General features: G+C 49.0%; 361 protein-coding genes, 3 tRNA genes, 1 other RNA gene, 2 pseudogenes and 1 riboswitch. Of the genes and pseudogenes, 252 read left to right on the top strand and 115 right to left on the bottom strand.

Translation table 11 applies throughout. From position 1 onward, the window contains the following. Positions 1-236: 236 nt before the first annotated feature. The 3 genes from IE074_RS01825 to ompR are packed head-to-tail and all read right to left on the bottom strand — an operon-like array spanning position 237 to position 2,995. Positions 237-785 (bottom strand): peroxiredoxin, encoded by a 549-nt coding sequence (locus IE074_RS01825; protein WP_189383722.1) that lies wholly within the window; start codon positions 783-785, stop codon positions 237-239. Positions 786-832: 47 nt separating this feature from the next. Further along, a complete protein-coding gene (locus tag IE074_RS01820) occupies positions 833-2,245 on the bottom strand; it encodes an ATP-binding protein (RefSeq protein WP_189383721.1) in 1,413 nt (470 codons plus the stop codon). Between the two features lie 15 nt (positions 2,246-2,260). After that, positions 2,261-2,995, bottom strand: a complete 735-nt coding sequence (gene ompR, locus IE074_RS01815; protein ID WP_189383720.1) for an osmolarity response regulator transcription factor OmpR — start codon at positions 2,993-2,995, stop codon at positions 2,261-2,263. A 365-nt stretch (positions 2,996-3,360) separates the two neighbouring features. Here ompR and tsaB point away from each other — a divergent pair, with 365 nt between their 5' ends. Both tsaB and IE074_RS01805 read left to right on the top strand, forming a co-directional pair. Continuing rightward, positions 3,361-4,647: a tRNA (adenosine(37)-N6)-threonylcarbamoyltransferase complex dimerization subunit type 1 TsaB gene (tsaB, locus tag IE074_RS01810; RefSeq protein ID WP_189383719.1), complete on the top strand. Its 1,287-nt coding sequence runs from the start codon at positions 3,361-3,363 to the stop codon at positions 4,645-4,647. Positions 4,648-4,653: 6 nt separating this feature from the next. After that, the gene (locus tag IE074_RS01805; protein WP_189383718.1) at positions 4,654-5,568 is read left to right on the top strand and encodes a uracil-DNA glycosylase; all 915 of its coding nucleotides are present in this window, start codon (positions 4,654-4,656) and stop codon (positions 5,566-5,568) included. Between the two features lie 93 nt (positions 5,569-5,661). Here IE074_RS01805 and lplT read toward each other — a convergent pair whose 3' ends face one another. Continuing rightward, positions 5,662-6,975 carry a lysophospholipid transporter LplT gene (gene lplT / locus IE074_RS01800; protein ID WP_189383717.1) on the bottom strand — a complete coding sequence of 438 codons (1,314 nt, stop codon included), beginning with the start codon at positions 6,973-6,975 and terminating at the stop codon, positions 5,662-5,664. A 244-nt stretch (positions 6,976-7,219) separates the two neighbouring features. On the opposite strand from lplT, the gene smc reads away from it, so the two are divergent. From smc to ligA, 3 genes are read left to right on the top strand one after another with little or no spacing between them, the layout of a single operon-like run. Further along, positions 7,220-10,753, top strand: a complete 3,534-nt coding sequence (gene smc / locus IE074_RS01795) for a chromosome segregation protein SMC (RefSeq protein WP_189383716.1) — start codon at positions 7,220-7,222, stop codon at positions 10,751-10,753. An 18-nt stretch (positions 10,754-10,771) separates the two neighbouring features. Continuing rightward, a complete protein-coding gene (locus IE074_RS01790) occupies positions 10,772-11,836 on the top strand; it encodes a cell division protein ZipA C-terminal FtsZ-binding domain-containing protein (RefSeq protein ID WP_229793846.1) in 1,065 nt (354 codons plus the stop codon). Between the two features lie 16 nt (positions 11,837-11,852). After that, complete coding sequence (ligA, locus tag IE074_RS01785) at positions 11,853-13,895, top strand: NAD-dependent DNA ligase LigA (protein ID WP_189383715.1); 2,043 nt, start codon at positions 11,853-11,855, stop codon at positions 13,893-13,895. A gap of 57 nt (positions 13,896-13,952) precedes the next feature. Here ligA and IE074_RS01780 read toward each other — a convergent pair whose 3' ends face one another. Genes IE074_RS01780 through msrB form a run of 4 tightly spaced genes read right to left on the bottom strand, consistent with a single transcriptional unit; the run spans position 13,953 to position 15,964 of the window. Then, a complete protein-coding gene (locus IE074_RS01780; RefSeq protein ID WP_189383714.1) occupies positions 13,953-14,744 on the bottom strand; it encodes a foldase protein PrsA in 792 nt (263 codons plus the stop codon). Between the two features lie 16 nt (positions 14,745-14,760). Beyond that, positions 14,761-15,021, bottom strand: a complete 261-nt coding sequence (locus tag IE074_RS01775; RefSeq protein ID WP_229793845.1) for a BolA family protein — start codon at positions 15,019-15,021, stop codon at positions 14,761-14,763. An 8-nt stretch (positions 15,022-15,029) separates the two neighbouring features. Beyond that, complete coding sequence (locus IE074_RS01770) at positions 15,030-15,575, bottom strand: septation protein A (protein WP_189383713.1); 546 nt, start codon at positions 15,573-15,575, stop codon at positions 15,030-15,032. Continuing rightward, positions 15,572-15,964: a peptide-methionine (R)-S-oxide reductase MsrB gene (gene msrB / locus IE074_RS01765; RefSeq protein WP_189383712.1), complete on the bottom strand. Its 393-nt coding sequence runs from the start codon at positions 15,962-15,964 to the stop codon at positions 15,572-15,574. Before msrB ends, IE074_RS01770 begins: the two co-directional genes overlap by 4 nt. 264 nt (positions 15,965-16,228) lie before the next feature. On the opposite strand from msrB, the gene IE074_RS01760 reads away from it, so the two are divergent. From IE074_RS01760 to IE074_RS01745, 4 genes are all read left to right on the top strand, one after another. Then, the gene (locus IE074_RS01760; protein WP_189383711.1) at positions 16,229-17,404 is read left to right on the top strand and encodes an ABC transporter substrate-binding protein; all 1,176 of its coding nucleotides are present in this window, start codon (positions 16,229-16,231) and stop codon (positions 17,402-17,404) included. Positions 17,405-17,522: 118 nt separating this feature from the next. Further along, the gene (locus IE074_RS01755) at positions 17,523-18,563 is read left to right on the top strand and encodes a branched-chain amino acid ABC transporter permease (RefSeq protein WP_189383710.1); all 1,041 of its coding nucleotides are present in this window, start codon (positions 17,523-17,525) and stop codon (positions 18,561-18,563) included. A 4-nt stretch (positions 18,564-18,567) separates the two neighbouring features. Next, a complete protein-coding gene (locus IE074_RS01750; protein ID WP_189383709.1) occupies positions 18,568-20,391 on the top strand; it encodes a branched-chain amino acid ABC transporter ATP-binding protein/permease in 1,824 nt (607 codons plus the stop codon). Continuing rightward, positions 20,388-21,131, top strand: coding sequence for an ABC transporter ATP-binding protein (locus tag IE074_RS01745; RefSeq protein ID WP_189383708.1), 744 nt, complete (start codon positions 20,388-20,390; stop codon positions 21,129-21,131). Before IE074_RS01750 ends, IE074_RS01745 begins: the two co-directional genes overlap by 4 nt. Positions 21,132-21,243: 112 nt before the next feature. On the opposite strand, the gene nth is transcribed toward IE074_RS01745, so the two are convergent. The 5 genes from nth to fdxA form a co-directional block, all read right to left on the bottom strand. Beyond that, complete coding sequence (gene nth / locus IE074_RS01740; protein ID WP_189383707.1) at positions 21,244-21,882, bottom strand: endonuclease III; 639 nt, start codon at positions 21,880-21,882, stop codon at positions 21,244-21,246. 2 nt (positions 21,883-21,884) lie between these two features. Next, positions 21,885-22,577, bottom strand: a complete 693-nt coding sequence (rsxB, locus tag IE074_RS01735; protein ID WP_189383706.1) for an electron transport complex subunit RsxB — start codon at positions 22,575-22,577, stop codon at positions 21,885-21,887. A 55-nt stretch (positions 22,578-22,632) separates the two neighbouring features. After that, complete coding sequence (locus IE074_RS01730) at positions 22,633-23,865, bottom strand: polyhydroxyalkanoate depolymerase (protein WP_189383705.1); 1,233 nt, start codon at positions 23,863-23,865, stop codon at positions 22,633-22,635. A 181-nt stretch (positions 23,866-24,046) separates the two neighbouring features. After that, complete coding sequence (locus IE074_RS01725) at positions 24,047-24,817, bottom strand: ferredoxin--NADP reductase (RefSeq protein WP_189383704.1); 771 nt, start codon at positions 24,815-24,817, stop codon at positions 24,047-24,049. Positions 24,818-24,839: 22 nt separating this feature from the next. Beyond that, positions 24,840-25,163 (bottom strand): ferredoxin FdxA, encoded by a 324-nt coding sequence (gene fdxA, locus IE074_RS01720; protein WP_189383703.1) that lies wholly within the window; start codon positions 25,161-25,163, stop codon positions 24,840-24,842. A 112-nt stretch (positions 25,164-25,275) separates the two neighbouring features. Here fdxA and pncB point away from each other — a divergent pair, with 112 nt between their 5' ends. Both pncB and IE074_RS01710 read left to right on the top strand, forming a co-directional pair. Next, the gene (gene pncB / locus IE074_RS01715) at positions 25,276-26,451 is read left to right on the top strand and encodes a nicotinate phosphoribosyltransferase (RefSeq protein WP_189383702.1); all 1,176 of its coding nucleotides are present in this window, start codon (positions 25,276-25,278) and stop codon (positions 26,449-26,451) included. A gap of 31 nt (positions 26,452-26,482) precedes the next feature. Then, positions 26,483-26,833, top strand: coding sequence for a RidA family protein (locus IE074_RS01710; RefSeq protein ID WP_189383701.1), 351 nt, complete (start codon positions 26,483-26,485; stop codon positions 26,831-26,833). Positions 26,834-26,914: 81 nt separating this feature from the next. On the opposite strand, the gene IE074_RS01705 is transcribed toward IE074_RS01710, so the two are convergent. Further along, the gene (locus IE074_RS01705) at positions 26,915-27,418 is read right to left on the bottom strand and encodes a flavodoxin family protein (protein WP_189383700.1); all 504 of its coding nucleotides are present in this window, start codon (positions 27,416-27,418) and stop codon (positions 26,915-26,917) included. Positions 27,419-27,476: 58 nt separating this feature from the next. Here IE074_RS01705 and IE074_RS01700 point away from each other — a divergent pair, with 58 nt between their 5' ends. The 8 genes from IE074_RS01700 to IE074_RS01665 all read left to right on the top strand — a co-directional run bounded on the left by IE074_RS01700 (position 27,477) and on the right by IE074_RS01665 (position 36,515). After that, positions 27,477-29,795, top strand: a complete 2,319-nt coding sequence (locus IE074_RS01700) for a RelA/SpoT family protein (RefSeq protein ID WP_189383699.1) — start codon at positions 27,477-27,479, stop codon at positions 29,793-29,795. 53 nt (positions 29,796-29,848) lie between these two features. After that, positions 29,849-31,048, top strand: coding sequence for a tryptophan synthase subunit beta (trpB, locus tag IE074_RS01695; protein WP_189383698.1), 1,200 nt, complete (start codon positions 29,849-29,851; stop codon positions 31,046-31,048). Between the two features lie 12 nt (positions 31,049-31,060). After that, on the top strand, positions 31,061-31,900 hold the full coding sequence (gene trpA, locus IE074_RS01690) for a tryptophan synthase subunit alpha (RefSeq protein ID WP_189383697.1): 840 nt from the start codon (positions 31,061-31,063) through the stop codon (positions 31,898-31,900). Continuing rightward, complete coding sequence (accD, locus tag IE074_RS01685; RefSeq protein ID WP_189383696.1) at positions 31,900-32,775, top strand: acetyl-CoA carboxylase, carboxyltransferase subunit beta; 876 nt, start codon at positions 31,900-31,902, stop codon at positions 32,773-32,775. The genes trpA and accD overlap by 1 nt, the downstream gene beginning before the upstream one ends. Before the next feature lie 162 nt (positions 32,776-32,937). Continuing rightward, on the top strand, positions 32,938-33,381 hold the full coding sequence (locus IE074_RS01680) for a MarR family winged helix-turn-helix transcriptional regulator (protein WP_189383695.1): 444 nt from the start codon (positions 32,938-32,940) through the stop codon (positions 33,379-33,381). A 124-nt stretch (positions 33,382-33,505) separates the two neighbouring features. Continuing rightward, on the top strand, positions 33,506-35,200 hold the full coding sequence (locus tag IE074_RS01675; protein WP_189383694.1) for an FAD-dependent monooxygenase: 1,695 nt from the start codon (positions 33,506-33,508) through the stop codon (positions 35,198-35,200). A 13-nt stretch (positions 35,201-35,213) separates the two neighbouring features. Continuing rightward, the gene (locus IE074_RS01670; protein ID WP_189383693.1) at positions 35,214-35,396 is read left to right on the top strand and encodes a hypothetical protein; all 183 of its coding nucleotides are present in this window, start codon (positions 35,214-35,216) and stop codon (positions 35,394-35,396) included. 153 nt (positions 35,397-35,549) lie between these two features. Continuing rightward, complete coding sequence (locus tag IE074_RS01665) at positions 35,550-36,515, top strand: Bug family tripartite tricarboxylate transporter substrate binding protein (protein WP_189383692.1); 966 nt, start codon at positions 35,550-35,552, stop codon at positions 36,513-36,515. Positions 36,516-36,672: 157 nt separating this feature from the next. On the opposite strand, the gene IE074_RS01660 is transcribed toward IE074_RS01665, so the two are convergent. Then, the gene (locus tag IE074_RS01660) at positions 36,673-39,831 is read right to left on the bottom strand and encodes an Rne/Rng family ribonuclease (RefSeq protein WP_189383691.1); all 3,159 of its coding nucleotides are present in this window, start codon (positions 39,829-39,831) and stop codon (positions 36,673-36,675) included. A gap of 540 nt (positions 39,832-40,371) precedes the next feature. On the opposite strand from IE074_RS01660, the gene IE074_RS01655 reads away from it, so the two are divergent. Genes IE074_RS01655 through IE074_RS01640 form a run of 4 tightly spaced genes read left to right on the top strand, consistent with a single transcriptional unit; the run spans position 40,372 to position 43,575 of the window. Next, positions 40,372-41,328, top strand: a complete 957-nt coding sequence (locus IE074_RS01655; RefSeq protein ID WP_189383690.1) for an RluA family pseudouridine synthase — start codon at positions 40,372-40,374, stop codon at positions 41,326-41,328. Between the two features lie 23 nt (positions 41,329-41,351). Continuing rightward, the gene (locus IE074_RS01650) at positions 41,352-42,029 is read left to right on the top strand and encodes an HAD-IIIA family hydrolase (protein WP_189383689.1); all 678 of its coding nucleotides are present in this window, start codon (positions 41,352-41,354) and stop codon (positions 42,027-42,029) included. An 18-nt stretch (positions 42,030-42,047) separates the two neighbouring features. Next, complete coding sequence (gene msrQ, locus IE074_RS01645; RefSeq protein ID WP_189383688.1) at positions 42,048-42,716, top strand: protein-methionine-sulfoxide reductase heme-binding subunit MsrQ; 669 nt, start codon at positions 42,048-42,050, stop codon at positions 42,714-42,716. Positions 42,717-42,747: 31 nt separating this feature from the next. Beyond that, positions 42,748-43,575, top strand: coding sequence for an N-acetylmuramoyl-L-alanine amidase (locus tag IE074_RS01640; protein WP_229793844.1), 828 nt, complete (start codon positions 42,748-42,750; stop codon positions 43,573-43,575). 12 nt (positions 43,576-43,587) lie between these two features. On the opposite strand, the gene IE074_RS01635 is transcribed toward IE074_RS01640, so the two are convergent. Together IE074_RS01635 and IE074_RS01630 are read right to left on the bottom strand one after the other, a co-directional pair. Beyond that, on the bottom strand, positions 43,588-44,298 hold the full coding sequence (locus IE074_RS01635; protein WP_189383687.1) for an SAM-dependent methyltransferase: 711 nt from the start codon (positions 44,296-44,298) through the stop codon (positions 43,588-43,590). Continuing rightward, positions 44,291-44,905 carry a Maf-like protein gene (locus tag IE074_RS01630; RefSeq protein WP_189383686.1) on the bottom strand — a complete coding sequence of 205 codons (615 nt, stop codon included), beginning with the start codon at positions 44,903-44,905 and terminating at the stop codon, positions 44,291-44,293. The genes IE074_RS01635 and IE074_RS01630 overlap by 8 nt, the downstream gene beginning before the upstream one ends. A gap of 106 nt (positions 44,906-45,011) precedes the next feature. Here IE074_RS01630 and IE074_RS14760 point away from each other — a divergent pair, with 106 nt between their 5' ends. From IE074_RS14760 to IE074_RS01535, 19 genes are all read left to right on the top strand, one after another. Continuing rightward, positions 45,012-45,620 carry a YceD family protein gene (locus tag IE074_RS14760; protein WP_229793843.1) on the top strand — a complete coding sequence of 203 codons (609 nt, stop codon included), beginning with the start codon at positions 45,012-45,014 and terminating at the stop codon, positions 45,618-45,620. Between the two features lie 64 nt (positions 45,621-45,684). Next, the gene (rpmF, locus tag IE074_RS01620) at positions 45,685-45,867 is read left to right on the top strand and encodes a 50S ribosomal protein L32 (protein WP_189383685.1); all 183 of its coding nucleotides are present in this window, start codon (positions 45,685-45,687) and stop codon (positions 45,865-45,867) included. 58 nt (positions 45,868-45,925) lie between these two features. Beyond that, complete coding sequence (gene plsX, locus IE074_RS01615; protein ID WP_189383684.1) at positions 45,926-46,975, top strand: phosphate acyltransferase PlsX; 1,050 nt, start codon at positions 45,926-45,928, stop codon at positions 46,973-46,975. A 57-nt stretch (positions 46,976-47,032) separates the two neighbouring features. Beyond that, the gene (locus IE074_RS01610) at positions 47,033-48,007 is read left to right on the top strand and encodes a beta-ketoacyl-ACP synthase III (RefSeq protein ID WP_189383683.1); all 975 of its coding nucleotides are present in this window, start codon (positions 47,033-47,035) and stop codon (positions 48,005-48,007) included. Positions 48,008-48,031: 24 nt separating this feature from the next. Then, a complete protein-coding gene (gene fabD, locus IE074_RS01605; RefSeq protein WP_189383682.1) occupies positions 48,032-48,964 on the top strand; it encodes an ACP S-malonyltransferase in 933 nt (310 codons plus the stop codon). A gap of 9 nt (positions 48,965-48,973) precedes the next feature. Continuing rightward, positions 48,974-49,720, top strand: coding sequence for a 3-oxoacyl-ACP reductase FabG (gene fabG / locus IE074_RS01600; RefSeq protein ID WP_189383681.1), 747 nt, complete (start codon positions 48,974-48,976; stop codon positions 49,718-49,720). A 256-nt stretch (positions 49,721-49,976) separates the two neighbouring features. Beyond that, the gene (gene acpP / locus IE074_RS01595) at positions 49,977-50,213 is read left to right on the top strand and encodes an acyl carrier protein (protein ID WP_189383680.1); all 237 of its coding nucleotides are present in this window, start codon (positions 49,977-49,979) and stop codon (positions 50,211-50,213) included. A gap of 199 nt (positions 50,214-50,412) precedes the next feature. Further along, a complete protein-coding gene (gene fabF, locus IE074_RS01590; RefSeq protein WP_189383679.1) occupies positions 50,413-51,642 on the top strand; it encodes a beta-ketoacyl-ACP synthase II in 1,230 nt (409 codons plus the stop codon). An 85-nt stretch (positions 51,643-51,727) separates the two neighbouring features. Next, a complete protein-coding gene (locus tag IE074_RS01585; protein WP_189383678.1) occupies positions 51,728-52,081 on the top strand; it encodes a hypothetical protein in 354 nt (117 codons plus the stop codon). Continuing rightward, positions 52,078-52,677, top strand: coding sequence for an RNA polymerase sigma factor RpoE (gene rpoE, locus IE074_RS01580; RefSeq protein ID WP_189383677.1), 600 nt, complete (start codon positions 52,078-52,080; stop codon positions 52,675-52,677). The genes IE074_RS01585 and rpoE overlap by 4 nt, the downstream gene beginning before the upstream one ends. A gap of 11 nt (positions 52,678-52,688) precedes the next feature. Then, on the top strand, positions 52,689-53,201 hold the full coding sequence (locus IE074_RS01575; protein WP_189383676.1) for a sigma-E factor negative regulatory protein: 513 nt from the start codon (positions 52,689-52,691) through the stop codon (positions 53,199-53,201). Beyond that, positions 53,201-54,235 carry a MucB/RseB C-terminal domain-containing protein gene (locus IE074_RS01570; RefSeq protein WP_189383675.1) on the top strand — a complete coding sequence of 345 codons (1,035 nt, stop codon included), beginning with the start codon at positions 53,201-53,203 and terminating at the stop codon, positions 54,233-54,235. The genes IE074_RS01575 and IE074_RS01570 overlap by 1 nt, the downstream gene beginning before the upstream one ends. A gap of 13 nt (positions 54,236-54,248) precedes the next feature. Beyond that, entirely contained in the window at positions 54,249-55,763 is a 1,515-nt protein-coding gene (locus IE074_RS01565) for a DegQ family serine endoprotease (RefSeq protein ID WP_189383674.1), read from the top strand. A gap of 82 nt (positions 55,764-55,845) precedes the next feature. Then, positions 55,846-57,639 (top strand): translation elongation factor 4, encoded by a 1,794-nt coding sequence (lepA, locus tag IE074_RS01560; RefSeq protein WP_189383673.1) that lies wholly within the window; start codon positions 55,846-55,848, stop codon positions 57,637-57,639. A gap of 27 nt (positions 57,640-57,666) precedes the next feature. Beyond that, entirely contained in the window at positions 57,667-58,473 is an 807-nt protein-coding gene (lepB, locus tag IE074_RS01555; RefSeq protein WP_189383672.1) for a signal peptidase I, read from the top strand. Next, complete coding sequence (gene rnc / locus IE074_RS01550) at positions 58,473-59,228, top strand: ribonuclease III (protein WP_189383671.1); 756 nt, start codon at positions 58,473-58,475, stop codon at positions 59,226-59,228. The genes lepB and rnc overlap by 1 nt, the downstream gene beginning before the upstream one ends. Beyond that, entirely contained in the window at positions 59,225-60,118 is an 894-nt protein-coding gene (era, locus tag IE074_RS01545; RefSeq protein ID WP_189383670.1) for a GTPase Era, read from the top strand. Before rnc ends, era begins: the two co-directional genes overlap by 4 nt. Continuing rightward, positions 60,111-60,701 (top strand): DNA repair protein RecO, encoded by a 591-nt coding sequence (gene recO, locus IE074_RS01540; RefSeq protein ID WP_189383669.1) that lies wholly within the window; start codon positions 60,111-60,113, stop codon positions 60,699-60,701. The genes era and recO overlap by 8 nt, the downstream gene beginning before the upstream one ends. A 71-nt stretch (positions 60,702-60,772) precedes the next feature. Continuing rightward, positions 60,773-62,485: a mucoidy inhibitor MuiA family protein gene (locus IE074_RS01535; protein ID WP_189383668.1), complete on the top strand. Its 1,713-nt coding sequence runs from the start codon at positions 60,773-60,775 to the stop codon at positions 62,483-62,485. Positions 62,486-62,580: 95 nt separating this feature from the next. Here IE074_RS01535 and IE074_RS01530 read toward each other — a convergent pair whose 3' ends face one another. From IE074_RS01530 to IE074_RS01520, 3 genes are all read right to left on the bottom strand, one after another. Continuing rightward, positions 62,581-63,273 (bottom strand): Bax inhibitor-1/YccA family protein, encoded by a 693-nt coding sequence (locus IE074_RS01530; RefSeq protein ID WP_189383667.1) that lies wholly within the window; start codon positions 63,271-63,273, stop codon positions 62,581-62,583. A gap of 135 nt (positions 63,274-63,408) precedes the next feature. Beyond that, positions 63,409-63,846 carry a DNA polymerase III subunit chi gene (locus IE074_RS01525; protein WP_189383666.1) on the bottom strand — a complete coding sequence of 146 codons (438 nt, stop codon included), beginning with the start codon at positions 63,844-63,846 and terminating at the stop codon, positions 63,409-63,411. Positions 63,847-63,851: 5 nt separating this feature from the next. Continuing rightward, a complete protein-coding gene (locus tag IE074_RS01520; protein WP_189383665.1) occupies positions 63,852-65,351 on the bottom strand; it encodes a leucyl aminopeptidase in 1,500 nt (499 codons plus the stop codon). Positions 65,352-65,405: 54 nt separating this feature from the next. On the opposite strand from IE074_RS01520, the gene lptF reads away from it, so the two are divergent. Together lptF and IE074_RS01510 are read left to right on the top strand one after the other, a co-directional pair. Continuing rightward, positions 65,406-66,512 carry an LPS export ABC transporter permease LptF gene (lptF, locus tag IE074_RS01515; RefSeq protein ID WP_189383664.1) on the top strand — a complete coding sequence of 369 codons (1,107 nt, stop codon included), beginning with the start codon at positions 65,406-65,408 and terminating at the stop codon, positions 66,510-66,512. A gap of 72 nt (positions 66,513-66,584) precedes the next feature. Next, on the top strand, positions 66,585-67,532 hold the full coding sequence (locus IE074_RS01510; protein WP_189383663.1) for a CysB family HTH-type transcriptional regulator: 948 nt from the start codon (positions 66,585-66,587) through the stop codon (positions 67,530-67,532). 12 nt (positions 67,533-67,544) lie between these two features. On the opposite strand, the gene IE074_RS01505 is transcribed toward IE074_RS01510, so the two are convergent. The 4 genes from IE074_RS01505 to IE074_RS01490 all read right to left on the bottom strand — a co-directional run bounded on the left by IE074_RS01505 (position 67,545) and on the right by IE074_RS01490 (position 74,808). Then, complete coding sequence (locus IE074_RS01505; RefSeq protein WP_189383662.1) at positions 67,545-69,200, bottom strand: AMP-binding protein; 1,656 nt, start codon at positions 69,198-69,200, stop codon at positions 67,545-67,547. A 75-nt stretch (positions 69,201-69,275) separates the two neighbouring features. Then, entirely contained in the window at positions 69,276-71,207 is a 1,932-nt protein-coding gene (locus tag IE074_RS01500) for a 3-hydroxyacyl-CoA dehydrogenase NAD-binding domain-containing protein (protein ID WP_189383661.1), read from the bottom strand. Next, complete coding sequence (locus tag IE074_RS01495) at positions 71,204-72,496, bottom strand: acetyl-CoA C-acetyltransferase (RefSeq protein ID WP_189383660.1); 1,293 nt, start codon at positions 72,494-72,496, stop codon at positions 71,204-71,206. The genes IE074_RS01500 and IE074_RS01495 overlap by 4 nt, the downstream gene beginning before the upstream one ends. Further along, the gene (locus IE074_RS01490) at positions 72,493-74,808 is read right to left on the bottom strand and encodes an acyl-CoA dehydrogenase (protein ID WP_189383659.1); all 2,316 of its coding nucleotides are present in this window, start codon (positions 74,806-74,808) and stop codon (positions 72,493-72,495) included. Before IE074_RS01490 ends, IE074_RS01495 begins: the two co-directional genes overlap by 4 nt. Positions 74,809-75,024: 216 nt before the next feature. Between IE074_RS01490 and IE074_RS01485 the strand changes: the two genes are divergently transcribed. Further along, positions 75,025-75,378, top strand: coding sequence for a DUF2325 domain-containing protein (locus tag IE074_RS01485; protein ID WP_189383658.1), 354 nt, complete (start codon positions 75,025-75,027; stop codon positions 75,376-75,378). Positions 75,379-75,474: 96 nt separating this feature from the next. On the opposite strand, the gene IE074_RS01480 is transcribed toward IE074_RS01485, so the two are convergent. Further along, positions 75,475-76,179, bottom strand: a complete 705-nt coding sequence (locus tag IE074_RS01480) for a C40 family peptidase (protein WP_189383657.1) — start codon at positions 76,177-76,179, stop codon at positions 75,475-75,477. 437 nt (positions 76,180-76,616) lie between these two features. After that, positions 76,617-78,263 carry an electron transfer flavoprotein-ubiquinone oxidoreductase gene (locus IE074_RS01475; protein ID WP_189383656.1) on the bottom strand — a complete coding sequence of 549 codons (1,647 nt, stop codon included), beginning with the start codon at positions 78,261-78,263 and terminating at the stop codon, positions 76,617-76,619. Between the two features lie 167 nt (positions 78,264-78,430). Between IE074_RS01475 and IE074_RS01470 the strand changes: the two genes are divergently transcribed. The 3 genes from IE074_RS01470 to IE074_RS01460 all read left to right on the top strand — a co-directional run bounded on the left by IE074_RS01470 (position 78,431) and on the right by IE074_RS01460 (position 80,339). Continuing rightward, positions 78,431-78,883, top strand: a complete 453-nt coding sequence (locus IE074_RS01470; protein ID WP_189383655.1) for an acyl-CoA thioesterase — start codon at positions 78,431-78,433, stop codon at positions 78,881-78,883. A gap of 92 nt (positions 78,884-78,975) precedes the next feature. Further along, positions 78,976-79,674, top strand: a complete 699-nt coding sequence (locus IE074_RS01465) for a CoA transferase subunit A (protein ID WP_189383654.1) — start codon at positions 78,976-78,978, stop codon at positions 79,672-79,674. A gap of 11 nt (positions 79,675-79,685) precedes the next feature. After that, complete coding sequence (locus IE074_RS01460; RefSeq protein WP_169294126.1) at positions 79,686-80,339, top strand: CoA transferase subunit B; 654 nt, start codon at positions 79,686-79,688, stop codon at positions 80,337-80,339. 135 nt (positions 80,340-80,474) lie between these two features. On the opposite strand, the gene IE074_RS01455 is transcribed toward IE074_RS01460, so the two are convergent. Continuing rightward, positions 80,475-80,852 (bottom strand): DUF423 domain-containing protein, encoded by a 378-nt coding sequence (locus IE074_RS01455; RefSeq protein ID WP_189383653.1) that lies wholly within the window; start codon positions 80,850-80,852, stop codon positions 80,475-80,477. A gap of 277 nt (positions 80,853-81,129) precedes the next feature. On the opposite strand from IE074_RS01455, the gene IE074_RS01450 reads away from it, so the two are divergent. From IE074_RS01450 to IE074_RS01425, 6 genes are all read left to right on the top strand, one after another. Next, complete coding sequence (locus IE074_RS01450) at positions 81,130-82,284, top strand: zinc ribbon domain-containing protein (RefSeq protein WP_229793842.1); 1,155 nt, start codon at positions 81,130-81,132, stop codon at positions 82,282-82,284. 15 nt (positions 82,285-82,299) lie between these two features. Then, positions 82,300-82,662: a zinc ribbon domain-containing protein gene (locus IE074_RS01445; protein ID WP_169294128.1), complete on the top strand. Its 363-nt coding sequence runs from the start codon at positions 82,300-82,302 to the stop codon at positions 82,660-82,662. Between the two features lie 42 nt (positions 82,663-82,704). Continuing rightward, on the top strand, positions 82,705-83,325 hold the full coding sequence (locus IE074_RS01440) for a hypothetical protein (RefSeq protein ID WP_189383651.1): 621 nt from the start codon (positions 82,705-82,707) through the stop codon (positions 83,323-83,325). 44 nt (positions 83,326-83,369) lie between these two features. Beyond that, positions 83,370-83,912, top strand: a complete 543-nt coding sequence (locus IE074_RS01435; protein ID WP_189383650.1) for a zinc ribbon domain-containing protein — start codon at positions 83,370-83,372, stop codon at positions 83,910-83,912. Further along, positions 83,909-87,400, top strand: coding sequence for a hypothetical protein (locus IE074_RS01430; RefSeq protein ID WP_189383649.1), 3,492 nt, complete (start codon positions 83,909-83,911; stop codon positions 87,398-87,400). Before IE074_RS01435 ends, IE074_RS01430 begins: the two co-directional genes overlap by 4 nt. Before the next feature lie 184 nt (positions 87,401-87,584). Next, a complete protein-coding gene (locus IE074_RS01425; protein WP_189383648.1) occupies positions 87,585-89,375 on the top strand; it encodes an aminopeptidase P family protein in 1,791 nt (596 codons plus the stop codon). On the opposite strand, the gene IE074_RS01420 is transcribed toward IE074_RS01425, so the two are convergent. Further along, on the bottom strand, positions 89,372-90,433 hold the full coding sequence (locus IE074_RS01420; RefSeq protein ID WP_189383647.1) for a YeiH family protein: 1,062 nt from the start codon (positions 90,431-90,433) through the stop codon (positions 89,372-89,374). The two genes, IE074_RS01425 and IE074_RS01420, sit on opposite strands and share 4 nt — an antisense overlap. Positions 90,434-90,531: 98 nt before the next feature. Between IE074_RS01420 and IE074_RS01415 the strand changes: the two genes are divergently transcribed. After that, entirely contained in the window at positions 90,532-91,413 is an 882-nt protein-coding gene (locus tag IE074_RS01415; RefSeq protein ID WP_189383646.1) for a LysR substrate-binding domain-containing protein, read from the top strand. Positions 91,414-91,474: 61 nt separating this feature from the next. Here the strand turns inward: IE074_RS01415 and IE074_RS01410 are convergent, their stop codons facing one another. From IE074_RS01410 to radC, 9 genes are all read right to left on the bottom strand, one after another. Beyond that, positions 91,475-91,690 (bottom strand): DUF2061 domain-containing protein, encoded by a 216-nt coding sequence (locus IE074_RS01410; RefSeq protein WP_189383645.1) that lies wholly within the window; start codon positions 91,688-91,690, stop codon positions 91,475-91,477. Between the two features lie 213 nt (positions 91,691-91,903). Continuing rightward, positions 91,904-92,071, bottom strand: coding sequence for a 50S ribosomal protein L33 (gene rpmG, locus IE074_RS01405; RefSeq protein WP_003810296.1), 168 nt, complete (start codon positions 92,069-92,071; stop codon positions 91,904-91,906). Positions 92,072-92,118: 47 nt separating this feature from the next. Beyond that, positions 92,119-92,355 carry a 50S ribosomal protein L28 gene (gene rpmB / locus IE074_RS01400; protein ID WP_169294136.1) on the bottom strand — a complete coding sequence of 79 codons (237 nt, stop codon included), beginning with the start codon at positions 92,353-92,355 and terminating at the stop codon, positions 92,119-92,121. A 351-nt stretch (positions 92,356-92,706) separates the two neighbouring features. Beyond that, positions 92,707-93,897 (bottom strand): multidrug effflux MFS transporter, encoded by a 1,191-nt coding sequence (locus tag IE074_RS01395; RefSeq protein WP_229793841.1) that lies wholly within the window; start codon positions 93,895-93,897, stop codon positions 92,707-92,709. Then, a complete protein-coding gene (locus IE074_RS01390; RefSeq protein ID WP_189383644.1) occupies positions 93,875-95,281 on the bottom strand; it encodes an MATE family efflux transporter in 1,407 nt (468 codons plus the stop codon). The genes IE074_RS01395 and IE074_RS01390 overlap by 23 nt, the downstream gene beginning before the upstream one ends. 5 nt (positions 95,282-95,286) lie before the next feature. Further along, positions 95,287-97,029, bottom strand: coding sequence for an ArnT family glycosyltransferase (locus IE074_RS01385; RefSeq protein WP_189383643.1), 1,743 nt, complete (start codon positions 97,027-97,029; stop codon positions 95,287-95,289). A gap of 133 nt (positions 97,030-97,162) precedes the next feature. Beyond that, positions 97,163-97,429 (bottom strand): type B 50S ribosomal protein L31, encoded by a 267-nt coding sequence (locus IE074_RS01380; RefSeq protein WP_169294139.1) that lies wholly within the window; start codon positions 97,427-97,429, stop codon positions 97,163-97,165. A 179-nt stretch (positions 97,430-97,608) separates the two neighbouring features. Continuing rightward, positions 97,609-97,929, bottom strand: coding sequence for a hypothetical protein (locus IE074_RS01375; RefSeq protein ID WP_189383642.1), 321 nt, complete (start codon positions 97,927-97,929; stop codon positions 97,609-97,611). Positions 97,930-98,072: 143 nt separating this feature from the next. Then, entirely contained in the window at positions 98,073-98,750 is a 678-nt protein-coding gene (gene radC, locus IE074_RS01370; RefSeq protein WP_189383641.1) for a RadC family protein, read from the bottom strand. 45 nt (positions 98,751-98,795) lie between these two features. Here radC and IE074_RS01365 point away from each other — a divergent pair, with 45 nt between their 5' ends. Genes IE074_RS01365 through maiA form a run of 3 tightly spaced genes read left to right on the top strand, consistent with a single transcriptional unit; the run spans position 98,796 to position 100,877 of the window. Further along, a complete protein-coding gene (locus IE074_RS01365) occupies positions 98,796-99,272 on the top strand; it encodes an FKBP-type peptidyl-prolyl cis-trans isomerase (RefSeq protein ID WP_189383640.1) in 477 nt (158 codons plus the stop codon). Beyond that, entirely contained in the window at positions 99,272-100,213 is a 942-nt protein-coding gene (ispH, locus tag IE074_RS01360) for a 4-hydroxy-3-methylbut-2-enyl diphosphate reductase (RefSeq protein ID WP_189383639.1), read from the top strand. The genes IE074_RS01365 and ispH overlap by 1 nt, the downstream gene beginning before the upstream one ends. Before the next feature lie 16 nt (positions 100,214-100,229). Beyond that, positions 100,230-100,877 (top strand): maleylacetoacetate isomerase, encoded by a 648-nt coding sequence (gene maiA / locus IE074_RS01355; RefSeq protein ID WP_189383638.1) that lies wholly within the window; start codon positions 100,230-100,232, stop codon positions 100,875-100,877. Here the strand turns inward: maiA and IE074_RS01350 are convergent. Genes IE074_RS01350 through IE074_RS01320 form a run of 7 tightly spaced genes read right to left on the bottom strand, consistent with a single transcriptional unit; the run spans position 100,859 to position 105,923 of the window. Further along, positions 100,859-101,470 carry a Maf family protein gene (locus IE074_RS01350; protein WP_189383637.1) on the bottom strand — a complete coding sequence of 204 codons (612 nt, stop codon included), beginning with the start codon at positions 101,468-101,470 and terminating at the stop codon, positions 100,859-100,861. The two genes, maiA and IE074_RS01350, sit on opposite strands and share 19 nt — an antisense overlap. A gap of 14 nt (positions 101,471-101,484) precedes the next feature. Next, positions 101,485-101,955: a 23S rRNA (pseudouridine(1915)-N(3))-methyltransferase RlmH gene (rlmH, locus tag IE074_RS01345; protein ID WP_189383636.1), complete on the bottom strand. Its 471-nt coding sequence runs from the start codon at positions 101,953-101,955 to the stop codon at positions 101,485-101,487. A 9-nt stretch (positions 101,956-101,964) separates the two neighbouring features. Then, entirely contained in the window at positions 101,965-102,369 is a 405-nt protein-coding gene (rsfS, locus tag IE074_RS01340; RefSeq protein WP_189383635.1) for a ribosome silencing factor, read from the bottom strand. A gap of 29 nt (positions 102,370-102,398) precedes the next feature. Beyond that, positions 102,399-102,986, bottom strand: coding sequence for a nicotinate (nicotinamide) nucleotide adenylyltransferase (nadD, locus tag IE074_RS01335; RefSeq protein ID WP_189383634.1), 588 nt, complete (start codon positions 102,984-102,986; stop codon positions 102,399-102,401). Next, positions 102,986-103,894, bottom strand: a complete 909-nt coding sequence (gene hemF, locus IE074_RS01330) for an oxygen-dependent coproporphyrinogen oxidase (protein WP_189383633.1) — start codon at positions 103,892-103,894, stop codon at positions 102,986-102,988. Before hemF ends, nadD begins: the two co-directional genes overlap by 1 nt. Before the next feature lies 1 nt (position 103,895). Beyond that, complete coding sequence (gene purD, locus IE074_RS01325; RefSeq protein WP_189383632.1) at positions 103,896-105,173, bottom strand: phosphoribosylamine--glycine ligase; 1,278 nt, start codon at positions 105,171-105,173, stop codon at positions 103,896-103,898. 15 nt (positions 105,174-105,188) lie between these two features. Then, on the bottom strand, positions 105,189-105,923 hold the full coding sequence (locus tag IE074_RS01320; RefSeq protein ID WP_189383631.1) for a YebC/PmpR family DNA-binding transcriptional regulator: 735 nt from the start codon (positions 105,921-105,923) through the stop codon (positions 105,189-105,191). A gap of 114 nt (positions 105,924-106,037) precedes the next feature. Between IE074_RS01320 and IE074_RS01315 the strand changes: the two genes are divergently transcribed. Next, positions 106,038-107,528, top strand: coding sequence for a helicase HerA-like domain-containing protein (locus IE074_RS01315; protein ID WP_189383630.1), 1,491 nt, complete (start codon positions 106,038-106,040; stop codon positions 107,526-107,528). A 58-nt stretch (positions 107,529-107,586) separates the two neighbouring features. Here the strand turns inward: IE074_RS01315 and IE074_RS01310 are convergent, their stop codons facing one another. Further along, a complete protein-coding gene (locus IE074_RS01310; RefSeq protein WP_189383629.1) occupies positions 107,587-108,114 on the bottom strand; it encodes a MarR family winged helix-turn-helix transcriptional regulator in 528 nt (175 codons plus the stop codon). A gap of 143 nt (positions 108,115-108,257) precedes the next feature. Between IE074_RS01310 and IE074_RS01305 the strand changes: the two genes are divergently transcribed. Together IE074_RS01305 and IE074_RS01300 are read left to right on the top strand one after the other, a co-directional pair. Next, a complete protein-coding gene (locus IE074_RS01305) occupies positions 108,258-109,244 on the top strand; it encodes a quinone oxidoreductase family protein (protein WP_189383628.1) in 987 nt (328 codons plus the stop codon). A gap of 55 nt (positions 109,245-109,299) precedes the next feature. Next, positions 109,300-110,364: an aldo/keto reductase gene (locus tag IE074_RS01300; protein WP_189383627.1), complete on the top strand. Its 1,065-nt coding sequence runs from the start codon at positions 109,300-109,302 to the stop codon at positions 110,362-110,364. Here the strand turns inward: IE074_RS01300 and IE074_RS01295 are convergent. Both IE074_RS01295 and pepN read right to left on the bottom strand, forming a co-directional pair. Beyond that, complete coding sequence (locus tag IE074_RS01295) at positions 110,346-111,356, bottom strand: class 1 fructose-bisphosphatase (protein ID WP_189383626.1); 1,011 nt, start codon at positions 111,354-111,356, stop codon at positions 110,346-110,348. The two genes, IE074_RS01300 and IE074_RS01295, sit on opposite strands and share 19 nt — an antisense overlap. 20 nt (positions 111,357-111,376) lie before the next feature. After that, positions 111,377-114,070, bottom strand: a complete 2,694-nt coding sequence (gene pepN / locus IE074_RS01290) for an aminopeptidase N (RefSeq protein WP_189383625.1) — start codon at positions 114,068-114,070, stop codon at positions 111,377-111,379. Between the two features lie 138 nt (positions 114,071-114,208). Here pepN and IE074_RS01285 point away from each other — a divergent pair, with 138 nt between their 5' ends. The 9 genes from IE074_RS01285 to IE074_RS01245 all read left to right on the top strand — a co-directional run bounded on the left by IE074_RS01285 (position 114,209) and on the right by IE074_RS01245 (position 124,861). Further along, complete coding sequence (locus IE074_RS01285) at positions 114,209-114,865, top strand: DUF4136 domain-containing protein (protein WP_189383624.1); 657 nt, start codon at positions 114,209-114,211, stop codon at positions 114,863-114,865. Next, a complete protein-coding gene (tldD, locus tag IE074_RS01280; RefSeq protein WP_189383623.1) occupies positions 114,852-116,306 on the top strand; it encodes a metalloprotease TldD in 1,455 nt (484 codons plus the stop codon). Before IE074_RS01285 ends, tldD begins: the two co-directional genes overlap by 14 nt. Positions 116,307-116,593: 287 nt before the next feature. After that, positions 116,594-117,667, top strand: coding sequence for a 3-deoxy-7-phosphoheptulonate synthase AroG (gene aroG, locus IE074_RS01275; RefSeq protein WP_189383622.1), 1,074 nt, complete (start codon positions 116,594-116,596; stop codon positions 117,665-117,667). A gap of 174 nt (positions 117,668-117,841) precedes the next feature. Continuing rightward, on the top strand, positions 117,842-119,329 hold the full coding sequence (locus IE074_RS01270) for an FAD-linked oxidase C-terminal domain-containing protein (RefSeq protein WP_189383621.1): 1,488 nt from the start codon (positions 117,842-117,844) through the stop codon (positions 119,327-119,329). A gap of 4 nt (positions 119,330-119,333) precedes the next feature. Continuing rightward, complete coding sequence (gene glcE / locus IE074_RS01265; RefSeq protein ID WP_189383620.1) at positions 119,334-120,434, top strand: glycolate oxidase subunit GlcE; 1,101 nt, start codon at positions 119,334-119,336, stop codon at positions 120,432-120,434. A gap of 9 nt (positions 120,435-120,443) precedes the next feature. Then, complete coding sequence (glcF, locus tag IE074_RS01260; protein WP_189383619.1) at positions 120,444-121,673, top strand: glycolate oxidase subunit GlcF; 1,230 nt, start codon at positions 120,444-120,446, stop codon at positions 121,671-121,673. A gap of 36 nt (positions 121,674-121,709) precedes the next feature. Then, on the top strand, positions 121,710-122,822 hold the full coding sequence (gene mnmA / locus IE074_RS01255) for a tRNA 2-thiouridine(34) synthase MnmA (RefSeq protein ID WP_189383618.1): 1,113 nt from the start codon (positions 121,710-121,712) through the stop codon (positions 122,820-122,822). Positions 122,823-122,849: 27 nt separating this feature from the next. Continuing rightward, complete coding sequence (gene purB, locus IE074_RS01250; RefSeq protein WP_189383617.1) at positions 122,850-124,229, top strand: adenylosuccinate lyase; 1,380 nt, start codon at positions 122,850-122,852, stop codon at positions 124,227-124,229. Between the two features lie 185 nt (positions 124,230-124,414). Then, a complete protein-coding gene (locus tag IE074_RS01245) occupies positions 124,415-124,861 on the top strand; it encodes a c-type cytochrome (RefSeq protein WP_189383616.1) in 447 nt (148 codons plus the stop codon). 163 nt (positions 124,862-125,024) lie between these two features. On the opposite strand, the gene IE074_RS01240 is transcribed toward IE074_RS01245, so the two are convergent. Further along, complete coding sequence (locus IE074_RS01240) at positions 125,025-125,753, bottom strand: cytochrome b/b6 domain-containing protein (RefSeq protein ID WP_189383615.1); 729 nt, start codon at positions 125,751-125,753, stop codon at positions 125,025-125,027. A 159-nt stretch (positions 125,754-125,912) separates the two neighbouring features. Here IE074_RS01240 and IE074_RS01235 point away from each other — a divergent pair, with 159 nt between their 5' ends. From IE074_RS01235 to IE074_RS01220, 4 genes are all read left to right on the top strand, one after another. Continuing rightward, a complete protein-coding gene (locus IE074_RS01235; RefSeq protein ID WP_229793840.1) occupies positions 125,913-126,497 on the top strand; it encodes a carboxypeptidase regulatory-like domain-containing protein in 585 nt (194 codons plus the stop codon). A gap of 108 nt (positions 126,498-126,605) precedes the next feature. Then, on the top strand, positions 126,606-127,175 hold the full coding sequence (locus IE074_RS01230) for a hypothetical protein (RefSeq protein WP_189383614.1): 570 nt from the start codon (positions 126,606-126,608) through the stop codon (positions 127,173-127,175). 127 nt (positions 127,176-127,302) lie between these two features. Continuing rightward, positions 127,303-127,779 (top strand): hypothetical protein, encoded by a 477-nt coding sequence (locus IE074_RS01225; RefSeq protein ID WP_189383613.1) that lies wholly within the window; start codon positions 127,303-127,305, stop codon positions 127,777-127,779. Between the two features lie 139 nt (positions 127,780-127,918). After that, positions 127,919-129,565, top strand: coding sequence for an FMN-binding glutamate synthase family protein (locus tag IE074_RS01220; RefSeq protein ID WP_189383612.1), 1,647 nt, complete (start codon positions 127,919-127,921; stop codon positions 129,563-129,565). Positions 129,566-129,632: 67 nt separating this feature from the next. Here the strand turns inward: IE074_RS01220 and IE074_RS01215 are convergent, their stop codons facing one another. Beyond that, entirely contained in the window at positions 129,633-130,136 is a 504-nt protein-coding gene (locus tag IE074_RS01215) for a hypothetical protein (RefSeq protein ID WP_189383611.1), read from the bottom strand. A gap of 146 nt (positions 130,137-130,282) precedes the next feature. After that, on the bottom strand, positions 130,283-131,587 hold the full coding sequence (locus tag IE074_RS01210) for an MFS transporter (RefSeq protein WP_189383610.1): 1,305 nt from the start codon (positions 131,585-131,587) through the stop codon (positions 130,283-130,285). A 154-nt stretch (positions 131,588-131,741) separates the two neighbouring features. Between IE074_RS01210 and IE074_RS01205 the strand changes: the two genes are divergently transcribed. Beyond that, positions 131,742-132,236: a ribonuclease domain-containing protein gene (locus tag IE074_RS01205; protein WP_229793839.1), complete on the top strand. Its 495-nt coding sequence runs from the start codon at positions 131,742-131,744 to the stop codon at positions 132,234-132,236. After that, entirely contained in the window at positions 132,227-132,556 is a 330-nt protein-coding gene (locus IE074_RS01200; RefSeq protein WP_189383609.1) for a barstar family protein, read from the top strand. Before IE074_RS01205 ends, IE074_RS01200 begins: the two co-directional genes overlap by 10 nt. Before the next feature lie 25 nt (positions 132,557-132,581). On the opposite strand, the gene IE074_RS01195 is transcribed toward IE074_RS01200, so the two are convergent. Beyond that, a complete protein-coding gene (locus IE074_RS01195) occupies positions 132,582-134,018 on the bottom strand; it encodes a 3'-5' exonuclease family protein (protein ID WP_189383608.1) in 1,437 nt (478 codons plus the stop codon). A 500-nt stretch (positions 134,019-134,518) separates the two neighbouring features. Between IE074_RS01195 and IE074_RS01190 the strand changes: the two genes are divergently transcribed. The 12 genes from IE074_RS01190 to IE074_RS01135 all read left to right on the top strand — a co-directional run bounded on the left by IE074_RS01190 (position 134,519) and on the right by IE074_RS01135 (position 143,745). Next, complete coding sequence (locus IE074_RS01190) at positions 134,519-135,871, top strand: tyrosine-type recombinase/integrase (RefSeq protein WP_189383607.1); 1,353 nt, start codon at positions 134,519-134,521, stop codon at positions 135,869-135,871. Between the two features lie 250 nt (positions 135,872-136,121). Beyond that, positions 136,122-136,487: a hypothetical protein gene (locus tag IE074_RS01185; RefSeq protein WP_189383606.1), complete on the top strand. Its 366-nt coding sequence runs from the start codon at positions 136,122-136,124 to the stop codon at positions 136,485-136,487. Between the two features lie 4 nt (positions 136,488-136,491). Next, positions 136,492-136,704: a hypothetical protein gene (locus IE074_RS01180; protein ID WP_189383605.1), complete on the top strand. Its 213-nt coding sequence runs from the start codon at positions 136,492-136,494 to the stop codon at positions 136,702-136,704. 107 nt (positions 136,705-136,811) lie between these two features. Then, a complete protein-coding gene (locus IE074_RS01175) occupies positions 136,812-137,864 on the top strand; it encodes a hypothetical protein (protein ID WP_189383604.1) in 1,053 nt (350 codons plus the stop codon). Between the two features lie 101 nt (positions 137,865-137,965). Continuing rightward, positions 137,966-138,181: a helix-turn-helix domain-containing protein gene (locus tag IE074_RS01170; RefSeq protein ID WP_189383603.1), complete on the top strand. Its 216-nt coding sequence runs from the start codon at positions 137,966-137,968 to the stop codon at positions 138,179-138,181. After that, complete coding sequence (locus IE074_RS01165; protein ID WP_189383602.1) at positions 138,181-138,387, top strand: hypothetical protein; 207 nt, start codon at positions 138,181-138,183, stop codon at positions 138,385-138,387. Before IE074_RS01170 ends, IE074_RS01165 begins: the two co-directional genes overlap by 1 nt. Continuing rightward, positions 138,384-138,677, top strand: a complete 294-nt coding sequence (locus IE074_RS01160; RefSeq protein WP_189383601.1) for a helix-turn-helix domain-containing protein — start codon at positions 138,384-138,386, stop codon at positions 138,675-138,677. Before IE074_RS01165 ends, IE074_RS01160 begins: the two co-directional genes overlap by 4 nt. 49 nt (positions 138,678-138,726) lie before the next feature. Continuing rightward, a complete protein-coding gene (locus IE074_RS01155) occupies positions 138,727-139,677 on the top strand; it encodes a DUF7146 domain-containing protein (RefSeq protein ID WP_189383600.1) in 951 nt (316 codons plus the stop codon). After that, the gene (locus IE074_RS01150) at positions 139,674-141,209 is read left to right on the top strand and encodes a YfjI family protein (RefSeq protein WP_189383599.1); all 1,536 of its coding nucleotides are present in this window, start codon (positions 139,674-139,676) and stop codon (positions 141,207-141,209) included. The genes IE074_RS01155 and IE074_RS01150 overlap by 4 nt, the downstream gene beginning before the upstream one ends. Continuing rightward, entirely contained in the window at positions 141,200-141,592 is a 393-nt protein-coding gene (locus tag IE074_RS01145; protein WP_189383598.1) for a hypothetical protein, read from the top strand. The genes IE074_RS01150 and IE074_RS01145 overlap by 10 nt, the downstream gene beginning before the upstream one ends. After that, entirely contained in the window at positions 141,585-141,923 is a 339-nt protein-coding gene (locus IE074_RS01140; protein WP_189383597.1) for a single-stranded DNA-binding protein, read from the top strand. The genes IE074_RS01145 and IE074_RS01140 overlap by 8 nt, the downstream gene beginning before the upstream one ends. 1,582 nt (positions 141,924-143,505) lie before the next feature. Beyond that, complete coding sequence (locus tag IE074_RS01135) at positions 143,506-143,745, top strand: hypothetical protein (protein ID WP_189383596.1); 240 nt, start codon at positions 143,506-143,508, stop codon at positions 143,743-143,745. Positions 143,746-143,914: 169 nt separating this feature from the next. Here the strand turns inward: IE074_RS01135 and IE074_RS01130 are convergent. After that, a tRNA-Met gene (locus tag IE074_RS01130) sits at positions 143,915-143,991 on the bottom strand. A 170-nt stretch (positions 143,992-144,161) separates the two neighbouring features. On the opposite strand from IE074_RS01130, the gene argE reads away from it, so the two are divergent. Continuing rightward, complete coding sequence (gene argE / locus IE074_RS01125) at positions 144,162-145,340, top strand: acetylornithine deacetylase (RefSeq protein WP_189383595.1); 1,179 nt, start codon at positions 144,162-144,164, stop codon at positions 145,338-145,340. Positions 145,341-145,398: 58 nt separating this feature from the next. On the opposite strand, the gene IE074_RS01120 is transcribed toward argE, so the two are convergent. Then, the gene (locus tag IE074_RS01120; RefSeq protein WP_189383594.1) at positions 145,399-146,637 is read right to left on the bottom strand and encodes a lytic murein transglycosylase; all 1,239 of its coding nucleotides are present in this window, start codon (positions 146,635-146,637) and stop codon (positions 145,399-145,401) included. A gap of 392 nt (positions 146,638-147,029) precedes the next feature. Between IE074_RS01120 and IE074_RS01115 the strand changes: the two genes are divergently transcribed. From IE074_RS01115 to rfbD, 4 genes are all read left to right on the top strand, one after another. Next, on the top strand, positions 147,030-149,246 hold the full coding sequence (locus tag IE074_RS01115) for a carboxy terminal-processing peptidase (protein ID WP_189383593.1): 2,217 nt from the start codon (positions 147,030-147,032) through the stop codon (positions 149,244-149,246). A gap of 98 nt (positions 149,247-149,344) precedes the next feature. Beyond that, entirely contained in the window at positions 149,345-150,439 is a 1,095-nt protein-coding gene (locus tag IE074_RS01110) for an efflux RND transporter periplasmic adaptor subunit (protein ID WP_189383592.1), read from the top strand. Between the two features lie 5 nt (positions 150,440-150,444). Beyond that, positions 150,445-153,513 (top strand): efflux RND transporter permease subunit, encoded by a 3,069-nt coding sequence (locus IE074_RS01105; protein ID WP_189383591.1) that lies wholly within the window; start codon positions 150,445-150,447, stop codon positions 153,511-153,513. 10 nt (positions 153,514-153,523) lie between these two features. After that, positions 153,524-154,432, top strand: a complete 909-nt coding sequence (gene rfbD / locus IE074_RS01100) for a dTDP-4-dehydrorhamnose reductase (protein WP_189383590.1) — start codon at positions 153,524-153,526, stop codon at positions 154,430-154,432. Here rfbD and IE074_RS01095 read toward each other — a convergent pair. Next, entirely contained in the window at positions 154,429-155,163 is a 735-nt protein-coding gene (locus IE074_RS01095; protein WP_189383589.1) for a hypothetical protein, read from the bottom strand. The genes rfbD and IE074_RS01095 overlap by 4 nt on opposite strands. Before the next feature lie 155 nt (positions 155,164-155,318). Between IE074_RS01095 and IE074_RS01090 the strand changes: the two genes are divergently transcribed. Then, a complete protein-coding gene (locus IE074_RS01090) occupies positions 155,319-155,876 on the top strand; it encodes a DUF1415 domain-containing protein (RefSeq protein WP_189383588.1) in 558 nt (185 codons plus the stop codon). Between the two features lie 28 nt (positions 155,877-155,904). Further along, positions 155,905-156,239: a transfer-messenger RNA gene (gene ssrA / locus IE074_RS01085) on the top strand. A gap of 107 nt (positions 156,240-156,346) precedes the next feature. Here ssrA and IE074_RS01080 read toward each other — a convergent pair. The 4 genes from IE074_RS01080 to ompA all read right to left on the bottom strand — a co-directional run bounded on the left by IE074_RS01080 (position 156,347) and on the right by ompA (position 159,049). Further along, a complete protein-coding gene (locus IE074_RS01080; protein WP_189383587.1) occupies positions 156,347-156,910 on the bottom strand; it encodes an OmpA family protein in 564 nt (187 codons plus the stop codon). A 29-nt stretch (positions 156,911-156,939) separates the two neighbouring features. Further along, on the bottom strand, positions 156,940-157,614 hold the full coding sequence (locus tag IE074_RS01075; RefSeq protein WP_189383586.1) for an HAD-IA family hydrolase: 675 nt from the start codon (positions 157,612-157,614) through the stop codon (positions 156,940-156,942). Then, a complete protein-coding gene (gene ubiG / locus IE074_RS01070; RefSeq protein WP_189383585.1) occupies positions 157,602-158,333 on the bottom strand; it encodes a bifunctional 2-polyprenyl-6-hydroxyphenol methylase/3-demethylubiquinol 3-O-methyltransferase UbiG in 732 nt (243 codons plus the stop codon). The genes IE074_RS01075 and ubiG overlap by 13 nt, the downstream gene beginning before the upstream one ends. Before the next feature lie 152 nt (positions 158,334-158,485). After that, positions 158,486-159,049, bottom strand: coding sequence for an outer membrane protein OmpA (gene ompA / locus IE074_RS01065; RefSeq protein WP_189383584.1), 564 nt, complete (start codon positions 159,047-159,049; stop codon positions 158,486-158,488). Positions 159,050-159,551: 502 nt separating this feature from the next. Between ompA and gyrA the strand changes: the two genes are divergently transcribed. The 22 genes from gyrA to IE074_RS00955 all read left to right on the top strand — a co-directional run bounded on the left by gyrA (position 159,552) and on the right by IE074_RS00955 (position 181,426). Beyond that, positions 159,552-162,242, top strand: coding sequence for a DNA gyrase subunit A (gene gyrA, locus IE074_RS01060; protein WP_229793850.1), 2,691 nt, complete (start codon positions 159,552-159,554; stop codon positions 162,240-162,242). A gap of 12 nt (positions 162,243-162,254) precedes the next feature. Further along, a complete protein-coding gene (serC, locus tag IE074_RS01055; protein ID WP_189383583.1) occupies positions 162,255-163,388 on the top strand; it encodes a 3-phosphoserine/phosphohydroxythreonine transaminase in 1,134 nt (377 codons plus the stop codon). Beyond that, positions 163,381-164,469, top strand: a complete 1,089-nt coding sequence (gene pheA / locus IE074_RS01050) for a prephenate dehydratase (RefSeq protein ID WP_189383582.1) — start codon at positions 163,381-163,383, stop codon at positions 164,467-164,469. The genes serC and pheA overlap by 8 nt, the downstream gene beginning before the upstream one ends. Before the next feature lie 9 nt (positions 164,470-164,478). After that, positions 164,479-165,381 carry a prephenate dehydrogenase gene (locus IE074_RS01045; protein WP_189383581.1) on the top strand — a complete coding sequence of 301 codons (903 nt, stop codon included), beginning with the start codon at positions 164,479-164,481 and terminating at the stop codon, positions 165,379-165,381. Further along, a complete protein-coding gene (gene aroA, locus IE074_RS01040; protein ID WP_189383580.1) occupies positions 165,381-166,697 on the top strand; it encodes a 3-phosphoshikimate 1-carboxyvinyltransferase in 1,317 nt (438 codons plus the stop codon). The genes IE074_RS01045 and aroA overlap by 1 nt, the downstream gene beginning before the upstream one ends. 6 nt (positions 166,698-166,703) lie before the next feature. Continuing rightward, on the top strand, positions 166,704-167,375 hold the full coding sequence (gene cmk / locus IE074_RS01035; RefSeq protein ID WP_189383579.1) for a (d)CMP kinase: 672 nt from the start codon (positions 166,704-166,706) through the stop codon (positions 167,373-167,375). 184 nt (positions 167,376-167,559) lie between these two features. After that, positions 167,560-169,272: a 30S ribosomal protein S1 gene (gene rpsA / locus IE074_RS01030; protein WP_189383578.1), complete on the top strand. Its 1,713-nt coding sequence runs from the start codon at positions 167,560-167,562 to the stop codon at positions 169,270-169,272. Between the two features lie 3 nt (positions 169,273-169,275). After that, entirely contained in the window at positions 169,276-169,638 is a 363-nt protein-coding gene (locus tag IE074_RS01025) for an integration host factor subunit beta (protein ID WP_189383577.1), read from the top strand. A 148-nt stretch (positions 169,639-169,786) separates the two neighbouring features. After that, complete coding sequence (locus IE074_RS01020) at positions 169,787-170,128, top strand: LapA family protein (RefSeq protein WP_189383576.1); 342 nt, start codon at positions 169,787-169,789, stop codon at positions 170,126-170,128. A gap of 14 nt (positions 170,129-170,142) precedes the next feature. Then, entirely contained in the window at positions 170,143-171,369 is a 1,227-nt protein-coding gene (lapB, locus tag IE074_RS01015) for a lipopolysaccharide assembly protein LapB (protein ID WP_189383738.1), read from the top strand. After that, positions 171,369-172,298 (top strand): D-glycero-beta-D-manno-heptose-7-phosphate kinase, encoded by a 930-nt coding sequence (gene rfaE1 / locus IE074_RS01010; RefSeq protein WP_189383737.1) that lies wholly within the window; start codon positions 171,369-171,371, stop codon positions 172,296-172,298. The genes lapB and rfaE1 overlap by 1 nt, the downstream gene beginning before the upstream one ends. Continuing rightward, entirely contained in the window at positions 172,295-173,287 is a 993-nt protein-coding gene (gene rfaD, locus IE074_RS01005; RefSeq protein WP_189383575.1) for an ADP-glyceromanno-heptose 6-epimerase, read from the top strand. The genes rfaE1 and rfaD overlap by 4 nt, the downstream gene beginning before the upstream one ends. 140 nt (positions 173,288-173,427) lie before the next feature. Next, the gene (locus tag IE074_RS01000) at positions 173,428-173,850 is read left to right on the top strand and encodes a ComEA family DNA-binding protein (protein ID WP_189383574.1); all 423 of its coding nucleotides are present in this window, start codon (positions 173,428-173,430) and stop codon (positions 173,848-173,850) included. Positions 173,851-173,889: 39 nt separating this feature from the next. Next, positions 173,890-174,798: a cysteine synthase CysM gene (gene cysM / locus IE074_RS00995; RefSeq protein ID WP_189383573.1), complete on the top strand. Its 909-nt coding sequence runs from the start codon at positions 173,890-173,892 to the stop codon at positions 174,796-174,798. 183 nt (positions 174,799-174,981) lie between these two features. Next, the gene (locus IE074_RS00990; RefSeq protein WP_189383572.1) at positions 174,982-175,974 is read left to right on the top strand and encodes a P-type ATPase actuator domain-containing protein; all 993 of its coding nucleotides are present in this window, start codon (positions 174,982-174,984) and stop codon (positions 175,972-175,974) included. A 5-nt stretch (positions 175,975-175,979) separates the two neighbouring features. Next, positions 175,980-176,132 carry a cbb3-type cytochrome oxidase assembly protein CcoS gene (gene ccoS / locus IE074_RS00985; protein WP_189383571.1) on the top strand — a complete coding sequence of 51 codons (153 nt, stop codon included), beginning with the start codon at positions 175,980-175,982 and terminating at the stop codon, positions 176,130-176,132. Between the two features lie 210 nt (positions 176,133-176,342). Next, positions 176,343-177,824 (top strand): cytochrome-c oxidase, cbb3-type subunit I, encoded by a 1,482-nt coding sequence (gene ccoN, locus IE074_RS00980; protein WP_189383570.1) that lies wholly within the window; start codon positions 176,343-176,345, stop codon positions 177,822-177,824. Positions 177,825-177,838: 14 nt separating this feature from the next. Beyond that, positions 177,839-178,522 carry a cytochrome-c oxidase, cbb3-type subunit II gene (ccoO, locus tag IE074_RS00975; RefSeq protein ID WP_189383569.1) on the top strand — a complete coding sequence of 228 codons (684 nt, stop codon included), beginning with the start codon at positions 177,839-177,841 and terminating at the stop codon, positions 178,520-178,522. Between the two features lie 5 nt (positions 178,523-178,527). Then, positions 178,528-178,704, top strand: coding sequence for a cbb3-type cytochrome oxidase subunit 3 (locus tag IE074_RS00970; protein ID WP_189383568.1), 177 nt, complete (start codon positions 178,528-178,530; stop codon positions 178,702-178,704). Further along, a complete protein-coding gene (ccoP, locus tag IE074_RS00965) occupies positions 178,701-179,615 on the top strand; it encodes a cytochrome-c oxidase, cbb3-type subunit III (protein ID WP_189383567.1) in 915 nt (304 codons plus the stop codon). Before IE074_RS00970 ends, ccoP begins: the two co-directional genes overlap by 4 nt. 22 nt (positions 179,616-179,637) lie before the next feature. Then, positions 179,638-181,155, top strand: coding sequence for a cytochrome c oxidase accessory protein CcoG (gene ccoG / locus IE074_RS00960; protein WP_189383566.1), 1,518 nt, complete (start codon positions 179,638-179,640; stop codon positions 181,153-181,155). A gap of 19 nt (positions 181,156-181,174) precedes the next feature. Further along, positions 181,175-181,426: a FixH family protein gene (locus tag IE074_RS00955; RefSeq protein ID WP_189383565.1), complete on the top strand. Its 252-nt coding sequence runs from the start codon at positions 181,175-181,177 to the stop codon at positions 181,424-181,426. 318 nt (positions 181,427-181,744) lie between these two features. Here the strand turns inward: IE074_RS00955 and IE074_RS00950 are convergent, their stop codons facing one another. From IE074_RS00950 to IE074_RS00940, 3 genes are all read right to left on the bottom strand, one after another. Beyond that, positions 181,745-182,485, bottom strand: coding sequence for a helix-turn-helix domain-containing protein (locus IE074_RS00950; protein WP_189383564.1), 741 nt, complete (start codon positions 182,483-182,485; stop codon positions 181,745-181,747). Positions 182,486-182,719: 234 nt separating this feature from the next. Continuing rightward, entirely contained in the window at positions 182,720-183,622 is a 903-nt protein-coding gene (locus tag IE074_RS00945) for a LysR family transcriptional regulator (RefSeq protein ID WP_189383563.1), read from the bottom strand. A gap of 87 nt (positions 183,623-183,709) precedes the next feature. Then, on the bottom strand, positions 183,710-184,330 hold the full coding sequence (locus IE074_RS00940; protein WP_189383562.1) for a PIN domain-containing protein: 621 nt from the start codon (positions 184,328-184,330) through the stop codon (positions 183,710-183,712). A 292-nt stretch (positions 184,331-184,622) separates the two neighbouring features. Here IE074_RS00940 and clpB point away from each other — a divergent pair, with 292 nt between their 5' ends. The 5 genes from clpB (at position 184,623) to IE074_RS00915 (ending at position 190,401) form a co-directional block, all read left to right on the top strand. Continuing rightward, the gene (gene clpB, locus IE074_RS00935; RefSeq protein WP_189383561.1) at positions 184,623-187,202 is read left to right on the top strand and encodes an ATP-dependent chaperone ClpB; all 2,580 of its coding nucleotides are present in this window, start codon (positions 184,623-184,625) and stop codon (positions 187,200-187,202) included. Between the two features lie 305 nt (positions 187,203-187,507). Further along, positions 187,508-187,717 carry a cold-shock protein gene (locus IE074_RS00930; RefSeq protein ID WP_189383560.1) on the top strand — a complete coding sequence of 70 codons (210 nt, stop codon included), beginning with the start codon at positions 187,508-187,510 and terminating at the stop codon, positions 187,715-187,717. A gap of 518 nt (positions 187,718-188,235) precedes the next feature. Beyond that, complete coding sequence (locus IE074_RS00925) at positions 188,236-188,958, top strand: energy transducer TonB (RefSeq protein ID WP_189383559.1); 723 nt, start codon at positions 188,236-188,238, stop codon at positions 188,956-188,958. A gap of 11 nt (positions 188,959-188,969) precedes the next feature. Beyond that, positions 188,970-189,905, top strand: coding sequence for a MotA/TolQ/ExbB proton channel family protein (locus IE074_RS00920; protein WP_189383558.1), 936 nt, complete (start codon positions 188,970-188,972; stop codon positions 189,903-189,905). A 16-nt stretch (positions 189,906-189,921) separates the two neighbouring features. Further along, positions 189,922-190,401, top strand: a complete 480-nt coding sequence (locus IE074_RS00915) for an ExbD/TolR family protein (RefSeq protein ID WP_189383557.1) — start codon at positions 189,922-189,924, stop codon at positions 190,399-190,401. 86 nt (positions 190,402-190,487) lie between these two features. Here the strand turns inward: IE074_RS00915 and IE074_RS00910 are convergent, their stop codons facing one another. Together IE074_RS00910 and glnE are read right to left on the bottom strand one after the other, a co-directional pair. After that, positions 190,488-191,156 carry an epoxyqueuosine reductase QueH gene (locus tag IE074_RS00910; RefSeq protein ID WP_189383556.1) on the bottom strand — a complete coding sequence of 223 codons (669 nt, stop codon included), beginning with the start codon at positions 191,154-191,156 and terminating at the stop codon, positions 190,488-190,490. A 68-nt stretch (positions 191,157-191,224) separates the two neighbouring features. Continuing rightward, the gene (gene glnE / locus IE074_RS00905; protein WP_189383555.1) at positions 191,225-194,035 is read right to left on the bottom strand and encodes a bifunctional [glutamate--ammonia ligase]-adenylyl-L-tyrosine phosphorylase/[glutamate--ammonia-ligase] adenylyltransferase; all 2,811 of its coding nucleotides are present in this window, start codon (positions 194,033-194,035) and stop codon (positions 191,225-191,227) included. Between the two features lie 111 nt (positions 194,036-194,146). On the opposite strand from glnE, the gene IE074_RS00900 reads away from it, so the two are divergent. Both IE074_RS00900 and IE074_RS00895 read left to right on the top strand, forming a co-directional pair. Next, positions 194,147-197,836 (top strand): YhdP family phospholipid transporter, encoded by a 3,690-nt coding sequence (locus IE074_RS00900; RefSeq protein WP_189383554.1) that lies wholly within the window; start codon positions 194,147-194,149, stop codon positions 197,834-197,836. A gap of 24 nt (positions 197,837-197,860) precedes the next feature. Further along, entirely contained in the window at positions 197,861-198,100 is a 240-nt protein-coding gene (locus IE074_RS00895) for a hypothetical protein (protein WP_189383553.1), read from the top strand. A 152-nt stretch (positions 198,101-198,252) separates the two neighbouring features. Here IE074_RS00895 and IE074_RS00890 read toward each other — a convergent pair whose 3' ends face one another. Further along, positions 198,253-198,684, bottom strand: coding sequence for a hypothetical protein (locus IE074_RS00890; RefSeq protein WP_189383552.1), 432 nt, complete (start codon positions 198,682-198,684; stop codon positions 198,253-198,255). Positions 198,685-198,789: 105 nt separating this feature from the next. Here IE074_RS00890 and IE074_RS14945 point away from each other — a divergent pair, with 105 nt between their 5' ends. From IE074_RS14945 to lon, 5 genes are all read left to right on the top strand, one after another. Next, the gene (locus tag IE074_RS14945) at positions 198,790-198,915 is read left to right on the top strand and encodes a hypothetical protein (RefSeq protein ID WP_268247299.1); all 126 of its coding nucleotides are present in this window, start codon (positions 198,790-198,792) and stop codon (positions 198,913-198,915) included. Between the two features lie 105 nt (positions 198,916-199,020). Beyond that, positions 199,021-200,331, top strand: coding sequence for a trigger factor (gene tig, locus IE074_RS00885; RefSeq protein ID WP_189383551.1), 1,311 nt, complete (start codon positions 199,021-199,023; stop codon positions 200,329-200,331). 2 nt (positions 200,332-200,333) lie between these two features. Continuing rightward, entirely contained in the window at positions 200,334-200,990 is a 657-nt protein-coding gene (gene clpP / locus IE074_RS00880) for an ATP-dependent Clp endopeptidase proteolytic subunit ClpP (protein WP_189383736.1), read from the top strand. Between the two features lie 83 nt (positions 200,991-201,073). After that, positions 201,074-202,390, top strand: a complete 1,317-nt coding sequence (gene clpX, locus IE074_RS00875) for an ATP-dependent Clp protease ATP-binding subunit ClpX (RefSeq protein WP_189383550.1) — start codon at positions 201,074-201,076, stop codon at positions 202,388-202,390. 104 nt (positions 202,391-202,494) lie between these two features. Beyond that, complete coding sequence (gene lon / locus IE074_RS00870) at positions 202,495-204,954, top strand: endopeptidase La (RefSeq protein ID WP_189383549.1); 2,460 nt, start codon at positions 202,495-202,497, stop codon at positions 204,952-204,954. A gap of 89 nt (positions 204,955-205,043) precedes the next feature. Here lon and IE074_RS00865 read toward each other — a convergent pair whose 3' ends face one another. The 3 genes from IE074_RS00865 to IE074_RS00855 all read right to left on the bottom strand — a co-directional run bounded on the left by IE074_RS00865 (position 205,044) and on the right by IE074_RS00855 (position 206,636). Next, positions 205,044-205,826, bottom strand: coding sequence for a hypothetical protein (locus IE074_RS00865; protein WP_189383548.1), 783 nt, complete (start codon positions 205,824-205,826; stop codon positions 205,044-205,046). A 53-nt stretch (positions 205,827-205,879) separates the two neighbouring features. Beyond that, on the bottom strand, positions 205,880-206,326 hold the full coding sequence (locus IE074_RS00860) for an OmpA family protein (RefSeq protein WP_189383547.1): 447 nt from the start codon (positions 206,324-206,326) through the stop codon (positions 205,880-205,882). 139 nt (positions 206,327-206,465) lie between these two features. Next, positions 206,466-206,636 carry a hypothetical protein gene (locus tag IE074_RS00855; RefSeq protein WP_189383546.1) on the bottom strand — a complete coding sequence of 57 codons (171 nt, stop codon included), beginning with the start codon at positions 206,634-206,636 and terminating at the stop codon, positions 206,466-206,468. 232 nt (positions 206,637-206,868) lie between these two features. On the opposite strand from IE074_RS00855, the gene thrS reads away from it, so the two are divergent. The 6 genes from thrS (at position 206,869) to ptsP (ending at position 212,904) form a co-directional block, all read left to right on the top strand. Further along, the gene (gene thrS, locus IE074_RS00850; RefSeq protein WP_189383545.1) at positions 206,869-208,803 is read left to right on the top strand and encodes a threonine--tRNA ligase; all 1,935 of its coding nucleotides are present in this window, start codon (positions 206,869-206,871) and stop codon (positions 208,801-208,803) included. Between the two features lie 28 nt (positions 208,804-208,831). Beyond that, positions 208,832-209,371 (top strand): translation initiation factor IF-3, encoded by a 540-nt coding sequence (gene infC / locus IE074_RS00845; RefSeq protein ID WP_189383735.1) that lies wholly within the window; start codon positions 208,832-208,834, stop codon positions 209,369-209,371. 72 nt (positions 209,372-209,443) lie between these two features. Further along, on the top strand, positions 209,444-210,406 hold the full coding sequence (gene gshB / locus IE074_RS00840) for a glutathione synthase (RefSeq protein WP_189383544.1): 963 nt from the start codon (positions 209,444-209,446) through the stop codon (positions 210,404-210,406). Positions 210,407-210,415: 9 nt separating this feature from the next. Continuing rightward, positions 210,416-210,829 carry a PTS sugar transporter subunit IIA gene (locus IE074_RS00835; protein ID WP_189383543.1) on the top strand — a complete coding sequence of 138 codons (414 nt, stop codon included), beginning with the start codon at positions 210,416-210,418 and terminating at the stop codon, positions 210,827-210,829. A 29-nt stretch (positions 210,830-210,858) separates the two neighbouring features. Continuing rightward, on the top strand, positions 210,859-211,128 hold the full coding sequence (locus tag IE074_RS00830; RefSeq protein ID WP_189383542.1) for an HPr family phosphocarrier protein: 270 nt from the start codon (positions 210,859-210,861) through the stop codon (positions 211,126-211,128). A 21-nt stretch (positions 211,129-211,149) separates the two neighbouring features. Further along, positions 211,150-212,904 carry a phosphoenolpyruvate--protein phosphotransferase gene (gene ptsP / locus IE074_RS00825; RefSeq protein ID WP_229793838.1) on the top strand — a complete coding sequence of 585 codons (1,755 nt, stop codon included), beginning with the start codon at positions 211,150-211,152 and terminating at the stop codon, positions 212,902-212,904. A gap of 135 nt (positions 212,905-213,039) precedes the next feature. Here ptsP and IE074_RS00820 read toward each other — a convergent pair whose 3' ends face one another. The 3 genes from IE074_RS00820 to IE074_RS00810 form a co-directional block, all read right to left on the bottom strand. Next, entirely contained in the window at positions 213,040-214,206 is a 1,167-nt protein-coding gene (locus IE074_RS00820) for an NAD(P)H-dependent flavin oxidoreductase (protein ID WP_189383541.1), read from the bottom strand. 228 nt (positions 214,207-214,434) lie between these two features. Next, positions 214,435-215,661, bottom strand: a complete 1,227-nt coding sequence (locus IE074_RS00815; RefSeq protein WP_189383540.1) for an ammonium transporter — start codon at positions 215,659-215,661, stop codon at positions 214,435-214,437. Between the two features lie 71 nt (positions 215,662-215,732). Next, the gene (locus tag IE074_RS00810) at positions 215,733-216,071 is read right to left on the bottom strand and encodes a P-II family nitrogen regulator (RefSeq protein ID WP_189383539.1); all 339 of its coding nucleotides are present in this window, start codon (positions 216,069-216,071) and stop codon (positions 215,733-215,735) included. A gap of 294 nt (positions 216,072-216,365) precedes the next feature. Here IE074_RS00810 and IE074_RS00805 point away from each other — a divergent pair, with 294 nt between their 5' ends. From IE074_RS00805 to IE074_RS00765, 9 genes are all read left to right on the top strand, one after another. After that, on the top strand, positions 216,366-217,172 hold the full coding sequence (locus tag IE074_RS00805; RefSeq protein ID WP_189383538.1) for a hypothetical protein: 807 nt from the start codon (positions 216,366-216,368) through the stop codon (positions 217,170-217,172). 172 nt (positions 217,173-217,344) lie between these two features. Further along, positions 217,345-217,584, top strand: a complete 240-nt coding sequence (locus IE074_RS00800; protein ID WP_189383537.1) for an accessory factor UbiK family protein — start codon at positions 217,345-217,347, stop codon at positions 217,582-217,584. Between the two features lie 89 nt (positions 217,585-217,673). After that, a complete protein-coding gene (locus IE074_RS00795) occupies positions 217,674-219,191 on the top strand; it encodes a YifB family Mg chelatase-like AAA ATPase (RefSeq protein WP_189383536.1) in 1,518 nt (505 codons plus the stop codon). A gap of 353 nt (positions 219,192-219,544) precedes the next feature. Continuing rightward, positions 219,545-219,742, top strand: a complete 198-nt coding sequence (gene rpmI, locus IE074_RS00790; RefSeq protein ID WP_189383535.1) for a 50S ribosomal protein L35 — start codon at positions 219,545-219,547, stop codon at positions 219,740-219,742. Between the two features lie 12 nt (positions 219,743-219,754). Then, positions 219,755-220,114 carry a 50S ribosomal protein L20 gene (rplT, locus tag IE074_RS00785; protein WP_189383534.1) on the top strand — a complete coding sequence of 120 codons (360 nt, stop codon included), beginning with the start codon at positions 219,755-219,757 and terminating at the stop codon, positions 220,112-220,114. 86 nt (positions 220,115-220,200) lie between these two features. Then, the gene (gene pheS / locus IE074_RS00780; RefSeq protein ID WP_189383533.1) at positions 220,201-221,223 is read left to right on the top strand and encodes a phenylalanine--tRNA ligase subunit alpha; all 1,023 of its coding nucleotides are present in this window, start codon (positions 220,201-220,203) and stop codon (positions 221,221-221,223) included. A 53-nt stretch (positions 221,224-221,276) separates the two neighbouring features. Beyond that, positions 221,277-223,682, top strand: coding sequence for a phenylalanine--tRNA ligase subunit beta (gene pheT, locus IE074_RS00775; protein ID WP_189383532.1), 2,406 nt, complete (start codon positions 221,277-221,279; stop codon positions 223,680-223,682). A gap of 12 nt (positions 223,683-223,694) precedes the next feature. Beyond that, positions 223,695-224,033 carry an integration host factor subunit alpha gene (locus tag IE074_RS00770; RefSeq protein WP_189383531.1) on the top strand — a complete coding sequence of 113 codons (339 nt, stop codon included), beginning with the start codon at positions 223,695-223,697 and terminating at the stop codon, positions 224,031-224,033. Between the two features lie 41 nt (positions 224,034-224,074). Then, positions 224,075-224,470: a MerR family transcriptional regulator gene (locus IE074_RS00765; RefSeq protein WP_189383530.1), complete on the top strand. Its 396-nt coding sequence runs from the start codon at positions 224,075-224,077 to the stop codon at positions 224,468-224,470. A gap of 110 nt (positions 224,471-224,580) precedes the next feature. Here the strand turns inward: IE074_RS00765 and IE074_RS00760 are convergent, their stop codons facing one another. Next, on the bottom strand, positions 224,581-225,741 hold the full coding sequence (locus tag IE074_RS00760; RefSeq protein WP_189383529.1) for an alpha-hydroxy acid oxidase: 1,161 nt from the start codon (positions 225,739-225,741) through the stop codon (positions 224,581-224,583). A gap of 183 nt (positions 225,742-225,924) precedes the next feature. Further along, positions 225,925-226,383 (bottom strand): hypothetical protein, encoded by a 459-nt coding sequence (locus IE074_RS00755; protein WP_189383528.1) that lies wholly within the window; start codon positions 226,381-226,383, stop codon positions 225,925-225,927. A gap of 368 nt (positions 226,384-226,751) precedes the next feature. Here IE074_RS00755 and IE074_RS00750 point away from each other — a divergent pair, with 368 nt between their 5' ends. Beyond that, positions 226,752-227,183 (top strand): DUF5602 domain-containing protein, encoded by a 432-nt coding sequence (locus IE074_RS00750; protein ID WP_229793837.1) that lies wholly within the window; start codon positions 226,752-226,754, stop codon positions 227,181-227,183. Continuing rightward, positions 227,180-227,701 carry a plastocyanin/azurin family copper-binding protein gene (locus tag IE074_RS00745; RefSeq protein WP_189383527.1) on the top strand — a complete coding sequence of 174 codons (522 nt, stop codon included), beginning with the start codon at positions 227,180-227,182 and terminating at the stop codon, positions 227,699-227,701. Before IE074_RS00750 ends, IE074_RS00745 begins: the two co-directional genes overlap by 4 nt. A gap of 15 nt (positions 227,702-227,716) precedes the next feature. Here IE074_RS00745 and IE074_RS00740 read toward each other — a convergent pair whose 3' ends face one another. The 3 genes from IE074_RS00740 to IE074_RS00730 all read right to left on the bottom strand — a co-directional run bounded on the left by IE074_RS00740 (position 227,717) and on the right by IE074_RS00730 (position 229,555). Further along, the gene (locus IE074_RS00740; protein ID WP_189383526.1) at positions 227,717-228,403 is read right to left on the bottom strand and encodes an RNA polymerase sigma factor; all 687 of its coding nucleotides are present in this window, start codon (positions 228,401-228,403) and stop codon (positions 227,717-227,719) included. A 100-nt stretch (positions 228,404-228,503) separates the two neighbouring features. Beyond that, complete coding sequence (locus IE074_RS00735) at positions 228,504-229,277, bottom strand: YggS family pyridoxal phosphate-dependent enzyme (RefSeq protein WP_189383525.1); 774 nt, start codon at positions 229,275-229,277, stop codon at positions 228,504-228,506. 14 nt (positions 229,278-229,291) lie between these two features. Beyond that, positions 229,292-229,555, bottom strand: coding sequence for a DUF2249 domain-containing protein (locus IE074_RS00730; protein WP_189383524.1), 264 nt, complete (start codon positions 229,553-229,555; stop codon positions 229,292-229,294). Positions 229,556-230,161: 606 nt separating this feature from the next. Here IE074_RS00730 and IE074_RS00725 point away from each other — a divergent pair. After that, positions 230,162-230,238 (top strand) — tRNA-Pro (locus IE074_RS00725). A gap of 520 nt (positions 230,239-230,758) precedes the next feature. Here the strand turns inward: IE074_RS00725 and IE074_RS00720 are convergent. After that, positions 230,759-231,424: a hypothetical protein gene (locus IE074_RS00720; RefSeq protein ID WP_189383523.1), complete on the bottom strand. Its 666-nt coding sequence runs from the start codon at positions 231,422-231,424 to the stop codon at positions 230,759-230,761. 134 nt (positions 231,425-231,558) lie between these two features. On the opposite strand from IE074_RS00720, the gene IE074_RS00715 reads away from it, so the two are divergent. Beyond that, positions 231,559-232,071 (top strand): DUF2165 family protein, encoded by a 513-nt coding sequence (locus IE074_RS00715; RefSeq protein WP_189383732.1) that lies wholly within the window; start codon positions 231,559-231,561, stop codon positions 232,069-232,071. A gap of 254 nt (positions 232,072-232,325) precedes the next feature. Here the strand turns inward: IE074_RS00715 and IE074_RS00710 are convergent, their stop codons facing one another. After that, complete coding sequence (locus IE074_RS00710) at positions 232,326-233,258, bottom strand: LysR family transcriptional regulator (RefSeq protein ID WP_189383522.1); 933 nt, start codon at positions 233,256-233,258, stop codon at positions 232,326-232,328. 73 nt (positions 233,259-233,331) lie between these two features. On the opposite strand from IE074_RS00710, the gene IE074_RS00705 reads away from it, so the two are divergent. The 5 genes from IE074_RS00705 (at position 233,332) to IE074_RS00685 (ending at position 241,900) form a co-directional block, all read left to right on the top strand. Continuing rightward, the gene (locus tag IE074_RS00705; protein ID WP_189383521.1) at positions 233,332-234,480 is read left to right on the top strand and encodes a Bug family tripartite tricarboxylate transporter substrate binding protein; all 1,149 of its coding nucleotides are present in this window, start codon (positions 233,332-233,334) and stop codon (positions 234,478-234,480) included. A gap of 72 nt (positions 234,481-234,552) precedes the next feature. After that, positions 234,553-234,963: a PaaI family thioesterase gene (locus tag IE074_RS00700; protein WP_189383731.1), complete on the top strand. Its 411-nt coding sequence runs from the start codon at positions 234,553-234,555 to the stop codon at positions 234,961-234,963. 80 nt (positions 234,964-235,043) lie between these two features. Further along, positions 235,044-238,361, top strand: a complete 3,318-nt coding sequence (locus tag IE074_RS00695) for an acetyl-CoA carboxylase family protein (protein WP_189383520.1) — start codon at positions 235,044-235,046, stop codon at positions 238,359-238,361. A 29-nt stretch (positions 238,362-238,390) separates the two neighbouring features. Beyond that, on the top strand, positions 238,391-240,844 hold the full coding sequence (locus IE074_RS00690) for a CaiB/BaiF CoA-transferase family protein (RefSeq protein WP_189383519.1): 2,454 nt from the start codon (positions 238,391-238,393) through the stop codon (positions 240,842-240,844). Between the two features lie 48 nt (positions 240,845-240,892). Beyond that, positions 240,893-241,900 (top strand): Bug family tripartite tricarboxylate transporter substrate binding protein, encoded by a 1,008-nt coding sequence (locus tag IE074_RS00685; RefSeq protein WP_189383518.1) that lies wholly within the window; start codon positions 240,893-240,895, stop codon positions 241,898-241,900. A gap of 369 nt (positions 241,901-242,269) precedes the next feature. Here IE074_RS00685 and IE074_RS00680 read toward each other — a convergent pair whose 3' ends face one another. The 3 genes from IE074_RS00680 to IE074_RS00670 form a co-directional block, all read right to left on the bottom strand. Continuing rightward, positions 242,270-242,863 (bottom strand): metal-dependent hydrolase, encoded by a 594-nt coding sequence (locus IE074_RS00680; protein WP_189383517.1) that lies wholly within the window; start codon positions 242,861-242,863, stop codon positions 242,270-242,272. Positions 242,864-243,089: 226 nt separating this feature from the next. Further along, on the bottom strand, positions 243,090-244,364 hold the full coding sequence (locus tag IE074_RS00675; RefSeq protein WP_189383516.1) for a Y-family DNA polymerase: 1,275 nt from the start codon (positions 244,362-244,364) through the stop codon (positions 243,090-243,092). After that, positions 244,361-244,789, bottom strand: coding sequence for a LexA family protein (locus IE074_RS00670; protein WP_189383515.1), 429 nt, complete (start codon positions 244,787-244,789; stop codon positions 244,361-244,363). Before IE074_RS00670 ends, IE074_RS00675 begins: the two co-directional genes overlap by 4 nt. A gap of 75 nt (positions 244,790-244,864) precedes the next feature. On the opposite strand from IE074_RS00670, the gene IE074_RS00665 reads away from it, so the two are divergent. Both IE074_RS00665 and trhA read left to right on the top strand, forming a co-directional pair. Next, positions 244,865-245,503, top strand: a complete 639-nt coding sequence (locus IE074_RS00665) for an SOS response-associated peptidase (RefSeq protein WP_189383514.1) — start codon at positions 244,865-244,867, stop codon at positions 245,501-245,503. A 64-nt stretch (positions 245,504-245,567) separates the two neighbouring features. Then, positions 245,568-246,185: a PAQR family membrane homeostasis protein TrhA gene (gene trhA, locus IE074_RS00660; protein ID WP_189383513.1), complete on the top strand. Its 618-nt coding sequence runs from the start codon at positions 245,568-245,570 to the stop codon at positions 246,183-246,185. Between the two features lie 129 nt (positions 246,186-246,314). On the opposite strand, the gene IE074_RS00655 is transcribed toward trhA, so the two are convergent. From IE074_RS00655 to IE074_RS00645, 3 genes are all read right to left on the bottom strand, one after another. After that, positions 246,315-246,956, bottom strand: a complete 642-nt coding sequence (locus IE074_RS00655; RefSeq protein WP_189383512.1) for a transposase — start codon at positions 246,954-246,956, stop codon at positions 246,315-246,317. Beyond that, positions 246,938-247,633 (bottom strand): transposase, encoded by a 696-nt coding sequence (locus tag IE074_RS00650; protein WP_189383511.1) that lies wholly within the window; start codon positions 247,631-247,633, stop codon positions 246,938-246,940. The genes IE074_RS00655 and IE074_RS00650 overlap by 19 nt, the downstream gene beginning before the upstream one ends. Positions 247,634-247,849: 216 nt before the next feature. Beyond that, on the bottom strand, positions 247,850-248,278 hold the full coding sequence (locus tag IE074_RS00645; protein ID WP_189383510.1) for a hypothetical protein: 429 nt from the start codon (positions 248,276-248,278) through the stop codon (positions 247,850-247,852). 573 nt (positions 248,279-248,851) lie between these two features. Here IE074_RS00645 and IE074_RS00640 point away from each other — a divergent pair. The 3 genes from IE074_RS00640 to IE074_RS00630 all read left to right on the top strand — a co-directional run bounded on the left by IE074_RS00640 (position 248,852) and on the right by IE074_RS00630 (position 251,112). Then, the gene (locus tag IE074_RS00640) at positions 248,852-249,256 is read left to right on the top strand and encodes a RidA family protein (RefSeq protein ID WP_189383509.1); all 405 of its coding nucleotides are present in this window, start codon (positions 248,852-248,854) and stop codon (positions 249,254-249,256) included. 67 nt (positions 249,257-249,323) lie between these two features. Beyond that, a complete protein-coding gene (locus IE074_RS00635; RefSeq protein ID WP_189383508.1) occupies positions 249,324-250,280 on the top strand; it encodes a Bug family tripartite tricarboxylate transporter substrate binding protein in 957 nt (318 codons plus the stop codon). A 172-nt stretch (positions 250,281-250,452) separates the two neighbouring features. Continuing rightward, positions 250,453-251,112 carry a GntR family transcriptional regulator gene (locus IE074_RS00630; RefSeq protein ID WP_189383507.1) on the top strand — a complete coding sequence of 220 codons (660 nt, stop codon included), beginning with the start codon at positions 250,453-250,455 and terminating at the stop codon, positions 251,110-251,112. Here IE074_RS00630 and IE074_RS00625 read toward each other — a convergent pair. Beyond that, positions 251,087-252,067, bottom strand: coding sequence for a LysR substrate-binding domain-containing protein (locus tag IE074_RS00625; RefSeq protein WP_189383506.1), 981 nt, complete (start codon positions 252,065-252,067; stop codon positions 251,087-251,089). The genes IE074_RS00630 and IE074_RS00625 overlap by 26 nt on opposite strands. Positions 252,068-252,311: 244 nt before the next feature. On the opposite strand from IE074_RS00625, the gene torT reads away from it, so the two are divergent. From torT to styA, 18 genes are all read left to right on the top strand, one after another. Further along, on the top strand, positions 252,312-253,343 hold the full coding sequence (gene torT / locus IE074_RS00620; RefSeq protein WP_189383505.1) for a TMAO reductase system periplasmic protein TorT: 1,032 nt from the start codon (positions 252,312-252,314) through the stop codon (positions 253,341-253,343). 7 nt (positions 253,344-253,350) lie between these two features. Then, the gene (locus IE074_RS00615; protein WP_189383504.1) at positions 253,351-254,904 is read left to right on the top strand and encodes a sugar ABC transporter ATP-binding protein; all 1,554 of its coding nucleotides are present in this window, start codon (positions 253,351-253,353) and stop codon (positions 254,902-254,904) included. A gap of 27 nt (positions 254,905-254,931) precedes the next feature. Beyond that, complete coding sequence (locus IE074_RS00610) at positions 254,932-255,933, top strand: ABC transporter permease (RefSeq protein WP_229793836.1); 1,002 nt, start codon at positions 254,932-254,934, stop codon at positions 255,931-255,933. Between the two features lie 39 nt (positions 255,934-255,972). After that, positions 255,973-257,538 (top strand): 4-hydroxyphenylacetate 3-hydroxylase N-terminal domain-containing protein, encoded by a 1,566-nt coding sequence (locus IE074_RS00605; protein WP_189383502.1) that lies wholly within the window; start codon positions 255,973-255,975, stop codon positions 257,536-257,538. Between the two features lie 33 nt (positions 257,539-257,571). Then, on the top strand, positions 257,572-258,507 hold the full coding sequence (locus tag IE074_RS00600; protein WP_229793835.1) for a VOC family protein: 936 nt from the start codon (positions 257,572-257,574) through the stop codon (positions 258,505-258,507). Between the two features lie 48 nt (positions 258,508-258,555). Then, positions 258,556-259,131 (top strand): flavin reductase family protein, encoded by a 576-nt coding sequence (locus tag IE074_RS00595; protein WP_189383501.1) that lies wholly within the window; start codon positions 258,556-258,558, stop codon positions 259,129-259,131. A gap of 44 nt (positions 259,132-259,175) precedes the next feature. After that, complete coding sequence (locus IE074_RS00590) at positions 259,176-261,551, top strand: xanthine dehydrogenase family protein molybdopterin-binding subunit (protein WP_189383500.1); 2,376 nt, start codon at positions 259,176-259,178, stop codon at positions 261,549-261,551. Between the two features lie 49 nt (positions 261,552-261,600). After that, complete coding sequence (locus IE074_RS00585) at positions 261,601-261,918, top strand: YciI family protein (RefSeq protein ID WP_189383499.1); 318 nt, start codon at positions 261,601-261,603, stop codon at positions 261,916-261,918. 20 nt (positions 261,919-261,938) lie between these two features. Continuing rightward, positions 261,939-262,607, top strand: coding sequence for an SRPBCC family protein (locus IE074_RS00580; RefSeq protein WP_189383498.1), 669 nt, complete (start codon positions 261,939-261,941; stop codon positions 262,605-262,607). Positions 262,608-262,647: 40 nt separating this feature from the next. Then, positions 262,648-263,142 carry a (2Fe-2S)-binding protein gene (locus IE074_RS00575; protein ID WP_169294255.1) on the top strand — a complete coding sequence of 165 codons (495 nt, stop codon included), beginning with the start codon at positions 262,648-262,650 and terminating at the stop codon, positions 263,140-263,142. Positions 263,143-263,144: 2 nt separating this feature from the next. Then, positions 263,145-263,948, top strand: coding sequence for an FAD binding domain-containing protein (locus IE074_RS00570; protein ID WP_189383497.1), 804 nt, complete (start codon positions 263,145-263,147; stop codon positions 263,946-263,948). A gap of 71 nt (positions 263,949-264,019) precedes the next feature. Beyond that, a complete protein-coding gene (locus IE074_RS00565; RefSeq protein ID WP_189383496.1) occupies positions 264,020-264,880 on the top strand; it encodes a fumarylacetoacetate hydrolase family protein in 861 nt (286 codons plus the stop codon). Positions 264,881-264,916: 36 nt separating this feature from the next. Beyond that, the gene (locus tag IE074_RS00560) at positions 264,917-265,702 is read left to right on the top strand and encodes a ribonuclease activity regulator RraA (protein WP_229793834.1); all 786 of its coding nucleotides are present in this window, start codon (positions 264,917-264,919) and stop codon (positions 265,700-265,702) included. After that, positions 265,695-266,120, top strand: a complete 426-nt coding sequence (locus IE074_RS00555; protein ID WP_189383495.1) for a cupin domain-containing protein — start codon at positions 265,695-265,697, stop codon at positions 266,118-266,120. Before IE074_RS00560 ends, IE074_RS00555 begins: the two co-directional genes overlap by 8 nt. Before the next feature lie 142 nt (positions 266,121-266,262). After that, positions 266,263-267,375, top strand: a complete 1,113-nt coding sequence (locus IE074_RS00550) for a porin (RefSeq protein ID WP_189383494.1) — start codon at positions 266,263-266,265, stop codon at positions 267,373-267,375. 78 nt (positions 267,376-267,453) lie between these two features. Continuing rightward, complete coding sequence (locus IE074_RS00545; RefSeq protein ID WP_189383493.1) at positions 267,454-268,461, top strand: XdhC family protein; 1,008 nt, start codon at positions 267,454-267,456, stop codon at positions 268,459-268,461. Positions 268,462-268,475: 14 nt separating this feature from the next. Then, entirely contained in the window at positions 268,476-269,075 is a 600-nt protein-coding gene (locus IE074_RS00540; protein WP_189383492.1) for a nucleotidyltransferase family protein, read from the top strand. A 209-nt stretch (positions 269,076-269,284) separates the two neighbouring features. After that, positions 269,285-270,511 carry a styrene monooxygenase subunit StyA gene (gene styA / locus IE074_RS00535; RefSeq protein WP_189383491.1) on the top strand — a complete coding sequence of 409 codons (1,227 nt, stop codon included), beginning with the start codon at positions 269,285-269,287 and terminating at the stop codon, positions 270,509-270,511. A 133-nt stretch (positions 270,512-270,644) separates the two neighbouring features. Here styA and IE074_RS00530 read toward each other — a convergent pair whose 3' ends face one another. Then, complete coding sequence (locus IE074_RS00530; RefSeq protein WP_189383490.1) at positions 270,645-271,745, bottom strand: formylglycine-generating enzyme family protein; 1,101 nt, start codon at positions 271,743-271,745, stop codon at positions 270,645-270,647. A 25-nt stretch (positions 271,746-271,770) separates the two neighbouring features. After that, positions 271,771-273,492 (bottom strand): arylsulfatase, encoded by a 1,722-nt coding sequence (locus IE074_RS00525; protein ID WP_189383489.1) that lies wholly within the window; start codon positions 273,490-273,492, stop codon positions 271,771-271,773. A 1,040-nt stretch (positions 273,493-274,532) separates the two neighbouring features. Here IE074_RS00525 and IE074_RS00520 point away from each other — a divergent pair. Continuing rightward, positions 274,533-276,155 carry an alpha/beta hydrolase gene (locus IE074_RS00520; RefSeq protein ID WP_189383488.1) on the top strand — a complete coding sequence of 541 codons (1,623 nt, stop codon included), beginning with the start codon at positions 274,533-274,535 and terminating at the stop codon, positions 276,153-276,155. A 25-nt stretch (positions 276,156-276,180) separates the two neighbouring features. Here the strand turns inward: IE074_RS00520 and IE074_RS00515 are convergent, their stop codons facing one another. The 4 genes from IE074_RS00515 to IE074_RS00500 form a co-directional block, all read right to left on the bottom strand. Next, entirely contained in the window at positions 276,181-277,122 is a 942-nt protein-coding gene (locus IE074_RS00515) for a metallophosphoesterase (RefSeq protein ID WP_189383487.1), read from the bottom strand. Between the two features lie 272 nt (positions 277,123-277,394). Further along, on the bottom strand, positions 277,395-279,080 hold the full coding sequence (locus IE074_RS00510) for a long-chain-fatty-acid--CoA ligase (protein ID WP_229793833.1): 1,686 nt from the start codon (positions 279,078-279,080) through the stop codon (positions 277,395-277,397). A gap of 79 nt (positions 279,081-279,159) precedes the next feature. Continuing rightward, positions 279,160-280,128, bottom strand: a complete 969-nt coding sequence (locus IE074_RS00505; RefSeq protein WP_189383485.1) for a Bug family tripartite tricarboxylate transporter substrate binding protein — start codon at positions 280,126-280,128, stop codon at positions 279,160-279,162. A 396-nt stretch (positions 280,129-280,524) separates the two neighbouring features. Beyond that, complete coding sequence (locus IE074_RS00500) at positions 280,525-281,715, bottom strand: MFS transporter (protein ID WP_189383484.1); 1,191 nt, start codon at positions 281,713-281,715, stop codon at positions 280,525-280,527. A gap of 230 nt (positions 281,716-281,945) precedes the next feature. Here IE074_RS00500 and IE074_RS00495 point away from each other — a divergent pair, with 230 nt between their 5' ends. Continuing rightward, on the top strand, positions 281,946-282,731 hold the full coding sequence (locus IE074_RS00495) for an IclR family transcriptional regulator (protein WP_189383483.1): 786 nt from the start codon (positions 281,946-281,948) through the stop codon (positions 282,729-282,731). A 26-nt stretch (positions 282,732-282,757) separates the two neighbouring features. Here IE074_RS00495 and IE074_RS00490 read toward each other — a convergent pair whose 3' ends face one another. From IE074_RS00490 to IE074_RS00480, 3 genes are all read right to left on the bottom strand, one after another. Next, the gene (locus IE074_RS00490; protein ID WP_189383482.1) at positions 282,758-283,939 is read right to left on the bottom strand and encodes a M20 aminoacylase family protein; all 1,182 of its coding nucleotides are present in this window, start codon (positions 283,937-283,939) and stop codon (positions 282,758-282,760) included. 32 nt (positions 283,940-283,971) lie between these two features. Further along, positions 283,972-284,976, bottom strand: coding sequence for a Bug family tripartite tricarboxylate transporter substrate binding protein (locus IE074_RS00485; RefSeq protein ID WP_189383481.1), 1,005 nt, complete (start codon positions 284,974-284,976; stop codon positions 283,972-283,974). Between the two features lie 286 nt (positions 284,977-285,262). Continuing rightward, on the bottom strand, positions 285,263-286,537 hold the full coding sequence (locus IE074_RS00480; RefSeq protein WP_189383480.1) for an alpha-hydroxy acid oxidase: 1,275 nt from the start codon (positions 286,535-286,537) through the stop codon (positions 285,263-285,265). A gap of 108 nt (positions 286,538-286,645) precedes the next feature. Here IE074_RS00480 and IE074_RS00475 point away from each other — a divergent pair, with 108 nt between their 5' ends. After that, positions 286,646-287,545 (top strand): LysR family transcriptional regulator, encoded by a 900-nt coding sequence (locus tag IE074_RS00475; RefSeq protein WP_189383479.1) that lies wholly within the window; start codon positions 286,646-286,648, stop codon positions 287,543-287,545. A 70-nt stretch (positions 287,546-287,615) separates the two neighbouring features. Here the strand turns inward: IE074_RS00475 and IE074_RS00470 are convergent, their stop codons facing one another. The 5 genes from IE074_RS00470 to IE074_RS00450 all read right to left on the bottom strand — a co-directional run bounded on the left by IE074_RS00470 (position 287,616) and on the right by IE074_RS00450 (position 292,029). Then, positions 287,616-288,407 carry a DUF4394 domain-containing protein gene (locus tag IE074_RS00470; protein WP_229793832.1) on the bottom strand — a complete coding sequence of 264 codons (792 nt, stop codon included), beginning with the start codon at positions 288,405-288,407 and terminating at the stop codon, positions 287,616-287,618. 162 nt (positions 288,408-288,569) lie between these two features. Beyond that, positions 288,570-289,283: an anti-sigma factor gene (locus IE074_RS00465; RefSeq protein ID WP_189383478.1), complete on the bottom strand. Its 714-nt coding sequence runs from the start codon at positions 289,281-289,283 to the stop codon at positions 288,570-288,572. Continuing rightward, complete coding sequence (locus IE074_RS00460) at positions 289,280-289,828, bottom strand: sigma-70 family RNA polymerase sigma factor (RefSeq protein WP_189383477.1); 549 nt, start codon at positions 289,826-289,828, stop codon at positions 289,280-289,282. The genes IE074_RS00465 and IE074_RS00460 overlap by 4 nt, the downstream gene beginning before the upstream one ends. A 587-nt stretch (positions 289,829-290,415) precedes the next feature. Beyond that, positions 290,416-291,702, bottom strand: a complete 1,287-nt coding sequence (locus tag IE074_RS00455) for an arsenic transporter (RefSeq protein ID WP_189383476.1) — start codon at positions 291,700-291,702, stop codon at positions 290,416-290,418. Positions 291,703-291,735: 33 nt separating this feature from the next. Beyond that, on the bottom strand, positions 291,736-292,029 hold the full coding sequence (locus IE074_RS00450; protein ID WP_189383475.1) for an ArsR/SmtB family transcription factor: 294 nt from the start codon (positions 292,027-292,029) through the stop codon (positions 291,736-291,738). 185 nt (positions 292,030-292,214) lie between these two features. On the opposite strand from IE074_RS00450, the gene arsC reads away from it, so the two are divergent. Further along, positions 292,215-292,637 carry an arsenate reductase (glutaredoxin) gene (arsC, locus tag IE074_RS00445; RefSeq protein WP_189383474.1) on the top strand — a complete coding sequence of 141 codons (423 nt, stop codon included), beginning with the start codon at positions 292,215-292,217 and terminating at the stop codon, positions 292,635-292,637. 71 nt (positions 292,638-292,708) lie between these two features. After that, on the top strand, positions 292,709-293,971 hold the full coding sequence (locus IE074_RS00440; RefSeq protein WP_189383473.1) for an MFS transporter: 1,263 nt from the start codon (positions 292,709-292,711) through the stop codon (positions 293,969-293,971). Between the two features lie 7 nt (positions 293,972-293,978). On the opposite strand, the gene gltS is transcribed toward IE074_RS00440, so the two are convergent. The 3 genes from gltS to IE074_RS00425 form a co-directional block, all read right to left on the bottom strand. After that, positions 293,979-295,193: a sodium/glutamate symporter gene (gene gltS, locus IE074_RS00435; RefSeq protein WP_189383472.1), complete on the bottom strand. Its 1,215-nt coding sequence runs from the start codon at positions 295,191-295,193 to the stop codon at positions 293,979-293,981. A gap of 107 nt (positions 295,194-295,300) precedes the next feature. Further along, positions 295,301-295,462 (bottom strand): hypothetical protein, encoded by a 162-nt coding sequence (locus IE074_RS00430; protein WP_189383471.1) that lies wholly within the window; start codon positions 295,460-295,462, stop codon positions 295,301-295,303. A gap of 37 nt (positions 295,463-295,499) precedes the next feature. After that, on the bottom strand, positions 295,500-296,747 hold the full coding sequence (locus IE074_RS00425; protein ID WP_189383470.1) for an MFS transporter: 1,248 nt from the start codon (positions 296,745-296,747) through the stop codon (positions 295,500-295,502). 263 nt (positions 296,748-297,010) lie between these two features. Here IE074_RS00425 and IE074_RS00420 point away from each other — a divergent pair, with 263 nt between their 5' ends. The 7 genes and pseudogenes from IE074_RS00420 to wrbA all read left to right on the top strand — a co-directional run bounded on the left by IE074_RS00420 (position 297,011) and on the right by wrbA (position 302,277). Beyond that, complete coding sequence (locus tag IE074_RS00420; RefSeq protein WP_189383469.1) at positions 297,011-297,373, top strand: ArsR/SmtB family transcription factor; 363 nt, start codon at positions 297,011-297,013, stop codon at positions 297,371-297,373. Between the two features lie 89 nt (positions 297,374-297,462). After that, on the top strand, positions 297,463-297,672 hold the full coding sequence (locus tag IE074_RS00415) for an arsenic metallochaperone ArsD family protein (protein ID WP_229793830.1): 210 nt from the start codon (positions 297,463-297,465) through the stop codon (positions 297,670-297,672). Between the two features lie 22 nt (positions 297,673-297,694). Continuing rightward, on the top strand, positions 297,695-299,467 hold the full coding sequence (arsA, locus tag IE074_RS00410; RefSeq protein ID WP_189383468.1) for an arsenical pump-driving ATPase: 1,773 nt from the start codon (positions 297,695-297,697) through the stop codon (positions 299,465-299,467). A gap of 23 nt (positions 299,468-299,490) precedes the next feature. Continuing rightward, positions 299,491-299,839 (top strand): annotated as a pseudogene (locus IE074_RS00405) (arsenate reductase/protein-tyrosine-phosphatase family protein). Between the two features lie 303 nt (positions 299,840-300,142). Continuing rightward, complete coding sequence (locus tag IE074_RS00400) at positions 300,143-301,018, top strand: pirin family protein (protein WP_169294829.1); 876 nt, start codon at positions 300,143-300,145, stop codon at positions 301,016-301,018. Positions 301,019-301,054: 36 nt separating this feature from the next. Next, entirely contained in the window at positions 301,055-301,555 is a 501-nt protein-coding gene (locus IE074_RS00395; RefSeq protein ID WP_169294828.1) for a SixA phosphatase family protein, read from the top strand. Positions 301,556-301,662: 107 nt separating this feature from the next. Then, positions 301,663-302,277 carry an NAD(P)H:quinone oxidoreductase gene (gene wrbA, locus IE074_RS00390; protein WP_189383467.1) on the top strand — a complete coding sequence of 205 codons (615 nt, stop codon included), beginning with the start codon at positions 301,663-301,665 and terminating at the stop codon, positions 302,275-302,277. A 271-nt stretch (positions 302,278-302,548) separates the two neighbouring features. Here the strand turns inward: wrbA and IE074_RS00385 are convergent, their stop codons facing one another. Further along, positions 302,549-303,322 (bottom strand): short-chain dehydrogenase/reductase, encoded by a 774-nt coding sequence (locus tag IE074_RS00385; RefSeq protein ID WP_189383466.1) that lies wholly within the window; start codon positions 303,320-303,322, stop codon positions 302,549-302,551. Between the two features lie 179 nt (positions 303,323-303,501). On the opposite strand from IE074_RS00385, the gene cysK reads away from it, so the two are divergent. The 12 genes from cysK to IE074_RS00325 all read left to right on the top strand — a co-directional run bounded on the left by cysK (position 303,502) and on the right by IE074_RS00325 (position 315,774). Further along, positions 303,502-304,509, top strand: coding sequence for a cysteine synthase A (gene cysK / locus IE074_RS00380; protein ID WP_189383465.1), 1,008 nt, complete (start codon positions 303,502-303,504; stop codon positions 304,507-304,509). A gap of 42 nt (positions 304,510-304,551) precedes the next feature. Then, positions 304,552-304,729: riboswitch (yybP-ykoY riboswitch) on the top strand. Position 304,730: 1 nt separating this feature from the next. Continuing rightward, positions 304,731-305,336, top strand: a complete 606-nt coding sequence (locus IE074_RS00375; RefSeq protein ID WP_189383727.1) for a TMEM165/GDT1 family protein — start codon at positions 304,731-304,733, stop codon at positions 305,334-305,336. Positions 305,337-305,420: 84 nt separating this feature from the next. Then, positions 305,421-306,557: an MlaE family ABC transporter permease gene (locus tag IE074_RS00370; protein WP_189383464.1), complete on the top strand. Its 1,137-nt coding sequence runs from the start codon at positions 305,421-305,423 to the stop codon at positions 306,555-306,557. Next, positions 306,551-307,354: an ABC transporter ATP-binding protein gene (locus tag IE074_RS00365; RefSeq protein ID WP_189383463.1), complete on the top strand. Its 804-nt coding sequence runs from the start codon at positions 306,551-306,553 to the stop codon at positions 307,352-307,354. The genes IE074_RS00370 and IE074_RS00365 overlap by 7 nt, the downstream gene beginning before the upstream one ends. A gap of 5 nt (positions 307,355-307,359) precedes the next feature. Beyond that, positions 307,360-308,298 (top strand): MlaD family protein, encoded by a 939-nt coding sequence (locus IE074_RS00360; RefSeq protein WP_189383462.1) that lies wholly within the window; start codon positions 307,360-307,362, stop codon positions 308,296-308,298. 23 nt (positions 308,299-308,321) lie between these two features. After that, entirely contained in the window at positions 308,322-308,906 is a 585-nt protein-coding gene (locus IE074_RS00355; protein ID WP_189383461.1) for an ABC-type transport auxiliary lipoprotein family protein, read from the top strand. After that, complete coding sequence (dtd, locus tag IE074_RS00350) at positions 308,903-309,355, top strand: D-aminoacyl-tRNA deacylase (protein ID WP_189383460.1); 453 nt, start codon at positions 308,903-308,905, stop codon at positions 309,353-309,355. Before IE074_RS00355 ends, dtd begins: the two co-directional genes overlap by 4 nt. Beyond that, the gene (locus IE074_RS00345; protein ID WP_229793829.1) at positions 309,345-310,031 is read left to right on the top strand and encodes an ABC transporter ATP-binding protein; all 687 of its coding nucleotides are present in this window, start codon (positions 309,345-309,347) and stop codon (positions 310,029-310,031) included. Before dtd ends, IE074_RS00345 begins: the two co-directional genes overlap by 11 nt. Beyond that, a complete protein-coding gene (locus IE074_RS00340) occupies positions 310,031-310,825 on the top strand; it encodes an ABC transporter permease (protein ID WP_189383459.1) in 795 nt (264 codons plus the stop codon). Before IE074_RS00345 ends, IE074_RS00340 begins: the two co-directional genes overlap by 1 nt. A gap of 21 nt (positions 310,826-310,846) precedes the next feature. Then, a complete protein-coding gene (locus IE074_RS00335) occupies positions 310,847-313,639 on the top strand; it encodes a cation-translocating P-type ATPase (RefSeq protein ID WP_189383458.1) in 2,793 nt (930 codons plus the stop codon). After that, complete coding sequence (locus IE074_RS00330; protein ID WP_189383457.1) at positions 313,640-314,626, top strand: calcium/sodium antiporter; 987 nt, start codon at positions 313,640-313,642, stop codon at positions 314,624-314,626. 14 nt (positions 314,627-314,640) lie between these two features. Beyond that, positions 314,641-315,774 (top strand): 50S ribosomal protein L11 methyltransferase, encoded by a 1,134-nt coding sequence (locus IE074_RS00325; RefSeq protein ID WP_189383456.1) that lies wholly within the window; start codon positions 314,641-314,643, stop codon positions 315,772-315,774. A 15-nt stretch (positions 315,775-315,789) separates the two neighbouring features. Here IE074_RS00325 and IE074_RS00320 read toward each other — a convergent pair whose 3' ends face one another. Next, on the bottom strand, positions 315,790-316,044 hold the full coding sequence (locus IE074_RS00320; RefSeq protein ID WP_189383455.1) for a hypothetical protein: 255 nt from the start codon (positions 316,042-316,044) through the stop codon (positions 315,790-315,792). A gap of 288 nt (positions 316,045-316,332) precedes the next feature. On the opposite strand from IE074_RS00320, the gene IE074_RS00315 reads away from it, so the two are divergent. Further along, positions 316,333-316,707 carry a hypothetical protein gene (locus tag IE074_RS00315; RefSeq protein WP_189383454.1) on the top strand — a complete coding sequence of 125 codons (375 nt, stop codon included), beginning with the start codon at positions 316,333-316,335 and terminating at the stop codon, positions 316,705-316,707. Positions 316,708-316,893: 186 nt separating this feature from the next. Next, complete coding sequence (locus tag IE074_RS00310; protein ID WP_189383453.1) at positions 316,894-319,041, top strand: UvrD-helicase domain-containing protein; 2,148 nt, start codon at positions 316,894-316,896, stop codon at positions 319,039-319,041. Here IE074_RS00310 and IE074_RS00305 read toward each other — a convergent pair. Together IE074_RS00305 and IE074_RS14940 are read right to left on the bottom strand one after the other, a co-directional pair. Further along, complete coding sequence (locus IE074_RS00305; RefSeq protein WP_189383452.1) at positions 319,015-319,353, bottom strand: hypothetical protein; 339 nt, start codon at positions 319,351-319,353, stop codon at positions 319,015-319,017. The genes IE074_RS00310 and IE074_RS00305 overlap by 27 nt on opposite strands. 15 nt (positions 319,354-319,368) lie before the next feature. After that, positions 319,369-319,500 (bottom strand): hypothetical protein, encoded by a 132-nt coding sequence (locus IE074_RS14940; RefSeq protein ID WP_268247298.1) that lies wholly within the window; start codon positions 319,498-319,500, stop codon positions 319,369-319,371. A gap of 85 nt (positions 319,501-319,585) precedes the next feature. On the opposite strand from IE074_RS14940, the gene dinB reads away from it, so the two are divergent. Then, positions 319,586-320,650 carry a DNA polymerase IV gene (gene dinB / locus IE074_RS00300; protein WP_229793828.1) on the top strand — a complete coding sequence of 355 codons (1,065 nt, stop codon included), beginning with the start codon at positions 319,586-319,588 and terminating at the stop codon, positions 320,648-320,650. A gap of 120 nt (positions 320,651-320,770) precedes the next feature. Here the strand turns inward: dinB and IE074_RS00295 are convergent, their stop codons facing one another. Next, positions 320,771-321,229: a GatB/YqeY domain-containing protein gene (locus IE074_RS00295; protein WP_189383450.1), complete on the bottom strand. Its 459-nt coding sequence runs from the start codon at positions 321,227-321,229 to the stop codon at positions 320,771-320,773. A gap of 63 nt (positions 321,230-321,292) precedes the next feature. Between IE074_RS00295 and IE074_RS00290 the strand changes: the two genes are divergently transcribed. After that, positions 321,293-322,018, top strand: coding sequence for an alpha/beta hydrolase family protein (locus tag IE074_RS00290; RefSeq protein WP_189383449.1), 726 nt, complete (start codon positions 321,293-321,295; stop codon positions 322,016-322,018). Between the two features lie 59 nt (positions 322,019-322,077). Here IE074_RS00290 and pbpG read toward each other — a convergent pair whose 3' ends face one another. Continuing rightward, entirely contained in the window at positions 322,078-322,911 is an 834-nt protein-coding gene (pbpG, locus tag IE074_RS00285; protein ID WP_229793827.1) for a D-alanyl-D-alanine endopeptidase, read from the bottom strand. 395 nt (positions 322,912-323,306) lie between these two features. On the opposite strand from pbpG, the gene purL reads away from it, so the two are divergent. Next, entirely contained in the window at positions 323,307-327,350 is a 4,044-nt protein-coding gene (gene purL / locus IE074_RS00280; RefSeq protein WP_189383448.1) for a phosphoribosylformylglycinamidine synthase, read from the top strand. Between the two features lie 162 nt (positions 327,351-327,512). Then, positions 327,513-328,973 carry an IMP dehydrogenase gene (gene guaB / locus IE074_RS00275; RefSeq protein WP_189383447.1) on the top strand — a complete coding sequence of 487 codons (1,461 nt, stop codon included), beginning with the start codon at positions 327,513-327,515 and terminating at the stop codon, positions 328,971-328,973. Between the two features lie 159 nt (positions 328,974-329,132). On the opposite strand, the gene IE074_RS00270 is transcribed toward guaB, so the two are convergent. Continuing rightward, on the bottom strand, positions 329,133-329,858 hold the full coding sequence (locus IE074_RS00270) for an alpha/beta fold hydrolase (protein WP_189383446.1): 726 nt from the start codon (positions 329,856-329,858) through the stop codon (positions 329,133-329,135). Between the two features lie 175 nt (positions 329,859-330,033). Here IE074_RS00270 and guaA point away from each other — a divergent pair, with 175 nt between their 5' ends. Beyond that, positions 330,034-331,626: a glutamine-hydrolyzing GMP synthase gene (guaA, locus tag IE074_RS00265; RefSeq protein ID WP_189383445.1), complete on the top strand. Its 1,593-nt coding sequence runs from the start codon at positions 330,034-330,036 to the stop codon at positions 331,624-331,626. 78 nt (positions 331,627-331,704) lie between these two features. Beyond that, positions 331,705-332,415 carry a phosphoribosylaminoimidazolesuccinocarboxamide synthase gene (locus tag IE074_RS00260; protein ID WP_189383444.1) on the top strand — a complete coding sequence of 237 codons (711 nt, stop codon included), beginning with the start codon at positions 331,705-331,707 and terminating at the stop codon, positions 332,413-332,415. A 20-nt stretch (positions 332,416-332,435) separates the two neighbouring features. Here the strand turns inward: IE074_RS00260 and IE074_RS00255 are convergent, their stop codons facing one another. Continuing rightward, entirely contained in the window at positions 332,436-333,329 is an 894-nt protein-coding gene (locus IE074_RS00255) for a LysR family transcriptional regulator (RefSeq protein WP_189383443.1), read from the bottom strand. Positions 333,330-333,431: 102 nt separating this feature from the next. On the opposite strand from IE074_RS00255, the gene IE074_RS00250 reads away from it, so the two are divergent. Together IE074_RS00250 and IE074_RS00245 are read left to right on the top strand one after the other, a co-directional pair. Next, positions 333,432-334,409: a DUF1852 domain-containing protein gene (locus tag IE074_RS00250; RefSeq protein WP_189383442.1), complete on the top strand. Its 978-nt coding sequence runs from the start codon at positions 333,432-333,434 to the stop codon at positions 334,407-334,409. A 32-nt stretch (positions 334,410-334,441) separates the two neighbouring features. Beyond that, positions 334,442-335,470 (top strand): methionine synthase, encoded by a 1,029-nt coding sequence (locus IE074_RS00245; RefSeq protein WP_229793826.1) that lies wholly within the window; start codon positions 334,442-334,444, stop codon positions 335,468-335,470. Positions 335,471-335,552: 82 nt separating this feature from the next. Here the strand turns inward: IE074_RS00245 and IE074_RS00240 are convergent, their stop codons facing one another. Further along, complete coding sequence (locus IE074_RS00240) at positions 335,553-335,906, bottom strand: DUF3147 family protein (protein ID WP_189383440.1); 354 nt, start codon at positions 335,904-335,906, stop codon at positions 335,553-335,555. A 183-nt stretch (positions 335,907-336,089) separates the two neighbouring features. Between IE074_RS00240 and tadA the strand changes: the two genes are divergently transcribed. From tadA to IE074_RS00220, 4 genes are all read left to right on the top strand, one after another. Further along, the gene (gene tadA, locus IE074_RS00235; RefSeq protein WP_268247297.1) at positions 336,090-336,566 is read left to right on the top strand and encodes a tRNA adenosine(34) deaminase TadA; all 477 of its coding nucleotides are present in this window, start codon (positions 336,090-336,092) and stop codon (positions 336,564-336,566) included. Further along, positions 336,563-337,711: an LD-carboxypeptidase gene (locus IE074_RS00230; protein WP_189383438.1), complete on the top strand. Its 1,149-nt coding sequence runs from the start codon at positions 336,563-336,565 to the stop codon at positions 337,709-337,711. Before tadA ends, IE074_RS00230 begins: the two co-directional genes overlap by 4 nt. A gap of 143 nt (positions 337,712-337,854) precedes the next feature. Then, complete coding sequence (locus IE074_RS00225) at positions 337,855-339,456, top strand: ABC-F family ATPase (RefSeq protein WP_189383437.1); 1,602 nt, start codon at positions 337,855-337,857, stop codon at positions 339,454-339,456. Continuing rightward, positions 339,456-340,055: an IMPACT family protein gene (locus IE074_RS00220; RefSeq protein ID WP_189383436.1), complete on the top strand. Its 600-nt coding sequence runs from the start codon at positions 339,456-339,458 to the stop codon at positions 340,053-340,055. Before IE074_RS00225 ends, IE074_RS00220 begins: the two co-directional genes overlap by 1 nt. A 71-nt stretch (positions 340,056-340,126) precedes the next feature. Here the strand turns inward: IE074_RS00220 and trxA are convergent, their stop codons facing one another. Further along, entirely contained in the window at positions 340,127-340,513 is a 387-nt protein-coding gene (trxA, locus tag IE074_RS00215) for a thioredoxin (protein ID WP_189383435.1), read from the bottom strand. 200 nt (positions 340,514-340,713) lie between these two features. Continuing rightward, positions 340,714-342,003, bottom strand: coding sequence for an NCS2 family permease (locus IE074_RS00210; protein WP_189383434.1), 1,290 nt, complete (start codon positions 342,001-342,003; stop codon positions 340,714-340,716). Positions 342,004-342,222: 219 nt separating this feature from the next. On the opposite strand from IE074_RS00210, the pseudogene tsaD reads away from it, so the two are divergent. Then, positions 342,223-343,220 (top strand): annotated as a pseudogene (gene tsaD / locus IE074_RS00205) (tRNA (adenosine(37)-N6)-threonylcarbamoyltransferase complex transferase subunit TsaD). Here the strand turns inward: tsaD and plsY are convergent. Then, the gene (gene plsY, locus IE074_RS00200) at positions 343,217-343,858 is read right to left on the bottom strand and encodes a glycerol-3-phosphate 1-O-acyltransferase PlsY (protein ID WP_189383433.1); all 642 of its coding nucleotides are present in this window, start codon (positions 343,856-343,858) and stop codon (positions 343,217-343,219) included. The pseudogene tsaD and the gene plsY sit on opposite strands and share 4 nt — an antisense overlap. A 237-nt stretch (positions 343,859-344,095) precedes the next feature. Between plsY and surE the strand changes: the two genes are divergently transcribed. From surE to rlmD, 6 genes are all read left to right on the top strand, one after another. Further along, positions 344,096-344,857 (top strand): 5'/3'-nucleotidase SurE, encoded by a 762-nt coding sequence (gene surE, locus IE074_RS00195; RefSeq protein ID WP_189383432.1) that lies wholly within the window; start codon positions 344,096-344,098, stop codon positions 344,855-344,857. Positions 344,858-345,063: 206 nt separating this feature from the next. Next, positions 345,064-345,714, top strand: a complete 651-nt coding sequence (locus IE074_RS00190; protein ID WP_229793847.1) for a protein-L-isoaspartate(D-aspartate) O-methyltransferase — start codon at positions 345,064-345,066, stop codon at positions 345,712-345,714. Positions 345,715-345,810: 96 nt separating this feature from the next. Further along, positions 345,811-346,479: a peptidoglycan DD-metalloendopeptidase family protein gene (locus tag IE074_RS00185; protein ID WP_229793825.1), complete on the top strand. Its 669-nt coding sequence runs from the start codon at positions 345,811-345,813 to the stop codon at positions 346,477-346,479. A 9-nt stretch (positions 346,480-346,488) separates the two neighbouring features. Continuing rightward, on the top strand, positions 346,489-347,265 hold the full coding sequence (locus IE074_RS00180; protein WP_189383429.1) for a 3'-5' exonuclease: 777 nt from the start codon (positions 346,489-346,491) through the stop codon (positions 347,263-347,265). A 152-nt stretch (positions 347,266-347,417) separates the two neighbouring features. Beyond that, positions 347,418-348,071: a Spy/CpxP family protein refolding chaperone gene (locus IE074_RS00175; protein WP_189383428.1), complete on the top strand. Its 654-nt coding sequence runs from the start codon at positions 347,418-347,420 to the stop codon at positions 348,069-348,071. Positions 348,072-348,215: 144 nt separating this feature from the next. Further along, positions 348,216-349,526, top strand: a complete 1,311-nt coding sequence (gene rlmD / locus IE074_RS00170) for a 23S rRNA (uracil(1939)-C(5))-methyltransferase RlmD (RefSeq protein ID WP_189383427.1) — start codon at positions 348,216-348,218, stop codon at positions 349,524-349,526. A 39-nt stretch (positions 349,527-349,565) separates the two neighbouring features. Here the strand turns inward: rlmD and cfa are convergent, their stop codons facing one another. Next, entirely contained in the window at positions 349,566-350,726 is a 1,161-nt protein-coding gene (cfa, locus tag IE074_RS00165; RefSeq protein WP_189383426.1) for a cyclopropane fatty acyl phospholipid synthase, read from the bottom strand. A 353-nt stretch (positions 350,727-351,079) separates the two neighbouring features. Here cfa and IE074_RS00160 point away from each other — a divergent pair, with 353 nt between their 5' ends. The 9 genes from IE074_RS00160 (at position 351,080) to ppa (ending at position 360,468) form a co-directional block, all read left to right on the top strand. Further along, on the top strand, positions 351,080-351,649 hold the full coding sequence (locus IE074_RS00160) for a DUF2889 domain-containing protein (RefSeq protein WP_189383425.1): 570 nt from the start codon (positions 351,080-351,082) through the stop codon (positions 351,647-351,649). Between the two features lie 60 nt (positions 351,650-351,709). Continuing rightward, positions 351,710-352,870: an ADP-forming succinate--CoA ligase subunit beta gene (gene sucC / locus IE074_RS00155; RefSeq protein WP_189383424.1), complete on the top strand. Its 1,161-nt coding sequence runs from the start codon at positions 351,710-351,712 to the stop codon at positions 352,868-352,870. Between the two features lie 15 nt (positions 352,871-352,885). After that, positions 352,886-353,767: a succinate--CoA ligase subunit alpha gene (gene sucD, locus IE074_RS00150; protein ID WP_189383423.1), complete on the top strand. Its 882-nt coding sequence runs from the start codon at positions 352,886-352,888 to the stop codon at positions 353,765-353,767. 338 nt (positions 353,768-354,105) lie between these two features. Further along, positions 354,106-354,828, top strand: coding sequence for a TerC family protein (locus IE074_RS00145; protein WP_189383422.1), 723 nt, complete (start codon positions 354,106-354,108; stop codon positions 354,826-354,828). A gap of 139 nt (positions 354,829-354,967) precedes the next feature. Beyond that, complete coding sequence (gene hemC / locus IE074_RS00140) at positions 354,968-355,903, top strand: hydroxymethylbilane synthase (protein ID WP_189383421.1); 936 nt, start codon at positions 354,968-354,970, stop codon at positions 355,901-355,903. Positions 355,904-355,930: 27 nt separating this feature from the next. Further along, entirely contained in the window at positions 355,931-356,734 is an 804-nt protein-coding gene (locus IE074_RS00135) for a uroporphyrinogen-III synthase (RefSeq protein WP_189383420.1), read from the top strand. A gap of 104 nt (positions 356,735-356,838) precedes the next feature. After that, on the top strand, positions 356,839-358,446 hold the full coding sequence (locus IE074_RS00130) for a uroporphyrinogen-III C-methyltransferase (RefSeq protein ID WP_189383419.1): 1,608 nt from the start codon (positions 356,839-356,841) through the stop codon (positions 358,444-358,446). Positions 358,447-358,449: 3 nt separating this feature from the next. After that, a complete protein-coding gene (locus IE074_RS00125) occupies positions 358,450-359,898 on the top strand; it encodes a heme biosynthesis HemY N-terminal domain-containing protein (protein ID WP_189383418.1) in 1,449 nt (482 codons plus the stop codon). Between the two features lie 33 nt (positions 359,899-359,931). Next, entirely contained in the window at positions 359,932-360,468 is a 537-nt protein-coding gene (gene ppa, locus IE074_RS00120) for an inorganic diphosphatase (protein WP_189383417.1), read from the top strand. Between the two features lie 130 nt (positions 360,469-360,598). Here ppa and IE074_RS00115 read toward each other — a convergent pair whose 3' ends face one another. Next, the gene (locus IE074_RS00115; protein ID WP_189383416.1) at positions 360,599-363,451 is read right to left on the bottom strand and encodes a valine--tRNA ligase; all 2,853 of its coding nucleotides are present in this window, start codon (positions 363,449-363,451) and stop codon (positions 360,599-360,601) included. Positions 363,452-363,596: 145 nt separating this feature from the next. On the opposite strand from IE074_RS00115, the gene ndk reads away from it, so the two are divergent. The 22 genes from ndk to IE074_RS00005 all read left to right on the top strand — a co-directional run bounded on the left by ndk (position 363,597) and on the right by IE074_RS00005 (position 386,805). Further along, a complete protein-coding gene (gene ndk, locus IE074_RS00110; RefSeq protein ID WP_189383415.1) occupies positions 363,597-364,004 on the top strand; it encodes a nucleoside-diphosphate kinase in 408 nt (135 codons plus the stop codon). Positions 364,005-364,052: 48 nt separating this feature from the next. Beyond that, positions 364,053-365,198, top strand: coding sequence for a dual-specificity RNA methyltransferase RlmN (gene rlmN, locus IE074_RS00105; protein WP_189383414.1), 1,146 nt, complete (start codon positions 364,053-364,055; stop codon positions 365,196-365,198). Next, positions 365,198-365,692 (top strand): helix-turn-helix domain-containing protein, encoded by a 495-nt coding sequence (locus IE074_RS00100; protein WP_189383413.1) that lies wholly within the window; start codon positions 365,198-365,200, stop codon positions 365,690-365,692. Before rlmN ends, IE074_RS00100 begins: the two co-directional genes overlap by 1 nt. Positions 365,693-365,694: 2 nt before the next feature. Then, a complete protein-coding gene (ispG, locus tag IE074_RS00095; protein ID WP_189383412.1) occupies positions 365,695-366,957 on the top strand; it encodes a flavodoxin-dependent (E)-4-hydroxy-3-methylbut-2-enyl-diphosphate synthase in 1,263 nt (420 codons plus the stop codon). Positions 366,958-367,004: 47 nt separating this feature from the next. Beyond that, complete coding sequence (gene hisS / locus IE074_RS00090; protein WP_189383411.1) at positions 367,005-368,306, top strand: histidine--tRNA ligase; 1,302 nt, start codon at positions 367,005-367,007, stop codon at positions 368,304-368,306. An 8-nt stretch (positions 368,307-368,314) separates the two neighbouring features. Continuing rightward, entirely contained in the window at positions 368,315-368,956 is a 642-nt protein-coding gene (locus tag IE074_RS00085; protein WP_189383410.1) for a YfgM family protein, read from the top strand. Positions 368,957-368,959: 3 nt separating this feature from the next. Further along, positions 368,960-370,117 carry an outer membrane protein assembly factor BamB gene (bamB, locus tag IE074_RS00080; protein ID WP_189383409.1) on the top strand — a complete coding sequence of 386 codons (1,158 nt, stop codon included), beginning with the start codon at positions 368,960-368,962 and terminating at the stop codon, positions 370,115-370,117. 5 nt (positions 370,118-370,122) lie between these two features. Continuing rightward, positions 370,123-371,538, top strand: a complete 1,416-nt coding sequence (der, locus tag IE074_RS00075) for a ribosome biogenesis GTPase Der (protein WP_189383724.1) — start codon at positions 370,123-370,125, stop codon at positions 371,536-371,538. Between the two features lie 3 nt (positions 371,539-371,541). Further along, a complete protein-coding gene (gene hisC / locus IE074_RS00070; protein ID WP_189383408.1) occupies positions 371,542-372,636 on the top strand; it encodes a histidinol-phosphate transaminase in 1,095 nt (364 codons plus the stop codon). A 116-nt stretch (positions 372,637-372,752) separates the two neighbouring features. After that, entirely contained in the window at positions 372,753-372,989 is a 237-nt protein-coding gene (hfq, locus tag IE074_RS00065) for an RNA chaperone Hfq (protein WP_169294762.1), read from the top strand. A gap of 72 nt (positions 372,990-373,061) precedes the next feature. Then, the gene (hflX, locus tag IE074_RS00060) at positions 373,062-374,159 is read left to right on the top strand and encodes a GTPase HflX (protein ID WP_189383407.1); all 1,098 of its coding nucleotides are present in this window, start codon (positions 373,062-373,064) and stop codon (positions 374,157-374,159) included. Further along, complete coding sequence (gene hflK / locus IE074_RS00055; RefSeq protein WP_189383406.1) at positions 374,134-375,456, top strand: FtsH protease activity modulator HflK; 1,323 nt, start codon at positions 374,134-374,136, stop codon at positions 375,454-375,456. The genes hflX and hflK overlap by 26 nt, the downstream gene beginning before the upstream one ends. Positions 375,457-375,468: 12 nt before the next feature. Further along, positions 375,469-376,359: a protease modulator HflC gene (gene hflC, locus IE074_RS00050; protein WP_189383405.1), complete on the top strand. Its 891-nt coding sequence runs from the start codon at positions 375,469-375,471 to the stop codon at positions 376,357-376,359. A gap of 131 nt (positions 376,360-376,490) precedes the next feature. Further along, a complete protein-coding gene (locus tag IE074_RS00045; RefSeq protein ID WP_189383404.1) occupies positions 376,491-377,657 on the top strand; it encodes an ATP phosphoribosyltransferase regulatory subunit in 1,167 nt (388 codons plus the stop codon). A gap of 70 nt (positions 377,658-377,727) precedes the next feature. Beyond that, a complete protein-coding gene (locus IE074_RS00040) occupies positions 377,728-379,023 on the top strand; it encodes an adenylosuccinate synthase (RefSeq protein WP_189383403.1) in 1,296 nt (431 codons plus the stop codon). Positions 379,024-379,040: 17 nt separating this feature from the next. Further along, positions 379,041-379,586: a phosphoribosyltransferase gene (locus tag IE074_RS00035; protein WP_189383402.1), complete on the top strand. Its 546-nt coding sequence runs from the start codon at positions 379,041-379,043 to the stop codon at positions 379,584-379,586. 243 nt (positions 379,587-379,829) lie between these two features. Then, positions 379,830-380,042, top strand: a complete 213-nt coding sequence (gene rpsU, locus IE074_RS00030) for a 30S ribosomal protein S21 (RefSeq protein WP_169294755.1) — start codon at positions 379,830-379,832, stop codon at positions 380,040-380,042. After that, a complete protein-coding gene (gene dnaG / locus IE074_RS00025; protein WP_189383401.1) occupies positions 380,039-381,970 on the top strand; it encodes a DNA primase in 1,932 nt (643 codons plus the stop codon). Before rpsU ends, dnaG begins: the two co-directional genes overlap by 4 nt. 119 nt (positions 381,971-382,089) lie before the next feature. Then, positions 382,090-384,456: an RNA polymerase sigma factor RpoD gene (gene rpoD / locus IE074_RS00020; protein WP_189383400.1), complete on the top strand. Its 2,367-nt coding sequence runs from the start codon at positions 382,090-382,092 to the stop codon at positions 384,454-384,456. 102 nt (positions 384,457-384,558) lie between these two features. Further along, positions 384,559-384,635: transfer RNA gene (locus IE074_RS00015), tRNA-Ile, on the top strand. Between the two features lie 211 nt (positions 384,636-384,846). Beyond that, entirely contained in the window at positions 384,847-386,415 is a 1,569-nt protein-coding gene (gene msrAB / locus IE074_RS00010; RefSeq protein WP_229793823.1) for a bifunctional peptide-methionine (S)-S-oxide reductase MsrA/peptide-methionine (R)-S-oxide reductase MsrB, read from the top strand. 18 nt (positions 386,416-386,433) lie between these two features. Beyond that, a complete protein-coding gene (locus IE074_RS00005) occupies positions 386,434-386,805 on the top strand; it encodes a rhodanese-like domain-containing protein (RefSeq protein ID WP_189383399.1) in 372 nt (123 codons plus the stop codon). Positions 386,806-387,610: the final 805 nt, after the last annotated feature.

The following is a 387,610-nucleotide window of genomic DNA, read 5'->3' as shown; positions in this document are numbered from 1 at the left end:
ACAGATACTCCTTTACTAATTTGACTTTGAATTGCACATCATATTTTTCCATTGAAAAACCCCTAAAAGTTGAATGGGTGTCCAACTTTTGGGGGTCAGTTCAGAGCGTGGGAACGAGTAACGAGTAAAGCAGGAGCGAGTAAACGAGTAGCAAATTCAGGCGATTCAAGTAGCAAATTCAGGTGATTGCCGCCTGAGCGCCGTAAAAATCGCCGTCCTTCAGGGCGGCGGCGATGTCAAAGTGTGCTTCCGCCGGTTTCACGGCCGCAGGGGCAGAGTTCGTCGGTTTGCAGGCCGTCCAGGATGCGCAGGACCTCTTCGGGGTTGCGCCCGACGTTCAGGTTGTTCACTGAAACATGCTGGATGATATTGTCGGGGTCTACAATAAACGTGGCCCGCAGGGCGACACCGGCCGATTTGTCACGGATACCGAGTTGGTCTATTAATGAGCCGGTCGAGTCGGCAAATGAATAATGTCCCAGCTTGTCCAGCTCGGCATTCTCGCGGCGCCAGGCCAATTTGCAAAATTCGTTATCAACCGAGCCGCCCATGAGAACCGCGTCACGGTTGGCAAATTCTTGTACCAGACTGTTGAAGCCGACAATTTCCGTAGGACAGACGAAGGTGAAGTCTTTAGGGTAAAAATAGATGATTTTCCATTTGCCCGGGAAAGAACTTTCGGTAATGTCTTCGAATGCAGAAACACCGTTTTCTTCGTGTTTGTTGAAGCCAGGCTTGACGCCGATCACTTTAAACGCTTCCAGTTTGTCACCAATGGTTTTCATGATTTTTCCTTATTCCTCAAGGTTTCCAGATCCGGGTCAGTATAACGCTAACGCTTTAAGATGTCTGCCTGATTGTTTGCCTGCCTGGCTTTGGGTATTTCAATATGGCCGGTAAGGCCTGTAGGCTTGTTGGGCAAGAGCTGTAGCGAGCCGCCTACGTGCTTGAGCAACCGCTCGACAATCGAAAGGCCAAGGCCTGCGCCGCTTACGCCGGTACGGGCAACTTCCCCACGGGAAAAGGGACGGAGCAGGCGCTCTATGTCTTTGCTTTGTATGCCAGGCCCCAGGTCGCTAATGTCAATATGAATCAGGGAACCTGTTTCCCGGGCAGTCACGGTGATATGCACCACACCATCCGCGGATTTGCCATAACGGCGGGCGTTTTCAATCAGGTTGCTGACGATGCGTTTGAGATTCAATTCGCCGATTTTGGCGTAGAGTCCTGGTGCTACATCAAATTTCAGTGTGCCGGCCAGGGATTCGGTATAGTTTTTTTCGCGTTGGCAAAGCATGGTCAATACTTCGGAAACATCAATGGCGGTATCGGGAATGACGCCGGCAGAGCGGGCATATTCCATAAGCTGGCCAATACTATGGTCAATCTGGGCCAGGTCTCCGTCAATGGCAGCGCGGGTTTCATCACTGACATTGCTCAGCTCAATTTCAAGTCGCATGCGTGCCAGGGGGGTGCGCAGGTCATGGGAAATGCCAGCCAGCATCAGTTCCTTGTCGGCTTCGGTCTGGCGCAAATCACGTGCCATGCGATTGAATGCAAGGTTAAGATCACGAATTTCAAGCGGGCCTTCGTTGGTAGGCAGGGGGGCCGGGTTTTCACCGCGGGCGACTTGCTGCACGGCTTTGGACAGGCGCGAAAGGGGGATGTTGACAAACCGGACGCTTATGGCAGCGCCGGTTACCGCCAATATAAGGGCAATAATGCCCCAGCCCAGCCATTCATTGATCAGGGATATTTCGGAAGAGTCGTTTTTTAACAAAAGCCAGTACAGGTCATCATTTGCCGTAAAGCTGATCCAGATCCCTGTCTCGCCGTTCATGTTGGCGGCTACCAAAGTGTTGGGGTCTTTGGTTTCCAGCCTGATATGTTGAATGAAGGTGTTCCAGAAAAAGGTGTTGGGCAAGGCAAGGGTGGTGTCATCCAGCTGGCGGGGAAAAAACTGGATATCACTGTCAGTGGCCAGGTCAATCACCAAGGCGTTACGTTCTGAGGAGGGAACGTAAAGCAGGGATTTTTGAGTGATTTTAAGGGCGGTAATGACCCGCTGGGCCAATTGAATGGCACGGGGTTCTTCCTGCATGCTGAAAAAGACGGCAAGCCAGGTACCCAGGCTGACAATCAGCAAGGCGGCCAGCAGCAAAAAAGACCGGCTGAATAAACTCAGCCGGGCCTTGAATAACGTTTTTTGGAATAAACCTTTTAAGTGCTTTTTATCTTCCAGCATTTAGCATAAGAGGTATCAGTTTCCGCCATCGGGCACGAAAACATAACCCAGCCCCCATACGGTTTGAATGAAAACCGGTTTGGCAGGATTGGGTTCGATTAACTTGCGAAGACGGGAAATTTGAACGTCCAGGCTTCGGTCGAAGGCTTCGTATTCGCGTCCGCGTGCCAGTTCCATGAGTTTGTCACGGGACAGGGGCATTTTGGGATGACGCGCGAAGACTTTGAGTACTGAAAATTCGCCTGTGGTGATGGGAATGACCTCGTTGTTTTTGCTAAGGGTGCGGGTTGACAGGTTCAGGGTGTATGGTCCAAAAATAATGGATTCATTTTCCTGGCTGGGCGCCCCAGGGTGTTCATCGGAGCCGCGACGGCGCAAAATGGCATTGACCCTTGCCAGCAGTTCGCGGGGGTTGAAGGGTTTGGACAGGTAGTCATCGGCGCCCATTTCAAGACCAAGGATGCGGTCGATTTCTTCCGCTTTGGCCGTTAGCATGATAATGGGGGTGTTGTCACCGGCGCCACGCAGGCGACGGCATATTGACAGGCCATCTTCGCCTGGCAGCATGAGATCGAGGACCAGCAGGTCGAAGTGTTCGCGTTGCCAGAGCTTGGACATTTCTTTGCCATCTTCGGCTACAAAAACATTGAACCCTTGTTCAGACAGGTAGCGACGCAGTAGATCACGCAGGCGTTGATCGTCGTCTACAACCAGTATTTTTCGAGGTGAAGTTTGATTTTGAGTATTCATACCGGAAATGTAACAGCCTTCAAAAAGGTTAACTAGGGGGTTTCACAACATGTTACACAAAAAAAGTCCGGGTAATTGTGATTCTTGTGTAACGGATATTTGTGCCTGTAATAAACAAGATCCGTTTGTTTGCAAAGGATTGAACCAAATTTTGCAGATACTGATCTTTAAACCATTAAAATGTTATTTTATGAGTGGCAATGCACTATTATCAGTAGAATAAAGCAAATTTAAAAGGGGTTTTCTCAAAACATTTGCGTTAAACCAAGTTTGGTGTATTTTTGTCTTGTTATGTGCTTTCTGGCATTTTGTAACAAATAAGGTTAGTTGCATATCGGTATATACGATAGTTTCTTGAATTTTTTATGACGAATATTAATTTGATTGGAATCGAAACCTCGGGCTCCGGCTCCAGTGTGGCCTTGTTGTGTGCCAATGAGCAAGGCAATGCCAGGATAACGGTTCGGCACAACACGCTGGGTCAGCAACACGCAGAGCGCCTGTTGCCCATGCTTGATGAGTTGCTGGAAGAGGCGGGTCTGCAAAAAAACGATATCCATGGCATTGCTTTCGGGCAGGGTCCGGGCGGGTTTACCGGCTTGCGTATTGCCTGTGGTGCCGCACAGGGGCTGGGTTTTGGCCTGGGGGTGCCAGTGTATCCTGTCACATCGTTGCGGGCCACTGCCGAGCTGGCGCGTGCGCAGGCCAGTGGCCTTTACATCGTCAGCGTGCTTGACGCCCGCATGAATGAGGTTTTCATGGGGGTTTACCGTCAAGACGCCAATAACCCCCATCAGCTGGAAACCGTCCAGGGGCCGTGTTTGATTGCGGCCGATCAGGTTTTATTCTGGCTGGAAAGCCAGCGGCCTGAATGGGAGCGTAATGCGGGCAGGCAGATCCGCTTTTTACTGGCTGGTAATGCACTGGCTGCCTATCCCGATATATTGCTGGGGCATGAAGGTATTGCTTATGGGCCGTCTGAATGGGCGGGAGCCGATACCATTGTGCAGCTGGCCCTGCCTGCCTGGCATAACAAGTCGTTTATTCAGGCCGATCACGCCAGTCCGCTGTATGTCCGGGACAAGGTGGCATTTACCACTCAAGAGCGTGAGCAGGGGGCGGGCGGTAATCCCAAGGCCAGCCTGCCGTCTGTTAACAGTAGCCAGGCTTTGCCCGAAAACTCAGGCCGGCCGCCAGAGGATGACTATCTTGTTCAGGCCATGAATGAAGGGCATATTGATGCAGTGGTGGCCATTGAGCAGGCAGTGCAGGAAAAACCCTGGACCAAGGGGAATTTCCTGGATGCGCTTAAAGCCAATTATCCGGGCTGGGTTATCACAGACAGGCAAAACACCATTCTGGGCTTTGCCATGCAAATGCTGGCCCCCGATGTTTCCCATCTGCTGTTAATTGGCGTCACTCCCGGTTTTCAGGGTCAAGGGCTGGGTGCACGTTTGCTGGCTTTTACCGAGAACAGACTTAAAGAGGCTGGGCTGGATTTGCAGGTGCTTGAGGTGCGGCCTTCAAACCGCCAGGCGCGGGCTTTTTACGAGCGGCACCATTATGTGCAAATTGGGATGCGTAAGGGTTATTATTCGGGTAATAATGGTGAAAGTGAAGATGCACTGGTCATGCAAAAGCATGTGGCATAATGGCTCATGGTATCCAATAATTTAATTCCTCCGGTTCCGGTTCGGCCCAATCTAAATGGCTTGCAGGCGTTGTGGTTGCAAGAGTCAGGCATAGACCGCCTGTGGGGCGAGCCCCTGTTGGCGCTTGGGAGTGGCCGTCAGGTAGAGGCTGTTTCGGCTGTCAAGCCCGGTGTGGCAGGGCCTGGCCATTTGGCCGGTACAAAAGAGTCTGGCCGGCAAGCCGAAGAACAGGCCTTCGCCACTTCCCGTTCGGTTGTTTCACAGCGGCCTTCCCGTCAGCTTGAAAGGCCGATACCCGCGCAAATATCACAAGAAGAAACCCCGCCAGCCGTGGTGCTGCGGCCTGATCTTGGTCAACTTGATTGGCCTGGCCTGCGTGATAGTGTGGCCAACTGCACCAGCTGCGCACTAAGTGAGCATCGCAGGCAGACGGTTTTTGGCGAAGGAGCGCTGCCTGCCGACTGGATGTTTGTTGAGGAAGCCCCGGGTGAGCAGGATGACTGGCATGGACAGCCCTTTATGGGCAAGGCGGGAGCCCTGTTTGACAATATGCTTAAGGCCCTTGGTTTGCAGCGTGAAACCGTGTTTATAACCCCATTGGTCAAATGCCGGCCGGTTGCCAATATTGCGCCTTCAAAAGAAGAAGTGGCCAGTTGCCTGGGTTTTTTACAGGCACAGATTGAACGGGTCCAGCCTAAGTGTATTGTGGTTTTCGGGCGTGCCGCCAACCGGCTTTTGGGCAGCAATGAAACCCTTGAGGCCTTGCGTGCCAAAGATTGTTTTATTAACGATGCAAACGGGAAACAGGTGCCCGTTGTGGTGACGTATCACCCTAACCATTTAATGGTTGCGCAAGCCGATAAGGCCCGGGTTTGGCAAGACCTGCAAACAGCGTTGCGGATTGTGCGTTCCAGTTCATAGATGGCCTGCCTCTTGTTTAAAGCCAGCCGGCACGGTGAGCACAAATGCGCACAAACCGTTTTCCCTGGCCCGGTTTCACGGCAGGGCCCAATACTATGTATTTTGCTGCGCCCGCCCGTGGCCGATATCGCCAATTTCATTGAAGGTCTCGGGGTAACGTTTTTTATTGACCAGGCACCAGACAATGATAAATGACATTAATACGGCCACAATAGAGCCAAAAATAATGATGATGGTATTGATGTGCATGTCAAAGGCTACCATGGCGCCATAGGCGGCTACCATGAACAGGATGTTAAGCTGCTCATTGAAGTTTTGCACTGCAATGGAATGCCCCGCTGAAAGCAGGACATGCCCGCGGTGTTGCAGCAGCGCATTCATGGGTACCACGAAAAATCCGGCCAGACCACCAATTAAAATGAGCACCAGATAAACACTCCAGTCACTTTTGGTGATGGTCATGAGCATGACGGCCAGGCCCATGATAATGCCAACAGGCAACACGACAAGCGCTTTACGTAAGGGAACCTGGCCGGCCAGTACCGAACCCAGTACGGTGCCAATGGCGGCGACCCCCATTAAATTGGCTGATTGGGCAATGCTAAGGTTCAAGTGGTCTTGCCCCCATTGCAAAACCACCAGTTGAAGGGTTGCACCGGCCCCCCAGAACAGGGTGGTGACTGCCAGGGAAATTTGCCCGACTTTGTCTTGCCACAGTATTTTGACGTAGCTGAAGAAAACCTTGCATAGCCTGACCGGGCTGGTTTCCTGTTTGGGATAAACAAAGTGTGTGTTGGGGATTAACAGATTGCACAGGGCGGCCAGAATATAAATGGTGGCAATAACCACGATGGCCGCTTCAGCCGGTGTTTTGGCAATCGTGCTGATAAACGGGTTGGCCAGCAACCAGCCTGACATGGCCGGTTCAGTCAGTTTGCCGCCCAGTACCACACCAAGAATAATGGAAAGCACGGTAAGGCCTTCTATCCAGCTGTTGCCCTTGACCAGGTCGTTGGGAGGGAGCAGTTCGGTCACAATGCCGTATTTGGCCGGTGAATAGGCGGCGGCACCAATACCCACCAGGGCATATGAAAAACAAACGATATAAGCGTGAAGAGAGTGATTGTTACCTGCGACAAATTCGAAGCCGAACATGAGCAGACAACCCGAAATTTTAATGGCATTGGTCACAAACATGACCCTGCCCTTGGGGTAGGAGTCTGAAATGGCACCCACGAAAGCGGCCAGTATGACGTAGGAAAACGCAAAAAACCATTTCATGGCTGGAGTCATCCAGTCTGGCCCGTTTAATTCGGCAATAAGTGCAATTGCGGCAATAAATAAAGCGTTGTCGGCAAGCGAAGATAGTGCTTGCGCGATCATGACGAGATAAAAACCTTTTTTCAACCGAATTCCAATTTTTTGTTTTTTACTGTGAAGTGACCGCTAGCACTAAGAAATAAAGTCTTGCCATCCGTTTTTTTCAGTTACCGTGAATGTAAAAACGGGCCGGTAAAATTTAGTGGGACGGTGACTTTTATTGACCATATTTTGTGTGCAGCTAGGTTATTATATAAGGTTTAAGGCTTCATGCAACTTGTCATTCATAAATTGCATGAAACCAATTTAATATCGTTTTCTGTCTTTTAACGTGCGTTTAACCCAACTAAAATTATCCGGCTTCAAATCATTTGTCGATCCAACCACCATTCCTGTTCCCAGCCAGCTGGTGGGCGTGGTGGGCCCCAATGGTTGTGGAAAATCCAATATCATCGATGCCGTGCGTTGGGTGCTGGGCGAAACCAAGGCTTCCGAGCTGCGTGGCGAGTCCATGCAAGATGTCATTTTCAATGGCTCAGCCAATCGAAAGGCGGCAGGGCGGGCCTCTGTTGAGCTGGTTTTTGATAACACCGAGGGCCGTGCGATAGGGCAATGGAGCCTTTACGCCGAAATCTCTGTCCGGCGCGTCCTTACCAAAGACGGAACCAGCAGTTATTTCATTAATAACCAGCAGGTACGGCGCCGCGATATTCATGATCTGTTCCTGGGTACCGGTCTGGGTTCCCGGGGCTATGCCATCATTGGCCAGGGCATGATCAATCGCCTTATCGAGGCCAAGCCCGAAGAGCTGCGTGTGTACCTTGAAGAAGCCGCCGGGGTGTCCCGCTATAAAGAGCGTCGTCGTGAAACAGAAAATCGCCTGGCCGATACCCGTGAAAACCTGACGCGTGTTGAAGACATCCTGCGCGAGCTTGATGCCCAGCTGGGCAAACTCGAATCACAGGCCGAGGTGGCCACGCAATATCGCAGCCTGCAACAAGAGGGCGAGAAAAAACAGCATGTGCTGTGGATGATTCGCGAAGAGAATGCCAGGCAGGAAAGGCAGCGCAAGGCCGAGGAAAGCGAAAAGGCACAAACCGATCTTGAAGCGGCACTGGCACAGCTGCGGTCTACTGAAACGGCAGTGGAAGCGCGTCGTCAGGCACATTATCAGGCCAGTGATGCGGTTCATGCGGCACAAACCGCCATGTATGAAGCCAATACGCAGGTCAGCCGCCTTGAAACCGAAATCAGGCATGTGGCCGATTCGCGTAATCGCCTGCACAGCCGCAAGTCACAGTTAACAACGCAAATACAGGAATGGAAAGAACAATACCGGCATTGTGAAGAACAAATAGCCCTGCTCGAAGAAGAAAGCGCGGTGTCGGCTGAACTGGCCGAAGAATCACGCGCCCGGGTGGAAGATATGCAGTCGCACCTGCCCGAGCTGGAAAACCGGCTCAGACAGGCCGCTGCCGAGCGCGAGAGCCTGCGCAGTACTTTGGCCGGCATTGAGCAAAACCTGGCGCTGGTGGGGCAGCAGCAAAGGGAAACCAACCGTCAGCTGCAAGCGCTTGAGCAGCGCCGGGAAAGGCTGCTTAAAGAAAAAAGTGAAATTGCCCTGCCCGATACCGGTCGCAGTGAACAACTGGCTGGCGACAGTGCCGCTGCCGCCTTGCAACTGGAAGAGGCACAGGCACAGTTGATCAACCTTGAAGAACGCCTGCCCGGGCTTGAGCAAGCCCGTCGCCAGGCGCATGAAAACGCCCAGGCCGAAAATGCCAATCTGGCCCGTCTGGAAGCCCGGTTGGCCGCATTGGTAAAGCTGCAGGAAGACGTGCAAAAACAGGGGGCATTGGCACCCTGGCTGCAAAAACATGAATTATCCGCTCTTGGCCGTCTGTGGCAAAAGCTTCAGGTAGAACCGGGCTGGGAAAGCGCGTTTGAGTCGGTATTGCGTGAACGAATGGCCGCTATCGAGGTACATAATCTCGCGCTTACCCGCGCTTTTGCCCAGGATGCGCCACCGTCCCGTCTGGCGTTTTATCAGAAACCGGCTGCCCCCTTGGCGGTTCAGCCTGGCGCGCAGGGGATGAAACCGTTGTTGTCGCTGGTTCGTTGCAATGATACCGATCTTAAGACCTTGCTGGCGCAGTGGTTGCGTGGCATTTTTGTGGCCGACGACCTGTCCGAGGCCCTGAGCAGCCGCGAGCAGTTGCCCCAGGGTGGCCAGTTTGTGCTTAAAAGCGGTCATGTGGTGGATGCCAGCGGGGTTTGTTTTTATGCGGCCGATTCCGAACAGGCGGGCATGCTGGCACGCCAGAATGAAATAGAAAACCTGCAACGGGAAATCAAGGCAGACCAGTTAATTGCCGATCAGGCCATCAGTGCGGTTGCCCGCAGTGAAAGTGCCTGGAACCAGGTGTCGCAGGCAATGGTGCCGGCTCGCCAGCGATTGGCCGAATTAACGCGTCGCAGTCATGACCTGCAACTGGAGTACACCCGTCTGCAACAGCAAATCCAGCAGTCTGACGAACGTGCCCGCCGCCTGAATGAGGATCTGGCCGACCTGGACATGCAGCGCGAGGAACTGCATGCCGTCATGGAAACCAGTGAGGCCCGTTTTGAAACGCTGGACATGGAGTTGGGTGAAATACAAGGCCGTCATGCCGATGCGCAAATACACGGAGAAGACCTGGCTCAAGAGGCCGAGCAGGCCAGACAGGCCCTGCGGGATCTTGAGCGCTCGGCCCAGGAAGCCGAGTTCAGCAAGCGTTCGCTGGCAGCCCGCATTACCGAGCTTGAAAAGAACAAGGATTTGGCCCGTCATCAAAGCGGACAAGCCCAATCAGAACTGGATAACCTTGAGCAGGAGCTCTTTGATTTTGATGAAGAGGCCATCCGCAGCGGCCTGCAGGACGCGCTGGAAACAAGGGCAGAAAAAGAAGAGGCCCTGACGCAGGCCCGGATTGAACTGGAAAATATCGCTGCCACCCTGCGTAATGCCGATGACGGCCGACTGGCCCTTGAACAGTCCATTGAACCTTTACGGGCCCGTATCATGCAGTTGCAGCTGGACGAACAGGCAGCCCGGCTGGCAGTCGAGCAGTTTGCCGACCAGTTGGATCAGCACCAGGTTGACCGTGATCAGTTGCGGGCCATGCTTGCCGATCTGCCGCCCGATTGGCAAAAAACCGGCTGGCTTCAGTCAGAGGTACAAAAGGTTTCACGGCAAATAGACAGCCTGGGTTCGGTTAATCTGGCCGCGCTTGAGGAACTGGCCGAGGCTCGCAAGCGTAAAGGCTTCCTTGATGCCCAGCATGATGATTTAATATTGGCCATCGAGACGCTTGAAGATGCGATTCGCAAAATTGACCGCGAAACCAGGGATTTGTTGCAGGAAACTTTTAATCAGGTCAATGGTCACTTTGGAGAGCTGTTTCCAAAACTGTTCGGGGGTGGTGAAGCCCGCCTGATCATGACCGGTGAAGAGATCCTGGATGCCGGCGTGCAGGTGATGGCACAGCCACCGGGCAAGCGCAACAGTACGATTCATTTGCTGTCAGGCGGAGAAAAGGCCTTAACCGCAACCGCGCTGGTATTTGCCCTGTTCAAACTGAATCCGGCGCCGTTTTGCCTGCTTGATGAGGTTGATGCACCGCTGGATGATGCCAATACCGAACGATATGCAAATCTGGTCAAAAGCATGAGTGACCAGACACAGTTTTTATTTATTTCTCATAATAAAATAGCCATGCAGATGGCCCGGCAATTAATTGGTGTTACGATGCAGGAGCAGGGTGTTTCAAGAATCGTTGCCGTAGATATTGATTCGGCTGTCCAACTGGCCAATGAAGCATCATAATCATAGGGTTAAAAAGATATGAGTAATTTGCAGCTAAGTCTGATCGCACTTGGTGTTGTACTGATTTTATTGGTGTTGCTGTTCAATTGGTGGCAAGAGCAGCGTGTCCAGAACAAAATGCGAAACAGGTTCCCCGAGCCGGAGCAAGACCCTTTGTTAAGTGCGGAACCCATCCATACACATACTGGCTCCTTGCGTGAAGAGCCGGCATTTGGCCTGCCAGATGAAGATCCCGCCTTCGAGACCGATGTTGCGGTTGCCTCCATCAAACAGGCCCATGACGAGGAAACGGTTGATGAAGTCTGCGAAGGGGTGATTGACTTGCATTTTGCTTCCGCGGTTCCCGGAGCCAGGTTGCTGGCGCAAATCCAGTCTTATCGTCAGGCAGGCAGCAAGTCCATTCGTTATTTTGCTGAAACTGCCGATGGTTACCATCGTGCCCGCCTGAATCCCAATGAGTCTTATACCTCATTGCAAATGGCCGTGGTGCTGGCCAATCGCCAGGGGCCCCTGAATGAAATTGAATGGTCCCAGGCCTTGGTCATGGCCGATAAACTGGCCCATGTTTTTGATGCAAGTACCGAAAGCCCCAATGCCGATGCCCTGCTCAAACGTGCGCAGTCCCTGGATGAGCTGTGCGCCAATCTGGATACGCAGGTTGGCCTTACCCTGAAACTCCAGGGTACCCAGCCCGTGGCGGCTATTGTGGATATTATCCGTCGCATGAGTTTTGTGGAATATGGCAACGATTTTGCCTGGTGTAACGAAGATGGGGTACCCCGTTTTCTGTTGTTGCTGGGTAACGAACCCGGCCAAGGCGTGCGTTCTGCCGGTGTTGATCATATCGGTTTGCTGCTGGATGTTCCGCGCAGTCCTGCCGACGAGCATTCATTTGGTCGCATGCTGGGGGTCGCAAAAGAACTGGCCGTTGCCTTAAAGGCCCAGCTGGTCGATGATTCCGGACGCCCTGTCATGGATGGTGCCGAAGTCGCTATCGATCGCAAGCTTGTGGAGCTTTATGATGAACTTGACAAACAGGGTATTCCGGCTGGTTCGAGCCGTGCCTTGCTGGTGTTTTCCTGATCGCTGAAGTATAAAAATGGTAATAAAGCATGACCCTGAGGCGCAGGCATTGCAGGCGCTTCGCAATGAAATCAGAAAACACGACCAGGCTTACTATGTACAGGATGCGCCGCTTATTTCCGATGCGCAATACGATGCGCTCATGCATGAACTCCAAAAACTTGAGGCAGCCCATCCTGAATGGATTACCCCCGACTCTCCTACCCAAAGGGTAGGGGGTGCCCCGCTGTCTTCTTTTGCCAGTATCCGGCATGCCGTACCCATGTTGTCCCTGGGCAATGCTTTTGAGGAAGCGGACATCACTGCTTTTGACAAACGGGTGACTGACGGTTTGCGTGATGCCGGTTTGCTGGGGCTGGCTGATATGGTTGAATACAATTGTGAACTTAAGCTTGATGGCCTGGCTATTGGTATTCGCTATGAAAATGGGGTGCTGGCCCATGCGGCTACCCGTGGAGACGGGCAAACCGGAGAGGACGTGACCAGTAATATACGTACCATTGCTTCGGTGCCTTTGCGTTTGCAGGGAGAAAACCTGCCGTCCGTATTTGAAATCCGCGGTGAGGTGCTGATGAATCGCCAGGATTTCATAAAGCTTAACCAGCAGCAGGATGCCCGTGGAGAAAAGGTGTTTGTGAATCCGCGTAATGCTGCCGCGGGCAGTTTGCGCCAGCTGGATCCGCGCATTACCGCCAAGCGACCATTACGGTTTTTTGCCTATGGCTGGGGGGAAATCTCCGGTTTTACCAGCCCGTTGCCACTTACCCATGCCGACATGCTGGCCTGGTTTTCCCAGTTGGGCTTCCCGCTGGCGCAAGAGCGCAGGGTAGTCAAGGGCGTGCACGGTATGCTGGAATTTTACCGCCATGTCAGTCGTGTACGTGCCAGCCTTCCTTATGAAATTGATGGCGTGGTCTACAAAGTCAATCATCTGGCGGCCCAGCAGGCACTGGGGTTTGTTTCCAGGGCGCCAAGGTTTGCCGTTGCGCACAAATTCCCTGCCAAAGAAGTCAGCACCAAATTGCTGGGTATAGAAGTGCAGGTCGGACGTACAGGAGCCATTACGCCGGTTGCGCGTTTGCAGCCGGTGTTTGTGGGCGGAGTTACGGTGACCAACGCCACGTTGCATAATGAAGATGAAATCAGGCGCAAAGATGTGCGGATTGGTGATACGGTTATTGTGCGACGGGCCGGAGACGTGATTCCCGAAGTGGTTCGTCCATTGCCCGAATTGCGTCCGGCCGATGCACGTGAGTTTGTGATGGTTACGGCTTGTCCGGTGTGTGGATCAGCTATTGAGCGCTTGCCTGATGAAGCGGTTTCACGCTGCAGCGGCGGGCTGTTTTGTGCGGCCCAGCGCAAACAAAGCATTTTGCATGCGGCCAGTCGCAAGGCGCTGGATATTGAAGGCCTGGGTGAAAAAATCGTCGACCAATTGGTGGATCAGGGCTGGGTGCATTCTTTGGCCGATTTGTATCGCCTGTCTGTTGAAAAGATCATGGGTCTTGAGCGTATGGGTCGAAAATCGGCCGAGAACCTGGTGAATGCGATAGAAAAAAGCAAGCAGGTTGAGCTGTCCCGTCTGATTTATGCCCTGGGCATCCGTCACGTAGGCGAAACGACGGCACGTGATCTGGCTAGTTATTTTGGCAGCATGACTGCGCTGATGCAGGCTTCTGAAGAAGAATTGCTGAAAGTGACCGAAGTCGGGCCTGTGGTATCGGGTTCCATTCGCCGCTTCTTTGCCGAGCAGCATAACCAGGATGTGATTGCCGATTTGCTGCAAGTGGGTGTGCAGCCCAAACAGCTTGAAAAAAGCCAGAATGATACGCTGGCTGGTAATACCTTTGTGCTGACGGGTACTTTGCCTACCTGGTCACGCGAAGAGGCAGGCAAGCTTATTATGGAAGCTGGTGGCAAGGTAAGCGGCTCAGTATCCAAAAAAACCAGTTATGTGGTGGCTGGAGACGATGCCGGCAGCAAGCTTGAAAAGGCCCGTCAATTGGGCGTAAACGTGATAGATGAAGATCAGTTAAGACGCATGCTGGGCCTGTCCTGATTGCTTGATCCTGGTTCCCACGCTCCTGCGTGGGAACCCCTATGTCTGCAATCGGGCTTATTTTTTCTCGGTGATTTCAACTTTGGCTTCGTCACGCAGTGCTTTCATGTGCTTTTGCAGGGCTTGCTGGCTTAGCATTTGCTGAAGTTGTGGTTTTACTTCCTCCAGTTTGGGTGCCTGGGCGGCGCGTTCGTCTTCAACCTGAATGATGTGCCAGCCAAATTGTGATTTCACGGGTTTGGCAATCAGTTGGCCTTTTTTGGCTGCTTTGACGGCATTGGCAAATTCCGGTACATAGTTTTCGGCAGGTGCCCAGCCCAGATCGCCACCTGCTTTACCGCTACCTGAATCAATGGACTCTTTTTTGGCTACATCGGCAAACTTGGCTTTCTTGTCTTTAATGCTTTTTAGCAGTTTGTTGGCGGCTGTTTCGTCTTTAACCAGAATATGTTTTACTTTATATTCTTTTTTATTGGCATTTGCCTTAACGATTTCATCGTAAGCTTTTTGGATTTCAGCATCGGAAATCTGGTTTTTCTGGCTCCAGTCCTGCAGTAAAGAGGCAATCAGGATTTCCTGTTTTGCATTGCTCAGGGCAAGCGAAACGTCATCTTTCTTGTCAATGCCTGCTTTTTCGGCTTCCTGAACCAGCACGGCGCGATTAATGAGCTCTTCGGTTAACTGTTTGCGGAACTCGGGGGTATCCTGGGCACCACGGGCAACCAGGGCCTTGACGGTGTTGTTAAGTTCGGCTTCGGTAATGGCGTTGCCATTCACGGTTGCAATGTTCTGGGCAAAAGCAGGCAGGGCTACCGCACAAGTTGCGGCAAGTAACATAAAGCGTTTCATAAGTTTCCTTTTGTTGTCAAATAGTAGTTTGAGTTTGAATGGCAAGTGCGTGGATTGGGAATGGAATCAGGTCATTAAGGGCATCATAGACCAGTCTTTGCCGGGCAACCCGACTTAAATCATTGAACAGGGCAGACTGAATGATGACCGTGTAATGGCCGGCGCCGTTTTGGCTGCCGGCATGTCCGGCATGCAAATGAGAGTCGTCAATGATTTGTAGTTTGAGCGGGGAAAGAGCAGAAAGCCTTTCTTCAATTAATTTAATACGATCTGACATGGTCGGGCTCAGTTCTCGGGAATGTCAATGTGGCGGCTGATCCAGAGGGACTGGCCGATAGCGAAAATAACAAGCAGAATGGTCATGCCGAACACCTTGAACGTTGCCCATTGGTCCAGGGTAAAATACCCCGAAAAGGCAACAAACAGGTTGATGGCACCGGCAATAATAAAAAAACCCGACCAGCTGTAATTAAGTTTGTCCCAGACATGATTGTCCATGTTCATTTGGGCACCAAGCAGTTTTTGAATGAGATTTTTTTTGAAAAACAGTTTGCCGCCGAGCAGGATGGTTGCAAACATCCAGTAAAGAACGGTGGGCTTCCATTTGACGAAGGCTTCATTCTGGAAATAAATGGTGGCACCACCGAACACGACAATAATAATCACGTTCATCCAGTTAGTGGCTTCAATAGGCTTTTTGCGTAGCTTGAGCCAGGCAATTTGCGCCACACTTGCCACAATGGCAGCCCAAGTGGCAACGTAGATGTCGGCTACTTTGAAAGCGACAAAAAACAGGACAAGTGGAAAAAAATCAAACAGGAATTTTTTCATTCGGTGGGTTCAAAACGTAAAGAAAGGGAGTTGATGCAATAACGCAGGCCTGTGGGGGGCGGTCCATCGGGAAAAACATGTCCTAGATGGGAATCGCAGATGTTGCACAGGATTTCGGTACGAACCATGCCATGGCTGGTGTCACGCTCTTCTCTGACATGATCGGGGTTGATTGGTTCAAAATAACTGGGCCAGCCACATCCCGCATCAAATTTGGTGTCTGAGGCAAAAAGGGGAGTGCCGCAACCCACGCAGCGGTAGATGCCTGCCGAGAAGGTGTTCCAGTAGCGCCCGGTAAAAGCGCGTTCGGTGCCTTTTTGCCGCGCCACATAATATTCTTCAGGAGTAAGCTCCTGTTGCCATTGCGCGTCGGATTTGATGATTTTCACTGTTCACCTGTTTGGGGAATGAAACATGCCATTTTAAATGAAATGAGTATTATGTGTTTTATTTCCCGGATAAGTTTATTTTTTTGTTACACATTGTTTGAATGCGGGAAAAAGTGCGCCAGGAGCCCATTACAAGGCACTATGTTAGCGTAAAATGAGGTTCTGCGGTATTTTCAAGGCTGACAAATGGTAAGATTCACGTTTGCCTTTTGTTACCTGCGGTTTTACTGCCCCATTTATTGTGTCCCTGGAGACAAATTAAACATGAAGCTTGCCAAATTAACCTCTTTAAGTATGATGCTTGCCACTGCATTCGTGGGTACTGCGATGGCGCAAAACGTCGTCAATGTTGGTGTGTCCATTTCCGCTACCGGTCCGGCAGCCTCGTTGGGCATTCCTGAAAAAAACACAGTCGACGTGGTTCCTGCCGACGTGAATGGCGTCAAGGTAAATTACGTTGTATATGATGATGCAACTGACACCACGCAAGCCGTTAAAAACATGCGCAAGCTGATCAGTGAAAACAAAATCGATGTCATGATTGGCAGCACGGTGACCCCTGGCTCCCTGGCCATGGTAGATGTCGCCGCCGAGAATAAAGTGCCGGTCATCAGCCTGGCAGGTAATGCTGTCGTGGTTGAGCCCCAGGAAGGCGCCAAGAAATGGGCGTTCAAAACCCCCCAAAACGATTTCCTGATGGCACAGGCCCTGGCTGATGCCATGAAAAAAGCGAATGTCAAAACCCTGGGCGTGATTGGTTTTGCCGATGCCTACGGCCAAAGCTGGCTGAATGAAGTGAAAAGTGTCCTGAAAGACACCGATATCAGGATTGTGGCCGAAGAAAGCTATAACCGTCCTGATACCAGCGTTACCGGCCAGGTGCTTAAACTGTTGGCCACCAAACCCGATGCGGTTCTGGTGGCTACCGCCGGTACACCGGGTGCTTTGCCTCAACGCGAACTTAAACAGCGTGGCTATAAAGGTCAAATCTATCATACCCATGGTTCTGCCAATAGCGACTTCCTGCGTGTATGTGCCAAGGCCTGCGAGGGCCTGGTATTGCCAGTGGGTCCATTGCTGGTGGCCGACCAGCTTGCCGATGATAATCCGGTCAAGGCCGAAGGCCTGTCTTACATAGAAAGCTATGAAAACAAATTCGGCAAAGGCTCTGTGAGTGTATTTGGCGGCCATATGTGGGATGCCGCTGCACTAATCAATGCAGCCATTCCCAAGGCGATTGCCAGCGGTGCACAACCTGGTACCGAAGCCTTCCGCGTGGCCATGCGCGATGCGCTTGAAAATACCAGTGACGTAAAAGGTGTGCATGGTATTTTCAACATGAGCCCAAACAATCATACAGGTCTTGATGAACGCTCGCGCGTACTGGTCAAGGTTGTTGATGGCAAGTGGGTTTATGCGCCCGAGCTGGGTACCGAATAAGCCAGCCCGATCAGCGCCATAAATGCTCTGGTGGCCCGTCCTGTCAGCAGGCGGGCCATTGTGGCAAATGCGCTGCCACTATTATTGTTCTACATATCAAAAAGAGAAAAAGCAGAAGATGGATTGGTCTATAGCCAAAATACTTATGCAGGACGGCTTGGTTACCGGGGTGATATACGCCCTGATGGCTGTTTCGCTGGTCCTTGTATTTGTTGTTACCCGCATTATTTTTATTGCACAGGGAGAGTTTGTCACTTTTGGTGCACTTACTTTTGCAATTATGGCCGATGGCGGCAAGCCTGGCACTATTTGGCTGCTGCCCATGTTCGGCGCGGTTTTGTTCCTGAAAGAGCTGTATTTTGTCTACCAGGGTAAAGACAGGAAAACGCTGCTTAAATCCCTGGGACTTTTTATTATCTACCCCTTGCTTTTGTTGTGGGCGGTGCCGGTTGTTCTGGCCACCGATCCTTCATTGTGGGTAAAAGCCTTCCTCACGCTGCTGCTGGTTGTGCCACTGGGCCCCATGCTTTACCGTATTGCCTACGAGCCGGTTGCCGAGCATTCGGTGCTTACCCTGTTAATTGTCTCCATTGCCGTGCATTATGCGCTGGTGGGATTGGGCTTGGTGTTTTTTGGTGCCGAAGGCTGGCTGGTTTCCGAACCTTTCTTTGACGGCTCGGTTGAAATAGCCTCGTTAAGCTGGTCATACCAAAGCCTGTTTGTCATTGGCATGACCGTGGCCATTATTGGTGCTCTGTGGCTGTTTTTTGGCAAAACCCTGTATGGCCGCGCCTTGCGCGCAACAGCGGTTAACCGTCGGGGTGCCCGACTGGTAGGTATTGGTACTTCCATGTCGGGGCACCTTACTTTCTTTTTAACCGCGTTGGTCGGGGTGTTGTCTGGCATCATGATCGTGTCATTCATTACCATTACCTATGAAACGGGTTTCATGATTGGCCTTAAAGGATTTGTAGGCGCCATTATTGGTGGTCTGGTCAGTTATCCGCTGGCGGCTTTTGGCGCCATTGCCATTGGCATTATCGAGGCCTTCACCACATTCTGGGCCAGTGATTACAAAGAGGTTATTGTCTTTGGTATTGTTATTCCTGTTCTGCTGTTACGCGCCATTTTAGTCAAGCACGAAGAGGATGAAGAATAATAAAATGAAACGTTTATTTCTTGCACTGTTTATCATTTTTCTGGTGGTTCTGCCTGTCTTTCCAGGCACCCCCGAGTTCTGGATCAACCAGATGAACTCGATCGGTATTGCCAGCCTGGTTGTGCTGGGGCTGGTGGTGCTGACCGGTGTGGGTGGCCTGACTTCTTTTGGTCAGGCTGCATTTGTCGGTATTGGTGCCTATGCAACCGCCTATCTGTCAACCACGGCCGGTTACTCTCCGTGGGTGGGTTTGCTGGTGGCCCTGGCTTTAACGTTTATCGTCTCCTATATTCTGGGGCAAATCACCTTAAGCCTGTCAGGGCATTATTTGCCGCTTAGCACGATTGCGGTTTGTCTGGTTTTTTATTACCTGTACGGCAACCTGGGTTTCCTGGGGCGTCACGATGGTATTCCCGGTATTCCACCCATCGAGATTTTTGGTTTTTCCCTGCTGAAGGCCAAACATATTTATTTTCTTATTTGGGCGTGCGTGCTGCTGGCCGTCTGGTTCAGCAAAAACCTGTTGGATTCCCGTCCCGGGCGGGCTATCCGTTCGCTCAAAAGCGGGGCGGGCATGGCCGAATCCTTTGGGGTGCATACCAAATATTATAAGGTGGTTGCTTTTGTCTACGCCGGTGTCTTGGCCGGGCTGGCAGGCTGGTTGTATGCCCACGAGCAGCGGGCTGTCAGCCCCAGTACGTTTGGTATTAACTACGGTATTGAATATCTGTTCATGGCTGTTATTGGCGGCTCAGCCAATATCTGGGGAGCTGTTTTTGGTTCCACGCTTATCCTTACCATGAAAGACCATATCCAGGATATTGTGCCACAATTGTTAAATACCTCGGCCAACTTCGAAATGGTGGTGTTTGGTATTTTAATGGTGTTTATTTTGCACCATGCCCGCGAAGGCCTGTGGCCCATACTGGTTAATTTTGTGGCCAAGTTCACCGGCAGCCAGCTGGTGCAGCCCAAACCGGTACCCGACGCTTCTTCAGCCCTGCCGCAGCGGAACAGGCCACAACATGGTGAGCTCATTCTTGAAGTGGACAATATCCGCAAGGAGTTTGGTGGCCTGGTGGCTGTCAATGATATCAGTTTCAATATCCATGCCGGTCAAATCATGGGCCTTATCGGGCCCAATGGCGCAGGTAAAAGTACCACTTTCAACCTGATTACAGGGGTGCACTCGCTAACCCGCGGTTCCGTACGTTTCATGGGGCAGGAAATCGGTTCGCTGTCATCCCGTAAAATCGCCGCGCTTGGCGTGGGTCGCACCTTTCAGCATGTGCAGCTGCTGCCAACCATGAGTGTGCTTGAAAACGTGGCGCTGGGGGCGCATTTGCGCGTCAATACGGGTATTGTGCAAAGTCTGCTGCATCTGGAGCGTGAGACCGAGGCCCAAATGCTGCAAGAAGCCAAAAAGCAGCTTGAGCGGGTCGGGCTGGGTGATTATCTGCACGAGCAGGCTGGCAATCTGTCTTTGGGCCAGCAACGTATTGTGGAAATTGCCCGTGCGTTGGCACTTGATCCAACCTTGCTGCTGCTTGATGAGCCTGCAGCAGGTTTGCGCTACAAGGAAAAGCAGGAGCTGGCCAGTGTACTGTCCGGTTTGCGCGATGAGGGAATGAGTATTTTGCTGGTGGAACACGATATGGATTTTGTCATGCGCCTGACCAATCATTTGGTGGTTATGGATTTTGGTACCCGTATTGCAGAAGGTACACCCGGGCAGATTCAGGTGAATCCCGTGGTGCTTGAGGCCTATTTGGGCGGTGTCGATGATGACCTGGGTATTTCCATTGACGCAAAGGGTGCAAACGCATGAGTATCTTACTGGAAACCAAAAACCTGTGTGCACAGTATGGCAAGGTGCTGGCTGTGCAAAATATCAATCTTAAAGTAAAAAGTGGCCAGGTGGTAACGGTTATCGGGGCCAACGGGGCGGGTAAGTCCACCTTGCTCAATGCCATCATGGGCTCACTGCCGGTTCCTGGCTCGGCCAATGGTGAGGTGGTTTACCAGGAACACGATATCAGTCGCCTGATTGTTGAAGACCGGGTGGCTAATGGCCTGTGCCTGGTGCCAGAAAAACGCGAGTTGTTTTCCAGCATGCCGGTCGAGGATAACCTGCTGCTAGGCGGTTTTCGCCGTTATCGTGCCCGGGAAAAAAACTGGAGGGACACGCTGGATGAAGTTTATGAACTGTTTCCGCGACTGAAAGAGCGACGCATGCAAAATGCCGGTACCTTGTCGGGCGGAGAGCGTCAAATGCTGGCGGTTGGGCGTGCCTTAATGGGCAAACCCAAAGTGCTGATGCTTGATGAGCCCAGCCTGGGGCTGGCGCCATTGGTGGTGCGCGAGGTTTTTCATACTATCATGAGGCTTCGGGAAAACGGGGTGTCAATTTTGCTGGTAGAGCAAAATGCCCGTGCTGCCCTGCAAGTGGCCGATTACGGTTACGTGCTTGAAATGGGAGAGGTCCGTCTTGAGGGTAATGCTTCCGAGCTGCTCCACGATCCCCGGGTTATTGAGAGTTATCTGGGTTTTGGCAAGCAGGACAATTAAGTAACAGCCCGGTGAGCCGCCAGCGGTTCACCAGCTTGGATTGCCAATCCGGGAAGATGTTTTTCGCAGGACTTGATGATTGTCCCGGCTGCTTCAGGATGTCCCGGTTTTATCAGGATGCCTTGGTTTTATCTTTGTAATCACAGATGTCCGCAATGCCGCATTGCGGACATTTTGGTTTTCGGGCCACGCACACATAGCGGCCATGCAATATCAGCCAGTGATGCGCGTCAAGCAAATATTCTTTAGGGACCAGCCTGAGCAGTTTTTTTTCTACTTCAAGCACATTCTTGCCCGGTGCAATGCCGGTGCGATTGGAAACCCGGAAAATATGCGTGTCTACCGCCATGGCAGGTTGGCCAAAAGCGGTATTAAGCACTACATTGGCGGTTTTTCGGCCTACGCCAGGCAAGGACTCCAGCGCTTCACGGTTGCCGGGGACCTGGCCGTTGTATTGGTTTTGCAAGATCTCACAGGTGGCCAGGGCATTTTTAGCCTTGGTTTTGTACAGGCCAATGGTGCGAATGGCTTCGGTAAATTTTTCCAGTCCCATGTCCAGGATATCCTGGGGTGTTTTACAGGTGTCGAAAAACTTGCGGGTTGCAATATTAACCGCTTTATCGGTGGCCTGTGCCGATAACAGTACCGCAATCAGCAACTGAAAATTGTTTTCGTATTCCAGTTCTGTGGTGGGTTTGGGGTTGGCGGCTTTAAAGCGGGCAAAAATCTCTTTTCTTTTTTCGGCGTTCATGGTTATGGGGTGGCAGGGCCTTTTTTTATGCCTTGCTGGCGTCGTTCACGAGCCCGTTGCAGTGCCAGGGCAATGGCCTCTTTCTTAAGCTGCTCAGCGGTTTTTTCATTGCCTGACGGTTGGGGTGGCGTGGGCAGGCTGGCCAATTCTTCGGAATGCGTAGCGGTTTGAATGGATTTCTGGTTAAGACGGGCCTCTTCCTGCAGGCTTAGTTTTAGCAGGCGTGCAGCACGTTGCTCATGGCGATCCCGCGCGGCATTGGCGTCTGCAGTCGTCCAGGTGCGGTTGGCATCAACCATGCTGATGCAGTCAACCGGACAGGGCGCAACGCATAAGTCGCAACCCGTGCATAATTGCGGGTCTACCGTATGCATGAATTTATTGGCACCAATAATGGCGTCTACCGGACAGGCCCGGATGCACAGGGTGCAGCCAATGCAGTGGGCTTCATCAATCACCGCCACCTGCAGGGGGATCTCAGGGCCGCATTCCGGGTCCAGGGGTAAGACCGGTACTTGCAGCAAAGTAGCCAGCTGCTGTATGCCCTGGCTGCCCCCGGGAGGGCAGCGGTTGATGCTGGCTTCTTGCTGAACCAGTGCCTGTGCATAGGGTTTACAGCCATCATAGCCGCATTTTGTGCATTGGGTTTGCGGCAGGATGGCATCAATTTTCTGAAGTAGGGATTTGCTTGTCATAGTAAAAATAAAAAAGGCCTGTTGTTTGAACAGGCCTTCCCATTTTAACCGGAAATCAGTCCCGGTCGACGTTATTGATGAATTCTTTCACTTCAGGAAAAATTCGCATACGCCACTTGGTGCCGGAAAAAATACCATAGTGTCCACAGCCAGTTGCCTGCAGATGGTATTTGTTGGCATTAGGTATGTTGCCACACAGTTCATGGGCCACACGGGTTTGCCCATGGCCGGTAATGTCATCCAGTTCACCTTCAACGGTCATGAGTTTGACATTGCGGATATGATCGGGATCTACCCGTACGCCACGAACATCCCAAAGCCCGCGTGGAAGCAGGTGTTCCTGGAAGACGACCCGAATGGTGTCAAGGTAATATTCGGCCGGCATGTCCAGCACCGCATTGTACTCATCGTAGAATTTGCGGTGGCCACTGGCTTCCATCTCATTGCCTTTCATAAGGTTGCGATAGTAGTCGTAGTGCGACTGCATGTGTTTGTCGGGATTCATGGAAACAAAACCGGCATGTTGCAAAAAGCCCGGATAAACCTTGCGGCCCACACCCGGGTAACGGGAGGGCACGATGTGAATCAGCTGGTTTTCAAACCATGAATAGGGTTTGGTACTGGCCAGTCCGTTAACTTCGGTGGGCGAGTAACGGGTATCCAGCGGGCCACCCATCATGATCATGCTTTTGGGCATAACCGTTTCATTATTGCCCGCCATCAAAGAAATTGCGGCCAGAACGGGTACGGTAGGCTGGCAAACCGACATAACGTGCAGGTCTGGGCCCAGCGTGCGGATGAATTCCTGGATATATTCAATGTAGTCATCCAGATGGAAGGTGCCTTCAGCCAGGGAAACCATGCGCGCATCGATCCAGTCGGTCACGTAGACATCATAAGCGCTTAGCATGGTGCGTACCGTATCACGCAGCAAAGTGGCATGGTGCCCGGACAGCGGGGCAGCAATCAGCACTTTTGGACAGGGTTTTGCGTTGGGTTCAGGTTCGCGAACAAAATGAACCAAATTGCAAAAAGGTTTGCTTTGGGCAATTTCAGCATGAACCCTCACTTCGCGGTCTTCCACGATGACTGAATTGATGCCCCATTCGGGTTTTTCATAATCCTTGCCCAATCGATGAATGAGTTCAAGCCCTGCCGATATCTGTTTTGAGTTGGGGATATAGGCGTATGGACTGTAAGGATTGGAAAAAAGTTGAGAGCCTATGTTCGTGAAAGCCGAAATAGGAGCCAGTATGGAGCGGGTCAATTCATGAAATTGGTACAACATAATCTCATTTCCTTGTTGTTGTTTTGCCCAGAAAAACCTGGTGCATGATAAAAGTCTAGCACCAGTGATCTGGATATAACATCAGGAAATGTTAATTTTCACCTAAAACAGACAGAAGTTAGGGAAATTACTATTTTGTTACTATTCATAAATACGTTATAGGGCAATAAATAAGGAATTATTACCAGTAATTTTCAACGGCAAGATTGCCCGGGATGCCGCGCCTGCCGGCTGCGAAGCCTTTTTCACCCAGTATTTTTCGTGCTTCAGAGAGCATCTCGGGGTTGCCACACAGCATGATTCTTGATGTTTCCGGATCCAGTTTCAAGCCGCTTAACTGCTCAAGCTTGCCATTGCTGATAAGGCTGGTCAGGCGTTCCTGCGGATGGTTTTTGTAAGCCTCCCGGGTGGGAAGGGGCAAGTAAACAAAACGATCGCCAAACTGTTGTTGCCATTTGGCCATTTCATCCTGATAAGTCAGCTCTTCGCAGGTACGAACACCATGGGCCAGGATGATTTTGTCAAACCGTTCCCAGGTGGCGGGGGTGTTGAGCATGGAGATATAGGCCGATAAGCCGGTGCCTGTAGCAAGTAGCCACAAATTGCCTCCCTGGGGGAAACGGTCTATGGTCAGGAAACCAAAGGCGGTTTTGTCGATATAAACCGGGTCGCCGGTTTTAAGGCCGGCCAGGCGGGGACTGAATTCGCCCTCAGGTACTACAATAGAGTAAAAAGACAGAAAATCATCCTCTGGGGTACTGACCATGGAATAGGCACGCCAAATAGTGGGCTCGGCAGCGTGGTCATTGCTGGCGGGCAGGCCAAGCCGGGCAAACTGGCCCGGTTCAAACTGGAAGGCACTATCGCGGGTGGTGGTGATCGAGAACAGCTTGCCGGGCACCCATTCGGTCATGCCGGTTACTGTTTCACGGGTATATTTCTGGTCAGTCATATTTTCCTGTTTTTTCGGTCAGCTATTTTTCCAGGTACTGGAGTTTGTCTGGTACGTTATTCCACTCATCAGCATCGTCAAGCGGTTTTTTAGAGCGGCTGATGGTTGGGAACTCGGGGCTGAGTTCTGCATTGATTTTGATGAAATGGATCTGGTCCTGTGGCACGTCCTCTTCAGCAAAAATGGCATTGGCCGGACACTCGGGAATACAGACGGCACAGTCAATGCATTCATCGGGATCAATCACCAGGAAGTTGGGGCCTTCCTTGAAACAATCGACAGGGCATACATCAACACAGTCTGTATATTTGCATTTAATACAGTTTTCGGTAACAACGTGAGTCATTTAAAACTCCAATAAACGACATTAAAAATGTGATTTTACCCAATCTTGAAATACTTGGCGCTCAAAACCCTGATAGCTGTGATATGGTTATAAAAAATTCACCGTGACCGACATGATTATTACCTCGCTTTTAGATACCGATTTATATAAATTCAGCATGATGCAGGTCGTGTTGCATCAGTTTCCAGGTGCCCAGGTGGAGTACCGCTTCAAGTGCCGTTCCAAGGGTGTCAACCTGCGTCCTTACATTAATGAAATACGCGAGGAAATTCATCATCTGTGCCAGTTGCGCTTCACTGAAGATGAACTGGACTATTTGCGCAACATGCGTTTCATCAAAAGTGATTTTGTTGATTTCCTGGGCCTGTTTCATTTGCCCGAAAAATGCATCGAAGTAGGTGAGGGCCCCGAGGAAGGGGAAATTACCATCGAGGCCAAAGGCCCCTGGCTGCATACGATTTTATTTGAAATCCCGGTGCTGGCCATTGTGAATGAAGTGTATTTCCGCAATGTGCATAAAAATCTTGATTGGACGGAAGGCAGGCGTCGCCTGAATGAGAAAATTGAACTGGTCAATGCCAGTACCGACCTGAAAAGTTTCAAAATTTCCGAATACGGTACCCGCCGGCGATTTTCCAAGGCCTGGCATCATGAAGTGGTTAAAACCCTTAAAGAAAAAATGGGCAACCATTTCGTGGGTACCAGTAATGTCTTAATGGCCAAAGAATATAATACAACTCCCTTGGGTACCATGGGGCACGAATATTTGCAGGCCTGCCAGGCATTGGGGCCGCGCTTGCGCGATTCCCAGGTGTTTGCCCTTGAAATGTGGGCTAAAGAATACCGTGGTGACCTGGGTATTGCCCTGTCTGATGTTTACGGCCTGAATGCTTTCCTGCGTGATTTTGACATGTATTTTTGCAAATTGTTTGATGGCGCGCGTCACGATTCCGGCGATCCGTTCGAATGGGGAGAACGCCTGTTGGCCCATTATCAGGCCAATCGGGTAGATCCCATCAGCAAAACCCTGGTTTTTTCCAATAACCTCAATTTTCCAACAGCCATGGAGATTGCGCGTCGTTTTAGTGGGCGCTGCAAGGTGTCTTTTGGGATTGGCACTAATTTAACCAACGACATGGGTGTGCCAGCCTTGCAGGTGGTCATGAAAATGGTTCGTTGCAATGGCCAGCCGGTTGCCAAGGTTTCAGACGAACCCGAGAAAACCATGTGTGATGACCCTGCTTATTTGTCTTATTTGCGGCATGTCTTTGATTTGCCCGCTGCCTGATTTTTTCTCAACCTTTTACAGGAAACCTTGAATGAGCGATATTAAACGTACCAATGTGGGTGCCCGCTTGTCCGATATGGCTGTTTATAATGGCGTTGCCTACCTGGCTGGGCAGGTTCCCACCGATGCTTCACTGGATATGGAAGGCCAAACCGCCCAGGTACTGGCTACCATCGACGAGTTGCTGGCGCAGGCCGGTACCAGCAAAGAAAGAATTTTAATGGCACAAATTTATGTGGCCAATATGGCCGAATTCCCTGCCATGAATAAAGCATGGGATCAATGGGTCTCCAAAGAAAACGCACCACCCCGTGCAACGGTGGAAGCCCGTTTGGCCAATCCCGGTTTCAAGGTTGAAATCGTTGTGACAGCAGCGCTTTAAGTTTTACTCGTTCCCGTGCTCCCGCGTGGGAATGCGTATCCGGTTTACTCGTTCCCATGCTCCCGCGTGGGAATGCGTATTTCATAGCCAGGCATAAAGCGTGCCTCCCACTTCGGCAGCCTGGGCCAGCTGTTCGGCTGACAGGCTTTTCGGCGCAAGGATTTCTTCTTTGGTCTGGCTGGCGGTATTCAATATAATGGCTGGCACTTTTTCGTTAAGGCGCCAGCCGGTGCAAATGCGCTGCAGCTGTCGCAGTGCTCCTTGCCCGTCAGAGCCGGCGGTAATAATCGCACTGTATGGCCGTCCCTCTACGTTGCCCAGTAGATCATAATAAAAACGGTCAAAAAACTCTTTCATGGCACCACTTAGGCTGGCCAGGTTTTCAGGGGCGCAAAACAGGTAGGCATCTGCCTGTAAAAGCAGGTCAAGCGTTACCTCGTTGGCGTTCAGCATGATGATTTCATCTTGCTGGCCCAGTTCCTGGCGAATCTTGCGGGCGCTGTCACAGGCCGCCTGGGCAGCCAGTTTGGCGGCATTAGTGCGTGAATGCCAAATGACTAACAACGTTTTTGTATTTGCGTCCATAGTTTCGGCCTGTACAATAAGGGGTGTTGCATTTGATTTCTTATATTATTCCTTAACCATGATTCACATGATACCCGATAGCGAAAATAAAAACGTCCTTGATGAAGCGTGGCTTGAGTCGGTGTGTGAAGACCTTCGACCCGAAGAGTGGCGCTTGCTGGAAAAAGCAACCAGCTGGGCTTTGCAAACCATGGGCGGGCAGATTCTTGCAACCGGAGAGCCAGCACTTAAACATGCTGCCGGGGTGGTCAGGATTTTATCCCTGCTCCAGGTTGATGCGACCACTATGGTGTCGGGCCTTATTGCCGCCATGCCCACAAAGCAAGAGGCAGCTTCTGAAAAAAACTACAAGAACGAAATTATCAATCAGTTTGGGCTGGAGGTCTTTAATCTGGTCCAGGGGTCACGGGAATTGGTCAAAATAGGCTTGGTGGCCCGCAATGCAGGTACTGCCAGCCAGGAAGGCGGCAATAGCGGCAACCAGCAGGAAATGCTGCGCAAAATGTTGCTGGCCATGGCTACCGATTTGCGAATTGTGCTGGTGCGTCTGGCTTCCCGGTTGCAAACATTGCGCTGGTTTGCTGAAACCAAGAAACCCTGCCCTGAAGATATTTCCATTGAAACCCGCGATGTGTATGCGCCACTGGCCAATCGCCTGGGGATCTGGCAAATCAAATGGGAAATGGAAGACCTTTCTTTCCGCTTTCTTGAGCCCGAGGTGTACAAGGATATCGCCAAAAAACTGGAAAGTCGCCGTGTAGAGCGTGAAAGCCTTGTTGCCGCAACCGTCAATGAGATTCGGGATTCGTTGCAGGAAATGGGCATCAAGGCCGATGTGGCCGGTCGAGCCAAGCATATTTACAGTATTTACAACAAGATGCGCAACAAACAGCTTGATTTTGACCAATTGTATGACTTGCAGGCTTTGCGTATTATTGTGGATACCGAACGGGATTGTTACACCGCCTTGTCACTGGTGCATGCCAAGTGGACACCGGTTATGGACGAATACGATGATTACATTGCCAATCCCAAACCTAACGGTTACCGCTCCCTTCATACGGTAGTTATGGGTGATGACGGTCGCGCTTTTGAAGTGCAGATCCGCACCACGCAAATGCATCAGTTTGCCGAATATGGCATGGCGGCCCACTGGCGCTATAAAGAAGCCGGGGTAAAAGGCGGGCAGGTAGCGGCTTCCAGCCTGTATGACCGCCAGGTTTCCTGGATGCGGCAGTTGCTTTCGTGGCGCAAAGAGGTAGGCATTACCGAAAAAGAAGAAAAAAAAGCGTCTGAAGAAAATGGGGTAAACCAGCCTGGGCTGGAGCGTAAAAAAGCCGAATTGAAAAAAACCGGCGAACAGCTGGAACAAATGAAAGAGGGTGAAAGGCATGAGCGTATCTATGTGCTCACACCGCAGGCCCGTGTCATTGAGCTGGCGGAAGACAGTACGCCGGTTGACTTTGCCTACCATCTGCATACAGACCTGGGACACCGTTGTCGGGGAGCCAAGGTAGACGGCCATATGGTTGCGCTTAACACCAAACTGAAAACCGGCCAGACGGTTGAAATTATTGCTGCCAAGTCGGGCGGGCCTTCCCGTGACTGGCTGAATTCGCAACTGGGTTATTTGGCCAGCCCCAGGGCCAGGGCCAAGGTGCGATTATGGTTTAATGCGATTGAATTGCAAAAACGTATTACCAGCGGACAAGAGCAGGTTGAGAAGGAATTGCAACGCTTGGGTAAAACAGCGGTTAATCAGGAACAGCTGGCCGAAAAACTGGGCTTTGCCCGTGCCGATGATTTGTATGTGGCAGTCGCCAAAGACGAGTTCAGCTTGCGGTCCATTGCTTCTGCTTTTGCCGAGCCGAGCGCTGAAACCGGTGCCGAAGACAAAATCCTGGTGGCTCGCCAAACCGATACCCGCCAGGCAGGTAAGGGCGGTGTGCTGGTGGTGGGGGTTGATTCATTAATGACCCAGCTGGCACGTTGTTGCCGCCCGGCACCACCCGATGATATTGTCGGTTTTGTCACCCGTGGCCGGGGGGTATCCATTCATCGTCAGGATTGCACCTCGTTTTCCGTGTTAAGGCATAAAAACCCCGAACGGGTCATTGATGTTGCCTGGGGTAATACCGAAGACACGGTCTATCCGGTCAATATTGCCGTGCATGCGCAGGATCGCACAGGTCTGCTGCGGGATGTCTCTGAAACTTTTTCCAGGCTTAAGCTTAAGGTGGTTGGCGTCAATACGCAAAGCAAGCGTTCGCTGGCACATATGCACTTTACCATCGAGATCCAGAATGGGGAGCAATTGTCCCGGGCTTTGCAAGCCTTATTGGAAATCCCCGGGGTAATGTCTGCGTCCCGCTGTTAAATTGAGTAAAATGACTGTTAAATAAAATAATTGAATGCGCTGCAGGAGGCGTTTTGAAACCCTATAATTACCCAGATGAAAAAGGTCATTTTGGCCGATTTGGCGGTATTTTTGTTGCCGAAACATTAATGCATGCCATCAAGGAACTGAACGAAGCTTACGAAAAATACCGGAATGACCCCGACTTTGTTGCTGAATACAATGATGAACTGGCTCATTTTGTGGGGCGTCCCAGCCCGGTTTACCATGCCAAACGCTGGTCAGAACTGCTGGGTGGTGCCCATATCTGGTTCAAGCGCGAAGACCTGAATCACACGGGTGCCCATAAAATCAACAATTGCATTGGTCAAATCCTTTTGGCCCGTAAAATGGGCAAAACCCGTATTATTGCCGAAACCGGCGCTGGCCAGCACGGTGTGGCCACGGCTACCGTGGCAGCCCGTTACGGCCTGGAATGCGTGGTTTACATGGGGGTCGAAGACGTCCGCCGTCAGGCCCTTAACGTTTATCGCATGAAACTGCTGGGCGCTACCGTGGTGCCGGTAGAGTCCGGCTCCAAAACGCTTAAAGATGCGCTTAACGAAGCCATGCGTGATTGGGTCACCAATATTGATAACACTTTCTACATTATTGGCACGGTGGCCGGTCCGCACCCTTATCCGGCCATGGTGCGTGATTTCCAGAAAATCATCGGTGAAGAATGCCTTGAGCAAATGCCCCAACGTGCAGGCCGCCAGCCTGACTATGTGGTTGCCTGCGTGGGTGGCGGCTCCAATGCCATGGGCATTTTCTATCCGTATATTCCTCACGAAGAAGTCAAGCTGATTGGTGTTGAGGCCGCCGGCGAGGGTCTGGATACCCCGCGTAACGCAGCTTCCATCAATTCGGGCCAGGTAGGTGTGTTGCATGGCAACCGTACCTTTGTGATGCAAAACGAAGATGGGCAGGTACAGGAAACCCATTCCATTTCCGCGGGCCTTGATTATCCCGGCGTAGGTCCCGAACATGCCTGGTTGCATGAAATTGGCCGTGTTTCCTATGAAAGCATCAATGATGCCGAAGCACTGCAGGCCTTTCATGACTGCTGCCGTTTTGAGGGAATTATTCCCGCGCTTGAATCCTCCCATGCCCTGGCTTATGCCGCCAAGCTGGCACCCACCTTGCCTGCCGACAAGATCATTCTGGTCAATCTCTCAGGCCGTGGTGACAAGGATATGCATACTGTGGCTGAATTTAGCGGAATCGAGCTGTAAAGGAAAACAACAATGGCTTTAAAAAGAATTGACAATGCATTTGCAAAGGCAGGGCAGCGCGCAGCCCTGATTCCCTACATCACCACCGGAGATCCCAGTCCACAAGCCACGCTGGCATTAATGCACAGCCTTGCAGAGGCGGGCGCTGACATTATTGAACTGGGTGTGCCTTTTTCCGATCCCATGGCCGACGGTCCGGTGATTCAGCGTGCCGCTGAACGGGCCATTGCCAAAGGGGTGGGTCTGCCCCGGGTTCTTGACATTGTCAGTGAGTTCCGTAAGGTCAATAACGAAACGCCTGTTGTGTTAATGGGTTATGCCAACCCCATCGAAGCCATGGGGCGCGCTGTTTTTGCGGAAAAAGCCGGTGCCGCCGGTGTGGATGGCGTATTGGTGGTAGACTATCCGCCCGAGGAATTTGATGAATTTACCGCGATTCTGAAAGAAAAGGGTATTTCCCCCATATTTCTATTGGCGCCCACTTCTACTGAAGCCCGCATCCAGTCGGTGGCTCGTGTGGCCGAAGGTTATGTCTATTACGTGTCTTTGCGTGGCGTCACCGGTTCGGGTGCGCTTAATGTAGAAGATGTGCAGCAACGTGTGCTGGACATCAAAAAACACGTAAAAATTCCGGTGGGTGTCGGTTTTGGCATTCGTGATGCCGAAAGCGCTGCAAAAATTGCCAAAGTGGCCGATGCGGTTGTCATTGGCAGTAAAATCATCGAAACCATGGAACAGGCAATTGCCGGCAAACCTGAGGACCAGGTGACCGAAGTGGCCGTTGCTTCAGCAAGCACATGGCTCAAAGGCATACGTGAAGCGCTGGACAAGGTTCAAAACAAGGATAAATAATGAGTTGGCTCGATAAAATTCTCCCCCCCCGTATCAACAAGAAGGCCGATTCGGGTTCACGGCGTGTTCCCGAGGGCGTATGGGTTAAATGTCCCTCTTGCGAGACCGCCCTGTATAAGGAAGATCTGGTACGGGCCCTGAATGTTTGCCCCAAGTGCGAACATCATATGCGATTAAGTTCACGCGCACGCATCGATTCCCTGCTTGATGCAGAAGGACGGGTTGAAATTGGCGATCACATTCGTTCAACCGACCCCCTCAAATTCAAGGACAGTCGCAGATACCCCGAGCGTCTGGCCGAAGCCGTGAAACAAACCAATGAAACCGATGCATTGGTGGTAGTGAGCGGGGCAATCATGTCTTTGCCGGTTACGCTTGCCTGCTTTGAATTCAACTTCATGGGTGGCTCAATGGGCTCGGTGGTGGGCGAGCGCTTTGTGCGCGGCGTGCAGGCCGCCATTGAAAACCGTACCCCTTTCATTTGTGTCTCGGCATCGGGTGGCGCGCGCATGCAGGAAAGCCTGTTTTCGCTCATGCAAATGGCTAAAACCAATGCCATGCTTACCCGGCTTTCCGCCGAAGGTTTGCCGTTTATCAGCGTGCTTACCGATCCAACCATGGGTGGGGTATCGGCCAGCTTTGCCTTTATGGGGGATGTGGTCATTGCCGAGCCCAAGGCGCTTATTGGTTTTGCCGGTCCGCGGGTGATTGAACAAACCGTTCGCGAGCAATTGCCCGAAGGCTTCCAGCGTGCTGAATTCCTGCTTGAAAAAGGTGCTGTCGATATGGTGGTTAACCGTCATGATTTACGTGAAGAACTGGCTCGCCTGATGGCTTTGTTAACCCGTCAGTCCAACGAGGCCTTATCGGCATAAACCATGTTTGCGGGGTTTTTTTAGCCCCTTGCCATTAAATTTCGGCATTCAACAACAACCCCGGCTATATGATCATGGCCGGGGTTGTTTGTTTAAAAAAGATGACATGTCCGTAATGACTGATAGAATGATGAAATTTTATTCCTATGCGTCAAATATAAAATGTCCTCCAATTCATTTAATCTTGAAGATTCCCTTACGTATAAACTGCATTCCCTGGCAAAGTTAATTGACAAGCACGCCGACTATGCGGACATTCGGCATGCCCGTATTTCTTTTGCCGAGGGCAGGGTGCTTGCCGTGATTGGTTTTAATAACAGGCTGTCGGTGTTGCAAGTGGCTAAAAAGGCCAACCTTGACAAAAGCCAGGGTAGCCGGGCAGTGGTTTCCCTGGTTGGCAAGGGGCTGATAGAAAAACGCCAGCAAAAGCAGGATGCCCGGGCATTTGATTTGTCCCTGACAGAAAAAGGCAGGCTGGTTTATGAGGAAGTGGTGGCCCTGATTACGCATCGCAATGAAATCGCGATGAGAACTTTGTCGGCAGAAGAACAACAAAATCTAATCAATTTAATGAATAAAATCCAGCATAATCTGGAAAATAATTAACGCAGATCAAAAAAAACTTGAAAATGGTTGTGTTTGCAACTAAAATTGCTTGCAAATGCAACCACTTTTGCGTGTTGCTTATTTCATAAACATAAATTGAATAATATCCATTTCTGGAGACATTATGCATACGCCTGTTACTGTTCCGCGTCAATCCCTGTATCACTCATACACTGTTTACCCGCATACCTTTCCGTCTGATCCTGCCCGGTCCAATGGCGTTGTCACCATTGTAGGCGGTGGCCCTATTGGCCTGGTGGCCTCACTTATCCTGGCCAGGCACGGCATTAAAAACATCGTGCTCCTGTCAGAGCAGCAAGTGTCAGAAGGCAGCCGGGGCCTGGTTTATACCCGTCGCTCCATGGAAATCCTGAAGGTTGCTGGCGTGGCCGATCGCATTATGGAAAAAGCCCTGTCCTGGACCAGCGGCAATTCTTTTTATAGCGGCAAGCGGGTTTTCCGCATGGAAAATCCGGTTGATCCCCAGGATAGTTATCCGCCCCTCAATAACCTGCAGCAAAACCACCTGGAAACCTATCTGGTTGAAGAGGCAGCCAGGCAACCCCTGATTGAATTGCGCTGGGGCAATCATCTGACTTCATTCTCGCAAGATGAGCATGAAGTGACTTTGGTGGTGGATACGCCTGAAGGCGAATACACTTACAAAACCCCTTGGCTGATTGCCGCAGACGGTGCCCGTTCTGCAGTGCGCCAAAGCATGGGCCTAACCATGGAAGGCAATAGTTATGAAGGCCGCTTTGTGATTGTGGACATTCGCATCGACTTGCCTTTGCCTACCGAGCGTCTGGCTTATTTTTCACCCGACTGGAACCCTGGCAACACCATTTTGCTGCATAAAGAGCCTGACAATATCTGGCGTTTTGACTATCAATTGCCGGCCCATGTCTCCAATGAAGAGGCGCTGGATCTGCAAAATATTAATCAAGCGGTTAATGCACAGCTTAAAATGATGGGGTACGAAGACAAGCAATGGGAGCTTGACTGGTATTCGGTATATTCAGCCCGTGCGCTTACCTTGCCTGAATACGTACACAACCGTATCCTGTTTGCGGGTGATTCCGCCCATATGCTGCCCATCTTTGGCGTGCGTGGTGCCAATACCGGTTTTCAGGATGTGATGGATTTATGCTGGAAACTGGCCGCGACCATTAAAGGCTGGGGTTCTTCTTATCTGCTTAATTCGTATACCCATGACCGCGTTGGTGCCGCCATGGAAATTATTGATGAAGCGGGTAAAAGCACACGTTTCATGGCACCGCCCACCGATGGTTTCCGTTTGCTGCGCGATGCCACGCTGTCCCTGTCCCTGAAGCACGAATTCGTTCGTCCGCTGTTTCACTGGAGAACTTCCCGTGCCCATGTGTACCGTTCTTCTCCTGTTAACAGTATTGGCGATGATAACCAGGACATGATACCGGAATTGGAAAATGGCGCACCTATTCCCAATCTGAAGCTGTCTGGCAAACAGTATCTCTACGACGAGCTGGGTCTGGATTTTAATATTGTTTATTTTGGCAACGAAGAAAGCCTGCCCGATTCATTGCAAAAAGAAGTCAATGAGCTAAGAAGTCAGGGTGTACCATTCAAGGTCATTGTCCTGTCTTCTGAAAACACGGCTACCGCTGGTGCCGATAAAACTTTCAGGGTAGATGCACAATTGCTGCAAAGCCGTTACGGGGCAAGCCAGGGACAGGTTTATCTGGTTCGCCCCGATCATCATATTTGCGGACGCTGGAAAAAATATGTACCGGGTTCCCTGGAAAACGCGTTCCAGAAATTCATTAAAAAATCTGCCTGAGGAGGGGTGAAAAATGAGTATTGATATTCAAAGCCTTGAAAAAGTATACGATAGCCTGTCATTTGCCATTGACAGTTTACCCGAGGAAAAGCGTAGCCTGTTTCTGACCAAACTGGTTTTGTTGCTGGGTAACGAGATTGCAGATGCAGACAAAATCTGCCATCTTATTAATGATGCGGCTACATTTGAAAACTAGGCCTTATTAGTTTTTTGACGGTACTGGGGTAAGGCATGAAAGTGTCTTGCCCATTCGTATTTGTCGTGTTTCGTTTTTTTATTTTAATGTAATTGCGTACCCGAAATACTGAGGCGGGTAGCGTATAAATAGTAACTGGAAGGAGATAAAACCATGATCAAATCAATTAACAAGCTGTTGCTGCTTACGGCCGTAGGTGTTTCAGGGGTGGCGCAGGCCGCATGGCCCGAGCAGCCCATTCGTTGGGTAGTGCCCTATCCGGCCGGTGGTGGCACCGATGTGATTGCCCGTACGGTTGCCATCAATCTTGAAAAACATCTGGGCAAGCCGCTGGTCATTGAAAACCGACCCGGTGGTGGCACCAGTATTGGCGCAACCGCAGTGGCTAATGCCGACCCTACCGGTTATGTTTTGGGCACGGCCGATTCCGGTACTTTGGCGTTTAACCCGTCTTTGTACAAGCAGTTAACTTACGATCCCGCCAAATTCACCTACCTTGGCGGTTTGGCCCGTTTCCCGCTGGTGCTGGCTGTTCCGGCAAATTCACCCTATCAGAAACTGGAAGACCTGCTTGAAGCCGCCCGCAAGGAACCGGGCAAGCTGTCAGCCAGTTCAGCGGGTGCCGGTTCTCCGCACCATCTGGCGCTGGAGCGCTTCAAGCAGCTAACCAATACCGATATTTTGCATGTTCCGTATCGGGGCGCTGCACCGGCATTGCAAGATCTGATTGGCGGACGGGTAGACTTGATGTTTGCCGACCTGGGTTCCGGCTTGCCCAATATCAAGGCGGGTAAGGTTCGTGTGCTGGCCGTGGCGGTACCCGAACGTTTGGCCAATGTGCTGCCCGACGTGCCTACCATGAATGAAGTTGGTGTGGACGGTTTTGTGGCCTATGCATGGCAAGGTCTGGTTGGTCCGGGTGGGTTGCCCCAGGAAGTGGTTGAGAAAGTTTCAGCTGATTTGCTGGCCACCCTGAAAGATCCTGAGGTGAGCGAGAAAATCAATGCCATGGGTATTGAAACCATGCCAATGACAGCCGGGCAATTCAAGGCCTACTCTGACAAAGAGCGTGAGGAATGGGCGAAAGTGATCCAGGCAGGTAATATCACGCTGGATTAATGTTATTCAAGGTGCTGTCCGCCCTTTCAGGGTGGGCAAGTCTTGAAGCCTTGAAGGCATGCAGGACGGGCAGTATGAAAGATTGCAGGCAGTAAAAAAGCCCCAGGAATTGAATTTTTCCAGGGGCTTTTTCTTGGGCATCGACGTTAGGGGAAACTTATTTTTTGGTTTCCACTATTTCCAATGGTACTTCTTCTGTTTTTGCTGCAGCTTTGCGGGTACGTCCCAGTTTGGGTTTGGGTTGTTCCACTTGTTGTACCAGACTGGCCTTGGTTTCAATCCATTGCATGCCGGTGCTGGAGGCAATTTCTTCAAGTGAAGTCTGCGTACCGGTTGCAGGGGCTGATTCCGTGGTTTGTGCTGCTGTGATGTCAGCGATTTGTGCAACAGCTTCGCTTTCTGCAGATACTGCCACTGGACTTGCCACTTCTTTAGCGGCTGTTTCTGCCACAGAAGCGGGTGCGCTTTCAATAGCGGAGCCGCTTTCAGTCACACTTGCATGCACCGTTTCTGTAATGACCGGCTGTTCTGCTGGCATACTGGCTAACGAGTCAGGCTCGGCAGTGTCAGGTCGGCTGGTCTCTACAGGCAAAGCAGGCTGGTTGCCTGTGGCTGTTGAGTCTGTTGTTACCGTAGCGGGTTCAGCGTTGATGAGTGCGGGTTCAGCCCTAACTGTTGCAACAGGCTCTGCTTCGGCAGGTGCAGTCACAATGGTTTCAGCCTGTTTGGCAGGGGCTTGCTCAGCAGGAGCAGCGACAGATGTTTCCTGAGCTGATGGGGTGGCCGTTGTAATGGCTTCCTGTGTCTCTGCAGTTACGTTGTCTTGCGCTGGTTCCGCCTTGGCAGTCGGTGCCGCCTCAGGGGGGTGTTGGGCAAGGTTTTCCGCTTTGGCCAAGAGAACTTCATTAGGTACAAAAGCAGCCGATGCCGATGTGTTTTCTGTGGTTCCCTGTTCATCGGCAGGACGGCGGGTACGACGGCTGCGGCGGCGTGGGCGACGACGTTTGTTTGGATCAAGCGCCTCACCGGTTTCCTCATCAAATGTGGCGGTGTTTTCTGCCAGGTCTTCATTGGCAGTGTCTTCGGCGACTTCGCTGGCCGGCAGGGCGGCCATGGTGGCTACCACAGAAGTTGCCGCGGCTTTGGTGGTGGTGTTTTCAGTTTCCTGGACAGCCTCTGGCTCGGCTTTCACCCTGGCAGGACGCTGTTTGGCAGGCGCTTCATCGCTGGTGCTTTCAGGATTTGCGTTGTCCTGGTTCAGGTTCTGCTCTTTGTTGTCGCTGGTGTTTTCACGACGGTTACGTGGGCGACTGCGGCGGTTGCGTGAGCGTGAACCGGTCTCATCGGCAGACTGGCTGGTATCGGTGTCGGTAACGGTTTCTGCTGGAGTGGCCTTGGCTTCACGCTCCTTGTTGCGGCTGTCCTGGGCGCGGGGCTTGGCCGTACGTGGATTGCGACGCTTGTCCTCTTCGGTTTCAGCAGCTTCAGGACGTTTTTCCGTGTTGCGGCGGTTGCGACCGGTGTTGCGCTCGGTGCGCTGGCCGGTTTTTCCACGGTTAGCCTGACGCGGCTTGTCTTCTTTTTGCTGTTCGGCTTCTGGTGCTGCGGCTTTTTCGCCCGCAAACCAGCTTAACAGGCGTTTGAACAAACCAGGCTGTGGAGCAGGTGTCAAGGATTCTGTTTTGGGTGCAGGAATCACCGGTGCTGGCTGGTCACGTGAAATGCTCTTGACCAGGGCTTCGGGACGTTCGTTATGAACCGCCTTTTCAGTGCTGGACTCCCAGGTCACGATGGTGCTGGGCTGTTCAATCAGCTCAATGCTGGTTTTGGGTTCATCAAGGCGATTGTCATCATATCGAATGCGTTCGATATGATGATGAGGAGTTTCCAGGTGCTTGTTGGGAATGAGTACCACATTGATTTTAAGGCGGGACTCCATTTTGACGATGTCGGACCGCTTTTCATTCATCAGGTAAGTGGCCACTTCTACAGGCAGTTGTACATGCAGGGCCGCCGTGTTGTCTTTCATGGCCTCTTCCTGCAGCAGGCGCAGGATATTCAGGGCACTGGACTCAACATCACGGATTACGCCGGTACCGTTACAGCGTGGGCAGGTAATGTGCGATCCTTCGTTAAGGGAGGGGCGCAGGCGCTGGCGCGACAGTTCCATAAGGCCAAAACGCGATATTTTGCCCATTTGGACGCGTGCCCGGTCAAAATGCAGGGCATCACGCAGTTTTTGTTCAATGGCGCGCTGGTTCTTGCTGTCTTCCATATCGATGAAGTCGATGACAATCAAGCCACCCAAGTCACGCAGACGCAGCTGGCGGGCTGCTTCTTCGGCTGCTTCAAGGTTGGTGCGCAAGGCGGTTTCCTCGATGTCGGTGCCGCGGGTAGAGCGTGCCGAGTTGACGTCGATGGCCACCAGGGCTTCGGTGTGGTCAATCACAATCGCGCCGCCAGACGGGAGCTGAACCGTACGTGAATAGGCCGTTTCAATCTGGTGTTCGATCTGGAAGCGGGAAAACAGGGGGATATCGTCACGGTAACGTTTGACGCGATTGACGTTGTCGGGCATGACGTCTTTCATGAACGCGACAGCCTGTTCGGTAATCGTATCGGTGTCGATGAGGATTTCGCTGATGTCGGGCGAAAAATAGTCCCGGATGGCGCGAATGACCAGGCTGGATTCCTGGTAAATAAGCACCGGAGCAGGATATTCCTTGGCCGCCGAGTCAATCGCGTTCCAGAGTTGAAGCAGGTATTTCAGGTCCCATTCCAGCTCGGGAACCGAACGGCCAATACCCGCCGTGCGGGCGATCATGCTCATGCCGGCAGGCAAGTCAAGCTGATCCATGGCTTCTCGCAGCTCCTGGCGCTCTTCACCTTCGATGCGGCGTGAAACACCACCGCCCCGAGGGTTATTGGGCATTAATACCAGATAACGGCCAGCCAGGGAAATAAAGGTGGTAAGGGCGGCGCCTTTGTTGCCACGTTCTTCTTTTTCAACCTGGATGATCAGTTCCTGGCCTTCACTTAAGGCATCCTGGATGCGGGCACCCCGGACATCGATGCCTTCCTTGAAGTAGCTGCGGGCCACTTCCTTGAATGGCAGGAAACCGTGACGGTCATGGCCGTAGTTGACAAAGCAGGCTTCAAGTCCGGGTTCGATCCGGGTGATGACGGCTTTGTAAATGCTGCCTTTGCGTTGCTCCCGGCCTGCTGTTTCGATGTCGATGTCGATGAGTTTTTGCCCATCTACAATCGCGACGCGTAGTTCTTCTTGGTGCGTCGCATTAAATAACATGCGTTTCATTTAAGGTATTCTCCGTTTAACTAATGCAACGGACATCGTATGCATTAACCACAGAGTTACTTGGGTGCGAATGAAAGGGTAAAATGAACGCGCGCAGGTACTCCGCGCATGTATACGCTTGATTGACGGGTGTGGTTCCTTGATTGAAAGCAGGAGAGGACCCGGTCTGCAGATAATTGATATTTATTGATAAACTCAATTTTTTAATAACTTCTGTGTATATTCCAGACGGCGCATAGACGATGCCAGTCTGGAATAAAAATTAGGCGTTTTTTATTCATTCATTCGTACAGCAAACAGGCTAAGAGGCTTTTTTGTGGGCAGATGATTTTCCTGCCGCATTAATAACAAAACAGTAAGCGTTGCCTGCTTGGTGACCAGTAACTCTGAAGCGGGTGAGAAATACAGGTACGGCTGTTTGATAGTAGCAGTACAATGTGATTTTAACGATTTGGCGGAAACAGCTTTTTTAGCTTCTCTACGCCCGATCTTCCCACACCGATCTTCATATGGTGAGGGAATTATAGAGCTCTTTTGTGTATGTGGAAACAAACTTCTGATAATAATTCATCTTTTTCTGTAAGAGTGGTCACGATTGATGTCGATTCTGCCGATCAGCGGATCGATAATTTTCTGATCCGGGTGTGCAAAGGAGTGCCGAAAAGCCATCTTTACAAAGCCATTCGCAGTGGACAGGTGCGGGTCAACAAAGGCCGGATCCAGGCCGAGTATCGCCTGCAGGTGGGAGACCAGGTGCGTATTCCACCCTTGCGCACGGCCGAGCCCGATGCGCCCCGCAAAGTGCCGGGCGCCGAGTTTCCTGTGGTTTATGAAGATGATGCCCTGCTGGTTATAGATAAACCGGCCGGTGTTGCCGTGCACGGAGGGAGCGGGGTCTCATTCGGGGTTATTGAACAACTGCGTGCCGCCCGGCCTGAGGCCCGGTTTTTGGAGCTGGCGCACCGCCTGGACAAGGAAACGTCGGGTTTGCTCATGATTGCCAAAAAACGCCCGGCGCTGGTTGCCTTGCATGAAATTATGCGAGAATCGCGTGGACGCAAGCAATATCTTGCCCTGGTGTGCGGAGATTGGGTCAATGACCGGCAGCATGTCAAACTGTCACTCACCAAATATCTTACTCCGGGCGGAGAACGCCGGGTGCGGGTCGACAAGGAAGGTCGCTTTGCCCATACCATTGTCACTGGCGTGCAACGGTTCGGGAAATATACGCTGGTGGGTGCCGAGCTGCGCACCGGCCGGACTCATCAAATCAGGGTGCATTTGGCGGCCAGTGGTTTTCCGATTGTCGGGGATGAGAAGTACGGCAAGGATGAAGTCCGGGAATATTTTGCACGTCATGGTTTCAGTCGCATGTTTTTGCATGCACACCGTCTTCAGGTGCCACACCCCATTAGTGGTGAAACCATGGAGTTTGAGGCTCCGTTGCCAGTGGCTTGCCAGCATGTCCTTAGGCAATTGGAAGAGCAGCGGATTTAATTTTTATAGGTTGGTAACGTAATATGCGGTATTCATTGGTTGTATTTGACTGGGATGGAACGGTTATTGATTCTACCCAGTCTATCGTGCAGGCCATACAGTCGGCCTGTCGGGATCTGGGTCTGGAAGTGCCATCTGCGGCGCAGGCAAGATGGGTTATTGGCCTGTCGCTGGAAAGTGCCCTTTATAAGGTGGTGCCAACCTTAACGGCCGAACAGTTGCCTGAATTTATCCGGCGCTACAAGTTTCATTATTTCACCCGTGATCCCGATTTGTGTCTTTTTGATGGGATCTCTACGCTGTTCGAAGAGCTTCGTGATAATGGGGTCACGATGGCCGTGGCGACTGGAAAAAGCAGGGTGGGGCTGGACAGGGTGCTTGAGCAGAAAAAACTGGGGCATTATTTTGCCGCCACCCGCACGGCTGATGAAACATTCAGTAAGCCCCATCCGCAAATGCTGAATGAGCTTATGGAAACCCTGGCGATACCGGCTGAAGAGACCGTCATGATTGGCGATACCTCCCATGATATCCTGATGGCGCATAATGCCGGCGTTGAAAGTATTGCAGTGACTTATGGTGCGCATAGCCTGCGTGAGCTTAATGAAAGCAAGCCTACCCGTATTGTTGATGATGTTGCCGGTCTTGCAGGCCTGTTGCAAATGCATTGCAAAACCAATGGAAGCCAGGCGCTTTCCTGAGCCTGGCAAGGAAACGAAATGAAAACCTGGAAAGCCGAAAGTATTGACCGCGTTCAGCCCGTTGTTTTTTTACTGGGTTTGTTGCCGGTAATGCGCTGGTTTTATCTGGACAGTATAGGTGGCATGACGGCTGAGCCAGCCTTGTTTTTTGCCCGCTCCAGCGGGCAATGGGCCTTGGGCATGTTGTGTCTTGCGTTGGCTGTCACACCCGTTCGTCAAATTCTGGGGCAACCGGCCCTGCTGCGCTGGCGCAGAACGCTGGGTTTGTACGCATTCTTTTATGCTTTTTTGCACATGATCGCCTGGCTATGGCTAGATCGCAAACTCAGCTTTTCGTTCATGCTCCAGGACCTGTCCGATCGCCCATATATCCTGCTGGGCATATTGTCTTTTTCCATCATGTGCGTGCTGGCGGCCACCTCTCGTCAGAAGTCCATTCGCAAACTGGGGCGTAATTGGCAGCGTTTGCATCGTGCCGTGTATGGGGTTGGCATACTGGTTATTATTCATTTCTGGAAAATGCACGAAGAAGGGCAAAGCCTGGTGGCACCCGTTGTGTTTACGCTGCTGATGGCTTTTCTGCTGCTTTGGCGTGTGGTAAATGCGGTAATGGTACGCCGCAAGGTACAGGCCATTGTCGATTCAGTGGGAAATGCGCAAGGCTCTGGTCGGCCTTCCGGGTCATAAAGGCATGCTTGCATGAGGAAAGGGCGTAGCCATGTTGCGAACAGATTCAATGTATTTGGCGGTCAGGTGGTTTCGGGGTTTGTCAGGTGTATTTGGCCTGTTAATGCTGCTGGCTTGTTCGCGGTCTGATTACCCGGTAGATGAATCTTTTGTCGCGTTGGCACAGGACAGTCGGGTTCGTTTTATCGTTTTGCATTACACCTCTGAAAACAATGCCGATTCATTGCGGATTCTTACGCAAAACAGGGTCAGTGCCCATTATCTGCTAACAGCCGGAAGGTATCCCGTGTTGTATCGTCTGGTGGATGAAAATCGCCGGGCCTGGCATGCCGGTATCAGCCAGTGGTATGGCTATAAAAATCTTAATGCCATGTCTATTGGTATTGAGGTGGTTAATCTTGGGCCATTGGACGAGCAAAAAACGCAGTGGGATGCCTATTCGCCCGAACAGATAGCGTTGCTGGCAGCGTTATTGCGTGATCTGGCGCAGCGCCATCAGGTCAGGGCAAAGCATATTGTGGGACATAGTGATATTGCTCCGCAGCGTAAAATTGATCCTGGTCCTGTGTTTCCCTGGGAAGCGTTGGCCAGGCAGGGTATAGGGCGCTGGTATGATGAAAACCGTGTCCGCCAATACGAGGCCCGCCTGGCGGTGGAAGGTGTGCCGGATTTACTGTGGTTTCAGGAAAAACTGCGGCATATTGGTTACGAGGTGGAATTTGGGCCCGGGGCCCAAGCGTCAACCCGGCGGGTGCTGCAGGCGTTTCAGATGCACTACCGCCCGCAACGCCATGACGGCCAGCCCGACATCCAAACGGCCGCGATTTTAATGGACTTGGCCACGCAGGAAGACAGCTAGCCGGTTAAGCCATCAACTGGCCAAAAACAGGAAGAGGGTGGGTTTTTTATCCAGTTCGGGGGCCGGGCCGGCTTTCCATTGGGCAATGGTTTTGGTCTTGATCCATTCTTCCCGGGTGGTGACAGAGCGTGCAATGCACAGTCGGGTATCGGGTCGCAGGGCGTTAAGCAAAGACTCAAATATGGCAGCATTGCGATAGGGGGTTTCTATAAACAGCTGGGTTTGTTGCAGTTTGGCTGATTGGGCTTCCCAGGCTTTCAGTTGTTTGCCGCGTTCGGCGGGGTTGACGGGGGCGTAACCATGAAAAGCAAAACGTTGCCCGTCAAGGCCACTGGCCATTAAGCCCAGCAAGATAGAGGAAGGTCCTACCCATGGAATGACGCGGATGTCCATTTTATGGGCCGCCATGACAACTTTGGCGCCCGGGTCGGCAACAGCGGGGCAGCCGGCCTCGGACACCAGGCCGATTTCGCTGTTTGGGCCGGCATCATTCAGCCATTGGTTGATTTCGCCCGCGCTTGTTTTTGCACCAAGCGTATGAATGGTGATTTCCTGCAGGGGGCTTTGAGTGCCAATCAGTTTCAGGAAAGCGCGGGCGGTTTTGGCGTTTTCAGCAATATAACAGGTAAGGCGCGAAGCCAGTGCCTGGGCATCAGCGGGCAACCACGAAGAAGTGGGGGCCTCGCCCAGGCCAACGGGTATCAGGTGCAGGGTTTTAGTCATGATGCGGGTTTTCCTGGGCAGACAGGGTGGGGTTAATGCCAAATGAGCGGAGCATCCGGGCCAGGGTAATTAAAGGCAGGCCGATAATAGACGTCGGGTCGTCGCTTTCCATTTTTTCCATCAGGGTAATGCCCAATCCTTCGGCTTTTGCACTGCCGGCGGTGTCAAAGGGTTTTTCAATTTCAAGGTAGTGTACAATTTCAGCATCGCTGAGTTGCCTGAAATAACATCGCGTAATGATGTCTGCCGATTCGGTTCTGCTGCCATCGGTAACGGCCAGTGCACTATGAAATTCCACGCATTGGCCAGATAGTGCCTGCAGTTGTTTTTTTGCTGCGTCAAAGTTGCCGGGTTTGCCAATGGGCGAGCCATCAAGTGTGGCGACCTGGTCTGAACCAATAATGATGCTGTCTGGGTGGTTGGCCGCAATGGCCATCGCTTTTTCGACTGAAAGCCGCAAGGCTAGCCGGGCGGGTGTTTCGCCCGGATGCGGGGTTTCGTCAATGTCAGGGGAGATCGCTTCAAACGGGAGGCGGAGTCTCTCCAGCATTTCTTTTCGGTAGCGGGAAGATGACGCAAGAATAAGACGGGAAACACGGTTTGTCATTGTTTTAATTGACCAAATGATAAATAACGGGTTATTATCCTATGTTTTCCGATATTTGTGCAAACCTTGAATCAAGAAGTGCAGGGAATAAGGAACGGGCAAGGACATGAGTAACGAAAAAGGGAGTAACGAAAAAGGCCAGGCTGAAAAAAGCCAAGCTGAAAGCCTGGCGGCGAAAAGCCAGGCGGGTTCAGGCAAGGGTCTTTTTATTGATTCCCTTGATTTTGTGCGCCGGGCCGGTGAGGTAAACGGCAAGACACCTTTAGGTGCCTTTTTAAGGCTTACGCAAGATTTGCCCGAGCAATTAACAGATGAAAGCGGTATGGTTGTCTGGTCACTGAAAGGTGAAAAAGATGCGCGTGGCAAACGGTTGTTGCGTTTGCATGTGCAGGCCAGTCCGCAGCTTGTCTGCCAGCGTTGTCTTGGTTTATTCAGGTTTGATGTAAATAATGAGTCGGTGCTGGAGTTGGTTACTTCCGAGGCCGATCTTCACAGTGATTTGACTGAATCGGGCGAAATAGAGGAATCTCTCGACGAGAAAATCCTTTCTTCCCGGCACATGAGTGTGCTCGATTTGGTTGAGGACGATTTAATTTTAAGTCTGCCCTACGTGCCACGGCACGAGAGTTGTCCTTCACAGGCGGCGCTGCCCGACGATGAGCTCGAAAAGCCTTCTTCGCCATTCGCGGTGCTGGAACAGCTCAAAAAGCGGTAATTTTTACAGTTTATAGTTTTTAGTTTGTATTACCTTATTTAATACAACATTTTTTGGAGTCATCATGGCTGTTCAACAAAACAAAAAGTCACCTTCAAGACGCAATATGCGCCGTTCACACGATTCTTTGACATCACCGGCTACAGCAATCGAGTCAACAACTGGCGAATTGCACCTGCGTCACCACATCAGTCCTAACGGCATCTATCGTGGCCGTAAAGTTCTGAAAACAAAAAACGACGAATAATCGGTCAAGTTGAGAATATGGCCGCGCTGTTGTCAAGCGTGGCCTGTTTATTACTATCGTGGTACGTATTGCTATAGATTGCATGGGCGGTGATGTCGGCCTGCCCGTGACTGTTCCTGCTGCTGTGCAGATTGCACGGCAGTATCCTGACACGCATTTTCTGTTAACTGGCGTTCCTGAACAAATTGAACAGGCTCTCAGGCAAGCAAATCCAGGCGACCTCAGCCGTTTTGAAATTGTTCCTGCTTCTGAAGTGGTGGCAATGGATGATCCGGTTGAGGTCGCTTTGCGTCGTAAAAAAGACTCTTCCATGCGGGTTGGTGTTAACCTGGTCAAAGAGAAAAGGGCGGATGCGCTTGTTTCGGCAGGTAATACCGGTGCTTTAATGGCTATTTCACGGTATGTGTTAAAAACCATGGAAGGCATTGACAGGCCTGCCATTGCCACTGCCATACCCAACCAGAAAGGTGGGGCTACCACCATGCTGGATCTGGGTGCCAATGTCGATTGTTCTGCCCAGCACTTGCTGGAGTTCGCCATCATGGGTGTGGCGCTGTGCGAAGCGATCGACAATATCCAGAAACCAACAGTTGGTTTGCTTAATATTGGTGAAGAAGCCATCAAAGGCAATGAGGTTGTCAAAGAGGCATCGGCCCTGCTGCACTGCAGCGGCCTGAATTTTTATGGCAACGTTGAAGGCGATGATATTTTCAAGGGAACCACCAATATTGTGGTGTGTGACGGCTTTGTGGGTAATGTGGTCCTGAAGTCGCTTGAAGGCTTGGCTAAAATGATCGGTACCATGTTAAAACAGGAATTTACCCGAAACTATCTTACAATGGCGGCAGGTATGGTTGCCCGGCCGGTGCTGAACCGTTTCCGTGATCGTGTTGATAATCGCAACTATAATGGTGCTGCCCTGTTGGGTTTACGCGGAATTGTCTTCAAAAGTCACGGTTCGGCAGATATTTTTGCTTATACCAGGGCCATTGAACGGGCCCGTGGTGCGGTTGTCAGGGGGTTGCTTGAGAAAACCGCAACGGCAGTCACCCAGATGACGCAAAGAATAGACCGGGATAATGCTGAAAGTACCATCGAACAGAAATAAAAAATATAAAACGCTGTGCCTGCCCCTTCAATCCAGGCATGGCCCAAGGAGTTGGTCATGAGTTTTGCAAAAATTATAGGTTCAGGCAGTTATTTGCCGGAAAACTGTGTTACTAACGACCAGTTGGCCGCCAGGTTGGCAGAAAAAGGCATAGAAACATCCGATGAATGGATTATGACCCGGACTGGTATCAGCCAGCGTCATCTGGCCAGTGACAATGAAAAAACCAGTGATCTGGCTGTCATTGCCGCCCGGCGTGCCATTGAAGATGCCGGTATCGATGCTGCTGACATTGATCTGATTATCGTTGCCACCTCCACGCCCGATTTCATCTTTCCAAGCACGGCTTGTATCGTGCAATCCCGCCTGGGTATCAAGGGCGGTGCAGCTTTTGACGTGCAGGCCGTGTGTAGCGGTTTTGTTTATGCACTGGCAACGGCAGACAGCTTCATCAAGGCGAACAATGCCAAATGCGCACTGGTGATAGGTGCAGAAACCTTTTCCCGTATTTTAGACTGGAATGACCGCGGTACCTGCGTACTGTTTGGTGATGGTGCCGGTGCCATGCTGCTTCAGGCTTCTGAAGAGCCTGGCATTCTTGCCACCCAGCTTAATGCCGACGGTTCTCTTAATACGATATTGAATACCCCCGGGCGTATCGAAAACGGTTTGGTAACCGGTGATCCATTCCTGCGTATGGATGGACAGGCTGTGTTCAAGCAGGCTGTAACCGTGCTTGAAAAATCGGCGCATCAGGTTTGTGAGAAAGCGGGTGTATCCCTGGATGCCATAGATTGGATGGTTCCCCATCAGGCCAATATCCGCATTATCAATTATCTTGGACGCAAGCTGGGCCTGCCTGCTGAAAAAATCGTGGCAACCGTTGCTGAGCATGCCAATACCTCGGCAGCCAGTGTGCCCCTGGCTTTTGATGCCGCTCGCAAAGACGGTCGCATCAAGTCGGGTGACTGCGTGCTGATGCAAGGCGTTGGCGGTGGTTTTACCTGGGGTTCCGCCCTGGTGCGCATGTAAACTAATTTCAAGAGACAAACCAACATGAAAATTGCTTTTGTATTTCCGGGCCAGGGTTCACAAACCGTAGGCATGCTTAATAGCTGGGCAGAAAACCAGATCGTCACGCAAATTATCGAACGTGCCTCGGCGGCGCTTGGTCAGGATCTGGCTGCGTTAATTGCCGAAGGTCCGGCTGAGCAGCTTAATTTAACCACCAATACCCAGCCTGTCATGCTGGCTGCCAGCTATGCCATTTATCAGGCATACGTGCAGGCGGCAGGTCCACAGCCGGCGTTAATGGCTGGTCACAGTCTGGGTGAATATTCCGCATTGGCGGCGGCCGGTTCATTCTCGCTTGAAGATGCCGTGCGTTTGGTAAGGATAAGGGCTGATGCCATGCAGGCTGCCGTTCCGGTGGGAACAGGCGGCATGGCAGCCATTCTTGGTCTTGATGATGATACCGTGCGCCAGGTCTGTGCCCAGGCGGCACAGTCTGAAGTGGTCGAGGCCGTTAATTTCAATGCGCCTGCCCAGGTTGTCATTGCCGGTCATAAGGGTGCGGTAGAACGTGCCTGCGACCTGGCCAAACAGGCTGGTGCCAAACGTGCCCTGCCGCTGCCTGTTTCCGCTCCTTTTCATTCCAGTCTGCTCAAGCCAGCCGCCAGTGTTTTGGAAAAAGCGCTGTCAGGCATTACAATTGCGATGCCTTCCGTTGATGTGATCAATAACGTTGATGTAGCGGTGGCTGCAACACCGGAAGCCATTCGTGACGCACTCGTGCGCCAGGCGTGGCATCCCGTGCGTTGGGTGGAAACCATCCGTTCCATGAAACAGCAGGGCGTGACCCATGTGGTTGAATGTGGTCCGGGCAAGGTGTTAAGTGGCCTGGTTAAACGAATCGAGCCTGAAATGACAGGGATCTCCATTTACGATCCCGCGTCCTTGCAGGCTGCCCTGGAAACCTTGAAGGGATAAGGAATAACAATGTCTGAAGTTAAAGAGTTAAGTGGTCAGGTTGCCCTGGTTACTGGTGCAACACGTGGGTTGGGCAAGGCCATTGCGCTTGAGCTGGCCAAGCGTGGTGCCACCGTTATTGGTACAGCCACCTCAGAGTCCGGTGCGCAAGGTATAAGCGCCGATTTGTCCGGCTTTGGTGGCAGGGGCGTGGTGCTTGATGTCACCGATGCCGCTTCCTGCGATGCCTTGCTTGCAGAACTGGCCAAAGAGGGGGCGCCCCATATCCTGGTCAATAATGCAGGTATTACGCGCGATGGTCTGGCCATGCGCATGAAAGATGAAGACTGGTCTGCGGTCATGGATACCAATCTGGGCTCGGTTTTCCGCATGTCACGTGGCGTTCTCAAGGTCATGATGAAAGCACGTTCGGGCCGTATCATTAATGTAACGTCGGTGGTTGGTTCAAGTGGCAACCCCGGACAGGCCAATTATGCCGCCGCCAAAGCAGGTGTTGCCGGCATGAGCAGGGCACTGGCCCGTGAGCTTGGCAGTCGCAACATTACCGTCAATTGTGTGGCGCCCGGGTTTATCGATACCGATATGACGCGTGCCCTGGGTGAGTCGCAAACCACGGCATTGCTAAGCCAGATTCCCCTGGGCCGTCTTGGCCAGCCTGAAGACGTTGCCAATGCAGTGGCGTTTCTGGCCAGCCCTGCCGCTGCTTACATTACCGGTACAACCCTGCATGTAAATGGCGGGATGTACATGCAGTAGTGCTGTATTTCCGGCACGTTAAGGGGCATTGAAAATAATTTATTTGCCCTGTTTGTCTTTTTTTAAAGACAAAAGATTAATTTTGAATAAAATGCACAGTTGGCAGTACACGCATTTTAACTTTTTGGATGGTATTTTGGTTTTATAAGTTTTTTAATGCTTATTTGCTAAAATAATTTTTTTTGTCAAAACAGCCTTTTGCATTTTATAAGCAGTTGGCTATAATTCGCGGGATTCATTCCCTTTGGAGAGTTAAATGGATAGCATCGAACAACGCGTCAAGAAGATTGTCGCAGAACAGCTTGGCGTTAATGAAGCTGAAATCAAAAACGAGTCTTCTTTTCTTGACGACCTAGGTGCCGATTCACTGGATATGGTTGAGCTGGTAATGGCTCTGGAAGACGAGTTCGAAACAGAGATTCCAGACGAAGAAGCAGAAAAAATCACAACAGTTCTGCAAGCTGTTGAGTACATTAACAAGAATAAAGCTTAATGTAGCCGTACCAGCCATTGATCCTTTACGGGTCAATGGCCGGTTGATGCAAAAGCGCTTGGGAAAGCGTTGTGTCGGTAGTCTGGGGGTTTTCAGGCTATATTGCATTATGCTTTTCCCAAGCGTTTTTTTTGTTTATGGCATTATGCCAAGGCAATCATTCGATTCATTTAAATATAAATTAAGGTAGGAGTCTTCTGTGAAAAGACGTGTCGTAATTACTGGCTTGGGTATTGTTTCCCCGGTAGGAAATTCAATTGATACAGCCTGGGATAATATTATCAACGGACGTTCCGGAATCAGTCGTATTACCCGATTTGACGCTTCGGGCTTCAATTCACAGATTGCCGGTGAGGTTAAGGATTTTGACCTGACCCAATACATGTCTGCCAAAGAAGGCAAACAAATGGATACCTTCATCCATTACGGCATTGCGGCCAGTATCGATGCCTGGCGCGACTCCGGGCTTGAAGTCACTGAAGAAAATGCCGAACGAATCGGCGTGATTGTCAGTTCGGGTATTGGTGGCCTTCACCGTATTGAAGAAACGCAAACCGAGTACCTGGCCAAAGGTCCACGCCGTATTTCCCCATTCTTTGTACCGGCTTCACTCATTAACCTTATTTCAGGCCACCTTACCATTATGCTGGGCCTGAAAGGTCCCAGCTACGCCGTGGTTTCTGCCTGCACTACCGGTCTGCATTCCATTGGTGATGCCGCCCGCCTGATCGAATACGGTGATGCCGATGTAATGATTGCCGGTGGCGCTGAAGCAACCGTTTCGCCGCTGGGGATTGGCGGTTTTGCCGCCATGCGCGCGCTTTCAACCCGTAACGATGACCCTGAAACCGCCTCACGTCCCTGGGACACCGATCGTGACGGTTTTGTGTTGGGTGAAGGTGCTGGCGTGCTGGTGCTTGAAGAATACGAACATGCCAAAAAACGCGGTGCCCGCATTTATGGCGAGTTTACCGGCTATGGCATGAGCTCTGATGCACACCATATTACCGCTCCCGATAGCGATGGCCCACGTCGTGGCATTCTGAATGCCCTGAACAATGCAAAAATCAATCCTGATCAGGTTGATTATGTGAATGCACACGGTACATCAACACCGCTGGGCGATCAAAACGAGACCAATGCGCTTAAACTGGCTTTGGGTGACCATGCTTATAAAACTGTCGTAAACTCCACAAAATCCATGACCGGACACTTGCTGGGGGCGGCAGGCGGTATCGAAGCCGTTTTTACCACATTGGCTGTTTATCACCAGATTTCTCCTCCAACCATCAATATTTTCAATCAGGATCCCGGTTGTGACCTTGATTACTGCGCCAACCAGGCTCGTGAAATGAAAATAGAATATGCACTGTCCAATTCGTTTGGTTTTGGTGGTACAAACGGTTCAATGGTTGTGAAACGGGCTTGATTTGTCATCTTCACACTTGAATCTTCATTGGTCGTTTTTGCTTGAAATCCGGCCAGGCAGGTTTGAATGTTATTGCAAGGCATGCATGTTGTTTGTGGCAACAGCATGTCTTGCCGGGTTTTCTTTGGGTCTTGTGCTTGCTGCCATTTTTCTGGCTCATGCCCAATCCTCACAGCCCGCTCCATCTTTTCTCAGGATCCATGCAACCCAGCCATGGGAGCTTTCCGCTAATGGCTCGCAACAGCGTCTGGTCCTGCGACAATTCTGGCAGGGACCTTTCTGGCTTACCCTGCAGCTTGAAAATCCATTTAATCAGCAAATGTCAGGAAAACTGATCACCATTTGGCCATTTACCGTTGGTAAAACGGGTTGGCGTAAACTTAGGGTCCTTTGCCACGCCATGCGCTGGCACCGGTCCCTTCAACAGGAGGCGCCATGAGTGATCGTGACGTCGATGCAGAGCTTGTTGCCCGTGTGCAGAAAGGCGATAAACGGGCATTTGATTTGCTGGTGCTTAAATACCAGCGAAAAATCATGCGTTTGCTTTCACGTATGCTCAATAACCAGGCCGAAGTCGAAGATATTGCCCAGGAAACGTTTATCAAGGCCTATCGCGCCTTGCCCCAGTTTCGCGGAGAAAGCGCTTTTTACACCTGGCTATACCGGATTGCCATTAATACTGCCCGTAACTGGCTTTCATCCAACCAGCGAAAAATGCTGGTGTCTGATACCTTTGAAACGAAAGAGGGCGAAACTTTTTCGCAATCAGACAATCTTATAGACATTGATACACCTGAGTCGCGTATGGTTTCCAGTGAAATTGCCCAGACCGTCAATAAGGCTATTGAGGATCTGCCCGAAGACTTGAGGACGGCCATCGTACTGCGCGAAATGGAAGGTTTGAGCTATGAGGAAATTGCACAAACCATGGAGTGCCCCATTGGAACCGTAAGATCCAGGATTTTCAGAGCCAGGGAAGCGATTGCTGCCCGACTCAAGCCTGTTTTAGGCCAGGATAACGATCGTCGCTGGTAAGGAGCTGATACATGAACACAACACATTCAACATTAAATGAATCGCAGTCACTTGATTGGGATGAGTCCATATCGGCGCTTATTGACGGTGAAGATATCAGTTTTGACCTGGACAACCTGGATAATTCCTATGGCAGGCAAGTGTGGGACACCTATCACCTGATTGGTGATGTCATGCGCAGCGATGAGCTGGCCATCAAACCCTCCGACCTGTTCTATGCACGCGTAAGCAAGGCCATTGATGCCGAACCGTTACCCGTGGCCCCGGCGCGCCGTCTTGGCCTTCGCCAGGGTTTGTCAGGGCTGGCAGTGGCGGCAGCCGTGGCATCGGTGGTGTGGGTGGTTCAGCCATTTATGGCTGAAGATAAGGTGGCGCCACCCGTATCCGCACCCGTGGTGGCCTCACAAACCGCGCCCAGTACCGAACTGAACCGGGATTACAACGATTATATTCATGCCCATCGCCAAATGGTGGGTGCGCGTCCCGTACATCTGGTTTCCTATGAGTTCGGAGCTAATCGCTAATGTTGCATTATTCATCCAGCAAGGTTGCAGGGAAAGCAAAAACAAAATGGCTGTCACTGGTTCTTCTCGGGGCGGTTTTTGCGACACCTGTCATGGCCCAAACGGCAACTCCCCTGGTGGGCAAGGATCTGGTCGCATTTCTTGAGCAAGTGCAGAAAGCATCGGTCACCAATGACTACAGTGGTGTTTTCACTTATCAGCAAGGCGAGCAGATCATGTCATCACGTGTCACGCATATTGTTGATGGCGAAGGTGTCAAAGAACGGCTGGAATTGCTGGATGGCGATCCCCAGGAGTATTTGCGGACCAATGACGTTGTGCAATGTCTTATGCCGGAACAAAAGAAAATTGTTTTGACTCCGGCCCGTAAAGACCGCTTCCCGGCATTTTTGCAAACCGAAGCCACACATTTAAACCAGTACTACACCGCCACGCTTAGCGGCAAAAAAGAGAGGGTTGCCGGTTACGAGTGCCAGCAGCTGGAATTGGCTCCGCGCACCCCGGATCGTTATGGTTATCGTTTGTGTGTTGATGTCAAATCAAAATTGCTATTAAGGTCTCAAACTGTCGGACTTGATAACAAAGTGGTTGAGCAGATCACTTTTACCGGTTTGGTCATGGGTAAGGATGTTGATACCGCCTTGCTGGAATCGGGCTACAAACTCAATGATTGGGTCGTCGAAAAAGAGGAACTTGTTTCAGTTGATTTCGCGCGCGAAGGCTGGAAGCTGCGTGCCCCTCAGGGATACGTGCCGATATTAAGTATTATTCGACCGAAAGGAACTAATCAGCGAGTTAAGCACCTAATTCTTTCAGACGGCCTTTCTTCAATTTCCGTTTTTGTGCAAAAAGTGACAGAGGCGGAAAAAACGTTGCAGGCTCATGGTGCAGTACAAGTAGGTTCCCTGAATGTTTTTCGTCAACGCGTGGATGATTACTGGGTAACCGTGATTGGTGCAGTGCCCATGGATACACTTGAAGAAATGGCGGTTTCGGCTAAATTTATTCCACCCGTATCATCCACATTGAATTAGGAAAGGGATTCTCATGAAAAAAATATTACATAATAAATTGAAACGCAGTGTACTGTATACCGTGATTGGACTGGGTGCTGCTTATGCTGGGCTTTCTTATGTTGGCGGTGATGTTGCCAACGCCCAGGATGTACAAAATACAATCGTATCCACAAGTATTGCCGGGTTGCCCGATTTCACCGCTATTGTTGACCAGACAGAAAATGCGGTCGTCAATATCCGAACCATGGAAACCGTCTCAACACGTGCCCGGGGTGGCTACGATCCATATGGTGGCGATCCCTCTGAATTGTTCCGTTTTTTCTTCGGTCCCGATTTCATGCCACCACGCGCCACGCCGCAACCTCGCCAGCGTGGTAATGACCAGCCTGAAAGAACCGTGCCGCGTGGCGTAGGTTCCGGTTTTATAATTTCCGATGATGGTTACATTATTACCAACAACCACGTTATTTCGGGTGCTTCAAAAATCCTGGTTACCCTGAACAATGGCAAGGAATATAACGCCAAGGTCATCGGGTCGGATCAACGTACCGATATTGCCTTGCTCAAAATCGACAGCGATGGAAAATTGCCAACCCTTAAAATTGGCGATTCAGATACCCTGAAAAAAGGTCAGTGGGTATTGGCGATCGGTTCTCCATTCGGACTGGATTCCACGGTGACCTCGGGTATTGTCAGTGCCATCAATCGGGATACGGGTGAGTACCTGCCTTTTATCCAGACTGACGTGGCGGTCAATCCCGGTAACTCGGGTGGTCCCTTGATAAACCTGAACGGAGAGGTGGTGGGCGTGAATTCGCAAATCATTTCCCAAAGTGGTGGATTTATGGGTATTTCCCTGTCTATTCCGATTGATGAAGCCATGCAGGTGGTTGATCAGCTTAAGGAAAACGGTAAGGTCACCCGCGGTCGTATCGGGGTGCAAATTGGTGAGGTGGCCGATGAAGTTGCCAAGGCTTTGGGGCTTGAAAACGCTTCAGGTGCACTGGTCAGCAACGTAGAGCAGGGCGGTCCGGCTGACAAGGCGGGTATCCAGGCCGGTGACGTGATCATTGGATTTAACGGTTCAGAAGTCAAGAAATGGTCAGACCTTCCCCGTATTGTGGGCCAGACAAAGCCGGATACCGAATCGAATATCGAAGTATGGCGTCGTGGCAAGAAACAAAACCTGAAAATCACTGTAGGTGAAGTCCCTTCCAGTCCGGCCGATGAGCTTGCCTCCAGCCAGGCCGAAGCAGACAAGCCTGTCAAGGCGGATCGTTTGGGGCTGGTCGTGGGTAATTTATCCCAGGAAACCATGACCAGGCTGCGTATCAAGGGCGGGGTCCAGATTACCGAAGTGGATGGTCCTGGACAGTCTGCCGGCCTGCGCACTGACGATATTATTCTTGCCGTCAATGATCAGGACATCAAGGATGTCAAGCAGTTTGAAGAGACGGTTGACAAGCTGCCTAAAGACAAAGCGGCCGCTTTATTGATTCGACGTGAAAATTTAACCCAGTGGGTACCTGTAACGCCGTCAAAATAAGGCTACAATACGACATACGCTAAAAGGGCGCATCGCGCCCTTTTTTTATGAGTCCCATACAAAAACTTGAATTCAGCCTTATATGCAACATATACGCAATTTTTCGATTATTGCCCACATTGATCATGGAAAATCCACCCTGGCCGATCGCCTGATTCAGCGCTGCGGAGGCCTGGCAGACCGGGAAATGTCCAAGCAGGTACTTGACTCAATGGATATCGAACGAGAACGGGGTATTACCATTAAGGCGCAAACCGCTTCCCTGCAGTATAAGGCCAACGACGGCAAAATCTATAACCTTAACCTTATTGATACCCCCGGACACGTTGACTTTTCCTATGAGGTCAGCCGCTCACTTTCCGCCTGTGAGGGCGCTTTGCTGGTGGTGGATGCCAGTCAGGGAGTAGAAGCGCAAACCGTGGCCAACTGCTATACCGCCATCGAACTGGGTGTAGAGGTTTTACCGGTCCTGAATAAAATGGATCTTCCTTCCGCCGAACCTGAAGCGGCCCGTGAGGAAATTGAAGACGTGATTGGCATTGATGCCAGCGATGCGGTTAAAGCCAGTGCCAAAACCGGCATGGGTATTGATGAAATTCTTGAGCAGATCGTGACCAAAGTGCCACCACCGGTAGGTGATCCTGAAAAACCCTTGCAGGCACTCATTATCGACTCCTGGTTTGACAACTACGTTGGCGTGGTCATGCTGGTGCGCATCGTTAATGGCGTGCTTAAGGTCAAGGATAAAATCACGTTCATGGCAACCGGTGCTTCACACTTGTGTGAGCAATTGGGCGTTTTCACACCCAAATCGGTGGCCCGTACGCAATTGTCTGCCGGTGAAGTGGGTTTTATTATTACCGGTATCAAAGAACTTGAACACGCCAAGGTGGGTGACACCATTACCCTGGCAAACAAGCCGGCCGAGTTGCCTTTGCCCGGGTTCAAGGAAGTCAAGCCACAGGTTTTTTCCGGATTGTATCCGGTGGAAAGCAGCGAATATGACCAGTTGCGCGATTCACTGGAAAAGCTCAAGCTGAACGATGCCGCCTTAATGTTTGAGCCAGAAGTGTCACAGGCCCTGGGATTCGGTTTCCGTTGCGGTTTTCTTGGGCTGTTGCACATGGAAATCGTGCAGGAGCGTCTTGAACGTGAATTTGACATGGACATCATTACCACCGCACCTTCGGTGGTTTATGAGGTTGAAAAAAATGATGGCGAAGTCATCATGATTGAAAGCCCTTCGCGTATGCCCGACATTGGCCAGATTCGGGATATTCGTGAACCCGTGGTTACCGTGACCCTGTTCATGCCGCAAGAGTATGTCGGTGCCGTTATTACCCTGTGTACCGCAAAGCGGGGTATTCAAAGAAACATGAGCTATCATGGACGACAGGTTCACCTGGTTTATGAAATTCCGCTGGCGGAAATCGTGCTTGATTTCTTCGATCGCCTGAAGTCAGTGTCGCGCGGCTATGCCTCCATGGATTACGAGTTTCTTGAATACCGTTCTGCCGATGTTGTCAGGGTTGACCTGCTCATTAACGGAGACAAGGTTGATGCCCTGTCCATGATTGTTCACCGCGCCAATGCCCGCTATCGTGGTCGTGAAGTGGTTTCCAAAATGCGTGGCCTGATTCCCCGTCAAATGTATGATGTGGCCATTCAGGCGGCCATCGGTGCCGAAGTGATTGCCCGTGAAAACGTGAAGGCCTTGCGCAAGAACGTGTTGGCAAAGTGTTATGGCGGTGATATCAGCCGTAAGAAAAAACTGCTTGAAAAACAAAAAGCAGGTAAAAAACGCATGAAGCAGGTTGGTAGCGTGGAGATCCCGCAGGAAGCCTTCCTGGCCATCCTTCAGGTTGACGATAAATAAACAACTGGAATAACACGAGATTACAGAATGGATTTTGCTTTAATTTTATTTGTATTGCTGCTGCTGACGGCAGTTATTAAGCTGCTTGACAAGGTGGTGCTTAAACCGCGACGTACTGAAAAGTATGGGCAAGAGCAGGAGGATTACAGGCCTTGGTGGGTAGAGTACTCCATCAGTTTTTTTCCGGTGATTCTGTTTGTTTTTGTTTTGCGCTCCTTCGTGGTAGAGCCTTTTCGAATTCCTTCGGGTTCCATGTTGCCGACCCTGCAGGACGGAGACATGATTCTGGTGAACAAATTCAATTACGGCATTCGTTTGCCCATCGTTGACCAGAAAATCATTCCGCTTGGCAACCCCCGGAAAGGCGATGTGGTGGTGTTTCGCTATCCTGTCAATACCGATATTGATTACATCAAGCGAATTGTTGGCGTGCCCGGTGATACGGTGGCTTATGTTGGAAAACGGCTGTTCATCAACGGTGAAGCGGTAGAAACCACGGCGCTGGGTCCTTATGTCAACCCTTCGCAGCAGGCGGGAAATCCGCTTAAGCTGCAGGAGCAAGTAGATGGAAAATCGTACGAAATCCTGAATATGCCGGGTGACGGCGCCTATCTTTCAGGTCGCCAATTTCCATTTGCACAAAATTGTGAATATGCCGCCACCGATTTCAAGTGCACCGTACCGGAAGGCCATTATTTTGTCATGGGAGATAACCGCGACAATAGTGAAGACAGTCGTTATTGGGGCTTTGTGCCCGATAACTATCTGGTTGGCAAGGCGTTTTTTGTCTGGATGAATTTTGGAGACCTGGGTCGGATCGGCTCAATCAAATAATGAATTTAACGCAATTGGAAACCCGACTGGGTTATAAGTTTAAAGACCAGCGTTTATTGATACAGGCATTAACGCATCGCAGCCATAGTGCCATGCATAATGAGCGTTTTGAGTTTTTGGGTGACTCCATCCTGAATTTTGCGGTTGCCGCCATTTTGTTCCATCAGTTGCCCAATGTTGATGAAGGTGACCTGTCCCGCATTCGTGCCAGTCTGGTCAAACAGGGCACGCTGGCTGATATCGCCGCCAGGCTTGATTTATCCAGTTTTCTCAGGTTGGGTGAGGGAGAGTTGAAAAGCGGTGGATTCCGCCGTCCATCCATTCTGGCTGATGCCGTCGAGGCTGTTTTTGGTGCCATATACCTGGATTCTGGCAGTGATCGGGCTCATCAGGTTATTGAAGCCCTGTACCGCCCCATTTTGGAAACGGTCGATTTCAATACCTTGGGCAAAGATGCCAAAACGCTGTTGCAGGAAGTGTTGCAAGGGCGCAAGTTTGCCTTGCCTGCTTATAATGTGATTGCCACTTCGGGGGCCGCCCATGACCAGCAATTCGAGGTAGAGTGCCTGATTGCCGAACTGGACGTCAGGGCACAGGCCAGCGGCAGCAGCCGCCGCGCAGCCGAACAGGCTGCCGCCGCACTGGTGCTGGCCCAACTTGAACAAATACTGCCCAAAAAAAAGGGTGCCGCCAAACAAGTACGCAAAGTGGCGCAGCTTAGCTTGCCCGTTGCCGTGGAACAGGATAGAAAATGACCCAGGAAACACCTTTCAAAACCGGATTCATTGCGGTGGTGGGGCGCCCCAACGTGGGCAAATCCACGCTTACCAATGCGCTTATCGGTAGCAAGATTTCCATTGTTTCGCGCAAGGCGCAAACCACCCGCCACCGTATCCATGGCGTGCTGACCCGCGATCGGGAACAGTTTGTGTTTGTGGATACGCCCGGTTTCCAGACCCGGCATGGCGGGGCCATGAATCGTATGATGAACCGGGTTGTCACCCAGGCGCTGGCCGATGTGGACGTGGTGCTGCATGTGGTTGAGGCGGGCAAATGGTCGGTGGGCGATGACAATATCGTGCCGCTGCTGCCATCGTCCAAAAAGTGCATCTTGGTCATCAGCAAGGTTGACACCCTGAAAAACAAAAATGAAATGTTTGATTTTGTTGGCAAGATCATGAGCAAGTTCAGCTACGATGCCGTGGTTCCCCTAAGTGCCGTCAAAAAAATCCAGCTTGATACCCTGCTTGATGAAATTTCCCGACGCTTGCCTGAAGGTGAGCCCATGTTCGAGGAGGATGCCCTGACTGACCGCTCTATCCGTTTTATTGCGGCAGAACTGATTCGGGAAAAAATCTTTCGCCTGGTGGGTGATGAATTGCCTTACGCCTGCACGGTCGTGATTGAAAAATGGGAAGAAGATGAAAGTGGGGCCCATATTTCTGCCTGTGTGGTGGTGGAGCGTGAAAGCCATAAACCCATTTTGCTGGGCGCCAAAGGTATGCACATGAAGCGCATTGCCAGTGAAGCCCGTCAGGATATCCGGGAGTTATTGGATAAGCCGGTGTTTCTGGAAGTGTATATCAAGGTGCGCAAAGGCTGGTCCGATAAGGAAAGCGCACTTCGCGACCTGGGATATGAGTAAACGGCAGCACCGGATACAGGATGCGCAGGCATTTTTAATGCATGCCACCAACTGGAGCGAAACCTCGATCATTGCCCAGGTTTTTGCCCGTGATTATGGTATTGTCACCGTTGTCGCCAAAGGTGCAAAGCGGCCTTATTCGGTTTTGCGCCCCATTTTGTCAGCGTTCCAGCCCCTGTTGCTGTCCTGGTCAGGCCAGGGCGAAATAAAAACCCTTACCCGGGCCGAAATAGCAGGTTTGCTGCCGCTTGGGGGGCGCTCTCTTATGTCGGGCTGGTACATGAATGAATTATTATTAAAATTGTTGCCCAAGGAAGATCCCCATCAGGTGTTGTTTGATGCCTATGCCGATGCGCTGGCCCAGCTGGCCGATGGCTCACCGGCCACCGGTGCTTTGCGTCGGTTTGAATGGACGCTGCTGAATGAAACCGGTTACGCCATAGAGGGTGAAACCCCAGACTTTGATGATCGCAGCACAGAGCCGGCCCTGCGCCAGGCCTTACGTGAAAGGATCAATGAGCATCTGGAAAACCGTTACTTGTCAACGCGCAAGGTACTGCTTTCCTTGCGGCATTTTTCATGATGTGATTGAATATGAACTGTTCTGTCCAATCCCGGCCAGAAAGAGTTTGCCTTATGTTAAGGAGTCAGTTCATGCTAAGGAAGTTATCCGAGCCGCCACTTGGTGCATTTGTTTTCAAATCGGGCAATGCAATTGCCATGGCCCTGATGACGGCCGGTTTATTATTGCCTGGGTGGGCGCAGGCTGAAGTCATTCCGGTTTCCTCCAGTATTGGGCAAGTTACCGTGTTTTCAGACCGGGCTTTGGTTAAACGGGACGGGCAGCAGCAGGTGCCGGCCGGTGAACACGAACTGGTGTTCAAAGATCTGCCATATTGGCTCGATCATCGTTCGTTACAGTTCAATGCCAAAGGCAAGCAATCCGTCCGTATTCTTGACATCAGTTCCCGGGATGATTTTCAGGCAACCAGCCAGCAAGAGCGCATTGCCGAACTGGACAGGCAAATCAAAGACATTGAGAACCAGCTTGCCCAACTGGCAGACCAGGGCAAGCTTCTGCTGAACAAAAACAATTATCTGGAAGCTTACCAGAAGGGCAGTGTGCAACAAGGTAAAGATGCGCCACGGCTAAGCACAACAGAACTGCTTGAAATCATGAATTTCAGCAAGGCCATTTTGGCTGAAAACTACACCGCCCAGCGTGAACTGGATCATAAAATGGCTCAGTTGCAGTCAGAACTGGCTGCCTTGCAGGAAAAGCGTGGTCAAATTCCCCAGGAAGAGACGGTCAGAAGTAAAACCGTAGTGGTTCAGCTGGATGCGCCTGTGGCTGATAAACTGGACCTTAGCCTGTCTTATGTGGTACCTGGTGCAAGCTGGTGGCCTAATTATGACGCCAGTTTTGATTCGTCCAGTAAGATGCTCAAACTGTCTTATTATGCGCAAATTTCCCAGCAAACCGGCGAAGACTGGAATAATGTCAAACTGGTGCTGTCAACCGCTCAACCCATGATTGGTGCGGTTTTACCTGAACTGGATCCCTGGCTGGTGGATATTCGGGTACCTCGTCCAGATATGCCTGCTCCGGCAGCCCAGGCCAGACGCAAGGCCCTGCAGGCGATGTCAGAACAGCGACGTGCCTCTAAACCCTTTGAACCGTTAACAGGCGCTACGATGGAGCGCGTGCAGGCTGATGCCTCATTCAATACCTCCACGGCAGAAAGGGGGTTGACCAATACGGTTTTCAATATCGAAAAAACAGCAACCGTTCCCACAGGACCTGAAGATAAAAAAGTGGCCATTTCGGTCAGTGAATTTAAGGCAGGTCAAACCTATCAGCTGGTACCTGCCTTGCAGGAAGCCGTTTTTTTAACGGTTAAGGCCACCAACAGCAATGACTATCCCCTCTTGCAGGGAGACCTGAATGCATTTTTGGATGGGCAGTTAATTGCCAGCAGCAATATCAAGACGGTATTTCCGGGGGAGCCCATTGAGCTGGCCATGGGGACCGACGAGTCTATTTCCGTCAAGCGTGAACCCCTTAAGCGTTTTACTGAAAGCACGGGCTTAACCGGCAGCGGCAAACGAATCAGCTATGAATATCAAACGGTCATCCAGAATAACCGTGACCAGGCCGTCGAGCTGGTTTTGCATGACCGTTTCCCCCTTTCCCGCAATGAGAAAATCGAGATCAGGCGAATTAGCCCTTCCGACAAGGAAATAACCCTTAAGGAAGATGGCCGTTATGAGCAGTCTGTGAAGCTTGCTCCCAAGGAAAAGAAAACCGTGGTGCAGAAATTTTCGGTTGCGTATCCTAACGAAGTGGATGTGACGGGTTTGCCTTGAGCGATTGCATTTTGTGAGCGCTCATTTTCTATAAAAAAACGGCGTCAGGTAAACTGAACGCCGTTTTTTGTACCCTTTAAGGGAAAATGTTCCGATTAGTCGGAGTTGCCGCCGGTAATGCCCAGAATGGACAGCAGACTGGTAAATACGTTGTAGATGTCCAGGTAAATGGCCATGGTAGCGGAAATATAGTTGGTTTCGCCACCATTGACGATACGCTGTATATCAACCAGCATGAAGGCCGAGAAAATGATCATGGCCAGGACCGAAATGGTGAGCACCAGGGCAGGGATTTGCAGAAAAATATTGGCAATCGCTGCCAGTATAAGCACAACGGCGCCAATAAACAGGGTTTTTTGCATGCCGGTGAAATCACGTTTGCTGGTAGTGGCAACAGTGGCCATGGCTGCGAAAATGGCCGCGGTGCCGCCAAAAGCCATCATGATGAGCTGGGCGCCATTGTTCATGCTAAGCACAAAACCCAGCATGCGTGACAGCATAATGCCCATGAAGAAAGTAAAGGCCATTAGCCATACAATGCCGGCACTGCTGTTTTTATTGCGTTCAACGGCAAACATTAAGCCAAATGCACCTGCCAGGAACACAATGGTTGAAATGCCGGGAGAAAGCAGGGTGTTCAGGTTCAGCTGCAATGCCAGCGCGGCACCCAGGATGGTTGGAATAAGGGAAGCGGCCAGCAACCAGTAGGTATTTCTTAGTACCCGGTTCTTGACTGAGGGCGTGGACGCATAGTCGCCACGCGAAAGGGGCTGATTAAAATCACTCATGGAGTCTCCAGTAATACGGATGGTTGAATCAACATTGTTCTTTAGGAAAGACAGCATTCAAAGCTGACAGTTCCCTGAATTCTAACTGAATTTAACGTTGATGTTGAGGGTATTTTGCAGTTATTGGCAATATCTTCAGGGTGTGACAGAGTGTGCCTTGACTTTATTGGCAGGATTGGCTGAATATTGCTTCCAGCGCTCCCGGGCCAGTTGCTTGTCCTGCTCGTGTCCGGAAACGATTTCCAGAACGCGCGCAAACTGTTCATAACCGGGTGGACAGGCCAGATCCAGATTGAGCAGCCAGGGCGGATCCTGGCCGGGCACCAGGACATTGGCCGGATTTTCTGCCGTGGTACGGATCAGGACCGTGCCGGCATTAGGGTCTTTGGCATCAAGGTGGGGCACAAAAGCGGTTTGCTCTATGCCCCACAGGCCTTTGCTAAAAGCCTGCATGCGTTTTGCATCGGTGCAGTAAACCAGTACTTGGTGGCCTGCCTGGAAATGCTTGTAGGCAACTTCACAGGCTTTGCGGATACGGTTTCCTGCACCAAAGGCAAAATCGATGGTTGACATTAAGATTAGTCCTGCTGCGCCAACAGGAATTCGGTTAACAAGGGAACCGGACGGCCACTGGCACCTTTTTCCTTGCCTTTGTTCCAGGCCGTGCCGGCAATGTCCAGGTGTGCCCAGCGGTAGGCTTTGGTAAAGCGGGACAGGAAGCAGGCGGCGGTGACCGAACCGGCTGGCATGCCACCAATGTTTGCCATGTCGGCAAAATTGCTTTTGAGCTGTTCCTGATAGGCATCATCAAGGGGCAGGCGCCATGCGGGGTCTTGCGCCTGTTTGCTGGCGCTTAGCAATTGTTCGGCAAGGGTGTCATCGCTGGCAAACAGGCCACTATTGACATGACCCAGGGCTACCACGCAGGCACCGGTCAGGGTGGCAATATCAATGACTGCCGATGGCTTGAAGCGTTCGGCATAGGTCAGGGCGTCACACAGGATCAGGCGGCCTTCGGCATCGGTATTCAGGACTTCAATGGTTTGCCCCGACATGCTGGTAATCACATCACCCGGTTTGGTGGCTTTGCCATTGGGCATGTTTTCAGTAGCGGGAATAATGCCGATCACATCACGGGTAAGTCCGATTTCGGCGATGGCCCTTAAAACGCCAAAAACGCTGGCGGCACCGCACATGTCGAATTTCATTTCGTCCATGCCCATGCCGGGCTTAAGTGAAATGCCGCCGGTATCAAAGGTAACGCCTTTGCCCACCAGCACAATCGGGCCTTCTTCTTTTTTGGTGTTGTTGTCGGCGGTGTATTTCAGCACGATAAAGCGTGGAGGCTGTTCGGAGCCGGCCGCGACAGAAAGGAAGGAACCCATTTTAAGCGCTTCGATCTGTTTTTTTTCAAGGACCTCGGCTTTAATGGACTTGAATTCCTTGGCCAGCATTTTAGCCTGTTCACCCAGGTAAGCGGGCGTGCAGATATTGGCAGGCAGGTTGCCCAGCTGACGGGTGACAATCATGCCGTTGGCAATGGCGGCTCCTTGTGCCGCACCGGCTTTGGCCAGTTTGTCATCCTTACGGTCGGTAATGAAGGTGATTTTTTTAAGCGGATGTGGGGTGGGGCGGTTTTCCATGCTGAACGTACCTTCATACTGGTACAGTGCATTGCCAATGGCACGGGCAGCCAGACGTGCGCGCATCTGAATGTCCAGATCCTTGCAGGGCTCTTCAAGCAGGGCGCTGGTGGCATCGGTCAATGAGGCTTCGCTGCAATAAGCGGCCATGCTGGCATGTGCCTTGAGCAGGGCATTCGCGTTATAATCTTCCTTTTTACCCAAGCCAACCAAAACAACACGTTCAGCCTTGACGCCTTCAAGATTGCGCAAAACCAATATACTGCCAAGCGTGGCCTTGAATTCTTTTTTAAGCACGGTTTTTATGCTTTCATTACTGGCGCGGTTGATGATATCAGCCGCCTCGCTTAACAGGCTATCGGTGTAGACGCCAATAAACAGGGCGGTAGCCTTGAGTTGTTGCAATGATCGGGTTGATTGTGTGTTAAATTCCATTTTATATTTACCTAAGGCGTCAATAAAGACGTTTATTATCTCGCAAGATGAATCATGTCGCTATTTAAACGATCGGTTGTCGCTGAAATAACCAGCCATGTCGGTGTCGTGTTTTCCACGCTCATTGTCGTATGGCTAAGTGTATTACTAGTCAGGCTGTTGGGGCAAGCCGCCGAAGGCAGCATTGGTGCAGATATTGTATTTGGTATTGCCGCCCTGTCCAGTATTACGGCACTGCCAACCATACTATCCGTTTCCCTGTTTATTGCCGTCTTGTCAACCATTTCGCGCAATTATCGGGAATCTGAAATGGTGGTGTGGTTTGCCAGCGGTGTTTCCCTGCTTGACTGGATTCGGCCGGTCTTGCGGGTGGCCATTCCGGTTTGCGTGCTGATTGCCATGCTGACCTTGCAGGCCTCGCCCTGGGCATACCGGCAAATAGAAGAATACCGCCAGCGCTTCGAACAGCGCTCTGATATTGCCAAAATCGCGTTTGGCCAGTTCATTGAATCGGAACAGGGAAAACGGGTTTTCTTCATAGAAGCGCCCACCCATCCTGACGATGAGATGGGTAAAGTGTTTGCCAGGGTTTATGACGATCATTGGTATAGCACTATTACTTCCGATAATGCGAAATTGCGCGAAGAAGAAAATGGTGACCGTTTTCTGGTGCTGGGCCCTGGTAACCGTTACGACATGAAACCAGGCAGTGCCGAGTTTCGAATGATCAAGTTTGATAATTACACCATGCGTCTTGAAAGCAAGGGTGGAGCGAATGCCGAAGAAAATATCCGCAATGCCGCCCTGAATGTGATGAAGGCCAGACCGACGGGCAGCCTGTTCCAGGATCAAACCAGTAAAAGCGATTCACAAATCATGTGGCGTATTTCATTGCCACTGGCCGCGCTTAACCTGGCCTTGCTGGCCATTCCGCTAGGGGCGGTGAATCCGCGGCTTGGGCGTTCCGGAGATTTGGTGTTGGCGGGGCTGATTGGTTTGCTATACATGAATACCATGAATCTGGTCAGGGGATGGATCAGCAGTGACAAAATAGACATGATGCTTGGTATGGTCTTGTTGCATGGCGCAGTCTTGCTGCTGTGTGTGTATTTATTCCGAAAACGGCTAACCCTTAAAAAGCCTAAGGAAAAGAAAGTATAAATATATAGCTAAAAGTTATAATTAATAAGATTTATATAACTTATAATCTATCTAAATTAAGGATAGATCGCTATGAATTTACAGCAATTTCGTTTTATCAGGGAAACGATCAGAAGAAATTTCAATCTGACGGAAGCCTCCCGGGTGTTGTTTACCTCCCAGCCCGGGGTTTCCAAGGCCATCATCGAATTCGAAGATGAATTGGGGATCAAGGTTTTTGAGCGGCATGGCAAGCGTATCAAGGGCTTGACCAAGCCGGGCGCTGCCGTTGCCAGCATTATTGACCGTATCATGCGTGAAGTGGACAACCTGAAAAAAGTCAGTGATGAATTTGCCAGGCGCGATGAAGGAAGCCTGGTGATTGGCTGTACCCATACACAGGCCCGTTATTTCCTGCCCAAGGTTATTCCCGAGTTCAGGAAGCGTTTTCCCAAGGTACGCGTGTCACTGGCCGAGGGCAGTCCTTCCCAACTGGCCAATATGGTGTTGCAGGAACAGGCAGACCTTGCCCTGGCCACTGAAACGTTGGCCAATGTCGAGGGCCTGACCACCTTGCCTTGTTACTCATGGGAACACACGCTGGTGGTGCCGCCCGATCATCCGCTGACCAGCCTGACTTCAACCCAGGCTAAAAATATTACCCTTGAGCAGGTGGCGCAGTATCCAATTATTACCTATGATCGTGCTTTTACGGGCCGCAACTCGATAGACAATGCTTTTGCAAGCAAGGGGATTGTGCCTGACATTGTGCTGGAAGCGCTTGATGCCGATGTGATCAAAACCTATGTCGATGTTGAAATGGGCGTGGGTATTATTGCGGGTGTTGCTTTTGATCCCAGAAGGGATCCTGGCCTGGTAGGGATTCCTGTCGGCCATTTGTTTGGTGAGCACGTGACCCGCATCGGTCTGAAAAAAGGGATGTTTTTACGGGATTATGTGTATGCGTTCCTGAATATGTGCGCACCAAACCTGACCCGTGAAAACATTGATAACGAAGTGATTTTTGAGGATGTGGAGTAAAGACCGGTTTGTTTACGCTTTTAGGGCCCGTCGCAGGATTTTACCTACATTGGTTTTGGGCAGCTCATCCCTGAACTCCACCAGTTTGGGCACTTTATAGGCCGTCAGGCTTTGGCGGCAGAAATCAATCAATTGTTTTTCTGTCAGCGATGGGCTTTTGCGCACCACGAACACCTTCACAATTTCTCCGGCTGCACCGTTGTCGACACCTACGGCCACCACTTCCCGTACCTCGGGGTGGCTGGCCACGACCTCTTCAATTTCGTTAGGATACACATTAAAGCCCGAGACAATAATGATGTCTTTTTTCCGGTCAACCAGATAGACAAATCCCTCTGCATCAACATAGCCCATGTCTCCGGTATGCAGGAAACCATCCTGGTCAAAAATCTTTTGGGTTTCTTCCGGATTGTTCCAGTAACCTTTCATGACTTGCGGGCCTTTGACACAGATTTCGCCTATTTCTCCGGTGACCATTTCACGACCGTTATCATCACGAATGGACAGTTCGGTAGAGGGAAGGGGTAATCCGATTGAACCATTGAATTCAGACAGGTCCAGCGGGTTAATAGTCACCGCTGGCGAGGTTTCGGTTAAGCCATAAGCCTGGGAAAGCGGCTTACCCGTGACTATTTTCCAGCGCTCGGCAACCGGACGCTGCACGGCCATGCCACCACCCAGCGTAAAGTGCAAATGGCCGAAATCAAGATTGATAAAGTTCTCGTCATTAAGCAAGGCACTAAACAGGGTATTGACGCCGGTGATGGCGGTAAAAGGATATTTTCCAATTTCCCTGACCAGGGCCGGAACGTCGCGCGGGTTCAGGATCAGCAGGTTGCGGGCCCCCAGCATCAGGAAGGTCAGGCAGTTGGCGGTGAGGGCAAAGATATGGTAAAGCGGCAGGGCGGTAATAATAAAATCTTTGCCCTCGGCCGTGTATGGTTTTACCCAGGCATAGGCCTGACAGACGTTGGCCACCATATTGCCATGGCTTAGCATGGCCCCTTTGGCAACCCCGGTTGTGCCACCGGTATATTGTAAAAAGGCAATGTCGTTATGGCCAAGTGTCGGGGGCGTAAAGGGCAGTTTGCCTGATCCGTTTAAAATGGACGTTAACTGGACGGGATGGGGTAGAGACCATTTTGGCACCCTGTGCTTTACGTGCCGCACCATAAAATTCATGACATGCCCTTTCAGTCCCAGCATGTCGCCAATAGCGGTCACGATAATGGTTTTCAGTGAGTTCAGCTTTGGCAGCGCTGCCTGCAGGGTGGCGGCAAAGTTTTCAACAATAACAATGACTTCAGCCTCTGAGTCGTTAAGCTGATGTTCAAGTTCGTGGGCCGTGTACAGGGGGTTGCAATTAACCACGGTGCAACCGGCCCGCAAGGCGCCAAACAGGCAAACCGGGTACTGGAACAGGTTGGGCATCATCAGGGCAATGCGGGTGCCCGGTTTGATGCCCCGGCTTTGCAGCCAGGCGGCAAAGTTTCTGGACAGGCTGGCCAGTTGCGCATAGCGAAGGCTTTTGCCCATGGAAATATAGGCGGTTAAAGGGGCAAACTTCTGACAGCTCTGGTTGAAGATATCCACCAATGATGAGTAGCAGGTTGCATCAATTTCAGCCGGGACGCCCGGTGGATAGTTGGTAATCCATGTTTTTTTCATCCTTTTTTCCCCTTCTGTCCTGTTGTTATAACGGGTATGTGCAGATAAGTATAGCCGAGGTCGATGGCGGTTTTTTCAGGGGATTTTCCCGAAGCTGGTTTTGCGGTAATGAAGCGGACCCCCTCTGAATGGAGCAAATCCGGTGCCAAAAATAATGCCTGCATCGGTCAGGTCATCATCTCCGGTAATACCTTTTTCGGTTTGTCGTCTGGCCTGTTCAATGAATGGCGTAATCAGGCGCTGGGCTAATCCATCCGGAACGGGTTTGTTTGAACGGATGCCATGCTTTCTGTTTTTCCAGTTATAAAACCCTTCACCTGTCTTGATGCCCAGCTTGTTTTGCGCCACCAGGCGAGTCATGCAGTTGGGGACGGGTTTGCCGGTTGATAATTGAGTGCCAGCCGCCAGGGCAATATCCAGTCCTACCGTATCAGCCAGCTCAATGGGGCCCATTGGCATGCCAAATGCCAACATGGCCGTATCAATGACTTCGGGGTCAATCCCTTCATCAACACAGTGCATGGCTTCCAGCATATAGGGGGCCAGCACTGCATTAACCAGGAATCCTGGGGTGTCTTGTACCGGCAGTGGCAGCTTGCCAATTTGCCCCGCAAAGGCGCAGGCACGGTTAATGGTTTGCGGGCTGATGCCTTCGGCATGCACAATTTCAACCAGTGGCATTTTTGCGACAGGATTAAAGAAATGAATGCCCAGAAAACGTTCCGGCCGTTTCAGGCCGCTACGCAGCGCCTGAATAGAAAGGCTTGAGGTATTGCTGGCAAGGAAGGCATCCGGTTTCATCAAGGCTTCAAGCTTTTGATAAAGGTCCTGTTTGGCTTGCTCTTCTTCATAAATGGCTTCAATCACCAGGTCAGCGGTGGCGATACCGTGTCCGTCAGGATCAGGAATCAGCCTGTCGCGGGCGGCCTGGGCAGTCAGCCGGTCTTTGCGGGCAAAGAGCGGGGCAGCGGCCTTGAAAGCGTTCGCAATGCGGCTGTAATCGGTGTCTTGCAGGGTGGTTTTGATGCCTTGCAAGGCGCACCAGGCCGCAATGCCACCACCCATGACGCCGGCCCCAATCACATGCACCTGCAACACCGGTGGCAGGCCGCCTTGCTTGCCGAATGCTTTGAGCCTTTCCTGCAAGTGAAAAACCCGGATCAGGTTGGCGGTTACGGGAGAGTTCAACAGCCGGTTGACAATATCCGGCGCGGCCAGGCCATTACCGTTGTGCTGTTCCCATAAATCAATAATTGCCCGGGGGGCGGGGTAATGGGCATCAGGATCTTTGCGGGCCACGTTTTTTCGGGCCTGGCGGGCAACCAGCCTTTTAAGGGGCTGCCTGTTAAGCCATTTGGCCAGCCCTTTGGCCTGGCTGCGCGGGCGTCCCGACAACACCCAATCGGCCGCGTTTTGGCGGGCCACGCGAGGGGCAACCACCCAATCAACCAGCCCCACTGATTGGGCCTTGATGGTATCCAGGGTTCTGCCGGTCAGGATCATGTCCAATCCGGCCTGAGGGCCAATTAAGGCAGGCAGCCGCATCAGGCCACCCCAGGCAGGGTAGATGCCCAGCATGACTTCAGGCAGGCTAAGGGCGGGTGTGGGCGTGTCAATCAACATCCGGTATTTACAGGCAAGGGCCAGTTCCAGACCCCCGCCCAGGCAGGCACCATGAATGAGTGCAAGCGTGGGAAAGGGCAGTTTTTCAATGCGGTTGAACAGGTTCCAGCCCCGTTCAATGAGCTGTTTTCCATCATCGGGGCTGCTGAAATCGGAAAATTCCTTAATATCGGCACCAGCAATAAAGCCGTTGCTTTTACCCGATAAAAAGACCAGGCCCTTGATGGTATGCTGTCCCAGATGGTCAAGGGCTGTTTTCAGTTCCTCCATGACCTGGGCAGACAGCGCATTCATGCTGCGTTCGGGGCAGTTGATGCTGAGCCAGGCAATTTGCCTGGCATCAATCTGCAACGACCAGTTCTTTACATTCAGTTCTGTGCTCATGGCTCATCCTTCATGGTTTCTATCAGCATGGCGCCACCCTGGCCTCCGCCAATGCAAATCGTGGCAACCCCCTTATGCAGATTACGTACCCGAAGAGCATGCAGCAGGTGCAAGACGATGCGGGCACCCGATGCACCAACCGGATGGCCAATCGCAATCGCACCACCATCCACATTCAGTTTCTCTTGATCCAATGTGCCCCAGGCCGGGGTGTTGAAATGTTCCTGGCAATACTCTTCGCTTGCAAAGGCGCGGATGCAGCCCAGTACCTGGGCGGCAAAAGCCTCATTGATTTCCCATAAATCAGGATCTTGCAAGCGTAAGCCATTACGTTGCAGTAGCGGTATGCAGGCATGCACGGGCCCCAGTCCCATCTGGGCGGGATCAAGGGCGGCCCATTGGCAGTCGGTGATTTTTCCTATTGGCTGCAGGCCCCATTTTTGTACCGCCTCTTCGGAGGCCAGGATCAGGACTGCGGCGCCATCACTGACCTGTGAGCTGTTGCCAGCCGTGATATTGCCACTGGGACGGTCAAATACCGCCTTTAATTTTGCCAGTTTGTCGGGGGTGGAGTCACGGCGAACCCCGTCATCGTCAGTATATAGATTGCCCTGGGCATCAATGATGGGGGTGATTTCATCAAATTGCTTGCGGTTTTGTGCTTCGATGGTGCGTTGATGACTGCGGGCGCTATAGGCGTCCATTTCCTGGCGGGTAATGCCAAATTTCCAGGCCAGGTTCTCGGCCGTTTGGCCCATGGAGATGCCAATGACCGGGTCTTTCAAGCCTTTTAGCAGGCCAATGACCGGTGCCAGGTAAGCGGGCCTGAAGTTGCGCAGGGCCTTTATTTTTTGTCCCGTGCTTTGTGCGGCATTCCATTGGCTGAGCCAATGGACCATTTTGTCGGAAAACAGAATGGGCGCATGGGACAGGGCATCGGTGCCGCAGGCCAAGACCAGGTGTGAACGACCATTTTGTATGTTGGTCAGGGCGCTGTCCAGCGCCTGCATGCCCGAGGCACAATTGCGCATGACCGTCCAGGCGGGAACATGATAGCCGGTGCCAATACGCAAGCCAACGACCCGGCCGATATTGGTTTCGTCGGCAGAAGGAGATGCGCAGCCCACAATGACCTCATCCAGCTCAGAGGCATTGAAGGATTGGCGCAACAAGAGGCTGCGGCTGGTTTGTACGGCCAGTTCGCTAGCCGAAAAAGGACCCGGTGCATTACGCGCTTTCAGAAACGGGGTTCTGGCACCATCAATAATATAGACGGGTTTGAAAGTCATGGTCGGTCTCCTTGACAGGTGTTCCGGATATTCATGAAGGCGGCCGGGTTTCGCAAGTCTTTGGGGAAATCATCCACATGGATCACGGTATCTCTGAGCCGGTTACGGATTGCCAGCAGCTCATATTCTTCGGCACTGATGCGGTTCATGTCGAAAGCAAGCCGGGCGATATCCCTGACGTTGGCATCAGGATGATTTTTGAATAGGCCATTTTTTTCATCTTGACGGATTTTGGCTTCAACCGGTTCAGCCTTGATGGCATAAACCAGTGCCTGTTCGATGGCGCTCACTGGGTCTTCAGGATGGGTGGGCAGGTAACAGTTGGCGGTCAGGCGGTCACGGGTACTGCCCGGTTGCATCAGCTGTTCGCAAATGGGGCTATCAAGCGCGTCAGCCGGTGCGGAAAATGAAGCACCCCAGGGAAAACTGACCAAACGCATCAACAAGCCAATGGCCCGGTTAGGAAAATTGCGGCAGGTTTGCAGCAGGGCTGTTTGCGCATCAAACAGGCATTGCTGGAGGGCTTTGTGCACAAAAGACAGCTCATCTTGCTGGCGGCCGTTGTTTTCGTATTGCTTAAGCACGCAGGAGGCAATATAAAGCCGGGCCAGAACATCGCCCAGCCGGGCGGATATTTTTTCACGGCGTTTCAGGCTGCCCCCCATGGCAAGCATGGTGATATCGGCCATGAAAGCGAGTATGCCGGACAGTCGGGTGAGCTGACGGTAATATATCATGGTTTCGGGGGCGGCCTGGTGACGCAGGGTAAATATCCTGGCCCCCAACAGACCGCTGGCCAGAGTGCGCAGGCCATTGCGGGTACTGAACCCGATATGTTGCCAGAAAAGCCGGTCAAAGCTGTCAAGGGACGTGACGGGGTCTGCTTCCTGTGCGGCTTGCATTTCCTTTAATATATAGGGGTGACAGCGGATGGCACCCTGGCCGAAAATGATCAGGCTGCGGGTCAGGATATTGGCACCTTCCACGGTAATGCCAATGGGGATCTGCTGGTAAGCACGTCCCAAAAAATTGGAAGGACCCAGGCAGATTCCCTTGCCGCCAATAATGTCCATGGCGTCATTAACAATGCTGCGGGCATGTTCGGTGACATGGTATTTGGCCATTGATGACACCACCGAGGGTTTTTCGCCCAGATCAACGGCGCCCGCTGTCATGATGCGTACGGCATTGCTGGCATACATATTGGTGCCCATGCGGGCAAGCACCTCCTCAACCCCTTCGAAGCGGCCAACCGGCAGGTTGAATTGTGTGCGGATACGGGCGTAGGCGCCCACCGTACGAACAGCCAGTTGCGACATTCCCACGTTGGACGATGGCAGGGAAATGGCGCGGCCGGCAGCCAGGCATTCCATCAGCATGCGCCAACCTTGCCCGGCCATTGCTGGGCCGCCAATAATAAAGCTCAATGGCATGAAAACTTCTTTGCCCCGGGTAGGGCCATTCATGAACATGGCGTTAAGCGGGAAATGCCGTCGGCCAATTTCCACACCGTGATGGTCACGCGGCACCAGGGCGCAGGTAATACCAATTTCTTTTTGCTCGCCTAGCAAGCCATCGGGGTCGTACAGCCTGAAAGCCAGACCCAGCAGGGTGCACACGGGTGCCAGGGTGATGTAGCGTTTGTCCCAGCTCACGCGCATGCCCAGCACCTCTTCACCTTCCCAAAGGCCTTTGCAGACCACCCCGCTATCGGGAATGGCGGCGGCATCAGAGCCGGCCCAGGGGCTGGTAAGTGCAAAGGCAGGAATTTCCTGTCCGCTGGCAAGCCGTGGCAGGTAGTGGTTTTTTTGTTCTGGAGTGCCATAATGAATCAGGAGTTCAGCAGGACCCAGGGAGTTGGGCACCATGACAGAAACCGCCAGTGCCGAGTTTCGGGTGGAAAGTCGGGTAATGACTTCAGAGTGGGCAAAGGCCGAAAAACCAAGACCACCATACTGTACTGGAATAATCATACCCAGAAATTTTTTTTCTTTAATATATTGCCAGGCAGCTTCGGGCAAATCCAGGTCCTGGGTGGTCACTTCCCAGTCATTTACCAGTGCGCAGACTTGTTGAACTTCATTGTCCAGAAAAGCCTGTTCTTGTGCACTCAGTGAAGGAGCCGGATATCCCATCAGCTTTTGCCAGTCGGGACGCCCGCTGAACAGTTCGGCCTCCCACCAGACCGTGCCGGCCTCGATTGCCTCTTTCTCTGTGGAAGACATTGGAGGCAGTGCTTTTTTGAAAGCCTTCAGTATGTAGGCACTGATGGTGTTTTTGCGCCAGTTACGCAATCGCTGAAAGAGGGGCATGGAGACCTCCTGGCAGAAAAATATATTTATCGAGCCAGCAATCAGGGCACAATGACCTTGTCATTGTCCTGTATATGAGAATGGACTTCTCATGGGTATGGTACCACTGCGGCCAGGCTTCTGCACTTATTGGCAGAATCCTGATATATGCAAAAATATCTTGTTATTGATAATGATTATCATTTATAATTTGACTCATCTAAAGGAGAGTCTGAAATGAGTATGAGTATGAATGCGGTAATCGTAGGGGCAGATCGTTTGGGAAATATCCCCGGTTTGCTTAAAGATCATAATATTGAAATCAGGCAACATATTAGTGGCAGGGAACCTGCACATCAGAAAAAAACCTATCAGCTGCCCAGTGGCACACAGGTGGTTATTTTGTTGACCGATTTTCTGGGCCATAATGTAATGAAGTCTTTTCGTTCAGCGGCCCAGCGTGCGGGGGTACCCGTGGTGGCCTGCCGGCGTTCGCTAGGCAGCATGCAGCAGGCATTGACACTATGCGGGTACAGGTGTTGCGAGCGTTGCCCGCAGAAACAGGTCGAGGCACATTGTGCCCCAAGTTGAGAATCCGCCCATTAACAATGTCTTCCCAGACCAGAATTAAAAAACCTCATCAGCATTACGCGGATGAGGTTTTTTGGTTTTTCTGATGGTTGGGGCTTAGTATGCTGCCAGGGTTCGGCCCTCAAGACGGCGGGCACCGTTATAGCGTTTTGTCCAGTAAGCATTGCTCATGTCTTCAACACGGACAACCGTTCCGGTGCGTGGGGAGTGAACGAATTTGTTGGCACCCAAATAGATGCCTACGTGGGAATAGGTAAATCCGCGGGTGTTAAAGAAAACCAGGTCTCCGGGTTTAAGGGAGTCTTTGGATACCTTTAGGCCAATGCCCGCCATTGATTCAGAGTTGCGTGGCAGGTTAACACCCATGTATTTGCTGGCGGTATAGTAAATAAAGCCGCTGCAGTCAAAACCGGTGCTTGGGGTTGTGCCACCAAAACGATAGCGTACGCCCAGATAGTTCAGGGCCGCCTGTGCCAGTTCACTGGATCCGGATTTATTGATGCTGATGGAAGCATCCCTGTTTAAACGATCCATTTTGGCCTGTACAATCAGGTCACCAATAGGGTCGGACAGTTTGGGAGACCAGTTGATATTGGTATCTGGCAGGGGGTATTGCTCGCCGACTTCAACCGCTTGATCAAGGGAAATGGATTGTTGGGTGCTAACGAGTTGCCGGATCGGATCTTCGGAAACATTTTTTGCTGAAGCTGCATTGCTAAGGGTTATGCAAGAGATTGCAAGTAGAAAATGGCCGCAATAAGCCATTATCCCCCGTTGATGCGTGGGTAATTGTGGATGCATAGTCGTAACATATAATTAAAAGTGTAAGGTATTCGTACTTGCTTTATCCAAAAAGCTTAGTGAATTCTATAGAAAAATCAATAACATCGCAAGTAATTTGCCCTTTGTATTGCTTCCATTAAGGCGTGATTTCCTGTGTTTTTCATAGGTAAAATTATTGAACACAAGAAAAGACGTTTTATTGTGAGTGATTGACTGGTTTTTGCAGGGAGATAGGAGTATTTGTTATTAAATTCTTTTATTTGTCATGTTTTTGTGGTTAATTTGATTGAAATTAAACAAATAAGTATGAATTTGTATCTGTGGTAAAAAACATGAAAAAAAAACGCCACTGCTTGAATGGCGTCTTTGGTATTTTAATGATATGAAAATCCCGGTTTTACTGCTGCCTTGCCCAGCCCTATCTGGGCCAGGCTGGGCAAATGGTTAGCCAGCAATTACATGCCACTGTAAACAGGACCTTCACCACCCTGTGGGGCCACCCAAACAATATTCTGGGTTGGGTCTTTAATATCACAGGTTTTGCAATGAACGCAGTTTTGTGCGTTGATTTGCAGTTTATCTTCGCCGTTATCGTCTTTGATAAATTCGTAAACACCGGCAGGGCAATAGCGCTGTTCGGGGCCTGCATAAACCTTCAGGTTGGTGTCAACCGGAATATCGGGGTTTTTCAGGGTCAGGTGAATCGGTTCATTTTCATCATGGTTGGTATTTGAAATGAACACCGAACTCAGGCGATCAAACGTGATTTTGCCATCTGGTTTGGGGTATTCGATTTTTGCGCATTCCGCGGCCGGTTTCAGGCATTCATGATCAGCCTTGGTGCGGTGAATGGTCCATGGCATTTTGCCCTGGAAAAGCAGTTGTTCGACACCGGTCATGATGGTGCCCACGGTACGGCCTTTTTTGAACCATTGCTTGAAGTTGCGCGCCTTGTTCAGCTCTTTGTACAGCCAGGACTGTTCGAAGGCAATGGGGTAATCGCTTAAGATGTCGTGGCTGCGTTCGGCAACCAATGCATCATACAGGGCCTGAGCGGCCAGTGCGCCGGTTTTGATGGCGGCATGGCTGCCCTTGATGCGTGACGCATTCAGGAAGCCGGCTTCGCAACCCACCATGGCGCCACCCGGGAATACCAGTTTGGGCAGGGAAAGCAGGCCGCCAGCGGTAAGGGCTCGTGCACCATAAGCAATCCGTTTGCCATTCTCAAAATAAGGCTTGATGCTGGGGTGTGTCTTGTAGCGCTGGAATTCCTCAAAAGGAGACAGCCATGGGTTGGCGTAATCAAGGCCCACTACCATACCCACCACTACAATATTGTTATCAAGGTGATACAGGAAGGTGCCACCATACGTGTCCGAATCAAGTGGCCAGCCGGAAGTATGAATAACCAGGCCCGGTTTGGATTTGGCCGGATCGATTTCCCACATTTCTTTTATGCCAATGCCGTAGCTTTGAGGATCGCGACCCTGGTCCAGCTTGAACTTTTCAATTAACTGACGACCCAGCTGGCCACGCGACCCTTCGGCAAAAATCGTGTATTTGGCCAGCAATTCCATGCCAGGCTGGTAATGGTCGGAATGGCTGCCGTCACGATTCACACCCATATCGCCCGTGGCTACGCCACGCACGGCACCGTTGTCATCGTACAGGATTTCGGTGGCGGCAAAACCGGGGAAAATATCCACCCCCAGGCTTTCTGCCTGCTCGCCCAGCCAACGGGTGACATCACCCAGACGGACAATGTAGTTGCCTTCATTCTTGAAGCAGGGGGGCAGCATCCAGTGGGGTGTTTTGCGGGCACCGGTTTCGCTAAGGAAAAGAAATTCATCTTCCTTGACGGCCGTTTCCAGCGGCGCACCTTTTTCTTTCCAGTCGGGAATCAGTTCGTCAAGGGCCAGGGGATCCATGACAGCGCCTGAAAGAATATGGGCACCAATTTCACCGCCTTTTTCCAGTACACAGACGGAAATATCTTTATTGTTTTCGTTGCTTAATTGCTTGAGCTTGATGGCGGTTGAAAGACCGGCAGGTCCTCCGCCCACAACCACAACATCATATTCCATTGACTCGCGTTCAGACATGAGCGCCAACTCCTTTTATAGATTGTAAATTGCCAGATTCCATGATTGTATTGTAATGAATCGGTTTATGCAGTGAAAAACAACAAAATTCACGCGATAAAAAAAATGTCAATCTAAATCTGATAGAGTTAGCAGCTTATTGCGTATCAAAAAACAAAAGGACATAAATGGATAATTTCTGCTTGCCTGCAGATCTGGCGGGAAGTTTTAGTAATGGGATTCACTCTTTTTCATTTGCCATGCGCTGGGGTGATATGGATATGCTGGGGCACCTGAACAATACTGTTTACTTCCGGGCCATGGAGGAAGCGCGTATTGAATTCATCAACGCCATACGACCTTATTTTGAAGCGGGGACCGGCGTGGTGGTGGGTCATCTTTCCTGTGATTTCCTGCGTCCCATGAATTATCCAGGCAATGCTTTGGTCATGCATGAGTTAACCCGTATTGGGCGTTCAAGCATGGAACATAAAATTACCATCGAAAAAGAAGGTGAGCCGGGTGTTGTTTATGCATCAGCCCGTTCGGTTCTGGTTTTGTCCAATCTGGCTACCGGCCGTTCCTGCTCATGGAGCGAGCAAATGCGTGAGGTCATCCAGCAACTGTTCAGTCAGGATTAGCGGTTTTTAGTGTATTCCCCAATTCAGGGGAATGGGGGAGCTGTGGTATTAGTAGCGATTGACCGCTTTATATTAAATACGAAGGAAAATAGATGGATAAGGTGTATCAAAGCGCCAGCCTGGCCTTAAAGGACATTGTCGCTGATGGACAAATGATAGGAGTGGGGGGGTTTGGTTTATGTGGCATTCCAGAGGCGCTCATCGCCGCGCTCAGGGATTCGGGCGTTCAAAATCTTACTTGTGTCAGTAATAATGCCGGTGTAGATGGTTTTGGCCTGGGGCAGTTGCTGGCCACACGGCAAATCAGAAAAATGATTGCTTCTTACGTGGGTGAAAACAAAGAGTTTGAGCGGCAATATCTGTCTGGTGAACTGGAACTTGAATTTACACCCCAAGGTACCCTGGCCGAAAAACTGCGTGCTGGCGGTGCCGGCATTCCGGCTTTTTTTACCCGTACCGGGGTGGGTACCCTGGTTGCCGAAGGCAAGGAAATTCGCGAGTTTGACGGACATCAATATGTCATGGAGCGTTCGCTTACTCCTGATGTGTCATTGGTGAAAGCCTATATCGCCGATCGCAGTGGCAATCTGATATTCAATAAAACGGCGCGCAATTTCAACCCCAATGTGGCGATGGCAGGAAAAATCACTGTGGTGGAAGTGGAGAAAATTGTTGAAACGGGCGAACTGGATCCCGATCAGATACATCTGCCCGGCATTTACGTCCACCGTATTGTGCTGAATGAAAGCCCTGAAAAACGCATTGAACAACGTACTGTCCGTCAGGCATAAGGAGAATAAGAATGGCTTGGAGTCGTGAAGAGATGGCAGCCCGTGCTGCCAAAGAATTGCAAGATGGTTTTTATGTCAACCTGGGCATTGGTTTGCCCACCCTGGTGGCCAATTATGTGCCAGACAACATGGAAGTCTGGCTGCAGTCTGAAAATGGTTTGCTGGGCATTGGTCCTTTCCCTACTGAAGATGAGATTGATCCTGATCTGATCAATGCAGGCAAACAAACCGTGACCACGTTGCCGGGTTCTTCCATTTTTTCATCGGCAGATTCTTTTGCCATGATTCGTGGTGGAAAAATCAATCTGGCCATTCTGGGCGCCATGCAGGTGTCTGAAAAGGGAGATTTGGCCAACTGGATGATCCCGGGCAAAATGGTCAAGGGCATGGGCGGAGCCATGGATCTGGTAGCCGGAGTTGGCCGGGTACTGGTTTTAATGGAACATGTTGCACGCAAGAAAGATGGCACCGAAGACCTTAAGATCTTGCCTGAGTGTACCTTGCCCCTGACCGGTTTAGGGGTGGTGAACATGATCATCACTGATCTGGGTGTGCTGGAAGTCACTCAAAATGGTTTGAAACTGCTTGAACTGGCGCCCGGCGTCACTGTTGAGGAACTGCAGTCAAAAACCGGTGTGAAAGTGGATGTTTCCGCTTTTGCCTAGGATAGCTTGCTGTGCTGCTTTAGTTGATATTTGCTGAAAGCAAAGCGATTATCCATCTTGTTTTTGTGAAGGTGGGCAACCGCTGCAATAACCCCGTCTCTTGCCATTGGCAGTGTACGGGGTTTTTTATGCTTTTCATGCCTGTTTTTTCAGGGCAGCCAGCGCCAGCAGCAACCAGCCCAGCAAAAAGCTGACCCCGCCAATAGGTGTGATGGCACCGAGCGCGGGCGTGTCTGTCAAGACCAGTAAATAAAGGCTGCCACTAAAAATGATAATGCCTGCCACCAGAAAACGGGCCGCCCATTTTTGCAAGACCGGCGCAAGCCAGGCGCTGGCGGCCACCAGCATAAACAATCCCAGGCTATGCGTCATTTGATACAGCACACCCGTATGCCATACTGTCAGTCTTTCGGGAGTTACCATCGCTTTCAGGGCATGGGCACCAAAAGCGCCAAAGGCAACCGAAACCAGGCAACTGAGCGCGGCGAAAACAAGATAGAAACGGGTATTCATGACTACTTCCTTAAAAATGACAATAAAAAGCAGAAAATACGATAAGGGTATCTGTTAAAAAATGCCATGGATTGAATTTTCTGCTGACGTTCATGATAGCTTAGTGTATCTTGTTGTAAATATATTAAGTTTTTTTAGCCAATGATGGGGGCTATGTTTTTTCCAGGTGTACCACTTCAGAGGAGCTTGCTGCGTGACAAAGATAAAAAACAATAACATCCCCTGGCCAATCCGCCTTTTGATATACGCCTGTTTGTTATTTGCCATGTATATCAGCTTGAGTACACTTGCATTGGGACTTTGGGGGCAGATTACGATGGGTACGGTAGACAGCTACGAAAGTCGCCTTGATAACCGGAGCGCAGGGCAAAACCGTTCCCGCACCATTTCCAAAGGCTATTATTTTACCGCGAATGCAAAGCAGTACCCAGGTTATGTCATTTATGTCAGCGATGAAGCGTGGCCAAGACTGGCAAAGGGGGAAACCCGCACTGAGTTAATCCGTTATTTGTCTTTTTTTCCCTATATCAATAAACCCAATGCGCTAAGCGATTTTGATGAGATGGGGGCGCTGGCCATCATGTACCATCTCCTTGCTCCGCTGGCTTACCTGTTTTTGCTACTGCTGGTGAGTGGCACGGTAAAACGGCAGAAAAAAACAAACAGGCGGTGGGTAAAGCAAGCAAGTCATCACCCTGTGAACGTAAGGAGTAATGCTCACATGTTTTGTACAAACTGTGGAGAAGCCCTGGTTAAAGATGCTGTGTTCTGCACACATTGTGGCACCCGGATTGTGAGTGCCGGTGCTGATCGTAACAGTCAGGCACAATCAGCACCCGAGCCGGACTTCCCGGGTTTTCCCGTCAGGGCGGGTTTTTCCGGTTATTGCAATCACCCTGAAATATTGGAGGCGGCCCGGAAAAACCGTAAAACCGGCATTGGCTGTCTGTGGGTACTCACACTGGTGCCGCTCATCGGCTTTCCGGTTGCAGGCCTTCTGGTTGAGGATCTGCCTTTTACAGAGGCGGTCGTCATTGGTGTGGGTATTGCGCTGGTCATGTTTATCGTGAATTTGTTCGCGCTTCGCCGCGCCAGCAGGCCAATGTGGGAAGGGGTTGTAGAGGATAAAACCCGTAAAGAACGCAGTGAACGCCGAAGCAGTGAGGACAGCAGTGACACTACCTATATCGAGTATATGACTGTCATCAGGACCCAGGACGGAAAGAAAAAAGAAATTGTTGAAAAGGGCAGCAGAAATTATATGTATGACTATCTGGCCGTGGGTGATCGTGTGCGTTACCATCCGGCCTTTGGTACCTATGAGAAATATGACAAATCGAAAGATCGCATTATTTATTGCAATGTTTGCTCAATGATGAATCCCATCAAGAATGATCGTTGCAAACGGTGTGACAATTTACTATTCAAATAAATAAGGAACATTTCCATGAAACCCTTCAATTCCCTGCGGGAAGCCGCCGAATATGCCGTTACCCTGTCTGATGGCTGGCATTTTGCCAATACGAGTGAGACCTATGAGAAAGAAAGTCTGCTGCCACTTGCCCAAACCAGCGATGAAGAAGACCCGATCGATGAGGATAACTTTTATCTGGTGTCCTCAGGCGGCTCAATCGGTCTTTGCGAAGATGCGGAAGATATAGACTGGTTGTTTATTGCGAATGCTGAAAAAGACACTGTTCTGCCCGATGTTTATTCAGCCTCAACAGACAATTGCTTTTGTTCCCAATGCGGTCATCGTCTTGCGCCTGGCGCCAACTTTTGTGATGAATGTGGTGCAAAGCTGAACTGATCAGGCCTGCTAAATCAAGCAATCAAGCAAAAAGGAAAACTCATGTATAGTCAAAAAAGTGAAGAAAACCGGCCCAATAATGTCGGTCAGAAAAAAGCCGGTACAGTTGCAAAAGCAATCATGGCCGGTACAGTCATTATGGTGACGGGTGTCATTTTGTTTGCCCAGCCTGCACAGGCACAGGCAACGCAAAACCGTCCGGTTAACGGAATCAGTCTTTCCACCACTGAACGGCCCTCAATTGAGGATTTTCGGTGGTATTTAAATGATGTTGAAAAGAACGGTGTACCCAAAGGGGCTATTAAAGAAACCGATTTCAACAACCTTGCCGCAAACTGGAAATGCCTGTTTATTTATGACCCCGAGGGTAAAGACACGGGCCGGCTGTACGATTTCCTAACACTCACCTTGTCTGGGGCAGAGGGTAATGGTGCCGTGATCCTTGATTGGTCTCATATGTTTGCAGGCGATCAGGACATTGATGAAACCAGTATGGAAGACACGGTGCTGAACATGAACTGGAAAAATGGGACTTTATACGGGTATGGCCCGATGAATCTTAGTATCAAGCAGTTCTATTCTTACAAAGGGGCGCAATATGCGGTGGGTACCCTGACGTTGCCTGATGGTACTGACGGCTTGGTGGCCATGACGCGTCCCTGAGCAGGGTCTGACAAGGTGTTTTTTAACGGGAATGGAATGGGGTAATGGCAAAATTCTGTATGAAATGTGGAGCCGCGTTGCACGAAGGTGCGAAATTTTGCATGAAATGTGGCCATGCCCTGCCGGGAATTGAACAGGCTGCACCACTAAAAATACAGTGTGACCGCTGTGGTGCGTCGTTGAAGACGGGGATGAAATTCTGCCCGAAATGCGGTGCCGGGGTTGGGCGGGCATTAACGGTTGACATCCCTGTCAGTGAGCCTGTTATTTCTGTTCAGGTGAGTGATCTGCCACCTAATGTTGAAGCAGCACAAAAAGAGCACATCACGGAAGAGGGGGTAGAAAAAACCAAACAGAGAACCACGGAAAAAGCCAAAGCCAAAGCCAAAGAAAAAGCTAAAGAAACAGCAGCCACGGCAGTTAAAAAAGAAGCGGTCCATCCGGTGAAAAAGGCTTTGTCAGCGCTACTTGACCAGACGGTTAGCGCGTCCGACAACGCAGGTGAAATGCGTATTGCCATGACAGAGGGGCAAAAGTCTTTACTCACCCATGTGATTCGTGAGCTGGCTAAAAGGATAGTGAAATGACGGGCATGAAAACACATTCATTTTTAAGAATATTGTTGGCTCTACTGTTTACCGTTGCGATTTTCTGTCCTGCTCAGGCACAAATACTGGAGAATAGTCGTGATCTTGAATCGGTGAAACTTCGTTTTGTGAATATTACCTCCGCCCTGGCGAAGCGTGATCATGACGGCACCCATAAAAAATTAAATGATGTGACCCTGAAGGTGGGTGAACCGGTCAAAATTACGTTTGATCGCTTTGTGACGGACATTAAGCCTTGGCATGCAGTCAGCGGGTGGCTCAAACTGGAACTTGGGCGTGATTATCATGGTAAGCCGGCAATTTTTTATGAGCTGGATCTGGACATATCGTACAAAGAAAATGATGGCAGTGTGAAAACTTTTAACGACAAGTCGGCTTATAGCGAAATGCGGAAGGTGTTGGAGAACACCTATTGGGGAGGTAGCGACATGAATACGTTCAGTTTCTGGCTTGAAGTGACTGATGCTGTCCATGCCGAGGTGACCACCGATGCCGATGAAAGTGCTGGCGAAACCGGTATCCTGATTCCTGCCGCCATTGCGGGCATCCTTATCGGGGGTGGTGCCGCCGCTGCCTGGGGCAGAAACAGGCGTAAAACGAAACCACAAAAGGAAGAAAAGGAAGCGCTCGAGGACAACCCCAATCGCTATGAAATGCGAATTCGCAAGGATTTTGGGAATACACTGGCTGTGGGTAAAAAAGTGCCGATTTATGCCCGTATTGTTGAAATCACCCCCGAGGGCCAGGAAAATACCCGTCATGACTTGACGGCAAAAATCAATATCAGCTCACCTTATTATTTGCAAATCAGTGGGCAAAGCATGGCGGGCGACTATAAGACAGCACAGGTGGAAGCACCTGCCAGTGGTGAATCAATTCCCGACCAGGCACGGGTTTCTTTCTGTTTCATGAGCGAGGGCGGCAGTTTTACCAACCATGTGGTTTTTCAGATTGAGGAAGAAAAAATTGTATTCGCCCAGGACAACCTTACTTTGCCGGCCTGCCATGATAAAACGGAACGCCTGCCTTTTGCCGTGTTGGGGATGGGTAAAGACGCGGTGGTGACCGCCTGTATTATTCGTGATGACGGGTATGGTGTGACGGTAGAGGCTGCAGACGAGCCGGGTCTATACTATGCCGTGATTACCGAGAAAAAGAAGACGGGTGGCAATGCCGGTGATTATGATTCTTATACCCTGGAAGTCAAGGCGGTCAGTGGTGGGCAAAGCCTGACCGGGACTTTGCCGATATACCGTTTTCATATGGGGTTGAGGCTTGATGTCAGTTCGATTGCCTGTTATGTAGAGCCTTATGACTCGCATAAACATCGCAGCAATAAATTCCTGTTTACGGTGGCAGACAAGCAGTATGTGCCTGCCGAGTCCAAGGCGATGATCACGCTGTTTGATTGGGATCCGCAAGCCCATAGCCTTTTGCAGATTGCACCTGACAGTCTGGACTTCCAGCTTCAGGCCGTGCACGAGGCTGATCAGCCGATGCTGGAAAAGCTCGCCATTCAATGTCAAATGATGGACGAGGTGACAGGAGGAGGTCGTGCCTTGATTTTTCGCTGTTGCAAAGGTGCGTTGGATGCACCCAGCCGGTTCAGGGTCAAGGTGCGTCTTGCCACTACATATGGTGATGAAAAGTACATTGTTGAAAAAGAAGTGCTGCTGTGTTCCCAGCCTTTGCGCCAGTCCAGGGATATGGCAGACGGTATGGCGATGCTGAAAGCGGATGCGTACATCACCGAACGTCTGCTACATATTCGTACCCTGATTTGGGAGATGAACTACCTGAATAAGCTGTTTCCATTGGTTAAGTTCATCGATGTCATGCTGGACGGTTATGACGAAGCTTATGGCTATGACGCCCGGCAAGTGGAAATCGTCAAGCAGACCTGGGGTGGTTTTTTGCAAGGAACTGTTGCTGGGGCCAATGCACAGGCCCAGACCGTGACCTTTGCCGATGAAGTGAAGCTTTATATAGAAAGCTATTTGCAAACGGCAGAATCCCTTGAAGAATCATTGGGCTTTATGGGGCGCATGGCACTGGGTGTGACTACATTGGGTTGCTCTGATGTGGTCTTTACTTCCCTGGAAGTGGCGCGCGATATGAAAGCGTATGTGGATAGCGGTGGTGATAGCGCCTGGGGAGCCTTTTATGTGGGCGTTAAAGTTGTCACTCTTGAGTATCTTTCCGACAAGGCAATGAATGCCGGTTTGGACAAACTTAAAAAAGTGGCCGGCAGTCCTGAAGCGAAGCGAGCCATGCGTGAAGCGAAAGAAAATGTCGCTGATAGTATGGCACGCTTCACAACCGCAATCAGTGGCAAGAATACCCGTACCGCGATTGAGGACTCTGTCAAGGCCGGCAAGCAGGCGGCCAGCCAGGCAAGCCTGCTGTTGGAAACCGGACGCAGAAGATTAAGCAAGACAGCCGGCCAAATCGAGCTGGATGAGGCGCTACGTGAAGGCAAGCTGTTTGCCAAACAGCAAGTGGAGAATTTACAGGCTGCGGCCTGGCAATTCGAGCTGAACCCCAGCGAAGCCAATCGAAAACTGCTTAATGACATGACCATCAGCGTTCAGCAAAACAAGTTGGCCATGTATGCGTTGCAGAATTATAAAGATGAAAGTCTGGATTCCGTGCGTAAATCATTTAATGAAACATTGGGTGTGTTTTACAACCGTGCCGACACCCTTGCCAAAGAAAAGCTCGCTTCCATAACGGGGATTCCGACAGCTAAAATTCAAATTCTGAATGCCAGTTCCTCTTCACAGTCGCTTATGCAGCGCGGCAGGAAAACCACAATCGATCGTGATTGGACCGCCTATTATGTTAACTCCAAAGGCGAACATGTCTTTTTTGATCAGGGCATGACCGAACAGATCTATAACGACAGTTTCTTTGAGGCTTCAAAAGGGTTCAAGAATAAGGATGCGGGTTTTTCGGGTCGTTATGGCCAAAAAACCGATCAAACCGTTATTGAAGACGTGCTGGGTCATGCCGAAAGCTATGGCACTGACCTGAAGAAAATGCTGGATAAAACCTATCATGGCATGGCGCTGGACAATCCTGATAAAGTCGCGACAACGGTTGCCAATAAAGGTAAGGAGTGGTTTGAGCGGGGCCATGCACTGCTGGAAAAAGCCGTGAATATTGCTGACCCATCCAACCGGCAGCGGATGTTGGCAGATGCTGTGGGCCAGAAAATGGAGGGCTATCGCCAGCTGACCAAACAGTTTGATAACGGCATCAACCCAAGGGATGTGGCTAGAAGAGGCGGTGCACAGGCCAGCAAAATTCCTGAAAGGTTGCGTGTCTCGGTGGAAATGTGTCGCCGTCAGTTGGATATTGACAGTCAGGTTTCATTGACCGATCTGGAAAGTAGTCTCGAAGCCTTGGGCTTTACGCCAGCGACCTTTGCGGATGCGCTGGGAAATGTGGTACGCCAGATTGGATAGAATGGTCCGTTTATGTACCTAAACAGGCGGGTTCATGGCGTTTTTGTGCTGCTTTGTGGGTGTATCTGGCCTGTAAGCAGCCCTGTTTGTTTATCATGAGCAGGATGGACGAAAAACGTATTTTATTTATTGTGCCGGCTCACCCTTAACGGGTGGGCGGCTTGCTGATTTGTTGGTTGAAAAAATGAATCTATTCAAACAAAGAATTGCGCTATTGCGCGAACAGATGACAAAACGCGGTATTGATGCTTATATTATTCCATCCGCCGATCCGCATTTATCCGAATATCTGCCTGAACACTGGCAGGCCCGCACCTGGCTGAGTGGTTTTGACGGCTCGGCGGGAACCCTGCTGGTAAGCGCTCAATTTGCCGGTTTATGGACCGACAGTCGCTACTGGGAGCAGGCCCTGGCCCAGCTTGAAGGCAGTGAGATTGTCCTGATGCGACAGGGGCAGGATGGCGTACCGGATTTGAATGACTGGCTGTGCAGCGAATTGCAGGCCGGCATGACGGTTGGGGCCGATGGCTTTACCCTAAGCATGCGTGCCGCCCATGATTTGCAGGCGGCCCTTGAGGGGGTATCGCTGCGATTTTCCTGGAATGAAAAATTGCTGGACAATATTTGGCCTGACAGACCCGCCTTGCCGGTAGAGGCAGTGTATGAACATGAAGTGCCTTTTGTATCGCAAAGCAGGGCAGACAAACTGGCGCTGGTGCGCAAGCAGATGGCCAGCCTGGGGACGCAGTGGCATCTGCTTTCATCGCTGGATGATATTGCCTGGATCTTGAATTTACGTGGCGCTGACGTTTCATATAATCCGGTGTTTCTGTCGTATTTGCTAATCGGCCCCGAGCAGTGCGAGCTGTTTGTGGATGAGGCCAAGCTCAATCCGACCCTGACTGAAAAGCTGGTGGCTGAACAGATTCTGATCAGGCCTTACAATGAAATCACCCAGGGGCTGGCCGGGCTTGAAGACAAGGTGAAACTCTTGATTGATCCGGCGCGCACCACCATTGGCATCTGCCAGGCGGCAGCCAGCCTGGAGCTGGTAGAGGCGCTGAACCCGTCTCAGTTGTTCAAGTCACGTAAAACGCCGGCAGATATCCAGAATGTGCGTAAGGCCATGGAGGCCGATGGTGCCGCGCTGTGTGAGTTTTTTGCCTGGTTTGAACAGGCCATGGCCAATGGTGAGGTCGTGACTGAAGTGACGATTGATGAGCAGATCAATGCCGCCCGTGCGCGGCAGCCGCATTTTGTCTGCCCCAGTTTTGCCACGATTGCCGGTTTCAATGCCAATGGTGCCATGCCTCATTATCGGGCCACTCCCGAATCGCATGCGGTCATTGAGGGCAATGGCCTGTTGTTGATTGATTCTGGCGGGCAATACCTGAATGGCACCACGGATATTACCCGGGTGGTACCGGTTGGACAGGTCTCTGACAGCCAAAAGGCGGATTTCACCCTGGTACTCAAGGGCATGATTGCCCTGTCGCGGGCGGTTTTTCCGGTGGGGTTTCCGGCGCCGCTGTTAGACCCGGTTGCCCGCATGCCTTTGTGGCAGCAAGGCCTGGATTTTGGCCATGGTACCGGGCATGGTGTGGGTTACTTCCTGAATGTGCATGAAGGACCGCAGGGTATTTCCCATCGTGGCTACCTTAACCCGAATACTGGCATGCGGGAAGGCATGATTACCTCGAATGAGCCCGGTCTGTACCGTCCCGGGCAGTGGGGTATCCGGATTGAAAATCTGGTATGCAATGTAGCTGCGCAGGAAAGTGAATTTGGCCGTTTTCTTAAGTTTGAAACCTTGACCCTGTGCCCGATTGATACCCGTTGCATTGCGCGCCACTTGCTGGATGAGGCCGAGATAAACTGGCTGAACCAGTATCATGAGCAGGTAAGAAACAGGCTGCAGCCTTTGGTGAAAGGTGCAGCCTTGCAATGGTTGCAGGAAAGGACCCGGCCTGTTTAAAGCTGGTTCATGCCATATTGAACCAGCAACGCGCTAACCGCCACCGCGACCCATACGCCCAGTCCCAGCAGGATGGCGCGTGTGCCGGTGCTGACGATTTTGCGCAGGTTGGTGGAAAGTCCAATCGCACTCAGGGCCATAATGATCATGAATTTGGCGGCGCCAGACAGCCAGGGCAGTAGTGCCTCTGGCAGCAGTCCGGTACTGCGTATGCCAGATGCCACCAAAAACCAAAGGATAAACCAGGGGAATATTTTGGCCAGTGCCACGTCGGGCATGTCATTTTTTTTCTGGCGCCAGGCCTCAAGAAAAACCAGGAACAGGCAAATGGGAATAATCAGCGTGGCTCTGGTTAGCTTGACGATCGTGGCATAATCGCCAGCCTGCTGGCTGTATGCGTAGCCCGCTGCAACCACAGAAGAGGTGTCATTAATGGCGGCCCCTGCCCACAAACCAAAGCCGTAATCGCTTAATTGCAACATATGCCCCAGGGCCGGGAAAAGCAAAACAGCGATGATATTGAAAAGAAAAATGGTTGAGATGGCATATGCGGTCTCATGGTCTTCCGGCTTGATGATGGGGGTGACGGCAGCAATGGCCGAGCCACCGCAAATGGCGGTGCCAACCCCGATAAGGGTGCGTAACTTGCCATGGATGCCCAGTATTTTTCCCAGTAACAAGGCACTGATGAAAGCCACCGAAACCGTTACGAAGGTAACAGCCAGGGATTCACCGCCCGTGCTGACAATTTGCCCAAAGCTCAGGCCAAATCCCAGTAAAATCACAGACCATTGCAGGATTTTCTTGCTGGAAAATACAATGCCGGGTTGCATGACGGTTCTGACGCCCAGGGCATTGCTGTAAATAATCCCCAAGATAATGCCAAAAACCGGTCCACCAATAACCGGGAACTGTTTGCCGGCAAACCAGGCAATCATGGTAATGCCTAAAGTAAGCAAGAGTCCGGGAATCAGGCTGTTTTTTTTCCTGAACAGGCCCTGATGGGAGATTGAAGTGGCGGGAGAGTTAACAGTGCGAACAGGGTTATAGGCTAACATAATCAATACTTATATGTTTATGAATTATGGGTATATTAAACTTTTGTTAAATATAAATAAAGATAATATAATTTATAAATAGAATAAGGATTTATTATATGATTTCATTCAGTCCCAAACAGCTGGAAGTTTTTGTGGCCATTACCCTGCAGGGGAGTGTCAAGGCTGCCGCCAGCGTGTTGCACTTAACCCAGCCGGCAGCCAGCATGGCCTTGGCTGAGCTTGAAAAACAACTTGGTTCCTCCCTGTTTGATCGTGACAAGGGGCGGCTTTTCCTGAATGAAAAGGGTAAAGATTTACTGCCCCTGGCCCAGGAAATCCTGGAGCGTATGCGTGAGCTGGAGCAGCGGGCCAGTGATGCCCAAGATACCCTGCGGGGAAATTTCCGGGTGGGCGCCAGTAATACTGTCGGTAATTATCTGGTGGGTGATTTGCTGGGCAATTTTGTCAATCAGCATGAAGCGGTCACGGTACATCTGCAGGTTGCCAATAGCGATGAAATCGTCAAGGGAATTCTGGAGCACTCGCTTGATGTCGCCTGTATAGAGGGTGAGGTGATCAATACAGACATAGAGGCGATTGCCTGGCGTAATGATCAGTTGCAAATATGCGCCAGACCGGATCATCCCCTGGCCTTGAAAAAACACTTGCAGGAAAGCGATTTTGAGAGTCAACGCTGGATTTTGCGTGAGCAGGGTTCCGCGACCCGTCTGTTGTGTGAGCGGGAACTGAGTCGTTTGCCGAAAGGGCACATTGTGATGGAGCTTGGGCAGGTTGAGGCTATTAAACAAGCTGTTATTGCCGGGTTGGGTATTGCATTTTTGCCCAGAGTCGCGGTAACTTATGCAATAGAATCCGGCCGCCTGGCGCGGCTTGACACGCCTTTTTTAAACCTTGACAGGAAATTGTCCATTATTTATCACAAGCAGCGTTACCGTGGCCGACTCATGGATAATTTTTTGTCCATGGTGGCTATCTAGCACAAGGCTTTAAACTGATCAATTCCCTTGTGCTTCCAGGTTGCACTTGAATGACAGGCTGTTAGCTGGCCAATGCGGTGTTTGTGTTGCTTTTGGCCAGGCGCATGCGTATTCTTTTCCAGGCCCGATCATGCAAAGGCAGCAACAGCACATTGCAAACGGGTTCCACAAGGGCCGCCAGCCCACCCACAGAGACAGAACCTGTAAAAACAAAGGTAACGGTGAAAGCGACACTCATGTGCAGCAATGTCTGGCTTATTTTTTCGATGATGATCATTTTATTCCCCAAGCTGAACTCATGGATTAAATGATAATCATTATTATTGAATAAGTGAAATGGGAAATCTAGATTGCCGATATAGATAAAATTAATCATATTTAAATTTTTTTTGTTAAATACTATTTTTAATAATGATTAATTAGTGTGCCGTTAAGGTTGCAGATACAAAAACAGCCCTTTAAAAGGGCTGTTTTTGCAAGAGAACAAAGCTTATTTCAGTTTTGTTTCTTTGTAATCAACGTGCTTGCGAGCTACGGGATCAAATTTTTTGATCAGCATTTTTTCTGGCATGTTACGTTTGTTTTTGGTCGTTGTATAGAAGTGACCTGTGCCAGCTGTAGATTCAAGTTTGATTTTCTCGCGAATACCTTTTGCCATTTTAAGCTCCTGGGAATAAATTCAGAAAATATTTAAGCACCCAAGGCTTAAACAGATTGACCGTTGGCACGCATTTCAGCCAAAACAGCGTCGATGCCTTTTTTGTCAATGGTGCGCAGTGCGTTTGTGGATACGCGCAGGCGAACCCAACGGTTTTCGCTTTCAACCCAGAAACGGCGAGACTGCAGGTTAGGCAGGAAACGACGTTTGGTTTTGTTGTTAGCGTGAGAAACATTATTACCGGTAATGGGGCGCTTGCCGGTTACTTGGCAGACTTTAGCCATGATTAACACCTCGTTAAGTTATAGGCCAGATTTTTGGCTCGGGCCAGCCTTCTGAAAAATATTTTTGGCAAATGTTGCTGACCAATATAATTAAATAAACTGGTCTTGGTTTTGCCATCGTGGTTTTACCTTTTGGTTTTACCTTTTGGTTTTACCATTAAAGCCTATATTAGTGCATTCATATATGCAGTCCAATAAGCTAAGCCAATAATTCTAATATGAAAATCATGTTTTTAGCAAGTTATTATGTATTTCCCTGATAAATAAAGGGAAATATGTGGTTTTTAGTCCGGGTTTAGCTATGCCGGAGCCGGGTTGGGGTAGATGGATAGGCAAATTTCCCCATGATTTTCAGGCCCGGCCAATATATCTTCCGCAAATAAATGAAATACCTATACACACAAACAGGCAGGTAAACAAAGGCAAAGCGGTACCGGTTTGCCAATTGCTGACCAGGCTGCTGGTTAATGTGCCAAACATGAATTGCATGCAACCCATCAGGGCAGAGGCTACTCCCAGTCTGGTCCCCTGTTCTTTCAGTGCGAGTGCCGTTGAATTGGGGTTGATGACGCCCAGACAGGCACTAAGGCAAAACATGCAAATCATAAACAAAGTCAGGTTAATAAGATTGCCAAGGGTGAGCAGCAGGCCGGTCACGCTGCTGACAAGGCCCAGCAGCAGGGCTGTTTTAAGAACCTTGATTGAAGCGTGTTTACGCAGCATGTGAACGCTAATTTGAGATCCGAGGATTAAGCCAGCGGCATTCAAACCAAACAGGAAACCGAAATTTTCCGGTGCAATGCCAAACTGGGTAATGAAAATGGTGGGGGAGGAGGCAATAAAGGCAAACAATCCAGCCATGCCCAAGCCACCGGAAAGGGCAAAAGCCATGAAGTTGCGATGACACAGCAAACCAAAATAGTTGCCACCAATGGTTTTTGCGCTAAGCTTGACGACTTTTTCGGGTTTCAGGGACTCTTGCAGTTTGACAACGCAAAGTGCAATTAACAGAACGGCTATAAGCAGCATGATGGCGAACAGGCCGCGCCATCCGACGATGGGGCCCAGGAAACTGCCTGCTACCGGTGCCAGTACAGGTGCCAGGCCCATGATCAGCATTAACAGGGACAGGGCATGTGCCGCATCCTGGGTATTGTAGTGATCCCTGATGACGGCCCTGGGGATGACAATGCAAGAAGCGGCGCCAAAAGCCTGGAGGGTGCGTGCGACCAGGAGCATTTCAAAAGAAGTGGACAGTGCGCAGCTTATGGTGGCCAGCAAATACAGGCCAAGCCCGAAAAGCAACGGTTTTTTTCGGCCATAGCGATCGGTGATGGGGCCGATGAATAATTGCGCCATGGACAGGCCCAGCAGATAGGATGAAACCGTGAGCTCAATCTGGTGTGGGGAGACTTGCAGGTCCTGGGCAATGGCCGGGAATGTGGGCAGATACATGTCGATGGTGATGGGCCCCAGTGCCGTAATCAGGGCCATCAGGATTAGCCAGAACGGGATCTTATTACCAAGACTTTCTTTTTGCATAAATAACTCTCCAATACCAGACATGTAAAAAAATCGCGCAGATCAGCAGGCTTAGGCTACACATGATCCATAAACTGGAAACCCCAACGGGTGCGCCAGGCGTGAGCAGATGATTCAGGGGCCACAACAAGCCGATACCGTTGCCAAAACCAAAATACCAGCCGCCAGCCAGGCCAAGTCCCAGTAATAAAACGGTTTGCAAAATGAAGGGGATGGTGGCAATTTTATAGGCGCGAAGAATGTAAGAGATCATGCATTGCATGGTATCGGAAAAATGCAGCAGCGGCACAATGGTTAGCAAGGCACCAGCTACCACGGCAACCTGGGCGTCTGAGGTATAGGCCTGAATAATAAGCGGTTTACCCAGTAAAACAATGGTAATACTAAGGCCCGCGCCAATCAGGCTAAGAAACAGTCCGCTCGTGGCGATCTGATGTGCAAACCGGAAGTTTCGACTGCCAACTGCGCGGGCGGCAAGGGAAGAGGTGGCGATGCCCAGTGAGAGCGGCATCATGTATAGAATGGCAGTCATGTTCGATAAGACCTGGTGTCCGCCGGATACAAAGGTGCCTTCCCGTGCCGCCAGCAGGGCCATAAAGGTAAAGGCGCTCACTTCCACCAGATAAGAACCCCCCATTGGAATGCCCAGTTTCAGGATTTCGGCCAGGTATTTGTGCTGGGGACGGCCCAGCGTCAGATTGAATTGACGGTAAAAGGGGTTATGGAAAAGAATCCACAGGCCGGCGAAGAACATTAGCCACGACACGATGGCGGTTGACGTGCTGGCGCCTGCGCTGCCCAGGGCTGGCAAACCGAACTGGCCAAAAATAAGTAACCAGTTCAGCAGGGCTTTTAATGCAATGCTGAAAAGATTGATTTGCATGACCAGTTTGGGTTTCTGGACTGCGGTGCATAAGGCGTAAACCGCCCGGAACATCAGTGATGCAGGCAAGGCAATAAAAATAATACGCAGGTAAATGGCCACTTCATGGCGAACATGGGCGGGAACATCTCCGGACATCGATAACCAGATTTCAGGGAACAGCAGTACCAGCCCACCCAGTAAGGAAAGCGTGAAAGACAGCCATAAGCCCTGGCCCCAGAAGCGGCCAATTTCTTCTTTTTTATTTGCACCCAGCAATTGGGCGCAGATGGGGATCAGGGCATGCACCACACCCATCAGTCCAATATTGACGGTCAGGAAAATGGAAGTGGCCAGTGCCATGGCCTGCAAAGAGTCGGGACTGAAGTGTCCCAGCATCATGCTGTCCATCACGGCAAAGGCGATGCCTGCCCACTGGCTGATCAGGATCGGCCAGGCTTGCTTCAGGATATGGCTAAGGCATCCAGAAAAAGAAAAGCCGGTTTTGCTGTCAACTGACATGAAAACTATTTGCCCAGTTGCAAAAGCAGGAAGATTTCATCGCGCTCTGATTTGCGTGAGCCTTGCCAAAGGATGCGGGCGTTGTCAGTATAGGGCAGGGTTTGTTCTTCCTGGTGTTTTCGCGAGGTTTGCAGCAATACCAGCTTGCAGGTTGTGTCGTAGGTAAAGGTAATGTTGTCAAAAACCCGCAAGGCGGCGCGTTGCCCCATGCCAAGGCCCTGTTCGCGTATGCATGTTCCGGGTTTCGCATGGGTATCAAGGGCTTGTGAAAGTTCCTGGGAAACCTGTTTGTAGCTACGATTATAGTTAATGGCGGGTAGCCATAGCAGGGCCAGCAGGAGCCAGGTGCAAGTCAGGCCGGCTGCCGATAATATCAGGCCTCGCCACAGGGCCTGTGGATTAACGCGAAGTCTCCAGGATGCCATTGAATACCATAGTATGCACACCGTGATGGCGGCAATAACCGCCAGCGGTGAGATTTGTGGATCATAGCCGGTTAACAGGCGGGTAATGTTGTGATTGATTTGTTGAGGCCAGCCAAAATGCAGGGCAATCCATCCAAGCCAGACCGCGACCATGGACAGGGACAATATCATGATAGAGAACCAGTCCTGGGTATTGATAATGTCACGGCGCAGGGTGGGAATGGACATGGCCGCCAAAACCGCAAAGGGAACGGTCAGCATTGCATATTCGGGCTCGAAGGCGTTTTCTACCAGGGCGATAGTGAGAAAACTGCCCAAGGCCATGGTGCCTGGTATGAAAATATGGGGAGCCCTGAACCATTTGCGCCAATTCCAAAGGGCGATCAGGGCAAATGGCCAGGTTGGCCAGGTAAACCAGAGCAGGTCTCTGAGTGATTTGAAGAAAAACCGGGGGCTGCTGAAGCCAAACGATGAGTAATTCCAGTAGAGCCAGCTGGAGGTCCAGTAAGGGCTGCTGGCCTGTGCGGGAATGAACCAGGCCAAAAAGCACCCCGCGCCCAGCAGGAAGGTAATCAGGAAGGCCATTTTGTCGCGGGTTGTCAAAACCGTGGAAACCAGCGAGCAGGCAATCATGAAGAAAATGGGAGTGGCACCAATAAAACCGTGGGTAAGCAGGGAGCCTCCCAGGGCAAGTCCAAGAATAATACTGCCCTGTACAGGATGATCCAGCATTCTGGCCAGACCATAAAAGGCAAGCGAAAACAAGGCCAGCAGCAGGGGAAACGAGGATGTTTCGTGAATGGGAATAATGATGCCAATGGTTGCGATAATGAACAGGAACGCAACGTCGGCAAGCATGCGGCCATAATCGCGCGGGTGTGGTTCACCGCCAAATGGCAGGGGTAGTGGCTGGCATTCGGGGCGACGGGCCAGCAAGTATGTGCCATGCCAGACTCCCCACAACAGCAGGAAGAAATAAAGGATGTTTGGCATGCGGGCAGCAGCGATCTGCGCACTTAAAGGGTCTGTGAACAAACCAAACAAAGGGCTGAGGATGGCAATTGAAATGGCGCCTATCCAGGTGGTTAGCGGGCCTTCCTGGGCAAAAGCAAAATTGCCAATTTGGGGTAATAACCACGCCGATTCGCGATAGGCATCCAGCATGGTGGCCAGGCCGGTCAAGTCATCGGTTTTCCAGGGGTCACGAAAAAAAAGCCCGGCAAAAATATACAATACCCCGACGATGAGCAAGGCAACGCGTGGAAGTTTGCGCGTGGCCGGTTCGGTCAGGCGGGCAGGGGTGGTTTGTTGGAGTAAAGACACGGAATGCAGAATATTAGTAGTGTTGGATTTAGCAATCGGATTGAGGCCTATTAAACCATAAAAAAAGCAGCCTTTATGAAGGGCTGCTTTTTTTGAAGAAAATCTGCTTGGGCAAATAAATTTGCCGTGATTATCAAGAAGATTTTTTCAATGTACCTGCTGTGCGGGCAAAACGGGCACGGAATTTTTCAACGCGGCCGGTTTCAACAATACGTGTTTGTGCGCCTGTGTAGAATGGGTGAGATTCTGATGTTACGTCACATTTGAACAATGGGTATGTTTTGCCATCAAGCTCAATGGTTTCACGAGTGTTAACAGTTGAACGGGTGATGAATTTAGAACCGGTTTGCAAGTCGACAAAAACGACTTCGCGGTAGTCTGGGTGAATACCTTCTTTCATGGGGTTTCCTTGGTTAAACGGGTCGCCAGCTCTCAGTCTTTCCTGAAAGCAACGTATCCAAAAAATCAGGAGCAAATTTTACCACAGTTTTCTTGATTGCCCGCTTTTTTGCCCAATGCAGGCAAGTTGCTGCCCGGTCATGGGGCGTCATCAAGTAGTGAATTTGCAACAGTCTGGCGTCAGGAAGAATGGATGGACAGGCCGGGCAAGTCTACCACGACACGCATCGAGTCAAGCGCCAGGGCGAAATGGCGGGCCAGCTCTTCCGCCTGTTCTTCGTTGTCACTTAACCAGTCATGGCCCAGGGTATCGGTAATGGCCAGAATACGATCCAGCAAAAGTACCTTGCCACTGGGTCTTAAGGGTTCGCAACCCAGTTCTTCCCATTTGTTGGCAATCCATTCACGGGATTTTTCCATGTTCTCGGGGCCGTGTTCAATACTGGTATTGATTTCCAGAGATTCTTTTGGGCTAAAAATAAAGGTCACATCACAGCGCATATTGATCTCTCACGATTCATGTCAGTTAAAAATAAATGATTAACCATAGCCACTATATATGAGTTTAGCCGTCATGTGAATGACAATTAGTCCATAAATGATTGTGATGAATGGGTCATGAGCGGTTTTTTGGCGGGATAGACTCAAAGATGACCCTTTTCTGCCAGGGAAACGGCTTTTTCTGCTGCCACGATCAGGTGGTCCAGCAGTTTGATATCCACCAGTTGAAGCGCTTTTTGAATATGTTTGGTCAGGGAAATGTCGGCCATGCTGGGCTCGGGAATGCCCGAAGGGTGGTTGTGGGCAATAATGACAGCCGCTGCATGGTGTTTCAGGGATGATTTGACCAGTTCCCTTGGATATACAGAGGCTTGCGAAAGTGTGCCTTGTGATATTTGTTCGCTGCAAATAAGGCGGTAACGGGTGTCCAGGTAAATGGCCATGCAATGTTCCACATTCAGGTGGGCCAGTTTGCTGCTGCAGTAAGCCTTGACCTTATGGGGGTGATCCAGGGCGTTGCGCGATTGCAGTTCTTCTTCCAGGGAGCGTTTGGCCAGTTCGTGAATGGCCAATAATTGGCAGGTTTTGGCATTGCCAAGGCCTTTTACCTTTTGCAACAGGGCAATGTCAGCGGCCAGCAGGTTGCGCAGTCCGCCAAATTCGTTTAACAGCCTGGCACCAAAATTAACCGCATCGCAGCCACTGGTGCCGGTTCGCAGCACAATGGCAAGCAGTTCGGGGGTGGTTAACACTTCCGGGCCATGACTGATCAGGCGCTCTCTTGGGCGTTCCTGGTCGGAAATAAAGCGATAAGTTGACATAACAGTTAAAATGGTTATTTTCAGACACCATTAAGGTGACAGATTTTGATCGGGAAGTCAGAGAAAGTGAATCATATTGTCCATGCCAATTCTTATTTAACCCTGCATTACCGTATTACCCTGGCTTCTGGTCCGGGGGCGGGTTCCGTATTTATGGATACCTTTACCGGTAACCCTGCCACGCTTCTGATGGGGTCCAATCAGTGGTTGCCCGCCATGGAAGAGCCCTTGCTGGGCAAACAAGAGGGTGATGAATTCAGCTTTACCCTTACGGCCGCACAGGCTTATGGAGAAAGAAACCCCGAGCTTTTGCAGCGCGTGACCAAAAACATGCTGGCTGAACATGCCGGAGAGAACGCCACGTTTGAAAGTGGAGACATGGTTGAGTTCACGGCACCCAATGGCGGGCGCTACTCCGGTATTTTCAAGGAGTGGGGGGATACCTGGGCGTTGTTCGATTTCAACCATCCCCTGGCAGGCCTTGACCTGAAAGTGGATGTGTCCTTGTTGGGAGTCATGTAATGACAGCGGGAATGGAAATTCTTCTGGCTGACCCCAGGGGGTTTTGTGCCGGCGTTGATCGGGCCATTGATATTGTGGTCCGTGCCCTTGAGTTGCATGGGACTCCCATCTATGTCAGGCATGAAATCGTGCATAACCGTTTTGTGGTGGAAAGCCTGCGCAAGCAGGGTGCCATTTTCATTGACGAACTGGATGAAGCGCCTGCTGGCGCAATTGTCGTGTTTTCGGCACATGGCGTCTCCAAGGCAGTACGTCAGGAAGCGCAAGACCGCGGTTTGAAAGTTTTTGATGCGACCTGTCCGTTGGTGACCAAGGTTCATGTTGAAGTCAGCAAAATGCATGCCGAGGGCCGGGAAATCATCATGATCGGGCATAAGGGCCATCCTGAAGTCGAAGGCACTTTGGGGCAGGCCAAGGGACAGATGTATTTGGTGGAAACTCCCGAGGACGTAGAAAACCTGGTGGTGGTAAATCCCGATAACCTGGCTTTTGTTACCCAGACTACCCTGTCTGTTGATGATGCGGCCGTGGTTTCCAATGCCTTGCGCAAGCGGTTTCCCAATATTGTGGCGCCCAAGAAAGCGGATATTTGCTATGCGACGCAAAATCGTCAGGATGCCGTTAAAATGATTGCGCCCGAATGCGATGTTTTTTTTGTGGTGGGCAGTGTAAACAGTTCCAATTCAAATCGTTTGCGCGAGGTGGCCGAGCGTTTGTCTTGCCCGGCCTATCTGATAGACGGTGCCGAGGCTATCCAGCCCGAGTGGCTGGAGAACGCGCGGCATATCGGCATTACGGCAGGAGCATCCGCACCCGAAGTGCTGGTGCAGGAAGTGATTGCCCGTTTGCGGGAGCTGGGTGCGGTATCAGTCCGGAAAATACAGGGTGCCGAGGAGAACGTGTCGTTTCCTTTGCCTAAAGAGTTGTCACGTAAAAAATAATCAGGAGATATTCAGGATGAAGTTATATGGCTATTATCGCAGTTCGGCTGCTTATCGCGTCAGAATTGCGCTTAACCTGAAAGGGCTGGAATATGAGTCCGTGCCGGTTCATCTGTTAAAAGACGGCGGCCAGCAATTAAGCCATACCTACCGGGAGTTGAATCCCACCGCACTGGTGCCTACTTTCACTGACGACAATGTCAGTATTGGCCAGTCACTGGCAATTATCGAGTATCTGGAAGAGGCCTATCCGGGTACTTTCCCGCTGTTGCCCGATACCTATGCGGCACGTGCCAGGGTGCGTTCACTGGCGCAGTTTATTGCCTGCGACATTCATCCTTTAAACAATTTGCGGGTGTTGAAGTATTTGACCCGCAATCTGGGGGTCAGTGATGAAGCCAAAAATGAATGGTATTTGCATTGGGTGCGTGAGGGGTTTGATTCGCTTGAAAAAATCCTGGCTTCATCCAGTCAGACAGGTAAGTTCTGCCATGGCGATACCCCCACCCTGGCTGATATCTGCCTGGTGCCGCAAGTGGCCAATGCCCGCCGGTTTAATCTTGACTTAACGCCTTATCCCAGTATTGTGCGCATTGATGCAGCCTGCAATAAGGAAGAGGCTTTCATTAAAGCAGCACCGGCCAATCAGGCTGACGCCGAATAAGCAAGCCGCAGGAGGCGGCCGGTTTCAAACAGTGGCAATCCCATCACGCCACTGTAACTGCCCGAGATACGTTCAATAAATAGGGAAGCCAGGCCCTGTATCCCATAGGCCCCGGCTTTGCCGTTTCCTTCACCACTGGCGCAGTAGGCATTTATTTCCTGTTCCTCAAGGAGCTTCATGCTTACTTGGGTTATAGAGACATCGGTAAAGTACTGTCCCTGCCAGGCTACTACAATAGCGGTATGCACCTCATGGGTTTTGCCTGACAGCAGGCCGAGGATCCTGGCGGTGTCTGCATCATCAACGGGTTTTCCCAATACCTGGCCATCAAGAATGACGCAGGTGTCAGCGGTTAAGACGGGCTTGGGGGCAAGCTTCTGCCCTTCAATAAAGTGGCTGGCACGAACGGCCTTGTCCATCGCCGTGCGCTGTACATAAACATGGGCCGCCTCACCCGGGTGTTGCGGTTCGTCTTCACCCGGGGGTGTTGGGACGTGCAGGACTTCATGGGGCAGGTTAATCTGGTTCAACAGTTCGTGGCGGCGCGGGCTGGCAGAGGCCAGGTAAATCGAAGGAGGAATTCCGGGAAGCATATCGGGTAAGAAGTTCAGGCCCTGTGATAGGGGTGGTTAACCAGGATGGCCCAGGCCCGGTAAAGTTGCTCGGCCAGGACAATACGAACCATTGGGTGGGGAAGGGTTAAGGAAGAAAGCCGGATCATGCCGGAACAGCTTTTTTTCAGGTCGCTGTCCAGGCCATCGGGGCCACCAATCAGAAAGACGACATCCTGCCCGCCACTGCGCCATTGCTCAAGGCGGGAAGACAGATTCATGGTGGTCAGGTCTTTGCCGTGCTCATCAAGGGCTATCCGCAAAGCGGAAGCTGGAATGGCTGACTCTATACGCCTGGCTTCCGCCTGCATCATTTGCTGTGGTGTTTTCCCGGTGGTGCGGGGTTCAGGTTTGATTTCTTTCAATTCGATGGCGCAGTCGGCCGGCATGCGCTTGGCATAATCTTCCCAGGCGGTTTCCACCCAGGCCGGCATTCTTGTGCCAACAGCAATCACAATCAGTTTCATGCCTGGGCTTTAGATATTGGGGTCGTAGGCCTGGTCGGGAGAAATGACAGGGGGTACCTGGGTGGATTGGGGTAACAACTTGACGTGTACCGGTTTGTCACCCCAAACGGCTTCAAGGTTGTAGTACTGGCGGATGGCCGGTTGCATGCAATGAATGACGATATCGCCAATATCCAGTAACACCCATTCACCGGTATCCATCCCTTCAAGGGCGATAATTTGTATTCCATGTTTGCGCACGGCATCAGAGACGCTGTGTGCCAAAGAACGGGTTTGGCGGTTTGAGGTGCCGCTGGCAATAATGACGCGATCAAACAGGCTGGTCAGATGGGTGGTGTTGTATACCTTGATGTCCTGGGCTTTGACATCTTCCAGGGCATCAATAACAAGGCGTTGAAGTTTTTGTAATTCCATAATCGTTCTGTAGTAATAATCTTAATGATTCAAGTGTAAAGTTTGTGTTGCCTGATGTATTCAAGGACTGGTTGTGGTATCAGTTGGCTGACATCCTGCCGGTTTGCAAGACGCTGGCGAATATCGGTAGAGGAAATATCCATGGCTTCAAATGATAGTGTAATCAGTTTTTTGCCTTTTTGTTGCAATTTTTCAGCCAGTGGTGGGGGGACTTCGCAAGGGTGGGTGTTTCTTTGGGCCACCACCAGAGTCACGTGATTGATAATCTCTTCCCATTGGTGCCAGCTGCAGAAGTTGGCCAGTTGATCGCTGCCCAGTAGCCAGTAATAGCAGGCGTTAGCCGGTAATGCCCTTAGAGTGTCTATGGTATAGGTGGCGCCTTCACGGGCAATTTCAATATCATTGACAACCATGCCGGGATAATTGGCAATGGCCAGCCTTAGCATCTCAAGGCGTTGTTGGCCGCTAACCGGCAATGCCTGTTTTTGCCAGGGATTGCCGGCAGGAATAAGCTGCACCTCGTCAAGCGACAGCGTGCTCAGGGCGGTTTGTGCCAAAGCCAGGTGTGCGTAATGCACTGGATTGAAGCTGCCGCCAAGAAGCCCTATTTTTTTCATCAGAGCCAGTCTCGGGGCGTCAGGAAAGTGTAAAGCCGGGCTTCAGCCGAACCCGGTTCTGGTGTCCAGTCGTAGCGCCAGCTGGCAGTGGGTGGCATGGAAAGCAGAATGGATTCGGTGCGCCCACCCGATTGCAGGCCAAACAGGGTACCCCTGTCCCAAACCAGATTGAATTCGACATAGCGACCGCGGCGGTAAGCCTGGAAATCCCGTTCTTTTTCACCAAAAGGCAAATGCCTGCGCTTTTGCACAATGGGCAGGTAAGCTTGCGTGAATGCATTGCCGGTGGCCTGGACCAATGCAAAAGACTGTTCAAAGCCCAGGTCGTTCAGGTCGTCAAAAAAAACGCCACCCACACCGCGGGTTTCATTGCGGTGCTTCAGGAAAAAGTAACGGTCGCACCATTCCTTATATTCCTGGTAGCGTGTTTTGCCAAATGGTGCAAGCGCATCATGACAGGTTCGGTGGAAATGACGGGCATCGTCTTCAAAGGCGTAGTAGGGGGTCAGGTCCATGCCGCCGCCAAACCAGAAGACGTCCTTTTCGTCTGGTTGGCTGGCCTTGGCCACGAACATCCGGACATTCATGTGGGTGGTGGGGATATAGGGGTTGCGCGGGTGTAAAACCAGTGAAACCCCCATGGCTTCCCAAGAGCGGCCAGCCAGTTCGGGTCGGTGTGCGCTTGCCGAAGGCGGGAGCTTTTCTCCCATGACGTGGCTGAACAGCACGGCACCGCGTTCAAAAACATGGCCGCCCTCTATGTAGCGGGACAGGCCGCCACCGCCTTCAGGGCGTTCCCAGGCATCCTGGGAAAAGGCAAAGCCGTCTTCTTTTTCAAGTGCTTCAACAATGGATGCCTGCAATGAACGAAAATACTGACTGACCTGGTCTAGGGGAATGTGCTGCATATTACTTTAAAGCCCTCCAGGCAATATCGCTACGATATTGCTGGCCGTCAAACTTGATTTGTTTAACAGTTGCATAGGCGGTTTCGCGCGCCTGTTGCACAGTGTCTCCCAGCGCCGTTACACACAGTACCCGGCCACCTGAGGTGAGGAGCTGGTTATCTTGCAGTGTGGAACCGGCATGGAAAGTCACGCATTCTTTTTGTGCCGCAGGAATGCCGGTGATGACATCGCCGGTGCGGGGTGTGCCGGGATAGTTGTACGAGGCCATCACAACGCCCAGCGCAGTACGTGGATCCCAGCTGATGCTGGCCTGGTCAAGCTTGCCTTGTGCCGCTTTCAACAGGGTGTCGGCATAATCGCCTTGCAGGCGCATCATGATGGGCTGTGTTTCAGGGTCACCCATGCGGCAGTTGAACTCAAGCACCTTGATGCTGCGTTCTTCGTCGTTGCCATCGTCAATCATGAGACCGGCATACAGGAAACCTGTGAAGGTGATGCCGTCTTTTTCCATTCCCTGAATGGTTGGGTAAATGACTTCCTGCATAATGCGCTCATGCAGACGGTCGGAAACGATAGGCGCGGGTGAGTAGGCGCCCATGCCACCGGTATTGGGGCCCTGGTCGTTGTCAAGCTGGCGCTTGTGATCCTGGCTGGTTGCCATGGGCAATACGTTTTTGCCGTCGCACATGACAATGAAACTGGCTTCTTCGCCAGCCAGGAAGCCTTCAATGACGACCCGGGCACCGGCTGCACCCAGGCTGCCATCGCCCAGCATGGCATCAACGGCATCGTGTGCTTCTTGCAGGGTTTGGGCAACGACCACCCCTTTGCCAGCCGCCAGGCCGTCGGCCTTGACAACAATGGGCGCACCCTGTTCGTTGATGTAGGCGTGTGCTTCCTCGGGCAAGGTAAAAGTGGCGTAAGCCGAAGTGGGAATGTTGTGGCGTACCATGAAAGCTTTGGCAAAATCCTTGGAGCTTTCCAGCTGTGCGGCAGCCTTGGTGGGGCCAAATACGGCCAGGCCCTGTTCGCGGAACAGGTCAACCACACCCGCAGCCAAAGGCGCTTCGGGACCCACGACAGTCAGGTCGATGCCTTCTTTTTTTGCAAAGGCGGCCAGTTCATCAAGGTTGGTAATGGCCACATTCTTGAGTAACGGATCAAGCGCGGTGCCCCCGTTGCCAGGTGCCACAAAAACATCGCTTACCTGTGCGGACTGGGCAATACGCCATGCAATGGCGTGTTCACGGCCGCCATTACCAATAACGAGTACTTTCATTGTAAAATTTTCGCTTTATTCTTCTGTTTCATCAAAAACAGCGGTTGTATAAACTTCTTGTACGTCATCAAGACTTTCAAGCTGGTCAAGGATTTTTTGCATTTTGCTGGCATCGTCACCGGTCAGCAGGGTTTCATTCAGGGGTTTCATGACGATGGCTTCCATTTCGGGCTTCAGTCCGGCTTCAGCGAAAGCGTCCCGTACAGCGGCATATTGCTCGGGTGCGCAAACCACTTCAACCATGCCATCTTCATCGGTCAGGATGTCATCGGCACCGGCTTCAAGGGCGACTTCCATGATTTTTTCTTCGCTGGTGCCCGGTGCAAAAATGAATTGCCCACAATGCTGGAACATGAAAGCAACCGAGCCATCCTGACCCAGGTTGCCACCGTGTTTGGTTAAGGCATGGCGAACGTCGGAGACGGTACGTACACGATTGTCGGTCATGCAGTCGATAATGATCGCAGCACCATTGATGCCATATCCTTCGTAGCGGATGGATTCGTAGTTGTCGCCATCTGCACCACCTGCGCCACGGGTAATGGCGCGCTGGATGTTGTCTTTGGGCATATTGGCAGCGGTCGCTTTATCCCAAGCCAGTCGCAAGGCAGGGTTGGCACTGGGATCTGGGCCGCCAGCACGTGCTGCAACGGTAATTTCACGAATGATTTTTGTCCATATCTTTCCGCGTTTGGCATCCTGGCGACCTTTCCGGTGCTGGATATTTGCCCATTTACTATGTCCGGCCATATCAATAACAGTTAAAGTAAGTTAATCGAATCTGAGATTTTACCCCGAGTGTGACAAACTTTTATAGAATACGGTTAGATTTTCTAATGTTTTGCACTTAACAAAGGGTTAATTATGGCAGATCCCATCCTGATAGCGAAAAATGCAAAGAATGACGTCTTTCTTTTGCCCAAGCTGGCCAACCGTCACGGTTGCATCACCGGCGCAACCGGAACCGGTAAAACCATTACGCTTCAGGTATTGGCGCAAGCCTTTTCCCGCATCGGCACACCGGTATTTCTGGCCGATGTAAAGGGCGATTTGACAGGTATTTCGCAAACAGGTGTTGAAAGCCCCAAATTGCTTGAGCGTCTGGAAAAATTTGGGCTGCCGGTACCGCAGTGGGGAGGCTGCCCCACTGTTTTATGGGATGTGTTTGGCGAGCAGGGACATCCGGTTCGTGCCACGGTATCTGATATGGGGCCTTTGTTGCTGTCCCGTATGTTAAACCTGAATGACACGCAAACCGGCATCCTGAATCTGGTCTTCAAGGTGGCTGATGATGAAGATCATCTCTTGCTGGATCTGAAAGACCTTCGGGCCATGCTGCAAAACGTCAATGACAGGGCCGCCGAACTCAGGCCGGTGTATGGTAATGTGTCCGCCGCTTCGGTGGGGGCTATCCAGCGTGCATTGCTGCAGTTGGAAACCCAGGGGGCTGACCGCTTCTTCGGTGAGCCCATGCTGGATATCCACGACCTGATCCGCTGTAATGCGCAGGGCCAGGGCATGGTGAATATTCTGGCGGCAGACAAGCTGATGCAGTCACCTAAATTATATGCCGTGTTTTTGCTGTGGTTGTTGGCTGAAATTTATGAATCTTTGCCCGAAGTGGGTGACCCGGATCAGCCCAGGTTTGTGTTTTTCTTTGATGAGGCCCATTTGCTGTTTGACGATGCGCCCAAAGTCCTGCTGGAAAAAATTGAACAAATCGTTCGTTTAGTGCGCTCAAAAGGGGTGGGGGTTTATTTTGTCACGCAAAATCCGGCCGACATCCCTGACTCGGTGTTGGGCCAGTTGGGTAACCGGGTTCAGCATGCCCTGCGAGCCTTTACGCCACGTGACCAGAAGGCGGTAAAAACGGCGGCCGATACCATGAGACCTAATCCTGAGTTGGATATTGCGCGTGAAATTACTGAATTGGGTGTGGGTGAGGCCTTGGTTTCCTGTCTGGATGCCAAAGGCAGTCCCGGGATTACGCAGCGTGTCTGGGTTTTACCACCGGCCAGCCGAATGGGGCCAGCCACTGATGCAGAGCGTTATTCTATTCGCAACCTGTCGGGTTTTGCCGGAAAATACGACACCCTGATTGACAGGGAATCGGCGTTTGAAGTGCTTGCGCGTCGTGCCGAGCAGAAAAACGCTGAAGCAGCGACCCGCGTCCAGGCTGGAGATGAGGGCCTTTGGGGGGCGGTCAAGGAAATGATGATTGGTTCCACCGGACCGCGTGGCGGGCGCAAGGATGGCTTGGTTCAGCAAGTGGCCAAGGGGATGGTCAGGGATACGGCCAGAAAGATGCTGCGCGGTGTGTTGGGTTCGTTAATCGGCAAAAGCGGAAAACGGTAGTTTTTTATGGCTGAACGATGAGTGCTTGCCTCGTGGCTTTGGCCTGTCACACTGATATTCAGCCATTCATGCCGTTTTCCTGGATGGATTTTAAAATATTCGGATTGGCATTCAATAACATACGGGTTAACAGGCTTTTCAGCAACTCCACCTCTTGCTCGGTAAAGCCTTGCAGGTGATGGTTTAAAGCCTGGGCAACCGAAGGGAGCAGTTTTTCATTGACCTGTTTGCCTTTTTCGGTAAGTGTCAGTTTGATGACCCGGCGATCCTGCTCGCTACGCTGGCGGGTCAGGAACCCTTTGGCTTCCAGTCTGTCAAGCGTGCGTGTCATGGCGCCGGTATCCACTTCGGCAATACGGGCCACACAGGCGGGGGTATCCGCCTTGCTAAGCCCGATAATGGCAATAGGGTGCCATTGCGTGGCAGTCAGACCCAAAGGTGCCATGTTTTTTTCAATCATGTCATGAATGGAAAAATGGACCAGACGAATCAGATATCCAATGTTTTCCTGACCACGGGGAACGTCTTCAGGTTTGATTGTGAAGGCTTTTTCTGGTTGGGATAGGGATATTTTTTTGCTGTTCATTGTATTTATGGTTATATTTGCTTAGGCAGATACTGTCAAAGTATACTGTTTTTTTTATCGATTATTGTTGATATATATTGAATAATTGTTTTTATTAACTATCATTCTAGTAAATTCTTTATTAATCATAAGTGGAGTTAAACGTGGGTATCACATCAAAAGCCATTCAAATTGAGACACATGGTGGTCCTGAGGTCATGAAACTGATGACCCTTGATGTTCCGGAACCGGCCGATAACGAAGTGCAAATCCGCCAAAAAGCGGTTGGACTGAATTTCATTGATATTTATTTCCGCACCGGTCTTTATGCCAGCCCGCTGCCGCATGGCCTGGGGTTTGAGGCTTCTGGTGTGGTGGAGGCAGTGGGTAAAAATGTTGCCCACCTGAAAGCGGGAGACCGTGTGGCATACGGCCAGAGCCCACTGGGTGCCTACGCCGAGGTGCGCAACGTGCCCGGCCATCAGGTGGTGAAAATACCTGATGGCATTTCTTTTGAAGAGGCCGCTGCCGTCATGCTAAAGGGTCTTACAGTTCAGTATCTGTTCAGGCAGACCTATCGCCTGCAAGAGGGTGAAACCATTTTGCTGCATGCGGCCGCCGGTGGTGTTGGGCTGATTGCCTGTCAGTGGGCCAAGGCCTTGGGTGTCAAATTGATTGGTACGGTGTCCAGCCCCGAAAAGGCCGATATTGCCAGGGCCCATGGTGCCTGGGCAACTATTAATTACACGAATGAAAATGTGGTGGAGCGTGTGCTGGAGTTAACCAACGGCAAGAAAGTGCCTGTAGTTTACGACGGGGTGGGTAAAGATACCTGGGAAATTTCCCTTGACTGTCTGCAGCCTCGTGGCCTGATGGTGAGCTACGGCAATGCGTCGGGTCCGGTTACCGGAGTTAACCTGGGAGTGCTGGCTACCAAAGGTTCTTTGTATGTGACCCGTCCAAGCCTGGGTGCTCATGTGAACACTTTAGAGAAAATGCAGGCAGCAGCCGATGAGTTGTTCCAAATGATCACCAGCAAGAAAATCAAGGTGCAAATTGACCAGCGTTATCCGCTGGAAGAGGTGGCTGAAGCCCATATTGCGCTGGCTTCACGCAAAACCACGGGTGCCACGGTACTGACCCTTGACTGATTGTTCATATTATTCATTTTTTAAAGTTTGATATTTAAAGGAAGAGGCAAGGCAAATGCAGAAGGTTCAGCTGGGAATAAGCGATTTAATGGTGACAGATGTTTGTCTTGGAACCATGACATTTGGTGAGCAGGTGGATGAGAAAACTGCATTTGAGATCCTTGACCGGGCGGTAGGGCAGGGCATTAATTTCCTCGATACCGCCGAAATGTATTCGGTGCCTACCCGCAAAGAAACGTATGGGGCTACGGAAACAATCCTGGGCAATTGGTTTGGACGCAGTCCGGTGCCCCGTTCGGAAATCGTGCTGGCAACCAAGGTGGCCGGCCCTTCAAGGGGTACACCCTGGATTCGGGAAGGTACGGGCTTGACCGGCCAGGATATTATCGCTTCTTGTGAAGGGAGCCTTAAACGCCTGAAAACCGATTACATTGACCTTTACCAGATACACTGGCCCGAGCGACATGTACCGGCTTTTGGCCGGCGTTATTTTGATCCCGATAAAAAGCACGAACCGGTTACAACGATAGAAGAACAATTGCAGGCCCTGGATAAACTGGTAAAGGCAGGGAAGGTACGCTATATCGGCCTGTCCAATGAAACACCTTATGGCGTTTCCGAGTTTATCCGTCTGGCTGGCCAGATGGGCTTGCCCCGTGTGGCCACCATCCAGAACCCGTATTGCCTGTTGAACCGTGCCTATGAAAACGGGCTTGATGAAATGTGTTACCGGCACAAGGTGTCATTGCTGGCGTATTCACCATTGGGTTATGGCCTGCTTAGCGGCAAGTATGACCAGACCGGCACGACCGGGCCAGGTGCGCCGGCTGAAGCACGTATTACCCGTTATGAGTCTGTGCAAAAGCAGCGCTGGGGAAGACAGGCCTGCCTGGAGGCGGCCAGGGCTTATAATGCTTTTGCCCGTGAACTGGGCTTAAGTCCGGTTCAGCTGGCCCTGGGATTTTGTAACAGTAAATGGCAGGTGGACAGCACTATTATTGGTGTCAGAACGCTGGCGCAGCTTGATGAGGACATCAGCGCCATGCAAACCCGCCTTGACGCTGATGTGTTGGCGCAACTGGATGAGATGCGCCAGAAGTATTACGATCCTGCGCAGTAAGCACGCACGCGTTCCACTTCATTTTTAGAACCCAGAACCACGCCAACCCGCTGATGCAGTTCGGTTGGCTGGATATCCATAATACGATTGACGGAATCGGTGGCCATACCGCCGGCCTGTTCAACAATAAAGCTCATGGGATTGGCTTCGTACATCAGGCGCAGTTTGCCTGGTTTGTTGGGCTCACGCGAATCCCATGGGTACATGAAAATGCCGCCACGGCTTAAGATGCGGTGCACATCGGCCACCATCGAAGCCACCCAGCGCATGTTGTAGTCTTTGCCCAGCGGCCCGGTTTTGCCAGCCAGACAGTCATCAATATACTGGCGAACCGGTGGTGCCCAGTGCCGCATGTTTGACATGTTAATGGCAAACTCCTTGGTGTCTGCCGGAATCTGGATGTTTTCATTGGTGAGCATCCAGGTGCCGGTTTCACGGTCAAGGGTAAAGCCAACCACTCCATTGCCCAAAGTAATCACCAGCATGGTTTGTGGCCCGTATACGGCGTAGCCGGCCGCTACCTGCTGGGTGCCTGGCTGAAGGAAATCCTCTTCGTTGATTTCACGACCAGAGGATTCGGCAGGTGCTTTCAGGATAGAGAAAATAGTACCAATAGAGACGTTCACATCAATGTTGGAGGAGCCGTCAAGGGGATCAAACAGCAGCAGGTATTCGCCTTTGGGGTAGCGATTGGGGATTTTATGGATGGTTTCCATTTCTTCAGAAGCCATGGCCGCCAGCTGGCCGCCCCATTCGTTGGCTTCAAGCAGGATTTCATTGGACATGACGTCCAGTTTTTTCTGGACTTCGCCCTGGACGTTTTCAGATTCCAGGCTACCCAATACACCGCCCAGGCTACCTTTGCCAACGGCGTGCCCAATGCTTTTGCAGGCGCGTGCAACCACTTCGATAAGCAGGCGTACTTCTGCCTGCAATGCGTTATTCTGGCGTTGTTGTTCTACCAAATATTGCGTCAGGGTCTTAAATTTCATTCTTGCAGATTCCTCAGGTTTCAGATATTCAATGCTTTGGATACGATTTCAAATACGTTTTTGGACAGGCCGGGATGCGCTTCAACGCGTTTAAGGGCTTGCTGCATACCGGCTTTCAGGGCAGGCGCATAACGGGACCAGTTGTCCATGACACGGGCTAAACGGGCAGCAATTTCAGGGTTGATGCCGTCCAGGGCAATCACCTGGTCGGCCCAGAATGCATAGCCCGAACCGTCGCTCTTGTGCAGTCCTTCTGTGTTGTTGATGCAAAACTGGAAGATCAGGGAGCGTGCACGGTTTGGATTGCGCAGGTTAAAGGCCGGGTGTGCCATCAGGCCCAGGATGGTTTGTGCGTTGGTATGGCGGGCATTGGCCTGCAGGGCAAACCATTTGTCGACAACCAGCGGGTCATGTTGCCATTGTTCATAAAATTGGGCCAGGGCTTCATCACGCTCATCGCCTTCATAATGGCTGACCAGTGCGGAAAGCGCACCAAGACGGTCGGTCATGTTGCTGGCATTCTGGTATTGCGCAAAGGCGGCCTGGATGGCTGACGGGTTCTGGATAGACAATAAATAGGCGAGTGCCAGATTTTTCAGACTGCGACGGCCCGCGCTGATGGCATCGGGGCTGTAACGTCCGGGGGTTTCATTCTGGCCAAGGGTTTGCTGCCATAAATCCAGCAGGCCATTGGCCAGTTTTTCACGAACAAAATCGCGAGCCCGGGCAATAGCCACGGGTTCAATCGGTGTCATGCGCTCGGCAAGGACTTTTTCCGAAGGCAGGGTCAGTAACCAGGCGCGATAACCGGCATCAAGGCTTGGGTCAGTCAGGTTGGTTTGCCAGACTTGCAGCAGGGCAGGGTCCAGTTCCGGCTGTCCGCCCTGCGCCAGGAGGGCGGCAATGCGCAGCAACTCATTTGAGCTTAGTGCCTGTACGGCTTCCCAGCGTGCAAAAGGATTGCTGTCATGGGCGCACAAAATCGCCAGTTCCTGTTGGTTCCAGGGATAATCCACAATGACCGGTGCCGAAAAATCGCGCAGTAATGAGGGAATCGGCCGTTCGGAGATCTGGTCGAAGTGCCAGGTCTGGCTTTCTTCTATCAGTTCAAGCAAAACAGTGGTTTGCGGGCGGCCTTCAAATTGCAGCATGAGCGGCTGGCCAGACTGGCTGATGAAACCCATGGAAAAGGGAATATGGAAGGGCTTCTTGACAAAGCCGTTTTGCAGTTTTTCAACGCCAACCGGTGCGCAGCTTTGTGACAGGGTAATTGAGCAACGCTGTTGCGCTTCATTGTAAGCAAGCTGTACCGTTACCCGAGGCGTACCGGCCTGTGAATACCAGTTCCTGAACAGGGACAGGTCTTTGCCCGGATTGCGTTGGGTGTAAACCGATTCCATGACATTGATGAAGTCATCACAGGTGACGGCCTGGCCATCATGACGACTGAAGTATTCATCCATGCCGGCACGAAAACCCTCTTCACCCAGCAAGGTGTGCTGCATGCGAATGACTTCAGCGCCTTTTTCGTAAATGGTTGCCGTGTAGAAATTGGCAATTTCCTGGTAACTTTCAGGGCGGATGGGGTGGGCCATAGGGCCTGCGTCTTCGGGGAATTGGGCGGTTCTTAAACGGGTCACGTCGTCAATACGCTTGATGGCACGGGCACTGGCTGCCGCAGAGGCATCCAGATTCCTGGCCATCATGTCTGCGGAAAACTCCTGGTCGCGGAAAACCGTGAGCCCTTCTTTCAGGCTAAGCTGGAACCAGTCGCGGCAAGTAATACGGTTACCGGTCCAGTTATGAAAATATTCGTGGCCAATGACCGACTCAATGCCTTCATAGTTGGCATCGGTGGCGGTATTGGGGTCGGCCAGGACATAGGCGGCATTGAAAATATTAAGCCCTTTGTTTTCCATGGCGCCCATATTGAAATCGCGCACAGCCACAATCATGAAGCGGTCAAGGTCCAGTTCAAGGCCAAAGCGCGCTTCGTCCCACTTCATCGCATTTTCCAGGGATTCAAGCGCCCATTCGGTTTGGTGTCCCGAGCCTTTGTCGCTATAAACCTGCAACAGAACTTCGCGGCCGCTTTGGGTGGTGGCGTGTTTTTCACGAATATCAAAGTCGCCGGCAACCAGGGCAAACAAATAGCTGGGTTTGCGAAACGGGTCTTCCCAGGTGGCCTGGTGGCGTCCGTCGGGAAGGTCTGTGCTGGCACACAGGTTGCCATTGGAGAGCAGGTAGGGGTAACGGGCTTTGTCGGCACAAATGGTGACGGTGTAGGTGCTCATGACATCGGGGCGGTCCGGGAAAAAGGTGATGCGCCGGAAGCCTTCCGCTTCACACTGGGTGAAAAAGCTGTTACCCGAGACATACAAACCCATCAGGGTGCTGTTTTCCTGCGGGTTGCACTCGGACACAATGCTGAGTTCGAATTGTCCTTGCAGGGAAGGAACAACCAGGGTTTGTTCGTTCAGTGAATACTGGTGTTCGCCAAGTGCTTTACCGTTAATGGAAACGGCAACCAGCCTGATGTCTTCTCCGTTCAGGACCAGATCGGCAGGCCAGTTTTCTTTGCTGCTGACCGAAAGCGTGCTGGTAATGCGGGTGGAGGTTTCGTGAAGATCGAAATGCAATGCAACATTTTCAATGTTGAAAGGGTATTCACGATAGTCGAGACGGTGTATGGTGGTGGGTGTATTTGACGACATGGCAATAAAAATTATCCTGATTAATGCGACTAATTATAGATGTTTTAAATGCTTTAAAATAATAATCATCGCTTGTGTGTCACAATGCATCATATGCCCAGTCAATGGGAATTAACCGTAACCCCAAAGCCCTGTATCATGAATACTGTCTTTTCAAAGCCAAGCTTGCGCATTTTCCCAATGGCCGCTTTCGTGCTGTTGCTGACAGCCTGTTCAACAACTCAACAATTCACGACCCAAACAACTTCTTTCCAGCAATGGCCGGCCAATGCCCAAGGGCAGCTTTACCGTTTTAATACCTATGCCGGGCAGAATCTTGAAAAAGCCAGTTATGAAAGTTTGTTGCGCAATCATATGTGGAAGACAGGACTGATTGAGGCTGCAGGCAGCCAAAAGGCCCGTTTCGAGGTTTCTTTTGATTATGGCGTGCAAAGCCGCCAGCAAATGGTGCGGGAAAACGATCCGTTTTATGATCCTTTTTTCTATCCCACTTTTAATTTTGGCTGGGGGTGGGGGTATCACCACCCTTTTTATAGTGGTGTCGGTTTTGCCATGGCGCCACAGTACCGTTATGTGCAGGCCAGTTATAATCGATACCAGCTGCACGTTTCCATCCGTGACTTGAATAACAGTGGTGCTGAAGTTTATCAGGCTACTGTATTGGCCGACTCCAATAAAGCCAGCCTGACACAGGTAATGCCTTTTCTGACCGCGTCTGTTTTTGATGGATTCCCCGGAAAAAACGGGCAGGTGCGTAAAATAAATTTTGACATTGAGAAAAATGAACGTAATTGATTCTGATATGCTAAGCCTGTCAACCGCCAAATCACTTTTGCTTGATCCCTGGGGTCTGCACGAAGGGCATCTGGCCAGTGCCTTGGGTGAAATTTTCACTCATAAGGTTGATTATGCCGATCTGTATTTCCAATACACGCGCAGCGAGAGCTGGAGCCTTGAGGAAAGCATTGTCAAAACCGGCAGTTTTTCCATTTCACAAGGTGTGGGGGTACGTGCCGTTTCAGGAGAAAAAACCGCTTTTGCGTATTCCGACGTGCTTTCCCCCGAGGCCTTGCTGTCTTCAGCCAAAACGGTCAAGACCATTGCCCGGCAGGGAGCAGGAAAAACCAAGGTGCTGGCTGGCGAAAACCGTCCTCATGATCTGTACAAAGGGGTTGATCCGCTTGCCAGCCTGTCGGCAACCGACAAGGTCAGCCTGCTGGAACGGGTTGAAAAAATGGCCCGTGCCAAAGACCCCCATGTTATCCAGGTCATGGCCGGGCTGGGCGCCGAGTACGATGTCGTGCTGATTGCGGGCAGTGACGGGCGTCTGGTTGCCGATGTGCGTCCTTTGGTGCGCCTGTCCCTGACTGTTCTGGCAGAACGCAACGGCCGCCGTGAAATGGGTCACGCCGGTGGCGGTGGTCGTTTGGGGCTGAATTATTTTTCAGATGATTTGCTGCAGTCTTATGTGGATAAGGCCGTTCATGAGGCGCTGACCAATCTTGAGGCCCGTCCGGCGCCTGCCGGCGAGATGACGGTTGTGTTGGGTTCGGGCTGGCCGGGCATTTTGCTGCATGAAGCGGTAGGGCATGGCCTTGAAGGGGACTTCAATCGCAAGGGCTCCAGCGTATTCTCTGGCCGTATTGGTGAGCGGGTTGCTTCCAAAGGGGTAACTGTGATTGATGATGGCACCATCCAGGATCGTCGGGGCTCTCTTAACGTAGATGATGAAGGCAATCCTACCCAGCGTAATGTACTGATTGAAGATGGGATCTTGCGCGGTTATATGCAAGATTCCCTGAATGCCCGTTTAATGAAAACCCCGGTTACCGGTAATGGCCGCCGCGAGTCATTTGCCCATCTGCCCATGCCGCGCATGACCAATACCTTCATGCTGGCTGGCCAGGAAGATCCGCAGGAAATTATTTCATCGGTTAAAAACGGCCTGTATGCGGTTAATTTTGGTGGCGGCCAAGTGGACATTACCAGTGGGAAATTTGTTTTCTCCACGTCTGAAGCTTATTTGATTAAAAACGGCAAAATCAGTCATCCGGTTAAAGGGGCTACTTTAATTGGCAACGGCCCCGATGCCATGAACAAGGTATCCATGATTGGCAATGATCTGTCGCTTGATTCGGGTGTGGGCACGTGTGGCAAGGAAGGTCAAAGCGTGCCTGTTGGTGTTGGTATGCCCACGATCCGCATGGATGGCTTGACCGTTGGCGGAACCGCTTAAGGTTATGCCTGAGTGTGGTGCATTAAGAACATCTTTTCATTATTTTTATTGCATTGCAGTAAATCAGGCAATATTTAAAAAAAGCTGTGCTAGGATATTAATACCATGAAGCATTTATCTGTGTCTTTTTACTTCTTTTATTTTAGTTTTTCAAAGCCTTGGGCGGAGAGAAGGACACAGCTTACGCAGTAGAAATAGCCAAATTCCTAAAAAGCCGCCAGAGAACCTGGCGGCTTTTTGTATATATATCGCCATAAACGCAAGCATTCAAAAACCTGGAGTTAACCGTGTCTTACAATACAGATGATTTACGCATTCGAGAAATTAAAGAATTAAGTCCTCCATCCCACCTGATGCGCGAGTTTCCGTGTACCACCAAAATTTCAAATGTGGTCCATGAAGCACGTGATGCCGTACACAAAATCATTCATGGCGATGATGACAGGATGGTTGTGGTTATTGGCCCATGTTCAATTCATGACCCCAAGGCGGCACTGGAATATGTAAAACGCCTGAAAGCGGAACGGGAGCGTTTTAAAGGTGAGCTTGAAATTATCATGCGTGTCTATTTTGAGAAGCCACGAACAACCGTAGGCTGGAAAGGTCTCATCAATGACCCGGGGCTTGATGGCAGCTTCAATATCAACAAGGGCTTGCGTCTTGCCCGTCAATTGTTGCTGGCCGTCAATGATGAAGGCGTGCCGGCCGGTTGCGAGTTTCTGGATATGATCACCCCCCAGTACATCGCCGACCTGGTTTCCTGGGGGGCCATCGGCGCCCGTACCACCGAAAGTCAGGTGCACCGCGAGTTGGCTTCCGGCCTGTCCTGTCCTGTTGGTTTCAAGAACGGAACCGATGGCAATATCAAGATCGCCATTGATGCCATCAAGGCGGCATCCCAGCCCCATCACTTCCTGTCGGTCACCAAAGGGGGGCACTCCGCCATCGTGTCCACCCTTGGCAATGAAGACTGTCACCTTATTTTACGGGGTGGCAAGGCACCCAACTATGATGCCCAGAGCATTAACGATTCATCAGAGCAACTGACCAAGGCAGGCCTGTCGGCCAAAATCATGGTTGATGCCAGCCATGCCAACAGTAGCAAAAAGCCTGAAAACCAGCCGATGGTCATGGATGATATTGCCCGTCAGATGGAAGCCGGTGACCAGCGTATTTTTGGTGTCATGATTGAAAGTCACCTGGTTGGCGGACGTCAGGACCTGGTTGAAGGGCAGGAGCTGGTATATGGGCAGAGCATTACCGATGGCTGTATTGACTGGGAGACCTCAGTACAGGTGCTGGAGCGATTGGCCCAGGCGGTCAAGGTGCGCCGTGCTCTTGCCGCAGAAAATGATAACTAAAACTTGCAATGTGAAATAAATACGGGCCAAATCCTTTTTGGCCCGTATTTGTATGGGATCCAGCTTCCTGGTCTCTCGTTATTAGGGTTATTTCGGTATGTCATCCCCTTATGCTGATAGGTATACTTGAAGGCAGCAGCAGGCAAGCAATGGTCTGGAATAAAGGAAAGGGACATGATGGCACAAGGGGAACCGGTAACAGGATTGAATGATTTTTCAGATTTGATTGCCGAACTGGAGAGCGCACTGCCATCTCACTGTATTTTAAGCCGGCCGGAAGAGAAAAAACCTTTCGAATGTGATGGCCTGACCTTGTTCAAGGAAATGCCGGCCATTGTTGTTTTGCCCGAAAATGAAGAACAAATTATCCATGTCCTGAAAACCTGCAAAAAACATGCCGTGCCAGTGGTTCCCCGAGGAGCGGGAACGGGTTTGTCGGGTGGGGCAACACCGCATTCACAAGGTGTTTTGCTGGGGGTGTCAAAACTGAATAAGATTCGCCATATAGACCCTGTTGCCGCCATTGCAGTGGTAGAGCCAGGCGTACGGAATCTGGCTATTTCAGAAGCCGTTGCCCAATATGGGCTTTATTATGCCCCCGACCCTTCCAGCCAGATTGCCTGTTCAATTGGTGGCAATATTGCCGAAAATGCAGGGGGTGTGCATTGCCTTAAATACGGGCTTACCGTGCACAATGTCATGCGGGTTCGCATGATTACCATAGATGGTGATATTGTTGAGCTTGGTTCAGCAGCCCCGGATTCTCCGGGTCTGAACCTGTTATCGGTCTTTATCGGTTCAGAAGGCATGTTGGGTATTGTGACTGAAGCAACAGTAAAACTTATTCCCAAGCCAGAGGCCGCAACGGTCATCATGGCCAGCTTTGATTCAATCAAGGCTGCCGGTGATGCCGTGAGGGACATTATTGCGGCAGGCATCATACCGGCCGGCCTGGAAATGATGGATCAACGGGCCACGCAAATGGTTGAGCCCTTTGTGAAGGCTGGTTATGACCTGGATGCCCAAGCCATTCTATTGTGCGAATCAGATGGGGCACCCCAGGAGGTGGAAGATGAAATCCAGCGCATGAAGGCCGTTTTTGAAAAGGCGGGGGCAGTGCGTCTGCAGGTATCAGCCAACGAGCAAGAGCGCCTGTTATTTTGGGCCGGCCGCAAAAATGCCTTTCCGGCTGCCGGACGTGTGTCTCCCGATTATTACTGCATGGATGGCACGATTCCCCGTAAGCAGATTGCCAACGTGTTAACGCAAATGGCCGAGATGGAACGCAAGTACGGCTTGCGTTGCGCCAATGTGTTTCATGCTGGAGATGGCAACCTGCATCCACTTATCCTGTTTGATGCGAATGATCCTGATGAGATCCGCCGTGCCGAGGACTTTGGTGCTGAAATTCTTGAATTGTGCATCAAAGTGGGCGGTACGGTTACCGGCGAACATGGTGTCGGGCTGGAAAAAATCAATCAGATGTGTTCCCAGTTTACCCGTGATGAGCTGGATGCTTTCATGGCCATAAAACGTGCCTTTGATCCGGAGGAATTACTGAATCCGACCAAACAGATCCCAACTCTGAACCGTTGTGCCGAATATGGAAAAATGCATGTTCATGCCGGTCAAATCAAATTTCCTGAATTAGAGCGATTTTAAGATTATGTCATTTGTTTTGAATGAACTCAGTGAGCAGGTGGTTGCCGCGGCTGCCTCGCACAAGCGTGTGCTGGTAAAAGGCAGCGGCAGCAAGGGTTTCTATGGCAATCCAGAGACCACTACATCGGAAAACATGGTTTTGCTGGATGTGACGGCCTATAAGGGGGTGATCGAGTATGAGCCTTCAGAATTGGTCATGACGGCAGCATGCGGCACGCCTTTGCATGAAATTGAAAAGCTGCTGGATGAGCAGAACCAGATGCTGCCCTGGGAACCTCCGCATTTTGGACCACAGGCAACGATTGGTGGTGCCATTGCCACAGGGTTGGCCGGTCCCCGGCGGATGGCTGCCGGTGCAACCGCCGATTTTGTGCTGGGAGTCCGGATGATGAATGCCGAAGGTCGGATATTGCGTTTTGGCGGGCAGGTCATGAAGAATGTGGCGGGATATGATGTCTCAAGATTGTTGGTGGGTTCTTTAGGCATATTCGGGCCATTAATGGAAATATCCTTCAAGGTCTTGCCCAAGCCATTGTGTGAGAGAACACTCAGGCACGCTTGTACGATTAACCAGGCCATGGATGTTTTCCGTCAGATACATGCTCGTTCCTTGGGTGTCAGTGCCAGTGCATGGGTGCCCGAGGATGGTAAAAACGGACATATGTATTTGCGGCTGTCCGGCTCTGGTGTGGCCGTTTCCCAGGCCATTGTCCAATTGCCCGGTGATGAGTTGGTGGATGCGGATGCCCGTGCTTTCTGGCTTTCGTTGCGTGAACAAACAGATCCGTTTTTCAATGACGCAACTATTTGGCGGGTTTGTGTTCCACCGCTGGCAGGCAAAATGAATGAATCCATTCCGCTGGTGGAATGGGGAGGAGGCCAGCGGTGGGTTAGACGGGTTCAGGATACCCGGCATATCAGGCATAATGCCCAACAATTGGGGGGGCACGCAACCCTGTTTCGATATCCCGGACCTGATGCCATTCCTGCTGATGGTGTTTTTCATCCGTTCAGGACCAATATAGAGGGCATTAGCCGCCGCCTGAAAAATGCGCTTGATCCCCGCGGTATCTTCAACCCCGACCGTTTAATTATAAAACTGTGAGTCAAAAGCATGCAAACCAATTTAGCCCAATGGGCCAAGGACAGTCTGGATGGTCAAGTCATTGATGAGATCTTGAGAAAGTGCGTGCATTGCGGGTTTTGCCAGGCCACCTGTCCAAGTTATCAGATTCTGGGAGATGAGCTGGATAGCCCAAGGGGACGTATTTACCTGATCAAGGAAATGGTGGAAGGGCAGGTGCCAACAGCCATTTCACAAACTCATCTTGATCGATGCCTGACTTGCCACAATTGTGAAACCACCTGTCCGTCGGGGGTTGAGTATGGAAAGTTGCTGGATATTGGCCGTGAACTTGTTGATGAAAAAGTCAGGCGTGGTTTTGCGGATCGCCTGAAACGCAAAATGCTGGCCAAAGGATTGAATTCAGCGCTCTTCGGTTTATCAGTACGTGTCGGGCGGCGTTTCCGGTCTGTCCTGCCCGAAAGGCTGGCTGGCAAATTGCCAGTGGCCCGTGCGGCAGGTCGGCGGCCTGCCACCATGCATGCACGCAAGGTTTTGCTTCCAATGGGGTGTGTCCAGCCTGATTTGATGCCCTCAATTGATGCTGCCAGCATTCGGGTATTGGATGCGGTGGGTATTTCCGCCTATGAATTGCCGGCCAGGGCATGTTGCGGCGCTGTTAATTTTCATTTGGGTGAAGCCGGTTCTTCCCTGCAGCAAATGCGACACAATCTCGATACGTGGGTCCCATTGCTGAAGGACGGCAAAATAGAGGCGATTGTCATGAATGCATCGGGTTGTGGCGCTTTTGTGAAAGAATACCCATTTCATTTGAGGCATGATCCTGTCTATCTGGAAAAGGCAAATTATCTTGTAGACCATGTCAAGGATCTTGCCGAGATATTGGCGCCTCATGCGGTCGAACTTGGGAATAAGCTTCTCAATAAATTGCCCGGTCCAGTTGCTTTTCATCCTCCATGTACCTTGCAGCACTGGCAGGGTTTGCGACCGCTAACCGAAAAACTGCTGGCTGAAATGGGTTTCAAACTGACGGCCTTCGGAGAGTCCAATCTGTGTTGCGGTGCCGCTGGTACCTATTCACTGTTGCAACCTGAGATTGCCTTGCCATTGCGTGACCGCAAGCTGGCCGCAATAGGCAGCGCCAGGCCGGTGAATATGATCATTACCTCTAATATGGGCTGCATGTCCCATTTGCAAAGCGGTACTTCTAAACCGGTCAGACACTGGATTGAAGTAGTTGATGATGGCTTAAGTACTTAAGCCCTAAAATGATGATTCATCGCGTAAAATAGCGGGATGAATCAGAAATCATCAAAACCACGCGTTGTTATTGGCATGTCCGGAGGGGTCGACTCCTCGGTCAGTGCCTGGCTGCTCAAGCAGCAGGGCTATGATGTTGTTGGTCTTTTCATGAAAAACTGGGAAGACGATGACGACTCCGAATATTGCTCATCCCGCCAGGACTGGCTTGACGCGGCCAGTGTCGCTGATCTGGTTGGGGTAGACATAGAAGCGGTCAACTTTTCTGCTGAATATAAAGACCGGGTTTTCTCGGAGTTCCTGCGGGAATATTCGGCCGGCCGTACCCCCAACCCCGATGTGCTGTGCAATGCCGAAATCAAATTCAAGGCGTTTTTAGACCATGCCATGCAACTGGGGGCTGAATATATTGCCACCGGGCATTATGCGCGGGTTCGTTCAGTTCAGCATAACGGCCAAACGCAATTCCAGCTTCTCAAGGGCCTGGATCCTGCCAAAGACCAAAGTTACTTCCTGCACCGCCTGAATCAGGCACAGTTGTCCAAGGCCATCTTTCCCTTGGGTGAAATTGAAAAGCAGGAAGTGCGGCGTATTGCCCATGAACTGAAATTGCCCAATGCAGCCAAAAAAGATTCCACCGGTATCTGCTTTATCGGAGAACGGCCTTTCCGTGAATTCCTGAACCGTTATTTGCCAACCCAGCCAGGCCCTATTCTTACCGATGATGGCCAGGAAATAGGCAAGCACTATGGTCTTGCCTTCTATACGCTAGGGCAACGCAAGGGCCTGGGTATTGGCGGCGTCAAGGGTCGCCAGCAGGCTGATGGCACGGCCGATGCCTGGTATGTGGCCCGCAAGGATCTGGCCAATAATATTCTTTATGTCGTTGCCGGACACGATCATCCCTGGCTGCTGTCATCCGAACTGCATGCCGAAGATCTTAGCTGGGTAGCCGGCCATGCTCCTGAACCGGGTGTGTATGGTGCAAAAACCCGTTACCGCCAGGCAGACGCGCCCTGTCACCTGGTTGGCAGCAGCCAGGCACGCCTGAGGTTATCGTTTGAACAGCCACAATGGGCAGTCACCCCCGGGCAATCCGCCGTTCTTTATGAGGGTGATGTCTGTCTTGGTGGCGGCATAATTTATTAATTTCTTTATTTTTATCTTTTCTTACCTATGAAAATTGCAGATCAACTCAGTACGCTTAATGCCTTGTCTCCGTTAGACGGCCGTTATGCCTCACGTGGCAATGCCTTGCGTGAATATCTGTCCGAAGCCGGCTTCATGGCTCACCGCGTCGAAGTCGAGGTCTCCTGGTTAATTGCCCTGTCAGATGCCGGCTTGCCAGAACTGGCTCCTTTTTCGGTGCAGGCCAGACAAAAACTGAGCAATCTGGTTGAAAACTTTACCGAAGCCGATGCCGAGCGCATTAAAGAAATTGAACGGACAACCAACCATGACGTCAAGGCGGTTGAGTATTTCCTGAAAGAAAAAGTGGCGGATGACGAAGAGCTGGCCAAGGCAGGTGAATTCATTCATTTTGCCTGCACCTCTGAAGATATCAACAATACTTCACATGCCCTGATGCTTGGCCGAGTACGTGACAATGTTGTATTGCCACGCCTTAACGAAGTGCTGGCCGAGCTGGTTCGCTATGCCAATCTGTTTGCCGACCAACCCTTGCTGTCCAGGACACACGGCCAGCCAGCCAGCCCAACCACCATGGGCAAAGAGTTTGCCAATGTTGCCGCCCGCCTGAAGAATGCCATCGCTGCGGTAGCCGCTGTAGAGCCGCTGGCAAAACTCAACGGCGCAACTGGCAATTACAATGCTCACTTGTCAGCTTATCCTGACATCAATTGGCCAGCGCTTAGCAAAGGCGTCCTGAACAAACTGGGCCTGACCCAAAATGAGCACACCATACAGATTGAACCGCATGACTGGATGTCAGCCCTGTTTGATGCCATTGGTCGCGCCAACACGATTATCCTTGACCTGGATCGTGATATTTGGGGTTATATTGCTTTGGGCTATTTCAAGCAGCGTCTTAAAGAGGGTGAAGTGGGTTCTTCAACCATGCCACATAAAGTAAACCCTATCGATTTTGAGAACTCTGAAGGCAACATTGGCCTGGCCAACGCACTTTTGCGCCATCTGTCAGAAAAACTGCCTGTTTCACGCTGGCAACGGGATCTTACCGATTCTACCGTCTTGCGTAATCTGGGTGTTGCACTGGGTTACTGCATGGTGGCATGGGACTCATGCCTGAAAGGCCTGGGCAAACTGGAAATCAATGCTTCAGCCATTGATGCCGATATTGATGCCTGCTGGGAAGTATTGGCCGAGCCTGTTCAAACGGTAATGCGCCGCTATGGCTTGCCCCAACCCTATGAGCAGTTGAAGGCGCTTACCCGTGGTCGCGGTATTACCCAGGATGCATTGCGCGAGTTTATTGCCCAGCTTGATTTGCCTGCGGAACCCAAACAGCGCCTGCTGGATATGACACCCCGCTCATATATTGGCCTGGCCGCTGAGCTGGCCCGTAAAGTTGGCTAAGCCCAAACAGCTTTAAGAATACGGATTCAAATGTAAACCGGTCTTTATTCACTGACTTAATAAAAACAATGCAAGATATACATCGCGCATTGTTTTTATTTTGGCTTTTGAGGATTTTGTAATTGGTTTGAAATACATTTCGGGATACCATTTGTAATAAATATTTCATAACCAGGAGTAAATGAATGAAAAAGCAAATTACGGTTTTGGCCTTAGCCTGTACCACCTTTTTTTCTGCTGCGGCCAATGCACAGTTTGCCAAACCTGAAGATGGCATAGAGTATCGTCAAGCAGCCAAAGTGCTGCTGGCTTCCCATTTTGGCAGAATGGTACCCGTTATTAAAGGTGAAGCCCCTTACGATGCAGAAGCCATTAAAGAAAATGTGGCTATCCTGAATACCTTGGCTGGTTTGCCTTGGGTGGCTTTTGGTCCCGGGTTTGAAGGGGGTGATGCCAAGCCTGAAGTATGGTCAGATGCCAAGGGTTTTGAGGAAAAGCGTGAGAACTTCAAGGTTGCCATTCAAAACCTGTCTGCCGCTGCCAATAGCTCAGACCTGAACAAGCTGAAAGCGGCTTTTGGTAAAGCTGGCCAAAGCTGTAAATCCTGTCACGATTCTTATCGTAAAGACTAGGCCCGCCCATCTTTATGCAAGCCGCTTAAAGGCCGTTTGCGATAAACCCGGTCAAAAGACTTGACGCTTTCATTCTCTTTTGACTTAAGCACAAAAAACCGGACTTTAGTCCGGTTTTTTGTGCTTTAAGCCTTATGAGATTGCTTGACAGCGAACAGCAGCATTAATAGAAAGAACCGCTGCTGCTGGCTCCAAGCGTGCTTATCCAATAAACAAAGCCAGACGTGATCGCCAGGGTAAGCAAACCCATGATGCGGGTCTGCAGGTTGTCTGTGGCACTTTGGATGTTTTTAGGTTGTTGCAACAGGATTTGGGTTTTACCTGAAACCATGGTTGCCACCAGATTCTGTTTTTTGAAAATCCGGTAATAAATGATGGCCAGTATATGCAGGGCAAACAAAATAATCATGACAGGTTCATTGCTGCGATGCAGGGAACTCATGGTTTTGCTGAAAGCCGAATTCAAATGGGCCAGAGGACCTTCGGTAAAAATATCATCGGTGGTGAAAAGGCCACTGAAGGCCTGAAAACCGAAAACCGCCAGCATGGCAATCACTGACAAAGCACCTAGCGGATTATGGCCCAGGGATGTATAAGCCCCTTTCAGATAGCGGGCAATGGTGGCAGGTCCTTTGATAAATTGGCAGAACCGGGCATAATATGAGCCCGTGAAACCCCAGATAATACGGAATAAAATCAAACTGAGTACACAATAACCGAACTTTAAATGCCAATCAATCCAGATAATGCCACTGTTGGCCACCCAGCCTTCGGTAGTGCCTGCCGCTTTAATGGTAAAAAACGCGGCAAGTACACAGAAAGCCAAAGCCCAATGAAAAAAACGGGTGGGTAAATCCCATACATGAACGGTTTGATGATTGCTTTGATGCATATTATTAAATATTTAAGTTTCCAAAAACAAATTGCAGTGTTAGGATGATGTCAATAACGACTTGATCAATTACTTGATTGATTTTCTTTACCTGCTTTAATATCCTGCATATTACATAAAGAAAATGCTGATTTCATGACAATGGTAACAGTATAACCCATGAATTTTTCCATACATTTTGCTGGCAAGCATTTAGTCCGGTATATTGTGCCAATGATGGTACTTGTGTTGGCAGGTTGTTCATCAACTCCTTCCAAAAAAGATCGCTCACTGGAGCATGCGCCCAGAAAACAGGTTGAGCGGGTGGCCTATAACGGTAGTCCGGCAGTAGCTGCCACACAGGCAAAAACCATGTTGGTAGGACAAGTTTACATCCGCGACAGAGTCAATGGCGGAGATCGAACCGGTGCCTATCTTGATGTTGTCCTTAATCCGGTATCATCGGTAAGCAACCAGTGGTACCAGGAAGTGTGTCGCGCAGGGAAGGTGTTGAACGGTCAGGCAGACCAGCGTTATGTCCGTGACGCTTTTTATGCAAAAACCAATGATTTTGGACAGTTCGCTTTTACGAGTGTGCCTGTGGGGGAGTATTTCCTGACCTCGCGCCTGTATTGGATAGACACCAAGCCCATGAGCGGACCGGTTGAATACGGTGGCCTGTTATCCAAAAAAGTCAGCCTGGTTGCGGGCACCAATGCTTTTGATCTTAATGATGCAGACAGGTGTCGCGGATATTTTCATTAATCCATGGTTTACGATAATTTAATGTTTTTTAACAAAAAAAATCAATCGAACAGAATATAATTGAAAGATAATTCTTTTTTTCTGAGTATTGTTTTTGAAAGGTCTTTTATGAAATTAGTTAAGGTTTTAGGGCTGACGGTTTTGTCCGTTGCGTTGACCGGTTGCGGTCTATTCGGTTCAAAAGAGGCTTCCAGCGCCAATACTGCACAGGCATCTGCTGCTAAGCCGGTCGTTGCGAATAATGCCAGAATGGTCCAGAAAAAAGGTAATGGCGATATTGAAATTTATGTTGGTTCAATTACAAAATCCACACCTAAAAAAGGCAAAAACGGCAAGACTTTGGCGCTGGAAGACGTGGTTATCAAGTCTGGTGATCAAACTTACTACACATCAGGCGTTTTGTTAAACCGGGCCGATGTGAAAACGGTTTTTGTGGCTAAAGCCAAAGACAAACCGGCCCTGGGCCTGCGCCTTACGCCCACTGGCGCAACCAAGCTGAAATCAGCTATTAATGATAAGTCAAACTTGCACAAAACCGTTTTGGCCAGTATGGATAAATCGGTATTTTCAATCATGACAACCTCTGAGGCTCAACTGGAAGACGGTGTCTTGCTGATTCCCATGCTGACGTTGGTCAATGCCAGAGATACGGCTGACATGATCAGGACAAAAAAGTAAACAAATGCCATCAAATTTTAGGGTTGTTGACATTTGCAAGCAATAACCCGCCTTGTTTTTTTAGAATGCATGTGTTGTAATTTGCGTATGGCAGATGAATAATTGCTTTAACTAATAAGGAATTTACATGAAAATCTCACGCAAACTTGGTTTGGTTATTTTGCCGCTTGCTGTGGCGTTAGCAGGATGTGAAACGGTTAAAAAGACCGAAACGACAGAAACTGCGGCACCAGCTCAGGCTGCCAGCGTAGATGTTTACACCGCTTCAGATAAAGTGATTAAAGGCTTCCGTCCTTTCAAGCTTAGCGAGCAGCAAACCATTTATGTCAGTCCAACACCGGTTATTACCCGTGAAAACCTCACAACCATTAACCATGTTCGTGATAACCAAGGTCGCACCTTCATCAAACTGGGCTTGAATCCCGCTGGTGTCGATGCGCTGTCAAAAGTCAATAAACAGTATGGATACGCAACCACTATTGGTGGTCAGCTGGCTTCCATTACCGGTGTAAAACAAGGCTCAGACTTCCTTTTCATGGTGCGTGACGACGCAACTGCAGATTCAATCATGAAAGCGGTTGTTCCCCAGCAGGCTGCAAAATAAATGCCCAGTTAAGCTAGTCTTGATTTCTGGCTAAAATCAGTAAAACCTTGTGTCATCGTACACAAGGTTTTTTTTATAGGGTACGTGTTTGAATTGGGCAGGTTTTGGATCCAATCCCACGATATGGAGTAGGTGCTAAATGATCAATTTGTTGTTCTCCCGGTATGCCGCCTTGCTGGTTGTTTTTCTGGCCTCTGGGTTGGGTTTGTATATGTTTGCCAATCATGGCACCAGCTGGCTTGTTTTATTTGTTCCTGCCTTGTTGTTAAGTGTTGTGGGGGTTTATGATTTGCTGCAAACCCGTCACTCAATCAGGCGCAATTACCCGGTCATCGGAAACTTGCGTTTTTTGCTGGAATCCATCCGGCCTGAAATCAGGCAATATTTTCTGGAAAATGACAATGATAATTTGCCATTTTCCCGTGCCCAGCGTTCTATTGTGTACCAGCGTGCCAAGCAGCAAATAGATAAAAGGCCGTTTGGAACCATCGAAAACGTGTATGCCGATGGCTATGAGTGGGTCAATCACTCCATGCAGCCTTCACACATTGATGATGCCAATTTCAGGGTCAGGGTAGGTGGTCCGCAATGCACGCAGCCTTATGATATGTCGGTATTCAATATTTCAGCCATGAGTTTTGGGGCTTTGTCTGCCAATGCCATCCGGTCTCTTAACAGCGGTGCCGCCAAAGGGGGCTTCGCCCATGATACCGGTGAAGGCGGCATTAGTGCCTACCACCTGGAGCATGGTGGAGACCTGGTGTGGAATATTGGTTCGGGGTATTTTGGCTGTCGTGATGCCAATGGCCATTTTTCCGAGACGGAATTTGAAAAGCGGGCCAATCTGCCGAATGTAAAAATGATTGAGCTCAAATTATCCCAGGGCGCCAAGCCCGGCCAGGGCGGGATCTTGCCAGGCCCCAAGGTAACCCAGGAAATTGCCGATGCCCGTGGGGTCCCTGTTGGCGAGGATTGCAATTCACCTGCTGCTCATAGCGCTTTCAGCACCCCTATCGAATTAATGCATTTTATCCAGCGATTGCGTAGTCTGGCCAATGGTAAGCCGGTTGGATTCAAATTGTGTATTGGTCATCCCTGGGAGTGGTTTGCCATTGCCAAAGCCATGCAGCAAACCGGCATAACACCCGATTTTATTGTGGTTGATGGTGCTGAAGGTGGAACGGGTGCCGCGCCTGTTGAGTTTGCCGATCATATGGGGGTACCCATGAAAGAAGGTTTGCGCCTGGTGCATAATACGTTGCTTGGTATTGGTTTGCGCAATCAGATTAGGCTTGGTGCGGCCGGTAAAATAATTTCGGGCTTTGATGTTTTAAGAACATTGGCTTTGGGGGCTGATTGGTGCAATAGCGCCCGGGGTTTTATGTTTGCCATTGGTTGTATTCAGGCCCAGGCCTGTCATACGGGGCGTTGTCCAACTGGCGTTGCCACACAGGATCCTATCAGGCAAAAAGCATTGGTGGTTGAAGATAAATCTGATCGGGTCAAAAATTTTCACCACAATACTTTGCTGGCTTTGGCTGAATTGCTAGAGGCAGCAGGCATTACGCACCCGCAGCAATTACGCGCTTACCACGTGGTAAGACGAATTTCCAGCAGCGAGGTCAAATTGTTATCGGCCATTTACCCGGAACTGGAAGAGGGTGATTTGCTAAAAGAACAGTATCGCCAGAAAATTTTTGAGCTTGCCTGGCCACTGGCCCAGGCAGAGTCATTTGCTCCGCGTTATTCAGTTGCATCAGTGGTAGGTCAGGCCTATCGCGACTGAAACGGATCTTGAAGGTAAAAAATACCCGGGAGAATTACCCCGGGTATTTTTTTGAGTGACAAGCGTATTACTGTGCCGTATTGCTTTGCTGTTCTTTCTCAATGCTTTGGCATTGTTGCAGAAAATTGTTTAAAAATTGTGTTTTAGGCACAATTTTGTCAGAAGGTGAGTTCCATAAGGTATTTGCAAACTCAATAAATGAACCAACCTGCTCATCGGGAATACTATTGTCGTTACTGATGAATTCATTGGCTTCTTCTTGTGATTTACCGCCATTTTTCAGGTCATAGAGTTTGCCAATGACTGCAACGCTGGCCTGGCAGGTAAAACTGCCGCTTGAAGCAAGTGGTGGGGCAGGTTCATCGGAAGATGTGCTTTGGTATAAATCTTCCTGTTTTTGTAAGGGGGGGGGTTCTGGCTGGGTGGTTTGTGCGGGAATAATAACCCCTGAGACAGGCGGTACGGATTCGTCTTCGTCATTGAACAAAGAAGTTTCCAGTAATTTCCAGGCAAAAAATGTAATGCCCAGCACCAGAGCCAGTAATAATAAAAATTTACCAAATGCTTTCATGAGCATCCTTATTAGCTAAAATTATGTTTGTGTATTGCTATATGACAATTATCCCCACGCGCAATGAGGATAAGCGACTATAACTCAAATTATAATTAGAATCTTCTCATTTCAAGTGAAATTTTGACTAAAAATTTCGTTAGGTTTCAAGTGCTTTTTTTCCTGAAGCCGGGCTCTGTCAAAAAGATGGCGTAAGAAAATAGAATATTTACAATTCCGGCAAGCATAAAAATGACCGGAGCAGAAAAATCCAGACTTAGTAAAAGGCCGGTAAGAAGAGCGCTGGCAATCAGGAAAATGGCATTAAGGATATTGTTTGCCGCAATAATGCGTGCGGTATGCGTTTTTAACGTTGTTTTCTGGATGAAAGTATATAAAGGCACGCTATAAACCCCTGCACAGGCACTTAACATGAACAGATCAAACATGGTGCGCCAGTTTTCCGGTCGGGCAATGAACTGGCCAACCGAGAGCAGTCTTTGCATGTCGGGAACCGTAATTGAAAAATAAAGATCAACCGTAAACAGGCTCATTCCCGCGGCCCCTAGGGGTACCAGTGATAAAGCAGGGCGATTCAGGCACAGTTTTTCACATGACAGGGAACCTGTTGCCACACCTATCGAAAATAGCACCAGTAATAGTGCTGCCACATGTTCATTGCCTTGCAGGATGTCTTTGGCAAAGAGGGGGAAAAGAGCAAGAAAAACCGCACCGAAAAACCACATCCAGCTAATCAGCAGCATGCTTTTGAAAATCATGGGCGCCTGGCGGGCAATGGACAGGTTCTTAAGGGTTTCGGTAAAAGGGTTCCAGTTTATTTTATTGCTGACAGGGTTTTTTTCCAGTGGAGGAATGAATTGTGCGCTAATCCTGCCGGCCACCGCCATTAGCAGACAGGCAAATGCGGCCCAAAGGTGGCCATTACCCGGGATGGCCACCAGGATTCCTCCGGCAATGTTACCCAGCAAAATAGAAACAAAAGTGCCCATGCTGACCAGGGCATTGCCACCCATTAAAGATTTATCATTAAGTACCTGGGGCAGATAGGCGAATTTGGCGGGCCCAAAAACGGTGGAATGCAGGCCCATCAGGAAAATGCATACCAGCAGGATGATGACCGATTGCGTGTAAAGGCCAAAGGCAGCCAAGAGCATAATGCCAATCTCCGCATTCTTGACGTTGCGCATAATGCGGATTTTGTCATACTGGTCTGACAGTTGCCCACTGGTGGCAGAAAACAGCAGAAAAGGAAAAATAAACAGGCCGCCAATAATGACGCCTGCCATGCTGGATGGGAACCATTGGGTTTGCCATTGATAGGTCAGTAAAATCGTAATGGCAAATTTGTAAAGGTTATCGTTAGCCGCTCCACAGAATTGGGTCCAGAAAAAAGGAGCGAAACAGCGTTTTTTCAAGAGGGTAAATTGGTGGGGAGCAGGTTGTTGTTTCATTGAGTTCTCTGTAAATATTTTTTTTTGTTAAGTTATTGAAAAAAATAAATTATTTTTATTGATATGGTGGTTTTTACACTTAAATTGTAAAATATTCTGAATTAAGGGTGTAGTTTGCATGCAGGGTATTATCCTGCAAATACAGGATAAGGTCATGAAGCGTTTATTGTTGGGTTTTCTGCTGTCAATTTCAATGCCTGTCATGGCAATGGGCAAGGCACCAACCGAGGTTGAAAAATCAGCTGGCCAGTTGGGTGTTGTCGCCTGTGAGGGAGTGGTTCAGGCGCTGAACAGAAACCAATTGTCAGGTCAAATCAACGAAACACAATTGATCGAAGTATTGCAGACATTGAATGCCAGCCAAAAATTGCCTGCTTATTTCATTATGAAGCAGCACGCACGTGAGCATGGATGGCGTCCTGGGCGTTATTTCTCGGACATTCCCTCATTAAAGGGCAAGTCCTTGGGGGGTGACCATTTTGGTAATTATGAACGCAGATTGCCCAAAGGCAGCTGGAAAGAGGCTGATCTGGATTACCGGGGTAAAAAACGCAATGCCAAGCGATTGGTGTTCAGTGCAGATGGCCAGCAGCGCTACGTTACAGTAGATCATTACGAGACATTTCACAGGGTGCCATTATGTCAGTAAAATCTTCTTTTATCCCGGCTCGTCGCTTGAAAAAAAAAGCGGCGTGTTCCGTGCGGGTTTGTGAATTAAGCCGCATTGGCAATATTGATGAGGTTTATGATTCGCTGCAGCTTGATTTAAAGTTGCCGCAGTATTTCGGTCGTAACCTGGATGCCCTGTATGACAGTCTTAGCACCGATGTCAAAGGCCCTTTCAAGATTGTCTGGTTGGACCATGAAAGCAGTGCCGATGCATTGGGTGAGATTTATTATGAAGGCCTGATCGATATTTTCAGGGCAGTGGCTGATGAACGGGACGATGTGGAGCTTGTGCTGGGTTGAATTTTTCCCTGATGCATGGTGGTCATCAATTAAGGCATAATTCATGGTTATCAAGCGGTATTAATTTATGGTGGTGCTTTAGCAATATCCGGTAAGTATCCCGGGAGAAATCTCCTTTGCCGCTTTGAAGTATGGTGTGTAGCTCATCCTGATTATGGGCGGTTCCCAAGTAGCACCATTGATGAATAACATGCGTAACTGTGCCTTCTCGCAGTAATGAAATGCCTTTATATGGCCATGGCCTGATGTGTTGTTTTGCCATGGCAGTTACCAGTCTCTTCGAGTGTTCGCTATGGGTTTCCACGCCAACGCAGGCGCCATTACATTTTTTTAATTGTCTTGCAAAACAAGGCGTACCAGGTTTGCCTTTTTCTAATCCGAGGGTTTGAGAGCATAGTTTTTCTTCTTTAATTATTTTTCGCAAAGCAGTGCGTGCATCGTTGGCAGTTTCGTAAAGGCCGTACAAGTGTGGGTTTACGCCCAGTTCAACATCCTGTCCGCTGACCAGGGAAGGTATCCATAATCCAGGTTGCGACTCATTTAATAACCATGAAAAAACAGACTTGTTACGCCGTAACTGTCGGTTCATGGTTGGCATGCGTTCTTTGATTAAACGGGACTCTGTTAAAAGTGCATCCACTTCACCCGCGCAGACAATATGTTCGATGCGTTTTATTTGCATGGAAATCGACATTTCTTTGGGCAAAGCGTAATCACTTGAAAAATGGGAAAGAATACGCTGACGCAAACGATTACTTTTACCAATATAAATCGGTAAGTTGTTTTCTCCATAAAAAAGATAGACACCGAATGTATTGGGAATGGATTCAATGATCTCGGCATCAATGTGTGCAGGTAACGAAGGACTGAACATTGTGTTTTTAACGGCTTTTGCAAGGTGTTCAGGGGTAGAGGTCCGCTCAATGATTTGCCAGAATTGCATGATTGCATGGGCATCGTCATAAGCCCTGTGCCTGGCACTAATTTGCAGTTGATGCCGCTGAATCAACTGGTCCAGTCCATGGCGTTGATATTGAGGGTAGAGTTTACGGGAGAGTTTGACGGTACAAAGCAAAGGTGCCTTGAAGACAATATTCAAGCGTTTAAAAGCGTTTTTGATAAAACTGTAATCAAATCGCACATTATGAGCAACAAAAATATGGCCGTCCAGTTTTTGTCTGATCGTCTCTGCCACTTCAGCAAAGACCGGTGCATTTTTTAGCATGTCATTGCTGATGCCTGTTAATTGTTGGATATAGGCAGGGACAGAGGATTCGGGATTGATCAAGCTAGTGAAAGTGCTAACGGTGGTACCGTCGTAACAGATAATGGCTATTTCAGTTATTTTACCGTCACTGACACTTCCTCCATTGGTTTCAATGTCAACAAAGGCCAATGGTTTACCGGTGATAAGTGGTGTTGGCATAGGCGTTGCAGAAGGATTGTTTGATACGGCCTTCACGATATTTAGTTATTTTCAAATACTGTATTTTTATACAGTTTTTAGCATATTTATTTAGAATTCGCAAGGAGTAACAATATTTTATTCTGGCGTAAAGGGCTTTTGAATGTTTTCCGGATAGCGAAACAGGGTATTCAGGTTCGGCCAGTGGACACGCCGGCCATTTGGAAGCGGCAAAAACACTTGATCCAATTTCTGTGTTGACACTTGGTTGATACATTCAGCCAAAAAACAAAAAGCCAATCTAATAAAAGATTGGCTTATGTGTTTGACTTCCTAAGAAGATTTTGGTGGCTCTTCCCCGATTCGAACGGGGGACCTGCGGATTATGATTCTGCAAAAACGGCTATTTATCAGTGTTGATTAAAATGCATAAAACAGCCTGAAAGCCAATAAATAAGCCATTCTAAAAGGTTTAAGCCTTTTTTCTGTGTTGATTAAAATTGATTGATATTGTACATTTAGGGGTACACAGGGGGTACACGAGGGGTACACAGGAAATGGCAACAATCAAACTTAGCAAAACAAATGTAGACAGGCTGACATGCCCACCAAACCAGAAACAGGTATTTTTACGTGAAGCTGGCGGTTTTGGTGTACGTGCGACTGCAAACAGCAAGGCTTACATATTTCAAGGCAAGCTGGACGGTAAGGTTATCCGTATGACCATTGGCGATGTGGAAACATGGTTTTTGGATGAAGCCAGAAAAGAAGCCAGACGTTTAAAAACAATTATTGATAGTGGCCGTGACCCCCGCGTTATACGTGATGAAGCAATGGCCGCTGATGCCGCCAAACGGGAAAAGGCAAAACAGGAAGAAACCCCCGCACTGGAAGCATGGGCCGCCTACATTCAGGCACGCGCCCCCAAGTGGAGCGAACGCCATAAAGCTGACCATGAAACCATGAGCAGGCAAGGGGGCGAGATTATCACCCGTGGCCGCAGGCAGGGGATGCCAGATAAAAAAGAGCCAGGCATATTACGCCCCCTGCTGGAATTACCATTAAAGCAGATTACCCGCGACCAAGTGGCCGCATGGCTGGAAGTGGAAGCCGCCAAACGGGCAACCCGCGCAAGGCTGGCTGTATCCTTGCTGGCAACCTTCATTAATTGGTGTAGTGACAGGCCGGAATACAGGGAACAGGTGAATGCTGATGCCTGTATCCGCATGAAGAAAGATTTACCCAAACCAGCCGCCAAGGATGATGTTTTGCAACGTGAACAGCTGGCGCTATGGTTTGAGCATGTGCGCAGGATAAGAAACCCTGTACAGGCCGCCTATCTGCAAACGGTCTTGCTAATTGGCGCTCGAAGGGAAGAAGTGGCAACCATGCGCTGGGAGGATGTAGACTTTAAATGGCTAAGCATTACCATTCATGACAAGGTGGAAGGTGAGCGGACCATACCATTAACCCCCTACGTGAAAAGCCTGTTACTGAACCTGAAGCGCCTTAATGATTTGCCCACCGTGGTTAATATCAATGGCGAAAAGCAGGAGCCTTCCCCCTGGGTATTTTCAAGCCCTACCGCTAAGAACGGATATATCACTGAACCGCGTATTGCCCATAACCGAGCCATACAGGCCGCAGGCTTGCCGCACCTAACCATACATGGCCTGCGTCGTTCGTTTGGCACACTGGCTGAATGGGTAGAGTGCCCCGCAGGTATTGCCGCACAGATACAGGGCCATAAGCCAAGCGCAACGGCTGAAAAACACTATATCCGCAGGCCGCTGGATTTATTGAGAATGTGGCATACAAAGATTGAGGGCTGGATACTTGAACAGGCTGGCATTGAGCAACCCCGCGAAGAAGCACCCAGACTGAAGGCAGTTAATGGGGGTATGAAATAATGATTTTTGAGAGGTTGCTACAGCTACAGTTGCTACAGTTGCTACAGATGGGCAGTAAATTAATGATTTTTGGGCACTTGCTACAGCTACAGTTGCTACAGTTGCTACAGATGGGCAGTAAATTAATGATTTTTGGGCACTTGCTACAGCTACAGTTGCTACTGTTGCTACAGTTAATTAATAAACGGGCTGGCTGGTATTGGCCTACCAACCAACCCTAACCACAACCCTACTAATAAGGAGTAGAGCCATGGCTGAAAATATTGTAAAGAAAATTTCCCTGACGGATGAAGAAAAAAAAGCGTTTGAGTTTTTGGGGGATGATGTATTGGGATGCTTTCCTCAAACGGCCGTAATCATTGGTGATGCAAAACAAATAGTATTCGGCATTATGCGCAAGCTGGAAAAATACGGCATTAATGATATTCCATACCGCGAAAAATGCAGAATCGAATCTGAATTGCGTGTATTGAATGGCTACCTAGAAACCAATTCGCATTGGGTGGAGCAGGTAAGTACGGAATACGAAAACAAGCATCTTGATCCGCTCATGGGTTTGTACGAAACGATGACAACACCAGCCAAGAAAAGCCCTAACTCTACTTGCGAGGAATAGAACCATGACCAATGCAGAAGCCACTTTATGCTTATATAAAGTCACTAATGAATATGCCTTAAAAGTGAAGGGGAAGATGTTTTTTACCCTGGGTGATACAGAGCAAGAAGCCTTAGCGCAAGTTGTAAGGTTAGAAAACTGCCAGCCCTGTGACATTGCCGTAACTGGCACCAGAGAAGTGGAGGTATGGCGTCGTAAGGTGGCGCAAGAGGCTTAGCCCGCAACCAGCCAAGCCCAGCACCTACCCCGACGGGGGGAAAAGCGGGATAGTCCACCCGCCTGGTGCTGGCACTTATTGAATGGACTTGTTAGGGACTAACAAGAATGAGCAAATTATTTAAGCTAAAGAAGTGGTTAACAATACCAGAAACCAAAAAATACTTAACGCAATTGTTTGGCGAAAAAGTGACCGAGGCTGATATATTCAAGCTGGCATTGGACGGGCACCTTGTGTTATCGGTTTATTTTGTTAATGGCGCCATGGCGCGACAAGGCATATTAAATGATTGCCTGCCATCTGAATGTATTGATGATATTGATCATTACACAGAAAAATATCCTTTTCTCAAGCATTTGTCTTTGCCACATTTTAATAATATGTGCAAATTATTTCGCCCTAATGATTTGGACCAAACGGATGCTTTAAGTTTATATCTGCAAAATACGATTACGGAGGCTAGCTTAGGACTTGGGAAAGGAGTAGTTACAATATATGGCGTTTTTGATTTGCCATTGTTTGGCGCAGAACGGCTTGATGTTGAGCATAGATACCAGATGTTGACAGGCGGGCCAGATGTGACAACGCAGTGTCTTGATGGGGCCTTTGTGTTTAAAGGCGATGTTATATATCAACTGCAAGAAAGTTTTGAAAATAATGAGTATTTCCCGGGCTCTAAGGCGGATGGGGAGAATCTGGAAAACCAGATAATATCTGAAAAAATTAATAATGCGGATGCTGAAAAATTGAGAGAGCAATTTAAAGCTATTAGAGCCGCTTTCTTGCGTGCAAGAGATGCTAGAGCCGCTTTCTTGCGTGCAAGAGATGCGTGGCCTAGCATATCTCATTACCCTGCTGGTGGTTTGCCGGATGATGCCGCGTTTGTTGTGAGGACTGAATCTTTACGCAAACTGCAAGATAGGCTAACAAAGGACGATTTGCCCGATAAGTCTGAAAAGCCACTCACAACCCGCCCACGCAATACGCTGTTAACCATCATTAATGCGTTATGCGAGTATTCAAACATTGACATAAAAAGCCGTGGGGCAGCCGCACAGATAGCAAAATTGACCCAAGAACTGGGGGCAGATATTTCAGAAGAAACCATTCTTAAATACTTGAAAGAAATCCCTGATGCCGTTGAAACCCGCATGAAGTAAGGGCCTAAATCCTAATTAGGTTTTTGCATTTCCTAGTTAGACCATCTATAGCCTGAAAAAAAGCACCATAAGCCATGTTCAACAATCATGAAGATTAAAACATGGCTAACAGCACCGTTAAACAATTCCCCACGCTGGAAACCGTCACCAGCCCCGCAGTAGAAACCAACCAAGCCGCCCACTACCTGAACCGTAAGCCTCAAACCTTGCGAGTATGGGCGTGCCGAGAAAACGGCCCCATTCGTCCTATCCGCATCAATGGCCGCCTTGCATGGCGCGTTACTGATATTAAATCTTTGGTAATGGGGGTGGCGTAATGGATACCCAAGAACTTCAAATATTACACGAGCACCCAGACGGCCATGCGGTTTTTTATAATAAAGAAGCCCAAGCCTTATTTATTCAGAACGGGGACACAGAACGATATCTATCAATTCCAATTGCCGCCTATGGCCTGCTTGAGATAGCCGAGAGTGCCGCCCGTATTGCCAGGGAAATTATTTATCAGGAGGGCGAGCAATGAAAAACGCCCCCATCGAAAAAATCAACGAGAGCGGCAAAGTTCAGAATCATTGTAACCCAAAATCAACAACTACCGAATCGCAACGCCATCGAATCTTAGAGGCATTACGTACAGGTCCGAAAACGTCATACGAACTGCGACGCATGGGATGCTATCAAGCGCCTGCCCGTATTATCGAACTACGACGCATGGGTTATGAAATCATAACCGAACGAATTACGCTAACTGACCGAGACGGTTTTCAGCACTATGGATGCGCCTTGTATTCACTGGAAGGGGGCGAAGCATGAGCGTCCTTGTAATTCTGTTTTTCGTCTGGGATTGGATAAGGGGCCGCGCATGAGCAACTACATTGAATTACTTAGGGCATTAAGTGCCGCTGGTCTGCTGGTGGACAGCCTGGAATCTGGCCGTTTAATCCGCTGTAAAACCACCGAGGATAAGGGCCTGCAAAAGTCTGGTTGGTATCACTTGTTTGACGATGCCGACCTGATGACTTGCGTATATGGCGACTGGAGAACCGGCCTACAAAACACATGGATTGGTGGCAGTAAACCAACCCCTGAACAGCGAATCATTGCCAAGCGATTAATCGAGCGGGCAAAACAGGAGCGCCAACAGGAACAGGCCAAGCAATGGGCCAAGAACCGCATTAAGCTGTTGTCCTTGTGGGATGAGGCCGCCCCCATTACCGATACTGACCCCGCAGGCCAATACTTAATGAATCGTGGGCTTAGCGTGCCCGCAACGGGCGTATTGCGCTTTCACGCTGGATTGGATTACTGGCATGAAGGTAAATGTTTGGGCCGCTTTCCTGCAATGCTGGCCGCAGTAACATCACCCGCAGGCGAGTTAATCACCATACACCGCACTTTCATAACCAGCCAAGGCCAGAAGGCACCCGTGCCGACCGTTAAAAAGCTGTGTTCACCCGCAGGCCCCATGGCAGGCGGCAGTATCAAGATTGGCAACGCAGTAACCCGCCCTGATGGCCGTTTAGGTATTTGTGCGGGTGAAGGTATTGAAACCAGTCTGGCCGCTTCGGTCCTGTGTGGCGTTCCCTGCTGGCCTTGCGTATCTGCAAACGGTTTGGCTGGTTTTGTACCGCCCCCAGAGGTCCATAATATTTATGTTTTTGCTGATAATGACGCAAACCAGACCGGACAAAGAGCGGCCGCACAACTGGCCGAGCGCCTGACTAAACAAGGTAGGGCTGTACGCATATACACCCCGCCAATTGCCGGTAATGATTGGCTTGATGAACTTAATTCAATGGGGGCGACAGTATGAGCGCGGCAATTATAAAACTTGAAAACACACCCGCTACCGAGTGGCCGGAACCCTTGCCGCTGGCAGGCAACACTTATGAACCTGAAGCGTACCCGCTGGATGCCTTGCCGCAGAGCATAAAGGCCGCAGTGCTGGACGTGGAACAGGCAACGCAAGCACCGTTACCCATGATTGCCACAAGCGCCCTGACTGCGTTAAGTCTTGCAGGGCAGGCGCATGTGAATGTAGCGCGCAATAAACACCTGACAGGCCCCGTAAGCCTGTTTGGTTTGGCATTGGCCGAATCTGGCGAGCGTAAAAGCACCGTGGACGGCTATTTTACCCGTGCTGTTCGAGAATATGAGGCCGAGCAAGCCGAAGCCCTGAAGCCAGATATTGATAATTACCAGGCTGATTTAATGGCATGGGAAGCCAAAAAGGCAGGACTACGGGAAGCAATAAAACAGGCGAGCAAAACCGGCAAACCAACTGAAGGATACGAGGCCAGCTTGCGAAGGCTAGAAGGTGACAAACCAGAGGCCCCCAAAGTGCCGGAGCTTATTCATGGCGACTGTACCCCTGAAGCATTAACCTTTGCACTGGCGACCAAATGGCCCAGCGGGGGCGTTATATCAAGCGAAGCAGGCACCGTGTTTGGTTCGCATGGCATGGGCAGTGATAGTGTCATGCGTAATCTGGCCGCGCTTAATGTTTTGTGGGATGGTGGCACGCATAAGGTGGGCCGCAGGACAACAGAGAGCTATACCACCCGCAACGCACGGCTGACCGTAAGCCTGCAAGTGCAATTGCCCGTATTGGTTGGGTACATGCAAAAGGCTGGCGAGCTGGCCCGTGGTTCTGGTTTTCTTGCCCGTTTTCTGGTGGCATGGCCTGAAAGCACCCAAGGTACGCGCCAATACCAAGAACCTGATGCAAATATGGCAGGGCTGGCAGGCTTTAATGCCCGTTTAACGCAATTGCTGAACACGCCTGTACAGTTTGATGAAGCAGACCAAGGGCTGGCCCCCGTAATGCTTGAGTTTTCGCCTGAAGCAAAGGAAATATGGGTTTCGGTTTATAACGCCATTGAAAGCGAGCTGGCCCCATTAAAAAGCCTGGCCGATGTAAAGGACGTGGCAAGCAAGACCGGTGATAATGCCGCCCGTATTGCCGCCTTGTTTCACCTGTTCGAGGCAGGAACGACAGGTACGATAAGCGGGGAAATCATGAAGTCCGCTTGCACTATCGCCATGTGGCACTTAAGCGAAAGCAGGCGATTGCTGAATGAACTGCAACAGGCCCCTGAAATCAGTCTTGCCGCTCGACTGGATGCCTGGCTGATTGAGCGATGCAATGAGATGGGAACCAACCAGATAAGCACACGGGATGTATTGCAATATTTTCCTTCTTCACGCTTGCGCAAGATTGGTGATTTACTGCCGGTCCTGAATGAGCTGACCGATACAGACAGGGCCAGCCTGACAAGTGAAGGCCGGAAAAAGCTGATTGTCGTTAACCCGAAATTACTTAAAGGGGGCGAATCATGGGCTTGATGGCATTGCTTGAAAAAGTAATAAATAAGGAGGTTGCGACTGTGACAGTTGCGACGCCTACAACCGTTAAGCAGGAAACACCCCCAAGTGTAGCAACTGTAGCAACAATAGCAGTAGCAAGTACCCCAAAGTTAAATATTGAACCGCATACAAGCACTTATACCAAGCGCCTGCAATCTTTTCAAAGTAAGGGTATTTCAAGCCGCGAAGCCCACGCACTGGCCGCCAAGCTGGACAAGCGGGATGCTGACTTTATAGACGACCGTATAAGCTGTGCTGAATGCGCCCATTACCACGCTGGCAGGTGTGGAAAGGGCGTTACCCTGATTGGCGAAACCAGTATATTTTCATTGGTACGATGCAAGGAGTTTAAAAATGATTGATGGATTGGTAGCAGGCAAAGTATTTGGACAGCCAAAACAAGGCCAGGGTAAGAATGGGATGTATGCCACAGCCAAGGTAAGGGTGGCGACCGATCAGGACACCATCTTTATTAATGTGATCTGCTTTAATGAAAAGACCTGTACACAGCTACTGGCTTTAAATGATGGTGACAGCGTGGCGTTATCCGGTTCCCTGACCCCCAAAGTATGGGAGGCCAAAGACGGAGCAAGGCCGGTTCTGGATATGGTGGCCCATGGCGTATTGACTGCCTACCATGTGACCCGCAAGCGAAAGGCCGTACAGGGTGAGCCAGACCCAGAACGCAGGTAAATACTAACAGGAGGAAGCCGCATTCAGTGCGGTTTTTTTTATGCCTATCCATTTGTACCGGCATGCCGCTGTTTTGGTGGCGTGCTGGTGAATCAAAACCCCATCAAATGTTTGGGCTGGATAACGGCAAGATTACGGCAAGGCCACAGCAAGGGAACGGGGCTTCAGTATGGCTTGCTTGTTGAGGTTGCTACCTTACAAAACCTGACATGGAAACCTGATAAAACATGAGTTGCCCGACCGTCCATAAATTTATGGAGCGCGGTTTTACTTACTATTACTTACCCATTTTGGAAGGCAAAGGAAGCAGGCTGGCATGAATAATAAATATGTGATTTTCACTTATTTGTAGATGGGTTTCTTTAGTCCCTAAAAGGGGATTTAATACTGGCAATATTGCCGCCTTGATCTATTCGGCATTTAAACTGTTATATGACGGCCCCCAACATGAATACCATGGGGACCACTTCAGACTTAGGCAATGGCAGGGGGCCATCAAAAGTCTGGATGGCATCAAGCCTGGACACCCGCCCCACACTCACGCGCAGAAAACTTTCCCCTATTGACAACCTATTGACATCAAAAAATCGCCAGCAACTGAACTGCCAGACCGGCCCCATACCCTTTTTTTATTGCTGACTGCAAAAATCAAGGTTTCATATCCACCCCCCGTAAAACCACATGGAACACATGGAACAAATGGAACAAGTCCTATCCATGCGGGTTACAGCCGTTCCATGTAGGCAAATGGAACATGGAACACATGGAACAAGGCAGGTTTGCATTGGCTTACTACCGGAGCAGGTGGCATTAAGATCGGAGCTGCTTCACTCACGACTATCACGCACATCTTTCACGCACTTTTGAGACCAGTACGCGCGCGCGAGGGCTGGAGAGAGGCGGGGGGGGGATAGGATTGAACTTTTTAGCCTTTACGGCCTAGACCGGCCCCCTAACTTGATTTGCAAGACCGCGAAATTGGAAAAAATTTTAGAGGCAATACGGGAGAGGCTGGAAGGAGCTTTACCCCATTGGCGTAAACCTTTCGCGACTTGATCGTAAAAGCAACTGGCCACTTACGTTTGAAACGCGGATGGACAACACGCGCGCGGCTTGAATCAAATAGCCGGAAAACCGGTTATTTAGAATGAGGAGACCAGCCTACACGCAGTGGTTTTACATACCTGTGATTCTAGGTATCTACCGAGAACACCGAATCGGGGGCTTCGGGGTTTCGTGATTTGAAAGCGCAAAAACCCTAAATGCCTGCCGGTTGACCCTGGACCCTCAAACTGGGGTTGCAGGCCACTACCCCGACAAAACAAAACAATCCCATGCAAGCCTCTTTCAGGGCAGGAATCGCCTGTTATGTTTTGTTATGGTGCAAAAGCCTTCAGTCTGGCCGCAAGTGTAGCAACTGTAGCAACAATAGCAGTAGCAAGTACCCAAAAGTTAAAAATGAAGTGTCGCAAAAGTCGCAAGTGTCACTGTCGCAAGTACCTAGAAAAAACATAATAAGAACTTTAGTTTAGTGATTATCACGTTATATAATAGTGACAGTCACAAAATTAGGAGATACGGAATGAGCGAATCAGCAAAGCCAGGGCGTAAACCAATTGGCCCCCAAGCTATGACACCAGCACAGCGCAAACGAGAACAAAGACTTGCCGCATTAACCAGAATTGCAGAGCGTGATAATCACGACTGGAAAGAATCAGATTGCCTTATGGTGTTGCAGATGGCTAAGTTTAGAAACCGCTGGGAAGCAGAAGCCGCATGGGAACAGTTAGGCCGGTTACGCTTATTTGGTGACAATCACTAAATAACAGTATATTCAGAGCGTACCGATCAAACAACAATACTTCATTGGAAACGGGGTACACCTGACGAGCGATAGGCGGATATTGAAATCCGAGGGGTACACAGGGGGTACACGGAACAGAAAACAAAAACGCCAACCCGTAAAGATTGGCGTAAGTGTTTGATTTTATTGGTGGCTCTTCCCCGATTCGAACGGGGGACCTGCGGATTATGATTCCGTCGCTCTAACCGACTGAGCTAAAGAGCCAATTACTTAAATAAGATTAAGTAAGAACGTAATTATGCATGTTATTTTTTTTAAAAGCAACATTTTTTTATGCCTCTGGAAAAAAACCAACATTTATGTCTTTTTGATGTCATTTATACAACAGCGCAGCTGATACACTTGAAATTTGTTTCTTTTTTACCTGAACAAGCATGTCTACATTTCCGCAAACCAGCCTTGACTGGACCAAAAAATTGATTGGATTTGATACTACCAGTCGTTATTCAAATCTTGAATTGATTGAATACATTAAGGCATATCTTGCTCATTGTGGGGTGGAAAGCTTTCTGGTGTTCAATGCGGACGGCAAAAAGGCCAACCTGTTTGCCACCATTCCTTCTGCTACCCAAGAGCGCCTTGAGGGAGGGCTGGTCTTATCGGGGCACACCGACGTGGTTCCCGTAGACGGGCAGGGTTGGGACAGTGAACCTTTTGTGGCGCAAGAACGCGAAGGGCGTTTATACGGACGTGGTGCCTGCGACATGAAGGGATTTATTGGGACAGTCCTGGCCCTGGTGCCTGAATTTACCCGTGTCCGTCTTAAGGCACCACTGCATCTGGCTTTTTCCTTTGATGAAGAAATAGGTTGTCTGGGCGCGCCCCTCATGCTGCAGGAACTGGCGCAAAAGGGAATTAAACCGGCAGGCTGTATTGTGGGTGAACCTACCAGTATGCGGCCGGTCGTGGCGCATAAGGGCATTAGCGCTTACAAATGTATCGTGCACGGTTGTGCCGCACACTCCTCATTAACCCCATTGGGTACAAATGCGATTGAATATGCTGCGCGTATTATTTGCATGTTCCGTGATTTGACTGATGAAATAAAACAAAAAGGGCCGTTTGATACGTATTTTGATGTGCCTTTCACAACCGGACAAACCAGTACCATACAGGGAGGCAATGCCATCAATACGGTGCCCGCGCATTGTGAATTCCTTTTTGAATACCGTACGTTGCCAGCACAGTCACCTACTGAAATCCTTGAGCGTATAGAGGCTTATATTCATGAAGTGCTGGTGCCGCAAATGAAAAAAGAAAATCCCGATGCCGGTATTGAACTGATTAAGCTGGCCAGTGCCCCAGGTATGGAAACGGCAGAAAAAGAAGCCATCATGCAACTGGTACGTGGCCTGACCAAAGAAACGGAAATCGCCAAAGTGGCTTATGCAACGGAAGGCGGCCTGTTTCAGCAGGCAGGCATTCCTACGGTCATTTGCGGACCGGGTAGTATAGAACAGGCGCACAAGGCCAACGAATACATCAGTCTGGAGCAACTGACCAAATGCGAAATGTTTTTAAGAAGTGTTTGTGCCAGTCAGCAAGTGGAGTGAGTCATTAAAAACGCAGCCGCAAGAGAAGGGCTGCGTTTTTTATCCTGCAGGTTGCCGTTTAGTTGGTTTGCTGCAGTGACCGCAGGATTTTTTGTCCGGCACGGCCATCGGCTTTCAGGCCCAGTCGGGTTTGTTCGGCTTTGATCGCTTCACGGGTTTTACTGCCAATCAAGCCGTCCGCTTCACCAATATCGTAACCTTTTTGCAGCAGTATTTTTTGTAAAGTAACCCGCTCGGTACGTGACAGGCCCAGATCATCAGTAGGCCAGTCTTTTTTGAAGGGGCCTTCACCTTTCAGGCGATCAGACAGGTGGGCAATGGCCAGGGCATAGCTTTCTGCCGCGTTATAGCTGTAAATCACGTCAAAATTTTTGAACACCAGGAAAGCGGGGCCATTGGCCCCCGCAGGTGTAAGCAGGCCGGCTTGCATGGAAGCGGGGACCAGGTTGGTTAGAGGTTGGCCATTGATGGCGGTAAGGCCTTTGTTGATCCAGGTTTGCACGGGCCGCTTCTTTTTACGGCCCTCACCGGCAATCGAAAGATTATCGGGCAGCTTTACTTCAAAGCCCCAGGGCTGGCCGCTGCGCCAGCCATTTTTGGCCAGGTAGTTGGCGGTAGAAGCCAGTGCATCCTCGGTGTTGTCCATCAGGTCTCGTTGTCCGTCATCATCAAAATCAACGGCAAGCCGCTCAAAGGTGGTGGGCATGAACTGGGTATGTCCGAAAGCCCCTGCCCATGAACCAACCAGGCGCTCTGGCGTAATGTCGCCCGATTGCAGGATCCTGAGTGCAGCGAAGAATTCTTTCTGGAAAAAAGCCTGCCGGCGTCCATAGCAGCTTAAGGTTCCCAAAGCCTGCGTCAGCGGGTATTTGCCGAAAGTTTGACCAAAGTTGCTTTCCACTCCCCAAACGGCAACAACTGTTGCAGGGTCAACGCCATATATTTCCTGAATGCGGGCCAGGGTATTCTTGTGAAGGCTCAGGTTTTGCAGACCCTCCTGGATGCGCTGTTCATCAACAAGCGCAGCCAGGTAATCCCAGATGGGTTGTTTGAATTCCGGCTGATAATCGAGCTTTTCCAGAATGCTCATGTCAGGCACAATATGGTCAGTGAACTGTCTGAAAGAGGAGCTGGAAATACCGGCTTTTTGTGCTTCAGGCTGCAGTCTGTCCAGGCAGGCGGCAAAGTCGGTGTTTTGTGCCTGCACAGGAAGACTGATGCAAAAAAACAGGGGGATTAAGGAAAGTAAACCACCAAAGCGTGAAATTGCCGGTTTTTCCTGAAAATAGCGGGCCATGAATATCTCTCTTGTTTGTCCTGAGTTCAATGAATTGTAGCAGTATGAAGCATTTGCATTTGTCCTGTGCTTTTTTTTCCTGTAACTTTTGATGAATATCCTGCTAATATCAGTCTTGTGTTTTTCCCTTCAATTTCAGGTGGGCTGCGGTAAAACGGGTAAAATTGCAGTTCAGAAAAAGTAGTACAAGACAAATAAAATAAACTTTTTCAGGAATTCAGTGTCATTTATCTTGTGATAAATCACGAAGGCCAAATATACAAGGTTGTAGCGCATGAAAGGGTAAGCGTTTTTTATGTCCAGGCATGAATTTGCTTATAAAACCGACTGTTAATATATATAAACCAAGCAGTAAGGTATTGCCTGGTTTTACTGAAAAGAGATTGTGTCGCATGAAGTTTAAAGTGTTAGTAGCTGCGTTGGCATTCATTGCCGCCTCCGGGTGTGTATATGCCGACTCCGAAACCATCAGCAAGGTTGATCAATTGGGCCAGGCCCAGGTCACCCAGCCTGTGTTGGCCCGGCAATCGGCAGAATCGGCAACCGGAAAAACCGAATCGGCTACTTCAGGTAGTCTGAAAAAACCCCAGAAACAAGCGCTTTCCCCGGATATCGAGCATGCCAAGGCGGCCATTATTGTTTCAAATATCCTGACCCGTTTCGAATATGATAAAAAACCGTTGGACACTGCAATGTCCCATGCGATTTTTGATGAGTATCTCAAAATGCTCGATCCTTCAAAAATGTTTTTCCTGCAGTCGGATATCGAGAAGTTTTCTGCCGTGAAAGATCAAATGAATGATATGCTCCTAAGTGGTCGCCTGGAAATCCCGTTTGATATTTTTGAAATTTACCGGGATCGCGTCGAGCAGCGTTTTGACCATGTTCTGTCCACCCTGAAAGATGATTTCGATTTTTCAGTTGACGAGTCTTTCGAGCTTGATCGAAAGAAAAGCAAATGGGTTGAAACCAATGAGGAAATCAACGATTTGTGGCGCAAGCGGGTCAAAAACGATTATTTAAGATTGAAGCTGGCAGGCAGTACTGATCAAAAAATCAAGGAAACCTTAAGCAAGCGCTATGTCAATAATCGCAACCAGATTTTGCGCATGAGCAGCGAAGATGTGAGCGAAATGTTCATTAACGCATATGCCAGCAGCACAGACCCTCACACCAATTATTACAGCCCCACTTCAGCCAAGAATTTTGATGTGCAAATAAGCCTGTCTGTCGAGGGTATTGGTGCCGTATTGCAAAAACGTGATGAATATGGACAAATCCGTGAGGTGGTGCCCGGTGGGCCTGCTGCCAAATCCGGGCAGATTCAGCCGGGTGACCGGATTGTGGCCGTAGGTCAGGGGGCAAAGGGTCCCATGGAAGACGTGGTTGACTGGCGTCTTGATGATATTGTCAATAAAATTCGTGGCAAACGCGGCAGTACGGTCAGGATTGAAATCATCCCTGCCGAGGGAGGTATTGACGGGAAGCAGAAAGTGGTCACCCTGGTGCGTCAAAAAGTAACGCTTGAAGACCAGGCAGCCAAATACAAAATACTTGAAGTTGACAATGACGGGCAAACCAGGAAAGTGGCTGTTATTACCATTCCCAGCTTTTATGAAGACTTTGATGCCCGAGCCCGCGGTGAAGAAAACTTTAAAAGTGTGACACGGGATGTTCGTGCCATTCTGGAAGAACTGAACAAGGCCAAGGTTGATGGCATCGTTCTGGATATGCGCAATAATGGCGGCGGTTCCCTGACTGAAGCGGCAAACCTGAGTGGCTTGTTTATTGGTGGCCCAAGTCCGATTGTGCAAGTCCGCACCGCCGAAGGTTCGGTATCCAATGTACGTAGCATGAAAACAGACATGGTGTGGGATAAACCTTTGGCCGTGCTGGTCAACCGTATTTCCGCTTCGGCATCCGAGATTTTTGCAGGGGCCATGCAGGATTACGGCCGTGGCGTGGTGCTGGGTGATCCCACCTGGGGTAAAGGGTCGGTGCAAACCATTCGTGGCCTGAACGAATTTTTGCGTCGCCCTCAGGATGAAGAGCTGGGCTCCCTGAAATGGACCATCCAGAAGTTTTTCCGTGTCAACGGAAGCTCTACGCAGGTCAAGGGTATTGTGCCCGATATCATATTCCCAACGGTGTTTGATGCCAAGGAAATGGGTGAGTCAAGTTACGAAAATGCCATGCCCTGGACCGAAATTGACCCTGCTTCGTACAAGCCTGTTGGTGATTTGAAGCCAACCATTGTCAATTTGGCCCGTTTGCATAAAGATCGTGTAAATGAATCAGGAAGCTGGAAGTTAATGCAGGATGAACTGGACTACGCACGCAAGCTGTCAGAGCAGAAAGTCATTTCGCTGAATTATCAAACCCGTCTTGAAGAGCGTGAAAACATGGAAACCCAACGCAAGGATTTCGAGGCCAGGCGCAAGGAGCTGGGCGAATCCGATGTGGGCGGGTTCCGGCTTGATGATGGCTTGCAGGCCGGAGAGGGTAACCTTAAAGAAGAGCTGGCCAATGAGAAAAAGCGTAAGGATAATATTGATATCGCTGCAAAAGAAGCCGCCAATATTGTGGCGGATATGGTTAACATGAAGTAAACCAGAAGCAAGAAGTAAATCTTAAGCAATAAGGTTTACTTCTTGCAGGATGATGATAATTGAGACATGGCATTTCAATACGATCTGTAGTCTTTTTTTTGCTCCTGCTATTGGGGCTTGGGGCATGGGCTGAAAAGGCTCCTGCTGAAACGTCCCGTCCCGCATTAACGGTTTCCGTGCAGCAGGTTAATTTTGTTGACATGGAAAGAACCCTGTCTGCCACGGGTAATATCCGGCCATGGCAGGATGCCAGTGTAAGCGTGCAAACCAGCGGGTTGCGCCTGAAAGAGGTTTTTGCCGATGTGGGTGATATCGTCCAGGCCGGGCAACTTCTGGCTAAGTTTGATGACACCATCATCAGGGCGGAAATTGAACAAACCAGGGCCGCTATCATCCAGGCTCAGGCCAGTCTTGAACAGGCAACCCAAAATGCCAAGCGTATCCGCCGTATTATGGGTAGCGGTGCAGTCAGTCAACAGGAAGCAGATCAGGTACTGGCTACTGAAAAAATCAATCAGGCACAACTGTCCTCGGCCCAGGCCGCATTGGTGGGGCAAGAACAGCGTTTGGCCTATACCCGGTTACTGGCCCCCTATGACGGGGTTGTTTCGGCGAAATCCGCAGTATTGGGGGCCGTCTATAATCCTGGTCAAGAGCTTTTTCATCTTATTGTCCAGAATAAACTGCAGTGGGAAGCATCGGTTTCCAGCCGCCATTTGAGCGCGCTAGAGCCGGGAACGAAGGTGCTTATGCATGTCAGGGAGGATCTTTTTGCTGAGGGCACTGTAAGGCAGCAGTCGCCCGCCCTGAATGAACAAACCCGGCAGGCCATCGTGTATGTGGATATTGTTCCTGGTGCACAAGTCAAGGCAGGCATGTTTGTCCAGGGTGATTTTAAGCTGGGCACCCGTAAAGTCATTGCCGTGCCGCGTCAGGCCCTGGTGTTGCGGGATGGTTTTTATTATGTGTTTGTCCTTGAAAACAACAATAGGGTTGCGTTGCGGAAAATAGAAATCGGGCAGTCCTTGCCCAATGGGGTGGAAGTGCTTGCCGGGTTGGTTTCAGGTGAAATCATTGTGGTCAAGGGGGCGCGTTTCCTTGAAGATGGCGATATGGTTCGTGTTGCTCTGGCAGCATCGGAGACAGCAGCTGGAGCGGGATCTGTCATGTCCTTTGCAAGGGCCGGGCGGTAAATGCCATGAATGTGTCAGCCTGGTCAATCAGGAATCCTTTGCCGGCCTGCATGATTTTTGTGTTGTTGACCCTGATGGGCTTGTTTTCATTCCATCAGATGAAAATCCAGAATTTCCCGGATATTGATTTGCCCACGGTTGTAGTAACCGCAGTGCTTGAGGGTGCAACGCCTTCGCAACTTGAAAACGATGTTGCCCGCAAGATGGAAGATAAGCTGGCAACCGTGCAGGGCATCAAGCACATTTTCAGTACATTGCAAGATGGCGTGGCAACCATCACGGCACAGTTTAATCTTGAAAAACCGACCCAGGAAGCGGTCGATGATGTGCGCAGTGCCATTTCTGGCATCAGGAACGATTTGCCCGCCGATATCCGCGAACCTGTGGTTACAAAACTGGAGATGGCTGCCCAACCCATTCTGGCCTTTACGGTTCATTCCAGCCGGATGGACCAGACCGATCTTTCCTGGTTTGTGGATAATGAAGTTTCCAAGGCGTTGCTGGCGGTGCCAGGTGTGGGGGCGGTTAACCGGGTTGGCGGAGTCAAGCGCCAGGTCAACATAGAGCTTGATCCGGTTTTGATGCAAGGTTTAAATGCCACCGCAGCCGAAATCTCCAGAAAGCTCAGGGATATTCAAAAAGAGCTGTCAGGCGGAAAAACCGAATTGGGTAAGCAGAATCAGCCCATTCGAACCCTGGGGGCGGTAAGAACAGCAGCTGAACTGGGTAATATTCAAATTCCCTTAAACAATGGCCAGGTCATTACCTTGTCTGATGTGGCCACCATTACCGATACTTATGCTGATCCGGAAACGGCCGCTTTCATGGATGGCAAGCCGGTGATTGCCTTTGAGGTGTCACGCAGCAGGGGTGCGGGTGAAATTGAAGTGGGTAAGGGGGTTCTTGACACGTTGACAACGCTACAGGGCAGACATGCCGATATTGAATTTGCCAAGGCTTTTGACATGGTTTCACCCGTGCAAGGTGAATACAACGGCTCCATGCATATGCTGTATGAAGGGGCTTTGCTGGCTGTGCTGGCGGTGTGGATCTTCCTTAGAAATGTTCGGGCAACCTTGATTTCAGCGGTTGCCTTGCCCATGTCAATCATTCCTGCTTTTATCGGCATGTACTTCCTGGGGTTTACCGTTAATGTGGTAACACTGTTGGCCCTTTCACTGGTGGTAGGTATTCTGGTTGATGATGCGATTGTTGAAGTGGAAAATATCGTGCGCCACCTCAGAATGGGCAAAACACCTTACCAGGCTGCGATGGAAGCGGCTGATGAAATTGGGCTGGCCGTGGTGGCGACCACTTTTTCGCTGATTGCCGTTTTCTTGCCAACGGCTTTCATGAGTGGCATCGCAGGCAAGTTTTTCAAGCAATTTGGCTGGACGGCTTCTTTGGCCGTTTTTGCTTCCCTGGTCGTTGCACGCATGCTGACACCCATGATGTGTGCCTATATCCTGAAACCGGCCGTCCGGCAGGAAAAAGATGCTGCCTGGATGCGGGTATATCTGTCGCTGGTTAAAAAATGCCTGAATCATCGCTGGATAACCGTGATGTTGTCGGGTTTGTTTTTTATTGGCTCAATAATGATTGTGCCTTTGTTGCCCACCGGTTTCATGCCGGCTGATGATACTTCCCAGACTCAGGTGTATCTTGAGTTGCCACCAGGCTCCCAAATAGAAGAAACCACCGAGGCGGCCAATCATGCGCTTTCCCTGTTGGCTGGCAATCCGTACATTGAAGGCATTTATACCAGCATAGGCGGGGGTGCAGCCGGGGGTGACATGTTTGCCATAGGGACCACGCAGGATGTCCGTAAAGCGACTTTAACCATCTTGTTGAAAGAGAGGGGTAATAGGCCCGTTAAACAGGTGTTGGAAAATGAATTCCGGGAGCTGTTGCTGCAAATACCCGGTGTCAGGATAAAGGTCGGTCTGGGCGGTTCAGGAGAAAAATATGTTCTGGTCTTGTCCGGAGACAATGCTGATGTACTGCAGGAGGCGGCCCTGAATGTAGGGCGTGATTTACGAACGATTGGGGGGTTGGGAAATATTTCATCCACCGCCAGTCTGGTGCGCCCCGAAATTGAAATTCATCCCAAATATGCTTTGGCTGCCGAATATGGGGTGAGCAGTGTGGCGATTGCCGATACCCTGAGGGTGGCGACCAGTGGGGATTATGAGGTGGCTTTGTCCAAGTTGAATGTTGATCAGCGTCAGGTGCCTGTTGTGGTAACCCTGAAAAAATGGGTACTTGAAGATATTGAATTTCTTAATGAGCTGAAAGTGCCAGGCTCACAGGGTCCTGTGCCATTGAGTACCATTGCGGATATTCGTCTGGGGGCCGGCCCTGTCGTGGTCAATCGTTATGATCGGGCCAGAAATATTAATTTTGAAATTGAGCTTTCCGGTCAGGCACTGGGTGATGTAATTAAAAAAGTCATGCAGTTGCCTTCCATCCGGCAATTGCCGGCAGGTATTTCAATTGTCAGTATTGGTGATGCGGAAATAATGGGTGAGCTGTTCGAGAGCTTTTCTCTGGCGATCGCAGTGGGGATTATTTGCATCTATATTGTGCTGGTGCTACTGTTTAAGCAGTTTTTGCATCCTTTCACCATATTGGCCGCCTTGCCCTTATCGTTAGGTGGTGCTTTTCTTGGTTTGTTATTGGCAGACAAGAGTTTTTCCATGCCGTCCTTGATTGGTCTTATCATGCTGATGGGTATTGCCACCAAAAACTCAATTTTACTGGTTGAGTATGCGATTTTGGCGGAACGCGAGAAGCATATTTCACGTTATGAGGCATTGCTGGATGCCTGTCATAAAAGGGCGCGTCCCATTTTAATGACAACCCTGGCTATGGGCGCTGGCATGTTGCCCCTGGCTTTTGGGCTTAGCGAGGCCGATCCGGGTTTTCGTTCACCGATGGCGATTGCCGTGATTGGTGGTCTGATTACGTCGACTTTTTTAAGTTTGTTGGTTATTCCGGTTGTCTTTACCATTATCGATGATGTCAGTCTTTTCTTGCGGCGTCACTTCGGTGGCGTATTCAACAAACAGGAATAATACAGGTACCATGAAAATTTTATTGTTAGGGAAAAATGGCCAGCTTGGCTGGGAGTTGCAACGGGCATTGCAGGTTTTGGGAGAGGTATTTGCCTTGTCCCGTCATAATGAGAATGGTCTGTGCGGTGATTTGTCAGACCTCCATGGGTTGACAAAAACCATTGAATATTTAAAGCCTGATGTCGTGGTTAATGCGGCCGCCTATACGGCCGTTGACAAAGCCGAGTCAGATCGTGAACAGGCGCTTTTGATCAATGCCCGGGCCCCTGCGGTCATTGCCCAGGCCTTAAAAACGTATCAGGGTTTGCTGGTGCATTATTCCAGTGATTATGTTTTTGATGGCACCGGAGAGCAAGCACGGGCAGAATTGGCGCCTTGCAATCCTGTTAACTATTATGGTTATACCAAACTGGAAGGCGAGCGTGAAATTATCCGTTCAGGGGGCAGGTATTTGGTTTTTCGTACCAGCTGGATTTATGGTACGCACGGCGGCAATTTTGCAAAAACAATGATTAAACTGGCCAGGGAAAAAGAAAAACTGGCTATTGTGAGTGATCAGATTGGCGTGCCGACCGGGGCGGATTTGATTGCGGATGTCACGGTGCATGCCATTCGGTCTTATTTTAATGAGGATCAGGGCCCGAACCGTAATGTATTGAATGGTATATACCATCTGGTGCCTGATGGTGAAACCTCATGGCTGGCCTATGCCAACCTGGTATTCGGGCAAGTACGTGCCAAGGGGATACCATTGGCACTCAGGGAAGTGGCTGCGGTTTCCAGTGCCCAATATCCCATGCCGGCCAGGCGCCCCCTGAATTCAAGATTGAGCAATGCCAAAATAAAGGAAGTGTTCAACTTGCATATGCCCCGCTGGGAGCCCGGCGTTTGCCGTCTGGTTGATGAATTGTTGGCTTAATGGGCGTTGGGGTTACTGACCAGATCCAGGTCATAGAAAATATGGCTGGCATCAATAAATTTATACAGGCAGTGCCCAAGATCTACGTAGCCGTCCTCATTGAAGCGTTGCTGCATGAATGCCAGCATGTTTTTCAGGCTTTCCAGAAGCGAGGTGATCTGGCCGGGTTCAAAACTCCATAAACGGGTATTGAACTGCAGAAATATATTCCCGGTTTGTTCTGAGGGGTAGGATGATGGATAGGAGTTGGGCAAAATGAATTTGTTTTTGGTTTCAGGCTTGTTGGCAGCAAGTGCATCAACCGCCGGGTCAAAAATTTTGCCTGGCCTGATGAAAAACAGGCGTTTGACTTTGTTGAAAATCTGATGTTGTTGTGCAACTTCCAGAAACCAGATCAAGCTGGTTAGTTCAGTAAGATTGAACGATTTTGTTCGTTCAGGATACTGTCCGATAATCTTTTGGATGATTTCGTTGTTGTTGTACTCCATCAGAATGTCGATCTGTTTTAATAAACCGGTTTTCTGTGTGTCATTCAAGGCAGTGGCGCCATGTTCAATGACCGATATCAATGAGCCCTTGGCTGATTCGTTAATACTGCAGACAGTGGCCAGAAGCTGCTCATAGGCACTTTCGGCGGCATTCTTGGTAGGGGCGGTTGGTTCCATTGTGTTGGCAATGGATGTGTTGGCACGGTCATTGATCGCACTGGGAATAATAAAAGCAAAGGTCATGATGTTGCTAACTGGCCAGAAATTATTGTAAAACGTTCCATTCTACACGCTTGTGTGGCATGATGAGCCGGTTTTATTGTTTCAGGATACGCAAGCTCCTGTGGCAAGAGTAGCGATACAATAGGACTTTATCAATTAAGCGGGTTAAACATATTATGTTAACAATTCAGCCTTCAGAAGAAACGGTTATTCTGGAAAAAACAAAGAAATGGGTAGAGAAAGCAGTGATTGGCCTGAACCTGTGTCCTTTTGCCAAAAGTGTTTATGTAAAGAATCAGGTGCGTTTTGTTGTGACGGGTGCTGAAACGGTTAAAGAGCTGCACCAGGTATTGGCCGAAGAGTGTGAGAATCTGATCGAGACCGATCCCGAAGTGCTGGATACCTGTTTGTTGGTGGTTCCACATGTGTTTGAGGATTTTTATGATTTTAATGATTTTCTGGATATTGCCGAGCTGACCCTTGAAGAACTTGAATTGGTGGGTGAGTTGCAGATAGCGAGTTTTCATCCCGACTATCAGTTTGCCGATACCGAAGCAGATGACATCAGTAACTACACCAACCGTTCACCGTACCCCATCTTGCACTTGATCAGGGAGTCCAGCCTGGACAAGGCTACACAGCAATATCCTGATGCCAGCGCCATTTTTGACAGTAATATAGAAAAAGTCACGCAATTGGGGCCTGATGGCTGGAAAAAACTGTTGGAAGGCTAAAAAACTTTGTAATGCATTGAAATGAAAGTGCTTCTTTGGGTGTGGATTTCTTTTGTTTTTGTGTTATTATTCTACTCAAGCTGTATATCTGGTTAACTGAAGGTTTTCTGGACGCGGGTTCGAGTCCCGCCGTCTCCACCAATAGGATATTTACAACATTATAGTATCTTATTGATGGGGACGCCAAGGTTTCGACAGGGAAAGATAGGAAGACTGGCAGCCGGTAGGCGATGACCGTAAATCAAGCAAAACTCTTAAATGCAAATGACGAAAGTTACGCATTAGCCGCCTAATTTAGGCCGCTAGGAGCCTGATCCACTTGGCAACAGAACGGATTAAAAGGGAGCTTCGGCTCCCTTTTTATTTTCCGGATACGGTTTTTTCTTGTTTTTATTGGCACCCTTTTAAGGGAGATTTTTTCAGCTAAACGGATAAAATATCGGGAAAAATTCCTCCCGGTACTTGTTAGATTACCTTAATTCGTATAAATACAATTCAATGCGGCGGTTTACGGCTCTGCCGTAGGTGGTGTCATTACTCATGAGCGGGTCGATGGCGCCCCTGCCTTCTATATCAATCCGGACGCTTTTTACCCCTTTTTTGATTAAATAATGGGCAACCGCAGAGGCTCTTTGAACAGACAGGGCTTGATTGTTAATTTCGTCTCCCTGCGAATCGGTATGTCCGACAACCTTGATGCGAAGGTTTTGGGATTGCTTAAGTTCTGTAACAATTTTGTCCAGAATAGGGAGCATTTTCCGGTTGATGTTGGTTTTTCCAGACCGAAATGAGCTGTTCGCCGGCAAAATGACCCTTAAGCTGCCATCATGCACACGGTTCACTTCAACACCCAGTGATTCTCTGTCTGAATCTTCAATGGATTTGGCGATTTTATCCCAGTTGCTGGGGGATAATGCCGTGCGACCGAAGAAACTGGATGTGGGTTTTCCGTCAGGGCCCATGTTCAGGCTGCCGGGGCCGGGGTTCAAGACGCAGCCGGTAAGCAGCGTGGAAGATGCCAGTAATAATCTCAAGGATGTAAAATGCCAGGAATTAATCATTTTCAACCCCATTTTTTTTGAATCAGGTGAGCAATGGCATCCCATAGCTCATTGACTTCGTTTACAGTCATGTCGGCCTGCCAGTCATGTATCTTGTCCTTATTGTTGCAGTATCCGTAGGAAACAGCAATAGTGGCCATATTGGCTGCTTTGCCGGCGATGATGTCCCGTTCGTCATCACCCACATAAATGCAATGTTCTGGCAGGCTGTTGGCGAGCCGGGCGGCATGGAGCAAAGGGGCTGGATGAGGTTTGGTATAAGGCGTGGTGTCTCCGCACACATTGGCTGCGCTGCGGGCAGTTAGCTGGAAATGGTCAAACATGGGGAAAGAGAGGTCTTCCGCCTTGTTGGTGACAATACCCCAGCCCATATTGTTCTGGTCAATTTTGTCCAGAAGCTCATCAATTCCGTTAAACAGTCGACTGTTGGTCGTCATGCAGTTTTTATAGTCCTGCAAAAATTGCTGGCGGACTGTCTCGTATTCGATGTGGTCGGGCCGCAGATTCAGGGCTGCCCCAAGCAGTCCTCTGGCGCCTTGTGATGCGTAGGGCCTTAAGGCGGCATATTCAAGGGCAGGCAGACCCCTGCGAATGCGTTGTAAATTGGCTGCATGTGCAAGATCAGGGGCGCTATCAACCAGCGTACCATCAAAATCAAAGAAAACTATTCTTCGCATTTACGAGTCGCTATCAAATAATTAACTGAAGTATCACTGCTGAGTTTATATTTTTCGGTTAAAGGATTGTATTCAAGTCCTTTCATGCCGATTAAATCAAGCTTCGCACGACGTGCACAGGAAACCAGTTCGCTGGGTTTGATGAAGTTGCCATAGTTATGCGTTCCTTTGGGAAGCAGGTTCATAATGTATTCGGCTCCTATGATGGCATACATGAAAGATTTCATGTTTCGGTTAAGTGTGGAAAAAAACACCCAGCCGCCGGGTTTAACCAATTTTGCACAGGCATTGATGATGGAAGCAGGATCAGGAACGTGCTCGAGCATCTCCATGCAGGTGACCACATCGTATTGTGCCGTGCGTTCCTGGGCGATTTGTTCAACCGCAATATTAAGGTATTCTACTTTTATACCCGACTCCAGTCCGTGCAACTTTGCAACAGTCAGTGACTTTTGGGCCAGGTCTATACCGGTCACTTTGGCACCGGCTGCTGCCATGCTTTCGGAAAGAATGCCTCCGCCACAGCCAACATCAATAATGGATTTGTCAGTCAGGGTGCCTGCCAGTGACTGAATCCATTCGAGCCTGAGCGGATTAATGGCATGTAAAGGTTTGAATTCACTGGTGGGATCCCACCATTTGGAGGCCAGGGCGCTGAATTTTTCCAGTTCAGCTGGGTCTGCATTGATGGGGTCGGAGGTGATGGCGGGAGTATTCATAGGGTTTTGTTCTTGAAACCTGAAAATAATCGGGATGTAAGTAGTAAGGATTCAAGTTTATCATAGGCCTGTAAAAACTGTCCTGAGGGCAGACAGTAAAAAGCCCCCAGATGGGGGCTTTTTACTGTAGGCAAAAAATACTTGCCTGCTAATTACTTGCGTGAACCTACGATTTCGATTTCTACGCGACGGTTTTTAGCGCGACCTTCACGGGTTGCGTTGGAAGCGATTGGGTCGCTTTCGCCTTTACCGGAAGCGATGATCTGATCTGCAGGTACACCTTTGGAGATCAGGTAGTTTTTAACAGCAGCAGCACGGCGCTCAGACAGGCCTTGGTTGTACTGTACAGTACCAATAGAGTCGGTATGACCAACAGCAATAACTGACTCAAGGTTCAGTTGAGTTGTTTGTTGAGCAACCTGGTCAAGGATGTTGCGACCTTCAGGTTTCAGGGTTGATTTGTCAAAATCAAAGAATGTATCAGCGTTGAACGTTACTTTTTGAGCAACGATGTCGGGTGATTGTGGAGCACCGCAGCCTTGAGCTGCTGTTGCAGGTGTCCAGAAGTTGTCACGCCAGCAATGTTCATTTGTGCCGTTCATCCAAACCAGACCGTATGGGTTTACCCAATTGTCGACAGTTTGCGCTGATGCTACGCCAGAAGTTGCGGCAGCAACCACGGCGAATGCTAATGCGAATTTAGAGGGCTTATTCATGTTTCTCCTCGTTGAGCTTGAAAGCTAAAAAATGACTCGCAGCGAAACCCGCCGCATGATTGGAAATCAGGGTCAGTATAGCAACGCTTGAATGTTCATTCAAAGGGTTAAGCTAGATTTTCCCGTGTTCTTGAACAGATCTTACGCGATTTTCCTGTAGCTTGTAGAGCGTAAGCCCAACATTTTTAAAGGATCTTTTCAAATCTGTCGTTTATATGCAAATTTTGTTGGATTTGAGCAACAAGCCGTGAAATGAGGGGTGTGCAGTGAAAAGTGTTGAAATCTTTAAGTATTTAAAGATGAATTCAAAACGTAAAACTTAAAGGAATTGATCGGAAATCAAGGGGGTTGATACTGAATAAAATCTTTTTAAGCTAACGGATTGATGTTTGCCCATGAGCTATAAATGTTAGAATCAACGTTTCGCCCAAATTGGCTTTTTCATTATAGGCAAAGACATTTTTAATGTGTTTGTCCAACCAGATTAAAATTTGTGAGTAATATGGATTCCTTTGCCAAGGAGACGCTTCCAATTTCGTTGGAAGAAGAAATGCGTCGTAGTTACCTCGACTACGCTATGAGTGTGATTGTCGGTCGTGCCCTGCCAGATGTCAGGGACGGCCTCAAACCTGTTCACCGGCGTGTGCTTTTTGCCATGCATGAGCTCAATAACGACTGGAACAGGGCTTACAAGAAATCCGCACGTATTGTCGGTGATGTCATCGGTAAATATCATCCTCACGGCGATCAGGCGGTCTACGATACCATCGTGCGTATGGCTCAGGACTTCTCCCTGCGCTACATGCTGGTCGATGGGCAGGGTAACTTTGGTTCTGTAGATGGCGATAGCGCTGCGGCCATGCGTTACACGGAAATCCGTCTCGCCAGGATTGCTCACGAATTGTTGGCAGACATAGATCAGGAAACGGTTGATTTTGGTCCCAACTATGACGGCAGCGAACAAGAACCTTTACTGTTGCCCTCCAAATTACCCAACTTGCTGGTTAACGGCAGTTCGGGTATTGCGGTTGGTATGGCTACCAATATTCCTCCTCATAATCTGTCTGAAGTGGTCGATGGCTGTCTTTTTTGCCTGCGTAATCCGGGCTGCAGTATTGATGAATTAATGGAGCTGATTCCAGCTCCCGACTTCCCCACCGGCGGTATTATTTATGGCATGTCAGGGGTCCGGGAAGGCTATCGTACCGGACGTGGGCGTGTTGTCATGCGTGCCAAAACGCATTTTGAAGACATGGAAAGGGGTAACCGTCAGGCTATTATTGTTGACGAGCTTCCCTATCAGGTAAATAAAAAGACGTTGCAAGAGCGCATTGCCGACCTGGTCAATGAGAAAAAAATTGAGGGGATTTCAGATATCCGCGACGAGTCCGACAAAGACGGGATGCGTCTGGTCATCGAGCTCAAGCGCGGCGAAGTGCCCGAGGTTGTGCTTAATAATCTGTACAAGCATACCCAGCTGCAGGATACTTTTGGCATGAACCTGGTTGCCCTGGTGGAAGGGCAGCCTCGTTTGCTGAATCTTAAACAGTTGGTCGACTATTTCCTTCAGCATCGTCGTGAAGTGGTTACCCGTCGTACGGTTTACCAGTTGCGCAAAGCCCGTGAACGGGGTCATGTGCTGGAAGGCCTGGCGGTGGCTTTGGCAAATATCGATGACTTCATTACAATCATTAAAGCAGCACCCACTCCACCGGTGGCCCGCCAGGAATTAATGGCGCGAAGCTGGGACTCTTCCCTGGTCAGGGAAATGCTGGCCCGGGCCGATGCCGATAATGGTGGTGTATTAGGCGGCAGTGCGGCCTATCGCCCTGAAGGCCTGGCCGCTGTGTTTGGCATTCAGTCCGATGGCATGTATCGCCTAAGCGATGTACAGGCGCAGGAAATCCTGAATATGCGCCTGCAACGTTTAACCGGGCTTGAGCAGGATAAAATCGTCAATGAATATAAAGAGATCATGGAAACCATTTCCGATCTGCTGGATATTCTGTCCAAACCCGAGCGTATTACCGCTATCATTGCCGACGAACTGACACTTATCAAGACGGAATTTTCCACCAACGTTAAAGATGTGCGCCGTTCGGTCATAGAAGCCAATGCCACAGAACTTGATACTGAAGACTTGATTACGCCTGCCGATATGGTGGTGACCTTGTCAAACAGCGGTTATATCAAAAGCCAGCCCTTGTCTGAATACCGTGCCCAAAAACGTGGGGGCAGGGGCAAGCAGGCAACGGCCATGAAAGAAGATGACTGGATCGATCAGTTGTTTATTGCCAATACGCATGATTACCTGTTGTGTTTCTCTGATCACGGTCGCGTATATTGGCTGAAAGTCTGGGAGGTGCCGCAAGGCACCCGGGGTTCACGCGGACGTCCTATCGTGAATATGTTTCCCCTGGTTGATGGTGAGAAAATTACGGTTATCCTGCCGGTCAAGGCATTTGTTGAAGACCGTTACGTCTTTATGGCCACCTTGCGTGGCACAGTCAAGAAGACGCCTCTGTCTGATTTCTCCAATCCTCGCAAAGCCGGTATTATTGCGGTGGCCCTTGATGAAGGAGATCATCTGATCGGTGCCGATCTTACCGATGGTCAACACGACATCATGCTGTTCTCCGATGCGGGCAAGGCAGTGCGTTTTGACGAGAATGATGTGCGGCCAATGGGTCGTACGGCGCGTGGTGTCCGTGGCATGAATCTTGAGGACGGGCAAAGTGTCATTTCCCTGCTGGTTGCCGGTGATGAAACACAAAGCGTATTGACCGCCACCGAAAACGGTTTTGGTAAACGCACCTCCATTACGGAATATACCCGTCATGGCCGCGGTACCAAGGGTATGATTGCCATCCAGACCAGTGCCCGCAATGGCAAGGTTGTGGGTGCTGTCCTGGTTGAGCCCGATGATGAAATCATGCTAATTACAACGGGCGGTGTCCTGGTCCGCACACGAGTGTCCGAAATAAGGGAGATGGGTCGTGCAACTCAGGGTGTTACCCTCATTAACGTCGATGACGGAAGTCTGCTGTCCGGGGTACGTCGGGTTGTTGAAAGTGATGTGGATGGTGATGTGGAGAGTGATGAGCTCACGTCAGACGCCACCTCTGAAACACCCGAAGACGAGCCGGGCCCGGTTTCTGGTCAAGATGATCCCCAATCTTCAACAGATGAATAAGTGAAAGCGGTTATGGATAAGCAATATTGGAATTTTTCAGCAGGACCTTCCAAGCTTCCCGGTGAGGTTTTGCAACAGGCCGCCGAGGAAATGCTCGATTGGCATGGCAGTGGCCAATCAGTCATGGAAATGAGCCACCGCGGACCTGAGTTTACGCAAATTTGTGACGAGGCCGAAGCCGATCTTCGTGCCTTGATGGATATCCCAGAAGAATACGCCGTCATGTTTATGCAGGGTGGGGCAACGGCTGAAAATGCCATTCTCCCCATGAACCTGATCGCCAGAAATGCATCGCATTCTGCCGATTATGTATTAACCGGGATTTGGTCTACCAAATCCTACAAAGAGGCCACCCGTTATGGTACGGTGCGAATTGCCGCCCAAAGTCATCAGGACAGGCAAATCAATGGTCATACGTATGCTCCCTGGACATGGGTGCCGGCTTTCGAAGAGTGGAAGGTCAACCCCGACTCTTCATATTTGCATTTTTGCAGCAATGAAACCATCGGTGGGGTCGAGATTGGTGCTTTGCCCGATATGAGCTCCTTGGGAGCCGGGTCGGTTCCATTGGTGGTCGATGCTTCCTCCCATTTTCTGTCCCGTCCATTAGACATAAGACAAACCGGCATGGTTTATGCCGGCGCGCAAAAAAATGCCGGGCCTGCGGGTGTAACGGTGGTTATTCTGCATCGCGATTTGCTTGGCCATGCCTTGCCTTATTGCCCAAGTGCCTTTGATTACGTCAACGTGGCCCGTGAGCGTTCACGATTCAATACACCGCCTACTTATGCCATTTATATTGCCGGACTGGTTTTTAAATGGTTGCTGGCAAAAGGTGGTTTGGCCGCTATCGAAGCTGAAAACATCAGCAAGGCGAAGGCTTTGTATCGCCAGCTTGACAGCAGTGATTTTTATTGTAATGCGATTCAGCCCGAATACCGTTCTCGCATGAATGTGCCATTTACCTTGCGCGATGACAGCCTGAATGCGGCTTTTCTTGAAGGCGCACAAAAACAGCAACTCTTGAACCTGAAAGGTCATAAGTCTGTCGGTGGCATGCGGGCTTCCATTTATAATGCCATGCCCATGGAAGGGGTGCTGGCCCTTATCGATTACCTTAAAGAATTTGAACGCCAACATGGATAAACTGTTGCAGGAAAAGCTCAAGCCGCTGCGTGAGCGAATAGATGCCATTGATCATGAAATACTGGGCTTGTTGAATCAACGGGCTCAGGCTGCTGTGGATGTGGGTAAAGTAAAGCATGAGTTTCAGGCTGATGGTCCGGTGCTCAAGCCCGAACGTGAAGCGCAAATTATCCGTCGATTGCAGGATCTTAATGAACGGGGAGTTTTTCCCCGTGAGTCCGTGCATGCCGTGTGGGCTGAAATCATTTCAGCTTGCCGCGGACTTGAGCGTGGTCTGACAGTGGCCTATCTTGGGCCTGAAGGTTCGTTTTCCGAGCAGGCTGCCTTTGAATATTATGGGCATGCGATACAGAAACTGCCTTGTCCTTCCTTTGATGAGGTGTTTCGTGCCGTCGAGGCGGGGCAGGCTGACGTGGGTATGGTGCCGGTTGAAAACTCTACGGAAGGGGCGGTTAACCGGACTCAGGATTTGCTGTTGTCGACGACCCTGAAAGTGCATGGAGAGCGCATTATCGCTATCCGGCATTGTTTAATGACGCAGGGCGGAAGCATGGATAACGTAAAGGTTATCATGGGGCATCCGCAGGCTTTGGCGCAATGTCATAATTGGTTGCAGCAACATTACCCTAATCTTGAAAGGGTACCGGCGGCAAGTAATTCAGAGGCAGCCAGACATGCGGCTGAAGAGGGTTCCGTTGCGGCCATTGCCGGTGAAGCGGCGGCGCTTGTCTGGAATTTGCCGATTGTGGCGGCAGGCATTCAGGATGATCCCAATAATAAAACCCGTTTCCTGGCAATTGGCCATCTGGACTCCCTTCAAAGTGGCAAAGACCAGACAAGTCTTATCTTTGCCGTGCCAAACCGGATTGGTGCCGTTTACGATCTGCTTAGTCCTTTTGTCCAGAATAATGTCTCAATGACTCGTTTCGAGTCACGTCCGGCCCGTACCGGTCAGTGGGAATATTATTTTTATGTCGATATTCTGGGCCATCGCAACGATAAAAATGTTGCCAAGGCATTGGCTGAGCTTGAAAAGAAATCCGCTTTCTTCAAAATTCTCGGATCTTATCCTCTGCAATAAAGGTCATGTATGTCCGTGAATGACACGTTGGCCGTATCGGCTAATTCGTTCTTTATACCTGTTGTCAGCGTGGTTGGGGTGGGCCTTATTGGCGGGTCTTTTGCCAAGGCGCTTAAAAATGGCGGTCATGTGGGGTGCGTGCTGGGGGTGGGTCGAGACCAGGCCAGCCTGGAAAGGGCGCTGCAACTTGGTTTGATTGATCGTATTGCGACACTTGAAGAAGCAGGCAGGGAGTCGGATTTCATATTGATTTCCACGCCAGCCTCAGTGCTGGGCAGGGTTTGTGAAACCCTTGGGCCGCTGCTCAAGTCAACCGCAATAATGACTGATGCCTGCAGTACCAAGGTTCAGGTTATCCAGGACGCCCGTCAATCGTTGGGCGTACGGGTCAATCAATTCATTCCCGGGCATCCTATTGCGGGCTCTGACGAGTCGGGTCCGGCTGCAGCGGATCCTTTGCTGTACTGGAATCGTAATGTTATTTTGACCCCATTGCCCGAGAACTCAACGAATGATCTTAAGCAGGTAAGGCAATGCTGGCAGGCTTGTGGTGCGCTAGTGCGTGAAATCAGTGCCATTGAGCACGATCGGATCTTTGCAACTGTCAGTCATTTTCCACATTACCTGTCTGCGCTTTACATGTACATGGTGAGTCGCTCCGATTCATCGGGCATGGCTTTGGCCCTGGCAGGTACGGGTTTTCGTGACTTCACAAGAATTGCGGGTGGTTCACCGGAAATGTGGCGGGATATCTTTATCAGTAACAGGCAAGCCATGCTGAAAGAGATTGATGCATTTATGCCGGCACTTGAAGAAACCCGGCAGATGATAGAAAACAGTGATGCGCAAGGCTTGCACGCATGGCTGGAGCAGGCCTCCGTGGCCAGGAAAAAATGGGGAGAAAACAAGTAATGCGTACACCATTTATTGATTTGAATGCAGTGTCAACGGCCAGCGGCGTAGTTAACCTGCCTGGTTCAAAAAGCATATCCAATCGGGTGCTTTTGCTGGCTGCGCTGGCAATTGGTCCAACACGTATCACGGGGCTGCTGGATTCCGATGATACAAGGGTTATGTTGAAAGCGCTTGAAACGCTGGGTGTCTCGGTAGGGAGACACGATCAGGAAACGGTTACGATTGGGGGGCAGGGTGATTTTCCCAATAAACAGGCAGAAATATTTTTAGGCAATGCAGGGACGGCTTTTCGTCCGTTAACGGCTGCCTTGGCCGTGCTGGGTGGAAATTATCGTTTGCATGGCGTAGCCCGTATGCATGAACGTCCGATTGGCGATCTTGTCGATGCATTGCGATCCATGGGAGCTCTTATTAGCTGTGAACAGAATGAGGGCTATCCGCCACTTAAAATTACACCTGGAAACCTGAATATTGATGGGCCGGTCAAGGTTCAGGGGGCGGTTTCCAGCCAGTTTCTGACAGCCTTGCTGCTGGTTGCTCCCCTGATTGCCCAAAAAACCGCCCAGGATGTTGTGCTGGAGGTTGAGGGAGAGCTCATTTCAAAGCCTTATATCCAGATTACCCTGAACATGATGGCCCGATTTGGTGTGGTTGTGCGGCAACAGGGTTGGTCACGTTTTATTATTGCTCGCAATGCGGTTTACAAAAGCCCCGGCCAGTTGGAAATCGAAGGTGATGCTTCTTCCGCTTCTTATTTCATGGCTTTGGGGCTGGTTGGCAGGGGGCCTGTCCGAATCAATGGCGTAGGTGAAAACAGCATTCAGGGGGACATCCGGTTTGCTGAAACCATCCAGGCCATGGGCGGAAAAATTGAGTTTGGCGATACCTGGCTGGAAGTAACCGGGCCCGATTTAACGCGAGGCGAAAAACTGAAGGCCTTTGATGAGGACTTCAATTTGGTGCCCGATGCTGCCATGACCGCTGCCGCGCTGGCCTTGTATGCCGATGGGCCGTGCATGCTGCGCAATATTGGTAGCTGGCGGGTCAAGGAAACCGACCGGATTGAAGCCATGCATAAAGAGCTGGCAAAAGTGGGGGCAACGGTAACATCGGGGCCCGATTGGTTAAGGATTGTGCCGCCCTTGTCATCCGAATGGAAAACGGCAGAAATCGAAACCTATGATGACCATCGCATGGCCATGTGTTTTTCCCTGGCTGTGTTTGGTCCAGTGGGCTTGCGTATTCTTGATCCTGATTGTGTTGCCAAGACTTTTCCGGCCTATTTTGATGTTTACAAGACACTTGTGAGGTAATCAGGCATGAATAACACAAGTTTGCCACCGGTGATTGCGATTGATGGTCCCAGTGCTTCAGGCAAGGGAACACTGGCCGCAATTGTGGCCAAAACCTTGGGCTGGCACCAGCTTGATTCTGGCATGCTGTATCGATTAAGTGCCCTGGCGGTATTGAAAAAAAACATCCAGTCCGACAATGAGGCCGAGATTGCAAAGGTGGCTCGCAACCTTAATGTTTGTTTTGTGGGGCAGCAGGTGTTGCTCGATAACGACGATGTCAGTGATGTTTTGCGTACAGAAGAAGTGGGAGCGCTGGCTTCCCGAATCGCCGCTTATCCTTTGTTGCGGCAAGCCCTGTTTGAGCGTCAGCTGGCGTTCAGGAAAGCGCCTGGCCTGGTTGCTGATGGCCGCGATATGGGTACCGTCATTTTCCCTGACGCAAAATTAAAGATTTTTCTGATTGCAGATGTCAACGAAAGGGCACAAAGACGTTATAAGCAGTTGATCGAGAAAGGAATTTCTGCTAACCTAGTGTCCTTGCTGGACGATCTGAAAGCGCGAGACGAACGGGATATGCATCGTAGCCATGCACCGTTGGTTCCGGCCAAAGACGCAATTATTATAGATTCCTCAACCTTATCCATAGAGGAATCCGTTGCAAAAGTATTGGCTTACTGGTCTGCAGTAAACGCCTAAAGCGTTTATGGGCAGCGTGGTAGGTAATAGCGGAAAAACCTGTGCGGTTTTTCCGTGTTGTGGGCTTTCATGTAAGGGGTACAAACTTTTACCCGCATGAAAGATATCATTCACTCCACCGGGAAAGTTGTATTTCCTGGTGTGTATTTTTTTACAGGCCCGAAGGGCCGTTGGATATAGTTTAATGACATCCGTAACTTTACAAGACGCTATTGGTGGCGAAAGCTTTGCAGACCTGTTTGCTGCAAGTGTTAAAAACCAGGATATGAAATCAGGTGAAGTGATTTCAGCAGAAGTAGTACGCATCGACCACAACTTTGTGGTTGTTAATGCCGGATTAAAATCCGAGTCATTAATCCCCCTGGAAGAATTCCTGAATGATCAGGGCGAACTCGAAGTCAACGAGGGTGATTTCGTTTCTGTCGCCATTGATTCACTCGAAAACGGCTACGGCGACACCATCCTGTCCCGTGACCGCGCAAAACGTCTGTCAGCATGGCTGTCCCTGGAACAAGCACTTGAGTCCGGTGAAATGGTTACCGGTACCATTACCGGTAAAGTCAAAGGCGGTCTGACTGTCATGACTAACGGTATTCGTGCTTTCTTGCCCGGTTCACTGGTTGACCTGCGTCCGGTAAAAGATACAACGCCTTATGAAGGCAAAACCATGGAGTTCAAGGTTATCAAGCTTGATCGCAAGCGTAATAACGTTGTTCTGTCACGTCGTTCAGTCCTTGAAGTGAACATGGGCGAAGAGCGTCAAAAACTGCTTGAAACCTTGCAGGAAGGCGCAGTGGTTACCGGCATTGTTAAAAACATTACCGACTACGGCGCATTCGTTGATCTGGGTGGTATTGACGGTCTGCTGCATATCACCGATATGGCATGGCGTCGTGTACGTCACCCATCCGAAGTGTTGACTGTTGGCCAGGAAGTCGAAGCCAAGGTCCTGAAGTTTGATCAGGAAAAAAGCCGTGTATCACTGGGTGTCAAACAGTTGGGCGAAGATCCTTGGGTGGGTCTGGCACGTCGTTACCCACAAGGTACACGCCTGTTCGGTAAAGTTACCAACCTGACTGACTACGGTGCTTTCGTTGAAGTTGAAACCGGTATTGAAGGTCTGGTTCACGTTTCTGAAATGGACTGGACAAACAAAAACGTTGACCCACGTAAGGTTGTCAGCCTGGGTGAAGAAGTTGAGGTCATGGTTCTTGAGATCGACGAAGATCGTCGTCGTATTTCACTGGGCATGAAACAGTGCCGTGCCAATCCATGGGAAGATTTTGCCATTAACTTCAAACGTGGTGACAAAGTTCATGGTGCCATCAAGTCAATTACAGACTTTGGTGTGTTTATTGGTTTGCCTGGCGGTATTGATGGCCTGGTTCACCTGTCTGACCTGTCCTGGACAGATTCAGGTGAAGAAGCCGTTCGCAACTTCAAGAAAGGCGACGAGATCGATGCGGTTGTTCTGGCTATCGATACCGACAAAGAGCGTATCTCTTTGGGTATCAAGCAGCTGGAAGGCGACCCATTCAACAACTACGTATCTTCTAACGATAAAGGTGCGGTTGTTCCTGGTGTTGTCAAGTCTGTTGAGCCTAAAGGTGCAGTGGTTACACTGTCTCTGGATGTTGAGGGCTATCTGCGTGCATCAGAAATCTCTGCCGGTCGTGTAGAAGATGCGACAGCGGTTCTGAAAGAGGGCGACAATATTGAAGCCATGATCCTGAACGTGGACCGCAAAGCTCGTTCAATCCAGTTGTCCATCAAGGCACGTGACAATGCTGAAACAGCCGATGCGCTGCAACGCATGACAGATTCAAGTGCTTCTTCAGGCACAACAAACCTGGGTGCCTTGCTGAAGGCTAAACTTGATCAAGCTAAAGACGAATAAACAGTGACTAAATCAGAGTTGATTGAAGCACTGGCAGCAAGCTATCCACAGCTTGCTGCTCGCGATGCGGAGTATGCCGTTAAAACCATGCTGGATGCACTGACCAATGCCTTGGCAAATGGTCAGCGCATTGAGATTCGTGGTTTTGGCAGCTTTTCCCTGTCGCTACGTGCTCCACGAGTAGGTCGTAATCCCAAGTCGGGCGAGCAGGTGATGGTGCCGGGTAAACGGGTGCCGCACTTCAAGGCTGGCAAGGAATTGCGCGAGCGTGTAGATTCTGTATTCAAAGCTGCCAATGAGCTTAAATCAGAATCTTTGGCTCATGAAGATCTTGAATCGGACAATGTCAAGGTAGCCAATTTTTAAGCAGGCTTGACATGGTTCAATAAAGAAAACTCCGAAGCAAAAACTTCGGAGTTTTTTTTATTCATAAATGATGGAAAGCGAATATGCAGTATTTTAAAAGGCAATTTCGCATTACAATGTGTTGTTTTCAGGATTCGAGGAGAGGATTATGCATTACGTTATTTGGGCATTACGCCTGATCATATTTTTACTGGTTTTGTTGTTCGCCCTGAAAAATACAGAACCTGTCTCGGTCAGGTTTTTCTCTGATGTGGCTGTTAATAATATCCCCTTAATTGTTGTCTTGCTGGTTACCTTTTTTCTGGGTGCTTTATTTGCTTATTTGCTGGCCATTCTGGTGCGTATTAAAAAAAACCGGCAGGTTAGCCAGCTTAAAAGTGAAATTGCACGTCTTAAAAAAGATGTCAATTCCGCCAAAGACAGCAAGTATTCCGCAGCCGCAAGCCTGTCAGATAAAACGTCAGATTCAACCGCAATTACGAAGGTCTAGAGGAGTTTGGTTTGGTGGATTATGAGGCCTGGTGGCTGATACTTATACCTATTTTGTTTGGTTTGGGATGGATAGCCGCGCGTGTGGATGTGCGACAAATGATGTCAGAAACACGACAGTTGCCCGATTCTTACTTCAAGGGGCTTAATTTCCTGTTGAATGAAGATCATGACAAAGCCATTGATGCATTTGTTGAGGTGGCAAAACTTGATACTGAAACCATTGAGCTTCATTTTGCCCTTGGAAGCCTGTTTCGTCGCCGTGGAGAAATAGAACGGGCCATCAGGGTTCATCAAAGCTTGCTGTCACGGGCGGATTTACCTAAAAATGATAGAGACCATGCGCAGCATGAACTTGCCCAGGATTTCTTTAAGGCGGGCATGTTTGACCGTGCTGAAGAGGCTTACAAGGCTGTGCTGGATAGCAGTTATGCCGTGCCTGCCAACCGTGCGCTTATCCGCATCTACGAGGCCGAGCACGATTGGCCTAAGGCCATTGAGGCTGTCAGGCATCTTCACACAATCCTGGATGAACCCATTCCGCAGCTTATTCACTACCATTGCGAACTGGTGCAACAATCCATGCAGTCCAAACAGCCTGACGTTAACTATATTAACGAAGAGTTGAAAAAGGCTGAACAGGCATTGCTGAAACAGCAAGGAGAGCTCAGGTCCAATGCGGCAGCCGTAAGAATCGCCATACTCAGGTCAAAATTAATGAAAATACAGGGCGATAGCCTGGCTGAAAGAAAATACCTGGAAGGCATAATGGCCAATGCGCCCGAATATGCCGGCTTGGTTGCTGCTGATTTGCTGGCAAATTACAAGACGGGCCAGCAGGCGGAAGCCGGACTGGATTTATTAAAACAGCATTACCTGAACCATCCTTCCCTGGACTTATTTAAAATTGTATTTAGCGAGCTGCGAGCGCAGCAGGGAGCGGCGCCAGCCTGGCATTTCGCCTCTGAATCATTGCGCTTGCATCCTTCCCTGTTGGGTCTGGATAAACTCCTGGAGGTCGAGTTGAAAGCAGCTGCCGATGGGGAAAAGCCTAATGCCTCCGACAGGGTTTTGCCAGATGTCGAATTGTCGCTTTTACATAAAATGATTCATAAGCATACGCAAAGGCTGGATCGTTACAGTTGCAGTTCTTGTGGCTTTGAGGCCAGAGTGTTTTACTGGCAATGTCCCGGATGCAATATGTGGGAAACCTATCAGCCGAAAAAACTGGAAGAAATGTGATGGATTCATTTCCACTGGAAATTATTAAACAGAAAAAAATCCTGGTAATTGGTGATCTCATGCTTGACCGTTACTGGTTTGGAGAGGTAGACCGGATCTCACCAGAAGCGCCGGTGCCTGTTGTGCGGGTGGCGCGTCGTGAAGATCGGCTGGGCGGCGCGGCAAACGTGGCCAGGAATATTGTTGCCATGGGCGCAAAGGCTTCATTGCTGGGTATAGTGGGTCCCGATGAGGCAGGAGAGCAAATTCAGTATCTTGCCGACGAGGCGGGCATTGACCCTTTACTCATTCAGGATCAAAGCTTGCATACTACCTTGAAAATGCGTGTGCTGGGACGACAGCAGCAATTGCTCAGGATAGACTTTGAGTATCCGCCACAGTCCTCAGCCTTGCATATGCTTGATGAAAAAGCCAAGGCATTGATTGCGCAGCATGATGTATTGGTGCTTTCCGACTACGCCAAGGGTGCTTTAACCCATGTTGAAGCCATGATTGCCCATGCGGTTGAATGCAATGTTCCTGTGTTGGTTGACCCTAAAGGTGATGATTACGCCCGCTATCGGCATGCCAGTCTGGTGACGCCTAATCGTTCTGAAATGCAGCAGGCGGTTGGCCATTGGGACTCCGAGGAAAAATTATGCCAGCTGGCACAGTCGCTGCGAAAGAAATACGCTCTTGAAGCCTTGTTGATAACCCGTTCAGAGCAAGGGATGACCTTATTTAACGAGCAGGGCCGTTTTCATGAAGATGCCCGGGCACAAGAGGTGTTTGATGTTTCCGGTGCGGGAGATACTGTCCTGGCAACGCTGGCTGTGACAAGGGCGGCAGGGTTGGATTGGCCGCAGGCAATATATTGGGCTAACAAGGCGGGCAGTATTGTGGTGGGTAAATTAGGCACATCAATCGTCAGTGCGGAGGAATTGTTATGATAGTTGTAACCGGGGCAGCCGGATTTATTGGCAGTAATATTGTGCGGGGCCTGAATCGAAAGGGGATCAGTCGTGTCATTGCGGTGGATGATCTTACCGATGGTGATAAATTCATCAATTTACGCGATTGCCAGATTGCCGATTACCTTCATAAAGATGATTTTCGCAGGCTGGTCAGTACGGGCAACCTGGGACATATCAAGGCTATTATTCACCAAGGTGCCTGTTCGGATACCACCGAACGTGATGGTCATTTCATGATGGATAACAATTATCGCGTTACGCTTGAGTTGTTCAATTTTGCCCAGGCCCGTTCAATTCCCTTTATTTATGCTTCATCTGCCGCGGTTTATGGGGCAGGGCCGGTGTATGCTGAAAATATCGAAAACGAAGCGCCGCTTAATGTGTACGGATATTCCAAATTCCTGTTTGATCAGGTCTTGCGAAGCCGCATGAGCAATCTTACCGCCCAGGTGGTTGGTTTAAGGTACTTTAATGTCTATGGACCTCACGAGCAGCATAAGGGAAGAATGGCATCGGTGGCTTTCCACAATATGAACCAGTTCCTCAAAGAGGGGCATGTTCGCCTGTTTGGGGGCTGGGATGGTTATGGTGACGGGCAACAAAGTCGCGACTTCATTTCTGTGGAAGATGTGGTGGCCGTAAACCTGTATTTTCTTGAACATCCCGAAAAATCCGGAATCTTCAACTGCGGCTCGGGTCGTGCCCAGCCCTTCAATGATGTTGCCAAGGCAGTCGTCAATACACTAAGGGAAGAGCAGGGAGAAGCCCCTTTGTCACTGGAAGAACTGGTTCAGGCAGGCCTGATTCGCTACACCCCATTCCCGGATGACTTGAAAGGCAGATATCAAAGCTTTACCCAGGCTGACTTGACCGCCTTGCGTCAGGCAGGGTATGCCGCAGACATGCTTGATGTTGAAACCGGTGTTGGCCGTTATGTGAAAGCCTGGCGTCAGAAAGAAAAATAACCATTTTTTCAAATTTGATTTTCGGGCGTCATGATTCCAAGCCATCTGTATAAATACGGATGGCTTTTTTTGTTCATCACGTTGCCCGCCAATTCCGGATTGTTGGATGATGCCTGTTATGTTCAAGTGATGAGGCGTTCATGAAACAAATAAAAACAGGTAAATCCTGCTGGTTGAAATGGTTCCTTTTTTGGTCGTTTTTCCTGTCAGGTGCCGCAAATGCGGTAGATATTAACTCAGCCAGTCGTGAACAGCTGGTATCTATCAAGGGGATTGGGCAGACAACGGCAGAAAATATAATCAGGGAGCGACAAAGGGGTGGTCCGTTCCTGTCCCGGCAGGATTTGTCGCTCAGGGTTAAAGGCATAGGCAGAAAAAGGGCCGACAAGCTTTTTGAAGCGGGCCTGGAAATAGATGGGCAGGATTTGCCCGGCAAGCAGGCGGTTGATGTGGCGCATCAGGGAAGATCCACGAATAAAAAAGGGGCAAAGCGCTCCCTTTCTGCGGCAGAGCCAAAATTAATTAAGCCTTATAAGGAAAATGCTGGTACCAGAGAAAAATAATGGTGGGGTTAAATGAAAATGGTATATGATTTCATTACTATGACTAATACTTATCCTACTATTGAAGAGACCATCGGCAACACGCCGCTGGTGCGTTTGCAACGACTTCCCGGGGCTTTTGGCGATCCTAAGGGGAACGTCATTCTGGCCAAGCTTGAAGGAAATAACCCAGCCGGTTCAGTCAAGGATCGTCCAGCCTTGTCCATGATCAAGCATGCCGAAGCCAGGGGGCAAATCAAACCTGGTGATACGCTCATTGAAGCCACTAGCGGCAATACTGGCATTGCATTGGCGATGGCTGCTGCCATCCGTGGTTATAAAATGATACTTATCATGCCCGATAATCTTTCCCTTGAACGTCGTGCTTCCATGAAAGCATATGGTGCAGAGCTTATCCTCACTAAAGCAGAGCAGGGGGGTATGGAGTATGCCCGCGATCTGGCTTTAAGCATGCAGTCTGAGGGCAAGGGGCTGGTGCTTGATCAGTTTGCCAACCCGGACAACCCATTGGCGCATATAGAAGGCACAGGTCCTGAAATCTGGCAACAAACCAACGGTAAAATCACGCATTTTGTAAGCGCAATGGGAACAACGGGTACTATTATGGGTACGGGTTCCTACCTGAAGTCAAAAAACCCTTCCATTGAAATTGTGGGGGCTCAACCTGCTCCGGGGGCATCCATACCGGGTATCCGGAAATGGTCGGAAGAATATCAACCCAAAATATATAACCCCAAAGGGGTGGACACCTTCGAGTTAATTGGTCAGGAAGAGGCCGAGAACATGGCGCGACGTGTGGCGGCTGAAGAGGGAATTTTTGGCGGGATATCATCAGCGGGTGCTCTGGTTGCCGCTTTACGTGTTGCGCAACGTACCCAGAATGCTACAATTGTCTATATCGTCTGCGATCGGGGTGATCGCTATTTGTCGCAAGGCGTGTTCAACTAAACTAACATAATATTGAATTGCTTGAATTGCAATGCAAGTAGCTGGTTATTGAAAACAAAACCAGCTATTTTTACATATAAATCTATGTTTTTGTTGCGTTATTTTAATTTTTTGCCATGAATTTGCAGCTGTCTTGATAATTATCAAGACAGGCTGGACAATAAATCAGTACTATCCTAGGCTATGAAAGCCGTATCCATTTTTTCAATTCCTAAAGACCTGCCAGTTCATGAGCGGCAAAAACGCCGGCACATGCTTGCAAGCTTGGGTATTGCCTGGCTGGTCATGATGCAGGTCATGATGTTTGCATTTCCCGGTTACTTTCGTGGTGATTACATCGGTACAGAAAGCCTGGCCATGCTTGATGCGGCCATTATCATCATGAACTGGCTCAGTTTTGCGCTAACCGTGCCGGTCCTTCTTTATTGTGCATGGCCAATCTGGCAGGGTGTTTTTAAAAAATCCTCCGCACATTCAATGCGCGTTAACATGGATTGGCCTGTTGCACTAGGTATTCTTACAGCTTTTATTCCCAGTGTCATTGCTACCGTCAGTCAGCAGGGCGAGGTTTATTTTGAATCCGTTTCCATGTTTGTTGCGTTTTTGCTAACCGCCCGTTATCTGGAATTTTGTGCTGAACAGTCGGCCCGTTATTCTGAAGGGGGTGTGCCGGCCAAGCTAGATCAGGAGCGGACCATCATGACTGCAAAGGCCGATAAAATCGCTTTTGTATTTGTCATCGTCCAAATATTGCTGGCTATCGTCAGTGGGATTGTCTGGTACCTGTTTATCGACAGGGCACATGCCTTGCCCGTACTGGTTGCGCTTTTCGTCATGAGCTGTCCCTGTGCGCTCTCTATGGCGGTTCCAACGGCCTCCTCTGCCGCTCGTGCAATCTTTTTCAATAATCACAGTTTTACCCCGGAACAACAAGAATTCGTATTAAACCTTACCCGAAAAACCGCCAATCAAAATCTTTATGGTTCTTTGGCGTGGCATATTCTCATGGCGCCCTTGGCCATGTTCGGGCTGGTGGCACCATGGGTTGCGGCTATTACCATGTTGGTATCTTCCTTGGCAGTCGCCTGGAACTCATGGCGCTTATATAAAAAATTCCATAATCAGGGCTTCATCGGTAGCCCTGATTGGACGGCAGGGAAAGCCGTCCAGGGATAAATGAAATGGAATCTTTGTTTTTATTGCTTCCAGTTTCATTTTTATTTGTGATCGGTATCGGTATTGCACTGTATTGGGCGGTGTTTTCCGGTCAGTTTGATGATACAGAAGAGAACGGGAAATCCATTCTTGAAGATAATGACTCAAATCATACTTAAAAACGCTCCTGCTAAATAGCTTGCTTTGTTGTATTGCAACACGAAAGCGTGTTTTGACAAGAGTTCATGTAGAATGCGGGTCGACATGGGCATAATTTGTTCTGGGTTCTTGTCTTGTTGATTCAAGTCAAACCGAATTTGTAGAAATGTTTCATGATTCTTATCGGTATCACATAAAAATAGAGTGGTAATTTTTAGAGAGGATGGTCTATGCGTACTCAAAACGCAACTGTTAGTGAAGCCGAAACCTTCAATTACAAGGTAGTTCGGCAGTTCGCCATTATGACGGTGATCTGGGGGATTGTGGGGATGTTTGTCGGTGTTTTTATTGCCGCACAACTTATCTGGCCCAATCTGAATCTGGTTGAATGGTTAAGTTATGGGCGTCTTCGTCCCTTACATACCAATGCGGTAATTTTCGCCTTTGGTGGTAGTGGTTTGTTTGCAACGTCATACTATGTCGTGCAGCGTACCTGTCAAGCCCGTTTGTTTTCAGACAAACTGGCTGCGTTCACCTTCTGGGGCTGGCAGCTGGTCATTGTGGGTGCTGCCATTTCATTGCCAGCAGGCTTTACATCAAGTAAAGAATATGCCGAGCTCGAATGGCCTATTGATATCCTGATCACATTGGTCTGGGTTGCTTATGCAATTGTTTTCTTCGGTACGATTGTCAAGCGTAAGGCAAAACATATTTATGTGGCAAACTGGTTTTTTGGTTCGTATATCCTGACCATTGCCGTTCTGCATATTTTCAACAATATTCAAATGCCCTGGGGCTGGTTCAAGTCTTACTCTGCCTATGCAGGCGTGCAAGATGCAATGGTTCAGTGGTGGTATGGCCATAACGCGGTTGGCTTTTTCCTGACAACCAGTTTCCTGGGCATGATGTATTACTTTGTCCCTAAACAGGCCAATCGTCCTGTTTACTCTTACCGTTTGTCTATTGTTCACTTCTGGTCGCTGGCTTTTACCTACATGTGGGCCGGTCCTCACCACTTGCTGTACACATCGCTTCCCGACTGGACGCAAAGTCTGGGTATGGCATTCTCCCTGATTCTGCTTGCGCCATCATGGGGCGGTATGATTAACGGCATTATGACCATGTCAGGTGCATGGCATAAACTTAGAACAGACCCTGTCCTGAAATTCATGGTGGTGGCACTTTCTTTCTATGGTATGTCAACCTTCGAAGGTTCAATGATGTCCATCCGGTCCGTGAACGCCTTGTCTCACTATACGGAATGGACTGTTGCACACGTTCACTCTGGTGCCCTGGGTTGGGTTGCCATGATTACTTTTGGTAGTCTGTATTATATGATTCCACGTTTGTGGGGTCGTGATTCCATGGCCAGCAAATCCCTGGTGGAAGCCCACTTCTGGATCGCCACCATTGGTGTGGTTCTTTATATCGCTTCAATGTGGATTGCCGGTGTAATGGAAGGTCTGATGTGGCGTGCTGTTGAGCCTGATGGCACCATGACTTATGCATTTGTGCAGGCGCTTAAATCCAAGTATCTGCTTTATATCATTCGTTTCACGGGTGGCGCTTGCTTCCTGGCTGGTGTGATCATTATGTTGTACAACGTCATTATCACCATCAAAGGACAAAAACCTGTTAATCCTGCTGTTCCGGTTGGTTCTTCTGAAGATTCTCACCAAGCATCAGCAGTTGGTGCTCCTGCAACAGTGTAATTAGGAGAACTCTAATGGCTAATAAATCAAAAAGCTTTTTCTCACACGAAACTATTGAGAAGAATGTCGGGATACTGATTATCCTCAGTATCCTGGTGATCTCATTTGCTGGATTGGTGCAAATCGTTCCTTTGTTTTTCCAGCATTCAACCACTCAGCCTGCAGAGGGGGTCACTCCTTACACCCCCCTGCAATTGGCAGGTCGTGACATCTACATCAAGGAAGGTTGTGTAGGTTGTCACTCGCAGCAGGTTCGCATGTTGCAATCCGAGGTGTTGCGTTACGGTCATTACTCCCTGGCCGGTGAGTCCGTTTACGATCACCCGTTCCTGTGGGGTTCCAAGCGTACCGGTCCTGACCTTGCCCGTGTGGGTGGGCGTTACTCCGACGACTGGCACAGGCTTCACCTGCGTGATCCGCGTGCCTTGGTTAAAGAGTCCAATATGCCGGCATACAGCTGGTTGCAACATAAAGATATTTCCAACGTTGATCTGAGACCTCGTATGAACGCACTGCGCAAGCTGGGTGTTCCATATACTGATGAGCAGATTGCCAATGCCAATAAAGAACTTGCCGGCAAAACAGAGGAAGATGCTGTTATTGCTTACCTGCAAAGTCTGGGTGTTGGTTTTATCAACGCGTTACGCGCCAAAGAAACTGCCCAACCTGCAACACAGGCAGTTAGTACCGGGGGGTAACTGATATGGCTATATTAAATGGTGTATTCACCGTCATATCAATGTTGATGTTTTTTGGAATCATCTGGTGGGCATGGTCAAAGCACCGTGTCAAGGACAATGACGAAGCGGCAAGGTTGCCATTCGCATTGCCAGATGAGGGATCAGATAAAGGAAATCGTAATAAGGGGTATGGATCATGAGTGATTTCTTGAGCATTGGATGGAGTTACTGGATTTCCATCATTGCGCTGGGTGGTGTTGTATTTTGTCTTTGGTTGTTGTTCACGCAACGGTCTTGGCTGGGTGGCGCCCCTAAAGGTGAGGAAAGTACGGGACACGTATGGGATGGAGTTGGTGAGTTGAACACACCAATCCCCCGTTGGTGGGTCATCATGTACATTGGCTTGTGTGTTGTGGCGCTTTTTATCATGTTTTTGTATCCGGCACTGGGATCCAATCCGGGTGTGGTTGGCTATACAGCCGCCAAGCAAGTTGAAGAAGAGCGTGCCGAGTACCTGAAGACCATTGCGCCCGTTTATGAAAAGTTTGCGGCAATGCCTATTGATGAGTTGGTTAAAAACCCTGAGGCCCACATGATTGGTGAACGGTTGTTCCTGAACAACTGTGCACAATGTCATGGTTCAGATGCAAAAGGCCAGCCCAACTATCCCAACCTGACTGATGGCGACTGGTTGTATGGTGGTGAGCCCGCGACCATCCTGCAAACCATCACAGAAGGTCGTCATGGCATCATGGCTCCTTTGGGTGCTGCGATTCCCCAGGCCAAAGCCGAGGAAGTCGCCAACTATGTCCGTTCACTTTCAGGGCTGTCACATGACGCTACGCTGGTGCCGGCAGGGAAAGCAACCTTTAACCAGTTTTGTGTGGCCTGTCACGGTGCTGATGGTAAAGGCAATAAAGCCTTGGGTGCGCCTAACCTGGCTGATAATATCTGGTTGAATAGCAGTTCCAAAGATGTCATTGTCAATACTATCCTGAACGGACGTGAAGGTCTTATGCCTGCGCAGAAAAATCTTCTCACACCCGATCAGATCCGTATGTTGACATCGTATGTATGGAGTCTCTCTAATAAAGAGGCCGTAGCACAATAAGCAGTAAACCAAGGAAGAAAGAATGAGTAATGATCGAAGTACCGAAGACAGAAATTCGGAACAGGTTCCAGCTTGGCAACCCGTGCAAATACAGCGCCCAACTCAGGTATCAAGTTCAGCAGGGTTGACCGAGGAAGAAACCAGTAGGGTTATCGATGAATTCAGGGCGAAAATCTACCCTCGATCGGTAACCGGCATCTTCGCTCGCTGGAGGATCATTCTCGTTCTTTTTACCCAGGTTATTTTTTACGGGTTGCCATGGTTGCAATGGAATGACCGTCAGGCTGTTCTGTTCGACCTTGCCGCCCGCAAGTTTTACATTTTTGGTATGGTATTGTGGCCGCAGGATGTGTTTTATATGGCCGTCATACTTATTATTTCCGCTTACGGCCTGTTCCTGTTTACGGCGCTGGCCGGACGCCTGTTCTGTGGATATGCCTGTCCTCAAACGGTCTATACTGAAATTTTCATGTGGATAGAGCGCAAGGTGGAAGGTGATCGGGTAGCCCGTATTCGCCTTGACGAAGAACCTTGGTCGTTTCGTAAATTTCGTATCAAGGCAACCAAACATATTTTATGGATCGCCGTAGCCTGGTGGACAGGTTCAACGTTTATTGGCTATTTTGCCCCCATTCGTGAATTGGGTTCCGATCTTATCAATTTTGAGCTGGGTCCGTGGCAATGGTTCTGGATAATTTTCTATTCAGTGGCAACCTGGGGTAATGCAGGTTTCCTGCGCGAAGCGGTCTGCAAGTACATGTGTCCTTACGCGCGCTTCCAGAGTGTAATGGTGGACTCTGATACCTTTGTGGTTACCTATGACAAAATTCGTGGCGAGCCGCGTGGCGGACGTTCACGTAAAGTTGATCATCACGAACTGGGCCTTGGGGACTGTATTGACTGTACCGTTTGTGTACAGGTCTGTCCAACCGGCATTGATATCCGTAACGGTTTGCAATACATGTGTATTGGCTGTGGCGCCTGTATTGATGCCTGTGACCAGATTATGGATAAAATGAATTATCCCAAAGGACTTATCCGTTATACGTCCGAAAATGGCATGCTTGAAGGTCTTGATAATAAACAGGCCCGAAAACGTCTTTTCAAGCCACGTGTTTATGTATACCTGACATTGTTGGCGTTCTTTATTATTGCCTTCCTGGCGTCAGTGGCGATGCGTACCCCATTGCGTATGGATATCATGCGGGATCGCGGGGCGTTGGGCCGTGAAGTGCCAGGTGGTTTAATCGAAAACGTCTACCGGGTGCAAATTATCAACATGACCGAAGAGCCGCTGGATCTTGAAATTACCGCTCAAGGCAAGGATCTTGAAAAGGTCCGCGTGCGTGCCGGTGACAGTGATAACGCAGTGGTCAAGATTGCGCCTTTTGCCAATGAATGGGTGCCACTGGTTGTTCAGGTTCCGCTTGAAGAGGTTAAGCCCGGTTTGTACGATCTTCAGCTGAAAGCGGAAACGCTGGAAAGTGAAGGCCTTGACCTTAAGGCGGAAGAAAAAACAAGTTTCTTTGTTCCTAACTAAATTTAAGCTGGAAATTTACATGTCTACTTACAATGATGATGATCTTGATGTTAATCCCTGGTACAAGGAACCTTGGCCGTGGATATTAATGGCAGGGCCGGCACTGGCAATAATTGGTTGCATCATTACCATTGTGCTGGCATTATCAACGAATGTAGATCAGCAAGTCAAGCTGGATGGTGTCAAGCAGGGGCTTTTTGTCAGTAAGGATGGCAAGGATATCCCCAGGTTTGACGCAAATCCAGCAGCGGAAGAAAGAAAACTCAAATAACAAACGGGGGTGATATGCGTACCATAATGTGGATTGTATGGCCGTCATTTTTGGCAGCCGGGCTGTTAAGCGGTGTGGTATTTGCGTTGGTAGAACCTGCGGATATAAGCATATTTGGTTATATCCCAGTCAGTATTGAATGGGTCTATGCCGGGGGTTTTTTTCTGTTCTGGGTTATGGCCGCATTTTCAAGTATGTTAAGTTTGTTTATGGTGAACACACGCGGAAACAACAGGCTGTTTGGCAATGACGAAGAGCTTTGATTTTTATTATTGATATCGGGCAAGGTAAAAAAGTACGAAAAAATTTCGTACTTTTTTATTTTGTCTTGATGTTTTGTTCGTGTTTGATCAGGTCATGCAGGCCAGATTTGCTTAACAGCTGCACTTGGCGTTGATGGATACGTATTAGGCCTTCTTTGGCAAAGCGTGAAAGCAGGCGGCTTACCGTTTCAAGGGTAAGACCCAGGTAGTTGCCTATTTCCTCACGGCTCATGCGCAAAATGAACTCATTGGGTGAGTAACCCAGATTGGTGAAACGTGCTGACAGATTCAATAAAAAAGAAGCAACCCGTTGTTCTGAGCGCATGGCCCCCAAAGACAGGACCAGATTGTGTGAACGCGAAATTTCCTTACTGAGGATTTTCCAGAATTGCTGTTGCAGGGCCGGGATTTCCTGGGTTAAGGCATCAAGATCGCTAAGTTTGAGAACGCAAACCTCGGTGTCTTCCAGGGCAATGGCGTTGGACAAATGAGTGCCTTCGCTGAATCCGTCAAGGCCCAGTAATTCTCCGGCAAGAAAAAAACCAGTAATTTGCACGTGGCCACTTTCGTTTTCAAGTTGGGTTTTCATGGAACCCGAGCGAATGCTGTAAATGGCCGTAAGAGGATCACCAACCTTGAAGAACAGCGTTCCTTTGGGAATGCGTATGCGTTCTTTGATCAGTTCGGTCAGCCTGTGTGTTTCGGAGGGTGTCAAGCCACCAGGAACACACAGGTGCCCCAGCATACAGGTTGAACAATGAATTGATTCTTTATTTAGTAAAAGGTGTTTGAGCATCCCTATCTTTTCCTTATTGCCATGCTCAAGCAACTGAGATAGCAGTGCTTATTGTAGCCGTTATACGTGTTTAAATTGTTATTGTTTGGCATATATCAATTTTTTTCCTAAGCTGTTTATTCATTTTTACAATAAAAACCAGGATATTTTTTATTTGTCCTTAATTGCTTAAAGCTTGAGCGTATAAGCATGTTGAAAATATGATAAGCGTAATGTTGCCGTTTTCGGGTGGCATTATTTCCAGTATTTTTTTTGTGCGTATGTGTTTTTAAGTAACTCGATGAAGCTTCGGGTCCTTTGGGGTAAATGTTTTCTGTCGGGTAGCATGGCATAGATGCCATTGGCAGGCGTATTGTAATTATCTAATATAGTGACTAATGTTCCTTTTTCTATCTCGCGGCGTACTTCCCACATAGAGCGCCAGGACAGCCCAAAACCGCTTAAGGTCCATTCAAGCAATACCGAACCGTCAGAGCAAGATAACCTTGCCCTTGGTTTAATGGCAATAATCTGGTCGTTTTCCTTGAATAGCCAGCCCTTATGCTGGTTGCCCTGGGCGCCAAATGAAAGGCACTCATGATGCTGGAGTTCATCGGGATGCTGGGGGATACCGTGTGTTTTCAGGTACGCCGGAGAGGCTACGACAACCCGGTGATTTTCGGCCAGCCTGATGGCAATGAGTTGTGAGTTTTCCAGGTCACCAATGCGAATGGCACAATCATATTGTTCTTCCACCAGATCAACCACTCGGTCGGTCAGGTCTAGCGATACCTTAACGTCTGGATATTGTTCGCAGAAGATGGGGATAAGCGGAGCAACGTGTTTGCGTCCGAATCCAGCCGGGGCCGTAATACGTAAAGGGCCGCTAATCTTGACTTTGCCTTCAGTAATCAGGCTTTCAGTATCAGCCAGGTCTTTCAGGATTCTTTGTGCTTCTTCCAGAAAAATATGTCCTTCTGGCGTAAGCGACAGTTTTCGGGTTGAACGGATGATTAATTTAACGCCCAGCCTTTCTTCAAGGGCATCAATGCGCCGGCCCATCATGGCGGGGGCAATATTGGCCTGGCGGGCAGCGGCAGACAGGGTTCCCAGTGTTGCCACCGCGACAAAACTTTCAAGTTGAGTAAATCGGCTCATTTTAACCCTCTTGGGAAATGCTTTAAATATAAATTAAATAAGGCCCTGGGAAATAAATGATTTTGTTACTGTAGACACTTTTTTCAGTTACAGGGCGGGATCAAACTGAAGCTCTTGCTGTTGCAGAACCAGTTTGTTCAGTCTAAACAGCCGCTCGCGTCTGAGCACTGTTTCTAACGGTTCTGCTTGCCTGCCTATTTTCAGGGCATCTGTGGGAATCAGTTCAAAGAGTGTCTGCATTTGTGCCTGATGGCGTTCCCAGCACATCACCAGAAACTGGTCCGGGTCGTACAGGTACAGTCCAAGATTCCGGATTTCGGCCCGATGAAAGTCCTTGATGTTGCGGGTCAGGATGCAGATGGTACTGTCGGGATGTTTTTGCTGGGCGGCACGGGCTGCTGCAATAACATGCCAGTCTTTTTGATCACTGCGCTTAAGGCCCGCTTCATAGGCCGCTACATCGCCCATATTGGCTAGCGGGAACTGTTCTTGCATTTTCAGCCATTCAGCCTCAAGTAATTCGGGCGCTACGTTCCAGATCCTGCTGGCATTGCGTCGCCATTCCACGCCGATGTATTCAGCCCATATAGGGTGAAAATGCCCTGATTGTGCCATGCGAAACAGCAGGTGTCGCAATACATTGGACATCAGGACACAGGTGTCTATCACAATATGATGGGGAAAGCGGGTTGGAAGTGAGGCAGACATTGAAAACCGGAAATGAAAGACTACAATTGACGATAACAATTGCCTTGTCTTGTTGAGGGGCTGAATTGGTATTTTAACATCTGAATTTGGACGATTGGTTTTAAAGCCTTGTCCTTGTGGACGGTAATAGCAGTTGTCATACCGCTTGTGGAAACTTGCTCAAACCTGAAACGAACAGGCCAGTTATCAAAAAGTGAAATTTCATATCTTGAAATTTCAGGAGGCAACGCTATATAAGTAGTATTCAAAGATAACCCGAGCAGATACGCTCAACCTTTTATGGGAAAGAATGATGCGATTTGATAAGTTGACAACAAAATTCCAGCAGGCTTTGGCTGATGCCCAAAGTATAGCAACCAGAAACGATAACCCTTATATAGAACCTGTTCATGTTCTGTCTGCCTTGCTGGCAGATGCCGAAAGTGGTTCCGCCAGTTTGCTGGCACGTTCAGGCGTGTCGGTTAACCGTGTGCTGCCGGCTCTTGAGAAAGCAATAAAGGATATTCCGCAAGTGCAGGGTGCCGATCCCAATATCCAGATCAGCCGGGACCTGAACGGCTTGCTGAATAAAACCGACAAAGAAGCGGCAAAGCGTGGTGATGCTTTTATTGCCAGTGAACTGTTTTTGCTGGCGCTGTCCGAAGACAATGGTGCGGCTGGTCGTATTTTGCGTGATGCCGGCTTGCAGAAAAAAGCGCTTGAGGCTGCGATTGAAGCGGTGCGAGGCGGAGCTTCCCTGACAGACCAGGAAGGCGAATCCAATCGTCAGGCACTTGAAAAGTACACGACAGACCTGACCGATCGTGCCCGCCAGGGTAAACTGGATCCGGTCATAGGGCGCGACGATGAAATTCGACGGGCCATTCAGATTTTGCAGCGTCGTACCAAAAACAATCCGGTGCTTATTGGTGAGCCTGGCGTGGGTAAAACCGCTATTGTCGAGGGGCTTGCCCAGCGTATTATTAATGATGAGGTGCCAGAGTCCTTGCGGGGCAAACGTGTGCTGTCACTGGACCTGGCCGCTTTGCTGGCAGGTGCCAAGTATCGCGGTGAATTTGAAGAACGCCTGAAAGCGGTCTTGAAAGAGTTGGCCCAGGATGATGGCAATAATATTGTCTTTATTGACGAAATCCACACCATGGTGGGGGCAGGCAAGGCGGAAGGTGCAATGGATGCCGGCAATATGCTCAAACCTGCCTTGTCTCGCGGTGAGTTGCATTGCATAGGCGCAACCACGCTTGATGAATACCGTAAATACATTGAAAAGGATGCGGCACTGGAACGACGTTTCCAGAAAGTGATTGTTGACGAGCCAGATGTGGAATCGACCATTGCCATTTTGCGTGGCCTGCAAGAGCGTTATGAAATTCACCATGGGGTGGACATTACCGACCCGGCTATTGTGGCGGCCGCCGAGCTTTCCAATCGTTATATTACCGACCGCTTCCTGCCTGATAAGGCCATTGACCTGATTGATGAGGCGGCGGCCCGCATCCGGATGGAAATCGACTCCAAGCCCGAAGTCATGGACCGGCTTGACCGGCGTATCATTCAATTGAAAATCGAACGCGAGGCCGTGATCAAGGAAACGGACGAGGCCTCCCGACGTCGTTTGAAATTGATTGAAGAGGAAATGGAACAGCTTCAACGGGAGTATAACGACTACGAGGAAATATGGAAGGCTGAAAAGGCAGCCGTGCAGGGCTCCAAAGCCATTAAGGAAGAAATTGACCGGTTACGGGCACAAATGGCCGAGTACCAGCGCAAGGGGCAGTTTGATAAACTGGCTGAATTGCAATACAGCAAGTTGCCCGAGCTGGAAGGTCGTCTGAAAGCCGCCGAGGCAGGTGCTGAGCAGGCTGAAAAACCTAAATTGCTACGCACCCGTGTGGGTGCCGAGGAAATTGCTGAAGTGGTTTCCCGTGCCACTGGCATACCGGTTTCCAAAATGATGCAGGGAGAGCGGTCCAAATTGCTGGCCATGGAAGATGAACTGCACAAACGGGTGGTTGGCCAGGATGAGGCGGTGACCCTGGTTGCCGATGCCATTCGCCGTTCACGGGCCGGTTTGTCTGATCCTTCCAGGCCTTATGGGTCGTTCCTGTTCCTGGGTCCAACCGGTGTCGGTAAAACCGAATTAACCAAGGCACTTGCCGGTTTTCTGTTTGATTCCGATGAGCATATGGTCAGGATCGACATGAGTGAGTTCATGGAGAAACATTCGGTTGCCCGTCTTATTGGTGCACCTCCGGGATATGTTGGCTATGAAGAGGGGGGGTATCTGACAGAAGCGGTGCGCCGTAAACCTTATAGCGTTATTTTGCTGGATGAGGTTGAAAAAGCACATCCGGATGTTTTCAACGTACTGTTGCAAGTCCTTGATGATGGTCGCCTGACTGATGGTCAGGGTCGTACAGTGGATTTTCGCAATACGGTCATTATCATGACTTCAAACCTGGGTTCACATCATATCCAAAGCATGGTGGGGCAGTCTTACGAGGCGATCAAAGAGGTGGTGTGGGAAGACGTCAAACAGGCATTCCGCCCTGAATTCCTGAACCGGATCGATGAGGTGGTTGTTTTCCATGCCCTAAGCAGCAAGCATATTGCCTCGATTGCGAATATTCAGCTGAAGCGTCTTGCGCAAAGATTGCATGAACAGGAAATGGCACTTGAGGTCTCCGAAGAGGCTCTGGCCTTAATTGCCGAGAGTGGATTTGATCCGGTTTTTGGGGCTCGACCTCTAAAACGTGCCATTCAACAACACATTGAGAATCCAATTGCCAAAAGAATTCTTGAAGGAGAGTTGGGTCCAAAAGATACCATTCTGGTGGGTATGCAAGATGGCAAGTTTTCATTTGCCCGGAAGTAAACCCTTAAATCCTTAATATATATAGGTAAATGCCTGATATTACAGTATTTTTGCTTGTCATTGAAAACTGTTTGTCAGGCATTTTTTGTTACGGAAAATGTATTTTTACACGAATCAGGGTAATTCCCCGGTAAATTTTTGTTGACAGAGATCCGAATAATCGTCATAGTGTGACGTATAAGATTTTCAAGTTCGTTGATTTTTGCTAGATTCTTTGCTCATGCAGTTTCGTTGTGCTTTTGTCTACTCCTTGATGGTCTTGTGTTTGTTTGGTCTATTTAGACCGTAATTTTAAGGAAATTCAAATGTCAACAGAATCTGGCATCGTTAAATGGTTTAACAACGAAAAAGGCTTCGGCTTTATCAAACCCGCTTCAGGCGGTAAAGACTTGTTTGTGCACCACACCGACATCATCGGTTCAGGTTACAAATCCCTGCAAGAAAACCAGGAAGTAACTTTCGTGGTTGCAGATGGTCCTAAAGGTCCACAAGCCAAAGAAGTATCAGCTAAGTAATTTATTGCTAGCTACAAAAATACCGCCGCAAGGCGGTATTTTTTTGTCTAAAATAGTCTGTTGAAGCGGGTTGTTTTTTAGCAACGCTAAAAAATAAAGAAATTTCATTTTATTTATTTAATAAAAATCAGATGCTTGTGTTCTATTTATTAAAATAGCTGCTTATAAAAAGACATTAGGTAATAATTAAAGTTGATTTTAATAATGAGAATCATTATTATTTAATTTGTGTTGCTGGCAAACAGTCCCCCGAACGGTAGAGACAGGCTAAATGGATTGGTAGCAAATTTTGTAGTGTCGCTGGTCTGATCTTTGGTTTTAGGCAGTATTAATCAAGGTGTGATAAAGGCCAAGCGTTTAAATTAAAAAGTATGTATAAATCTTCAAACATAATTCCAACAGTACCTTTTTCAATTCGCCTGGCAGGTGCTGTTACTGCCGCGGGTATTCTTGCTACTTTGGGGTTTATCATAACTTTGGAGGCACCGGCAACTAATGCGAAAGTTGAAGAAGCGCCAGTGTTTGTTTCAATTTTTGAGGAAACGGTTTCCGAGGCGCCTCAAGGTGAAGTTATGCCTGATGTGATACCGCCGCAGGAAGAGCAAGTTGAAGAAGATATCCCCGAGCCGGAGCCAGAGCCAGTGGTTGAGCCGGAGCCAGAACCAGTAGTTGAGCCAGAACCTGAACCAGTGGTTGAGCCAGAACCTGAGCCTCAACTCCAGCCAGAACCCGAACCTGTCATGCCGGTCAAGCCGCCAGAACCAAAGCCGGAATCCAAGCCTGAGCCACCCAAAATGGTTAAAAAAGAAGTCAAACCCAAGAAAAAGGTGGAGCAGGAAAAACCCAAGCCAAAAACCGTATTGAAGAGCCAGAAAGTGTCTGGGCAGGCTCCTCCAGTTAGCAAAGCCATTGGCGTTCCCCAGGGTAATCCCAATGTGAAGCCAGGTTCAGCATCGGCCGATTCGGCACCGATTGTGGTCAGGCAGGTGGATTACAGGGTGCGCCCCAAAGTTAATTATCCAATGAGTTCCCGGCGGCGGGGTGAAAAAGGAACGGTTATTGTGCGTGTCCTCATTGATCGTGACGGGATAGCCAAGCGTGTATCGGTATTAAAAGGAACGCCTTATGATGCCTTGAACAAGGCGGCCTTAAATGCCGTGCGTCAGGCACGATTTAAACCTCAGACAGAAAATGGTGTGCCACGGGAAGCGCTGGCAGACATCCCAATTAAATTTGAATAAAAGGAAAGAGCATGATTTCGGCATTGCTGACTTCAACATATGGTTCAATTGCGCAAATTGTGACCAATACATCAGGAAATAGTAGTGTTGCCGCTGCATCACTCAATGAGGCCGACACGACTTCAACGGCAGCCCTTAATCTGACGCAGGCTACCACGGTGGCGGCCAGTAACGTTGCTGAAGCAGCTGGCACCGTTGCAACGGCAGTTGTCACTGAGGCGGGTGCTTCACAAATGCTGGGTTTTTTAATGCAAAGTGATGCAGTGGGTAAAACCCTGTTTGGCGTGCTGGTGTTCATGTCTTTGCTGACCTGGTATCTTATCGTGGTTAAGGGTTTGCTTAACTTGCGTGCAAGCCGTCACAGCAAAGCATTTCTTTCCCGATTCTGGAGCGCTTCCTCTCTGGAGCAGGTGGACAAGGATTTGCATAAATTTGGGGCGACAGACCCGTTTTCGCGTCTGGCTAACCAGGCCTTGCATGCGCGTGAGCATCATGCAAAATATGGAGTGACCAATTTGTCAGAAGTGGGTTCGAATGCTGATTTTGTTACCCGTACCATGCGTAAAGTCATTGATGAGGAAACCGCGCATCTGGAAAATGGGCTGACTATTCTGGGCTCGGTGGGTTCAACCGCACCTTTTGTGGGCTTATTTGGAACCGTGTGGGGGGTTTACCATGCCCTGATCAATATCGGCATGTCCGATGGCGTCTCCATCAACAGAATCGCCGGGCCAGTGGGAGAGGCGCTGATCATGACCGGCCTGGGTCTGGCGGTGGCCATTCCTGCGGTGCTGGCTTATAACGCTTTTGTGCGGCGCAATCGGGTCGTATTGGCTTCACTGGATGGTTTTGCCTATGACTTATTCGCCTTTGTCACAACAGGACAGCAGGTGGAAGTTTCTTCCGGCAAAGTCCGTGCCTTGCGCAGTAATGGCACACATCATTAAAGCAGTGGGGTAAATAATGGCATTTGGAAGCTTCGACCAGAAAAACAATTCCAATCATATGGTATCGGAAATAAATATGGTTCCGCTCATTGATGTGATGCTGGTTTTGTTGGTTATCTTTATCATTACTGCGCCCTTGCTGGCACACTCTATCAAAATAGATGTGCCACAGGTAAGCAGTGCCCCTGTTACCGAAGACCCCAAGTCAATTGATTTGGCCATTGATGCCAATGGCGGCATTTTTTGGAATGAATCACCCATTCCCGAGGCGGATTTGCGTGAGATGTTCATTTTACAGGCCAAAGAGATGCCTCAACCGGAAATCAGAATTCGTGCTGATGCAAATACGCGTTATGAGCAGCTGGCCAGAATCATGGCAATGGCCAAAGGGTCTGGCTTGAAGAAGCTGGGATTCATCACTTCACCTGCTTCGCAAAGCGCGGCAAACCCAGGTACAGCTGCCACACCCGCGCCCGCACTCCAGCCGGTTCAGTAGGGATATGCCCGGCGCCAGACACGGTGCATAAAACAAAAGGCCTCGTTCCCAAAAACGAGGCCTTTTGTTTGGATTTTGTGATGTATTTAGCTTTTATCTTCGTTGCGATAATAATTGACACCGATTTTAATCCGTTCACGTCCCTGGTTTTGCCGGTGCCGGTTGGTGTCTCGAAGCGAATAGACGCAGCCGCAATATTCCTGCTGGTAGAATTCTTCGCGCTTGCTGATTTCAATCATGCGGGCCGAGCCGCCGCCTTTGCGCCAGTTGTAGGTCCAGTAAACCAGTTCGGGGTAACGGGCAGCCGCGCGCTCGCCACAGCCGTTAATCTGGTTCATGTCTTTCCAGCGGGAAATGCCCAGCGAGCTGGTAATTGTGTCAAATCCGTGTTCGTGTGCATACAGGGCGGTACGCTCAAAGCGCATGTCGAAACAGGCGGTGCAGCGTTCGCCACGCTCTGGCGCGTTTTCCATTCCCTTGACGCGTTCAAACCAGTTGTCGACATCATAATCCACATCGATGAAAGGGACGTTATGCAGTTGTGCAAAGCGGATGTTTTCTTCCTTGCGGATTTCATATTCCTTGACCGGATGGATATTCGGGTTGTAGAAGAAAATCGTGTAATCAATACCTGATGCAAGCATTGCTTCCATGACCTCGCCAGAGCAGGGTGCACAACAGGAGTGCAGAAGCACTTTACGGTGCCCTTGGGGTAATTCCAGGACAGGTCTTTTGATATCAGTGACGGTAACCATGGCAGTAGGACAAAAATATTGCAAAGATTCATTTTAGAATATTTTTGTCCTGAATTCAGGGCTTTGGCTCATTGTGAGGGATTGCTTTCCTGCTCTCGGGTGCCGGGAAAGACGATTTCCCATAGTTTATCCACCGCTTTGCGTTCGCCAAGCAGCAAATTACTGTCTATGCGTGCCTTTTCCTGCCCAAGCAGCCTGACCGCATGTTGTGTTTTACGCAAAGTACGATAAGCATCCGCCACCTCATTGGCCAGATCTTCGGGAATAAAGCCGCCTTCCGCAGCGATTTTAAGCAAAGCAATATTGCCAAGATTATCCAGCAGCCGTGGGTATTGATGTGAATAGGCCAGCACCAGATATTGGGTCATGAATTCAATATCAACCATGCCGCCGTGGTCATGCTTCACATCAAACATACCCGAATGATTGGGGTGGCCAGCCCGCATTTTGGCACGCATATCGATAATGTCCTGCCGGAGTTGCTCCCGGTCCCTTTCTTTGAGCAGGATATTGCGACGGATCTGTTCAAAGCGCTTGCCTATGGCCTTGTCGCCTGCGCAGAAGCGGGCTCGGGTGAGTGCCTGGTGCTCCCAGGGCCAGGCGTGTTCAAGCTGGTATTTTTCAAAGGTATCAACCGAGATGGCCAGCAGGCCCGCATCGCCATCGGGGCGCAGGCGCAAGTCAATTTCGTACATCCGGCCTGAAGAGGTCATGCTGGAAAGCCAGGTGCTCAGACGTCGTCCCAGTTTTGCATAAACCTCAAGGGCGTAGTCGGCCGGATCATCAAAAAGCAGCACCAAATCAAGGTCTGAGGCATAACCCAGTTCTTTGCCGCCCAGTTTGCCATAGGCAATCACGGCAAAACGCGGGTAGTCAGGTACTTGCTCATTAGTCTGTTCCGGTTTGGGTTTGACGGCAGGCCAAATGCGTTTCAGGCTTTCTTCCAGTAGTAAATCGGCCAGGTCTGACAGATGGTCGGCCAGTTTTTCAACCGACAGGCCGCCTGACAGATCCTGGGCCAATAACTGAAAACTGACCTGTTTCTGAACATCTCGCATGATGTTCATTTGTTGTTCAACGTCAGGTTGTCCGTCTTGCAGTACGCAGGCGTCCAGGTCTTTACTTAGCTGCGTGGCAATATGGGAAAAATCCACGTTTTGCATTAGGGTTTGCCAGTCGATAAGCCCATCCAGCAAAATCGGGTTGCGGATCAGGTAACCGGCCGCCCAGTGGCTGGCGGACATGATGCGGGCAACTCTGGCCAGGGTTTCCGGATACTCGGCCAGCAAGGCAATATAGGCACTGCGCTGTGCAATCGCCTCAATCAGGTCAAACAGGTTGCCGCAGGTCAATTGAGGGTCATCGGTTTTGGCTGCGGTTTCCAATAATGTGGGCAACAGTTTTTTCAGTCGCGTGCGGCTTGAGCCTGAAAGGGTGCGGATGCGACTGCTGTTCAGCAATGCCTTGATGCGGTTTTCAATATACTCATGGCTTTCCGGTGAAAAAAATTGTTGAATCAGTTCAGACAGGTCAGTATTGTCAGGCGTGTCAGAGTGATGGCTGCCAGATGCAGGCTCTTCACCCATGCCTGCGATACGGAATGCGTTTCGAAACGCCCGGGACACCACCCGGCGGTGTTCGTTAAGCTGTGACCGGAATGCCGGCTCTTCCATGTTCATGGCCTTGGCCAGTGCGGCAAATCGCTCGGGGTCGGCCGGCAACAGGTGAGTTTGCTCATCTTCACGATATTGCAGCATGTGCTCTACGCGCCGCAGGAAACGATAGGCATTTTCCAGCAGCAGACCCTCTTCCTTGGTAATGAGTCCTATGCCTATTTCGGCATGGAGGGCGGGTAACAGGCCCCTGAGTTGCAGGGATGGCATTCTGCCGCCACGAATGAGCTGTGACAGCTGAACGGTAAATTCGACTTCACGAATGCCACCTTCACCCAGTTTGATGTTGTGAATGCTGTCCACGCCATTGCGGTTAAGGGCTTTGCGCTGCCAGTCCTGTCGAATGCGCTCGCGTAGCTGACGTAACGAGGCAAGGGCGTCAAAATCAAAATACTTGCGATACACAAAGGGCGTGCGCAGGCTTTTCAGCTGGGCAATGTCCTCTTTGGGCGAGCTTTGTTCAAAATACTTGACGGGAATGATTCTGGCCTTCAGCCAGGCATACCGTTCCCATTCCCGCCCCTGGGTAATCAGGTAATTTTCCAGCGCATCAAGACTCCATGCCAGTGGCCCTGCATCACCATCGGGTCGCAAACGCAGGTCGGTGCGGAAAACATGGCCATCGGCATTTAATTCAGACAGGACGGGCATCATGCGTTGGGTCAGGCGGCCATAAAACTCATGGTGGCTTAAAGGGCGGCGACCCGTGGTTTCACCTTCCTGGGCATACAGCATGATCAGATCGATATCGGAAGAAACATTCAATTCTTTGCCGCCCAGTTTGCCCATGCCCAGAATGATCATTTCCATGGGCCTGCCGGTTTCAGGGTTGATGGGTTCGCCATGAGTGTGCACCAGATCCTGCATGATGCTCATATAAGCTTGCTGCACGGCCAGATCGGCCAGAAAACTCATGCTTTGGGTAACCTCTTCAAAACAGGCCAGGCCATTGATGTCCCGTACCATGAGGGCGCAGAATGTCCGATTCCTGAGCTTGCGCAAAACTTGTTTGCATTGCTCGGTGGCCATGGGTTGATGCACGGGCTGGCCACTTGCCTGCGTAAACCACTGCTGAATGATGTCGGCTGTAATGGGGTGCAAAATGTCCTGGCTCAGTTCGGTTTTCAGCTGTTCATTTGTGCTGATTTTACGTTGCAGGTAACCGGACCATTCAAGGGCGCGGGTTAAGCTTTTGGTTGGCATCATGCGTTCTCAAAAAATGTAAAGATATGTCTAACGACTGTTTCTGTGGCCTGAGGCAATGCTGTATTGGATATAATACACTGGACTGTAACCATCAAGATGTGAGCCGCCCCAGTGAGCGTTGCCAGGAAAATTTTACGCTATTGTCTAGTCGTTTTTATTGGTTTTTTGATTCTGCTGGCTGCCTTGTCATTGGGAGTCAGGTATTTTCTTGTTCCAAACCTGCCTCAATGGCTTCCTCAAATCCAGGCATATATCAGTAAAACGCTGGATATGGATGTTCGGGTCGAGCAATTGTCGCTTGCCTGGGAGGACAGCCCGGTCTTGCAATTGGAAGGCGTCACTATTGAAAATAGTGAGAAAAATGAATATTTGAAGATTAAATCGGTTTCGGCGGGGGTAAACTGGCTGGACTTGTTACGCATGCGTCCTTTTTTGTCTGAAATCAGTATCAATAACGCTGCCTTGAGTATACGCAGGGATTCAAGCGGAAGCATACGCTTGCTGGGGCAAGTACTGGTCGGACAGGACAAAGCCAGCGTGCCCGATACTGCGGTGAATAACGGGGAGTTGTCCTCATTGGCAGGATGGTTGGAATCGCTGTCTTCGCTTAGTCTGAGACAGACCGATTTGATCTGGATTGATGAACAGAGTCAGGCTCGGCCATTGGTATTGTCTGGAGTCACACTAGATATAAAGCGTGCTCATGATGAGCTTGATGTTTCATTTTTTGCCCATTTACCCGAACAGCTGGGTCATTCTCTGGCTCTTGATGCGACTTTGAAGCAGGCTCCGGATGCGGAAGGGCCCTTGCAGTTCAGCGGTAAAATTAATGCAAGGTTAAACGGGCTGTCTTTGCTTGATCTTGCGCCATGGGTAAATATTCCCGGGCAGCTTCGTTCAGGGTATCTCAATCATGCCGCGATTGTCCTGGAAATGGACAGGAATAAAATCGGTGAAATCTCACTGGATGCCGAAGCAAGGGATTTCAGGCTGGAAGATCACTTAAGAAAACATGCCTTTATTGTTGCTTCCGGTCTTTTACGGTTAAAGCTTGATACCAGCTTCAGCAACATTCAGGCGGAAATCAGGCGGCGTTTGCGTGCCACCAATGCAGAACAAATGCCCCATGAGGATTTGGCCACGCTTACTCCCTGGGCATTCTCTTTTATGGCCAGCCAGTTTTTCTATGATGACAAAACGTCCTTTAATGAGCCTGTCAGTCTTGATCAAACCAATGTAACGGGTCGCTTTGAGCGCGATGAGCAACAGTTTCCGTGGGTCAGCATACAACAGGGAAGCATTAAAAATGACGATATAGATATCAATGTCAGTGGCAGTTGGCATTTTGATCCCAATTCGGATAATGGTATTGTTGATCTGCAAGGCGATCTTCATTCACTGAAATTGCCGCATTTGTATCGTTATTTGCCCAATGTTATTGATGAGGATGCCCTGGATTGGCTTACCCATGCCTTTAAGGACGGCCAATTGGACAATGCGCCTTTTACGTTGAAAGGGGTTGTTGATCATTTTCCTTTTGGGCTTCGGTCACAATCCGGTGATTTTCAGGTAAAGGGTGACTATAAAAACTTGGCCCTTGATTATCACCAGGAAGAAATAAAAGGGCGTAAATGGCCAATTGTTTATTCGGAAAACGGCAGCTTTGACTTTCGGCGCGACAAGATTGCCCTGCAGTCCGGGCATGCCTATTTTTTGATTCAGGAAGATCAAAAAATTGATCTGAATGATTTTTCCGGTCTTGTATCCAATATCGAAAAAGGCACGGAGGTGGAGCTGCAAGCCAATTCAATGGCGCCGGCCGAAAATTTTCTGTCGTTTACTCGAATCACGCCTTTGGGTTATCTGATCAATAACGCACTGGATACCGCCAGCGCAACGGGCACCTGGCAAATTCCGTTACGTCTGTTTATTCCGGTGAATGAGGCGGATAATGCCAAGGTAAGCGGAACCATCAATATTCAGGATGCCGATTTTCAATTTGAGCCAGACTATCCCTGGTTAAAAAAAATGAATGGTTCCTTGCGGTTTGATGAAACCGAATTGGTGGCGCAAAAACTTGAAGGGAGCATGCTGGGCGGGCCTGTTACCCTGGATGGCAATATTGGCTCTTCAGGTAAAGCCTTGAGTATTAAAGGGATGTTTACCGGTGAGGGACTCAGGGAGATGCTCTCGGTTAAAGGCATGAGCCGGATAAAGGGACAGGCCAATTACGAGGCGAGGTTTGATTTTCTGGCGGGTGGAAAGGTAAATGTGCAAGTCAATTCCTCCTTGCAGGGGCTGGCCCTGGATTTTCCGGGTGAAGTGGGCAAGGCCGCCGCTGTCTCAAAACCACTGCGGGCTCGCTGGATAAGTGCTGCCAGTAAAAATAACGATAATGCCAGAGTGCTTGAGCTGGAGCTGGGGCAGGGTGACGTCAAGGCTGTTTTTGAGCGAGATGTCCGTTTAAATACCGGCGCTTTCTTTTTTAGGGGAGGGATAGGCATCCTGGCTGCCCCGTCAATGCCTGCCAATGGCTTGAAAATATCTGCCAAGCCGACTTTCATTGATGTCCAGCAATGGCTGGATATTGTTGATGAGTTTGATACTGGAAAAACCGCGGGTAAGCCGTCGCAGGTGTTTCCCGATGTCAGCGCATTGCAGCTGGATGCAACCTCTTTGCGTTATCTTTCACAAACCATTGCCCAGGCCAGGGTTTCGGGTATTAAAAATCCCAAATCATCCGCATGGGGTTTTCGCATTGATGCCCAGGCAGTGACTGGAGACATTGACTGGGTGCCAGGCAAGGTTGCCCATGAAGATTTTGTGGCTGCCCGTTTTGACCGTCTGGCCTTGAATTCAGCAGCTGGGGGTAAAGAAGAAAACAACGCTCAGGCCAATAACAGTACCAATAAGCGCTTGGATTTACCCAGGCTGGATATTAGTGCTAAACGGTTCTTGGTGTTTGACAAAGAGTTGGGCTCTCTTAACCTGAAAGGACGTAAAAAAAACCCGCAGGATAATTGGCAAATTGACAATCTGACCATTAACAATGCTGGTGGCTCTTTGTATGCCACCGGTGCACTTAAAACAGAAAATAACAGTACAGGGTTGGATCTTAAGTTGAACCTGAATTTTTTGGATTTGGGGAAATTACTCTCTGTTCTGCTCGAGAAAACAGTGGTTGCCGGCGGTAAAGGGCATATGAATGGCGCGCTGAAATGGCCCGATATCACCGATCTTGATTTGAATCAGATTGATCTTAATCTTGAGAGTCAGGTCACAGAAGGCAGGTTGCTGAGTATTGACTCGAAAGTGGCCAAGGCCCTGGAGCTGCTGGCTTTGCAATCGATTCGCCGGATTCCGGATTTTGGCAGTACATTGGGTAATTCATTTAAGGATGGCGTCAGTTTTGATATGGTTAGGTCCAGGCTGGAGATGAAGCAGGGTAATATGCAGGTTTCTGATTTTCGACTGAGTGGTCCGGCCGTGGCTATTGTTGCTTCCGGGGTAACCAATATCAATACCGAGGCGCTTGATTTTCAGGCGGTGGTGGTGCCTAATCTTGATATTAGCGGTGCTGCCATTTTGACGGGTGTGATTGTTAATCCGGTGGTTGGTGTGGGCGCTTTTCTTTCTCAGTGGTTATTGCAGGCGCCTTTGCAGCGTTCATTAACGGCCAGATATTTTGTGCGTGGTACCTGGAGTGAGCCTATAATTAACGATGCAGTCTTGCCAACCGAGGAAGAGTTGAAAGATAAAGAGGCGAGCAAGAAAATCAATGATTTATACAGAAGTAATTAAATTATTTACTTGAGCAGGTTGGAAATGAAAAAAACAGGATTGCTTGCCATCGTTATATTATTGGCTGGTTGTGCGCTGCAGGACGGCATCTCAGAGCCGGATTCAAGTGTTACCCGATATATGTGTAACAAAACGACTGCCGTGGCTGATGCGCAAAATGGAACAGCTGCAGCGTCTGAACAGACCTATCCCTGTACCAAAGAAGAGTTTGAGTCCATGAACAAGGTTTATGATTCCATGGAAGCGTTGAGAAAGAGTCTGTAAGCGTGGCAGCTGTTTTCTGGCATGAGATGTGTTACCCGTGTTAGGACAGGAAGCCAACTGGAATTGATGGGCTAAAAAAATCAAGGCCTCATTTTTCATGAGGCCTTGAGGGTGTTTTAAAAGCTGGCAAAACCACTTGCCGGACAGATAAACTATTTTTTGAACAGGATCTTGTCAAACAGTAAACCGGCAAAGGTGGCAACGGTTGCCACAGCTGCCCAGTGCATATCGCCTGAAGCACCCTGAATAACAATTACGTAAGCAGCGGTACCAAAAATAGTGCCAAAAACGGCCCTGATTGCGAAGTACGCCCAGTTTTCATCTTCAATGGCTTTGTTGTTTTCAGGTACGGAAGCAAAACGACAATGCTGATGGTCAAACAGGCAGGTCGCAATTGAAATGATGGAGCCAAGGGCGCCAAAGAACATGGCGATAAAACTGACAGACCAGGTAATGAGTGCGGTAAACAGACCGAATACAATCAGGCCAATCACGAAACCACCGTTTGAAAAACGTGGTTTGCGGAATTCTTGAGTTTGATCGGGTGTTTCTGTGGAAGTGTTTTGTTGATCAAAATCAGTCATGAGTTCATACCCCTTGAAAAATAATAAAATGTGTACGTGTAAATATTGGCTTAATGATTTTAAGTACGTATTAAAGTGTATTGATTAAATGCCCGAGGTGCAACAATGAAACGGAATATTATACTAATCCTTGCGATTTCTTTAACTTTGTCTGCTTGCGTATATGGAGTGGGTGCGGCAGGTGGAAGCGGTGGTGTGGCCGTTGGCGTGGGTACGGGCGTTGCATTTTGAGTATTTTTGACAAATTAAACATAAAAAAATGATGGCTATCCGCTTTTTTGGGTAAAATGACTGGTTATACTATTAATTTTTCCGCAATATAAAAGGTTTATTTAAATGCAGGCAACGGTAGAAACTCTTGAAGGCCTTGAGCGCCAGGTAAATCTAGTCATATCATTAGACGATATCGAAAAGGACGTTAAAACACAGCTGCAGCGTGTGGCCCGTACTGCCAAAGTACAGGGTTTTCGTCCAGGCAAGGCGCCCATTTCTGTCATAGAACGCAGTCACGGACCTGGTATCCGCTACGATGTCATCAATCAAAAAGTAGGTCAGGAATTCGATAAAATCATCAAGGAAGCCGATTTGCGTGTTGCCGGTATGCCTTCCATCGAGCCTAAAACAGAAGGTGTTGAAGAAGGTCAGGTTGGTTTTGTGGCCAAATTCGAAATCTACCCTGAAGTTGCCCTGCCCGATCTTTCCACACTGGAAGTGGTGCGTTTTACCGCTGAAGTTGGCGATGAGGAAATCAACCGTACCGTTGATATTCTGCGTAAACAGCGTGCCACTTACGAAGCCCGTGAAGATCGTGCGGCTCAGAAAGATGACCGTGTTACCCTGGACTTCGTAGGTACCATTGATGGTGTTGAATTTGAAGGCGGTAAGGCTGAAAACTTCCCCTTCCTGTTAGGTCAGGGCCGCATGCTGCCAGAGTTTGAAGAGGCAGCTACCGGCCTTAAAGCCGGCGAAAGCAAAACCTTCCCTCTGTCTTTCCCTGAAGATTACGCAGGCAAGGAAGTTGCTGGCAAAACAGCTGAATTCACTATTACGGTTAAAGAAGTTGCTGAACCTGTATTGCCTGAAGTCAACGAAGAGTTTGCCAAGTCATTGGGCCAGCCAGAGGGCAGCACCGAAAAACTGCTTGCGGAAATCCGTGGCAACATCGAGCGTGAAGTCAAAAACCGTATCCAGGGCCGTACCAAAGGCAGCGTCATGGATGCGCTGGCAAATGCGGCTACCTTTGATATTCCAAAAGCCCTGGTTGAAAACGACGTCCAGGCACGTATTGCCGCCGCCCGCGAAGAGCTCAAGCAACGTGGCGTGCCCAATGCAGACCAAATGCCGATTCCTGCCGAAACATTTACACCGGAATCCGAGCGTCGCGTACGTTTGGGCCTGTTGGTGGGTGAATTGGTTGAGCAAGCCAAGTTGCAGGTTACACCTGAGCAGGTTCGTGCCCGTATTGAGGAATTCTCTCAAAACTACGAAAAACCCGAGCAGGTTATCAGCTATTATCTGTCTGATCGCCAGCGTCGCGCTGAAATTGAAGCGGTTGTGCTTGAAGACAACGTGGTTGACCATGTTTTGTCTTTGGCAAAAGTGGCTGAAGAAACCATCGCTTTTGATGAATTAATGGGAACAATGTAATGATGCACCGTTTTACCGATTTTTATGCGTCCATGCATGGGGGCGAGTCGGTGACGCCGACCAGCCTTGGCTATATCCCCATGGTTATAGAACAGTCTGGTCGTGGTGAAAGATCATATGATATTTATTCCCGTCTTCTGAAGGAACGCGTTGTCTTCCTCGTAGGGCAGGTTAATGATCAGTCGGCCAATCTCGTGGTTGCGCAATTGCTGTTTCTTGAATCGGAAAATCCAGACAAGGATATTTCCCTGTACATTAACTCGCCAGGTGGCGGTGTTTATGCAGGCTTGGCCATATACGACACAATGCAGTTCATCAAGCCTGATGTCGCTACCTTGTGCACGGGCATGGCTGCCAGTATGGGGGCTTTTCTGTTAAGCTCCGGTGCCAAGGGCAAGCGTTACAGCCTGCCCAACTCACGCATCATGATTCACCAGCCTTTGGGTGGTGCGCAGGGTCAGGCTACCGACATCGAAATCCAGGCTCGCGAGATCCTCAGTTTGCGTGACCGCCTGAACCAGATTCTGTCCAGCAATACCGGCCAGCCTATCGAGAGAATCCGTGAGCATACCGAGCGCGATAATTACATGGCGCCCGAAGATGCACTGGCTTACGGTTTAATTGATAAAGTACTTACCACAAGGGCCGCAGGAGTATAGTTTTGCTATACTATCCTTAAAGGTAACCTTACTGGCCGACCTTTTATACGGTCGGCCTTTTTTGCGAGATATACATACATAATATGGCAGATAAAAACAGTTCTTCCGATGGCAAAGTTTTGCATTGTTCTTTTTGCAACAAAAGTCAGGATGATGTTCGCAAGTTAATTTCAGGGCCCGGTTCGATTTTTATTTGTGACGAGTGTATTGAGCTGTGCAATGAAATTATCCGGGACAGTGCGCATGAAGATGCGCGCGAGGCAATCAAGACAGAGTTGCCTACTCCCGCACAGATCAAGTCATTTCTGGATCAGTACGTTATTGGGCAAGACCAGCCCAAGCGTAGTTTGGCTGTGGCGGTTTACAACCATTACAAGCGCATCCGTCATGGTGAGCTGAACAAAGACGAAGAGGTAGAGCTGTCCAAGAGTAATATTTTGCTCATTGGGCCTACCGGTTCAGGTAAAACCCTGCTGGCTCAAACGCTTGCCCGTCAGCTTGATGTTCCCTTTGTCATGGCTGATGCCACTACCCTTACCGAAGCCGGGTATGTGGGTGAAGACGTTGAAAACATTGTTCAGAAATTGCTGCAAAACTGCAATTATGACGTTGAAAAAGCACAGCGGGCGATTGTCTATATCGATGAAATAGACAAAATATCGCGCAAATCCGACAATCCGTCCATCACTCGTGATGTGTCCGGAGAGGGTGTGCAGCAAGCCCTGCTCAAATTAATTGAAGGAACGGTCGCTTCAGTTCCTCCGCAGGGCGGCCGTAAACATCCCAACCAGGATTTTGTCCAGATCGATACCACCAATATCCTGTTCATTGTGGGTGGCGCTTTCGACGGACTTGAAAAGGTCATTCAAAACCGAACCGAAAAATCAGGGATTGGTTTTGGTGCCCAGGTTCAGTCAAAAACAGAAAAAGGCGTCGGTGAAGTCTTTGCCACGGTAGAGCCTGAAGATATCATCAAGTTCGGGCTGATTCCCGAACTGGTTGGTCGCTTGCCGGTTGTGGCAACCCTGGAAGAGTTGAATGAAGAGGCCTTGGTCAGAATTCTGACCGAACCCAAAAATGCATTGGTAAAGCAGTTCCAGAAACTGTTTGCAATGGAAGATGTAGAGTTGGAAATTCGTCCCCAGGCATTGGTTGCCATTGCCAAAAAAGCACTGAAACGTAAAACTGGTGCCCGTGGTCTTCGCTCTATCCTTGAGGCTGCGCTCATGTCAACCATGTTTGACCTTCCATCCCGTAAGAATGTTATTAAAGTTGTGCTCGATGAGGCCGCTGTCAATGGTACCGGTACCCCGTTACTGCTTTTCAGTGATGATGCCGAGGCAGAGAAGTCATCTTCTTCAAACACTAAAACCCGTAATTTAAAAAACGCAGCAGCATAAACAACATTTTGCTAGTATATGGAGACAAGCCTTGAATTTTTCGGTTTGGCCTCCATATTCCTATCATTATTATTTATAACAGATTGTTTTCAAGGAAATTGCTTATGTCTGCGAGTCAAATTTTGCCTGCAGAATCAATAGAGTTGCCGTTGTTGCCTTTGCGTGACGTGGTGGTTTTTCCCCACATGGTTATTCCTTTGTTTGTAGGTAGGCCCCGTTCCATTCGTGCCCTAGAGGCTGCCATGGAGGCTGGTAAGCAAATCATGCTGGTTGCTCAAAAAACGGCCAACAAAGATGAGCCAGCGCCTGAAGATATTTATGAAATTGGCAGTATTGCCACTATTTTGCAAATGTTGAAACTTCCCGATGGTACGGTCAAGGTGCTGGTGGAAGGGCTTCAGCGTGCGCACGTTGAGGAAATCCGGGATACGGAATCCAATTTCATCGGTAAGGTAATGCCTATTGTTCCGTCCAGTGAGGGTACCGCTGAACTGGAAGCTTTGCGCCGTACTGTCGTATCCCAGTTTGATCAATACGTCAAACTCAATAAAAAAATACCGCAGGAAATCCTCTCTTCATTAAATAACATAGAAGAAACTGATCGCCTGGCCGACACCATTGCCGCCCATTTGCCTTTAAAACTGGAGCAGAAACAAAATCTGCTTAACGAACTTGATGTAACGGCTCGCCTTGAGGCACTTCTAAGCCAGATAGAGGCCGAGATCGACATTCTTCAGGTTGAAAGGCGCATTCGTGGTCGCGTTAAAAAGCAAATGGAAAAAAGCCAACGTGATTATTACCTTAATGAACAGGTAAAAGCCATCCAGAAAGAGCTGGGTGAGGGCGAAGAGGGTGCTGACCTTGAAGAGCTTGAAAAGAAAATTGAAGCAGCTCAAATGCCCAAGGAGGCCCGTGCCAAGGCGGATGCCGAGCTTAAAAAACTAAAGCTGATGTCTCCGATGTCGGCTGAGGCAACGGTTGTCAGGAACTACATTGATACCCTGATTGGCTTGCCATGGAAGAAAAAAAGCCGTATCAATACCTCGCTTGAAAATGCCGAAAAAATTCTTAACGATGATCATAATGGTTTGGAAAAGGTTAAAGAGCGCATTATTGAATACCTGGCGGTGCAGCAACGTGTCGATAAGGTCAAGGCGCCAATCCTTTGCCTGGTAGGTCCTCCGGGCGTGGGTAAAACCTCGTTGGGTCAGTCTATTGCACGCGCAACCAACCGCAAGTATGTTCGTATGGCCTTGGGTGGTGTTCGTGATGAAGCTGAAATTCGTGGTCACCGTCGTACCTATATTGGCGCAATGCCGGGCAAGATTCTGCAAAACATGAGCAAGGTGGGTGTTCGCAACCCGCTGTTCCTGTTAGATGAAATCGATAAACTGGGTATGGATTTCCGTGGTGATCCATCTTCTGCCCTGCTCGAGGTACTTGATCCAGAACAAAATCATACGTTCCAGGATCATTACGTTGAAGTTGACTACGATTTGTCTGATGTCATGTTTGTGGCTACCAGCAACTCCCTGAATATTCCTGCCGCTTTGCTGGACCGTATGGAAGTGATTCATCTGTCAGGTTATACCGAAGATGAAAAAGTACATATTGCTCTTGATCACCTGATTCCAAAGTTAATGAAAAACAATGGCGTCAAAGAGGGTGAGCTTAAGATTGAGGAAAGTGCGGTACGTGATATTGTTCGCTATTACACACGTGAAGCGGGTGTGCGGGCACTGGAACGTGAGCTGGGCAAAATCTGCCGAAAAGTCATCAAGGCAATCCTTATGGGTGCCAAGTCTACGTCCAAAACGGCTGCCAGCAAAGCGACTGCGCCCGTTATTGTTGTGACTAATGAAAACCTTGGGCAGTATCTGGGTGTGCGTAAATACCTCTTTGGTATGGCTGAGAAAGAAAACCAGGTTGGCCAGGTAACCGGTCTGGCCTGGACGGAAGTGGGTGGCGATCTGTTAACCATCGAGGTTGCGGCCGTAACCGGTAAAGGTCTGATTCAGCATACGGGTTCTTTGGGTGATGTTATGAAAGAATCCATGCAAGCGGCGCGCACGGTGGTAAGGTCGCGTGCTCACAGGCTGGGTTTTGCCGATAGCATCTTCGAGAAAAAAGATATCCATATCCACGTTCCCGAAGGAGCAACGCCTAAAGATGGTCCTTCTGCAGGTATTGCCATCACTACCGCTTTGGTTTCTGCCTTGTCGGGCATTCCGGTGCGGGCTGATGTTGCTATGACAGGTGAAATTACCTTGCGGGGTGAAGTGCTGGCCATTGGTGGGTTGAAAGAGAAACTGCTGGCGGCACATCGCGGTGGTATCAAAACGGTTCTTATTCCTGAAGAAAACGTCAAGGACTTATCTGAGATTCCAGATAACGTTAAAAACCACCTGGAAATTATTCCTGTGCGTTGGATTGATCGTGTTCTTGAGGTTGCTCTGGAGCGTTTGCCAATACCATTGTCTGAAGCTGAAATTGCCAAGCTGGCCCAAGAGGCATTGGCAGCAAGCAAAACACCAGCCAGTGTTGATAACCCGGTCAAACATTAAAACATTGAAATATTCAAGCTTGAATGTTAACTAGAAATAAAAAATCCAGATTTTCATCTGGATTTTTTATTGCCTGCAATTTTGAGGATTTAAAAACCCAGGTCGTTGCGAAGGCGTTCTTTTTGCTGCCGAAGGTTTTGCAGTTGTTCTAATTCGGGGCTGGTTGTATTGATATTGCCTGAATTGGTATTGCCGCTATTAATGGGGGCAGGAAAGTTGCTAAAGGGTGAGCCCTCTCCGGTCTCGAAAGGAGGTGGATCGGGGTTGATTGCCGGTGCTGCGCCCGGTGCCGGAAAATTGGTCTGCGGCGCGGGGAAACTGTTGTTAATGGTAGCATCACCTGGTGTATTGCTGTTCGGGCTGTCAGTGGCTTCAAACAGCTGCTGATTGGAGGCTGGTGCAACAGGTGTGGGAAAAGGACTGGGGGGAGCCAGTGGTACGGGTGGGATGGCCTGTTTGAGGTCCGGATTGATTTTAAGTGCGTGGGGTTCGTCAGGGGCTTCGGGAGCCGATTCGGGTTCGGTAACTGGCTGCGTAGCGATGGCGGGTATTTGTGGTGCTGGGGCAATAACGTTAACAGTAGACTCCTGTTGTTTGGATTCTGCCGGTTGGTTTTGCTTTAAAGGATCCTTGCCGGATTCAGTGGGCAAGACAGCCGGGGTTTCTGTTGGCGCCAGTTGGGATTCATCGGGTAGCTGGATGGTGCCCGAGACGGTAGTTCCGGACTGGGTGCCGTTGTCTTGCATCAGGCTGTTTTCAACGCCCTTGACGGGGGGGCGGGTAAAAACGTCATAAACAGATTTTCCAATGAAAAACAGGACGCCTGTTGCCACAATAGCCAGAATGGTATTTGAAATAATTGGTTTAGCCATGCTTGAAAAGTGAAGATTTAAATAAGTTGATGGGGGGTTCGGACCTGGCCTGACTAATTGAAAATATTATTGCCGAATTTGTAAAGGCCATCAAAGAAACGCTCAATGGCACTTACATTCATTTCACTGGTGCTTTCACCCAGAATAATGATTTTGGTTTTATATTGATTGCCAGTATTATTGCCTGTTTGGCTGCCATAGGCATTAGGTTGGGTGTAGGCCAGCCGATTTTTGTCAATACCACGGTCGGTCAGGGCTTTCATGAGTGTTAATGAGCGCACCTCCTGCAGCTCCTGATTCAGTTCGCTTGAGCCGGTATTTTCAGAAATGCTGTCAATCAGTACTTTGCGATGGGGGCGCTCTTTAAGTAATTCAGCCACTTTGTTCAGATAGGGGGGCGCATTGGAGGAAAGGGCGGCTGAGCCGGGCATAAATAAATCGCTGTCGCGAGAGGTGAGTGCAACGCCACGGGTATCTTGCGTAATTTGAAGGTGACTCATTCCGTTATTACCCGTGTTTAGGCTTGAACAGGCACTTAACAGGCAAAAAAAAGCAAGAGCGAAACCAAGGTGAATGGATTTGAATGGTTGCATGAGTCTAAATATTGAGAATAAACAATGGGTTAAATTGTAACCCAGATTAATGGTGGAGTGGTTTAGCAGTTTTGTCAGTTGCGCTATTTTGTAACCAGTCTTGATGCATGGGTAAATTCAATAATTGCTTACGTCTTGCAAGGGCATTGATAACAGGAAGTGTTGAAAATAATGCAAGTTTGGTCTGTTTTACAACATTTGATGATGTTTTTTCCATGCAAACACGGCTTTTAATATGCCAAAACACAGAAAATGTTAGAATCAATTAATTATTGTATTTGGTAGAGACTGAAATAAATGAGATCCTTAACTGCACGAACTACGAGAACAGAAACCCAAAATTTCTAGTCGCGATCGTGAGAGTTTTATATTATGAATTTTTCTTGCAGTCTCATCCATAGCGCGACTAAACACTAGTCGCGTTTTTATTTTTTATTAGGGCATTTTAAATGATTCAGATTACTTTACCAGATGGTTCCCAGCGCCAATTCACCGACCCTGTCAGTGTAGGTGAAGTAGCTGCAACTATCGCGCCCAGCCTGGGTAAGGCTGCCCTGGCGGGCAAAGTGGCTGTAGGGTCTGAACAAGCCAGGTTGGTGGATACTAGTTTTGTCATTGCACAAGATGCACAATTGTCCATCGTCACCGCCAAAGATCCCGAAGGCCTGGACCTTATCCGTCATTCTACCGCCCATTTGCTGGCCTATGCCGTAAAATCGCTATTCCCCGATGCACAGGTTACCATTGGCCCCGTGATCGATAACGGGTTTTACTACGATTTTTCTTACAAGCGTGCTTTTACGCCCGAAGACCTGCAGAAAATTGAAAAGAAAATGCAGGAACTGGCCAAAAAAGATGAGGTTGTTACACGTGAAGAGTGGCTGCGTGACGATGCGGTTGCTTTTTTCAAAGAACAGGGCGAGCACTACAAGGCTGAAATCATCGCCTCCATTCCGTCCAATGAGCCCATCAGCCTGTATCGTGAAGGTGATTTCATCGATTTGTGTCGCGGCCCACACGTGCCCTCAACCGGCAAGCTGAAAGTTTTCAAGCTGATGAAGGTGGCGGGTGCTTATTGGCGTGGCAATAGCAATAATGAAATGCTCCAGCGTATTTATGGCACTGCCTGGGCCACCAAAGAAGAGCAGGCCCAGTATTTGAATATGCTTGAAGAGGCCGAAAAACGGGATCACCGCAAGTTGGGCAAAGAGCTGGATCTGTTTCATTTTCAGGATGAGGGTCCGGGCCTGGTGTTCTGGCACCCCAAAGGCTGGAGGATCTGGCAGCAGGTAGAGCAGTACATGCGCAATGTCTACATTGATAACGGCTACCAGGAAGTCAAGGCGCCTCAAATTCTGGATTTGTCCCTGTGGAAAAAAACCGGACACTGGGATAACTATAAAGAAAACATGTTCACCACTGAATCCGAAAATCGGGTTTATGGGCTTAAACCAATGAACTGTCCCGGTCATGTCCAAATTTATAATTCGGGTTTGCATTCATATCGTGAACTGCCCATTCGCTATGGTGAGTTTGGCCAGTGTCACCGTAACGAGCCTTCAGGTTCGTTGCATGGCATGATGCGTGTGCGTGGTTTTACCCAGGATGACGGTCACATTTTCTGTACCGAAGACCAGCTGCAAGATGAATGCACGAACTTTACGGCCCTGTTGCAAAAGGTTTATCGTGACTTTGGCTTTACCGATGTGCTGTATAAAGTGGCTACCCGTCCTGAAAAGCGCATTGGTGATGATGCCATTTGGGACAAGGCTGAAGAAGCACTCATGGAAAGCCTGCGCCGCTCCGGTTGCGAGTTTGAAATTTCTCCCGGAGAAGGGGCTTTTTATGGTCCTAAAATTGAATATACCCTGAAAGATGCCATTGGACGTCATTGGCAGTGTGGCACCGTTCAGGTTGACTTTTCCATGCCGGTACGTTTGGGGGCTGAATATGTTGATGCCTCCGATCAGCGTCGTGCGCCAGTGATGGTGCACCGGGCCATTCTGGGCTCCCTTGAGCGCTTCATTGGTATGTTGATTGAAAACTATGCAGGTGCCTTGCCACCATGGCTGGCCCCTGAACAAGTGGTGGTATGTCCCATATCAGAGGTATTTTCCGACTATGCCAACAAAGTCGTGGGTATCCTGGGCAAGGAAGGTTTCCGTGCTTCCGCCGATTTGCGAAATGAGAAAATCACTCGTAAAATCAGGGAAAACAGTATGCAGAAAGTACCTTATATCCTGGTTGTTGGCGAAAAAGAGCAGGAAAATGGCGCTGTGGCCGTCCGTGGTCGCGGCAACCTTGATTTGGGTGTACTATCTGTCGATGATTTCGTCGCGCGTCTTCGCACTGACGTGGCTTTACGTCAAGATGTCAAGGCGTAATTTATTATCTTTTTAAGGAGTTGTTAACATCGCAACCGAAAAATCCCATCGCATAAATGCTGAAATACGCATTCCTGAAGTTCGTCTGATTGGCCTCGAAGGTGAGCAGTTAGGCGTTGTGAAAACACTTGAAGCCATTCGCATGGCTGAGCAGGCAGATGTCGATCTCGTCGAGATCGCGCCTAATGCGTCGCCTCCTGTTTGCCGTTTGATGGATTACGGCAAATTTAAATACCAGGAGCAAAAGCGACAGCAAGAAGCCAAGGCCAAGCAAAAAGTGATTCAGGTCAAGGAAGTCAAGTTCCGTCCTGCCACCGATGAAGGTGACTATCAGGTCAAGCTTCGTAACCTGCGTCGTTTTATCGATGATGGCGACAAAGCCAAGGTAACGCTTCGTTTCCGTGGACGTGAAATGGCACACCAGGAACTGGGTATGCGCGTGTTAGAACGAATTCGGGAAGATCTGGGCGATACGGTCCAGGTTGAGGCCATGCCCAAGCTCGAAGGACGTCAAATGGTAATGGTGCTTGCTCCACGTAAAAAAGCCGTGGGCGGCAAGGCTGAATAAACCTGACCATTCAGTTTTTATGACTCAATATATCCCGCTTTAACCGGCGGGAGTTTCTTTGGAAGTATAGCAATGCACGTATTATTCATCATAGACCCATTGCCCTTGTTAAAAGCATATAAAGACACATCGGTCGCCATGATGCGTGCCTTGATAAAACGCGGCCATTCCATCAGTGTTGCCCATCAGGGTGACCTGTTTATTGAAACCGGTCGGGTTTTTGTCCGCTCACGTTCCATACAAATTGAAGAGAATGCCAATTTGCATAGTAATGCCTGGTGGGCCTATACCTCTGAAGGCAATGAATTCCCATTGGTGCATTTTGATGCAACCATTATGCGCAAAGACCCTCCATTTGACATGGAGTACGTTTATTCAACCCACCTGCTGGAATATGCCGGGCAGCAAGGGGCTAAAGTATTCAATTCAGGGGCGGCCATCCGTAACCATCCTGAAAAATTGTCGATTACCGAGTTTTCAGAATTTACCGCGCCTACCCTGGTAACCCGTGATATGGCACGAATCAGGCAGTTTCACGCCCAACACCAGGATATTGTTGTCAAGCCACTAGACGGCATGGGTGGCAGCGGTGTTTTTCGGGTGCTCCAGAATGAGGCCAATCTAAACGCAATTCTCGAATTGCTGACCCAGGAAGGGAATAGAACCATTATGGCGCAGCGCTTCATTCCTGAAATTACCAATGGCGACAAGCGCATTCTGCTTATTGATGGCGCACCGGTTCCTTATGCGCTTGCACGTATTCCGCTAGCTGGCGAAACCAGGGGTAACCTGGCGGCAGGCGGGCGTGGTGTCGCGCAAAAACTTACTGATCGCGACCTGCACATTGCACAAGCCATTGCGCCTGTCTTAAGGCAAAGGGGCCTGTTGCTGGTGGGATTGGACGTCATTGGTGATTATGTAACCGAAATCAATGTAACCAGTCCAACCTGCTTTGTTGAAATTACCGAACAAACCGGTTTTGATGTGGCGGATCACTTTGCCCAAGCGCTTGAAAAAGCGGTTTTATCAGCCTAAGGTTGCTTTATGACTGCGATAGCAATAATTGCTCATGTTCCCTTGGCATCTGCCTTGCACGATTGTGCAACCCATGTCTATGGCAATCTGGAAAACTTTGTGTTCTTTGATATAGAGCCTGATGTGGATCCTGAGCAAAAGGTTGCAGAAATCACCGGGCAGTTAAGAAGCCTGGCCGACAAAAACAATGCGGTGCTGGTATTGGCAGATTTAGGTGGTGCAACACCCGCCAATATTGGAGCTAGGGCGGTGCAGATTTTACAAAAATCCGGTATTCAGGCGCATATTCTTTCAGGTACCAATGCCTGCATGATCCTGAATGCCATTCGTTACCGTGACAAACCCCTGGAAGAATTATGTGAATCGGTTTTCGAGGGGGGTAAAAAAGGCATGAAATGCATTGATCTTGCCAAGGATCAATAAATTTCGGTTATTAACGTATAAGATGAGTTATGGCTTCAGTAGAGATTATTATTAGCAATAAATTGGGATTGCATGCCAGGGCTGCCGCAAAATTAACGCAGTTGGCAAGTTCCTTTAGCAGTGAAATATTTATCAGTCGTGCGACGCAACGGGTCAATGCAAAAAGCATTATGGGTGTCATGATGCTGGCGGCAGGCAAGGGCACGCCCGTTACACTAGAGGCAATGGGTGATGATGCTCCAGAAGCATTGCAACAACTTGAGGCCCTGTTTAATAGTAAATTTGGTGAGCCAGAGTAAACATAAAAATTGGGCCTGCATATGAGAGAGTCAAAGGATATCCCCCCTTCAACCGCTGTGATGCTCATGCGTGGCAAGGGTGTGGCCCGAGGGTTTGCAATTGGTCGTGCGATTATTATGGGTGCAGCCACCCTGGAGGTCGCTCACTATCGCATTGCCACCGAAGATATCCCGCAGGAATGTGCCCGCCTTGATGCTGCGCTTGAAACGGTTTACAACGACCTGCAGCATATTATCAAAAACTTGCCGGCCGATGCACCCAAAGAACTGACCCCTTTGCTAAACGTTCACAGCTTGCTGGTTTCCGATCCCATGCTGTCAGAACAAACCCGGGAAATCATTGCCAGTCGCCAATATAATGCCGAATGGGCGTTAAGTACCCAGGGGCAATTGCTGGCTGATCAATTCTCGCTCATGGAAGATGAATATATTCGTGAGCGTGCCGCCGATGTGAATCAGGTTATTGAAAGGGTGCTGCGGGTGTTGTCAGGCATGGGCTCGTCCCTGTTGCCCGATATGTCACCAGATCTGGATATTAATTCATCCATTGTTGTGGCTCATGATATTTCTCCCGCAGACATGATTAAATTGCGCGGCGCCCGTTTTGCCGCTTTCGTCACCGATCTGGGTGGCGCAACCTCGCACACCGCCATTGTTGCCCGCAGCATGAATGTCCCGGCCGTGGTCGGCATGGGTAATATTCGCAGTCTGGTTCGTGACAAAGACATGTTGATTGTCGATGGTGAGGCCGGTCTTGTCATTGTCAATCCGTCTCCGCTCATTCTGTCCGAATACCAGCAGAAGCAGGATGCGTATATACGGGAACGTGCCGAGCTGATTATTCATAAGGATGAACCGGCCATTACCCTTGACGGTAAAAAGATCAAACTTGAAGCGAATATAGAGCTGCCACACGAGGCCGATGAGGTCATGCACTTGGGGGCTGATGGCATTGGCCTGTTTCGTAGCGAATTCCTGTTCATGGGGCGGGAAACCTTGCCTGATGAAGAAGAGCAATACGAAGCGTATTCGTATGTCCTGAAAACCATGCAGGGCAAGCCCGTTACGATTCGCACCCTGGATATCGGCTCAGACAAAACCCTGGATGGTGAAGCCACGGTTGCCGCCAATCCGGCCTTGGGTTTACGGGCAATCAGGTATTGCCTGTCCCGTCCCGAAATGTTCCAGACACAGTTAAGAGCCTTGCTTAGGGCCTCGGTGCATGGGAAATTAAGGATCCTGATCCCCATGCTGTCTCATATGCACGAGTTGCATTCTGTCAAGCAGGCCATAGAGTTTGCCAAAAACCAGTTGGCTGAAGAAGGTCACGCGTACGCCGATAATATTGAATTGGGCGCCATGGTTGAAATACCGGCCATCGCGATTGCCATTGAGCCGTTCCTGAAACATCTTGATTTTGTTTCTATCGGCACCAATGACCTTATCCAGTATACGCTGGCTATTGATCGGGTCGATAACGAAGTTTCAGACTTGTATGATCCCATGCATCCGGCTGTTTTGCGTTTGATTTCCCAAACCATCCAGGCCGGAGAGCGCGCCGGCAAAGAAGTGGCGGTGTGTGGTGAAATGGCGGGTGAATCCCGTTACACGCGGTTGTTGCTGGGCTTGGGCCTTACCGAGTTTTCCATGCATCCGCAGCAATTGCTCGATGTAAAGAAAATAGTGCGCACTTCCCATACCAATGCCTTAAGAAGCAAAATTGCCACGGCACTTAATCATGCCGAATATATTGATCTGGGGATACTTGAGGTTTAATTGAGTCCTGTCAAGATACTCTTTCCTTTTTACATAATCTTTCCTTTTCACATAAAAAAAGACCGGTTAAAAACCGGCCTGAATTTTGAACACTGAGGAAGGAAGGGCCGGTCTGTGCCGGTTAGATAAACTGGTTTAGCCTGGCATGACAGGCTTTTGTCCGGTCAGGAAATATTGAATGGTTTCATAAACGGTACGGATCTGGTCGCCAAAGGGTAGTGGATCTTTGCTGCGAAAAAACAGGCCTTTGCGGACATCGCCGTTGAAGGCATCGGAAAGACGTTGATCGATGCAGAACTGGCCAATTTTGCTGATACCATCGCGCAGCCCGCATACGCTAAGACAGTTCATGCTTTGTACACAACGGCGAGGATCGGCTTTGGCATTGGCCTGCAGCTTTTGTTCGTTGTTCAGGTATTTTTTCAGGAAAGGGGTCAGAATGCCACGGGCAGGCAGGCCTGCGACAGACATGAATTCAACAATATCTTCTTCCTTGGCTTCGGAAAGCGTTTTCTTGAAGTTGATATGGGCATCGCCTTCCTGGGTAACGGCAAAAGCAGTACCAATTTGAACAGCGCTGGCACCCCAGTCTTTAAGGGCAGTCTGGATTTTCTTGAAGTTGGCCATACCGCCGGCAAGAATAAGTGGAATTTTTTCGTTTTCAAGCCCCAGTTGTTTGAAAACCTGTGAGGTTTCTTCAAGAACCCGCCTGAAGCTGAAACGGTCATTGTTGAGGTCTGTCATGCTGGGAGAGCCCAAGTGGCCGCCGGCATGATTGGGATGCTCGATAATGATGGCATCGGGCAGACGGTTTTTTTTCATCCAGCGCTTAAGAACAATATTGATGCCGCGCGATTCTGACAGGATTGGAAACAGGGCTACATCGGGGTGATCGGCAGCCAGATCGGGTAATTCAAGTGGAAGACCAGCACCCATGACGATGGCGTCGGCGCCTGATTCGCAGGCTTGGGTAATAAGGGCAGAGTAGTCGGATACCGCTTTCATGACATTCACCGCAATCATGCCCTGGCCATTGGTTTGGGCCTTGGCAGCCTTGATTTCGCGATCAAGCGCAATACGATTGAGGATGTCGTAGTTTTCTTGCACCGGAATTTCTTTTGATTTTGCCAAAAGATCGGGGTGCAGATGACGTAAATCGATGCTGGCAATGGTGCCAATGGCATTTTCGCGGGCTACTGCACTTGCCAGTTTGTTGGCTGAAATGCCAACGCCCATGCCACCTTGAACGATAGGAAGCAGCTTGCGGTTTTTAATAAGAAGGGGATCAAGGTTTTGTGTCATGCTTTACAGTATAAGGCGATATCAATAAGATGTATTTTATATATATCTTTAATGATTTCAATTAATTTGTGTATATTGCCTTTTATTTGAATATCTTCCTTGATCCATATCAATAAACAATCCGCTTTCAGAATTTGGCGCTGATGTTTTTGTGATTAATCAAACTCAATAAAAAACGCCATTCATTTTTTATATGAATGACGCAAATGGGATGGAATTTATTTGTAATCAGAGATGGTAACCCTGTTCTCCATGGTGGCTAATGTCCAGGCCTTGGCGTTCAGCGTCTTTTTCAACCCGGATTCCGCCGGTCAACAAGCCGGCAATTTTCAGGGCAATGAAGGTAACAACCGCGCACCATACCGCCGTGATCAGCATGCCTTCAAGCTGGAGCCATACTTGGTAGGGAATTTCGCCTGCCGTTTCAAGCCCGGGTCCGCCCAAGGGTTTTGCATTGAAAACACCGGTAAGCAGTCCCCCTATGATGCCGCCCACACCGTGGATGCCAAACACATCCAGCGAGTCATCGGCGCGCAGGAGCCGTTTCAGGCCATTAACGCCCCACAGACAAAAAGCGCTGGTGACAAAACCGATAATCAGGGCACCTATGGGGCCCACCAGGCCAGCTGCAGGCGTAATGCCCACCAGGCCAGCGACAGCACCAGATGCAGCACCCAGCAAAGAAGGGTTGCCTTTGACTTTCCATTCGAGCAATACCCAGGCAATAACGGCAGCCGAAGTAGCCAGCAAGGTGTTAAAGAACGCAAGGGCCGCTTGTGTGTTGGCGCCCAGGGCAGAGCCCGCATTGAAACCGAACCAGCCTACCCATAACAAAGCAGCGCCAGTCATGGTCATCGTCAGGTTATGGGGCTGCATGGCTTCTTTACCATAACCCAGACGGGGGCCAATCATATATGCGGCAACCAGGGCAGCCACACCTGCGTTAATATGTACCACGGTACCACCGGCAAAATCCAGTGCCGCACCACTAAGCAGGCCCGTAGACGACCAGATCATGTGGGCAACCGGTACATATGAAAATGTCATCCAGATTGCCATGAAAACCAGTACTGCGGAAAACTTGATCCGTTCGGCAAACCCGCCAACAATCAGTGCGCAGGTAATACCGGCAAACGTTGCCTGGAATGATGCGAAGGTCAGTTCGGGAATACTGCCACTTAATGCGAAGGTATCACTGCCCAAGTCATACATTCCAGAAAAAAACAAGCGGCTGAAACCACCGAAAAACGAATTGCCATCAGTAAAGGCCAATGAGTAGCCGTAGGCATACCAAAGAATAATGGCAAGGGCGAAGGTAACCAGGACATGACTCATGACAGACAGAATGTTTTTGCTGCGTACCAGTCCGCCATAAAACATGGCCAGGCCAGGAATAACCATTAGCAGAACCAGTATTGTAGAAATGCTGACCCAGACGAGATCGGCTTTATCCATGATGAAATCCTTTAAATGCAATAATGCGTGTTATTTATTTTAAGTCATTGTTTTTATTAATAAAATTAAATTCAGAGTGCGGCTTCTCCGGCCTCACCGGTACGAATGCGGACAACCTGCTCAAGATTGGTGATGAAAATTTTACCGTCACCTATTTTCCCAGTCGTGCCGGCCTGGCAAATGGTTTCAATGGCTTGTTCGACCATGGCATTCGGAATGGCGGCTTCAAGCTTTATTTTGGGCAGAAAGTCAATAATATATTCCGCGCCGCGGTACAGTTCAGTATGGCCTTTCTGGCGACCAAAGCCTTTTACTTCGGTGATGGTCATTCCCTGTATGCCGATTTCGGCCAGGGCGATTCTGACGTCATCCAGCTTGAAAGGTTTAATAATGGCAGTTAGCAATTTCACGATAGTCTCCATTGCAAGTAAAAATTTGATATTTCAAAATGTGGAATATCGGCTCATTATTGATTAAGCAAAATCCATGCCAAAAAAAAAAGAATGAAATTTGCCCAATAAGTTGCTTTTTGGTGCATAACTTGATTCATCATGGTGCAAAAACCTTAAATTGCGCGCGAGTCTGTCAATAATGGTCAATGCATCAAAAAAAACATCACAAAATGAAATGACATACAGTGGAATCATTGTTTTTTCTTGCGTGTTGGTCGATACTGTTGGATATTTATTTTTTTAGGAGCATGTATGAAATATTCTTTGTCTAAATTAAGTATGCTGGCGGTCGTTTCCTCGGCATTTGTGTTGGCCGGATGTGATCAGGAAACAAAAACAGAAGCCGATCAGGCAGCCACGAAAGCGACAGAGGCTACTAATATTGCAGTTGAAACGGTTAAGGAAGCGGGCCAGCAGGCTGCGGATGCCGTAAAGGCAGGCACTGAAAGCGTGGTTGAAACCGTTAATTCAGCAACCGAAAACCTGAAGAAAGATGTGACGGCAACTGCTGAAGGCTTGTCAGATGCAGCCAAGACTGCCAAAGAGGAAGCCAAGGCAACGACCGAGAGTGTGGTGGAGTCTGTTAAAGAAGTCGCTGCAAGTGCAGAGGAAAAGGCCAAGGCAGCCACTGAAAGTGTGGTGGAGTCTGTCAAGGATGCCGCTGCAAGTGCTGAAGAAAAGGCCAGAGCCACTACAGAAAGTGTGATTGAGTATGTAAAGGAAGCCACGACTGGCGCGGAGCAAAAGGCCGAAGCTACTACTGAAAGTGTGGTTGAGGCCGTCAAGGAAGATGCGGTAAGTGTTGAAGAAAAAGCCGGGACAGCCACCGAAAATGTAGTTGAATCGGCCAAGGAAGATAGCACTGCAGCCCAAGAAAAAGTGGATGCAATCGCAGAAAAAATTTCTGAAAGCACTTCCGGTGCGATTGAATCTGTTAACAGTGCAGCCACTGAAGCTGTCGATTCAGTTAAAGAGGAGGCCTCCAGTGCCATGGGTGCATCCTCTGCAGATAGTACAGCCGCTGATGCTGTAACAGAAGAAGTCAAGCCTGCCCAGTAAGCGGCTTGAATCGGTGTTTGATAAAAACGGGCATTTCAGTTGCAAATGCCCGTTTTTTTTGAATAAGCCTTGGCTTTATCTGAAAAATGCGGGTTTATTAAGCTGAGCCGGTTCATTCTTATTTATAATGAGTCATCTGACTGTAAATACATATTTTTCTCAAGGGTGCCCCATGAAAAGCGGTAATCAAATTTTCGAAGAATTTCAGAAAAACATGCAGGAACTTATTGCAAAAAGTCCTGCTGCCGATATTGAAAAAAATGTAAAGGCATTTATGTCTCAAGGTTTCTCCAAGCTGGATCTGGTGACTCGTGAAGAGTTCGATATCCAGGTGGCCATGGTTGACAAATTGCGTGAGCGCATTGATGCTCTCGAGGGCTTGGTCAAGGCACTTGAAGAAAAAAAACAATAATCGTGTTTTCAACGATTGACAAAAAGGCCTCACCGGGCCTTTTTTAATGGTTTCCACCCGCATAATACAGCGTTGTTGCGGGAGTGTTTATGACATTGGCGGTATTAAAAAGCTGTGCCATTGCAGGCATGCATGCCCCAGAGGTGCGGGTAGAAGTTCATGTTGCGCCGGGTTTGCCTGCTTTCAATATTGTGGGTTTGCCGGGTACTGGGGTGAAAGAAAGTCGTGAGCGTGTGCGTTCGGCGTTAAGCAGTTGCGGTTATCAGTTTCCTGCAGGTCGCCTCACGGCCAATTTGTCACCGGCCGATCTGCCCAAGGATTCGGGCAGGTTCGATTTGCCAATTGCCTTGGGTGTCTTGCTGGCCAGCGGGCAAATTGTAATGCCCCCCGGGCAGGCTGTGGCGATGCTGTCCAGAACGGTCTTTGCCGGTGAGCTTTCATTAACCGGTACCTTAATTCCGGTTGCCGCGCCTTTGGTGATTGGGCTGTCGGTATATCGGCAAAAAATCAAGGATGCGGTTCTGGTCTTGCCTAAAGAAAATGCCGTGGTTGCGGCGCATATCCAGGGTTTGAACGTATTGGGTGCCAAGACCCTGAAAGAAGTGGCCGACTTTCTGGTGGGGCATACCCATCCCGGGTATGAGCTTGCCGGGGAAGTGGCCGCTAAAGAAACCACGGTTTATCCTTGCCTGTCCGATGTCAAAGGGCAGGCAATGGCTTGTCGTGCCCTTGAAATTGCCGCATCAGGGGGCCATGGGCTGCTTATGTCGGGCCCGCCGGGAGTAGGTAAAAGTATGTTGGCGCAACGGTTGCCCGGTTTGTTGCCGGCGCTTTCCAGTGAGCAGCTGCTTGAGGTTACGGCTGTGCAAAGCCTGTCGCAGCGTGAAGCGGTCATGTCCATGCAAAGGCCGTTCAGGGCTCCGCACCATTCGGCGTCCATGGTTTCCCTGATTGGGGGCGGGACCCAGCCAAAGCCTGGTGAAATCAGCATGGCTCACCATGGGGTGCTGTTCCTGGATGAGTTGCCCGAATTTGACCGAAGAGCCCTGGAATCGTTGCGGGAGCCAATGGAAAAAGGGGAAATTTGCATTACCCGGTCCAGCCGTTCGGTCGTGTATCCGGCGCAATTTCAATTGATTTCTGCCATGAATCCCTGTCCATGCGGGTATCTGGGGCATGCCAGCAAACCCTGCGTTTGCACCCCTGAAAAAATAAACCGTTACCAAGGCAAGTTGTCGGGTCCCTTGCTGGACCGGATTGATATGCAAATCACGGTGCATCCTTTTCGCGGAGACTGGGAAACGGCACAGGCTGCCGAGCCTTCGGTGCTTGTGAAAGACAGGGTGGCGTTTTGCCGGCATACTCAGCAGGCACGGCAAGGCAAGCTTAATGCACACCTTGATGCTGCCGAGATTGGCCGGTACTGCCAGTTGGATAGTGCCTGCAACCAGCTTATTCAGCAGGCATGCCAGCGGTTCAGCTGGTCTGTCAGGGTCATGCACCGGGTCTTGCGGGTGGCCCGTACTATTGCCGACATGACCGGAAAAGATGGGATTGATACTGTCTCGCTTTCTGAAGCCATCAGCTACCGCCAGCAAATGGATTAACAGCAGGGGTATTGCTTATCCTGCTGCCTGGGTAGCGTGTAATGTGTCAAGGCCGGTGCGTAAACGAAGGCATTAAGCCCGGTAAAAATGCCCGCGTGTATATTTTGCCTACACAATCGGATTTATTTTCCACTTATATTAGACAATAAAACAAAAATCATCGTATAATCAATGGTTTCCTGCAACCTCTTAGGTTTGCCCGGTGAATAGCGTGAACAAGTGGGCTTATGGCTTTTGTTTATCAGTTATTTCTTAGGGTAAATTCGAACGAAGCCTTGTATGGGAATTGATTAGGGTTTTGCAAGTTCCGGCAGTTGGCTGGGCACCTTTAATCAGCATTATTGGGTTATATCATGCCAAAAATGAAAACCAAAAAAGGCGCTTCCAAGCGCTTTAAGGTTCGCGCCAGCGGATCTATCAAGCGTGGTCAGGCGTTCAAGCGTCACATCCTGACCAAAAAAACAACCAAGAACAAACGCCAGTTGCGTGGTTCTGCTGCAGTTCACGATTCAGACGTGGCTTCAGTCAAGGCAATGATGCCTTTCGCTTGATAGGAGAATAATATGCCTCGCGTAAAACGCGGTGTTACCGCACGTGCTCGTCACAAAAAAGTTATTGCTGCAGCTAAAGGCTATCGTGGCCGCCGCGGTAATGTATTCCGCATTGCCAAACAGGCAGTGATGAAAGCCGGTCAATATGCTTATCGTGACCGTCGCAACAAAAAACGCACATTCCGTGCACTCTGGATTACTCGTATCAATGCTGCTGTTCGTGAACATGGCGTTACATACAGTGTCTTTATTGCTGGCCTTAAAAAAGCGGCAATCGAACTGGATCGTAAAGTTCTGGCCGATATGGCTGTTAACGACAAGGCAGGTTTTGCCGCTATTGTTAACCAAGCCAAATCAGCCCTGGCAGCCTAAGATCCAACAGTTGTAAATTAATTGCTGTACCCAACAGGCGGGGCTCAATATGGGTCCCGTTTGTTTTTTTAACGAATGGTAATTTCATGACACAGTCGCTCGATGAACTTATAAGCCAAGCCCAGGAAAAATTCGCAGAAGCGGCCGATGCAGCCGCCCTGGAAAATGAGAAAGCTAAATTTTTAGGTAAAAACGGTGTAATTACCGGCCTGATGAAAGGTCTGGCGCAGTTGGCACCTGATCAAAAGCGAGCAGAAGGTGCCCGTATCAACCAGGCCAAGCAACAAATAGAGTCCTTGCTGAACGAGCGCCGTGATGAATTTGCCAAAGCCGAATTGAATAAACGTCTGGCAGCCGAAACCATTGATGTCAGCTTGCCCGGCAGAGGGCGTTCCAAAGGGGGTATTCACCCCGTTATCCAGACCTGGCAGCGTATTGAGGAAATTTTCCGTTCTATTGGTTTTGAAGTGGCCGATGGCCCCGAAATTGAAAATGACTGGACCAACTTTACTGCCCTGAACAACCCCGAGAACCATCCGGCACGTTCAATGCAAGACACCTTCTATGTCGATATGGACGATGCGGGTGGCTTGCCTTTGTTGCTTCGCACCCATACCAGCCCCATGCAGGTGCGTTACGCCCGCATGCACAAACCCCCTATTAAAGTGATTGCTCCCGGTCGCACTTATCGTGTCGATAGCGATGCCACACACTCTCCCATGTTCCATCAGGTAGAAGGGTTGTGGATTGCCGAAGATATTTCTTTTGCCGACCTGAAAGGGGTGTATACCAATTTTCTGCGTGCGTTTTTTGAAACCGAAGACTTGTGCGTGCGTTTCCGTCCTTCATTCTTTCCATTCACCGAGCCTTCTGCCGAAATCGACATGATGTTCACTTCCGGGCCCAATCAAGGGCGCTGGCTGGAAATTTCCGGCTCGGGACAGGTGCATCCTACCGTGGTTAAAAATTACGGACTGGACCCCGAAAAATATATTGGCTTCGCTTTTGGCTCTGGCATCGAGCGCCTTACCATGTTGCGTTATGGTGTTAACGACCTGCGCCAGTTTTATGAAGGTGATCTCCGGTTCCTGCGCCAGTTCAACCGCTAAGTTGGCCTGCAGTTCAGGCAGTCATCCAATCCATTGCAAAGAAACGAATTATTATGTTATTTCCAGAATCCTGGCTTAGATCCTTGGTTAATCCGGCCATTAACACAGAAGAATTGTCCCATCGCCTGACGATGGCTGGTCTAGAGATTGAAGACACCGCACCGGTTGCACCGCCATTCACTGGTGTGGTGGTTGCCCATATTGTTGAAGTCGCCCCTCACCCCAACGCGGATAAGCTGCGTATCTGCCAGGTTGATGACGGCTCTGGCGAGCTGCTGCAAATTGTCTGTGGTGCGCCGAATGCCGCCAAAGGCATTAAAGTGCCATTGGCTAAAATAGGGGCTGTGCTGCCAGGCAATTTTAAAATCAGCAAAGGCAAGCTGCGTGGTGAAGTATCTTTTGGCATGTTGTGTTCCGCACGTGAATTGGGTTTGTCCCAGGATCATGGCGGCTTGCTGGAGCTGGAAGCGTCTGCGATGGTTGGCCAGGACATTCGTCAGGCCCTGGATCTGGATGACACCGTTTTTGAAATCAAATTAACCCCCAATCGTGCCGATTGCCTTTCCTTGCATGGTGTTGCCCGTGAAGTCTCTGCGCTTACCGGTGCTCCGCTCAAGGCGTTTGATTTTTCACCGGTTGCGGTTTCCATCAACGACAAGCTGGCTGTTAATGTGCAGGCCCCTGATTTATGCGGTCGTTTTGCCGGTCGTATCATTAAAGGTGTTAACGCCAAGGCGCCAACCCCAGCCTGGATGAAATCCCGCCTTGAAAGGGCGGGGCAGCGTTCCGTTTCCGCGCTGGTGGATATTTCCAACTACGTCATGCTTGAACTGGGCCGTCCCACTCATGTTTTTGACTTCAACAAAATCAATGAGGACCTGGTGGTTCGCTGGGCCAAAAAAGGTGAGTCACTGAAGCTGCTGAACGGTCAGACCGTAGAGCTGGATGAAGAAGTGGGTATTATTGCCGCCGGTGACACCATTGAAAGCCTGGCGGGCATCATGGGGGGCGATGCCACTGCGGTGAGCCTGGAAACGACTGATATCTTCGTGGAAGGTGCTTTCTGGTTCCCGGAAGCCATTGCCGGTCGCAGCCGCCGCTTTAAGTTCAGCTCCGAGGCCAGTCACCGTTTTGAGCGTGGCGTGGATTTCCAGAACGTGGTTGAGCACCTTGAGTACATCTCTCGCCTGATTCTTGAAATTTGCGGTGGCCAGGCCGGTCCGGTCGAAGATCAGATAATCAATCTGCCACAGCGTAACCCGGTTTCCATGCGGGTTGCCCGTTGCCGTAAGATTCTTGGCATTCCGGTCGATACGGCAGAAATTGAAAAAATCTTTACACAGCTGCAATTGCCTCACACCTTTGATGGTGAGGTGTTCACGGTAACCCCACCTTCATACCGCTTCGATATTGAAATTGAAGAAGACCTGATTGAAGAGGTTGCCCGTATTTATGGTTTCGAGCGGATTCCCGACAATCCACCCAAAGCGCTGGCCTCCATGCTGCCAAGCAACGAAACCCGGCGCAGTGAGCACGACATGCGTTATGTCATGGCCGATCTTGACTATCAGGAAGTGGTTAATTTCAGTTTTGTGGAAACAGACTGGGAAAGTAATTACATGGGTAATCAAAATCCCATCAAACTGCTTAACCCGATTGCCAGCCAGTTGGCCGTTATGCGTTCTGGCCTGATTGGTGGGTTGATTGCCAATATTTGTCATAATGCCAAGCATAAACAAACCCGCGTCCGGGTGTTTGAGCTGGGTCGTGTGTTCAGTCGCAATGCTGCCGTCAAAGACGGCGATCTGACGGTGGCCAATATCAGCCAGCCTTTGCACCTGGCTGGCGCGGCCTGGGGGCCTGCCGTTCCCGAGCAGTGGGCAGAGCCGGTGCGTCAGGTGGATTTCTTCGACGTTAAAAATGATGTTGAAAACCTGTTTGGCAAAAAAGCAGAACTGTTAAGATTTGTGGCGCAACCGCATCCTGCGTTGCATCCTGGCCGTAGCGCTGCCATTTTACTGGATGGCAGGCAGATTGGTTTCATGGGTGAATTGCATCCCCAGTGGGTTCAGGACAACGAGCTTGTACATGCACCGGTGGTTTTTGAAGTGTCGGTCGATGCGCTTTCCCATATTGCCTTGCCCGAAGTCAATAACCTGTCGCGTCAACCCCTGGTTATTCGGGATCTGGCTATCTGGGCACCGGTTGAGTTACCTGTCCAGGCAATTCTGGATACCCTTGCTTTGCATCAAAAAGATTTGCAAGAGCTTGATATTATTAAGGAAATTTCTTTGTTTGACGTCTGGCGTGATGTAAAATCCGAGTCTGGTGAGCGTAGTCTGGCTTTCCGTTTTGTACTTCAGGATCCGCAGGCAACACTGGAAGAAATGCGTGTTGAACAATGCATGGCATCTGTTCTGAATGTTTTGGTCAATGCACACAATGTGCGTCAACGCTAAGGCAATATTGAAATGGCAGAAGAAAATACTACCCTTACCAAGGCCGAACTGGCCGAAATGTTATTTGATCGTGTTGGCCTGAACAAGCGTGAAGCCAAAGACATTGTAGATACCTTTTTTGAAGAGATACGCGAATCCCTGGCAAAGGGTGAACCTGTGAAACTGTCCGGTTTTGGCAACTTTCAGGTACGCGACAAACCGGCCCGTCCCGGTCGCAACCCGAAAACGGGTGAGGTGATCCCGATTGCGGCGCGTCGTGTCGTGACCTTTCATGCAAGTCAAAAGCTTAAAGCAATTGTTGAGCAGGGTGAGGCCTATGATCCCAATTCTGAATATGCGCTTCAGGATTAAGGTGTATTCCATAAAAGATCATTTGGGTTTACAATCAAGCGATGAATCAAAAAGCCAATACCACTTCGACCATCTTGCCGCCCATTCCGGCAAAACGATACTTCACCATTGGTGAAGTATCCGAATTATGCTTGGTAAAACCACATGTTTTACGCTATTGGGAACAAGAGTTCACCCAATTGAATCCTGTTAAAAGGCGCGGTAACCGTCGTTATTACCAGCACCATGAAGTGCTGTTAATTCGCAAAATACGCGATTTGCTGTACGAACAGGGTTTTACCATCAACGGGGCGCGTAATCGTCTGGGTGATGCCCGTGATATCCCGCATGACCAGGATGCCGCCGTTCGTCTTTCAGGTGCAGAGCTTCAGTCTTTGCGCACTGAATTGAGCGATATCGTGGGTATGTTCAACAACTTGCTTAAAGATCGCGGCTAACTCTGTAAAACGTACCGTTTTGCATAAACAGTGTAAGCCTGTTTTGAAAAAGCCGCCCCAAAATCTGGCGGCTTTTTTTATTAAAGACAGGAAACTTCCTGCCTGACTGCTTAGCGGTCCATAATCAGGATGTTTTTATCTACATTATTAATATTGGTATGACCGCAAAACGCCATGCTGATATCCAGTTCATTGGCAATGATTTCCAGTGAACGGGTCACGCCATCAAGGCCATATGCACCCAGTCCATAAAGGAAGGAGCGGCCAATTAATGTGCCTTTGGCACCCAGGGCAATGGCTCGCAATACATCTTGTCCCGAGCGGATGCCGCCATCCATCCAGACTTCGGTTTGGCTACCCTGGTTTTTAACTGCTTCCACAATATCGGGAAGAGCGGAAATTGAAGAGGGGGCGCCATCCAGCTGGCGTCCGCCATGGTTGGACACGACAATCGAATCGGCACCGCTATTGGCAGCATGCAATGCATCTTCCTTGTCCATGATGCCTTTGATGATCAGTTTGCCACCCCATTTCTTTTTAATCCATTCAACATCGTCCCAGCTTAGGGTCGGGTCAAACTGTTCGGCCGTCCAGGAGGCCAATGAAGACATATCGCCAACCCCTTTGGCATGTCCCACAATATTGCCAAACGTACGGCGTTTGGTTTGCAGCATATGCCAGCACCACTCTGGTTTAAGGGCCAGATTCAGCAAATTCACCAGTGTGGGTTTGGGTGGGGTGGATAGGCCGTTCTTGATGTCTTTATGACGTTGGCCCAATACCTGCAGGTCTAGTGTGAGCATTAAGGCAGAGCAATTGGCGGCCTTGGCGCGGTCAATCAGGCGTTCAATATAGTCTTTGTCACGCATGACATACAGTTGAAACCAGAAAGGTGCGGATGTATGGGCAGCCACATCTTCAATAGAGCAAATGCTCATGGTGGAGAGTGTGAAGGGGATGCCGAAGCGTTCTGCCGCCTTGGCTGCCAGGATCTCTCCATCGGCGCGTTGCATGCCGGTTAAGCCGGTAGGTGCGATGGCCACGGGCATGGCGGTATTAATGCCAATCATTTTGGTTTTCAGGCTGCGGCCTTCCATATTCACGGCAACACGCTGGCGGAATTTGATTTTCTGGAAATCGCTTTCATTGCTGCGATAGGTGGATTCTGTCCAGGAGCCAGAATCGCAGTAATCGTAGAACATTTTGGGAACTTTGATTTTGGCAATGCGTCTGAGGTCTTCAATGCAGGTTATTTTTGCTAGATTTGCCATTAATAATACCTATCCGGGTGATCAACTTTAAATATTCAATTCTATACTGTTATGCCTGGGCCGTCATACAAGGCCCATGAAAATGAAACATCCTGCCTTGTGGGCAGGATGCGGGCAAGTACTGGGGAGGTGCGGGTGTATAAAGGCACCATCCATGATGGCAGGTGCCAGGGCCCAATGGGCCTAGTTGCCTGGCGCCCAGCGAATGACATTGCTGACCCGGGCATTTCCCTGAAGCCTGAAAGTATTGCTTTGGGTTTGGTTGTTATAAGTTGCTTTCAGGTTATACGTGCCATCGGGCAATTTGATATAAAGCAGCGGACCGGTATCGCTGGCTTCAAATACCGACTGGTTGTGCTGGTTGGTAACGACGACCTGTACATTGCCCAGATACGCACCGGCGTTGTCGGCAAACGTTAAATGTACATTGTAATTACTGGATTGTGCCTTGATTTCGTTTTGTTCGCTATTGCCAAAACCACCGGTGATATATTGGATTGATTCGTTTGACTGGTTATAGGTTTGTGGTTGTACCTGGGCTTGCACCATATTTTGTGTGCCAGCGTAAAGCCCAAAAGCAATGGCAGAAGTGAGCATGAATTGCTTGATGACTTTGGGATCAAAATGATATGTTTTTTGCATGGTACTTCCTTTTTTTGAATTTACAACTATCTAAAAGGGTGCCGATGTAATGCAGGCAGTTTGACCTTTTAAGTGCGTTTCATTGTACAGGCCTTGCATGCGCTTGCATTATTCTGAATTCCACTGAAATATTTAATCAGAAAAATACCATGATATCAATAGATTAAGTGTGTGGGGTTTTTGCGTTTATTGCCCAGGACGTTACCAGGGGCCTGCCTGTCAGCGTTTTCAGGTATTAACTTCGTATATTCAATTGGCATATTAAATGACTTAAAACCGTATGTTTTGAAACGCCCGTGTTCTTTTCTGCATCTAATGGGCAGATAACCCCAGGATGGGGGTATTTGTTATTGAACAGGAGAAAAGACATGAGTAAATTATTGTTACCCTTAGTGGCCGGTGCCCTGGTGCTGGGGTCTTCTTTTGCGGTACGGGCACAACCCGTTAGTGATGCTATCGTGAAAGCCCCTCCGGCAGAGCCTTACAGGGCTGTTAGTTCCCTGGTGAAATTGCCTGATTTCATTCCGGGCTTGGGACAGCTGTTTGTTGATCCTGCCACCTTGCCCGCAGGGCCATTTCTGGCCTATGATCGCGACGGCAAACTGGTAAGCACTGTTTATATGATTCCCATTAAGGACATGACAGCTGAAAAATCATTTTCAGACCTGAAAGTACCCGGCATTGCCGTGGATCACACCGATATCATGTATAACGCCGGTCACCCTGGTGTAGAGGTGCCTCATATTCATATTGTGCTGTGGCATATTCCCGCAGGGGAAGAAAGCAGAGTGGCAAAATGAACAGGCAACGCAGAAAATTCATGCTGCATGGTAGCGGGCTATGGCTGGCTGCCAGTTTTTATCCGGGTTTGCTTTTGTCTGAAAATGTGATGGACATAGTAATGGCTGGCACGGTTGGTGGCGCGCATGTCTGGTATGATCCGTATGGCTTGCTTATTCAAGCGGGGCAAACGGTAAGGTGGGTGAATAAAGATCCCGGCAATACCCATACCGCTACGGCCTATCACCCGGATAATTATGGGCGATCCCGCCGAATTCCGCTTGGAGCGGCTGCCTGGAATTCAGGGTTTCTTTTACCTGATGAGTCTTTTTCAGTGACTTTTGAAAGGGAGGGGATTTATGATTTTTACTGCCTGCCTCATGAGCATGCGGGTATGGTTGGAAGAATAATTGTTGGCAAACCCGACTTGCACGATTGGTTCGGCCAGGAAAATGCTAATAAAGACGTGCCTACGGTTGCTTTGAAGGCTTTCCCGACGGTGGATAAGATCCTGCAAGAAAAAATAGTTCGGGTATAAATTGAAAGGCGTCAATTACGGTAGCCGCGACATGACAGCGGCTACTATCCTGTCGCAACGCTCGCCATCAAAGGCAAAGACATTACCGTAAGCGGTTTCAATTTCTTTTGACAGGGCTGCCTGCATTAACTGCCTTGCCCTGAAAAAATGGGTTCGTACCGTTGCCTCGGGGATATCCAGCATAATGGCTATTTCAGTGGCTGGCATTTCCTCAACTGCCCTTAATATGAACACGAGCCGAAGCTGGTGAGGCAGGGTGTCCAGCTTTTGCTCTATCAGGTGACGTATTTCTGTTTGTAGAACCTGTTGTTCCGGCTCTGAGTGGGTATCGATTTTCATATTGGCGCCTTCGGCAATATCGGCAGAACTTATGTTTTCATGAAGTTCAACAACATTATTCCATTGCCGCTTTTTGCGTATTCTACCCAAGGACTCATTAATCACAATCCGGGTTAGCCAAGTGGAAAACAAGGCCTCTGCCCGAAAAGTGGCCAGATGTAAAAAAGCATGGATATAAGCTTCCTGCAGGGCATCTTCAGCATCGGAATCCTGTTTCAGGATACTTCGGGCCACGCGGAACAGGCGCGGGTTATACCTTCGCATAAGAATCGCAAAGGCAGATGTATTGCCGGCAATAACTTGAAATACCAGATCGTTATCTGATGTTTCTACAGAGTTTGTGTGTGGCTTGTCCGGTGGCATAACACATCTCCTGATGGTCTGTATGTCTGTTATACCTGCATTGGATGCATTTCATCAACAAAATGTTCTGTTTGTCATGTCAAAAAAAGCTTGAGGATGTTTATCCATGGGTGGGCCAATAATAACTGTCAGGAAGGGCACGCGCACCAAAAATTGCCTGCCCAACACGTACCACCGTGGCGCCTTCTTCCACCGCCATTGCATAATCGCCCGACATCCCCATGGACAGCTCGTGCAGTTGCATATTGGCGGGGGCGTCTTGCTGGCGTTGATCGCGAAGGTTGCGCAACAGGCGAAAACAGCTGCGTACCCGTTGCTCATTATCCGATAAGCAGGCCAGCGTCATGAAGCCTTTTACTTTCAGGCAGTCAAAAGAGGCAAGGGACTTGATGAAAGCAGCGGTTTCTTCCGGGTGAAGACCGTATTTGCTGGTTTCACCAGACGTATTGACCTGTATGAAAACATCGATTGAACGGCCTTCTTCCTGTAGCTTGCGTTCTAGCGCCTCGGCTAACCGGATGCTGTCCAGTGCCTGGAATTCTGCTGCAAATTTGGCCACAAACTTGGCTTTGTTGGTTTGCAAATGGCCAATAATAGACCATTGCAAGTCATTCAGTGCGGACAGGGACTGCCATTTGTCAAAGGCCTCTTGCACCTTGTTTTCACCCAGAAAATGGCATCCTGCCTCGTACGCCAGTTGAATGCGCGCCTTGTCTACCGTTTTGCTAACGGGTAACAGGCGTACGGTGTGGGCGTCCCTGCCCGAGCGTTGGCAGGCGGTGGCAATTTTTTGCCTGACCACAGCCAAATTATGCTTGAAATCGTCAACGGTTAACGCGGTGGGGTAGCGGTTTTCCTGAGTGGGTGTTGTCATAAGTAATTGAACAATTAGCCTTGTATCTGGAAATCAATCACGATTTCGCCAGGCTCACGGGCAACATAGGAAATGGCAACCTGCTTACCAAAATGAGCCTCGATTTGCGCCAATAAGGGCAAGGGATCGTGATCATTGCAAAAACGCATCGTCTCGCCCGGATGCAGGGCAGACAAGGCACCAAAAATGGCCGCATGACGAAAACGTTTAGCAACGCCACGTGCATCAAACGGGTAAACATGCGGATCAAACATAGGTAAAGATGTATCTTGAGTCATGATAGTCGAAATAAAGTAAATGGATAAGAGGATGGCGGGTGCAATGTACCAAGTGGTACAGGGAAAGTATTGCACCAGGATTTAATTATAGTCACGACTTTTTCCCGCAAGGGGAGGAACCATCATCATCTTAAGGTTACTTGAGTAATTTACTTGGGTATTATTGATGCAGGTTAAGGGAAAGCCCTGAGTGTGTGTTTTTTCATACAGAAAAATGACTTTTCTGGACGCTTGAAAATTTTCAAAAAACCAAAAATCGCACATTATTTATTTATGCATGAAATAAATATTTTTTTTAATACGATTGTGGATATTTTTTATCCACTTTAACTGTGGATAACCTTGCGTATAAGAAATTAGCAACTCGCTTAAGTCTTGATCTGACAGGGAATTTTTGTCAACTGCTTATGAAATGATCAGTGCTGTTTTGGCTACAGAAGAGAATGTGGGGAATGTTCATGCCAGTCGATTGTCAAGCAAAAATGCCTGAAAATGAAAAATATTATAGAAAAAATAAAAGGAAGGGGCTTGCAATTTGTCTTAGGTTGGGCTATAGTCTCATTCTTACTTACACAGCTTTGTGCGAACAGGCAAATAAGTAACAGTCGGGGCGTAGCGCAGCCTGGTAGCGCACTTGCATGGGGTGCAAGGGGTCGAAGGTTCGAATCCTTCCGTTCCGACCAATTAAATAAATCAAGGACTTACGTGAAAACGGGAAGTCCTTTTTTTATGTCCGTTGGGTTGAGGGGTAAACTAGTTAAAAATTTGGCTAAGTAACATTTTGTATGCGTTCCCACGCGGGGTGAACTGACCCCATCGTATCAAAAAATAACGTTGCTGCTTAATTAAGTTATGAAATTTTGCACCAGGGCTTGTAAAGCAACGTTTATTTGTTTGACGCTTTCCTGTGTTAATTGCGTTAATCCCTGCGCAAATACATTTTCAAGGCTCACCTGTACCCAAATGCTCACTTAAATAGCTTGTTGCATCGTTATCTCTTTCTCAGGGTTCAACTTCACTGGTTCAGTTGGTTCACAGTTTCTGACTTGACGTGTACCCCAGCGTGATGGCTTGTTCTCCAGCCTGCTCTAACACCGCTTTACGTTGAGCTAGCAACGCGGTGTTTTCGCCGTCATACATTGAGTTGAAAATATGAGCAATCCCTCTAACCTTTACCGAGTCAATGTTAGAGGAATTATTAGTTTATTTTGCACAATCAGACCTGAGCGTACTAAGCCCGTGGCCAATGGTTATGGCAGTTGGTGTAACCTTTTTGAAGGCATTATAACCCTGTGTATTGAAGCGGTCGTCGCAGTTAAAACGGGCATCCATCACGTAGTTTTCTCCGGCGGCTTGTTCCATATGGTTTTGCCATGCTGTAGCGGCATCAATGGCAGCGTCACTAACAAGTTTAAATTCAAGTAGTACTTCCATGAAGTTTATTGCATGAGGCCCTTCCCAAAGCGCATAAACCGATGGATCATAGGCATTACCGCACATGCCTAAGCAATCGGCCATAAAGGTAAAATTATCAAATTCAAAAGCGCCAACGGTTAACGGGGTATTGGCTGGTGGTGCGTAAGAGTCAATGAAGGTACTTAAATCAGCTTGGCATTTATCATTTAATTCTATGCGCAAGGCAGAGACATCGTTGTTATCAATCGTAGCAGTGATATTGCATCCTTGTACCCTGAAACTATGCTCATTGCCTGAAGATTTTCGGGGAATGCCCGCGATTGACTCAAAGTAACGCTGAGTAGTGCCAAGCATATCACCGTTGAAAACTTCTTTGACCGTTTTAGCTTGCACAGCGTTGGCAAAAGGGCTGATTAACGTTGAGGCGATGAGCATTTTGGGAAGGAGTGACATGAACAAGATCCTTATTGCTGTGGTTGTATAAAATTGAATGTAAGCATATTTTATATTATTAAGTTTTGGTAAGTTTAACCGGTTACTCATGGTAGTGTATGGTTTTGGTTCAATTGAATTCAGGTGGTGGGATTATGGCGGTTCGTTGGTCGAAAATTTTGTTGATAACGGCAATTGCCTTGTTTGCGTCGTTGGTGGCTTTTGGCAATATCACCGACTACAACAGTAATTTTTCATTCGTGCAGCACGTGTTGCTGATGGATACCATTTTTCCAGATTCCACAATTTCTTATCGTGCCATTCATTCGCCGGTATTGCATCATGCTGCGTACCTACTCATCATTGGGCTTGAGGTTTTTACCGCCCTGTTGTGTTGGTGGGGTGCGGGGCGCTTGTTAGTGCGTAGAAAAGCATCGGCTTATAATTTCAACCGGGCAAAAAATATTGCCGTCTGTGGGCTAACGCTTGGTTTCTTACTGTGGCAGGTTGGTTTTATGTCGGTGGGGGGAGAATGGTTCGGTATGTGGATGTCGTCCGAATGGAACGGCATTCAATCAGCCTTTCAGTTCTTTGTGACGATTATTCTTGTTTTAATCTACGTGGTTTTTCCTGACACTGAGGTAGACGGTAATTCTCTCGAAAAATAAACATATTATAAGGTAGAGTTTTTTCTTAATGGAATCAGAAAATTTTGTGTGAAGATCCTACAGTTTAACGTAAGCTAAATTATTGTGATTTGAAGCAAACAGAAGCGGGATAACATGAGGCCGAGCTTTGCTGCTAAATGGACTGAGCAGTGCTATATTTTATAAGTGGTGTGCTAAGCTTAGGTATACCAGATCAAAGCCAATTTACTGCATACCTGGCGCTGGCAACATCAGTACGCTCTGCCTTTTCTTCATTACTTATCATAAAGCCATTCCACACCCGCACAACTGAATTTCTTAACGAATGGACGGAGCAAGTCTATTAGTTCTCTTTGGAGTGTTTCCACCATATGCGGATTACGATTGATTACTGGACTACCAATAATCACGGTCCGGTGAAGGTTGGGGCTAATGATTGGCGCGCCAACAATTCGCTTGGCCTTCAGCATAGGGGTAATCGGCATTACTGGCAGAATGGTGTAACCAACTCCGCGTTCAACGAGGTCAAGAATGACGTTGGTATTGTCTGACTCTGCCACCAGATTCAAATTAACCCCAATAATGGTGCATGCACGATCAATGACGTTGCGAAGACTTTGCGCTTCAGGAACCACCATAGGTCTTTTTGCAACCTCATCAAGGGTAATGGGATGGGATTGAGATAATCCGCAATCAGGTAGGCCGACAACGTAAATCGGTTCGCGAAAAACGGGTGACGTAAGGAGCAACTCGGATTGCAAGTAGTCCCCCATGAGGCAAATGTCCAGTTTGCCATCTTCAAGGCCATCTTGCAAAAAATCAGAAAAACCGGTAGCGATTCGGACTTTCAAGTCCGGGTATTGCTGACGCAGAGACGTTACCAGTGGTCCGGCCAAAACAGCTGCAAGTCCTGGTAGCATGCCTACGGCAACAGAACCAGTTAGGTTTGCGGCAGCGGCGCCGATGTCAGCCTTGGCCTTATTAAGCACCTTTAATGAAACCCGGACTTGGTCAACGAAACGACGACCTGGAGTAGTTAAAACCATTCCCAGGCGATTGCGCTCAAACAAAGGAGTACCCAGCTCATCTTCCAGTTGTTTCAATTGTCGCGACAATGCCGGTTGGACGATGTGAAGGAGCTCGGCTGCCTTGGTCAGGCTACCCGTTTCCGCAATAGCCAGGATGGTCCGAAGTTGTTTTAAGTCCAACGTTGGTTCACCTCAATTGAGATCTATGCCGAATCGCTATAGGTGTTAGAGAAAAATGTGAATTGTGTCACAAATGTACGTAGCCTACCATTGTATCACTGAAGATGAAGAACATGATTTTGGCAATCTATTCTTCATTGACAGTCTATTAAATAAAAAAATCTCTAGCATCGTTATTAATAAAAGGATAGCGATGAATGGAAGACAAATTTTCGGAGACAAAATGCTAATAAATTACAAATTGAGCCACCGAATGTTTTCGGTAACTTCGATATTTATTGCTGCATCGGTGTTGTGCCTTTCAAATAGCGCTTCTGCTGCGGATTGGCCACAAGAGCAACCAATTAACATCATTGTGCCGTTTGCCCCAGGTGGATTTACTGACTTGATTGCACGCCGCTTGGCACTTGATTTGGGGAAAACACTGAATACGAGTGTAATCGTTCAAAACAAAGCTGGTGCAAGTGGACAAATCGGCAGCGCGGTAGTTGCTAAAGAGAAACCCGATGGATACACATTATTGGTTACGGCCACGCAGCACGTTATCTACCCCGCACTGCAACCGAATCTTCCTTATGATCCAAAAAAAGATTTTTCAAATATAGCAATTTTGGCGCTTGCACCAAACGTACTATTAGTGCCGGCCAATTCTCCTGTCAACAACGTAAAAGATTTTGTTGATTATGCGAATAAACAGCAAGGTGGCCTCGCCTTCGGTTCAAGTGGCGTTGGTGGATCTGCCCATTTGTCTGGTGAACAATTCAAACTCGTAACTGGTGCGAACCTTCGTCATATTCCCTATAAAGGCGCAGCACCTGCTGTAGCCGACCTGATTGGCGCACAGATTCCATCCGCATTCCTGGATGCGACATCTGCTTCAGCCTTTATTCAAAATGGAAAGGCCAAGGCATTGGCAGTTACATCAAAGCAGCAATTACCTTCATTGCCCAGCATTCCCACCATCGCTGAATCCGGATACCCCAGCTATGAATCCCAGGCTTGGGTAGGACTGTTTGGGCCGCCCGGAATGCCTGCAGAAATAGTTACCAAGCTCAATGACATTGCGCAACAAAGCAATGCGCAGAAAGAGAATATCAAATGGTTGTCTGACAACAACTCCATTTCCTTGAAGTTATCACCAAAGCAAGTAACAGAGTTTATTAATTCAGAGCTCGATAAGTGGCAACAGGTCGTGAACGATGCTCAAGTCATTGCCCAATAATCTTTGGCTTATTTTTTTATGAATACGTTAGAGAGTTCAAGTTTGAGCATTGAAAAAAATCAGGATTTATTCATGGAGGTAGATAACTTGCAAATTAAGCATTTTGGGATTGAAGTGCCATTTATGAACCACATTGGTCTCCAAAGTATCAATCTGGAAGGTAATTGTTGCCGTACTCATTTGCAATTAAACCGCAGTCTCGTCAACAGTCGTGGGGACATTCACGGGGGGGCATTGATGAGCGCCCTGGATTTCACACTAAGCGTTGTGGCACGTGCACACGACTTGGCCAATGTTGGAGCGGCAACAATTGATATGTCGACTCATTTCTATGACCCGGCCAAATCGAACGTAAACATTATTGCCACATGCAAACGGCGTGGCAAGAGTATTGCATTTTGCGAAGGTGAGGTCCAAGACGAAAACGGCGTGGTTTTGGCTGTTGCACGTGCTGTCTTCAAACTGGTACCGAGAACTCATTGAAAGCTTTTCTTGGTCTCGGGCAAATCTTTAGTGGTAAGAAAAAGAATTATTAAGACAATAAATCAGGAAATCAGGAAATCATGAAGAAAATTTTTGTGGCCAATCGTGGCGAAATTGCCGTTCGAATTCTTCGCGCAATACGTGATCTGGGAATGCACAGTGTAGCGGCTTATTCGAGCGATGATTCAAATTCACGACATCGAATTCTGGCGGACTCATCAGTTGCATTGAATGGAGAAGGTCCCGCGGCCTATATCAATATCGATGCCATTATCGCTGCCGCAAAAAAGGAAAATTGCGATGCCATCCACCCCGGTTATGGTTTCCTGAGCGAACGACCGGATTTTGCCCAAGCGTGTGCTGATGCAGGGATTACCTTCATTGGCCCCGAAGTCAAACAATTGGCCCTGTTTGGGGACAAGGGAAGCGCATTGAAGCTCGCTAGGGAGTGCGGTGTACCTGTGATGCCAGCCACTCATGGTGGAGCCACACTGGAGGAAATTGTGCGGTTCTTCGACGAGCAGGGCGGCGTTGGTATCGTCATCAAGGCTGTTGGCGGCGGCGGAGGGCGTGGCATGCGTGTCGTAAAGTCCAAGGCTGAAATCCCTGAACTTTATGCTCGCTGTCGATCTGAGGCGATGTCCGCATTTGGGGTGAATGCCCTATATGCAGAGCGCTTGGTAAACCGCGCGCGTCACATTGAGGTGCAAATTGTAGGTGATGGTACACATGTTGTTGCACTGGGTGAGCGGGATTGCACGTTGCAACGTCGCTTCCAAAAAGTGGTGGAAATTGCACCTAGCCCTGTCCTCAAGGCTGAATTGCGTACAGAGATTCTTGCTGCAGCAAGCAAGCTTGCATCGAAGGTGAACTATCGTAGCCTTGGTACGTTTGAATTCCTCGTTGAAGAAGATGAAGATGGCGTACAAACGGATTTTGTTTTCATCGAGGCAAATCCTCGGCTTCAAGTTGAACATACGATCACCGAACAAGTTTTTGGGCTCGATCTGGTGGCGCTGCAAATCGGCATTGCACAAGGAAAGAGCCTTGAAGCTTTGGGCGTGAATCCTGTGAGTCCTCCGCAGATGAAGGGCTATGCTATTCAAGTGCGAGTTACAGCGGAGTCCATGGATGCCAATGGTTTGGCGCGACCGGCATACGGTCGTCTGGAACGCTTTGATCCACCTACGGGCCCTGATGTGCGAGTGGATACGCATGCCTATAGTGGTTATTGTCCCCCACCAGCTTTCGATACGCTTTTGGCCAAGATGATTGTTTCTAGCACTAGCGATGACTTTTCAAATGTCGTCAGGCGCTTGCGACGCAGTTTGGATGAGTTCAGGGTCGTAGGCGTTTCGACAAACATTTATTTACTGAAAGCGCTTGTCGATCGTGATGATTTTCTCCATCAAAAAAACCATACCCGTTATATCGAATCTATTCTTGAGGAGTTGGTGGTTAATGCCTCTCAAATCGAAAGTGAGCAAAATGCCAAGGATCAGCTCATTAACGAGACGACTCGTACAGCCACCTCGCCGATGGCAGTGAACAATGTAATACATGAAGTACTTGACGAGGGCCTTGTCGCCACCCGCGCGCCTTTGAGTGGGCGCATTGTTGAAATCTCTGTTGAGATAGGTGATTTTGTTCTGAAAGGTCAACTTATTGCGGTCATCGATGCGATGAAGATGGAGCACTCCGTTATTGCCGAATTCAATGGGCGAGTCACTGAGGTACGTGCGAATAAAGGTAATCAGACAGTTGATGGCGATATCCTGGTGGTGCTGGAGCAGGATTTGGAAGACTCAGACGAAAAAGTTGCTGTCGAAACCATAGATTTAACGGCTATTCGTCCCGATTTACAGGCAGTACTTGATCGTCATTCAATTCTGTATGACGATGCTCGCCCGGACGCTGTTGCCAAACGGCGCGCGCGAGGGCAACGAACTGCCCGTGAAAACATTGCTGATCTGTGTGATGATGACTCCTTTGTTGAATACGGCGCATTGGTCGTTGCCGCACAAGCCAGCCGTCGGACGAAGGAGGATCTGATAGTAAACACACCGGCTGACGGTATCGTTACAGGTATTGGTAATATCAACGGTGACATGTTCGATTATGACCAGTCGTTAAGTGCTGTAATGGCCTATGACGCAACGGTACTGGCGGGCACACAGGGCAAGAGAAATCACATTAAGACCGACCGTTTGGTAGAGCGTGCGCGCCGCGATGAGATGCCGTTTGTGCTATTTGCAGAAGGCGGAGGGGGACGTCCCGGAGATGTGGACTTCCCATTTATTTCAGGGTTGTACCAGCCTTCATTTGCGGCGTTAGCCGAGCTAAGTGGTGAGGTTCCACTGCTAGGCATCGTGTCTGGTCGATGCTTTGCTGGCAATGCTGCATTTTTAGGCGTGTGTGATGTAATCATTGCGGACAAGAATTCCAATATAGGCATGGCTGGTCCGGCAATGATTGAGGGCGGTGGTTTGGGAATATACAAACCAGAAGATATTGGCCCAGCAAACGTACAATTTGCGAACGGTGTCATCGACGTTCTCGTAGAAAATGAAGCTGAAGCCGTTACTGTCGCGAAGCATTACCTTTCTATGTTCCAGGGCAGAGCAAAAGACTGGTCAGCACCCAATCCGCTGGAACTTCGACACGTAGTCCCCGAAAATCGCTTACGCGTCTATGACAGTCGTAAGGTCATTGAAGGGATCGCTGACGTAGGAAGTGTATTGATGCTACGCTCGGGATTCGGACTCGGCATGCATACCGCACTTGCACGAGTTGAAGGTCAGCCGGTAGGTATCATTGCCAATAACCCACAACACCTGGGCGGTGCCATTGACGCAGATGCGGCAGACAAGGCAGCCCGGTTCATGAATCTTTGTGACGTTCATGGCCTGCCTATCATTTCGCTGATTGATACGCCAGGATTCATGGTTGGTCCCGACGAAGAAGCAAAGGCTCAAGTGCGTCATGTATCCCGCATGTTCGTGACAGCCGCCAAATTGCGCGTCGCAATACTTGCCATTGCCTTGCGAAAAGGCTACGGCCTGGGGGCTATGGCAATGGCAGGCGGAAGCTTTCGTTCTGCAAGCTGCTCGGTATCTTGGCCAACAGGGGAATTTGGTCCAATGGGGCTTGAAGGCTCCATCCGGTTGGGATTCAAAAAGGAACTGGACAGCGTTCCGGATGGACCGGAACGGAAAGCGCTTTACGACCAGTTAGTGGCACGCGCATATGAACGTGGTCATGCCATAAACGTCGCATCCACGACTGAAATTGATGCGGTCATCGATCCGGCAGAAACGCGAACATGGATTCGACAAGGCATTGCTTCAGCATCGTTACGCGCTAGTCGTCCCCGTCGCTCCTTTATCGACACATGGTAAGTGCAGCACACAAATAAAGGAGACAGACTGTGATTAAACATGAACCCAACAGCCAGCTCGCTCTTGCTGGACTACGCATACTGGAAATAGGTACTGGAGCTGCATTGGCTTATGCTGGAAAGCTCTTCGCTGATTTTGGCGCTGAGGTTATCAAGGTGGAGGATCCAGACGGAGATGCACTTCGAACGGTTCCCCCGCTTCTGACGAGTTCAGATCATGAAGCGCAAAGCGCACTGAACGCCTGGCTCAATACAAATAAACGCAACGTCACACTGGATGGTAAATGCCCCAAGGAGCAAGAATGGTTGTCGCGACTGGCAAAAACCTGCGATGTGGTTCTCGATGCCAGGGCTCTAAGTGAGGGCATCGAGGTTTTGAAATGCCCTGTTTATGGTGAAAGTGAAACAACCAACGGCGAAAACGTTCCAATTACGGTGTATTTGACCTGGTTTGGTGAAAGTGGCCCTTACAGCAAATTCGTTGGAACGACCGCTGTTTGCCGGGCCTTGGCCGGTGCTGTTTACGGTAGCGGTGCGGTCGAAGGGCCTCCCCATCTGCCACATGACGTGCAAACGGGAATTGTTGCAGGTATTGGTGCTTTTTCAAGTGCAATTTCAGCCTTGATAGGGGAATCTGATGGAAGTCGTCGATATGTGCTCAGCATTCATGAAATGGCTTTCTCTGTTGTAGAGATGGAAGCCGGCATGGTGCAGGACGGGCGTCATCCTAAAGCCAGATTGGGCGTCAACCGGTTTTGTACGACGTATCCTGGAGGGATCTACAAAACCAAAGAAGGCTGGATCGGTATTTTCGCGCACACTGGTCCGCAATGGACTGCGTTGTGTTCAGCGGTAGGATATCCAGAACATGCTCAAGACCCGCGATTCATTAACGGGCCGATACGCATGCAACATGCCGATGAGATTGACGATTTTTTGATTCCCGCATTGCTTACCAAGACTGCCAAGGAATGGTTTGAGGAACTTAGCAAGGCTAAATTCCCTGCGGTAGTCGTACCGACAATGGATGAATTGCTTCAGCAGCAGGTTCATCGTGATCGCGGAGCATTTGTTCCTGTGAAGTCCGGTACTAGCCAGTTTGAAGGTGTGATCGTTCCGTTTCCGCTCGGAGATGCAGGACCATTGCCAGGTGGTGTGGCGCCGCTTAAGGGCGCAGACAACCAGTTCTATCATACCGACGAAGCGCTGGCTTCGAGAGTGCACCGTATTCGTGCAAAAGTAGGTGTGGCACCACTACGGAAAATACGTGTAATTGATTTGACCATGGGGTGGGCAGGCCCCTTGGCGGCACGAACTCTTGCTGATTTTGGTGCCGAAGTCATCAAAGTCGAAGGAACCCAATATCCGGACTGGTGGAGAGGAACTCATTACACCGAAGAATTTTATAATGAGAGGCAGTACGAGAAAAACTCTAATTTTGCTTTGATGAACCGTAACAAGCTTGGCATTACTCTGGATTTATCTCGCCAAGAGGGGCGTACAGTTTTACTTGATTTGGTTAAAACTGCCGATATCGTCATCGAAAATTATTCAACTGAAGTGCTTCCCAAGTTGGGCCTGGATTATGCTGCTTTATCCAAGGTGAATAATCGGCTGGTAATGGTGTCCATGCCCGCGTTTGGCGCAGGCAACGAATGGAGCACCACCCGGGCTTATGGCGGTACACTTGAGCAAGCTAGCGGTTTACCGCATCACACAGGATTTGAGCAGAATCCGCCATCACTAACTTCCTATGCATATGGCGATCCTATTGGTGGATGGAATGGAGGCGCGGCAGCCCTCCTATCGCTATTCGTACAAGCGCGTACAGGGAAAGGCAGGCACGTCAATCTTTCGCAAGTTGAATGTATGCTTCCAATGGTTGCGCCATATATCTTGGAACAATCCGTTTGCGGGAAAACCACCCCGCGAAATGGTAACGTGCACCCCATCTTTTCTCCGCATGGTGTTTATCAATGTGCGGGCAATGATGAGTGGGTGGTTCTGAGCGTCAGTAACGAAACACAGTGGAAGACCTTGATCAACGTGATTGATGCTCATCACCTAGGCACCGACTTGTCATTGAACCAGGTTGAGGGCCGCCGTTTGCAGCGGCAGCAGATAGATGTTCATATAAACACATGGTGCAAACAAAGATCTGCAGACAGCGCGATGCGTGAACTGCAAATGGCCGGCATTGGTGCAGGCGTGGTAAAGCCAGTCTGGAGTGTTTTGGACGATCCACACTTTAACGATAGAGGCTTCTTCAAAAAGATCCCTCGTGCATATCTTGGTGAGTATCTGACTACGACACCTTGGTTCAGAGAGACGGTCGCACCAACGGAGGTTGTACGTCCGGCGCCTACGCTAGGTGAGCATAGTCGCGAAGTCTTCTCTCTGGTGCTTGGAATGACTCAGGAACAGCAGCAAGCACTTGAGGATTGCGGAATCACTGGGACCGCAGCAAGCAAGAAAACAACTTAGAGGTCGCGAAAAGCGTTTTTTATTCATTGATTTTTTTGGAGACATAACATGACTATGTTCAGCTCGCGTAGGAATTTTCTAGCCGCAGCCACAAGCGTTGCGGGAGCTTCAGCGTTTGGGTTGGGTTCTACCATCGCTTTTGCGCAGGACAAAAAGTGGCCAACCAAGATGATTCGAATCATTGTTCCATTTCCGGCGGGATCCATTACCGATGCAATGGCTCGCCTGCTTGCCGATAATCTTTCCAAGTCTCTGGGACAGTCGGTGATTGTGGAAAACAAAGGAGGGGCCAATGGTTCCATTGGTGCAACTTCAGTTGCTCGTTCGGCACCAGACGGTTATACCCTGTTGGCTACCAACAGCAGCAGCATTACCGGTAATCCCTTAATTTACAAAAATTCGCCGTACAAATCGACTGATTTTGCCCCGATCTCGCTGGTGCTGGATGCACCGTTCATCCTGAATGTAAATCCTGAGTGGGCAGAGAAGCATTCCATCAACTCGGTGAAGGACTTGGTTGCATTTGCCAAGAGCCATCCTTCTGAGCTTAGTTACGGGTCTGGCGGAGTAGGGAATCTCGCGCACTTGGCGTATGTTATGTTGAGCAATGACGGGGAGTTCAAGGCCTCGCATGTCCCGTACAAGGCAGCATCGCAGGCGAGTATGGCAGTAATGTCAGGCGAGGTGAATACTTCGTTCGACACGTTGGCCAGCGTTCCGCAAATTCGCTCTGGAAAGCTCAAGGCTCTTGCGGTAACTCCGAAGGAACGGATTCCCCAGATGCCCGATGTTCCTACGATGGCTGAAGCGGGCTTTCCGGATATTGATATGACGTTCTGGTTGGGTCTGTTGGCACCTGCCGGAACCCCACCGGACATCATTGAAAAGTTGTACGAGTACTCCAAGCAGGCTATGTCTGTGCCGGCAGCGAATACGTTACTGAGTGCGCAAGGAACCATTGTCATGACGAATCCGAAGGATTTCGCCGCGCGTATTGCGAGCGAGACCAAGCAGTTGGCTGAAGTCATCAAGAGAGAGAACATTATTCTCGATTAATGTGCGTTAATCTCAATCTGACCGTAATACTCCGGCCAGAGCCGGAGCCTTATTCTGGTTTTTAATAAGTCACGTAACCCAGGTTATATCTGATATGGTATTTTCTAGTAAAAGCCATATTAGATATAGCGGTGTTAGGATTGTTGAGACTGTAACTAGTTACTGGCGGTCTCCTGTTGTGTAAAACCCCCGTAAGGTCATATCAAGGACTTACGTGAAAACGGGAAGTCCTTTTTTATACCTGTTAAGTTTAGGGGTAAACAAAGGTCTAAATCAGAAAAAAAGCTTAGCTAAATAACATTCCGTCTGTGTTCCCACGCCGAGCATGGGAAAGTGACCTATCTGATTTTTCGTTCTGCTTCCTTTTGCTCAAAAATGAACGTTACTGCTTAAATAAGTGATGAAATTTTGAACCAGGGGTTGTAAAACAACGTTTATTTGTTTGACGCTTTCCTGGGTTAGTTGCGTTAATCCCTGCGCAAATACATTATCAGGGTTCACCTGTACCCAAATGCTCACACCAAAAACCGTAAATAAACTTACCAGCACTGTTTCGTTTCTGCCCGAGCGCCACCAGCCTTTTTTGCCCAATCGAATGCGTTGCAGTGGATGAATCCAGGGAATGCCCATGGGGTTGGGGGCATCGGCCAGAATATGGCTTAATGCACCGGTTGCCGCGCCAATCATGGCGGCACCTTCAAGCTCTTTAACAGCAAACCCCCAGTACATTAAACCCACCCAAATCCAGGGCCAATGAGTGTAGGTGCGGTGTTTGATGAGCGAACCGGTTCGAACCCCTTTGCGATAATAGGGGATTTCCACCCAGTCGGGCAAGGAGGTGGAAACAGCTGCCACGAGAGCACTTGCTGTTTGTAAAAACACATCCAGTCCTGCTATTTTTGCAATTGCCGCTGCAATAAATGCCGCACCAAGGCCGGTAAGCCTATGCCCTTTACCAGTCATTAAAAAACATCCAACCAACGTAACGATGCTGCACGTTATACAGGCGCAGTAATAATTAATTATTAATATGTTAATGGTAATATATATATTACTTAAATTAATTGGGATTCCAGTATTTTTGTATTTTATTTATGGCTGGTCTATTGTTCTCACGCAGGAGCATGGGAACCAGTAAGGTTTGCCGTGCACTACTCGTTCCCATGCTCCTGCGTGGTACGCTTACCCGCTAAGCCTGCACCACCATGAGCTCATTCCAGTTAGTGGTATAACCTTGGGTTTTTCTTTCCTGCCGCATAAACCAGTTGTCTTTGGCATGAATGCCGGTGGCGGCGATTTTCAGGGTGTTTCTGCCAAACTGGCGGTTGATGGCGTCAAGCGTGTGCATTAACCTTTCCCGTTTTTCATATTCAGGTTCAACAGAAAAAAGTTCTTGCTGGATTATCTGGCTATCTTCAATATCCAGCAGCATGACTCCCGCCTTGGCATAATTGAACCCGGGCCGAAATAATTTTTGCAATGCCGATAAGGCGGCCTGGGTATGGGCAATGGTGTCTGATGATGGCGTATTTAAATACACCAGATAGCTGGCGCCGTATTGCCTGCCAGGGCGAAACGGGCTGGTGCGAATAAATACGCTGAGGCCGCCAGCCATAGAGCCCTGCTGGCGCAACTTGCTACACGCAATAGCCGTGAACTCAGAAACGGCATGGGCCAGCTGTCTTAGGCTTGTTACCGGAAAGCCAAAAGAGCGCGAAGAAATAATCTGCTTCTTGGGTTCCATATCGGTTTCAAAGGTGATTCTGGACGTACCACGCAACTCTTGAATGGTTTTTGCCAGCACGATACTGAATTCCTTGCGTGCGGTTTCAGGGTTTAACCTGGCCAGATCCAGGGCGGTAGAAATACCCATGTTATTCAGTCGCTGGCTGATTTTTTTGCCTACCCCCCAAACTTCACCCACTTTAATATTGCGCATGGCCCGGCCAAGATCCTGGCGGCTCAGGGAGGTTAAGTCGCATACCCCATCCCATTGCGGCTGCTTCTTGGCCATATGGTTGGCCAGTTTGGCCAGTGTTTTGGTGGGGCCAATGCCCACACAGGTGGGTATGCCAACATCTCGCAAGACCTGGTGCCTTATTTGCTGTCCGTACCAGGTCATGTTTTGCCTAATGCCAGACAAATCCAGGAAAGATTCATCAATTGAATACACTTCTTGTACGGGGGCGAACCGGCTAATGATTCTCATCATGCGCTCGCTCATGTCGCCATAAAGCGGAAAATTGGCCGACAGCCCCACCAGCCCGCGCGATTCCAGGTGTTTAATTTGAAACCAGGGGGCGCCCATGGCAATGCCCAGGGCCTTGGCTTCATCAGTGCGCGAAATGGCACAGCCATCGTTGTTTGACAGGACGATAAGTGGTTTGCCCTTGAGCGAAGGATTGAAAACCCGCTCGCAGGAGCAATAAAAACAATTGCCGTCAATTAAGGCAAATGCCGTCATGATGCCGCTTTGATGATGTAAGTAACCACGCCCCAAACCGACCATTGCTGACCGGGCAGGGGGACGATATCCGCGTAGGCGGCGTTTTCTGCGCCAAGCTTTAACAGGCCGTTTTTTTTGTACAGCCGCTTAACCGTGACTTCGCCGTCAATTTCAGCAATCACGATATGGTTATGACGGGGTGTTAGCGAACGGTCTACAATCAAACGATCGCCGTCATCGATGCCCGCACCCGTCATGCTGTTGCCCTTAACCTGCATGAAATAAGTGGCTTCGGGGTGTTGAATTAAAATATCGTTAAGGTCAATCCGGTTAACGGCCAGGTCTTGGGCGGGCGAAGGGAAACCGGCAGGTGTTTTGCAGCTGATTTCCTTTATTGGCAACGGGCTATTCCGGATGGGTGTGAGATGAGCAGGTATGTTCATAATGTATGCTGTTTATTTATACAGTATATTTATAACATTTTTCAGCTGAAAAAACAGCAATAGGGATGGATATTTATGTGTGGCCGCTATGCTTTATTCAATACGCAAGAGTTGCAAAGCCAGTTTGAGCTTGACTTTACAGATCCCATGCCAGCACGCTACAACATTGCGCCCCAACAAATTGCGCCTGTGATTAAAGAGGTGGGTGGCAGGCGGGTGTTAATGCATGCCATCTGGGGGCTGCGTCCTTCATGGGCGAATGATGCCATGCCCAAACCCTTCAACGCAAAAGTGGAAACCGTCGCAGAAAAACCGTTTTTCAGGAATGCCTGGCAACGGTCAAGGGTAATTGTGCCAGCCAATGGCTATTACGAATGGAAAACCACCGCCTCAGGCAAACAGCCGTATTTTATCTATCCGGAATCAGGCCTGTTTGGTTTTGCCGGCTTGCTGGAATTTCATGAGGAGGTGCCTAACTTCACCATTATTACCACCGCTGCCAATGCGCTTACCCAGGAAATTCATGACCGCATGCCGGTAATTCTGCAACCGGCAGATTACGCGGCCTGGCTTGATACGGGCAACAGTAACAAGTTGCTGTTACGGCAAATTGCCGGGCAGTATCCGTCAGAAAAGATGCGTATGCAAATGGCACACAAGGCGGTGGGGAATGTGAGCACTGAAGGGGCGTTTTTGTTGGGCGACAACAATTAATAGTGTATAACTTAACAAAGATATGCAGTATCGCAGGAATGGCGGACGGAAAAGGAACAGGCGAATGTATTACGGTGAACGGTTTAACAGTATTTCCCACTTGGCAGGGGCAGGGCTGGCAGTTGTTGGTGCAGTGCTGCTTATTGTGCTTGGCGCACAGGCTGGTGATCCCTGGAAAATTGTTGGCTTCAGCATTTATGGGGCCATGTTGCTTTTTTTATACCTGGCATCCACGCTTTATCACAGCCTGCGCGGCAGGGCCAAACAGATTTGGTGCAAATTTGATCATTGTTCCATTTATCTTCTGATTGCCGGCAGTTATACGCCCTTTGCCTTGGTCAGCCTGCGGGGTGCCTGGGGATGGACGTTGTTTGGCGTGGTATGGGGGCTGGCCGTGCTGGGCATTGTTCAGGAAATCTGGCTGGCGAGTGGCAAACGGGTGTTTTCAATGCTGCTTTACGTGTTGATGGGCTGGCTGGCCATTATCGCGCTATTTCCGCTAATGGAGGCACTGGGTCGGGATGGCTTTTTATGGCTGCTGGCCGGTGGCGTGGCCTATACGGCAGGTATTTTATTCTATGCTAACGACAGCCGCTGGCCGCATGCGCATGGTATTTGGCATTTGTTTGTGCTGGCGGGTAGCGGTATTCACTACGTTACCATGTTGCGGTATGTGGCCTGAATTTGTTCGTATTTGAATGGGTTAGTGAATGGCGTGATGCGGCCCCAGGGTGTCAGGGCTATGTTCGGTGAACCTCGTTCCCATGCTCCTGAGGCTGTCGCAAAACGATTTCTTGCGCAATCATTGTCATCACCAGGTTGCTAGCAGGTGCCTTCGCCTCATCAGAGCAACCTGGCACTCGATGGGGCGCACGCAGCGCCGGTAAACGCGCTGGACAAGGCAAATCAGGCATAATAAGTCCAATAGAGCCTTCAGCAGCCCCACGGCGCGCCAGAGGTTGTAGGCCATCGCATGCAGCGCAAATTCGCGCCTGACAGCAGCCAGCCCACGGCGTCGGAAGCGGTCCAGTTTTTGCTGGCCGCGCAGCCTGGCGAACACCGGCTCAACCATGGCTTTACGTTGACTAAACACGCGCTGCGCACCAGGCTGCGCCATGACGTCCCGAAGCCCGTCACGTGCCCGATCCTCAGGGTAACCTTTAATTTTTCGTACCTTGGCGTTGGTGCAGCGATCCCGCAATGGGCAGTCGCTACAAGACGCACTGGCGTAAATGGCGTGTTCACGGCAAGCGCTTGAACGCGCTACCGTGGACACCCGCCTTAGTACCTGACCTGCCGGACAGCGATAGGTGTCGGTTTGTTCATCGTATTGGAAGTCGCTTTTATGGAACTTGCCTGTCCCCTGGCCATGACTCGGGGGCCACTTTCCCGCCGGGCATAGCAGGCTGCTGTCGCGTTCAAGCGTGGCAGCAATCACCTCATCATGGAACATTCACGGGCTTCTCGTTCCGCCTGCTGGGCATTCGGGTCTGCGGGTGCCTGCGCCAAGGCCTCACGAGCGGCTTTTGCCTGGGACTTAACCGCTTCCTCTTTAAGCAATTTATAGTGCGAACAGGCTGCCTCGATCACCGTACCATCGCCCGCCACACGCTGGCTGCTGGAACGACAGGCCTGTAAAACGGAGCGGGTCAGTGACTCAAAAAAATCATGGGTCAGTGATGCTTCATGCAGCGTAATGAAGCGACCAATATTCGCATGGTCTGGCGCAATACCGCCACAGACCCACATGCAGCCGACGTCCAGCCGCGCGAGTCGCTCTAACGCCCGTAATGAATGCACGCCTTGCATAATGCCATAAAGAATCAAACCCATCATACAGCGTGGTGCATAGGGCGCGCGACCGGTAAGCGCATAGCGTTGTTCAAACAGTTCCCAGTCCTGTTCATCCAGCAACTTGGCCACCGTCAACGGCGTTAACTCACCACTGTCACGCAGATATTGCTCAAGCCGAACCGTGCCCACAAACATCTGGCTGGGATTGCCAGACACAAAACGGCGTGCCCCTGGCAGCGCTGGGCGCGACAGGATCGGTTCAGAGGCACTGGGGGCTCCGGTAAATAAATCAAACTGCTGATTATCCAGCTGAGGAACTTTACGCGTCGTACTCATTAGTGATTCTCGTGGCGCTAAACTTAGTCATAGTAAAAAGTGTACAGGTTAAGGGCCTTTTGCGACAGCCTCTCCTGCGTGGGAATGCATATCAGTACCGATATCCAGTTCAAACATTGACCAAAGTGTATGCTGTTCCCACGCGGGAGCATGGGAACAAGTAAGAGCCTTCTACCTTTGTGAGGTGGGAAGCTCTACAGGACAAAGCTATTCGGGTTACCGTATGGCCAAACCAGAAGGTTTAATCAATTGCTGGAATTCTGGTGCAGTTACTGCTTTTTTAACTAATTGCTGTACGGCTGGGGCAAATGCTTCCGCCACATTGCGGCATGCGTAATCGGCAATAAAGCTGGAACTAAATGGATATTTTATATTTGTATCATATCCTGCGGGTAGTGAGTCAGAAGCCAAGTGCATACCAATAGCCCAATTAGCAGCCCCGGCTGAGCTAAATCCCAGTTCAGTAATTTGTGCCTTAATGCGGTTTTTTGACTCGGGTGCATAAAAATCGTTTGAATATAACTCGGATTTTAAGGCTTCTTCAATATACTGGGGGGCTGTTTTACCCGGGGCAGGGTTTACAGGGCCAGCTGCCTGGCAGTTTAAATTGGGGCTAAGGCCTTCTTTGTAGGTGATGGTTTCCAAGGCTGCGCTTTCTGCATTGGCTGCTTTTGCGGCTTCCTTGATGGCGATTTGATTGTCAGCCAGCGATGGCCGTGCTTATTCGTATATATTAATATTCTCTATCATTTTAGTATTTTTCATATATTAATTATTAAACACCTTTTTAACGACAAGAAGCAATGAGCTGCGCCTCATAGAGTGAAGCGGTTTCAATGACGGTACTCAGCTTGGCTTGAGCAGAAAATTGTTCTGATTTGGTTTTTTATCGTGGCAGAGGCTGATAACTATCCTTCCAGAGTTGTAGGGAAATGCAAAGAGGTCAATTCCTTTATAAGCAAGGGGTTATGCCAGATGGGGGGCAGTGAGATGAGCAATATGCTCATAATAAATAATGTTTATTTGTTCAGTTTATTTATATTGTTTTTCAGCTGAAAAATGGTCCTTACAGGCATGACGCATGAAAACCAGGAATATAAATAACAACAAACATAACTAAATAAGAATATGTGCTTGACATCACATCAATGGCCACCTATTATGAATAACAGTGATATATCACTGTTATTCAATTAAATTTTTATCAAAGGAAGGAACATGTCACAATCACATCGCGTTCGTATCACTAGCCCAAATGTTGCCGAAGCTGCTCCAGGTTTGTGGTCAAACTGTTTGCAAGTAGAAGACACTCTGTATTTGTCAGGTTTTACTTCACGTGCCAATGATGGCGAAACGATTATTGGTAAAGATGGTTACGAGCAGGCCAAAGTTATTTTTCAAAAAATGAAAGATCTGTGTGAAGCTGCGGGTGGCACGATTGATGACGTCGTGACGATGACCATTTTTGTTACCGATATCAAAGAGAACCAAGGCGTTTGGAAAGCCCGTCGCGAATTTTTCACTGGCGATTTCCCGGCATGTGCATTAATTGAAGTGAAAGGTTTGGCAAAACCGGAAATTCTGGTTGAAATCCAGGGCCAGGCAAGACTGGCTAAAAAATAATCAATAATTAAAAATCAATAAAAAAGGCTGTCATTCGGTGCAGCCTTTTTTTTCAAAAGGAGATATTATGAAAAAAATATTGTTGGGATTCAGTCTACTGCTGGGTTCATATGCCGGGCTGGCCCAGGCTGATACAGGCAAACCTTTGAATATAGTGGTTCCATATGCCGCTGGCGGGCCTTCCGACTCAATTATCCGGTCAATTGGCAAAGTTATAGAAAAAGATACGTCGCAAAATGTGATTATTGAAAACCGTCCGGGCGGAAATACGGTCATTGGTGCGCAGGCACTATTGAATAAAGCCGATGATGACAATTCGGTTTTGCTGGTTGCGGCCAGTTTTGTGATTACGCCCAGTTTGATGCAGAAGTTGCCGTACGATATCAATAAGGATTTTCGCCAAATTACTCGCCTGGCATCCAATCCGCATGTGCTGGTTGTTTCCAATGATGTACCGGTTTCCAATGTGACAGAGTTTATCGAGTGGGCCAAAAAAGCAGAAAATAAAGGCACTTATTCATCATTCGGAACCGGTTCTTCAGGCCATTTGGGGTATGAACTGTTTAATCACCAGGTTGGTCTTGACCTGCTTCATATTCCCTATAAAGGAGCTGCACCGGCAACATTGGCGGTATTAAGCTCAGAGGTCCATTCCACATTGGGGGATGTGGGTGCCATTGCGCCCCATCTTGAGGCGGGTAAACTGAAAGCATTGGCGGTATCGGGTACGGAGCGTCATCCCAGGATGCCTGATGTTCCCACCTTTGCCGAACAGGGCTATCCGGACTTTACCTCGGAAACATGGTTGGGTTTACTGGCCAAATCCAGTGTCAGTGATGAAAGAATTGAGCAGTTAAACCGGTTGTTTACTACTGCTTTAGCTCACCCTGATGTACAGGCAATACTTGAACAGCAGGGCATGCAGGCAAAACCCACCGATGCAGCCGGTTTTGCTGATTTTATGACCAAAGAAGCTTTAAAATACAAGCAGGTCATTAATGACGCGAATGTTAGAATCGAATAAGTACCTGGTGCCTTGTGTTTTCCCTTGTTTTTGTGCATAGGGTAATGTGGCGGGCAGATTTTCTGCCTGCTTTTTTGTTGGGCGATTATAAAAAACGATTGCCTTTGAACATTCAGGCACTCATGACCATCCTGTCATGCATAATTAATTTCTCTTCTATACTTATAAGTTCATGATTCAACCTCAGAAGGGTGATAGCCCTGAAATTTTATCGCTGCCACTTGCAGAAAAAGCATATATTGCCATTAAAAAAATGATCCTGGAAAATGAGTTAAAACCAGGAGATCAGGTTAACGTTGCGCAATTGTGCCATCTTCTTTCAATAGGCCGCAGTCCAATTCATCAGGCTATTCATCGTCTGGACAGGGAAGGGCTGGTGGCAATTTTGCCGCGCAAGGGCATATTGATTAAGGCGGAAACCATTGACAGCTTCTTGAACCTGATTGATGCTCGTTTACTGGTAGAGCCATACTTGACGGGCGAGGCCATGCAAAGAATGACCCCCGAGCTCTTGGATAAACTGAAAAAAATTGTACAGATCGGGCGCCTGTGTGCGCAAAACAATGATCACCAAGGCAGTATGGAGGTGGACCGTCTTTTTCACCAGACACTTTATGAAGCGGCCAATAATGAGCTGTTAGCCAATTTTGCCGGTCAGTTACTGGATCGCTCCATGAGGCTGTGGTTTAGGACTTATTCACCGGGTGCTGAAAACCCGAATATTCATGAACTGGAAGCCTTGTATGAAACCATCGCTTCAGCAAACCGGAAGGCGGCTTTCGAAATGATGGAGCAGCACATTATCTCTATCCGTAAAAAGGTATTTCCGTAATCGATATATTGCTTGGGTCTTTGTTGTATTGGGCGTAAGCATCCCGAAAGATTTTCATGACAATTTCATGCTCTTGCGTGTTTTCGTGATTGATATGCCAGATGAGTCCTACTTTTCTGACGATATCGGTGATGGTCAGTGGCAATATTTCCAATACGCCCAATTTTTTAAAAAAAGTGGCCATTTCCAGGGGGATGGTGCCAAAGGCGTCGGATGATTTAAGCATGCCTACATTGGTGAGCGTTGATAATGACTCAACAGTTTGGTTGGGGATGGGAATGTTGTAACTTAACAAGGTGTCTACAATAATTTCCCGCGTGATGGCATCACGGGTGGGCAGAATCATTGGGAAGTTGCTAAGGTGTTTCCATTCCAGATCGGATACGTTGGCCAATGGGTGGCCTTTCCTGACGGCGATGACAAAAGAGTCCTCATAAAAAACCTCCGAGCGGATATCTGCCTGTAAAGGTTTATTAGGGATAACCCCGACGATATATTTGAGTTGTTCTGTTTTTAACTGCGGCAACAGTGTGCCTAAAGTGCTTTCACGTACGGTGACAGAAAAATCAATGGGGCTTTTATCCAGGGCGGTAAGCAGGGTAGGTGCAAAGGCAAGGGCCGCAATAGGCATAACACCCATTGATATTTGTATCATTGGACCCTCAGTGATTTCCCTAAGTTGCAGCCGGGTTGTCTCCAGTTTGTAAAGAATATCTTTGGCACTTTGTATCAGGCACAGGCCGTGTTGCGTAGGCTCGAGTCCTGAAGAAGTGCGATTGAAAATTTTAATTCCCAGACCTGTTTCCATTGACGACAACATTTTTGAAATCGCCGGCTGAGTCAATGCCAGTGCGGATGCTACTCTACTCACGCTTCTCATTTCATCAAGATAAATTAACAATTGAAGATGCTTGAAGCGTAAATTCGCGCGTAAATACCAGTCGATACGTGACATGAAATGCTCCTCTTTTTTAAGATTTATTCGAACAGTATAACCAAAATGGAATACACAAGGCAATTTAATTTCATTTGATCTTATAGGGTCATGATCTTATTATTCTTTCAAATAAAGAAATAACTAAAGAAATAAGGTTAAACAGTCACGAATCAGTGAATGTGGGCCAAAAATTAAAATTCAAATTTAAAGGAATAAGAGGATGACATCTAAATTATTTTTAAAATGTGTGGCAACAGCATCAATGACATTAAGCTGCTCAATCGTTAATGCAGCTGATTGGTTTCCTCTTGAGGTCAATCAGGTGGGGGCTGACGGAAACGTGGTCAAGGTAGCGTATCAGGGACAGCAAAAGGCCAGCCAAAAGTGGCCGATCTGTGTGTCCTTTCCGCATATGAAAGACCCATTCTGGCTGGCGGCCAATTACGGGGTTGTTGAGGAGGCAAAAAGACTGGGTGTCAGTGTGCAGGTGTTGGATGCGGGCGGTTATACGCAGCTTAACAATCAGATCTCCCAAATTGAGAACTGTGTTGCCGGTGGCGCCAAAGCGGTTGTCATGGTTTCCATTGATGCCGAGGGTGTCGGCAATATGCTGAAACAGCTCAAGGAAAAAAATATCGTTGTCATTGATGCCTTCAATGGTTCCAAATCAACCGATGTGGCTGCACGTGTCCTGACTAACCCGCGTGATGAAGGTTTCCGGGCGGGTGAGTACCTGGCCAAGAAACATCCTAAAGGAACACCCGAGGTTCGTGTGGGATGGTTGCCTGGTCCGGCAGGAGCCGGTTTTGTGGAAGGGTTTAATGCCGGCTTCCAGGACGGCATCAAAGACAGTGCGGTGGTTATTGCCGAAACCAAATATGGTGATGTAGGCAAGGAAATCCAGGCGCGTTTGGTGGAAGACATGCTGCAGACCCATAAAGACCTGGACTATATCGTTGGTACGGCTGTGATGGTGGAAGGTGCTTTGCCATTATTAAAAGCACGCAAACTGTTGGATAAAGTCAAACTGGTTTCTGTTTACATGACTCCCGGAGTGCATCAAGGTCTGAAAAAAGGTGAAATTGAAGCCGCAGGTGTTGCACCTATTGTAACGACTGCAAAAATGACTATTGATTCTGCAGTACGGATTCTTGAGCAAGGCAACAACCCCGAGGCACTGACACGGGTGGATACGATCGGTACGGTTTACACACCTGCCAGCGTTGGCGAGTTTGATCCGTCAATTACCTTTGCACCAGCAGGGTTCAGACCTGTTTTCAGTTTTGGAAAGTGAGGCAATAGTGCAAAGCGCAGTTCTTGAAAACATCCAGGATAAGGCGCCTGAGCAGCATGAAGGCAAGTCCCGAGTCGTCCTTGCGATCAAGGGGCTTACCAAGATATATGGAAATCATGTCGCTTTGGATAATATCCATATGGATATTGAATTGGGTAAGGTCCATGTTTTGTTTGGTGAAAACGGGGCTGGCAAATCAACCTTCATCTCCATGCTGGCGGGTGCAAATCTGCCCAGCAAGGGAGAGCTTGAAATTGGAGGCCATCAAGGCGTTTTTCATAGCGTTGCAGAATCACGCGCAGAAGGTATTCGGGCTGTTTTTCAGGAGTTTTCCCTGATTCCCCAACTGACTGTTGCAGAGAATATTGTGCTGGGTGAAGAGCCGCTTGACTCAATAGGACTTTTGGCCAGGCAAGCAGCTGTTGAATCAGCCAAAGAGTTGATTAACACCTTGGGTTTTGATCTTGACCCTTATGCCTATGTCGCCACTTTGCCACGCGGTAAGCAGCAAATGGTTGAGATTTGCAAGGCCTTAAGAAAAAAACCGAAAATCCTTATTCTGGATGAGCCTACAGCATCGTTGTCAGAGCATGATGCACGCTCCTTGTTTGATTTGGTATTGAAGCTGAAAAAACAGGGAACGGCAATTATATACATTACACACAGAATGCATGAAATTCCGCTTCTGGGTGATGTGGTGACTGTATTAAGAGATGGTAAACAGATAGCAACGGTACCGGCAACAACGTCAGAGCCTGAATTGATTAAATTAATGACGGGCAGGACATTGGATGCCATTTATCCGTCATTGAACCCGGAATTGGGCAAGACCCGCTTGAAGATCAGCAACTTGTCATTGGCGCATGAATTAGGCGTGCCCAATATAGAGAATGTGAGTTTTGATGTAAAGGCCGGAGAAATTGTTGGTATTGCCGGATTGGTCGGGTGTGGCAAAAGTGAATTGGGACAAGCCTGTTTTGGATTGAAAAAAATTACAGGAGGTGAAATTGTCCTTGATGCTCATAAAACCAATTTCAGGCATCCTGCCGATGCCATTGAGGCAGGTCTGTGGTATAGCCCGGCAGACCGCAAGCAGGAGGGTCTGGTGATGTGTCGTCCTGCCAAAGAAAATATGTCTTTATCAGGTCTGATCTGGGGGAAAATAGCCGGTAAAGTCTTAAGGCCGCAACAGGAAATCAATCTGTTGAAGGATTTGTCAGACAAGGTCGAATTTGCGAAAGAAAGACTGGGTGAACCCATTAGCAATTTTTCTGGTGGCAATCAGCAAAAAGTGATGCTGGCCAAAGGGTTGGCACAGGATATTTCCGTGTTTGTGTTTGATGAGCCTACGGTTGGTGTCGATATGGGAGCAAGGCCATCAATTTATCGTTATTTGGCGGATTTAAGCAAGGAAGGGGCGGCAATTTTGCTGATTTCTTCTGATTTGCCAGAGTTGTTCGGTCTGTGCCATCGAATTCTGGTCATGAACAACGGTGCTATTACTGCCGAATTCCAGCGTGATGAATTTGATGAACATCGCATTCTAGAAAACTTTTTTTGAGCAAGACTTCAAATGAACACAACATCAATGACTACTACTTTACCTGTTACAGAAAAGAAGCCCGCCTCGGGACTGAGTGCGAATTTTATTTATAAATACCGCCAGATGCTGGTGTTGCCGGTTCTGTTTATTGTTGCCTCACTGGTTTTTTATGTAATGGCTCCCGGTTTTGCAACGGCAGATAACCTGGTGAACGTTGCCAGGCAATCGGTTTACCTCTTGATTGTTTCTTTGGGGCAATTGGTTGTGCTGGTGGTGGGTGGACTTGACTTGTCGGTCGGGGCCATTGCGGCACTGACATCCGTGGCCGCTGCACTGGTGATGGCATCAATGATGGCTGCCATGCCAGACAGTCCCTGGCTAGCGATTGCTGCGGGCAGTGCGGTTGGTTTTGCAATGGGTGCCGTTTTTGGCTTGATCAATGGTGTTGGCATGGCGGTCATGAGGATTCCTCCTTTTATGATGACCCTGGGCATGTCTTCCGTTTTGTTCGGCATTACTTTGTTTATTAGTGGTGGTGTGCCTGTCTATGGTTTGCCCGATGTGTTGGGCGAAGTGTTTGGATTTGGTGAACTCATGGGTATTCCCATTCCCTCATTGGTTGCCCTGCTGCTGATCCTGATTACTTATGGTCTTCTTGAGTGGTCACGCTTTGGACGTCACGTTTATGCGACAGGTGGAAACCAGCGTGCTGCCGATCTTTCAGGTATTCGCACTAAACGGGTTATTATCCAGTCCTTTGTGATTTGTGGTGTATTTGCTTCCTTGACAGGTTTGTTACTAACTGCCCGTCTGGGTACAGGGGAGGCTAATGTAGGTGTGACGTTACCGCTTGAGTCAATTGCCGCTTGCGTTATTGCAGGTGTCAGCCTGGCGGGTGGTGTAGGACGTGTATTTGCTGTTGTGGTTGGCACGCTTTTGATTATGCTGGTGCAAAACGGATTGAATCTGATGCAGGTTGGTGCTTATGCGTCAACAATGACAATCGGATTGATATTAATCTTGGCGATGGCTTTGTCAAGAAAATAATTGATTTTAATTTAATTTTAAAATATATGGAGATATGACATGAAAGTCGAAACAAATTTAAAAGAGAAAGATGCAAAATCGAATGCAAAAAACATACCGTTTACCGGAGAAGAATACCTGAAAAGTCTTGATGACGGTCGTGAGGTCTGGATTTATGGTGAGCGGGTTAAAAATATTGCAGAGCACCCGGCTTTCAGAAACTCGGCCCGCATGATTGCGCGCATGTATGATGCGCTGCATGATGAGTCCCGTCGTGAGCTGCTGACTGCACCCAATGATTCGGGCGGTTTTACCCATCGTTATTTTTTGGCACCCAAAACCGTAGAAGAGCAGGTTGCCGCGCGTGACGCAGTTGCTGAAATTCAGCGTGTTGCATATGGCTGGATGGGACGCTCCCCTGATTATAAAGGGTCTTTCCTGGGTACCTTGGGCGCCAATTCGGCTTTTTATAAAGGTTTCGAGGAAAACGCATTGCGCTGGTATTCCAAAGCACAACAGCGCACTTTGTATATCAACCATGCAATCATGAATCCCCCGGTTGATCGTAACAAACCGACGGCAGATACTTCTGATGTATTCATCCATGTTGAAAAAGAAACTGATGCCGGTATTTATGTCAGTGGTGCCAAAGTGGTGGCAACCGGTTCAGCCCTGACTCACTATACCTTTGTGGCACATGCTGGCCAGATTCCTATCAAGGATCCTAAGTACACACCTATTTTCATGGTTCCTACCGGCGCGCCTGGCATGAAAATGATTTCCCGTATTTCAAATGAATATCGTGCCGCAGTGACAGGCAGCCCATTTGATTACCCGTTATCAAGCCGTCTGGACGAGAATGATGCGATTCTGGTTATGGACAATGTATTTATTCCATGGGAAGACGTCTTCATGTACGGTGATGCAAACCTGGCGAACGATTTTGCACCCGGCTCTGGTTTCAACGGCCGTGCTTCGATGCACGGTTGTACCCGTCTTGCCGTTAAACTTGATTTTATTTGCGGTTTGTTGGCAAAAGCACTGGAAATTACCGGTAGCGCCAGTTTTCATGGTGTTCAGTCGCGTTTTGGAGAAGTCATTGCATGGCGTAATGCCATGTGGGGCTTGTCTGATGCCATGGCAAAGAGCAATGTGCCATGGAATGGCATGGTTCAGCCTGATGCACGTTTTGCAACGTCTTATCGTGTACTTTCGCAAATTGCCTATCCAGCTATCAAAAACATTATTGAATCCAGTGTTGCCAGCGGTCTGATCTACCTGAACTCACACGCAAACGACTTCAAAGCACCTGAAATTCGTGGCTACCTTGACAAATATGTGCGTGGTACGGGTGACGTGGATGCAGTAGGCCGCGTTAAAACCATGAAATTGTTGTGGGACACCATCGGTACTGAATTCGGTGCCCGTCATGAATTGTATGAAATCAACTATCTGGGCTCCAATGACGTGACACGTCTGGCCAATTTGTGGGATGCACAAGGTACAGGTGATCTGGATAATATGAAATCGTTCGTTGAAAATTGCATGAGTGAATATGATCTTGACGGCTGGACTGTACCTGACCTGATCAATCCTGATGATGTAAGCGTTATCAAACGCAGATAATTAAACCAATATTTTTATTTTAAGGAGAGAGATATGCCATTAGGAAATGAAATTGCCTATGTTGTTTACCAAGTTAATGATTTGGATCTGATGGAGTCTTTTATGCAGGACTTCGGGTTATTAACAGCACATAAAGACGACAAAAGTCTGTTTATGCGCGGGGCAGGTACATCACCCTTTTTGCATGTCACTCTGCTTGGAGATGAAAATAAATTCATTGGTGCCGCTATTCGCATGGAAAGCATGGAGGACCTGCATGAGCTTGCCAAGTTGCCAGGTTCTTCTCCTGTTACCAAAGTGGAAGATTACCCGGGCGGTGGCTGGCGTGTTCGGATGATGACACCTGATAACGTGCAAATTGATGCGGTCTGGGGGCAGGAACCAGCCAAGGAAGTCACGCATCGTCCGCCTAATCCATTTAATGCCGGTCATGTTAAAGCCCGTTATAACGCATCTTTGCGTCCCAAGCGTGAACCAGGGCTGGCCTTGCGTATCGGTCATTTTGTATTGCGTGTCAGCAATCATCCCGAGTCTGTCAAATGGTTCAATGAGCGTTTTGGTTTGCTGGCTTCCGATTATATGTGCGTGCCGGGCGATAAGAGTCAGGTGATTGGTACATTCCTGCGGATGGACAAGGGAGAAGAGTTTGTTGATCATCATTCCATGCTTATTGTGCAGGCGGAAGTGACCGGTGTCCATCATTGCTCTTTTGAATTCCAGGACATTGATTCCGTCATGGGCTCTCATGACTATCTGGTTGGCAAGGGACATCGTCTGGATTGTGGTGTTGGCCGCCATCTGATCGGGAGCCAGATTTTTGATTATTGGCGTGATCCATTCGGTTTCCGTGTTGAACACTATACCGATGGTGATGTCGTTAACGAGGATTACGAGCCTTTATATTACGACGTTTTTGCTGATGATACGACCCAATGGGGGATGGACCCTACCCGGGACTTTTTTGAATAAAAACGGATAAGGCAAGACTTTAATCCAACCAACATGAGGCAGAGTCAAATGACAGAATTAATCCTTGAAGAACAGCGAGCAGGGCGAGTCGCTAATTTTAATCCACGTGAATTTCGCAATGCCATGGGTGAATTTGCTACCGGTGTTGTTGTTATTTCCACTGATGTGGATGGGGAACCTCATGGCATGACCGCCAATGCGTTCATGTCCGGCTCACTGGAACCTCCACTGATTATTGTCTCTGTTGCATGTACGGCAAGAATGCATGACCGCATTCAACGTGCGGGCTATTTTGGGGTGAGTATCCTGAGTGAGCACCAGGAATGGTGCAGTAACCATTTTGCGGGTAAACCCATGGAAGGCAAATGCCCGCAATTTGAACGTATTGGTAATGTGCCCGTTCTGTCAGGTGCCAATGTACAAATTGCAACAGACCTGGAGCATATTTATTCCTGTGGGGATCATACCTTGTTTGTTGGACGGGTTCATACGATGGAGCGTCCCAAACATCCGGACAGGGGGCTGCTTTTTTATGCAGGTCGTTATGGAAAGATTATTAGCAAGGGTGCCCCGCTGACATTCTCACTTGATGAGAATGTATACGATGCTACTTCATGCTGGTAGTCGTTGGTTAAGTGTGCGGCATGGGTATTTGTGGAGAAAAGTAAATGAAAGTAGAGTCAATGGTCAAGGTATCCCAGGGAATAGGGGCACCGCTTCCCAGGGTGGAAGATGTACGTCTGTTAACCGGACAGGGAACCTTTGCGGATGATGTCAATTTACCAAGACAGGCCAGAGGATATGTTTTACGCTCCACAGTTGCTCATGCCAATATTGTCAGTATTGATGTTTCAGGTGCATTGGAAATTCCGGGAATATTAGCGGTCCTGACAGCGGAAGATTATGAGCAGGATGGGTTGGGCAATATTCCATGCGTTAGCATACCCCCCACCATTACAGGAAAAAAATATCATCCTACCCCATTTCCACCACTTTCCTCAAAGCGTGTCCTTGCTATTGGCAGTCCGGTTGCTTTTATTGTGGCTGAAACGCTTCCTGCGGCGATGGATGCCGCTGAGCGCATACAGGTGGTTTATGACAATATGTCCGCAGCGCCTACCGTAGAGTCGGCGATTGAAGAAAATGCGCCGCTGGTCTGGCCAGAGGCAACGGGTAATATTTGCTTCCGCCATGAAATGGGTGATGAGCAGGCGACAAATGCCGCCTTCGAAAAAGCAGACCGTGTTGTCAAGAGCCGTATTCGCAGCCAGCGTCTTGCCGGCAACCCATTGGAACCACGCACTTGTATTGGTGCCTATCAAGAGGCGGACAAGCGTTATCACCTGACTTCGTCCACCGCTAATCCAAGTCGAATACGGTTGTTATTGGCAGAACATGTTTTTCGTGTTCCCGCCCATCAGATTCATGTTGTTGCCGGTGATGTGGGTGGCGGGTTTGGCACCAAAGGTGGTCTGTATCCAGAGGAAATACTGGTTTTATGGGCGGCAAAACGGGTGGGGCGACCTGTAAAGTGGGTTGCCGATCGCAGTGAGTCTTTCCTGTCCGATTTCAATGGCCGTGATCAGGTTGCCGACGCTGAAATCGCGCTAAAAAATGATGGTACGGTTCTTGGTTTTCGGGTGGATATCCATCACAACCTGGGGTGTCAGCTTGGTCCCTCAACTGCTCACCCGGCATTGGTGGGTTCGCGCATGTTGTCCGGTGTTTATGCCTTTCCGGCTATGCATGTCAAAGTAAACGGCGTGTTTACGCATAGCCGTACCTTAACCACCTACCGGGGTGCGGGTCGTCCCGAGTCAACTCTGATTGTTGAACGCATGATGGATCTGGCTGCCGCTGAATTGGGCATGGACAAGGTTGAAATCCGCCGTCGTAACCTGATCAGTCCGGCACAGATGCCTTATCGTACGGGTATTAATGAAACCTATGATTGTGGTGAGTTTGAAGCCCTCATGGATGATGCGCTGAAACTGGCCGATTGGGATGGTTTTGAAGCGCGTCGCAAAGAAAGTGCAGCACGTGGTTTATTGCGCGGACGTGGCTTGTCCATGTACATCGAAGTGGCGGCCACTATTAGCGATCGGATGGAAGTGCGTTTCGATGCGACGGGTGGGCTAACAGTTATTGCCGGTACTTTTTCATATGGCCAGGGTCATGAAACCAGTTATGCACAAATGGTTCATGAATGGCTGGGTGTACCGATTGAAAAAATCAGGTTGATACAGGGAGATACCGATAAAGTGGCCAACGGCCGTGGCAGTTTCGGATCACGCAGCATGACTGTAGGCGGTTCTGCCTTGCTGGGCGCGTGTAACCAGATTATCGAAAGGGGAAGACGGGTTGCCGCCATCCTGCTTGAGTGTGATGAGGAAGGTCTTGAGTTTGGTAACGGTGTTTATCGCCATGCAGGCCTGAACAAGGAAATCACGCTGGACAAGGTGGCGAAGGCAACGTATGCATGGGGTGCACCCAAACCATTGCCGCCTGAACTGTGGTCCGGTCTTGAAGGAAGAGGGTACTTTACGGCACAACCGCAAAACTATCCGAATGGTTGTTATATCTGTGAAGTAGAGGTTGATCCTGAAATAGGCACAATCAGTCTGGTTGATATTTCGGGCATAGACGATGTTGGGAATGTCATTAACCCGCTGATTCTTGAGGGCCAGATTATTGGCGGTATTGCCCAGGCAGTTGGCCAGGCATTGCTGGAAGAAGTCGTTCATGACAAGGATGGCCAGTTACTGACCGGGTCGTTCACTGATTATGCCATGCCCAAAGCAAAGGATTTTCCACGTATCCGTGTGGGCTTAAGGCCAGTGCCAACAAAAACCAATCCGCTTGGCGTCAAGGGAGGGGCAGAAACCGGAACCATTGGTCTGCCTCCGGCAGTAGCGTCGGCGGTTATGGATGCGTTAAGCGTGTATGGCATTAAACATATCGACATGCCATTGACCGCATTGAAAGTTTGGGACGCCATTCAGCAAAGCAAGGCATCAGGAGAAGCATTGCAAGCGGTTGAATAATAAACATTAAGTTTGAAATGAACGAATTGAATCAGGAGTGCGAAGGGAAATGAGTATGTTGAAGCAGTTTATTGTATACAGGACTGACCGTACCGATGGTAAAGCGGAAGAAATCAGAAAGGCGACTCGTCCGTTGCATGCGGAATATATGAAGCAGTTTCATGGCAGAGTTCATTTTGGTGGACCCATGCAGAATAAGGATGGAGTGTCTATTGGCGGGATGATGGTTATTGATGCCCATGATGAGGCTGAAGTATGGGAAATGATCAATAACGATCCATTTGAAAAGGCGGAGCTGTCATCAAAAATAGAAGTTTATCAATTCAGATGGCAAACCAAGCGTCCGGCAACTTTGCCGCCACTTTAATTTTTTTGTGAGACAAAAACATGATTTTGAATGGTGAACAGCAGCTTCCCGTATCCAGAGAACAGGTGTGGTCTGCCCTGATGAATCCGGAGGTGCTTCGGTTGTCAATCCCTGGTTGTGAGTCAGTGACTGAGGTGGAGACAGGCGTTTATGCGGTTAGGGTGGTTATTGAAATTGGTCCGGTAAAGGCCCGTTTTAATGGAAAACTTAGACAACTTGATATGAAAGCACCTGAAACCTATACCCTGGCATTTGAGGGAGATGGGGGCGTCGCCGGATTTGCCAAAGGCAGTGCGGTTGTCACGCTGGAAGAGGCGGCCAATCAGGGGACTTTGCTGAAATATGAAGCCAAGGCAGAAATAGGCGGGCGTCTTGCACAGATCGGTTCACGCCTGATTGATGCGACCTCGGCCAAATTGACCAAACAGTTTTTTGAGCGTTTCAGCCAACAATTGCTGGGTCCAGCGCCTGCGGTGGCAGAACCTGCCAAGGTGGCAGCACCGGCAATGGGAACTGCTGTTGCAGCGGCTGGTTCGGCGGTTGCTGCGACACCGGCTTTTGTACCTGCTCCGGTGTATGCGCAAGCGACACCATCCAAATCGGGTGTATCCATTCAAATGCCGGCATGGACCTGGGCTTTCACCGTTTTAGTAATTGCTTTACTGGCTGCTTATCTGGGCTCCAGATAAGGGTGTTTCAGGTCAGGATTTTTACCGAGGTATTCAAAATATGTCAAAAACTACAGTCGCCATTATGGTTAATGGTATTGAGCAGAAACACGAGGTTGAACCCCGTACGCTTTTGGTTCATTTTCTGCGTGAAAATTGTGGCCTGAAAGGGTCTCATGTGGGTTGCGACACGACACAGTGCGGTTGTTGCACTGTGCATTTGGATGGCCGAAGTGTCAAGTCCTGTACCACGCTTGCCGTTATGGCAGATGGAAAAGAAGTGATCACGATTGAAGGGGTGGGAACTCCGGAAAACCTGCATCCGCTGCAGGCCGCCTTTCAGGAACACCATGCCTTACAGTGTGGTTACTGTACACCGGGAATGGTCATGCAGGGGCTGGATATCCTGAATCGTGGCTGTGCTGACAACGAGGCGGTCATTCGTCATGAGCTGGAGGGTAATCTGTGCCGTTGCACCGGTTACCAGGGGATTGTGGATGCCATTCATTCTTGTGCAAGGAAGTGTCAGGGTAGCGTATCGGCAGGGAACGTATAACTATGTATAACTTTGATTATGTGCGTGCGAAAAGTGTTCAGGAAGTCAATGAGCTTTTCAGTAAAAATCCTGAAGCCCGCTTCATTTCCGGGGGTATGACGCTGTTGCCAACCCTGAAACAAAGACTGGCCAATCCGGCATTGCTGATTGACTTACAGGATCTGCCTGAAATGCGTGGCATTACCGTGGATGAAAAGATGGTGTCGGTGGGGGCCATGACCCGGCATGCAGAAGTGGCGGGTCATAAAGAAATCGTGCAGGCAATCCCGGCCCTGGCGTTTTTGGCTAGTGGTATTGCCGATCCTCAGGTTAGAAATATGGGCACGATTGGCGGTTCCATTTCCAACAATGATCCCTCAGCCGATTACCCAGGGGCAGTGCTTGGATTGGGTGCCAAGGTTATCACCAATAAACGCACGATTGATGCGGATGATTTTTTTACCGGATTGTTTAGCACGGCGCTTGAAAAGGGTGAGTTCGTGATGCGCGTGAATTTTCCACGTGTGCTTAAAGCGGGCTACTGCAAAATGCCCAATCCTGCTTCGGGTTACGTGATGGCGGGATGTTTTATTTCGCAAACCATGGATAAAAAAGTTCGAGTTGCGATTAATGGGGCTGCTCCCTGTGTATTTCGTCAGCATGAATTTGAAAAATTGCTTGAATCAGATTTTAGTGTGAATGCAATAAAAGCATGTGTTCAGTCTGCAGAGGGTCTGAACGCTGATATGCATGCTTCGGCTGCCTATCGGGCACAACTGGTTGTTTATGCTTTGAAACGAGCTATTGAATTTGCCCAATCGCATTAATTGATGCAGTCGGGAAAATTAAGTTAATTTTTTTAGGCGTTATTAAAGAAATAAGGATAAGTGGAGTTGTCATGAAATTAATGTCTTTTATAAGTCAGAATCGCTCAACTTTCGGGTTGGTTGAGGGCGAATATGTCTATGATTTGGGGCGCCGCCTGGGTAAGGCTTGCCCGGATCTTTTGTCTGCCATTAAAGGTGGTTGGCTGAACCGTCTGGAGGCGCTGGTTGAAAACTCACAACCGGACTTTCATGTTGACGACGTGGTTTTTCTGCCGGTTATTCCCAATGCACCGCGTATCTTTTGTGCGGGCCTGAATTATCTTGCCCATCGTGTTGAGGGCAATCGTCCGGATACCGAAGTTCCCGTTATTTTCCTGCGTTTAAATGAATCCCAGGTGGGCCACAATCGTCCCTTGGTATGTCCGGCAGAGTCGGATCAGTTTGACTTTGAGGGTGAGATTGCGATTGTGATTGGCAAGGGTGGTCGTCGTATTCCCGAAGATCAGGCCTTTGAGCATGTTGCCGGTTACTCTTGCTATAACGATGGCAGCGTACGTGATTGGCAATTGGCAACCAATCAATGGACACCTGGCAAGAACTTTGATGCAACCGGTGGCTTTGGCCCCTGGCTGGTGACAACGGATGAGCTGTCTACCGATCGTGTGTTAAGCCTGGTTACCCGTTTGAATGGCGAGGAAATGCAAAGAACCACGACAGACATGCTGACGTTTTCCATTCCGACCCTTATCAGTTTTATTTCCACGTTTACCTCTTTGGAACCCGGCGACGTAATTGTAACCGGTACGCCAGGTGGTGTCGGTTTGCGTCGTAATCCCCAGGTCTGGATGAAAGAGGGCGATGTGGTTGAGGTGGAAGTTGAAGGCGTAGGTATTTTGAAAAATACCATTATTAAAGAAACTCTGCGTAAATAGCATATGACAAGTTCTATTACGAATTTAGGAGCATATATGATGTCAAAAAATCTGGCAGAGAATATCGTGAAAAGCCAAAATGATTTCGCTCAAATATCTGAGGAAACCCGGGCTGCCTTGATGAAAAGCAGTACGGCCAATTTGGCTAATGCCTTACTGAAACGCGGTTTTCGCAATACATTGATGCTGGGCATTAATCCGCTTTCACCAGGGCAGCCAAAAATGATCGGGCCGGCCTTTACATTACGATTCATTCCGTCACGTGAAGACATTGACACGATGGATGCTTATTCCCGCGATGATAATAAACACCGGGGTGTGATGGAAATCTGCCCGAAAGGATCGGTTTTAGTCATTGATGCGTTTGGCAATACGCGCGCCTCGTCAATGGGTGACATGATGGCATTGCGACTCAAAACACGGGGAGTGGAAGGGGTTGTGACCGATGGTGGTTTTCGTGACGTTCCGGCCTTCATTAAAATTGGATTGCCCGCATTCCAGCAAAAAAGTGCTGCGCCAGCAACACCATTAAGCATGCATCCGCTTGAATGGAATGTTCCGATTGGTTGTGCCGGTGTCTCTGTCTATCCTGGTGACATTATCGTTGGTGACGGTGATGGTGTTGTGGTTATTCCCCGCTACCTGGTTGATGAAGTGGCTCAGGAAGCGGCCGATGCGGAAATGTATGAAGAGTTTGCCGCTTGGCATTTGGAGCGTGGCCGTTCATTGATTGGTTTGTTCCCTGCCAATGTTTCCAGCAAGGAAGAGTATAACCGCTGGGTTAAAGAAGGGCGTCCAGCATTGGAGTTTTACTATGCATGAGCAAAATAAAGCACTGTGTGAAACCTTGGAAGTCCTGTTGAATACCCGGGATCTGGACCCCGAACAGTGGATTGATTATCCCGAATATGGTTTCCGTCAGTATTTTTTATGGAAAAATCCTGAAACGGGGGCAAGCATTGCTTTGCTGGACTTCCAGAAGGATGGCCGTATTCCTGTTAAGCATACGCATGCCTCGAACCAGTTCATGTATTGCCTTGAGGGTGATTATGAATATGTTGATGTTGGCTTGAGATTGAAGCCCGGTTCATTCTATATGAATCCAGTCGGACATCCGCATGGTCCGACTATTGCACATGAGCGTAGTGTGCTGATCGAAATTTATGATGGTCCTCACTATCATGAAAAACCTGTCTTTCATACTGATGAAACGATAGGTGATTTTCTTGCCAAGTCTTAATTAAAGACATTTAAGCAAACGAAGTAAAAAATACCGTGTAAAACGGAGGGCATTCTGTTGCCTTCTGTTTTGTACAAAATTACTCAAGTGTTTGATTTTTTTAAACTAAAAATATTATTACTTATTAAAAAAGGAAGGCGGTATGGAGAAGAAGTTGGTGGCAGCTGGGCTGGCATGTTGCCTGGCAGGAGGCATTTCACATGCTGAAACGGAAAAAAAAGATAGTGTGCAAATTTATGGTTTGCTGGATATAGGCGTATCTTATATTTCAAATCAGGGAGATGACCGGCGTTTTAGGACGGATTCAGGTATTTACACACCTTCATTTATTGGATTTAAAGGCAGTGAGCATTTAAGTGATGGCACAAAAGTCATATTTGACTTGCAAAGCCAATTTGATATTCATGAAGGTAGAACAATTCCCGGGCATGGCCTTTTTGGCCGTACCGCAATTGTAGGTTTGGATAGTGATCGATATGGCCGCCTGACATTAGGTAACCAATTCGATTTCATGTGGGATTCCCTGACCATTTCCAGGAATGCGGCGGGGCCCAGTGCCGGCGGTTTATATACGTTTAGACAAGGTCCTTTTGCAAAGTTGGGTATCCCCTTTAATGCAACAGGAGGGTCTGATTGGGACAGGACAGCCGGAGAACAAGTGCATAATTCTGTCAAGTATAGAACACCAGATTTTGGCGGTTTTACTGCAGGCGCACTATATGGCTTTGGCTCCGGGCCCAATAGGTCGACTAAAGACAGGACGCTCAGTTTTGGCCTGAATTATAAATCGGGGCCTTTTGGAATGGGGGCCGCCTATACGGATGTTAAATATGGAGTGGACGCAACCATGGCACCGGTACAAACCCCCGTGCGGACATGGGGTGTGGGTATGCACTATGAGTTTGAAAAAGTGACGGCGATTGCCTTGTTTACCAAAACCAGTAACCGTTCCAATAATGCTTCCGTTTATGCGGCCGAAATTGGCGGTAGATGGCAAATTGATCCTAAATGGGCATTAGGTGCCAGCTATAACTATATGAAAGGTAATGCGAAGTTGGATAAAAATTACGCCCATCAAATCAACTCTACGCTGTCGTATTCTTTGTCAAAACGGACGCTGGTTTATGTGCAACAGGTTTATCAAAGAACTAACAAGAATGGCAGGGCGAGCATCAATGGTTTATTTGGGCCTGACGATGCTTCTTCCAGCAGAAACCAGTCTATTAGCCGAATTGGTATCCAGACTGTATTTTGATAATACAAAACCTTTTTTCTTATTGATAGGGCATGTTTGACTTATCATGTCTTGACTAAATGAACATAAGGGGGACTCATGGAAAATCTTGATGTAATGGTTTTGCGTACCTTGCTTGAGTGGCGTCAACTAGGCCAGAAAGCGGTCTTGGTGACGGTCGTCAGGACATGGGGGTCTTCACCTCGCCCAATCGGTTCTATCATGGCTCTGTCAGAAAGTGGTTCCACCGTCGGTTCTGTTTCGGGAGGCTGTCTGGAAGATGACCTTATTCTCCGTTTTGGATCATCTTCAGGCATTCAGGATGGTCCTCCCGAGCTGATCAAATATGGGGTAACCGCCGACGAGGCACACCAGTTCGGATTGCCTTGTGGCGGAACCATCGAGCTTTTTCTGGAGTTTAACACCGATGTGAAAGCTTTGGCCGAGTTGGTGGCGGAACTGGATGCCGGAAACCTGATGAATCGGGTTGTCCGGCAGGAGGACGGTAACGTTGTGTTGTCGCGTGCACCGGCACCCACACCCTTGCGGCTTGAAGGCGGTTTTTTGTCAAGCTGTTTCGGTCCTGAATATCGTATGCTGATTATCGGTGGAGGGCAATTATCCGAGTATTTGGCCACCATGGCTTTGTTTTGCGGTTTTGATGTCACGGTGTGTGACCCACGTCTTAATGCAGATAAACAATGGTCCATACCACGGGCCAAGTTAACCACTCTGATGCCTGATGACGCCGTGGATGCGTTCAGGCCAGATGCCCGTACCTGCATTGTTGCGCTAACGCATGATCCGAAACTGGATGATCTGGCCTTATTGCAGGCTTTGGAAACAGATGCTTTTTATGTGGGTGCTATCGGTTCACGTAAAAACAGTCGTGCCCGAAAAGAAAGAATGATCAGGCATTTTGACCAGACCGAGGCATCACTGGCACGTTTGCGCGGACCAATTGGCGTCTATATTGGCAGCAAGACACCATCAGAAATTGCCGTCAGTGTGATGGCCGAAATCCTGGCAGTGAAAAATGCGGTCAATTTGCCCCCGTCTTCGGATGTCGCTTATGCCAAAAACATTGATGTTGAAAAAGTATTTTAGCTCGGGGCAGACATATGGAGAAACCTCAAAAAATAGCGGCCATTATTCTGGCTGGCGGTAAATCCATTCGTTTTGGCGCAGATAAACGTCTGCTTGATGTGAATGGTGTGCCTATGTTTCTTCATACGGCAAAAAAAATCCAGCGTATTCTGGGTTCTGATGTCTGGGTGGTGCTTAGCAACCATTCCCGGCAACATATCGACTGCTTAAAGCGGGAAGGCATCTCTTTTCTGGAAATGCCGTTTTCGTCCTCTGGCATGGGTGACTCGCTTTCCTATGCGGTTTCCCATCTTGAACAATATGCCGGCTGGCTCATCAGTCCGGCAGATTTGCCACTTATCCAGGTATCAACTCTGCACAGTATGGTGGCTTCTGCGACTCATGCAAAATTGGCGGCCCCTTATTATCAGGGGCAACAGGGACATCCTGTCTGGTTTTCCAAGACGTTTTTTAACGATCTTGTCAGTTTGGGAGGCGACAGGGGCGCCAGGAAGATCCTGCAGGATAATTCTAATGACCTAACCCGGGTTCCTGTTGATGATCAGGGGTGCGTGATGGATTTTGATACACCTGAGTCGATTGAGAAAAACAGGAAACATTTATTTCTGTCTTGAACTTTCAGTCTTGATTTTAAAAAAAACAATATAACTTTAAAGTAATGTGGTGTGCTATTTTATTTCATTTGAATATTTGATGATATCAATTTAAGATGAACTGGCGATATATGTTTTATTTGTAAGGTATTGATTAAAATATATTTTTCATATAAAAATCGCTTTTTTCATTATAAGAATTTAATTGATATTTAAAGGAGTTTATTCAGATGAATAAAAAAATTGCCATTGTGGGTGCAGGTGTTGGTGGGCTTCATCTTGGTTTATATCTGCGTCAGCATGATGTGGACGTCACTATCTATACCGATCGCGAACCGGAAGAATATGCCGGTTTGCGACTGCTTAATACAGTCACCCATCATGCAATTACCGTTGCACGTGAAAAGGAGCTGGGTGTGAATCATTGGTGTGATGAAACATATGGCTATCCAGGCCAGACCTATTATTTTGGTGGGGAAAAACCTTTGCATTTTCGTGGTGATTTGGGTTCTCCCAGCCGGGCGGTTGACTACAGAATTTATTTGCCCCAGCTAATGAATGATTTCCTTGAACGAGGAGGCAAGATTCAATACAAAGACATTCAGGCGGCAGACCTGGCCGGATTGGCCAAAAGCGTGGATCTGGTGGTGGTGTGCGTGGGTAAGGGAACATTAAGGGATGTGTTTGCACGCAATGAAAAACTCAGTCCGCATTCAGCGCCTCAACGCATAATTTGTGCCGGTATTTATACAGGGATTGCCGATGAGGAACACCGTAACGTGACCTTGTCCAACTCTCCTGGAAATGGTGAGATTATTGATTTGCCTACCGTGACCTTCCAGGGCGCGGGTCATGCATTGCTAACCCTGAACATACCTGGCGGTGACACAGAGGAATGGGCGCATTTGAATTATGATGAAAACCCCCGTCGTTTCCTTGATGCCATGTTGAAAAAGCTGGAGAAGTATCACCCAACCATTAGCGCACGCATTGATCCGGCCAAGTTCGATCTGGCTAATGGTTCCCGTGATTTATTGCAAGGGGGAGTTATACCCGTGGTTCGTGAAGGCTATATTGGCCTTGGTGATGATAAATTTGCCATTGCGCTGGGCGATGCGCATGCAACGGTGGATCCCTTGATGGGGCAGGGGGCCAATATGGCTTCTTATAGTGCCTTCGTGTTGGGTGAGGAAATTGTCAAGCAGTCGGTCATTGACGAGCGTTTCTGCCAGATCGTGGATGATAAACGCAGGGATCGCGTTGAGTGTGCCACCCATTGGACCAATTTGTTCCTGAAACCGCCCCGCCAGGAAACCATGCAGGCGGTTGCGCAAATGAGTGAGAACCGGGACATGTGTGATGAATTCACCAAAGCCTTCAATCGTCCCGAAGAGCAATGGAACCGTTTTGCAACTGGTGCCCGTACGCAACGATGGATCAATTCCTGGATGAATTAACAGCTCAAATCCAGGCATGAAAAATAAACCTGTTTTAATTAACAGGTCAGATTACTGATAAACCCCCTGTTTTTTGAGTAGCGGGGTTTATTTTTTATTGTCCATTTTATTTCATCCGGAAAATGGACAAGGTTTAATCTTTTGTCAGTTTTTCCCATTCCTCCATGCTCATGGCCAGCCTGAACCCCACGTTGGCCGAGCTGCTGTACGGGTCTTGTCCCTGTCTTGCGCTAACACGGTATCCTTCGCAATATGTTTCACTGCATAAAAAGGAACCGCCACGGATAACCCGGGTGGGCGCATCCGGCCTGACCCTGCTTGGGTCCAAGGAAGCCTCTGGTCCTTGGGGATTATGATTTGACGGGTTTTTGGCCTGTATCACAAAGGAATCGGGACGATACCAGTCGGCGACCCATTGCCAGGCATTGCCGGCCATGTCATACAGCTTGTAATCGTTGGCCTCAAAACTTTTAACGGGCAATGTGCCTGGTAAAACCTTGGCTGACTGCACAGGAAAGGCTGAACTGGCTTCATCCCAGGTGTGGGCCATTGCCTTATTGTCAGGCTTGAGGATATCTCCCCAGGCATATGTGGCCTGATCCAGTCCGCCTCGGGCGGCAAACTCCCATTCCGCCTCTGTCGGTAATCGTTTTTTGGCCCATTTGGCATAGTTGATGGCATCTTCATACGAAACCTGTACAACCGGATGGTTTCCCTTGTCTTTGATATTTGAACCCGGTCCGTTGGGTTGCCGCCAGTTTGCACCAGGGGCATATCGCCACCATTGAGAGTAATCAGCCAGTGATACCGGTTTTTCGGTTGAAATAAAAACCAGGCCTCCGGGAACTAAAACGGAATCATTCGGACGAGGGGTGCCTTCAGGCAATTGGACGCTGATGGTTTCCCAGTCCGGTTTTTTTTCTGCCGTCGTGATGTAACCCGTTTCGGCAACAAACTTCTCAAAATCATCATTGGTGACATGATGCTGGTCTATCCAGAATCCATCCAGGGATACCAGATGGGCAGGACGTTCATTGGGTTGTGACTTGTAACTGTCATTGCCCATTAGAAACTGTCCACTGTCAATCCAAACCATTCCACGAGGACCATTCACCCCATCTCCGATTTGCACGTGTTTGGGCGTAGCCTGAGCCGTTTGACAGAAATGACTGCCTGCACTGATCAGCAAGGTTAGGACAAGCATGGATGTGCCGGGTAAATATTTTCGTTTCATGACGGGTATCCCTGATGATTACTGTTTAGTCTTTAATGATGATTTGTGTTGGCAGGCCTTTTCTCCAATCAAAATAATTGAAAAGACCTTGGGCCAGGAACTCGGAATCCCAGTTAAGAACGTTATGTTCTTTGGCCCAAACCTCATACTTTTTCACCATTTCCTCAACAATTTCAGGATGCTGACTGGCCAGGTCACGGGTTTCCGTGCGGTCATTGTCCATATCAAAAAGCTGCCAGCGTTCTTCACCAAAAGGTTTGGGTAACCAGCTTAACTTCCATTTACCCATACGATAAACCTTATTGTTGAACAGCTCTTCGCCACGTTCAAAGTTGTCAGGTCGGGCAGAGTCGGCTTTTCCTTGCAGGACATTGGCAAAGGACACCCCTTTTAATGGGGCCAGCGGGATGCCATTACGTGTTTCGCTACGCTCGGCGTTGGCCAGTTCCAGAATGGTGGGGTAAATATCTTCAACGCCCAGAAAAGCGTCATTAATAGAGCCGGGCTTGCTGACGGCAGGGCCTTTGACAATCATGGGTGATAATGTGCCGCCTTCGGTCATGAAGAATTTGAACAGCTTGAACGGTGCCGAGCTGGCTGCTGCCCATCCAGGCCCTACGCCGGCATAGGATTTGGGGGCACCGAGGTTTTCGTAAGACGTATCAAACTCCTGTGCAATCCATTTTCCGTCCGCATTGCCTGGATAGAAATCCATGTAGGAAGGAGAGGGGCCATTATCATGGAAATAAAAGATCATTGTGCTGTCATAGGCTCCTGATTTTTTCAGTTCGGCAACCACTTTGCCAATATTCATATCAATATTGTCAACCATGGCGGCATACACTTCCATCAGACGTTCTTGATATTTCTTTTCATCGGGGCTGAGCTCATCCCAGCGTTTTTGCATCGGGGCAGCAGGAGACATCACGCTGGTTTTGGGTACAATTCCCAGACGCTTCATGTTCTCAAACAGTTCTTCACGGTGCTTTTCATAACCGGCACTGAATTTTCCTTCATACTTTTTGATGAAATCGGCAGGCGCATGCAAGGGGTCGTGAGCGGCCTGGAAAGAAAGGAAACCGAAGAATGGCTTATCCAGCTTCTCGGCTTCCTGTATGTAAGAAATGAATTTATTGGTGTAAAGATCGGATGAGTACTCGCCGGTATCCCTGGGAATGATTTTGCCGTTTTCGGAGAATTTGTTTTTAGGATGAATGGCAACCAGACTGGAGTCATCCCAGTGGCTTCCACCAGCACTAATCAGGATATAGGATTTATCAAACCCCCTTGCTTCAGGCAGCTGTTCCGGTTTGGCGCCCAAGTGCCATTTGCCGGTGATGAAAGTGAAGTAACCATTTTCCTTCAGGGCTTCGGCAATCGTATTGGTTTTTTCGTTCAGGGAGCCAATATAGCTTCCGGGATAGTTGTCCATTTCAGGGGTACGGTATTCACCCATGGCACCCATGCCCGCCAAGTGGTTATCAACCCCGGTCATTAACTGGGCCCTTGTGGGTGAGCAGGTTGGATGCACGTGATAATTGGTAAAACGCATCCCTTCGGCCGCCAGTTTATTCAGTTCGGGCGTTTGAATAACGGTTTGACCAAAGGGTTCTATATCATTGAAACCCATATCATCGCCAAGAATGACAACGATATTGGGTGGTTTGGGCTGGTCAGTTTGGGCAACCGCCAGATGGGCCAGCGATAATGAGGCAATGGCCGTAAACAAGAGCTTCTTGACTGACATTGTAGTGATGTCTCCTTTAAAGCAGGTATTTTTGATATTTTTATACGTAATAAAATTTTTATACGTAATAACAGAATAATTTATATCTTAAGCTTCAATTAAAATGAAAAATTATTCTTACTGAAGCATGCTGATCTTAGTAAGAATCATTCTTTTGTGTCAATTGAAAAAGAAGTAATAAAACTATGCCTTTTTGGTTATGGTCTTGGTAGCAAATTGGAAACAAATTTTATACGTTTATGTGTTCTCGTGCGGAGGAAAGGTAACGGGTAATGGTGTATAACTTAATAAAGATTGGCGGTACCACAGAATGTGGGGATAGTCGTTGTTTGGAGTGGTATTGGGGCTGGCTGGTGGCCTGGCCTGCTTGGCCTATACAGCAGGCATTTTATTTTTTGCTAATGACAGCTGCTGGCCTCATGCGCATGATATCTGTTCTGAATTTTTTCCGTTGGCATTGAACAGCTGCGCTTGGTCAGGCAGCTTACGAGATGAGCATTTCCTGGCAAAGCAAGAGTTGCCTTTTTACCTGTTTTGGAGAATAGGTCGTCTTCTATTTTTCAGAAAAAAATCTGTGCCAATTTAAGGTAAGTTTACATAAGTGCTCAAAATGTTTCCGGTGCACAGAAAAACAAGACAGGACTTTCATTTCCAAAAGTTTTAATTATTGTTTTTATTGTTTTATTGGTGTTGGCCGCATTTCAGCCCAATTAAAAATCAGATAAAAAGAATAAATATGAACAACAACGACCAGTAGCCGAAATCTTCATGTGCCCAGATCAGTTAGAGTCTCAAACCTCGTTATCCTCTAACTCTCTTTTCAAAAGAGGATGACAACTTACTGTCGACCATAAAAAAATATTTCACACTTTTATCAAAATTTTGCACATATAATTGCAGCTGGTTACGGCCGTTGTATTTGGTTATACTTGCTGTTACAAAAAAATCAAGCGGTAACTGCGCTGGCAAAGGCAGAAAATAGCATTCAGTCATACATCCCATAAGACTGAAGATCTAATACTTACAAAGATTCAAATAAAATGCGAAATTTTTTCAGATCTATAGGCGGATTTGGACTTATATTGGGTGTATTGTTTTTTGCCGCATCCCTGACACCCAGCCTGATTCCACGAAACCAGGTGGTGCAGGGGATGCTTTCCGGTTTTGCTTTTGGTGCGGGTTATGGCATTGGCGTTGTTTTACGCAGTGTTTACCGTTACCTTGAACTGCCAGGCTTGTCTTCAGGCAGTTTAAGGGTGGTAAGGCCGGTTGCCATCGTTGCTTGTCTGGGTTTAATAACAACGGCTCTTTATCATGTCAAAACCTGGCAGAATTCAATTCGAAGCGTCATGAATATGGAGCCCCTGGAAACCGGGTATCCATTAAGTGTCAGTGTTATCGCCATTATCTGTTTTGCAATTTTGTTATTGATATCCCGTGGGCTAATCCTGTTTGGTAAAATGCTGGCAGGCAAATTTTATCAACGCTTCCCGCGTCGGGTCTCTCTGGTGGCAGGTGTGGTGCTGGCGGTGTTTCTCATCATTACATTAACCAACGGTGTTTTGGTTGAATATACATTCCGGGCCTTAGACCGGTCTTTTCAGCAATACGATGCACTGTTAGAGCCTGACCGTCCCCAACCGCTTATCGCGGAGCGGGCAGGAAGAGAGTTCGTGGCATCGGGCCCTACCGCAGCAGATATTACCGCATTTACCGGTCAAAATGCACTTGAACCCATACGGCTTTATGCCGGTTTGCAGGTGGCGGACAGTCCCATGGAACGTGCGCGCTTATTGCTGGATGAACTGATACGCGTGAAGGCTTTTGATCGCTCAACACTGGTCATCATTACGCCAACCGGCACAGGCTGGGTAGATCCTTCAGCCATGGATGGGCTGGAGTACTTGCTTCATGGTGATGTGGCCAGTGTGGCTTTACAGTACTCTTATTTGAATAGCCCGATGTCACTGGTTTTCCAGCCTGAAAGCGGCCTGGAATCCGCGCAGGCGCTATTTCGGACGGTTTATGACTATTGGAAAGAGCTTCCCGCCAGCCAGCGGCCCGAATTGTATTTGCATGGGTTAAGTCTTGGCGCCTTCAACTCCCAGCGCTCATTCACGTTCCTGGATATTCTGGGTGATCCGATTAATGGCGCTGTCTGGAGCGGACCGCCGTTTCCAAGTGAATTGTGGCGCTCTTTAACGAATAACCGGGAGGCCGGGTCAACAGAATGGCTGCCGGTTTTTGAGGATGGCAGGTTCGTACGGTTTATGAACCAGGATGGCATGCCCAACGCCAAAGATGTTCCATGGGGTGATTTGCGTTTTGTTTACTTGCAGTATGCCAGTGATGCCATTACCTTTTTTGAAAAGGGTCTGCTTTATCAGGAAGCCGACTGGATGAAAAAGCCAAGAGGGCCTGATGTTTCACCGCTCCTTAAATGGTATCCCGTCGTCAGCATGCTGCAGATACTTATCGACATGCCCTTGTCCGATACGGTGCCCATGGGATATGGTCATGTTTATGCGCCCGGGCATTATCTGAACGCCTGGATTGAAGTGACCGGGATTGATTCCTGGTTACCGGAACAGATCGATGCGCTTAAAGTGTTGCTGTTGAAGAAAAGCGAAGGCGGAGAAGGGTATGAGTCCCGTGGCGGATAAGGTTTTTTGCAGCTGATGTTAGCATCTAGCTGACCCAGACAAACCCATCCTGGGTCAGCACATTTTCTCCATTCCAGCGGTATGCACACAGTTTCCCCTTTTCTTGCATTCCACTTGTTTTTTTTGCAGCGATGCTGTAATCCAAACAGGCAATGTGGTCGCTCAGCGGGGCTGGCGTGCCGGTTCTCCAGTAATGACCAACAAACAATAGTTTGTCAGGGTTATAGCCAGGCATCAAGTCAGCAGGTATCGGGTCATGGGGTATTTTTTCCAGTATATCAGGCGGCACTTCAGCCAGATCCCGGTAAGTCAGATATTCGCTTTTCCACCATTGTGTACGAATATGTTTACGTACGTTTCCGTCTTTGTCAAAAAATTCGTGCCCGCTTGGCAAGGCAATTTCCAGTCCTTTCAGGATGGTTTCAGCCGCCTGGTACGCTGGCGTATCTTTGTGTGTGAGCACTTCCCATGCCTGGGATTTGATGCAAGCCTGTTCATTGAGATAAGGGGAAAGTGTTTGCAACGAAGGGGTATGCCAACAGGCATGAATGACCCGAAAACCCTCAAATTCCAGATACAAAGGCAGGGTTGCAAACCATTTCACTATTTCATCATGAAGTTCACTGCCTTCAACGACTTGGTCCAGAAAGCTTTGGTGCTGGCGCTGGTTTTTAGGGGTGTGCGGACGCAGATATGCATTGGGCTGCTGTGGGTGAGGGGTGGCCCAGGCGACAGCATTGAATTCATGATTGCCCATAATGGTATAGGCATGGCCGTTTTCAACCATGGCGCGTACCAGTAGAACAGTTTCTACTTGTTCGGGGCCACGGTCAACAAAGTCACCCAGAAAAACGGCTTTGCGCTGAGGGTGCTGCCATACGCCGTTTATTTCGTGATAACCCATAAGAGTGAGTAAATTGCGCAAGGGCGTTGCGTAGCCATGAATGTCACCGATAATGTCGTACATATTTGTAATTACCCAAAAAATAATATACTTGTGAGACTGTGATTATTTATATGATTCTTCCCAATAACCCTTTCAGGTCATTTTATTCCACAACTTTTAAGTCCTATTGAGCAAATCGCTAAAGAAAAGCAGCGGGATCCAGAAGTGATTTTTTGGTATTTACCGCTGGATAAGGCATATTCAACTGGTCTTATGAGAGGGGAGTAAAGATACTGACTTTTCGTTTAGCAGGGTATTCAAAGCCAGCAACTAAACCTTTCCTTTGGTATCGTTTATTTTTTCAAGGTAATAGCTTCCGCATTTTGCTCATTCTGCAATTTTCTCCACATGATTTTACCGGTATTTGATTTGGGTAGTTCATCAAAAAATGCCACACTACGTGGGGCTTTGTAAACCGCCATATGTTCACGTGACCAGGCAATAATCTCTTTTTCCCCAGCCACAATACCATCTTTCAGTACCACCAGCGCCCTGACCTGTTCGCCCTGTTTTTCATCATGAATGCCCACAATGCATACTTCCTGGATCGCCGGGTGTGCGTACATGGTGTTTTCCACTTCGCTGGGCCAAACCTTATACCCCGATACATTAATCATGCGTTTTAGACGATCAGTCATGAAAAAATAACCGTCTTCATCAATACGCGCCAGGTCACCGGTACGGAAAAAGCGTTTGCCATCCATGTCGAAGAAGGATTCTTCATTCGCCTCTGGATTTTTCCAGTACCCCAGCATGATTTGTGAACCGCTGGTAACCAGTTCGCCTATTTCACCGCGTGGTAATTCTTTCAAGGTAACCGGGTCAACAATACGGCTGTCCACGCCTTGTGTTTCAATGCCCAGACATTGACGTCTGGGGTGATTCAGTGGGTTGCAGTGCAGGAAAGAAGCGGTTTCTGTCATGCCATAACCTTCGTTATATACAATGCCGAAACGTTCTTTCAGCATTAAAGCAACCGACTCGGCCATGGCTGCACCACCACCGGTAAGAAGGCTCAGGCTGGAAAGGTCAGCCCCCTGGGCTGATGGGTGGGAAAAGAAGTCAAGGACCATGGCCGGGGGTGCTGTCCATGAGCTAACGCGGTGCCTGGCGCAAAGTTTAACGGCAAGGCCGGCATCCCAGCGGGGCATCATGATAACGGTTGAACCCAGAAAGATGGGAATGTTCATGCTGTTTTGCATACCCAGCAAGTGAAACATGGGCGCCACCGCCAGAGTGACCGATTCCGAATGCATGTTACGCCACATGGTGGAGCCATAAATAGAGCTGAGCATGGTGAAATGCGTATGAATGCAACCCTTGGCTTTACCGGTGGTGCCAGAGGTATATGGCAAGACGCAGAAATCATGTGGTGATGTTTCCAGTGCACCGGCCTGATAGCGTTTTTCTATCAGAATAGTCTGGAAATCATGGACATCAGGACGCTTAATGGGGGCGTAATCCTGCTTGATAAACGCAGGGATATCGTGACTGTCCAGCTTGGTCTGCATGTCTTTATAGATATGCACAACAATATGCTTTAAACCTTTGCTTTTTTCTGTTTGCATGCAGGGCAAAACGGCGTCAACCAATTCACGTGCCACAAAAGCATATTCAGCGTCGCTGTTTTCCATGAAGTAGCGTACCTCTTCGGTGGTGCACATGGCATTAACAGGCACAATCACCGCCCCAATGCTTAAGGCGGCATAATAGGCAATCACAAACTGCGGGCAATTTTGGCTAAATAGCAATACCCGGTCTCCCTTGCGTACACCCAAGGCTTTCTGCAGGTAAGCGGCCATGCTGTCCACATGGGTTTGCAGCTCTGCGTAAGTGAAGGTGTTTTCACAAAAAACAATGGCTGTTTTATTGGGGAAACGTTGGGCAGATGTGAGTAAGCAATGGGGTAAGGTTACTTGCGGTACAGTAATATTATGCGGAATACCATTGGGCCAATAAGGATTTCTTTTTTGTTGCACTTTCATTCCTTTATGTGATGAGTGATTGGTTTCATCTTTGCATTCATGGTGACTCATCAATGCTTTAAATTGATGTCTATTAATCAATCCTTAAATTGGCTGCCTTAATAATCTTTCCGTAGTTTTCGTAGTCTTTCAGCAGAATACTTTTGAATTCCTGTGGGGTGTTGCGTACTTGGCGCAAGCCAAAGTCCTTGAAGCGCTGCTGGACGGCTGGTAATCCCATAACTTTATCCAGCTTTTTACTGATGAAGCTCACCATTTCAGGATTGGTGTTTGCGGGCGCAAAAATACCCAGCCAGCCATTAGAAGTAAAACCTTCAATACCCATTTCGGTAAAGGTGGGCACATTGGGCAGAGTGCTTAGTCTGTCTGATCCGGTCACGGCCAGTATTTTGAATTTATCAGAATCCAGGTAGGCGGTCATAGTGGTAATGTCAATAAATGCCGCATTCAAGTCGCCAGCCAGCAGGGCTTGCAAGGCCGGACTGGCACCACGATAAGGGATATGCATCATTTCAATATTTTTAACGCGTTTGAATTGTTCGCCATGAATATGTGATGAGGTACCATTGCCATAAGTGCCGTAAGCGTATTTATCTGGATTTTTATGGGCCAGCTCAATAAACTCTTCCAGTGTATTTACATTCAAATCTTTATGTACCAGGAAGAGGTCTGCGGAGCGGGCCAGTTGGGTAATGGGTATCAGGTCTTTTAAGCCATCGTAGGGAATATTCTTGTATAACCACGGAGCTTGCACAATGGCGGTAAAGGTCAACAACAGGGTGTAACCATCAGGGTCAGACTTGGCGACAATATTATTCCCAATGTTGGCACTTGCCCCGGGCTTGTTGTCTACCCACACGGTTTGGCCCAGTTCTTTACTGAGTTCGGCGCTTACCAAGCGCGTAATAATATCGGTAGCACCGCCGGGTGGCCCGGGAATAACCATGCGGATGGATTTGTTTGGGTAGGTGGTTGGGGAAGCGATTGCTATTTGCGCCGGCAGCATTATGGCAAAGGCCATGCCCGCTAATGTACCCAACAAGGTTCTGCGTGTTATTTTTTGTATTTTCTGTCTCCTATTGATTTTTATTATTTAAATCATAGGGTTGTAATTTTTTTCCGTCCCTTTTGTTTTAGTTATGGTCGTCTTAACAAAAATAAAAGCTCATGTGGGAAGTAATGAAAAGCATATAATTTCAAAACCTTGACAATACAAGAAAAAATTCAAATGATTATTGAGGAACCACTTGGGAAATTCCCTAGTTTCATTACTGTCAGGCCAGGCTTATTATTTTGTTCTTCAAGAAAATGTGTTTGGTTAAATACGGCTGAAAAATGTATGCATTCCCATGCGGGAGCATGGGAACGAGTGTGCGTTTGGCTAGCTACCAAGCTCCTAGCGTGGGAGCGCGTACGAGAGTATCCATTATTGTTGGGTTTACAACCCCTCCCGATAAGACCGTTCGGAAAACCGCCAGCTCATCAAAATGAGCAAGACTGTTCCTGCCAGCATTAATCCCCAGGCATAAGTCAAATCCGCAAACACATCACGAACAATGCCGGCAAATAAAGGCAGGAAACTGGCAATCATATAGCCACCACCCTGAACAAAAGCGGCAAGGTCTCCGGCGCGGGCAGGTTCTTTGCTATGGCTTAAAGTAAGAATAAGCGATAGCGGGAAGATGGCGCCCAGGCCAATGCCCAGTAAAACAATGGCCGGGTAAACCAACGTTAAGGGTGCAAATATTAAACATAACAAACCCAACGCAAGGCAAAACAAAACCCCAATTAACAAGAAACGCTGGTCTTTAACACGGTGGGTAAAAACCGAAACGGTTAAACCGGCAAGCACTTCAATTACACTGATGCCACTCAGTAGAAAACCGGCGTTGGCGGCTTTCATGCCTAAAGAAGTATAAAAAGGGGGCAACCACGCCAGCACCAGGGTATAGGCACCGGTTGAAATGCCAAAATAAATCATTAATTCCCAGGCACGTGGCTGTTTCAGGAAAGAGCCTTGCCTTGTATGCGTATGATTATTGACGCTGACTTCGGCTTGTTTTTGGTTTTTTTTGTCTGTTAGCAGTAGCCAGGCAAGCAAGGTGAAAAGCGCCGGTATGGTCCAGATAGCCAATGCCGTGGATAAATGGGTGATGTCTTCCAGTTTAACCACCGCTGCAGCCGTAAAAGCCGCACCACCCATAATGCCGGTCGTGTACAGCCCCATGACCCGGTTTGCGTGAGTATTAAAAATTCGTTTGATGATACTGGGTGCGAGTGCCTGAATCATGGCAATACCTGCTCCGGCCACAACGGCGGTTAATAGTAAACCACCCGTACTTATCCATTGAAAGCGAGCCAGACAGGCCAGGGTAATGAGTAACAAACCCAGTGCAATGCCTTGCTTTTCTCCCAAAAAACCACGTAGAAATTTGCCCAGCCAGGCAAACACACCCATGACAAAAATGGGTAGAGTGGTTAACAGGCTGGCGGCAGTGTTGCTCATCTGGGTTGCTGCCTGAATGCTGTCAAGTAGCGGGCTGATCGAAGCCAGCACGGGGCGCAGGTTTAAGGCAACGGCAATAATGGCAAAGGCAAATAAAAGGGAGGTACGTTGAGAGGAGGGCATGCAATCCAAGTAAAGTCGTGACAAGATAAGGGGATTCTACAGGAGAGTGGCAGTCTGGTTTTTAATTCTTTTTTAAGTGGAGTTGGCAGGCTCTGGCAATTCGCGATTTTTGAATTTATGTGATCAGGTCCGATTTGGCAGTCTTTGCTAGTCCGAAGTAAGCACATCCTTTATACTAGAACTTCCCGGCTCAGAATTTACCTGTACTTATTTGTTCAACTCTACATATAATGACCAAGAAAAAATTATTAGAAGATGACGCGCTTGTTGTTAAATCAGTGGGCAAGGCCTTTGATGTACTGAAGTGTTTTGAACAGACCAGTCAAAGTGAAAGAGAGTTAAGCCTGATGGATATTTGCAGGCTGACCGGTTTTGATAAAAGTACGGTGCAGCGTTTTACACATACTTTGCAAACGTTGGGTTATATCAATAAAAATGAGTCCAGCCGTCGTTATTCATTAAGCCTGAAAGTGCTGGATCTTGCGTTTCATTTTTTAAGGAACGATGCTTTTATCGAGACGGTGAATCCGCATCTGTTTGAGTTATGCCAGCTTAGCCGCTGTCGTGTAAGCCTAAGCCTGTTTGATGATACTGAAACGGTTTATGCAGTCCGTCATCAATATAAGTCAGAGTATTATTCTTCTTCATTATTGGGCAAGAGGGTACCTATTTACTGTAGCGGCGGTGGCAGGTCAATATTGGCCTGTCTTGATGCCGGACAGCGTGATGATATTCTGGACCGTTCGGAATTCATCGCATTTACCCATCATACCGTGCTTGACCGGCAGGTGATTTTGAATGAAATTGAATTGGCGGGAAAAAAAGGCTATGGGCTCACTAAAGAACAGTTTGTTTATGGTGAACTGGGCCTTGGTGCTGCCTTGCTGGACCGTCATGGATACCCGCTTGCGGCCATCCAGCTGGCCATTAACCAGTCAGAAATAAGCCTGGATGAGTTTGAAAAAAAATACGCGCCCATGTTGCTTGAAACCGTGCAAAGAATAGGCGCATATTAATTGAAAACAGGCTTGAATCAGGCCGGTTAACCGGCATGGCTCAGGTAGCGTTCTGCCAGATAGGCCCAGAATGCGCCACCATTTACCAGGTTTTTGTCATTAAAATTATAATTAGGGTTATGAACGGCACAGGCACCTTCTTTGTTGCCTTCACCATTGCCAATAAACAAATAACATCCAGGCACTTTTTCCAGCATGAAGGCAAAATCCTCACTACCCAGCCGGGCAGGTGTCTGAAGCACGACATTGTCCTGGCCGGCAAACTCAATGGCTGTCTGGCGGGCAAAGTCGGTTTCTGTCTGCGTGTTAACCAGTACCGGGTAGCCCCGTTCGTAGTGGATATCCGCCCTTACGCCAAAACTTTCGGCTTGTGCGTTGACCAGCGCTTTAATGCGGTTTTCCAGTAAGCTGCGAACCTCGGCATTGAGAGCGCGAACGGAAAGCTCCAGGACGGCCTGTTGGGGGATCACGTTATTGATATGGCCGGCATTCATTGCGCCAATGGTGATAACGGCCAGCTGGCTGGGGTTTACTTCACGTGAGACAATGGTTTGCAGCGCCATAATAATACTGGCTGCCGCCACAATCGGGTCTTTGGCCAGATGCGGGTGGGCACCGTGCCCGCCGACACCGGTAATGGTTATGGTTACGTAATCGGAAGAAGACATGGCTGGCCCGTCACGGAACAGCAATTGCCCTTGCGGAAAACCGGGTGCGTTATGCATGCCAAAAATGGCATCGCAGGGGTGATCCTTGAATAAACCGTCATCCATCATTTTCCTGGCGCCGCCCAGGCTTTCTTCGGCAGGCTGGAAAATCAGGTTCAATGTGCCCGAAAACTCACCTTTTTCAGCCAGGTATTTGGCGGCTGCCAGCAGCATGGTGGTATGACCGTCGTGGCCACAGGCATGCATGATATTGTCGTGCACACTGGCATAGGGCAACCCGGTGGTTTCCTTCAGGGGCAGGGCATCCATGTCGGCCCGGATGCCCATGGTTTTATTACTGTTTCCTTTTTTTAGCACGCCCACAACACCGGTGGTGCCGTAACCGGTATGGACTTCATAACCCCATTCTTTCAGTAGCTGCTGAACAATGTGGCTGGTGCGATGTTCTTTAAAGCCAAGCTCCGGGTGTTGGTGGATATCGTGGCGGATTTTGGCAAATTCGTCAAAATGCGCCTGTATATAGTTTGTATGGCTGTTCATTCTTTATCCTGCTGTGGCTGAAATGGTCTGGCTTAATTTCCCTTAAAGCCGGTTTGCTTGATGACATCTTCAGTTTGCCGGATTTCTGCCTGGTAAAAATCGTTGGCTTGTGCAGGCGTCATTGGATTGGCAACAACACGGCCATCGGCTCCCAGTGCGTTTCTAACCTCCGGTTCCTGTACGGCAGCGGAAATGGCCTTATTCAGCTTTTCAACAATATGTTCCGGCGTGTCTTTTTTCACCAGATAGGAAGATCCGGTAAAGTAGTTGAAGTCTTCAAAGCCTTTGGCGTCACTCAGGATGGGGTATTCCTGCAGGATTTCGGGCTTTTCTTTTGAAAGGACGGCAATAATTTTATAGCGACCTTCTTTCTCCATATCTTTCATGTTTTTTGAAAATGCCTGGATGGCAAAATCAATCTGCCCGCCTGCCAGGTCCTGCATTACGTTAGTGGTTCCACGGTAGGGAACATGGACCAGGTTTGCATTAAGGGTTTGGGAAAGCCGGTCCGAGATCAGGTGATAAAGGGAGCCTACACCCACCGAACCATAAGTCAGGGGTGTGCTGGAAGCCCGTTTTTTAGACAGTGCAATAAAGTCCTCAACGCTATTAACCGGCAAATCCTGTTTTACCAGCAACACAAGGTTTGACGTGGTTATAGGATGAACACTGCGGAAGTCGTTCGGCTTGAATTTGATAGCACTATTGGTTAGGGGTGGCAAAATCAGCTCGTTGGCGGTTCCCTGAAAGAAATAGCTACCATCAGCCTTGGCATTTAGTACTTTGTTAGCAGCGATGGAACCGGTGGCGCCACCCAGGTTTTCCACAATGACCTGAACACCTAGCTGTTTGCCAATAGGCCCGCTTAAGACCCTGGCAATCGAATCACTGGGACCACCCGCCGGATAAGGCACCATCATGGTCACCGGGCCGGTTGGGTAATTGTTGTTGGCCATTCCCATGGATGGCATCATGAACAGGCTGCTGCATAGAAGGGTGGTTATCAGGGCTCTGCGGACAGGACTAACTGTTTTCATTTGTGTCTCCTTGATATTGCGTAATGCTATGGAAAATACAGGTATTTTGAAATTGTGCTTTTACTATATTTGCATATCATACGGATTAAGGTATTTTATATCAATACTTAATATCTTAATAAAATACATTTGACCTGATATTTGTCAGGAAAACAGCGCTTGCCGTTGTTTTTTATGTTCCTGCCAGCATCAGCCCCCAGGCATAAGGCAGGGACAGGGGGGGAGCAGCTACCTGTTCAAACGCGCAAGCGTATTTGGGCATACCCAAGTCATCATGTCTGCGGTGTCAACGGCAGTATCCAATGCGCTGGTAACGGCCTCGGCATTCACAATATAAGCGCATAAGAAACGCCTCTCCCAGTTCTTCAGGCTGATTCACGCCCAGCATAGCCATATTGCGGTCAATTTCGGCTTTCAGTAGCGCAATGGCATGGTTAACCCCATCCTGTGAAGCCGTAGCCGCGGCAAAATTGAAAGGGCGCCCAAGAAATACAAATTTGGCCCCTAATGCAAGGGCTTTGAGCACATCACTGCCCCTGCGGATACCGCCATCCAGCATAACGGGAAGCTTGCCGGTGGCCTGGACAACATCGGGCAAGACTCGTAGCGGTGAAACGGCGCCATCAAGCTGGCGGCCACCGTGATTGGAAATAATGATGCCGTCAGCACCTTTGGCTTTGGCAAGGGCGGCATCTTGCGCATTCAAGATGCCTTTAATGATTAAATGACCAGGCCATTGCTCACGGATTTTTTCGATATGGCCCCAATCCAGGTGTTCCCGGTTGGAAAAATCCCGTTCTACATTGCGTGAAATAATGGGAGCACCACGCTCTGCGAAAGAATTTTCAAAATGAGGAACGCCATCCATCAAGGTGCGCAAAAAGGTGCCCAGTAACCAGCGTGGGTGTGTCAGTCCATCCCAAATTAAGCGGTTGCTGGGCCTTAAGGGGGTTGAAAATCCGGCGCGGATATTGTTTTCGCGGTTGCCGGCCACGGGTATGTCAACGGTGATAACCAGTGTCTTTACGCCAGCGGCTTTGACTCGTGCAATGAGTCCATTTATCCGCTGCTGCTCACCCGGTAAATACGCCTGAAACCAGCTGTTGGGGGCAACCTCCATGATGCTTTCAAGGCGGGTAAGTGAAGAGCCGCTTAAAATAAAAGGGATATTGGCCTGTGCCGCTGCCCGGGCCATGACCTGGTCGCCGTCATAGGTGGAAAGGGCCGCAATGCCCATGGGGGCGATGCCAAAAGGGCAGCTCCATTCATGGTTGAACAGTGTGGTTGATTGGCTGCGCCGTGCGACATTTTGCAGTACGCGTGGCACAAAGCCCCATTCTTCAAATGCATTGAAGTTGTCTTTCCAGCTTTGGCGGGTTTCAACCGAGCCGGCAATGTAACCGTAAAGTGCTTTGGGTAAATAAGCGCGTGCCTTTGTTTCAAAATCCTCCAGGGAAAGTATGTTTGCCAGTTTGCTTTTGGTGTTGGCACCGTTAAAGGCTGTCCATGCACTGCTGGATGTGTTTTGCAGGGGTGGGGTGTGATGGGCTGATGCTTTCATGGGCTTACCTGGACAATATGAATATGTTTACGATGAGTCACTGTAAAATGATTGCTGCTAATAAAAAAGCGATTAATATCGTAATAACTTGTTTTCTTTTATTCAATAATGACATTAAAACAATTGGAAGCATTCTATTGGGCGGCCAGTAGTCCCAGTTTTGCGGTGGCGGCAGAAAGGGTGAATTTGACGGTATCATCGTTGTCCAAGCGCCTGGCCGAACTGGAGGTGTCACTAGGCCAGCCCCTGTTTGACCGTAGCGGCCATAAAGCCAGCTTGACCGATGCCGGGGAACGCTTGCTGCCCCATGCCATTGCCTTGTTGCAGCAGGCGCAAGCACTAAAGGAAATTGTTTTGGCAAACGCGGGTTTACAGGGGCGTTGTCGAATCGGTTCAGGTGAACTGGCGTCCATTACCTGGTTATCGGCCTGGGTGCATCAAGTGCAAACGCAGCATCCGGCGCTGGCGATTAGTGTGTTAACCGATATTGGCCAGGCGTTAACCGAAAGGCTTGAAAAAGGAGAGCTGGACGTGGCCGTGATTGCGGGCCATGCCAGGCGGCCGGGGCTGACTTCTATCCCTTTGCGCAGTTCATCATTTGTGTGGTGTGCCCGGCCCGATATTGCCCGCCGTTTGCCGTTACTGGAGCTCGCATCAGTAGAAAAGCTAACCTTGATCACACTGCCTCGTGGTTCGGGTGCCACACACATTCTGGATAGCTGGCTTGAAAGTTCAGGTGTGAAATTTGGCCACACCCTGATATGCAACCAGTGGGGTGTAGTGGCAGGGCTTCTCCTGGAAGGAGCCGGTGTTGGGTTTTTACCCCAGGGCCTGGCAAACGGGCTGGTGCGCCAACAAAAACTGGTGTTGCTCAAAAGCCGTTATGGGCTGGAAAAACTGGATTATTGCCTGCATTATCGTCATGATGATCCAAGGCCGCTTATTCCTGCACTAGTCAAAAGCTGTCTTAAGGCGGCAGACTTCGAGGCAAGTGGGGTGTTTTTTTAGGGTGGGTTTTCCCTGCTCTCCGAAAAATAGTGTGAAACGGAAACGCCCAAAGGCGTTTCCGTTCTTAAGCTTACATGCCTGGCAGCACGGCAATATCAATGACATTGCCTGGCAGGCCATCTATTTTACCCAGGGTGTTGGGTTTACCAGTGCCCAGATCCAGTACATGCAGGGTGGAGCCTGTTAGCAGGTAGGCGGTATTGCCACCTTTGCCATCACTGTGAATATCCATGGCCACTGCTTTCAGGTCATCTGCAATTTTGCCAATCGGTTGCTGAATGCCGTCGTTCGGCGGGTTCTGCAACATTAGGCTATTGTTGGCCAGGTCAATGGTATGCAGGGCCGTGCTTTTGGTGCCCGCATAAGAGTTGGTGTAAGCGCCGGCCGCGATATTGGGTTTTTTGCCGGCATGAGGGCCATCTGCCGCATAGACGGTGCTGCCATCCACAGCGACTTCACCTGTTTCTACATTAACCCGAAAGCTGGTGCCGTCGTCAGCCAGCAAACGCAGCTTGTCAGCGGCAGGGTTAAAGTCAACCACGGCCTGGCCGCTGCCTGGCAATTCCTTGTTCAGTTTCACTACTTTGCTGGCGGCGCCACTGGACAGATCAATGTTGTATAGCTGATGGTCGTTGCCCAACGCATAAAGCTTGCCATTGGCGGGGCGTATATCAAAACCGCGCAGAGGGCTTGGGCTGCTGGCAGCCATGTTGGCCGTTATTTTCTGGTTGTTGGTGTCAATTTTATAAAGTTGGCCATCGGCAGTCAGGGCCAGCAGGGTTGCAGCACTGGCGGTGCCTGCCAAAAGGGCGCTTGCGCCAGCGGTTAAAGTAATCGAAAACAGGGTTTTACGCATGTTCATAAAATTTCTCTCAGTGTTTTTTGGTATGAATGCAAGGCTGAAAAATATCAACCTTGCCGGTACTTTGTTAAAGCACCTGGTATATATACCCGCGAGAGAATGCCTTGGATGTCGCGATTGGAAAATAAATTTCCCAATCGTGACTTTTATGTAAAAACCGTTTTAATTGAGAGCGGCCATGACTGCCCTGCCAATATAAAGTACTTGTCCCGTTGGTCGGTTAATGGGAGAGCCGCCTTCCGGTTCCAGGGTCAGTTCAAACAGCTGTCCGGCCTGGACGGCCCCAATTTTTTCTACGGGCAGTTGCAGTGGTTTGCCCGGCTCCACCAAACCTAAAGAGCGTGGACCAAGGGCCGGATCAACCAAGGTCCAGAACTGGATGGAGCGGTTGGCCGGGATGGGTTGATCGTTCAGGGGCTCCAGCAGCAGGCCGCCACTTTGATCAATATGCACGACCCAGCCGGGCTGGGCAGATTCACCCGGAGGCTGCAGGACAGCGGTATAACGGTTGGTGGACATGTCGTTTTGCCACAGTTCTGGCAAAATAACAATCAGCAAGGCAAACGCCAGCGCGGCACTGGCCAAACGCCAGGCGGCCAGGCTTTGCCACCATGTTTTCCATGGGCTGGCCCGTTTGACGGGGGCGTCCAGGCCAAGACTTTTCTGCAGGCGTGGCCATAATTGGGCCGAGGGTGTTTGTGGCGGCAGCTGGTCGCTAAGTTCAAGAAAATGCTGTTGCCATTGCAGGGCCATTTTGGCGGCGTCTTTATCACTTTCAATCAGATCGTGAATTTCCCGGGCTTGCGCTTCATCAAGCAGGCCAAGCAGATATTCGCCAATTAAGGTACGAAGTTCATCGGGGTGTTGGGTATTCATGCTTGCAAACACTCCTGTAAGGCGCGAAGTCCGGCGCGAATACGGCTTTTAATGGTACCCAGTGGGATGGTTAGGCGGCTGGCAATTTGTTCATGGGTCAGCCCATGATAGAAGGCCAGTAAAATGGGGTGTCTGCGGTTACGGTCGATACCTTGCAAACAGCGGTTTAGCAGTTTCTCTTCACTTTTCTGCTCAAACAGTTCGGTGGCCTGGGGACTATCGTCGGCAAGGCGTTCAATAAACTCATCATCCAGTTCTGTGTAGCGGCCGTGGTTGCGCAATTGATTAAGGGCACGGTAGCGCAGAATGCTGTAGATCCAGGCACGCCCGCTACCCAGCGCACGCTGGAAACGCCGGGCATGCCGCCAGATTTGTACAAAAGTGTCGTGCAGGCAATCTTCGGCCAGCGCGCGATCGCCAAGCATGCTGATGGCCAGCCCCAGCATTTGCGCGGATTCCTGCTGATACAGGGCTTTGAAGGCTTGCTCATCCTGTTTTGCACAGGCTTCTAAATGGCTTTCATAATCGAACAGCGATGGCGCCATGAAAAGGTATCCCTGAAATATGAAGTGAGGCGGTAATATTAATTGATTGCCTGTTATGTCTGGTTATTGTTACCTGTTATTTTGTTGCTTACTATGGTAAAAATACAAATACACCAGACCTGCAGGCGCAATGAAAATTGCGCATACCCAGCATAACAGCATCGTTATCAATTTCGTAATTAGCATCACAACGGTATTAATAAAAAAAACATTTTGCCCCATGATGAAGTCTATGATGCTTTCATAAACAAAGCGGGAGTAAGGATAAAGCAAGGTTGAAATGACTAAAAAAACAAGCATCCCGATTGATGTGGGCTGTGTGGTTTGTGATTGCATGAACAGGAACAAAGCCGGAAAAATCAGGCCAAATATAAATTGACGGATATAGTAACTTAACGATAGTCCGCCTAGGGTTTTAGCGATCACAGGGTGCATGGTTGGTTATCCCGGAAATAGTTTGATAATTGAAATTTCTGCACGGGATTATATCGTATCAATTTAATTTTTATTAGTAAATAATGCCAAATATGACAGATAGTAAGATCCCGAGCTTTGTTACTGTAATGGTTTTTCCTGCTGTTCTCTCTTTAGCCTGCGCCTAATCTCCAGGCCAGGGCCGCCAGGGTTGCCAATAAAACCGGTAGCGTTATCACAATGCCCACCCTGAAGTAATAGCCCCAGGTGATTGTCAGGTTTTTTCGGGCCAGAACATGCAGCCACAGCAAAGTAGCCAGGCTGCCGATAGGAGTGATTTTAGGTCCAAGATCACTGCCAATAACATTGGCGTAAATCATGGCTTCCTTAATGGCACCGGTGGCCTGGCTGGCTTCAATCGATAAGGAACCCACCAGCACGGTAGGCAGGTTGTTCATGATGGAAGACAGTAAGGCCGTGAGGAATCCGGTTCCTATAGCCGCAACCCATAGCCCCTGGCCACCCAGCCAGTTCAAAAGTGTTGCGATATGATCAGTTAGCCCGGCATTGCGCATGCCATAAACAACCAGGTACATGCCTAAAGAAAAAATCACAATAGACCAGGGAGCTTCACGCATGACTTTTCGGGTACTAATCACATGTCCGCGACCAGCCATCACTAACAGGATAGCTGCGCCGATACCGGCAATCACGCTAACCGGAATGCCAACGTCTTCAAGAATGAAAAAACTGATCAACAGCAAGGCCAGCACACACCAGCCTGCGCGGAAGGTGGTGATGTCACGAATAGCATCGTTTGGGCGTTTAAGTTGAGTGCGATCATAGGTAGCGGGAATGCTGGTTCGAAAATACCAAAGTAAAACCAGTAGCGTTGCTGCCACCGACACAACGTTAACCGGTACCATGACAGCGGCATAGCGGGCAAAGCCGATATCAAAAAAATCAGCGGAAACGATATTGACGAGATTGGAAACAATCAAAGGCAAGCTGCCCGTATCGGCAATAAAGCCGGCGGCCATGACAAATGCCAGGGTCGCACCCGTTCCAAACCCCAGGGCTAGCAGCATGGCCATAACAATAGGAGTAAGAATAAGGGCGGCACCGTCATTGGCAAAAAAGGCGGAAACGGCGGCGCCAAGCAAAATGATCAGACCGAACAGGAATTTACCTTTGCCGCCGCCCCAGCGGGCAACATGCAGGGCTGCCCATTCAAAAAAACCGGCTTCATCCAGCAATAAGCTGATAATAATAATGGCAATAAAGGTGGCGGTTGCATTCCAGACAATATCCCACACGACCGGAATGTCGCTTATTTGTATGACACCAAACAGCAGTGCCAATAAGGCCCCCAAAGAGGCACTCCAGCCGATGCCCAAGCCACGGGGCTGCCAAATGACTAAAGCAATAGTCACCATAAAAATTGCTATGGATGTAAACACGTTATTTCCTGTTGAATAAAGTCAGTGTGCTTGTTAACAGCGATCTCCGGCACAGCAGTTTTCAGTTAAAAAATCCAGTAGTGCTGACATGGACGGGAATTTTATCGAGTAAATGACATACCTGCCTTCCTGTTTTGATTCCAGTAGATCGGCATTCATCAATTCTTTCAAATGAAAGGAAAGGGAGGAGGGAGGCATTTCCAGCGTGTCAGCAAGTTGTCCGGCCTGTAAACCGGCAGAGCCAGCCTGTACCAGTTGGCGATAGGCTTTAAGCCGGGTTTCATGGGCCAGCGCAGACAAGGCTTTTACGGCATCTTTGGTTTCCATAAGCGTCCAGTATTGTTTATGGTTTATATGTTTCCATATTTCGATAATTATCGAATTATAGTATACTGCCGGAGTTGATGTTTGTTGATTAACAGTCATTTAAAGTTTTAATGCACCAGCTGGCAGTTAATATGTATAGCTATTCCAAGCTTGAAATATATGATCAGTCACCATAAAGGAACTCCATGAATAACGTTACCATTTACCATAATCCTGCTTGCGGTACTTCTCGCAATACATTGGCCATGATACGCAATGCAGGCATCGAGCCCGTGATTGTTGAGTATTTAAAAAATCCGCCTAGTCGTGAAACCATAAAATCCCTGGTTGCCAAAGCCGGTCTTACCGTTCGCGAGGCATTAAGGGAAAAGGGTACGCCGTACCAGGAACTGGGGCTTTCAAACCCGGATCTTACCGACGAGCAGTTGTTGGATGCCATAGAGGCACATCCTGTCTTGCTGAATCGGCCATTTGTGATCACTGCCAATGGGGTGCGTTTGTGCCGTCCGTCTGAAGTGGTGCTGGAAATTTTGCCGGCTGAGCAACAAGCCCCTTTTACCAAAGAAGATGGGGAAGTTGTGATTGCTACTGTACCCCCAAAGAAATAGCGCAGCCACTGGCAAACATACTGCCTGCAGCCCTAATCCGTTACAAGAATTAACCTTGGAATAACCCATTCATGTCCAGTTCTCAGCTTAATGTATCGCAAGGTGCTTCCGGTGCATTGGAAGGTCCTGACCGTGCCCTTGTGCTTATTACGGCACTGGGGATTGGTCAAATATGTGCGTGGGGGTCGCTGTATTACAGCTTCCCCCTTATTGCTGAAGCCATGATTGCAGAACTGGGTTGGTCCAGAACCAATGTATACGGGGCCGCAACGGCTGGCCTGGTGCTGGCGGGGTTTCTTGCCTACCCGGTAGGGGTGGCGGTTGATAAAGGGCACGGCAAAGTGATTATGGCCGGTGGGTCATTGCTGGCAGGGGTACTCTTTTTTATGTGGTCCCATGTAAGCAGTTTGCTTGGGTTTTATTTGCTTATTGCCGGTTTGGGTGCATTGCAGGCGACCACTTTGTACGAACCCGCCTTTGCTGTTATTGTGCGCCGGGTAGGGGCGACCAGGGCAAGGTCAGGCATTACCGCCATTACTTTATGGGGGGGATTTGCCAGCACTGTATTTATTCCACTGGTTCAGCTTCTGCTTGATCTTTGGGGATGGCGCGATGCCTTGCTGGTATTGGCGGCTATTAATGGCGTGCTTTGTGCCGCGTTATATTATGGCTTTATCAGGCCAGAAAAAGATATTGTCCATGCCACACAGCCACACCTTGACACTCATCAACAAACCGATCAGCAGGCAATAAACGCTGCATTCCGGCAACCGGTGTTTTGGCTGTTGATGCTGGCGCTTACAGCTTATGCAGGGGCGTTCACTGCCTTCACTTTTCATATGTATCCGCTGTTTATTGAAAGCGGGTTGTCTACCCAAAACGTGGTTTGGGTGATTGCCACCATTGGGCCGGCGCAGGTGGCCGGTCGCATCCTGATCAGTATGTTTGCGGCGGGCATGTCCATGCGACGCATTGGTGCCTTGGTGGTTGCTGTTTTTCCCGTCGTGTTTATTGTATTGGCGATGCAACCTTCCAGTATATGGATTGTTGCTGCCGCCTGTGTGGCGTATGGCGCCAGTAACGGGATTTTTACCATTGTGCGGGGGCTGGTTGTGCCCGAAATGTTAAGCAAGCGGGCATATGGTGCGCTTAATGGTATCTTGACTTTTCCCAGCACCCTGGTCAAGGCTTTTTCACCCTTGGTGGCGGCCTGGATCTGGTCAAGTACCAAGAGTTACGATGCCGTTATTTGGGCGATAGCCATTTGCGCAATCCTGCTTGCCGTCAGTTTTTGGCTGGCTGCCTGGGTTAGCAGGTTCAGGGCTGTTTCATAACCCGGTTTTACCTGGCCAAAAACCCAATAATAAGCGCGTTAATCAGGTCAATAAAGAATCCGCAAACAAGCGGCACTACAATAAAGGCGCGTGGGGCATTGCCGTATACGCGTGTAACGGCGCTCATGTTGGCAATTGCCGTGGCCGTTGAACCCAGCGCGATGCCGCCAAAGCCCGAACACATGACGGCGGCTTCATAATCGCGCCCCATAACCCTGAATACCACCACTAGGGTGAAAATAACAACCAGTAGAATCTGGACAATCATAGCGGTGGTAATGAACAGGATCATGGGTTGCAAGACCCACAGCTGTAAACCCATCAGGGCCATGGTCAGGAAAATACCCAGGCTTAAATCAGAGATAAGGGCAATGCCTGGTTGCATGCTATGCCAGCGCCAGATGCGACCTCCATTGGGTACCACCAGCGATGTCACTGAACGGATAATGATGCCAGCCAGCAGGCAACCCACAAAGGCAGGCAAGTTAAGGCCCGTTAGTTCAATCATGCCAATAATCCCTTTGCCCATGAGCAGGGAAATATTCAGCCAGAAAATGGCCATCAGCACACCGTAATAGTTAAGCCGTTTATAGGGCTCATCCTGGTAGCGAATCCCAATATCAAGTTCGGGGTCGGCTGAACTTTGTATGTGGTGCCGCTTGATCAGGAAGCTGGCAATCGGACCACCAATAATACAGGCCGAAATCATGCCCATCATGTTGGCCGCAATCCCAACTTCAACGGCATTGATCAGTCCTAGCGTGTCTACAAAATGTTTGGCCCAGGCCATGGTGGTGCCAACGCCACCGGTTAATGAAATAGAACCTGCCATCAAGCCGATTCGGGCGTCCATGCCAAAGTACTTGGCAATACTCATGCCTAGGAGGTTTTGCAACACCATGAAAACCGTGGCCACAATCACCAGGATAACCAGGGCCCGACCGCCTTGTTTTAAGGTTTGGATATTGGTGCCAAGTCCAATTGCTGCAAAAAAATAGAGCAATAGCATGTCGCGTACACCAAGGGTAAAGGAAATCCGAATATTCAGAAGATAATAGGCAATGCAAACAATAACCGTGCAAACCAGCCCGCCAATAACGGGTTCCGGGATGCTGTATTTCTGTAGCCAGGTAAGGCGGTTGCTTAAGCCCTTACCGATAAACAAGAGCAGAATGGCCAGCGTGAAACTGGCGATGGCATTGATTTCAAAGGAGTGTTGCAACTAATTTGCCTTTAATGGGTTATAAATTGCCGGTGATTTTTTGAAGCATGAATAAATCAGATGCGAATTATAACCTTCAGACGTTGCATTATGTTGTTATGCCATACTTATTTTGGCCGGTAGGCTTCTATTTTTTGAGCCGCAATAACCAGAATTTCATCGGGCTGGCAACCATATGCCTTGACGGCTTTTTTAATGGCGTCTCCACCGCTTTTGGCAAGGATCTGAACAATTTTCCCGTCACGGATTTTCAAAGTGTATTTATGCATTTGTTTTCAATGTAAAGTGAGCAGGCTGGCCGTGCCATCAAGCAGGCTGGAATTGTTTTTTATCGGGTAGCGTTAATGAAATGATGGCGGCAAGCAGCAAGAAGAAACCGGCAGAGCCGAAAGAAATCCAGTGTGTATGGAAGGTTTCATAGGCCCATCCCCCCAGCCATGAGCTGATCATGCCGCCCACCTGATGCCCTACATAAGCCAGGCCATACAGTACGCCAACCAGTTTTACGCCATAAATATCAGCCAGAATGGCGGAAGAAAGGGCGATGCTGCCTGCCCAGACTACGCCACCCACGGTGGCTACGCCAAAAAGCTGCCAGTTAACGGCAACCATGACCAACCCGAAAAAACCCAGTCCGCGTACAAAATAAATAACCGCCAACATATGGCGTCTGGGCAGGATATCTGAAATACGGCCCAGTACTAAAGTGCTGAAAATGGCAATCAGGCCAATCAGGCCGATTCCCAGTGCGCTACTGGCCGAGTCAAAACCGTGGTCCATCAACATTGGAACACCGTGGGCACCTAACAGGTTCATGCTATAGCCACAGGCAAACAGTCCCAGTACTACTTTCCAGAATGGTCCGGTGCGCAAGGCCTGTTTCAGGCTGATGGGAGCTGTTTGCGTGGCTGGTTTGGCAGCGGTTGTCTTTTTAGCTGAAGCGCTATTTAACAGGTCGGCATGTTCTGGCGGGTGTTCGCGAATGATGAACAGGGCAGAGAAAATAGTAATAAGGGCAAACACGGCGGCAAAACCAAGGATAGTTTCTTTCCAGCCAAAAGTTTCATTAGTATACGTAAACAGGGGGGTCATGATGGCGATACCTGCCATGGAACCCGTGGATAAAAAGAACAGCGCCATGCCTCTTTGCCTGATAAACCAGCGGCTGATGACGGGTGTTAGCGCTACCTGACTGGTAAAGGCCAATCCAATTGAAAGGAAAATACCATAGGCAAAGAAAAAATTGGTCAAACTGCTTGCCATGGTTGTCCAGATTGAAGAAGCAACCACAATGGCTGTCCCTGACAAAAGCACAAAACGGGTACCCTTGGTACCCACCAAATGGCCGGCAACGGGCATGCCAAGCCCGTAAAAAAGCATGCCGATGGCAATAACTCCTGACAGTTCACTGCGGGTAAATTGCAAGTCATTGATAATAGGTAAAAAAAACGGGCCTATGCCCAGTCGCATGCCCACAGTCAGTAAGGTCAGAATGGTAGCGGCCCCCACAATGTTCCAGCCGTAATACCATTGCTTGTTTAATTGTTTGTCCATTGATGTTTTTGTTATAAAAAAGAAGATTATTTGAGGGTAACAAGTTTAATGATAATTGGCCAGTTTGGGTAAAAAATTTAAGACTGTCAAGTAAAGGTACATAAAGGAACCCGGCGTATTGGCAGAGTGGCCGGCTTAAGCGCAAGGGTGCGTTCAAATAAACAGGTAAAAGGATCGTTCTGGTAAAAAGGTCACCTTGCTGGATGGAAAAATATTGAATGTAAGCTATTTGATTATTTCAATAATACTTGTACAATCAAACAATGGAAAAACAAATTGCAACTACAATTTTTGAGTCATTGGCCTCTGGCATTCGCTTGGATATATATCGTCTCTTGGTTAAAAAAGGGGAAGAAGGCATGGTAGCGGGTGAAATAGCAACCATGCTTGATATTCCTCCTACCAATTTATCCTTTCATTTGAAGGCGCTGGTTCAGGCCGGGTTACTGGCGTCCGAACAAGAGGGGCGTTTTCAGCGCTATCGGGCAAATATTACGCTTATGTTAGATCTGATTGCCTACCTGACAGAAGAATGTTGTGCCGGGCATCCTGAACAGTGCGCAACGCCACGCGTTGATTCAATTTGTTCTGGTTCCCTGTTGCCACCCATTTCCCCGGTCGTATAAGGATAGTAGTGGAGTAGCTGTTTATGTGTTGTTTTTTGGTTTTTAATTCAATAATAGTTGGAGAATCAAAATGATGGCAATTCAAATATTTGACCCATGCCTTATGTTGCAGTACGGGTGTATGTGGCGTTAATGTAGACCAGGCATTGGCAGGCCGTTATCCCGGCAGGACAGAGTTGTCGCGCAGGGCGGGCATGACTCCGGAACAGCATGAAGAAGCGGCACAAAGTGGCTGCTGTTCAGGTGGAAATGCTGTTAATGTTTTAATGTGGCAGGTGCAAGGCAGTCCTCTTTATTAAATAATCAGCAAAAAGGATCATCATGAAATTTTTGGATAATCTTCCCCATTTTCTTTTTTTTACCGGTAAAGGTGGGGTGGGTAAAACCTCGATTGCCTGTGCAACGGCTGTTCAGCTGGCGGAATCCGGTAAAAAAATACTGTTGGTCAGTACCGATCCGGCATCCAATGTCGGTCAGGTATTCAGTACGAGTATTGGCAACAGGATTACGCCAATAATCCAGGTTCCCAATTTGTTTGCGCTGGAAATTGATCCTCAGCAAGCTGCCCAGGCATACCGTGACCGTATCGTGGAACCGGTACGTGATTCACTGCCAGAAGCGGCAATCAAAAGTATTGAAGAGCAGTTGTCAGGAGCCTGCACCACAGAAATTGCGGCTTTTGATGAGTTTACAGCCCTCTTGGTGGATTCCGCATTAACCAAAGACTATGCGCATATCATTTTTGATACGGCACCCACGGGGCATACGATTCGCTTATTGCAGTTGCCGGGGGCCTGGAGTGGTTTTCTGGAAGCAGGCAAGGGAGATGCCTCATGCCTGGGGCCTTTGGCCGGACTGGAAAAACAAAGAGCCCAGTACAGGGAAGCGGTAGAGGCTTTGAGTGATCCATTGCGTACTCGCCTGGTTTTGGTTGCACGGGCACAGCGCGCAACGCTAAGAGAGGTTGCACGGACGCATGAGGAACTGGCCGCAATTGGTCTTACCCGCCAGTATTTGGTTATTAATGGTGTGTTGCCCGTTGATGAGGCAAACAATGATGAGCTTGCTGCGGCCATTGTGTCTCGGGAACAGGCCATGTTATCTTCCATTCCGGAAAATATCCGCACCTTGCCCATGGACCAGATTGCGTTAAAACCGTTCAATTTGGTCGGGTTGGATGCCTTGCGCAAGTTATTGAAAAATGGTCTTCCGCTGGAAAACCAGCCAGTCAGTATTCCCGACAGGGTATTGCAGGCCCCCAATTTATCAACATTGATTGATGATATTGCCATTGACGGCCATGGCCTGGTCATGCTGATGGGAAAAGGGGGGGGTGGTAAAACAACCATGGCTGCTGCCGTGGCCGTTGAGCTTGCCAGGCGCGGGTTGCCGGTACATTTGACCACCTCTGATCCTGCAGCCCATTTGCTTGAGACACTGGATGGCACTTTGCCTGGCTTGACACTTAGCCGGATTGACCCTCATGAAGAAACAGAGCGTTATCGTCAGCATGTTCTGGCAAGCAAGGGGGCAAAACTGGATGCTGAGGGGCGTGCTTTGCTTGAAGAGGATTTACGGTCGCCATGTACCGAGGAAATTGCCGTATTCCAGGCTTTTTCAAGGGTGATCCGCGAGGCTGGGAAAAAGTTTGTGGTGATGGATACCGCACCCACCGGCCATACCTTGCTGTTGCTGGATGCTACCGGTGCTTACCACCGGGATGTAGTCCGGCAAATGGGAGATACTCCGGTTCATTTCACTACGCCAATGATGCAACTGCAGGATCCTCGCCAGACCAAGGTGCTACTTGTTACGCTGGCAGAAACCACGCCCGTGCTGGAAGCGGCGAATTTACAGGCAGATTTGCAGCGGGCTGGTATCAAGCCCTGGGCCTGGATTGTCAATAACAGTGTGGCGGCAAGTCAACCAACATCTGCTTTGCTTCGGCAACGGGCATTAAATGAATTGAAAGAAATTGAGGCGGTGGCAACGTTACATGCCCGGCGTTATGCGGTTGTACCGTTGTTGAAGGAAGAACCGGTAGGGATTGAGCGGCTCCAGGAGCTGGCCGGATTTTGCGCTGAGAAAGTGTGATTTAACAAATAAAGAAGAATAATATGGCTAACAAAAAATACAACGTTTTGTTCATTTGCACAGGCAACTCGGCAAGAAGCATTATGGCCGAAGCTATCATGAATAATATCGGTAAAGATCGTTTCAAGGCATATAGTGCCGGTAGTTTTCCGCGCGGAAGTGTGTCCTGTGTGGCCGGGGCAACCCATTACCGCTCACTGGGGATTTATTGATCCGGTTGCCGTTCAGGGCGATGCAGATGCACAGCGCAGGGCTTTTGATAATGTGCTTTTTCAGGTGACCAACCGGATTAGACACTTAATGAGTCTGCCGTTGGAGACCTTGGATAGAATGACTTTGCAGCAACAGTTAAGGGAACTGGGTAAATCCTGATGCCCCAACCGAACATGGCTTTTAATAAATAGCCGGGGCAGGGTCTGTGGCAATTTTATGAAGGACGGCAAAGCAGCCAGCAAATTTGCGACAACTGCTTTGGTTGATTGTATCCAAGCTGCAATCAACCCGGGGCCGTCCACCTTTTCAGGTGCTGCGATTATATGATAGTTACTTAATACTTAAAATATAAATATGTAAGTAATGGTTATGATTTTCGGCTAATGGGTAAAAACACCACAAGTCAAGCTTAAGGATTTCATTTATCATGAATTATGCCTTGATTTTACAGGAAAAACCATCATGCCAGAAATCGTAATTGAAACACGCCGCCATGATCTTGGTGGTGGATTTGAGGTGGGCAGGGTGTTGCCTTTTCGCAAGTGCCGATCGGTAGGTCCTTTTGTTTTCTTTGATCGAATGGGGCCTCATGATATGGTGGCGCCCATTCCACTTGAGCGTGATGTTAGGCCTCACCCCCATATTGGTCTATCTACCGTGACTTATCTGTTCGAAGGTGAAATGACGCATCGGGATAGTCTAGGTTATAAGCAACTTATCTTGCCTGGTGAATTAAACTGGATGACAGCGGGTGCAGGTATTAGCCATTCAGAGCGTTTTGACGGCATGCGTGCTACCGGAGGGCGTCTTGATGGTATCCAGGCCTGGGTTGCCTTGCCCGAAGAGTATGAAGAAACCAAACCTTCCTTTGTTCATTACAATGCGTTTGAGTTGCCGGTCATGAGGGAGGAAGGCCTGTGGGCCCGACTTATTGCCGGTAGCGCTTTTGGGCTGGAAAGCCCGGTAACGGTTCACTCTCCGTTATTTTACCTGCATATGGAAGTAAGCATGGGCATGCGGGTACCGTTGCCTCGGGCTTATCCTGAAAGAGCGCTCTATATTAATAGTGGCAAACTGCAGATACAGGGGCAAATTTATGTGGCTGGGCAAATGCTGGTTTTTGCCAGGGACAGCTTGCCTGATGTGATGGCGCAGGAAAACACCCGTCTAATGCTTCTTGGGGGCGAGCCGTTGGGGCCACGGCATATGTGGTGGAATTTTATATCTTCCCGGAAAGAACGGATAGAACAGGCAAAGGCGGATTGGAAGGCCGGGAAATTTTCACTTCCGCCCGATGACAATACTGAGTTCATCCCTCTGCCTGAAACAATGGCATGATAATGTTGAGCAGGATTTAACATTAAGGATAAAAAAATGAAAACCTTATTATTGGTTCGTCATGCAAAGTCAAGCTGGAGCGATCCTACCCTGCCGGATCGTATCCGTCCATTGGCGGGCAGGGGAAAGCATGATGTAGAGAAAATGGGGAAACGTTTGGCCAGTCGTGGGGTCAAACCTGACCTGGTGTTAACCAGTCCGGCGGTGCGTACTGCGGAAACGGCAAAAGCCCTGGGCAAATCGTTGGGCTACAAGCACAGGAATATTACCGTGAATGACCGTTTGTATGCCTGTCAGCCTGGCGATATTCTTGAGGTCGTGAAAGATTTTGATGATGGTTTGTCTTATGTCATGCTGGTAGGTCACAACCCTGAGATAACGGATTTTGTCCATTTATTTACAGATAGAGTTGCCTATATGCCTACCTGTGCCACGCTTGAATTACAGTTTGATGTAGAAGCCTGGGCGGATATTGCCCGTGAGAATTTGCATCAGGCCTTGTACGATTCTCCCAAGAATGAGCACCCGGTGGCCTAACGGATTAGGCCGCGTTACCCATGTATTATTTGGGCGGTTTTGTAATATACTGTCTGTGTCAGTACGTTTCTTTGTGGTTCATGCAGTTTTTAACAGAAGGAATCATCATGGCAAAGATTTTAGTACTTTATTATTCTTCCTACGGTCATATAGAAACCATGGCGCAAGCGGTTGCCGAAGGTGCGCGGGCGGTGCCAGGTACAGAGGTCGTGGTTAAACGGGTACCTGAGCTGGTTCCTGAAGAGGTTGCCCGCAATGCGCATTTCAAGCTGGACCAGCAGGCACCTATTGCCACCACGGCAGAGCTGGTTGAATACGATGCCATTATTTTTGGCACGCCAACCCGCTTTGGCAATATGGCTGCCCAAATGAAAAACTTCCTGGATCAAACCGGCAGTTTATGGGCTTCAGGGGCCTTGATCGGTAAAGTGGGCAGCGTCTTTACCTCTACCGCCACCCAGCATGGCGGGCAGGAAAGCACTATTTTATCAACCCATACTGTGCTGTTGCACCAGGGCTTTATTGTGGTGGGCTTGCCTTATTCATTCCAGGGGCAAATGATCCTTGATGAAGTCACTGGTGGCAGCCCCTATGGTGCTTCCACCATTGCAGGGGGTGACGGCGCCAGAAAACCCAGTAAAAATGAGCTGGATGGCGCGCATTACCAGGGTAAGCATGTGGCTGAAATCACAACCGCATTGCTCAAGGGCAGGGCGGTTTAAAGCCGGGGAAATTTGTCCACATGGCTGAATCTGTCCACAAATTTTGTTGAGATCATTGTGGATAACTATTTCATAAGATTGAAATATTTTTATAAGCCATTGATAAATAAATATTTATTTTGGTTTTAATAAGTTTTGATCGTTTAATAAGCGTTTTGTCTTTTTATAACGGAATTGCCGGTTTATGGCAGCCTGCTAATGTGATTGGTTTTAAAGGAAAAAAAGCGCTGGTTTTCATTCCAGCGCTTTGAATGACATGAAAACCGCTGGCTTATTTCAGAAAGCTGGCGCCACCATCGGCTTCAATAACCACGCCGGTAAGATAGGATGCCCTTGCTGAGGCAAGAAAAGCAATTATGTCAGCTATTTCTCCTGGTTCGGCAGGGCGGCCAAAAGGCAGGTGCTCAAGCAGTTCCTGCCAGCGTTCTGGGTCATTGAATTTGGCTTGTGCCCGCGATTTGTAAAGTGTTAGCAGGCGATCGGTTTTAGTCGGTCCCGGGTTAAGGCCCAGCACGCGTACACCGGCTGTGCTGCTGTAGCCGCCTACTGCCTTGGTCAAGGCGATCAGTGCCGCATTGCCGGTAGAGCCAGCGAGATATTCATAGCGGGGGTTACTGCCTGCAGCGCCAATCACATTAATAATGACTCCCGATTTTCTTGACATCATGATATTCAAGGCCAGCCTGGTCAATTCTATATAACCGTGTACTTTCAGATCCCACGCTTTGGTCCAGGTTGCAGAGTCAACTTCCTTGAAGCCGCCACCGGGAATGGCCCCGGCATTGTTAATCAGGATGTCGGTATTTTCCAAAACCGGAGTCAGTTGTTCGCGGCTTTCCTGAAGGGATAAGTCCAGTGCCGTGGTTTGTGCTGTTGTGCCGGTTTGTGTTTTTAACTCGTCGGCTGCCTTTGCCAGGGTTTGGACATTGCCCGAAACCAGGTGAATATGGGCTCCCTCTCTGGCCAGGGCAATGGCGCTGGCCAATCCAATTCCTTTTGACCCGCCGGTGATAAGTACCTGTTTGTTTGAAAGTTCCAGATCCAATTTTTCCTCCTTGATGTTGTGCCTGTCTTGTTTGTACATTATTTTTTATGTGTTTTATATAAATTTTAGTAATATAAAATTAATAAATTAGTTGTTCTTTTTTTTAAAGAATCAGCCTATACTTTTTTGAAATTTAATCTTCAAACTGAAATTTTTCAGCAATTTTTTTGGGTATCTGTATGGCTAAATGGTTTTCTGATAACGCGCAGGCAATAGGGCGCACACCTTTGGTTAAATTAAATCGCGTAACCGATGGTGCCGGTGCAACGGTTCTGGCAAAAATTGAAGGGCGTAATCCCGCATATTCGGTAAAGTGCCGGATTGGTGCCGCCATGGTTGCTGATGCAGAGCAGAAAGGTATATTGACCGCCGGAAAAGAAATTGTTGAACCAACCAGTGGCAATACAGGTATTGCGCTGGCATTTGTGGCCGCTTCAAAAGGTATTCCCATTACCCTGACCATGCCCGACACCATGAGTGTCGAGCGTCGTAAACTGTTGGCCGCTTTTGGTGCCAAACTGGTGCTTACCGAGGGCGTCAAGGGCATGAATGGTGCCATTGCCAAAGCCGAGGAAATTGTGGCTTCAGATCCGGCCAAATATGTCTTGCTTCACCAATTTAAAAACCCTGCCAATCCCGCCATTCACGAGGCTACCACGGGTCCTGAAATCTGGAATGATACCGATGGTGCGATTGATATTCTGGTTGCCGGTGTTGGTACCGGTGGCACTATTACCGGTGCCACCCGTTATATAAAAAATACCAAAGGCAAGAAAATCCAGTCGGTTGCCGTAGAACCCACGGCAAGTCCGGTTATTACACAGGCCCGTAACGGCCAGGAAATCAAGCCTGGTCCACATAAAATTCAGGGTATTGGTGCCGGTTTCATTCCCGAGGTACTTGATCTTTCCTTGATTGATGCCGTAGAGCAGGTTGGCAATGAGGAAGCTGTGGAATATGCACTGCGTCTTGCCCGTGAAGAAGGTATTCTTTCCGGTATTTCATGTGGGGCAGCCGTTGCCGCTGCTGTTCGCCTGGCCAAACTGCCCGAGAATGCAGGTAAAGTCATTGTGGCTATCTTGCCCGATTCTGGCGAGCGTTATTTAAGCTCGATTTTATTCGAGGGCTTGTTTGATGAGAAAGGCCTGGCGGTTTCCAGTTCAATAAATGGTAATAGTGTGGCCTAATCGCCAAAACAGGCTTTTATTATTTCTTGAACATGCTAGAATCCGTTTACTTCATTGGGGAGTAGCCTCTCTGTTTCCAGAGGTTTGCGTCAACATGCTTGGCATTCGCCATGGCGCAAACGGTTTGTACAAAACTTGGCAAGACCTTTGATTATCGCGCTTTCCATATTGGCCGGAGAAGTGCGGTAGTCATTCGTCTTTTTCCGGCCAAGGTGTATTTTATGGAAGCGCTTCTTGTCTCTACCGGCGTGGTAGCCCTGGCTGAAATGGGTGATAAAACCCAATTGCTGGCGTTTATTCTTGCTGCCCGCTTTAAAAAACCCCTGCCAATTATTCTGGGCATTCTTGTTGCTACCGTCGTCAATCACGGTTTGGCCGGTGCCTTGGGTGGCTGGATTACATCCGCTGTCAGCCCGGAGATTTTGCGTTGGGTGCTGGGTCTTTCATTTATTGCTATGGCCATCTGGACCATGATTCCTGATAAAATCGAAGAAGAAGAAACCAATATTGCCGGGAAGTTTGGGGTATTTGGGGCCACGCTCATTACTTTTTTCCTGGCGGAAATGGGTGACAAAACCCAGATTGCCACGGTTGCCATGGCCGCCCACTATTCAGCACCTGCCATTGATGCTCACTTCATAACCTTATTAATGGTCGTCATAGGTACCACATTAGGTATGTTAATTGCCAATGTGCCGGCTGTATTTATTGGCGACAAGCTGGCTGACCGCATTCCCATGAAACTGGTTCATACGATTGCTGCCTGTATTTTTGCTGCACTGGGTGTGGCAACTTTGCTCGGGGCGGGGTCAGATCTGGGTTTTTAGAAATGAATTATAGTAAGATCTGTGCAAATACCATTTGGTGAGTGAAAGGTAAAATGCGTTACTGTTATTTTCAATGTGGATCCCATGCAAGCTGAATTTCTGGTGGCTGAGCAGCGGGTAGATGGTGATTATCTTTGTATTCAGGGTGACTGGACACTGGATAATTTTGTCGCATTGGAAAAACTCTCAAACCGGTATAAAAAGCAGCCCTTACCTGAAAAAATCAGTCTGGATAGCAGCCGTCTTGGCATGCTTGATACCGTTGGTGCATCCAGGCTGATCCAATTGCTGGGGCAGGAAAAGACGCGTTTGCTGTTATTGGCAGACAGTCAGTTACCAGCCGAAAAGAAAGCGCTTATCCAAACAGTTGCGCAGGCGCTTGACCTCACAAACGCGGGCATGCAAAAGTCTGAAACCGGTGCAATCAGCCAGTTTTTTGGCAAAATAGGATATGCAATTACCGCTGTGTGGCAACAGCTTATTTCATTGTTGGGGTTTTCAGGGCTAACACTTGAAGCCCTGTTTCGCCTTCTTTGGCATCCCCGTCAATGGCGTTTTACTTCGGTGGTCTCGCAGGTACAAACCAGCGGTTTAAATGCGGTACCCATTGTTATGCTGCTCACTTTTATGGTGGGAGCCGTTATTGCCTTTTTAGGTGCCACCGTATTGGCCGATTTTGGTGCTTCCGTTTATACGGTGCATTTGGTGGCATTTTCCAATTTGCGTGAATTTGCCATTTTACTGACTTCCATTTTGATGGCAGGTAGAACTGCCAGTGCCTTTACGGCCCAGTTGGGCTCCATGAAGGTCAACGAGGAAATTGACGCGCTCAGGGCTTCTGGCCTGAATCCGGTCTATCTATTGGTGATCCCGCGCGTGCTGGCCTTGCTGGTTTCCCTGCCCATACTGACTTTCCTTGGCATGATTTCCGGCATCCTGGGTGGCATGGCGGTTTGTGCCTTAAGCCTTGATATTTCCCCAGTCATGTTTATTGATATTATCAGTGAGAATGTGGCGGCCCGTCATTTCTGGATTGGTATCGCCAAAGCGCCGGTTTTTGCTTTTGTGATTGCCGTTGTTGGGTGCCATGAAGGTTTCAAGGTTGATGGCAGCGCCCAATCCGTGGGCGAACATACCACCTCCAGTGTGGTGCAATGTATCTTCCTGGTTATTTTGCTTGATGCTTTGGCCGCATTGTTTTTCATGGAGATGGGATGGTAGGGAAATGGTCTGAAAACCCGACACCGGTCATTGAAGTCAGGGATCTGGTGAACAGTTTTGGTACCCATGTCGTCCACAAGGATCTTGACCTTGATGTCTACCAAGGAGAAATCATGGGCGTCGTGGGTGGATCGGGTACCGGAAAGTCGGTGCTGCTCCGATCTATCGTGGGTCTGCTTCGGCCTTTTTCCGGTTCGGTTAGGGTTTTTGGACAAAACCTGCCTCAGTTGTCAGACCGTGACCGCTCCCGGTTGGAGAAAAAATTTGGCGTATTGTTTCAGCGTGGCGCCTTGTATTCATCGTTAACAGTACTTGAAAATGTGGCTTTCCCTTTAATAGAACAGGCGGGTCTGAAACGGGCCGATGCCGAGGAAATTGCCCGTTTGAAAATTGCGCTGGTTGGTTTGCCTGCCAAAGCCGCATATGATTACCCGGCCAGTCTGTCAGGGGGTATGGTTAAGCGTGCTGCCCTGGCCCGGGCCCTGGCGCTAGACCCGGCCATCCTGTTTCTGGATGAACCAACGGCAGGGCTTGACCCCATTGGTGCCGCCAGTTTTGATCAATTGATCATGACCTTGCGTAATGCCCTGGGACTGACTATTTTTCTGGTCACCCATGATCTGGATACACTGTATACCGCTTGTGACCGGGTTGCCGTTTTGTCGGAAAAGAAAGTATTGGCCGTTGATGTACTGGAAAAAATAGAGCAGGTCGACAACCCCTGGATTCAGGAATATTTTCATGGCCCCCGTGGAAGGGCGGCTTATCATGCAGGACACCCGTTGTCTCAGGAGTAGAACGAATGGAACCCAAGGCGCATCACGTGCTGATTGGCATTTTTACCGTTGTGTGTACGGCGGCAGCCTTGTTATTTGCCCTTTGGTTGGGTAAATCCAGTGCTGACAACAATGCACGTTTTTACATTATTGAATTTAATCAAGGGGTAAGCGGCTTGTCCAAAGGCAGTGCCGTGCAGTATAGCGGCATCAAGGTGGGCGATGTGGTGTCTTTGTCTTTGCATCCCGATGACCCACGCAAGGTGCTTGCCCGTGTAAGGATTCAGGCAAATGTACCCATTAAACAGGATGTGACGGCCAAGTTAAGTATTACTGGCATTACCGGCCTTTCAGTGATTGAATTTAGCGGAGGTTCGCCAGGCAGCCCTGAATTAGTGGGTGTTGATGATGAGGATCCGGTTATTGTGGCTACGCCTTCGGCCTTAATGGCCTTATTAAGTAATGGTGAGTCATTAATGTATAACCTGACCGAGCTGATTGTGAATGCCAGAAATGTCCTGTCGGATGAGAATGCGGAAAAAATTGGCAATACGCTTGATAACATAGAAGATATTAGTAATTTCCTGTCTGCCAAGGAAACCAGTGTCGATGGCTTGCTGACCGAGTTGACGGCAATGGTCAAACAGGTTAATGGTGCCATGAAGTTTATTGGGGATCTGGCCAGTAATGGCAATGCCTTGCTCAGCCAGCAGGGTACCAGGGTATTGCAAAGTGCCAGCCAAGCCATGAAGTCAGTGGAAAATGCGGGTGCCAATATCCAGCAGCTGGTTAAAAACAATCAGGGGGCTATCGGGCAGGGTATGCAGGGGCTAAAGGGTATTGGGCCGGCTTTGCTTGAATTCAGGAATGCATTCAGTGATTTACAGGGCATTATCCGTCAACTTAAAGAAAATCCTTCCGAGTATCTGCTGCACGGCAATCAAATCAAGGAGTTCAAGCCATGAGAAGGCAATCCAGATGTATCATAATGGCATCGCTGGCTTCATTACTCGGCGCATGTTCAATTCTTCCCAAGTCTGACCCGCTCACCGTTTATCAGCTGCCAGCTGCCCACGAGGTCACGGCAGCGGCTTTTTCCGGTTTGTCTGGCAGGTCTTTAAGTGTTTTTACCCCTTATGCCGGCAGTTTTCTTGATACAGACCGTATCGCCGTTGTTCCATCCGGTAATCGTCTTAGCGTTTATGAGGGAAGTCGCTGGAGTGATCCTGCACCTGTTGTTTTCCGTAACAGGCTTGTTCGGGATCTGCGAAAAACCGCTGATCTGAAAGCGGTCGGCAACGAAAGGGAGAGTTTGCTTGCTGACTATCAATTGCGAGGAGATCTGGTTGATTTTCAAGTTGAATATCGAAATGAGCAACCTACAGCGCTCATTGCCTTTGAGGCCAGCCTTGTTAATGGACAAAGTGGCCGGGTGATTGCCAGCCGGCATTTCAGTGTTGCCGAACCGGTTGACGGGCGTCAGGTGCCTGAAGTCGTTCAGGCTTTCGGGCGGGCAGCAGGCCGAATCAATCATGACATTATTCAATGGGTATACCGGGTGGCTGGAAAATGAAAGTGGTTGTCCAGCGGGTACAAGAGGCCAGTGTCACGGTTGATGGTGAATTGGCAGCAAGTATTGGCCGCGGAATGCTGGTGCTGGTGGGTATAAGCCCAGTGGATACACAAAAAGATATTGATTATCTGGTGCGTAAAATTACTCAACTGCGCATTTTTGATGATCAGCAGGGCATCATGAATCTTTCCCTGCTTGACAAGGGTTTTGATATTCTCGCAGTTAGCCAGTTCACATTGTTGGCCGATACCCGCAAAGGCAATCGTCCTTCTTATATTAAGGCAGCCCGTCCGGAAATGGCTTTGCCGTTTTTTGATTGTTTTGTGCAGACGCTTGAAAAGGTCTTGGGTAAAACGGTGCCGACCGGTGTTTTTGGCGCCAATATGAAAGTGGCTCTCATCAACGATGGTCCTGTAACCATCCTCCTGGATAGCTTCGATGGACAATAAAAAGATCTTGCTAAAAGCCGAAAATCTTTGCCGGATAGATCCTGTCAACAAGGTCAAACTGGTGAAGTCCGCTTCTTGTATGATTCATCAGGGTGACCGTATCGTTCTTTCCGGGAGTTCGGGTTCGGGAAAGAGTGTGTTTTGTCGTATGCTGGCCCTGCTTGACCAACCCGACCAGGGTAGTATTACTTTTAACGGACAACTTGTAAGGCAGGCAGATATTCCGCATTATCGTTCAGCGGTGGCTTATATTCGGCAACGACCCGTATTGTTAAGGGGAACGGTACAGGAAAATTTGATGTTTCCCTTTGCGTTGCATATCAACCGGGAGCGTCGCTTCAATCCTGAAAAAATAGCGCGTTTTTTAGCCATGATAGATAAACCGGACACTTTTTTGCAAAAAAATGCGGCTGATTTATCGGGTGGTGAAAGGCAACTGGTTTGTCTGTTACGGGTTTTGCAACTGGATCCGGTTATCTTGCTGCTTGATGAGCCCACTTCTGCCCTGGATATGGACATGGCTATGCAGGTGGAATTATTAATCAATAAATGGATGCAGCTGCATGATGAAACCAGGGCTTATGTGTGGATCAGTCATGATGAGCAGCAAAAAAAGCGTGTTGGGCAGCAAGTCTGGCACATGAATGCCGGTGTGTTAACAACTGGGGTCGCGTAATGGCTTCCTATATAGAAATTTCCTACCTGGATATCGCCTTGGCCTCTTTGCTGGTGCTGGCCAATGGCTTGATTTCCCTCCTGTTAAAGCTCAGGCTTGAAAAGAGTCTGTTAGTGGCTGCCGTCAGGATGGTTGTTCAGCTGTTGCTGATTGGTTATATTCTGAAATGGGTGTTTAGTGTAGATCAATGGTATGTGGTGTTGCTGATTATTGGCATCATGACTTTTATAGCCGGTATGGCCGCGCATAATCGCAATCGTATCCAATATGGCGGCATGAGAGTAGATGCGTTGGTTTCGGTCTGGGTGTCTTCCTGGTTGATTGCCTTGCTGGGGCTGGTTGTTGTGTTGCAGGTACAGCCTTGGTATAAGCCCCAGTACGTGATTCCCATTATGGGCATGATTCTGGGAAATACGCTTACCGGCGTGTCCTTGGGCCTGGATCGTATTACCCATGAATTAACCCAAAAACGTGAACAGGTTGAAATGCTGCTTTCTCTTGGAGCGAGTCGTTGGGAAGCGTATAAAGAGCCAGCACAAAATGCCGTCATGGCAGGCATGATGCCAACAATTAACAGTATGATGGTCATTGGGCTGGTGAGTCTTCCCGGCATGATGACTGGGCAGATTCTGGCTGGCCAGGATCCTGAACAGGCAATTCGCTACCAGATTATTGTCATGTTTTTTCTTAGCGCAGCCTCTGCAATTGGTTGTGTGTTGGCCGTGCTGTTTGTTTTCAGGCGTTTGTTTTCAAAATCGCATAATTTCATGTATTGGAAACTGCAGGAAAAATAATCTTCAAAGGGAAACAGGGAAATGGCAAAGCAACGTGGCGGGATGGACCCTTCAGTACAAAGCCCCGAGGCGATTGTACTGGAGCTGGGCACTCATCCTGAAACCGGTTTGAGCAGTTCACAGGCAAGCCAACGATTGCAAAAGGATGGCCCCAATGAGCTGAGGGCTGCCATGCCGGTTCCCGGCTGGAAACGGTTTTTGAGGCAGTTTCAGGATCCATTGGTTTATTTGTTGCTGATTGCCATTTTGATTTCCGTGATTGCCTGGGCCGTAGAGGGTTGGGTAGGCTGGCCCATTGATGCGCTGGTGATTTTATTGATTGTGGTGGGTAATGCCATTTTGGGTTATGTGCAAGAGAACAAGGCGCAAAACGCGGTGGCGGCACTGGCAAAAATGACCGAAGTCACGTCTGCCGTATTGCGTGATGGCGTGGTGAGCCGTGTACCCAGTACCAGTCTGGTGGTCGGAGATATTCTCATGCTGGAAGAGGGGGATGCCGTCGGGGCTGATGCCCGGCTCCTTCGTGCGTCGGCCCTGAAAGTCCAGGAAGCGTCCCTGACGGGTGAAAGCGAGGCCGTCATGAAAGATGCGGCTCGCCTGGAGCGGGTTTTGCCGTTAGGTGACCGCCTGAACATGATTTTCAAGGGAACCGCGGTAGTGCAGGGCACCGGCAAAGCGGTGGTAACGGCAACCGGCATGGAGACGGAAATGGGATCCATTGCGCAAATGCTGGATCAAACTATTGAAGGGCCAACCCCTTTGCAAAAGGAAATCGGCCATATTGGCCGTATGCTTGGTAAAGCCGTGATTGCTATTGCCATGGTCGTGGTAATTACTGTATTGTTGCTGGCGGAAATAAAAAGTATTTCAGATGTCATCAATGTCCTGTTGCTGGGGGTTTCGCTGGCGGTGGCTGCAGTGCCCGAGGGCTTGCCTGCCATATTGTCGGTGGTATTGGCGCTGGGTGTCCAGAAGATGGCCAATCGCAAGGCCATCGTTAAAAAACTGTCTTCCGTCGAAACGCTGGGCTCAGCTTCGGTGATTTGTACTGATAAAACCGGTACGCTAACCCGTTCGGAAATGACCATTGGGCAGGCATATACCAGTTCCGGTTGTATCGAGTTAAGCGGAGTTGGCTATATACCGGAAGGGAGTGTCAGATTTCAGGGTAAGCCACTGGAATCGGGCCAGTTGCATGCCGAACAGATTGTGCTGCTGAGTGGTGGCAGCCTGGCCAATAATGCGGATTTGCGGCTGAACAAGGACGGAGAGTGGGAAATCCAGGGAGATCCGACCGAAGCCGCTTTTCTGGTGGCCGAACAGAAACTGAATGTGGCAGATCGTCGTAAACAGCGTTTTGAAAGGGTCCTGGAAATTCCTTTCAGTTCCGACCGGAAAATGATGTCGACCATTGAAAAAGACCATGAGCATGACGACATGCTGGTTTTGATCAGTAAGGGAGCACCTGACATACTTATGCAGCGTTGCACGCTATGTCGATCAGGAATGGAGGTGGTGGCTTTTACCGATGCGTTGCGGGCCAAGGCATTGGCCGATGTGGATCGCTTGTCCGGTGCCGCTTATCGGACTCTTTCCGTTGCCTATCGTCCTGTAGCCAGTCACGAAGATCTTGAACACCTTGAAGCGCTTGAACAAAATATGATCTTTGTCGGTACGGTCGGAATTATCGATCCACCGCGTGAAGAAGTGAGGCCTGCCATTCAGGAAGCTCACCGGGCAGGCATAAGGGTCATCATGATTACGGGGGACCATCCGCGCACGGCATCCCGTATTGCACAGGATTTGGGCATTATTGCTGAGGGTGAGGGCGCACTGACCGGTGAAGAACTTGATCGGCTTGATGAGCAGGCTTTCCGGCAGGCCGTGGAAAAAGTTTCCGTTTTCGCCAGGGTGGCACCCGTTCATAAGCAGCGTATTGTGGATGCACTGCAAACGATGGGGCATATTGTGGCCATGACGGGTGATGGCGTCAACGATGCACCTGCCCTGAAAGCGGCTGACATTGGTGTGGCCATGGGGATTACCGGTACCGAAGTCACCAAAGAGGCCGGCAAGATGATTCTTGCCGATGATAACTTTGCCACCATTGTGTCTGCGGTTCGTGAAGGTCGCAATATTTTTGACAATATCCGCAAGTTCCTGCGTTATTTGCTGTCTTCCAATATGGGCGAGGTGCTGACCGTGTTTTTGGGGGTAATTGGCGCAGGTCTGCTTGGTTTGTATTCGGAAAACGGAGGGGTTGTGGTGCCCCTGATGGCTACCCAGATTCTATGGATCAATCTGGTTACCGATTCGGGGCCTGCGCTGGCCATGGGGCTAGACCCGCAGACCGAAGACGTGATGGCGCGCAAGCCGCGTTTGCAAACCGAACGTACCATTAATGGCAGAATGTGGCTGGGTGTTTTCCTGGTGGGGCTGGTGATGAGTTTTGCCACCTTGTTGACGATAGATTTTTATTTGCCAGGAGGCATGATGGAAGGGAGCGAAAGCCTTGAGCTTGCCCGTACTGCGGGTTTTACGGTACTTGTTTTTGCCCAGTTATTCAACTGCTTTAATGCCCGCTCGGAATTAAGCAGTGCATTCACGCATATGTTTGTTAACCGGTGGCTCTTGGGGGCTGTGGGTTTGTCTGTTTTGTTACAGCTTGCCGTGGTGCATGTCGGCTTTCTTAATGTGGCATTCAATACTGTTCCCCTTAGTCTGGAACAATGGGGCGTGTGCGTTTTGATGGGTAGTAGCGTTTTGTGGTTTAGTGAAATCCGCAAATTGGTCTTGAGACAGCTGGAGAAGTAATTGGAATTTCATCCTGCAGTTATTTTTGTAGCTGGTCTGGTTATTATTATCCTGGGTGCCGAGATGATTCTCAGAAGTGCTTCCCGTATTGCCATCATGTTACATATCAAGCCGATTATTATTGGCCTGACCATTGTTTCTGTTGGTACCAGTACTCCTGAACTGGCGGTGGGATTAACCGCTAATTTTGGTGGTAAGGGAGAGTTGGCTATTGGCAATATTATTGGAGCAAACCTGTTTAATATTCTTTTTATCCTGGGTTTAAGTGCTGCTATTCGTGCTTTACCCATTCATGGACAAAGCTTGAAGCTGGATTTGCCAATGATTTTTTTTAGTGCTTTGTTATTGCTGTTTTTATCTTATGACGGGGTTATCAGCCAGTTTGATGGTGGCATTTTATTGCTCGTGGGTATTCTTTATACCATTTCCCTTATTTACTTAAGTCGCAAAGAGTCTATTGCGATTCAGCATGAGTTTGTTGAAGCGTATGGTGCTGAAAAAATGATCACTACCTGGACTGCGACCTCTAAAATCTGGAATCTGCTTATATTGTGTTCAGGTATGGCCATGTCGGTGCTGGGTGCAAATTTGCTGGTGGACAGTGCGGTAAGTATTGCAGAAAGCTATGGTGTCTCTAATGCCATTATCGGTTTGACTATTGTAGCCTTTGGGACCTCTTCGCCAGAGTTGGTGACAACACTCTTGGCCACTTTCAAGAATGATCGTGATGTGGCGATTGGTAATTTAATTGGCAGTGGTATTTATAATATCCTGTTCATTCTGGGTATGATCACTTTTGTTGTACCGGGAGGGGTTAATGTAGGGTTGGATGTACTGTGGATCGATTTGCCATTAATGATTGCGGTGTCCCTGTTGTGCTATCCGATCTTTAAAAGTAATAAAATGGTGTCACGCAAGGAAGGGGTGTTGTTTGTCTCGCTTTATTGCATTTACATAGGCGTATTGTTATCACGATTGCAGTCATAAGATAAAAGGAAAAAATGTCCCAAACCATCTCCTGGCAGGAAAACGAAATAAACCATCTTGTCCAGTGGCATTCTGAAAGCGGGGCCAGGCCACCCAGGCGTATTGTTCCCGTGAATGACACCCTGACTGCCGATGAAGCACTTAAGCTGGCGCACGAAGGGGCCGGTTTGTTGTGGCAGGGTGATTACCAGAATGCCCGTCAGCTGTTGCAGGCCATGACACGGCGTCTTGACAAAAGAACAGCCAGGAAAAAAGAAAAAAACAGCCAGGAAAATATCCGTGATGTTTTCAATTTATACCGCCTGGGGCAGGCTCAGCGTGCCCGCTTGTTAGGCATGCTGTTAATTCGAATCGAACCAGGCTTTAATATTGCGCTTCGACGTGCTCCCGATCTTCAACAGGCCTGTGCGCAAGTGTATGCGCATACCAGTGCTTTTGTTGTTTCACTTCGAGAATTATTGGGTGTAATTGGCGCTTATGAATGGCGCCGTAACGGCGTGCCGGTGCCCCAGGCCGGTGGCAAGATCCACCCTTTTTACGGTGTGTTTTCACCGGTAAGGGGCGAGTATTTGCAGTTGCTTGATCAGGCGCCTTTGCCTGAAACCTGTCAAACAGCTTTTGATATTGGTACCGGTACCGGTGTTCTGTCAATTATTCTGGCAAAACGGGGTGTTCAGCGCATTGTGGCAACTGATATGCAGGAAAGGGCGGTTGAATGCGCCCGTTTCAATATCGCCAATCTGGGCTATGAACAAGTGATAACGGTAGAGCAGCGTTATTTCTTTCCTGAAGGCAAGGCGGATTTGATTGTTTGCAATCCACCCTGGCTTCCCGCGAAGCCTTCCTCACCGCTGGAGCAGGCGGTGTATGATCCGGATAGTGCAATGCTGAAGGGTTTTTTGCAAAACCTGCCAGCCCATTTAAACCGCAACGGACAAGGATGGCTGATTTTGTCTGATCTTGCCGAGCACCTTGGCTTACGAAGCCGGGAGGACTTGCTTGAATGGATACGGCAGGCGGGATTAACTGTATTGGAAAGGCATGATATAAAACCGCATCATGCCAAGGTGGCAGATACCACAGACCTGTTACATGCCGCCAGGAAAGCTGAAGTTACCAGTTTGTGGCGGCTTGTTGTGCAGGACTGAATAAGCGCTGGTGAATTAATGACACTGGAAGGTCATGAAATAGGCATCGTCCGGGTTGCCTGAACCGGTTGGCGCATGTTGTGATGCGTTAATGACCGATTGCCCCCCGCAGGTGGACTGTGCCGTTTTCATGCACATTTCCCAATTGGGTGGCGTATTGGCGTTTTCAGAGCATTTCACGCCAAAATTGTTTCTGTCAACGATGTCTATGCCGCTAGAGGCGCAGCCTGCCAACACAAGGGGAAAAATAGCGAACAGTATTTTTTTCATGAATTTTATCTCCTGGGACAGCAAATATTGTAACGAAAATAAGGGAGGTTTTTTACTTTTATTGGTATTAAGGATATAGTATTTTAGTGTCTGAAGAAAATTTCTTACTGTTTTAACGTAATGTGCTTTTCTAATGTTTACACTTGCAATGTAACCGTCCGGATTGGCAAAAGGCTTTTATCATGGGGCCTGGTATCTGATGGTTTCTTTTTGTTTCAGAACTTGTGATTGCAAGAGTTACAATAGACAATATGCTAACCGGTAACGCCTACTTGAAGGATTTCAATCATGAGAAAATATATTATCCCTGCTTTGGTTATGCTCACTGCTTCAACAATGGTTCAGGCTCAGGAAAAAGATACGCGTTCTGCATGGGCAAAATCCCAGGATATGTATGTAGAACCTACCTTACGTATTAAAGAAACAACGATTATAATAACTCCTGAACAGGCCCAGCAACTTAATATGGGTACAAAACAACTGCCAGCGGGTTCATATCAGGAGGGTTCAACGGTCAGGACTATTGTTCATCCTGATGGGCGTGTGGAACAGGTTCAAGAGGCCGCAGGCAGTACCGTTCCTGTTGCTCCACCTGTTTCTGGTACAACGCAAATGGCACCACAAGGTACGGCGCCAGTGCAGGATCTGTCTACGCCAAAGTAAGACGCTAAGGCTTCGGCACTCGCCTGGCCTGGCTTTTTAGTCAGACACCCCAGGCAGTCCATATGCCCGCCTTAAAGGCGGGCATTTCTATTTCCGCTCCTGTTGTCCTGGATACATTTAGCCATTGCAGCGTTTTGTGCGAGTTTCTCTTATTAGAATTAGGTGGCATTAAAAACAGGAGCAAAGATGAATCACACGGGCAGTGAAGCTGAATTACAGGAACTGGATGCCTATAAAAGCCTGTTTGACAGGGTAGAGCGACAACCCCTTACACCTGAGCAACGTGCTGCCTGTGTATCCAGTGCCAGAAATACCCTGGTCTTGGCAGGGGCGGGTACCGGAAAAACCAGTACCCTGGCAGGCCGGGCGGCTTATTTGCAGGCCAGTGGCAAGGCCAGGCCAGAGCAGATTCTGTTGCTGGCGTTTGCCCGCGAGGCAGCCAATGAAATGGATAGCCGTATTGCTTCCCGGCAGACTCAGCAGGACAAGTCTGTTGAAGCCAGAACATTTCATGCCTTGGGGCTGAGTATTGTCCAGGAGGTTGAGCAAACCACGATTGCCCTGTCCGAATTAAGTGATGAGGCTGTCTTGTTGTCCTGTCTTGAAAGAGAGTTTCTTCAATTATTCAATCATTCCGACAGGTATGGGTGTCTTGTGTTGTCCTGGTTTGATGCCTATGAAACCCAACCTTGTTTTCGCTCCTGTTTTCAGGAAGAAAAAAATTACCAGGCCTATTTGGGCCAGCAGGTTTTCAGGTCGTATAACGATGATTACACCAGGAATATGAGCGAAATGCTGTTTGCCAATGCGCTGGCTGTGCTGGGCATCCGTTATGGTTATCGGGCGCATTATTTCAGGGATGTGTATCTGCGTGCTTATGAACCCTATTGTTGCTGCTTTTACTTGCCAGCCTACGATTGCTATGTGGAAATTCATGATTTACCCGAATCTCTGATCAAGCATTATCCGGCGGTGGAAAAATACCGCTCCAGGGTGCGTGGGATTCACCGCAGCAATGGGACTTTCCTGCTTGAGTTTTATGAGCAGGAAATAGGTGCTTCGGGTGGCAATCCGTTTGTGGGCCAGATTCAGCAGGCCCTGGGTCTTAAGACTGAACGTTTGCAAGTTTCAGACAAACTGTTCCGCTCGCCTTCCCGTTTGCGCAATTTATTGGGTTTGTTAAAGTCGGCGCTGCTGGCGGCCCGGTCGGGTAAGCAAAGCTTGCCTGTCATGCGGGCCATGCTGGAAAATAAAACTGATTTTCAGAGTCGCTATAAGGTGGTCTTGCTGGATTTGTTAATGCCCCTGGCTCAGTCGCATGAACAATATATTCTTCGTTCCGGGAAGATTGATTATGCCATGATGATTGACAGGGCGACCCGCTATGTTCGGGAGGGCAGGTATACCGCCTTATGGAGTGATATCCTGATTGATGAATTTCAGGATTTGTCTGCCCCGCGGTATGAGTTAATCAAGGCAATCAGAGAGCAAAATCCACAAATACGGCTTTTTTGCGTGGGCGATGACTGGCAGGCTATTTATCGCTTTGCAGGCAGTGATATTGGCTATACCTCAAGGTTTGAGTCCTGGTTTGGCAAGGCCAGGTGTATGGCCTTGTGTCGCACCTTCCGTTTTAATAACCAGATTTCGGCCGTTGCAAGTCGATTTGTGCTGGAAAACCCCTCGCAAACCCGTAAAAATCTGATTACCCGTGTGCGGCAGACAAGGCCGGCTGTTAGCGTGCTGGATGATAAACAAGGCGTGGCAAGTGTCTTGCAGGATATTGTCCTGAAACAGGGCGAAAAGCCGGAAATAACCGTACTGATCCTGGCGCGCTTCAGGCATTTGCTGGTGCCGGCATCTACCCTGCAAGGTTGGCAGCAGCAATTCAAGGGAGTGCATTTGCGTTGTTTAACGGTGCATGCTGCCAAAGGACAAGAGGCCGATTATGTCATTGTTTTGGGCTTGAATAATGGCGAGTTCGGGTTTCCATCGGGCAAAGAGTCCAATCTATTGCATGAATCCCTGTTGCCAGAGGCGGAAGATTTTACGCAGGCAGAAGAGCGGCGCCTGTTCTATGTAGCATTAACCCGGGCCAGACATCATGTTTATCTGATGTATGAGCCCAATCATCCATCAGCGTTTGTGCTTGAATTATTAACTAACGATTATGCGGTAGAAGTGCTGGAACATAAAGACCCGCACGCGGGCAGAGTTTTACCTTTCTTGCGTTCTGGGCCTTCGCCAATTGGCGAAAGCCCTGCATATACCCAGGTCAAACAGTGGATGAAAACGAGGTTGCTTCGATTAATTGGGTTTGATAAAAGCGCGTGAATCGTGATAGTTCAGGAAATCCAGTCCGGTATGGAAGCTGTTTTCATCTGAGCAAAAGAAAATAACCGTATCTTCAGATTGCATGTTGACCAGCACGGATTCCATTTCGTCTTCAATGTCCTGGGATTCGTCAAGCGATGCAACATGGATATCATTGCCTTGTTCAAAACGTTCTTTGGGAACCAGAGTGGTAATTTCCTCGAAATCGGTTTCACCCAGGATGAAATAAATGTTCAATAACAGGTTTTCAACTTCACACTGGATTTCGATGCCGTGCTCAAGGGGGCGGATTAAAGTGCTTTGCAGTTCCATGGGGTAGCGTTGTGGTTACTGGGTGATCATTAAATTGGTTGGGGGCGGTACATCGGCAGGCACCGAAGGGGCGCCATCATAAGCGCCTTTGCTGGCGCAAGCGGCAAGTAGGGCGGTAACCGCCAGCAGAATTAATTTGTTTTTCATGATTTATAATGAACGTGTATGAAGGATTTGGTTGGTGCTTAATGCATAACTGTTCATTGTAATCCAATTTAAGGTTTGCTTTTTGATGACGCGCAAGATTATTCATGTTGACATGGATGCCTTCTATGCCTCTGTCGAGCTTAGGGAGAATCCGTCGTTGCAGGGCAAGCCGGTAGTGGTTGCCTGGGATAGTGCCCGCTCGGTGATTTGTGCCGCGTCTTATGAGGCAAGGAAATACGGTTTGCGTTCTGCCATGTCAGTGGCCAAGGCCAGGCAATTATGTCCGCAGGCTATTTATATTCCTCCCAATTTTGATCTTTACCGCTCGGTTTCAAGGCAGGTAAGGTCGGTGTTTGAATGTTACACCAACAAAATAGAGCCTTTGTCACTAGACGAAGCCTATCTGGACGTAACATCAAATTTCAAGAATCTGCCCTCTGCCACCGAGGTCGCCAATGCCATTCGGGCGGATATTTTTTCGCTTACAGGATTAACGGCATCCGCAGGTGTGGCACCTAACAAATTTCTGGCAAAAATTGCTTCGGATTGGCGCAAGCCCAATGGTATTTTTGTCATTTCTCCTGCAAAAGTACAAGCTTTCCTGGCACCTCTGCCGTTACAGAAAATACCCGGCGTGGGTAAAGTGACCCTGGCCAAGTTTCATCAATTGGGCATGTTTACGGTGAGTGATCTTTTAGGCTTTAATGATGCCGAGCTGGCGTACCATTTTGGCAAATTCGGCTATCGCCTGTATCAACTGGCACGTGGGGTTGATGAGCGCCCGGTAGAATCCAATCAGCCAGCCCAGCAAATTTCAACAGAAACCACGTTTGAAGAAGATATTTTGTTTGAGCAGATAGAGGCCTTCCTGGCAGCATTGTGCGCCAAGTTATGGGTGCAGCTGCTTAAAAAGAAAAAATTTGGCTGTACGGTGACACTAAAGCTTAAAACAAATACGTTTCGCATTATTACCCGTTCAAAAACATTTTCTGTGCCCCTGCACAGCCAGGTTCACTTGCTTCAGGCGGGTCTGTCATTGCTGGAAAGGGTGGATGAAGACCTTAAGAATCACCAGTTTCGTCTGGTTGGCATTGGCGTTAGCCATTTTCCAGAAGACCGGCAAGGTGGTATGCAACTGTCCTTGTTGTAGGGGGGCATCTGGCACTGGCTTAATGCATGCCAGGTAACGCCTGCCGTGTTGTGGGGGTGGAGCCAGCCAGGGGCATGGTTGCGGTGAGCTAAACAAGGCCTGGCTGGCGGAGGGGTAAAATTACATTAGGCGGGCTTTGAGTTGTTTGGACAGTTCAGACATGTCAGCGCGGCCGGCCAGTTTTTGCTTGATGATAGCCATGGCCTTACCCATGGCAGGCGCACCGCTAACCCCTTGGGCGGCGACTGCTTCGATGGCGGCGGTAATGACGGCAATTATTTCTTCCGGGCTAGCCTGTTCGGGCAGAAATTCACTAAGCACTTGCATTTCAGCTTTTTCCGCTTCGGCAGTTTCGGTGCGTCCGGCTTTTTCGTAGGCGGAAATGGATTCTTTTCTTTGTTTGATTTGCTTTTCGATAATAGCCAGAATGTCGTCATTGGACAGTTCCGTACGCTCATCTACCTCTTTTTGCTTGATGGCGGCCTGCAATAAACGCAAGGTGCCCAGGCGCTCGGATTGTTTGGCGCGCATTGCATTTTTAATTTCTTCCGAGATGGTTTGTTTTAAAGAATCAGACATGAAAATTCCAGGGGAATGTTAAGATAGAGCTATATTATTACGCAGTTTTTTATAGGCATCAACATGACAGAGCTGGTAACTGAAAGAATACTTGTTCCCGGAAATAACGATATCAGGCAATTATTTATTATCTTTTTTGATGATATACGACAAAAAGATAATCTTGATGTGCTGGTTCAGCAAATATGCAAGCATTTTGAAAATGCTGCGGTGGTGGCGGTTTGCCATTATCCGGCTCAGGCCAATAAACCCGACTCTTGGGAAGGGAAGCTGCTGCAGCATTTGGGACTGACAGAAGCGGAACTGAGCCAGATGGTGGCACAAAGTGGTGAGCAATATCTTGCTTATATCAATGAAAAAAGGCAAGAGTTTGGTCTTCCCGCCCAGGCAACCGCCCTTGTTGGGGTTGGTTATGCCGCCAGCGTGGTACTTGAATTGACCAAGGCCGAACAGGTTCCGGCAGGTCGGGTCATTACTTTTGGCGGGCGGTATATACAATTGCCTGAATCCCTGTCTATTGAACAGACCATTCATTTATTGCATGCTGATGAAGATGAGAAAGTCAGTATTCATTTTGCCCGTGATACCCACCTTCATATAGATCAAATACAGGGTGACGCAACGGTGGATATTGCCAATAAAACCAAAAACTCGCTAGACCCGGTACTTAGTAAGAGAATGATAGAGCGGCTGCTGACCTGTGTGCCTTTAAGATTCTGGCAGGAAGCCGAAGGAGGCGAATACGAGTTGCGTCAAACGGGCCCCGAACCCGATGACACGATTCATTGATATTGTGGTTTTACAAATAAAAAATCCCCGATTTCTACCGGGGATTTTTTTATTTGAATTTACAGCAAGGTGGGGTAATCGCTTTGTACCAGGTGGCGTACCCGGACCGCATCGGCAAAACGGGTAAGACGTCCTTGTGAATTCAGTAACACAACGGCAACTGGCCGGCCATCCATTTGTGTTTTCATGACCAGGCAGTCGCCGGACTCTTTAATGTATCCGGTTTTTGAAATCTGGATTGTCCAGTTTGAGTTTCTCACAAGACGATTGGTGTTCTTGTATTTTTGTGTTTTTCCATTGCTGGTGACCACTTCATATTCATCACTGGTGGAAAGTTGGCGAATCAGTGGTTGTTCTGAAGTTGCCTGAATCAACCTTACCAGATCGCGGGGTGAGGAGACGTTCATGGGTGACAGGCCAGTGGGCTCTACAAAGCGGCTTCTGGTCATGCCAAGGGCACGGGCCTGTGCGTTCATTTCTCGCACAAAGGCTTCCATGCCACCCGGATAAGTGCGACCCAATGCATGGGCGGCCCGGTTTTCAGAGGACATGAGCGCAAGATGCAGCAATTCACGACGGGTAAGTGTGGTGCCAACACTAAGTCGTGAGCTGGAGTATTTGAAGCGATCGACATCGGCATCAACAATTTGAATTTGCTCATTCATGGGCAAATGTGCCTTGGCAATAACCAGAGCTGTCATGAGTTTGCTGATAGAGGCGATAGGTCGTATGGTGTCGCTGTTTTTGGAAAACAGCACCTCGTTCGAATTAAGGTCTACCACGAAGGCAACTTCCGATTTCAGGGAGGCGCCCGCATCGGCCAGGCCGGTTACATTTGGGCCGGAAACGGGCTTGCCGGGCGTTTGGGCATGAACCACGGGGGCCAGCTGCATGCTGAAGGCGCAAAAGGCCCCCAGGCACGCTGACAAGGTTTTGTTCAGGTATTTTCGCATAGTCAAGGATATATATAATTAGAATAGGGTTTTGTCAATTATAGAATTGAATATAAAAAAAGTATATATATTAAATAGTTAGCGGTTCTTTTTAAATTCATTGTTAAGAGATTTGGAATATTGGACTGGTTTGATTTATAAGACTTTTTTTATTATTGGCAGGAGGACGTGCTTACTTGTTAATTTGTAATTTTTTGTAATAGAAAGGTAAGGGCGTGGAAATTTTAAAAGACCGGCCAATATTTTTACCTGTATGGGTTTTTTCCAAGAGCCAATCGTCAAGGCAGGCTAAAATGGATGCTTTCCATCCAGCTTGTTTTTTTGTGAACAAAAACGTGTCTATTTACCAATTTATTCCCGGTTCTTCAGTGTTGTCTGCGTTTAAACGCGAACGTCTTCTTTCCAAAATGAAATCGGCGGGTATTCCCATTGCCAATCTGGTTGCCCGCTACGAGCACCACGTGCTCAGTGAGCAAACCCTCAGCGAAGCCGAACAGCAGCGCCTGAAGCAGTTGCTTGACTATGGCCGCCCTGTCAATGCCGAAGACATTCAGGATAAAAAAACAGTCAGTTTGCGTGTCTTGCCCCGCTTGGGAACCATTTCCCCATGGGCCAGCAAGGCGACTGATATCGCCCATAACTGCGGCTTGACTGGTATCAAAAGAATTGAACGGGGCATTGAGTACCTGTTGATTCCTGAAAAAGGCTTGCTGGGTAGCAAACAGTTTACCGAAGCCCAGCTTGGCAGCATAGCAGCCATGCTGCATGACCGCATGACTGAAACCGTGGTTGACATTGATTTTGACGGTCAGGCGCTGTTTAAGACGCTTGAAGGAAAACCTTTGCAAACCGTGCCTGTATTGGCGCAGGGCAAAGCAGCACTTGAAAAAGCCAATACCGAATTGGGTTTGGCCTTGTCCGAAGATGAAATTGATTATCTGGTTGATGCGTTTACGACGCTTGGTCGTGATCCTACTGATGTTGAATTGATGATGTTTGCCCAGGCCAACAGTGAGCATTGCCGCCACAAGATATTCAATGCCAAGTGGAAAATCAATGGCGAAGATAAAGAAAACACGCTGTTTGGCATGATTCGCCAGACCCATGCGGCCCAGCCTCTGGGTACCGTGGTTGCCTATTCCGACAACTCGGCCATTATGGAAGGTGGTGTTGCCCAGCGGTTCTATCCTGATACGGCACAAGCCGGTCCTGGCAAATACAGCTCGCATGAGCGTCTTACTCACGTTCTCATGAAAGTGGAAACCCACAACCACCCAACCGCTATTGCGCCGTTTCCCGGTGCCGCTACCGGGGCGGGCGGTGAAATTCGCGATGAGGGCGCGACCGGACGCGGTTCCAAACCCAAGGCTGGTCTTACCGGCTTTACGGTTTCCAATCTTCAGTTTGATGACGCCCCGGAAACCTGGGAAAAAGACTCCCATGGCGCACCAGACCGCATTGCGACACCACTGGATATAATGATAGATGGTCCTATTGGGGGTGCCGCTTTTAATAATGAATTTGGCCGTCCCAACTTGTTGGGGTATTTCCGGGTTTATGAGCAAACCGTTGCCGGAAAAAAATGGGGCTATCACAAGCCCATCATGCTGGCAGGGGGCCTGGGTGCCATCGATGCCAGTCAAACACATAAAAACCAAATTCCACCCGGAGCCCTGCTGGTTCAGCTGGGTGGCCCGGGCATGCGCATTGGTATGGGCGGCAGTGCAGCATCCAGTATGGGTGTGGGTGCCAATTCGGCCCAGCTTGATTTTGATTCCGTACAACGTGGCAATCCCGAGCTGGAGCGTCGGGCCCAGGAAGTCATTGATGCCTGTTGGCAGCAACTGGACAACAACCCCATTATCGCTATTCATGATGTGGGGGCGGGCGGCTTGTCCAATGCCTTCCCTGAACTGGTCAATGATGCGGGTCGGGGTGCCATTTTTGATCTTCAACGCGTGAATCTTGAAGAATCCGGCTTGTCTGCTGCCGAAATCTGGAGTAACGAGGCCCAGGAACGCTATGTGCTTTCCATTCTTCCCGAAGACCTGCCGCGTTTTGATGCGCTGGCTAAACGTGAACGTTGCCCGTATGCGGTGGTTGGCGTTGCTACTGAAGATCGTGTTCTGCGCGTCACCAACGGGGAAGGGCTTCCCGGTGAGGCCGGTACCACGTCGCTTGAAGCCGCTACCGAACTGCGTCCGGTCGATGTGCCCATTGATGTCATTCTGGGCAAACCGCCACGCATGTTCCGTGATGTCACCCGGGTTCAGTTAAGCGAGGAACCCATTGATGTAACCGGTCTTGATTTTGATACGGTTTGCCGCCAGGTGATGCGTCATCCCACCGTGGCCAATAAAACATTCCTGATTACCATTGGCGACCGTTCGGTAGGCGGTTTAAATGCCCGCGACCAAATGGTGGGGCCGTGGCAGGTGCCGGTGGCTGATTGTGCAGTTACGTTGGCTGATTACGAAGGCTATCGCGGTGAAGCCATGGCGCTGGGTGAACGTTCACCGCTGGCCATTATCAATGCACCTGCTTCAGGCCGCATGTCAATTGCTGAAGCCCTTACCAACCTTGCCGCTGCCGATGTCGCCAGAATTGAAGACATCAAGCTTTCCGCCAACTGGATGGCCGCTTGTGGGGTAGAGGGCCAGGATGCCGCCCTGTATGACACGGTTCAGGCAATTAGCGAGCTGTGCCAGCAGGTGGGTCTTTCCATTCCGGTTGGTAAAGACTCGCTGTCCATGCGTACCAGCTGGGAAGAGAACAACGAACAGAAACAGGTTGTATCACCCGTTTCCCTGGTGGTGACCGCTTTTGCACCGGTTAACGATGCGCGTCAAACCCTAACCCCTCAACTGGTTACCGATCAGGGCAATACCTCCCTGATTCTTATTGATCTGGGTTTTGGTAAAAACCGTCTGGGCGGTTCTGTTCTGTCAAATGTCATCAATCAGTACGGCAATGAAGTGCCCGATCTTGACGATCCCGAATTGCTGCGCAAGTTCTTTGTGACCATTCGCGCGCTGGCGCAAGATGGCACTATTCTTGCCTACCATGACCGCTCTGATGGCGGTTTGCTGGCAACAGTCAGTGAAATGGCCTTTGCCGGTCATACTGGCGTTTCCATCAATCTGGATATGCTAACCTTTGACCAGAATGTGGCCGACTGGGGAGATTACAAGATTCGTCCCGAACAGGTTGCCGTGCAGCGTGATGAAAGTACCATCAAGGCCTTGTTCAATGAAGAGGCCGGTGCCGTCATCCAGGTGCGCGCTTCTGATCGTGATGCCGTGTTGCAGGTGTTGCGTGCCGCCGGCCTGTCTTTGTGCTCTCATGTGATTGGCAGCCTGAATACCCATGATGAGATTGAGTTTTACCGTGACGGCAAGCGTATATTTGGTTTTGATCGTGCCGGGCTGGGTAAGGAATGGAGCGAAGTCAGCTACCAGATCATGAAGCGTCGTGATAATCCCGCCTGCGCCGTGGCCGAGCTTAGTGTATGGGATGACAAAACAGATCCGGGTTTCACGCCAAAAGTGAATTTTAATCCCCAGGAAAATATTGCCGCGCCTTTCATTAATACTGGCGCACGTCCCAAATTGGCTGTGTTGCGTGAGCAGGGTTGTAACAGTCATGTGGAAATGGCCTGGGCCTTTACCAAGGCCGGCTTTGATGCTTACGACATCCACATGACTGACTTGCTTGGCGGCAAAGCCAATCTGTCTGATGTGCAGGGTCTGGTTGCGGTGGGTGGCTTCAGTTATGGTGACGTGCTGGGTGCCGGTGAAGGTTGGGCTCGCACAATTCGCTTCAATGATAGGCTTTCTGAGCAGTTTGCAGCGTATTTTTCCCGTCCTGACGTTTTTGCCCTGGGTGTATGTAATGGCTGCCAAATGATGGCAACCCTTTCTTCCATGATCCCGGGTGCCGAGTACTGGCCAAAGTTTACGTATAACCAGTCTGCCAAATACGAAGCCCGCCTGACTATGGTGGAAATTGCCAAATCGCCATCCATTTTCTTTAAAGACATGGAAGGCGCGCAATTGCCCATTGCGGTTGCGCACGGAGAAGGTTATGCCAACTTCGCCGAGCAAGGCAACAAAGAAAAAGTGCTTGCTAGCGTACGTTATGTGAATAACTACGGCCAGATTACCGAAACTTATCCTGCAAACCCCAATGGCAGTCCTTACGGTTTGGCGGGTGTGACCACCGCAGATGGCCGCTTTAGCATCATGATGCCTCACCCCGAGCGGGTAACACGTAATGTCATGATGTCCTGGGCCCCCGAGTCCTGGGGTGTCAAGGATGACGGCGGTGATTACACGCCCTGGATGCGCATGTTCATGAACGCCAGGGTGGCTTTGGGCTAGGCTTGTTTTTCGCCTGACGGTCATGGCTGAAACGAATGCCCATTTGCCCAATTTGCAAGTCAATTGCGGGTTGGCAAATGGGTTTTTTTATGGCAATGTGCTCAATGGCTTGAGTGCATAATCCCTTAAGCGTATAATCTTGTTTTGCGCCCGGAGTCTTTCATGCGTTTAGTTCAAAAAGCGCTTACCTTTGACGATGTCTTATTGGTACCTGCGTATTCCAATGTGTTGCCACGCGACACCTCTCTAAAAACCAAGTTAACCCGTAATATCAGCCTGAATATTCCGCTTGTGTCGGCCGCCATGGATACCGTCACCGAGTCACGCCTGGCAATTGCCATGGCACAGGAAGGCGGCATTGGTATTATTCATAAAAACATGACGGCTGATGAACAGGCCCGTGAAGTGGCCCGTGTCAAGCGTCATGAATTTGGTATTGTTATCGACCCAATCACGGTAACGCCTACCATGACCGTTCGTGATGCCATTGCATTGCAAAAACAAAACGGTATTTCAGGCCTGCCTGTAGTTGAAAACGGCAAGCTGGTGGGTATTGTTACCAACCGTGACCTTCGTTTTGAAGACCGCTACGACGAACCTATCAAGAATGTCATGACACCACAAGAGCGTTTGGTGACCATGCGTGAAGGCAGTACGCTTGAAGAGGCCCAAACCTTAATGCATAAACACCGTCTGGAACGCGTGCTTATTGTTAACGACAATTTTGAATTGCGTGGTTTGGCGACCGTTAAGGATATTGTCAAAAACACTGAACACCCGTTTGCCTGCAAAGATGCCTTCGGTCAGTTGCGCGTTGGCGCTGCGGTGGGTGTAGGTGAAGGTACCGAAGAGCGAGTGGCCAAACTGGCTGCTGCCGGTGTTGACGTTATCATTGTGGATACTGCTCATGGCCACTCTCAAGGTGTGCTGGATCGTGTTCGTTGGGTCAAGCAAAACTACCCCAGGATTGATGTCATTGGTGGTAATATTGCCACGGCAGCAGCGGCTAAAGCACTGGCCGAGGCGGGTGCCGATGGCGTGAAAGTAGGTATTGGCCCCGGTTCAATTTGTACCACTCGTGTGGTGGCCGGTGTGGGTGTTCCGCAAATTACCGCCATTTCAGATGTGGCCAAAGCACTTGAAGGCACAGGTATTCCTTTAATTGCAGACGGCGGTATCCGTTATTCCGGAGACGTCTCCAAGGCCCTGGTTGCCGGCGCTTATGCCTGCATGATGGGTGGCATGTTTGCCGGTACCGAAGAAGCCCCTGGTGAGGTGGTTCTGTTCCAGGGCCGTTCTTACAAGTCTTATCGTGGCATGGGCAGTTTGGCTGCCATGGAGAAAGGCTCGGCAGACCGTTACTTCCAGGAAGCCTCCAACAACACTGATAAACTGGTTCCTGAAGGCATTGAAGGCCGCGTCCCTTACAAAGGCAGCGTGCTGGCCATTATTTACCAGTTGGTAGGCGGCATTCGTGCTTCCATGGGATATTGTGGTTGTGCCACCATTGATGATATGCGCAGCAAACCCGAGTTCGTTGAAATTACTTCTGCAGGTGTTCGCGAGTCTCACGTACATGATGTGCAAATTACCAAAGAAGCACCTAACTACCGTGCTGATTAAGCGCGTTTAAGACTGGTTAAGTCCGGTATTGTCGTTAAGGCAAAAACCCTTCCGTCATTTTTTCGGAAGGGTTTTTTATTGCTTGCGACCAGTCAATGCGAGTTTCCAAGGATGAATAACCCGTGTCCGAATACTGTGTCTCAAGGAAGCGTGGCTGGCTTAAAATGAAAGCAGTAAATCAGCCAGCAAGTGTGGATGGGTAAAGGGGGCAGCGTGAGAGGTGGGTAATTTCACGATGCTCCAGCCTTGCTGTTTTTTGGCCAGCGTATGTGACTGGGCAACCGGGTCATAAACCGGATTGGTGCATTTGTAATAGGTAACCGGTAAATAATTGCCAAGCGGGTGATGCAGTTCCAGCTTGCTGGCGTAGGTGCCAATGGGGTGGGGCGTAAGCAGGCCGGCAATGGTTTTTGTCGTGCTTTCGTCATCGGGGTAACCCAGCAATACCGGTCTTGGTGCCGGCAGGGCCAGGCCATTGCATTGAGTCGCAGCAATGTTTTTCAGCTTTTCAACCGCTTTTTCGGGCAAGGTGTCAAAAGCGGATTGACCGTTTTCAAGCAGAAAACTGTCCAGGAAAATCAATTGCCGGATGTGTTCGGGAATCCTGTCGGCTACCCCGCTTATCACCAGGCCACCAAAGCTGTGGCCCAGCAATACCACATCGTTAAGGTTTTCCCATTTAAACAGGTTAACGATATCGGTAATAAAGGTGTCAAGATTAATGCGTTCACTGAGCAGGTGGGACTTTTCACCTAAACCGGTAAGGGTGGGCGTGTATACCCGGTGGCCCTGCTGGCGCAAGTGTTGTGCCAGTGTTTGCCACACCCAGCCGCCGTGCCAGGCGCCATGTACCAATACAAATGTTGTTGGGGTAAGTTCTGTCATGTTGTCTCCTGTTACGGGTATTTATTTGTTTTTTTAGGAAAAGAAGCGCGAAAGGGCGTATATAAATGTGTTTGCAGGACAAAATACATTCATTTCACAATGGACAATACATTATAATTTACGCTTTATCCTGTCTGTGCTTTTGGCACAAATTGCTACATTTAATGGTCTTTATATGCATCAACGTATTTTAATTCTTGATTATGGTTCTCAGGTAACGCAGCTTATTGCGCGCCGTGTTCGTGAAGCGGGTGTTTACTGTGAAATTCATCCTGGTGATGTATCTGAAGCATTCCTTAAAGAACAGCAGTCACAGGGTCTTAAAGGTATTATTCTTTCTGGCAGCCACTCTTCTGCGTATGATGAAAGCTCATTGAAAGTGCCCGCACCGGTTTTTGAACTGGGTGTGCCTGTGCTGGGTATTTGTTATGGCATGCAAGCCATGGCCATGCAGCTGGGTGGCAAGGTAAGCTGGTCAGATCATCGTGAATTCGGCTATGCCGAGGTACGTGCCCACGGTCATACCGCTTTGCTCAAAGGCATTCAGGATTTTGAAACTCCCGAAGGTCATGGCATGCTGAAAGTCTGGATGAGCCACGGTGACAAGGTGACCGAATTGCCAGAAGGGTTCAAGCTGATGGCCTCTACACCTTCTTGCCCAATCGCCGGCATGGCCGACGAAAAGCGTCACTTCTATGGTGTCCAGTTTCACCCTGAAGTCACCCATACGGTTAAAGGGCAGGCATTGCTCAGCCGTTTTGTGGTGGATATCTGTGGTTGTGAGGGTGACTGGAACATGCCCGATTACGTTACTGAAGCGGTTGCCCGAATTCGTGAACAGGTGGGCAATGATGAGGTCATTCTGGGTTTGTCAGGTGGGGTTGATTCTTCGGTTGCCGCGGCGCTTATTCATAAGGCAATTGGTGATAAATTAACCTGCGTGTTTGTAGACCATGGTTTGCTGCGCCTGAATGAAGGCAAGCAGGTCATGGAAGTGCTTCATGAAAACCTTGGCGTGAATATTGTTCATGTTAATGCTGAAGCGAAATTCATGGGCGAGCTGGAGGGGGTTGCCGACCCGGAAGCCAAACGTAAAATTATTGGCCGTGAGTTTGTTGAAGTCTTCCAGGAAGAAGCTGGCAAGCGCAAAGATGCAAAATGGCTGGCGCAGGGTACCATTTACCCTGACGTGATTGAGTCAGCTGCCTCTAAAACCGGTAAAGCGGTTGCCATTAAATCGCACCATAATGTAGGTGGCTTGCCTGAAACCCTTAATTTACAATTACTTGAGCCTTTGCGCGAATTGTTTAAAGATGAAGTGCGTGAATTGGGTATCGCACTGGGCTTGCCGCATCATATGGTTTACCGTCATCCATTCCCCGGACCTGGTCTGGGGGTTCGTATCCTGGGTGCGGTTAAACAGGAATATGCCGATTTATTGCGTCGCGCCGATGCGATCTTTATTGAAGAGTTGCGTAACACCATAGACCCCGAAACGGGTCGTAGCTGGTATGACCTGACTTCACAGGCCTTTGCCGTATTCCTGCCAGTCAAATCGGTAGGAGTGATGGGTGATGGCCGTACGTATGATTACGTTGTAGCCTTGCGTGCGGTACAAACCTCAGACTTCATGACAGCAGACTGGGCACCGTTGCCTTACTCCTTGCTGGCCAAGGTTTCCGGACGCATTATTAACGAAGTGCGCGGTATTAACCGTGTTGTTTATGACGTGTCCAGCAAACCGCCTGCTACGATCGAGTGGGAATAAGTTGCAGGGGTGGGGTGCCAGGTGGGCGCACTGCCTCTCTTCCAAAATGAGCTATTGAAACCATCAACGAGTAAACACATGAATACCAGCGAAAAAATTTATTCAGGCAAGACCAAAGACTTGTACGCCCAGTCAAACGGTAACATCCTCCTCGTCTTCAAAGACGACGTCACTGGCGATAATGGCATCATCGATCCGGGTGCCAATACGGTTATTGGCAAGGTCGAAGGCAAGGGCCGCAAATCCCTCGCCATGACCGATTATTTCTTCAAACGCCTTCATGCCGCCAACATCCCCACCCATTTTGTAAATGCCGACCTTGAAAAGGGCACCATGGAGGTTCGCCACGCCGAGCCACTGGGCAAGAGCATCAGCGGTGCGGGCGGTCTTGAGTTCGTTTGCCGTACCCGACCCTGGGGCAGCTTCCTGCGCCGTTACCAGCAGTACATTCCCGATGTGGATGCCAATTTGGACTATCTGGTTGAGATCACTGTCAAAGATGATGAACGCGGTGATCCACTGATTAACGATGACACCCTCGTGGCCCTGGGTCTTGTCAGTCCTGCTCATCTTGAGCATGCCAAGGAACTCACTCGCCGCGTGTGTCGCATTGTTGAAGCCGACCTGCGCGAAAAGGGTCTTACCCTGGTCGACATGAAAATTGAAATCGGACTGGTTGACGGCGAAGTCGTGGTCATCGATGAAGTCTCGGCCGATGCCATGCGCGTCATGGACGAAAACGGCAAGGTGCTGGATCACGGCACGGTCTATGAAAGCCTGATCCGCTAGGACGGTGCGAGGTGGCTGGCCTATGAATTGATAAGGGGGCCCTGGGCCAGCACTAAAAATGCCTGTATATAATCAATCGCGGTATCCGTTTCACGCAGTCCCACGAAAATCTGCTTGGCAATGCCATCGGGCCCCAATCTTACCGGTACTATGGGCAGTTTGTCGGCATACTCTTCAACCAGCCAGCGAGGCAATGCGGTTACCCCGCGACCGCTGGCCACCATCTGCAACATAATGTCTGTGGTTTCAATGGTTTTGTGTCGCTTGGGTGCGATGCCTGCCGGTAACAGAAACTGGTTGTAAATGTCCAGGCGTTCAACGTCTACCGGGTAGCTGATCAAGACTTCCCGGGTAAGGTGATGAGGTTTGACATAGGTGGCTTTTGCAAGCGCATGGTTCTTGGCAACAACCAGTACCTGTTCATAGTCGAACACGGGCTCAAATTTCAGGCCGGGTCTGTAAAGCGGGTCGGGGGTGACGAGCAAATCAATCTCATAACCAAAAAGTGCTCCCAGGCCACCAAACTGAAATTTCTGTTTCACATCTACATCAACATCGGGCCAGGCACTCAGATAAGGCGAGACGATTTTTAGCAGCCATTGATAGCACGGGTGACATTCCATGCCAATGCGCAGGGAACCCCGTTCTCCTTGTGCGAACTGGTGCAGGCGCTCTTCAGCCAGATCCAGCTGCGGCAGCACGCGATTGGCGACGGCCAGCAGATATTGCCCTGCCTGGGTAAGTTGCAGGCTGCGGCCTTCGCGTCGCCAGATATCGGTGCCCAATTGCTGCTCCAGCTTTTTCATGCTGTGGCTAAGTGCCGACTGGGTAACATGCAGCACATCTGCAGCTGCGGTCATGGAGCCTTGTTTTTCAACTTGCTGCACAATGGATAAATGGATACGTTCCAACATGATTTATGATTAATGTTCATGGGTTAATGAAATAAGACCATTTTACTTCATATAAGTACTTTCCTACAATGACAGTTATTAAAACTGGAGTGACGGATTACGATGAGTAAAGCATTTGTATTTAGTATTAAACGTATTTGTTTTGATGAAAACTATCATCCTGCAGAAAATACACGTATTACCACCAATTTTGCCAATTTGGCCAGAGGCGAGAGGCGGCAGCAGAATTTGCGCAATACCTTAAGGATGATTGATAATCGCTTCAATGAGTTGGCCGATTGGGATAACCCTGAAGGAAACCGTTATTCGGTTGAGCTTGAGATTATTTCAGTTGATGTGGATATTGAAGGTAAGGGAGTTCCCTTTCCTGTGATTGAAATATTAAAAACCAATATTGTTGATCAAAAAGATCATAAACGTATCGAAGGCATTGTAGGGAATAATTTTTCTTCTTATGTGCGAGACTATGATTTTAGTGTATTGCTGCCGGCACACAATAAGGATAAAAATGAATTCAGTCTTCCGGACGGTTTTGGGGATTTACACGGAAAATTGTTTCAATGTTTCGTAAATTCAAAAGCATACAAGGAAAATTTTAAGAAACCACCGGTGATATGCTTAAGCGTCGCAAGCAGCAAGCGCTATTACCGGACTGAAAACCGTCATCCTGTATTGGGTGTTGAGTACCGGCAGAGTGAATGTTCTCCAACCGATCAATATTTTGAAAAAATGGGGATGCGGGTTCGTTACTTTATGCCTGAAAACAGTGTTGCACCTTTGGCCTTTTATTTTTGTGGTGATTTGCTTAATGATTATACGAATCTTGAGCTGATTGGTACCATCAGCACGATGGAAACGTTCCAGAAGATTTACCGGCCTGAAATTTATAATGCTAATTCTGCGGCAGGCAAATGCTATCAACCACGTTTAACGAATTCCGATTACTCATTAACCCAAATTGTGTATGACCGGGAAGAACGCAGCCAATTGGCGATTGAGCAGGGCAGGCTGACGGAAACGCATTTCATGAAGCCCTATAAAACCACGCTTGAACAATGGGCAGCCGCTTACGCGCTTTAATTCGCTTTAATTAATTAACCAAGATATTGATGATGAAAAAATTATTACCCACATCCACGGCCGGCAGTTTACCCAAACCCTCCTGGCTTGCACAACCCGAAACACTTTGGTCTGACTGGCGATTACAGGGTGAGCAATTGATTGAAGGCAAACAAGATGCTTTACGTTTGTCATTGCAAGAACAGGAAACAGCCGGTATTGATATTATTAGTGATGGCGAACAAACCCGCCAGCATTTTGTGACCACGTTTATTGAACACCTTAGCGGCGTTGATTTTGAAAAAAGGGAGACCGTGAGAATTCGTGATCGCTATGATGCGAGTGTACCGACGGTAGTGGGGGCGGTGGCTCGCACAAAGCCTGTTTTTGTTGAAGATGCCAAATTTTTACGTCAGCACACCAGGCAGCCTATCAAGTGGGCGTTGCCGGGTCCTATGACCATGATTGACACGCTGTATGACAACCATTATAAAAGCCGTGAAAAACTGGCCTGGGAGTTTGCCAAAATCCTTAATCAGGAAGCCAAAGAATTAGAGGCTGCCGGTGTCGACATCATCCAGTTTGACGAGCCTGCATTTAATGTTTTCTTTGATGATGTGAATGATTGGGGTATTGCCACCCTTGAAAGGGCCATTGAAGGACTGAAATGTGAAACTGCCGTGCATATTTGCTATGGTTACGGCATTAAAGCCAATACGGATTGGAAAAAAACATTGGGCTCGGAGTGGCGCCAATATGAAGAATCTTTTCCGAAGCTGCAAAAATCCAAAGTGGATATCATCTCGCTGGAATGCCATAACTCCCGCGTTCCCATGGATCTCATCGAGCTTATCAGGGGCAAGAAAGTGATGGTGGGGGCCATTGATGTGGCAAGCAATATCATCGAAACGCCAGAAGAGGTTGCCAAGACCCTGCGAAAGGCGCTTCAGTTTGTGGATGCTGACAAACTTTATCCTTGTACCAATTGCGGAATGGCGCCTTTATCCCGTGAGGTGGCAAGAGGCAAGTTGCATGCCTTAAGTGCCGGTGCGGAAATCGTTCGTAAAGAACTTTCCATTTAGCGAGGGGCTGGCCGCTCCCATGCAGGAACGTGGGAGCGAGGTATTGGTTGCAAGCGTCTTCTGATTGAATGCTTGCCTGTGATTATCCTATCAGATCAACGCCAAAAACCATCAGGAGCCGGGTAAATACTGCAAAACACACGATGGTCAATAATACCGATGCAATAATGGCTCCCCAGAAACCAAATTTGCCGAGAAACCAGGGGAACGCGATAAACATAGGCAACGTTGGGATCACATACCAAAATGTGTAATAGGCATGGTTGGCTATTTTTTCGGTACCTTGTTTTTCGAAATACAGCCAGAACAGGGTTAGTAATGTAACCAGTGGCAATGATGCCACCAGACTGCCCAAGCGGTCACTTCGCTTGGCCACTTCAGAAATCAGAACGACCAAACCGGCTGTCACCAGATACTTTGTTACGATCCACAACATCAGTTAATCCTTAAAAACCTCGAACTAAACATAAATCATAAATGATAGGCAAATAATAAAAATCGCAAGTAGGCTATTTTCATGATTTCCCGGTGTTTTTCGTACTCGTTCACATGTTCCTGCGTGGGAACGCAGAAAAGTATAGAATTTATGCTTCTATTACATAGCATGGAGTGACTCCGGGTGTCATTGGCAGACAGGCATGAAAAGTTCATGCAAATGGCTTTACAACAGGCGCAGCTGGCATACGATTGCGCAGAAGTGCCGGTGGGGGCGGTGGTGGTTAATAGTGCGGGTGAGGTTATTGGCAAAGGTTATAACCGCACCATTATTGACTCTGATCCCACTGCGCATGCGGAAATTGTTGCCTTGCGTCAGGCGGCGGCTCATGAGCAGAATTATCGTTTGCCTGACCTGACTGTTTATGTAACACTTGAGCCTTGCGTCATGTGCATTGGAGCATTAACGCATGCAAGGATCGCCCATGTGGTTTATGGTGCCTCCGATCCAAAAACAGGGGCCTGTGGCAGTGTGTTGTGCATTCAGGCCAATAAAAAAATCAATCATCATACAAGAATTACGTCGGGTGTTTTGGAGCAGGCGTGCGCAGAAAAACTGCGCCATTTTTTCAGGGAACGCAGGAAAGGATCAAAATTATGAACGCAAGTGCAGAACATCACAACAAGAAAGACAAAACCCAGGAAGAAATTGAACGTTTAAACGATGTGCAGATTTTGCTGGATGAGGCCGATGACGTACCCGTGCCCATTTCTGTCTACGAAGACCCGATTGATTTGTACCTGCTTTCTCCATCAGGTGCCTTGCAAGATCCGGGCAAGCTGGCGCTGGCTGAAAAACGGCTGACTAAAATGGGCTTCAAGGTCAAAGTAGACAAAGCGGCAGATGCCAGGGACTTGCGTTTTGCCGGCACCGATAAACAAAGGGCCCATGCGTTTTCCCGTGCGGCTAAAGACAGCAGCACGGTAGTGATGGCTACCCGTGGCGGATATGGTATTAGCCGGATCTTGCACCAGATTGATTGGAAATTGCTTGAAAACAACCCCAAGAAATATATCGGTTACAGTGACTTTACCGCTTTCAACCTGGCACTGCTGGCAAAAACCGGCTTAAGCAGTTATACCGGACCTGCCGCGGTATCCGATTTTGGCAATAAAAAAATAGATGACCTGACTGCTGAGATTTTTGTGGAAAGCATGCGTGGCGAGCTGGAAATTTTAAGTTTTGAATCTCCTGGCTCAGATGCTGTCGATGCAAGGGGAACGCTTTGGGGTGGTAACCTGGCCATGCTTGCATCACTGGTAGGTACACCTTATTTGCCCAAGATCAAAAACGGCATTCTGTTTTTTGAAGATGTGGGTGAGCATCCTTACAGAGTTGAGCGGATGTTGACGCATTTGTTGCATGCCGGTATTTTACAAAAGCAGAAAGCCATTGTACTGGGACATATTACCGATTACAAATTAACCGAAAACGATAACGGCTACGATATGCCCCATGTGATCAAGTGGCTTAAAGAGCAGGTGAATGTGCCGGTTGTGTATGGTCTGCCTTATGGTCATGGTGATGTCAGGGTCACGTTGCCGATTGGTAAAAAAGTGGGGGTTGCCACGGAAGACGGTATGGCTTATTTGGTACTCGATGAGCACGACCACGCTGATGAACCAGAGTACGCTCATGGTAGTAGTGGTGAGCAAGGGCATTTTCACGAAGGTGTGCACTTGCATATACATGATGAGCCTAAGCCTTCCAGTAAGGAAAAAACCGGAAAAAAGAAGAAAAAATAATCATCAATTATTGAAAAAAGGCCTTGTTTTCAATAATTAAGGCCTTATTTTGTTAAAATTGGCTTCATATCCAACTTTGAAATGTCTTTTCCTCCTGGAAAAGGCATTTTTCTTTGCAAGCAACTCTTTCATTAAAATTTATCGTGATCTCTACAGCAAATCTTACCATCCAGTTCGGACCCAAACCCCTGTTTGAAAATGTCAGTGTTAAATTCGGTGGAGGCAACCGTTATGGCCTAATCGGTGCCAATGGCTCCGGTAAATCCACGTTCATGAAAATCATTGGGGGCGACCTTGAGGCGAGCTCTGGTAATGTTTCGCTGGATCCTGGTGTACGCTTGGGTAAATTGCGTCAGGATCAATTTGCCTACGAAGAAATTCGCGTGCTGGATGTGGTCATGATGGGCCACCTTGAAATGTGGGAAGCCATGAGCCAGCGTGATGCCATTTACGCCAATCTTGAAGCCACCGATGATGATTACATGCGTGCTGCCGAGCTGGAAGCCAAGTTTGCCGAATACGATGGCTATACGGCAGAGGCCCGTGCGGGTGAATTGTTGCTGGGGCTGGAAATTCCCGTTGAACAGCATACTCTGCCCATGAAGGAAATTGCACCGGGCTGGAAGCTGCGGGTGTTGCTTGCGCAAGCCCTGTTTTCCAACCCCGATGTCCTGCTGCTTGACGAACCTACCAACAACCTGGATATCAATACCATTCGCTGGCTAGAGGGTGTGCTTAACGGTTACCAAAGCACCATGATCATCATCAGTCACGACCGTCACTTCCTGAACCAGGTCTGTACCCATATGGCTGACCTCGATTATGGTGAAATCCGTATTTATCCGGGCAATTATGACGATTACATGCTGGCCTCTACCCAGGCCCGTGAAAGGCTGGTCAGCGACAACGCAAAGGCCAAAGAGCGCGTTACCGAGTTGCAAGACTTTGTGCGTCGTTTTGCCGCCAATAAATCCAAGTCCCGCCAGGCCACTTCGCGCCTGAAGCAAATTGACCGTATCAAGTCGGAAACCGTTGAAGTCAAACCTTCATCACGCCAGAACCCCTACATCAGGTTTGAGCAGGAGAAAGTCCTGCATCGCCTGGCAGTAACGGTTGATAAAGTCAGCAAGGCTTTTGATGAGCCGGTTATTAATAATTTTTCGGCCATGATAGAAGCGGGCCAGAAAATTGCCATTATTGGTGCCAATGGCGTGGGTAAAACAACACTATTAAGAATGTTTGCCGCCGATCTGCAACCTGATAGCGGTACCGTTAAATGGTCTGAAAATGCCGATATTGGCTACATGGCCCAAGACGTTTCCGACTATTTTCAGACAGACATTAATGTGTTTGACTGGATGGGGCAGTACCGCAAGCCGGGCGATGAAGACCAGGCAATCCGCTCGGTCTTGGGGCGTTTGCTGTTTTCCGCCGATGATATTGTCAAACAGGTCAAGGTTTTGTCAGGGGGTGAGAAAAACCGTATGACATTCGGTCGCCTAATGCTTGGACGGCATAATGTGCTGCTGTTAGACGAACCCACCAATCACCTGGATATGGAATCCATCGAATCGTTGCAGTTTGCACTTGAAAAATACGCGGGCACGCTAATCTTTGTTTCGCATGACCGTGAATTCGTGTCAGGCCTGGCTAATCGTATTATTGAAATCATGCCAAATGGCGAGATTATTGATTACCAGGGTGGTTACGAGGACTACCTGGCTTCACGTGGCATTGAGGGTTAATGAAGACACTGTCTGGGTCATTCTCATTTGAAGAAGATATTAAAAAAAGCCGTTTTATTGCGCATGCAATGCCGGTTTCTTCTTCAGAAGAGGCGCTTGGTTTTTTCTCCCGGCTGCATGCGCCCGAGGCAACGCACAATTGCTGGGCTTTCAAAGTAGGCCAAAACTATCGTTTTAATGACGATGGAGAGCCAGGCGGGACAGCCGGGCGGCCTATTTTGCAAGCCATAGAAGGGCAGGACCTGACCAATGTCGCGGTCTTGGTTATTCGATATTTTGGCGGTATCAAACTTGGTACGGGTGGTTTGGTACGAGCCTATGGGGGGTGTGCGGCCAAATGCCTGCGCCAGGCACCTCAGATTGAGATTATAGAAACGAAAACCGTGATTTGTTCTTGTCTGTTTTCGGAAATGGCCCTGGTCAAGTCACGCATTGCCCAGACTGAAGCCAATATTGTTGATGAAATATATACGGATACGGGTATTACCATGACCCTTGAAATACCCTTGAGGCAAATTGAACCCCTTGAGCAGGTTTTCGTTAACCTGACCAAGGGCAGGGGGCAGTGGTATTTTCCTGATGAAATAGGGCAGCCTTAAAGTAATAAGGTCTGTTACTGCGATTGCCATCCGTCTTCTTTGCCAAGTCAGGTGGCAAAGGTCAGGCAAGATCAGGCCTGGTTTTGTTCGTCGGATTTGGCTTGTGCGGTAGCTATTTCCTGGTGCACTTTTTCCATATCAATTTCCTGGATTTTGGTTAGCAGTTCATCCAGTTGACTGGGTGACAGTGCGCCTGCCTGTGAAAACATCAGGACTTTTTCACGAAAAACCATCAAGGTCGGGATAGAGCGGATTCTTAGTGCGCCAGCCAATTCCTGTTCTTCTTCGGTATTGATTTTGGCAAATTCAATGTTCGTGAATTTTTCAGAGGCCTTTTCAAAAACCGGTGCAAATTGACGGCAAGGGCCACACCAGGGTGCCCAGAAATCAATAATAAGGGTGTTATCGTCTTTGATGGCAGACTCAAAGGTTGCCTGGGTTAATTCTTTAATGGCCATGATGAGTGATCCTGAAGTTAAACCTGTATAGTAACTGTAAATGTGGGCCAAGGGCATTTAATTAAAGTTGAATTTTTTTATCGCTTCCATAGCTAAACGATTAAGGCAGCACTGCAGGCTTGCAATGCCAGCTTTGTTTTGCAAATGGAGCGATATGCCGTTGGCCAGAATATAGCGTTAACGCCTGTTAAAACGTTTGTTTATTCCAGAACAAACCGGATAATAAACAACGCGGCAACAATAACGCTGGCAATATGCAGTTCTTTCATCCTGCCCGTTCCTATTTTCATGACGACATAGCTGATAAAGCCAAAAGCAATGCCTTCGGCGATGGAGTATGTAAAGGGCATGATAATAGCGGTTAAAGAAGCGGGAATGGCTTCGGTAACATCGGTCCACTCCACTTCGGTCAGGTCCCTGACCATTAGGCCAGCGACATAAAGCAGGGCAGGTGCGGTTGCATAAGCGGGCACTACGCTGGCCAGTGGCGCAAAGAACAGGCATAGCAGGAACAAAATGCCAATGACCAGGGCAGTCATTCCAGTACGGCCACCTGCCTGCACACCTGCGGCGCTTTCCACAAAGGCAGTGGTGCTGCTGGTGCCAATTAGTGAGCCGGCCAAAATGGCACTGCTATCGGCAAACAGGGCGCGGCCCAGTTTGTTGGGTTTTCCTTCAGGTAACAGGTTGGCCCGTTTTGCCACGCCAATCAGGGTACCGGTAGCGTCAAAAACCTCTACCAGTACAAATACCAAAATAACGTTGAGGAAACCATGGTTCAGCACGCCGGCAATATCAAGCTGCAGAAAAGTGGGCGCAACGCTGGGTGGCATGGAAACAATATCTGAAATGGGTGGGCTATAACCCAGGATGGCCGATAAGACAGTAATGGCCAGAATGCCGATCAAAATAGCACCCTTGATTTTCATTGCATCCAGAACGGCAATAATAAAGAACCCCAGGATGGCCAGCAATACCGTGGGTGAGCTTAAATCCCCCTGGGAAACCAGGGTGGCATCATTAGCGACTACAATACCGGCCGATTTAAGGGCAATCAGGGCCAGAAACAGACCAATGCCCGCAACAATCGCAGCCCTGAGCGACTTGGGAATGCCTTCAATAAGCCATTTTCTCAAGCCGGAAGCTGAAAGAATCAGGAAAATCACGCCCGATACGAAGACGGCACCAAGGGCCTGTTGCCATGTATAGCCCAGGGCACCCACCACTCCGAATGCAAAAAAAGCATTCAGTCCCATGCCTGGTGCCATGCCGATGGGCCAGTTGGCCAAAAACGCCATGATGAAGCAACCCAGGGCTGCTGCCAGGCAAGTGGCCACAAATACGGCACCTTTGTCCATCCCGGTGGTCGCCAGGATTTCTGGATTGACAAAGATAATATAGGCCATGGTCAGGAAAGTGGTAACACCTGCCAGAACCTCGGTTCGGGCATCGGTTGAATGTTCCCGTAGCTTAAACAGTGACTCAAGCATGGGCATTACTCCTATTTAATGTAGAACAACGTGTAAAATACGTACTTTAACGTACACGGTGTATCCTTCATAAATAAAAAGGCGTCTGGTTTGGGTATTTACACACTTGCGTCTTTAATAAGCAACACAATGATTTTGTCGGGCACCAGGGATTGTGCCGCAAGAAAGTTGCTGCCAGCGTTCCATTTGGCATAAAACGGCTGTTTTTAATTTGAAATAATGAATATTATCGGTTTTGAAAGTTCCTGTGATGAAACAGGCGTGGCAATTGTCAACACTGAAACGGGTTTGCTGGCGCATGCCTTGCATAGCCAGATTGCAATGCACCAGGCTTACGGTGGAGTGGTGCCCGAGCTGGCCTCACGTGACCATATCCGGCGCGTCTTGCCTTTAACCCGTGAAGTCCTTGAGAAATCAGGTTTAACCACCAAGGATATCAATGCGGTTGCCTACACGGCCGGCCCCGGTCTTGCCGGTGCTTTGCTGGTTGGCGCATCGGTGGCACAGGCTTTTGCCTGGACACATAGTTTGCCCGCCATTCCCATCCATCACCTTGAGGGACATTTGCTTTCGCCCATGCTGGCTGATGAGGTTCCCGAGTTTCCTTTCGTGGCCTTGCTGGTTTCTGGTGGGCATACACAAATTATGCGGGTAAATGGAGTTGGGCGGTATGAACTGTTAGGTTTGACAAATCGGCCAAGCTTATGGGCTTGCCTTATCCGGGTGGGCCTGCGCTTTCCAGACTGGCCGAAAAGGGTGATCCTGCCGCTTATGCCTTGCCGCGTCCCATGATGCATAGCCCTGATCTTGATTTCAGTTTCAGTGGTCTGAAAACAGCGGTGTTAACGACGCTGCGCAAGATAGAGCAAGCGGGTCCTTTGAGTGAGCAGGATAGGGCAAACCTGGCTGCCTCGGCGCAACAGGCTATTGTGGATGTGCTGGGCTATAAGGTCATTAAGGCCATGAAACAAACCAGGCTTAAAAGACTGGTGGTGGCGGGGGGTGTGGGGGCAAACAGCCAATTGCGCAGTTATTTGCGTAGTGAAATGGCCAAACAAGGTGGGCAGGTGTTCTTCCCGCCACTGGCTCTGTGTACTGATAATGGTGCCATGATTGCACATGCCGCCGCAGAACGGGTAAAGGCGGGGCTGGTTGATATAAGCAGCAGTGCTTATACATTTAGCGTAAGGCCCCGTTGGGACCTTTCCGAGGTTTAGTGACGGTGCTTGTTTTTTTGGCCCAGCCTGGTTTCAGTTCCTGCCAGCAGGTTGGCAATGTTTTTCTTGTGCTTGTAAATAAGCATGATTGAAATAAGGCAAATAACCCAAAATATTTCAGGAAGTTTATGCCAGGCAATCTGGTCGCCAGCATAGTAGTAAAAAGGTGCGAAAATGGCGGCAATAATGGCTGCCAGCGAAGAGTACCTGAAAAATACCGCAATGATAATCCAGGTTGCCAGGGTGGCCATGGCAAGCCAGGGCTGGATGGCAAGCAGGATGCCGATGGCGGTTGCCACGCCTTTTCCACCCTTGAATTTAAGGAAGACAGAATACAAGTGTCCAAGGAAAACAGCCAATGCAACCAGAGCAATACCGGTTACGGTAAGGTTAAGTTCCGGTGCAAACTTAATGGCAAGGTATACTGCCAGCCATCCCTTGAAAGCATCACCGGCAAGAGTAAGTGCGGCGGCCAGTTTGTTGCCGGTCCTGAGTACATTGGTGGCACCCGGGTTACCTGAGCCAAATGTTCTTGGATCTTTCAGGCCAAATAATTTACTGGTAATAATGGCAAAAGGGACTGACCCTGCCAGGTAGGCTAAAATAATGGCAAGAATGCCAGCCAGTATGGTGTTCATCGGGATTCCTTCTTTTTATCAAGTGCAGATTATAAACAGGAAAGTTTTTGTTTTTAAGTCGCGAAGTGATTTTTTTGGATAATATCTGCAAGATGTAATTCAAACAAGTTCATTCGGGGTATATTGTTTTAAAATGCAATAAGCTGATTATAAAAATAATGAGTAAGTCAACTTTTATTCTGGGGTTGAAGTTTTCCAACCCATCATTTATTGGGTTTTTTTTCTGGTTTGGAACATATGAAGCGAATTTTAGTCTCTAATGATGATGGATATAACGCAAAAGGCGTTGAGTTACTGGCAGAGGCGTTACGATCGTTCGCGGAAGTCATTGTCATTGCACCAGAAACCAATCATAGCGGTGCTTCCAATTCACTAACACTAACTCGCCCGTTAACCGTGCGGCAGGCGGCCAATGGTTATTACTACGTTAATGGTACGCCCTCCGACTGTGTGCATATTGCCTTGACAGGCATCCTCAAGCATAAACCTGATCTGGTGGTTTCAGGTATTAACAATGGCGCCAATCTTGGTGAAGATACGCTGTATTCAGGCACGGTTGCGGCTGCCACCGAAGGGTATCTGTTCGGAATTCCTTCCATCGCTTTTTCCCTTACCGAGCGCAACTGGCCCTATCTTGAAGCTGCTGTTGAAATAGCGGCTTATATTGTCAGGCATCAGCTGGAGCAGCCTCGCCAGGCCCCTTGCCTGCTTAGTGTGAACATTCCGCCCTTGCCAAAGCACGAGCCTGAAAATATCCGGGTTGCCCGTCTGGGACGCCGCCATCCCTCTCAGCCGGTTATTGAAGCAACCAATCCCAGTGGCGAAACCATTTACTGGATTGGCCCTACCGGTGAAGTGGCCGATGCCGGCAGTGATACCGATTTTGGCATTATCAACCAGGGAAAAATATCAGTTACACCTTTGCGGCTTGACTTGACGCACTATGACGAGTTAGGCATTACCCATGATTGGCTGGAGGGTTTATGCGTAAACCCATAGACGATCTTGTGGTTTATGGTAATAAAAATGTAAGAGAGGTTAAAAAAACCTCATCATTCGGTCCGCTAGCGGTAAATAAAATTAAAATTACCCCAACCAATAGCAATACAAGGATTTTGTCGGGTGCCCAGTCTTTTTCTTACGGGCAAAGTGGTATTGCCAGTCAGCTTAAGCCGGGCGTGGCGGGTGGCACAACAGGAGGTCCCATGAATCTCGGATTGAATTCTGATAGATTGCGACACCAGATGGTCACGCGCCTGAAGCAAAAAGGCATCACGGACATGCGGGTATTGGCGGCCATGCAGGCGGTACCCCGGCATATATTTGTTGATCAGGGGTTGGCCAGCAGGGCATATGAAGATGCCGCGTTGCCAATTGGGTTTTCCCAAACCATTTCCCAGCCCTGGATTATTTCCAGAATGCTGTCTATTGTGTGCGAGGACAGAAACCCGAAAAAAGTGATGGAAATTGGTACGGGCTGTGGTTATCAGGCTGCGGTAATGGCTCACCTGTTTCCTGTTGTTTACAGCATAGAGCGAATAAAAGGCCTTTATGACATGGCGCGCGAGCATTTACGTGATTTGCGACTGGTTTCCAAAGTCAGCCTTACATTCGGAGACGGTATGCTTGGGTTGCCGGCTTACGCGCCCTTCGATGCCATTGTCATCGCGGCTGCCGGCATGGAAATCCCGGGCGTATTGTTATCTCAGCTTAGTGTGGGGGGCAGGTTGATTGCCCCTGAAGGCACCAGCAATCAAAGACTGGTTCTTATAGAAAGAACCGGACAAGACACTTGGGATCGAACTGAACTTGAGGCAGTGCGCTTCGTTCCGTTACGGTCAGGTATACAATCTTAGTTGGAGAATTTTTGCCTTAATTATTTAATTGGCAAACTGGATATTATGAATATGCATTCGTTCAGAAGAAAGTCATTGTTATTGGGTACCGTGTTCATGGCAGCAGTACTTGCTGGTTGTGGCGGTACAGGTAAGGCACCGGTGTCCAGCCTTGGCGGTGGTGGTGCCTCTGCAGGGCAATATGTAGTGCAAAGAGGCGATACGCTTTACAGTATTTCACGCAGGTATAACGTGAGTGTTGCCCAACTGAAATCACTGAATAATATATCAGATCCCTCTCAACTCGAGGTGGGGCAACGTTTGCGTATTTCATCTTCAAGTGTGGCAAGCAGTTCAGGCAATACCGCCAATGCGCCTTCTGCCGGAAGTGTATCAACATCGGCACCCAAGGCCAGTGATGCGGGCCTGGTTTCCTGGATGTGGCCACTCAAGGGTAATATTATCACCGGCTATTCCAGTTCAACCCGTGGCATAGATATTGCGGGTAATGTGGGTGATCCGGTTTATGCGGCAGCATCAGGAACTGTTTCTTATGTAGGTAACGGTTTGCGTGGTTTGGGTAATCTTATCCTGATATCACATGGCAATGGTTTTATTACCGCTTATGCACATAACAGCAAGTTGCTGGTTAAAGACAAGCAAAGGGTGGGTAAAGGTGAAAAAATTGCTGAAGTCGGTCAGTCTGACACCACTTCACCTCGATTGCATTTTGAAATCCGCCGTAATGGTCAGCCGGTCAACCCCTTGTCTTATTTGCCAAAATAAAGTTTGTTTATGCTTCCTACCCTTGTTTTTGACCTTGAAACCATTCCCGATGCACAGGGACTCCGTAGCCTGAATGGCTGGGAGCCGGATATGCCCGATACCGAAGTTATTGAGCGTGCCACGGACATCAGGATAGCGCAAACCGGTTCTGATTTTTTCCCCCTGCATTTGCAAAAAATTGCCGTGATTGGCTGTGTTTTTCGTGATGATAACGGGTTCAGGGTTAAAACATTGGGCAAGCCAGACGATGATGAGGCAGCGCTTATTAACGGTTTTTTTAAAACCATCGAACGTTATACGCCACGGCTGGTTAGCTGGAATGGCAATGGTTTTGATCTGCCCGTCTTGCATTACCGAAGCCTGATTCACGGTATTCAGGCGAACCGGTATTGGGATATGGGTGAAGAAGATCGCGATTTTAAATATAATAATTACATTAGTCGCTATCACACCCGTCATATAGATTTAATGGATTTACTGGCCAAGTATAACGGCCGTGCCAACGCGCCATTAGACCAACTGGCCAAACTTTGCGGTTTTCCTGGCAAGCTGGGTATGGATGGCGGGCAGGTTTGGCCGGCCTGGCAAGCGGGTAAAGCCGATGAGGTGAGAGCCTATTGCGAGACCGATGTCGTGAATACCTGGCTGGTTTATTGCCGTTTCCGTTTTATGCGCGGAGAAATAGACCAAATTGCCTATGATCGTGAGGTGGAGCTGGTTCGGCAGACTCTTGAGGAAATCAATGCCCCGCATTGGCAGGAATATCTGGCTGCCTGGAGTAAATAAAGAAAAAACAGGCAAAAACGGGGTGCAGATATAATAAACTTTCGTTTCTCCAGTAATCAATTGAAAATATTCTGCCATAAGTGCAATTGGTTTGAAACGGGTTATGCCTCAAAATGGCTTCACGTTATCAGTTAACACAAAGGAGCACCATTATGGCTAAGTCAATTTCTTCATTCGTTGTTAAATCTCTTACTGTGGCCACCGCAGCCTTGGCGATCGGTTCGGCATTTTCTGTTGCTACTGCCCAGCCCCAGGATGCTGATGCCCGTCCTGGCATGAACCAAAGAATGGGCGATGGGTATGGCCAATTCAAAGGTGAGCGTGGCTATCATAAGTATCATGGCCAAAAAATGAATGCTCAAGCTGCAATTGTCATTCCCGGTTTTGGCCCTGCAGATCAGAAGCTGGTTGATGACCTGAAACTGAACGATGAGCAAAAAACCAAGCTGCAAGCTGCCCTTGAGGTTAAAAACCAGGCGCGTGGCGAACACCGTGACATATTCAAGAAAGTGTTTGATCTTCGCAAGCAGCAAATAGAGTCTGGCAAGCTTGATCCTAAAGCTTTGCTGGAAGCCGAGAAAGAATTGCGTGCCACTATGCAGGAAAAACGTGATGCACACCAGGCCCAATGGCTGGCTTTGTGGGACAGTTTTACACCTGAACAGCAGGCAACGGTGGGTAAATACTATCAGGAGCGTGCCCGGAAAATGCAAGAGCGTAGGCAAGAGCGTCAGGAAAAACGTGAGCAACGTATGGAAAACAGAGGTAAACAGGCACCGGCTGAACAGGCTGAAGCAAAGTCCTGATTTATTGAATAGTTGTACCACTTAGTATCTATCCTCTCTTTTATCCCGGTTTTTAACCGGGATTTTTTTATGTTTTGCATGGCTTCGTTCACTTGTGTCCATGCTTGAATTTACAATAGGTGCTTCGTTTGGATTGGAACAGTCATGTCTGAAGTATTGTCTATAGAATCATTGGATCTTGAGGCACGTGGCATAGCACGTCGTGAAGGAAAAACCATTTTTGTTCAGGGGGCGCTTCCCACAGAGGTGGTTGAAGCCACTATTCTAAGAAAGAAGCCCTCTTATGAAATTGCACGCACGCAGCGGGTATTGAAGGAGTCCAGCCTGAGGGTCAAGCCCCGTTGCCCAAATTTTGGCATGTGCGGTGGCTGTGCCATGCAGCACCTTGATACTTCCACTCAGGTGGCGGTCAAGCAGCGTGCCCTGGAAGATTGTTTCCAGCATATTTCAAAACTTAAAATACCTCAGGTGCTGGCGCCCATGCACGGACCTGACTGGGGTTATCGTTACCGTGCACGGTTATCGGTGCGCTATGTCAGAAAAAAAGGGTCGGTTCTGGTTGGGTTTCATGAACGTAAAAGCGGCTATGTGGCCGATATGACCGAATGCCATATTCTGCCTAAACATGTTTCTGATTTGCTGCTGCCATTACGCGGGCTTATTGGCAGTTTAAGCGTGCGTGAGCGGGTTCCTCAGATTGAGGTGGCGATTGGGGATGGTGTAACGGTATTAACCATGCGTCACATGGATCCGTTCACACACAATGATCTGGCCTTGCTGGATGATTTTGCGGATAAACATAATATTATCTGGTGGGTTCAATCAAAAGGGCCGGAAACGGTCAAGCCCCTGCACGAAAAAGATGCAGGCAAGCTGGCTTACAGTCTTCCGCAATTTGGTCTGCGTATGGCCTATAAGCCTACGGACTTTACCCAGGTTAATCACCAGATTAACAGGGCCCTTATTGCCAGGGCACTTAATTTGCTAAATGTGCAACCCCAGCACAGGGTGGCTGATTTGTTTTGCGGATTGGGTAATTTTACCTTGCCTTTGGCTACCAAAGCCAAAGAAGTGGTGGGTATAGAGGGCAGCAAAACCCTGACAGACAGGGCGCTTGAAGCCGCAAAAGACCATGGCCTGGAAAGTAAAACAAGTTTCTCAACCCTTAACCTGTTTGAAGTGGATGTTCAATGGTTGCGTGATTTGGGCTATTTTGACCGCATGCTTATTGATCCACCCCGCGAGGGGGCGCTCGAGGTTGCCAGGGCCCTGGCGCAGCTTGCACCAGACGAAAGGCCTAAACGTATCGTCTATGTTTCCTGTAACCCGGCCACCCTGGCCAGGGACGCTGGCGTACTGGTTGAAGGTGGCGCTTACAGGTTAATATCGGCAGGTGTTATCAATATGTTCCCGCATACCGCCCATGTGGAATCCATTGCGGTATTTGAATCTTGAACAGCGGACGTTAAGTGGTTATTGCCGGCTTCGGGTGATTTATAACCTGGGACGCCGGTAACCCCCTTTAACGCCATCCGGAGACAGAACAATCTGCCATAATTGATTTGAGCGAGCCCGGAATGAGCCAGCACAAACCAATAAATAATAACGCCACATGCGATAAAAGCGTTGGAAATACTGTCCCTTGAATTCATGCCAGTGTTTTTCGAAGTTGGCATGCCAGGCCATGAGTGTTTTATCGTAATCCGCCCCAAAGTTGTGGACATCTTCTATCACGAACAGGGATTCCAGTGAATCGGAAATCTGTCCCAGGACGGGCACTTCTCCATTGGGGAAAATATATTTGTCAATCCAGGGGTCGGGATGATGGTCACGGATTTGGCCGCCAATGGTATGCAGCAGAAAAAGGCCGTCTTCTTTCAGGTTGCGACGGGCCACTTCAAAATAGGTACGGTAATTTTTACGTCCAACATGCTCAAACATGCCCAGGCTGACAATGGCATCATATTGTTCATTCAAGTCGCGGTAGTCTTCCAGGCGAAATGAAATGGGCAGGCCTTGGCATAATTGCTCGCCATATTCGGTTTGTTCTTTTGAAATGGTTACCCCTGTGCAGGTAACGCCATAATTTTCTGCGGCATAGCGCATGAAGCTGCCCCATCCACAACCAATGTCCAGGACGTGCATGCCAGGTTTTAAATTCAGCTTCTGGCAAACCAGATCCAGTTTTGCCAGTTGGGCATCGTTCAGATTGCTGGCCTTGTCCCAGTAACCGCAGGTGTAAGTCATGTAGGGGTCTAGCATTTTGGCAAAAAAGTCATTGCCAATATCATAGTGTGTTTCGCCAACTTCCCAGGCACGTGTACGGGTTTGGTGATTAAGAATTTGTGCGCGCAAGCTATACCACAGGGTGCTTAGGTTTTTGATTTTGGCATCCAGTTTGCTGCGCAGGATTATGTTGATCAGTTCATCAATTTGTTGGCAATCCCACATGCCTGCCATATAGCTCTCACCCAGGCCTTTGCTGCCTTGCGCCAGAATCAGGTCGGCCGCTTTGGGGTCATGAATCTGGATGTCCCAGGGATTGTGCCCGTTTATGATGATGCCTGAGCTGGCCAAGAGCTGCTTCAGGTATTCGTAAGACTTGTTATGGACGGCTTTTAGATTATCTGCTCCCGCTAACTCCTGGTTTTTCATGGGCTTTCCTTTTTGGTAGATAAAGAAAACAACACATCGAAGAAAACAATGCTCCAAAAAATGAGGGGCATTGGGAAATACAGGCAATGGATATCTTTTGTATTGTAAGAGTATCCTTCTGTGAATTAGTAGGTATAACTTAACATTGTGACCACGAAATTTCAAACTCAATCCATGAGGTTCTAATGTCTGATGCCACAGGGTCTTGAAGGTTGCAATAAATCGTCAATTGTATTTGATTCTAGGGTAAACCCTATAAATAAACGACGAATTTAAGAATTCATGCATGAAGATTTACAGGTAAGCTATACTTTCCGCTATCTTTCATCAATTGCTCTTGAATTCGTCTCATAATGTCGTTTGATTCTTCAGTACGCCGTAAACCCATTCATACCCGAAAAATAGAAATGAATTCCTTTTTAAGGGAGGATGGGTTGTGGGAGCTTGAAGCCTCCCTGCTTGATGTCAAAGCTTACGATTTCCCCAAACGTAATGGCAGCATAAAAGTAGCGGGTTCGCCGGTACATAATATGAAAATCTGTCTGTTGGTAACAGAGGGCGGAGAAGTGCGCGATGCTCGCGCACATTATGAGGATGCGCCTTACGATCAAGTCTGTTCGGCAATCGAGGCGGATTACAAAGCGTTGATTGGTTTGCATTTGCTCAGGAATTTTCGCAATGCGGTCAAAGAACGCTTTTCCAGAACCTCCGGCTGTACGCATATGTCCGAACTTGTTGTATTATTACCAACGGTTTTTGTTCAAAGTTTGTCTGCATCCCGTAACCGGAAAGAAGCAAGGTCCGGTAAAAAACCTTTTCAGCTTGAAGGTTGCCATGCTCTGGCTTTAACTTCGCCGGTGGTAAAAGAGTTCTATCCCGACTGGTATGTTAATGATGTGCCTGAAGCGGGCAAAATCAATTGATGATGGCCCCCCTGCGTAAGCAGGGCATTTTATTTTTTCCTACATCTATATAGGTAATACATGAAGATCCATGAGTATCAAGGTAAAGAACTTCTGAAGAAGTTTGGCGTTACCGTACCTCGCGGTATTCCCGCATTCTCTGTTGACGAGGCTGTGAAAGCAGCAGAAACACTGGGCGGACCGGTTTGGGTTGTCAAAGCCCAGATTCATGCCGGTGGCCGTGGTAAAGGCGGTGGCGTAAAGCTGGCCCGTTCCATTGATGAAGTGCGTCAATTGGCTTCTGAAATCCTGGGCATGCAGCTGGTTACACACCAGACTGGTCCCGAAGGCCAGAAAGTCAAGCGTCTTCTTATTGAAGAAGGTGCCGACATTAAAAAAGAATACTACGTTGGTATTGTCACCGATCGTGCTACCCAGCGCGTTTGTGTCATGGCATCTAGCGAAGGCGGCATGGATGTAGAAGAAGTAGCCGAAGCAACACCCGAAAAAATCCTGAAAGTATTTGTTGATCCGGCCACTGGCCTGACCGATGAAGAAGCGGCAGGACTTGCTCGTGGTATTGGTGTACCCGAGGCATCCGTTGCCAAGGCTGCGGCAGAATTCCAAAAGCTGTACAAGGTATATTGCGAAACTGATTCCTCTTTGGCTGAAATCAACCCGCTGATCCTGACCGGTTCCGGTGATATCATCGCGCTTGACGCCAAATTCAATTTCGACTCAAACGCTCTTTACCGTTTGCCCGAGATTGTTGCTTACCGCGATCTTGACGAAGAAGATCCCGCTGAAATCGAAGCCAGCAAATTTGATCTGGCTTATATCCAGCTCGACGGTAATATCGGCTGCCTGGTCAACGGTGCCGGTCTTGCCATGGCTACCATGGATACGATCAAGCTGTTTGGTGGCGAGCCGGCCAACTTCCTTGACGTTGGCGGTGGTGCTACGGCAGAAAAAGTAACCGAAGCATTCAAGATCATGCTTAAAAACAAAGACGTGAAAGCGATTCTGGTTAATATTTTTGGCGGTATCATGCGTTGCGATGTTATTGCCGAAGGCGTTATTGCCGCATGCCGTGCGGTAAACCTGAATGTGCCTCTGGTTGTTCGCATGAAAGGAACCAACGAAGAACTGGGCAAGCAAATGCTGAAAGATTCAGGTCTTCCCATTATCAGCGCTGACACAATGGCAGAAGCTGCAACCAAAGTTGTTGAAGCAGCCAAGTAAGGAAGGAACACATCAATGTCTATTCTTATCAATAAAGACACTAAAGTAATTACCCAGGGTATTACAGGTAAAACCGGTCAATTTCACACACGCATGTGCCGTGAATATGGCAATGGTAAAGAAGCCTTTGTCGCTGGCGTAAACCCCAAACGTGCCGGCGAAGATTTCGAAGGCGTTCCAATCTACGGTTCCGTTAAAGAAGCCAAGGAAGAAACCGGCGCTACCGTTTCGGTTATTTATGTGCCACCAGCAGGTGCTGCTGCAGCCATCTGGGAGGCAGCCGAGGCTGACCTGGATCTGGCTATTTGCATTACGGAAGGCATTCCGGTTCGTGACATGCTTGAGCTACGTAACCGTATGCGTGCTGAAAACAAGAAAACCATGTTGTTGGGCCCTAACTGCCCTGGCTTGACCATTCCTGATGAAATCAAGATTGGTATTATGCCTGGCCATATTCACCGTAAAGGTAAAATCGGTATCGTTAGCCGTTCCGGTACATTAACCTATGAAGCCGTTGCACAGGTTTCAGAATTGGGTATGGGCCAGTCTGCAGCAGTGGGTATTGGTGGTGACCCCATCAATGGCCTGAAACACATCGATATCCTGAAAATGTTTAACGATGACCCTGAAACTGAAGCGGTTATCATGATTGGTGAAATTGGTGGGCCCGATGAGGTTAACGCTGCATTGTGGGCCAAAGACAATATGCAAAAACCAATCGTTGGTTTTATCGCTGGTGTTACAGCGCCTCCAGGAAAACGTATGGGTCACGCCGGTGCCCTGATTTCCGGTGGTGCCGATACGGCAGATGCCAAACTTGAAGTGATGGAAGCTTGCGGTATTCGTACAACCCGCAACCCTTCTGAAATGGGCAAATTGCTGAAATCCATTCTGTAATATGTCTTAGTACAACAAAAAACCGCCACGATCGATATTTTTTGATGGGCGGTTTTTTTGCTTGATGTAAAGGCCGCTATAGTAAGCGGGCACTTGCCATGTTGGCAAGAGAAAGCCCGGCCTGCAACACAGGCTGGTTTGCCAGGCTTATAAGGTTGGCTTTTTCGATTCAAAATCAAAACTACCTTGCGCTGAATTATTATTTGCTGTTTTCCTTTGAAACGCAGTCAATACATGATTCAATACGGGCAGCAATTGGCCATTAAGGCTATTTTGGGCAGGTTATAAAATGCTTCCTGTTCATCAAGTGTCTTCTTAACAAGAAAATAGGTAAAAAGATGTTAGAGTTTTTTCAACAGATTCATTGGGCCGCGATTGGTCAAATTATTCTCATCGATATTCTTCTGGGGGGGGATAATGCCATTATTATCGCCTTGGCTTGTCGAAACCTGCAAAAGGCGCAGCGTATCAAAGGTATTCTTTGGGGTACAGTCGGTGCTATTGGTATGCGTGTGGTGCTTATTTTATTTGCCATGGAAATGCTGAAAGTACCATTTCTCAGGATCGTTGGTGGCGCTTTGCTTGTCTGGATTGGTATCAAGCTGCTTATTCCCGAGGAAGATCACGGTGACGGCATTCAGGCCAGTAGCAGTGTATGGGGGGCGGTTAAAACCATCCTGATCGCAGACTTTGTCATGAGTCTTGATAATGTGATCGCCATTGCTGGCGCGGCAACCAATGCCCACGTCGATCATCAGACCGCTTATGTGATTTTTGGTTTGCTGGTGAGTGTGCCTGTTATTATCTGGGGCAGTACAATCGTTCTGAAAATCATCGACAAGTTCCCGCTGGTTATCCTGTTTGGTGCAGGTTTGCTGGGCTGGCTGGCTGGTGGTATGTTTGTGGGCGATATGTATATTCAAAACACATTCTTCGGGGGCGCAGAATCTCCGGCCACAATCAAGTATACTGCCGAGATCGGTTGTGCATTGCTGGTCATGATCGTGGGCAAGCTTATCGCTGTGCGAAAAGTCGATGCAGCATCGGAAAAGCCTGAATAGCGCGTATTTATTTTAAGGATAGTCAGTTAAAAACATGTCACAAAAACCTAAACTTACCCTGTTGCAACTTTTGTTTGTCCTGGCGGTTATCGGTATTGTTATTGCTGTCCTTGCCAATTATTTTAGATAGGAACCTGCAATGTCAGTACAACCTGAAAAATTGATTATCGCTACACGTGCCAGTCGTTTGGCATTATGGCAAGCCGAATTTGTACAGGCTAAGTTGCAGGCATTGTATCCAGCCTGCCGTGTTGAGCTTCTGACTATGACGACCAGGGGCGATCAGATTCTTGATCGTACCCTGTCAAAAGTGGGTGGCAAGGGTCTGTTCGTCAAGGAACTTGAAACTGCCTTGCTGGATGGTCGGGCTGATCTGGCCGTACATTCCCTTAAGGATGTACCTATGGATCTTGGTTCTCCCTTCCAGCTTGCGGTTGTCATGGACCGGGCAGACCCACGTGACGCATTTGTATCCAATAAATACGAAAAGCTGGCTGATTTGCCCGAAGGGGCTGTAGTGGGTACTTCCAGCCTGAGGCGCGAATCGCAAATCAGGGCCAATTTTCCGCACCTGGTTGTAAAACCCTTGCGTGGCAACCTTGATACCCGTCTTGGCAAGCTTGATAATGGCGAATACGATGCGATTATCTTGGCGGCGGCCGGCTTGCAGCGTCTTGGTCTGCAGGAAAGAATCCGCAGTTGTCTGTCCATACAGGATAGCCTGCCAGCTGCCGGGCAGGGGGCACTGGGTATAGAAATTCTGGAAGCCCGTTCCGATGTGCTGGCCGCTTTACAACCATTGTCTTGCCCTGAAACACTGGCATGCGTAACGGCAGAAAGAGCGGTTTCATCATTCCTGGGCGGTTCTTGTCAAGTGCCTTTGGCTGCTCATGCCGTCATCAATGGTCAAAATCTTACCATTCAGGCATTTGTTGCCTTGCCAGATGGCACTCAGGTATTGCGCGCGCAAAGCAGTGGTCCGGTTGAACAGGCTGGGCAACTGGGTCTGGATGTAGCCAAAGAGCTGCATCGTGCGGGAGCCGACAAAATTTTGGCTACATTGTTGAATAATTAATTGTGTTTTCTTGATTGGCAAGAAAACATGAACAGGCATATTATTCTTACCCGTCCGGCAGGAAAAAACGCATCATTACAATCACTGCTTGTCGCGGCAGGTTATCCGGTTACAGAACTTCCCGCCATTGAACGCTTTCCCCTGCCTTTAAAGGCAGGGGAGCTTCCCGATCTTGCCGGTTATGATCTGGTGTTTTTTGTTAGTGGCTATGCGGTGCAGGTTTTTTTTGAAATGCTGGCGCAATATCACCTCTCTTGGCCAGAAGGCCTTTATGCCGGTGCTGTTGGTATGGCAACAGCCAATGCCTTGCAAGAGCAGGGTGTTCCTGCCAGTCAAATCATTCATCCGGGCCCTGATGCTGAAAATCAGGATTCAGAAGCTTTTTTTGATGAATTGTTTAAAAAAGGTCTTGATAAATTTACCCGGGTTCTGGTGGTTCGTGGTCAGGCCGGTCGTCAATGGCTTGCTGAAAAACTTCAGTCATTGAATGTGCGGGTTGCTTTTTTACCGGTTTATGAAAGAAAGTCCCGGGCATGGACGCCATCTGAAAGCAAAGCAATAATAGCGCTGCTGCAATCAAGTAAAAAAATAAGCTGGCTGTTAACCAGTAAGGAAAGCGTCGATAGCGTATTCAATGAGTTGAAGCGATATGAGCTTGTTCAATACTGTCTGGATCATCATTTTTTGGTAACTCACCCAAGAATTGCGGCGCAGATTCATGAGCATTTAAAAGAGGCTATGGTTCAGGGGAATTTGCCTGGAAAGGCGGTTGTAATTAATATATGTCAACCAAGCGATGCCTCAATATTTGAGATGTTAACCATGTCTTAAGTAAAATGGGCGTCATCTTCCACTACAATGCGATTATGAGAAAGAAGCTAACACGCCATACTTCACATTCCAAAAACCATAGTCTCAGCAAGGGATCAAAAAACATGGATGAAAAAAAACAGGAAAATATTCAATCTTCAGACCCTAAGGAATTGAATGCGCCACAGGAAAATCAGCATCATAACCGTACAGATAAGGTAACACCTGCAGCTGCTTCCGATGCCGTCGAGCATGAACAATCTATGTCTGGTGAAAAGTCTGCATCGCCAGCTTCGGCTTCAGGGCAAAAGTCTGGCATTAATAAAAAAGTGCTTGGTGCGGCTGCTGTTGTTGTGGCGGCGGTAGTGGGTGGGGCGGTTTACATGACGCAGCAATCCCAAACCGGAGGCATGTGGTCAAACGGCAATCCTGCTTCGCGTACAACACCGCTTTCCAGTCAGTCAGAACCGATTTCCAATGTTTCTGCGCCAGAAGCGCAACAAGGCAGTACTCAGTCAGAGACAAGCCCGGCGCAAACTGATAGCGCGAACAACATTGCGGCAACAGCAGATGCGGAATCTGTACCGTCTGCGGTAACCGCACAAGATGGTGCTGCTACTCAGTCAAGCACTGAAGAAACGGCAACAGGTGGAGAAAGCACGGCGCAACAGGCAAAATCCATTAATCCAGAAGAAAGTGCTTTGGCTGAAACTGCTCAAAATGCAGCCCACCCGGATGTCGCCACTGCCGATTTAACCGTAAAAGAAACCGAGCCGGTTCATGCTGATGCCAAGGCGGGTAATGAAAGCCAGATGGATGGTGCGCTTAAGACACAACTCGACTTGCAAACCGAACAGATTAATCAGCTGAAAACCGAGTTGCAGCAAATGCAGGAGCAGTACGCTGAATTGCTGGAGCAACGGTTGAACAGGGCGGATGTTGATGTTAGCCTGTTTGTCGTCAATGATGTTTCCCGCCTGGTGCAATCGGCTGACAACGAGTTAAGTATTGCCGGTAATTTGCCCAATGCCATTCGTGCATTGGAAATGGCGCAGCAAACCATACGCCGTGCAAACAGTCCAGTCCTGGCCGGGCTTGCCGGTGCCATTTCTTCAGATATCGTGATGCTTAAATCAGCACCGGTCATGAATGAAGAGGCCCTTTTCAAGGAAGTCGGGAAATTAATCGAGATGCTGGATCAGGCGCCACTCATTTCACCCGATCGGGTCGATCATCTATCTACTGTTTTGCCGGTACATACCAATGCTCTTCCGGGCGAGCCGGATGGTCAGGCAACTGCCAGCCAGGATTTGAGCTGGCATGAAAAAGCCTGGCAAGAGATTAAATCCTGGCCTTCACAGGCCATGGGTTTACTGAAATCCGATTTGGGGGGGCTGGTTCGCGTCGAGAAACTTGATGATCCAACGGTGGCCCTCATTTCAGCAGGACAGGCTGCGGCGCTTAAAAACAATCTCAAGCTGGACTTGCGATTTGCGCAACAGGGTTTGCTGAATGCCCAGCAGGGAATCTGGACCAGCTCTCTTGAGTCAGTACAGGCCGCCTTGCTTAAATACTATAATCAGGATGCACCCGAAACACGGCAGGCACTGGAACAGACCCGCACCTTGCTGGCAATGCCCGTAAGGCCTCAATTGCCACAAATTACACATAGTGTAAAAGCTGTTGAGGAAACCAGAAACCAGATTATCAATCTGGGCAAACCGCAGGAGTAAGCCATGAGGACAGGTTTAAAATTACTTGTGCTGCTCGCGCTTGCTGTGGGTTTTGCACTGATTATCAAAGATTCAAGCGGCTATTTTATGCTTGTAACCGGTGACGAGCGTCGCACGGTTTCCCTGACTACCGGCGTTTTTCTACTGATTATCGCTTTTGTGTTGGCTTATTTGCTGGTTCGCTTTATCGCCACTTTAAGCAATTCACCGGCCAACTTCAAACAATGGCGACTTAAGCGTCATACCAGCAAAGATGTCAGCTTGCTTGAAAAAGGCTGGCTTGAATTGATTGAGGGTCGGGCGGGTTCCGCTGAAAAAGACTTTACCCGCCTTTTTAATCATAGTCACAATCCTTCACGACAGGCAATTGCCAGTTTGGCTGCAGCCAAGGCGGCACATATGTCAGGGCATCATGAACAACGCGACAAGTTGTTGCTGCTGGCTGAAAACAAGTCCAGGAATTTTCCTCGTCTTGCCGAGGCAACCGCTACGGTCAAGGCCGAGTTGCTTCTGGAGCAGGGAGAGTCCAGGCAGGCCCAGGCTTTGCTGGAAGCATTGGATACGGCCAATGGCAGTAACCAGGAACATATCCAGAAACTGTTGCTGCGGGCTTACAAGCAAACAGGCAGCAATGAAAAGCTGTTGCCTTTGGCCCGTATTATGCTTAAAAAAGAACGGGTTGACCGTTTTGAGGCACTAAGGCTGATAGAGCATGCCGCAGCGGGTAATATTAACCACGCAGCCCCTGAGGAGTGGCAATATTTCTGGAAAAGCCTGAGTAGTGATGAGAAAACAATGCCGTTGGTGGCATTGGCGGCGGCTGGGCGCTTTGAGGCCAAAGGTGATAGTAAAAATGCAGGCAAGGTGCTTGAAGATGCCTTGGCTGTTACCAAAGATGCCCGTTTGCTTAAAGCCTATGTGCAAACTGCCGGTGGATCGGTTCAGGATCGATTGGCGATGGCCCAGGGCTGGCTGAAAAAAGATAGCAATAACCCTGAGTTGTTAACAGCCCTGGGTTATTTGTGCCTGAAGGGGCAATTGTGGGGACAGGCAGAACGCTACCTGACCCGTAGCCTGGCCATTCGCAGTGAAACGGCTGCGCCAGAGGCTGGCCAGGAGGTTGTGGTGTCTCGTGATGAGGCCCAGACTCATGCATTGCTGGGAACCCTGTATGACCGTCTTGGGCGTGCGCAAGATGCCATCAGGCATTGGCGTATTGCATCGGCCGCTACTTCGGCATTACCAGTGTTAAATAATGATAGTATTCTACCGGCAGCAGATACAACCGAAGATCCCGATGGTCCGCCTGACAGGAAAAAGCTTGATAATCTGGATGACCGTATAATGTCAACCAAAATTACGGCTGATGCCAATGCCGATTATCAGGTGGATGAATACTTCGATACTGCACCCATACCGGGTTATGAAGCCGAAAAACAAGGCAGAAAATAGTTAATATTTATTTTAATCTTTAAAGGTCATTTTATGAGTTTAGATCGTGTGCCAGCTGGTTCAAATTTGCCAGACGAATTCAACGTAGTTATTGAAATCCCGATGAATTCTGACCCAGTGAAATATGAAGTGGATAAAGACACAGGAGCTGTTTTTGTAGACCGCTTCATGATGACGGCCATGCATTATCCATGCAACTATGGTTATATTCCACAAACCATTTCTGATGACGGTGATCCGGTTGACGTGCTTGTCATGACACCGTTCCCGATTCAGGTGGGTGCCGTTATCAAATGCCGGGCTATTGGTGTGTTGCAAATGGATGACGAAGGTGGTGGTGATGCAAAATTGCTGGCTGTCCCCGTAGACAAACTGTATCCTCTTTACCGCAATATCCAGTCGTCTGCCGATCTTCCTGAACAAGAGTTGAAGCGTATTCAGCATTTCTTTGAGCACTACAAAGATCTGGAACCCGGCAAATGGGTCAAGGTTAAAGGCTGGGAAGGTGTTGAGGCTGCCAAAGCCGAGATTGTTGCCAGTGCGGAAAGATTTGCAAAAGGCTCAAATTAATAGCCTGTAAATTTTAACAGGCGGTTGGTTTTTATTAAGTTGGCCCCAGGAAACCGGATTGCATTCGGTTTCCTGGGGCTTTTAAATAGGTCAAATCAATGCCCTGGCGGGCATTCTGCTGACTATGGTTTTACTTTGCAAGACGGTTTTTTTGCTCGTTGATTTTAGCCAGCAATTCGCTAAAGTTGGCCAGTCTTTCCTTCTCCTGCTCAATGACGGCAGCAGGGGCGCGAGCCACAAATTTCTCATTGCCCAATTTGCCATTGGCCTTTTGTATTTCGGTTTCCAGGCGTTTGGTTTCCTTGTCCAGACGGGCCAGTTCGGCTTCTACGTCAATTTCAACGTTAAGCATCAGATGGGTATCTTCAAGAATTTGCACCGGGGCGCCCAAGTCTGGCAGTTCAGTGACGATATCTACCTGGCTTAATTTACCCAGTGCCTGTAAGTAAGGCGCATTGCGGGCAAGCAGGGTTGCGTCACCCTGGGCGTACATGGGTACTTTTTGCGCAGGAGACAGGCTCATTTCACCACGCAGGGCACGTACAGCCTCTACTTGTGCCTTTAACTGGTTCAATGAGGCCTCGGCTTGCTCATTAAGCAGTTTGGCATCAGGTAATGGGTAAGGTTGCACGCTGATGGAAGTGGTTTCATCAGCTTTGCGCTTGCCTGCGATCAGGGCCACTTTTTGCCATAATTCCTCGGTAATGAATGGAATAATAGGGTGTGCCAGGCGCAAGATGGTTTCCAGAACGTTGATCAGGGTTTGGCGGGTGCCGCATTGTTGTGCAGATGAGCCATGCTGGATTTGCACTTTTGCCAGTTCAACATACCAGTCACAGTATTCATCCCAGACGAAGTGGTAAATGGCGTTGGCGATGTTGTCAAAGCGGAAATCCTTAAACCCTTTTTCTGCTTCAGTGAGCGTTTTTTGCAACTGGGAAAGAATCCAGCGATCGGCAAAAGAGAGTTCGACACCGTCTTTGCCAGAAAGGTCATGGCCTTCCACGTTCATAAGCACAAAGCGGGAAGCATTCCATAATTTGTTGCAGAAGTTGCGATAGCCGCCACAGCGCTTGAGATCGAAATTCATATTGCGGCCAAGCGTGGCATAAGCGGCCATGGTAAAGCGCAGGGCATCGGCACCGTATGCTTCAATGCCATCTGGAAATTCCTTGCGGGTTTCTTTTTCAATCTTGGAGGCCTGTTTGGGGTTCATCAAGCCAGTAGTGCGTTTGGCAACCAGAGGTTCAAGTTCAATGCCATCAATCAGGTCAACGGGGTCAAGCGTGTTGCCTTTGGATTTGCTCATTTTCTGGCCGTTGGCATCAAGGATAAGGCCGTGCACATAAACAAACTTGAAGGGAATCTGACCGGTCAGGTGCATACTCATCATGATCATGCGGGCAACCCAGAAGAAAATGATGTCAAAACCGGTTACCAGTACGCTAGAGGGCAGGTAACGCTTGTAGTCTGGGGTTTCTTCAGGCCAACCCATGGTGGTAAAGGGAACCAGCGCGGAAGAGAACCAGGTGTCCAGGACGTCATCGTCACGGCGCAAGGAGCCGGTAACGCCGGCGGCACGGGCTTTTTGCAGGGCTTCCTGTTCGTCGCGGGCAACAAAAATCTGGCCGTCTTCGCTATACCAGGCCGGAATTTGGTGACCCCACCACAGTTGACGGGAAATGCACCAGTCCTGAATGTTTTCCAGCCACTGGTAATAGGTGTTTGTCCAGTTTTCGGGGTAGAACTTGATTTCACCCGAGCGCACAACATCAAGCGCTGTTTCGGTAATGCTTTTGCCGGGGTTGTAGGTGCCTTCGGGAGCGGGTTTGCTCATGGCCACAAACCACTGGTCGGTCAGCATGGGTTCAATAACGGTTTTGGTGCGGTCGCCACGGGGAACCATTAAGGTATGGGGTTTGACGCTTTCCAGCAACTCAAGGGCCTGAAGATCAGCCACGATTTTTTCGCGGGCCTCAAAACGGTCCATGCCGCGGTAAGCCTCGGGTGCGTCATCGACAATTTTGGCGTCAAGCGTAAGAATGCTGGAAAAGGACAGGCCATGGCGTTGTCCGACGGCATAGTCATTGAAATCATGGGCAGGAGTTACTTTCACTACCCCTGTGCCAAACTCCCGGTCAACGTAATCATCGGCAATAATGGGGATTTCACGGTTCACCAGGGGCAGGATGACGGTTTGTCCAATCAGGTGTCTATACCGTTCGTCTTCAGGGTGTACCATTACCGCAACGTCACCCAACATGGTTTCAGGGCGGGTGGTGGCAACGGTTAAATGTGTCAGCTCGCCCGACGGTTTGCTTAGCGGGTAGCGAATATGCCAAAGGCTTCCTTGCTCTTCACAGCTTTCAACTTCAAGGTCGGAAACCGCCGTGCCCAGCACCGGATCCCAGTTGACCAGGCGTTTGCCACGATAAATAAGGCCCTGTTCATGAAGGCGTACAAAGGTTTCAATAACACCTTTGGACATCTGTTCATCCATGGTGAAATACTCGCGTGGCCAATCGGCCGAGGCGCCAAGTCGGCGTACCTGACTGGTGATGGTGTTGCCTGAAAGCTCTTTCCATTCCCAGACTTTTTCAAGAAATTTTTCACGGCCCAGATCGTGGCGGGAAATATTTTGTGCATCCAGCTGGCGCTCAACGACGATTTGTGTGGCAATGCCGGCATGGTCGGTGCCCGGCACAAAAACGGTATCGTTGCCCAGCATGCGATGGTAACGAATCAAGCCGTCCATGATGGTTTGGTTGAAAGCGTGGCCCATATGCAGGGTGCCGGTCACGTTTGGTGGTGGAAACTGAATGGTAAAGGGCTGGCCACATTCTTCAGAGGCGGTTGTCGTGTATTGTCCTGCAGCGAAAATGCCTTGTTTGTTCCACTCCTGATACCAGTGGGCTTCAAGGTCTTTGGGTTCGAAGCTCTTGGAGAGTTCTTTGGTGTCAATACTGTTAGATTCTTGGTTCATTATGATTCTGATTCCGACGGTTTGGTTATTTTGTTCGCGAAAACCCTTATTTTAAGGTGTAGAAGGTACTTTTTGCATGTTAAAATGCCAAGTTGAGTAAAACTTACTTGAAGTTATTGTTTTTATTGAAATTTTGGAGTATTAAATGGCTGTTGAACGCACATTGTCTATCATCAAACCCGATGCGGTTGCAAAAAACGTTATTGGCGAGATCATTACCCGCTTTGAAAAAGCCGGTCTGAAAGTCGTTGAGGCACGTATGCAACAATTAACCCGTGAAGAAGCCGAAGGTTTTTACGCCGTTCACAAAGAGCGTCCTTTCTTCAATGATCTGGTCAGCTTCATGATTTCCGGTCCTGTATTTATCCAGGCTCTGGAAGGCGAAAATGCCATCCAGAAAAACCGTGACCTGATGGGCGCTACCGATCCTAAAAAAGCAGAACCGGGTACCATTCGTGCCGACTTTGCTGAAAGCATTGATGCAAACGCGGTTCATGGCTCAGACGCTCCTGAAACGGCAGCAGTTGAAATTGCCTATTTCTTTGGCAAGTAATCGGTAATTTTAAGATATAGAGTTTTGATATTGAATAAGGCTTATTCCATGACTGACCACATTAATCTCCTGGGTGTCCCGACCGATGCCCTCATTGACCTGGTTGGTCAGTGGGGGAGTAAGCCCTTTCGTGCAAAGCAGCTTCAGCGCTGGGTTCACCAGCGTGGAGTCAGCGAGTTCGGGCAAATGAGTGATCTTGCAAAAGATTTTCGTGCCCGGCTTGCTGAGTCCTGTTGCATTCATGCACCGCCGGTCATTACGCAAAAAATATCTTCTGACGGTACCCGTAAATGGTTGTTCGATGTAGGTAATAATAATGCCATTGAAACCGTGTTTATCCCTGAAGATGATCGCGGTACCTTGTGCATTTCAAGCCAGGCCGGTTGTACGGTTGCCTGCCGGTTCTGTTCCACAGGGCATCAGGGTTTTAACCGCAACTTAACCACGGCAGAAATTATTGGCCAGCTGTGGCATGCCCGTCGCGTTATCCAGCAAGACCTGCAGTCTGCCCGTATTGGCAGTGCGGAAGCGCGTGAAGAAGTCTCACGAGTCATCAGCAATGTTGTCATGATGGGTATGGGAGAGCCCTTGCTTAATTATGATCAGGTCGTTCCGGCCCTTCAGCTTATGCTTGACGATAATGCTTATGGTTTGTCGCGCCGACGCGTTACTGTCTCAACATCCGGGGTGGTTCCCATGATAGACCGCCTGTCCCAGGACTGTCCTGTGGCGTTGGCGGTTTCGCTTCATGCGCCCAATGATGCCTTGCGTGACCAGTTGGTTCCATTAAACAAAAAATACCCGCTGGCCGAATTGATAGCGTCATGCAACCGTTATCTGGAATTTGCCCCCCGAGATTTCATCACTTTTGAATATGTCATGCTTGATGGTGTCAACGACACCGATGAACATGCACGTCAGTTAATTGAAATTACCAAACAGGTCCGTTGTAAACTGAATCTTATTCCTTTCAATCCGTTTCCCGAGTCGGGTCTGAAGCGCTCCAAGTCTGCCCGGGTGCGTATATTTGCCAGCCTGTTAATGGACGCCGGGGTCATTACGACCGTACGTAAAACCAGGGGAGATGATATTGATGCTGCCTGTGGCCAGTTGGCTGGCGATGTCAAGGATAAAACCAAAATCAGCGCTATTATGCAGGCCAGAAAATCCATTCCCATCATCGAGGTGCAGTAGTGACGCAATTAAATTCAGGTACAAGTGAAGTATCCGGTTCAGATTCCCTGGAAGATAAAAACCTGGGTATGTTGTTAAAAGGATTGCGTGAGAAAAAAGGTTTGTCGGTCAGTGATGTTTCAAGTCAGATCAAGTTTTCATCGGGACAAATCAATTCGCTAGAGGCACAGAACTGGCCCGCGTTGCCGCAAGGTTTTGTGTTAAAAGGTTTGGTGCGCAAGTATGCTCGCCTTCTTGGGGCGGATGAGCAGCAAATGCTTGATCTTCTGGCCAGACAAAACGGTGCCAATGTCAACAAGCAGGAATTGAAAAGTCTGCAGTCAACGACCGATTTCGGTACCCATGAAGGGTATGAATCACAGCGTTCGGGTACGGGAACATGGATTTTTATTATTTTCCTGATCCTGGTCATTATCGCTGTTTATGGATATAGCCGTGAGTGGTTTACGCTTGAAGAAATCGGCTTGGAAAATTTCAGGAATTTATTTAATTAATCATGTCCATTTGCCAAAACCCATTTCCTGTCGGACCTGCGGTCCGCCACCAGACCCGCCTCGTTAATGTTGCCTGGGGTTCTACGGTTGTGCCCATTGGTTCCAGTGCGCCTGTTGTTGTTCAGTCAATGACCAATACCGATACGGCCGATCATATTGCCACAGCTATCCAGGTTAAAGAGCTTGCCATGGCCGGTTCCGAGATGGTGCGTATTACCGTCAACACCCCCGAGGCTGCACAAGCCGTGCCAGCCATTCGTGAACAACTTGATAAAATGGGTGTGTTGGTACCTTTGGTGGGGGATTTTCATTACAACGGCCATAAACTGTTAACCCAATATCCCGAGTGTGCACAGGCGCTGTCCAAGTATCGCATCAACCCCGGTAATATGGGGGGCGGCAAAAAACGCGATGACAATTTTGCTCAAATGATCGAGGTTGCCTGTAAATATGGAAAACCGGTCCGGATTGGTGTGAACTGGGGTAGCCTGGATCACGAGCTAATGGCCCGCATGATGGATGAAAACAATGCCAAGCCCGAGCCCTGGGATGCGCAATCCCTTATGCGTGAGGCATTGGTCGTTTCGGCTATCAGTAATGCACAGCGGGCTGAGCAGCTGGGCATGCCCGGTGATGCGATTATTCTTTCCTGTAAGGTCAGTCATGTCCAGGATCTGGTTTCCGTTTACCGCAATCTGGCCGGGCGTTGCAATTATCCTTTGCATCTTGGTCTTACGGAAGCCGGTATGGGCAGCAAAGGTATCGTGGCCTCTACGGCAGCCCTTTCAGTGCTTATGCAGGAAGGAATCGGCGATACCATTCGTATCTCCCTAACGCCAGAGCCGGGTGGTGACCGTTGCAAAGAAGTTGTTGTGGCCCAGGAAATATTGCAAAGCCTGGGGTTACGGGCCTTTACCCCCATGGTGGTGGCTTGTCCGGGTTGTGGTCGCACCAGCAGCACAGTGTTCCAGGAACTGGCCGATAGCATCCAGTCATATTTGCGCAATCAAATGCCCGTCTGGAAAACCCGATATCCCGGCGTTGAAAACATGAACGTGGCGGTGATGGGGTGTGTGGTGAATGGCCCAGGTGAAAGTCGTCATGCTGATATTGGCATCAGTCTGCCCGGTACCGGTGAAGTGCCTTCCGCACCGGTTTTTATCGATGGAGAACGCACAGTAACCCTTAAGGGTGATAATATTGCAGCCGAGTTTCATGAAATTGTCCGTAACTATGTAGAACGTCGCTACGGTGTCCGTTCATAAAGCGTACAGTAAAAAAATAAATTATCTGAATAAAGAGATCCGTTTGTATGACTAAAACATTCCAAAAAGTTTCTGCAATACGTGGAATGAATGATATTTTGCCAGCCGAAAGCTGGCTTTGGGAAAATCTGGAAGCAACCATTCGTCAATGGCTGGCTCAATATGGTTATAACAATATCCGTACCCCCATTCTGGAGCAAACACGTTTGTTTGCGCGCGGTATTGGTGAGGTGACTGACATCGTTGAGAAGGAAATGTATACCTTCAGCATGTCAAAAGATAAAACCGATATTGGCGAAATGCTGACGATGCGCCCCGAGTTTACGGCTGGTATCGTACGTGCGGTCATTGAACATAATTTGCTTTATGATGCGCCCCAGCGCCTTTTTTCAATCGGACCTGTTTTTCGTCATGAACGTCCACAAAAGGGTCGTTATCGCCAGTTTCACCAGGTTTCCGTAGAAGCCATGGGTTATGCCGGCCCCGATATTGATGCCGAACAAATCATCATGTTGGCCAGGTTATGGAAAATATTGGGTCTTACCGATGTCCGTCTTGAGTTGAACTCTCTGGGGCAGCCCGAAGAGCGTCAGGCGCATAGGGAGGCGCTGGTGGCTCATCTGGAAAAACATAAGGAATTGCTTGACGAAGACGGTTTACGCCGTATGTACAGCAATCCCTTGCGCGTTCTTGATACCAAGAATCCGGCTATGCAGGACATGGCCAATAATGCGCCTAAACTGTTTGACTTCCTGAAAGAGGAGTCATTGGCCCATTTTAATGAAATAAGAGCCCGCCTTGACGAGGCAGGTATTGTTTATACCATTAATCCGCGCCTGGTCCGTGGCCTTGATTACTACAACCTGACCGTTTTTGAGTGGGTCACCGATCGTTTGGGTGCCCAGGGAACCGTATGTGGTGGTGGTCGATATGATGGCTTGTTGTCTTTGCTGGGTGGCAAGCCGGCTCCTGCGATTGGTTTTGGTATTGGTATCGAGCGTTTGCTTGCGCTGGTGTTGCAAGATAAAGAACTGGTTAAACCGGCTGAATGTGATGTATATTTCATCCACCAGGGTCCAGAGGCCTCACGTCATGCCCAGGTGTTGGCCGAGCAATGTCGAGATGAAGGCATTCGTGTCATTGTGCATGCAGGGGCTGCATCCTTTAAAGCGCAGTTCAAGCGAGCAGACAGCAGTGGGGCACAGGTTGCCGCCATTCTGGGTGAAGATGAAGTGAAAAACGGCACTATTGGCATCAAATCGTTGCGAGCCGCTGAAGGTGTTAATATTGCACCTCAGGTTACGGTACCTTTGGCAACATTCATTAATGAATTAAAAAATAGGATTTAAACTGAAGTATGGCTTTTGACTTAGAAGAACAGGAAAAAATCGATGCCCTGAGAGCCTGGTGGGATCGCTGGGGTACGCCTATTATGTCGCTGGTTACGATTATCATGCTGGCTTTTTTGGCTTGGTACGGATGGCAATGGTATCAATCAAACCAGTCCCGGCAGGCCTTGGGATACTTTGAGGTGATCCAAAGTGCCTCGATCAACGATGATAAGGCAGCGGCAACCCGTGTGCATGAGGCCAGCGCGATTTTACAGAAAGATTATGCCAAAACGCCTTATGCAGGCAGGGCAGTGTTGCTGGCAGCCAATTTCCTGGCAAACAGCAAACAGCCTGAAGCCGCCCAGGCCCAGCTTGAATGGCTTATCGGGCAGGCCGAGACCTTTCCTGACCTGGTGCCGGTTGCGCGTTTAAGAATGGCCTCCCTGTTGGCAGATCAGGAAAAGTATGATGCAGCATTGTTGCAGCTGGCCAATCCACCAGAGGCTTTCAGGGCCGTATTTCTGGATCGTGCCGGTGATGTTCTTGTAGCGCAGGGAAAAAAACAAGAGGCTGTACAGCAATGGAAAGCCGCGCTTGAACAGCCAAATCTGGCCGCTGAATTTATTCGTGCCGTTGAATTAAAACTAAGTGTGCTGGGAGGGGAATAATTTATGAAAAAAACATGTTATCGTGTCTTGTCAGGGTCAATGCTTGCACTTGCTGTTGCTGCCATGGGGGGCTGCTCCCTGTTCAGCAACGAGTCGCGTTTTGAGCCTGTGGAACTTACAGAATACCAACAACAGGTTAGCGGCTTTACTGTCTGGACTGCCAATATCGGTTCCGGCAGTGGTTATGGCTTTGCTCCAGCATTGGTGGGTGATTCGGTTTATGCGGCCACCCCTGACGGTTCCGTTGTCAAGGCAAACCTTACTAATGGGGCAATTCAGTGGAAAACAAAACTTGATGATGCGCTGGCTGCGGGTGTAGGGACCGACGGAAATATTGTGGTTGTCACCACTACAAAAGGAAAGGTCATTGCCCTGGATTCGTCCGGCAAGCTGCTCTGGAGTGCCAACGCTTCCACCGTTGCGTCTACGCCTCCTGCTATCGGAGGTGGTTTGGTGGTGGTGCGTGCCGATGATTATCGCGTGCAGGCCTTCAATGCGCAAAATGGCGAGTTGCAATGGAGTTATCTCAGAACGAATCCTGAAATGGCGCTTAAAGCAAACTCTCGCATGCTGATCGATGGCAATCAGGTTCTGGTAGGTGTTCCAACCGGCAGGCTGGTTTCACTTGATTTGCAAACCGGTGCGCCACGCTGGGACATCCTGGCAGCTACCATACAAGGTCCAACCGATCTTGATAGCGTTACTGATGTGGTAGGGCAGCCGTTGCTGTCGGGTAATGGATTATGCATTGCCACTTATCAGGGCCGTGTCGGGTGCTATGCAATTTCTGCCAATGGCGCACAGCCAGTCTGGAATCAGCCATTTTCAAGTGCGGTTGGCGTAGGCGCTGCCGGTAATTCTTTGTATGCAGCCAGTGTGCACGGTGAGGTGCGCGCCTATAATATTACAAACGGTCAGGAATTATGGACTGATCAAACATTAACCAATCGTGGTTTAACCAATCCGGTCGTATATGGCAACGTGGTTGCCACGGGTGATTATGAAGGCTATGTACACTTCTATTCAGCCGCCGATGGCACGCTTCTTGGACGTGTTTCCGCAGGTAGCGGGCAGTCCATCGTTTCTCCCATGACGGCAACCAATATCGGTGTTTTGGTACAGAATGGTTCCGGTAATTTAGTAATGCTTGGTGTTAAGTGAACAGTATTCAGTTTAAACCCGTTGTCGCCCTGGTGGGGCGACCTAATGTTGGTAAATCAACGCTTTTCAATCGCCTGACCCGTTCAAGGGCAGCGTTGGTCGCTGATTATTCCGGTCTCACCCGTGATCGTCATTATGGTGAAGGCCGTGTGGGTGATTATCCTTTTCTTGTTATTGATACCGGTGGTTTTGAGCCGGTCGCCAAAACAGGCATTCTTAAGGAAATGGCTCGTCAAACCGAGCAGGCAATTGCCGAATCTGATGTGGTTATCTTTCTGGTCGACGCGCGTGCCGGTGTTAATGCACATGATCATGAAATTGCGCGCATGTTGCGTCGTGCCGGCCCCAAGGTGGTGCTTGCGGTTAATAAGGCCGAAGGCATGAACAGCGGACAGGCCAGTGCCGAGTTCCATGAACTCGGCCTGGGGACCCCTCATCCCATTTCATCGGCTCACGGAGACGGGGTTGTTGACCTGATTGAAGAGGCGCTCTCCCAGCTGGAAAATCCCTACATTCAGTCTGTTCCGGAAGAGGCTGATGCCGAGGTTCCCGAACCTGATCTTGGGCTCGAAGAGACTGCTCCTGAAGAACAGGAAGAGGAGGTTTTTACTGATCATCGCATCAAGCTTGCCATTGTTGGCCGCCCTAACGTGGGTAAATCCACCCTCATCAATACGTTGCTAGGTGAAGAGCGGGTTATTGCTTTCGATATGCCTGGTACCACACGAGATGCCATTGAAATTGACTTTGAACGCAATGGCAAAAAATATACCTTAATTGATACTGCAGGTTTGCGTAAGCGTGGCAAAGTGTTTGAATCGGTTGAGAAGTTTTCAGTCATTAAAACATTGCAGGCTATTGAAGCCAGTAACGTTGTATTGTTAATGCTTGATGCCCAAACCGAAATTTCCGAACAGGATGCCCATATTGCCGGATTCATTCTTGAGTCAGGTCGTGCGTTAGTGGTGGCTATCAATAAGTGGGATGGTCTTGATGCTGACAAACGAGAGTGGATACAGCGGGAATTTGAACGTAAGTTGCGTTTTTTATCGTTCGCAAAAATGCATACTATTTCTGCCCTTAAGGGGGCTGGAGTCAATGCGGTGCTTAAATCGGTCAACGAGGCACATGCGGCCGCCTTCATCAAGTTGTCAACGCCCAAGCTTACCCGCGAGTTGCATGCTGCGGTAGAACAGCAGCAGCCCCCGCGTAAAGGGATTTTCAGGCCTAAAATGCGTTATGCGCATCAAGGTGGGCAAAACCCACCGCTTATCATTGTTCATGGTAATGCCCTTGATGCCGTGCCCGATTCATACAAGCGATATCTGGAATCCAGAATGCGCAAGGCCTTCAATCTGTCGGGAACGCCTTTGCGAATAGAGTTCAAATCTTCTAAAAATCCATATAAACAGGCGGAGTGAAGCGTGAGTAAATTCTGGAGCGATTTTGTTCGGGAACTGAAGCCTTATGTTCCCGGAGAACAGCCTAAAGACGGTCAGTACATAAAGCTTAATACCAATGAGTCACCGTTTGATCCATCTCCGGTCGTCATCGACGCGATCCGGCAGGAGGTCGAAGAAAACCTGCGTTTGTATCCAGATCCAGAATCAGATAAATTGCGTGAAGCCATCGGGAGTTATTATGATATTCCTGCGGACTTTGTCTTTCCGGGTAACGGATCTGATGAGGTGCTGGCACATTTGTTCTATGCCTTGTTCAGGCACAGGGGCAAAAAAGTCCTGTTCCCTGATATTACATACAGTTTTTATCGGGTGTATGCAAAATTGTATGACCTTGATTTTGAAGCGGTTGCATTAAACAGCCAATTTGAAATTGATATCAATGACTACATCAATGTTTCTTCAGAAGATGTCTGTGGTATTATTTTTCCCAATCCGAATGCGCCTACCGGGATTGCAGTAAGTCTGGAAAAAATAGAAGAATTACTGCAGGCACAGCCTGATATTGTGGTGGCTATTGACGAGGCTTATGTGGATTTCGGCGCGGATTCAGCCGTCAGGTTACTGGAAAAATACGATAACCTGATTGTGTTGCAAACCTTGTCCAAATCACGCTCGTTAGCGGGTTTGCGGGTTGGATTTGCCATGGCGCAGCCCCATTTGTTGCAAGCCCTTGTCAGGGTTAAGAACAGTTTTAATTCTTACCCGCTAGACAGGCTGGCCCAAGTGGGTGCTATTGCCGCTTTTGAAGATGATGCCTATTTTGAACAAACCCGGCAAGAGATTATCTCTTCACGTGAGTTTGTCAGTCAGGAACTTGCCGGTTTGGGTTTTGTGGTCTTGCCATCAAAAACCAATTTTGTGTTTGTTTCGCACCCCCGGATTGATGCGGCTGTGCTAAGCGCGCAATTGCGCCAGCATCTTGTTTTGGTACGGCATTTTGACCAGAATCGTATTTCTCAATACTTGAGAATTACCATAGGAACCCGAAAACAATGTGAAGTATTAATAAAAACATTGTCTGAAATATTAACTTCAACTAATATTGGTTCTGAATAAAAAAATTACCGAAAATATTGGAATTTACTTATTAGGTGGTAAGTTGTTTAAAATGTCGGTAAAGTACTATTTTTATAAAATTCACCTATTAATAACATTAAAATGGAGCCTCGCCAATGAGCACTAAAGGGCAATCACTACAAGATCCTTTCTTAAATGCACTGCGTAAAGAGCATGTTCCCGTATCTATTTATCTGGTCAACGGGATCAAATTACAAGGACAAATCGAATCTTTCGACCAATATGTGGTTTTACTAAGAAATACCGTTACCCAAATGGTTTACAAACACGCTATTTCCACTGTGGTTCCAGCTCGTGCTGTCAGTTTTCAGGTTGATGTTCCTGCTGAATAAGAAAAACAATCTTTTCGCAGAAACATGGCCCGCCAGGTTAGCCTGTGCGGGCATTTTCCTTTTTAGGGGTGTATGCGCGCATTAATTATCAGTGTAAATTTCGGTAAACCCGATTACCAGGCACATGCCGAAGAGTTTGAAATGCTGGCTAAAGGTGCCGGGGCAGAAGTTGTGGCAACGGTTATGGCCAAACGGGACAAACCCGATGCGGCATATTTTATTGGCTCTGGAAAGCTTGAAGAGGCTGTTCTGCTGGCCCAGTCTTCCGATGTGGATATCATTTTATTTGATCAGGCGCTTAGCCCGGCCCAGCAGCGAAACCTTGAAAGGGCGTTTAATTTAAGGGTTGTTGATCGTGTGGCGCTTATTCTTGATATATTTGCCTTGCGTGCCAAAAGCCATGAAGGCAAGCTGCAGGTTGAGCTGGCGCAATTACAGCATCTCATGACCCGGCTTACACGCATGTGGACTCACCTGGAGCGACAGCGTGGCGGAATAGGCATGCGTGGCCCGGGTGAGGCCCAGCTGGAAATGGACAAGCGGATGATTGGGGACAAGGTTAAGGTGTTGCGGGAACGGCTAAGTAAAGTCGAACGCCAGCGCACCACGCAACGTCGCTCAAGGGCAAGGGGAGGTACCATGTCGGTCTCCCTGGTGGGGTATACCAACGCAGGCAAGTCTACGTTGTTCAATGCCTTAACCCGTGCAGGCGCCTATGCGGCTGATCAGTTGTTTGCCACTCTTGATACAACAACACGAAGAATATGGATTGAAGGTGCCGGGCAGGTGGTTGTTTCGGATACGGTTGGCTTTATTCGCGATTTGCCCACAACCTTGATTGCCGCCTTTAAGGCAACCCTTGAAGAAACAGTTCAGGCCGATCTACTTTTGCATGTTATAGATGCTTCCAGTCCGCAGCGCGATGAACAGATTCTGGAAGTGAATAAAGTGCTTGAAGAGATCGGTGCTAAAGACATACCATGCATTCTTGTTTACAATAAGATTGATGCAGTGGGTTATGAACCAAAAATTGAACGAAACGAAGAGGGCAGAATAGTCCGCGTTTTTGTCAGTGCATTAGATCGAACCGGCTTGGACGGATTGCGCGGGGCAATCGCTGAAGCCAAAGAAAAAATAGGAAATAATGTTGCGAGTCTCAAAAATATTTAATTTGAACGATCCGGGTTGGGGTCGTGGTAATCAAAATGGTTCAGGTCAGAATGAGCCACCAAAGCGTCCCTCCAATCAGGGGGACGGGCCACCCGATCTTGATCAGGTCTGGGCGGATTTCAACAATCGAATCAAGAGTGTTTTTGGTAATAAAAAAAGCGGTGGCGGCGGCTTTGGCAAGCCTCCACGTACCGGGGGGTTCAATCCTTCTCCCAAAGCGGCCAAATTCGGCATTGTTTTTATTATTATCGTTGCCTTGTTACTTTGGCTGGCCAGCGGCTTTTATATCGTTCGCGAAGGTCAGGTGGGTGTGGTAACGCAATTTGGAAAATACCTGAAAACGGTTCAGCCTGGTTTTCAATGGCATATTCCTCGGCCTGTGCAAGGCGTTGAATTGGTTGATATCGCGAGTGTTCGTTCTTTCTCGGTGGGTTATCGCGACAATTCCCGCAATAAAGTCTTGCCTGAGGCCTTAATGCTGACTGAAGACGAGAATATCGTTGATGTGCAGTTTGATGTCCAGTACCGTCTTAAGGCGGAAATGCCGCTTGAGGCCGGTGACTACAGTCCTGCTGCTGACTATATCTTCCGTCTGGTTTCTCCGGATGAGTCAGTGCGTCAGGCTGCAGAAACGGCCATGCGTGAAGTGGTTGGCAAACAGTCAATGAATAAAATCCTGTATGAAAGCCGTACGGCTGCTGCCATGGATGTCATGAAGTTAATGCAGCAAATTCTTGATCGCTACCAATCTGGTATAGAGGTCACTACAGTGGCCATTCAAAACGTGCAGCCTCCCGAGCAGGTCCAGGCTGCATTCGAGGATGCTATCAAGGCCGGTCAGGATAACGAGCGTCAGAAAAACGAAGGTAATGCTTATGCCAGCAAGGTCATTCCCGAGGCGCGTGGTCAGGCTTCTCGTATGATGCAGGATGCAGAAGGTTATCGTGCCACTGTGGTGGGTAAGGCCCAAGGTGAGGCTTCTCGTTTTGAAAGCATAGAAAAGGAATACTCGAAGGCGCCAGATATTACACGTGAGCGTATGTATATTTCCACATTGGAAGATGTCTTTAAAAACGCATCCAAAGTGATGGTCGATACTGAAGGCGGCAATAATATGATGTATCTGCCCATCGATAAACTGATCGAGCAAACATCGGCCCCCACACCAGCATCAGCTACAACATCGGCGTCATCCAGTGCCGTTACTTCCTCCAGCAGTACTGCGTCAGCCTCTGGCAGTGATGCCAGTGCAGCATCACGGAATCGTCTGACCCGTGATAACTTTGATCGTCGCTAGGAGGTGGATATAATGAATCGTAATACTGTAGTGGGTATCGTACTTTTTGTGGCGGCCCTTTTGCTGTCATCATCAATTTTTGTTGTTTCTGAGCGGAACTATGCCCTGGTGTTCAAGTTGGGTGAATGGCAGCGCACCATCCAGGAGCCTGGCCTTTACTTCAAGCTTCCGACACCGCTTGAAAACGTGGTTTATCTTGACAAGAGGATCCAGACTATCGAATCCGGTGATACTGAAAGAATTCAGACATCAGAAAAGAAAAACCTGATCATTGACTCTTATATCAAGTGGCGTATTTCAAATCCATTGCAATTCTATGTGTCTTTCGGAGATAGCACTTTTGCCGCGCAGAACCGTCTGGGTGCGCAAATTCGTGATGCACTGAATGCCTCGGTCAACACTCGTACCGTTCGCGCTGTTATATCTCAGGAGCGTGATGTGGTAATGGCCGAAATTCTGAATAATGTGGAAGAGCGAGCCAAGCCTTTAGGTATTCAGGTGGTTGATGTCCGTCTGAAACGTATCGAGTTTTCACAGGAAGTGTCTGATTCCGTGTACTCAAGAATGCAGGCAGAGCGTAAACAAGAGGCAAACAGCTTGCGGGCAAATGGTGCCGCTGAAAGCGAGAAAATTCGCGCTGAGGCTGATCGTAAAGTCCAGGAAGAGCTTGCTTTAGCCAATGCCAAGGCCCAGGCCATTCGTGGTGAGGGTGATGCGCAGGCGGCAGCCATTTATGCTGATGCTTATGGAAAAAATTCTGATTTCTACAGCTTTTACAACAGCATGAATGCCTATAAATCAATATTCGGCTCTAAAAAAGATTTATTGGTTGTTGATCCGAATTCTGATTTCTTCCGCTTCTTCAAGCAATCAGATGGAAATGTGTCGACCAGTACACAATAAATTGAAAAACGGGTTTATTTGCTGAATTTATGCTTAATTAGTTGTACAATGCCGTGTAAGTTCAGAAACTATTCCTAAATGCGGCTCGCATTGCTTACGCAACGAGCCGCATTTTTATTTGATAAATTGCCATGACAACAAGTAACTGGTTATTGCCCGAACACTTGTCGGATATTCTCCCGGCAGAGGCGCGGCGTATTGAAGAGCTTCGACGTAAATTGCTGGATCTTTACCGTACCTTCGGTTTTGAAATGGTTGCGCCGCCATTAATTGAATATACCGATTCACTCCTGGCTGCCAAAGGTCTTGATTTGCAATTGCGCACCTGTAAACTGGTAGACCAGTTATCTGGCCGCACGATGGGTTTGAGGGCGGATATGACACCGCAGGTAACCCGCATTGATGCACACTTGCTAAATCGCGAAGGCGTTACGCGCCTTTGCTATTGTGGTAGTGTCATTCACGCTCGCCCATCCGGCTTGCTGTCTGATCGTGAGTTGCTGCAAATTGGGGCGGAAATTTATGGGCATGCCGGTTTTGAGGCAGACTTGCAAATTATTCAATTGGCCCTTGATAGCCTTGAAATGGCAGGCGTTCAAAAGCCGCGCATTGACCTGAATCATCCCAATGTTTCCCGTGTTCTGGTGGATTCGGTTCCATCGCTTTCCGAGCGGGCTGGTGAGATTTTCTCTTTACTCAATGACAAAGATGTACCAAGCTTGAAAGAGTTGCTTGAGGGTTGTCAGGATGTGCCACAAGACATAGCCAATGCGTTAATTTTGTTGCCAAGCTTGTATGGCTCGGTTAATGTGCTCGATGAGGCCCAGGAAAGCCTGCCTGATTTGCCGGGTATCAGTCAGGCGCTACAGTCTTTGCGTGAACTGGTTGGTGCTCTGGATAATGCTTGTGTGGGTATTGATTTGGCTGATGTTCGTGGTTACGATTATCACTCAGGCGTCAGTTTTGCCATTTTCGCACCGGGCTGGCATGATGCCATCGTGCGGGGTGGCCGTTATGATAACGTAGGCAAGGTTTTTGGCAGGGCGCGTCCTGCAACCGGCTTCAGTCTTGATTTGCGCAAGGTTTCTGCAGGTCTTTCACCTGCCCAGCCCTCAAGGGCCATCAAGGCGCCATGGGGGCTCGATGTGGATCTGGTCGAGCGGATTCGCGAATTGCGAAATCAGGGACATGTGGTAGTACAGATTTTTCCAAACAGTACGCAAAGTGTTGATGAATTCATTTTTGAAAGTGAGTTGGTCTACAGTGAGGGTGACTGGATCCTGGAAAGTATTCAGTAAAACTAGGTCTTGACGGGGGCATTTCTGCCGGCAAGTGACGAACGATGTATTTTTATTTATATGATTTAATATGAGCAAGAACGTAGTTGTTATCGGTACCCAATGGGGTGATGAAGGCAAGGGAAAAATTGTTGATTGGCTGGCCGAATCTGCGCAAGGCGTTGTGCGTTTCCAGGGCGGTCACAATGCAGGTCATACCTTGTGGATTAATGGTAAAAAAACTGTTTTGCGTCTGATTCCATCTGGCATTATGCATCCCAGCGTTACATGTTATATCGGTAATGGTGTCGTGCTGTCTCCCGAGGCGCTGCTGAAAGAAATTGAAGAGCTGGAAGGTGCGGGTCTGGATGTTCGTTCACGCCTGAAAATTTCAGAGGCATGCCCCTTGATACTGCCTTATCACGTTGCGGTTGATCAGGCACGTGAAGCGAAAAAAGGCGATAACAAAATTGGTACAACCGGTCGTGGTATTGGGCCTGCCTACGAGGACAAGGTTGCCCGTCGCGCATTGCGTGTACAGGATCTTTATAATCCGGCTCTATTCGATGCTAAATTGCATGAAGTGCTCGAATACCATAATTTCATTCTTACCCAGCATCTGGGTGCCGAAGCCATCTCTTTTGATGATGTCAAGGCACAGGCCATGGCGCTGGCTCCCATTATCGAGCCAATGGTTGCGGATGTTTCCGCTTTGCTGTATCAGGCTCAAAAAGAAGGCCAGAAGCTGCTGTTTGAAGGTGCGCAGGGAGCCTTGCTTGATATCGATCATGGTACTTATCCATTCGTTACCAGCAGCAATTGTCTGGCGGGTGCAGCATCAGCGGGTGCGGGCGTTGGTCCACAGCGTCTGAACTATGTTTTGGGTATTACCAAGGCGTATACAACTCGTGTGGGATCAGGGCCTTTTCCAACCGAACTCAATAATGAAACAGGTGCGCACATAGCCAAAGTGGGTAATGAGTTTGGTGCGGTAACCGGTCGTCCGCGACGTTGCGGCTGGTTTGATGGTGCTGCCCTTAAACGTTCGGTCATTGTTAATGGTATTTCAGGTTTGTGCGTTACTAAACTTGATGTTCTTGATGGTATCGAAAGTATTGGCCTGTGTGTGGGTTACCATATTGATGGCGAGCGGGTAGATCTTCTCCCTTATGGGGCTCATAAAGTTGCCAAGGCGGAACCCATCATTGAAATGATGCCAGGCTGGACTGAATCTACTGTTGGAGTCAAAGAGTACGACCGGTTACCCGAAAATGCCCGTCATTTCCTTGATCGTGTTGCTGAAATTTGCGAAGTGCCTATTGATATGATTTCAACGGGTCCAGATCGCATGGAAACCATTCTTCGTCGTCATCCATTCCTGGATTAACCGGTACAGGTGAATATATGTCGTTGCCAACAAGTACTGATAGCGATTTATGGGTCAGTTGGGATGAGTATCATCACCTGGTTGAAAGACTGGGTCTGATCGTCTACAAATCTGGCTGGAAGTTTGATAGCATAGTTTGTCTGGCACGCGGTGGTGTTCGTGTGGGCGATGTGCTTTCCCGTGTGTTTGATGTTCCCTTGGGTATTTTGGCTACCAGCAGTTACCGTGAGGCTGCTGGTACGGTTCAGGGCCAGCTGGATATCGCCCAGTTCATAACTATCACGAAAGGTACCCTTGAGGGGCGTGTTTTGCTGGTAGATGATATGGTGGATACAGGCCTTACCTTTAGCAAGGTGCAAGAGCATCTGTTAAAGCAATTTCCAAGTATCATAGAGTTGCGTTCAGCGGTTTTGTGGTGGAAAGGTCACGCCAAAGTTGAGCCGAATTATTATGTTGACAAACTGCCTACAAACCCCTGGATTCACCAGCCTTTCGAAGATTATGACAGTTTAAGGCCACACCAATTGGAAGCCTGGGTTAGAAAAGGTGTGGAAAATAACTAATTTATGTTATAATCCGAGATTACTTCAGTTTTAAGTTGGCTTTGCTGGAAACGGCAAGGCTAATAAAACGTAAGGAAAACGCAAGTTTTTAGTTGGGAATAGATAAGATCATAACCATGGCGTGAAGTTGGTGTAGCGAAACCCCAAAACTTGGCATAGCCAGCCAACAACGTTATGTGATTTTATTTATTTACCGGGCTAATTTTTATTTACCATTAACTGAGCTTAATTGCTTTCATATACATGCCACAAGTAAGATTAAAAGAGAATGAGCCATTCGAGGCTGCATTGCGTCGCTTCAAGCGCACTATTGAAAAAACCGGTTTGCTGACAGAATTGCGTTCACGCGAATTCTACGAAAAGCCAACTGCAGAGCGCAAGCGTAAACACGCCGCTGCTGTTAAGCGTCACTACAAACGCATTCGTAGTCAGCAACTGCCTCCACGCTTATATTGATTCCTGAAGGTTTTATTCAGGATTTGCTGGCCCGTGTCGATATTGTCGATGTGGTTGGCAAGTATGTTCAGTTAAGAAAGGGCGGGGCCAATTTACTTGGTCTGTGCCCCTTTCATAACGAAAAATCTCCCTCATTTACGGTCAGCCCCACTAAACAGTTTTATCATTGTTTTGGTTGTGGAGCTCATGGTACCGCCATCTCTTTTCTTATTGAACATACCGGCGCCAGCTTTCCGGAAGCGGTCCGATCTCTTGCGGGCTCGGTGGGCCTGGTTGTGCCTGAAGAGCAGCGCACTGCTTTCCAGCAAAAACAGGTCAGACAAAAACAAACCGAAACCATGCTGCACCAGCAAGTGCTTGAAAAGGCGCATGCTTTTTATTTGTCCCAGTTAAGAACCAGTACACAGGCCATTGCCTATTTAAAGCAACGCGGTTTAAGCGGGCAAACGGCCAAGCGTTTTGGTTTAGGATGGTCTGGTACTAACCGGCAGGGGCTTAAAGAGGTTTTTGCCAATTACGAAGAACCAATTTTACTTGAGTCTGGTCTGGTTATAGAATCAGAAGACGGACGCCGGTACGATCGCTTTCGTGAGCGGATCATGTTCCCAATTTTTAATGCAAAAGGGAAATTAATTGGTTTTGGCGGGCGTATCATTGGTAAGGGTGAGCCTAAATACCTTAACTCACCTGAAACGCCTGTGTTTTCTAAAGGTCTGGAATTATACGGCTTGTGGGAAAATCGCCAGGGAATCCGTGCGGAAGGATTTGTTCTGGTGGTTGAGGGTTACATGGATGTGGTTGGTTTGTCAGAGCAGGGTATGCATAATGCGGTTGCCACCTTGGGTACAGCTACTACCCCTCAGCATATTCAGAAGCTAATCCGGGCAAGTGACCGGATTGTTTTCAGCTTTGATGGTGATAACGCTGGCAAGAAAGCGGCGTGGCGAGCATTGCAGACCTGTCTGCCGTTGTTACGCGATGACGTTTCCATCCGGTTTTTGTTTTTACCGCCAGAGCATGATCCCGATTCTTATATTAGAGAATTCGGTGCTGATGCTTTCCGGGAAAAAGTGCAGGAATCAGTGGCCTTGTCTTCATTTATGCTGCAAACATTGGCAGAACGTCACCCTCTAAATGAAGCAGAGGGCAGGGCAGCATGTCTTCATGAGGCAAGGCCTTTAATGACGCAAATTCCTGAATCGGGCATTAAAACCCAGATAGGGCACGATTTTGCCAGGCTGGTTTCACTCACTTCTGAAGAGTTGCTTAAGGATCTTGCGCTTTACCAGGAAGAAATTGCCGCACGTGCTTCGATGTCGCTGCAGCCTCAGGCTGTGCATAGTCCTGTCATGTCTTCCGGCTCGGTTATGCCTTCTTTTGAGCCTTCTGCATTTGATGGGTTCAATGAAGATGTTGATGTCGTGCCATTTGATGATTTTGCTCTGGTTCAGTCCAGAAAAGCAAAGCCTTATGCCATTAATGGCAAAAAAGGGTCGGGCAAGCAGGTAACTCCCTTGGCCAAACGATTGTTGCGATTATTGGCCATGCATCCTGTATTGGTGGATCAAATTGCAGATCAGCAACTTGAAGTTTTGAGTCATAGCCCCCATCTGGGATTGGTGCGTGAGTTTATTTCATTGGCAATTTCAAGTGGTGCACGGCATATGGGTGCATTATTGCAGGCCGTCGATGAAGGTTCAGACCTGTATGCCATTTTGTCTTCTATTTCAGTAGAAACCATGGATATGGAAGAGTTGCCTCATCCAGTTGATGAGTGGAATGATGCTTTACAGCGTATTGAAATGGATACCTTACGTAATGAACAGGCTAAGCTGGTTCAGGAAGGACTGAATTCCGAATTGGCGCGCCAACGTTACCAGGCATTGAATAAACGTATTTTATTATTGAGTCGTGTGGTAAAACGATAAATGATGTACAATGTACGGTTGTTCATGCTTTTTCGCCAATTCTAATTTATAGCTTTTTTTATAAAAAATTCATAAGTTAGTGTTGTTTTGTGGTTGTTTTGTCACTTTCGGAATCTAATATGATCAAAGACAGTAGTAAGCCAACTTCTACCAAGACAGCAGTAAAAAAAACAGCAACAAAAACGGTAAGCAAGAGTCCAACCAAGGCGAAGCTTGACACAAAAAGTATAATTAAACCAGAATCTTCAGCATCCAGGCCTGTGATGCCTGCAGGTGTTCAATCAGAACGGCAGCGCCAGGGCGATGCATCCCTATCTTCAAAAGTAGTTAATAAGGCAGCAAGTAATACGGTGGCTAAATCAATTAAAGACACAACGACAAAGACTCGTGTTTCCAGTAAAAATCTTGACACAGATGATTCGCTGAATGATTTTGATGACGATTTTCTGGAAGATGAGGAGCTCTCAGGCAAAAGAACCAAGGCATCGGCCTCTGGCGGCCGTAAACCTGGTCGTCCGTCAAAGCCCAAGAATGACGAGGACGATTTTCTTGATGCGGGTGATGAAGAGGCGGAAGAGGTTCCTGAGCTTAAGCCTGTAAAACGTGGCAAGCGTGGTAAAGATGCCAAAGACGTTATTACGGGTGGAACTCGCGGGCCCTTTTCAGCTGAAGAGCTTGAGGCACGTCGTAATCGGCTCAAGCAACTGATCAAACTGGGTAAAGATCGTGGCTATCTCACCTATAGTGAAATCAATGATCAATTGCCTGATGATCTGGTCGATGCCGAAGCGATTGACGGCATTATCAGTACCTTTGGTGATATGGGCATCTCTGTTTATGACCAGGCACCCGATGCCGAAGCGTTGCTCTTAAACGACAATGCGGCAATGGCATCACCTGATGATGACGTTGAGGATGAGGCGGAAGCGGCATTAACAACGGTTGACTCGGACTTTGGCCGTACCACCGATCCGGTCCGTATGTATATGCGTGAAATGGGTACGGTAGAGCTGCTGACCAGGGAAGGTGAAATTGAAATCGCCAAGCGAATTGAAGATGGCCTTAAGCATATGGTCATGGCAATTGCTGCTTGCCCCACAACGATCAAAGAGATTCTGAATCATATCCAGCGCGTTCGTGATGGCCAGGCTCAAATTGATGAGGTCGTAGACGGTCTGTTGTCTGAAGATGGTGAAGAATATGCCGGTTCAGGTGTGGTCGAGGAAGACGAGGAAGATGTGCCCGCCGGTGGTATGAGCAGCAGGCAGATAGAGACCTTGCGTGATGAGGCGCTGGCCAAATTTGACATTGTTGAGCACTGGTTTGGCAAGATGAAAACCATCTACGAAGAAGGTGGCTACAAAACGGCAGCGTACATGGAAGCCAAGCAGGCTATTCTTGATGAGCTGATTGGGGTGCGTTTTACCGCTAAAATGGTAGAGCGTTTGGCTGATTCCCTGCGTATGCAGGTTGAAGAGGTGCGCGCCCTTGAGCGAACAATCTTGCACACATGTATTGATCGTGTTGGCATGCCACGTGCTTATTTTATCAAGGTGTTTCCTGGTAATGAAACGAATCTGGATTGGGTTCACCAGGAAGTGGCGAAAAAACCTCCTTATGCGGCTACGCTAGAGCGATCAATTCCGGATATCCACGAAATCCAGCAAAAACTTATAGACCTTGAAACGGCTGTTATTCTTCCAATCAAGGATCTTAAAGAAGTTAACAAGCGCATGGTTACGGGTGAAGCCAAGGCCAAGAAGGCCAAGCGTGAAATGATCGAGGCCAACTTGCGTCTGGTGATTTCAATTGCCAAGAAATATACCAACCGCGGACTGCAGTTCCTGGATCTTATCCAGGAAGGGAATATTGGTCTTATGAAGGCCGTGGATAAATTTGAATATCGCCGTGGTTATAAGTTTTCTACCTATGCCACTTGGTGGATTCGCCAGGCAATTACCCGTTCTATTGCTGACCAGGCCCGTACGATCCGTATTCCGGTTCATATGATTGAAACCATCAATAAAATGAATCGTATCAATCGCCAAATTTTGCAGGAAACCGGTGTGGAACCCGATCCGGCAACTTTGGCCCAGAAAATGGATATGCCCGAGGATAAAATTCGCAAGATCCTTAAAATTGCCAAAGAGCCCATTTCCATGGAGACCCCGATTGGTGACGACGACGACTCTCATTTGGGCGATTTCATTGAAGATGGCGCTACACTGGCTCCTTCTGATTCTGCGCTATATGGTTCAATGCGCGATGCCTTTAAGGAGGTGCTTGACTCGTTAACGCCTCGCGAGGCTAAAGTGTTAAGAATGCGTTTTGGTATTGGTATCAGTTCAGACCAGACGCTTGAAGAGGTGGGCAAGCAATTTGACGTAACTCGTGAGCGTATTCGTCAGATTGAGGCAAAAGCCTTAAGGAAGTTGCGTCACCCCAGTCGGGCCGATAAACTTAAAAGCTTTCTTGAAAATCAGTAATAAGTGTGGTTTAATACTGATCTTTCTGAAAGTAATGAGTGATTCAGGAAAGTTTATGCAAAAGTTAAGCCCAGAGGGCTCATAATCCTTTGGTCAGGTTGTCCCCCTGTAGCTCAGTTGGTTAGAGCAGAGGACTCATAATCCTTTGGTCACTGGTTCGAGTCCAGTCGGGGGGACCAATAAAACGCTTTGTATTCAATAAATTAGCCGCTTTTATAGCGGCTTTTTTATTGCCATCATAAGATTATGTTGCATAAATGATACGCAAATCAGGATTTTAGTAATGTTTTGTTGCAATCAATTCTAAATAAACTTGAGGCTTTCTTGAACGACTTGTAAGAAAATTGATCCAACTAAAAGATCTTATTTTAATCTTTTCAGGGTTCAATCATGAAAGCTAGGCAGTGTGATTCTGTGAGAATGTTTTTCTTTGGTTTTTTAATATTGGCGCTCGCAATATTATCTCTTGCCTCAAACAAGGCTTATGCAAATGAAGCAGCTGGCTTACAGCAATTATTGACATTGCAAGATGGTAAAGGGCAACCGGCAAAAAAATGGATCCAGGAAGGGCGTCCCACCTTAGTAAAACTTTGGGCAAGTTGGTGTCCATTATGTCTGTCTGAATTGGACGCTACCCAAGCTTGGACGCAAGACAAGGCTTTTGATAATATAAATCTGGTTTCTGTTGTTTCTCCAGGTAAACTCGGAGAAAAATCGTTGGCTGATTTTAATGAGTGGTATGCTGGGTTAAATTACCCCAATCTTCCAGTGCTTCTGGATCCTGAAGGCAAGATAATTAAAAATACCAGTGTTGCCGTGTACCCAAGTTGGGCTTTATTTGATAAAGACAATCGGTTGGTTCGGGTTGTGAAAGGCAGTTTGCACAGGGATCAGGCAATTGCTTTGGTGCAAGATCCAAAGGCTGATTTAAAGAAAGCTCTCCAGCCATTTTACAAGCCGGTTAAAGATACGGCCTCAATAGCCATGAATCAGAAAACCATTTATCTGGCGGGGGGGTGCTTCTGGGGTGTTGAAGCTTATTTTGAACGTATTCCTGGTGTTATTGATGCGGTCTCCGGTTATGCTAACGGTCGTACGGATAACCCAAGCTATGAGGATGTTATTTACAGGCAAACAGGTCATGCCGAAACGGTTAAAGTCACTTACGATGCGGATCGTCTGAGTTTGTCCGATATTCTGGAATATTATTTTCGTGTTGTTGACCCTACCAGCTTGAATAAGCAAGGTAATGATCGCGGTACACAATATCGTACCGGAGTTTATTTTACGGATCCTGCTGAAAAATCCATCATTCAGGCTGCATTGGATGCAGAGCAGAAAAAATATCGCAAGACTTTGGTTGTGGAGAATCAGCCCTTGGTGCATTTTTATGACGCTGAAGAATACCATCAGGACTACTTGGCAAAAAATCCCAACGGCTATTGTCATATTGATTTGAAAAAGGCTGATATACCGCTAAAAAAACAGATCTCAACAAGCGAAGCGACAGCTTGGGAGAGGTTTCAAAAGCCTGAAGATAAATGGTTGCGTCAACGACTGACTGAAGAGCAGTATCGAGTTACCCAGCAAAACGGTACCGAGTTTGCTTTCAGTCATGCTTATGATAATTTGTTCGAACCGGGTCTGTATGTGGATATTGTCAGCAATGAACCTTTGTTCAGTTCCAGGGATAAATATGATTCGGGTTGTGGCTGGCCCAGTTTCACCAAGCCAATAGATGAAAATGCAGTAACCAGACACAAAGACCTTAGTTACAACATGCAGCGCATTGAAGTACGTAGCCGTATTGCTGATTCTCATCTGGGGCATGTTTTTCCTGATGGACCAAAAGACCGGGGTGGGTTGCGTTATTGCATAAACGGTGCAAGCCTGCGTTTTATTCCCCTTGAGCAAATGGAAGTCGAGGGTTATGGCTCCCTGATTGAATTGGTTAATTAATGAAAGAAGGTGAGTGTGATGGCTGGATTTAAAAATTCTGTATTGGTAGCTGTTTTTATATTGGGTTTTAATACAACTACATATGTTCATGCACAAGTTGAAGCGGTAACTTCACAGCAAACTAAAGAACAGGCACCCATTTGGATTGATGTGCGCACCCCGGCTGAGTTTGAGTCCGGTCACGTGAGCGATGCTATAAACATTGAATATCAAAATCTTGGTTCAGCAATTATGTCCATAGTGCCTAATAAGGACGCATCAATTAATTTATATTGTAGGAGTGGTCGTCGTTCAGAGATTGCCAGACAAACATTACTGAATATGGGATATACAAATGTGACTAATAAAGGTGCTTATGAAAGTGTCAAAAAAACACTTACGAAAAATTGAAGGCTGATATAGCTACTTAATGATAGTGTGAATACATGTTTATGTTGTAAATTGGCACGCTGCATTTTTATTGTTCAATGGAGTGTAGCGGGGTGCCGGTAAAGCGATCAATGTTTGAAAAAAACCTCACCTTTGCCTGTGAGTCGTGAAAGGCGTGCGGCGGTGAGAAAACGTAAACCTGGTTGTGGTGTAAAAAAACGACAAACAGTTATTTTTGATATTTTCATTTAAATCAATGGGGTAGGCTTTTGTGTGGTTTTTCGGTGGATGAAAAATGGCGAAAAGCTTGCGGAAATTGAAAACGTCATGCTATAGTTCATTCTTTCGCAGCAACAGCACTAGGGTTTACCCCAAAACGCCAGGCGGTGAAAAGCGAAACGAAGTTCAGGTGTTAACGATTTAGTTTAATCTGGGCAACGTGAAGAAGGTGGTCTGGCAGATTGGTTTTAACGATTGGCCGGGTGGTTTAAAAAGAACGGTTTTAAAAATTCTTTAAAAAAGTTCTTGACAAACAAAACCACATGCTTCATAATCTCGTTTCTCTGCTGCTGACACAGCAACGCAGTCAAGTCAGTCTGATGTAATAAACCTTCGGGTTTGGATCGGGTTGAGCTGAATGCGACAAGACCTGAATGAAGTTTATCGCGGGTTTATGTCAGCCTCATGATCGTTGGGTCGTGTTGTATGCTCTTTAACAATATAACAGCCGATAAGTGTGGGCGCTTGGAATGTAAGAGGCCACACCAGCAATGCTGGTGATGCTAAATTTATACTTTAAGCGCTCACTTGAAATGAAGAAGTAAGG

The organism is Advenella faeciporci (genome assembly GCF_014652395.1).
In the GTDB taxonomy this organism is placed as follows: domain Bacteria; phylum Pseudomonadota; class Gammaproteobacteria; order Burkholderiales; family Burkholderiaceae_B; genus Advenella; species Advenella faeciporci.
Note: the sequence above shows the minus strand (reverse complement) of the source record. Positions and strands in the feature narration are given on the sequence as shown.

What these genes read in the sequence shown, in the direction of transcription:
- IE074_RS00715 (WP_189383732.1), top strand. Translation starts at nt 231,559, where the DNA reads ATGGCGGTTCGTTGGTCGAAAATTTTGTTGATAACGGCAATTGCCTTG.
- IE074_RS00970 (WP_189383568.1), top strand. Translation starts at nt 178,528, where the DNA reads ATGGCTATATTAAATGGTGTATTCACCGTCATATCAATGTTGATGTTT.
- IE074_RS00955 (WP_189383565.1), top strand. Translation starts at nt 181,175, where the DNA reads ATGTCTACTTACAATGATGATGATCTTGATGTTAATCCCTGGTACAAG.
- rfaE1 (WP_189383737.1), top strand. Translation starts at nt 171,369, where the DNA reads ATGGATTCATTTCCACTGGAAATTATTAAACAGAAAAAAATCCTGGTA.
- cmk (WP_189383579.1), top strand. Translation starts at nt 166,704, where the DNA reads ATGAATAACACAAGTTTGCCACCGGTGATTGCGATTGATGGTCCCAGT.
- rsxB (WP_189383706.1), bottom strand. Translation starts at nt 22,577, where the DNA reads ATGACAAGCAAATCCCTACTTCAGAAAATTGATGCCATCCTGCCGCAA.
- rfbD (WP_189383590.1), top strand. Translation starts at nt 153,524, where the DNA reads ATGAAAATTTTATTGTTAGGGAAAAATGGCCAGCTTGGCTGGGAGTTG.
- ccoN (WP_189383570.1), top strand. Translation starts at nt 176,343, where the DNA reads ATGCGTACTCAAAACGCAACTGTTAGTGAAGCCGAAACCTTCAATTAC.
- accD (WP_189383696.1), top strand. Translation starts at nt 31,900, where the DNA reads ATGAGTTGGCTCGATAAAATTCTCCCCCCCCGTATCAACAAGAAGGCC.
- IE074_RS01245 (WP_189383616.1), top strand. Translation starts at nt 124,415, where the DNA reads ATGAAAAAGCAAATTACGGTTTTGGCCTTAGCCTGTACCACCTTTTTT.
- IE074_RS01095 (WP_189383589.1), bottom strand. Translation starts at nt 155,163, where the DNA reads ATGACCTTTGCTTTTATTATTCCCAGTGCGATCAATGACCGTGCCAAC.
- IE074_RS01225 (WP_189383613.1), top strand. Translation starts at nt 127,303, where the DNA reads ATGAAAATCTCACGCAAACTTGGTTTGGTTATTTTGCCGCTTGCTGTG.
- IE074_RS01670 (WP_189383693.1), top strand. Translation starts at nt 35,214, where the DNA reads ATGAGTATTGATATTCAAAGCCTTGAAAAAGTATACGATAGCCTGTCA.
- IE074_RS00590 (WP_189383500.1), top strand. Translation starts at nt 259,176, where the DNA reads ATGAAAGTAGAGTCAATGGTCAAGGTATCCCAGGGAATAGGGGCACCG.
- clpP (WP_189383736.1), top strand. Translation starts at nt 200,334, where the DNA reads ATGCACCGTTTTACCGATTTTTATGCGTCCATGCATGGGGGCGAGTCG.
- IE074_RS00815 (WP_189383540.1), bottom strand. Translation starts at nt 215,661, where the DNA reads ATGGATAAAGCCGATCTCGTCTGGGTCAGCATTTCTACAATACTGGTT.
- IE074_RS01240 (WP_189383615.1), bottom strand. Translation starts at nt 125,753, where the DNA reads ATGCATCAAAGCAATCATCAAACCGTTCATGTATGGGATTTACCCACC.
- IE074_RS00560 (WP_229793834.1), top strand. Translation starts at nt 264,917, where the DNA reads ATGATGTCAAAAAATCTGGCAGAGAATATCGTGAAAAGCCAAAATGAT.
- IE074_RS00655 (WP_189383512.1), bottom strand. Translation starts at nt 246,956, where the DNA reads ATGTTCCATGATGAGGTGATTGCTGCCACGCTTGAACGCGACAGCAGC.
- rpoD (WP_189383400.1), top strand. Translation starts at nt 382,090, where the DNA reads ATGATCAAAGACAGTAGTAAGCCAACTTCTACCAAGACAGCAGTAAAA.
- IE074_RS00290 (WP_189383449.1), top strand. Translation starts at nt 321,293, where the DNA reads ATGACAGAGCTGGTAACTGAAAGAATACTTGTTCCCGGAAATAACGAT.
- IE074_RS00585 (WP_189383499.1), top strand. Translation starts at nt 261,601, where the DNA reads ATGAGTATGTTGAAGCAGTTTATTGTATACAGGACTGACCGTACCGAT.
- IE074_RS01665 (WP_189383692.1), top strand. Translation starts at nt 35,550, where the DNA reads ATGATCAAATCAATTAACAAGCTGTTGCTGCTTACGGCCGTAGGTGTT.
- rpmG (WP_003810296.1), bottom strand. Translation starts at nt 92,071, where the DNA reads ATGGCAAAAGGTATTCGCGAGAAAATCAAACTTGAATCTACAGCTGGC.
- torT (WP_189383505.1), top strand. Translation starts at nt 252,312, where the DNA reads ATGACATTAAGCTGCTCAATCGTTAATGCAGCTGATTGGTTTCCTCTT.
- IE074_RS00355 (WP_189383461.1), top strand. Translation starts at nt 308,322, where the DNA reads ATGGCATCGCTGGCTTCATTACTCGGCGCATGTTCAATTCTTCCCAAG.
- IE074_RS00450 (WP_189383475.1), bottom strand. Translation starts at nt 292,029, where the DNA reads ATGGAAACCAAAGATGCCGTAAAAGCCTTGTCTGCGCTGGCCCATGAA.
- IE074_RS00220 (WP_189383436.1), top strand. Translation starts at nt 339,456, where the DNA reads ATGAAGACACTGTCTGGGTCATTCTCATTTGAAGAAGATATTAAAAAA.
- IE074_RS00820 (WP_189383541.1), bottom strand. Translation starts at nt 214,206, where the DNA reads ATGACACAAAACCTTGATCCCCTTCTTATTAAAAACCGCAAGCTGCTT.
- bamB (WP_189383409.1), top strand. Translation starts at nt 368,960, where the DNA reads ATGAAAAAAACATGTTATCGTGTCTTGTCAGGGTCAATGCTTGCACTT.
- IE074_RS01090 (WP_189383588.1), top strand. Translation starts at nt 155,319, where the DNA reads ATGTTAACAATTCAGCCTTCAGAAGAAACGGTTATTCTGGAAAAAACA.
- IE074_RS01680 (WP_189383695.1), top strand. Translation starts at nt 32,938, where the DNA reads ATGTCCTCCAATTCATTTAATCTTGAAGATTCCCTTACGTATAAACTG.
- IE074_RS00495 (WP_189383483.1), top strand. Translation starts at nt 281,946, where the DNA reads ATGACCAAGAAAAAATTATTAGAAGATGACGCGCTTGTTGTTAAATCA.
- IE074_RS00520 (WP_189383488.1), top strand. Translation starts at nt 274,533, where the DNA reads ATGCGAAATTTTTTCAGATCTATAGGCGGATTTGGACTTATATTGGGT.
- trpA (WP_189383697.1), top strand. Translation starts at nt 31,061, where the DNA reads ATGGCTTTAAAAAGAATTGACAATGCATTTGCAAAGGCAGGGCAGCGC.
- IE074_RS01380 (WP_169294139.1), bottom strand. Translation starts at nt 97,429, where the DNA reads ATGAAAGAAGGTATTCACCCAGACTACCGCGAAGTCGTTTTTGTCGAC.
- IE074_RS00295 (WP_189383450.1), bottom strand. Translation starts at nt 321,229, where the DNA reads ATGTCTGATTCTTTAAAACAAACCATCTCGGAAGAAATTAAAAATGCA.
- fabG (WP_189383681.1), top strand. Translation starts at nt 48,974, where the DNA reads ATGTCTGAAGTTAAAGAGTTAAGTGGTCAGGTTGCCCTGGTTACTGGT.
- trhA (WP_189383513.1), top strand. Translation starts at nt 245,568, where the DNA reads ATGTATTACGGTGAACGGTTTAACAGTATTTCCCACTTGGCAGGGGCA.
- IE074_RS00695 (WP_189383520.1), top strand. Translation starts at nt 235,044, where the DNA reads ATGAAGAAAATTTTTGTGGCCAATCGTGGCGAAATTGCCGTTCGAATT.
- IE074_RS01230 (WP_189383614.1), top strand. Translation starts at nt 126,606, where the DNA reads ATGAAATTAGTTAAGGTTTTAGGGCTGACGGTTTTGTCCGTTGCGTTG.
- IE074_RS00175 (WP_189383428.1), top strand. Translation starts at nt 347,418, where the DNA reads ATGGCTAAGTCAATTTCTTCATTCGTTGTTAAATCTCTTACTGTGGCC.
- IE074_RS00755 (WP_189383528.1), bottom strand. Translation starts at nt 226,383, where the DNA reads ATGCAAAAAACATATCATTTTGATCCCAAAGTCATCAAGCAATTCATG.
- ompA (WP_189383584.1), bottom strand. Translation starts at nt 159,049, where the DNA reads ATGAATAAGCCCTCTAAATTCGCATTAGCATTCGCCGTGGTTGCTGCC.
- IE074_RS01270 (WP_189383621.1), top strand. Translation starts at nt 117,842, where the DNA reads ATGATGGCACAAGGGGAACCGGTAACAGGATTGAATGATTTTTCAGAT.
- ompR (WP_189383720.1), bottom strand. Translation starts at nt 2,995, where the DNA reads ATGAATACTCAAAATCAAACTTCACCTCGAAAAATACTGGTTGTAGAC.
- aroA (WP_189383580.1), top strand. Translation starts at nt 165,381, where the DNA reads ATGCGTACACCATTTATTGATTTGAATGCAGTGTCAACGGCCAGCGGC.
- IE074_RS01445 (WP_169294128.1), top strand. Translation starts at nt 82,300, where the DNA reads ATGAAACCCTTCAATTCCCTGCGGGAAGCCGCCGAATATGCCGTTACC.
- IE074_RS01350 (WP_189383637.1), bottom strand. Translation starts at nt 101,470, where the DNA reads ATGCTTCCCGGAATTCCTCCTTCGATTTACCTGGCCTCTGCCAGCCCG.
- IE074_RS00675 (WP_189383516.1), bottom strand. Translation starts at nt 244,364, where the DNA reads ATGACGGCATTTGCCTTAATTGACGGCAATTGTTTTTATTGCTCCTGC.
- nth (WP_189383707.1), bottom strand. Translation starts at nt 21,882, where the DNA reads ATGAACGCCGAAAAAAGAAAAGAGATTTTTGCCCGCTTTAAAGCCGCC.
- IE074_RS01780 (WP_189383714.1), bottom strand. Translation starts at nt 14,744, where the DNA reads ATGAAACGCTTTATGTTACTTGCCGCAACTTGTGCGGTAGCCCTGCCT.
- IE074_RS00035 (WP_189383402.1), top strand. Translation starts at nt 379,041, where the DNA reads ATGTCGTTGCCAACAAGTACTGATAGCGATTTATGGGTCAGTTGGGAT.
- clpB (WP_189383561.1), top strand. Translation starts at nt 184,623, where the DNA reads ATGCGATTTGATAAGTTGACAACAAAATTCCAGCAGGCTTTGGCTGAT.
- guaA (WP_189383445.1), top strand. Translation starts at nt 330,034, where the DNA reads ATGCATCAACGTATTTTAATTCTTGATTATGGTTCTCAGGTAACGCAG.
- IE074_RS01755 (WP_189383710.1), top strand. Translation starts at nt 17,523, where the DNA reads ATGGATTGGTCTATAGCCAAAATACTTATGCAGGACGGCTTGGTTACC.
- IE074_RS01425 (WP_189383648.1), top strand. Translation starts at nt 87,585, where the DNA reads ATGAATCTATTCAAACAAAGAATTGCGCTATTGCGCGAACAGATGACA.
- IE074_RS01165 (WP_189383602.1), top strand. Translation starts at nt 138,181, where the DNA reads ATGGATACCCAAGAACTTCAAATATTACACGAGCACCCAGACGGCCAT.
- IE074_RS00145 (WP_189383422.1), top strand. Translation starts at nt 354,106, where the DNA reads ATGTTAGAGTTTTTTCAACAGATTCATTGGGCCGCGATTGGTCAAATT.
- rpmF (WP_189383685.1), top strand. Translation starts at nt 45,685, where the DNA reads ATGGCTGTTCAACAAAACAAAAAGTCACCTTCAAGACGCAATATGCGC.
- fabD (WP_189383682.1), top strand. Translation starts at nt 48,032, where the DNA reads ATGAAAATTGCTTTTGTATTTCCGGGCCAGGGTTCACAAACCGTAGGC.
- purB (WP_189383617.1), top strand. Translation starts at nt 122,850, where the DNA reads ATGAAAATTGCAGATCAACTCAGTACGCTTAATGCCTTGTCTCCGTTA.
- IE074_RS01180 (WP_189383605.1), top strand. Translation starts at nt 136,492, where the DNA reads ATGACCAATGCAGAAGCCACTTTATGCTTATATAAAGTCACTAATGAA.
- ccoS (WP_189383571.1), top strand. Translation starts at nt 175,980, where the DNA reads ATGGAATCTTTGTTTTTATTGCTTCCAGTTTCATTTTTATTTGTGATC.
- IE074_RS01315 (WP_189383630.1), top strand. Translation starts at nt 106,038, where the DNA reads ATGGCAGATCCCATCCTGATAGCGAAAAATGCAAAGAATGACGTCTTT.
- IE074_RS01075 (WP_189383586.1), bottom strand. Translation starts at nt 157,614, where the DNA reads ATGCGAAGAATAGTTTTCTTTGATTTTGATGGTACGCTGGTTGATAGC.
- IE074_RS14760 (WP_229793843.1), top strand. Translation starts at nt 45,012, where the DNA reads ATGAGTAACGAAAAAGGGAGTAACGAAAAAGGCCAGGCTGAAAAAAGC.
- tig (WP_189383551.1), top strand. Translation starts at nt 199,021, where the DNA reads ATGCAGGCAACGGTAGAAACTCTTGAAGGCCTTGAGCGCCAGGTAAAT.
- sucD (WP_189383423.1), top strand. Translation starts at nt 352,886, where the DNA reads ATGTCTATTCTTATCAATAAAGACACTAAAGTAATTACCCAGGGTATT.
- rlmH (WP_189383636.1), bottom strand. Translation starts at nt 101,955, where the DNA reads ATGAAACTGATTGTGATTGCTGTTGGCACAAGAATGCCGGCCTGGGTG.
- wrbA (WP_189383467.1), top strand. Translation starts at nt 301,663, where the DNA reads ATGGCAAAGATTTTAGTACTTTATTATTCTTCCTACGGTCATATAGAA.
- IE074_RS01235 (WP_229793840.1), top strand. Translation starts at nt 125,913, where the DNA reads ATGAATTTTTCCATACATTTTGCTGGCAAGCATTTAGTCCGGTATATT.
- IE074_RS00605 (WP_189383502.1), top strand. Translation starts at nt 255,973, where the DNA reads ATGAAAGTCGAAACAAATTTAAAAGAGAAAGATGCAAAATCGAATGCA.
- rfaD (WP_189383575.1), top strand. Translation starts at nt 172,295, where the DNA reads ATGATAGTTGTAACCGGGGCAGCCGGATTTATTGGCAGTAATATTGTG.
- hflC (WP_189383405.1), top strand. Translation starts at nt 375,469, where the DNA reads ATGAATCGTAATACTGTAGTGGGTATCGTACTTTTTGTGGCGGCCCTT.
- IE074_RS00440 (WP_189383473.1), top strand. Translation starts at nt 292,709, where the DNA reads ATGTCCAGTTCTCAGCTTAATGTATCGCAAGGTGCTTCCGGTGCATTG.
- IE074_RS01185 (WP_189383606.1), top strand. Translation starts at nt 136,122, where the DNA reads ATGGCTGAAAATATTGTAAAGAAAATTTCCCTGACGGATGAAGAAAAA.
- hflK (WP_189383406.1), top strand. Translation starts at nt 374,134, where the DNA reads ATGTTGCGAGTCTCAAAAATATTTAATTTGAACGATCCGGGTTGGGGT.
- dtd (WP_189383460.1), top strand. Translation starts at nt 308,903, where the DNA reads ATGAAAGTGGTTGTCCAGCGGGTACAAGAGGCCAGTGTCACGGTTGAT.
- IE074_RS00910 (WP_189383556.1), bottom strand. Translation starts at nt 191,156, where the DNA reads ATGGTTACCGTCACTGATATCAAAAGACCTGTCCTGGAATTACCCCAA.
- IE074_RS00640 (WP_189383509.1), top strand. Translation starts at nt 248,852, where the DNA reads ATGTCACAATCACATCGCGTTCGTATCACTAGCCCAAATGTTGCCGAA.
- IE074_RS00515 (WP_189383487.1), bottom strand. Translation starts at nt 277,122, where the DNA reads ATGTACGACATTATCGGTGACATTCATGGCTACGCAACGCCCTTGCGC.
- IE074_RS00735 (WP_189383525.1), bottom strand. Translation starts at nt 229,277, where the DNA reads ATGACAACACCCACTCAGGAAAACCGCTACCCCACCGCGTTAACCGTT.
- IE074_RS01120 (WP_189383594.1), bottom strand. Translation starts at nt 146,637, where the DNA reads ATGGCCCGCTATTTTCAGGAAAAACCGGCAATTTCACGCTTTGGTGGT.
- IE074_RS01145 (WP_189383598.1), top strand. Translation starts at nt 141,200, where the DNA reads ATGGGCTTGATGGCATTGCTTGAAAAAGTAATAAATAAGGAGGTTGCG.
- IE074_RS01510 (WP_189383663.1), top strand. Translation starts at nt 66,585, where the DNA reads ATGAATTTACAGCAATTTCGTTTTATCAGGGAAACGATCAGAAGAAAT.
- IE074_RS01440 (WP_189383651.1), top strand. Translation starts at nt 82,705, where the DNA reads ATGTATAGTCAAAAAAGTGAAGAAAACCGGCCCAATAATGTCGGTCAG.
- IE074_RS00375 (WP_189383727.1), top strand. Translation starts at nt 304,731, where the DNA reads ATGGAAGCGCTTCTTGTCTCTACCGGCGTGGTAGCCCTGGCTGAAATG.
- IE074_RS01585 (WP_189383678.1), top strand. Translation starts at nt 51,728, where the DNA reads ATGTTGTTTGTGGCAACAGCATGTCTTGCCGGGTTTTCTTTGGGTCTT.
- IE074_RS01750 (WP_189383709.1), top strand. Translation starts at nt 18,568, where the DNA reads ATGAAACGTTTATTTCTTGCACTGTTTATCATTTTTCTGGTGGTTCTG.
- pbpG (WP_229793827.1), bottom strand. Translation starts at nt 322,911, where the DNA reads ATGCAGCTGGCCCCCGTGGTTCATGCCCAAACGCCCGGCAAGCCCGTT.
- IE074_RS01790 (WP_229793846.1), top strand. Translation starts at nt 10,772, where the DNA reads ATGAGTAATTTGCAGCTAAGTCTGATCGCACTTGGTGTTGTACTGATT.
- IE074_RS00730 (WP_189383524.1), bottom strand. Translation starts at nt 229,555, where the DNA reads ATGACTCAAGATACATCTTTACCTATGTTTGATCCGCATGTTTACCCG.
- IE074_RS01760 (WP_189383711.1), top strand. Translation starts at nt 16,229, where the DNA reads ATGAAGCTTGCCAAATTAACCTCTTTAAGTATGATGCTTGCCACTGCA.
- IE074_RS01390 (WP_189383644.1), bottom strand. Translation starts at nt 95,281, where the DNA reads ATGTCAGTTGACAGCAAAACCGGCTTTTCTTTTTCTGGATGCCTTAGC.
- IE074_RS01675 (WP_189383694.1), top strand. Translation starts at nt 33,506, where the DNA reads ATGCATACGCCTGTTACTGTTCCGCGTCAATCCCTGTATCACTCATAC.
- pncB (WP_189383702.1), top strand. Translation starts at nt 25,276, where the DNA reads ATGATTATTACCTCGCTTTTAGATACCGATTTATATAAATTCAGCATG.
- era (WP_189383670.1), top strand. Translation starts at nt 59,225, where the DNA reads ATGACCCAGGAAACACCTTTCAAAACCGGATTCATTGCGGTGGTGGGG.
- IE074_RS00320 (WP_189383455.1), bottom strand. Translation starts at nt 316,044, where the DNA reads ATGAAAAAAATACTGTTCGCTATTTTTCCCCTTGTGTTGGCAGGCTGC.
- IE074_RS01650 (WP_189383689.1), top strand. Translation starts at nt 41,352, where the DNA reads ATGCGGTATTCATTGGTTGTATTTGACTGGGATGGAACGGTTATTGAT.
- arsA (WP_189383468.1), top strand. Translation starts at nt 297,695, where the DNA reads ATGAAATTTTTGGATAATCTTCCCCATTTTCTTTTTTTTACCGGTAAA.
- hflX (WP_189383407.1), top strand. Translation starts at nt 373,062, where the DNA reads ATGCGCGCATTAATTATCAGTGTAAATTTCGGTAAACCCGATTACCAG.
- cfa (WP_189383426.1), bottom strand. Translation starts at nt 350,726, where the DNA reads ATGAAAAACCAGGAGTTAGCGGGAGCAGATAATCTAAAAGCCGTCCAT.
- rlmN (WP_189383414.1), top strand. Translation starts at nt 364,053, where the DNA reads ATGACTGACCACATTAATCTCCTGGGTGTCCCGACCGATGCCCTCATT.
- IE074_RS00555 (WP_189383495.1), top strand. Translation starts at nt 265,695, where the DNA reads ATGCATGAGCAAAATAAAGCACTGTGTGAAACCTTGGAAGTCCTGTTG.
- IE074_RS14945 (WP_268247299.1), top strand. Translation starts at nt 198,790, where the DNA reads ATGAAACGGAATATTATACTAATCCTTGCGATTTCTTTAACTTTGTCT.
- IE074_RS01045 (WP_189383581.1), top strand. Translation starts at nt 164,479, where the DNA reads ATGTCCGTGAATGACACGTTGGCCGTATCGGCTAATTCGTTCTTTATA.
- IE074_RS00610 (WP_229793836.1), top strand. Translation starts at nt 254,932, where the DNA reads ATGACTACTACTTTACCTGTTACAGAAAAGAAGCCCGCCTCGGGACTG.
- IE074_RS00480 (WP_189383480.1), bottom strand. Translation starts at nt 286,537, where the DNA reads ATGAAAGCATCAGCCCATCACACCCCACCCCTGCAAAACACATCCAGC.
- IE074_RS01135 (WP_189383596.1), top strand. Translation starts at nt 143,506, where the DNA reads ATGAGCGAATCAGCAAAGCCAGGGCGTAAACCAATTGGCCCCCAAGCT.
- IE074_RS01495 (WP_189383660.1), bottom strand. Translation starts at nt 72,496, where the DNA reads ATGACTTTCAAACCCGTCTATATTATTGATGGTGCCAGAACCCCGTTT.
- IE074_RS00930 (WP_189383560.1), top strand. Translation starts at nt 187,508, where the DNA reads ATGTCAACAGAATCTGGCATCGTTAAATGGTTTAACAACGAAAAAGGC.
- IE074_RS00600 (WP_229793835.1), top strand. Translation starts at nt 257,572, where the DNA reads ATGCCATTAGGAAATGAAATTGCCTATGTTGTTTACCAAGTTAATGAT.
- IE074_RS00240 (WP_189383440.1), bottom strand. Translation starts at nt 335,906, where the DNA reads ATGTTGTGGATCGTAACAAAGTATCTGGTGACAGCCGGTTTGGTCGTT.
- IE074_RS01150 (WP_189383599.1), top strand. Translation starts at nt 139,674, where the DNA reads ATGAGCGCGGCAATTATAAAACTTGAAAACACACCCGCTACCGAGTGG.
- argE (WP_189383595.1), top strand. Translation starts at nt 144,162, where the DNA reads ATGTCTACATTTCCGCAAACCAGCCTTGACTGGACCAAAAAATTGATT.
- tldD (WP_189383623.1), top strand. Translation starts at nt 114,852, where the DNA reads ATGAACGTAATTGATTCTGATATGCTAAGCCTGTCAACCGCCAAATCA.
- IE074_RS01805 (WP_189383718.1), top strand. Translation starts at nt 4,654, where the DNA reads ATGGTATCCAATAATTTAATTCCTCCGGTTCCGGTTCGGCCCAATCTA.
- IE074_RS00630 (WP_189383507.1), top strand. Translation starts at nt 250,453, where the DNA reads ATGATTCAACCTCAGAAGGGTGATAGCCCTGAAATTTTATCGCTGCCA.
- glcE (WP_189383620.1), top strand. Translation starts at nt 119,334, where the DNA reads ATGTCATTTGTTTTGAATGAACTCAGTGAGCAGGTGGTTGCCGCGGCT.
- IE074_RS01565 (WP_189383674.1), top strand. Translation starts at nt 54,249, where the DNA reads ATGAAAAAAATATTACATAATAAATTGAAACGCAGTGTACTGTATACC.
- IE074_RS01285 (WP_189383624.1), top strand. Translation starts at nt 114,209, where the DNA reads ATGAATACTGTCTTTTCAAAGCCAAGCTTGCGCATTTTCCCAATGGCC.
- IE074_RS00180 (WP_189383429.1), top strand. Translation starts at nt 346,489, where the DNA reads ATGCTTCCTACCCTTGTTTTTGACCTTGAAACCATTCCCGATGCACAG.
- ispG (WP_189383412.1), top strand. Translation starts at nt 365,695, where the DNA reads ATGTCCATTTGCCAAAACCCATTTCCTGTCGGACCTGCGGTCCGCCAC.
- pheA (WP_189383582.1), top strand. Translation starts at nt 163,381, where the DNA reads ATGGATAAACTGTTGCAGGAAAAGCTCAAGCCGCTGCGTGAGCGAATA.
- IE074_RS01475 (WP_189383656.1), bottom strand. Translation starts at nt 78,263, where the DNA reads ATGTCTGAACGCGAGTCAATGGAATATGATGTTGTGGTTGTGGGCGGA.
- IE074_RS01535 (WP_189383668.1), top strand. Translation starts at nt 60,773, where the DNA reads ATGCTAAGGAAGTTATCCGAGCCGCCACTTGGTGCATTTGTTTTCAAA.
- IE074_RS00310 (WP_189383453.1), top strand. Translation starts at nt 316,894, where the DNA reads ATGAATCACACGGGCAGTGAAGCTGAATTACAGGAACTGGATGCCTAT.
- IE074_RS01770 (WP_189383713.1), bottom strand. Translation starts at nt 15,575, where the DNA reads ATGAAAAAATTCCTGTTTGATTTTTTTCCACTTGTCCTGTTTTTTGTC.
- ccoG (WP_189383566.1), top strand. Translation starts at nt 179,638, where the DNA reads ATGAGTAATGATCGAAGTACCGAAGACAGAAATTCGGAACAGGTTCCA.
- glcF (WP_189383619.1), top strand. Translation starts at nt 120,444, where the DNA reads ATGCAAACCAATTTAGCCCAATGGGCCAAGGACAGTCTGGATGGTCAA.
- IE074_RS00255 (WP_189383443.1), bottom strand. Translation starts at nt 333,329, where the DNA reads ATGTTGGAACGTATCCATTTATCCATTGTGCAGCAAGTTGAAAAACAA.
- rpmI (WP_189383535.1), top strand. Translation starts at nt 219,545, where the DNA reads ATGCCAAAAATGAAAACCAAAAAAGGCGCTTCCAAGCGCTTTAAGGTT.
- IE074_RS01210 (WP_189383610.1), bottom strand. Translation starts at nt 131,587, where the DNA reads ATGAAACAACAACCTGCTCCCCACCAATTTACCCTCTTGAAAAAACGC.
- IE074_RS01140 (WP_189383597.1), top strand. Translation starts at nt 141,585, where the DNA reads ATGATTGATGGATTGGTAGCAGGCAAAGTATTTGGACAGCCAAAACAA.
- IE074_RS01745 (WP_189383708.1), top strand. Translation starts at nt 20,388, where the DNA reads ATGAGTATCTTACTGGAAACCAAAAACCTGTGTGCACAGTATGGCAAG.
- IE074_RS01430 (WP_189383649.1), top strand. Translation starts at nt 83,909, where the DNA reads ATGACGGGCATGAAAACACATTCATTTTTAAGAATATTGTTGGCTCTA.
- IE074_RS01700 (WP_189383699.1), top strand. Translation starts at nt 27,477, where the DNA reads ATGATTCACATGATACCCGATAGCGAAAATAAAAACGTCCTTGATGAA.
- IE074_RS00650 (WP_189383511.1), bottom strand. Translation starts at nt 247,633, where the DNA reads ATGAGTACGACGCGTAAAGTTCCTCAGCTGGATAATCAGCAGTTTGAT.
- IE074_RS01570 (WP_189383675.1), top strand. Translation starts at nt 53,201, where the DNA reads ATGTTGCATTATTCATCCAGCAAGGTTGCAGGGAAAGCAAAAACAAAA.
- IE074_RS00250 (WP_189383442.1), top strand. Translation starts at nt 333,432, where the DNA reads ATGAGTAAAGCATTTGTATTTAGTATTAAACGTATTTGTTTTGATGAA.
- IE074_RS01710 (WP_189383701.1), top strand. Translation starts at nt 26,483, where the DNA reads ATGAGCGATATTAAACGTACCAATGTGGGTGCCCGCTTGTCCGATATG.
- IE074_RS01420 (WP_189383647.1), bottom strand. Translation starts at nt 90,433, where the DNA reads ATGTTAGCCTATAACCCTGTTCGCACTGTTAACTCTCCCGCCACTTCA.
- IE074_RS01105 (WP_189383591.1), top strand. Translation starts at nt 150,445, where the DNA reads ATGAATGTGTCAGCCTGGTCAATCAGGAATCCTTTGCCGGCCTGCATG.
- styA (WP_189383491.1), top strand. Translation starts at nt 269,285, where the DNA reads ATGAATAAAAAAATTGCCATTGTGGGTGCAGGTGTTGGTGGGCTTCAT.
- rpmB (WP_169294136.1), bottom strand. Translation starts at nt 92,355, where the DNA reads ATGGCTAAAGTCTGCCAAGTAACCGGCAAGCGCCCCATTACCGGTAAT.
- IE074_RS00395 (WP_169294828.1), top strand. Translation starts at nt 301,055, where the DNA reads ATGAAAACCTTATTATTGGTTCGTCATGCAAAGTCAAGCTGGAGCGAT.
- pheS (WP_189383533.1), top strand. Translation starts at nt 220,201, where the DNA reads ATGACACAGTCGCTCGATGAACTTATAAGCCAAGCCCAGGAAAAATTC.
- IE074_RS00540 (WP_189383492.1), top strand. Translation starts at nt 268,476, where the DNA reads ATGGAGAAACCTCAAAAAATAGCGGCCATTATTCTGGCTGGCGGTAAA.
- IE074_RS00245 (WP_229793826.1), top strand. Translation starts at nt 334,442, where the DNA reads ATGAAAAAATTATTACCCACATCCACGGCCGGCAGTTTACCCAAACCC.
- IE074_RS01490 (WP_189383659.1), bottom strand. Translation starts at nt 74,808, where the DNA reads ATGCCCCTCTTTCAGCGATTGCGTAACTGGCGCAAAAACACCATCAGT.
- IE074_RS00500 (WP_189383484.1), bottom strand. Translation starts at nt 281,715, where the DNA reads ATGCCCTCCTCTCAACGTACCTCCCTTTTATTTGCCTTTGCCATTATT.
- IE074_RS01155 (WP_189383600.1), top strand. Translation starts at nt 138,727, where the DNA reads ATGAGCAACTACATTGAATTACTTAGGGCATTAAGTGCCGCTGGTCTG.
- guaB (WP_189383447.1), top strand. Translation starts at nt 327,513, where the DNA reads ATGCGTTTAGTTCAAAAAGCGCTTACCTTTGACGATGTCTTATTGGTA.
- IE074_RS00765 (WP_189383530.1), top strand. Translation starts at nt 224,075, where the DNA reads ATGAATCAAAAAGCCAATACCACTTCGACCATCTTGCCGCCCATTCCG.
- IE074_RS01480 (WP_189383657.1), bottom strand. Translation starts at nt 76,179, where the DNA reads ATGCATCCACAATTACCCACGCATCAACGGGGGATAATGGCTTATTGC.
- IE074_RS01200 (WP_189383609.1), top strand. Translation starts at nt 132,227, where the DNA reads ATGTCAGTAAAATCTTCTTTTATCCCGGCTCGTCGCTTGAAAAAAAAA.
- IE074_RS00470 (WP_229793832.1), bottom strand. Translation starts at nt 288,407, where the DNA reads ATGAACATGCGTAAAACCCTGTTTTCGATTACTTTAACCGCTGGCGCA.
- lepA (WP_189383673.1), top strand. Translation starts at nt 55,846, where the DNA reads ATGCAACATATACGCAATTTTTCGATTATTGCCCACATTGATCATGGA.
- IE074_RS01205 (WP_229793839.1), top strand. Translation starts at nt 131,742, where the DNA reads ATGAAGCGTTTATTGTTGGGTTTTCTGCTGTCAATTTCAATGCCTGTC.
- IE074_RS01470 (WP_189383655.1), top strand. Translation starts at nt 78,431, where the DNA reads ATGGATAATTTCTGCTTGCCTGCAGATCTGGCGGGAAGTTTTAGTAAT.
- IE074_RS01300 (WP_189383627.1), top strand. Translation starts at nt 109,300, where the DNA reads ATGCAGAAGGTTCAGCTGGGAATAAGCGATTTAATGGTGACAGATGTT.
- rpsA (WP_189383578.1), top strand. Translation starts at nt 167,560, where the DNA reads ATGACATCCGTAACTTTACAAGACGCTATTGGTGGCGAAAGCTTTGCA.
- IE074_RS00005 (WP_189383399.1), top strand. Translation starts at nt 386,434, where the DNA reads ATGGCTGGATTTAAAAATTCTGTATTGGTAGCTGTTTTTATATTGGGT.
- IE074_RS00635 (WP_189383508.1), top strand. Translation starts at nt 249,324, where the DNA reads ATGAAAAAAATATTGTTGGGATTCAGTCTACTGCTGGGTTCATATGCC.
- IE074_RS01215 (WP_189383611.1), bottom strand. Translation starts at nt 130,136, where the DNA reads ATGAAAGCATTTGGTAAATTTTTATTATTACTGGCTCTGGTGCTGGGC.
- IE074_RS01505 (WP_189383662.1), bottom strand. Translation starts at nt 69,200, where the DNA reads ATGAAAAAAACATGGATTACCAACTATCCACCGGGCGTCCCGGCTGAA.
- IE074_RS00230 (WP_189383438.1), top strand. Translation starts at nt 336,563, where the DNA reads ATGAACGCAAGTGCAGAACATCACAACAAGAAAGACAAAACCCAGGAA.
- IE074_RS00210 (WP_189383434.1), bottom strand. Translation starts at nt 342,003, where the DNA reads ATGCTTGAGTCACTGTTTAAGCTACGGGAACATTCAACCGATGCCCGA.
- rpoE (WP_189383677.1), top strand. Translation starts at nt 52,078, where the DNA reads ATGAGTGATCGTGACGTCGATGCAGAGCTTGTTGCCCGTGTGCAGAAA.
- gshB (WP_189383544.1), top strand. Translation starts at nt 209,444, where the DNA reads ATGCACGTATTATTCATCATAGACCCATTGCCCTTGTTAAAAGCATAT.
- IE074_RS00855 (WP_189383546.1), bottom strand. Translation starts at nt 206,636, where the DNA reads ATGGAAAAAACATCATCAAATGTTGTAAAACAGACCAAACTTGCATTA.
- IE074_RS14940 (WP_268247298.1), bottom strand. Translation starts at nt 319,500, where the DNA reads ATGAAAAACAAATTAATTCTGCTGGCGGTTACCGCCCTACTTGCCGCT.
- arsC (WP_189383474.1), top strand. Translation starts at nt 292,215, where the DNA reads ATGAATAACGTTACCATTTACCATAATCCTGCTTGCGGTACTTCTCGC.
- IE074_RS00580 (WP_189383498.1), top strand. Translation starts at nt 261,939, where the DNA reads ATGATTTTGAATGGTGAACAGCAGCTTCCCGTATCCAGAGAACAGGTG.
- IE074_RS00760 (WP_189383529.1), bottom strand. Translation starts at nt 225,741, where the DNA reads ATGGCAAATCTAGCAAAAATAACCTGCATTGAAGACCTCAGACGCATT.
- cysM (WP_189383573.1), top strand. Translation starts at nt 173,890, where the DNA reads ATGACTAATACTTATCCTACTATTGAAGAGACCATCGGCAACACGCCG.
- IE074_RS01520 (WP_189383665.1), bottom strand. Translation starts at nt 65,351, where the DNA reads ATGGAATTTAACACACAATCAACCCGATCATTGCAACAACTCAAGGCT.
- IE074_RS00680 (WP_189383517.1), bottom strand. Translation starts at nt 242,863, where the DNA reads ATGACTGGTAAAGGGCATAGGCTTACCGGCCTTGGTGCGGCATTTATT.
- IE074_RS01020 (WP_189383576.1), top strand. Translation starts at nt 169,787, where the DNA reads ATGCATTACGTTATTTGGGCATTACGCCTGATCATATTTTTACTGGTT.
- IE074_RS00890 (WP_189383552.1), bottom strand. Translation starts at nt 198,684, where the DNA reads ATGACTGATTTTGATCAACAAAACACTTCCACAGAAACACCCGATCAA.
- IE074_RS01635 (WP_189383687.1), bottom strand. Translation starts at nt 44,298, where the DNA reads ATGACTAAAACCCTGCACCTGATACCCGTTGGCCTGGGCGAGGCCCCC.
- IE074_RS01415 (WP_189383646.1), top strand. Translation starts at nt 90,532, where the DNA reads ATGATTTCATTCAGTCCCAAACAGCTGGAAGTTTTTGTGGCCATTACC.
- IE074_RS00270 (WP_189383446.1), bottom strand. Translation starts at nt 329,858, where the DNA reads ATGACAGAACTTACCCCAACAACATTTGTATTGGTACATGGCGCCTGG.
- IE074_RS01485 (WP_189383658.1), top strand. Translation starts at nt 75,025, where the DNA reads ATGAGTATGAGTATGAATGCGGTAATCGTAGGGGCAGATCGTTTGGGA.
- IE074_RS01175 (WP_189383604.1), top strand. Translation starts at nt 136,812, where the DNA reads ATGAGCAAATTATTTAAGCTAAAGAAGTGGTTAACAATACCAGAAACC.
- IE074_RS01000 (WP_189383574.1), top strand. Translation starts at nt 173,428, where the DNA reads ATGAAACAAATAAAAACAGGTAAATCCTGCTGGTTGAAATGGTTCCTT.
- lptF (WP_189383664.1), top strand. Translation starts at nt 65,406, where the DNA reads ATGTCGCTATTTAAACGATCGGTTGTCGCTGAAATAACCAGCCATGTC.
- IE074_RS00360 (WP_189383462.1), top strand. Translation starts at nt 307,360, where the DNA reads ATGGAACCCAAGGCGCATCACGTGCTGATTGGCATTTTTACCGTTGTG.
- IE074_RS00525 (WP_189383489.1), bottom strand. Translation starts at nt 273,492, where the DNA reads ATGTCAGTCAAGAAGCTCTTGTTTACGGCCATTGCCTCATTATCGCTG.
- rnc (WP_189383671.1), top strand. Translation starts at nt 58,473, where the DNA reads ATGAATTTAACGCAATTGGAAACCCGACTGGGTTATAAGTTTAAAGAC.
- IE074_RS00135 (WP_189383420.1), top strand. Translation starts at nt 355,931, where the DNA reads ATGAACAGGCATATTATTCTTACCCGTCCGGCAGGAAAAAACGCATCA.
- ppa (WP_189383417.1), top strand. Translation starts at nt 359,932, where the DNA reads ATGAGTTTAGATCGTGTGCCAGCTGGTTCAAATTTGCCAGACGAATTC.
- IE074_RS01610 (WP_189383683.1), top strand. Translation starts at nt 47,033, where the DNA reads ATGAGTTTTGCAAAAATTATAGGTTCAGGCAGTTATTTGCCGGAAAAC.
- IE074_RS01295 (WP_189383626.1), bottom strand. Translation starts at nt 111,356, where the DNA reads ATGAAATTTAAGACCCTGACGCAATATTTGGTAGAACAACAACGCCAG.
- IE074_RS00700 (WP_189383731.1), top strand. Translation starts at nt 234,553, where the DNA reads ATGGAGGTAGATAACTTGCAAATTAAGCATTTTGGGATTGAAGTGCCA.
- IE074_RS00260 (WP_189383444.1), top strand. Translation starts at nt 331,705, where the DNA reads ATGAATACCAGCGAAAAAATTTATTCAGGCAAGACCAAAGACTTGTAC.
- IE074_RS00420 (WP_189383469.1), top strand. Translation starts at nt 297,011, where the DNA reads ATGGAAAAACAAATTGCAACTACAATTTTTGAGTCATTGGCCTCTGGC.
- IE074_RS01310 (WP_189383629.1), bottom strand. Translation starts at nt 108,114, where the DNA reads ATGAACAGCAAAAAAATATCCCTATCCCAACCAGAAAAAGCCTTCACA.
- IE074_RS00740 (WP_189383526.1), bottom strand. Translation starts at nt 228,403, where the DNA reads ATGCCACCGGACAAGCCACACACAAACTCTGTAGAAACATCAGATAAC.
- IE074_RS01460 (WP_169294126.1), top strand. Translation starts at nt 79,686, where the DNA reads ATGGCTTGGAGTCGTGAAGAGATGGCAGCCCGTGCTGCCAAAGAATTG.
- IE074_RS01170 (WP_189383603.1), top strand. Translation starts at nt 137,966, where the DNA reads ATGGCTAACAGCACCGTTAAACAATTCCCCACGCTGGAAACCGTCACC.
- IE074_RS00400 (WP_169294829.1), top strand. Translation starts at nt 300,143, where the DNA reads ATGCCAGAAATCGTAATTGAAACACGCCGCCATGATCTTGGTGGTGGA.
- IE074_RS00745 (WP_189383527.1), top strand. Translation starts at nt 227,180, where the DNA reads ATGAACAGGCAACGCAGAAAATTCATGCTGCATGGTAGCGGGCTATGG.
- IE074_RS00945 (WP_189383563.1), bottom strand. Translation starts at nt 183,622, where the DNA reads ATGAGCCGATTTACTCAACTTGAAAGTTTTGTCGCGGTGGCAACACTG.
- maiA (WP_189383638.1), top strand. Translation starts at nt 100,230, where the DNA reads ATGAAGTTATATGGCTATTATCGCAGTTCGGCTGCTTATCGCGTCAGA.
- IE074_RS00465 (WP_189383478.1), bottom strand. Translation starts at nt 289,283, where the DNA reads ATGAATACCCAACACCCCGATGAACTTCGTACCTTAATTGGCGAATAT.
- IE074_RS01410 (WP_189383645.1), bottom strand. Translation starts at nt 91,690, where the DNA reads ATGATCATCATCGAAAAAATAAGCCAGACATTGCTGCACATGAGTGTC.
- IE074_RS01575 (WP_189383676.1), top strand. Translation starts at nt 52,689, where the DNA reads ATGAACACAACACATTCAACATTAAATGAATCGCAGTCACTTGATTGG.
- IE074_RS01525 (WP_189383666.1), bottom strand. Translation starts at nt 63,846, where the DNA reads ATGTCAACCATCGATTTTGCCTTTGGTGCAGGAAACCGTATCCGCAAA.
- IE074_RS00335 (WP_189383458.1), top strand. Translation starts at nt 310,847, where the DNA reads ATGGCAAAGCAACGTGGCGGGATGGACCCTTCAGTACAAAGCCCCGAG.
- IE074_RS00530 (WP_189383490.1), bottom strand. Translation starts at nt 271,745, where the DNA reads ATGAAACGAAAATATTTACCCGGCACATCCATGCTTGTCCTAACCTTG.
- IE074_RS01655 (WP_189383690.1), top strand. Translation starts at nt 40,372, where the DNA reads ATGTGGAAACAAACTTCTGATAATAATTCATCTTTTTCTGTAAGAGTG.
- IE074_RS00475 (WP_189383479.1), top strand. Translation starts at nt 286,646, where the DNA reads ATGACATTAAAACAATTGGAAGCATTCTATTGGGCGGCCAGTAGTCCC.
- lon (WP_189383549.1), top strand. Translation starts at nt 202,495, where the DNA reads ATGTCTGCGAGTCAAATTTTGCCTGCAGAATCAATAGAGTTGCCGTTG.
- IE074_RS01640 (WP_229793844.1), top strand. Translation starts at nt 42,748, where the DNA reads ATGTTGCGAACAGATTCAATGTATTTGGCGGTCAGGTGGTTTCGGGGT.
- IE074_RS00315 (WP_189383454.1), top strand. Translation starts at nt 316,333, where the DNA reads ATGAGAAAATATATTATCCCTGCTTTGGTTATGCTCACTGCTTCAACA.
- IE074_RS00130 (WP_189383419.1), top strand. Translation starts at nt 356,839, where the DNA reads ATGGATGAAAAAAAACAGGAAAATATTCAATCTTCAGACCCTAAGGAA.
- IE074_RS00325 (WP_189383456.1), top strand. Translation starts at nt 314,641, where the DNA reads ATGTCCCAAACCATCTCCTGGCAGGAAAACGAAATAAACCATCTTGTC.
- IE074_RS00305 (WP_189383452.1), bottom strand. Translation starts at nt 319,353, where the DNA reads ATGGAACTGCAAAGCACTTTAATCCGCCCCCTTGAGCACGGCATCGAA.
- IE074_RS00770 (WP_189383531.1), top strand. Translation starts at nt 223,695, where the DNA reads ATGGCAGAAGAAAATACTACCCTTACCAAGGCCGAACTGGCCGAAATG.
- pepN (WP_189383625.1), bottom strand. Translation starts at nt 114,070, where the DNA reads ATGTCGTCAAATACACCCACCACCATACACCGTCTCGACTATCGTGAA.
- IE074_RS01375 (WP_189383642.1), bottom strand. Translation starts at nt 97,929, where the DNA reads ATGCGCTGTGATGTGACCTTTATTTTTAGCCCAAAAGAATCTCTGGAA.
- IE074_RS00895 (WP_189383553.1), top strand. Translation starts at nt 197,861, where the DNA reads ATGAAAAAAACAGGATTGCTTGCCATCGTTATATTATTGGCTGGTTGT.
- IE074_RS00490 (WP_189383482.1), bottom strand. Translation starts at nt 283,939, where the DNA reads ATGAACAGCCATACAAACTATATACAGGCGCATTTTGACGAATTTGCC.
- ubiG (WP_189383585.1), bottom strand. Translation starts at nt 158,333, where the DNA reads ATGAATACTCCCGCCATCACCTCCGACCCCATCAATGCAGACCCAGCT.
- IE074_RS01500 (WP_189383661.1), bottom strand. Translation starts at nt 71,207, where the DNA reads ATGAGCACAGAACTGAATGTAAAGAACTGGTCGTTGCAGATTGATGCC.
- msrAB (WP_229793823.1), top strand. Translation starts at nt 384,847, where the DNA reads ATGAAAGCTAGGCAGTGTGATTCTGTGAGAATGTTTTTCTTTGGTTTT.
- fdxA (WP_189383703.1), bottom strand. Translation starts at nt 25,163, where the DNA reads ATGACTCACGTTGTTACCGAAAACTGTATTAAATGCAAATATACAGAC.
- IE074_RS00860 (WP_189383547.1), bottom strand. Translation starts at nt 206,326, where the DNA reads ATGAGTCACCTTCAAATTACGCAAGATACCCGTGGCGTTGCACTCACC.
- IE074_RS01825 (WP_189383722.1), bottom strand. Translation starts at nt 785, where the DNA reads ATGAAAACCATTGGTGACAAACTGGAAGCGTTTAAAGTGATCGGCGTC.
- IE074_RS00370 (WP_189383464.1), top strand. Translation starts at nt 305,421, where the DNA reads ATGCAAGCTGAATTTCTGGTGGCTGAGCAGCGGGTAGATGGTGATTAT.
- IE074_RS00990 (WP_189383572.1), top strand. Translation starts at nt 174,982, where the DNA reads ATGAAAGCCGTATCCATTTTTTCAATTCCTAAAGACCTGCCAGTTCAT.
- IE074_RS00545 (WP_189383493.1), top strand. Translation starts at nt 267,454, where the DNA reads ATGGAAAATCTTGATGTAATGGTTTTGCGTACCTTGCTTGAGTGGCGT.
- lepB (WP_189383672.1), top strand. Translation starts at nt 57,667, where the DNA reads ATGGATTTTGCTTTAATTTTATTTGTATTGCTGCTGCTGACGGCAGTT.
- IE074_RS00750 (WP_229793837.1), top strand. Translation starts at nt 226,752, where the DNA reads ATGAGTAAATTATTGTTACCCTTAGTGGCCGGTGCCCTGGTGCTGGGG.
- dinB (WP_229793828.1), top strand. Translation starts at nt 319,586, where the DNA reads ATGACGCGCAAGATTATTCATGTTGACATGGATGCCTTCTATGCCTCT.
- recO (WP_189383669.1), top strand. Translation starts at nt 60,111, where the DNA reads ATGAGTAAACGGCAGCACCGGATACAGGATGCGCAGGCATTTTTAATG.
- IE074_RS01115 (WP_189383593.1), top strand. Translation starts at nt 147,030, where the DNA reads ATGAAGTTTAAAGTGTTAGTAGCTGCGTTGGCATTCATTGCCGCCTCC.
- IE074_RS01465 (WP_189383654.1), top strand. Translation starts at nt 78,976, where the DNA reads ATGGATAAGGTGTATCAAAGCGCCAGCCTGGCCTTAAAGGACATTGTC.
- surE (WP_189383432.1), top strand. Translation starts at nt 344,096, where the DNA reads ATGAAGCGAATTTTAGTCTCTAATGATGATGGATATAACGCAAAAGGC.
- IE074_RS00670 (WP_189383515.1), bottom strand. Translation starts at nt 244,789, where the DNA reads ATGAACATACCTGCTCATCTCACACCCATCCGGAATAGCCCGTTGCCA.
- thrS (WP_189383545.1), top strand. Translation starts at nt 206,869, where the DNA reads ATGATTCAGATTACTTTACCAGATGGTTCCCAGCGCCAATTCACCGAC.
- IE074_RS01395 (WP_229793841.1), bottom strand. Translation starts at nt 93,897, where the DNA reads ATGCAAAAAGAAAGTCTTGGTAATAAGATCCCGTTCTGGCTAATCCTG.
- pheT (WP_189383532.1), top strand. Translation starts at nt 221,277, where the DNA reads ATGTTATTTCCAGAATCCTGGCTTAGATCCTTGGTTAATCCGGCCATT.
- IE074_RS00485 (WP_189383481.1), bottom strand. Translation starts at nt 284,976, where the DNA reads ATGAAAACAGTTAGTCCTGTCCGCAGAGCCCTGATAACCACCCTTCTA.
- tsaB (WP_189383719.1), top strand. Translation starts at nt 3,361, where the DNA reads ATGACGAATATTAATTTGATTGGAATCGAAACCTCGGGCTCCGGCTCC.
- rsfS (WP_189383635.1), bottom strand. Translation starts at nt 102,369, where the DNA reads ATGGAATTACAAAAACTTCAACGCCTTGTTATTGATGCCCTGGAAGAT.
- IE074_RS01775 (WP_229793845.1), bottom strand. Translation starts at nt 15,021, where the DNA reads ATGTCAGATCGTATTAAATTAATTGAAGAAAGGCTTTCTGCTCTTTCC.
- radC (WP_189383641.1), bottom strand. Translation starts at nt 98,750, where the DNA reads ATGTCAACTTATCGCTTTATTTCCGACCAGGAACGCCCAAGAGAGCGC.
- IE074_RS00425 (WP_189383470.1), bottom strand. Translation starts at nt 296,747, where the DNA reads ATGGACAAACAATTAAACAAGCAATGGTATTACGGCTGGAACATTGTG.
- rpsU (WP_169294755.1), top strand. Translation starts at nt 379,830, where the DNA reads ATGCCACAAGTAAGATTAAAAGAGAATGAGCCATTCGAGGCTGCATTG.
- trxA (WP_189383435.1), bottom strand. Translation starts at nt 340,513, where the DNA reads ATGGCCATTAAAGAATTAACCCAGGCAACCTTTGAGTCTGCCATCAAA.
- IE074_RS00665 (WP_189383514.1), top strand. Translation starts at nt 244,865, where the DNA reads ATGTGTGGCCGCTATGCTTTATTCAATACGCAAGAGTTGCAAAGCCAG.
- IE074_RS00720 (WP_189383523.1), bottom strand. Translation starts at nt 231,424, where the DNA reads ATGTCACTCCTTCCCAAAATGCTCATCGCCTCAACGTTAATCAGCCCT.
- IE074_RS00625 (WP_189383506.1), bottom strand. Translation starts at nt 252,067, where the DNA reads ATGTCACGTATCGACTGGTATTTACGCGCGAATTTACGCTTCAAGCAT.
- ligA (WP_189383715.1), top strand. Translation starts at nt 11,853, where the DNA reads ATGGTAATAAAGCATGACCCTGAGGCGCAGGCATTGCAGGCGCTTCGC.
- IE074_RS01220 (WP_189383612.1), top strand. Translation starts at nt 127,919, where the DNA reads ATGATCAATTTGTTGTTCTCCCGGTATGCCGCCTTGCTGGTTGTTTTT.
- rplT (WP_189383534.1), top strand. Translation starts at nt 219,755, where the DNA reads ATGCCTCGCGTAAAACGCGGTGTTACCGCACGTGCTCGTCACAAAAAA.
- acpP (WP_189383680.1), top strand. Translation starts at nt 49,977, where the DNA reads ATGGATAGCATCGAACAACGCGTCAAGAAGATTGTCGCAGAACAGCTT.
- IE074_RS00915 (WP_189383557.1), top strand. Translation starts at nt 189,922, where the DNA reads ATGGCATTTGGAAGCTTCGACCAGAAAAACAATTCCAATCATATGGTA.
- IE074_RS01190 (WP_189383607.1), top strand. Translation starts at nt 134,519, where the DNA reads ATGGCAACAATCAAACTTAGCAAAACAAATGTAGACAGGCTGACATGC.
- IE074_RS00365 (WP_189383463.1), top strand. Translation starts at nt 306,551, where the DNA reads ATGGTAGGGAAATGGTCTGAAAACCCGACACCGGTCATTGAAGTCAGG.
- ccoO (WP_189383569.1), top strand. Translation starts at nt 177,839, where the DNA reads ATGGCTAATAAATCAAAAAGCTTTTTCTCACACGAAACTATTGAGAAG.
- msrQ (WP_189383688.1), top strand. Translation starts at nt 42,048, where the DNA reads ATGAAAACCTGGAAAGCCGAAAGTATTGACCGCGTTCAGCCCGTTGTT.
- IE074_RS00185 (WP_229793825.1), top strand. Translation starts at nt 345,811, where the DNA reads ATGGCAGCAGTACTTGCTGGTTGTGGCGGTACAGGTAAGGCACCGGTG.
- IE074_RS01820 (WP_189383721.1), bottom strand. Translation starts at nt 2,245, where the DNA reads ATGCTGGAAGATAAAAAGCACTTAAAAGGTTTATTCCAAAAAACGTTA.
- rlmD (WP_189383427.1), top strand. Translation starts at nt 348,216, where the DNA reads ATGTCTGAAGTATTGTCTATAGAATCATTGGATCTTGAGGCACGTGGC.
- hisS (WP_189383411.1), top strand. Translation starts at nt 367,005, where the DNA reads ATGACTAAAACATTCCAAAAAGTTTCTGCAATACGTGGAATGAATGAT.
- IE074_RS00795 (WP_189383536.1), top strand. Translation starts at nt 217,674, where the DNA reads ATGACATTGGCGGTATTAAAAAGCTGTGCCATTGCAGGCATGCATGCC.
- IE074_RS01660 (WP_189383691.1), bottom strand. Translation starts at nt 39,831, where the DNA reads ATGAAACGCATGTTATTTAATGCGACGCACCAAGAAGAACTACGCGTC.
- IE074_RS00125 (WP_189383418.1), top strand. Translation starts at nt 358,450, where the DNA reads ATGAGGACAGGTTTAAAATTACTTGTGCTGCTCGCGCTTGCTGTGGGT.
- IE074_RS00595 (WP_189383501.1), top strand. Translation starts at nt 258,556, where the DNA reads ATGACAGAATTAATCCTTGAAGAACAGCGAGCAGGGCGAGTCGCTAAT.
- ispH (WP_189383639.1), top strand. Translation starts at nt 99,272, where the DNA reads ATGACAGCGGGAATGGAAATTCTTCTGGCTGACCCCAGGGGGTTTTGT.
- IE074_RS00160 (WP_189383425.1), top strand. Translation starts at nt 351,080, where the DNA reads ATGTCGTTTGATTCTTCAGTACGCCGTAAACCCATTCATACCCGAAAA.
- ccoP (WP_189383567.1), top strand. Translation starts at nt 178,701, where the DNA reads ATGAGTGATTTCTTGAGCATTGGATGGAGTTACTGGATTTCCATCATT.
- IE074_RS01320 (WP_189383631.1), bottom strand. Translation starts at nt 105,923, where the DNA reads ATGGCCGGACATAGTAAATGGGCAAATATCCAGCACCGGAAAGGTCGC.
- IE074_RS00550 (WP_189383494.1), top strand. Translation starts at nt 266,263, where the DNA reads ATGGAGAAGAAGTTGGTGGCAGCTGGGCTGGCATGTTGCCTGGCAGGA.
- IE074_RS01705 (WP_189383700.1), bottom strand. Translation starts at nt 27,418, where the DNA reads ATGGACGCAAATACAAAAACGTTGTTAGTCATTTGGCATTCACGCACT.
- IE074_RS01455 (WP_189383653.1), bottom strand. Translation starts at nt 80,852, where the DNA reads ATGAATACCCGTTTCTATCTTGTTTTCGCCGCGCTCAGTTGCCTGGTT.
- IE074_RS00040 (WP_189383403.1), top strand. Translation starts at nt 377,728, where the DNA reads ATGAGCAAGAACGTAGTTGTTATCGGTACCCAATGGGGTGATGAAGGC.
- IE074_RS01630 (WP_189383686.1), bottom strand. Translation starts at nt 44,905, where the DNA reads ATGACAAACCGTGTTTCCCGTCTTATTCTTGCGTCATCTTCCCGCTAC.
- IE074_RS00940 (WP_189383562.1), bottom strand. Translation starts at nt 184,330, where the DNA reads ATGTCTGCCTCACTTCCAACCCGCTTTCCCCATCATATTGTGATAGAC.
- IE074_RS00950 (WP_189383564.1), bottom strand. Translation starts at nt 182,485, where the DNA reads ATGCTCAAACACCTTTTACTAAATAAAGAATCAATTCATTGTTCAACC.
- cysK (WP_189383465.1), top strand. Translation starts at nt 303,502, where the DNA reads ATGGCTAAATGGTTTTCTGATAACGCGCAGGCAATAGGGCGCACACCT.
- purD (WP_189383632.1), bottom strand. Translation starts at nt 105,173, where the DNA reads ATGAAAGTACTCGTTATTGGTAATGGCGGCCGTGAACACGCCATTGCA.
- IE074_RS01725 (WP_189383704.1), bottom strand. Translation starts at nt 24,817, where the DNA reads ATGACTGACCAGAAATATACCCGTGAAACAGTAACCGGCATGACCGAA.
- IE074_RS01435 (WP_189383650.1), top strand. Translation starts at nt 83,370, where the DNA reads ATGGCAAAATTCTGTATGAAATGTGGAGCCGCGTTGCACGAAGGTGCG.
- IE074_RS00800 (WP_189383537.1), top strand. Translation starts at nt 217,345, where the DNA reads ATGAAAAGCGGTAATCAAATTTTCGAAGAATTTCAGAAAAACATGCAG.
- glnE (WP_189383555.1), bottom strand. Translation starts at nt 194,035, where the DNA reads ATGATGCCAACCAAAAGCTTAACCCGCGCCCTTGAATGGTCCGGTTAC.
- plsY (WP_189383433.1), bottom strand. Translation starts at nt 343,858, where the DNA reads ATGAACACCATACTGGCTGGCATTCTTGCCATTATTTTAGCCTACCTG.
- IE074_RS01160 (WP_189383601.1), top strand. Translation starts at nt 138,384, where the DNA reads ATGAAAAACGCCCCCATCGAAAAAATCAACGAGAGCGGCAAAGTTCAG.
- IE074_RS00685 (WP_189383518.1), top strand. Translation starts at nt 240,893, where the DNA reads ATGACTATGTTCAGCTCGCGTAGGAATTTTCTAGCCGCAGCCACAAGC.
- IE074_RS00460 (WP_189383477.1), bottom strand. Translation starts at nt 289,828, where the DNA reads ATGGCGCCATCGCTGTTCGATTATGAAAGCCATTTAGAAGCCTGTGCA.
- IE074_RS00865 (WP_189383548.1), bottom strand. Translation starts at nt 205,826, where the DNA reads ATGGCTAAACCAATTATTTCAAATACCATTCTGGCTATTGTGGCAACA.
- IE074_RS00115 (WP_189383416.1), bottom strand. Translation starts at nt 363,451, where the DNA reads ATGAACCAAGAATCTAACAGTATTGACACCAAAGAACTCTCCAAGAGC.
- hemC (WP_189383421.1), top strand. Translation starts at nt 354,968, where the DNA reads ATGTCAGTACAACCTGAAAAATTGATTATCGCTACACGTGCCAGTCGT.
- IE074_RS00565 (WP_189383496.1), top strand. Translation starts at nt 264,020, where the DNA reads ATGAAATTAATGTCTTTTATAAGTCAGAATCGCTCAACTTTCGGGTTG.
- nadD (WP_189383634.1), bottom strand. Translation starts at nt 102,986, where the DNA reads ATGAAAAAAATAGGGCTTCTTGGCGGCAGCTTCAATCCAGTGCATTAC.
- sucC (WP_189383424.1), top strand. Translation starts at nt 351,710, where the DNA reads ATGAAGATCCATGAGTATCAAGGTAAAGAACTTCTGAAGAAGTTTGGC.
- IE074_RS00830 (WP_189383542.1), top strand. Translation starts at nt 210,859, where the DNA reads ATGGCTTCAGTAGAGATTATTATTAGCAATAAATTGGGATTGCATGCC.
- IE074_RS00045 (WP_189383404.1), top strand. Translation starts at nt 376,491, where the DNA reads ATGACAACAAGTAACTGGTTATTGCCCGAACACTTGTCGGATATTCTC.
- hfq (WP_169294762.1), top strand. Translation starts at nt 372,753, where the DNA reads ATGAGCACTAAAGGGCAATCACTACAAGATCCTTTCTTAAATGCACTG.
- IE074_RS00190 (WP_229793847.1), top strand. Translation starts at nt 345,064, where the DNA reads ATGAATCTCGGATTGAATTCTGATAGATTGCGACACCAGATGGTCACG.
- IE074_RS00085 (WP_189383410.1), top strand. Translation starts at nt 368,315, where the DNA reads ATGGCTTTTGACTTAGAAGAACAGGAAAAAATCGATGCCCTGAGAGCC.
- IE074_RS00805 (WP_189383538.1), top strand. Translation starts at nt 216,366, where the DNA reads ATGAAATATTCTTTGTCTAAATTAAGTATGCTGGCGGTCGTTTCCTCG.
- IE074_RS00920 (WP_189383558.1), top strand. Translation starts at nt 188,970, where the DNA reads ATGATTTCGGCATTGCTGACTTCAACATATGGTTCAATTGCGCAAATT.
- IE074_RS00345 (WP_229793829.1), top strand. Translation starts at nt 309,345, where the DNA reads ATGGACAATAAAAAGATCTTGCTAAAAGCCGAAAATCTTTGCCGGATA.
- IE074_RS01730 (WP_189383705.1), bottom strand. Translation starts at nt 23,865, where the DNA reads ATGTTGTACCAATTTCATGAATTGACCCGCTCCATACTGGCTCCTATT.
- IE074_RS00430 (WP_189383471.1), bottom strand. Translation starts at nt 295,462, where the DNA reads ATGCATAAATACACTTTGAAAATCCGTGACGGGAAAATTGTTCAGATC.
- IE074_RS00570 (WP_189383497.1), top strand. Translation starts at nt 263,145, where the DNA reads ATGTATAACTTTGATTATGTGCGTGCGAAAAGTGTTCAGGAAGTCAAT.
- ptsP (WP_229793838.1), top strand. Translation starts at nt 211,150, where the DNA reads ATGAGAGAGTCAAAGGATATCCCCCCTTCAACCGCTGTGATGCTCATG.
- ndk (WP_189383415.1), top strand. Translation starts at nt 363,597, where the DNA reads ATGGCTGTTGAACGCACATTGTCTATCATCAAACCCGATGCGGTTGCA.
- IE074_RS00340 (WP_189383459.1), top strand. Translation starts at nt 310,031, where the DNA reads ATGGCTTCCTATATAGAAATTTCCTACCTGGATATCGCCTTGGCCTCT.
- serC (WP_189383583.1), top strand. Translation starts at nt 162,255, where the DNA reads ATGGATAAGCAATATTGGAATTTTTCAGCAGGACCTTCCAAGCTTCCC.
- IE074_RS00575 (WP_169294255.1), top strand. Translation starts at nt 262,648, where the DNA reads ATGTCAAAAACTACAGTCGCCATTATGGTTAATGGTATTGAGCAGAAA.
- gyrA (WP_229793850.1), top strand. Translation starts at nt 159,552, where the DNA reads ATGGATTCCTTTGCCAAGGAGACGCTTCCAATTTCGTTGGAAGAAGAA.
- clpX (WP_189383550.1), top strand. Translation starts at nt 201,074, where the DNA reads ATGGCAGATAAAAACAGTTCTTCCGATGGCAAAGTTTTGCATTGTTCT.
- IE074_RS00705 (WP_189383521.1), top strand. Translation starts at nt 233,332, where the DNA reads ATGTACGTAGCCTACCATTGTATCACTGAAGATGAAGAACATGATTTT.
- mnmA (WP_189383618.1), top strand. Translation starts at nt 121,710, where the DNA reads ATGAATCAGAAATCATCAAAACCACGCGTTGTTATTGGCATGTCCGGA.
- IE074_RS00835 (WP_189383543.1), top strand. Translation starts at nt 210,416, where the DNA reads ATGACTGCGATAGCAATAATTGCTCATGTTCCCTTGGCATCTGCCTTG.
- IE074_RS01530 (WP_189383667.1), bottom strand. Translation starts at nt 63,273, where the DNA reads ATGAGTGATTTTAATCAGCCCCTTTCGCGTGGCGACTATGCGTCCACG.
- hemF (WP_189383633.1), bottom strand. Translation starts at nt 103,894, where the DNA reads ATGCAGCACATTCCCCTAGACCAGGTCAGTCAGTATTTTCGTTCATTG.